At 33.7% G+C, this 461373-nt stretch carries 407 protein-coding genes and 2 pseudogenes (2 of these 409 cut by a window edge); 174 read left to right on the top strand and 235 right to left on the bottom strand.

Annotation, left to right across the window (positions count from 1 at the left end; genetic code table 11):
• From AAYQ19_RS03935 to AAYQ19_RS03890, 10 genes are all read right to left on the bottom strand, one after another.
• On the bottom strand, positions 1-799 hold the 5' portion of the coding sequence (locus AAYQ19_RS03935; RefSeq protein ID WP_343534059.1) for a DoxX family protein. The gene continues 35 nt to the left of window position 1, outside the view; only the first 799 of its 834 coding nucleotides appear in the window; its start codon is at positions 797-799; its stop codon lies off the left edge, out of view.
• 127 nt (positions 800-926) lie between these two features.
• The gene (locus tag AAYQ19_RS03930) at positions 927-1640 is read right to left on the bottom strand and encodes a hypothetical protein (RefSeq protein ID WP_343534057.1); all 714 of its coding nucleotides are present in this window, start codon (positions 1638-1640) and stop codon (positions 927-929) included.
• A 239-nt stretch (positions 1641-1879) separates the two neighbouring features.
• Positions 1880-2236, bottom strand: coding sequence for a hypothetical protein (locus AAYQ19_RS03925; RefSeq protein ID WP_343534055.1), 357 nt, complete (start codon positions 2234-2236; stop codon positions 1880-1882).
• Positions 2237-2401: 165 nt separating this feature from the next.
• A complete protein-coding gene (locus AAYQ19_RS03920; protein ID WP_343534053.1) occupies positions 2402-2704 on the bottom strand; it encodes a hypothetical protein in 303 nt (100 codons plus the stop codon).
• 285 nt (positions 2705-2989) lie between these two features.
• Complete coding sequence (locus tag AAYQ19_RS03915; RefSeq protein WP_343534051.1) at positions 2990-3859, bottom strand: hypothetical protein; 870 nt, start codon at positions 3857-3859, stop codon at positions 2990-2992.
• Between the two features lie 207 nt (positions 3860-4066).
• The gene (locus tag AAYQ19_RS03910; RefSeq protein ID WP_343534049.1) at positions 4067-4588 is read right to left on the bottom strand and encodes a hypothetical protein; all 522 of its coding nucleotides are present in this window, start codon (positions 4586-4588) and stop codon (positions 4067-4069) included.
• A gap of 351 nt (positions 4589-4939) precedes the next feature.
• Positions 4940-5809, bottom strand: coding sequence for a toll/interleukin-1 receptor domain-containing protein (locus AAYQ19_RS03905; protein WP_343534047.1), 870 nt, complete (start codon positions 5807-5809; stop codon positions 4940-4942).
• Positions 5810-5941: 132 nt separating this feature from the next.
• Positions 5942-6829: a DUF4231 domain-containing protein gene (locus AAYQ19_RS03900; protein WP_343534045.1), complete on the bottom strand. Its 888-nt coding sequence runs from the start codon at positions 6827-6829 to the stop codon at positions 5942-5944.
• On the bottom strand, positions 6826-7410 hold the full coding sequence (locus AAYQ19_RS03895) for a TIR domain-containing protein (protein WP_343534043.1): 585 nt from the start codon (positions 7408-7410) through the stop codon (positions 6826-6828). The genes AAYQ19_RS03900 and AAYQ19_RS03895 overlap by 4 nt, the downstream gene beginning before the upstream one ends.
• Before the next feature lie 37 nt (positions 7411-7447).
• Complete coding sequence (locus AAYQ19_RS03890; RefSeq protein ID WP_343534041.1) at positions 7448-8440, bottom strand: hypothetical protein; 993 nt, start codon at positions 8438-8440, stop codon at positions 7448-7450.
• Positions 8441-8729: 289 nt separating this feature from the next.
• On the opposite strand from AAYQ19_RS03890, the gene prfA reads away from it, so the two are divergent.
• Entirely contained in the window at positions 8730-9806 is a 1077-nt protein-coding gene (prfA, locus tag AAYQ19_RS03885) for a peptide chain release factor 1 (protein WP_343534039.1), read from the top strand.
• Positions 9807-10269: 463 nt separating this feature from the next.
• Positions 10270-11601, top strand: coding sequence for a DUF5723 family protein (locus AAYQ19_RS03880; protein WP_343534037.1), 1332 nt, complete (start codon positions 10270-10272; stop codon positions 11599-11601).
• Between the two features lie 431 nt (positions 11602-12032).
• On the opposite strand, the gene AAYQ19_RS03875 is transcribed toward AAYQ19_RS03880, so the two are convergent.
• From AAYQ19_RS03875 to AAYQ19_RS03825, 11 genes are all read right to left on the bottom strand, one after another.
• The gene (locus AAYQ19_RS03875; protein ID WP_343534034.1) at positions 12033-12410 is read right to left on the bottom strand and encodes a hypothetical protein; all 378 of its coding nucleotides are present in this window, start codon (positions 12408-12410) and stop codon (positions 12033-12035) included.
• Between the two features lie 33 nt (positions 12411-12443).
• Complete coding sequence (locus AAYQ19_RS03870) at positions 12444-12803, bottom strand: hypothetical protein (RefSeq protein WP_343534032.1); 360 nt, start codon at positions 12801-12803, stop codon at positions 12444-12446.
• Between the two features lie 38 nt (positions 12804-12841).
• Positions 12842-13126: a YtxH domain-containing protein gene (locus AAYQ19_RS03865; RefSeq protein WP_343534030.1), complete on the bottom strand. Its 285-nt coding sequence runs from the start codon at positions 13124-13126 to the stop codon at positions 12842-12844.
• A gap of 50 nt (positions 13127-13176) precedes the next feature.
• Positions 13177-13329: a lmo0937 family membrane protein gene (locus AAYQ19_RS03860; RefSeq protein WP_115886438.1), complete on the bottom strand. Its 153-nt coding sequence runs from the start codon at positions 13327-13329 to the stop codon at positions 13177-13179.
• A 35-nt stretch (positions 13330-13364) separates the two neighbouring features.
• A complete protein-coding gene (locus AAYQ19_RS03855) occupies positions 13365-14009 on the bottom strand; it encodes a porin family protein (protein WP_343534026.1) in 645 nt (214 codons plus the stop codon).
• A gap of 36 nt (positions 14010-14045) precedes the next feature.
• Complete coding sequence (locus AAYQ19_RS03850; protein ID WP_343534024.1) at positions 14046-14627, bottom strand: DUF4142 domain-containing protein; 582 nt, start codon at positions 14625-14627, stop codon at positions 14046-14048.
• Between the two features lie 354 nt (positions 14628-14981).
• Positions 14982-16766, bottom strand: a complete 1785-nt coding sequence (locus AAYQ19_RS03845; RefSeq protein WP_343534022.1) for a sensor histidine kinase — start codon at positions 16764-16766, stop codon at positions 14982-14984.
• A 14-nt stretch (positions 16767-16780) separates the two neighbouring features.
• Positions 16781-17230 (bottom strand): response regulator, encoded by a 450-nt coding sequence (locus AAYQ19_RS03840; RefSeq protein WP_343534020.1) that lies wholly within the window; start codon positions 17228-17230, stop codon positions 16781-16783.
• Positions 17231-17251: 21 nt separating this feature from the next.
• Complete coding sequence (locus tag AAYQ19_RS03835) at positions 17252-17803, bottom strand: helix-turn-helix domain-containing protein (protein ID WP_035648983.1); 552 nt, start codon at positions 17801-17803, stop codon at positions 17252-17254.
• Between the two features lie 164 nt (positions 17804-17967).
• On the bottom strand, positions 17968-18153 hold the full coding sequence (locus tag AAYQ19_RS03830; RefSeq protein ID WP_057118980.1) for a CsbD family protein: 186 nt from the start codon (positions 18151-18153) through the stop codon (positions 17968-17970).
• 108 nt (positions 18154-18261) lie between these two features.
• Positions 18262-18735, bottom strand: a complete 474-nt coding sequence (locus AAYQ19_RS03825; RefSeq protein WP_343534016.1) for a Dps family protein — start codon at positions 18733-18735, stop codon at positions 18262-18264.
• 236 nt (positions 18736-18971) lie between these two features.
• On the opposite strand from AAYQ19_RS03825, the gene pyrF reads away from it, so the two are divergent.
• The 3 genes from pyrF (at position 18972) to katG (ending at position 23874) form a co-directional block, all read left to right on the top strand.
• Positions 18972-19799 carry an orotidine-5'-phosphate decarboxylase gene (pyrF, locus tag AAYQ19_RS03820; RefSeq protein ID WP_343534014.1) on the top strand — a complete coding sequence of 276 codons (828 nt, stop codon included), beginning with the start codon at positions 18972-18974 and terminating at the stop codon, positions 19797-19799.
• 198 nt (positions 19800-19997) lie between these two features.
• A complete protein-coding gene (locus AAYQ19_RS03815) occupies positions 19998-20798 on the top strand; it encodes an ABC transporter substrate-binding protein (protein ID WP_343534012.1) in 801 nt (266 codons plus the stop codon).
• An 868-nt stretch (positions 20799-21666) separates the two neighbouring features.
• A complete protein-coding gene (gene katG, locus AAYQ19_RS03810) occupies positions 21667-23874 on the top strand; it encodes a catalase/peroxidase HPI (RefSeq protein WP_343534011.1) in 2208 nt (735 codons plus the stop codon).
• A 166-nt stretch (positions 23875-24040) separates the two neighbouring features.
• Here the strand turns inward: katG and purU are convergent, their stop codons facing one another.
• The 5 genes from purU to AAYQ19_RS03785 form a co-directional block, all read right to left on the bottom strand.
• Positions 24041-24895: a formyltetrahydrofolate deformylase gene (gene purU / locus AAYQ19_RS03805; RefSeq protein WP_343534010.1), complete on the bottom strand. Its 855-nt coding sequence runs from the start codon at positions 24893-24895 to the stop codon at positions 24041-24043.
• A 100-nt stretch (positions 24896-24995) separates the two neighbouring features.
• Positions 24996-25712, bottom strand: a complete 717-nt coding sequence (locus tag AAYQ19_RS03800; RefSeq protein WP_343534007.1) for a DUF4197 domain-containing protein — start codon at positions 25710-25712, stop codon at positions 24996-24998.
• 252 nt (positions 25713-25964) lie between these two features.
• On the bottom strand, positions 25965-26387 hold the full coding sequence (locus tag AAYQ19_RS03795) for a cytochrome c oxidase assembly factor Coa1 family protein (protein WP_343534005.1): 423 nt from the start codon (positions 26385-26387) through the stop codon (positions 25965-25967).
• 74 nt (positions 26388-26461) lie between these two features.
• A complete protein-coding gene (locus AAYQ19_RS03790; RefSeq protein ID WP_343534003.1) occupies positions 26462-26830 on the bottom strand; it encodes a hypothetical protein in 369 nt (122 codons plus the stop codon).
• 185 nt (positions 26831-27015) lie between these two features.
• On the bottom strand, positions 27016-28578 hold the full coding sequence (locus AAYQ19_RS03785; protein ID WP_343534001.1) for a L,D-transpeptidase family protein: 1563 nt from the start codon (positions 28576-28578) through the stop codon (positions 27016-27018).
• A gap of 295 nt (positions 28579-28873) precedes the next feature.
• Here AAYQ19_RS03785 and AAYQ19_RS03780 point away from each other — a divergent pair, with 295 nt between their 5' ends.
• The 3 genes from AAYQ19_RS03780 (at position 28874) to AAYQ19_RS03770 (ending at position 34579) form a co-directional block, all read left to right on the top strand.
• Complete coding sequence (locus AAYQ19_RS03780; protein ID WP_343533999.1) at positions 28874-32314, top strand: methylmalonyl-CoA mutase family protein; 3441 nt, start codon at positions 28874-28876, stop codon at positions 32312-32314.
• Positions 32315-32471: 157 nt separating this feature from the next.
• On the top strand, positions 32472-33107 hold the full coding sequence (locus tag AAYQ19_RS03775; RefSeq protein ID WP_343533997.1) for a hypothetical protein: 636 nt from the start codon (positions 32472-32474) through the stop codon (positions 33105-33107).
• A 269-nt stretch (positions 33108-33376) separates the two neighbouring features.
• Positions 33377-34579: a hypothetical protein gene (locus AAYQ19_RS03770; protein ID WP_343533995.1), complete on the top strand. Its 1203-nt coding sequence runs from the start codon at positions 33377-33379 to the stop codon at positions 34577-34579.
• Between the two features lie 167 nt (positions 34580-34746).
• Here AAYQ19_RS03770 and AAYQ19_RS03765 read toward each other — a convergent pair whose 3' ends face one another.
• The gene (locus AAYQ19_RS03765; RefSeq protein WP_343533993.1) at positions 34747-35133 is read right to left on the bottom strand and encodes a flagellar motor protein MotB; all 387 of its coding nucleotides are present in this window, start codon (positions 35131-35133) and stop codon (positions 34747-34749) included.
• A gap of 273 nt (positions 35134-35406) precedes the next feature.
• Here AAYQ19_RS03765 and AAYQ19_RS03760 point away from each other — a divergent pair, with 273 nt between their 5' ends.
• Positions 35407-35874, top strand: a complete 468-nt coding sequence (locus tag AAYQ19_RS03760; protein WP_343533991.1) for a hypothetical protein — start codon at positions 35407-35409, stop codon at positions 35872-35874.
• A 58-nt stretch (positions 35875-35932) separates the two neighbouring features.
• Here the strand turns inward: AAYQ19_RS03760 and AAYQ19_RS03755 are convergent, their stop codons facing one another.
• From AAYQ19_RS03755 to AAYQ19_RS03740, 4 genes are all read right to left on the bottom strand, one after another.
• Entirely contained in the window at positions 35933-36319 is a 387-nt protein-coding gene (locus AAYQ19_RS03755) for a secretion protein (RefSeq protein ID WP_343533989.1), read from the bottom strand.
• A gap of 374 nt (positions 36320-36693) precedes the next feature.
• Positions 36694-37098 (bottom strand): T9SS type A sorting domain-containing protein, encoded by a 405-nt coding sequence (locus tag AAYQ19_RS03750; RefSeq protein WP_343533987.1) that lies wholly within the window; start codon positions 37096-37098, stop codon positions 36694-36696.
• Between the two features lie 354 nt (positions 37099-37452).
• Positions 37453-37854: a T9SS type A sorting domain-containing protein gene (locus AAYQ19_RS03745; RefSeq protein ID WP_343533985.1), complete on the bottom strand. Its 402-nt coding sequence runs from the start codon at positions 37852-37854 to the stop codon at positions 37453-37455.
• A gap of 457 nt (positions 37855-38311) precedes the next feature.
• Positions 38312-38713: a T9SS type A sorting domain-containing protein gene (locus AAYQ19_RS03740; protein WP_343533983.1), complete on the bottom strand. Its 402-nt coding sequence runs from the start codon at positions 38711-38713 to the stop codon at positions 38312-38314.
• Positions 38714-39163: 450 nt separating this feature from the next.
• Here AAYQ19_RS03740 and AAYQ19_RS03735 point away from each other — a divergent pair, with 450 nt between their 5' ends.
• From AAYQ19_RS03735 to AAYQ19_RS03725, 3 genes are all read left to right on the top strand, one after another.
• The gene (locus AAYQ19_RS03735; protein ID WP_343533981.1) at positions 39164-40036 is read left to right on the top strand and encodes an AraC family transcriptional regulator; all 873 of its coding nucleotides are present in this window, start codon (positions 39164-39166) and stop codon (positions 40034-40036) included.
• Between the two features lie 157 nt (positions 40037-40193).
• Positions 40194-41063, top strand: a complete 870-nt coding sequence (locus AAYQ19_RS03730; RefSeq protein ID WP_343533979.1) for an alpha/beta hydrolase — start codon at positions 40194-40196, stop codon at positions 41061-41063.
• Between the two features lie 85 nt (positions 41064-41148).
• Positions 41149-41670, top strand: a complete 522-nt coding sequence (locus AAYQ19_RS03725) for a hypothetical protein (protein ID WP_343533977.1) — start codon at positions 41149-41151, stop codon at positions 41668-41670.
• Positions 41671-41741: 71 nt separating this feature from the next.
• Here AAYQ19_RS03725 and AAYQ19_RS03720 read toward each other — a convergent pair whose 3' ends face one another.
• Positions 41742-42716, bottom strand: a complete 975-nt coding sequence (locus tag AAYQ19_RS03720; protein WP_343533975.1) for a TerC family protein — start codon at positions 42714-42716, stop codon at positions 41742-41744.
• 174 nt (positions 42717-42890) lie between these two features.
• Positions 42891-43907, bottom strand: coding sequence for a glutamine synthetase beta-grasp domain-containing protein (locus AAYQ19_RS03715; protein WP_343533973.1), 1017 nt, complete (start codon positions 43905-43907; stop codon positions 42891-42893).
• Positions 43908-44335: 428 nt separating this feature from the next.
• On the opposite strand from AAYQ19_RS03715, the gene AAYQ19_RS03710 reads away from it, so the two are divergent.
• The 11 genes from AAYQ19_RS03710 to AAYQ19_RS03660 all read left to right on the top strand — a co-directional run bounded on the left by AAYQ19_RS03710 (position 44336) and on the right by AAYQ19_RS03660 (position 55385).
• The gene (locus tag AAYQ19_RS03710; protein ID WP_343533971.1) at positions 44336-46525 is read left to right on the top strand and encodes a glutamine synthetase III family protein; all 2190 of its coding nucleotides are present in this window, start codon (positions 44336-44338) and stop codon (positions 46523-46525) included.
• A gap of 392 nt (positions 46526-46917) precedes the next feature.
• Positions 46918-47535, top strand: coding sequence for a hypothetical protein (locus AAYQ19_RS03705; RefSeq protein ID WP_343533969.1), 618 nt, complete (start codon positions 46918-46920; stop codon positions 47533-47535).
• A 66-nt stretch (positions 47536-47601) separates the two neighbouring features.
• A complete protein-coding gene (locus AAYQ19_RS03700) occupies positions 47602-48090 on the top strand; it encodes a hypothetical protein (protein WP_343533967.1) in 489 nt (162 codons plus the stop codon).
• Positions 48091-48094: 4 nt separating this feature from the next.
• On the top strand, positions 48095-48832 hold the full coding sequence (locus tag AAYQ19_RS03695; RefSeq protein ID WP_343533965.1) for a CsgE family curli-type amyloid fiber assembly protein: 738 nt from the start codon (positions 48095-48097) through the stop codon (positions 48830-48832).
• Between the two features lie 67 nt (positions 48833-48899).
• The gene (locus tag AAYQ19_RS03690; protein WP_343533963.1) at positions 48900-49370 is read left to right on the top strand and encodes a curli assembly protein CsgF; all 471 of its coding nucleotides are present in this window, start codon (positions 48900-48902) and stop codon (positions 49368-49370) included.
• 55 nt (positions 49371-49425) lie between these two features.
• Positions 49426-50802 carry a CsgG/HfaB family protein gene (locus tag AAYQ19_RS03685; protein ID WP_343533961.1) on the top strand — a complete coding sequence of 459 codons (1377 nt, stop codon included), beginning with the start codon at positions 49426-49428 and terminating at the stop codon, positions 50800-50802.
• Between the two features lie 75 nt (positions 50803-50877).
• On the top strand, positions 50878-52362 hold the full coding sequence (locus AAYQ19_RS03680; RefSeq protein ID WP_343533959.1) for a carboxypeptidase-like regulatory domain-containing protein: 1485 nt from the start codon (positions 50878-50880) through the stop codon (positions 52360-52362).
• Positions 52363-52552: 190 nt separating this feature from the next.
• Positions 52553-53731 (top strand): AIR synthase related protein, encoded by a 1179-nt coding sequence (locus AAYQ19_RS03675; RefSeq protein WP_343533957.1) that lies wholly within the window; start codon positions 52553-52555, stop codon positions 53729-53731.
• Positions 53732-53831: 100 nt separating this feature from the next.
• Positions 53832-54188 carry a hypothetical protein gene (locus AAYQ19_RS03670; RefSeq protein ID WP_343533955.1) on the top strand — a complete coding sequence of 119 codons (357 nt, stop codon included), beginning with the start codon at positions 53832-53834 and terminating at the stop codon, positions 54186-54188.
• 20 nt (positions 54189-54208) lie between these two features.
• Positions 54209-54748 (top strand): hypothetical protein, encoded by a 540-nt coding sequence (locus AAYQ19_RS03665; protein ID WP_343533953.1) that lies wholly within the window; start codon positions 54209-54211, stop codon positions 54746-54748.
• Positions 54749-54776: 28 nt separating this feature from the next.
• On the top strand, positions 54777-55385 hold the full coding sequence (locus AAYQ19_RS03660; protein ID WP_343533951.1) for a GNAT family N-acetyltransferase: 609 nt from the start codon (positions 54777-54779) through the stop codon (positions 55383-55385).
• A gap of 27 nt (positions 55386-55412) precedes the next feature.
• Here AAYQ19_RS03660 and AAYQ19_RS03655 read toward each other — a convergent pair whose 3' ends face one another.
• Positions 55413-55859 carry a hypothetical protein gene (locus AAYQ19_RS03655; RefSeq protein WP_343533949.1) on the bottom strand — a complete coding sequence of 149 codons (447 nt, stop codon included), beginning with the start codon at positions 55857-55859 and terminating at the stop codon, positions 55413-55415.
• A gap of 283 nt (positions 55860-56142) precedes the next feature.
• Here AAYQ19_RS03655 and AAYQ19_RS03650 point away from each other — a divergent pair, with 283 nt between their 5' ends.
• Positions 56143-58476: a GH92 family glycosyl hydrolase gene (locus tag AAYQ19_RS03650; protein WP_343533947.1), complete on the top strand. Its 2334-nt coding sequence runs from the start codon at positions 56143-56145 to the stop codon at positions 58474-58476.
• 146 nt (positions 58477-58622) lie between these two features.
• A complete protein-coding gene (locus AAYQ19_RS03645; RefSeq protein WP_343533945.1) occupies positions 58623-59066 on the top strand; it encodes a hypothetical protein in 444 nt (147 codons plus the stop codon).
• 167 nt (positions 59067-59233) lie between these two features.
• On the opposite strand, the gene AAYQ19_RS03640 is transcribed toward AAYQ19_RS03645, so the two are convergent.
• From AAYQ19_RS03640 to AAYQ19_RS03570, 15 genes are all read right to left on the bottom strand, one after another.
• Positions 59234-61093: a M61 family metallopeptidase gene (locus AAYQ19_RS03640; protein WP_343533943.1), complete on the bottom strand. Its 1860-nt coding sequence runs from the start codon at positions 61091-61093 to the stop codon at positions 59234-59236.
• Positions 61094-61192: 99 nt separating this feature from the next.
• Positions 61193-61471, bottom strand: a complete 279-nt coding sequence (locus AAYQ19_RS03635) for a DUF2805 domain-containing protein (protein WP_115886476.1) — start codon at positions 61469-61471, stop codon at positions 61193-61195.
• 119 nt (positions 61472-61590) lie between these two features.
• On the bottom strand, positions 61591-62418 hold the full coding sequence (locus AAYQ19_RS03630) for a sterol desaturase family protein (RefSeq protein WP_343533939.1): 828 nt from the start codon (positions 62416-62418) through the stop codon (positions 61591-61593).
• A gap of 137 nt (positions 62419-62555) precedes the next feature.
• Complete coding sequence (locus tag AAYQ19_RS03625; RefSeq protein ID WP_111286841.1) at positions 62556-62795, bottom strand: GlsB/YeaQ/YmgE family stress response membrane protein; 240 nt, start codon at positions 62793-62795, stop codon at positions 62556-62558.
• Positions 62796-62839: 44 nt separating this feature from the next.
• Positions 62840-63547, bottom strand: coding sequence for an aquaporin Z (aqpZ, locus tag AAYQ19_RS03620; protein WP_343533931.1), 708 nt, complete (start codon positions 63545-63547; stop codon positions 62840-62842).
• A gap of 33 nt (positions 63548-63580) precedes the next feature.
• Positions 63581-63937 carry a DoxX family protein gene (locus tag AAYQ19_RS03615; protein ID WP_343533929.1) on the bottom strand — a complete coding sequence of 119 codons (357 nt, stop codon included), beginning with the start codon at positions 63935-63937 and terminating at the stop codon, positions 63581-63583.
• Between the two features lie 87 nt (positions 63938-64024).
• On the bottom strand, positions 64025-64921 hold the full coding sequence (locus tag AAYQ19_RS03610) for an EamA family transporter (RefSeq protein WP_343533927.1): 897 nt from the start codon (positions 64919-64921) through the stop codon (positions 64025-64027).
• 220 nt (positions 64922-65141) lie between these two features.
• The gene (locus AAYQ19_RS03605; protein ID WP_343533925.1) at positions 65142-66305 is read right to left on the bottom strand and encodes a peptidylprolyl isomerase; all 1164 of its coding nucleotides are present in this window, start codon (positions 66303-66305) and stop codon (positions 65142-65144) included.
• Between the two features lie 32 nt (positions 66306-66337).
• On the bottom strand, positions 66338-67414 hold the full coding sequence (locus AAYQ19_RS03600) for a peptidylprolyl isomerase (protein ID WP_343533923.1): 1077 nt from the start codon (positions 67412-67414) through the stop codon (positions 66338-66340).
• Between the two features lie 16 nt (positions 67415-67430).
• The gene (gene gldI, locus AAYQ19_RS03595; protein WP_343533921.1) at positions 67431-68120 is read right to left on the bottom strand and encodes a gliding motility-associated peptidyl-prolyl isomerase GldI; all 690 of its coding nucleotides are present in this window, start codon (positions 68118-68120) and stop codon (positions 67431-67433) included.
• 6 nt (positions 68121-68126) lie between these two features.
• Positions 68127-69131 carry a DHH family phosphoesterase gene (locus tag AAYQ19_RS03590; protein ID WP_343533919.1) on the bottom strand — a complete coding sequence of 335 codons (1005 nt, stop codon included), beginning with the start codon at positions 69129-69131 and terminating at the stop codon, positions 68127-68129.
• A 247-nt stretch (positions 69132-69378) separates the two neighbouring features.
• Positions 69379-70635, bottom strand: coding sequence for a voltage-gated chloride channel family protein (locus AAYQ19_RS03585; RefSeq protein ID WP_343533917.1), 1257 nt, complete (start codon positions 70633-70635; stop codon positions 69379-69381).
• 137 nt (positions 70636-70772) lie between these two features.
• Positions 70773-71156, bottom strand: a complete 384-nt coding sequence (locus AAYQ19_RS03580; RefSeq protein WP_035648901.1) for a RidA family protein — start codon at positions 71154-71156, stop codon at positions 70773-70775.
• 166 nt (positions 71157-71322) lie between these two features.
• On the bottom strand, positions 71323-71625 hold the full coding sequence (locus AAYQ19_RS03575) for a chaperone modulator CbpM (protein WP_343533911.1): 303 nt from the start codon (positions 71623-71625) through the stop codon (positions 71323-71325).
• Positions 71615-72532 (bottom strand): DnaJ C-terminal domain-containing protein, encoded by a 918-nt coding sequence (locus AAYQ19_RS03570; RefSeq protein WP_343533909.1) that lies wholly within the window; start codon positions 72530-72532, stop codon positions 71615-71617. Before AAYQ19_RS03570 ends, AAYQ19_RS03575 begins: the two co-directional genes overlap by 11 nt.
• Positions 72533-72858: 326 nt before the next feature.
• Here AAYQ19_RS03570 and AAYQ19_RS03565 point away from each other — a divergent pair, with 326 nt between their 5' ends.
• Positions 72859-73578 (top strand): hypothetical protein, encoded by a 720-nt coding sequence (locus tag AAYQ19_RS03565; RefSeq protein ID WP_343533907.1) that lies wholly within the window; start codon positions 72859-72861, stop codon positions 73576-73578.
• 99 nt (positions 73579-73677) lie between these two features.
• On the opposite strand, the gene AAYQ19_RS03560 is transcribed toward AAYQ19_RS03565, so the two are convergent.
• Complete coding sequence (locus AAYQ19_RS03560; RefSeq protein WP_343533905.1) at positions 73678-74205, bottom strand: hypothetical protein; 528 nt, start codon at positions 74203-74205, stop codon at positions 73678-73680.
• Positions 74206-74437: 232 nt separating this feature from the next.
• On the opposite strand from AAYQ19_RS03560, the gene guaA reads away from it, so the two are divergent.
• The 4 genes from guaA to AAYQ19_RS03540 all read left to right on the top strand — a co-directional run bounded on the left by guaA (position 74438) and on the right by AAYQ19_RS03540 (position 80534).
• On the top strand, positions 74438-75967 hold the full coding sequence (gene guaA, locus AAYQ19_RS03555; RefSeq protein ID WP_144214717.1) for a glutamine-hydrolyzing GMP synthase: 1530 nt from the start codon (positions 74438-74440) through the stop codon (positions 75965-75967).
• Between the two features lie 62 nt (positions 75968-76029).
• Positions 76030-77946 (top strand): LysM peptidoglycan-binding domain-containing protein, encoded by a 1917-nt coding sequence (locus AAYQ19_RS03550; RefSeq protein ID WP_343533900.1) that lies wholly within the window; start codon positions 76030-76032, stop codon positions 77944-77946.
• 96 nt (positions 77947-78042) lie between these two features.
• On the top strand, positions 78043-80133 hold the full coding sequence (locus tag AAYQ19_RS03545) for a LysM peptidoglycan-binding domain-containing protein (RefSeq protein WP_343533897.1): 2091 nt from the start codon (positions 78043-78045) through the stop codon (positions 80131-80133).
• Positions 80133-80534: an OsmC family protein gene (locus AAYQ19_RS03540; RefSeq protein ID WP_343533895.1), complete on the top strand. Its 402-nt coding sequence runs from the start codon at positions 80133-80135 to the stop codon at positions 80532-80534. The genes AAYQ19_RS03545 and AAYQ19_RS03540 overlap by 1 nt, the downstream gene beginning before the upstream one ends.
• 59 nt (positions 80535-80593) lie before the next feature.
• On the opposite strand, the gene AAYQ19_RS03535 is transcribed toward AAYQ19_RS03540, so the two are convergent.
• The 10 genes from AAYQ19_RS03535 to AAYQ19_RS03490 all read right to left on the bottom strand — a co-directional run bounded on the left by AAYQ19_RS03535 (position 80594) and on the right by AAYQ19_RS03490 (position 101063).
• Positions 80594-82453 (bottom strand): glycoside hydrolase family 35 protein, encoded by a 1860-nt coding sequence (locus AAYQ19_RS03535; RefSeq protein ID WP_343533893.1) that lies wholly within the window; start codon positions 82451-82453, stop codon positions 80594-80596.
• A gap of 82 nt (positions 82454-82535) precedes the next feature.
• Complete coding sequence (locus tag AAYQ19_RS03530) at positions 82536-83873, bottom strand: Gfo/Idh/MocA family protein (RefSeq protein WP_343534394.1); 1338 nt, start codon at positions 83871-83873, stop codon at positions 82536-82538.
• 113 nt (positions 83874-83986) lie between these two features.
• The gene (locus AAYQ19_RS03525; RefSeq protein WP_343533891.1) at positions 83987-85273 is read right to left on the bottom strand and encodes a DUF3472 domain-containing protein; all 1287 of its coding nucleotides are present in this window, start codon (positions 85271-85273) and stop codon (positions 83987-83989) included.
• Between the two features lie 97 nt (positions 85274-85370).
• Positions 85371-87554 carry a M1 family aminopeptidase gene (locus AAYQ19_RS03520; RefSeq protein WP_343533889.1) on the bottom strand — a complete coding sequence of 728 codons (2184 nt, stop codon included), beginning with the start codon at positions 87552-87554 and terminating at the stop codon, positions 85371-85373.
• 26 nt (positions 87555-87580) lie between these two features.
• Positions 87581-90676: a DUF5107 domain-containing protein gene (locus tag AAYQ19_RS03515; protein WP_343533886.1), complete on the bottom strand. Its 3096-nt coding sequence runs from the start codon at positions 90674-90676 to the stop codon at positions 87581-87583.
• Between the two features lie 197 nt (positions 90677-90873).
• On the bottom strand, positions 90874-93873 hold the full coding sequence (locus AAYQ19_RS03510) for a glycoside hydrolase domain-containing protein (protein WP_343533884.1): 3000 nt from the start codon (positions 93871-93873) through the stop codon (positions 90874-90876).
• A gap of 37 nt (positions 93874-93910) precedes the next feature.
• On the bottom strand, positions 93911-94912 hold the full coding sequence (locus tag AAYQ19_RS03505) for a c-type cytochrome (protein ID WP_343533882.1): 1002 nt from the start codon (positions 94910-94912) through the stop codon (positions 93911-93913).
• Between the two features lie 12 nt (positions 94913-94924).
• Positions 94925-96331 (bottom strand): aryl-sulfate sulfotransferase, encoded by a 1407-nt coding sequence (locus AAYQ19_RS03500; protein WP_343533880.1) that lies wholly within the window; start codon positions 96329-96331, stop codon positions 94925-94927.
• Positions 96332-96426: 95 nt separating this feature from the next.
• A complete protein-coding gene (locus AAYQ19_RS03495; RefSeq protein WP_343533878.1) occupies positions 96427-97938 on the bottom strand; it encodes a RagB/SusD family nutrient uptake outer membrane protein in 1512 nt (503 codons plus the stop codon).
• Between the two features lie 38 nt (positions 97939-97976).
• Positions 97977-101063, bottom strand: coding sequence for a SusC/RagA family TonB-linked outer membrane protein (locus AAYQ19_RS03490; protein ID WP_343533876.1), 3087 nt, complete (start codon positions 101061-101063; stop codon positions 97977-97979).
• A 675-nt stretch (positions 101064-101738) separates the two neighbouring features.
• Between AAYQ19_RS03490 and AAYQ19_RS03485 the strand changes: the two genes are divergently transcribed.
• Positions 101739-102380, top strand: coding sequence for a carbohydrate-binding family 9-like protein (locus AAYQ19_RS03485; protein ID WP_343533874.1), 642 nt, complete (start codon positions 101739-101741; stop codon positions 102378-102380).
• Positions 102381-102488: 108 nt separating this feature from the next.
• On the opposite strand, the gene AAYQ19_RS03480 is transcribed toward AAYQ19_RS03485, so the two are convergent.
• Positions 102489-103529, bottom strand: a complete 1041-nt coding sequence (locus AAYQ19_RS03480; protein WP_343533872.1) for a LacI family DNA-binding transcriptional regulator — start codon at positions 103527-103529, stop codon at positions 102489-102491.
• Between the two features lie 232 nt (positions 103530-103761).
• On the opposite strand from AAYQ19_RS03480, the gene AAYQ19_RS03475 reads away from it, so the two are divergent.
• The 9 genes from AAYQ19_RS03475 to AAYQ19_RS03435 all read left to right on the top strand — a co-directional run bounded on the left by AAYQ19_RS03475 (position 103762) and on the right by AAYQ19_RS03435 (position 115254).
• Positions 103762-104853, top strand: coding sequence for a mevalonate kinase family protein (locus AAYQ19_RS03475; protein ID WP_343533870.1), 1092 nt, complete (start codon positions 103762-103764; stop codon positions 104851-104853).
• A 9-nt stretch (positions 104854-104862) separates the two neighbouring features.
• Entirely contained in the window at positions 104863-105738 is an 876-nt protein-coding gene (locus AAYQ19_RS03470; RefSeq protein WP_343533868.1) for a sugar phosphate nucleotidyltransferase, read from the top strand.
• Positions 105739-105914: 176 nt separating this feature from the next.
• Entirely contained in the window at positions 105915-107288 is a 1374-nt protein-coding gene (locus AAYQ19_RS03465) for a sugar MFS transporter (RefSeq protein WP_343533866.1), read from the top strand.
• A gap of 31 nt (positions 107289-107319) precedes the next feature.
• On the top strand, positions 107320-109248 hold the full coding sequence (gene nagB, locus AAYQ19_RS03460; RefSeq protein WP_343533864.1) for a glucosamine-6-phosphate deaminase: 1929 nt from the start codon (positions 107320-107322) through the stop codon (positions 109246-109248).
• A 300-nt stretch (positions 109249-109548) separates the two neighbouring features.
• A complete protein-coding gene (locus AAYQ19_RS03455) occupies positions 109549-109785 on the top strand; it encodes a DUF3820 family protein (protein WP_343533862.1) in 237 nt (78 codons plus the stop codon).
• Positions 109786-110186: 401 nt separating this feature from the next.
• Complete coding sequence (pyrG, locus tag AAYQ19_RS03450) at positions 110187-111800, top strand: CTP synthase (protein WP_343533860.1); 1614 nt, start codon at positions 110187-110189, stop codon at positions 111798-111800.
• A gap of 70 nt (positions 111801-111870) precedes the next feature.
• Complete coding sequence (yidC, locus tag AAYQ19_RS03445) at positions 111871-113781, top strand: membrane protein insertase YidC (RefSeq protein WP_343533858.1); 1911 nt, start codon at positions 111871-111873, stop codon at positions 113779-113781.
• Positions 113782-113876: 95 nt separating this feature from the next.
• Entirely contained in the window at positions 113877-114593 is a 717-nt protein-coding gene (locus tag AAYQ19_RS03440; protein ID WP_343533856.1) for a toxin-antitoxin system YwqK family antitoxin, read from the top strand.
• 103 nt (positions 114594-114696) lie between these two features.
• Positions 114697-115254: a DUF4956 domain-containing protein gene (locus tag AAYQ19_RS03435; RefSeq protein ID WP_343533854.1), complete on the top strand. Its 558-nt coding sequence runs from the start codon at positions 114697-114699 to the stop codon at positions 115252-115254.
• On the opposite strand, the gene AAYQ19_RS03430 is transcribed toward AAYQ19_RS03435, so the two are convergent.
• Positions 115255-117132, bottom strand: coding sequence for a PEP/pyruvate-binding domain-containing protein (locus AAYQ19_RS03430; RefSeq protein WP_343533852.1), 1878 nt, complete (start codon positions 117130-117132; stop codon positions 115255-115257).
• A gap of 143 nt (positions 117133-117275) precedes the next feature.
• Between AAYQ19_RS03430 and mnmA the strand changes: the two genes are divergently transcribed.
• Genes mnmA through AAYQ19_RS03410 form a run of 4 tightly spaced genes read left to right on the top strand, consistent with a single transcriptional unit; the run spans position 117276 to position 121499 of the window.
• Entirely contained in the window at positions 117276-118463 is a 1188-nt protein-coding gene (mnmA, locus tag AAYQ19_RS03425) for a tRNA 2-thiouridine(34) synthase MnmA (protein WP_343533850.1), read from the top strand.
• 44 nt (positions 118464-118507) lie between these two features.
• Positions 118508-120112 (top strand): S8 family serine peptidase, encoded by a 1605-nt coding sequence (locus AAYQ19_RS03420; RefSeq protein WP_343533848.1) that lies wholly within the window; start codon positions 118508-118510, stop codon positions 120110-120112.
• Between the two features lie 11 nt (positions 120113-120123).
• Positions 120124-121068 (top strand): NAD(P)H-dependent flavin oxidoreductase, encoded by a 945-nt coding sequence (locus tag AAYQ19_RS03415; RefSeq protein ID WP_343533846.1) that lies wholly within the window; start codon positions 120124-120126, stop codon positions 121066-121068.
• Positions 121069-121088: 20 nt separating this feature from the next.
• Positions 121089-121499, top strand: coding sequence for a hypothetical protein (locus AAYQ19_RS03410; RefSeq protein ID WP_343533844.1), 411 nt, complete (start codon positions 121089-121091; stop codon positions 121497-121499).
• Between the two features lie 60 nt (positions 121500-121559).
• Here the strand turns inward: AAYQ19_RS03410 and AAYQ19_RS03405 are convergent, their stop codons facing one another.
• The 4 genes from AAYQ19_RS03405 to AAYQ19_RS03390 form a co-directional block, all read right to left on the bottom strand.
• Positions 121560-123530: a DUF3857 domain-containing protein gene (locus AAYQ19_RS03405; RefSeq protein WP_343533842.1), complete on the bottom strand. Its 1971-nt coding sequence runs from the start codon at positions 123528-123530 to the stop codon at positions 121560-121562.
• Positions 123511-125463, bottom strand: coding sequence for a DUF3858 domain-containing protein (locus AAYQ19_RS03400; protein WP_343533840.1), 1953 nt, complete (start codon positions 125461-125463; stop codon positions 123511-123513). The genes AAYQ19_RS03405 and AAYQ19_RS03400 overlap by 20 nt, the downstream gene beginning before the upstream one ends.
• Complete coding sequence (locus AAYQ19_RS03395; RefSeq protein WP_343533838.1) at positions 125438-128692, bottom strand: tetratricopeptide repeat protein; 3255 nt, start codon at positions 128690-128692, stop codon at positions 125438-125440. Before AAYQ19_RS03395 ends, AAYQ19_RS03400 begins: the two co-directional genes overlap by 26 nt.
• A 244-nt stretch (positions 128693-128936) precedes the next feature.
• Positions 128937-129374, bottom strand: coding sequence for a DUF4268 domain-containing protein (locus tag AAYQ19_RS03390; protein WP_343533835.1), 438 nt, complete (start codon positions 129372-129374; stop codon positions 128937-128939).
• Positions 129375-129465: 91 nt separating this feature from the next.
• On the opposite strand from AAYQ19_RS03390, the gene AAYQ19_RS03385 reads away from it, so the two are divergent.
• Positions 129466-130116 carry an NUDIX hydrolase gene (locus tag AAYQ19_RS03385; protein WP_343533833.1) on the top strand — a complete coding sequence of 217 codons (651 nt, stop codon included), beginning with the start codon at positions 129466-129468 and terminating at the stop codon, positions 130114-130116.
• A 126-nt stretch (positions 130117-130242) separates the two neighbouring features.
• Positions 130243-131052, top strand: coding sequence for a lysophospholipid acyltransferase family protein (locus AAYQ19_RS03380; protein WP_343533831.1), 810 nt, complete (start codon positions 130243-130245; stop codon positions 131050-131052).
• Between the two features lie 210 nt (positions 131053-131262).
• Here the strand turns inward: AAYQ19_RS03380 and AAYQ19_RS03375 are convergent, their stop codons facing one another.
• The 3 genes from AAYQ19_RS03375 to AAYQ19_RS03365 are packed head-to-tail and all read right to left on the bottom strand — an operon-like array spanning position 131263 to position 133502.
• Positions 131263-131895, bottom strand: coding sequence for a DUF8845 family protein (locus AAYQ19_RS03375; protein ID WP_343533829.1), 633 nt, complete (start codon positions 131893-131895; stop codon positions 131263-131265).
• Between the two features lie 8 nt (positions 131896-131903).
• A complete protein-coding gene (locus AAYQ19_RS03370; protein ID WP_068843197.1) occupies positions 131904-132398 on the bottom strand; it encodes an RNA polymerase sigma factor in 495 nt (164 codons plus the stop codon).
• A 42-nt stretch (positions 132399-132440) separates the two neighbouring features.
• Positions 132441-133502: a DUF3810 domain-containing protein gene (locus AAYQ19_RS03365; protein ID WP_343533821.1), complete on the bottom strand. Its 1062-nt coding sequence runs from the start codon at positions 133500-133502 to the stop codon at positions 132441-132443.
• A gap of 181 nt (positions 133503-133683) precedes the next feature.
• On the opposite strand from AAYQ19_RS03365, the gene AAYQ19_RS03360 reads away from it, so the two are divergent.
• Positions 133684-135144 carry an aminoacyl-histidine dipeptidase gene (locus tag AAYQ19_RS03360; protein WP_343533818.1) on the top strand — a complete coding sequence of 487 codons (1461 nt, stop codon included), beginning with the start codon at positions 133684-133686 and terminating at the stop codon, positions 135142-135144.
• A gap of 73 nt (positions 135145-135217) precedes the next feature.
• Here the strand turns inward: AAYQ19_RS03360 and AAYQ19_RS03355 are convergent, their stop codons facing one another.
• The 5 genes from AAYQ19_RS03355 to AAYQ19_RS03335 all read right to left on the bottom strand — a co-directional run bounded on the left by AAYQ19_RS03355 (position 135218) and on the right by AAYQ19_RS03335 (position 139695).
• On the bottom strand, positions 135218-135556 hold the full coding sequence (locus AAYQ19_RS03355; RefSeq protein ID WP_343533816.1) for a DHCW motif cupin fold protein: 339 nt from the start codon (positions 135554-135556) through the stop codon (positions 135218-135220).
• Between the two features lie 87 nt (positions 135557-135643).
• Entirely contained in the window at positions 135644-136417 is a 774-nt protein-coding gene (locus AAYQ19_RS03350) for a carboxypeptidase-like regulatory domain-containing protein (RefSeq protein ID WP_343533814.1), read from the bottom strand.
• A gap of 217 nt (positions 136418-136634) precedes the next feature.
• Positions 136635-138542: a DEAD/DEAH box helicase gene (locus tag AAYQ19_RS03345; protein ID WP_343533812.1), complete on the bottom strand. Its 1908-nt coding sequence runs from the start codon at positions 138540-138542 to the stop codon at positions 136635-136637.
• Between the two features lie 204 nt (positions 138543-138746).
• On the bottom strand, positions 138747-139325 hold the full coding sequence (locus AAYQ19_RS03340; RefSeq protein ID WP_343533809.1) for a non-canonical purine NTP diphosphatase: 579 nt from the start codon (positions 139323-139325) through the stop codon (positions 138747-138749).
• Positions 139297-139695: a ribosomal maturation YjgA family protein gene (locus AAYQ19_RS03335; protein WP_343533807.1), complete on the bottom strand. Its 399-nt coding sequence runs from the start codon at positions 139693-139695 to the stop codon at positions 139297-139299. Before AAYQ19_RS03335 ends, AAYQ19_RS03340 begins: the two co-directional genes overlap by 29 nt.
• Positions 139696-139818: 123 nt before the next feature.
• Between AAYQ19_RS03335 and AAYQ19_RS03330 the strand changes: the two genes are divergently transcribed.
• The 5 genes from AAYQ19_RS03330 to AAYQ19_RS03310 all read left to right on the top strand — a co-directional run bounded on the left by AAYQ19_RS03330 (position 139819) and on the right by AAYQ19_RS03310 (position 143702).
• Positions 139819-140997, top strand: coding sequence for a glycoside hydrolase family 88 protein (locus AAYQ19_RS03330; RefSeq protein ID WP_343533805.1), 1179 nt, complete (start codon positions 139819-139821; stop codon positions 140995-140997).
• A 100-nt stretch (positions 140998-141097) separates the two neighbouring features.
• Entirely contained in the window at positions 141098-141877 is a 780-nt protein-coding gene (locus tag AAYQ19_RS03325) for a hypothetical protein (RefSeq protein ID WP_343533803.1), read from the top strand.
• Positions 141877-142602 carry a hypothetical protein gene (locus AAYQ19_RS03320; protein ID WP_343533802.1) on the top strand — a complete coding sequence of 242 codons (726 nt, stop codon included), beginning with the start codon at positions 141877-141879 and terminating at the stop codon, positions 142600-142602. The genes AAYQ19_RS03325 and AAYQ19_RS03320 overlap by 1 nt, the downstream gene beginning before the upstream one ends.
• Positions 142603-142669: 67 nt before the next feature.
• Entirely contained in the window at positions 142670-143074 is a 405-nt protein-coding gene (locus AAYQ19_RS03315; RefSeq protein WP_343533801.1) for a hypothetical protein, read from the top strand.
• Between the two features lie 193 nt (positions 143075-143267).
• Positions 143268-143702: a hypothetical protein gene (locus AAYQ19_RS03310; RefSeq protein ID WP_343533800.1), complete on the top strand. Its 435-nt coding sequence runs from the start codon at positions 143268-143270 to the stop codon at positions 143700-143702.
• A gap of 74 nt (positions 143703-143776) precedes the next feature.
• On the opposite strand, the gene AAYQ19_RS03305 is transcribed toward AAYQ19_RS03310, so the two are convergent.
• Positions 143777-145291, bottom strand: coding sequence for an FMN-binding glutamate synthase family protein (locus AAYQ19_RS03305; RefSeq protein WP_343533799.1), 1515 nt, complete (start codon positions 145289-145291; stop codon positions 143777-143779).
• 31 nt (positions 145292-145322) lie between these two features.
• Entirely contained in the window at positions 145323-146096 is a 774-nt protein-coding gene (locus tag AAYQ19_RS03300; RefSeq protein WP_343533798.1) for an NYN domain-containing protein, read from the bottom strand.
• 201 nt (positions 146097-146297) lie between these two features.
• On the opposite strand from AAYQ19_RS03300, the gene AAYQ19_RS03295 reads away from it, so the two are divergent.
• The 5 genes from AAYQ19_RS03295 to AAYQ19_RS03275 all read left to right on the top strand — a co-directional run bounded on the left by AAYQ19_RS03295 (position 146298) and on the right by AAYQ19_RS03275 (position 151861).
• Entirely contained in the window at positions 146298-146747 is a 450-nt protein-coding gene (locus AAYQ19_RS03295) for an RrF2 family transcriptional regulator (protein ID WP_343533797.1), read from the top strand.
• A gap of 20 nt (positions 146748-146767) precedes the next feature.
• Positions 146768-147295 (top strand): azurin, encoded by a 528-nt coding sequence (azu, locus tag AAYQ19_RS03290; RefSeq protein ID WP_343533796.1) that lies wholly within the window; start codon positions 146768-146770, stop codon positions 147293-147295.
• 89 nt (positions 147296-147384) lie between these two features.
• The gene (locus tag AAYQ19_RS03285) at positions 147385-149619 is read left to right on the top strand and encodes a nitric-oxide reductase large subunit (protein ID WP_343533794.1); all 2235 of its coding nucleotides are present in this window, start codon (positions 147385-147387) and stop codon (positions 149617-149619) included.
• A 23-nt stretch (positions 149620-149642) separates the two neighbouring features.
• Positions 149643-150374, top strand: coding sequence for an iron-sulfur cluster repair di-iron protein (ric, locus tag AAYQ19_RS03280; RefSeq protein WP_343533792.1), 732 nt, complete (start codon positions 149643-149645; stop codon positions 150372-150374).
• 263 nt (positions 150375-150637) lie between these two features.
• Positions 150638-151861: a hypothetical protein gene (locus AAYQ19_RS03275; protein ID WP_343533790.1), complete on the top strand. Its 1224-nt coding sequence runs from the start codon at positions 150638-150640 to the stop codon at positions 151859-151861.
• Between the two features lie 202 nt (positions 151862-152063).
• Here the strand turns inward: AAYQ19_RS03275 and AAYQ19_RS03270 are convergent, their stop codons facing one another.
• The 3 genes from AAYQ19_RS03270 to nirK are packed head-to-tail and all read right to left on the bottom strand — an operon-like array spanning position 152064 to position 154911.
• Positions 152064-152660, bottom strand: a complete 597-nt coding sequence (locus AAYQ19_RS03270) for an SCO family protein (RefSeq protein ID WP_343533788.1) — start codon at positions 152658-152660, stop codon at positions 152064-152066.
• 16 nt (positions 152661-152676) lie between these two features.
• Positions 152677-153456 (bottom strand): formylglycine-generating enzyme family protein, encoded by a 780-nt coding sequence (locus AAYQ19_RS03265; protein WP_343533786.1) that lies wholly within the window; start codon positions 153454-153456, stop codon positions 152677-152679.
• A gap of 15 nt (positions 153457-153471) precedes the next feature.
• The gene (gene nirK, locus AAYQ19_RS03260) at positions 153472-154911 is read right to left on the bottom strand and encodes a copper-containing nitrite reductase (protein ID WP_343533784.1); all 1440 of its coding nucleotides are present in this window, start codon (positions 154909-154911) and stop codon (positions 153472-153474) included.
• A 255-nt stretch (positions 154912-155166) separates the two neighbouring features.
• Here nirK and capB point away from each other — a divergent pair, with 255 nt between their 5' ends.
• Both capB and AAYQ19_RS03250 read left to right on the top strand, forming a co-directional pair.
• Complete coding sequence (gene capB, locus AAYQ19_RS03255; RefSeq protein WP_343533782.1) at positions 155167-156426, top strand: cysteate-C-fatty acyltransferase; 1260 nt, start codon at positions 155167-155169, stop codon at positions 156424-156426.
• 122 nt (positions 156427-156548) lie between these two features.
• On the top strand, positions 156549-157031 hold the full coding sequence (locus AAYQ19_RS03250) for a hypothetical protein (RefSeq protein ID WP_343533780.1): 483 nt from the start codon (positions 156549-156551) through the stop codon (positions 157029-157031).
• Positions 157032-157106: 75 nt separating this feature from the next.
• Here AAYQ19_RS03250 and AAYQ19_RS03245 read toward each other — a convergent pair whose 3' ends face one another.
• Both AAYQ19_RS03245 and AAYQ19_RS03240 read right to left on the bottom strand, forming a co-directional pair.
• Positions 157107-158225, bottom strand: a complete 1119-nt coding sequence (locus tag AAYQ19_RS03245; protein ID WP_343533778.1) for a GTP cyclohydrolase — start codon at positions 158223-158225, stop codon at positions 157107-157109.
• 46 nt (positions 158226-158271) lie between these two features.
• The gene (locus tag AAYQ19_RS03240; protein WP_343533775.1) at positions 158272-159240 is read right to left on the bottom strand and encodes a transporter; all 969 of its coding nucleotides are present in this window, start codon (positions 159238-159240) and stop codon (positions 158272-158274) included.
• Positions 159241-159364: 124 nt separating this feature from the next.
• Here AAYQ19_RS03240 and AAYQ19_RS03235 point away from each other — a divergent pair, with 124 nt between their 5' ends.
• From AAYQ19_RS03235 to AAYQ19_RS03215, 5 genes are all read left to right on the top strand, one after another.
• The gene (locus AAYQ19_RS03235) at positions 159365-159652 is read left to right on the top strand and encodes a DUF4834 family protein (RefSeq protein ID WP_343533774.1); all 288 of its coding nucleotides are present in this window, start codon (positions 159365-159367) and stop codon (positions 159650-159652) included.
• A 50-nt stretch (positions 159653-159702) separates the two neighbouring features.
• Positions 159703-162312 carry a YfhO family protein gene (locus tag AAYQ19_RS03230; RefSeq protein WP_343533773.1) on the top strand — a complete coding sequence of 870 codons (2610 nt, stop codon included), beginning with the start codon at positions 159703-159705 and terminating at the stop codon, positions 162310-162312.
• A gap of 36 nt (positions 162313-162348) precedes the next feature.
• Positions 162349-163635 (top strand): glycosyltransferase family 4 protein, encoded by a 1287-nt coding sequence (locus AAYQ19_RS03225; RefSeq protein ID WP_343533771.1) that lies wholly within the window; start codon positions 162349-162351, stop codon positions 163633-163635.
• 35 nt (positions 163636-163670) lie between these two features.
• Positions 163671-165140, top strand: coding sequence for a lipopolysaccharide biosynthesis protein (locus tag AAYQ19_RS03220; protein WP_343533769.1), 1470 nt, complete (start codon positions 163671-163673; stop codon positions 165138-165140).
• Positions 165141-165514: 374 nt separating this feature from the next.
• Positions 165515-165814 (top strand): hypothetical protein, encoded by a 300-nt coding sequence (locus AAYQ19_RS03215; protein WP_026729185.1) that lies wholly within the window; start codon positions 165515-165517, stop codon positions 165812-165814.
• Positions 165815-165935: 121 nt separating this feature from the next.
• On the opposite strand, the gene uvrA is transcribed toward AAYQ19_RS03215, so the two are convergent.
• Positions 165936-168731, bottom strand: coding sequence for an excinuclease ABC subunit UvrA (gene uvrA, locus AAYQ19_RS03210; protein WP_343533765.1), 2796 nt, complete (start codon positions 168729-168731; stop codon positions 165936-165938).
• A 193-nt stretch (positions 168732-168924) separates the two neighbouring features.
• Between uvrA and AAYQ19_RS03205 the strand changes: the two genes are divergently transcribed.
• The 9 genes from AAYQ19_RS03205 (at position 168925) to AAYQ19_RS03165 (ending at position 183318) form a co-directional block, all read left to right on the top strand.
• Complete coding sequence (locus tag AAYQ19_RS03205) at positions 168925-171720, top strand: triple tyrosine motif-containing protein (RefSeq protein WP_343533763.1); 2796 nt, start codon at positions 168925-168927, stop codon at positions 171718-171720.
• Positions 171721-171961: 241 nt separating this feature from the next.
• Positions 171962-175027: a SusC/RagA family TonB-linked outer membrane protein gene (locus tag AAYQ19_RS03200; protein ID WP_343533761.1), complete on the top strand. Its 3066-nt coding sequence runs from the start codon at positions 171962-171964 to the stop codon at positions 175025-175027.
• Positions 175028-175038: 11 nt separating this feature from the next.
• Positions 175039-176538, top strand: a complete 1500-nt coding sequence (locus AAYQ19_RS03195; RefSeq protein ID WP_343533759.1) for a RagB/SusD family nutrient uptake outer membrane protein — start codon at positions 175039-175041, stop codon at positions 176536-176538.
• A gap of 11 nt (positions 176539-176549) precedes the next feature.
• The gene (locus AAYQ19_RS03190; protein ID WP_343533758.1) at positions 176550-178163 is read left to right on the top strand and encodes a PKD domain-containing protein; all 1614 of its coding nucleotides are present in this window, start codon (positions 176550-176552) and stop codon (positions 178161-178163) included.
• Between the two features lie 11 nt (positions 178164-178174).
• Positions 178175-179845 (top strand): glycoside hydrolase family 16 protein, encoded by a 1671-nt coding sequence (locus AAYQ19_RS03185; RefSeq protein WP_343533757.1) that lies wholly within the window; start codon positions 178175-178177, stop codon positions 179843-179845.
• Between the two features lie 78 nt (positions 179846-179923).
• Positions 179924-180682, top strand: coding sequence for a glycoside hydrolase family 16 protein (locus AAYQ19_RS03180; protein WP_343533755.1), 759 nt, complete (start codon positions 179924-179926; stop codon positions 180680-180682).
• 293 nt (positions 180683-180975) lie between these two features.
• Complete coding sequence (locus AAYQ19_RS03175) at positions 180976-181560, top strand: RNA polymerase sigma factor (RefSeq protein WP_343533753.1); 585 nt, start codon at positions 180976-180978, stop codon at positions 181558-181560.
• A 50-nt stretch (positions 181561-181610) separates the two neighbouring features.
• A complete protein-coding gene (locus tag AAYQ19_RS03170) occupies positions 181611-181754 on the top strand; it encodes a hypothetical protein (RefSeq protein ID WP_167330304.1) in 144 nt (47 codons plus the stop codon).
• Positions 181755-182271: 517 nt separating this feature from the next.
• Positions 182272-183318, top strand: coding sequence for a hypothetical protein (locus AAYQ19_RS03165; RefSeq protein WP_343533750.1), 1047 nt, complete (start codon positions 182272-182274; stop codon positions 183316-183318).
• Between the two features lie 68 nt (positions 183319-183386).
• Here the strand turns inward: AAYQ19_RS03165 and AAYQ19_RS03160 are convergent, their stop codons facing one another.
• The gene (locus AAYQ19_RS03160) at positions 183387-184037 is read right to left on the bottom strand and encodes an endonuclease III domain-containing protein (RefSeq protein ID WP_343533748.1); all 651 of its coding nucleotides are present in this window, start codon (positions 184035-184037) and stop codon (positions 183387-183389) included.
• Positions 184038-184262: 225 nt separating this feature from the next.
• Here AAYQ19_RS03160 and bcp point away from each other — a divergent pair, with 225 nt between their 5' ends.
• Positions 184263-184715, top strand: coding sequence for a thioredoxin-dependent thiol peroxidase (gene bcp / locus AAYQ19_RS03155; protein WP_343533746.1), 453 nt, complete (start codon positions 184263-184265; stop codon positions 184713-184715).
• A 269-nt stretch (positions 184716-184984) separates the two neighbouring features.
• On the opposite strand, the gene AAYQ19_RS03150 is transcribed toward bcp, so the two are convergent.
• On the bottom strand, positions 184985-186445 hold the full coding sequence (locus AAYQ19_RS03150) for a TonB-dependent receptor (protein ID WP_343533744.1): 1461 nt from the start codon (positions 186443-186445) through the stop codon (positions 184985-184987).
• Positions 186446-186535: 90 nt separating this feature from the next.
• On the opposite strand from AAYQ19_RS03150, the gene AAYQ19_RS03145 reads away from it, so the two are divergent.
• From AAYQ19_RS03145 to AAYQ19_RS03135, 3 genes are read left to right on the top strand one after another with little or no spacing between them, the layout of a single operon-like run.
• Positions 186536-187300 carry an MBL fold metallo-hydrolase gene (locus tag AAYQ19_RS03145; RefSeq protein ID WP_343533743.1) on the top strand — a complete coding sequence of 255 codons (765 nt, stop codon included), beginning with the start codon at positions 186536-186538 and terminating at the stop codon, positions 187298-187300.
• A 12-nt stretch (positions 187301-187312) separates the two neighbouring features.
• Positions 187313-187816 carry a hypothetical protein gene (locus AAYQ19_RS03140; protein WP_343533741.1) on the top strand — a complete coding sequence of 168 codons (504 nt, stop codon included), beginning with the start codon at positions 187313-187315 and terminating at the stop codon, positions 187814-187816.
• 46 nt (positions 187817-187862) lie between these two features.
• Positions 187863-188291 (top strand): hypothetical protein, encoded by a 429-nt coding sequence (locus tag AAYQ19_RS03135; protein WP_343533739.1) that lies wholly within the window; start codon positions 187863-187865, stop codon positions 188289-188291.
• A gap of 112 nt (positions 188292-188403) precedes the next feature.
• On the opposite strand, the gene AAYQ19_RS03130 is transcribed toward AAYQ19_RS03135, so the two are convergent.
• The 6 genes from AAYQ19_RS03130 to AAYQ19_RS03105 all read right to left on the bottom strand — a co-directional run bounded on the left by AAYQ19_RS03130 (position 188404) and on the right by AAYQ19_RS03105 (position 193973).
• Entirely contained in the window at positions 188404-188970 is a 567-nt protein-coding gene (locus AAYQ19_RS03130) for a cysteine hydrolase family protein (protein ID WP_343533737.1), read from the bottom strand.
• 5 nt (positions 188971-188975) lie between these two features.
• Complete coding sequence (locus tag AAYQ19_RS03125) at positions 188976-189620, bottom strand: hypothetical protein (protein WP_343533735.1); 645 nt, start codon at positions 189618-189620, stop codon at positions 188976-188978.
• 33 nt (positions 189621-189653) lie between these two features.
• Positions 189654-190298 carry an alpha/beta hydrolase gene (locus AAYQ19_RS03120; protein WP_343533733.1) on the bottom strand — a complete coding sequence of 215 codons (645 nt, stop codon included), beginning with the start codon at positions 190296-190298 and terminating at the stop codon, positions 189654-189656.
• 93 nt (positions 190299-190391) lie between these two features.
• Complete coding sequence (locus tag AAYQ19_RS03115) at positions 190392-190721, bottom strand: hypothetical protein (protein WP_343533732.1); 330 nt, start codon at positions 190719-190721, stop codon at positions 190392-190394.
• Between the two features lie 4 nt (positions 190722-190725).
• The gene (locus AAYQ19_RS03110; protein ID WP_343533730.1) at positions 190726-191976 is read right to left on the bottom strand and encodes a dihydroorotase; all 1251 of its coding nucleotides are present in this window, start codon (positions 191974-191976) and stop codon (positions 190726-190728) included.
• Between the two features lie 68 nt (positions 191977-192044).
• On the bottom strand, positions 192045-193973 hold the full coding sequence (locus tag AAYQ19_RS03105; RefSeq protein WP_343533728.1) for a BatA domain-containing protein: 1929 nt from the start codon (positions 193971-193973) through the stop codon (positions 192045-192047).
• A 294-nt stretch (positions 193974-194267) separates the two neighbouring features.
• Here AAYQ19_RS03105 and AAYQ19_RS03100 point away from each other — a divergent pair, with 294 nt between their 5' ends.
• Positions 194268-195377 carry a lactonase family protein gene (locus tag AAYQ19_RS03100; RefSeq protein WP_343533726.1) on the top strand — a complete coding sequence of 370 codons (1110 nt, stop codon included), beginning with the start codon at positions 194268-194270 and terminating at the stop codon, positions 195375-195377.
• 119 nt (positions 195378-195496) lie between these two features.
• On the opposite strand, the gene AAYQ19_RS03095 is transcribed toward AAYQ19_RS03100, so the two are convergent.
• From AAYQ19_RS03095 to AAYQ19_RS03055, 9 genes are all read right to left on the bottom strand, one after another.
• Entirely contained in the window at positions 195497-196846 is a 1350-nt protein-coding gene (locus tag AAYQ19_RS03095; protein ID WP_132990147.1) for a DEAD/DEAH box helicase, read from the bottom strand.
• Between the two features lie 110 nt (positions 196847-196956).
• Positions 196957-197325, bottom strand: a complete 369-nt coding sequence (locus AAYQ19_RS03090; protein WP_343533722.1) for a response regulator transcription factor — start codon at positions 197323-197325, stop codon at positions 196957-196959.
• An 18-nt stretch (positions 197326-197343) separates the two neighbouring features.
• Complete coding sequence (locus AAYQ19_RS03085; RefSeq protein WP_343533720.1) at positions 197344-199509, bottom strand: DUF4838 domain-containing protein; 2166 nt, start codon at positions 199507-199509, stop codon at positions 197344-197346.
• A gap of 69 nt (positions 199510-199578) precedes the next feature.
• Positions 199579-200838: a YaiO family outer membrane beta-barrel protein gene (locus tag AAYQ19_RS03080; protein ID WP_343533718.1), complete on the bottom strand. Its 1260-nt coding sequence runs from the start codon at positions 200836-200838 to the stop codon at positions 199579-199581.
• 7 nt (positions 200839-200845) lie between these two features.
• Positions 200846-202282: a glycosyltransferase family 2 protein gene (locus tag AAYQ19_RS03075; protein WP_343533717.1), complete on the bottom strand. Its 1437-nt coding sequence runs from the start codon at positions 202280-202282 to the stop codon at positions 200846-200848.
• A complete protein-coding gene (locus tag AAYQ19_RS03070) occupies positions 202279-203340 on the bottom strand; it encodes a HEAT repeat domain-containing protein (protein ID WP_343533715.1) in 1062 nt (353 codons plus the stop codon). The genes AAYQ19_RS03075 and AAYQ19_RS03070 overlap by 4 nt, the downstream gene beginning before the upstream one ends.
• A gap of 72 nt (positions 203341-203412) precedes the next feature.
• Positions 203413-204177, bottom strand: a complete 765-nt coding sequence (locus tag AAYQ19_RS03065) for a TIGR02757 family protein (protein ID WP_343533713.1) — start codon at positions 204175-204177, stop codon at positions 203413-203415.
• Positions 204170-205870 carry an LIC_10190 family membrane protein gene (locus AAYQ19_RS03060; protein ID WP_343533711.1) on the bottom strand — a complete coding sequence of 567 codons (1701 nt, stop codon included), beginning with the start codon at positions 205868-205870 and terminating at the stop codon, positions 204170-204172. The genes AAYQ19_RS03065 and AAYQ19_RS03060 overlap by 8 nt, the downstream gene beginning before the upstream one ends.
• On the bottom strand, positions 205870-206535 hold the full coding sequence (locus AAYQ19_RS03055) for an ABC transporter ATP-binding protein (RefSeq protein WP_343533709.1): 666 nt from the start codon (positions 206533-206535) through the stop codon (positions 205870-205872). Before AAYQ19_RS03055 ends, AAYQ19_RS03060 begins: the two co-directional genes overlap by 1 nt.
• A gap of 191 nt (positions 206536-206726) precedes the next feature.
• On the opposite strand from AAYQ19_RS03055, the gene AAYQ19_RS03050 reads away from it, so the two are divergent.
• The gene (locus tag AAYQ19_RS03050) at positions 206727-207026 is read left to right on the top strand and encodes a hypothetical protein (RefSeq protein WP_343533707.1); all 300 of its coding nucleotides are present in this window, start codon (positions 206727-206729) and stop codon (positions 207024-207026) included.
• Here AAYQ19_RS03050 and AAYQ19_RS03045 read toward each other — a convergent pair.
• The 6 genes from AAYQ19_RS03045 to AAYQ19_RS03020 form a co-directional block, all read right to left on the bottom strand.
• Positions 207023-207325 (bottom strand): DUF6787 family protein, encoded by a 303-nt coding sequence (locus tag AAYQ19_RS03045; RefSeq protein WP_343533705.1) that lies wholly within the window; start codon positions 207323-207325, stop codon positions 207023-207025. The two genes, AAYQ19_RS03050 and AAYQ19_RS03045, sit on opposite strands and share 4 nt — an antisense overlap.
• A gap of 32 nt (positions 207326-207357) precedes the next feature.
• Positions 207358-207801 carry a DUF6146 family protein gene (locus AAYQ19_RS03040; protein WP_343533703.1) on the bottom strand — a complete coding sequence of 148 codons (444 nt, stop codon included), beginning with the start codon at positions 207799-207801 and terminating at the stop codon, positions 207358-207360.
• Positions 207802-207984: 183 nt separating this feature from the next.
• A complete protein-coding gene (locus tag AAYQ19_RS03035; protein ID WP_343533701.1) occupies positions 207985-208545 on the bottom strand; it encodes a hypothetical protein in 561 nt (186 codons plus the stop codon).
• 101 nt (positions 208546-208646) lie between these two features.
• Positions 208647-209597: a D-2-hydroxyacid dehydrogenase gene (locus AAYQ19_RS03030; protein WP_343533699.1), complete on the bottom strand. Its 951-nt coding sequence runs from the start codon at positions 209595-209597 to the stop codon at positions 208647-208649.
• 106 nt (positions 209598-209703) lie between these two features.
• Positions 209704-210774 carry a 3-phosphoserine/phosphohydroxythreonine transaminase gene (gene serC, locus AAYQ19_RS03025; protein WP_026729223.1) on the bottom strand — a complete coding sequence of 357 codons (1071 nt, stop codon included), beginning with the start codon at positions 210772-210774 and terminating at the stop codon, positions 209704-209706.
• 92 nt (positions 210775-210866) lie between these two features.
• Complete coding sequence (locus AAYQ19_RS03020; RefSeq protein WP_343533696.1) at positions 210867-211940, bottom strand: acyl-CoA reductase; 1074 nt, start codon at positions 211938-211940, stop codon at positions 210867-210869.
• A gap of 150 nt (positions 211941-212090) precedes the next feature.
• On the opposite strand from AAYQ19_RS03020, the gene AAYQ19_RS03015 reads away from it, so the two are divergent.
• Complete coding sequence (locus AAYQ19_RS03015; RefSeq protein ID WP_026729225.1) at positions 212091-212441, top strand: 4Fe-4S dicluster domain-containing protein; 351 nt, start codon at positions 212091-212093, stop codon at positions 212439-212441.
• 148 nt (positions 212442-212589) lie between these two features.
• Complete coding sequence (locus AAYQ19_RS03010) at positions 212590-213756, top strand: hypothetical protein (protein WP_343533693.1); 1167 nt, start codon at positions 212590-212592, stop codon at positions 213754-213756.
• Between the two features lie 157 nt (positions 213757-213913).
• On the opposite strand, the gene AAYQ19_RS03005 is transcribed toward AAYQ19_RS03010, so the two are convergent.
• Positions 213914-216547: a TonB-dependent receptor gene (locus AAYQ19_RS03005; protein ID WP_343533691.1), complete on the bottom strand. Its 2634-nt coding sequence runs from the start codon at positions 216545-216547 to the stop codon at positions 213914-213916.
• 297 nt (positions 216548-216844) lie between these two features.
• On the opposite strand from AAYQ19_RS03005, the gene ychF reads away from it, so the two are divergent.
• The 11 genes from ychF (at position 216845) to AAYQ19_RS02950 (ending at position 229967) form a co-directional block, all read left to right on the top strand.
• Positions 216845-217939 carry a redox-regulated ATPase YchF gene (gene ychF / locus AAYQ19_RS03000; protein ID WP_343533689.1) on the top strand — a complete coding sequence of 365 codons (1095 nt, stop codon included), beginning with the start codon at positions 216845-216847 and terminating at the stop codon, positions 217937-217939.
• A gap of 384 nt (positions 217940-218323) precedes the next feature.
• The gene (locus AAYQ19_RS02995) at positions 218324-219001 is read left to right on the top strand and encodes a TIGR02117 family protein (protein ID WP_343533687.1); all 678 of its coding nucleotides are present in this window, start codon (positions 218324-218326) and stop codon (positions 218999-219001) included.
• A gap of 7 nt (positions 219002-219008) precedes the next feature.
• Positions 219009-219602 carry a hypothetical protein gene (locus AAYQ19_RS02990; RefSeq protein ID WP_343533685.1) on the top strand — a complete coding sequence of 198 codons (594 nt, stop codon included), beginning with the start codon at positions 219009-219011 and terminating at the stop codon, positions 219600-219602.
• Between the two features lie 177 nt (positions 219603-219779).
• A complete protein-coding gene (locus AAYQ19_RS02985; RefSeq protein WP_343533683.1) occupies positions 219780-220703 on the top strand; it encodes a YihY/virulence factor BrkB family protein in 924 nt (307 codons plus the stop codon).
• A gap of 110 nt (positions 220704-220813) precedes the next feature.
• Positions 220814-221338 carry an NADPH-dependent FMN reductase gene (locus AAYQ19_RS02980; protein ID WP_343533681.1) on the top strand — a complete coding sequence of 175 codons (525 nt, stop codon included), beginning with the start codon at positions 220814-220816 and terminating at the stop codon, positions 221336-221338.
• Positions 221339-222319 carry a transglutaminase domain-containing protein gene (locus tag AAYQ19_RS02975; RefSeq protein ID WP_343533679.1) on the top strand — a complete coding sequence of 327 codons (981 nt, stop codon included), beginning with the start codon at positions 221339-221341 and terminating at the stop codon, positions 222317-222319.
• Between the two features lie 178 nt (positions 222320-222497).
• Positions 222498-223343 (top strand): transglutaminase domain-containing protein, encoded by an 846-nt coding sequence (locus tag AAYQ19_RS02970; protein ID WP_343533677.1) that lies wholly within the window; start codon positions 222498-222500, stop codon positions 223341-223343.
• 81 nt (positions 223344-223424) lie between these two features.
• Complete coding sequence (gene pncB / locus AAYQ19_RS02965; protein ID WP_343533675.1) at positions 223425-224600, top strand: nicotinate phosphoribosyltransferase; 1176 nt, start codon at positions 223425-223427, stop codon at positions 224598-224600.
• Positions 224601-224762: 162 nt separating this feature from the next.
• Entirely contained in the window at positions 224763-226631 is a 1869-nt protein-coding gene (locus AAYQ19_RS02960; RefSeq protein ID WP_343533673.1) for a DNA topoisomerase IV subunit B, read from the top strand.
• 22 nt (positions 226632-226653) lie between these two features.
• Positions 226654-227214 carry a hypothetical protein gene (locus AAYQ19_RS02955; RefSeq protein ID WP_343533671.1) on the top strand — a complete coding sequence of 187 codons (561 nt, stop codon included), beginning with the start codon at positions 226654-226656 and terminating at the stop codon, positions 227212-227214.
• A 32-nt stretch (positions 227215-227246) separates the two neighbouring features.
• A complete protein-coding gene (locus AAYQ19_RS02950) occupies positions 227247-229967 on the top strand; it encodes a DNA gyrase/topoisomerase IV subunit A (RefSeq protein ID WP_343533669.1) in 2721 nt (906 codons plus the stop codon).
• A 56-nt stretch (positions 229968-230023) separates the two neighbouring features.
• Here AAYQ19_RS02950 and AAYQ19_RS02945 read toward each other — a convergent pair.
• Positions 230024-230680 (bottom strand): annotated as a pseudogene (locus AAYQ19_RS02945) (AAA family ATPase); the annotation flags it as partial.
• Positions 230681-230709: 29 nt separating this feature from the next.
• Between AAYQ19_RS02945 and AAYQ19_RS02940 the strand changes: the two are divergent.
• The gene (locus tag AAYQ19_RS02940; protein WP_343534404.1) at positions 230710-231930 is read left to right on the top strand and encodes a hypothetical protein; all 1221 of its coding nucleotides are present in this window, start codon (positions 230710-230712) and stop codon (positions 231928-231930) included.
• Positions 231931-231948: 18 nt separating this feature from the next.
• On the opposite strand, the gene AAYQ19_RS02935 is transcribed toward AAYQ19_RS02940, so the two are convergent.
• The 7 genes from AAYQ19_RS02935 to murQ all read right to left on the bottom strand — a co-directional run bounded on the left by AAYQ19_RS02935 (position 231949) and on the right by murQ (position 237764).
• Entirely contained in the window at positions 231949-232575 is a 627-nt protein-coding gene (locus AAYQ19_RS02935) for a 3'-5' exonuclease (protein WP_343533667.1), read from the bottom strand.
• 2 nt (positions 232576-232577) lie between these two features.
• The gene (locus tag AAYQ19_RS02930) at positions 232578-234500 is read right to left on the bottom strand and encodes a DUF294 nucleotidyltransferase-like domain-containing protein (protein ID WP_343533665.1); all 1923 of its coding nucleotides are present in this window, start codon (positions 234498-234500) and stop codon (positions 232578-232580) included.
• Positions 234501-234763: 263 nt separating this feature from the next.
• Positions 234764-235135 (bottom strand): DNA topoisomerase IV, encoded by a 372-nt coding sequence (locus tag AAYQ19_RS02925; protein ID WP_343533663.1) that lies wholly within the window; start codon positions 235133-235135, stop codon positions 234764-234766.
• A gap of 215 nt (positions 235136-235350) precedes the next feature.
• Positions 235351-235926 carry a DUF1572 family protein gene (locus tag AAYQ19_RS02920; protein WP_343533662.1) on the bottom strand — a complete coding sequence of 192 codons (576 nt, stop codon included), beginning with the start codon at positions 235924-235926 and terminating at the stop codon, positions 235351-235353.
• A gap of 2 nt (positions 235927-235928) precedes the next feature.
• Complete coding sequence (locus tag AAYQ19_RS02915; RefSeq protein ID WP_343533660.1) at positions 235929-236501, bottom strand: pentapeptide repeat-containing protein; 573 nt, start codon at positions 236499-236501, stop codon at positions 235929-235931.
• Between the two features lie 88 nt (positions 236502-236589).
• Positions 236590-236811 (bottom strand): DUF6095 family protein, encoded by a 222-nt coding sequence (locus tag AAYQ19_RS02910; RefSeq protein WP_343533658.1) that lies wholly within the window; start codon positions 236809-236811, stop codon positions 236590-236592.
• A 140-nt stretch (positions 236812-236951) separates the two neighbouring features.
• On the bottom strand, positions 236952-237764 hold the full coding sequence (gene murQ / locus AAYQ19_RS02905) for an N-acetylmuramic acid 6-phosphate etherase (RefSeq protein ID WP_343533656.1): 813 nt from the start codon (positions 237762-237764) through the stop codon (positions 236952-236954).
• A 168-nt stretch (positions 237765-237932) separates the two neighbouring features.
• Between murQ and AAYQ19_RS02900 the strand changes: the two genes are divergently transcribed.
• The 3 genes from AAYQ19_RS02900 to AAYQ19_RS02890 all read left to right on the top strand — a co-directional run bounded on the left by AAYQ19_RS02900 (position 237933) and on the right by AAYQ19_RS02890 (position 242838).
• Positions 237933-239087: a helix-turn-helix domain-containing protein gene (locus AAYQ19_RS02900; RefSeq protein ID WP_343533655.1), complete on the top strand. Its 1155-nt coding sequence runs from the start codon at positions 237933-237935 to the stop codon at positions 239085-239087.
• A gap of 73 nt (positions 239088-239160) precedes the next feature.
• Positions 239161-240300 carry a helix-turn-helix domain-containing protein gene (locus tag AAYQ19_RS02895; protein WP_343533654.1) on the top strand — a complete coding sequence of 380 codons (1140 nt, stop codon included), beginning with the start codon at positions 239161-239163 and terminating at the stop codon, positions 240298-240300.
• Positions 240301-240453: 153 nt separating this feature from the next.
• Positions 240454-242838, top strand: coding sequence for a TonB-dependent receptor domain-containing protein (locus AAYQ19_RS02890; RefSeq protein ID WP_343533652.1), 2385 nt, complete (start codon positions 240454-240456; stop codon positions 242836-242838).
• 72 nt (positions 242839-242910) lie between these two features.
• Here AAYQ19_RS02890 and AAYQ19_RS02885 read toward each other — a convergent pair whose 3' ends face one another.
• Positions 242911-243579 (bottom strand): ZIP family metal transporter, encoded by a 669-nt coding sequence (locus AAYQ19_RS02885; RefSeq protein WP_343533650.1) that lies wholly within the window; start codon positions 243577-243579, stop codon positions 242911-242913.
• 91 nt (positions 243580-243670) lie between these two features.
• Positions 243671-244435 (bottom strand): class I SAM-dependent methyltransferase, encoded by a 765-nt coding sequence (locus AAYQ19_RS02880; RefSeq protein WP_343533648.1) that lies wholly within the window; start codon positions 244433-244435, stop codon positions 243671-243673.
• A gap of 135 nt (positions 244436-244570) precedes the next feature.
• Between AAYQ19_RS02880 and AAYQ19_RS02875 the strand changes: the two genes are divergently transcribed.
• The 3 genes from AAYQ19_RS02875 to AAYQ19_RS02865 all read left to right on the top strand — a co-directional run bounded on the left by AAYQ19_RS02875 (position 244571) and on the right by AAYQ19_RS02865 (position 246761).
• Positions 244571-245734 (top strand): THUMP domain-containing class I SAM-dependent RNA methyltransferase, encoded by a 1164-nt coding sequence (locus AAYQ19_RS02875; protein WP_343533646.1) that lies wholly within the window; start codon positions 244571-244573, stop codon positions 245732-245734.
• Positions 245735-245815: 81 nt separating this feature from the next.
• Complete coding sequence (locus AAYQ19_RS02870) at positions 245816-246052, top strand: hypothetical protein (RefSeq protein ID WP_343533644.1); 237 nt, start codon at positions 245816-245818, stop codon at positions 246050-246052.
• A 16-nt stretch (positions 246053-246068) separates the two neighbouring features.
• Complete coding sequence (locus AAYQ19_RS02865; RefSeq protein WP_343533642.1) at positions 246069-246761, top strand: aspartate/glutamate racemase family protein; 693 nt, start codon at positions 246069-246071, stop codon at positions 246759-246761.
• Between the two features lie 73 nt (positions 246762-246834).
• On the opposite strand, the gene AAYQ19_RS02860 is transcribed toward AAYQ19_RS02865, so the two are convergent.
• The 3 genes from AAYQ19_RS02860 to rlmD are packed head-to-tail and all read right to left on the bottom strand — an operon-like array spanning position 246835 to position 249602.
• On the bottom strand, positions 246835-247656 hold the full coding sequence (locus AAYQ19_RS02860; protein ID WP_343533640.1) for a DUF6048 family protein: 822 nt from the start codon (positions 247654-247656) through the stop codon (positions 246835-246837).
• Positions 247628-248179, bottom strand: coding sequence for a DUF6452 family protein (locus AAYQ19_RS02855; protein WP_343533638.1), 552 nt, complete (start codon positions 248177-248179; stop codon positions 247628-247630). Before AAYQ19_RS02855 ends, AAYQ19_RS02860 begins: the two co-directional genes overlap by 29 nt.
• 10 nt (positions 248180-248189) lie before the next feature.
• Complete coding sequence (gene rlmD, locus AAYQ19_RS02850) at positions 248190-249602, bottom strand: 23S rRNA (uracil(1939)-C(5))-methyltransferase RlmD (protein ID WP_343533636.1); 1413 nt, start codon at positions 249600-249602, stop codon at positions 248190-248192.
• Between the two features lie 214 nt (positions 249603-249816).
• Here rlmD and AAYQ19_RS02845 point away from each other — a divergent pair, with 214 nt between their 5' ends.
• Entirely contained in the window at positions 249817-250812 is a 996-nt protein-coding gene (locus AAYQ19_RS02845; protein WP_343533634.1) for a sensor histidine kinase, read from the top strand.
• A 20-nt stretch (positions 250813-250832) separates the two neighbouring features.
• On the opposite strand, the gene AAYQ19_RS02840 is transcribed toward AAYQ19_RS02845, so the two are convergent.
• The 4 genes from AAYQ19_RS02840 to AAYQ19_RS02825 all read right to left on the bottom strand — a co-directional run bounded on the left by AAYQ19_RS02840 (position 250833) and on the right by AAYQ19_RS02825 (position 254160).
• On the bottom strand, positions 250833-251243 hold the full coding sequence (locus tag AAYQ19_RS02840; protein WP_343533632.1) for a hypothetical protein: 411 nt from the start codon (positions 251241-251243) through the stop codon (positions 250833-250835).
• A 148-nt stretch (positions 251244-251391) separates the two neighbouring features.
• Positions 251392-252378 (bottom strand): aldo/keto reductase, encoded by a 987-nt coding sequence (locus AAYQ19_RS02835; RefSeq protein WP_343533630.1) that lies wholly within the window; start codon positions 252376-252378, stop codon positions 251392-251394.
• A gap of 101 nt (positions 252379-252479) precedes the next feature.
• Positions 252480-253367: a cysteine synthase CysM gene (gene cysM / locus AAYQ19_RS02830; protein WP_343533628.1), complete on the bottom strand. Its 888-nt coding sequence runs from the start codon at positions 253365-253367 to the stop codon at positions 252480-252482.
• A 1-nt stretch (position 253368) separates the two neighbouring features.
• Positions 253369-254160, bottom strand: coding sequence for a serine O-acetyltransferase (locus tag AAYQ19_RS02825; protein WP_343533626.1), 792 nt, complete (start codon positions 254158-254160; stop codon positions 253369-253371).
• A gap of 192 nt (positions 254161-254352) precedes the next feature.
• Here AAYQ19_RS02825 and AAYQ19_RS02820 point away from each other — a divergent pair, with 192 nt between their 5' ends.
• Positions 254353-255054 (top strand): DUF1003 domain-containing protein, encoded by a 702-nt coding sequence (locus AAYQ19_RS02820; protein WP_343533624.1) that lies wholly within the window; start codon positions 254353-254355, stop codon positions 255052-255054.
• Between the two features lie 12 nt (positions 255055-255066).
• Here AAYQ19_RS02820 and AAYQ19_RS02815 read toward each other — a convergent pair whose 3' ends face one another.
• Positions 255067-255312 carry a DUF2752 domain-containing protein gene (locus AAYQ19_RS02815; RefSeq protein WP_343534392.1) on the bottom strand — a complete coding sequence of 82 codons (246 nt, stop codon included), beginning with the start codon at positions 255310-255312 and terminating at the stop codon, positions 255067-255069.
• Positions 255313-255458: 146 nt separating this feature from the next.
• Here AAYQ19_RS02815 and AAYQ19_RS02810 point away from each other — a divergent pair, with 146 nt between their 5' ends.
• Both AAYQ19_RS02810 and AAYQ19_RS02805 read left to right on the top strand, forming a co-directional pair.
• Positions 255459-255644: a hypothetical protein gene (locus AAYQ19_RS02810; RefSeq protein ID WP_343533622.1), complete on the top strand. Its 186-nt coding sequence runs from the start codon at positions 255459-255461 to the stop codon at positions 255642-255644.
• On the top strand, positions 255634-256185 hold the full coding sequence (locus AAYQ19_RS02805; RefSeq protein WP_343533620.1) for a DUF8465 domain-containing protein: 552 nt from the start codon (positions 255634-255636) through the stop codon (positions 256183-256185). The genes AAYQ19_RS02810 and AAYQ19_RS02805 overlap by 11 nt, the downstream gene beginning before the upstream one ends.
• Before the next feature lie 150 nt (positions 256186-256335).
• On the opposite strand, the gene AAYQ19_RS02800 is transcribed toward AAYQ19_RS02805, so the two are convergent.
• Positions 256336-257334 (bottom strand): hypothetical protein, encoded by a 999-nt coding sequence (locus AAYQ19_RS02800; protein ID WP_343533618.1) that lies wholly within the window; start codon positions 257332-257334, stop codon positions 256336-256338.
• Positions 257335-257417: 83 nt separating this feature from the next.
• On the opposite strand from AAYQ19_RS02800, the gene AAYQ19_RS02795 reads away from it, so the two are divergent.
• On the top strand, positions 257418-258542 hold the full coding sequence (locus AAYQ19_RS02795; protein WP_343533616.1) for a cysteine desulfurase family protein: 1125 nt from the start codon (positions 257418-257420) through the stop codon (positions 258540-258542).
• A gap of 46 nt (positions 258543-258588) precedes the next feature.
• Here AAYQ19_RS02795 and AAYQ19_RS02790 read toward each other — a convergent pair whose 3' ends face one another.
• Entirely contained in the window at positions 258589-259149 is a 561-nt protein-coding gene (locus tag AAYQ19_RS02790; protein ID WP_343533614.1) for an L-threonylcarbamoyladenylate synthase, read from the bottom strand.
• A 187-nt stretch (positions 259150-259336) separates the two neighbouring features.
• On the opposite strand from AAYQ19_RS02790, the gene AAYQ19_RS02785 reads away from it, so the two are divergent.
• Positions 259337-260122 carry a DUF5672 family protein gene (locus AAYQ19_RS02785; protein ID WP_343533612.1) on the top strand — a complete coding sequence of 262 codons (786 nt, stop codon included), beginning with the start codon at positions 259337-259339 and terminating at the stop codon, positions 260120-260122.
• Between the two features lie 357 nt (positions 260123-260479).
• Positions 260480-261247 (top strand): lipopolysaccharide kinase InaA family protein, encoded by a 768-nt coding sequence (locus tag AAYQ19_RS02780; RefSeq protein WP_343533610.1) that lies wholly within the window; start codon positions 260480-260482, stop codon positions 261245-261247.
• Positions 261248-261283: 36 nt separating this feature from the next.
• Here the strand turns inward: AAYQ19_RS02780 and AAYQ19_RS02775 are convergent, their stop codons facing one another.
• Both AAYQ19_RS02775 and AAYQ19_RS02770 read right to left on the bottom strand, forming a co-directional pair.
• Entirely contained in the window at positions 261284-262351 is a 1068-nt protein-coding gene (locus tag AAYQ19_RS02775) for a glycosyltransferase family 9 protein (RefSeq protein ID WP_343533608.1), read from the bottom strand.
• Between the two features lie 60 nt (positions 262352-262411).
• Positions 262412-263161, bottom strand: a complete 750-nt coding sequence (locus AAYQ19_RS02770) for a glycosyltransferase (protein WP_343533606.1) — start codon at positions 263159-263161, stop codon at positions 262412-262414.
• 84 nt (positions 263162-263245) lie between these two features.
• Between AAYQ19_RS02770 and AAYQ19_RS02765 the strand changes: the two genes are divergently transcribed.
• The gene (locus AAYQ19_RS02765; protein WP_343533604.1) at positions 263246-263950 is read left to right on the top strand and encodes a polysaccharide deacetylase family protein; all 705 of its coding nucleotides are present in this window, start codon (positions 263246-263248) and stop codon (positions 263948-263950) included.
• Here AAYQ19_RS02765 and AAYQ19_RS02760 read toward each other — a convergent pair.
• Both AAYQ19_RS02760 and AAYQ19_RS02755 read right to left on the bottom strand, forming a co-directional pair.
• Positions 263942-264691 (bottom strand): glycosyltransferase family 2 protein, encoded by a 750-nt coding sequence (locus AAYQ19_RS02760; RefSeq protein ID WP_343533602.1) that lies wholly within the window; start codon positions 264689-264691, stop codon positions 263942-263944. The two genes, AAYQ19_RS02765 and AAYQ19_RS02760, sit on opposite strands and share 9 nt — an antisense overlap.
• A gap of 128 nt (positions 264692-264819) precedes the next feature.
• The gene (locus AAYQ19_RS02755; RefSeq protein WP_343533600.1) at positions 264820-265635 is read right to left on the bottom strand and encodes a 2,3,4,5-tetrahydropyridine-2,6-dicarboxylate N-succinyltransferase; all 816 of its coding nucleotides are present in this window, start codon (positions 265633-265635) and stop codon (positions 264820-264822) included.
• A gap of 285 nt (positions 265636-265920) precedes the next feature.
• Between AAYQ19_RS02755 and AAYQ19_RS02750 the strand changes: the two genes are divergently transcribed.
• From AAYQ19_RS02750 to AAYQ19_RS02740, 3 genes are all read left to right on the top strand, one after another.
• Positions 265921-266553, top strand: a complete 633-nt coding sequence (locus AAYQ19_RS02750; RefSeq protein WP_343534390.1) for a PAS domain-containing protein — start codon at positions 265921-265923, stop codon at positions 266551-266553.
• 159 nt (positions 266554-266712) lie between these two features.
• Positions 266713-267129: a Holliday junction resolvase RuvX gene (gene ruvX, locus AAYQ19_RS02745; RefSeq protein WP_343533598.1), complete on the top strand. Its 417-nt coding sequence runs from the start codon at positions 266713-266715 to the stop codon at positions 267127-267129.
• Positions 267130-267255: 126 nt separating this feature from the next.
• A complete protein-coding gene (locus AAYQ19_RS02740; RefSeq protein WP_343533596.1) occupies positions 267256-268749 on the top strand; it encodes a malate:quinone oxidoreductase in 1494 nt (497 codons plus the stop codon).
• Positions 268750-268786: 37 nt separating this feature from the next.
• Here the strand turns inward: AAYQ19_RS02740 and AAYQ19_RS02735 are convergent, their stop codons facing one another.
• Positions 268787-271009, bottom strand: coding sequence for an FUSC family protein (locus tag AAYQ19_RS02735; RefSeq protein ID WP_343533594.1), 2223 nt, complete (start codon positions 271007-271009; stop codon positions 268787-268789).
• Between the two features lie 202 nt (positions 271010-271211).
• Between AAYQ19_RS02735 and def the strand changes: the two genes are divergently transcribed.
• The 3 genes from def (at position 271212) to mazG (ending at position 273212) form a co-directional block, all read left to right on the top strand.
• Positions 271212-271802, top strand: coding sequence for a peptide deformylase (def, locus tag AAYQ19_RS02730; protein WP_343533592.1), 591 nt, complete (start codon positions 271212-271214; stop codon positions 271800-271802).
• 59 nt (positions 271803-271861) lie between these two features.
• A complete protein-coding gene (locus AAYQ19_RS02725; RefSeq protein WP_343533589.1) occupies positions 271862-272344 on the top strand; it encodes a DUF5606 family protein in 483 nt (160 codons plus the stop codon).
• Positions 272345-272441: 97 nt separating this feature from the next.
• The gene (mazG, locus tag AAYQ19_RS02720) at positions 272442-273212 is read left to right on the top strand and encodes a nucleoside triphosphate pyrophosphohydrolase (RefSeq protein ID WP_343533587.1); all 771 of its coding nucleotides are present in this window, start codon (positions 272442-272444) and stop codon (positions 273210-273212) included.
• On the opposite strand, the gene AAYQ19_RS02715 is transcribed toward mazG, so the two are convergent.
• Entirely contained in the window at positions 273213-273893 is a 681-nt protein-coding gene (locus AAYQ19_RS02715; RefSeq protein ID WP_343533585.1) for a Crp/Fnr family transcriptional regulator, read from the bottom strand. It lies immediately after the preceding gene.
• 204 nt (positions 273894-274097) lie between these two features.
• Here AAYQ19_RS02715 and AAYQ19_RS02710 point away from each other — a divergent pair, with 204 nt between their 5' ends.
• From AAYQ19_RS02710 to AAYQ19_RS02675, 7 genes are all read left to right on the top strand, one after another.
• Positions 274098-276485 carry a heavy metal translocating P-type ATPase gene (locus AAYQ19_RS02710; protein ID WP_343533583.1) on the top strand — a complete coding sequence of 796 codons (2388 nt, stop codon included), beginning with the start codon at positions 274098-274100 and terminating at the stop codon, positions 276483-276485.
• Between the two features lie 116 nt (positions 276486-276601).
• Positions 276602-276793: a cbb3-type cytochrome oxidase assembly protein CcoS gene (gene ccoS, locus AAYQ19_RS02705; RefSeq protein WP_343533581.1), complete on the top strand. Its 192-nt coding sequence runs from the start codon at positions 276602-276604 to the stop codon at positions 276791-276793.
• A 2-nt stretch (positions 276794-276795) separates the two neighbouring features.
• Positions 276796-278982: a cytochrome-c oxidase, cbb3-type subunit I gene (gene ccoN / locus AAYQ19_RS02700; RefSeq protein WP_343533579.1), complete on the top strand. Its 2187-nt coding sequence runs from the start codon at positions 276796-276798 to the stop codon at positions 278980-278982.
• 202 nt (positions 278983-279184) lie between these two features.
• Positions 279185-280126: a cbb3-type cytochrome c oxidase N-terminal domain-containing protein gene (locus tag AAYQ19_RS02690; protein WP_343533575.1), complete on the top strand. Its 942-nt coding sequence runs from the start codon at positions 279185-279187 to the stop codon at positions 280124-280126.
• 5 nt (positions 280127-280131) lie between these two features.
• Positions 280132-281550, top strand: a complete 1419-nt coding sequence (gene ccoG, locus AAYQ19_RS02685; protein ID WP_343533573.1) for a cytochrome c oxidase accessory protein CcoG — start codon at positions 280132-280134, stop codon at positions 281548-281550.
• Between the two features lie 11 nt (positions 281551-281561).
• Positions 281562-282011, top strand: coding sequence for a FixH family protein (locus AAYQ19_RS02680; RefSeq protein ID WP_343533571.1), 450 nt, complete (start codon positions 281562-281564; stop codon positions 282009-282011).
• A gap of 79 nt (positions 282012-282090) precedes the next feature.
• Positions 282091-282792, top strand: a complete 702-nt coding sequence (locus AAYQ19_RS02675) for a sulfite exporter TauE/SafE family protein (RefSeq protein WP_343533569.1) — start codon at positions 282091-282093, stop codon at positions 282790-282792.
• A 10-nt stretch (positions 282793-282802) separates the two neighbouring features.
• Here AAYQ19_RS02675 and hemN read toward each other — a convergent pair whose 3' ends face one another.
• From hemN to prfB, 7 genes are all read right to left on the bottom strand, one after another.
• Positions 282803-284167 (bottom strand): oxygen-independent coproporphyrinogen III oxidase, encoded by a 1365-nt coding sequence (gene hemN / locus AAYQ19_RS02670; RefSeq protein ID WP_343533567.1) that lies wholly within the window; start codon positions 284165-284167, stop codon positions 282803-282805.
• Between the two features lie 118 nt (positions 284168-284285).
• Positions 284286-284762: a hypothetical protein gene (locus AAYQ19_RS02665; protein ID WP_343533565.1), complete on the bottom strand. Its 477-nt coding sequence runs from the start codon at positions 284760-284762 to the stop codon at positions 284286-284288.
• 110 nt (positions 284763-284872) lie between these two features.
• The gene (locus tag AAYQ19_RS02660; protein ID WP_343533563.1) at positions 284873-285220 is read right to left on the bottom strand and encodes a hypothetical protein; all 348 of its coding nucleotides are present in this window, start codon (positions 285218-285220) and stop codon (positions 284873-284875) included.
• A gap of 117 nt (positions 285221-285337) precedes the next feature.
• Positions 285338-285760: a DoxX family protein gene (locus tag AAYQ19_RS02655; protein ID WP_132990232.1), complete on the bottom strand. Its 423-nt coding sequence runs from the start codon at positions 285758-285760 to the stop codon at positions 285338-285340.
• A 123-nt stretch (positions 285761-285883) separates the two neighbouring features.
• Entirely contained in the window at positions 285884-287512 is a 1629-nt protein-coding gene (locus AAYQ19_RS02650; protein ID WP_343533559.1) for an acyl-CoA carboxylase subunit beta, read from the bottom strand.
• Between the two features lie 157 nt (positions 287513-287669).
• Entirely contained in the window at positions 287670-288113 is a 444-nt protein-coding gene (msrB, locus tag AAYQ19_RS02645) for a peptide-methionine (R)-S-oxide reductase MsrB (protein WP_343533557.1), read from the bottom strand.
• 82 nt (positions 288114-288195) lie between these two features.
• A protein-coding gene (gene prfB / locus AAYQ19_RS02640) for a peptide chain release factor 2 (RefSeq protein ID WP_343533555.1) occupies positions 288196-289294 on the bottom strand; the annotation gives its coding sequence in 2 pieces (ribosomal slippage) (positions 288196-289230 and positions 289232-289294; 1098 coding nt in all).
• Positions 289295-289673: 379 nt separating this feature from the next.
• Here prfB and AAYQ19_RS02635 point away from each other — a divergent pair.
• Positions 289674-290693, top strand: coding sequence for a threonine aldolase family protein (locus AAYQ19_RS02635; RefSeq protein ID WP_343533553.1), 1020 nt, complete (start codon positions 289674-289676; stop codon positions 290691-290693).
• A gap of 134 nt (positions 290694-290827) precedes the next feature.
• Here the strand turns inward: AAYQ19_RS02635 and AAYQ19_RS02630 are convergent, their stop codons facing one another.
• A complete protein-coding gene (locus AAYQ19_RS02630; protein WP_035648504.1) occupies positions 290828-291148 on the bottom strand; it encodes a YbaB/EbfC family nucleoid-associated protein in 321 nt (106 codons plus the stop codon).
• A 145-nt stretch (positions 291149-291293) separates the two neighbouring features.
• On the opposite strand from AAYQ19_RS02630, the gene AAYQ19_RS02625 reads away from it, so the two are divergent.
• The 4 genes from AAYQ19_RS02625 (at position 291294) to AAYQ19_RS02610 (ending at position 297060) form a co-directional block, all read left to right on the top strand.
• Positions 291294-293354: a S9 family peptidase gene (locus AAYQ19_RS02625; protein WP_343533549.1), complete on the top strand. Its 2061-nt coding sequence runs from the start codon at positions 291294-291296 to the stop codon at positions 293352-293354.
• 69 nt (positions 293355-293423) lie between these two features.
• Positions 293424-294464: a cysteate synthase gene (gene capA, locus AAYQ19_RS02620; RefSeq protein WP_343533547.1), complete on the top strand. Its 1041-nt coding sequence runs from the start codon at positions 293424-293426 to the stop codon at positions 294462-294464.
• A gap of 376 nt (positions 294465-294840) precedes the next feature.
• A complete protein-coding gene (locus AAYQ19_RS02615) occupies positions 294841-295764 on the top strand; it encodes a LamG domain-containing protein (RefSeq protein ID WP_343533545.1) in 924 nt (307 codons plus the stop codon).
• A 399-nt stretch (positions 295765-296163) separates the two neighbouring features.
• Positions 296164-297060, top strand: a complete 897-nt coding sequence (locus AAYQ19_RS02610; protein WP_343533542.1) for a LamG domain-containing protein — start codon at positions 296164-296166, stop codon at positions 297058-297060.
• 77 nt (positions 297061-297137) lie between these two features.
• Here AAYQ19_RS02610 and AAYQ19_RS02605 read toward each other — a convergent pair whose 3' ends face one another.
• From AAYQ19_RS02605 to gcvT, 6 genes are all read right to left on the bottom strand, one after another.
• Positions 297138-297347 carry a hypothetical protein gene (locus AAYQ19_RS02605; RefSeq protein WP_343533541.1) on the bottom strand — a complete coding sequence of 70 codons (210 nt, stop codon included), beginning with the start codon at positions 297345-297347 and terminating at the stop codon, positions 297138-297140.
• A gap of 131 nt (positions 297348-297478) precedes the next feature.
• The gene (locus tag AAYQ19_RS02600; protein WP_343533539.1) at positions 297479-297871 is read right to left on the bottom strand and encodes a hypothetical protein; all 393 of its coding nucleotides are present in this window, start codon (positions 297869-297871) and stop codon (positions 297479-297481) included.
• A gap of 50 nt (positions 297872-297921) precedes the next feature.
• On the bottom strand, positions 297922-298344 hold the full coding sequence (locus AAYQ19_RS02595) for a hypothetical protein (protein ID WP_343533537.1): 423 nt from the start codon (positions 298342-298344) through the stop codon (positions 297922-297924).
• A gap of 278 nt (positions 298345-298622) precedes the next feature.
• A complete protein-coding gene (locus AAYQ19_RS02590) occupies positions 298623-299336 on the bottom strand; it encodes a YebC/PmpR family DNA-binding transcriptional regulator (RefSeq protein ID WP_026729302.1) in 714 nt (237 codons plus the stop codon).
• A 249-nt stretch (positions 299337-299585) separates the two neighbouring features.
• Positions 299586-301616, bottom strand: a complete 2031-nt coding sequence (locus AAYQ19_RS02585) for a S41 family peptidase (protein WP_343533527.1) — start codon at positions 301614-301616, stop codon at positions 299586-299588.
• 237 nt (positions 301617-301853) lie between these two features.
• Complete coding sequence (gene gcvT / locus AAYQ19_RS02580) at positions 301854-302936, bottom strand: glycine cleavage system aminomethyltransferase GcvT (RefSeq protein ID WP_343533526.1); 1083 nt, start codon at positions 302934-302936, stop codon at positions 301854-301856.
• A 326-nt stretch (positions 302937-303262) separates the two neighbouring features.
• Here gcvT and AAYQ19_RS02575 point away from each other — a divergent pair, with 326 nt between their 5' ends.
• From AAYQ19_RS02575 to AAYQ19_RS02565, 3 genes are all read left to right on the top strand, one after another.
• Positions 303263-304111, top strand: coding sequence for an NAD(P)H-hydrate dehydratase (locus AAYQ19_RS02575; protein ID WP_343533525.1), 849 nt, complete (start codon positions 303263-303265; stop codon positions 304109-304111).
• A gap of 335 nt (positions 304112-304446) precedes the next feature.
• Complete coding sequence (locus AAYQ19_RS02570) at positions 304447-305229, top strand: HipA family kinase (RefSeq protein ID WP_343533523.1); 783 nt, start codon at positions 304447-304449, stop codon at positions 305227-305229.
• Positions 305219-305602 (top strand): DUF3037 domain-containing protein, encoded by a 384-nt coding sequence (locus AAYQ19_RS02565; RefSeq protein ID WP_343533521.1) that lies wholly within the window; start codon positions 305219-305221, stop codon positions 305600-305602. Before AAYQ19_RS02570 ends, AAYQ19_RS02565 begins: the two co-directional genes overlap by 11 nt.
• A gap of 207 nt (positions 305603-305809) precedes the next feature.
• Here the strand turns inward: AAYQ19_RS02565 and AAYQ19_RS02560 are convergent, their stop codons facing one another.
• The 4 genes from AAYQ19_RS02560 to AAYQ19_RS02545 form a co-directional block, all read right to left on the bottom strand.
• A complete protein-coding gene (locus AAYQ19_RS02560) occupies positions 305810-306319 on the bottom strand; it encodes a GNAT family N-acetyltransferase (protein ID WP_343533519.1) in 510 nt (169 codons plus the stop codon).
• A 184-nt stretch (positions 306320-306503) separates the two neighbouring features.
• A complete protein-coding gene (locus tag AAYQ19_RS02555; protein WP_343533517.1) occupies positions 306504-309020 on the bottom strand; it encodes an FAD-binding oxidoreductase in 2517 nt (838 codons plus the stop codon).
• Positions 309021-309038: 18 nt separating this feature from the next.
• Positions 309039-309980 carry a class I SAM-dependent methyltransferase gene (locus tag AAYQ19_RS02550; protein ID WP_343533515.1) on the bottom strand — a complete coding sequence of 314 codons (942 nt, stop codon included), beginning with the start codon at positions 309978-309980 and terminating at the stop codon, positions 309039-309041.
• A gap of 172 nt (positions 309981-310152) precedes the next feature.
• On the bottom strand, positions 310153-311685 hold the full coding sequence (locus tag AAYQ19_RS02545; protein ID WP_343533513.1) for a S10 family peptidase: 1533 nt from the start codon (positions 311683-311685) through the stop codon (positions 310153-310155).
• 192 nt (positions 311686-311877) lie between these two features.
• Here AAYQ19_RS02545 and AAYQ19_RS02540 point away from each other — a divergent pair, with 192 nt between their 5' ends.
• Complete coding sequence (locus tag AAYQ19_RS02540) at positions 311878-312648, top strand: hypothetical protein (RefSeq protein WP_343533511.1); 771 nt, start codon at positions 311878-311880, stop codon at positions 312646-312648.
• Positions 312649-312691: 43 nt separating this feature from the next.
• Here AAYQ19_RS02540 and AAYQ19_RS02535 read toward each other — a convergent pair whose 3' ends face one another.
• The 6 genes from AAYQ19_RS02535 to thrA form a co-directional block, all read right to left on the bottom strand.
• Positions 312692-313078 (bottom strand): hypothetical protein, encoded by a 387-nt coding sequence (locus AAYQ19_RS02535; RefSeq protein ID WP_343533509.1) that lies wholly within the window; start codon positions 313076-313078, stop codon positions 312692-312694.
• Positions 313079-313588: 510 nt separating this feature from the next.
• Positions 313589-314173, bottom strand: coding sequence for a Swt1 family HEPN domain-containing protein (locus tag AAYQ19_RS02530; RefSeq protein WP_343533507.1), 585 nt, complete (start codon positions 314171-314173; stop codon positions 313589-313591).
• On the bottom strand, positions 314170-314808 hold the full coding sequence (locus AAYQ19_RS02525) for a DUF5343 domain-containing protein (protein ID WP_343533505.1): 639 nt from the start codon (positions 314806-314808) through the stop codon (positions 314170-314172). Before AAYQ19_RS02525 ends, AAYQ19_RS02530 begins: the two co-directional genes overlap by 4 nt.
• Before the next feature lie 258 nt (positions 314809-315066).
• On the bottom strand, positions 315067-316356 hold the full coding sequence (gene thrC, locus AAYQ19_RS02520) for a threonine synthase (protein WP_343533503.1): 1290 nt from the start codon (positions 316354-316356) through the stop codon (positions 315067-315069).
• Between the two features lie 146 nt (positions 316357-316502).
• Complete coding sequence (locus AAYQ19_RS02515) at positions 316503-317423, bottom strand: homoserine kinase (protein ID WP_343533500.1); 921 nt, start codon at positions 317421-317423, stop codon at positions 316503-316505.
• A 171-nt stretch (positions 317424-317594) separates the two neighbouring features.
• On the bottom strand, positions 317595-320042 hold the full coding sequence (gene thrA, locus AAYQ19_RS02510; RefSeq protein WP_343533498.1) for a bifunctional aspartate kinase/homoserine dehydrogenase I: 2448 nt from the start codon (positions 320040-320042) through the stop codon (positions 317595-317597).
• A 567-nt stretch (positions 320043-320609) separates the two neighbouring features.
• On the opposite strand from thrA, the gene hutH reads away from it, so the two are divergent.
• From hutH to AAYQ19_RS02495, 3 genes are read left to right on the top strand one after another with little or no spacing between them, the layout of a single operon-like run.
• Positions 320610-322124 carry a histidine ammonia-lyase gene (gene hutH, locus AAYQ19_RS02505; protein WP_343533496.1) on the top strand — a complete coding sequence of 505 codons (1515 nt, stop codon included), beginning with the start codon at positions 320610-320612 and terminating at the stop codon, positions 322122-322124.
• A gap of 48 nt (positions 322125-322172) precedes the next feature.
• Positions 322173-322817 (top strand): DUF47 domain-containing protein, encoded by a 645-nt coding sequence (locus tag AAYQ19_RS02500; protein WP_012024643.1) that lies wholly within the window; start codon positions 322173-322175, stop codon positions 322815-322817.
• 25 nt (positions 322818-322842) lie between these two features.
• Positions 322843-324174, top strand: a complete 1332-nt coding sequence (locus tag AAYQ19_RS02495) for an inorganic phosphate transporter (RefSeq protein ID WP_343533491.1) — start codon at positions 322843-322845, stop codon at positions 324172-324174.
• A 95-nt stretch (positions 324175-324269) separates the two neighbouring features.
• Here the strand turns inward: AAYQ19_RS02495 and AAYQ19_RS02490 are convergent, their stop codons facing one another.
• From AAYQ19_RS02490 to AAYQ19_RS02480, 3 genes are all read right to left on the bottom strand, one after another.
• Complete coding sequence (locus AAYQ19_RS02490) at positions 324270-324788, bottom strand: DUF421 domain-containing protein (protein ID WP_343533490.1); 519 nt, start codon at positions 324786-324788, stop codon at positions 324270-324272.
• Positions 324789-324889: 101 nt separating this feature from the next.
• Entirely contained in the window at positions 324890-326257 is a 1368-nt protein-coding gene (gene rimK / locus AAYQ19_RS02485) for a 30S ribosomal protein S6--L-glutamate ligase (RefSeq protein WP_026729332.1), read from the bottom strand.
• A 139-nt stretch (positions 326258-326396) separates the two neighbouring features.
• Entirely contained in the window at positions 326397-328943 is a 2547-nt protein-coding gene (locus AAYQ19_RS02480) for an ATP-dependent Clp protease ATP-binding subunit (protein ID WP_343533486.1), read from the bottom strand.
• Positions 328944-329201: 258 nt separating this feature from the next.
• Between AAYQ19_RS02480 and gyrA the strand changes: the two genes are divergently transcribed.
• Both gyrA and AAYQ19_RS02470 read left to right on the top strand, forming a co-directional pair.
• On the top strand, positions 329202-331844 hold the full coding sequence (gyrA, locus tag AAYQ19_RS02475; protein ID WP_343533484.1) for a DNA gyrase subunit A: 2643 nt from the start codon (positions 329202-329204) through the stop codon (positions 331842-331844).
• 43 nt (positions 331845-331887) lie between these two features.
• Complete coding sequence (locus tag AAYQ19_RS02470; protein ID WP_343533482.1) at positions 331888-333159, top strand: tetratricopeptide repeat protein; 1272 nt, start codon at positions 331888-331890, stop codon at positions 333157-333159.
• 72 nt (positions 333160-333231) lie between these two features.
• On the opposite strand, the gene AAYQ19_RS02465 is transcribed toward AAYQ19_RS02470, so the two are convergent.
• From AAYQ19_RS02465 to AAYQ19_RS02435, 7 genes are all read right to left on the bottom strand, one after another.
• Positions 333232-333651, bottom strand: a complete 420-nt coding sequence (locus AAYQ19_RS02465) for an OsmC family protein (RefSeq protein WP_343533480.1) — start codon at positions 333649-333651, stop codon at positions 333232-333234.
• 248 nt (positions 333652-333899) lie between these two features.
• Positions 333900-335891, bottom strand: coding sequence for a DUF349 domain-containing protein (locus AAYQ19_RS02460; protein WP_343533478.1), 1992 nt, complete (start codon positions 335889-335891; stop codon positions 333900-333902).
• A gap of 239 nt (positions 335892-336130) precedes the next feature.
• Complete coding sequence (locus AAYQ19_RS02455) at positions 336131-336883, bottom strand: lipid A phosphoethanolamine transferase (RefSeq protein ID WP_343533476.1); 753 nt, start codon at positions 336881-336883, stop codon at positions 336131-336133.
• A gap of 66 nt (positions 336884-336949) precedes the next feature.
• Positions 336950-337699, bottom strand: a complete 750-nt coding sequence (locus tag AAYQ19_RS02450) for a shikimate dehydrogenase family protein (RefSeq protein ID WP_343533474.1) — start codon at positions 337697-337699, stop codon at positions 336950-336952.
• Between the two features lie 3 nt (positions 337700-337702).
• Entirely contained in the window at positions 337703-339097 is a 1395-nt protein-coding gene (locus AAYQ19_RS02445) for a tetratricopeptide repeat protein (protein ID WP_343533472.1), read from the bottom strand.
• Positions 339098-339366: 269 nt separating this feature from the next.
• The gene (locus AAYQ19_RS02440) at positions 339367-340557 is read right to left on the bottom strand and encodes an aspartate aminotransferase family protein (protein WP_343533470.1); all 1191 of its coding nucleotides are present in this window, start codon (positions 340555-340557) and stop codon (positions 339367-339369) included.
• A 101-nt stretch (positions 340558-340658) separates the two neighbouring features.
• Positions 340659-342338: an OstA-like protein gene (locus tag AAYQ19_RS02435; RefSeq protein ID WP_343533468.1), complete on the bottom strand. Its 1680-nt coding sequence runs from the start codon at positions 342336-342338 to the stop codon at positions 340659-340661.
• A gap of 284 nt (positions 342339-342622) precedes the next feature.
• On the opposite strand from AAYQ19_RS02435, the gene AAYQ19_RS02430 reads away from it, so the two are divergent.
• Entirely contained in the window at positions 342623-344494 is a 1872-nt protein-coding gene (locus AAYQ19_RS02430) for an alpha-amylase family glycosyl hydrolase (protein WP_343533466.1), read from the top strand.
• A gap of 62 nt (positions 344495-344556) precedes the next feature.
• Here the strand turns inward: AAYQ19_RS02430 and AAYQ19_RS02425 are convergent, their stop codons facing one another.
• The 8 genes from AAYQ19_RS02425 to rsfS all read right to left on the bottom strand — a co-directional run bounded on the left by AAYQ19_RS02425 (position 344557) and on the right by rsfS (position 351312).
• Complete coding sequence (locus AAYQ19_RS02425) at positions 344557-345615, bottom strand: glycoside hydrolase family 130 protein (protein ID WP_343533464.1); 1059 nt, start codon at positions 345613-345615, stop codon at positions 344557-344559.
• A 70-nt stretch (positions 345616-345685) separates the two neighbouring features.
• A complete protein-coding gene (locus AAYQ19_RS02420; RefSeq protein WP_343533462.1) occupies positions 345686-346468 on the bottom strand; it encodes a superoxide dismutase in 783 nt (260 codons plus the stop codon).
• A 7-nt stretch (positions 346469-346475) separates the two neighbouring features.
• Positions 346476-346745: an acyl-CoA-binding protein gene (locus AAYQ19_RS02415; protein ID WP_132990278.1), complete on the bottom strand. Its 270-nt coding sequence runs from the start codon at positions 346743-346745 to the stop codon at positions 346476-346478.
• Positions 346745-347398 (bottom strand): phosphatidylserine decarboxylase family protein, encoded by a 654-nt coding sequence (locus AAYQ19_RS02410; protein ID WP_343533461.1) that lies wholly within the window; start codon positions 347396-347398, stop codon positions 346745-346747. The genes AAYQ19_RS02415 and AAYQ19_RS02410 overlap by 1 nt, the downstream gene beginning before the upstream one ends.
• Positions 347388-348278 carry a phosphatidate cytidylyltransferase gene (locus AAYQ19_RS02405; protein ID WP_343533459.1) on the bottom strand — a complete coding sequence of 297 codons (891 nt, stop codon included), beginning with the start codon at positions 348276-348278 and terminating at the stop codon, positions 347388-347390. The genes AAYQ19_RS02410 and AAYQ19_RS02405 overlap by 11 nt, the downstream gene beginning before the upstream one ends.
• Before the next feature lies 1 nt (position 348279).
• Positions 348280-348885 carry a lactate utilization protein B/C gene (locus AAYQ19_RS02400; RefSeq protein ID WP_320566969.1) on the bottom strand — a complete coding sequence of 202 codons (606 nt, stop codon included), beginning with the start codon at positions 348883-348885 and terminating at the stop codon, positions 348280-348282.
• Between the two features lie 114 nt (positions 348886-348999).
• Complete coding sequence (gene ftsH / locus AAYQ19_RS02395) at positions 349000-350925, bottom strand: ATP-dependent zinc metalloprotease FtsH (protein ID WP_343533453.1); 1926 nt, start codon at positions 350923-350925, stop codon at positions 349000-349002.
• 15 nt (positions 350926-350940) lie between these two features.
• Positions 350941-351312 carry a ribosome silencing factor gene (gene rsfS, locus AAYQ19_RS02390; RefSeq protein WP_026729351.1) on the bottom strand — a complete coding sequence of 124 codons (372 nt, stop codon included), beginning with the start codon at positions 351310-351312 and terminating at the stop codon, positions 350941-350943.
• Positions 351313-351405: 93 nt separating this feature from the next.
• On the opposite strand from rsfS, the gene AAYQ19_RS02385 reads away from it, so the two are divergent.
• Entirely contained in the window at positions 351406-352146 is a 741-nt protein-coding gene (locus tag AAYQ19_RS02385) for a biotin--[acetyl-CoA-carboxylase] ligase (protein ID WP_343533448.1), read from the top strand.
• 74 nt (positions 352147-352220) lie between these two features.
• On the opposite strand, the gene AAYQ19_RS02380 is transcribed toward AAYQ19_RS02385, so the two are convergent.
• The 3 genes from AAYQ19_RS02380 to pyrE all read right to left on the bottom strand — a co-directional run bounded on the left by AAYQ19_RS02380 (position 352221) and on the right by pyrE (position 354306).
• Complete coding sequence (locus AAYQ19_RS02380) at positions 352221-352877, bottom strand: hypothetical protein (protein ID WP_343533446.1); 657 nt, start codon at positions 352875-352877, stop codon at positions 352221-352223.
• A gap of 287 nt (positions 352878-353164) precedes the next feature.
• Positions 353165-353557 carry an SRPBCC family protein gene (locus AAYQ19_RS02375; protein ID WP_343533444.1) on the bottom strand — a complete coding sequence of 131 codons (393 nt, stop codon included), beginning with the start codon at positions 353555-353557 and terminating at the stop codon, positions 353165-353167.
• A 104-nt stretch (positions 353558-353661) separates the two neighbouring features.
• The gene (gene pyrE, locus AAYQ19_RS02370) at positions 353662-354306 is read right to left on the bottom strand and encodes an orotate phosphoribosyltransferase (RefSeq protein WP_343533442.1); all 645 of its coding nucleotides are present in this window, start codon (positions 354304-354306) and stop codon (positions 353662-353664) included.
• Between the two features lie 7 nt (positions 354307-354313).
• On the opposite strand from pyrE, the gene AAYQ19_RS02365 reads away from it, so the two are divergent.
• Positions 354314-354952, top strand: a complete 639-nt coding sequence (locus AAYQ19_RS02365; RefSeq protein WP_343533440.1) for an NUDIX hydrolase — start codon at positions 354314-354316, stop codon at positions 354950-354952.
• A 60-nt stretch (positions 354953-355012) separates the two neighbouring features.
• Here the strand turns inward: AAYQ19_RS02365 and AAYQ19_RS02360 are convergent, their stop codons facing one another.
• From AAYQ19_RS02360 to AAYQ19_RS02325, 8 genes are all read right to left on the bottom strand, one after another.
• Entirely contained in the window at positions 355013-356398 is a 1386-nt protein-coding gene (locus tag AAYQ19_RS02360) for an energy transducer TonB (protein WP_343533438.1), read from the bottom strand.
• Between the two features lie 159 nt (positions 356399-356557).
• Positions 356558-356893, bottom strand: coding sequence for a cyclic-phosphate processing receiver domain-containing protein (locus tag AAYQ19_RS02355; RefSeq protein WP_343533436.1), 336 nt, complete (start codon positions 356891-356893; stop codon positions 356558-356560).
• A gap of 126 nt (positions 356894-357019) precedes the next feature.
• Positions 357020-357721, bottom strand: a complete 702-nt coding sequence (locus AAYQ19_RS02350) for a hypothetical protein (protein WP_343533434.1) — start codon at positions 357719-357721, stop codon at positions 357020-357022.
• Between the two features lie 245 nt (positions 357722-357966).
• Positions 357967-358137 carry a hypothetical protein gene (locus AAYQ19_RS02345; RefSeq protein WP_343533432.1) on the bottom strand — a complete coding sequence of 57 codons (171 nt, stop codon included), beginning with the start codon at positions 358135-358137 and terminating at the stop codon, positions 357967-357969.
• Positions 358138-358509: 372 nt separating this feature from the next.
• On the bottom strand, positions 358510-358983 hold the full coding sequence (locus AAYQ19_RS02340) for a hypothetical protein (protein ID WP_343533430.1): 474 nt from the start codon (positions 358981-358983) through the stop codon (positions 358510-358512).
• Positions 358984-358986: 3 nt separating this feature from the next.
• The gene (locus AAYQ19_RS02335) at positions 358987-359226 is read right to left on the bottom strand and encodes a hypothetical protein (protein WP_343533428.1); all 240 of its coding nucleotides are present in this window, start codon (positions 359224-359226) and stop codon (positions 358987-358989) included.
• A gap of 93 nt (positions 359227-359319) precedes the next feature.
• The gene (locus AAYQ19_RS02330; protein ID WP_343533426.1) at positions 359320-359832 is read right to left on the bottom strand and encodes a hypothetical protein; all 513 of its coding nucleotides are present in this window, start codon (positions 359830-359832) and stop codon (positions 359320-359322) included.
• 176 nt (positions 359833-360008) lie between these two features.
• The gene (locus AAYQ19_RS02325) at positions 360009-361736 is read right to left on the bottom strand and encodes a M14 family metallopeptidase (RefSeq protein WP_343533424.1); all 1728 of its coding nucleotides are present in this window, start codon (positions 361734-361736) and stop codon (positions 360009-360011) included.
• A gap of 250 nt (positions 361737-361986) precedes the next feature.
• On the opposite strand from AAYQ19_RS02325, the gene AAYQ19_RS02320 reads away from it, so the two are divergent.
• Together AAYQ19_RS02320 and AAYQ19_RS02315 are read left to right on the top strand one after the other, a co-directional pair.
• Positions 361987-363345: a DEAD/DEAH box helicase gene (locus AAYQ19_RS02320; protein WP_343533422.1), complete on the top strand. Its 1359-nt coding sequence runs from the start codon at positions 361987-361989 to the stop codon at positions 363343-363345.
• Between the two features lie 177 nt (positions 363346-363522).
• A complete protein-coding gene (locus tag AAYQ19_RS02315; RefSeq protein ID WP_343533420.1) occupies positions 363523-363969 on the top strand; it encodes a hypothetical protein in 447 nt (148 codons plus the stop codon).
• A 255-nt stretch (positions 363970-364224) separates the two neighbouring features.
• On the opposite strand, the gene AAYQ19_RS02310 is transcribed toward AAYQ19_RS02315, so the two are convergent.
• The 5 genes from AAYQ19_RS02310 to AAYQ19_RS02290 all read right to left on the bottom strand — a co-directional run bounded on the left by AAYQ19_RS02310 (position 364225) and on the right by AAYQ19_RS02290 (position 367825).
• On the bottom strand, positions 364225-364803 hold the full coding sequence (locus tag AAYQ19_RS02310; RefSeq protein ID WP_343533418.1) for a PhnA domain-containing protein: 579 nt from the start codon (positions 364801-364803) through the stop codon (positions 364225-364227).
• A gap of 73 nt (positions 364804-364876) precedes the next feature.
• The gene (locus tag AAYQ19_RS02305; RefSeq protein WP_343533416.1) at positions 364877-365479 is read right to left on the bottom strand and encodes a zinc ribbon domain-containing protein; all 603 of its coding nucleotides are present in this window, start codon (positions 365477-365479) and stop codon (positions 364877-364879) included.
• An 81-nt stretch (positions 365480-365560) separates the two neighbouring features.
• Complete coding sequence (gene coaD, locus AAYQ19_RS02300) at positions 365561-366019, bottom strand: pantetheine-phosphate adenylyltransferase (RefSeq protein ID WP_343533413.1); 459 nt, start codon at positions 366017-366019, stop codon at positions 365561-365563.
• Between the two features lie 70 nt (positions 366020-366089).
• Positions 366090-366707, bottom strand: coding sequence for a hypothetical protein (locus AAYQ19_RS02295; protein ID WP_343533411.1), 618 nt, complete (start codon positions 366705-366707; stop codon positions 366090-366092).
• A gap of 146 nt (positions 366708-366853) precedes the next feature.
• Complete coding sequence (locus AAYQ19_RS02290; protein ID WP_343533409.1) at positions 366854-367825, bottom strand: D-alanine--D-alanine ligase; 972 nt, start codon at positions 367823-367825, stop codon at positions 366854-366856.
• Positions 367826-368270: 445 nt separating this feature from the next.
• Here AAYQ19_RS02290 and AAYQ19_RS02285 point away from each other — a divergent pair, with 445 nt between their 5' ends.
• Both AAYQ19_RS02285 and AAYQ19_RS02280 read left to right on the top strand, forming a co-directional pair.
• Positions 368271-368891, top strand: a complete 621-nt coding sequence (locus AAYQ19_RS02285; RefSeq protein ID WP_320566986.1) for a PASTA domain-containing protein — start codon at positions 368271-368273, stop codon at positions 368889-368891.
• Positions 368881-369924 carry an RluA family pseudouridine synthase gene (locus AAYQ19_RS02280; protein WP_343533405.1) on the top strand — a complete coding sequence of 348 codons (1044 nt, stop codon included), beginning with the start codon at positions 368881-368883 and terminating at the stop codon, positions 369922-369924. Before AAYQ19_RS02285 ends, AAYQ19_RS02280 begins: the two co-directional genes overlap by 11 nt.
• Before the next feature lie 251 nt (positions 369925-370175).
• Here AAYQ19_RS02280 and AAYQ19_RS02275 read toward each other — a convergent pair whose 3' ends face one another.
• The 5 genes from AAYQ19_RS02275 to AAYQ19_RS02255 are packed head-to-tail and all read right to left on the bottom strand — an operon-like array spanning position 370176 to position 374546.
• Positions 370176-371399, bottom strand: a complete 1224-nt coding sequence (locus AAYQ19_RS02275; protein WP_343533403.1) for an ATP-binding cassette domain-containing protein — start codon at positions 371397-371399, stop codon at positions 370176-370178.
• A gap of 17 nt (positions 371400-371416) precedes the next feature.
• The gene (locus AAYQ19_RS02270) at positions 371417-372268 is read right to left on the bottom strand and encodes a sulfurtransferase (protein WP_343533401.1); all 852 of its coding nucleotides are present in this window, start codon (positions 372266-372268) and stop codon (positions 371417-371419) included.
• 12 nt (positions 372269-372280) lie between these two features.
• Positions 372281-373114: a ThuA domain-containing protein gene (locus AAYQ19_RS02265; RefSeq protein WP_343533399.1), complete on the bottom strand. Its 834-nt coding sequence runs from the start codon at positions 373112-373114 to the stop codon at positions 372281-372283.
• Positions 373115-373144: 30 nt separating this feature from the next.
• On the bottom strand, positions 373145-373534 hold the full coding sequence (locus AAYQ19_RS02260; RefSeq protein WP_343533397.1) for a DUF1398 domain-containing protein: 390 nt from the start codon (positions 373532-373534) through the stop codon (positions 373145-373147).
• Between the two features lie 19 nt (positions 373535-373553).
• Positions 373554-374546, bottom strand: a complete 993-nt coding sequence (locus tag AAYQ19_RS02255; protein WP_343533395.1) for an alpha/beta fold hydrolase — start codon at positions 374544-374546, stop codon at positions 373554-373556.
• 280 nt (positions 374547-374826) lie between these two features.
• On the opposite strand from AAYQ19_RS02255, the gene AAYQ19_RS02250 reads away from it, so the two are divergent.
• Positions 374827-375519, top strand: a complete 693-nt coding sequence (locus AAYQ19_RS02250; protein WP_343533393.1) for a hypothetical protein — start codon at positions 374827-374829, stop codon at positions 375517-375519.
• A gap of 1 nt (position 375520) precedes the next feature.
• On the opposite strand, the gene AAYQ19_RS02245 is transcribed toward AAYQ19_RS02250, so the two are convergent.
• The 14 genes from AAYQ19_RS02245 to AAYQ19_RS02180 all read right to left on the bottom strand — a co-directional run bounded on the left by AAYQ19_RS02245 (position 375521) and on the right by AAYQ19_RS02180 (position 386747).
• Entirely contained in the window at positions 375521-376357 is an 837-nt protein-coding gene (locus tag AAYQ19_RS02245) for a mechanosensitive ion channel family protein (protein WP_343533391.1), read from the bottom strand.
• An 88-nt stretch (positions 376358-376445) separates the two neighbouring features.
• Complete coding sequence (locus AAYQ19_RS02240; protein ID WP_132990310.1) at positions 376446-376883, bottom strand: acyl-CoA thioesterase; 438 nt, start codon at positions 376881-376883, stop codon at positions 376446-376448.
• 106 nt (positions 376884-376989) lie between these two features.
• Positions 376990-377772, bottom strand: a complete 783-nt coding sequence (locus AAYQ19_RS02235; protein ID WP_343533388.1) for a TlpA family protein disulfide reductase — start codon at positions 377770-377772, stop codon at positions 376990-376992.
• Positions 377773-377862: 90 nt separating this feature from the next.
• On the bottom strand, positions 377863-378966 hold the full coding sequence (locus AAYQ19_RS02230) for a nuclease-related domain-containing protein (RefSeq protein WP_343533387.1): 1104 nt from the start codon (positions 378964-378966) through the stop codon (positions 377863-377865).
• A 181-nt stretch (positions 378967-379147) separates the two neighbouring features.
• Entirely contained in the window at positions 379148-379369 is a 222-nt protein-coding gene (locus AAYQ19_RS02225) for a hypothetical protein (protein WP_343533385.1), read from the bottom strand.
• 39 nt (positions 379370-379408) lie between these two features.
• The gene (locus AAYQ19_RS02220; RefSeq protein WP_343533383.1) at positions 379409-379870 is read right to left on the bottom strand and encodes an SRPBCC family protein; all 462 of its coding nucleotides are present in this window, start codon (positions 379868-379870) and stop codon (positions 379409-379411) included.
• Between the two features lie 48 nt (positions 379871-379918).
• Positions 379919-381181 carry a Na+/H+ antiporter gene (locus AAYQ19_RS02215; RefSeq protein WP_343533381.1) on the bottom strand — a complete coding sequence of 421 codons (1263 nt, stop codon included), beginning with the start codon at positions 381179-381181 and terminating at the stop codon, positions 379919-379921.
• Positions 381182-382666 (bottom strand): TlpA family protein disulfide reductase, encoded by a 1485-nt coding sequence (locus AAYQ19_RS02210; RefSeq protein ID WP_343533379.1) that lies wholly within the window; start codon positions 382664-382666, stop codon positions 381182-381184. It lies immediately after the preceding gene.
• A 105-nt stretch (positions 382667-382771) separates the two neighbouring features.
• Positions 382772-383251, bottom strand: a complete 480-nt coding sequence (locus AAYQ19_RS02205; protein ID WP_343533377.1) for a hypothetical protein — start codon at positions 383249-383251, stop codon at positions 382772-382774.
• A 9-nt stretch (positions 383252-383260) separates the two neighbouring features.
• Positions 383261-384193 carry a toxin-antitoxin system YwqK family antitoxin gene (locus tag AAYQ19_RS02200; RefSeq protein WP_343533375.1) on the bottom strand — a complete coding sequence of 311 codons (933 nt, stop codon included), beginning with the start codon at positions 384191-384193 and terminating at the stop codon, positions 383261-383263.
• A 53-nt stretch (positions 384194-384246) separates the two neighbouring features.
• Positions 384247-384879: a tetratricopeptide repeat protein gene (locus AAYQ19_RS02195; RefSeq protein WP_343533373.1), complete on the bottom strand. Its 633-nt coding sequence runs from the start codon at positions 384877-384879 to the stop codon at positions 384247-384249.
• Positions 384880-384960: 81 nt separating this feature from the next.
• Entirely contained in the window at positions 384961-385305 is a 345-nt protein-coding gene (locus tag AAYQ19_RS02190; RefSeq protein ID WP_343533371.1) for a hypothetical protein, read from the bottom strand.
• Positions 385306-385509: 204 nt separating this feature from the next.
• Positions 385510-386130 (bottom strand): hypothetical protein, encoded by a 621-nt coding sequence (locus AAYQ19_RS02185; RefSeq protein WP_343533369.1) that lies wholly within the window; start codon positions 386128-386130, stop codon positions 385510-385512.
• A gap of 113 nt (positions 386131-386243) precedes the next feature.
• Positions 386244-386747, bottom strand: coding sequence for a hypothetical protein (locus AAYQ19_RS02180; RefSeq protein ID WP_343533367.1), 504 nt, complete (start codon positions 386745-386747; stop codon positions 386244-386246).
• 314 nt (positions 386748-387061) lie between these two features.
• Between AAYQ19_RS02180 and dnaK the strand changes: the two genes are divergently transcribed.
• The 14 genes from dnaK to AAYQ19_RS02110 all read left to right on the top strand — a co-directional run bounded on the left by dnaK (position 387062) and on the right by AAYQ19_RS02110 (position 410961).
• Positions 387062-388945: a molecular chaperone DnaK gene (dnaK, locus tag AAYQ19_RS02175; RefSeq protein WP_343533365.1), complete on the top strand. Its 1884-nt coding sequence runs from the start codon at positions 387062-387064 to the stop codon at positions 388943-388945.
• Between the two features lie 194 nt (positions 388946-389139).
• On the top strand, positions 389140-390213 hold the full coding sequence (corA, locus tag AAYQ19_RS02170; RefSeq protein ID WP_343533363.1) for a magnesium/cobalt transporter CorA: 1074 nt from the start codon (positions 389140-389142) through the stop codon (positions 390211-390213).
• Between the two features lie 42 nt (positions 390214-390255).
• Positions 390256-392349 (top strand): phosphate acetyltransferase, encoded by a 2094-nt coding sequence (pta, locus tag AAYQ19_RS02165; protein WP_343533361.1) that lies wholly within the window; start codon positions 390256-390258, stop codon positions 392347-392349.
• A 103-nt stretch (positions 392350-392452) separates the two neighbouring features.
• On the top strand, positions 392453-393637 hold the full coding sequence (locus tag AAYQ19_RS02160) for an acetate/propionate family kinase (protein ID WP_343533359.1): 1185 nt from the start codon (positions 392453-392455) through the stop codon (positions 393635-393637).
• 89 nt (positions 393638-393726) lie between these two features.
• Positions 393727-396471: a helix-turn-helix and ligand-binding sensor domain-containing protein gene (locus AAYQ19_RS02155; protein ID WP_343533357.1), complete on the top strand. Its 2745-nt coding sequence runs from the start codon at positions 393727-393729 to the stop codon at positions 396469-396471.
• A gap of 244 nt (positions 396472-396715) precedes the next feature.
• Entirely contained in the window at positions 396716-399754 is a 3039-nt protein-coding gene (locus AAYQ19_RS02150) for a SusC/RagA family TonB-linked outer membrane protein (protein ID WP_343533355.1), read from the top strand.
• A 4-nt stretch (positions 399755-399758) separates the two neighbouring features.
• Positions 399759-401213, top strand: a complete 1455-nt coding sequence (locus AAYQ19_RS02145) for a RagB/SusD family nutrient uptake outer membrane protein (protein WP_343533353.1) — start codon at positions 399759-399761, stop codon at positions 401211-401213.
• 19 nt (positions 401214-401232) lie between these two features.
• Complete coding sequence (locus tag AAYQ19_RS02140) at positions 401233-402132, top strand: LamG domain-containing protein (protein ID WP_343533351.1); 900 nt, start codon at positions 401233-401235, stop codon at positions 402130-402132.
• A gap of 67 nt (positions 402133-402199) precedes the next feature.
• On the top strand, positions 402200-403585 hold the full coding sequence (locus tag AAYQ19_RS02135) for a glucoamylase family protein (protein ID WP_343533349.1): 1386 nt from the start codon (positions 402200-402202) through the stop codon (positions 403583-403585).
• 9 nt (positions 403586-403594) lie between these two features.
• Complete coding sequence (locus tag AAYQ19_RS02130; RefSeq protein WP_343533347.1) at positions 403595-404308, top strand: carboxylesterase family protein; 714 nt, start codon at positions 403595-403597, stop codon at positions 404306-404308.
• Positions 404309-404318: 10 nt separating this feature from the next.
• Positions 404319-406619: a beta-glucosidase BglX gene (bglX, locus tag AAYQ19_RS02125; protein WP_343533344.1), complete on the top strand. Its 2301-nt coding sequence runs from the start codon at positions 404319-404321 to the stop codon at positions 406617-406619.
• 81 nt (positions 406620-406700) lie between these two features.
• A complete protein-coding gene (locus AAYQ19_RS02120) occupies positions 406701-407486 on the top strand; it encodes a glycerophosphodiester phosphodiesterase family protein (RefSeq protein WP_343533342.1) in 786 nt (261 codons plus the stop codon).
• 30 nt (positions 407487-407516) lie between these two features.
• Positions 407517-409436: a discoidin domain-containing protein gene (locus AAYQ19_RS02115; protein ID WP_343533340.1), complete on the top strand. Its 1920-nt coding sequence runs from the start codon at positions 407517-407519 to the stop codon at positions 409434-409436.
• A gap of 136 nt (positions 409437-409572) precedes the next feature.
• Positions 409573-410961 (top strand): M20/M25/M40 family metallo-hydrolase, encoded by a 1389-nt coding sequence (locus tag AAYQ19_RS02110; RefSeq protein WP_343533338.1) that lies wholly within the window; start codon positions 409573-409575, stop codon positions 410959-410961.
• A 63-nt stretch (positions 410962-411024) separates the two neighbouring features.
• On the opposite strand, the gene AAYQ19_RS02105 is transcribed toward AAYQ19_RS02110, so the two are convergent.
• From AAYQ19_RS02105 to AAYQ19_RS02035, 15 genes and pseudogenes are all read right to left on the bottom strand, one after another.
• The gene (locus tag AAYQ19_RS02105; protein ID WP_343533336.1) at positions 411025-411702 is read right to left on the bottom strand and encodes a YiiX family permuted papain-like enzyme; all 678 of its coding nucleotides are present in this window, start codon (positions 411700-411702) and stop codon (positions 411025-411027) included.
• A 114-nt stretch (positions 411703-411816) separates the two neighbouring features.
• Positions 411817-412722 (bottom strand): hypothetical protein, encoded by a 906-nt coding sequence (locus AAYQ19_RS02100; protein ID WP_343533334.1) that lies wholly within the window; start codon positions 412720-412722, stop codon positions 411817-411819.
• A gap of 20 nt (positions 412723-412742) precedes the next feature.
• Complete coding sequence (gene kdsA, locus AAYQ19_RS02095; RefSeq protein WP_132990404.1) at positions 412743-413561, bottom strand: 3-deoxy-8-phosphooctulonate synthase; 819 nt, start codon at positions 413559-413561, stop codon at positions 412743-412745.
• A gap of 243 nt (positions 413562-413804) precedes the next feature.
• On the bottom strand, positions 413805-414224 hold the full coding sequence (locus AAYQ19_RS02090) for a hypothetical protein (RefSeq protein WP_343533331.1): 420 nt from the start codon (positions 414222-414224) through the stop codon (positions 413805-413807).
• A 55-nt stretch (positions 414225-414279) separates the two neighbouring features.
• Complete coding sequence (locus tag AAYQ19_RS02085) at positions 414280-414732, bottom strand: 2-dehydro-3-deoxyphosphooctonate aldolase (RefSeq protein WP_343533330.1); 453 nt, start codon at positions 414730-414732, stop codon at positions 414280-414282.
• An 80-nt stretch (positions 414733-414812) separates the two neighbouring features.
• A complete protein-coding gene (locus AAYQ19_RS02080) occupies positions 414813-415490 on the bottom strand; it encodes a lysoplasmalogenase (protein WP_343533329.1) in 678 nt (225 codons plus the stop codon).
• On the bottom strand, positions 415487-416770 hold the full coding sequence (locus tag AAYQ19_RS02075) for a sterol desaturase family protein (RefSeq protein ID WP_343533327.1): 1284 nt from the start codon (positions 416768-416770) through the stop codon (positions 415487-415489). The genes AAYQ19_RS02080 and AAYQ19_RS02075 overlap by 4 nt, the downstream gene beginning before the upstream one ends.
• A 64-nt stretch (positions 416771-416834) precedes the next feature.
• Positions 416835-417110, bottom strand: a pseudogene (locus tag AAYQ19_RS02070) (ATP-dependent Clp protease adaptor ClpS).
• Between the two features lie 37 nt (positions 417111-417147).
• Complete coding sequence (gene prmA / locus AAYQ19_RS02065; RefSeq protein WP_343533325.1) at positions 417148-417981, bottom strand: 50S ribosomal protein L11 methyltransferase; 834 nt, start codon at positions 417979-417981, stop codon at positions 417148-417150.
• A gap of 199 nt (positions 417982-418180) precedes the next feature.
• The gene (gene tpiA, locus AAYQ19_RS02060) at positions 418181-418933 is read right to left on the bottom strand and encodes a triose-phosphate isomerase (RefSeq protein WP_343533323.1); all 753 of its coding nucleotides are present in this window, start codon (positions 418931-418933) and stop codon (positions 418181-418183) included.
• A 44-nt stretch (positions 418934-418977) separates the two neighbouring features.
• Complete coding sequence (locus AAYQ19_RS02055) at positions 418978-419487, bottom strand: TlpA family protein disulfide reductase (protein ID WP_343533322.1); 510 nt, start codon at positions 419485-419487, stop codon at positions 418978-418980.
• Positions 419488-419843: 356 nt separating this feature from the next.
• Positions 419844-420497, bottom strand: a complete 654-nt coding sequence (locus AAYQ19_RS02050) for an alpha/beta hydrolase (protein WP_343533321.1) — start codon at positions 420495-420497, stop codon at positions 419844-419846.
• A gap of 165 nt (positions 420498-420662) precedes the next feature.
• Positions 420663-421685: a hypothetical protein gene (locus tag AAYQ19_RS02045; protein ID WP_343533320.1), complete on the bottom strand. Its 1023-nt coding sequence runs from the start codon at positions 421683-421685 to the stop codon at positions 420663-420665.
• Positions 421686-421773: 88 nt separating this feature from the next.
• Positions 421774-422895 carry a BT_3928 family protein gene (locus AAYQ19_RS02040; protein WP_343533318.1) on the bottom strand — a complete coding sequence of 374 codons (1122 nt, stop codon included), beginning with the start codon at positions 422893-422895 and terminating at the stop codon, positions 421774-421776.
• Positions 422896-422973: 78 nt separating this feature from the next.
• Positions 422974-423513: a DUF1599 domain-containing protein gene (locus tag AAYQ19_RS02035; RefSeq protein ID WP_343533316.1), complete on the bottom strand. Its 540-nt coding sequence runs from the start codon at positions 423511-423513 to the stop codon at positions 422974-422976.
• Between the two features lie 210 nt (positions 423514-423723).
• Between AAYQ19_RS02035 and folP the strand changes: the two genes are divergently transcribed.
• From folP to AAYQ19_RS02020, 3 genes are all read left to right on the top strand, one after another.
• Positions 423724-424548 carry a dihydropteroate synthase gene (gene folP, locus AAYQ19_RS02030; protein WP_343533314.1) on the top strand — a complete coding sequence of 275 codons (825 nt, stop codon included), beginning with the start codon at positions 423724-423726 and terminating at the stop codon, positions 424546-424548.
• A 15-nt stretch (positions 424549-424563) separates the two neighbouring features.
• Positions 424564-425385: a hypothetical protein gene (locus AAYQ19_RS02025; protein WP_343533312.1), complete on the top strand. Its 822-nt coding sequence runs from the start codon at positions 424564-424566 to the stop codon at positions 425383-425385.
• A gap of 167 nt (positions 425386-425552) precedes the next feature.
• Positions 425553-426185 carry a hypothetical protein gene (locus AAYQ19_RS02020; protein ID WP_343533310.1) on the top strand — a complete coding sequence of 211 codons (633 nt, stop codon included), beginning with the start codon at positions 425553-425555 and terminating at the stop codon, positions 426183-426185.
• A 7-nt stretch (positions 426186-426192) separates the two neighbouring features.
• On the opposite strand, the gene AAYQ19_RS02015 is transcribed toward AAYQ19_RS02020, so the two are convergent.
• The 8 genes from AAYQ19_RS02015 to AAYQ19_RS01980 all read right to left on the bottom strand — a co-directional run bounded on the left by AAYQ19_RS02015 (position 426193) and on the right by AAYQ19_RS01980 (position 432907).
• Positions 426193-427161 (bottom strand): hypothetical protein, encoded by a 969-nt coding sequence (locus tag AAYQ19_RS02015; RefSeq protein WP_343533308.1) that lies wholly within the window; start codon positions 427159-427161, stop codon positions 426193-426195.
• 67 nt (positions 427162-427228) lie between these two features.
• Positions 427229-427702 carry a 23S rRNA (pseudouridine(1915)-N(3))-methyltransferase RlmH gene (gene rlmH, locus AAYQ19_RS02010; RefSeq protein WP_111283719.1) on the bottom strand — a complete coding sequence of 158 codons (474 nt, stop codon included), beginning with the start codon at positions 427700-427702 and terminating at the stop codon, positions 427229-427231.
• Between the two features lie 185 nt (positions 427703-427887).
• Positions 427888-428190, bottom strand: coding sequence for an antibiotic biosynthesis monooxygenase family protein (locus tag AAYQ19_RS02005; RefSeq protein ID WP_343533303.1), 303 nt, complete (start codon positions 428188-428190; stop codon positions 427888-427890).
• A gap of 95 nt (positions 428191-428285) precedes the next feature.
• Positions 428286-429701 carry an adenosine deaminase gene (locus AAYQ19_RS02000; protein ID WP_343533301.1) on the bottom strand — a complete coding sequence of 472 codons (1416 nt, stop codon included), beginning with the start codon at positions 429699-429701 and terminating at the stop codon, positions 428286-428288.
• A gap of 236 nt (positions 429702-429937) precedes the next feature.
• Positions 429938-430222 carry a GNAT family N-acetyltransferase gene (locus tag AAYQ19_RS01995; protein ID WP_343533299.1) on the bottom strand — a complete coding sequence of 95 codons (285 nt, stop codon included), beginning with the start codon at positions 430220-430222 and terminating at the stop codon, positions 429938-429940.
• Between the two features lie 5 nt (positions 430223-430227).
• Positions 430228-430623, bottom strand: a complete 396-nt coding sequence (locus tag AAYQ19_RS01990) for an OsmC family protein (RefSeq protein WP_343533297.1) — start codon at positions 430621-430623, stop codon at positions 430228-430230.
• Between the two features lie 2 nt (positions 430624-430625).
• On the bottom strand, positions 430626-431507 hold the full coding sequence (locus AAYQ19_RS01985) for a pirin family protein (RefSeq protein WP_343533295.1): 882 nt from the start codon (positions 431505-431507) through the stop codon (positions 430626-430628).
• 299 nt (positions 431508-431806) lie between these two features.
• Positions 431807-432907 carry a DNA alkylation repair protein gene (locus AAYQ19_RS01980; RefSeq protein WP_343533294.1) on the bottom strand — a complete coding sequence of 367 codons (1101 nt, stop codon included), beginning with the start codon at positions 432905-432907 and terminating at the stop codon, positions 431807-431809.
• A gap of 181 nt (positions 432908-433088) precedes the next feature.
• On the opposite strand from AAYQ19_RS01980, the gene nadC reads away from it, so the two are divergent.
• From nadC to priA, 5 genes are all read left to right on the top strand, one after another.
• Positions 433089-433946 (top strand): carboxylating nicotinate-nucleotide diphosphorylase, encoded by an 858-nt coding sequence (nadC, locus tag AAYQ19_RS01975; RefSeq protein WP_343533292.1) that lies wholly within the window; start codon positions 433089-433091, stop codon positions 433944-433946.
• 71 nt (positions 433947-434017) lie between these two features.
• Positions 434018-434941 carry a YihY/virulence factor BrkB family protein gene (locus AAYQ19_RS01970; protein WP_343533290.1) on the top strand — a complete coding sequence of 308 codons (924 nt, stop codon included), beginning with the start codon at positions 434018-434020 and terminating at the stop codon, positions 434939-434941.
• A 2-nt stretch (positions 434942-434943) separates the two neighbouring features.
• A complete protein-coding gene (locus AAYQ19_RS01965; protein WP_343533288.1) occupies positions 434944-435372 on the top strand; it encodes a DUF2147 domain-containing protein in 429 nt (142 codons plus the stop codon).
• An 11-nt stretch (positions 435373-435383) separates the two neighbouring features.
• A complete protein-coding gene (gene bla-B1-FLAV / locus AAYQ19_RS01960; protein WP_343533286.1) occupies positions 435384-436130 on the top strand; it encodes a subclass B1 metallo-beta-lactamase in 747 nt (248 codons plus the stop codon).
• Positions 436131-436158: 28 nt separating this feature from the next.
• Positions 436159-438609 carry a replication restart helicase PriA gene (priA, locus tag AAYQ19_RS01955; protein WP_343533284.1) on the top strand — a complete coding sequence of 817 codons (2451 nt, stop codon included), beginning with the start codon at positions 436159-436161 and terminating at the stop codon, positions 438607-438609.
• On the opposite strand, the gene AAYQ19_RS01950 is transcribed toward priA, so the two are convergent.
• Positions 438606-439304 (bottom strand): LytR/AlgR family response regulator transcription factor, encoded by a 699-nt coding sequence (locus tag AAYQ19_RS01950; RefSeq protein ID WP_026729423.1) that lies wholly within the window; start codon positions 439302-439304, stop codon positions 438606-438608. The two genes, priA and AAYQ19_RS01950, sit on opposite strands and share 4 nt — an antisense overlap.
• A gap of 178 nt (positions 439305-439482) precedes the next feature.
• On the opposite strand from AAYQ19_RS01950, the gene rpsF reads away from it, so the two are divergent.
• From rpsF to AAYQ19_RS01905, 9 genes are all read left to right on the top strand, one after another.
• Positions 439483-439824: a 30S ribosomal protein S6 gene (rpsF, locus tag AAYQ19_RS01945; RefSeq protein ID WP_068842999.1), complete on the top strand. Its 342-nt coding sequence runs from the start codon at positions 439483-439485 to the stop codon at positions 439822-439824.
• A 5-nt stretch (positions 439825-439829) separates the two neighbouring features.
• Positions 439830-440126 carry a 30S ribosomal protein S18 gene (gene rpsR / locus AAYQ19_RS01940; protein ID WP_002987043.1) on the top strand — a complete coding sequence of 99 codons (297 nt, stop codon included), beginning with the start codon at positions 439830-439832 and terminating at the stop codon, positions 440124-440126.
• Between the two features lie 68 nt (positions 440127-440194).
• Entirely contained in the window at positions 440195-440635 is a 441-nt protein-coding gene (gene rplI / locus AAYQ19_RS01935; RefSeq protein ID WP_132990432.1) for a 50S ribosomal protein L9, read from the top strand.
• Between the two features lie 132 nt (positions 440636-440767).
• Complete coding sequence (locus tag AAYQ19_RS01930; RefSeq protein ID WP_343533275.1) at positions 440768-441241, top strand: DUF6495 family protein; 474 nt, start codon at positions 440768-440770, stop codon at positions 441239-441241.
• 1265 nt (positions 441242-442506) lie between these two features.
• Positions 442507-453606 (top strand): Ig-like domain-containing protein, encoded by an 11100-nt coding sequence (locus tag AAYQ19_RS01925; protein WP_343533273.1) that lies wholly within the window; start codon positions 442507-442509, stop codon positions 453604-453606.
• A gap of 47 nt (positions 453607-453653) precedes the next feature.
• Positions 453654-454586 carry a PorP/SprF family type IX secretion system membrane protein gene (locus AAYQ19_RS01920; RefSeq protein WP_343533271.1) on the top strand — a complete coding sequence of 311 codons (933 nt, stop codon included), beginning with the start codon at positions 453654-453656 and terminating at the stop codon, positions 454584-454586.
• An 11-nt stretch (positions 454587-454597) separates the two neighbouring features.
• Positions 454598-456535 (top strand): OmpA family protein, encoded by a 1938-nt coding sequence (locus AAYQ19_RS01915; protein WP_343533269.1) that lies wholly within the window; start codon positions 454598-454600, stop codon positions 456533-456535.
• A 247-nt stretch (positions 456536-456782) separates the two neighbouring features.
• Positions 456783-458789, top strand: coding sequence for an NAD-dependent DNA ligase LigA (gene ligA, locus AAYQ19_RS01910; RefSeq protein ID WP_343533267.1), 2007 nt, complete (start codon positions 456783-456785; stop codon positions 458787-458789).
• Positions 458776-459471: a hypothetical protein gene (locus AAYQ19_RS01905; protein WP_343533265.1), complete on the top strand. Its 696-nt coding sequence runs from the start codon at positions 458776-458778 to the stop codon at positions 459469-459471. The genes ligA and AAYQ19_RS01905 overlap by 14 nt, the downstream gene beginning before the upstream one ends.
• Here AAYQ19_RS01905 and AAYQ19_RS01900 read toward each other — a convergent pair.
• Positions 459457-460368: a bifunctional metallophosphatase/5'-nucleotidase gene (locus tag AAYQ19_RS01900; protein ID WP_343533263.1), complete on the bottom strand. Its 912-nt coding sequence runs from the start codon at positions 460366-460368 to the stop codon at positions 459457-459459. The genes AAYQ19_RS01905 and AAYQ19_RS01900 overlap by 15 nt on opposite strands.
• Before the next feature lie 52 nt (positions 460369-460420).
• Entirely contained in the window at positions 460421-461200 is a 780-nt protein-coding gene (locus AAYQ19_RS01895; protein ID WP_343533262.1) for a 5'-nucleotidase C-terminal domain-containing protein, read from the bottom strand.
• Positions 461201-461247: 47 nt separating this feature from the next.
• Here AAYQ19_RS01895 and AAYQ19_RS01890 point away from each other — a divergent pair, with 47 nt between their 5' ends.
• Positions 461248-461373, top strand: the 5' portion of a protein-coding gene (locus tag AAYQ19_RS01890; RefSeq protein WP_343533261.1) for a DUF6913 domain-containing protein. The gene runs 390 nt beyond the window's last position; only the first 126 of its 516 coding nucleotides appear in the window; the start codon lies at positions 461248-461250; its stop codon lies beyond the right edge, outside the window.

Raw genomic sequence — 461373 nt, 5'->3', positions numbered from 1 at the left:
AATCGTTTGTAAATGAAATGACCAATGCAATACCACAGAAAAGCAGAGCAATAATGGTACGTACAATTTCATTTCCGCCACCTGCGACTGGATTTGCAACGGCATCAGGAATATGGAAGAAAATGAAAAACACGACAAGCATGACTGCCAAAAGAAATGCGATTGGTTTTATCCATAATTTGAAAATAATCGAAATGCCTGAACAGATAAGGGCAACACCGGTAAAGTAAGTCCAAAACATTGGGAACAGAAAAAATTTTGGGATCAACGAAGCAATAAAACCAGCAAAAATAAAATGACTGCTTCCAAATAAGAGGATTAGAAGCGCATAAAAAATACGCCCAAGCGGAATAATTTTTTCAGATGCTGTTGCAAAGAAATTCTTTTCAGCGCTAAAATTATTTGCAGGAAATGAGCCAGCCATTACAAACGCACCACCGCTATAAGTCAATTCTTCTATAGCATTTATCCAAACTTGAAAATCGGGAGATTTTGGGCTAAAAATCAAAATAAAGAGAAGATGCGAAAAGAGGAAACCAGCAAGAAATCCAAATCCTAAATAAAGACAAACCCTTCGGGTATCAACGGATTTAATTTTAATTATTCCCGAAATAATAATTCCGGTAACTATTAAACTGACTCCTGCAAGGATTGAAAAAACAGTATATTCATGAGCCCAAGCGGGAAAAGGAGATAAAATTTCCGAACGAAAATCTTTGATGATAAGCTGGTGTGCTCCCAAAGCAACAATCCCGATTCCGTACAACAGACGCCCGAATTTAATAAGTTGTTCTTTCATTAATAGCGGTATTTGTGAATATCAAATATAGAGATTTGTTTTGTAATGTGTTGATATATTTGATGTTACTAATGATTCTGAACAAATTTTAAATATTTGTTGTAAAAATAAATTTCGTCGCAAATCTTCAATTTTTATTTAAGTCAACAATTGTCCAATTGCCATTTTCAAACTTGTTAATATCTCCAACTTGTGAAGAAGAGAAATAAATTGCTAGTTTATGAAGGTCGCTTTTTCGTAGTTCACAATGTATTAATTTTTTCTGCTCAAGGGAAAGAATCACTACTTGAATCGTTTTGTTTTCATTTGTCCATAGTGCTTGATAGCCTAAAAAGCTCTTAAGAAGCTTGGTAAAAACGCTTGACAATGTCTTGCTATTGGTGTTTTTTAACAAATGTATGAATGCACCATCTTGTTCTTCTGCGATTAGTTTTAAAATATCTTTTCCGCTTTTTTCAATTCCAGAATTACGATATTTAAATTCAATATTCATTTTACGCACGTAATGGTTTGTGACATTTTTTTCAAATACACACATATCATGCGAAGCCGATTGACCATTATCATCAACAATACAGGTTTCTACAGTTTTGCCAAAAGAAAATTTCCATGTTGTTGGCGTTTCAATTGAATAATATAGATTAGGGTATTTTATTTTAAATTCTTCAATAAATAAAAAACGAAGTTCCTGTTCAGAAATTCTAACAATCTCTTTCTTTCCGCCATCTTGAATTTTTAAAGGAAAAATGAGTTGTTCGTTCGAGTAACCGCCGTTTATTACATTGTCCATTTGAACTAAACGACTTAATGCCTTTTTGCTTAATTCAGGAATATCGATCATAAAATTTTTGTTTTATTCGTTAGCGCAGATTTGAAATCCGCCGCTGCGCAAATGTCTCTGACTTTGCGCCAATTTTTGAATTTGTAATTTAAAAACGAAGATTATTTAAAGTCTCAGACTTTTACCCAAATATAATTTAAAAAAACTTTACTTTTTAGCTAAAAGAAGCTAGTACGAGCGTGACGCTTGCGCCGACGTGGGAATTTTTATTTTTAAGGGAAGTATTTTGTAAAGAATCTTTAAATACAGCCGCGTCTAAGCAAATTTCTTTCTTGATACCTAAGTTGTATGCGATAGAAATCGATTTCCATTAATCGGTTAAAAAGTGTATCAGATACATTGCTATAATCGAAAGTATCGAAATGCAGATATAAATTATGCTTGTTATTGAATGAATCACGGAGCATAATTATTTTATCTCGTTCTTTATATTTCAATTTCTCAAATGATTTTTCGTATTCGAGTAAAACGATCCTTGAAGCTTCAAGATTGGGCATAGTGGTTTTCTCCTTTTCTATGCGAGTAAGAATGTATTCATCATTATTTCGTGAATTTATTTTTAATTCATCTCGATAGTTTATGAGTTGCCTATACATGATTTTTTGCTCTTCACTGTTTTTTTTACAAGATGAAAATAGTATGATAAATAGAAAGATGATTATTTTTTTCAAATTATATAGTGTTTGATTGAAATTTGTGGATGTGTGAAAACGAGCGAGACGCTCATGCCAGCAAGAGCAGGATAGCTGTTGAGAGCAGACCTATTTGAGTTTGTCATTCATAAATTCTGTTACAACTTTTAGTTCGTCTAATTTGTTTTTAAAATCTAAATCTACTTCAAATTCAGCTTTTGTCATCAGATACTGTGTCGAATTAATTTTGATTTTTTCTCCATTAAATTCGTTGTTTTCAAGTATGTATATTCGCCCAACACCATCTAGTTTTTCTGTATTTCGACTTTTAGAAATTTGGATAATGGATTGGTTTTGATTAATTAAGCCTTTTAAATTATAATTTCGCAACAAGATTAATAATGTGTTTTCGAAAAGGATAATATCAGACATAAATAATTGCCACGAAAAAGAAAATTTGCTTTTCGCGCAAATTTCAGTTCTTACGTTTTTAATTTCTACAAAATTTTGATTCCCAATTCTTTTAAAGAGGAGCTTACGTTTATTTTTATAATATAAATGAAATCCATAATTCCCAAAAATGAGAAATGAAATCATAAAAATTATGATAGTGAGTACATTAGAGCTCATTTTTTAGTATTACTGTTAAGGCTTCGTTACTATAGATTTGAGACTAAATTAAATTTGATAGTGCAAATCCGCGCTAACGGGTTTTCGTTATTTAATATTTTTGTTTCGATATTGTTCCGATTTTATTAATCTTACCGCTCTAAGCAATTCTACATATTGATCTTCCATCATTTGCTTGCTTATCGAAGCAGATTTGATTCCGTTAAAACCAATCACTTTATAAGTGTTTCCAATTTTCTTAAGAAGCACCGAGGAACTTTCCTGATAAAACATATAATAAGCCAAATCTCCTTTAAAAGAAATATCTCCGCTCGCCGCATGCGGATTGTTGATTTCTTCATTAATTACATCGGCGCCAGATCTTTTTTTTGCATACTCATAAAGACGTTTCACAAAATCTGCTGTCGCATCATCGCAATTGTTTTTTAATGCATTTAAATCGTTGTTTTTACAATAGTTATTTACATCACTAAAGAAAATATTGGTAATTTGAAAAACAGGATCTCTAGCAGGTTTTCCTTTTAAATACACTTTGTAATCCTTTATTTTTTTCTCTACTGCAGCAATGGAATAAGCATTGGGAAATATTTCATTTTCGCCAACAATTGTCCATTGGTCATTATTTCTTACTAAGTTTAGTTGGAAAGGTATCGGACTGTTCATGATGCAGGTTGCCTTATTTCCTTTAATTTCAACAGTTTTTGGCGTTATAGTTAGTAACTCTTGACCAAATGTAAGATCAGATTCAAGAAGTCTTGAATATTGACGGTTTAGAAGCATCAGTCTGTAAAGAGTATCTCCGATAACCGGTTTTATTTTTAAAGTGTCGCCATTTTCAAAAGCTAACCTGCCCTCCATATAAGTTGTGCAGGTTTCTTTTATTTTGCTTTCTTCGCTCTGTTTACAGCTTGTCAAAAAAATAAATAGTAGAAAAAGTAATGAGTAGATTTTATTCATAAATAATGTTTTAGCGATTTCTTAGAATATGGTTTAATAAGGCTTAAAAATAATTAAAAAAGCTTCAAATGATTTTTATAAAATATCATTATCCGATAGCGCGGATTTGTAATCCGTGGCCATAAAGATTGGTTTGTTTTCTGCGTGATTTACAAAGTGTCTTGCTATTGCGGGCATGGATTGCAAATCCGGGCTAGTGGCTGTATTTTATTTTTCAATTTTCTTCAGATATATTTTTTTATTGTAATATTTAGAGCCAAATAAAATATATTTCCTATTGTCTGAATATTTTTTTGCTTTTCGTACTATTTTGTTCGTCTGTATATTGTAAGCAAACAATTTTTCGTTTGATATTTTGTATTTTAAATGATATTCTATTTCCTTTTCCTTTTTTAAATCATAAGAATGAGTTTTTCCAAAATCTTCAAAACTTATAATTGTGTCTTTTCCATTTACTTCAACAATTTCATTTTCAGTTTCACCCTTTAATTTGTTGAAACGTAAATATAAAACCTTATTTTCAACTTTATAATTTCCATCAAGTTCAGTATGCATTAAATCTCCAGAAAATTCGTAATGAAAAGTACTGTCTCTTTTCAATTCGATTTCAGTTATAAAGAAACCTAAATCGGCAAAGTTTGAACGATATTTTCCCTCAATTGGTTTATTTGCATTGCAAGAAATTAATAATGTTAAAAAGCAAAGACTTAAAATTGTTTTTAGTTTCATTTTTACATTCTATTTGGATAGTATAGTCATAGCAGTTGTTATTAGTGCCACTACGCAAATGTCTCTGACTTTGCGCCAATTTTCGAATTTATAATTTAAAAACTAGACTACCCAAAGTCTCCGACTTTTACTCAAATATAGTTTAAAAATAGTGTAGTTTTTAACGGGATAGAATTATGCAGCGATATATTTCTTAAGATTGGCGCAAAGAGTCAGGAGACTTTTGACATGTTTGCGATTTATAAGAGGCATTAAAAATTACGCAAAGTCGGAGACATTTGCGTAGCGCTTTGGGAGGAATACTTCGCGTAGCAGGATTTTTATCTTGACAAGTAAATCCAATGTCTTTCACTAATTTTTTATGTCTCTGATTCCTTTAACAAGTTCATCATATGGTCTTGTAACTCTATTCGTAAAATCCATATATTGGAGAGATTCAAGCCTAGGATGAAGTGATGTTTGCTTCAGCATTATTGGGAAGATTTTAATTCCTTTACCCCAAGCGTATGCCCATTCATAAGTTACGTATTCGGATTTTCTAGCTTCTGGAGACATAATAACAATTATTGCTTTTGATTTTGAAATTCCTGTATCTATTTCTTCTCTCCAATCTTGTCCGATTTTTAATCTTTCATTATCCATCCAACATGCAATTTTGTTTTTCTCAAGATGAAGTTTTAGTAGTTCTGCAAAATCAGCATCATCATGTGAATGTGAAATAAAAACTTGGTCTTCAAGTTCTATTTTACTCGTTGGTAATTTTATTGAGTTTAATTTCTCTTTTGTAGATTCTGAATATATATTGCCTATGGTGTGAACTAACTCGTTTATTACAGAAGCTTGCTCATTTGAATTTAATTCTTCAAAAACTTTACCATTAGACGGGAAAATTCTGCTTTTAACAATCCATTTTTTTGACGACCAATTAACCTCATTGTATATTATTGGAAAAATAATTTTATTTTCAGACTCTATTATTTCATAATATTTTTGTTCTATTTCAGTAGGATAAAAAGAAATGAATTCCGATGTTATAATGGGAATCCAAATATCTGATTCATTCATTATTCTTACATCTTCTCCATCCTCTTCAACGTGACCATTTGTACGTAAGTCTAAGAAAGTTGTCACAGATAAGTTTTTGTCTATTTTCCTGATTTGTTCAGCTAAGCGTGTTACAAAATCGTCACTTGAAGGAAAATGGTCTATATAAATTTTCATATTTTTTGATTAAGAATCTTACTAATGTTTTGATGCTTTTTATTTTGACAAAATAAATTATGCTATTTCTACTTTTTATGGAATGTTTTGTTGATTCCTTGTAGTTTTATATAATGGTGAGTGCAAATTTAGTTATATTCTTTTTTGAGCAATCCAAAGAGTGTGTTCTCTTGACATAGCATTTTCTGAATCCAATACAAAAGTCGCGAAATCTTCATCTGAGTTTATAAATTGAGCTTGATTTTTTATCAAATTTAATTCTGATAAAGCAGTGTTGTATGCTTCTTTATTTTCTTGATATTTTTTTAATTGTAACCAGCTAAAAAAACAAGATGACAAGGTAGTAAATAGGCCAACTAAGTTAAAATCTGAATTTGGAAAGAAAATTAAGAATATTATTGAAAGTATTGCAAAAAACTGAACAGCAATGACAGCCCAAAACCAATTTTCATATTTAGTTTTGTTTGAGTCGGCTTTAGAACTGTACCACTCAATTTGATTGCTAATTCTATTTTCAAGATAGAATTTTTTCCTGTCCTCAAGTAATAAATTTCTCGTCTCAAGCATTTTGGTTGTTATCGGTTTTTTTTTCAAATCATCAGCTTTTAAAGAATTATTAATATCTCTAAATTCATTAATGATTTCTCTTATTCTTGATATGAATCTATCATTAGCTTCTAACTCTGTTAAATTATATTCAAAATATTCTGATTTCATCATAAATCTCCAAGTTAATGTTTTTGTAGATTCTGCTAAAGCTCTTCCCCTATACCAAATATCCTCATACTTTTTAATTTTAATAATTAGTGAAAATATAAAAGCTATAGATAATATTGTGGCAGAAAAAATATAAGTTATTTGTTTTGTTTCTGTACAGTTATAATTATAGACGGCTAAAGCAGCACTTATAGTCATTAAAATTAGATCCCATCTAACATATGAAATGTATTTTTTTTGGGCTAATAATGAGGCCTTGTCTCCTGCAATAAAATAATTTGGGAAGTCTGAATTGTTTATCATGGTCGAACTTTTGTTTTATTAGAAATTGGATGACATCTTTTTTCGAATGCTAAATCTATATAGTAATTGGGATCCTTACAGAAATTTTCCCAGGTTGTCAATATGCAATATCTTTCATCTTCGCTCCAAGAACATTTATCATTTGGAATATAATAATTATACGAGAACTCTTTAATAACTGTGTTGTCATTTATGTTTACTAAAATATGTGAGTTTCCACATTCAAGGCATTTGTAACTTCCTTGATAAACATTCTCTGTCATAGATGGAAGAACAACTCCTAAGATTCCATTTTTTGTATTGCCTTCTCCGTTGTATATGGAAGCTTGTAACTCACGTTTTATAAAATTTTGATTCTCAAAAAAATTATTTTCGGCACCATTATCTCCGATTAAAAAAATTGTAACAGTTGAGTCAGATAAATAATCTTCCCTTATTTTTCTCATTATATAATCTTCATCGTCTGAGTTAATAGGTTCATGTAGTGATTTATCAATCATGTCAACATCTAGATTGTCATGTATGATTTTTTTATATGCAATATCTTTTGACTTGAACGAAATAAAACATTTGTGTGCCATCTTTTTAATTTTGTTTGTAATTAAAATTATAATACAGTTAAATTTTGAAAGAGATTATTTTAAAGTTTGGAATTTCTAAATTATGACTTTTAATCGGTAATGGAATGTCTTTAATAGAAGACTTAGAGATATTTAAAAAATTAATTATGATATCTATATTATTTGGTAGTGGCTCAAGAAAAGTTCTAGATTCCCCCATATTGTCTTGATTATTGAATAAATTAGCGATTTTTTGGCCGTCTAATGATATTGAATAGTTTGTTCTATGGATTGAACTGTTTTGCTCTCTAATTTCATATTTTAAAAAAACTATTTGTGAAAAATCCTGATCTCCATTAACTCGATACTTAGTGTATGGGAATTCATTGTTGTCATATGGAATATCATTGAGAGCTAGTATACATGTTGTGAGTAAAAAATCATTGCGAGACATCTTTTCATATGCTACTTGAACAATAGAAGAATAATTAGGCAATAGTAATTTTAAATCTATAAGTTTAGCCATTGTAATTTTGCCAAGAAGTAGATACAAAATTGTTTGAGCAAATGTTGTATGGACTATTCGTTGAAGCATATGTTCAAAAAGATCATTGCCTTGTTTTTTTGCGTATCCCAAGTATGTTATGGAATTTGGGTTAGTACAGTATTTATGAATTTCGTAGCAAATCCATGGTCGTCGCATTGTCCATATCCAATTATCACATTTCCAATCATAAGCCGCTATAACAGGGATGGTTTTGTACATTTCTGAAAAGACAGCAACATCATTTATTAAATCTTTAGAATCTTGTTGGATTGAAATAATATCCACTAATAAAAAATCAATCATTTCATTTTTTGCATGGACGAGACAAATGAAAAGATTTTTAGATTTGCCAGACATGATATCACGCTTCCAAGATAGTATGGCAATTTTCGCTCCCTTTAGAAAGGGATTAATTAAAATAACTGGCAAATCAGAAATACTAATAGTGTTTTGAGTCTTTAAAATGCATTTTTTCACATCTATAGCTTTAATTAACACTTTCATCTAATTCCGTATTTTTTTTAATAATTTTTAAGAAACTTTTCAAACATAATTCCTTTTGCATCAAATATCTTACGGAAAACCGTAAAGAAATAATTACATCTAATCTTTAATTCTGGTTGAATCCTTTAATAGCTTATCTAAAACAAACATCGTATTAATTTTAAATTCTTCACCAAGTAAAAACACCCGATTTAAAGAGAAAAAAGATTCTAAATTCCCCAAAAAAACAACACTAGAATTTTCCACAAATATTTTGTAATTTTGCAGTCCAAAATAAAGGAAAAAGAAAATGTTAGATAGACTTCAATATGTAAAGCAGCGTTTTGATGAGATTTCGGATTTGATTATTCAGCCGGATGTCATTTCAGATCAAAAACGTTATAAGCTACTCAACCAAGAATATAAAGGTATTAAGGCTTTGGTTGAAAAGAGAGAAGAATACATTATAGTTTTGGCAAATATCGATGAAGCTAACGAAATCATTGCTGATGGTAGTGATGCTGAAATGGTAGAAATGGCTAAAATGCAGTTGGACGAAGCAAAAGAGCGTTTGCCAGAATTGGAAGATGAAATCAAATTCATGTTGATTCCGAAAGATCCTGAAGATGCTAAAAACGTAATGGTGGAGATCCGCGCGGGTACGGGTGGAGATGAAGCGAGTATTTTTGCTGGTGACCTATTCAGAATGTACACTAAATATTGCGAAAGCATGGGGTGGAGAACCTCTGTTGTAGATATGAACGAAGGTACTTCGGGTGGTTTCAAAGAGGTTATTTTTGAAGTTACTGGAGAAGACGTTTACGGAACTTTGAAGTTTGAAGCGGGTGTTCACCGTGTACAACGTGTTCCTCAAACAGAAACGCAAGGTCGTGTGCATACATCGGCTGCGACGGTTATGGTTTTGCCAGAAGCGGAGGAATTTGATGTACAAGTGGATATGAACGATGTTCGTGTCGATTTCTTCTGTTCATCAGGACCTGGAGGACAGTCGGTAAATACAACGAAATCGGCTGTACGTTTGACGCACATTCCAACCGGATTGGTAGCGCAATGTCAGGATGAGAAATCACAACACAAGAATAAAGATAAAGCTTTGATGGTATTGCGTTCTCGTTTATACGAAATGGAATTGGCTAAAAAGCAAGAGGAAGATGCTAAAAAACGTAGTTCTCAAGTAAGTTCTGGAGACCGTTCGGCAAAAATCCGTACATACAACTACGCTCAAGGTCGTGTAACTGATCACAGAGTTGGTTTGACACTTTACGATCTAGGAAACATCATGAATGGTGATATCCAGAAAATCGTGGCTGAGCTTCAGTTGGTGAATAATATGGAGAAATTGAAAGAAGCTTCTGAAGTTTACTAAACGTAAACTTCTTAGGTGCTAAGATACTAAGATGCTGAGGTTCTAAGCTTTTTTCTTAGAACTTATGATATTAAGCCGAACTTTTGTTCGGCTTTTTTTATTGTATGAAAGTGCTTAATTTTGACAATAAGGAGAAAGTAAGATTAATAAGATTGTTTATAAACCTTAGGATCTTAGTGCCTTAGTATCTTAGAACCTTTTTATTGTATGAAAGGGCTTAACTTTTTTGATTTTCAGCGCTTAAATTTAAGAGAAGTTGTATAGCTAATAGTGAGAAAGTAAGATTATTAAGATTGTTTGTAAACCTTGGAATATTAGTGTCTTAGCATCTGAGAACCTCGAAAAAAAACTTAACGAATTCATAATTCGTTAAGTTTTTTTTTGGCTTTTTTTGTTTCATATTTGCATGCCTTTATTAAACAATTCTAAAGGTAAGCCAACCTAACCAGTCTAAAAATAATCTATGAAGAGAACTTTACTTTTATTATGCTTCTTTGGAAGCTTTTTTTATGCGCGATCGCAATCGTATTTTGGGTTTCGAGATGATAATTATGCCGGGATTCAAGGCGTTCTATTTAATCCGTCGGTGATTGTGGATTCGAAATACAAGTCGGATGTTACTATTTTTTCGGCAAGTGCAACAGGACAAAATGATTTGTACGGCGTTAATTTTGCTGAGGTTCTAGACGGCAATTACGATCTACAAGCTGATGCCAGCAAAAACATCAAATCAAACAATCGTGGTAATTTGAATCTCGATATTATGGGGCCGTCGTTTACGTTGAATATTACGCCTGTGCATAGTATTGCGCTTTATTCGCGCGTGCGAAGCGTAACAAGCCTTGTTAATGTTAACGGACAACTGATTGATGAGCTAAACAAAGATCTTGATGTTTCAAATAGTTTTATGATTCAAGGCGGAAGTCCAAATAGTGTGACGAATTCATGGGCGGAAATTGGAGCAAGTTATGCAACTGTTTTAATGGATCATGACGATCATTTCATAAAAGGCGGACTTACTGTTAAGTATTTGATGGCGGGAGTTAACGGCTACATCAACGGAAATGATTTAAGCGTGGCTTTTACTAAAAACAATGCCAACCCAGAGCAAAGCCAATATTTGTCAACAGGAACTTTAAAAACTGCAGCAAGCTACGATTACCAAAACGGAAATGATCCTAAATTTGATGGTGCATCGGCAGGAGTAGGACTTGATTTGGGTTTTACTTATGAATATCGCACCAATTGCCATACTTGTATCGGGAATCGCTACAAATTCAAAGCAGCAGCATCGGTAACGGATATCGGAAGAATCAATTATAAAAATATTGTTGAGAATACGTATAACTTGGCTGGAAGAGTATCTCAAGCCGATATCGACAATGCAGAAAGTATTTTCGAATTCTTTGACACACATTATACAAAAGTTTCCTCTAAAACGGGTGTAAAGGCTAATTTGCCAACAGCACTTCACACGAATTTTGATTGGAATATCGATAATAAATTCTACTTGAATTTAAGTGGCGATTTCAGCTTGGTTGATGCTAAAAAAATAAATGGAACGGCACTTCCAAATTCGGTTACATTCACGCCTCGATATGAAACCAGACAATTCAGTTTTTACATTCCTGTAACGTATATGGAATACAGCGGTACGCAAATCGGAACTGGTTTTAGAGCTGGTCCGTTGTTTGTGGGTTCTGGCTCGCTGATTTCAAATTTGTTTTCGAATACTTCAAAAGCGTGTAATTTGTACGTTGGTTTGAAGTTGCCGATTTATCAAAATTACAATTAAAGGTGCTAAGGTTCTAAGTTGCTAAGGCTCTAAGTTTTTTCTCTTAGCTTTGAATAATTTTTAAGCCGAACTTTGTTCGGCTTTTTTAATCTTAGCACCTTAGTATCTTAGAGCCTTAGTCCCTAAAAAAAAAGGCCGAACTTTTAGTTCGGCCTTTTTCTATGCTTAGCATTCCGGTTTCTAAGAACTTAGCATCTTAGCAACTCAGAGACTTAGCATCTTTCAAAAAATATAGTGTGTATTAACCGTTTAATCGTTTGATTTAAAAGAAATTATTCCATTAGAAAAAACGTATAAGCGTGTTAGATACCGAGAAATACTCTTGTGTATTCGAGACATTTATATAGGTTAGAGTACATGTAGACACCGTTTTTTATTATTATTTCGCTAAACTTTTCCATAATATTAAATTTAAGTTTGACAAATTACTCTTATGATGGTTCATATTGTGATGATTCTTCTGGTGAAGTTTCATCTGAAGATTCTTGATGAGGTTTCGAAACCAAATTGGTGATAACCAATTGAACGATTGAGCCCAAAATTCCTTTAAACATTGAATCGCTTTTGCCGACAATAAATCTTTTGGCTAAATATCCAATTCCGATACTGATTGCCGATTGTGCAAGATGGCTTTTGAAACCAACTGTTTCGTTGATTTCTTCGACCGTATTGCGAATCAAGTTTAGTGGTTTTAAGTTCTCTTTGATGTCGTCGATTTCATCTTTTATAGAACACCATTCGGCGTCCTGACGATCTTCTAATAGCTTTATTCTCTGATTCAACTGATCAATAGTGTAAATAGGCTCCATAACAGTCTTTTTTAGTTATTAATAAGTTCAAAATCAGTTTTGTTTCTCTTTTAAAATACTTGAAATGATGGTATTTCCAATTGGCGTTTTTATCAGTGAATGATGCGTTTTGTGAATCACGATGGCAACAATTAAATAAAATAGCGCCATGATAAAAAATCCATAGTAATACTCGCCAAGTTCTTTTCCAACCCATAAACTAATCCCAATATTTAGGAACAGGGTAAAAAATGCAACAACAATACCGACTGCTATCTTTGATGTTAAAGTTGATACTACATCTGCGACAGAACATACTGTTTTGAGTTTTAATAACTCTAAACTTGTTTTAGCATAGTTTTCTGCTTTTTCATAAAGATTTAAATTCTCGTTTGTTGTTGCATTTGGTTCCATGATATAAGGTATTTAGGGTTTAAAAATCGCACTTTAGATTAATAGTTCGATTTTACAGTTTTTGCCTCGTCTTTAATTGAATTAAAATCGTCTTTAACTTGGTTAAATTTAGATTTTCCTTCATCCATCATTTCTTTTCCGTTTGATTTGATTGTGTTTACAATTCCGTCAAACTTCGCTTTCATGTTATCTCCGTAATCTTTCGATTTATCTTTGATTTTTTTTCTTGTTTCAGACCCTTTGTCTGGTGCAAACAATACTCCTAATAATGCTCCTGCGGCTGCAGCTCCAACAATTCCTAAAATGGTGTTACTCGCTTTCATAATATTTGATTTTAATGATTAATATATAATTGTTTTAAATGTGATTTGTTTTAAATTTCCCTGCCTTTTATAAGTCTAAGCAATACAGCAACAATGGCAATTACCAATAAAATGTGAATAATGCTTCCGAAACTGTAAACAAAGAATCCAAGAGCCCAAAGAATAACCAGTATAACTGCTATTGTGTATAATAAATTTGACATGGTATTTCTATTTAGAGGTTAATTAAAATGTTTTTCTAGTTCAATTTATACGATAGGTATAAAGACAAATTGCTGTTTTTTGCATCTGGAACTGTATAAGTAGTTCCTGCGATTGTTCTTTCTTTTCCTATCGTTGTTAATCCGTAGTTGTATCGTAAACCAATACTTATCGGACTAAAGTCGACTCCAACACCGGCAGATAAACCAGCATCAAATCGGTTTAAATCATTGGTGTCGATTTCTTCATCAAAGTTGAAATCACCGTCGCCAGAAACTTTAGAGCCCACTAGATACGATGCATATCCTCCGGCATGAATATTAAAGTTTTTGGTAATGTTTACTCGCACTAACAAAGGCACTTCAATGTAATCCAGTTTAAATTTTCCGTTTCCGCTTACAAAGGCATTGTTGTATTCTAATTTGGCACCTTTTGTAGTATATAAGATTTCAGGCTGGATTGCGATAAAATCTGAAATTGGCAATGTGGCGTAAACCCCCGCATTAAATCCGTATAATATATTTTCGTCGTCAGCATTATTGTTATATAAATTTGACATATTGAATCCTCCTTTTACACCAAACTCGGTGGTTACATTTTCATCATTTTGAGCTTGAAGCACTCCAAATGAAGCTGATAAAAATAGGGTTAAGGCGCATAAAAATTTGATTTGCATTTTCATAATAAATAATTTAGTTAATAATAGATTTTAAGGCGTTTAAATAAATTCTGTTTTTAGTTTTTCTGTTTCTCTTAAAAGCTGATACTGTTCTGGCAAATATTGAAGCACTAATTTTAAAATAGTTTCATCATTTGTTTCGGTCGAAATCTTTTCAAACAATTTGATTTGTTCTGATAATGATTCCGAAATTGAATTCAGATAAATTCTATCAAAAGTGTTTTCATTTGTATCAATCAGCTCAAATAAATCTCTTTTGTGACTCACATTAATGTCTGTAATAATGACTAGTTTTTTGTTTGCCATTTCGGATATTTTTTGAAGCAATTGATTTTGATTGTCTTCAATTTTTTTGCTCAAATCTTGTATCGGATTTTCTGAACGTTTTTGTGCAAATTGACTTTTTGAAATAAGAGCATTGCTTACATTTGCCGCTGCAATAAAAAAGGATGTTTCTGCTAAATCCTGATCGTTTTGCTGTTTGTTGTTTTGGCTAAAAGTTTCATTTTTAAAAACGTTTGCTTTTTGATGTTCTTTCTTTCCGCATGCTGAAAAAAATAATAGTGTCAATAAGAAAACGACTTTAAAAATAGCTGCTTTTATTACGGGCTTTGCTTTCATTATTACTTCATAAAGTATTACATTACAAAGGTGCTAACGAATAAGAAGTTTTGCCTTACAGCATAAAAAAGAAACGTTATATAATTCCCATAATCTGTTTATACAAAGGTGCTAAGGCGATTTTTAATATAAAAAAAAGAGCGTTTACAGCTTAAATTATTTGATTTGCTGTAAACGCTCTTTGTAAGAATTTATAATTGAGTGAAATTATTCTCAACACATAGAAACATAGTTTTTAAAAATTGAAAAGGCGTTTCACTTTTAGAATAATAAACATAGTTTCTATGAGTGAAAGCTGGCTTTTTCAATTACCTTTAAAAGAGGATGAAAAATTCTATGTATGTGTTGTAATTTTTAATCTGGAAGAAAAACGGTAAAGACAGAGCCTTTTCCAGGAGCACTGTCAGCCAAAATATAACCTTTGTGGTTTTCGACAATTTTTTTGCAGATGGCTAATCCAATTCCGGTTCCGGGATAATCAGTTTTAGAATGCAGACGCTGGAAAAGAATAAAAATAGTTTCTTTAAACTGCGGATCAAATCCCATTCCGTTATCTGAAAAAGTTATTTTGTGGAATTTCTTTGTCGTTTGTTCCAATAAATCAGGATAATCTGCAGAAAGCACTTTGGTACATTCAATATCAATTTCCGGAGTTCGATCTGGCTGGCTGTATTTTAAAGAATTTCCAATCAAGTTGATGAAAAGCTGTTCGATTTGATACGGAATCACTTCTAGTTTTGGCAATTTTGAAGCTGTAATAACGGCTTTTTTCTCATGAATGATTTCCGTCAATTCAGATTCTGCATTTTTCAGCAATTCATTCAAATTCGATTTTATGAACTCTTTTTTAGTGGTATTGGTTCTTGAGAATAACAATAAATCATCAATCAAAACGCGCATTCTTTTTGCCGAACTTTCAATTTTAGAAAGGTATTCACGTGCGCTGTCAGACATAACCGCTTTGTCAGCATCTGAAACTCTTGAAATGAAAGTCTGAATTTTTCGAAGCGGCTCCTGTAAATCATGACTTGCCACATGATTGAAAGAAGCCAGCTCTTTATTGCTTTTTTCCAATTCACGGTTTCGTTCTTGAAGTTCAATATTTAAAAGGTGTTCATCTGTAATGTCAAAATTAATTCCCAATAAAATTTTGCTTCCTTGCTGATCCGTCAATAATTTTCCTGTCGATTTAAAATAGCGTATTTCATGATCTGGACGAACAATTTTATAGTAAATGAATGGAAGATTTCGTTTTTCAATAATTCGTTCCATTGAAGCTGCAACAGCATCTTTGTCTTCTGGATGCACAAATTCAAGAAAAGTTTCTTTTTCAGGCACAAAAGAATCGGGTTCAACGCCCAATAATCTAAATTGATTGTCTGAATAATCTATTTTATTCGAATCCAAATCCCATTGCCAAGTGCTGAATTTACCAATAGCTTCTGACTCGGCCATTAAGCCGCTTGAAATTAAAAGCTTTTTATTGAAGACTTTCAATCGTTCAAAATCGCGGCTGATTTGTCTGTAAGCCAATAAAATAAAAGTAAGTGCGGTTAAGAATAACGAAATCGAGAAAATCGGACTTAAAGAGATTTCTTGGTCGTAAATTTTAAGTCGGTTTTCCAAATATTTTTTCTCAATATCATTCATTTTATCCACTTGAAAACGAATGTTTTCCATTAAAATTCGACCACCAAACATATGATTGTCGAGCTTTCTTTTGTCGTACGTTTTTGGATCGCTGTATTTTAAGCAATTTTCAAAAGAAACAAATCGCTGAATAATAAGCTTGAATAAATTTTCGAGATTTTGTTGCTGAACTGGATTATCAGCAGTAAGTTTTTTTAGCGTTACAAAAGAGGCATTTACTTTATCGCGGGAATAAAGATAAGGAGCCAAGAAACGGCCATTGCGTGTTATGATGTAACCGCGCTGGCCCGTTTCAGCATCTTTTATAGCCGACATTAATCGCTCTAATTGAATGTTTATTTCGTAAGTGTGCATAACCAGTTTGCTTGATTCATTCAAGTCCTGGTTATGTTTGTAAGCGATTGAAGAAAGAAATAACAGAATGAAAACTGCGATTACAAAAATAACTCTCAAAGAGTTTGAAGAATTAAAATTTGGTATCCACTTCATTTGGCAAGCTTATTCTATTTTAGTCGGAGCAGGAAATTATCACGATTTAACCCTGAGGTATGATAGTGCCAGTTTACGGTCACGACTTCATTAATTATTTTTTTGAGTGTATTAAAATCACTTGGCTTTTTAATGTAAATATTGGCACCTTGAATAAATGTATCTTCAATATCTTCTTCAGATGATGAAGTGGAGTAGATGGCAATGATAATATTTTTGAGACGTTCAGATTTTTTTATTTCAATCAAACATTCTTTTCCCGTTTTTTTCGGCATGTTCAAATCCAGAAATAAAATATCAGGAAGTTTGTTTTCAGGATCATTTAAATGATCCATCAATTGCATTCCGTCGTGAACAAAATCTACGTTGGTCTGAATTTTTATTTCTTCAAATGCATCCTTAAAAAAAAGACGATCATCTTCATCATCATCAGCCAATAAAATATATAATGCGTTTTTTTGCATTTTAGTGTGGTATTTGGGTTTTTATTTTAAATTTTCTCTTCGCTTCTTGATAATTCTCTGAAACGCCGATGGCGTAATTCCGGTTGTGTTTTTAAACTGCGTGCTCAAATGCGCTACACTTGAATAGTTAAGTAAAAAAGCAATTTCAGTGAGACTCATTTCATTAATGATAATCAATTGTTTAGCTCTTTCAATTTTTTGTAAAATGATGAAATTTTCGATAGAAGAATAAGTGACTTCTGAAAAAACATTAGATAAGTAGCCGTAACTGTGGTTTAGTTTTTCAGCCAAAAAAACAGAACTTTTGTAATTGTTGCTGTCTTCCATAAAAACCAGCTCGATTATGGCATCTTTGATTTTTTGCACCAAAACGCTTTTTTGATTTTCTACAATCTCAAAACCGCAAGGGCTCAAATTATTTTTTAAAGTTTCGAGTGCATCAGCATCAAGATTGTCGGCAATCTCAATCTCACCAAATCCTAAACTCGTAAAATTGATATTTTGCTGGTCAAGATTATGCTTAAGATAAAGAGAACAAATGGTATTAATGTCGAACTTTATAAATAGTTTCATTTTATAAAAATTTGGTTAAAGATACTTAATTTATTTTTGGCGTTAATGTTTAATCTTTGATAAGAATGTTGAAACAGATAAAAAAGAAATAGAATTTTCAAAAAAATACCGCCTAATATTTGTATTACTAGACGGTATTTCCCTGAATTGAGTTCAAGTTCTTTTTACAAATCTGAAAGCATTTGATGAAATTCTTCTTTGGTTTTACCCAATTTTTGCTGCAGTCTTCCGTACATCTCGTCTTCTTTACCTTCAGCAAACATTAAATCATCATCTGTTAGTTCAGCATATTTTTGTTTTAATTTCCCTTTCAACTCATTCCAGTTTCCTTTTATTTCGGTCGTATTCATAACTGTTTTGTTTGAAAATTAATTACAATGTAAAGTTCCAATTTTTAAAGATGGAAACTGTTACATTTATTTTGAATATTGTTGCATAATTTGCACTTCTATTCGATTTTAAGCTTGATAGCGACGCAAAACCCAAGCCATTTTTTCATGTTCCTGAAGCAATCCAGTTACAAAATCGGCTGATCCGGCGTCTTTTGCTTCGTTTTCAAAAACCGGTATATAATCTCTTAATTCGCTTACTAATTGTTCGTGATTTTCAAGAAGCTCTTCCAGCATATGTTTTTGTGAAGCATATTCTTTTGGAGATTCTTTCAAAGTCGAATTTTCGATAAACTCTTTCATAGTTCCAATAGTTTTTTCGCCCAATTGACTGATGCGCTCAGCGACCTCGTCAATTTGTGCTTCTAGAATTCTATATTGTTCTTCAAACAATTTGTGCAATTCCATAAAACTGTTTCCTGAAATATTCCAATGGAATTTTCGAGTTTTGACATAAAGCGTCATTTCGTTTGATAAAATCGTGGCTAATATATTTGTGCTCTTTTTTAAATGTGATGCTGAAATTCCAATATTTGGGCTCATAACGGTCTGATTTAAGGTTCATTTTCAAAATTAGAGAAGAGGAGATGGTTTTTTCTTACATAATTTTGAAGAGTTGTTACAGGAATTCAATGTCAATTAGAGAATGGGGCAATTAGAAAATTAGATAATTGATCACATGAGTGAAGATGCCTTTTGCGTCATGCTGACAATTCACAATTCACAACTTACAATTCACAATTATAATTTGTAATTTTGCCGCACTATTAAAACACACTATGACAACACAACAGCTTCACGAACAAATTCTTCAAAAAAAATCATTTCTATGCGTTGGCTTAGATCCTGATTTGGATAAAATGCCACAACATTTATTAGAAACCGAAGATCCTATTTTCGAATTTAATAAAGCGATAATTGATGCAACGCATGATTTGACAGTTGGATACAAACCAAACACAGCATTTTTTGAGGCATACGGAATTAAAGGTTGGATGTCTTTGCAAAAAACAATTAATTATATCAACGAAAATTATCCGGACGTTTTCACTATTGCTGATGCAAAACGTGGAGACATTGGGAATACTTCAAGTATGTATGCAAAAGCATTTTTTGAGGATTTGAATTTTGACAGCGTAACAGTTGCTCCATATATGGGAAAAGATTCGGTTGAGCCTTTTCTTGCTTTCGAAAACAAGCACACGATAATGTTGGCTTTAACGTCAAACGAAGGTGCGTTTGATTTCCAGACATTAAATACTAATGGAAAAGAATTGTATAAACAAGTTTTGGAAACTTCTAAAACTTGGAAAAACAGCGAAAACTTGATGTACGTTGTTGGTGCAACAAAAGCAGAATATTTTACCGAAATCAGAAAAATTGTTCCAGACAGTTTCTTGTTAGTTCCAGGTATTGGCGCTCAAGGCGGAAGTTTGTCTGAAGTTTGTAAATACGGAATGAATGATAAAATAGGATTGTTGGTAAACTCGGCAAGAGCCATTATATATGCTTCAAAAGGAACTGATTTTGCCGAAAAAGCAAGAGAAGAAGCTTTGAAAGTTCAGAAAGAAATGGAAGAAATTATTAGTTTAAAGTTTCAGATTTAAAGTTTCAAGTTGCTTTTACTTTGAACATATTTTAACCGCAAAGTTCGCAAAGGTTTACGCTATGAACGCAAAGTTATTTTTCTTTGCGAACCCTGCGAAATCCTTGCGAACTTTGCGGTTAAATACATCCCAACAAACTTGAAACTTTAAACCTGACCCGAGGCTGAAAGCCGAACAGACGAAGTAAACAAAAAAATAATGAAACAATTTACAGATCAAATAGGAACCGTTCATTCTTTTGAAAATGCTCCAAAACGAATAATCTCCCTTGTTCCTTCGCAAACCGAATTATTATATGATTTAGGTTTAGAAGAAAAAATCATCGGAATTACTAAGTTTTGTGTGCATCCGTTTCATTTTAAATCTACCAAAAAGAGTGTTGGCGGTACCAAGAAAATCCATTTCGAAAAAATCAAATTATTACAACCTGATATTATCATTTGCAATAAAGAAGAAAACACGCAAGAAATTGTCGAACAATTGAGCACCATTTGTCCAGTTTGGGTAACGAATATTGTTTCAATTGAAGATAATTTCCAAATGATTTCAGATTTCGGGCAATTATTCAATTGCAGAACCGAAGCTCAAAAGTGGAATGATAAATTAGCTTTCGCCTTGAGCGATTTTAAAAAATACATTCAGAATATAGAAGAAAAAAAAGCAGCATATTTTATTTGGAAGAATCCATATATGGTTGCTGGAAATGATACCTATATAAACGAGTTATTAAAACTGAATCATTTTAAAAATATATACGAAGATAAAGGGCGTTATCCTGAAATCGAATTAAAGAAAATGCGTTTAGAAGGCGATCCGGATATTGTTTTTCTTTCTTCAGAACCTTATCCTTTTAAAGAAGAAGATGCTTTCGAAATAGGAAGATTTACGCATCACGCTAAAACCATTTTTGTAGATGGAGAAATGTTCTCTTGGCATGGAAGCCGATTGTTAAAAGCTTTCCCATATTTTAAATTACTTCATGAAAGGTTGAAGAATTAAAAAAAGAAAATTCCAATATTGAAATTCCAAATTCCAATTTAAGCTTAACCGCAATCCCGATAGCTATCGGGATTGCGGTTAAATTATGTTCAAAGAGAATTTGGAATTTGGATTTTTTTTATTGGAATTTATACCAAAAAAGAATGCCGACATCTCGAAGACGCCGGCATTATTTAACTAACCAAAACCAAAATAATAAATAACCAGTTTATTACATTACAAAGATCCGACATATATCAATCGTATGCTGTTAAGATCCTGTTATTACTTTGTTGGAGATAAGTTAATGTCTTGTTTAAAAAAATCCAATTTTTTAAAAATCCAAATTCCAATTTAAGTTTAACCGCAAAGCACGCAAAGTTTTACGCAAAGTTCGCAAAGTTTTTTTACACAAAGCTTTGCGAACTTTGCGTTTATATTTCACAATACTTGACAAAAATCTTAGCGTACTTTGCGGTTAAATCACTTTAAGAGGGATTTTGAATTTGGAATTTTTTTATTGGAATTTATAAAAAAAGAATGCCGGCGTCTCGAAGACGCCGGCATCATTTAACTAACCAAAACCAAAATAATAAATAACCAGTTTATTACATTACAAATGTCCGACATATATCAATCTTTTGCTGTTAAGGTTTTGTTATTACTTTGTTGACCATAAGTTAAGATTTGTAAAATCGCTTTTCTGAGCTTTCTGCAGCGTTAAATAATTTTTGGCTATTAAAATATAATAACAATCAATTTTGTTTATGAATATGCTAACGATAAGTTTGTATATTTGATAAAGCGTTAAATATCAGTGATATGTGCTTTTTGAAAAAATTAGCATTTCGATAAAAATCATTAACAGCAATCTAAAAAAATAGAAGAAATGAGCGAATCAAATGAAAGCAAATGTCCGTTTCATAATGGACAAATGAAAGAAACAAAAGGGGCAGGAACCACTAATAAAGATTGGTGGCCAAATCGGTTAAATTTAAACATTTTGCGTCAGCATTCTAGTTTGTCAGATCCTATGGAAAAAGGTTTTGATTATGCCGCTGCGTTCAAGAGTTTGGATTTGAATGAAGTCAAAAAAGATCTTTTTGCATTAATGACAGATTCTCAAGATTGGTGGCCTGCAGATTATGGCCATTATGGTCCTTTGTTCATTCGTATGGCATGGCATAGTGCGGGAACGTATCGTATTTCAGACGGACGTGGAGGCGCCAGTTCTGGGAACCAACGTTTTGCGCCACTTAACAGCTGGCCGGATAATGGAAATTTAGATAAAGCTCGTTTTTTGCTTTGGCCTATCAAACAAAAATATGGAAATAAAATTTCGTGGGCCGATTTAATGATTTTGACAGGAAACTGCGCTTTAGAATCGATGGGATTCAAAACTTTTGGATTTGCCGGAGGTAGAGAAGATGTTTGGGAACCAGAACAAGATGTAAACTGGGGTAATGAAAAAGAATGGTTAGCTACCAGTGACAAACCTAATAGTAGATACTCTGGCGAGAGAGATTTAGAGAATCCTCTTGCTGCCGTGCAAATGGGATTAATATATGTAAACCCAGAAGGCCCAGATGGAAATCCTGACCCACTAGGTTCTGGTCGAGATATTAGAGAAACTTTTGCTCGTATGGCAATGAACGATGAAGAAACGGTTGCTTTGACAGCTGGTGGACATACTTTCGGAAAAGCGCATGGAGCTGGAGATGCATCATTAGTAGGAGCGGAGCCAGAAGGTGCAAGTATTGAGCAAATGGGATTAGGCTGGAAAAGCACACATGGTACAGGAGTAGGTGGAGACGCTATTACAAGTGGTATCGAAGGTGCGTGGAAACCAAATCCGACAACTTGGGACAATGGTTATTTTGAAACATTATTTAAGTACGATTGGAAATTGACTAAAAGTCCTGCAGGTGCACATCAATGGACACCAACGGACGAAAGCGCTGCGACAACTGTAGAAGATGCTCATGATCCAACAAAAAGACATGCGCCAATGATGACGACGGCAGATATGGCCATGAAAATGGATCCTGCTTACGAAAAGATTTCAAGAGATTACATGCAAAATTTCGACAAGTTTGCTGATGCTTTTGCAAGAGCTTGGTACAAACTGACACATAGAGATATGGGGCCAATCAGTCGTTATTTAGGACCAGAAGTTCCTACTGAGATCTTGATTTGGCAAGATCCGATTCCTGCAGCCAAAAACGAATTAAATCATACCGATATTGCTCTTTTAAAAGAAAAAATTCTAGCTAGCGGTCTTTCGATTTCACAATTGGTATCGACTGCATGGGCTTCGGCATCGACTTTCCGTGGTTCAGATAAACGTGGAGGCGCTAATGGTGCTCGTATTCGTTTTGAACCTCAAATCAGTTGGGAAGCCAATTCGCCTACACAATTAAAAAATGTATTGGCAACGTATGAAAAAATACAAAATGAATTTACTGCTACTGGCAAAGTAGTTTCTATTGCAGATTTGATTGTTTTAGGAGGATCTGTTGGAATTGAAAAAGCAGCTAAAAACGCGGGATTAAATATTGAAGCTCCTTTTACACCTGGCAGAGGTGACGCTACTTTAGAACAAACTGATGTTCATTCTTTCAATGCATTAGAGCCAAAAGCTGACGGATTCAGAAATTATAAAAGCAATAAAACTTTTGGAATAACAGAAGAACTTTTAGTAGATAAAGCCCAATTGCTAGGTCTAACAGCTCCTGAAATGACTGTTTTATTAGGCGGTTTAAGAGTGTTGAACACAAATTACGACGGTTCTAAACATGGTATATTGACAAAAAATACAGAAACATTGAATAATGATTTCTTTATCAATCTGCTAGATTTAGGCACGGTATGGAAAGCAATCGACGAAACAGCTGAAACTTTTGAAGGTCACAACCGCAAAACGGGTGAATTGAAATGGACTGCAACTCGTGCTGATCTTATTTTTGGTTCAAATTCAGAATTGCGCGCCATTGCTGAAGTTTATGCTTGCAACGATGCAAAAGAACGATTCGTAAAAGATTTCGTTACGGTATGGACAAAAGTTATGAACGCTGATAGATTCGATTTAGTTAAATAAGAATCTGAGATGCTAAGATACTAAGGGGCTGCGCTCTTTAGGAAAGGTCCAAAATAGGACCAACTTCCAAATGAAAACCCGACAGATTTTAAAAATCTATCGGGTTTGTTATTTATGTTCAATGCAAAAAAAACTTAGAGCCTTAGCATCTTAGAACCTTCGCCCCTTAAGAAAAAACCACCGTCTTATTGCTATAAACCATTGTTTTTCTTTCAGCGTGAAGTTTGATTGCTCTTGCTAAAACAATTCTTTCTAAATCACGTCCTTTCATGATGAAATCTTCCACAGAGTGAATATGCGAAACTCTCGCGATATCTTGTTCGATAATCGGACCTTCGTCTAATTCCTCTGTAACATAATGGCTCGTTGCGCCAATAATTTTCACACCGCGTTTGAAAGCCGAATGATACGGTTTTGCACCTGGAAATGCAGGTAAAAACGAATGATGAATATTAATGATTTTATTCTCGTAAAGGCTGATTAATTTTGGTGTCACAATCTGCATATAGCGTGCTAAAACAATAAAATTGATTTCGTAGCGCTTTAATAATTCAATTTGCTTCGCTTCACCTTCTTCTTTATTGTCTTTTGTAAAAGGAACACAGTGGAAAGGAATATTGAAACGTTCTGCAACGCCTCTCAAATCATTATGATTGCTAATGATTACCGGAATTTCAACATTCAATTCATCGGCACTATAACGGCCCAAAATATCAAAAAGGCAATGATCGTATTTGGAAACAAACAAAGCCATTTTTGGTTTCTGTTCTTGATTGTACAAATCCCATGACATGTTGAAATCTGCCGCAATGCTTTGGTTAAAATCAGCTTTAAATGCGTCGATAGTAATTTTAGGATTGGTTAATTCACATTCCAATCGCATAAAAAATACATTTTGCTCCACATCAACATGTTGGTCAATGTATGTAATATTTCCTTCTACTTTAGCAATAAAAGTAGTCACTGCAGCGATAATTCCCTTTTGATCTTTACAATGAATTAGAATGGTAATTTTTTGCATTTTGGTTGGTTTATTTTGGTTAGTAACAAAGTGACAAAGTATAAAGTGACAAAGAGTGCTTTGTATCTTTGTCACTTTGTAACTCTGTACCTTGAAAAAATTATTTTCCGTCCTGCATTGCAAAAACGCTTTTCAATAAAGGTGTCGTTCTTGCACTGATATTATTTCGGATTTCTTTTTCTTCTACGGCAATCATTTTAAAAACACCTGCCAATGCTTGATTCGTTGTATAATCAGTCAAATCTGGATTTACTTTTTTCACAAGCGGTATAGTGTTGTATTTCGTAATAATTTTTGTCCATACTTCATCAGCTCCAACTTTTGCAAACGAATTCTTAATTACCGGATTGAATTTTCCGTACAAGGCTGTTGTTGTGCTGCCTTGCAAATAAGTTGTCGCAGCATTATCATTTCCTAGCAAAATATTTTTAGCATCTGTGAACGTCATATTTTTAACTGCTGTTACAAATATAGGCGTTGCTTCTTTCACAGCATCTTCGGCCGCGCGGTTCAGCATTTTGATTCCTTCATCAGCAAGAGAACTCAACCCCACTTTTCTTAGCGTGGCATCTACTTTTTGCAATTCTTCAGGCAATAAAATCTTTACAGCTTCATTTTTATAAAAACCGTCAACAGCGGTTAATTTGCTCACTTGTTGCGTAATTCCTTTATTTAATGCTTCTTTCAATCCAGCTGCAATATCAACACCTCCAGCCGGAATCTGCGATGATATTTGTGGGAACTGATTTAAAGTCTGTTGCATTTCGGCGCATGAAACCAGTGAAAATGTAAGGGCGAATACTAAAATCTTTTTCATTTATTTGGGGGTTGTTTAAGTTTCAAAAATACTACTTATTCAAAAACAACGCCACAATTTTATTTAAGGAGCAGAAAGATTTTGTTTCATAATTAACACCTGTCCCGCTATCCGTTTCAATCTTTTGCTTTTTAAAGAAAAAAGCAAAAGGATTTCCACTTCTATCGGGGCTAGATTAGAAGTTTTTCGTTTTTTTATATTTGGGAAAAAAGCTAGAAAAGAGATGAAAGAAAAAAGATTGTTGCGTTTTTTTTATTTCTCAAGTAAATCAATTTTCTCATCTGTGTTTTTAATATATACCGACAATTCACTGTATTTCCATTTTCCTCTTCGTTCGCCTACAATAAACAAAGTGCCTTTTCCTTTAGGGCCTTTTATAGGTACTTGTACATCGCAAGTTCTGACTTCATTTCTGGCATTGACAGTTCCAGAAAACATTCCGTCGGTCTCTATAGGTTCGCCAAGTTTTTGGATTACAATTTCATTATGCTGGACTAATGTCATCGATTCCTTGTAAGCATCGGAATCCTTAATAATTGAAGTGGCTTCATAGAAAATCCCGACTAAGAATAAAACAAAAAGTATGACAAGGGTTAAACAGCCTGTTGGTATAAACCATTTCCAGTTTTTGCTCCACCAATTTCTTCTGTCAATCAACTTATTAGAATCTTCCATAATATAAAATTTAGCAATTGAACTATAGCATAGCTAAAATATGGAATTTCTTAATAAAATTCAATTTAATTTGATCATACTTCTTCTAGACTGTGCAGATCATACAAATCATACAAATTAGGATTGTAAAGAAAATTTTTCCTGTTCAGATTTTCCAACATCGTGAGCGTATAATCTTTTCCTCCTCGTATTAAGAAATAAAGTGATTTCAGAATATAAAACGGACCATACGGAAAAGTGTGCAGACTTAGATTTATGTTTGTGAAAAAATGCTTTAAGGCATATTTAAACGTTTTTTCTTCAGGACGAATGAAGTAAATATTAGAACCTTTGATTTTTTTGACTAATCCAGACAAATAAGGGAATTTTACAAATTTTCCTCCTTGCTGAATTAGAATATTGATCTCAAATAAAGTCAATCCTTCAATATTATTTGTTTTCATGGTTTCTTAATTTTTAAAATTATGAAATAGCGGTATTTTATTTTGCAAAAATATTTTAGATTTTAAAGTATTTTTGCTTTTAAAAGATTTAAAATTAACATCTTAAGTTTTTTTAAAATAAAAAAGAGAGAACCTACCCGTTTTGTTTTAGGTAAATTCTCTCCCAACTAATTCTAAAATTTAAATTATTTATCTGCGACAGTGTTTTCTGAAGGGATTACATTTGAATCTCTTTCATAAACATCTGGAAAGAAACCAATTTCGCCATTTTCATTCACTAATGAAGTGAAATAGGTAATGAAAATTGGTACTTTTTTAGACAGTTTGAAACTGTTTTCTGTTTTGCCTGCCATAGCTTTATCAATTTTGTCTTGAGTCCATTCTGGATAATCTTTCAACATAGCAACCGCTAATTCTTTTGCCATTTTCACATTGATACAACCGTGGCTGAAAGTTCTTTGTTCAAAATCAAATAATGTTTTTGAAGGCGTATCGTGCATATAAATATCATCTGGATTTGGGAACATAAATTTCACCAAACCTAATGAGTTATCTGGTCCTGGTTTTTGTCTTACTTGGCCGTTTACCATTTCCATGTTTTTTTCGGCAAGATAATTTGGATCTGCAGCCATTTTAGATTTCAACTCATTGTTTACAATGCTTTGTGGTACAGTCCAATACGGACTAAAAACAATTCTGTCAATTTCTCCATTAAAAATGGTGGTTTTAGTTAAAGGCGCTCCCACGAATACTGGCGAAGTCATTTGAACTTTTCCGTTTTTTACATAAACCAATTCATAAGAAGGCACGTTAACCAAAACATATTCATTACTAGCAGCAATTTGTGCCGCAATTTCACGACATCTTTCCATATTAAGTTTTAAAGTCGCTACTTTATCTTCAAGCGGCACATTCATTTCTTTAATGTGTTCTGCACTCAAAATATAATTGGGTTTGAATCCGTTTCGAACTTTATATTTCATTACAGCATCCATCAATTCACGATCATAAACATCGCTTTTAGAATCTTGTTTTAAATCGCCTAACAAGTATAAACGTGTTCTTACTTGGGCAATTGTATTTGAAACCGCATCCGGACGCAAATCTTTATAAGGAGTTTCCGCTGGAACAATTGGTTTCCATTTGCTTGATTTTTCTAATCTTTTGTATTTTTTTAGAACATCTTGCAATTTGTAATATTGGTCAAATTCTACTTTTGCATTGGCATCAACAGTACTAGTTTCTTCAATTGTGCTATAATTTAAGAAATCTTTCAGCATCGCATCATATGCAATTTTTTTCTTGTCGGCATTATTTTTTTTAGTGTAAACAACATACAAAGAACTTAAAAGCAAATCGGCATCGGTTTGAGAAAGAGTACTTTTGTCTGATGAAGAACTAAATAATTGATCGATTTCATTTTGATAAGGAATGACCAAATCGTTTGTTTTTTTAGCTTTTTCATATAATGCTGAGCCAAATTCGCTGATCTCATTTTCATCATACCAAATAGTTCCTGGAGTTCTATTTTTGTACAATGACATGACATCAGATTTGTATTTTTTCAAATCAGAGTATCTTTTAAAGAAGTCGTTTGAAATTTCGCTGTCTTCATTATTTAAATTCTTTGAGACTGCGTGAGTGTTTGGAGTTTTTTTATGTGAAATAGTATTATTTTCAATTCTGTTAAAAGAAGTTACAAAAAAACTCAAACCTAAAATTAGGACGAATGGATGTAATGTTCTCATTTTTTAAATTTTTACGTTTTACTTTTAATTTGCTAAGTTTTGGTAAAAATTTGGGGGCTTTTCTACAATGCTAAATTACTATCACGAAGCTTGAAACATGTTTTTTGATTTTCATAAAATGTTGCGAAATTGCCATGTCTTTAAGCTTTCTTTAACTTATATCAATTTGCTTCAAAAATTGTTACCCTTTTCGAAAAAAAACAATTTTCATTTTTTTGTTAACATAAAGCTGTCGTGATAATGAAATATTAAAATATTTTGTACATTGGTCGCTTAAAATTATCATATTCATAAAATGGAACAACAAATACCATATATTCCTAAAAATAAAGTAAGAATTGTAACTGCTGCTTCGCTTTTTGACGGACACGATGCCGCTATCAATATCATGCGTCGTATTATTCAGGCAACTGGAGTTGAAGTAATTCACTTAGGTCACGATAGAAGTGTTGAAGAAGTGGTAAATACCGCAATTCAAGAAGACGCGAATGCTATTGCTATGACTTCTTATCAAGGCGGACACAACGAATACTTTAAATATATGTATGACTTGCTTAAAGAAAAAGGAGCAGGACATATTAAAATCTTCGGAGGTGGAGGTGGTGTAATTCTTCCAAGTGAAATTTCAGAATTGCACGAATATGGTATTACCAGAATCTATTCTCCAGATGACGGTCGTTCTTTAGGACTTCAAGGAATGATTAATGATTTGGTTCAAAGAGCCGATTTTCCAATTGGAGATAAACTAAACGGAGAAATCGATCATATCGAAAATAAAGTTCCAACAGCAATTGCACGTTTGATTTCGGCAGCAGAGAATTTCCCTGAAATTGCAAAACCTGTTTTTGATAAAATTCACGACAGCAACGCTACGTCTAAAATTCCGGTTTTAGGAATTACTGGAACGGGTGGTGCAGGAAAATCTTCCTTGGTGGACGAATTGGTTCGCCGATTTTTAATTGATTTCCCAGAGAAAACGATCGGATTGATTTCTGTCGATCCTTCGAAAAGAAAAACCGGAGGAGCGCTTTTAGGAGACAGAATCCGTATGAATGCGATTAATAATCCAAGAGTTTATATGCGTTCGCTGGCGACGCGTCAGTCGAATTTGGCTTTGTCTAAATATGTAGCCGAAGCGATTCAGGTTTTGAAAGCGGCAAAATACGATTTGATTATTTTGGAAACTTCAGGAATCGGACAGTCTGATACCGAAATTATGGATCATTCAGACGTTTCTTTATATGTAATGACACCTGAATTTGGAGCGGCAACGCAATTGGAGAAAATCGATATGCTTGATTTTGCCGATTTAGTAGCTTTAAACAAATTTGATAAACGCGGTGCGCTTGACGCTCTTCGCGATGTAAAAAAACAATACCAGCGCAATCACAATCTTTGGGATAAAAATCCTGATGAAATGCCAGTTTTCGGAACCATTGCTTCACAGTTCAACGATCCAGGAATGAACACGCTATATAAAGCGATCATGGATAAAGTGGCAGAAAAGACGAATTCTGACTTGAAATCGACTTTTCAAATCACTAAAGAAATGAGCGAGAAAATATTCGTGATTCCGCCAGGAAGAACACGTTATTTATCTGAAATTGCTGAGAATAATAGAAATTATGATGAGACTGCAATTGCGCAGCAAAAAGTAGCTCAGAAATTATACGGAATTTTTAAAACGATAGAATCGGTTTCTGGAAAAGTACCTCAAATTACAAAAGCAGGAATCGACGATTCTACAGTTTTGCCAAGCGGAATTGCAGAACACGACGAAAACAGAATCTTCTTAAATCTTTTACTGAATCAATTTGATAAAGTAAAAATGGATTTAGATCCGTACAATTGGGAAATTATCCTGAATTGGGCTGAAAAAGTTGCCAAATACAAAAATCCAGTTTACAGCTTTAAAGTTCGTGATAAAGAAATTAAAATCGCGACACATTCTGAAAGTTTATCGCATTTGCAAATCCCAAAAATTGCTTTACCTAAATATGAAGGTTGGGGCGATATCTTGCGTTGGAATTTACAGGAAAATGTTCCTGGCGAATTTCCTTTCGCATCGGGATTATATCCGTTTAAACGTGAAGGCGAAGATCCGTCGAGAATGTTTGCAGGCGAGGGCGGACCAGAAAGAACCAACAAACGTTTTCATTATGTAAGCGCGGGAATGCCTGCAAAACGTCTTTCAACCGCTTTTGACAGTGTGACTTTGTACGGAAACGATCCAGATTTACGTCCAGATATTTACGGGAAAATTGGAAATGCGGGAGTTTCAATCTGCTGTTTAGACGATGCCAAAAAACTATATTCAGGTTTCGATTTGGTTCATGCTCTGACTTCGGTAAGTATGACGATCAACGGACCTGCGCCAATGCTCCTTGGTTTCTTTATGAATGCCGCAATCGATCAGCAATGTGAGATTTACATTAAAGAAAATGGTTTAGAAAAAGAAGTTGAAGCAAAAATCAACAAATTATATAAGGAAAAAGGAATCGAAAGACCGAAATACCAAGGCGAACTTCCAGCAGGAAACAACGGTTTGGGATTAATGCTTTTGGGTGTTACGGGAGATCAGGTTTTGCCTTTGGATGTTTATAACGAAATAAAAGTAAAAACGTTAGCTCAAGTTCGTGGAACAGTTCAGGCCGATATTTTAAAAGAAGATCAGGCGCAGAATACTTGTATTTTCTCAACTGAATTTGCGCTGCGATTAATGGGAGACGTTCAGGAATATTTTATTACTAAAAACGTTCGTAATTTCTATTCGGTTTCGATTTCAGGATATCATATTGCTGAGGCGGGCGCAAACCCAATTACGCAATTGGCATTTACGCTTTCAAATGGTTTCACTTACGTGGAATATTATTTGAGCCGTGGCATGAACATCAACGATTTTGGACCAAATTTATCGTTCTTTTTCTCGAATGGAGTAGATCCAGAATATTCGGTTATTGGTCGTGTGGCGCGTAAAATTTGGGCAAAAGCCATGAAATTGAAATATGGAGCCAACGAAAGAGCACAAATGCTGAAATACCATATTCAGACTTCTGGGCGTTCGTTACACGCACAGGAAATTGATTTCAACGATATTAGAACGACTTTGCAAGCTTTGTATGCCATTTACGACAACTGTAATTCATTGCACACAAACGCCTACGACGAAGCGATTACAACTCCAACAGAAGAATCGGTACGTCGTGCGATGGCGATTCAGCTGATTATCAATAAAGAATTAGGATTAGCGAAAAACGAAAACCCAATTCAAGGTTCGTTCATCATCGAAGAATTAACTGATTTAGTTGAAGAAGCTGTTTTACAAGAATTCGACAGAATTACAGAAAGAGGTGGAGTTTTAGGCGCAATGGAAACGATGTACCAGCGTTCTAAAATTCAAGAAGAAAGTTTGTATTACGAAACCTTAAAACACAACGGAGATTTCCCAATTGTGGGGGTAAATACTTTCTTGAGTTCAAAAGGTTCGCCAACGGTAATTCCGGCTGAGGTAATTCGTGCCACAGAAGAAGAAAAACAATACCAGATTACGATGCTGGACAACCTGCATAATTTCCACGAAGCAAAAGTAAACGAGCATTTAAGCCAGTTACAAGAAGCCGCAATTAAAAACGAAAACTTATTCGATTATTTAATGGAAGCTACAAAAGTTTGTTCTTTAGGTCAGATAACTTCGGCGTTGTTTGAAGTTGGTGGGCAGTATAGAAGGAATATGTAGAGTTAATTCTAATAATTTTAAAACGCATTTAGTTTGTTTAATATTGACTAAATGCGTTTTTTGTATTTTATAATTATTTGGAAAACTGATTCATCAATATGGAAGAGAATTGATAAGATAATATGAAAGAATTTTATATTTGTTAAAAAAATATATTGTGAATATTTCTTGTTCAGATTGCCATTATAATCTAATATGCGAAAAAAAATCTTTTCGCTGGCGCAGCTTTCAATTTTTAGTTCCGAATATTAAAAATGATAATACAGTTTTGGAAAATTTAAATATTGGTGAACACACCCTAATAGTCAGTATTATTTACCTTGTTGTTGTAATAGGTATTTTGGTATATTTTATTAAGAATTTTAAAAAAAGAGATGTTGAGCTTAAAGTAATATTGATATTGGCTTTTTTTAGTGCTTTTTTTCTCATTTATTATGGCATTAAAGAGAATAAAAAGGTCATCGCATTAAGAAATAATTTCTCACTCACTTCAGGTAGTATAGAAGAATATTTCATTCCCAAATTAACAGGACGAGGTTCTCATAAGAACATCAAATATATCTTTAAAGTAAATGATGACTTTGTTGAGAATCAGTATAAGGAAAATTATTATGTTGATATTCCAGAAGATAAACCAGATTTAGATATTTTATATCTGGTTATTTTTGAAAAAACAAACCCAAAGAATAGTTTTATTCTTTTAAACTATCCAATAAAAACATCCGATGATTTAGATCGCTATAGAGAACTATTTGCTAAAAAAATACCGGATGATGCTATAAAAGAAGATTGATGGTTTTTTGTTTTCTCTTTTTGGTGTAAACTTCTCTAGTTAATACAGCTTCCCTTTCCTGACCGCCAAATTTATCTTCATCAATTTGTCATTTCGACGTAAGGAGAAATCTCCTTAAGTAGCTCCGTCCAGGATGTCGCCAATCTTTGTAGAGTTTTTCGCGAAGATTTGCTTCGCCAGTTCGCTATCGCTCGGGTCTCCTCTGTCGAAATGGCAATATTGTGGTTATCTTGTGTCTTTAGCACTTAAAGTTTTTCTATTTTAGTAGTATGAAAAACACTTTATATAGTATTCTTTTTCTTTTTGTTACGGTTTTTGTCTCCGCTCAGGATGCACCATTGATGCAAACGGGAGTTATCATTGATTCGGTTAAAATTTCAACTGCTCCAAAAGAATCGTATGCAATCTATTTTCCTAAAAAAAATGATGTTAAAACGCCATCGGCAATGGTTTTTATATTTGATCCTGCTGCGAGAGGGAAAAAAGGAATTGAACCATTTATTCTGGCGGCCGAAACGTATAATTACATTCTGGTTTGCTCTAATACTTTAAAAAATGGATTAGTTCAAGATAATATTACTATTGCCAATAGATTATTTGATGATGTATTGCAAAAATATACTATCGATAGTTCACAGATTTATATAGCAGGTTTTTCGGGTGGTGCGCGATTGGCGAGTCTTTTTGGAATATCTGCGGGTGCTTTTCAAGGTGTTATAGCTTGTGGCGCTTCTTTTAATGGAATGGATAAGTTTATAAAGCCGTCAAACAATTTTTCATATATCGGCATGGTTGGAGACCGGGATATGAATTATCAAGAAATGGTTGAAAATAAGGATTGGCTGGATAAAGCAAAAATTGTAAATACACTTTTTATTGCTCACGAAGAACATAAATGGCCGAAACAATCTGAAATGCTTCGTGCATTTGACTGGTTGGAAATTCAGGCTTATCGAAAGAATATAAGACCAAAAAACGATACAATTATTAAAAGAATTTATGAAACCAATCTGCGAATCGCAGATAGTTTAAAGGCAAATAGCGAAATGGTATTTTCGGTAAATGCCTATGAAAAAGGAATTACTTTTTTCAATACAAATGAAGACAATTCTTTAAAAGGTACTATTGCCGAAATCAAAAAATCCAAAGCCTATAAAGATGAAGTAACACAAATGGAAGAAGTAAAGGTTTTAGAAAGTAAAATTTTAGAAAGACTTTCGCTTCGTTTTGAGCAGGATTTAAAATGGGCAAAAAGCAATAGCGATTTTAAGTATTGGAAATCTGAAATTAAGGATTTGAACGTGATGAAGTCAAACGATCAAAATCGGTTAAAACAGAATATGGCTTTTAGGATATTAAATTGGTTTCAAATTTTTGTGTATGAAACTGGGCGAGAAAATAAAAGAAACAATCAAAATGACAAGTTTACTTATTGTCAAGAATTGTATAAAGTTATTATGGAAACGAAGTAAAAATAGTTAGGTTATTATTTCGACGTAAAGAGAAATCGCAATAGTAATTCTGCAAAGATTGACGATTTGCTTTGTCGATATTCGTGTGTGATTTCTCCTTACGTCGAAATGACAATATTGCGGATAATTTAAATCTCAAGAAATGTCATAAGTTTTAAAAAAAAAAATCAAACCTTCTTTTTAATCAACATTTTTGATCTTTTATTCAGGCTTGCGATAATAGCATTCGCTTTATCATCTTGGCAAATGAATCTAAGCGATTCTGCGTAGCGATAATAGTAAACAGGATCTAAATCATGCGTCATGGCAAATAATTGATCGTACCACGCGGCTGCTTTTTCCAGTTTGTCGTGCTGGTAAGAGGAGTCACCTAATTTTTGAAATAAGTCTACAGATTTATAGCCTTTTGCAGCGATTTTTTCATAGGTTTTAATAACATCGACATAAGCATATTTGTCGCTTACTTTGTCGGTTATATACACGGTTTCATTTTGGGCAGCAGCACGAAATGAAAAAACAATCAATAATACTAAAACAAGAAGTTTTTTTTGCATAAGTATTAGTTTAAAAGATTGGTTTTGTTAGTCATTTTCTCTCGGTCATTTTAATCGTGTATTCTCAATTCGTTTTGCAAATATATCTAAATCAGTAATATAACGTGTAAATGGTCTGTTTTTTTTCTCTTTTGGTCGATTTTTTAAGACGAATGTGCGAAATGATTTACGATTATTTTTTATAACGTTTTTAGAATAAATAAATTATAGCGACGGTAATTTTATTTTTGAAAATATATCATATAACTTTATGATTATTAAAATAGTAGGATTATGAAAATTCGGAAATATTTGGATCAAATAAATAATTGGCACGGAGAACAAAGCGAAATGAAAAATTTTGATTTAACCGAATTGGAAAATCTCATTTTAAAAAATGCTTTAAATGGTAGTGAAGACTATTTTACTCTTGAAATTCTGTTCCGAAAAACAGCTGCAGAAGAAATCACTGTTAATACTGAAATCATAAATTTAATTTCGAAACGTCTTGGTTTGCTATTTTTTAACGAAGAAGAAAATGGAAATGTATGTTTTGCAAATAACGCCGAATTGCGTTCAGAATTCAGACAAAGTTTTAGAATCTTAGATTTGCTCGATTTTAGTTTAGCGATTTTACATTCTTCAATCTATGAGGAAGGCATTGTAAAGGAGAAACAAAAAATCCCATTTCCGCATGACGCCGATTTATTTTGGAAAATAGTCAAAATTGGAAATGATTTCAGAAAGAAAGAAAATCCATAAATAAAAAAAAGCAGCTCCTGGAACGAGCTGCTTTTTCTTTTGTTGGGGACAAAAAGGGTTAGCGACGGAAAGAAGGACTTTGGTTAACAGTTTCATCTAACTTTACGGCCTTCACTTTTTTGGCTGCAACTTTGATTTCGTGTTTCGCAATTTTACCATTTTCAGTTACTTCTAAAACATAAGTTCCAGCAGGATGACCTTCTAAACTAATTGTTTTTGAAACTTCTAATTTGTTTGCAGCAGATTCTCCTGTGTAAACTAAATTATGGTTTTCGTCATAAATTGAAAAAGAAGAATTTTCAACGGTGTCAAGAGTAAAGCTTACTACTTTTCCGTTTCCAGTAACTATATTCAAAATATAATCACCTTTTCCTTCACTTGCGTAGGTAAAAATTGCTGATAGGAACAAGGCTGCAATCAAGCCCATTTTGGTAAATTTTGTCATGTTTTTTTTAAATTGTTTTTTAAAATTAATATTAAATAGTGGCTCGGTAAAAATATAAAAGAAATTTAATTTTCTGCAAAAAAAAGCCGTTTTCAAACGGTTAAGTTGCTGAATTAAAGATGTTTCTATAATTTTCTTACATAATGTACGTAAAAAAAGGTTTTTTGGTTTTGCTTTTTGTGGAATTTTTTAAAAGTGTAGAAATCAGACTTTTAAAATTATTAGGAATTATTTTCTTAAAAAGTAAAATGACAAAAAATCAGTTCAGTTTACAGCAAAAAAAAACAGCTCAATAACCACAAAGAGCTGTTCGTAAAACAATCACGTTTTTACTAACTATCTAACCTTATACTTTTATGAGAAGTATAACTTTTTTAGCGTACTGCTACGCTAGTATTTTTAGCAGAACCTGCTTTATAAACTGTCGAAACTGCTTTTGATGATAAAACAGATGTTTCATCAGTAATTGTAATTTCGTGTCTTACTTTTTTTGTACTGTCTTCAACTTCTAAATAGTACGTTCCTTCTGGAAACTGTTCTAAGCTAAAAGTTCTTAGGATTCCGTCTTTACCTGAAGCACTTTCAGAATAAATCAATTCTCCATTTTTGTCGTAAATAGCCACATTAGCTTTTTTCACCTGATTTAGAGCAAAAGTGATCACTTTTCCATTTCCTTTCAAAACATGAACATTCAAAAGGTCGTTTCCGTCAATTGCAAAAGCACTGCTTGTTGCGAAAAGGACTGCACATACTAAACTTAATTTTAAAATCTTTTTCATAATCTTAGTTATTAAATTAATAGTTCTAATTCTCTGATGTAAAATTACTTCAACAAGGGGTAATTGAGCACAACTCTATTTGCCAATTTCTATGCTATATTCTCATTTACGAAACCGTTATAGGTTAAAATTTGAATTATATTTATCGTTTTTGCAAAAACAGCTAATATTTTTCAATGTTTTAGTTAATCTTAAAATAACAATTTCTTAAGAATTAACTGAAAGAAAATCAGTTACTTCAAAGAGTATGGAATAAAAAAAACAGCTCCATTACCACAAAGAGCTGTTTTTCATTGCGCTAAATTTTAGCTTGATCTTATTACCAATTTTTTATACCTATATATAGGTGTAAGTTTAGCGTACTGCTACGCTAGAATTTTTATTAAATCCTGATTTGTAAACTGACGAAACTGCTTTTCTTGATAAAACTGTTGTGTCGCTAGTAATTGTGATTTCGTGTCTCACTTTTTTCACATTGTCTTCTACTTCTAAGTAATAAGTTCCTACTGGAAATTCTTCTAAATTAAAAGTTCTCAAAATTCCGTCTTTGCCTGAAGCACTTTCAGAATAAAGTATGGTTCCATCTTTGTCGTAAATTGTAACGTTTGCTTTTTTCACTTGATTAAGTGCAAACGTGATCAGTTTACCATTTGTTTTTAATACATGAAGATTAAAATCTTCATTCCCGCCAATTGCAAAAGCGCTAAATCCTGTGAAAAGCACTGCACCTACTAAACTTAATTTTAAATTTTTCATAGCATTAGTTTTTTTAGATTAATAGTTCTAATTCTCTGATGCTAAATTACTTATGATGTGTTGATTATTGCACAACTCTATTTGCTGATTTATGTGTTATATTCTCATTTACGAAACCGTTATAGGTTAAATTTTGAATTATGTATAACGATATTGTTAATTGAGTAATTATTTTTTAAAGTTTTGGTGATTTTGGCTTGATGATTTCTTTACATAAATGATGTGTGATTAACCGCAATGGACGCTAAGAAAAAAACGCAAGGTTCGCAAAGTTTAAAAGTACCTTTGCGAACCTTGCGTAATTCTTTGTGTGCTTTGCGGTTAAAAAAAACGCGTTAAATAAAGAGCAAAAAAAAACAGCTCAATAACCACAAAGAGCTGTTTCTAAAACCTTTCGGTTTTTAAACTTTACTAACTATCTAACCTCATTTTTATACTGTATGCGAGTATAAATTTTTTAGCGTACTGCTACGCTAGTATTTTTTGCAGCATTTTTGTAAACAGATGAAACTGCTTTTGATGATAAAACTGTAGCATCATCAGAAACTGTAATTTCGTGTCTTACTTTTTTAACGCTGTCTTCAACTTCTAAATAATAAGTTCCAGCTGGGAATTCTTCTAAACTGAAAGTTCTTAAGATACCATCTTTTCCAGATGCATTTTCACTATATAATAAAGTTCCATCTTTATCATATATAGATAAGTTTGCTTTTTTAGTTTGGTTTAAAGCAAACGTGATAAGCTTTCCATTTCCTTTTAATACGTGAAGACCAAATTCTCCATCACCATTGATTGCATAAGTATTAAATCCTGATAATAATACTGCTACTACTAAACTTAATTTTAAAATCGTTTTCATATTTCTCTATGTTTAAATTTTTAGTTCATTTTTCTGATGTAAAATTACTGCGGCAGTTGCGTTTTAAACACAACTCTATTTTCCGATTTATATGCTATATTCTCATTTACGAAACCGATATAGGTTAAAATTTAAATTATTATAGGTGTTTTTGTTAATTCAGTTACTATTTTCTAACGTTTTGATAAAATTGAGATATGTTAAAAAGTTCTGGTTTTCTTACATAAATTAGGTATTTGTATAAAAAAGCGCTTTTAAATATGATATTCAGAAAAAATCACGGATAAAAAAATGAGGCTTCAAAAAATATGCTGTTTTGGTGTAAAAACGGCAGTGCTGTTTTGAGTGATTTTATGAAAAATCCGCAGTTACGAAACCGTTATAGGTTAAAATTTAAATTATTTTAGGCGTTTTTGTTAAATTTGCTATTATTTTTTAAAGATATATATCATGAAAACAGTCGCCCCAGCTCTTGAAGTGATATCAAACTCATACGGAAGTTCTTTTACCTACACCAAACATGCCGAAAAGACCAACAGTAAAGCCCATTTGTGGCATTATCATCCTGAAATTGAGTTGGTTTATATTAATGGAGGTGCGGGAAAAAGACAAATAGGAAGCCATGTTTCTTATTATACCAATGGAGATTTGATATTAATAGGTGCCAATTTGCCACATTGCGGTTTTACAAATGAACAGACGGGAAATAAAAAAGAAACTGTAATTCATATCAAGCCGGAATTTTTAGCAAATGATTTTTTTGTTGCTCCCGAAATGAAAAGGGTGCAAAATATTATCAATCAGTCAAAAACTGGAATCGCTTTTAACGGCGAAACCAAAAAACAGATAGGCAAAAAAATCGAAATGATGGAGCACCAGCTTCCTTTTGAGCGCTTGCTGACACTATTGAGCATTTTAGATGAGTTGGAATCATCAGAGGAATATACGGTTTTGAATGCTGACGGATTTTCGTTGGAATTGCAAAATCAAGACAATGACCGAATGAATTTGGTTTTTAATTACGTAAAAGATCATTTTCAAGAATCGATTGCTATTGACGAAATTTCGAATTTGGTGAGTATGACAACGCCTTCGTTTTGTCGTTATTTCAAAAAGATTTCGAACAAAACGTTTACTGAATTTGTGAACGAATATCGTTTGGTGCACGCTTCTAAGCTTTTGGCAGAAAAACAAATCAGTATTAATGAAGTTTGTTATGAAAGTGGCTTCAATAATTTCAGCCATTTCAGCAAATCTTTCAAACAATACACAGGAAAAAGCGCATCGCAATATCGTTTAGAACACAAGACGATTATTAGTTAATAGATTATGATTTTTTTTCGTAAAGATTGATAATCTATTTATCTGTGAAATCCGTAGCAAAAAATATAAATCCGATTAGCAAATGCTAGTCGGATTTTTCATATATTTTATTTTGAAAAAGGTATATTTACATTCCCTAATCAGAAAAAAATAAAAAATGAAAAAAATTAAGATGCTGTTAGCTGCTTTTTTGATCTGCACGTCCACTCTGACATATGCAGCAAAAGTAGATACTTTACAAGTTGCCAGTACCGCTATGGGCAAAACCTACAAAGCGGCGGTCGTTTTACCTAATAGTTATGCCAAAAGCAAATCGGCTTTTCCAGTAATGTATCTTTTGCATGGCGCTTACGGACATTTTAGTGATTGGTTGAAAAATACGCCAAACAAAAAATTAGTTCAAACTTTATCAGATCAATACAATATGATTATTGTAATGCCTGAAGGCGAAGTTTTCAGCTTTTATTTAGATAGTCCAGTAAATAAGGAAAGCCAATTTGAAACTTTTATCACGCAAGAAGTGATTCAGAAAGTCGATAAAACATATAGAACCATCAGCAATAAAAGCGGAAGAGTGATCACAGGACTTTCAATGGGAGGTCATGGGGCGTTGTATCTTTCTGCAAAACATCCTGATTTGTTTTGCGCGGCCGGAAGCATGAGTGGCGCGGTTGATATGAGTACAATGCTGAACAGAGATTCGGCGGCGCAGGTGGTAAAGTTGATGCAACCTGTCTTTGGCGATAAAAGTGGCAGTACCGAAATGTACGAGCAATATGCTGTCATGAATATGTTGGATAAAATAAAAGCAAACAAACTTCCGTTGATTATAGATTGTGGTGTTGATGATTTTTTAATTGAGCCAAATAGAGAATTGCACCGAAGATTGGTGTACAATAAAGTAGAACACGATTACACCGAACGTCCAGGTGCGCATACTTGGGATTATTGGGAAAATTCACTGCCATATCATGTGCTGTTTTTCAATAAAATCTTGCTTAAAAATCAAGTTGTTGCAAAAAAATAATTAGAAATTTTATTCTGAAACCCGTTTAACAAAATTTTTGGTTTGGTTTTTGGAATGCCTTTATAAACTTTAAAAAATATATATTATGAAAAAGATACTTACCTTATTTGCCGTTATTGGATTAATTGCATTTACAAGCTGCGAAGGGCCAGAAGGGCCTCCGGGACCGGAAGGACCTACGGGGGCTCCAGGTTATGTTAATGAGATTTTCGAAGTAAATTTTGACTTTACTTCGGGTAATAATTATGGAAGAACATTTGTCCTTAATCCTGTTATTGACAAAAATGATAACATTTTAGTTTATGAGCTTGTTAATACAGATGGAGGAATTGATACTTGGGCTTTGCTTCCACAGGTATATTATTTCAGCAACGGAACTGCTCAATATAATTATACGTTTTCATATGATCAATTTTCAATTTTTATAGATGCAAGTTTCCCAAAAAATACTTTGCCTAGTTCTTTTTTAACAAACAAAATATTTAGAGTAGTCATAATTCCTGGTGCTGTTTATAATAAGTCAGTAAACAAACCTGATTATTCAGATTATTATGCTGTTATCAAAAAATACAACATTGATGATTCAAATGTGAAAAAGCTTAATTAAGTGAATCAACAAAATAAAAAAAAGGAAATCGCAAGATTTCCTTTTTTTTTATGACATTATATTTTTAAGCATTAGTGCTTTTCAGAATCTGAATCAGTCAATAATTTTTCTTTTCCAAATTTAAGCGAAACCAAAATCCCTACTAAAAGCGATAAAGCGATAAATCCTAAAGAAGCCCATTCGGGAACGTGAATCCAATCGTGAAGAAGCATTTTTAATCCGACAAATGCTAAAATAGCCACCAAGCTATATTCTAAATAACTGAATTTCGCCAACATATTCGCCAAAAAGAAATACATAGAACGCAATCCTAGTATTGCAAAAATATTAGAACTGAATACTAAAAACGGATCTGATGTAATGGCCAAAATTGCTGGAACGCTGTCCACTGCAAATAAAACATCCATCACTTCAATTACAATCAAAGCAACAAACAATGGCGTAGCGGCTTTTTTTCCTTTTTCGGTTAAAATGAAAAATTTCTCATGCTCCATGTGCGAAGTAATCGGAATTACTTTTCCTAATATTTTGTAGATGAGAGAGTCTTTTGGGTGAAAATCTTCATCTTCGCTGGAAAACAACATTTTGATGGCGGTAAAAATCAAGAATGCACCAAATAAATACGTTGTCCAAGTAAATTTATTGATCAGCATTACGCCAAAGAAAATCATCAAGCCACGAAAAACTATTGCGCCCAAAATCCCCCAAAATAATACGCGATGCTGGTATTTTTGCGGAATTTTGAATGAAGCGAAAATAATAGCAATTACAAAAATATTATCAACACTTAAGGAAAGTTCAATTAAATAACCTGTAATGAACTTCATTGAAGCTACGGCTGGTTCAAGTTTATCTGGATTTGCAATATAATCTGTAGTGTACAGCCAATAAATTACTCCGGAAAATAAAAATGACATCGTCACCCAGATCATTGTCCATTTGCTGGCTTCTTTGGTACTAATAATATGAGGGGTTTTGTTGAAGACACCTAAGTCTAAAGCAAGAATAAAAACTACAGCAAGTAAAAAGAGAGACCAGACTATCATAATATTTCTTTTAAAATGATTTACAAAGATAGGTTGCAAGTTTTAACTCAGAGTTAAATGCCTTAAAGTTAATCTTTTAAAATGTATAAATCAAAATTTTGACTCTGATGCCTTAAAAAAAAAGTGCCAACAAATAAATGTTGGCACTTTTTAGAATATAATTTAAGCTTTGAATTATAGCGCTGAGTTAACAGTTTTGATAATTCTAGCAGCAATTTTGTAAGGGTCTCCGTTTGAAGCTGGTCTTCTGTCTTCCAACCAACCTTTCCATCCTTTTTGAACAGTCATCAAAGGAATTCTGATAGAACATCCTCTGTCTGAAACTCCATAAGAGAAATCGTTGATAGAAGCAGTTTCGTGTTTACCAGTTAAACGTTGCTCGTTGTAAGCTCCGTAAACCGCGATGTGCTCTTTAGTAACAGGACGGAAAGCCTCGCAGATTTTCTCGTAAACTTCTTGAGAACCACATGTTCTAAGAACTGTGTTAGAGAAGTTAGCGTGCATTCCAGAACCATTCCAGTCTGTATCTCCTAGAGGTTTTGGGTGATATTCAATATAGTAACCATATTTCTCAGTCAAACGATCTAATAAGTAACGAGCAACCCAGATTTCATCTCCAGCTTTTTTAGCTCCTTTAGCGAATAATTGGAATTCCCATTGTCCGCAAGCAACCTCTTGGTTGATTCCTTCAAAGTTGATTCCAGCAGCGATACATAAATCAGCATGCTCTTCAACTAATTTTCTACCGTGAGTGTTTTTTCCACCTACTGAACAGTAGTACATCCCTTGTGGAGCAGGGTATCCTCCAACTGGGAAACCAAGTGGAAGTTGAGTTTTAGTATCCATGATGAAATACTCTTGTTCGAAACCAAACCAGAAATCATCATTATCATCATCAATTGTAGCTCTACCGTTAGATGGGTGTGGCGTTCCGTCAGCGTACATAACTTCAGACATAACCAACCAACCATTGATACGAGTTGGATCAGGATAAATTGCAACAGGAACCAAAAGACAGTCAGAAGATCCTCCTTCAGCTTGTTTTGTTGATGAACCGTCAAATGACCAGTTTCCAAGTTCTTCTAATGTTCCTTTGAAATTTTCGTGCTCTTCAACTTTAGTTTTACTTCTAAGATTTTGAGTTGGCTCGTATCCGTCTAACCAAATGTACTCTAACTTAATTTTAGCCATAATAATATAAATTAATTTTTTTTGTTTTTTCGCTGGGTCAAATATAGATTTATTTTTTTACTCCTAAAAATTAGGGGGCTATTTTGTTTTGCAGAGTATTATTTTTTAGAGAAGCGCAATTTTGAATGGGGTATATTTTTAAAAAAGCAATTTTAGATAGGTATAAAAAATAAATTCGTAATAATTAAGGACAATTTTTGAATTTTTGAGTTAAGGAATTATGAAAAAATGTTTATTTAATAGAGAATATTGCTGTTAATTGTTATATTTCTTCGAATGCCTTTGCTTATTCTCGGAAAAAAGCCTTTTCTGTTGAGAAATCATAGTTCAAAAAACTCAAATTTATATTCTGAACAGGCACTTTTATTGTTTATATTTGTTCTTCATTTTTTTAATGAAAATTAGTACGAATTAAAACTTTACATACCATGTCAACATTACGTTTCCAAGCTTTACATGAAGCTTCTAACAGAAAGCCGGTGCCATTTGAGGAAATTGGCCGAAAATCAAATCTTTTTGGTGCAAATGTGTTTAATGAAAAGGCGATGAAGCAGTTCTTGACTTCAGATGCATTAAAAGGAGTAAGAGATGCCATTCAGCATGGAACCAAAATAGAAAGAAAATTGGCTGACTATATTGCCATGGGAATGAAAGAGTGGGCTTTGTCTAAAGGTGTAACGCATTATACGCACTGGTTTCAGCCTCTAACAGGGACAACTGCAGAAAAACATGATGCTTTTTTTGAAACTTCTTATGACGGAAGCGAATCTGTAGAGAAATTTGGCGGTGCGCAATTAGTACAGCAAGAACCTGATGCATCAAGTTTTCCGAATGGAGGCATCAGAAATACTTTTGAAGCAAGAGGTTACACGGCTTGGGATCCAACTTCTCCAGCTTTTATATATGGTACAACTTTATGTATTCCAACAGTTTTCATCGCGTATACTGGTGAAGCTTTGGATAATAAAATTCCGTTGTTAAGAGCATTATCTGCGATTGATGAAGCAGCGACAGAAGTTTGCCGCTATTTTGATAAAAACGTAAAAAAGGTAACAGCAACTTTAGGATGGGAGCAAGAATATTTCTTGATTGACAAAGCTTTGGCAAATTCTCGTCCTGATTTGATGATGACTGGAAGAACATTATTAGGACATACTTCTGCAAAAGGACAACAGTTAGATGATCATTATTTTGGATCTATCCCAACTCGCGCTCTTACTTATATGAGAGATTTAGAGCAGGAATGCATGTTATTAGGAATTCCGGTAAAAACGCGTCATAACGAGGTTGCACCAAATCAGTTTGAGTTGGCTCCAATTTTTGAGGAGACAAATTTAGCTGTTGACCACAACTCTTTATTAATGGATGTAATGCAGCGAGTGGCTGAACGTCATGACTTTAAAGTATTATTCCATGAAAAACCATTTAAAGGAGTAAATGGTTCAGGAAAACATAATAACTGGTCATTAGCAACAGATACTGGAGTTAATTTATTGAGTCCGAGTAAAACGCCAATGAGCAATTTACAGTTTTTGACTTTCTTTATTAATACGATAAAAGCGGTAAATGATAATGAAACATTATTAAGAGCTTCTATAGCAACAGCAAGTAACGACCACAGGTTGGGAGCAAACGAAGCACCGCCAGCAATCATGTCGGTATTTATTGGAGCACAGTTAACAAAAGTTTTATCTGAATTAGAAAGTGTAACAACGGGAAAACTTTCGCCAGAGGAAAAAACAGATTTAAAACTAAACGTTGTTGGTAAAATCCCAGACGTATTATTAGATAATACAGACAGAAATAGAACTTCGCCATTTGCCTTTACAGGAAATAAATTTGAGTTTAGAGCAGTTGGTTCAAATTCAAATTGTTCAAATGCAATGACAACTTTGAATGCGATTGTTGCAAAACAATTAATTGACTTTAAAAATGAAGTTGAAAACTTGATTGAATCAAAAGACATGAAAAAAGATGATGCGATCTTTAATGTCTTGAGAGAATACATCAAACAATCTAAAAAGATTCTTTTTGAAGGTGACGGTTACAGCGAAGCTTGGGAGAAAGAAGCAGCAAAAAGAGGTTTAAGCAATTTTAAAACGACTCCAGAGGCTATTAAAGCTAAAGTGTCCAAACAAGCTTTAGACTTATTTGAAGAATTAGGAATCTTTAACCATGTTGAAGCAGAAGCGCGCTATGAGATTGAATTAGAAGAATACACTAAGAAAATCCAAATTGAAGGAAGAGTTTTGGGCGATATTGCGAGAAACCATGTAATTCCGACGGCGATTCGTTACCAAAATACATTAATTGAAAACGTAAAAGGTTTAAAAGAAATTTTTGCAAAAGAATTTGAAGCATTGGCTAAAGAGCAGATTGTTTTAATTAAAGAAATTTCAGGTCATATTGAAGGAATCAATTCTAAGGTGCTTGCAATGACTAATGAAAGAAAGAAAGCAAATCAATTGACTGATGCTCAAAAAATGGCCGAAGCTTATTGCAATAAAGTAAAACCATATTTTGAAGATATTCGCAATCATTGTGATAAATTAGAATTATTAGTAGATGATGAAAGCTGGACTTTGACCAAGTACAGAGAATTGTTATTTACCAAGTAACCTTTTCGAAACATTTAATTAAAGCCTGTCTCAAAAAAGACAGGCTTTTTTTGTGAATATGTTAAAATAAGTGATTCTGTAACATTTTTTTAACGTCTGTTTAGGCTTATTTGTAAAGAAATTGAAATAAATAAGTTTTTTCGTACTAAGTTAAAAAACGAAAATGGCAGTTCATCGAGATAGTTTCACACTTCATCGAAAACAGGTTAAGTTCTTGTAAAATACGTAATTATACCTGTTTTGGTTATCGAGAAGTTTTCTAATTTTGAAAAAGAAATCAGGAAATAACCCCCAATTTCCGTTTAAGATTTCATTTCAAAACCCAAATTTTTTTCCCCCGAATTACAACCTGCATAATAATTTGTATTAATAACCAATTAAATATATTTATTATGAAAAAAGTAATTTTAAGCATCTCCGCGATGCTGTTTGCAGGCGTTGCCATGGCACAAAACACTAGTAATGTAGACCAAAATGGTTTATTAAATGGAGCATTAGTTGTTCAAGTTGGATCAAATGATTCAGATGTTCAACAAGATGGTATTTTAAATTCTGCAACTGTTTTTCAAGTAGGTGTTGATAACTCATCAACTATTGATCAATTAGGTGTTGCAAACTCTGCTTCAGTTACACAAATTGGATGGGGAAATACTTCTGACATTGACCAAGGTCCACTATTAGGAAATAGTGCTACAGTTTTCCAATTCGGAATTGGCAATGATGCTGATCTAACACAAATCGGATTCTTTAATAGTTCTAGTGCAACTCAAGTTGGTTGGGGCAATAGTGCTGATGCTTATCAATTTGGTATCGCTAACGAATCTGATACTTATCAAGAAGGATTATTCAATTCAGCTTCAACACTTCAAATTGGAATTGGAAACACTTCTAGCATAGGTCAATCCGGAGTTGCTAACTATGCTTTGACAGCACAATTTGGATGGGGAAATATGAGTACTGTTGCTCAAACTGGCGTCTTAAATGGCAGCGTAGTGTTACAGGCAAACTAAAAAACCAAGAAAAGGAAGAACTAGATATATCAGTTCTTCCTTTTTTTATTATTTAAAAATAAAATGATGAAAGCTATAATAATACTATTTTTTCTTTTTACAGAAATTGTATTCTCACAATCAATTGATGGGAATATAAGTGCTTATGCTATAGCTTTAAATGAATCAAATAATCGCAATCAAAATCAGAATACCAACCAATATATTATAAGTCATAATATAGTCAAAATTGCACAAATTGGCAATTACAATCAGGCCAATTTTACAATTATCAGTAATAATGCTTATGTAACTGCACAGCAAACTGGTAATAATAACTACATGAATGTCTACAAAAAAGCAGACGAAATAAATCAATCCTATATACAGTCAGGGAATAATAATTATATAAGTGATGTTTCATCTTCAATATACTCTCGCGGAGTCGAAGCGATGAAAGTCAATCAAGAAGGCAATAATTTAACGGTTTTCAGTACAGGATCAAATTCGATATCCAGGGATATGATCATTAATCAATCTGGAAATTCTGGTACAATTTACGTATTCAATCGATAAGATCATGAAAAAGTATCTGAACATAATTGTTGCAGCTTTTTTTATTTTTTTTTCTGAAAACGGATTTTCACAAGCCGTTTACAATAAAGAGGTGAAAGCAAAAATCGAGGTAAAAGAAATCGAGAATTTATTATTTATAACCGGAACTGCAGAAAATTTAAAATCAGAGTTTAAGAATATTTCATATAAACTAAGTGTATTTAAGAAAAACAAATCAAATTCAAATCAATCAACTAATGCTCAAGACGGAAGAGTAACATTAGAACCCATTCAAAAAGTTGAGTTGTCCAAAACACAAGTCAATTATACCAAACAAGATGAAGTGATAATAATGTTGTTGATTTATGATGAAAAAAATGCCATTATAGGTAAAGATCGAGTTGTTTTTGGAGAACAGACAGAAAGTGATGCAGGAAAATCGGTTCCTGTTGATGGCATCGAAATGGTTGGAATTGTGGCCAATGACACAAAGACCAAACTTGGAAATGATTACTATGATATGTTTTATGCACAATATTCGAAACTGAAAATTCATACCACTAAAATTGTAACAGTTCAAGAAGAACTGACTTTTGGACGCACGACCAAAATTACAATCTTAGTTGATAGTGATATTATAGAGGAGTTTATTTCACGTCCTGATGAAGATTTTTTAAAATACATGGCTGATTCAGCGACTCAAAAGCTATTCAAGTATTTTAAAGATCTCGAAAAGCAAAGCAAAATGATTACTCAATATTAATTTGCATTGAGTATATCTTTTCTATAAAGAGTTTTACTATTTAATGTTCAAACTAAAAAGTATCTATATGAAAACTATAGTGTTACTGGTGTGCTTGTTTGGTTTTTGCACTATATCAATTGCGCAAAATCTTACGTATAAGGCTGCAAATCCAAATTTTGGAGGAGATACGTTCAATTATCCTTGGTTGCTGAGTTCTGCTCAAGCTCAAAATGATTATAAAGAACAGACAAATACGGGCTATAAACAGCAGACTGATTTGGAGCGTTTTAAAAGCAATTTGAACAATCAATTGTTGAATAGGCTTTCTAATTCCTTATTCGATAATCAATTTGGTACTAGTACAGGAGGTACGGGCACAGGGACAGGAACAGGTACGGGCACAGGAACAGGTACGGGAAATGGAACGCTTTCACCAGGAACCTACGTTTTTGGAACGTTGTCGGTTGATATTTACCATTCTAATTTAGGATTGGTTGTAGATGTTTTGGATACAGAAACTGGTGAGCAGACACAAGTAATTCTTCCGGGACAATAAATTTTGCTTTGTCCAAGTAAAAAAGGTTCATGTATTATTGTAAATAAGTGAGATTATGAATAAAAGTCCCCTTTTTCTATTTTTATTAATTTGCCTATTCTCAGGATGTGGAGCATATTTTAATCAGCCTGTTGGGGTTCAGAAAGCGGTATATGGAGAAAATACGCCTGCCACTGAAAAATTGGTAGAAATGCCAAAACCCAAAGAGCAGATAGTTGTAGGTGTTTATAAATTTAAAGACCAAACAGGACAATATAAGCCCACCGAATTAGGAAGCACCTTTAGTACTGCTGTTACACAAGGAGCAACATCTATTTTAATAAAAGCTTTACAGGATTCAAAATGGTTTATACCAATTGAGCGTGAAAATTTGGGGAATCTTCTAAATGAGCGTAACATTATTCGTTCGACACGTCAAGAATATGCATCTAAAACAGAACCTAACGAAGCAGTCTTAACGCCACTTTTATTTGCAGGAGTTTTGCTTGAAGGTGGAATTATTTCTTATGACACCAATATTATTACGGGTGGTTTTGGAGCTCGATATTTTGGTGCAGGTGGTTCTACTCAATACAGACAAGATCGTGTAACAGTATATTTAAGGTTGGTTTCGACATCAAACGGAAAAATCTTAAATACCGTTTATGTTTCAAAAACCATTTTATCACAAAGTGTAGATGCCAGCTTGTTTAGATATGTCAATTTAAATAGACTTTTGGAAGTTGAAACTGGTTTTACCAGAAATGAACCAATTCAAATGGCAGTAACAGAAGCTATTGAAAAAGCTGTTGAAGGACTTATTGTTGACGGAATCAAAGACAAACTTTGGGAAGTAAATGCACCGCAAAAACAAATCGACGATTTTGTAGCCGAATACGATAAAGAAAAAAACGAAGCCGATTTAGCACAATTATACAACAGAAATTTAAGCGAACACAGAAGAGCTAGATTTGGAATTGAAGCAGTAGTAGGAACCGCAATTATGCAAGGAGATTACCCAGATCCAAAGCCTATGCCAATGGCAAGAGGGGCAATGAAGTTCTTTTTTTCTCCCACATTTAATTTAAGTGCTTCGTCAAATGTTTTTCAAGTCGCCAATAAGAATTATATGGATTATGGCTATCTGTCTTTAGACCTCAATCTAGAATGCATTATATTGCCCCGTGACGTTTTTTCTCCTTACGTGTTTGCCGGAACCGGATTTGAATTTGATCATCATCGAGAAAATTTCCACAGCAAAGTACAAGTTGGAGCAGGAGTCGAATATCTCGTCTCGCCCCATGTGGGAATTAAAATGTATGGTGAATTTAATGCCGCTTTTAGTGATAATGTAGATCATCTGGTGGCAGGAGTTCGTGACGATTATTTTTATAGGATTGGCTTAGGAATGACCTATTATTTTCCGAAAAACACTAGTGTAAAGAAAAAATAAGCAGCTTTTTAATCTTTAATGACAAATGATTAAAGAATTAAGTTCAATATTAAGTTTAATAAAACTCAGTCTCAAATGAAAAAAGGATTAAAAATTTTGGCGTGCTTTATTCTTCTAATTTCTCTTTCTTGCAGTGAAGAACAATTTCAAGAAACTGGAACAGGATCATTAAAAGGAAGAGTTGTTGATGTGAGAACATACACAGGAATCGAAAATGCTCGTGTATCTTCAAGCCCAACTACAAGTACAGTTTATACCGATAAAGATGGATACTTTAAAATTGACAAAATACCCGTAGGGAAATACGCGTTTCAAGCTCAAAAAGATGGTTTTATTGCCAGATTTGTGCCCGGTACAATTGAAAAAGATATTGAAATTGAAGTTATTTTTGAGTTAGAAGTATCAACTGCAACAAATAAACCGCCAGAGGTTCCGGCTCTTACTGCTCCTGTAGACAATGCTACAGGACAAGCTTTAAGCCTTAATTTGACTTGGACTGCAAAAGATCCAGAAGGAGATCCGTTGACTTATACGGTTACGGTAAAAAATGGAACGACAGATGAGGTCAAAACATATTCTGATCTTACAGCAACAACTTTAAGCATCAAAGATTTAAGTTATAGTACAAAATATTATTGGCAGGTAACTGTTAGTGACGGAATAAATAAGCCTATAAACAGCGTGACGAACTCATTTAGAACATTGGCTTTCCCGAATCCGAGATATATGTATGTGAAAAAGATAAAAAACAATAACGTGATTTTTACAGCTGATGAATCAGGAAATGAACTCCAATTGTCTTCTGCAGAAGTAAACAGTTTTAGGCCAAGAAAAAATTTAAGTATTAATAGAATTGCTTATATCAGCACTGACGGATCTTTGAATCAAATTTTCAGTATGAATCCTGATGGTACAGATGTTAGAAAAATCACCAATTTTGTACCAATTGCTGGTTTCAATATGGATAATGTAAGTTATGCTTGGAGCACAAATGGTAGCCAATTGATTTATCCAAATTTTGATAAACTCTACCGAATAAATGCTGACGGATCTGGTTTGGTTCAATTGTTCAAAACACCAAATGGCAAATTTATTTCAGAATGCGAATGGAGCCGCGACGGAAGCCAAATTGTCTTAAAAGTAAATGATGTTTCTGGTTACAGCGTCGAAATTTATGCAATAGACATGAGCGGAACTGTTTTGTACACAGTGCTTTCTGGAGTAACCGGAGGTGCAAGCGGTATTGATATTTCTATTGATAATTCAAAAGTAGTATATACCAGAGATGTTTCTGGATTTGAAAATGCGGATTACAGACGATTGGATTCCAGAATATTCATATACACTGTTGCTACGAATACATCAGCAGAATTGGCTTCAGATAAAGAAAATGGTTTCAATGATTTGGATGTCAAATTCTCACCAAATGAAGCAAAAGTCATTTTTGTAAATACCTCAAATGATGGGCTTTCAGCTAAAAATATTCAAACAGTCAGTACAACCGACAATTCTACAAGGACGACCTTGTTTCAAAATGCATCGATGCCTGACTGGAAGTAAAATATCATAATCTTCGAATAATTTTGATGTCTAAAAATCGGCAGTTTGCTCACTGTCGATTTTTTTTATGAATGACATAATTTTAATGCGAGATATTTAAGGTCGAATAAAATCTAATTTTAAATTGGTATAAACCCAAGAATTAAAAAATCTAATTATCTTTGCACCACATCAACACAAACTAAGTTTCATGAGTTCAGATTCTAGCAAAAGGTACGCACAAAGAGGTGTTTCGGCATCAAAAGAAGACGTACACAACGCAATAAAAAATATTGATAAAGGTTTATTTCCGCAGGCATTTTGTAAAATTGTTCCTGATTATCTTACCCAAGATGCAGAACATTGCTTGATTATGCACGCTGACGGCGCAGGTACAAAATCGTCATTGGCGTATATGTATTGGAAAGAAACCGGAGATCTTTCGGTTTGGAAAGGAATTGCTCAGGATGCGTTAATCATGAATATTGATGATTTATTATGTGTTGGAGCAACAGATAATATTTTGCTTTCATCAACCATCGGAAGAAATAAAAATTTAATTCCGGCTGAGGTGATTTCTGCCATCATTAATGGAACAGAAGAATTAATCAACGAATTAAAATCTTTTGGCGTAACGATTCATTCAACAGGCGGAGAAACTGCAGATGTTGGAGATGTTGTTCGTACCATTATTGTTGACTCAACAGTAACTGCAAGAATGAAACGCAGCGATGTTGTGGATAATGCAAATATCAAAGCGGGTGACGTAATTGTTGGTTTGGCTTCTTTCGGTCAAGCAACTTATGAAAAGAGCTATAATGGCGGAATGGGAAGCAACGGACTTACTTCTGCGCGTCACGACGTTTTCGGAAAATATTTGGCTAAAAAATATCCAGAAAGTTATGATGCAGCAGTTCCAGAAGAATTAATTTATTCTGGGCAAGTTAATTTGACTGATGAGGTTGAAAATAGCCCAATCAATGCAGGTCAATTAGTGCTTTCGCCAACTAGGACTTATGCGCCAATCATCAAGAAAATTTTAGATAAATATACTCCAGAAGATATTCATGGAATGGTACATTGTAGTGGTGGTGCACAAACTAAAATTTTGCATTTCGTAAAAGATTTACACGTTATAAAAGATAATTTATTTCCGGTTCCGCCATTGTTTAAATTAATTCAAGAACAATCAAAAACAGATTGGAAAGAAATGTATCAAGTTTTCAACTGTGGACACAGAATGGAGCTTTATGTTCCAGAAAACATCGCTCAAGATATTATCGAAATTTCGAAATCATTCAATGTGGATGCACAAATCGTTGGTAGAGTAGAAGCTTCAGATTCTAAAAAGCTTACAATTATCAGCGAATACGGAACATTCAATTATTAAAATAAATTAACCATATAAGTAATATAAGTCCAATTTAGTATTTTTTTAGTACTTTGTAATATGAACTTATATTACTTATATGGTTTAAAAAAACTTCAATATGTACGAATTGCTTTTTTGGAAATATCTAGATGAAATCTACCTTAACAATCAAGAAGTTTATGAAGCTCTTGTTGAAAAAGAAGAAGTAGAAGGTCTGGCTGTTATTCAAATTGATGTAATCGTAAACAGAATCAATTCGGTGTTTTCAAAATGGGAAAGAGTCGATGAAAACAGCTGGAAAAATAATGCTGGGAGAGGCGCTTTTCAAGTAATTACAACACCACAAAGCGTTAAAATTGATTGTTATGGAACCGAAGGAAAAACTATGAATCAATTGGTTTCTATAATGGAAGAATTCAAATGCCCGCTTTACGATCCACAAATTCCAGAACGTTATGACGAAATGAGTGAGTAATTCTTATTGTAAAATGTAAGATGAAAAAAGCGCTTGTTTTTGTTAGTTGTATTTTCTTAAGTATTATTATTGCTTCACTTTTTGGTGTTTTGCATAATCAGTTTACATATACAATCTCAGAAGAATTCTTCACACAAGTTTTGTTTGAAAGATTTGGCTTTGTAGAATACGGAAGAAACGCTCCGAGATTGGTTGCTTCAATAATTGGTGTGTGGTGCGTTTGGTGGATTGGTTTGTATGCAGGGATTCTCTTTGGTTTTGTTGGATTGTTTTCTATTAATGCAAAAACAATGACAAAAAGCATTATTCATGCAATTCTTATAATGTTGGGGACAACTGCAATGGTTGGTCTGCTAGGATTATGTTATGGATATTTGGGTTCATCGGAATTAGAATCAACTTGTTGTTTTCCGCTTCAAATTCAAAATGTGAAAAATTTTATTGCAGCTGTTGAAATGCATAATTTTAGTTATGCGGGTGGAGCTATAGGGGCTTTGATTGCTGTTCTATGGCAGTTACGACAGTTAAAAATAGATCGAGTTGCACAAGGTCAAAAATAATTGAACAAGACTTAAAAGAATATAGTAAATGGATACAGCCTCAAATTTCAGTTTCTCAGACAATATAATTTTAGAAGATGATTTCGTTTTGTTGCGCCCGCTTCAAGAATCAGATGTTGAAAATCTCTTAGAAATTTCAATCAACGAGCCAGAAACTTGGAAATATTCATTAGTTGGTGCCGAAGGAAAAGAAAATTTGATCAACTACATTCAATTGGCAATCAAAGCAAGAGAATCGAAAAAAGAATTTCCTTTCATAGTTTTCGATAAAAAATCTCAAAAATACGCAGGTTCTACGCGTTTTTACGACATCAATCTTGAATTTCAAACGCTGCAATTAGGCTACACTTGGTACGGATCTGCTTTTAGAGGTACGGGACTGAACAAACACTGTAAATTTTTATTGCTTCAATTTGCTTTCGAAACTTTGGGAATGGAAAGAGTAGAATTCCGCGCTGACAATAATAACGAAAGAAGTATTGCCGCGATGAAAAGCATTGGCTGTAAAGTTGATGGCATCCTAAGAAGCAATATGCCAACACGAGACAGCGATTTGCGCCGTGATTCTATTGTATTAAGCATTCTGAGAAATGAATGGTTTGATGAGGTGAAAGAGAGTTTGAAAGGTAAATTATGATTAATTCGTAACTGTAATACGAGTGTTTTATTTCGGGATTGCAGTTTTGGAATTTAAAATGTTATATAGTTTTCTGTTATCATTTGATAATGTAGACCAGCTTTCTATTGACGAATATTTACATGCAATACTTGTACCGCAATAACTGATTTCGATTGAAATGTTTTCGCCAGCTCCACAAGTTAATATTGTATGAGAGAGAGTTGGATTTTTTATAATTTGGTAAGCGTATTTTGCTAAACTGTCACACTCTTTTTTAGTGAAGGTTAACTTCTTTTCTATTTTTTCATATTTTCCATTTTTCTGCTTAACCAATTCTTCTGAATAACTGTAATGATTATCGACATAAACATTTTTCTTATTTGATTTAAAAATAATCTCACAATATTCTTTCAAGTTTGTGTCTGTCTTCTCTTTTTTTTGAGAGCAAGAATAAATTATAGTGCTCACTAAGATTGATGAAATTATTGACATGCACTTTTTCATAGTTCGTAAAAATTGATTAATTAAGTTCATTTTGGTTGTATTCTTATTTCTATTGAAATTTACAACTAGTTATCTATTTTTCAATAGTAAACGTTGATCTATTCTTGTTTTAAGATTTTAAACGGTAAAGATATTTAAAACTGCTTCACACAGCATAAATTTATTTTTTTTAAAAGCGTATTTTATTGTATTTTTCTAAACCAAAAATCAATTAAATCGTTTTAGCGATTATCTTATGTTTTTTGGAAAAATATAATTAAAAAAATACCCAATGAATAGAATAAATTGCAAAAGCCTTCTTTTCGGATTTTCATTTTTGATGTTTGCTTTCAATGCAACGGCACAAAAAAAGGCCACTGAAAAACGAAACCTAATTCAATATGTTGATCCAATGATTGGGACTGCCAGAATGGGACACACCTATCCCGGAGCGACTGTGCCTTTTGGAAGCGTGCAACTAAGTCCAGAAACCGATACGATCGCTTATAGTTTGAATGGAAAATACAATGGAGAAGTGTATAAATATTGTGCAGGTTATCAATACGAAGACAAAACAATCGTTGGTTTCAGTCATACTCATTTCAGTGGAACAGGACATTCAGATTTAGGTGATTTTCTAATTATGCCAACGACAGGAAAATTGCAATTGAATCCGGGAGTGGCTTCAAAACCGATGTCTGGTTATCGTTCGGTATTTTCGCATACTACAGAAAAAGCAGAACCAGCGTATTACAGTGTTTTTCTAGAAGATCATAAAATTAAAGCCGAATTGACCGCAACAACAAGAGTCGGAATGCATCAATATACTTTTCCAAAGGCAGATGATGCACATATTATTTTAGATTTGACTTCGGGAATTTATAACTATGACAAGAAAAATGTCTGGACGTTTGTTCGTGTTGAAAATGATACTTTGATCACAGGCTATCGTCAGACAAATGGTTGGGCGAGAACCAGAACGGTTTATTTTGCAATGTCTTTCAGCAAACCAATAAAAAGCTACGGACAAGCGGCTCAAGAAAAAAGTGTTTACAGAGGTTTTTGGGGAAGATTTGATCAAACGAAAAACTTCCCAGAAATGGCAGGACAAAACCTAAAATTGTTCTTTGATTTTGATACTGCAGAAGGCGAGAAAATCAAAATTAAAATGGCATTGTCACCAGTAAGTTCGACAGGAGCTTTGGAAAATATGAAAAAAGAAGTCCCGGGTTGGGATTTCGAAAAAGTAAAAAAACAAAGTCAGGAAATTTGGAACAATGAATTGAACAAAATTCAGATTGAAGCCATTCAAAAAGAAGATTATGTGAATTTTTATACTGCAATGTATCATGCATTTCTTGGTCCGACAGAATATATGGACTTAGATCATAATTATAAAGGTTTAGATATGAATGTTCATAAAGCAGAGAACTTTACTAATTATACAAGTTATTCGCTGTGGGACACTTATAGAGCTTTGCATCCTTTCTTTAATATCATTCAGCCAACTCGAAATGCTGATATGGTAAGTTCAATGTTAGCACATTCTGATCAAAGTGTACATAAAATGCTTCCAGTTTGGTCGCATTATGCTAATGAAAATTGGTGTATGATTGGGTATCACTCTGTTTCTGTAGTTGCTGATGCCATTGTAAAAGGGAATATAAAATTTGATGCCGAAAAAGCCCTTCAAGCGTGTGTCAATACAGCAAAAGTTCCATATTACGACGGATTGGAATATTATATGAAAATGGGTTATGTTCCTGAGGATAAAAACGGTTCTTCGGTTTCAAAAACATTGGAATATGCTTATGATGACTGGGCGATCGCACAAGCAGCAAAGAAATTAGGAAAAACAGACATTTATAATGAATTCATCGAAAGATCGAAAAACTATAAAAATGTTTATGATGAAAAAACAGGATTCATGCGTCCGAAATTAAACAACGGAACTTTCAAAAAAGAATTTGATCCGCTAGACACGCACGGACAAGGTTTTATTGAAGGAAATTCATGGAATTACAGTTTGTATGTGCCGCAAGATCCTGCAGCAATGATTAAGTTGATGGGCGGAAACGACAAATTTAGCGTTCGTTTGGATTCATTATTCAACATGCATCTTCCAGATAAATATTTTGAAAATACAGAAGATATTACCAGAGACGGAATCATAGGGAATTATGTTCATGGAAATGAACCTTCGCATCACGTTGTTTATTTATACAATTGGACAAATTCGCCTTGGAAAGCACAAGATAAAATCAGAATGATCTTGAAAAAAATGTACCGAAATGGAGCTGATGGCTTAGGCGGAAATGATGATTTTGGACAAATGAGTGCTTGGTATATTTTTAGCAGTTTAGGATTTTATCCAGTTGCGCCAGGTTCTGATGAATATGATTTAGGAAGTCCATTGGTGAAAAATGCGGTTTTCAATTTAGAAAACGGAAAAACTTTTGAAGTTTCAACAGTTAATCAATCGGATAAAAATGTATTTGTTTCAAAAGTGCTTTTAAACGGAAAAGAACTTTCAAAACCTTTCTTGAAGCATGAAGATGTAATGAATGGTGGAAAAATTACTTTCTATATGAGTAATAAACCAAATAAAAAGAATTATCAAAACTAAATGTGTTGTGAGACCTAACAGGTTTTTAAAACCAGTTAGGTCTTTCGCGAAAGTAGTATAATTTAAATACGAGAAAATTTGTGCAATTCGTACCGAAACAACAAAAAACTTCACGAAATTTGCACTTCAAACAAAGAAAACGAAATATGAAAATAAATCTAAAATCAGGAATTGACAAATTACTTTTCGGAATGAAACAGAACGATGTAACGGCTGTTTTAGGAAAACCTGATAAAAACTATAAAGATGAAGATGAAAATGTGATTTTTGTGTACAATGCACATAAAATCAGATTGACTTTTTATCAAGAAGAAGATTTTAAATTTGGTTACGCAGTAGCTTCAAGTAATGAGCTAGAAGTTTTCGGATTTAAATTAATCGGAAGAAAAATTGCTGATGTTAAGAAAGATCTGGCAACAAAAGGAATTACAAAATTCAATCAAGAAACTTTTGATACTTTTGAGAATTATTTCAACGAAGACAACTGGTTTATTCTTCAAACCGAATTTGATGAAGTAGTAAAATTCGAAATAGGAGCGATCATCAATGACAAAGATGAGTTTGACTGGAAATTTCCTGTGAAGAAATAAGAATATAGAATATAGAAGAAAGAAGTTGAATTTCGGATTGTCAGGCTGAGCGAAATCGAAGCCACGTAAACCAAATCAAATCTTGAAATTCTTGTTTTCTTCTGCAAATTGACATAAAAAAACCGACAATCACTTGTCGGTTTTTTATTTTATAAAAGATGAAAGAATTACCCTTTCAACCATGCATTTTTAAGTTTGTCTTTTGAAGCATCAGTAGCTTTAAAAGTTTCAGATTCTTCATAAGGCAATTTAACTGTTCCTTTTATAGTTTCTTCTTTTCCAGCACGTTTGATTTTTACTGTAATTGGATCGTTTTCTTTCCAGTTTTCACTTTCTCCAATTAAATCATAAATATTTGCTAGTGAGTATGGCTTGTCATTTATTGAAACAATAATATCGCCACCTTTCAAATTAAGATTTTTGAAAAATTCATTTGGTTGGATGTCAGAGCGAACAGCAATTTCTTTAGTTTGTTTGTCAACAGAAATATAAGGAGTTTGTCCTTTCAAGAATATTGGCCCTGGTTTTTTCTCATTTGCTTTTGTTACACCAACTTTCGCTAAATAAAAATCATAAGGAATTGGAGTAGTTCCAGCTACATATTTGTTTAGGAATTCACCAACTTCCGGATAAGTCAACTGTGTGATTTTAGCAAAAAGTTCCTCATCGTTAAATGGTTTTTCGATACCATATTCATTTGATAATTTGTGCATTAAATCAAGAATTCCTCTTTCTCCATTGCTTTTTTCTCTAATGATAATATCAATGCACATACCGATCAACGCACCTTTTTGATACACATTCAAATATTGGTCTTTATAAGGTTGCTCCAATACATTTTTACTCATTACAGTAAATGACATCGTATCGTTTAAGCCTTTTGCTTGTTCGATCTTATCAGCAATTCTAGTATAGAATTCTGCTTCATCGATCAAACCTTGATTGATTTGGAAAAGATTCGCAAAATATTCCGTTACACCTTCGTACATCCATAAGTGCTCAGACATTTTTGGTGCATTGTAATCAAAATACTGAATTTCTTTTGAGTGAATTGTCAATGGCGTTACAATATGGAAAAACTCATGCGAAACCACATCTTTCATTGATTCAACCAATTTTTCTTTTGGCATAGATTCTGGCAAAACTACTGTTGTTGCTGTTGGATGTTCTAAAGCTCCAAAACCATGTGCATCATCTTTTGCAAGAGTTGACAAGTACAATAAAACAGTATATTTTTTAGTAGAATTGATTTTTCCTAAAAAGTTTTTCTGCGCCGTCATCATAGTTTTCATTTCAGGCGTAATGCTTTCCGCTGTAAATTTTCCAGTTGGAGAATAAACCGCAATCAAGATATCCATTCCGTTTACGTTGAATGTCGTGTAATCTGGCTTAGAATACATAATTGGATTTTCAACCAAAACGGCATAACGAGGCGTTGTAAAAACATCGCTGGTTTTGCTGTCGTCTGTATCTGTCATTGAAGTTGCGCCCCAAAGCGTTTCTGGATGTGTAATCGTAACTTTGTATGGTACGTCTAATTTATCTTGGAAATAACCAACAAAACCGTGTGTATTCACCATAAAGTTTACTCCGGCATTGATGTTTGTTCCCGCTGGCGAAAACACATCATCATTTCCAAATCCAGTACCTTTTTCAGTGTCAAAAGTATCTCCAACTAAATAAGTGATTTTTTTAAGTGTTTTTGCATTCGAAATTGACCAAGAATTATCGTCAATTCTTTTTACAGTCAGCTCATTTCCTTTGGCATCAAAAGCTTTAAAACCATCAGAGTATTTACCATAATTGTCTGTTGAATAGGTTCCAGGAACTGTTTTTGGGATACTGTAAATCACTTCATCTGTTTTGATTGCAGGAGGCGTTACTGTTACCAAGACTTTGTCATCTTTAACATCGACTAGATTAATGTTGACATCAACAGTTTTGCTTTTTGCATCTCCCGATGTACTTCCCGTTTTACAGCTCCAAAATGTTACAGCAAGAGCTAAGGTGTAAATTATTTTTTTCATTTGTTCGCGTTTAGTTATGTGTATTTGACTTCTAAATTATCAAATTGTTACATTTATATATAAAAATAAAAAAAACTCCTGAATTTCAGGAGTTTTCTATTAGTCTAGTTTGTTCTTTATGTAATATTTTCCGTCCAAGTCTTCGTCGAAGTCATCAATTTTGACTGGTTTAGGTTTTGGCTTATTTGCTATTGCCTTCTTTTTCCACATCTCAAATTTTTCAAGAGGCATTTTCTTCTTCATGATTTCCAGAACTTCCTTTTCTGCTAATCCAAATTCTTTTTTTATAATTTCAAATGGATTTTTTTCTTCTAAAGCTAACGAAACAAGTCTTTCTGTTTGTTCCCAATTCAATTCTTTGCGGCTACTCTTTTTCATCTCGTGAAAATTAATTCAAAATAGAGGTTAATGATTAATAGATTGATTTTCATTTTATATATCAATATTAATAAAAAAAATAATTAGTTGGTTCGCCGAGGTATTTTTTTTTACTGATTTTAACTGTTTTTTATCGATCTCGATTTTTGAAACGGAATTTGCAATAAATTTCCCAATTTGTTGTGTTCTTCGGGCTTCATATGGGTATCTACTCCATAAATTAATTGATCTTTTGGCAAGGTGGTAAAAGTTCCAAAAAGGCGATCCCAAATCGAAAAAATGTTCCCATAATTGCTATCTGTATAGGGCAGTACATAATGGTGATGTACTTTGTGCATATTTGGCGAAACAATAAAATAACTCAGAAAAACATCCAGTTTTTTTGGAAGCGAAATATTGGCATGATTGAATTGTGAACCTATTACAGATAATGATTGATACAGAAAAACCATCCACATTGGGCTTCCGACAATCAAAACGCCTAAAGTGGTAAAAATAAACCGAATTACGCTTTCACCTGGATGATGTCTATTTGCTGAAGTTGTGTCGATCCAAGTATCTGTATGATGAATCAAATGAAAACGCCATAAAAATTTTATTTTATGTTGGACAAAATGAGCCATATAGGCACCAATTAAATCTAACAAAAGCAGACCCATAATGGTGTAAAGCCAAATCGGAATTTCTGGAAGCCATTCTAGAATTCCAAAATGATTTTCGGTTGTCCAAGCTGCGGTTTTGATTAGAATAAATGCCAAAACAAAGTTGACGATAATGGTTGTCAATGTAAAAAAGATATTGATGCCCGCATGATGCCATTTTTTATATTGCATTTGAAAAAGCGGAAAGGCATTTTCAATCAACCAAAAAAGAGTGATGCCTCCAATCAAAATTAGACTTCGATGTGAAGAGGGAATTGTGCTGAAATAATCAATTATTGCATTCATAATTCAATAGTGTAGTTGCTCAAATTTAATGAATTATGTTTTTGGTTTGTTTAAAAATAAAAAAGAGAAAAAAGTTCACAATGAATCTTTTTTCTCTTTATAAGATATTAGGTAATTAATTTATTGCTGATGTCTTATCATTTTTTGATTAGGCTGATGATAAAAAGCAGTACCCATGCACCTCCAACGGCAATCAGAATTTGCCACAGGAGTCCGCCTCCGCCAATACCGAGTTTTCCGGCGATCCATCCGCCAATAAAACCACCAATAATTCCGACGATAATATTACCAATTAAACCAAAACCTGCACCTTTCCATATTTGGCCAGCAAGCCATCCTGAAATTGCGCCAATAAGCAAGAAATATAAAAATTCCATATTTAATTTTTTAAAATTTATAAATGTTTTTAGTGAAATGAAAATTAGGCTTCGTCTTGATTTTGTAGCAAGTTTTTATAGATAAATCCAGCTACGACAGCACCTAAAATTGGTGCCACCCAGAACAACCAAACTTGAGATAATGGTTCTCCTCCAACAAAAATCGCTTGCGATAAAGATCTCGCAGGGTTTACAGAAGTATTTGTAATTGGAATACTAATTAAATGGATTAAAGTTAGACCCAAACCAATTGCGATCCCAGCAAATCTTCCGTTTGCGAATTTATCTGTTGCACCTAGAATAATTAAAAGGAAAAATAAAGTCAGTACAAATTCAGCTATAAAACAAGATTGCAAAGAATAGCCATCAGGAGAAAAAGCACCAAAACCGTTTGATGCAAATGCGCCAGCTTTCGTATTGTCAATTGCAAAACCCGCTTTTCCAGAAGCAATCGTGTACAAAGTTCCTGCGGCAGCAATTGCTCCAACGCACTGTGCAATGATGTATGGTACTAAATCTTTGGCTGAAAATCTTCCGCCAGCCCATAATCCAAATGAAACTGCAGGATTAAAATGTCCTCCAGAAATGTGTCCAACAGCATAAGCCATTGTTAAAACCGTTAAACCGAAAGCTAAAGCAACTCCTGCAAATCCAATTCCTAAATCAGGAATTCCGGCCGCAAAAATGGCACTTCCGCAACCTCCAAATACTAACCAGAATGTTCCAAAAAACTCTGCAAATAATTTTTTCATAATTAAGTAATTTAAAATTAATAGATTCGATTGTTAAAGGGTATATTGGTATGCCCAAAAAATCAAAACAATTTGTAAGGGCAAACGTACAAATAAAATCCATTTTGGTAAATTAAAACTCGCTTTTTTATTTTGGTACATATACAAGTTGGCTGGAAATACGGCAATTAGCAATGCAATAATTCCCCATGCAGCAAAATTTTTTGTAAAAGAAAGCATTAGGAGTATGCCTAATATAATTTCGGCAAATCCACTTAAGTTATTTATTAATTTGGGGTTTTTAAAAAAGGGAGGAATGATTCTGATGTACATTCCTGGTTTCCTGAAATGATTGATGCCAGCAAGTATATATAAAGAAGCCATTAAATATAAATGCCAAGGTTGTTTCATGATATCTTGTTGTATATCACGAATTTATAAAAAAATTAACAATTATTGCATTACAAGAGACTTTTTTTTAAAGCTTTGTAAAAACGTTTACTTTTTTGCCTTAAAATTTACATTCATAATAATTATGGCAAGAATGATTAAGGCAATCCCAACCCATTGTAAAAAGATTACTTTTTCATTTAAAAGAATAAAAGCCATTGTCACCGATACAGGAAGTTCGAGAGCAGAAACGATGCTTCCTAAGCCAATTCCTGTTAATGGGAAACCAGCATTCATAAGCATAGGAGGGATGATTGTTCCAAATAAAGACAAGACAATTCCCCATTTCATGAAAATACCCAAATTAAATGTACCCACTTGGGTTGCAAAAGCAAAAGAAAAAACAATTACAGCTCCACCCAAAAGCATGTATAGACTTCGTTGTGCCGAAGAAATTTCAGTAGCGACACGATTTGCAGTAAACATGGTTGTAGTAAAAGATGCCGCGGCCAAAAGTCCCCAAACAATTCCTCTCCAATCCAATTTGAAATCTGCATGAATAAGATTTGTAGCCAATGCTGTTCCGATAAGCACAATAAAAACAGCCGTAACTTTTTGCTTTGAAGGCAATTTTTTTTCTAAAATCATTTCAAGCAAAACGCCCATCCAAACTGTTTGCATTAATAAAACGATTCCAATTGAAACCGGAATGTATTTTACAGCCAAATAGTAAAACAAACTTGTCATCCCTAACGATGTTCCGGCAAGCATTAAGCTTGCGATGTTTTTTGAAGAAGCTTTTACGGCAGTTCCTTTATTTTTTATTTTCTGGAATGTGTTGATGATCAGGATTCCAATTATTCCTAAAACAAATTGTGAAGTGGTTACTTCGGCAGTTGTATATCCTTCAGAATACGCCATTTTTACAAAAGTGGCTAGCATTCCGTAAGTTGTAGCTCCTAAAGCAACTAAAAAAACTCCTTTTAATACATTGTTTTGTGACATTGGAAATTCCGGTTTTAAAAATTAAGGCCGGCAAAGGTAAGCTATTTTGTTTGTGATTTGGCAGAAATTGTACTTAAACGTTAGTTTTAATGTTGTTTTATGGGTGTTTTGGATTCGTAAATTGCGTATTTATCAGAAAATCAGAATGGGATTGAAAAGAAAAAACCATCAAAACAAACGCTTTGATGGTTTTAGTTTTTTTATAAATCGTTGGTGTTAATTATTTAACCGGCTGATTTTTATAAGTCTCAATTTCAAAAATCAAAGTTGCATTTGGTGGAATTACGCCTCCAGCACCTTTTTCTCCATAAGCTAAATTTGAAGGAAGAAAGAAAATCGCTTTTTCACCGTCAGTCATCATATCTAATGCTTCAAGAAAACCAGGAATCATCCCGTCTTTTTTACCAACTGTAAAAGGAAAAGCTTTGTAGCCACCTTGTGCATCTCTATTGGCATCATATTTTCCGTATGCTTTTGCCACATTTGACATACTGCTGTCAAAAAGATTTCCGTCTTCAAAATATCCAGCATAGTGGAAATAAATTGTTGATCCTTCAGCTCCTTTTACACCAGTTCCTTTTTGTGTAATTACATATTTTAAACCAGATGCAGTTGTAGTTGCTTTAGCTTTTGTTGTTGCAAAATAAGCCGCTTTTTGAGCGATTACTTTTTGATCTTCTAATTTTTTTGCTTCTTGTTTTTTTGCATCTTCAGCAATAACTTTTACAGCGTCAAATTTTTGTGCCTCAGCACCTTTGCGTGTAATAGTAATTTTTGTCATGACATCATCCTGAACAATTTTATTAACGTTGTCCATTCCCGAAACAACATATCCAAAAATAGTATGTTTTCCAGTCAACCATGGAGTGTCTTTGTGCGTAATGAAAAATTGGCTTCCATTTGTCGCTGGACCAGAATTTGCCATTGCAAGAATACCGCCTTTATCAAATACTAAATCAGGGCTAAATTCATCTCTGAATGAATATCCAGGGCCACCAGAACCATTTCCGTCTGGATCTCCTCCTTGAATCATGAAATCATTGATTACGCGATGAAATTTTAATCCGTCATAAAAAGGCTTACCCTTTAGTTTTTCTATTTTTACATTAGGATTTGTTCCTTCTGCCAATGAAACAAAGTTGGCTACCGTAAGAGGTGATTTTTTATATAATAAAGAAATAACGATATCTCCTTTGGTAGTCGAAATCGTTGCAAAAATACCATTGTTCGGATCTTCAGGAACAACTGGTTTTGCTGTTGCAGCAGGTTTGGCCGGAGCAACTTTTGATTGAGGTGCTTTTGGTTTTGCTACAGGCTTTTTTGTTGTTTGAGCTTGCAAGTTTACTAAAGCCAAGCAAAATAATACTAGAAATTTAAATTTCATTTTGTTTCGAATTTAAGTCGATGTATAATTTATTATTGTGGTTTTTCTAATAATTGAATTTCGAAAATAATATTAGCATTTGGCGGAATAACTCCTGGAGCTCCAGTTGCACCGTAAGCTAAATGAGACGGAATAAATAAAACCGCTTTATCTCCAAATGAAAGTTGTTCGATTCCTTCGATAAATCCAGGAATCAAACCGTCTTTTCTTCCTGCTTGAAATGGAATTGGTTGGTAGCCATGCTGTTCATCTCTAGCTTTATCGTATTTTCCAAAAGTTTTATTTACATCCGCAATGCTTGAATCAAATAATGTTCCATCTTCTAGGAAACCTGCATAGTGAATGTAAATTTGAGATCCAGTCGCTGGTTTTTTCCCAGATCCTTTTTCAGTAATAACAAATTCTAAACCTGAATGTGTTTTAGTAGCTTTTGGTTTTATTGAAGCATAGTAAGCCACTTTTTCTTTTTGAACACCAGCATATTTGCTTCTTTCTTTTTCAATTTCAGAAAAATAGTCGTGAAATACTTTTACTGCATCAAATTTCTTTGCCGCTTCACCATTTCTGATAATCGTAATTGCAACGATTGTGTCGTCTTGTTTGATTTGGTTTACTACTTCTTGTCCTTTATCAACTACATGACCAAAAATAGTGTGTCTTCCTTCTAACCAAGGCGTTTCAACATGTGTAATAAAAAATTGGCTGCTGTTTGTTCCAGGGCCATTGTTTGCCATTGCTAAAACTCCAGCTTTGTCAAACTTCAAATCGGTAATTTCGTCTTTGAATTTATATCCAGTATCTCCAGATCCTGTTCCTTCTGGATCTCCAGATTGAATCATGAAATTTTCAATAACTCTATGGAATTTTAGTCCATCGTAAAAAGGTTTTCCTTTTTTGTAATCTTTAGTAACAAATTCGTTTTTTCCTTCTGCCAATGTAACAAAATTAGCTACAGTAATAGGGGCTTTTTTATAATCTAATTCAACGATTATATGTCCTTTGTTAGTTTCAATATCGGCGTATAGACCATCAGGCAAATTACTGTGTTCATCTTTGCATGAATAAAGAGAAGTAACGGCTAGTAGTAATAATAAAATACTTTTTTTCATTTCTAAAATGTTTTTTTTATGGGTTTACTGTATCTTTTTTAGTTGGAGCAACAGGCTTTGCTGCGACTGGTTTTGGTGTAGCGGGTTTTGGAGTTTGTCCAGCAGAAACTTCCATTGGAGTGGTTTGTTGTGCAGGAGCTGCAACTTTTGGAGCTGTAGGATCAGGAACAAAATTGCGTAACGTTACGGTACACATTAACGATTCATTTGGTCCAATTTTCTTATTGTCTCCATGGTACCCGTAAGCGATATGTGAAGGGAATAAAAAGGTAACGGTTTCATTTTTGTGCATGTATTTGATACCGTCGCGCAATCCCATCATGATATCTTGTTTGTCAACATAATAAGTTTGTGGTCCAAGATCGGCTTCTGAATAAATTACATTGCCTTGAATATCTTTTATTTCTAAATTGAAATAAGCAATATCTCCTTTTTTAGGCGTTTGAGTTTCAGTTGGATTTTTTTCATCATAAGAAAACCAATATCCTTTTCGTGTTGCGTAATATTTTACTTTCGGATTGCTTTTGATGATTTTTTTGATGACTTCTTCTTCATTGGCAACTAACTTTTTATTTCGGTCAGCCGATTTTTTCATAAAAGTCCCTGATACTCTTGAAAGCGGTCTTCTGGCTTCTTCATGCTGTTTGCAGCTCGAAAGCAAAACAGTAAAAAGGAGCATGTAAATACTGATTTTTAAATATTTCATATTCAGTTATATTGTAAGTTTAGACACTAAATCTTCAAATTTAGCTAAAGTTTCTTCCATTGATAATAGAGATTTTCCACCAGCGGCATTGCTATGGCCTCCACCGTTAAAATGATCTCGGGCAAATTGGTTAACATCAAAACCGCCTTGCGAACGGAAAGATATCTTGATAATTTGCTCGTCTTTATTTTCGATAAAAATAGCAGTAAAAACAATACCTTTTATGCTTAGGCCATAATTTACTATTCCTTCGGTATCGCCTTTTACATAATCAAATGAATCTAATTCATCTTGAGTGAGCGAAGTATATGACGTTTTGTGTGCTTCAAAAACTTTCATATTCTGCAACGCACGTCCTAATAATTGCAAACGGCTGTATGAGCTGTTGTCAAATAATAAAACAGGAATTTGCGTATTTTCAACACCAAGGTCAATTAATTCGGCAATAATTCGGTGTGTGTTTCCTGTAGTTCCTGGAAAACGAAATGAACCAGAATCGGTCAAAATTCCCGTGTAAATACATGTTGCAATGGTTTTGTCAATATCTTCTTTTTTATTTAAGAAAGAAATAAAGTTGTAAACCATTTCACATGTTGATCCAAATGAAGTGTCAGAGTACATATAAGTCGCATAATCATCAGGTTTTTGATGATGATCGATCATGACAAAAGGAACGGTGAGTTTTGCTAAAGTATGCTCCATTTCGCCTGTTCGATGAAATGCGTTAAAATCAAGCGTGAAAATCACCTCTGCTTCTTCTAAAATTTTAGTGCAGTTTTCAGTATCTTTTTCAAATACTTTTACAGTATCAGAACCTGGAAGCCAGGCCAGAAATTCTGGAAAATCATTAGGCGCAATTACAGTTGCCTGATGATTGTTTTTTATTAAAAAGTGGTATAAGGCCAAGGTTGATCCCATGGCATCTCCATCTGGGCCTCTATGCGGAATTATTGCAATTTTCTTTGGGGCAGCAAGCAACAATTGTATCGCTTGTATATCTTGTATTTTCATAGTGTGCGAATTTACATTTTTTTAATGTAATGCTGAAATAATTTTAGTATTCAGTCGCAGTCACAGTGTTCAGTCACAGTCACAGTCACAGTATTCAGTGCTAAGTTTTTTTAAGTGATCAGTTTGGCTTGGAAATTTTGAGTTTTATTCTTGTAATATTCACTTCAGTTTTGGAATTTGGAATTTCAATATTGAAGTTTTTAAATCAGTTTGGAATTTAGAATTTCTATTATTGGAATTTCATTTTTTAAAGATGTTCTAATTCTTTTTTCTGCAATCTTTGGTACAATTTATATTTTGCGCCTTTGACAATTTGCGATTTGTAAATACCAACAGAGCCCGAAGAAAAATAAGCAATTGTACATCCGATGGCGATAAATATTCCAGGTGCGATTCCGAATAATTCCATTCCCATAATCGTGCAGGCGATAGGAGTGTGGGTCGCGCCAGAAAAAACAGCCACAAATCCAACTCCGGCCAAAAGTGCAATTGGCATTGGCATTATGGTTGACAAAGCGCTTCCTAAAGTCGCGCCAACAAAGAATAACGGAGTTACTTCACCGCCTTTAAAACCAGCTCCTAAAGTAAATCCGGTAAAAAGAATTTTTAATAGAAAATCATACCATTCGTTTGGATTCGAAAATGAATCAACAATTACAGGAACTCCAAGTCCTGAGAATTTTGTCAATCCAAAACCAGCAATGGCAATAGCTAAAACAACACCGCCAATAACAGGGCGAAGTGGCGGATATTTGATGTTTTTTGAAAAAAGTGAACTCCAAAAATGCGTGCTTCTTGCAAATAATAAAGCAGCAAAACCAGATAAAAGGCCGATAATTATGGTGTAAAATAAATTGCTGAAAGTAAGTTCTGGAACAACAGGGATACTGTAATGTGTATGTTTTATTTTCCAAAACTCAACTGTGAAATAAGCGGCATAAGCGACTAAAAAAGAAAGTATAATGCTTTTAAGATTGATTTTGCTGAAATACAAAACTTCCAAAGCAAAAATTGCGCCTGCCAAAGGTGTTCCAAAAACGGATGCAAAACCTGCACTAATTCCAAGGATAATTAAAATCTTGCGTTCCGAATTATCTAGTTTGAAGAATTTTGTAAACTGATCTGCAATTGCACCTCCCATTTGTACAGCAGTTCCCTCGCGTCCTGCAGAACCTCCAAATAAATGCGTCAACAAAGTTCCTAAAAGAACTAAAGGTGCCATTTTAAACGGAATTACTTGCTGTGGATTTTCATATTCTTCCAACAATAAATTATTCCCTTTTGCAACAGATTCTCCCCAATAGTAATAACTCAAACCAACCAATAATCCGCCAATTGGCAAAAGCCAAATAATCCAGTCATGTGCAATTCTGAATTGCGTAACCCATTCTAAAGAAACCAAGAAAAATGCTGAAGCGGATCCTGAAAATATACCGATTAAGACACAAATGAGAATCCATTTGAATAGGTCGATCAGGAATTGTTTGGGATTTTGGAAAGCCATTAAAGAGTAAAAATATTTTAGCCACGAATTTCGCCAATTTTCACGAATTAAAAGAGAAAATAATCGTTTTTAATCTTTTAATAGATGACAATAAAAAAATAATTAGTGTAATTCGAGAAATTCGTGGCTATAAAAAATTACTGAACAACAGCAGTAAATTCAATTTCAACTAAATATTCAGGAGCAACTAATTTGCTGATTTCATAAAATCCAGTTGTAGGTTTTACATCTTTAAAGAAAGCCGAATGCGCTCTGGCAACTTCCTCGAAAGTAGAAACATCTGTAGTGAAAATTCTAGTTCTGATAACATCTTTTATTCCAACGTTCAAATCTTCTAAAACTTTTTCAACGCGTTCAATGATGTTATAGGTCTGTGCGTAAGCGTCATCGGCTTTTACTTTATCGCCGTCAACGATTGCAACAGTTCCCGAAACTTCAATAATATTGCCAATTCTTACGGCACGGCAATATCCCATTTTGTCTTCCCAAGGTGATCCTGTCAAGATGTTTTCTCTTTTCATTTTGAGTTTTTTTTCGAATTGTTTTTGATGGTTTTTTAAAAACAATTCAGGTTAATTAATGCGTTGCAATTTATAAAATAAGCGCGTCAAAAAGAATCGTTTTCGGTTGAAATCCCGAAGAAAATTGCTCTTTTTTGTGATATTTTGAAAGTAAATTCGTGTTTCATTAAAGATTTTCTTCTTCATAAATTCGGAGTTTGTTTTGCGTATTAGTCAAGTGTTGTTGCAAAATTTCGATTTTGTTCAACAAGTGATAAATCGCATCAATTCCTTCCATATTGATATTTAGATCGTAATGCATGCGCATCATTTTTTCGATTGTTGGCAATTGTTCCGGTTCTAAGTATTCATCATTTTCTTCAAAAATAATTTTTACCAAACCATAATTGTTGAGCTCTTTTATGAAAGTATTTTCAATTTCGTGATACAGACAAAATTGTTTTATTTGAATCAAATTTTTACTGGCCATGATTTCTAAGTTTAGCTAATTCTGCAAATAATTCTTTTTCTTTTTCAGATAATTTGGTTGGGATTTTGAGGTTGTAAGTCACATACAAATCGCCAAATTGATTTTCTTTTTTATAGATAGGAAAGCCTTTTCCTTTTAGTTTCACTTTTGTTCCCGTTTGTGTTTCGGCTGGGACTTTTATTTTTACTTTTCCATCAAAAGTCTTTATGCTGATTTCACCTCCTAAAATAGCAGTGTACAAGTCTAAATCAACATTGGAGTAGAGATTGTTTCCATCTCTTTTGAAATCAGAATTATTAGAAATTTGAAAAGTGATATACAAATCTCCATTTGGTCCGCCGTTTGCTCCGGGACTGCCGTGCCCCGGAATTTTTATGATCTGGCCATTTTCAACGCCAGCAGGAATTGTAATTCTGATATTTTTACCATTAACACTCAAATTTTGTTTGTGTGTGGTATATGCCGATGCCAAATCAAGTTGTAATTCGGCATTGAAATCTTGGCCTCTATATTTGGATTGACTTCTGCTTCTTCCTGATCCGTACATAGAATTGAAGAAATCTGAGAAATCACTTCCCGAAAAATCACCTCCAAAGCCTGAAAAATCTTGTCCGCTTTGCTGTCTTGAATAGTGTTGCTGTTGCTGATTTGGGTCATAACCTGCTTTTTCAAATTCATCAGCATGTTTCCAGTCTTTCCCGTATTTATCATATTTTTTACGATTTTCCGGATTGCTCAAAACTTCATTTGCTTCGTTGATTTCTTTAAACTTTTTCTCCGCTTCCTTGTCATTTGGATTTAAATCGGGATGGTATTTGCGAGCTAATTTTCTGTAGGCTTTTTTGATTTCGGCTTCAGTGGCAGATTTTGTGACATCTAATACTTTATAATAATCTATATAATCCATTTTCTTGTAGTTTTAAATGGTAATTAAAGACTTCAAGTTAAGGATAAGTTGTTAATAATCAAAATTCTGAATTTTATTTTGAAAGAAAAAAGAAGTATTTTTAAAAATGAGTCGTTGGAATTTGCTTCTGAGGCTTGAGGATAAAATTGAAATTTATTTTTTGCAAAGCAAAAAGTATTTGGCAGGTTTTTTGATTCTAAAAATTTGCCCAAATTATTGTTATAAAATACTTAAAGTGGAAGTGCGTAAACAAATTATATTATTTTTGCTCTACACTTAAAATATTTTGCAAAAATTATACAGGCCGAGTCGATAAAATTTTTTCAATGAAGCACATCTTATTTTTCATATTATTTTTTACTGCTGCAACACTATCAGCTCAAAACGAATTTAGCACTAAATTCAAGAGTATTCCTGCTCCAAAATTTAATGCGAAACCAAAAAAGATACCAGCTCCAGATTTGCCAGATTTGAATGATCCTGCTCCAACATCTGATGTTCCAAGTATCAAAACGCCAAATGTGTACGATAATACGCAATTAACGACAAAATCTAAATTTCAGATAGGAGAAGAAAAAAGCAAATTTACCATGTCGACTGAAAGTCAATTTGCTAATCCTGGGGATCGTTATGTAGCCAAAATGGAAAAAGATCTGGATAAAGCCTTAAAGGATGCTGGACTTCGTGAAGGAAGAGGAACATTGGTGAAAAAGAATATTTCTTTAGGAGATTTCAAGACAAAATCGCAATATTTTATTGTCAAGTTTCGAGATTTCGGAGCAATCGATGGCGATTTGGTAAAAGTGTCTAATAATGATGCAGTAATCCGAGATCAGATATTTTTGGATGCTAATTTTAAAGAAGTGAAAATTAATTTATCCGACGGATTCAATAAGTTAGATTTTGAAGCCCTAAATATAGGAAGTCTTGGAGGAAACACTGCCGAAATTCAAGTTTACGACGATAAAGGCGCATTGGTGACTAATGACTATTGGGACAATCTCGCTGCAGGATTTAAGGCTTCGATTGTGGTTACAAAAGAGTGATTTTCAAAGTGACAAAGTAACAAAGGTTCAGAGTGACAAAGTTTTTTAAGCTTCGTTTGCTCTGAACCTTTGTTACTTTGTCACTTTGTCCCTTAAAGATTAAAACGGATCAGCTGTAACTTTAAACTTCATATCTGCTTTTACCGTTACATCTTTAGTTAATGTTTCCTTCAAGGTAACTTGGGTTCTAATTTTGTAGCTGTCTGCTTTAATGTATTGATCTAGTTTTTTATCGGTACAAATCAAATCAATTGCGTTTGTTGTTGCGTTGATGTTGTCTTGGTATGCCAATTCAATTTCATCAGAATTTGTTGTCGAAATATACAAATGAACTGATTTCAAGAATGTAAACGTTTTGTCTGATGGATCTGAAATTGATAATTTTAGTGATTTCAGCTTTACATCTTTTACCAAACTTGCTTTAGTTTTATTGTTGTCAAATTCGGCAGATGAATTGGTAGTTACTTCTGGCGTGATAATTTCCGAAGGCAAATTAATAGGCGACGTGCTTTTGATTGTAATTGAAGCATTGTTCGAAATTGTGAAAGTCAATAAGTCATCGACAGCATCACAAGAAGTTAAAAAAAATGACAAGCAAGCTGTCAAGGCAATAAGTTTTGATTTCATGATTAATTTTTAATGGGTTTTTCTGTAGATACGAGTTTTTTTTGAAAATGGTTTTTCTTTAGAGTGACAAAGTTACAAAGTGACAAAGTTACAAAGGTTGATGTCTTTGAATTTTACCTTTGAAACTTTGTCACTTTGTCTCTTTGAACCTAAAATCGGAACGTTGAAAAAAAAATATTTTTTTTTCAACGTTCCGATTTTTCAATTTCAAATATAAAAAGTACTTTTGCGCATGCAACACAACGTACTTATTTTAGATTTCGGATCGCAATATACTCAGCTTATTGCGCGTAGAGTTCGCGAATTAAATATATTCTGCGAAATTTTTCCTTACAATCACATTCCAAGTGATTTATCAAGTTATAAAGCCGTAATTTTAGGAGGGAGCCCTTTCTCTGTTAGAGGAGAAGATGCGCCACATCCTGATTTATCGCAAATTAGAGGTAAAATGCCTTTACTTGCTGTTTGTTACGGAGCACAATATTTAGCACACTTTAGTGGTGGAGAAGTTGCTGCTTCAAACACAAGAGAATACGGAAGAGCTAACTTGTCTTATATTAAAGAAAATGAAACTTTCTTTGACGGAGTTTCACCAAACAGCCAAGTTTGGATGAGCCACAGCGATAGTATCAAAGCGCTTCCAACAAATGCTGTAAAATTAGCGAGTACGCATGACGTAGAATATGCAGCTTACAAAATTGAAGGCGAAACTACTTATGCAATTCAATACCATCCAGAGGTTTACCACTCTACAGAAGGAGCAAAAATGTTGGAGAACTTTTTAGTGAAAATCGCTGAAGTTCCTCAAAACTTTACTCCAAATGCTTTCGTAGAAGAAATGGTAGCAGAATTAAAAGAAAAGTTAGGAAACGACAAAGTTGTTCTTGGTTTATCTGGAGGAGTTGATTCTACTGTAGCGGCGGTTTTATTAAACAAAGCAATCGGACAAAACTTATACTGCATTTTCGTTAACAATGGACTTTTACGTAAAAACGAATTCCAAAACGTATTAGATCAATACAAAGGAATGGGATTAAATGTAAAAGGTGTTGATGCTGGAGATCGTTTCCTTGGTGAATTAGCTGGAATCAGTGATCCTGAAACAAAACGTAAAACAATTGGTCGTGTATTTATCGAAGTTTTTGATGATGAATCGCACTTATTAGAAGATGTAAAATGGTTGGCGCAAGGAACAATTTATCCAGACGTTATCGAATCTGTATCTGTAAAAGGACCATCGGCTACCATTAAATCGCACCACAACGTTGGTGGATTGCCAGATTACATGAAATTAAAAATTGTTGAACCACTTAGAATGCTTTTCAAAGACGAAGTAAGAAGAGTTGGTGCTTCATTAGGAATAGATCCAGAATTATTAGGAAGACATCCTTTCCCAGGACCTGGATTATCAATTAGAATTTTAGGAGATATTACGCCAGAGAAAGTTAGAATTTTGCAAGATGTAGATTCAGTTTTCATCGAAGGATTAAAATCTTGGGGATTATACGATAAAGTTTGGCAGGCTGGAGCAATTTTGCTTCCTGTAAACTCGGTTGGTGTAATGGGTGATGAGCGTACTTACGAAAAAGTAGTAGCGCTTAGAGCTGTTGAATCTACAGACGGTATGACGGCTGACTGGGTTCATTTACCATATGATTTCTTGATGAAAGTTTCAAATGACATCATCAATAAAGTAAAAGGCGTGAATCGTGTAGTTTACGATATTAGTTCAAAACCACCTGCAACAATTGAGTGGGAATAGTAGTATAATTTAAAATTAAGGTCTTACATTTGTAAGGCCTTAATTTTTATAACCTACTATTTATGAGAGAATTTTTAACGTTTTTTCTTGTCTTTATTCTGTCTTTTAACAAAATAACAGCACAAGATTCATTTATCGAGCACAAAATTCAAAAGGGAGAAACCGCTTATTTTATAGCCCAAAAATATAAGGTTTCGGTTGATGAAATCTACAAACTCAACCCCGAATCACAAAACGGAATCAAAGACAATCAAATTATTAAGATTCCGGTTCATTCTTCAGAAAAAATAAAATCAGAGCAACAACCTACTCATATTGTTGCCGAAAAGGAAACACTTTACGGTTTATCAAAAAAATATCATGTTTCTCAGGAGGCGCTCCAAGAAGCGAATAAAGAAATTCTGGCTGGCGGACTTCAAGTTGGTCAAGAATTAGTTATTCCGCAAAATAATTCAAATAGTCCTAAAACTGAAAATACATCGGTTTCAAAAACAACACATCTTGTTGTGGCTAAAGAATCTTTATTTAGCATAGCGAGACAATACAATGTTTCGGTACAAGATTTAGAAAGTTTAAATAAAGATATTTTAATAAATGGATTGCAGATCGGACAGACGATTTCTATTCCGAATAAAAGAAAAACGCTTGACGGAAGAGTTCGCGTGATCAATCAAGAGACAGTTTTTCATGTTGTAGAACCAAAAGAAACGAAGTTTTCGATTGCCAAAAAATACGGAATTACGATTGAACAATTAGAATCTCAAAATCCAGAAATCGTAAACGGATTAATTGTTGGAAATAAATTAGCGATCAATACCAAAGAAATAAAGCCAGCAAATGAAAGTGAAGAATTGATGCTCGCTTTGGCCGAAAAGCAAGTTGTAGTTGAAAAAACAAAAGCCAAAACGTTTGAAATAGAGGATTTAAAAGACAGACTTGTTGTTCAGAAAGAAATGAATCAGAAAATTATAAAAATTAATGATCTGAAAGTGAATCTGAACGATATGAATGGTTCTAAAGAAAATTCGGTTGAAAAATTGCGTTTGGTTTTGGAAGCCAATAAAAATGTTCAGGATATTTTGATGGCCAAATTAGATTCGCTTGTCATTGCAATGGATAATGATTTGAAAGAATTAAAGCGAATGGACATTTTGAATGTTGAAGAATCTAAAAGATTAGAAAAACAATCTTCTGAAGGGATCAACAAAACAAATGAATTATCTACGCAGCTGAAAAAAGAATTGGCAGAAAACAGAAAAGCTTATGCTGGCTTGATGAATAAAGTGGAGAAAATTGCTGTTGAAGAGAATCAGGAATATAAGAAGAAAATCCGCGAAAGCGAGAAAAATAACAACACAACATCAATACAGCAAAGACTTTCATTGGAAGAAATCAAACGCTATAAAATCGATCAGGAAAAAGGCGATGCTCAAAATCAGCTTTTGATAGCTAAAATTGATTCTTTGGATGTTCAGAAGAAAATAGAAGTGAAAAGACATATCAGCAAAGCTTCTTATTACAGCATGGAAGCGCGAAATTTTGATGACAAATTGGCTTTGGTAAAATTGAAAAAGTATCAAGATGAAGCAATTCAAAAGCAAAATAAATCGGGTGTTTCTGAAACTTCAAAAACAATTTCTTTAGAAGAAATGAAACGTGAATTGGAAGAAAATCCGCTTAAAAAAGATAAAACAGTAAAAGTTGAAGTTTTTGATAATCTTAAAGAAGTTTCAAACGGGTATTACTTAGTTTTAGGTATATTTACAGACGCAACACTACGCGATAAGTTTATTATGAAACTTATTGATTCTGGCGATTTTAACGCAAGTTTCTTCTTCAATGTAAACAGTCTTTCGTATTATGTTTACTCAGATAAGTATCAAAACATGGAAGAAGTTTTGTACAAATGCAAGAAAAAGGAAGAAGATGAGTTATATAAAGAGATAATTATTGCTAAGGTCGAGATCGATCTAAGATAATTTTGGGACCAAATTAACATTGGCCTGAATCTTGATTTGATCAGAATGTAGTAACTTGTTTTTGAATTAAAAATTAAATTGTTTTAAGTCCTATTTATGAAATATTATTCAACATTATTGTTTCTGGTTTTTTTTGTAACCTGTTCTGCTTTTTCACAAGAAAAGGTTGTGAAATATACAGTTACAGGCGGTGAAACGATAAACCAGATTGCCGTAAAATTTAAAGTAACACCTTATGATATTTATGCATTAAATCCCGATGCACGAAATGGAGTAAAACCAAATACGGTTTTGCTGATTCCTTCTGCTGGTGCTAAAACGGCGGCAAAATCTGAAGCAGCTGTGGCAAAAACGTCCACAAGTTCTAAAGAAATTATTCATGAAGTACAACCAAAAGAAACTTTTTACAGCATTGAACATAAATACGGAATTTCAGATGAAGCGTTGAAAGCCGCAAATCCGTTTTTAGAAAAAGATGGGGTTCAGATTGGACAGAAATTGGTAATTCCGGCAAAAGGTGCAGCACCAAAAGGTACAGTTGCTTCGAAGCTAGCTAAAAGTACTGCTCAGGAGAAATATGTGTTTCATGATGTGCAACCAAAAGAAACAAAATTTGGCATTGCAAAACAATACAATATGACGGTTGCAGAATTGGAAAAACGTAATCCTGAAATTGTTGAAAATTTACCAGTTGGTTATCGATTGACTATAAAAGGAACTGCTCCTAAAACAGATGCAGCTTCAGTGGCAAATACAGCAAAACCTGCTGAAACTAAAAAAACTGATTCCCCTAAAAAAGCTACAACTTATATGGATTATCAAGTGAAACCAAAAGAAACTTTTTATAGTTTAGGAAGAACGTTTCATTTGACACAAGACGAATTGGTAGCTTTAAATCCATCGCTTTCTGAAGGTGTGAAAGAAGGAATGGTTTTAAAAGTTCCGACTGGATATTTAGCGCCAGCGCCAATTATTCCTCAAGCACAATCAGTTGAAAAAGCTGCCGAAAAACCTGCTATAATTACGGCAGATGCTCCAAGTGGAATTAAAATCGTAGATAAAGTAAAATCTGAAACTGTTTCGGCAGATCCTGAAGTGGTAGAATTGACAAAGAAAAGGGGCCAGAACGAACGTCAAAAAGTAGTTTTATTATTGCCGTTCAATTTATCAAAACTTCAAAGCGATACGACGAGTTTAGCAACAAAAATCAAAAATGATAAGTTTTTGAATATGACGCTTGATTTTTATTCGGGAGCAATGATGGCAATTGATTCAGCTAAAACTTTGAAATTGCCGATTGATGTTTCGATTTACGATTCTGGAGAAACAAAAACGTCATCAAATGTTTCTAATTTGATTGCACAAAATAAACTGCAAAATGCAAATGCTGTAATTGGGCCATTTTATCAAAATAATGCTGAGTCGACCGCAAATTCGCTTCGCATTTATAATGTTCCTGTGATTTCGCCATTATCAAAAGATGCTGCGAATCCAATTGATAATTTGTATCAAGCGATTCCGTCAAATGATGTGGTGCGTAATTCAGTTTTTGATTATATGCGTGCCAAAAATGGAAATATAGTTGCTGTTGTCGACAAGAAAAAAGAATCGGTAATCAACTATATCAAACAAAATCAAAAAGGAGTTGTATTTGCGACATTGACAGAAACTGGTAGTTTAGATGTTGCAAACCTGAAAGGTTTGTTGCTTCCAGGACGAATGAACTATGTGGTGATGGAAACGGGAAATACAGCAATGGTAAAAGCAACAATAAAAGCATTGCTTGATTCGCAAAAAACATGTCAGGTGCAATTGGTGATTTTAGAGCCAAACAGTACATTGGATACAGATGAAATTACTTTTGACAATTTGGTTAAACTGAATTTGATGTATCCATCGGTAACACGTGAAAGCAGTGAAGCGGGAGCTATGATTTTCAAAAAAGAATACCGTTTGAAAAACAAAGTAAATCCGAGTATTTATGCAACAAAAGGATTTGATGTGACTTTTGATACCATGATGCGTTTGGTTCAAGGGAAAACATACCAAGAAACAGCCGATTTAATGACTACAGAACAGGTAGACAATAAATTTCAATATTATAGAAAAGAAGATGGAGGACACGCAAACAAAGGTGTTTACATTTTATATTATGACAGCGATTTAACTTTAAAAGCAGCAAACTAATGACATCAAAAGTAACCTATTTAGGCGATTTAAGAACAAGTTCAATTCACGTGCAATCTGGAAGCGAAATCATTTCAGACGCACCTCTAGATAATAACGGAAAAGGCGAGGCTTTTTCTCCAACTGATACTGTAGCTAATGCTCTAGCAAGCTGTATGATGACGATTATGGGAATCAAAGCGCGCGATATGGAAGTTGATTTTGTAGGTTCTACTGCAGAAGTAACAAAAATCATGAATGCAGAGCCAAGACGAATTGGTGCAATCGAAATTGTTTTTCAGATGAAAAGCAATGCAGATGAAAAAAGCAGAACAATTCTAGAGCGTGCTGCAATGACTTGTCCAGTATTCCTAAGTTTAAGTTCAGAAATTGAAAAAAGAATTACTTTCAACTGGAACTAATTTTTTTCGATAAATCAAATAAAAAAGCCATTCACTATATAAAGGAATGGCTTTTTTATTTATTGTCCTTTTTCAGGTTTTAAATCTTCTAAAATGGGTGTTGCAATCGTTTTTACTTCTTTTTGCATGGTTTGATTTTTTTGCTCAAAAATGGTAATTTGATTTTTACCTTTATTAAGCCAACAACCCGGAACATATAAAGTTTGTTGCGGACCAACGCTCCAATAACGTCCAATATTGATTCCGTTTATAAAAACAATTCCTTTTCCCCAGTCTCTCATATCAAGAAAAGTATCTCCTGTTTTTTTCAAATTGAAAGTGCCTTGATATAAAGTTGGACGATTTGCTTTTGCAGAATTTTTATAAATGCCCAAATCGGGTTCTGTATTCATTGGCAGTTTGTACATTTCCCAATTCCCAGTAATCGTTTCTCCGTTGATGATTACAGGACTAATAATGCCTTTATTATTAGAATTAATTTGAGAACCGTAATTGATGCGTCCCATATTTTCAACAACAATATCTAAAGTTGCATTGAACGGAACTTCAATTTCACAGCTGTAATTTTTGTAATAACGGTTTAATTCTGCAACCTTTTTTCCGTTTAAATAAACGATGGCATAATCTCTTAAACCATTTAATTCCAATTTTCCACTGATGGGCTGTGTGAATTTTTTGCTGTACCAAACATAACCATGACCTTGATTTAATTGTTCGAATGTTTGCGGATTGTCTTCAATTACGGGATCGATTTTTGATTTTAAATCTTCTAAATCAATTGCTTTTGTTAAAGAAATATTCGGAATTGTAATCACCGGAATTTGTTCAGGGATGTTTGGTGTTTCTGTGTTTTTTAAAAGTTCTCTTAAAGCATTGTATTTTGGAGTTGCCCAGCCTGCTTCACTAATTGGCGCGTCATAGTCGTAAGAAGTCATGTCGGGTTGAATGTCATGTTCTTTATCATAATTTGCTCCAGAAGTAAATCCGAAATTAGTTCCTCCGTGAATCATATAATAATTGAAAGAAACTTGATTGTCCAGATATTTCTTGGTTTGACGTACCGTCTGCTCCGGTTTCTGAATCGGGAATGGTTCTGCCCAATGATCTAACCAACCTGGATAAAATTCGGCAACCATGTAAGGACCTTTTCCATTGTGGAATTGATCGACCACTTTTTTCAGTTTTGCAACATCATCTTCGCCATTTGCAGTTGGTAGAGCGCCCGGCAATGCACCACCTTCAAAAAGCCAGCTTCCATCTGAAGTAAAAAACGGAACTTCAAAACCAACATCTTTTAATTGCTGAAAAACGGCAGCACTGTATTTTTTATGTTCCTCAAGCGAAATATCTTTTCGCTGTGAAACATACGAACCAAATTCATTTTCGCCCTGAACCATAATAATTGGCCCTCCTTTAGTGATTTGCAAGTTGGCGACCTGTTTGTATAATTCGGTAAAATAAGCTTTTGTAGCAGCTAAATATTGTGTATTATTTCCACGAATGACCATATCAGGAACATTTTGTAAAAACCAAGGATAACCACCAAATTCCCATTCTGCGCATACATATGGACCTGGACGTAAAATCACGAATAAACCTTCTTCTTGAGCGGTTTTGATGTATTCGGCTAAGTTTTTATTACCTGTTTTAAAATCCCAAACTCCTGGTGCAACTTCGTGGTAATTCCAAAAAACATAAGTCGCAACGGCATTTAATCCCATTGCTTTCATCATTTTTAGACGATGTCTCCAATAAGGTTGCGGAATTCTAGAATAATGCATTTCGCCAGAGTGAATTTGGATCGGTTTTCCGTTTAAAAGAAAATTTCCGTCACTGATTGCGAAAGTTTGTTTGTTTTGCGCTGATGCTTCAGAAAATAAACAACAAGCGATAAAAAGAAAAGCAACTATTTTTTTCATTTTGTAATGAGTAAGATGTGTTTAAAACAGACAAGAGGACAAATATAAACTTTGCCCTCTTGTCTTCCTAACTAACCAATATTTATTCTGAAAACTCTAATTTTTTAAGTTTATTCCAACCCCCGCGAGTGAAATCTGGAATTTCAACAGGAGCCGAATTGTTATCAAGAGAAACCTCTGTTAATGGGCCTAAACATGACCATTCAGCTAAATCATACACATCCATATCTAGTGGAAGACCATTCTGCAGACAGTGAATTAAGCGGTAATCCATTATAAAATCCATTCCGCCGTGACCGCCTACTTTTTTCGCTTGTTCTTCGATGCCTTTTGCAATCGGATGTTTGTATTTTTCCATTAAGGCCTTTTTTACTTCTTCAGGAACAAAAGAATGTGCACTCAATTTTTCATGATTTGGTTTTACATCATCGCTTAATTCTTTTCCATCAAGCGCATAACCTTCTAAAGGATATTTATTTGCAAAACCTTTCGTACCACTTAATTGATACATTCTGCTGTATGGGCGAGGAGATGTTACGTCATGCTGAATTTGAATTGTTTTTCCGTTTTCAGTGCGAATCATCGTCATTGTGTGATCTCCATTTCTGAAATTTTTGATTTCCTGTCCAGATTTTTCTTTGATGTAAGCAGGATTTCCAACCGCTTTTGTATCCATAGAAACCAAGAAATTCATTTTGTCGCCACGGTGAATGTTTAAAGCTTGACAAGCAGGCCCCATTCCGTGTGTTGCATAAATATCGCCACGATGTTTGATGTTGTAATCCATTCTCCAATTGTTCCAATATTCTCCCCAAAATGGTTGCAAACCATGAATGTAAGAACCTTCGGCATGCAGAATTTCTCCAAAAACACCTTGCTGTGCCATATTTAATGTGGTCAATTCAAAGAAATCATATACGCAGTTTTCTAATTGCATGCAATGTTTTCTCGTTTTTTCGGAAGTATCAATGAGCTCCCAGATTTCTTTCATCGTCAAAGCTCCTGGAACTTCGATCGCTACGTGTTTTCCATCTTTCATAGCTTGAACACCAATTACAGCATGATGAAGCCAATCTGTTGCTACATATACTAAATCTACATTTGGCAATGCCGTTACTTTTCTCCAAGCATTTTCGTCGCCGTAGAATTCTTGTGCTTTTGGAAATCCTGCTTTAGTCAAGATTTCATTAGCTTTTGAAGTGTTTTCCTGTTTCATATCACAAAGTGCGATAATTTCAACCCCCGGAATATGTGTCATACGCTCTACAGCACCTGGGCCACGCATGCCAAGCCCAATGAAAGCGATACGAACAGTTGGAATGGCTGGTGCTGCCAAACGTAAAACATCGGTTTGGCCTTTTGGACGTGCCGGCGTTTTTGTTTTAATCATTTGAGCCGTTGCAAATGTTCCCCACAACATAACGCTAACGGCCAAAATGATTTTAAAATTTCTGGTTTTCATAATTAATTTGTTTTTGTAATGATTTGATAATCATTGGAGATTATCATGAAACTTTATTTTTTAGAGATAACTTACGGTAAAGTCGCGAAATTTATTTCAGGTTTTTTATTGTTTATTGGCCTTGTGAAATTTGTTTTTGGTGTTGTAAAATCATTAAAAAACCCTCCGTTTTTCAGATAAAAGGAATTGCTTTCTGTTCCTCCAGAAAAATCCATGCGATATTCTTTTGCGCCAGTATTATCGTTTGTAAATCGAGCCGTATTGATTTCAGTCCAATTTCCTTTTTCATCACAAATCCATTGATTGCTGAACAAAACTTTTCGAGATAAATCACCTTGTTCTGGAATAAAATTCTCTAAAAAAGAGTGAAATCTTTTTAAGTAAGTATTCGTTTGTGGACGATTAAAACTTGCAATAAGCAACCATTTGTTTACTTCTGGAGCATAAAAATAAGCTGTGTATGTTGTGCTATTGTCTCCATTTGGAAATCCTCTCAGCAAGAATTTATAAGTTGTGCCTGCTTTCCAATTGTATTTTAAATAGCTTTGACCACCAGAACCTTCACTTCCAAATTCGCCCGTGTGTACATTTTCACCCTTTTTAAGCATTTTAATTTTTTGCGAATCGGGAATGCTTTTTGGATCGTCTGTTTGAAACGGACTCCAAACTGAAAACAAGATTCTTCTTTCTGTTGCTGCGTTTACCTGAATTCCAAAATAGCCTTCGCCAAAACCATTTGCCATAAAGTAAGAACCAATTTTGTCTTCTTTTTTTGGAACGGTGACTTCATTATAAAACCATTCGGCATTTGTGTTTTCGGGAATAGGAAAATTTAAATGAACAGAAGGTCCGCGACGTCCCCAATGATAAAAATTGCCTTCATTATTCGGAACAAAAGAAATTTTTCCGTTATAATCAGCACTGGAAATTTTTAATCGACTGATAGACGGAAAACGACTGCCACTTTTTGAAATTCCTTTTATTTTTAATGCTACGTAACCTTCTTGGTTGATTTTCCAATTTCCGATTAAGACTGCTTTTTTTGAAGAATTGAAAGTTACTTTTTTTGCTTCGTTATGAATTGAAAATTCGACTTCTGATTTGCCAAAAACTTCAATTGATTCTTCTACCGAAATTTGAAAAGTCCCCGGTTTAAAAATTCGAAAATAAACGGTAAAGGTCTCATTAGAATCTGTCCAGTTTTCTATGCCGTTATCGCTAATTGTTTTGCTCTCCAAATGTTTAGAACTGTAAGCGTTTCCTGCTAATGGAAGCGAAATTATGATTTCAGCATTTTTTTTGTCGGTTGAAAATGATACAAATAAGAAAGCTAAAAACAAGTAAAATAAATTTTTCATTTTGATGCGATTTTGGTCTTTCACTTTAAAAAGAACCTCTCTAAGAACCAGATTAGAGAGGCCTTCAAAACAAAACAATTCTAAATGGACCTACTAATTATTTTTGGCTACTCAATCTTTTGATTATTGGCGTTACGTGTTTTTTTGTATCGTCATCTAGTGAAGCCAATGCTTTATCAGCTTCTGTTGGTGCATATTTTGTTAACCCTGTAATTCCTGCTGCAATCACATTGTATGATTGTTCTTTTGCGCTTTCTTCCATCAAACTTTTATAAGAAGCATCTCCTGTGGAAGCTAATTTTACAATAGCATTTGCTCTTGCAATTGTCTTTTTATCATTTTTGGCAATATCAAGAAGCGTTTTTAAAACTTGATCTTTGGTCTGTTTTTCATTCAAATCAATTGCTCTGATGCTCAAAACTCGCAAGTCTTCTTGTTGATCTTTTAAACCTTCCAATAAAATAAGTTGAGACTCTTGACTTCTGTCTTTTGAAGCAAATTTTATCGCTTCAATTCGGTTATAATATGATGGTGCATTTTTATATTGAAAAAGATAATCAGCAGCTGTTTTTTTATTTACATTAACTTCGCCAACTACTATTTTATCTGGATCTAAATCGATAAATTCAGGTTTTGAAGGAAGGTCAAAACTGAAACTTTGTTCTCTTTTATTGATTAAAATATCTTTTCTGATTTTGGTTCCATTTATATAAAAATCAACTTTAAGAGGCAGTGTAAAAGTCTGTACGGCGCTATCTTGAGACTGATTTATGGTAATGGTGATTTTTCCATTGGCATATCTATAGTTGACATCCAAAATCGGATTTCCGGGATTAAAATACCATTGATCAAAATATTGAAACCAATCTTTTCCTGTAATTTCTTCAAATGATAAGCGCAACTGATGTGGCTCACTAGATTTGTATGCATTTGTTGTCAAATAATGATTCAATGATTTGAAAAATGCTTCGTCGCCCATTTGATTTTTCAAAGCATATAAAATGATTGAACCTTTTGAGTAACTGATATTATCAAACATATCGTCACGATTTTTATAATGAAAACGTGCTAAAATTTCGCTGTTTCCATTTTTTTGCGAACGAAGATAATTCTGCAATTTTTCATAACGCGAACGGTCTTCAGCATCTTGTCCAGCATCGTGACCGTGCCAAAGTACTTCTCCAAAAGTAGCGAAAGACTCGTTCATGGTAAGATTTGACCATGATTCTGCTGTTACATAATCGCCAAACCATTGGTGAAAAAGCTCGTGCGCAATTGTACTTTCTTGATTATCATCTAATAATTCTCTGTCTGTTTTTTGTACATATTCGCCATGCAAAGTTGCTGATGTATTTTCCATAGCACCAGAAACATAATCTCTAGCTACAATTTGAGAATATTTTACCCAAGGATATTCTACGCCCAGTATTTTGCCATAAAAAGCCATCATATCGGGTGTTTTTCCGAAAATCTGTTTGGCATACGGTGCATATTTTGGTTCTAGATAATAATTGACTTCTTTGCCTTTATAAGAATCTTTATAGATTTTAAAATCACCAACTGCCATCATAAATAAATATGGAGCATGTGGTACATCCATTTTCCAGACATCCGTTCGGGTTCCGTTTTTATTTGTTTTTTGAGAGGTTAATTTTCCATTAGACAAGGTCACATATTTTCCATCAACCGTCATTGCGATTTCAGAAGTTGTTTTTTGATTCGGTTTGTCGATTGTAGGAAACCAAGCCGAAGAAGATTCTGATTCGCCTTGTGTCCAAATCTGGATTGGTTTATCTTCTTTTCCGTCAGGATTTATAAAATACAAACCTTTTGCATCTGTAATCGCTAAACTTCCTTTAGTTTTTAATTCATCAGGTTTTGCCGTATAGTCAATAAACAGCGTATAGTTTTCTGAGCTTTTGTACTTTCTGTTTAAGGTAATAAAAAGCTGTTCATTATTATAAGTGTATTTTAGGGGAATATTTTTTTTGCCGTCAATTAGGGCAATTTCTTTAAAATCCATTCCTTTTGCATCTAATGTTAGCGTGTCAGTCTCATAAAAATGAGGTTTTAGCGTAAGCCATTCTTTTCCGTACAAATAACGTTTGCCATAATCAAAAGATACTTCTAGTTTGGTGTGTACCAAATCATGAACTTTTAATGCAGTAGCTCTAAAAGTTGATAATTCGTCTTTGTCCTGATCTGAATTTTGTGCCTCGATATTTTGGCATCCTAATAGAACAAGGCCTAAAAATGTACATTTTAAAAAATGTTTGTTCATTTTAAATTGATTTATGTGATTGATTTTTATAGTTTTTCGATAATTCTGACCTCACCATCTTTTTCGTCTTCGCTTAAAATATTCGATTGTTTTTTGGTGTAAGCCAATAAACTCCATTGAATTATTTTGTTTGTCGGATATAAATCGGCTTGATTTTTCAACCATTTTTCAGCTTCTTGAGAAGAAGAAGTCTTTTCAATCGCCCAAGCAGAAACTAGCTGATTAGCTGGCAAAAAGTTCATTACTGTATTGTCAACTATTGGATGGAAAGCGACAATTTTTTCTAATGATTTTGAAGCCATTTCTTTGTTTTCAAGACTGTTATAGCATTGATAATCCAGCCAATTTTCCAGTCTTTCATCGATGTTTTCGTCATATGGTTTTCCAACGCCTAAATTTTCTGGGAACAGTTTTGCATCGGCAATAAATTGTAATGCTTTTTTATAATTTTTGTTTTTCATTTCTGCCAAAGCCTGCATCAGTTTTGCTTCGTGATACAATTGCCTTCCAGCAGTTGCTCCTTCAAAAGGAAGAATTTGCAATTTAGTTAAAAATTGATCGGCTTCGGAATATTTTTTATTCAAAAGAAGTGTTTTTGCATACAACATTCCAATCAAATAATTGTCCCGATGTTTTTTGTAGAATGATTCAGCCGTTGTTAATGCTTTATCAAATTGTTTTTGAATGATATAATACTCCGTCAACATTTTATGATAGCGCCAACCTTGCGGGTCCAGTTTTATAGCTTGTTGAAGACTTGCCAATACAATTGAGGCATTATCTTTAAATAGAGAAGCTTTTGCACCGTAAAATGCAGGGTCAACTGGTTTTGTGCCGCATTGCGAAAACAATTCTTTTGCTTCAGGAATAGAATTTCGATTCCATTCAATTAAACCTAAATGATATTTTAATTGGTATTGATCGTTTGTTTTAATCAATGATTTTAAAATTTCAGCCGTTTCATTTCTAAAAGGGAAACTCGTTCCTGGTTTAATTTTGCTTATATCAACGGGTTTGTTTTCTAAGAACGCTTTCCAGTAAATAATTTCAGCGCTTGGTTCAGCAATCGAAAACACTTTTAACGCATCTTCTTTTCGGCTTATATTGTTGTACCAAATTCCCAATTCAAGAAAAGTCTGTTCTGGCATTTCATTTCGAATTGCAGAAATAAATTCATTTTTCGAATTGTTTGAATTGTTCCAAAGGTATTTTTCAAAATCAGCAAAATGATTCAGCGGATCAAGAGTTGTAAGTGTTTTTAAAACTGAATTTGCTTTTTCAGAGTTGTTTTGAAGACGATATAAAACCGCTAAAACTTGTAAGCTTTCCGTATTATATTGATTGTTTACCAAACTTTTTTCAGCATATTCAACAGCTTTTGATAAATCATTTTCGGCTAAATAAATTTTGCTTAAAGCGGTGTAAGCTGGACTTCTGAATTCAACATTTGCAGCCGCAATATCAAAACCGTCTTTTGCATCTGTAGTGTTTCCTAAATGAAAATTCGCCAAAGCGTAAAAATAATTTGCAGCAGGATCGTAAGTATCAATCGCCAAAGCTTTGCTTGCTGAATTTACAGCGCTTTTATAATCTAATTTTCTGATTTGCAAAGAAGCCAATGCAGAAAGAGCAGGAGCGTAGTTAGGATCTAATTTTAGGCACGATTTCAGTTTTTCTTCAGCAAGAACATAATCTTTAAAACTGATGTAATTTTTCCCTTGCAGATATAATCCGTAGATTGAATTATGATCGAAATCTTTCGGAATTTCTACAGGGCGATTGATGTTTCCATCTTCTGGAGCAGCATTCCAAACCAGTTTATTTCCTCCTAAAACAAATTTTAATTTATTTGAATCGACTTTTATCTGAATTGAATCTTTGAAAGTTTGCATCGTATTTAATGCAATATCTTTAGAATATACTTTTTTATCATTTTCAAAAACTTCGATTTTATCATTCAATTTTTGAAGTGGAGAAAAATAGATTTTCAGCCAGCCATTTTCGTTTTTAATATTTACAGAACCATAATTATTGGCTTTTACAAAACCTTTGGTCTGTTTTACAGGAAACCAATATTCTGTCCAAGTATCGGTTTGATAAGGCGCAAAAGAACGCTGTTTGAAAGGCGTAAGATTACTGCCTTCGCTCGCTTGATTGAATAATCTTCCGCTTTGCACTTCTACATATTGTCCGTCCGTATCGGTTAATAATTTTTCCCAAATCATGCCTTGCTGAGACAATCCCCAAATCCAGATTTTCTTGCCTGGTTTGTCATCATGATTGCCGTATCGTCCCATTCCGAAATCTTCATCGTGATAATATCCTCCGAAGAAATCATTGTATTTTCCGAATACGTGATAGGATTTATAACCACCAAAATTATTGTTTTTGTAGAAAGACAAATCTTTACCATTTTCTTTGTCAATTGGCCACGAATTGTATTCTCCGTTATGGCCAATATAAGTTTGTCCCGGATAAATAAATTGCAGATTTTCAGACGCTTTTATTCCTGTATTCATCCAAGTATAATACGGCTGTTCGAATTCGGTTGTGTTTGACCAAAACGAATTTGTGGTGAAATACGCTTTGTCTTTTGGCAGATTGATGTCTAATTTCCAAGAAGTTCTCGTTAATAAATCTAAAACTCCAATGACACAGCTGATGCTTCCGTCTTCTCGATTTATGATTTTATAATCTACTGGAGTTGCACAGTTTGGCGTGTGGCCTATGATTCCGTAATTGCCTTCAACACCGCCGCTTGTCCACGGTCCGCGCATGGCGATGTCTCTAAATTTTACAACATGATTATTGTACACAATATCTTTTCCTGTTGATTTTTCGATTGCAGACCAAACTTTTCCGCCGATTTCTGGCAAAATCATCAGTTTGATATAATCGTTTTCAATTTCGATTACTTTCCATTCTTTTTGGACAGGTTTATCTGTAAATCCATCAAAACGGAAATACGGATAAAACTTTGTATCTGGTTTCGGAATCGGATCTGGATCTGAAAATGGGTATGTGGTAAATACTTTTTTGTATTCTTTTACAGTTGGTTTGTTTTGTGCATTTATGAAAAGACTTCCAAAGAGCAAAATGGATAATAGTGGTCTGAATTTCATAAGACGAGTTTTTTGTGGTGGTTGTAATTAATTGGATAGCTTAGATCATTTTCCCGTCCAGTTTGTCATTCCGAGGAACGAGGAATCTTCGTTAGTAGCTCGACAAAGATTGCGGAGTCTCTTGTGAAGATTCCTCGTTCCTCGGAATGACAAACAAAACGAGGTAATTCTTGTTATTGAATTATTATTGCAATTGATTACTTAACAATCAGCAACCAGCCTTTTCCTTTTGAAACTGGAATTTCATCATTTGCATTAAAAGTCTGTGCAGGCTGGAATTTAAGCACTTCTGGAGCTGTAATTGTTGCTTTTGAAGGATTGATTCCTAATTTTTTCCAGTCGATTGTCAGTTTTACTTTTGTGTCTGCATCTGCCCAGCTTGCGATTGAAATTAAAGCTGTTCCGTTCTTTTTGTAAACGGTTGCTAGAACTTTGTCGTTGTTTGTTTTTACAGGGCAGTTTTCGCTCCAATATCCAATCATTTCAGAACCTTTAATTCCGAAAGAATCCCATAATTTCCAGATTTGTCTTGGGTCTGCACCGTCGCTCCAAGGTAATCTGTTTGTCATTCCGTAAACCATTCCTCTCCACGGATTTCCACCATCTTGAAGCATTTCTCCCATCAATCCGAATGGAATTCCGCTTACTTCTGTTAAGAAAAAGTCAGGTTGATTTTTTTCGTAGTCAAAATATTCTCCAAACCATAATTTATTGATGTATGGAAAATGCTCCATGTATAAATTGGCACTATTATTAAATCCGTCACTTTTGTTGTATTGGTTCGCGCTATGCAAATCGATAATTCCAGGGTGACCGTCTTTCGTAAGTACACGTTTGATACGTTTCATTGTGATTCTGTCAAAAGCAACGTCGTCTAAATAAATTCCGTCAATGCCAACATTTTGAGTCAGCCAATTCATTCCTTCAACGTAGTAATTATGCCAACGGTTCATGCCGCTGTTGACGATTGCCGCATCTTTAATTTCAGGAACAAACCAAGCAGCAATATAATCGTCGCCAACGTGTTCTTGCAACCAAGAGAATCCGCCTCCTTTTCCTGGAGAATAAATTTCGTGACCCAAACTTCTTAAAGCGAAAGTCTCATACGCTTTGTTTGAAACCTCTCTAACCGTGTTGTAGATTTTCACTTTTAAACCTTTTTCATGTGCTTCATCGATATACGTTTTCATCTTTTTAAATTCGATAAAAGGATAATTGATATATGGATTAATCGCATTTGCGTGGTGAATATTGATTACTGTTGCACCAGTTTTAGCAATAGAATCGATTGGGCTGTATTTGTGATAAAACTTCGTATCCCATTGAAAATCGGTATTGATGGTGTGGAATGGCGTAATCAACAAGTTGAAGTTATAATATAAAACATCGCCTTTTTTCATTGTTCTAGCGCCGCTATACGCATTTACTACAACCGATTTTTGATTTGGCGTAATGGTAATGCCGCCCTTATTTTCGTTGCCCCATGAAGTTGGCAATAATAAAGGTTTTTGTAAGTAGAAATTAGTATTTAAAGGGCGGCTATATTTTTCGTCTCTCAGAGAAAATTGTAATCCAGAATTTACAGCACCAATCCAAGCGCCGTCTTGATTTTTATGTGCAACATCCCATTTCCAGTCAAAAGTTGCAGGGCGATCACCACCTTTTTGACCTAATCCCATCATGTATTTTGCAGATGCTGGTTGTATTGGCATTTGGAAATTGATATCGTTAAAAGAAACATCTTCAAGAGCAGTAACTTTAACTGTATAATGTACAAAACCGTCAAATTCAACAGAAGCGTTAACATCCATTTGAACTGATTTTGAAGTTGAAGTGCTTTCCCAAGAAACCGTTCCAGCTTCTTTTTTAGTGAATTTTACACCGCTGTTTTTCCATTGTGCTTCTTTTCCAGAAGCATCAACAAAATGAAAATCGATTGGAGCGCTTAAAACATTATTTGCTTTTGTAGTAACCGAAGTCATTTCTGGAGTGAAGAAAGTCTGAATTTGAGCAGGGAATCCATTTGGAGCTAAAATCAGTTTTCTTCCTAGTAAAGAAATTTCAGTGTTGTTAACTGTTAATGGAGTATAGGGAGCAATAACTGTATTTTCTTGTGCTAAAGTTGAATTTAACCATTTCAAACGAGTCATTTTTTCTGGAGAATCGATTCCGCCGTTTTTGGTTACTTCGTTTGAAACTGTTATTTGAAGGTTGATTTCTTTTGATTTTCCGTCAGCTGTAACTATTGCTTTTCCGCTATAAGTTCCTGCTGTTGCATTTTGAGGAACATCGATACCACACCACATTGGCTGAATTTTTCCTTTTGAAACTGAGACAGTATTTGTGAAAGGAGTTCCATCGTATTTTGTTCCGTCAGTATTGATACACGCTATATTTTTAGCGTCAATTGTATTTCCATCACTTTTTAAATCAGAGAAAGTCACTTTTACATTTTGTATATCTTCAAGTGCACAAACTCCTAATTGAAAAGCTAGATATTCGCCTTTCATTGCGGTATCAGCAAAAGTGTTTTGAACGCCTTTTTGAATCCATCTTTGTGGCAAATCTGATTTTAATTTGATAGAATGCAATCTGTCTTCTGGGAAAACCAAGAAAGAGTTTCCGCTGTTTTTTGCAAGTAAATCTTTGGTTTCTGCTGCCGTTGCAATGACTTCCATTGGGTAAAAACTATTGAAAGTATTTACACTTTGGATTTCTGTAACAGAAGCGTTATCGGCCGTGTTTGGTTTAATTTTAGAAAGCCATTGCGCATCTGCCTTGTCTTCAGGTTTTGCATAAATTCCTTTTGGGTAATTTGCTGTTCCTTCATCAATATAAGGCATGTAATAAACGTAATACGTTCCTTTTCCAGAAATGGGTTCAAAGAAAATAGTTCCGTTTTCTCTATTGATATTTTCAGTTTTGATGTTTTGGATTTCTTTTCCAGATGCATCTTGAACAATAATCTTTTTAAGTTCTGGATTGTTGTCTCTTCTTCGCCATTCAATTGTCGTTTTGGCAACATTTCCTGAGCCAGAAAAGGCAATTACAGCACGGTGATTTCCTAATTGATTCGGATTCCAGCTGTCATTTCCATCTGAATATTTGATTTGTGCCGTTAGCGAAATACTAATTGTGAAAAAACACATGATCATTATTTGACTTAAAAGCGCTCTGTTTTTTAGATTTAGTTTCATTGTATGGTGTAATCAGGTTAAATAGTATTTTTTGAATTTAGTAAACAGGCTTCAAACCATTTTTTTTCCAATAGGCAATAATAGGCTTATAAGGACCGTATTTATGCTGCTCTTCCGAGAAATTATCATTAAACGGACTATGAGAGTAATCAATTGGTTTTCCGGTTTTATCCGGATAATCAAATGTTTTTGGATTTGGTCTTGAATGGATTTTATCGTCATTTACGAAAGCCGCAATATCAAGGGCTTCTTTGTCTGTTAGATACGGTTTTCCTAATTGTACTTTATCGTACGGCATATTGCTTTTTAACCATTGTGCTTGTTTAATTACGCGATGCATGCTTGAACCGGGTTGATAACCGTATTGTCCCCAAAGCGGAGGGTAGGTGTAGCCTGATTTATCGCCATTATAAACTCCTTCGCCGTTATTTCCGTGGCATCTTGCGCAGTTTTCAGCAAATAATACTTTTCCTCTTTCTGGACTTGCTGCAACATCTGGAAATTCAATTTCTAAATTTTTTGCTCCCTTAAAATTACCATCTTTTGGGACAAATTTGCTAATCCATTTAAAATAAGATAAAAACGCGACCATTTCTTTGCTGTCTAGCGGAAGTGGTTTTCCAGAATGAGGTCTCATAATGCAGTTATTAACTCTTTCTGCCAGTGTAAGCACTTTATTTTCGCGCCCGCGATATTGTGGATAATTGTCATGCGAAGACATTAAATTGAATGCATGAGGTTTTGTTCCAGCGTCTTGATGGCAGTTGGTGCAGTTCATTTTATTGCCTAAATATTTTCCTTTGATTCCGTTTGGGCCAATATAATAAGCGGTTTTCATCATTAATTCTCTTCCATAACGAACCGACTCTCCAAATTGATCGTCCGGAATTTTAGAAGTATCAATTGTAATGTAGCCTTCTTCATCTTCTTTATCTTCAGCAACGTTTGAAGCTAAAGTTTGAGAATTTGATTTGGTGCAGGAATTGAAAACAACAATTGGCATTGCTGAAAAAAGTCCGATAAGAATTATTTTTTTCATGTTTTTTATTTTTTAATTTAGAAGAAAAGGTTTCATTTTTTCTTCTTCAATAAATTGTGTGCGATAAGGCGGAATTTCAGATTCTAAAGCCCATAAAAGCACGCCTTTTTTATTCGTTAAAACGGTAATATGTCTTTTAGAACAACAACATAAGATCGCATCTTTATCAATCATATAGGCGCTTCCCATTCTGTCGTTGTAAATGTCTTTTGGCAATTTGATATGAAAATCCAATTTTACTGCATTGTTTTTTTCGTCCACTTTTAATGCAAAAACAGACGATTGTTTTTTGTCTACGCCATTATCAAAAAATAGTAAACTTCCTTCTTGGTCAATGTGTGCAGCGTGTGCCTGAGAAAAATTAGTTTCTGGAGCCATTTTCATGTTCCCGCCTTTACCTAGTTTCCAGATTACTTTCCCAGTTTTAGAATCAACTTTCCAAATTTGACCGTTATTGTAGAAAGAAATTAAAAAGTTTCCGTCTGTGTCGTAATTCAGACTGTTGGCGTGTGTCCAGTCTTTTTTGGTTTTCAAAATATCTTTATCTTTTAATGGATCCAAGTCATCAAAAACACTCCATTTCCAGATTCGTTTTCCTTTTTTATTTAAAATTAAGATTCCGTCACCGTTGATTGTGTCTTGTTTTTTTCCACCAATAGAAGTCAAATCCATTATTTTTTGATCCACTGTTAAAGTGACAATTTCGTTAGCCGATTTTTTAATGATTTCGTGATGAAGCGTTTGTTTTAAATCGCCTTGCCCTTTTTTGATATGCATTAAAGTGTCGCCTTGAAGATTAATTTCTAGAATTTCACTTCCATAGCTTGTTGGTTCGTCGTTTGTGCCTAAAATGGAAAGAATAGTTTGCTCTTTTGTAAAATGAGCGACTTTAAAACCTATTCCTTCAAGCGTATGATACCATCTTAAATTTCCTTTATAATCAACAATATAAGCGGTTCCCGGAGTTTCTCTTTTTGCTAAAAGCATAAAGCCTTTTTTGAAATTTGCAGGAAGTAATTCAGGTTTTGGGCAATTGGCTTTGAATTGTTTTTGAAGCCATTCTGGAAGTTTTCTGGATTTGAAAGTATACACTTTACTTGTTTTTTTATCACTGCCTTGAACGGTCACCAATTGAAAACTATAATTAGTTTCTGGAGTAATGTTGCAAAGCACCAATGAATGTTTAAGACCAGAATTTGAAATAGGAGAGGTCATTTTGTTTTGAATTCCTTTTTTGTCAGACCAATATTCTGCATATACCTGAGCTTGGTCATTCGTAGTAACATCGATCTGAATTTTCAATTCGTTGTTGCCATGAGTGCCAATATTGATATTGGAGATGATTTGGTTTTTAGAACAGCTCGTCAATGCAAGCAACACTAAAATAAAACTTCCTTTTGCTATTATTTTTTTGATCATCTGAAAAGCTTCTTTTGTGAAACAGAAAAGTACTTCTTTATATAAAAAAACAAGAACAGACAGATTGTTTTACTGTCTGTCCTTGATTAAACTTTTTATTGTCTGCCGTCGTTGCTTAATTTTGGATTAAGGTTGACCTGACTTTGCGGATATGTATAATATTTATTTTGCGGCATTTTGATTAATGCGGCTTCACCAACTCTCAAATGATAGGCATTTACTAAAACATCATATTTGTTCATTCGAATCAAATCTTGACGGCGTTTTCCTTCGTAGAAGAATTCCCATCCTCTTTCCTGCAGAATTGCATCTCTCAAAGATTCTTTAGTTAGTCCGTTTAAAACCAATAATTTAGCATGAGATCGAGCTTTTACTCTGTTAATAAGATCAATAGCCTCAGCTGTAGGTCCGCTTATTTCGTTTAGTGCTTCAGCGCGACTTAATAAAACATCAGCATAACGTAAAATGTTGACACTATGACCATCATAATAGGTTGTTGTTTCATCATCAGCATATTTTCTAGTTGAAACATCAGGCATGTAAAATTCTCCAGCTGGTGGTTGAGCTCCTAATGATGGCGCTTGTTTATGAAGAAGACCATCTGTTCCTTCAAATTCAGGGAAAAAACATTGTTTTCTTTCATCTTCGTTGCCAAAAGTGTTATAGAAATCCCAGTTTACCGTATAATATTGCCATCTGTTTTGAACAACTGGGTGATCAATTGGCCCAAAATGGTTCAGTAATTCTGTTCCATTTGTATTGGCATCACTTAGTGACGAAAAGATATTTTCATTACACCATTTGTTGCTTTCTTTAAACAAGCCTAAATAAGAAGGATATAAACTATATTGATTCAAATCCATTACTTGTTGCGTAAGTGTTACAACTTTTTGCCAATCGTGGCTTCGCATATATAATTTAGCCAATAAAGTAAGTGCCGCACCTTTTGTAGCGCGACCTACATCATTGGTTCCGTAAATTGCATTATCTTTATAATTAACAGGCAAAACAGCTGCTGCTTCTGTTAATTCTTTTACGATAAAAGCATCAATTTCCTCAACAGAAGAAGGAGGTGTTTGTTCAAGATAACCCGGATTTCCCAAATTTGCTTCGGTAATCAAGATCACTGGCCCCCAAGAATCTGTCAAATCCATGTATGCAGAACATCTTAAAAATTTAGCTTCAGCGATAAATTGCGCTTTTTCTTCAGCTGAAATCCCAGCCATTGGTGTAATGTTGAAAATTGCATTGTTAGCATTTGCAATCAATTTATACATTGCATTCCAGTCCTCAGCAAGCAAGCCGTTTGTAGAGCTCCAAGTTCCTAATGATAATTGACCTGGATCACCACCATATTGGCAATGTCCTAAATCGGTAGCAATATCCGTCAAAGCAAAGTGTCTTGTTGCCCAATAAGAGAAGTTGTCACTTACAGATGGACCTTTTAACCTTCCATAAATAGAATTAATAGAAGCAATAGCATCTGACTTGGTTTGGTAGCCATTCGTATTAGTCAAGTTGCTATACACTGTTGGATCCAGATCGTCGTTACACGAAAATTGTACTCCTGCAGCGAATAAAAGGAATAATAGGGTATATTTTTTCATTTTAATAAATTTAAATGTTACTAAAAAAGCTTTTTAGACTAGTGAATTGCTACTTTAATACCAAGTATGAATGTTCTTGAAGCAGGGAATGAGTTAAAATCAATTCCACCACCTAAATTGTTTCCTGAATGGCCATTAACCTCAGGATCGTTTCCAGAATAATTAGTAAGCGTCAATAAATTTTGGCCAATGGCATATAATCTGATGCTGTCAATAAATTTTACTGTTTTTAATGCGCTCTCTGGAATAGAATAACCTATAGAAACGTTTTTCAAACGCAGGTAAGAAGCTTCTTCAACAAATTTTGAATTTACATAACTACCGTATTTGCTTTTGTAGTAACCATCTCTAGGAATATCTGTGTTTTCATTTGTACCAGCTACCCAACGGTTTAAAGCATCTGTGCTTGTGGATGATTCGCCTACCATGGCAGTCATATTATAAACCGAATAATCAAAAGCACCTTGGAAAAAGATATTCATATCAAAATTTCCATATCTGAAATCATTATTAAAACCGGCAATGTAATGCGGAATCGAATTTCCTAAATACGTTCTGTCCGCAGCAGTAATTGTTCCATCTCCGTCAACATCAACATATTTTGGATCTCCTGGTTTAGAAAGAGGTTGTGGCGCATAAGTTTCTCCAGTTTTGATTACGCCAGCATACTTATATCCATACAAAACACCCATTTCTTTTCCTGGTTCTAATCTGGTGAATTCTTGTCCAGAAACTGTTCCACTTGGATTTGATGTGTTAGTACTGATGATTTTTACATTATCAGCAAGCGATACAATTTCTTGTTTGTTATAAGCCAAGTTTAAAGAAGTGTTCCATGAAAATTTATCGGTTTTGAAATTTACAGTATTGATTCCTAGTTCAATACCGCTATTGTCAATCACTCCCGAGTTAACTCTTTGAGTGCCAAATCCCCACCATCCACCAACAGGAACATTCAATAAAGCATCACTAGTTCGCTTTTTATAGGCATCAATTGTAACCGTAAGTTTGTCATTAAAGAATCCCATGTCTAAACCTAAATTGGTTTGTGCGGTTTGTTCCCATTTTAAGTTTGGATTTGCTAAGTTAGCCGGTTCCGTACCTGCAACAAATTGATCTGGCGAAATTGTAACACCCCATGAAGTCAGTCTGCTCATGTATGAGTAATCTCCAATACCATCGCTTCCTGTAATACCGTAACTTGCTCTCAATTTAAGATCAGAAAAAGTATTCAGATTTTGAATAAATGATTCATTAGATAATTTCCAAGCCACTGCTCCCGAAGGAAAAATACCGAATTTGTTGTTTGGCCCGAAGCGAGAAGAACCATCTTTTCTTATTGTAAAAGTAAAAAGGTACTTGTCGTTGAATGCATAATTTAACCTTCCAAAGTAAGAAGTAAGCTTAGTTTCTGTTTTTTCAGTTTCTGGCTTCAAATAAACAGCAGCTCCTTGAAGATTATAGTACGTCAGCAAATCACTTGAGAAACCAGTTCCTGCCGCTTTTACGCGCTCATAAGTATCTTTTTGATTCGAAGTTCCAATCATTGCGGTAAAAGCATGTTGCTCTTTAATATTGAATTTATACGTCAAATATTGCTCTGTACTCCATCTGAAATAGGTTTTGTTTTCTTCAGATCCAGATCCTTTTAAAGCGGCACCAGCAACTAATGTACTAGGGGTATATTTACCTTGAATATTTTCTTGCCACTCAGCACCAGCACCAAAATGATAAGTCAAACCTTTTATAATTTCATAATCCAAGAACATGTTTCCATTCGCCATTCTGTTGATGGTATGATCCGTTGGCTCCAATAAAAGCGCTAAAGCATTGTCTTTTCCTTGATATTTGTAGTAAGAACCATCAGGATTGTAAATTGGAATTGTTGGAGGAGCAGTTTGAATTGAAAACATTGGTGATAAAATATTGTCTCCAAAATCACTGTTATTTCCTTCACTTACAGCGCCATAAACATTGGTTCCCATGTTTAATTTTTCATTAAATCTTTTTTCGCCACCCATTCTTACACTATATCTTTCAAAATCAGTGTTTTCGATAGCTCCGGTTTGTTTTAAATAGTTTCCGGAAAGGAAAAATTTAGATGTTTTATCGCTTCCGCTGAAAGTAAGCGTTCTATTTAAAACCTCTCCTGGACGCGTTGCAGCTTCAAACCAATTCGTGTTTGCAATAGGAAAACTTGATGGAAAAACTGGCGGTCTTCCGTTTTCAGCTGCAATTGCATTTTGGATATCAGCATATTGCTGTCCTGTAATTAAAGATGGTTCCTTGATGATATTTTGAAAACCATCTGAAATTTCAGCCTCAACCTGCATTTTTCCTGATTTTCCTTTTTTAGTTGTAATCAAAATAACTCCATTTCCACCTCGAGCACCATAAATAGCTGTAGAAGCGGCATCTTTCAAAATCTGAATGTTTTCAATATCATTAGGGCTGATTGAGGCGCCCGTGCTAGTAATGAATCCATCCACTACATACAAAGGCGAATTAGAAGTATTAATAGAGTTTCCTCCTCTAATTACAACCGAAGGTGTAGTACCAGGAGCGTAGCTATTTTGTTGCACTTGAACTCCCGAAGCACGTCCTTGCAAGGCTTGTCCAACGTTTGAAATTGTTCCGCCTAAGTTTAAATTCTCTTTTCCAATAGAAGCTACAGAACCAGTAAGGTCTTTCTTCTTTGATTTTCCGTATCCAATAACGACTTCATCTAATTTTTGTCCAGCTTCTTTCATGACAATTTTTAGAGGAGCACTTCCTACTGTTACTTCTTGGTCTTCCATACCAATGTAAGTAACGACAAGTTTTGTCACATTATCAGCAACAGTAATCGAGAAACTTCCGTCAACGTCAGTTTGAACTCCTTTTGAAGAGCCTTTTACGACAACATTAGCGCCAGGAAGAGGCAAGCCGTTTTGATCTGTAACAGTACCTTTTACTGTTTTTTCAAAAAACAATGAAGTATAATTTTTGTCTGAAGTACTTATTGATGAAGCAGCCGAAGCCTGAAATGTAAAAACTAATAATGAAAGCACTGTCAGTTTTATTTCTTTGCGGGACAAATTGTTAATCCGAAAATCTCTAGGTTTTTTTTGGGTTAATAATTTCATACTGAAAATTGGTTTTGGTTAATGATTAATTTGTTTTTTGTTGTTTGTAGGTTTTAGATTTCTTTTTTGATTCGCAAATGCATTTTTTGGTTTTTGTTTAATTTCTGCAGCAGTATCTCCTTTTAAAAAATCCTTTTAATTTTTTGTAGAAAAACGGCTTGTTTTGTTTCGTTTTGACCATTTTTTGGGCGTCAAAATCATCAAAAAAATTACTGATTTAACTCAGTTTTAAGATTAATCTCTGACGAAACTATAGATTATATTTTTATAAAACAAGAAAAAACACAAAAAATGTGCTCGAACACACAAAATTTATGTTCTCGAGCACATAAAATTGCACAAAACATTTTTTTTAGCATAAAATGATATGATGTTTTTAATTTTTTTTCGAAATTAGCAGACTTTTGAAATGAAGGTTTTTTGAATAATAAATGGCTATTCTTGAGAAACTTGTGAAATTCGCAACGACTTGTTACAAAACATAAAAATTAAACAGTCTTTTCTTATGGGTTTTGACATAAGATTTTTGCTTTGATTTTTATAAAAACACGCCATTTTTGATTGTGTTTTGTATTGTGTTGGTTGATTCAAAAAAAGAACAAATCATCGCCTGGTGTGCGGTGATTTTCGGGTTTGCCAAAAATCAAAAATTAACAAATTTTAAGAAGTATCACTGTGAAGGAATATCAGGTAGTTTTAATCGATAACAAGTATAAGAGCGAGAATGGAATTTTGAATTCGGATTTCTGGCTAAACGCAAATTGTCTTACGGATTTTTCATCTCCATGGAATGATGATCCAGTTTTGAAAATTGAATTTCGAGCGCTTTGGGATGAGGAAAATTTCTATTTTAAATTCAGGGTATTTGATACCGACGTTTATATGGATACGAAGGATGATGGGGTAGAAAGCATTTGCAATTCAGACCGCGTGGAGCTTTTTTTTAGAAGTAATGATAGGCTCGATCCTTATTATTGCCTTGAAATTGATCCTTCGACTAGATTGTTGGATTTCCATGCATTGCCAAATAAGGTTTTTGATTACAATTGGAAATGGCCTGAAGATCACATTGAATTAGAATCGTCTACTGATGAGGTTTCGTTCACAGTTGCAGGAACGATCAGTATGGCATCTTTAAAAGAATTGGATTTAATTCAGGGCGATATTATCGAAGCAGGCGTTTATAGAGCTAAATTTTCGAAAGATGAAAATGATAATTACGAACCAACTTGGATTACATGGGTGAATCCAAATACTGAAGAACCGAATTTTCATATCGCATCTTCTTTCGGGAAATTCTTGTTGATGAGCAGATAAAAGAATGTAAGATTTTTGTCTCTCGCAGATTTAGCAGATGAAATGGATTTTTATCTGCTAAATCTGCGAGAGCTAAGAAAAAGTAATCTTTTTGCTTTGTGAAAAAAATCAAGAAACGTAAAAAGAAGCATTTTCGACATTTATAATGTCAATTGGCAACAAAATGGTTTCTGGGATATCTTTTCGGAATAAAAAATGTTCTACTAAAGTGCTGACTCCCAAATAAGCTTGTCTTTTTTGATTTTGATGAATTAAAAAATGCACCAATCCCTGATTTAGGAAATTGATATTTTTTTCAATTAAATCATAGCCTATAAGTGTAATTTTTTTGTCTTTGGCTGATGCTAAAAGAGAAGCGATTTGGTATGCTTTTGAAGTCGTGATGAAGATTCCGGTCAAATTTGGATTTTCGTCTAAAAACGAAGCAAACTTTGTTTCAATGTTTGAGTTTTTCAGTTTTAGCGTAGTTATCGAAAAGTCATGAAGTTCCTTTTCTTCAAAATAATTTCTGAATCCTTTTTCCTTTTCCTGCATGTGGACCGCATTTTTAAGGCTTTCATCAATATGTATAATAGCTATTTGGCCTTGGCTTAAAATCAGATTCATTAAGCTCGCGGCAACGCGTCCGCTTTTGTGAAGATCTTGTCCAACAAAGCTTTTGATGGAAGAAGATTCGACTTCATTGTTGAATGTGTTTACCATGACGCCCAATTCGTCATATTCTTTGATGATTTCAACGGTCTCTTTATGGAATAATGGCGTCAGCAAAACGGCATCAGGCGATTGTGCTATAATGCCTTCGTTTACTTTTAAAAATGATTTAGTGCTTTCTGGATTAAAATAATGTGTATCGATAATCACATTGTAGGCCTTGAATTCGGTTATGGCATCTTGTATTCCGTTGACGCAAGGAAGCCAATAGGGGTCGAATGCTGGATCCGGAAGCAAGACACAAATACGATACACTTTTGTGCTTTTTAAATTTCGGGCAATTAGATTGGGCTCATAATCAATAACATTCAAAACCTCATTGATTTTCTCCAGTGCTGCAGGAGAGACCTTTCCTCTGTTATGCAAAACACGGTCAACAGTTCCTTTAGAAACTCCGGCCATTTGTGCTATATCCTTTATCGTGTACTTTTTATCCATATAAGCAAATATAAAAACTTTGATTTAATTATTGGAAAAAAAATGCGAGAATTACTATATGTGCTCGAGAACATTTATTTTAGTGTGTTCGAGCACATTTTTGTTTTTTTTCTTGTTTTATCAAAATATAATATATAGTTTCGTAAAATCAAAAACGAAATACTTAAATAAATTTATAACCTAAAAGTATTATAAATCATTGGTTTTTAATATTTTAATGTAAAGTTTTTACATGAGAAAAATTACTTCATTAGCCCCGGGGCGCACCTGTCTCTTTGGAGATCATCAGGACTATTTAGGGTTGCCTGTGATAGCCTGCGCCATAGACCGAAATATAAAGCTGACCGCGACACAAAATATGACTAACACATTTGTGATTAATATGGTCGATATTGATGAAGTTCGCGTCATTGATATTAATGCAACTTTTGAAAAACTGGAGCCACGAGATTATTTTGCCTCGTCGTTGCGTGTTTTACGCAGGCATGGATGTGTGCCAGCAATCGGATATGACATTATCGTTACAGGAGACATTCCAATAAATTCGGGAACATCGAGTTCATCGGCATTGTTGATGGCGTGGATTCGGTTTTTGATTGAAGCTTTTGGAGTTGATCAAGAAGTCACGCCAGAATTCGTTGCTCAAATTGGCTATGCTTCAGAAGTTTTGGAACATGGCGAGCCAGGTGGCATGATGGATCATTTCAGTATTGTAGCTGGAAATATCATTTATATCAATACAAAAGAGCCTTTTTCTTATCGTTGTATCGGAACCGAATTGAACGGACTAATCACCGGTGTTTCTGGGGTTCCTAAGGAAACTATTGGCTTGATTGGGAATTTGAAAGGAAATGCCTTGATGGCGATTGATCTTGTAAAGCAGAATTATCCAGATTTTGATTTGAATGCTTCTGAAATTGAAGATGTCGATCGTTATAAAAATTGCTTGCCCGACCGTTTGATTCCGTTTTTTGAGGCGGCTTTGAAAAATTACCATTATACAAAAGAAGCTTTAAAGGAATTTGAAAAGCCAGTTTTAGACTTGAAGAAAATTGGTTTTTGGATGAATCAGCATCACGAAGTTTTGCGTGATTTATTGAAAATTACTGTTCCGCGTATTGATGACATGATAAATGCGGCTTTGAGAGCGGGTGCCTACGGAGCAAAAATCGTGGGATCTGGTGGAGGAGGAAGCATTGTAGTAATTGCAGATCCAAAAAACGAAGCTCAAGTCATTGACGCGATTTTAAAGGCAGGCGCGCAAGAGGCGTATGCAGTAACGGTTGATCCGGGTGTTAGAATTATTGAAAATATCGAAATTTAGAAAAGAAATATGCACAACAATTTAGTTATTCTTGCGGGCGGTGCTTCGTCACGTATGAAAAAGGAAGCTGTTACAGATAATTTATCTGCAGAAGAAATCGCTCAGGCAAATGAAAGAAGCAAGGGCTTGATTGGAGTTGGCTCCAGCGGAAGGCCTTTATTGGATTATCTTTTGTTAAATGCTAAAAAAGCGGGTTACCAAAACATTTACATTATTATTGGAGAACAAGGTGAATTGTTCAAAGAATTTTATGGAAATCATGATGCCGATAATGATTTTCATGGATTGAATATTTCGTTTGCCATACAATATATTCCAGAAGGAAGAACAAAGCCTTTTGGAACAGCAGATGCTTTGTTTCAGGCTGTGGAGCAATATCCAGAATTGAATGAACTTGAGTATTCAGTTTGTAATAGCGATAATTTATATTCTGTGGAAGCTTTGTTGGCGTTGCGAAAAACCGACAGCCCAAATGCATTTATAAGTTATGATCGTGATGCTTTGGAATTTCCTTCAGAAAGAATTTCGCGTTTCGCCATTGCGAAATTGGACAAAAACAATCAGCTTTTGGACATTTTAGAAAAGCCGACTGCAAATGATTTGCAAAATTATAAAGATGTGGAAGGAAAAATCAGAGTAAGTATGAATGCTTTTAAGTTTACAGGAAGCACTTTGTATCCGCATTTGAAAAATTGTCCAGTGAATTTGGAAAGAGATGAAAAAGAGCTCCCAACCGTTCTTTTAAACACTGTGAAAGCAAACCCAGACACCACTATCGGAATCCCTTTTTCTGAGCATGTGCCTGATTTGACGGCGAAAGAAGATATTGCAGATGTAAAAGAATATCTTAAAAAACACTATCCAGTTCTTGATTGGGAGTCTTAACAAAAAGTACTATAAACCTCACATCTATTTTAGGATAGCGATCATTTATTGGATTATTTTTGGTGTTGCAAAAAAAACGCATATATTTGCACAAAATATGCAAAACGATAATTTAGCGTTGATTCTAATTTAGATTGAAAAATAAAAAATCTATTAACAATCAACCCAAAAGTATTATGTCAAACATTGAAAATGTCATACCAGCTGTAAAAAGGAATGCAATCATTCCGATGGTTATCTTGACCGCATTATTTTTTATTCTAGGATTTGTAACCTGGCTAAACGGACCATTAATTCCTTTTTTTGAATTGGCTTGCGAGTTGTCGCCGTCTCAAGCTTATTTTGTCACTTTTGCTTTTTATATAGCCTATTTTGTTATGGCTGTGCCTTCATCTTGGGTAATAGAAAAAGTAGGGTATAAAAACGGAATTTCATTAGGATTGTTGATCATTGCTTTAGGAGCATTTTTATTTTATCCAGCTGCTGAAAGCCGTACATTTTTTCTGTTTTTGATAGCGCTTTTTGTGATGGGAACCGGTTTGGCAATTTTGCAGACAGCCTCAAACCCTTATGTCGTGGTTATTGGCCCAAGAGAGAGTGCTGCAGCGAGAATCAGTGTTTTAGGAATTGCGAATAAATTGGCTGGATTTGTAGCGCCAATTATATTGACAGCTTTGGTTTTGTCAAATATGAAGGAGTTTACAGCTGACAAAATCGCGATGCTGGATACGGTTTCAAAAGCAAATGCTTTAAATTCTCTTGCATTACAATTGCAAAGGCCTTACCTTTATATGGGGTTGATTATTATAGTGTTAGCTCTTTTTGTGAAGCATTCTCCACTCCCGGAAATTGATTTGGATGAAGAAGGAAATATTTCAAATCTGAGCATTTTCAAACAAATTAAAAATGCATTCAGACGTCCACAATTGGTTTTGGGCGTTATAACATTAATGTTGTATTTGGCCGCGGAAGTTTTGGCAGGAGATTCTATTGGTGGTTTTGGAAAACAATTAGGAGTATACGGAGACGAAGGAAATTTTTATCTGAAATTGACTTCTTTCACAATGTCAGCAATGGTTGTGGGTTATATTTTAGGAATAACCTTGATTCCAAAATATCTGTCGCAAGTAAAAGCTTTACAAGGATCGGGCGTTTTAGGAATCATTTTGGTTATTGCAATTGTTGTGATTTCACCTAAATTGATGATTCAGTTGCCTGGAATTCCAGCCTTGCCAGTAGTGATTTTGTTAGTAGCGTTATTAGGTTTGGCAAATGCACTTTGCTGGCCGGCTATTTGGCCAATGGCTTTGCAGGATTTGGGCGGATACACTAAAATAGGAAGCGCCATTTTGATTATGGGGATTATTGGAGGAGCTATTTTTCCATTATTCTACGGGTTGATTACTGAAACAATTAATAATGCAAATATTGCGGCCGGAACACAAGCAACTTCAAGAAGCGGCAATCAGCTGGCGTATTTAATGCTTTTGCCATCGTATGCAATGATTCTGTTTTATGCTGTAAAAGGGCATAAATACCGACGATGGTAAATAAATGAGAAACTAAATAAAAAACTATATCATGTTAAAAAGTAAAATCGACAAAGCAACAGGATTCGAAAAACGATTCGAAAACATCAATACCGTTGTTTTTGAAAACTCAACTGATGCTTCAAAAGAAGTGGCGAAAGAAATTGCGGCTTTAATTCAGGAAAAGCAAAAAGAAGGGAAGCCATGTATTTTAGGATTGGCTACAGGTTCTTCTCCAAAAGGATTGTATGCTGAATTGGTTCGTTTGCATAAAGAAGAAGGTTTGAGTTTCAAAAATGTAATCAGTTTTAATTTGGATGAATATTATCCAATGGAACCAAATTCAATCAACAGTTATGTTCGTTTTATGAAAGAATTGCTGTTTGATCATGTCGATATTTTACCTGAAAACGCTCATGTTCCAGACGGACTTTTAACAAAAGAGCAAATTGCTGATTATTGCCACGAATATGAAGCTAAAATCGAAGCTTTAGGCGGAATTGATTTGCAGATTCTTGGAATTGGAGGTAATGGACATATTGGTTTTAATGAATCGGGTTCGCTTCAAAACTCTAAAACACGTTTAGTGGCATTGGATCATATTACAAGAGTTGCAGCAAGCAAAGATTTCTTCGGTTTGAATAATACGCCAAGAACTGCAATTACGCTTGGAGTTAAAAAAATCATGGAGGCAAAAAGAGTAATCTTATTGGCTTGGGGAGAAGGAAAAGCAAATATTGTAAAAAAATCTGTTGAGGATGAAGTTACAAATAGAGTTCCTGCTTCATTTTTGCAAGAGCACAACAATGCGGTTTTTATTTTAGATAAAGAAGCTTCTTCAAAACTAACAAGAATCAACAAACCTTGGTTGGTTGAGAAAATTGTTTGGACAGATAAATTAACTCGTAAAGCGGTTTTAGGATTGGCATTAGATCTTAAAAAACCAATTTTGATGCTTACAGATGCAGATTATATCGAAAACGGTATGAGTGATTTGTTGGCAGATTCAGGCCCAGCTTACGATATCAACATTAAGATTTTCAATAAATTACAAAATACAATCACAGGTTGGCCAGGTGGAAAACCAAATTCAGACGATTCAAATCGTCCAGAAAGAGCTGAGCCTGCTAAAAAACGTGTATTGATTTTCTCTCCGCACCCGGATGATGATATCATTAGTATGGGAGGAACTTTTATGCGCTTGCAAGAGCAAGGACATGAAGTACATGTTGCGTATCAAACATCTGGAAACATTGCAGTTGCGGATGATGAAGCGTTGCGTTTTGCAAGATTCGTAATTGATTACAACGAGAAATTCGGAATCAAAAGTGAAGAAGCAGATAACATTTACAAAAAAGCAGAAGCTTTCTTGCAGAACAAAAAGAATAGCGAAATTGATATTCCTGAAGTTCGTTATATTAAAGGTTTGATCAGAAAAGGAGAGGCGAGAGCGACAAGTTATTTTGTGGGTCTTCCAGATTCTCAGATTCACTTTATGGAATTGCCTTTCTATGAAACAGGAACAATTGAGAAAAAACCAATTGGTTCAGAAGATATTCAGTTGACGGTTGATTTAATTGAAAAAATTAAACCACACCAAATTTACGCAGCTGGAGATTTAGCAGATCCACACGGAACACATAAAGTTTGTTTGGATGCTATTTTTGAAGCGGTTAAAGTTTTAAAGCCAAAAGAATTCATGAACGACTGTTGGTTATGGTTGTACCGTGGAGCTTGGCAAGAATGGGGAATTGACGAAGTTGAAATGGCAGTTCCAATGAGTCCTGATCAGGTTTTAGCTAAACGTCACGGGATCTTCAAACACCAATCTCAAAAAGATGGAGTTGTTTTCCAAGGAACAGATGCTAGAGAGTTCTGGCAAAGAGCCGAAGACAGAAACCGTGAAACAGCTGAGTTATATCACCAATTAGGTTTGGCAACTTATGCGGCAATGGAGGCTTTCGTGAGATGGCACTACTAGAAAGTGATAAAGGCTCAAAGTGACAAAGGGACAGAGGTTTCTAATCTTTGTGTAAATCTTTAGTTTTAAAATCTTAAATAATATTTTTGAAGCAGGGAGAGGGGATGAAATAATATTCTTTTTTCTTGCTTCTTTTTTTTAAGGTTCTAAAGTACTGAGGTACTGAGATGCCAAGTTTTTAATCTGTGAGAATCCTTTAAACCTGTGGCAAAAGAAAAAATAAATGGTAGTTTTGCGTACAGTTGAAGTAAGCGGAAAAGCGAATAAGTCTTTCCTCTAGCTTCTTTCTTCTTCAAAATTATGGACCAAGACAAAAAACAACTTATAAAATTAGCGCACACCAAAATGCCTTTCGGGAAATATGAAGGGCGATATCTGATTGACCTGCCCGAATATTATGTCGTTTGGTATCATAATAAAGGATTTCCAAAAGGAGAATTAGGCCAGCAATTGCAATTAATTTATGAGCTAAAACTCAATGGACTCGAGGAATTGATTCGAAATATTAAGAAGCAATATCCTAATCCTATTAAATAGTAAGAAAAATCTTTGGAAGTTTGATTTTTTTTGCATAAGTTTGAAACAACAAAAAATATTATAGTTTCTAAAAACAAAGTGATACCACAGAATTCAAGCCTGAATTCATGAATGTGTACAAGTCAGTGTTTTTTTAAATTGTAATATTTTTTTTTGGGCTAAAATTCAATGTGCTTTTCAAAACACAAATATTTTTTTAAAAGAAGCAAAATCCTAAGTGAAATTAAAGACATTCGTCAAAAATCTTCCCAATTAAAACTTAAAATTATTGATTACAGAAACAAGTAATCGATCTGTTTAAAAATTTGCAAAATTATCTCATTCTGTAATAGAGAAATTGTCTAATTAAATTTGTACTTTTGCCAAGTTTTTTACACAACTACTTACAAACAAACAACAGAATGAATCAAACAAAATATATTTTTGTTACAGGAGGTGTGACCTCTTCATTAGGAAAAGGAATTATTGCGGCATCTTTGGCTAAATTGTTACAAGGAAGAGGATACCGTACAACTATTCAAAAATTTGACCCATATATCAATGTGGATCCGGGGACACTAAACCCGTACGAGCACGGAGAATGTTATGTGACAGATGATGGAGCTGAAACTGACTTAGACTTAGGACACTATGAGCGTTTCTTGAACGTTCCTACTTCTCAAGCTAATAACGTTACTACAGGAAGAGTTTATCTTTCAGTTATTGAAAAAGAAAGAAGAGGAGAATTTTTAGGAAAAACGGTTCAAGTTGTTCCTCATATCACAAACGAAATCAAAGACAGAATGCAATTGCTAGGAAAATCTGGCGATTATGATATTGTAATTACTGAAATTGGTGGAACTGTTGGTGATATTGAATCATTACCTTATATAGAATCTGTTCGTCAATTGGTTTGGGAGTTAGGTGAAAATAATGGAATTGTAATTCACTTGACATTGGTACCTTATTTGGCTGCAGCAGGTGAATTAAAAACAAAACCAACACAGCACTCTGTTAAAACTTTGATGGAGAGTGGTATTAAAGCAGATATTTTGGTTTGTAGAACAGAGCATGAATTGTCTCAGGAATTACGCCAAAAATTAGCTTTATTCTGTAATGTAAAAAAAGAAGCTGTAATTCAGTCAATTGATGCTTCTACAATATATGAAGTTCCAAATTTAATGCTTGAAGAAGGATTAGATGTTGTGGCTTTAAAGAAATTAGATTTGCCTAAAAAAGCATCTCCAGATCTTAAAAACTGGAATACTTTCTTAAAAAGATTAAAAAGCCCAAAACAAACGGTAAATATTGGTTTGGTTGGGAAATATGTAGAAATGCAGGATTGCTACAAATCAATTTTAGAAGCGTTCATTCATGCAGGTGCTGCAAACGAAACGAAAGTAAATGTAATTTCGATTCACTCAGAGCATATTAATGCTGATAATGTGGAAGAAAAATTAGGAGCTCTTGACGGAGTTTTAGTTGCTCCAGGTTTTGGTGAAAGAGGTATTGAAGGAAAAATTGAAGCAGTTCGTTACGTTCGTGAAAACAATATTCCGTTTTTCGGAATTTGTTTAGGAATGCAGATGTCTGTTATCGAGTATTCTAGAAATATTTTAGGTTACGCTGAAGCGAATTCTACTGAGATGAACGAGAAAACGCCTCATCCAGTTGTGAATTTAATGGAAGAACAAAAAAATGTAACAGATAAAGGTGGGACAATGCGTCTTGGTGCTTGGAAATGTGATATTAAACCAAACACTTTGGCACATAAAATTTACGGTCAAAAAACAATTTCTGAGCGTCACCGTCACCGTTATGAATACAACAATAAATATGCTGATGAATTGCAGAAAGCTGGTTTAAAAGCTTCTGGAGTGAACCCAGATACAGGATTGGTAGAAATTGTAGAGCTTGAAAATCATCCGTTTTTCATTGGGGTACAATATCATCCAGAATATAAAAGTACAGTTGCAAACCCACATCCAATTTTTGTGAATTTTGTGGCAGCAGCGGTTAATGCGCATAAAAAATAAGAAGAAGATGTAACGTTTGAGGCAAACTCATTACTAATGCTCTTCAAAGAATAACTTTTTTAAATTAATAATGGAAGAAAAAAAATTAGACCTTAATTCAATCATTGGTTTTGTATTGATATTCGGAATTTTGCTTTGGATTATGTCCCAAAACCAGCCTTCTGAAAAAGAAATTGCTGCTGAAAAAGCCAAGAAAGAATTAGTTGCTAAACAAGAAGCACAAGCTAAAGCTGATAAAGCAAAAACCGCTGCATTGCCAGTTGCTACAACAACTCCTGGAGATACTGCTCAAATCGCTCAATTGCAAAAAACTTTAGGAGGATTTGCTTATTCAGCAACACTTCCTTCTGCAAAAGAAGCTTTTACTACAATCGAAAATGAGAAATTAAGATTAAAGATTGCTAATAAAGGTGGTTATATTGTTGAAGCTACTCTAAAAGAATTCGAAAGATTTAAAAAAGGTTCAGGGCAATTAGTTGAGTTAGTTAAAAACAATAATTCAAACTTGAATATTCAATTGCAAACAGCAGACAATAGAACATTAAATTCTAAAGATTTGTATTTCGAGCCAACATTAGAAAAAGTTGGTCAAGATCAAGTTTTGTCAATGCGTTTGAAAGCGGGTGCAAATGAGTTTTTAGAATACAAATACGTTTTAAAACCAAATGATTATTTGGTTGGTTTTGATGTTCGTTCTCAAGGATTGAACAAAGTCTTGAATGCTTCTAAACCATTAGATTTACAATGGGATTTGAAAACATATAGAAACGAAAAAAGTGTTTCTTATGAAAATCGTTTTGCGCAGCTTGATTACAAGTACGAGGAATCAAAATATAATAATGTAAGTCCTAACGGGCAAGGAAAAGAAGAAACTCCTACGAAAGTTAGTTTTGTGGCGTTCAAACAACACTTCTTTGCTACTATTTTATCAACAGAAAAACCTTTTGAAACTTCGAAATTACAATCGGATAATTTAGTTAAGGACGATAAAATTGATACGGTTTTCACAAAACAATTCAGAGCTAATTTGCCTTTAGCATTTTCAAATGGTGAGGTAGATTACAAAATGAGCTTGTACATGGGGCCTGTAGATTACAAGACACTAAAAGCTTACGATAAAAATTTCGATAAAATCATTCCTTTAGGATGGGGGATTTTCGGTTGGATCAACAAATTTATTTTCGTTCCATTATTCGGATTCTTGAGTTCAACAATTGGATTATCATTAGGAATTGCGATTATCATCTTTACAATTATCATCAAATTGGCTATGTCGCCAATTACCTATAAATCATTCTTGTCTCAGGCTAAAATGAAAGTTTTGCGTCCTGATATTGCAGAGTTGGGAGAAAAATACAAAAAAGACCCAATGAAAAAACAACAGGAAACAATGAAATTGTACAACAAAGCGGGCGTAAACCCAATGGCGGGATGTATTCCAGCATTGATTCAATTGCCTTTTATGTATGCTTCATTCCAGTTTTTCCCTGCAGCATTCGAATTAAGACAAAAAAGCTTCCTTTGGGCAGATGATTTATCTTCTTTTGACTCAGTTGTAAAATTACCATTCCATATTCCAGCTTATGGTGATCATATCAGTTTGTTTCCAATTTTGGCAGCAATTGCGATTTTCTTCTATATGAAAATGACTTCTGGAGATCAGCAAATGGCAGCGCCTCAGCAAGAAGGAATGCCAGATATGGCAAAAATGATGAAAATCATGATTTATGTTTCGCCATTAATGATGTTGATTTTCTTCAATAGTTATGGTGCTGGATTAAGTTTGTACAACTTTATTTCGAACTTAATTACAATCGGAATTATGTTTGTGATCAAGAATTATATTGTTGACAGCGATAAAATTCACGCTCAAATTCAAGAAAACAAATTAAAAGAGCCTAAGAAGCAAAGCAAGTTTCAACAACGTCTTCAAGAGGTAATGGAACAGCAAGAAGATGCGAAAGCTCAGAAAAAGAAATAATTCAATAAAAAAATCTCGATTTATCGAGATTTTTTTATTTTTAAAAATACTTTATCAGAAGTGTTTTTCGTTAAAGCTTAAAAATTAAATTTATTATGATTTGTAAACAAATAGTTGCTGGATTGCTTTTTTTAAATGCTTTTTTAGTTTCGGCTCAAGATGTAAATAAACTAGACGCAGACGGCAAAAAAGATGGAGTTTGGAAAGGAACTTACGAAACATCAAAACGCCCTCGCTATGAAGGAACTTTTAGTCACGGAAAAGAAACCGGAGTTTTCAAGTTTTTTGATGATACTAAAAAGGGCGATGTAATTGCAACGCGCGATTTTACAGCTAGTGATGGGAGTTCATTTACTATTTTTTATGATCAAAATAAAAACAAGGTAAGCGAAGGAAAAGAAGTTGGGAAAGCTAGAGAAGGAGAATGGAAATATTATCACAAAGCTTCTAAAGTGGTGATGACGCTGGAAAATTATAAAAACGGAAAGTTAGAAGGCGTACGATCTGTTTTTTATCCAGATGCTAAAATTGCAGAGGAGATGACTTATAAGAATGGCTTAAAAGACGGGATTTATAAAAAATATGGTCAAAATGCAATTCTTTTAGAGCAATCAACTTTTAAAGATAATTTGTATAACGGCGACGCAGTTTTCTATGATTCTGATGGTGCGATGGCATCTAAGGGTAAGTTTTTGAATGGTAAAAAAGTTGGAAAATGGCAGTTTTATGTAAAAGGAAAATTCAGCAAAGAAATAAATATGAGTGATCCAAAAAGCAATTATCAAGCTGACTCAAAGCCAAAAATGGAATAGTCTTAATAATAAAATTTTACGCCACGAATTCATGAATTTTTGTAAAAATAATTCGTGAATTCGTGACGTTTTTATTTAAATTTGATTTACTAAAACTTTGTAAATGGATTTAAACGAATTGATTGGCCGATTTTTTTTGCTGTTTTTTTCAATTTTGGTTTTGTATTTTTTCTCCAACAGAAAAGATAACGAAACCATAAATCCGTTAATGGTTATTGTAGGGCTATGCACTTTTTCACTTTGTTATTTGTTTACCAAAATTGAAATTGGGGTTGGGATTGGATTTGGCCTTTTTGCCATTTTTTCGATTTTGCGCTTTCGAACGCAATCTTTTACTGTAAATGCAATCATTTTTCTTTTTGCCACGATCACTTTGTCTATTCTGGATATCATGTATCCTTTTGAAAAAATAGAAATATTACTTTTCTTTCAAGTTATTATTATTGGGTTTTATGTTGTGGCATCTATTATTGTTAACAGAAAATCGTCGAAGTATTTGAATGCTGTCGATTTAAAAATTCTTATAGAAGGCGATTTTTCATTAGATAATAAAAACATTAGACATTCTATTCAACAAAAAATCAATATTGACGATTTTGATTTTAAAGTTGTATTGATTAATACGGTTTCTAAAGAAATCGATGTTCAGGTTTTTTATTGATTATTCATTAAAAGGACGAACCTGTTTGATATATAAATCTCTGTTTTCGCCTACAATCTTAAACTCAATATCAACAGGGTTAAATCTGTTTTTTCTCCAATAGCGATACATTTTTGATTCAATTTTTTTACTGACCAAAAAAAGATTGCTCATTTCTTTTCTACTCAACAAAGGTTCATTGTTATTTAAATTGGAATTGGAAGTATAGTCCACATCAAAATCGGTGTAGTCTTTTCCATCATTGAAATGCGAAGCTATAAACTGTTCGCAGATTTCACCTTTTTCAGGTTTTACGACTGAGTTTTCTCCCTTTTGGACATTTACGGTAATTCCAGGAAAATCTTTTCTGAAAATGTTTTTGGTGATCACAACGCCATTTGCGAGTTCATCAGGAAAAGAGCGATGTACAAGTACGCCCATTGCAATATTATGCTGATCAATGCCAAAAAGCTCTCTTTCAGTATAAGATGCTTCATTCCAAACACTTGCCCAGACTTGTTTAATCGCTTTTTCAAACGTTTTGATGCTATCGCCTAAAATGCCGGTTTTGGAATCATATAATCCAGCGCCATTAAAATCATCCAGATCTTCTGCATTTGTTGACGATCTAAATCGGAAGTTTTTGAAAGTGGCATTTTTAAAAGTCTGATTCAATTTTGCTATTAATTGCGGATCAACAGGCTCTTTTTTAATAGCATCTCTAATTTTTTTCAATTGCTGATGAATCCAAACGGTTGAATCTTTGTGCGTATTATCCAAAAGTTCTTCAATTAAAGGCGAAATGGATTTTTTTTGAATGTGTTTTGTGTAAAAATAAAACGGAATGGCATGAGCATCTTCTGGAGTCTTAAACGGAATTTCTTTTGAAATCGCGATCAAGTAAGCCATGTTTTGTGCTTTAGAACCGATGTAATTCACACCATTTTTCGGAATTGTGTTCAAATTAACTAATTCTGTGACGCTGTTGTCAATTACTAATTGTTTCTTCTTTGAATTGTTTTTTTGGACAATTTTTTTATTTGTTTCTTTAATGTAAAATGTATCAATTTGAATAGTTAATTCGACTTTTTTTGAAATCAAACGCTTGATATTGTTGTCTTTAAAAACTTTGGTATAAGCCATAATTGGGATTTTTCTGTTTTTTCCCAAAAGAACCAAATGGCTTAAAGGCGTTTGAAGCTCGTTTACAATAATGCCACGTACATTTGGCAAAATATCAGGCGTTCCATCTAAAACAATAATTTCATCTGATTTCGGTTTGATTGTTTCTAAATCCTTTATTTTATACTGTTTTAAAATTCCAATATTGCTCCCAGAAACTACTTCTTGATAGCTTACTTCATTAAAAATATAATCTGATTTTACACAAGGAATTTTGAATTTTTGTTGTTGATACCATTCCATTTTTTCAGGATTGTTCAGATAAAAATTCAAACGAGTACCTATAAATGTTGATTGCACTATCAGATTGTAAAATTTTTCAATTAAAGGAATTGGCATATGATCTGAAGCGGCGAGTTCAAAAATCCACTTATCAGTTCCCTTGATATGATTTAAATTTCCAATTAAATATTCTCGGTTTTTTTCGGTGTCGCTGTAGTTGTCGTCATTAAAAACTTCTACGCCTTTGTCGTAACCTAAATAATCGGTCACAAAATCGTAATGAAGCGGAATCAATGTGCTATTGAAATAATACATTTTCTTTTGCTTCAAATCATAAATAATTTTTACCGATTCAATATTTGAAAATTTATCCGAAAGCGGTTTGCCTTTAAAGGTCTTGTATGCTTCATAATTAGGCAAAGAAGCACTGAATCTTTGTGCGCTTAAAGATGATGTTAGAATCAGAAAAATAAGGCTATAAACGATTTTTTGCATGACATTCTTATTGGTTATTAAAAGTAATTAAAAAAAACGATAGGTTTTGTTTACTGCATGATTATATAAACTAATCAAAACTGCCAAAATTTTCTATTATTTGGCTTATCTTTGCACCCTTGTAAAAATATAAACGATTTAGAATGAAACGTGTAGTTGTTGGACTTTCTGGTGGAGTAGATTCTAGTGTTGCAGCTTATTTATTGCAACAGCAAGGATACGAAGTTATTGGCCTTTTTATGAAAAACTGGCATGATGATTCGGTTACTATTTCTAACGAATGTCCTTGGTTAGAAGATAGTAACGACGCTTTGTTAGTAGCCGAAAAACTTGGAATACCGTTTCAGACTGTCGATTTGAGCGAAGAATACAAAGAAAAAATCGTTGATTATATGTTCAACGAATACGAAAAAGGAAGAACTCCAAATCCTGACGTACTTTGTAACCGCGAAATCAAATTTGATGTTTTCATGAAAATTGCTTTAAGTCTTGGTGCTGATTATGTTGCAACAGGACATTATTGCCAAAAAAGTGAAATTGAAGTTGATGGAAAACCTGTTTACCAATTAATTGCAGGAAATGATGTCAACAAAGATCAATCTTACTTTTTATGTCAATTATCGCAAGAACAATTATCAAAAGCATTGTTTCCAATTGGTGCTTTGACTAAACCAGAAGTTCGTGAAATTGCTGCTGAAATGGAATTGGTAACGGCTGAAAAGAAAGATTCTCAAGGTTTATGTTTCATTGGGAAAGTCCGTTTGCCTGAATTTTTACAACAAAAATTACAGCCAAAAGAAGGGAAAATTGTTCAGATTGATAAAAACGATCCAATTTATGAAGTGGAAGATGCTTCTGGATTGTCTTTAGAAGAACAATTAAAATCCGAATCTCGAAAACTGAATTACCTTCCAACAATGGGCAAAGTGGTTGGAAAACATCAAGGAGCTCATTATTTTACAGTTGGCCAAAGAAAAGGTTTAAATGTAGGAGGAACTACAGATCCGTTATTTGTAATTGCTACCGATGTTGAAACCAATACCATTTACACCGGTTTATCAAGCAATCATCCTGGATTGTTTAAAAAAGCTTTGTTTGTAGGCAATTCTGAAGTGCATTGGGTCCGTACAGACATGACTTTAAAACCCGGCGAATCGAAAGAGGTAATGGCGAGAATTCGTTATCGCCAACCTTTGCAGAAAGCCGTTTTGCATCAATTTGAAGACGGAATGTATGTTCGTTTTGAAGAACCACAATCAGCAATTACTGAAGGTCAATTTGTTGCGTGGTATTTGGATAATGAATTAGTTGGTTCGGGAGTAATTTCTTAGCTTTATACTTTTTTATAAGGGATTTCCCTTTTTAAAAGTAAGCTATGAAGTACTATTTCTTCTTTTTTTTATTACTATTTACTTCGGCGATGTTTTCGCAGGAAGATGCATGGGTTTATTTTAAAGATAAGCCAAGTTCGCAATCTTTTCTGGACAAACCTTCTGATATGTTGACACAGCGTTCTTTAACCCGAAGAACAGCTCAAAATATTGCATTGGATCAAACTGATGTTCCAGTTGAGAAAAGTTACATTGATCAAATAAAATCAAGCACAGGAATTACCGTTTTAGCCAAATCAAAATGGCTCAATGCACTTCATGTTAGAGGAACTCAAGCCAATGTTTTGGCGATTAAATCATTGTCATTTGTAGATAAAGTTGTTTTTACTAATAAGACTTTAAATACGACTGGTAAAAAAGTTGGCGAAAATCAAATTGCGCAAACAAAAGATAAATTAAAAACTACTATTGATTACGCTTACGGAAATTCGGCAAGCCAAATTCAAATGCTTAACGGGCAAGCATTGCACAAGCAAAATTATACCGGTTCTGGAAAAATAATTGCGGTTCTTGATGCGGGTTTTCCGGGAGTAGATGTAGTTCAGCCGTTTCAGAATCTTAGAGCAAATAACAAAATTTTAGGAGGTTATGATTTCGTAAATCGAAATGCCAATTTTTATACCGGTGACAATCACGGAACTTTAGTGCTTTCAACAATGGGAGGCTATAAAGAAAACTCTTTGATAGGAACTGCTCCGGATGCATCATATTATTTGTTTATAACCGAAAATGATGCGACTGAAAATCCAATTGAAGAGTCCCTTTGGGTTGAAGCCGCAGAAAAAGCTGATAGTTTAGGCGTTGATATTATTACAACTTCTTTAGGTTATTTTGAATTTGATAAAGCTGGTGAAAGTCATACCTACAGCGACATGAATGGAACGACAACTTTTATTTCAAGAGGAGCTGAAATTGCATTTAGCAAAGGAATTATTGTCTTGGCTTCTGCAGGAAATGAAGGCAGAACGCCTGAACCTCATATTGGAGCGCCAGCAGATGCCGTTTCTGTACTCGCAGTTGGTTCAGTAGGTTCAGATAAAGTGCGATCCACTTTTAGTTCAATAGGACCAAGTTTTGACAATCGAATTAAACCTGATATAATGGCACAAGGAAGTGCAACAGTGATTTCTGATGATCTAGGAAATATTGGAACTGCCAGCGGAACTTCATTTTCATGTCCCGTCATGGCTGGAGTGGTTGCTTGTTTATGGCAAGCTTTTCCATCAAAAACAAATAAAGAAATCAGACAAATGATTTTGCAATCAGCTGATCGATATACTACTCCAGATAATAATTATGGCTACGGAATCCCAAATTTTGGTGCTAATTTAGGAGTTAATGATTTCATGTTGTCTTCATCTTTTTCTGTATTTCCAAACCCAGCAAAAACAACAATTTCTTTTTCATTTTCAGAAGGAAATTACGATGCTTCTGTTGTAATTTATTCTGTTTTGGGACAAAAGTTAATTGAAAAACAAATTACAAATCAAAATCCATTTCTTTCTGTTGAAGCTTTAAACAGTGGCCTTTATTTTTATACTTTTGATGCCGAAGGTTTGCATAAAACAGGAAAGATAATTAAACAATAACAGCCTTTGGCATGAATAAAATTACACAGCTTTTTAATATAAAATACCCAATAATTCAAGGCGGAATGATCTGGAACAGCGGTTACAAATTGGCTTCGGCAGTTAGTAATGCTGGTGGTTTAGGTTTGATAGGTGCAGGTTCAATGTATCCTGAAGTTTTGAGAGAGCACATACAAAAATGCAAAAAAGCCACTGATAAACCCTTTGGAGTCAATATTCCGATGTTGTATCCAAATATTGAGGAAATTATGAATATTGTTGTTGAAGAAGGCGTGAAAATCGTTTTTACTTCGGCAGGGAATCCAAAAACTTGGACTTCATTTTTAAAAGAAAAAGGAATTACAGTAGTTCATGTAGTAAGCAGCAGTACATTTGCTTTAAAAGCTCAAGATGCAGGAGTAGACGCTGTTGTAGCCGAAGGTTTTGAAGCTGGAGGACACAACGGACGTGAAGAAACTACAACTTTGACTTTGATTCCAATGGTTAGGGAAAAAATTCAAATTCCGCTTATTGCGGCTGGAGGAATTGCCACAGGAAGAGGAATGTTAGCCGCAATGATTCTTGGTGCAGATGGCGTTCAAGTAGGAAGTCGTTTTGCTGCTTCAATAGAATCTTCAGCCCACAATAATTTCAAAGAAACAATAGTTAAGATAAAAGAAGGCGATACACATTTGACTTTGAAAGAATTAGCTCCTGTGAGATTGGTGAAAAATAAGTTTTATCAGGATGTTCAAGCTTTGTATGAAAAAGGTCCTTCAAAAGAAGAATTAATACAGCTTTTGGGAAGAGCAAGAGCTAAAAAAGGAATGTTTGAAGGCGATCTTGATGAAGGTGAACTTGAAATTGGACAAATTGCAGGTTTAATTCATGAAATTTTGCCTGTAGAGCAAATTGTGCAACAAATGATAGCTGAATTTGAGGAAGCAAGAAAAGAAAAAGCTACATTTGAATTTTAATTTTCGGTAAGAATTATTTTATGAATTTTATTCGTATTTCTATAATAGTATTGTTTTTTGTTTTTGGACTGCAAAATGCCCAAAGTCAGTCGTATCATTTTAAAACGTCTGGTTTTAGTGTTTTAGAGAAAAATGAAAGAGGAAAGTGGGGAGAATGGTCTAATCTTGATTTGGTAAACCTGAGTGTGGTTTTAGATACCAATAAACACCGAATCGTAGTATATTCTCAAGAAATTCAATTGTTTAATATTTTGGATTATATCGAAAGAGAAGAAAATGACACTGATATCACGTATTCGTTCATGTGTAAAGACAATGACGGAAAAGAATGTAAACTCTCTATTATAACCCGAAAAAAACAGGATTTCCGAAAACAACTTTACATCAACTACGACGATCATATTATTGTTTATAATATTTTTAGTGTTTAGATAAAAAAATAAAGCCCGACATTCAAAAAATGTCGGGCTTCTTTTTTTATTGCTATTGGATTATTGTGTTACAATCACCACAATTTTATTAAAATCAGCGGCAGCATTGATTACTGCTTTGTATTGATCAAAACTTGATAGCGGGTAATTTACAATATTGTAAAACTCAGTGTTTTCCACGATAACTTCATTTTTGTTTTGTGAATATTTGCTGGTAAATGCAGCTTCAGTTTTTCCGTTTAAATCGGTTTTGAAGTCCATTACAAACTTATCCAAGTTTTTGATTTTTGCTCCTTCTGGCAAAACAATTTTTATTTTGCGCGTGTAGTAGTGCGGATAATCAATTTCTACAGGAAGAACACGTTTGTTTTCTTGGTAGAATTCCATTTGTCTTCCAATAGTTTGTCCTACCGAAAATAAATAATTTTCTCCCGCTTTCTGGATCATATCTTTTCCATCAAAAGTCAAGTTTAGTTTGTATGGTTTTTTGCCAATAAACTCGGTACCATCATTTTCTGTAGTAAGGGTTTTGTATTCGCTCTGAAGCGTATAATTTTCAGAAATGCTTTTCAACATGGTTTTGTATTGGTCAGCCGAAACGAAATCTTTTATTGGCTGAAAATTCATTCCAGAATATCCTCCATAAGTCATAACACTAGTAATTGTCGGGTTTTCAAGATCTTTGGTAAAATCGACCGTGATATCCATAAAATCATGCGTAATTTCGGTTCCTGGAATTTCGATAAAATTTACTTCCCCAATTCCCATTGAAACGCCAGCAAAAACTTTTTCCTTGATAAATAAACCATTATTGTTTCCTAGATAATTTGGAAATAATGGCAAACGATATTCGATTTCAGTTGGAGAAAGATATTTTTTAATGCCAGGAAAATAGAACAAGAAATCATTCAAGTTTTCATAGCTTTCAAAATCTTTATCAAAAGGAACTTTGTAACGGCTAGAAGTGAAAACTAGATTTTGTTCTATTTTAAAATATTTGAAAACAGCAACATACAATTTTATAATATCAACACTGTTTGCCTGCTTTGTGCTGATTACATCCGTCAGCGAAGGTTTCATGTCGATATATTTATCGTAAATGATTGTTTTTTTGATTTTGTTTTCAATATTCCAAATTTGCTCCTGAGGATCTTTTGATTCTGGAATTGCGCTGCAAAAAGATGCAATTGCTTTTTCTTGTTTTTTATCTAAAACAGGATTAATTCTTTCGTAAGTCATCGTTGCAAATTCCTTGAAATTATTCAGGTTTTTTCCTCCAGTGACTAAATTTGCATCCATTTTATAACGGAAAAGTTTAAGCTTTACGTCCCAATTTGAATATTCTTCATCATCTTTTAAAGCTGGAATGTCTTTTTCTGAAACGCTTATTACTTTTTTATTCTCTAGTTTTTTGTCGTCAACAACAGCCTCGCTCAAACCATTATAGGATTTGGTTTTAAAAACAAGATGCGCCGGCGTAATCAATTCAAAACTAAAATCAGCAATAGGATATTCATCTTGCATTTTGATGGTATTTCCTTTTAAATCGGGCATTTCTTGGAGCACATAAAGTTTTTCGATCACAGCTCCTTTTTCAAGTCCGTTGATAGGAAAATAATTGTATTTCATTCCTTTTTCTTGATCAACTTCTTCCTTAATGTCCTTTTTGTCTAAGCTGATAATTTTTCCATTTTTTAGAATTACACGAACTTTAGTAATAAGTACATTTTCGTTGTCACCAAATGGAATATAGATTTTGTTGTTGCGCTCGATTGCATCATCAGAATTGATGTATTTTTTTTCATGAATCAAGCGATATTGCGTTACATTGTTTTTGTCAACAACAACTTCAATTTTTACAGTACGATTCAGAATGAATTCTTTCTCGTTTTCATATTTTTTTGGAACCTCGATTTTTACATCTTTTTCATTCCAGTCATAATTTTTGAAACTATAATCTTGCGCAAAAAAGACTGAAGTACACAGTAATGCGACAAAGGTAAAAATGGTTTTAAGGAAGTTTTTTTTCATTATTTTCAAGTAGAATTATGGTTTCGCTATAGTTAGTTTTTAGTTTTTTGATGGTTTCGTTCCAAGGCTCAAAATCGGGTTTGTTGAGCAATAATTTCTTTTGCTGTAAATTGACATTCAAGTAAAGCATGTTGTTTTTTACTTCATATGCAAAATGAGCTTTTAAATAATCATTGTCTATGTCAAAATCCTTTGGAAGATATTTGATTTTATAATTTTTTGGAATTTCCAATGCATATTGTGTCGAAAACTGCGTTAGATATTCAAACTCATATTGTGCAACTCTGTCTTTTGCAAGATTTGATCTTTCAAAAAATTTGTCCAAAAACATATTCAGATAAATTTCTTTGTCCACTTTTACTATGTAATTGTCAAGATCAAAATTGTAATCGATGATGTAAGGCAAGTTTTTATCGGATAAATTTTCTTCTTTATAATCCTTTAAAATGAATTTGTTGTTTCCTTTTAAAACCAAAGATTTGATCATTTCCTGACGTGCTTTATTTGACGCATCACCAATTTGCATTAATATATGGCTTCGGTTGTAACCAAAACGTTCCATTTTTGCATTTCCGATCAATTTGCTGTTTTCGATTTTTAAATTAACCGTTTCTTTTATCTCATTTTGATTTGCTGGAACAACCGGAACGGGGTAAATTTTGTATTGGTCATTTTCGCTGAAAAGCACTTCTTTTCCTTGAATAAAAGCAGTTGGAATGCCATAACGAGTTTCTTTGTCAGTTCCATCCAAAAAGATGTATTGATCGCCTTTTTTATAAAGGGCAATCATGTGATTATCAACAGATGGTGTTGCCAAATCGTTATAAGAATATGGAATACTTCGTGTGCCAATCCAAGCCACCGTAACATCTTTCACGCCTGCATAGTTCGACATGCAAGAAATAATGCTCGCCATATCTTTACAATCTCCAAATTTTCGTTCAAAAACCAAACTTGCTTCACGCGGAATAAATCCTTCATATCCATTTTCAAAAGCAATGTATTTGATGTTGTCTTTCACCCAATAAAAAATGCTTTTTACTTTTTCTTCATCAGTCGTTTTGTCTTTTGTAATGTCTAATGTGAGTGCTTTTAATTCCGGATCTTCTTTTTTGTTCAGGTCTTTTACAAAGTCTCTGTAGTAGTTGAATAATTCAGTAATAGTGCCCAAAACTGGCGTTGTCACATTATTGATTGTATATTCTTTAATGTAAAAATCAACATGGGGAATTTGGTATAAAAAGTCAGGAGCGCCCTCTTCGTATTTAGCCGCTTTTATGTCTGATAATGTCCATCGATGAATCCATTTTCCTTTTTTTTCTGTTTTAGAATAGGTTATGGTTTTGTTTGGATCATTAAAAATTTTATAATCAATAACCACATTTTTATCTGTTCGAACTTCCAAAGTAGAATTTTGAATTGGCATATTGTCGCCAAAAATAAATTTGTGCAACAAATGCGGATCTAAAAACTGTGACTGATAATTGTACACTTTTTTAGCACCCATTTCTAAATTCGGGAAAGTAAGCTGGCGGACTTTTACGCCGTTATAAAAAATAGAACTTGACTGAGACTGTTTTTCAATAGTCTGCGTTACTTTTATTTTTTTCTCTTTTCCATTTTCATTCACAACCGTATAAGCGTCATAACTTTTAACCGGAATCAAATCTGAATAAGAAAATGATTCTTTGTTGTTGATTATTCCGTTTTGTGTCAAAATCATGGATTCATAATGACTGTCATTGATGATTTTTAGTCCATTGTTTTCAATAGAAATATCATAAATTTCAGTATTATCCACGATGATTTCGTTATGATCTGGATATAAGTCTTTAATTTCCTGAAATGATTTTTGAGCAATACCTGCAATAGAATAAAGGCAAAAAAATGCGCTCAGAATTAAAGGTTTATTTGATGATGTCAACCAATTCATCTGAATCATATTTTTTGGTTTGTATTAATTTTCCAGCATTATAAATTAAAGTATTTCCGTGCAATTCGTCATTTTTGAAAGAAACACTTGCCCATAATTGTCCGTCTTCTTTAAAATATTGTTGTGCACCTTCGTAATTGTTGTTAGAAAAATGCTCTTTTTTGTATGGTTTTCCATTTGCATAATATTCAACGCGGTCTCCATCTAGATTGCTATTGGTATAATTGCACTCATATTCAGGTTTTCCATCGGCATTATTGATGAAAAATTTGCCATCTAATTGTCCTTTATTTAAAGTTAATTGAATTGCAGGTTTTCCGTTTGGATAATTCGATACAATAGTTGCAGTTTGATTTTTGATTGGAGTTTTTTCGGTCAATTCACCTGTTTTACTTTTTGCAACAAAGTACTGAGGCATATTATTTTCATAACCAATAATCACTAGAGGTTCGCCTTTTTGATTGTAATACGTGGTTTCTCCTTCACGAGAATCATTAACCATTGAATTCTCCATCATTTTTGATTTGTTGTTGAAATAGCGAACTGATTTTCCGTTTTCAGCTCCAAAAGCATATTCTTCGACTGTTTTTAAATTTCCAACAAAATCATATTGTTTAGCTGTTCCGTTTAGTTTGCCGCAATAGTAGGTTTGTTCAATTAAAACCGAGCCTACAGGACTGTATTTTTTATATAAATTGTGAAGTTTTCCGTTAACATATTCAGCATCCATCATGTAGGCTTTGAATTTATCCTGTGTAATAAATTTGCCATTCAAGATTCCGTTTTTCATTTCGCAGTTTTTGGTGTACATGCCATTATTGAATGCTAAATTGAATTTTCCGGTTTTGTTTTTATAATCAAAATCGTTTTCTAGTTTTTCATTAGGACCAAACGTTTTTTTGTTGGTCATATAATCATTCACATAATGTTCGATTGCTGCAATATTTCCGTTTTGGAAATAAACAAACTTGTCATTTACAACACTATTTTGAGACATAAATCCTTCAGTGCTTACTTTTCCATCAGCATACAAAACTTGAAAAGGGCCATTTTGTCTTCCTTTTTCGTAGTTGTAAATTTGATTAAGTCTAGCAGCGTCATACACTTCATAGCGTCCGCTTAAAGTGTCATTTGCAAAATTCGAGATGGTAGAAATTTCTCCACCTTGATTGTAACTCGTACTTAAACCGCTATTTCTTCCATTAGTATAAGATTCTTTCAAGCGAGGCAGTCCAGAAGCAAACAAATAGTTCCATTCGCCTGTTTTTTTCCCTTTTTCAAAATCTCCCTTAATTCGCATCGTACCATCAAAGTTTTTCATTTCAAAACCTTTTTTAGTAACGCTTACTTCTGTTCCTTTAGGAGCGTCTGCAGTATATTGAATTCCATTTTTTAATTCGCCAGCCTTGTATTTTTCTTCAAAATATTTGTTTCCAAATGAATCAAAACAGCTGTAATTTTCTAAAACACCTTTAGGAGCATATAAACTTTCAGCTGATTTTTTTCCATTTTCATAATAATCAGTTGATTTTGAAACGTTGCCAAGAGAACAAATGTTTTCTCTTTCTAAAGTCTTGTTGGTGTAATACGTTTTATAGCTTCCTTCAATAAAACCATTTTTGTAAACCGCTTCTGATTTTAAGGTTTTGCCATCAAAATATTCAGCATAATTCCCTTCGATTTTATCGTCCTTGCAATTGTATGTTTCGGTCAAATCTCCAATTTCATTGTATGAATTGTATTTACCGCTTAATTTTCCATTGGCAAAATCAATTTCATTTTTTTTGGTTCCGTTTTCGTGCAGACAAATCAAAGTGCCATTTCGCTCCCCATTTGTAAAGTTAATTTCGCAGTTTTTGCCACCATTTGGATAATATGAAGTACTTATTCCATCTAATTTGTCATCTTTATATGTTTCAAATAATGAAATGTTTCCATTTTCATAATAAGTAGTTCTCTCTCCGTTTAGTTTTCCAGCAGTAAATGATTTTTCTTCGATAAGGCGCCCTTTTTCATCATAATATTTTTGATGTCCGTCTAGCTCTCCATTTTTAAAATTAAGCTCTCCGTTTACATTTCCAAGCGCATTTAAATATTTGCATTTTCCGTCAAATTCTCCATTGATTTGCTTCCCAATAATAAAAGGTCTTTCATTTCTGATGCTTACCACAACTTCTTCATTTTTGCCAAAAAGATCTAAATTTCTTTTTCCAAAAACACTCCAAAAATCTTTTTGTACATAGTCATCATTAAATGACATTAGTTTTTTCTTTTGCTTGTTTAATTCTTTACCAATTTTATCTTCGAGAGAAAGCAAACTGTAGTAAGAGTAATTTTCCAGCTGATTTTTTTGAACCATATCTTTTACCCACGGAATGTATGTTGTTTCAAAGAAACCGTCGCCCATTTTATGTTCCAAAGTATACTCGGCAATCGCTTGTACTTGACGTGTTATCTTGTCATCAATGCTTGATTTTACTTTATAGACTTTTTTCAGCGGTAATTGATTTCTCAAAATAGTCTCGATTTCTTCGAAATTATCGCCAGATTTTGAGAAAACCAATTTGTTTTCTGCTAAATAATTTTGACCAAAATTCTCATTCAATTGCAATACAGCTTTACTTGCAAATTGCCCAGTAGGAGCAATGGCTAGGTAGCTCATTAGGGCAAGAGTTCCTTCTGTAATTTTTCCATTTTCAAATGCCATAATACCCAATAAATAATGGGCAGCGGCGTAGTTAGGATCGTTTGTAACAATTTGTTTTAGAATGTCAAGTGCTTTTTGAGTCTCTTCTTTACGAATGTAAAGGATGGCAAAATTGTACTGAAAGGTTGAAAAATTCCCAATGTATTTTTCACCTTCCTTAAAGATTTTCTCTGATAATTCGTATTCCTTTTCGTTGCTTAAAAAGATAGCGTACATTTTATACAGCTCCGGAAAATCCTGCATTTTTCCTTTTGCATATAAATCTTCCAAAAAAGCTTTGAGTTCGCTCTTTTTTTCTTGTGCATTAAGGACTAAACCAATCTCATACTGCGCATTTAAGTAGCGCGGGTCAATTTTACTGATTTTTTTATATTCTTTTAAGGCTTCATCATACTTTTTGTCGTCATATAATTTTTCACCTTTTTTGATTATCGAATCATTGTTGTAAACAAAAGCATAATCAGTTTGTGCATAGTTTTTTGAAAATGAAACTAATAAAAACAACAGTAAAATTTTTTTCATTATAGTTTTTGGTTTTTTCAAATATAGAGATTTTGTTCAAATCTGCATTGATTATAGGTATTTCTTTATTAATTATTTTCTAAATATCTTAAAAACAAAACAATTCCTTTGTGAAGTCTTATAAATGCTGAAAATTGAATATTTTCTGATGAAAAAATAAAAAACAAAACCCTTCCAATTTCAAAATCAGAAGGGTTTTAAAAAGAGAACTTAGAGTCTCAGTATCTTAACATCTTAGTGTCTCCTAAGATTCAACATCTTTTATAAATTCATCATATTCAAGATAGAACATTTCCAGCGCATGCATGTTTTCATTGAAAAAATCAAAAATAGCATCCCAATTATTACGGTTGCTAAAACCAACTCCTAATTTTTCAACCCAAATTCGACTGATGGTTTTGCCGCTTTCCAATGTGTAGTTTTTCTCAAAAACTAAATCTTTTATAAATTCCTCTTCAAGAATATTTTTTAGCGCTTCCAGTTTTTCAAAATAAGCCATTCTTTTTTCTTCGCTTCGCTGTTCGATATCAATTAAAACTTGCGCTTTTTTGTTATCTACATAAAACTTAAAAGAGAAATCTTTGATTTTAGTGTCATAAAGAACCCATTTTCTTGGATATTTTTCTGCAAAAGCTACCCAGAATTCTCTTTTCATGCGTTGTGATTCTTCTTTACTGTACATTATTTATGGCTTTATCCTAGAAAATTTGTAGAACCGCATTTTCTAGAGTATATTTATATTTTATTTGAAAGTACAAAAATAAACTTTGAATATGGATTTTCAAGATTTTTTGCAATATGTTCCTAATTTAATTCCTGTTGAACTGCCAGCGACGATGTCGCATATAAAAATGGCACCAAAAGAGCGAATGCAGGAACTTAAGAACCTTGATTTAAGTACAAAAAATCCCAGAATTGCTGCTGTCATGATGTTGTTTTATCCTAAAAACGGCAAAACACATTTGATTTTGATTGTTCGAAATGCCTACAATGGAGTTCATTCCTCACAAATTGCATTTCCTGGAGGCAAATATGAGCTTTCAGATTTTGATTTTAAAGACACTGCACTTAGAGAAACGAATGAAGAAGTTGGAGTTCTTCCAGAAAAAATTGAAGTGGTAAAACATTTTACGCCAATGTATATTCCGCCGAGCAACTTTTTGGTTCATCCGTTTATGGGAATTGCAAAAGAAGAACTTTCATTTTATCCTGATATCCGAGAAGTAGCCGATATTATCGAACTGCCTTTGTCTGTTTTTTTGAATGACGAAATTATTACCGAGGCCACATTGTCAACTTCTTACGCGGCAAATATTCCTGTGCCAGCTTTTAATATCCAAAATCATATAGTTTGGGGTGCAACAGCAATGATATTAAGTGAATTAAGAGATGTGTTGAAAACAGTTTTGGGTGAAAAATCGTGAATTTTGAAATTTAACGATTTGATATTCATTATTTTAATGATTTATTTCCGAAATTGCTATAGCGTATTGCTAAAAGAATAATTTTTGTATGTTTGCGGACTAACAAAAAAAATACAATAAACAGCTATGGGATTGTTTAAACGAAATCCTTTTGGACATATTTTATTCATCAAGAAATGGTTAATCCGTGTCTTGGGAGCCATGACGCACCGAAGATACAGAGGATTTAATGAATTGCAGATTGAAGGATCTGAAATCATTAAAACATTGCCTGATACGAATGTGCTGTTTATTTCAAATCACCAAACTTATTTTGCCGATGTTGTGGCAATGTTTCATGTGTTTAATGCAAGTTTAAGCGGACGTCAAGATACTATTAAGAATATTGGATATTTGTGGCAACCCAAAATGAACATTTATTATGTTGCTGCAAAAGAAACTATGCAGGCAGGTTTGTTGCCAAGAATTCTAGCTTATGTTGGCGCGATTACGGTTGAGCGAACTTGGCGTGCAAAAGGAGTTGATGTTACTGAAAAAAGAGACGTTAATCCAAATGATACTGAAAACATTAAAATTGCTCTTAACGACGGTTGGGTAATTACTTTTCCACAAGGAACTACAAAGTCTTTTAAGCCAGTTCGTAAAGGAACTGCACACATTATAAAGCAACATAAACCCGTTGTTATTCCGATTGTTATTGACGGTTTCCGTAGATCATTTGACAAAAAAGGTCTACGAATGAAGAAAAAAGGAATTCTTCAATCTTTCATTATCAAAGAACCTCTTGACATTGATTATGAAAACGATACAATCGACGAAATCGTAGAAAAAGTAGAATTTGCAATAGAACAACATCCATCATTCTTAAAAGTTATTCCAGCTGAAGAAATCAAAGCGCAAGAAGAACTTAACAGATTAAGACAGTGGGAATACTAGAATTTTAGATTTCTGATTTTAGATTTTAGATTGTTTGAAGTTTCAGGTTTCAAGTTTTTTTGTCAGGCTGAACGAAGTCAAAGCTATGCTTTGTAAATCCTAACTTTGCGCCCTTCGATTTCGCTCAGGGTGAAATATAGTTCGTTTTCTTTTATAAAGATTATGCACTTCAAATGAAAACTTAGCGCCTTAGTATCTTAGCATCTTAGATTAGAAATCAATTTTCTTCAACTCCTTATAATTCGCATATAATCTGCGTAATAAAGTTCCGTAAACTAAGCGATAGATTCCCCAGAAGATACCAAACAATCCTAATATTATCAGAATCAAGATTCCGACAGTAAAGAATAATGCTTTTCCGTTTTCGGCTAATTTTTCTCTTAAAAAAGCCATGTCTGGATTGTATACAAAAGCGATGAAATAACTTATTATCGTAATAATTACGAGCATTCCGAGATTATACCATACATAATATTGAACTGTTTTTCGTGTCTTTAATATGGCGCTCATTAAATTTTTTGTGGCAACAGTAGCTGAAATTGTTTTGTAGTTTCTGTAAAAAATAATAACAAAAATCAAAACCACTACGTAATTGAAATACGTTATAATGTCTAGTGCTAATACAATTTCGGGATGATTCATTTTGTTTAATAAATCATCGGTATTGATAAATAAATTTGAAAAAGTCCAAAACGAAATTTCCAAAATGCTTATGATCAAAATCAACTTTACAATTGAAGATGATTTTTTGTGAATCATTTTGTAGATTTCCTTTTCAGAAATTTGCTCAAAAGAATCCGAGTTCTTTTTCCAGTCTTTTTTTAATAAATCCAGTTCTTTCATAATAATTTTTAAGGATTTAGTATCTTTTTAAGTTTCCCTTTAATTCGGTTCATTTTCACGCGCGCATTCACTTCGCTGATCCCTAGAGTTTCAGCTATTTCTTGATAATCTTTGTCTTCTAAATACATAAAAACTAATGCTTTCTCGATGTCGTTTAACTGATAAACAGCTTTGTACATCAATTTTATCTGCTCTTCCTCTTCATAATTGTAATCGACATCCTTTACAAAATGCTGATGGCTTTCATATTCAACTGTCGATACGGTTCGTTTGGTTTTTCGGTATAAGGTAATTGCAGTATTTAAAGCAACACGATAAGTCCAGGTCGAAAATTTGCTGTCGCCTCTAAATTTCGGATATGCTTTCCAGAGCTGAATGGTAATTTCCTGAAACAAGTCTTTATGAGCGTCTTCGCCGGCAGTATATAATCTACAAATTTTGTGGATTATATTCTGATTTGCCTGCAATTGCGCAACAAATGATTGTTCTAGGTTTTCGCTCATATAAGTATTAGTAGTCCTGAAATGATTTTTGTTACAGTTGAATCAAAATTTTCTCGTTTTATAATAATTAATCATCAAATCGATAAACTTGCTATAGCTTTCCATTCCGTCTTTCTGATTATTTGTTTTTAAGAAATTGTCATATAAAAAATGAAAACCTTCGTCGATAAAAGTATCATACTTTTGCCAAAAATCCTGACTTTCTTGATAGTTTTTTAAAATTCCGACATGTACTGTTTTCTTCAATTCATTAAAAACTTTTTCGTTTTTAAATTGCCAAATTCCAAGACAATAGCGCAAAGCCAAACTGTATCCGGAATATTGATAATATAAGTTCTCATTTTTTACGGTTGCCAAAACACCAATAAAATTACATTCGTTTTCACTGGCAAAACCAATTTGATGTGCCATTTCGTGCGAACTTGTAATTGGAAAGTTATACATTGGCAACAGATCATTTACTTGAGCTTCATTAGTAAACGGATTCAAATAACCTCCAAACCCCATATAAGTCAAAGGAACGCTGAATAATGATTTTTTGACGCTCAAAATCTCATATTTAAAGTATGGATGTTCTTTGGCTAAATTATTATAACCATTGACATTCATTTCAAAAACTTCTTTTTGAGAGTAGGGGAAAACTACTTTAGCGCTGTCATTTTTTGTGATTTGAAACTGAATTTCATTCGTTTTTGCGATTAGTCTTTTAGTGAAGGCCAAAAGATCAGCATCAGTATATTCTCTTTTGATTTCCATTTTCTCGAAAAGCGGTTCGCGATAATAATTGAACGCCCAAAGCAAATGAAAGAAAAAGTAATAGATTGATATTTTACCTAAAATTTTCAAAAGATGATCTTTCCAGTCTGATTTCCAAGTTTTTCTAATTCTCCAAAACCAGCTGATTATAGAAAGAATCAAAAGGGCGTAAAAGCAATCCCCAACAGAAAACGGAATTTTGCCTAAAACAGTTCTTAAAAAATGCGAAATTCTGATATATAAATTATTGCTGTAAAAGCCTTCAACATAATCTGGAAAGTATCGGAGAATTTTTAAAAAGATAATCTGGACTAAAAGGAATATAGGAAGTATATATTTTCGTTTCACGGATTGATTTTTTAGATACGTAAATATATAATACAATATTGAGATAAAAAAAGAATGAATTTGCTTAGGATGATTCTAAAAGAAGAAGAATTAGTGCTAATTAGTAGAATTCGCGGCGAAAAAAACTTGAAACTTTGTAACTTTGGAACTCTTAATTGTTAAACGTCAAACAAAAATATACATGAGTCAAGAAGTAAGAAATCTGGAGCCAAAAGCACTTTGGAATAAATTTGCAGATTTAAATGCGGTTCCGCGTCCATCGAAAAAAGAAGAGCGTGTTATCGAGTTTATGAAAAACTTTGGAAACAGCCTAGGTTTAGAAACTTTTGAAGATGAAATCAGAAATGTGATTATCAGAAAACCGGCAACTCCAGGAATGGAAAATCGTAAGCCAATTGTAATGCAAGGTCATTTAGATATGGTGCATCAAAAAAATGCAGACACCGTTTTTGATTTTGACAAGCAAGGAATTGATATGTATGTTGACGGTGACTGGGTTCGCGCGCGTGGCACAACTCTAGGAGCTGACAATGGACTTGGAGTGGCGACTATCATGGCAATTCTAGAAAGTAAGGATATTCCGCATCCAGCAATTGAAGCTTTGTTTACAGTTGATGAAGAAACAGGAATGACCGGTGCTTTGAACTTAAAAGGAGGCATTTTGCAAGGCCAGATTTTATTGAATTTGGATACAGAAGAAGATGACGAAATTGACATTGGATGCGCAGGAGGAATTGATGTAACAGCAACTAGAACATACCATGAAGAAGAAGTTCCAGAAGGTTCTGTTGGTTATACGATTACGGTAAAAGGCTTAAACGGTGGGCATTCGGGAATGGATATTCATAAAGGTTTAGGAAATGCCAATAAAATCATGAATCGTTTGTTATTTGATGCTTTCGAAAACTTCGGTTTGCAGATTGTGGAAATCAACGGAGGAAGTTTGAGAAATGCAATTCCAAGAGAAAGTGTTGCAAAAGTAATTATTTCTCAAATGTTTGATGAAGCTTATGTATATGATATGCAGGAAATTATTTCTGATATCAAAGCAGAATATAAAACAACTGAGCCAAACTTATCGATTGAAATCGTAAAAGGTGATTTGCCTGAGAAAGTTATGGATTTAGGCGTTCAAGAAGGAATTATTAGAGCGATTTATGCAGCTCAAAATGGAGTTTACAGAATGAGCGCTGATATGGCTGATTTGGTTGAAACTTCAAACAATATTGCTCGTGTTGTAATTAAAGATGGAGAAATTTTAGTTGGATGTTTGACACGTTCTTCTGTTGAATCTTCAAAATTTGATTTGGCTAATTCATTGCGTTCGACTTTTGAATTGGTTGGATGCGAAGTTGAATTGACAGGTTCTTATCCTGGATGGACACCAAATGTAAATTCTGAAATATTAGAAGTCTTAAAAGAAATCTACGAAAAGCAAAATGGTGAACAGCCAAAAGTTGTCGCTTGCCACGCTGGTTTAGAGTGCGGAATTTTAGGGACTAATTATCCAGATATGGATATGATTTCTTTTGGTCCAACGATTCATGGAGCGCACTCTCCAGACGAAAGAGCAAGTATTTCATCTGCTCAGAAATATTGGAAATTTGTATTAGAAATTCTTTCAAATATTCCAGTTAAATAATATAGGTTTCAGTCGCAGTCTCAGTATTCAGTTTTAAAGCTGTAAGCTGAGACTGCAAACTGAGCCTTAAAAACTACTTTAAAAAATCACCATCTATTATTAGTAATTCAACTTCTTCAGTTGTAATCGAACGATGAGAACTCATATCATCAGAAACAATATAAGTCATTCCTTTTGAAAGCGTAATTTGTTCTCCGTTCTCTAATTCACTAGTCAATTCTCCTTCTAGACAATGTACAATGTGTCCTTTTTGGCACCAATGATCGGCTAGATAATTTTTTGTATAAATAACTTTTCGGACACGCAAATTTCCTAATTGTAGAGTTTGCCAATAGGCTGTTCCAGATTCTCCCGTATGTTCTGTTTTCGGGATTAAACTCCAATCAATAGTTTGAAAAGGTATTGCGGACATATATTTATTTTTTAGTTGATTTTAGAAAAAAAATAAATAAAAAAAATCCTCGAATCCGTAGATTGAGGATTTAATTTTATGAAGATATTAATTTCTTTTTAATACTTTGTACTGCTCGTAACAACCGCTAATGGCATCAAGAATCTGTAAGTCATTTGCTGATTGAACAAAAGATTCTGAGTAGTTGCATCGTTGCAAAATTTCTGGGATTTCTTCTTTTGTAATGCCTAAAAGCAAGGCAAGCGTTTCGCGGTCGTATTTCGTTTCAAGAAGATTTCGGATCGTATCGTCTTTCTTCATATCCTTTAGTTTCTTGAGTTCTTTTCCATTTTTTCCAAAGAAATTATAGAGCATATCGGCGGGGTTGAAGATCGATCCTAATACTTTTCCAAAAGCATTTGGAGCATATTCACCGGCTTCATAACCTTGTGTAAGGCCAGAAATGCTGTAACGGTAATTTTCTTTGGTCGGAATTAATTTTGAGTCGATTTCAAGATATCCAGTCAAGCTGAAAGGAGCAATAACGACTTCTTCGAGTGCAATTGCTTTTTCTGTAAGCTGGATTCTTGTGATTTTATTTTTTATCCAGTCATTGGTTACTCTAATACGCAAAGATTGGAATCCCAGAATAGAGAATTGCAATGTGTCATTTTGCTGAACATCAATTTCAAAATAACCTTGTGCATCAGACTTAGCGCCTAATACTTTGTTCTTATTGATAATATTTACATTGGGAAGAGGCTGTTTCGAGTTATCATTGAAGATGTAACCTGACACTCTTTGTGGAGCTGTTGATTCTGTCTCTTGAGCAAAACCAATACTCGTAAGTAATATAAAAAATAAAACTGTGAAATATTTCATATCCTGATTTAAAGCACTAAAAGTAGTAAATAGGGATTAAATATTTCGCAGTCTTGGAATATAATTATAAGAAAATTAACAAAGGCCCTAGTATTGCTTTTAGTATTTAAATAAAATAGTGTAAAGAATATAAAAATGTATTGTTTTGACGTAAAAAAAATCCCAAATTCCAATTGTATCTGGAATTTGGGATTTTATATTTTAAGATATTAAAAAATTAATCTCTTCTTGGTCTTCTAGGTCTTCCTTGATCGCCAAAGCTTTCAGAACGTCTTGGAGCTCTATCAGAACCGCCTTCGCTTCTTCTGAAACCACCTTCTCTTGGAGCAGAATTTCTTTCTCCTCTAAAGCCGCCTCTGTCAGAACCTTCACGTCTAGATGAAGAATTTCTATCTCCTCTAAATCCACCTCTGTCAGAACCACCTTCACGTCTTGGAGCAAAGTTTCCATCTCTTCTAGAAGAATCACGTCTTCCGCCACGGTTGTTGTGGTCACGTCTTCCTCCGCCGTCATTTTTAGAAATTTCAACATTGATACGACGTCCTTCTAACTGTGTATTGTTCAAGATGTCCATTACTTTGTCAGTGTGCTCAGGATCTGTGTTAAAGAAAGAGAATCCTTCTTTTACGTCCACTTTGAAAACGTCATCACGACCTAAGTCTAATGTTTCTTTCAAGTAATCTTTAAGAGACATCCAATCGAAGTTGTCTCTAGAACCAATGTTCACGAAATAACGAACTGCTCCGTTATTGCTGAATTCTCTTGGCTCAGAATCACCTCTTTCACGTCTTTCTCCAGAAGATTGAGCAGAAATATCTCTATTCTTTTTGTAGTACGTGATGAAACGGTTGAATTCTACAGAAACCATTTTCTTAATCAATTCTTCTTTCGATAAATCTTCAAGAACATTGTTGATTGCAGGCAAGTAGTTGTCAATTTCGTGATCAACCTCAGTATCTTTGATTTTGTTTGCTAAGTGCAATAATTGAATTTCGCAGATTTCGATTCCAGATGGAATAGTTTTTTCAACGAATTTTTGTTTGATGATTCTTTCGATAGAAGAAATTTTACGCAACTCGCTTTTTGTAACAATTACAATAGAAGTTCCTAATTTTCCAGCTCTACCTGTACGTCCAGAACGGTGGTTGTACGTTTCGATTTCATCAGGCAATTGGTAGTTCACAACGTGCGTTACGTTGTCAACGTCAATACCACGTGCAGCAACGTCAGTAGCAACAAGCATCTGAATTTGTCTGCCACGGAATGATTTCATTACACCATCACGTTGCGCTTGAGATAAATCTCCGTGTAACGCAGCGGCGCTATAACCATCTTCAATTAATTTTTCAGCGATAGCCTGTGTATCTCTTTTAGTACGACAGAAAACTACTGAGAAAATGTCTGGATTAGCATCAGCTAATCTTTTTAAAGCCTCGTAACGGTCACGAGCATTTACTAAGTAAAATTCGTGAGATACTGTAGACGAACCTGAGTTTTTAGTTCCAACAGTAATTTCTAATGGTTCGCTCATGAATTGTTTTGCAATTCTAGCAACCTCCTGTGGCATAGTTGCAGAGAACAACCATGTGCTTTTTTCGTCTGGAGTATCTGATAAAATAGAACAGATATCATCATAAAATCCCATGTTCAACATTTCGTCAGCTTCATCAAGAACACAGTAATCTATGTTTTTAATGTTAACCAAACCTCTGTTGATCATGTCTTGCATTCTTCCTGGAGTAGCCACAATAATTTGTGCTCCTCTTTTAATTTCTCTAGCTTGCTCTGTAATACTAGCTCCTCCGTAAACTGCTACCACATTAATACCTTTTTCGTATTTTGAGTAGTTTTTAAGTTCGTTAGTAATCTGTAAACAAAGCTCCCTTGTTGGCGATAAAACTAATGCCTGTGTATTTCTGTTGTCAGCATCAATTTTTTGGATTAGCGGAAAACCGAAAGCTGCCGTTTTCCCTGTCCCTGTCTGAGCCAACGCAACCATATCCGTGTCTTTTTCCAATAATAGGGGAATCGCCTTTTCCTGTACCTCCGACGGATTTTCAAATCCTAGATCTAAAATCGCCTTCAGTAACGATTCATTTAATCCTAATTGTTCAAATTTGTTCATATGTATTTTTAAAATAGGGTGCAAAATTACTGTTAATTATTCAGATATGCTAATGCTATTTCAAGAATTATATATTTGTTATGATTTGATTATCAAAAAGTTATGTTTGTTGTGAAATGATTTTTTTAGAAGATTGAAGAATTTTCGAAAAAAAAACGTCGCGAAATATCAATTTTAGCTTCTAAAATGTTGTATTTTAAACAATTATTTTATTGTATTCAGAAAATCAATCAGTTGTTGGGTCGCTTTTCCGCGATGACCAATTTTGTTTTTGGTTTCCAAAGGCAATTCAGCAAAAGTCTCATTGTAATTTTCTGGTCGAAAAATCGGGTCATAACCAAAGCCTTGATTTCCAGTTTTATTCAAAGTGATTTCACCTTTCGCAATTCCGGTAAAAAGATGTTGTTCGCCATTTAAGTTTAGTGCAATAACGGTTTTAAACTGTGCACTGCGGTCTGATTTGTCTTTTAAGGCATTTAAAAGTTTGTTCATATTGTCATCGGCATTTTTTTGTTCGCCCGCATATCGTGCTGAATATACGCCAGGCTCTCCATTTAGCGCCGAAACTTCTAATCCTGTGTCATCTGCAAAACAATCATAACCATATTTTTCGGTTACATAATTGGCTTTCAAAATAGCATTTCCTTCAATAGTATCGGCTGTTTCAGGAATATCTTCGTGGCAGCCAATATCTTCTAAGCTTAATAATTGTATAGATCCGTTTAAAATGCTTTGGATCTCTTTGATTTTGTTTTTATTGTTTGATGCGAAAACGAGTTTCATAATTGCTATATTTTAAAATGATTTTTTCGATTAGAAAGACGAATAATATGCCGCCGCTATAAGCTGCTATATCCGACCATAAAAAGCCTTGCCCCAAAACATATCTTCCAAAAATTGTTTTTCTAAGTTCAACAATCCAAGGCGCTTGATAAAGTTGTAAAAATTCAATTCCATAGCAGATTGCTAACGAAAGAATAAGTATAAAAGTTGTTTTTTTATTGAAAAATGCGACTCTCATAAGAAGGTAAATCATCACAGCGTACAGAAAATCACCAATCCATAAAGGAATTGCTGCAATTTTTCTAGAAAGAATCCCTAGAAAGATAACTGACAAGAATAGAATGAGATATAGCGTTCTGGCTTTGTTCAAATTTAAATTTTGGTTGGTGTCTTTAGTACTTTTTTAGGTAAACAAAAATACAAAGATTCGGTCAGGTTTACTTTATTTTATAAATTTATCAATTCAATAAACTATACTTCAAAAAATAACCACATGAATGCAAAATTTTTTACTCTGGTTGCGGCTTTGTTCTTGCTTGGAAATCAGGGTTATTCTCAAAAAGACAATTCGTTTAATATTAAAAAACAACTTGACTACTGCGCAGGGCAGGCTTCAAAAACGTTAAAAGTAATTCCGAATGACGGAACATCGCCAAGAACGGTTCCGAATGGAAGCAGCGAATGGAAATTTGTTGGTTATAAAGATTGGACCAGCGGATTCTGGCCTGGCGAATTATGGTATTTATATCAAGCGACAGGCGATAAGAAATGGGAGAAAGAAGCCGATAAGTTTAGTCGATTTTTAACTCCTTTGTCTGTAACCAAAGCGGCAGATCATGATTTAGGATTTCAAGTTTTCAATAGTTTTGGAAACGGATATCGTTTGACGAAAAACGCAGCATATAAAGATATTATTCTGAAAACAGCCGATACATTGGCGACTCTTTTCAATCCAAAAGTGGGAACAATTCAATCTTGGCCTCATAATAAAATGGGCGGTCATAACACTATTATTGACAACATGATGAATTTGGAGCTGTTGTTTTGGGCTTCAAAAAATGGAGGCAGTAAAAAATTGTATGACATTGCCGTGAAACATGCGGAGACAACAATGGCAAATCATTTTAGACCAGACAATACCTCATATCACGTTATCATTTATGATTATGAAACTGGAAAAAAAATAAAGGGAAGGACAGCACAAGGATATAGCGATGACAGTATGTGGGCGCGCGGCCAAGCATGGGCTATTTATGGTTTTACAATGACCTACAGAGAAACTAAAGATCCTAAATTTTTGGATTTTGCTCATAAAGTAGCTCGCGTTTATTTAGACAAATTGACGACAGAAGATTTGATTCCGTATTGGGATTTTAATGCGCCAGATATTCCAAATGCTCCTCGTGATGCGTCTGCTGCGGCAATTGTTTCTTCGGCTCTTTTAGAATTGAGTTCTTACACAAAAGATAAGAACCTTAAAAAGGAATATTTGACAAAAGCTAAAAAAATGATTGTCTCGCTTTCAGATCATTATCAAAGCCACGATGTTAATTCGGCATTTTTGCTTCATTCAACTGGACATAAACCAGCGGGAAGCGAAATTGATTGTTCAATAAATTACGCAGATTATTACTATCTTGAAGCTCTTTTAAGACTTCAGAAATTAAAGTAAAATTTCAAAAAATGATTTATGTGTTTAAACATTTGCATACTTTGTAATATTAATTAGTTTTGTAGTAATTCTTTTGTAAAAATAACCAATAAAAGCCATTATGATTAAAAAAACTACTCGCATTTTACTTGTTTTTGTAGCCTTGTTGTTCTTGTCAAGTTGTATGGATACAAAGCAAAAAACACAGGCATTTGTAAATTCTTATAACAATTCTGCTGCTAACTTTAGTAATGAAGTGATCACTTCAACAAAAGCAAAAGCATTTTTGGATCAAAATAGAATAGAAATTACCACAGAAACTGTTATAGAGCAAAATGAAGACAACAAAGCTACGTATGGACAAATGTTTCCGCTTTTTTTAAAGGAAATGCTTGCAACAGACAAAGACGTTAAAGAGTTGGTTGAAGAAGGAGTTGTTTTTGATGTTGATTTTCTTGCAAATGACAATTCATCTATCGCTAAATTTAAAATCGATAAGAAAGAATTGGAGGCCTTAATGAAAAAAAATGAAGGCAAACCAGCAGTCTCTGTAGAGTCAATTGTGTCTGATAAAGGCGCTGAACTTGATCAGATATTGGTTATGATGAATAGAAATTTGCCATTAAAAAACAATGACGGCAGTAAAATTTCAAAAATTTATCTGAATGAAAAAAATCAACTTGTTTATCAAGTAGAAATGCCAGAAGATATACTCAAGCTTTTAAATGACAAAGCTGCAAATTCTTTAGTGAAAGAAAGTATTTTAAGAGAAGGCCAAGTTCAAAAAGTAGTTTCTACCTTGAAACGCTACGATATAAAAGATATCAAGTATGAATATATGAATGCGAAAGGAAAAATCGTAAATACTTTAATTTTTACAGAAAAAGATTTAAGATTATAATGAGCAATGAATCATCAAGCTGGAGAACTGTTTTAAGCATTGTTTTTGTTGTCATAAGCGCGGCAAGACTTTTATATACTTGCTCGGACATGAATAGAAGGCAAAATACTCAAAATACTATAGATGTAAGCCCATATGTAATGAGCCAGCAACAAGCCAATGCTATTGCTGAACAAAATCGCATTAATTCGAAGATCATAGAGGTTGAAAAGAATAAACGCTCTAACAATTTGTTTTATAGCACATATTCTAAATTAGATAGTCTTACCGCGCTGGAGCAAGAAGATTATGGGGTTTACAAGCTGAAAAAAGATACTTTGGTTTTTATTGATATAAAAAATCAGCTAAGTGTTCCAAAAGAGTATTATTTTCAAAACAATCATGATGATTCGTTGCGCTTTGCTATAAAATCTCCTCGGAATTTAACCATGTTTGTTCATGATTTTGAAACGAAAGATAATGTAGAGAATAGTTTTAAAAGCATCAAAAAATACAGTCATCTTCAGAAGTTGAAAGTAGAAAAAGCATCGACGAAGCTGACTACGTTAATTTCATATCAAATTTCTAAAGAAAATAAAAAACTTAATGGTTATGCTTTTGCTTTTCAAAGAACTGGAAAGGATTATGTGACTTTTTTTGAATTTGAAAGCGCGACCTATTCGCCAGATTTGCTAAAAGAGAAAGCGTTAGAATTTTTGCTTGAGAATTTGAAGCTAAGAAAATAGCAGTTAGTTAAAAAAATAGTGGAATCCCGATCGCGGATAAGATAAATGACTAAACAGAATTAAAGTTATGATAAAGAAAATTTGCCAAATCTTATTTGTTGTTGCTATAGTTGCAACACTAGGAAGCTGTAAAAATGCAAAGCAAAAACTGCAAGAATATGTAACAGCATACAATGCTTCGGCAGCAACGTTTAAAGCTGATAATGTTACGTTGACGACTGCAAGAGGTTATATCAATGATGATAAAATCGAATTGCGATTTGAAACCGCTTTAGAGCAAAATCAAGCGAATAAAATGGCAGGCGATTTGGCCTTTTCAAAACTGCTAAAAGAAATGATCAAAAAAGATCAGATTCCTAAAGATTTAGTTGAGGAAGGAATTCGATTTGATGCTTATTTTTTGGCAAATGATAATACTGTTCTTTCAAAGAAAGTAATTGATAAGGAATCAATTTCAGAAATATTAAAATAAACCAATTTTAAAATCGTAAAAGCCTCTTTAGTTTCTAAGGAGGCTTTTTTTGTTTTGCCTCTAAATTGCCTTATTAAGGCCTATAATATATGTAATCAAATAATTACAAATTTTATTTTTTAGTATAGATGTTGTTTTTGTGTTATAAAATAGTTATGTTTGAGTTAAAAAATAACCAAAAAACTAAAAATTTATGAAAAAAATTACCCAAATCGCATTTGTATTTATTTTAATTTTAGTGCTTGCCAGCTGCAAAAACACAAAACAGAAAATACAAGAACATGTTAGTAATTACAATATTTCGACTTCTATAAAAGGTGGAGGAATTGTTGGCACAAGTGCAAAAGCATTTTTAGATGACAATAAAATTGAAATAAGAATTGAAACTAATTTAAAAGGAGACGAAGAAAGTATTTCCGCAGCAAAAACATCTTTTCCAGATTTACTGAAAGACATGATCAAAAACAATCAAATTTCTCAGGAATTGATTGAAGAAGGGGTGAAGTTTGATGTATATTTCTTGGCTTATGATAATACTATTTTGGCACAACAATTAGTTGACAAAGAAGAAATGGCCATATTAGAAGGTTCAGGAGGAGGAAATGGAAAAGAAACTGCAAAATTGTAATTGCCTGTGAAATAAAAACTACTTTAATTATAAAAAAAAAGCCTTTTTGAAAACAATCAAAAAGGCTTTTTTAATTAATTTCTTTTGGTGACGTTTGTCAGATTATCAGGGAAATACAATTCAGATAAATTAGTAAACTCATCACCTCGCATGAAGATGTTGATGTCGACATCTGCAAAAGAAGTTTTTCCGGCTGCTGCCAAAAGTTCGTTTGCGGAATGGAGTGTATTTTTGTGGAAGTGATATACACGTTCTGATTTGTCGGTGACAACTAAGCCTTTCATCAGCATTTTGTTTTGAGTGGCAACACCGGTTGGACATTCGTTATTATGGCAACGCAAAGCTTGAATGCAGCCTAAAGAAAACATAAAGCCTCTTGCGCTGTTGCACATATCGGCTCCCAAAGCAATGGCATGCAAAATGGAATAACCAGAAATGATTTTCCCGCTTCCTATAATCCTTATTTTATCTCTGATATTTAATCCAACCAAAGTTTTGTTGACAAAAATCAATGCAGGCTCAAACGGCATTCCAACCCCATCTGCAAATTCAAGAGGAGCAGCTCCAGTTCCGCCTTCAGCACCATCTACGGTAATGAAGTCTGGATAAATATCCTCAGCAATCATTTCGTGGCAAATTGATTCAAATTCTGCTGTATTTCCAATACATAGTTTAAACCCAATAGGCTTTCCGTTTGATAAATCACGCAATTGCTTGATAAAATGAATTAACCCTTTCGGATCCTTGAATGCGTGATGGCCAGGAGGAGAAAGAATCATAGTGTGCGGTTCGACACCTCTGATTTTAGCAATTTGTTCGGTATTTTTTCTAGCCGGAAGAACACCTCCGTGACCAGGCTTTGCGCCTTGAGAAAGTTTGATTTCAATCATTTTTACATTCGGAAGATTCGCTTTTTCAGAGAATTTTTCTGGGCTGAAGTTTCCTTCGGCATCACGACATCCAAAATAACCGGTACCAATTTGCCAAGTAATGTCCCCGCCACCGGCAAGATGAAATTCGGTCAATCCACCTTCTCCAGTATTTTGGTAAAAATTTCCCTTTTGTGCGCCAATATTGATCGCACGGACTGCATGCTCGCTCAACGAACCAAAACTCATCGCCGAAACATTGAATAAAGAAGCAGAATACGGTTGTTTGCAATCTTTTCCACCTACTAAAACACGAGGCAATTCTTCATTGACTTTTGCTGGAAAAATAGAATGTTTTATTCCTTCATAACTTTCTGTATTTAAGTTTAATTGTGTTCCAAATGGCGTGCTCGAATCAATATTTTTGGCTCTTTGATACACTAATGAACGTTGATTTCTTGAAAAGGGCTTTCCGTCAGTAGAGCGTTCAATAAAATATTGTTGAATCTCAGGCGCAATCATTTCAAATAAATACCTGAAATAACCCAAAACAGGGAAGTTCCTTAAAATAGCATGTTTTTCTTGGGTTGCATTATAAACTCCAACAATCAATAAAACTGGAATAATGAAAACTAAAAGATAGCCTCTTCCTGTGTAGTAATAAATTGCGGCAACAATTAGAAACAATAAGAATCCGTAGATGAAGAATTTTTTTCTCATGTTTTTAAAAAATTAAATAGGTAATGAAATATTAGTTGAATCGTAAACGTACATAAACGTGCTTGATTCCTTTTTTGTCTGATTCTCTTTCGTCAATCTCGAGAATGTCGGTCAATGATTTTAGCATTGGGGTAAGTTTAGAATAGCCATAATTTCGAGGGTCGAATTCAGGTTTTTTCTTTACAATCAAGTTTCCAACATCACCTAAAAATGCCCAACCGTCGTCATCTTCAATATCTTCAATAGTGGCTTCGATAAGTTCAATAGTTTGTTTGTCAACTTTATGGAGTGCTTTTTCAGCAGGTTTTTCAACGGGTTTTTTAGTATCGGCAACTTTTGGTTTCTTTTTTTGAATTGCGCCGTCCAAAACTTCCAGATAAATAAATCGGTCGCAGGCTACAATAAACGAATTTGGGGTTTTCTTTTCTCCAATGCCGATAACTTTCATGCCTGATTCACGGAGTCTTACAGCAAGTCTTGTAAAATCGCTATCACTTGAAACAATACAAAAACCGTCTAATTTCCCAGAATAAAGTAAATCCATTGCGTCAATAATCAATGCAGAATCTGATGAATTTTTACCAACGGTATAACTATATTGCTGGATAGGTGTGATGGCATGTTCTAATAATACACCTTTCCATCCATTTGCATTTGGCTTTGTCCAATCGGCATAAATTCTTTTTGTTGTGGGGGTTCCAAGTTTTGCAATTTCTTCCATCATGCCTTTTACGTTGCTGTAAGGTACGTTGTCTGCATCAATAAGGACTGCCAGTTTTAAATCTTTTGAATTGGTTAAAGGCATTTGTTAAATATTAAAAATTAAATACTCTCAAAGTTAAAATTAAAATTGGTTTTTATTTGAATTTAAAAGGGAATTCGTGTTTTCGGGTACATTAATTAGTTTCATTATAAATAAGTATTTTCTTTAAATAAAATAATTAAAGATAAATTTGTCTTTTATTAAAATGATTGTATATCTTTGTGGAGAATTAATTAGAGAGATATGTTTTCAAAAGCTTGCGAATACGGAATAAGAGCTTCGATATTTATTGCAACCAAATCTTCAAAAGGAATTAGAGTTGGAATAAAAGATGTAGCAAAAGAGATCGATTCTCCAGAACCTTTCACGGCCAAGATTATGCAGATTTTGACAAAAAATGGCATTATACATTCGGCAAAAGGAGTGGGTGGTGGTTTTGAAGTTTCATCAGAAGCGGCAAAATCAATAAAACTCATTCAGATTGTGGATGCCATTGATGGAAACAAAATTTACAGCGGTTGTGGCATCGGACTTAAGGAATGTTCAGAACAGCACCCGTGTCCCGTTCACCATGAGTTTAAAAAAATAAGAGGTTTGCTCTTGGAAATGCTTACAAAAACAACTTTAGAACAACTTGCAACAGGTATAAAATCAGGCGATTTTTTTCTGAAAAATTTAAATACAAACGATTAAACATTAATAAATATTTTAAAATGAATACAAAAACCAAAATTTCGATACTAATCCTAATGGGATTTTTAGCAGTTACTTCTTGCGGTAAAAAAGAAACAGCTCCCGCTGATCAAACCGAGACAACGGAGCCATCAACAGAAGGAGAGCAAGCGCCAGTAACACCAGCTGCTGAAGAAAATGTATTAGTTATTGAAGGAAATGACCAGATGCAGTATAGTACAAATGAATTGAAAGCGGTTGCAGGAAAACCAATCAAATTGACTTTGAAGCACGTAGGTAAAATTCCGAAAGAAGCAATGGGACACAATTTGGTGATTTTGCAAGAAGGAACAGACCAATCGGCTTTTGCTTTAAAAGCGAATGATGCTAAAGCAACTGATTATATTCCGGAATCTGAAAAAGCTTCAATTATCGCGCACACTAAATTATTAGGAGGCGGAGAAGAAGATACAATCGAGTTTACAATTGATAAAAAAGGATCATACCCATTTATTTGCTCTTTCCCTGGCCATGTTGCCATGATGAAAGGAGTATTAATTGTTGAGTAAATAACAAAGACTCCGAACCCTACAAATAGGTTTGGAGTTTTTTTAAAAACTAATAAAAGATAAAAATGTCTTTTATTGAATAAAAAAAGATGAAAAAAGAAAAAAAATTATGGATCGTTTTTGCATTGGTAATGAGTATCTCATTTGCAGTGCTTGGTTATTATGGTTATGAAATTTATCAGCAAGCACCGCCAGTGCCAAAAGAAATTGTAACCGATTCTGGAAAAGCTGTTTTTAGCGAAACCGAAATTAAAGATGGACAAAATATCTGGCAGAGTATAGGTGGCCAGGAAGTGGGATCGATCTGGGGGCACGGTGCCTATGTGGCTCCAGATTGGACCGCAGATTGGCTGCATAGAGAAGCCATTTTTATACTTGATCTCTATGCTCAAAAAGATTTTAATAAAAAACATGACGAATTAGACGCTGAAAAACAATCGGCCTTAAAGATTCGTCTGCAGAAAGATGTAAGAACCAATCGCTACAATGCAGCGACTGGTGTACTTACTATTTCTGAAAACCGTTTAGCTGCGATTGAACACTTAAGTGAATATTATAAAGGTCTTTTTACGAATGATCCGAAATTTGATAAACTCAGAGGAGAATATGCGATTCCAAAGAATTCAATAAAAGATCCTGAGAGAATGCATAAAATGAATGCCTTTTTCTTCTGGGCAACCTGGGCGACAGTAACCAATCGTCCCGATAATACGATTTCGTATACGCACAACTGGCCGTCTGATGAATTAGTTGGAAATACGGCTACAACAGAACTTTTGGCCTGGTCTGGAGTAAGTATCATTTTATTGATTTTAAGTGTCGGTATATTGGTTTTCTATCATGCAAAATCGGGTGAAGAAGAGGAGTTTCCACTTCCAAAAGAAGATCCGATTATTAAGCAAGGCAAAACAAAATCAATGGGATTGGTAACCAAATATTTCTGGATTGTGAGTTTGCTGATGGTTTTGCAAATGGTTTTCGGAATCATCACAGCACATTATGGAGTGGAAGGAAATGGTTTGTACGGAATTCCGATTGATAAAATCTTGCCTTATGCCGTAACACGTACTTGGCACACGCAATTAGCGATTTTCTGGATTGCAACAGCTTGGCTGGCAACAGGATTGTATATCGCTCCGGCGGTTTCTGGTAAAGATCCTAAATTTCAGTGTTTTGGTATCAACTTCTTGTTTGTTGCGCTCTTGATTATTGTTTTAGGATCAATGGCAGGACAATGGTTTGGCGTAATGCAAAAACTGAATTTAGTCCAAAACTTCTGGTTTGGGCATCAAGGTTACGAATATGTTGATTTAGGTCGTTTCTGGCAGATTTTCCTTTTAGTGGGATTGTTTTTATGGCTGGCTTTAATGATTCGTCCGTTGCTTCCAGTTTTAAAGAAAAAAACAGAAGAGAAAAACTTAATCATTTTGTTCTTAGTTTCTTGTATTGCCATTGCCATGTTCTACGGAGCTGGATTAATGTGGGGAAGACAAACCAATTTAGCTATTGCCGAATATTGGAGATGGTGGGTAGTTCACCTTTGGGTTGAAGGTTTCTTCGAAGTATTTGCAACAGTTGTAATCGCGTTCTTATTCGTTCGTTTGGGATTATTAAAAACGAAAACAGCAACTTTAAATGTGCTTTTTGCTACGATTATTTTCATGTCTGGCGGTATTTTAGGAACATTCCATCACCTGTATTTCTCAGGAACACCAACAGCAATTATGGCTTTGGGAGCAACATTCAGCGCATTAGAAGTTGTGCCTTTAACTTTAATCGGATTTGAAGCGTATCAAAACTATAAAATCTCAAAATCAACGCAATGGATTGCTGATTACAAATGGCCAATTTACTTCATGATTTCTGTAGCATTTTGGAATTTCCTTGGAGCTGGAATCTTCGGATTCATTATTAATCCGCCAATCGCGCTTTATTATGTGCAAGGTTTAAATACAACGCCTTTACACGGACATACTGCCTTATTTGGAGTTTATGGAATGTTGGGAATTGGTTTGGTATTATTTGTATTGAGAAGTTTATATCGAAATGTAAGCTGGAACAACAAACTGCTAAAAATCACTTTCTGGTCTTTAAATATTGGTTTATTTCTAATGGCAATTCTGAGTTTATTACCAATCGGAGTTTGGCAGGCCATTGAAAGCATCAATCACGGAATGTGGTATGCTCGTTCATCAGAATTAATGCAACAGCCGGCAATGATTACATTAAAATGGCTACGCGCAATTGGAGACTCCATTTTCGGAATCGGATTTATTACCATGGCTTGGTTTGTATTTGAATTGACATTAAAAAACAAAAAATAAAAACAAATTTAAAATTGATTATCATGGAAAATTTAAAAAACAAAACAATAGGATCGTTTGTGGCTGAAGATTTTAGAACTGCTGCGGTTTTCTCGAAATATAAAATTGATTTTTGCTGCAAAGGAAACCGAACAGTTACAGAAGTTTGTGAAAAACAAAATATTGATGCTGATACTTTATTAGAAAATGTGCTTCAGGTTGCGCAATCAGAAAATGGCGGAAGCATTGATTTCAATTCATGGCCTTTGGATTTATTGGCAGATTATATTGAGAAAACACATCACCGTTATGTAGAAGAAAAAACGAATGTTTTGCTTCCGTTTTTAGACAAATTATGCAAAGTTCATGGAGCAAATCATCCAGAATTATTTAAAATAAACGAATTGTTTATTGGTTGCGCAGGCGAATTGGCGCAACATATGAAAAAAGAAGAATTGATGTTGTTTCCATTTGTAAAAAGAATGGTTAATACAAAAGAAACTAATGGAGTTTTGCCTCAGCCGCCTTTCAGAACCGTTTCAAATCCGATTGCGATGATGATGCACGAACACGATAATGAAGGCGAACGTTTTAGAGAAATCGCAGCTTTGACCAATAATTACACACCGCCAGCAGATGCTTGCACGACGTACAGAGTGACTTTTGCGATGCTGAAAGAGTTCGAAGCCGATTTACACAAACACATTCATTTGGAAAACAATATCTTATTTCCAAAAGCTGTGGTTTTAGAAAAAGACTTTGTTGAAGTAGAATAAAGGTTGATGTTAATAATTCGAAAAAGCACCGATAAAATATCTAAATAGGATAATTATCGGTGTTTTTTATTTCAAGAAAACTTAATTTTAACGGATTGAACTTAAAATTAAACACATAGAAACGTAGATTTTTTTGCCAATAAAAGATGTTTGAAAAAATCTAGATTTTAACACATAGAGCTATGTGAATTAATGCAAGTGAAACGCCTTTTATTGAGTTTCTAAACTATGTTTCTATGTGTTTAAATAAAATTTATTCATTTATGAATTCTCAAAAAAGCTGGATACTTTGCTGTTTTTTTAATTTTCTGATTGCTTGTGTTTTCGGATTATTGATGCGGTTTATGTATCTTTTTCCTTTAGATTTTCTAAACTACAGTTTTCTGCTTCATGCGCATTCGCACGTTGCCATATTGGGTTGGGTTTATATGATTGTTTATGTTTTGGTGGTTCGATTTTTTATTCCAGAAGAAAAAAGCCAGAAACCTATTTACAATCGTTTGTTTTGGCTAACAGAGTTTTCAGTAATCGGAATGATGATTGCTTTTCCAATTCAAGGATATGCTTTGTTTTCGATTGTTTTTTCAACGTTGCATATTTTATTGAGTTATCTTTTTTGTCGCTTGGTTTGGAAAGATTGTTCCAAAGATAAATCACCATCGCAAAGACTTTTATTGGTTTCGATTCTGTTTATGATATTATCGACTTTCGGAGTTTGGTGTCTCGGACCAGCTGTAAGTACATTAGGAAAACAAAGCGCTCTTTATCAAATTGCCATTCAGTTTTTTCTTCATTTTCAATTTAATGGCTGGTTTGTTTTGGCGATTTTGGCTTTGTTTTTAAGACATTTTCAAGATAAAATTGATGAGGTGAAATTTAAGAAGTTTTACTTTTTAATTATTATTTCGACGCTTTTAACGGTTTGTTTTCCAGTTCGCTGGTTTATCGAAAATGATATTCTGAGTTATGCCAATGCCTTAGGAGTTTTAATTCAATTGAGAGCTTTTATTTATTTCTATCAAATGCTAAAACTGCAAATTCAGTATTTCAAAAACAGTTTGGGTAAAACCACGAAAATAGTTTACGGTTTGGCTTTGTGTTCTTTATTTCTGAAAGTCGGAATTCAATTGCTGACTATTTTTCCAAATCTAGCTGAAGTTTCACATCAAATTCGAAATTTCGTAATCGGATTTATTCATTTGACAACTTTAGGAATCATAACCGGATTTTTGTTTGGAATTCTGCTTCAGAATAAAATGCTTTCCGCTAATTCTTCTACATTAAAAATAGGAGTGAAGTGTTTTATCTCTGGATATATTTTGACAGAAGTTTTGCTATTTCTTCAAGGCTGGTTTTTCTTTTTTGGAGAAGGAAGCATTCCTGGGTATTTTCAAAGCATTTTGATTTTTAGTATTCTTTTGGTTTTGGGGTTGATCTTAATTATGGCTTCCATTATAAATAAAAAACAAGAGTTGATTTTATCATAAACCTGCTCTTGTTTCTTACTAATTAACCTATTTATCTAACGAAATTTTAATTTAAACACCTAGAAACATAGATTTTAGAAATCTTAAAAGGCGTTTCACTTGCATCAATTCACACAGTTCTATGTGTTAAAAATCTAGATTTTTTAAATTCTCTTTTTCAATTCTTTAAAAATCTATGTTTCTATGGTTTAAAAAATATGTTTTATATTTTTCCTGCTTCCATATTTATTGCTTCAATTGTTTTTTCATTGTTTACTCCTAAGCCTTCCTGCTGGAATATTAATTCTCCTTCTGGGTTAAAAACACTTATGATGTTGGAATGCGAAAAATCTATTGGAGAGATTTTTTTATAATTTACCGCCAAAACAGCTGCAAATTCGCGAGTGTTTTCTTCAGATGAACGAAGGAAAATCCACGGATCTTGATTCATTTTATTTTCGATAGCGAACGATTTCAATCTTTCTGGGGTATCTGTATTTGGATCTATACTGACCAAAATCAATTTTACATGTTGTTTTGTCTTTTTTTCTAATTTTGATTCAATATCACGCATATCGGCAACCAATCTCGGGCAAGCCGATTTACAGCTGGTATAAATCATTACCATTACTAAAACATTTCCTCTCAGACTTTTCAATTCAATATCTTTTCCATCTTGTGTGGTCCATTTAGAAGGAAGATTATAAATCGACAAATCGCTGATTTCCTTTTTTGTTTCTGCTTTAGCTTCTTTTTTAGCTTCTTTTTTACAGCTGTAAAAAGAGAATAAGACAAGAAAAGCAATTGCTATTTTTTTCATTTTAAACTAATTTAAATTAGATTTTTGGTTTTGTTGTGCTGGCGCATCTAAAGCCTAGATTTCGTGTTGAATATTGTGCTTTCAAGCTTCCGCGAAAAGCGTAACGCATAAAAGCGGCATAATCCATTAGATCTGTTGCATTTACAGATCCGCTTCCACAAAAGAGGTTTTTATCGGTGCTTTTATCTTTTCTGGATTCTCCAGATAAAAAAATGCTGTTAAAGTCAGAAGTCCATTCCCAAACTAAACCGTGCATGTCGTAAACTCCCCAATAATTTTTAAAAGTTTTTCCAATTTCATTTTCATACGTTTTCGATTTCTCATACCAAGACAAAATGTATTCGTTGAATTCTTTTTTGGTTCTGGCATCGATTTTTTTGGTGTCTGCCATTGCTACATATTCCCATTCATCCATTGTGGCTAATCGTTTTCCTTCGCATTCGCAATATTTTTTTGCCGCAAACCAAGAAACACCTGTAACTGGCGAATTGGGTTTTGCATTTCCAAAATCAAAATCAGTTGCCCAATAGGACAAATAGCTTTTATCTGCAAAAATTCCTTTAATTTTTGATTTCTGATAAGAAGGATTCTTTTTGACAAATTCTAAAAATTCAGCGTTTGTTACAGGATAAACATCCATATAAAATGATTTGACAACAACAGGATTTTTAGAAACGGCTCCATAAAGAGGGACAAAAGATCCCTCTTTAATGAAAACCATTCCTTTTTCCTGCGCCTTCATGACACTAAACCCAGAGAAAAAGAGAATTGTAAGTATGAAAATGTATTTTTTCATGCTGAATGTTTGCTGTTATCTTAATGCTTTTACCATTTCTGGCGTGATTTCCGTTTTATTATTTCCCCAACTACTGTAGATGTAGGTCAGTACATTTGCAATTTCATCATCAGATAAATTTTGAGCCGGCATTACGTTGTTGTATTTTTTGCCATTTACAGTCACTTCTCCAGTTAAACCATGTAAAATTGTTTTGATAGCGCGTTTAGAATCGGCATTTAAGAAATCTGACTTAGCTAAAGGAGGAAAAGTATTTGGAATTCCTTGTCCTTCAGATTGGTGGCAAGCGAAACACGTAGTGCCGAAAATTTGTTTACCAATTTTTACTTTTTCTTCAACTGTACGTTTTGGGATAGCAACTTTTTCAACTGTGCTTCCCGGCATTTTCTGAATTGTTCCTCCTTCAGGCAAATAAATTCCTTCCTGAATGGTTCCAGAATAAATGTTTTTGTTTTCTGCGCCTTCAACTTTCAACATTCCGAGAGCGCCCTTGTTAAATGCTCTGAAAATAGAGTGGTCGACTAGAATGAAAGTTCCAGGAGTTTCTACTTTAAAATCTACAATCGCAGCACCACCGGCCGGAATTAAAGTAGTTTGGACATTTTTATTGATGGTGCTTCCCCCTTCAATATGGACGCTGTCAAAGATTTCTCCAATGACGTGAAAAGAAGAAACCAAGTTTGGCCCTCCATTTCCAACAAATAAGCGAACTGTTTCGCCCACTTTTGCTGTTAATTCATTTCCATTTGTCAAAGCACCTACTTTTCCATTAAATACAACATAATCAGGAGTTTCTTTTACGGCCTTATTCATGTCAAACGCCTGAAGACCTTTTGCTCCGTATTCACCTTGAGTGTAAAAATCACCCTGCATTACATAATATTCTTTGTCAACTGGAGGAAGTCCGCCCTCCGGTTCAACCAAAATTAATCCGTACATTCCATTTGCAATATGCATCCCGACAGGAGCAGTTGCGCAGTGATAGACATATAAGCCTGGATTAATTACTTTAAAACTAAAAACTTTTTCATGTCCTGGCGCCACAAGAGATGAAGTTGCTCCACCGCCTGGGCCAGTTACAGCGTGTAAATCAATATTATGTGGCAATTTATTGTTCGGATGGTTTTTTAAGTGAAATTCGACTTCATCGCCAACGCGCGTTCTAATAAATCTTCCCGGAACAGAACCACCAAATGTCCAATAGGTATATTTTACACCATCAGCCATAGTACCTTCTTGTTCTTTGATTTCCATATTTACTTTTAATTTCATGGCAGGCCTGTCCCCAACTGGTTTTGGAACTAATGGAGGCACAGTGAGTTCTGCATTCATTTCTCCGTTAGTTGCAATAGTTGCATAATCAGCAGTTTCCTCTTTTTTACAGCTTGTTAAAAAGAATGCACTTATAAGTACATACAGAAACAACTTCATCTTCATTTTACTTTGATTTTCCATAATTCATGGTTTATATTTAGGTTTTATTAAGATCAAAAATAAAAGACTATTTTGTCTTTTATTATGATAAAAATCATGCTTTTTTTATAAGTATATCTTTAAATTTGAAAGGTTTGTGTATTTGTTTAAAGGTAAATCTTGTTAAAATTTTTAAAACAAATTATTTTCAATAAAAATAATTGATGCTCTTCATTTTAAATTAATAATGATTATTTTTGCTCGCTGATTAAGTTAAAATTATTACTACACTATATTATGGTAAAAGATTTATTCGAGAGAATTCAGGACAATAAGGGACCTTTAGGAAAATGGGCTTCTCAAGCTGAGGGCTACTATGTTTTCCCGAAGTTAGAGGGTGAGCTGGGTCCGAGAATGACATTTCATGGGAAAAATATTTTAAACTGGAGTTTAAATGATTATTTAGGTTTAGCAAATCATCCAGAAGTTCGTCAAGCAGATACAGATGCGGCAATTCAGTTTGGTGCAGCTTATCCAATGGGAGCTCGTATGATGTCTGGCCACACAACGTATCATGAACAATTAGAAAATGAATTAGCTGAATTCGTAATGAAAGAATCGGCTTATTTATTGAATTTTGGTTACCAAGGTATGGTTTCTATCATTGATGCTTTGGTAACAAAAAATGACATCATTGTTTATGATGTTGATTCACATGCTTGTATTATTGATGGAGTTCGTTTGCACATGGGTAAACGTTTTACTTACAAACACAATGATCTTGAAAGTATGGAGAAAAACCTGCAGCGTGCTACTAAAATGGCCGAAGAAACAGGCGGAGGTATTTTATTTATTACCGAAGGTGTTTTTGGAATGCGTGGACAGCAGGGAAAATTGAAAGAAATTGTTGCTATGAAGCAAAAATACAATTTCCGTTTATTAGTTGATGATGCACACGGTTTTGGTACACTTGGTAAAACAGGAGCTGGAGCAGGTGAGGAGCAAGGAGTTCAAGATGAAATCGATGTTTACTTCTCGACTTTTGCAAAATCTATGGCTAATATTGGTGCTTTCGTAGCGGCTGATAAAACGGTTATTGATTATTTAAAATACAACTTGCGTTCTCAAATGTTTGCAAAAGCATTGCCAATGATCCAAACTATTGGTTCTTTGAAACGTTTAGAGTTATTGCGTAAATCTTCTGCAATTAAAGATAAACTTTGGGAAAACGTGAATGCATTGCAAAGTGGTCTTAAAGAAAAAGGATTTAATATTGGAGATACAAATACTTGTATTACACCAGTTTATTTAGAAGGAAGTATTCCGGAAGCGATGGTAATGGTAAACGATTTAAGAGAAAATTACGGTATTTTCCTTTCAATTGTCGTTTATCCGGTTATTCCAAAAGGAATTATTTTATTAAGAATGATCCCTACTGCTTCTCATACATTAGCAGATATTGAAGAGACTTTAACTGCTTTCGAAGCAATTCGTGAGAAATTAGTTAACGGAACTTACAAAGAAATTGCAGAACGCACAACTGTTGACGTTTCGTAATTGATTACAAAAATAGATTCTCGTAAGTGGGAATTATGTAAAAAAATCCATTTGTTCTACGAATGGATTTTTTTTATTTGAGCTAACTTTAAATCATAATCAACAAAATAAAATAGTGAATTATGAAAAAAGTAATAGCAATAACAACTCTTATTTTAACTGTTCTTATTTCTTGTAAAAAAGCAACTGATACAGAACCAATTCAGATTGAGCCAACACCACCTAAAAAAGCACAGCTAGTTGAACCATCAGGAGATCAATGTTATGCTTTAAGGGCAGATGGAAATGTAATCGAATTAAGTTATAATGTCAATTCGCACCAAGAAGTAAACGGTAAAATGAGTTATAATATTTCCGGAAAAGATAAAAACGAAGGAACTTTGATAGGAAACATGAAAGGCGACACCCTGATTGCAGATTATACATTTTTATCAGAAGGTGTTTCTTCTGTTCGAGAAGTTGCTTTTCTGCAAAAGGATGGTACTCTAATCGAAGGATTTGGAGATGTGGTTGTGATAAATGATAAGTTTACTTTTAAAGATAAATCAAAACTGAAATTTGATCAAAAAAATACTTTAACCAAAGTAGATTGTAAAGTAGAATAAAATAGCATATTCTATAAATTGAAAAAATCCATTCGTTTGGGGGCGAATGGATTTTTTATATTTTATTCTTTACGTTTAAAGATTCTTCAAATAAGTCTTTCTTTGGCAGTGAATTGTTGGGTCGAAGTTCTTCCAAAGCAAATGAATAGCATTGTTTTCCAGTAATTCTGGAGTTCTAATGCAAGTCTGAATTCCTTTAGCAGAAAAAGTCTTGTAATATTCGTCAAAAATTATGGCAGTTACCCCTTTGTTTTGATATTCAGGTCGAATTCCGATTAGATAGAAAACCACATCCTTGCTGTGTTTTCTAGCTTTTAATAGCTGAAGAAATCCAAACGGGAAAAGTTTTCCTTTTATCTTCTGCAAAGCTTCAACAAAACTTGGCATTACAATGCTGAAAGCAACTAATTTGTCGTCTTTGTCAACCACAAATTTGATGTATTCTGGATTGATGAAGCCGATATATTTCTTTTTGAAATATTCTTTTTGAACATCTGAAATAGCTACAAACGAGGCTAGTTTTTCATACGATTCATTGAACAAATCAAACATTTCGTCTACATAAGGCATGATGTCCTTTGTTCTTGTAAAAGTAAGCGCTTTTAATCCGTAGCGTTTTTTGATTAATTCTTGAGCCTTTTGAAAAAACTCAGGTTTTACATTTGAAAAAGGAAATATACTTTCAATGAATTGTTTCTCTACTTGAAAGCCTAATTGCTCTAAATGCGTAACATAATAAGGATGATTGTACCATGTAATCATAGTTCCAATTTGGTCATAACCTTCAGTCAAAACGCCTACTTTGTCCAAATTTGAGAAACCCATTGGCCCTTCGGCATGCTCTAGGTTATGTTTTCTTCCTAACTCGTATACTTTCTCAAGCAAAGCTTTTGTCACTTCAATGTCATCAATAACGTCAAACCAACCAAAACGTACTTTTCTTTTATGCTGATTATTAACTTCGGCCCAATTGATAATTGCAGTGATTCGGCCTACTGGTTTATTATCTTTATAAGCGATATAAAAATAGGCTTCTGCGTTATCAAATGCTGGGTTTTTAGTTTTATCAAATGATTCCAATTCATCTGCAATAATAGGCGGTACCCAATACGGATTGTCCTTATAAAGTGAGAACGGAAATTTGATATATTCAGTTAATTCTTTTTTAGTTTTGGCTTCTTTTATTGTAATCATTAAAGTGCTATTGTAAGATTCTCTTTCAGAGATTTAGTTATAAAATTTATTCGTATTTAGCTTTTCGTTTTCTTTCTTTTTCTTGATAATCAATATCTTTTTTATTATCAGAATTCTTATCAGCCTTTTCTTTGTTTTTTGTTGCTGTAAGTTTTTCTTTGTACCAACCATCATAACGCCAAGAAATTCCAACTCCGCCGTACAATATCGAAGGCGTATTTTTGAAATTTGTACTTATAGAAGCATCAACTTGCATATTTGGTGAAAGAAGATAAGCCGCACCTCCACGCAGGATTGCATCGCTGTAAAAATCACTCTTATATCCTTGATTTTCTATAAATCCAGACCATTTAGCATTAAATCCATGGGTCAAAGTTAAGACATATCCATAACTTGGGTAGTCTGTTCCAATATAATCTGCAATAATATTAGTCACAAAAACCCATCTTCCGCCTCCAAACAAGTTTTGAGTGACCAAAGCTACTTTTGGAGAAATCTCGCTATTTGCTGAAAAATAGTAAGGGTTGTCTGCACCAATAAAATTTGCTCCTGCAAATATAGAAACTGCGGGGATTAATTCATGCCAGTTGAAAGCATGATTGGCTTTGTAGCTGTAAATATTGGATTCTTTTTTGTAATTTTTATATGGGTCGTAAATTAAGTACTTAGCTCCTAAGACGGTTTGTCTAAAATCATTTTTCTTGTAACTAGTATACGGAGTATCAAAATTTTCCATTTGATATTGCACATCAAGAACAAACTCCAATTGCTCTAAAAAGGCTCCATATCTAAGCGTAAAATCGGTTCCGAAACCGCTTGCATCATAATCTAACAAATCGTGCTTTTCTTTGATTCCATAAATGCCAAGTTCGCCCTGAATAACCGATTTTCCGACAGCGTAAGCCGACATAGTTTCGCCTGGACGGTTAGAATTTATGACGTCAGTGTATTGTCCGAAAAAGAATTGGGGCACAAAAAAAAGAGAAGCAATGAGTAAGTTTTTAATTTTCAACATAAATGTATTTTTTGATTAAAAAGCTATAACGCATTTCAAATGTACTATATTTTATTATTTATTTAAGATTGATATTTTAATTTTAAACAGCGGATTTACTAATTTTGGCAAAAATTATATAGTTATGCAAGAAGCATCTTTTACAAATTTGTTTAAAACGATAATGTGGATCATTGCGTTTTATTATATTTTTAAGTTTTTAGCCAAAATCTTTTTGCCAGTATTGGTGAAAAAAGCGGTTGAAAAAGCTGGCGAAAATTTTCAGAGACAACAACAACAATATAGCCAAGACAATTCTTGGCAAAGAACTCAGAATAATAATGATGAGATAATCATCAACACTGCAAATGCAAAAAATCCTCGCGAGACCAAAAAAGTGGGGGATTATGTTGATTACGAAGAAATAGATTAAGTTTGTATCCTGACAAAGTAGGATTCATCATTTAACCAAACCAGCCAAAATTGAAAATAGTAAATAAGTTCTATCCGCACGCCCTTGTAGTACTGGGCTTTATTCTCGTTTCATTAATTTATTTTTATCCAGTTCTGCAAGGAAAACAAATTTTCCAGTCAGATATTGCTCAATATACCGGAATGGCAAAAGAGCAAAATGACTTTAGAGCTGCTGAACATGCTGAACCTTATTGGACAAATTCTGCCTTTGGTGGAATGCCAACTTATCAGTTGGGAGCAAATTATCCGTACGATTTTGTGGGTAAAATTGATGATGCTTTGCGTTTTCTTCCACGTCCTGCAGATTATTTATTTTTATATTTTCTTGGTTTTTATGGCTTGCTTTTGGTTTTAAAAACAGATCCTTTAAAAGCTTTTATTGGAGCCATTGCCTTTGGTTTCTCTACTTATTTGATTATTATTCTTGGTGTTGGTCATAATGCAAAAGCGCATGCCATTGCTTATATGCCGTTGGTTATTGCCGGCTTTATACTCGTTTTTCAAAAGAAATACATTTGGGGAGGACTGCTCACCATGTTTGCTGTGGCACTTGAAGTGAATGCAAATCACTTTCAAATGACCTATTATTTATTGATTTTCTTGTTGATTCTTTCGGGATATTATGCTTTTACTTTTATAAAAGAGAAAGAATATAAACCACTTTTAGTTGCTATTGGAACATTGGCTGTAGCCGGAATTTTTGCCATTGGTGCCAATGCTGGAAATCTTTTGGCAACAAGCGAATATGCTAAATTCAGTACAAGAAGCAACAGTGAGTTGACTTTTAATCCTGACGGAACTAAAAAAGAAAACGAAAATGCTTTAAGCAGAGATTATATCACAGAATATAGTTATGGAATTGCAGAAAGTTTTAACTTGATTGCACCAAGACTTTTTGGAGGCTCAAATCATGAGAATGTAGGTACAGACAGTAGAATGTATTCGTTTATGATTGAGCATGGTGTCCCAACAACTGATGCCGAAAATTTTGTGTCTGGAATGCCAACATATTGGGGAGATCAGCCAATTGTTGCCGCGCCAGCATATATTGGAGCCGTGGTTTTCTTTTTGGCTGTTTTGGCTCTATTTATTGACGACAGAAAAATAAAATATGTATTCCTTACAGGAGCATTATTTTCATTAATACTTTCATGGGGTAAGAATTTTGCTGTACTGACAGACTTTTTTATCGATTATGTTCCAATGTATGATAAGTTTAGGGCAGTTTCGTCAATTCAGGTTATTCTTGAATTGTGCTTCCCTATTTTAGCAGTTATGGGATTGCAATCTTTCTTTAATTCTAAAGATGCCAAATTACAACAGAAAACATTAATTCAGACTGTTGTATTTGTTTTAGGAACCTTGCTGATTTTATTATTTGCGAAAAGTATGTTTCATTTTTCGGGAAGTAGTGATAGTTATTTCTTGCAAACCTACGGACCGGATTTTGTTGATGCGCTGAAAGAAGATAGAATGAGTCTATATTTAGCTGATTTATTACGTTCTGGTTTTTTCACCATTATAACTTTTGTTTTTTTCTTTTGTTATTTAAGATATCAAAATATTATATCAATTTTAGGTTACATATTATTATTGGCATTAGCTTTATTAGGAGTCTTTTTTGTATTTATTGTAATTGGCGAAAAGTCATTAATTAATATTAAAGCATTTGTTCCTGTGGTTTCTTTGGTAGCTGGTTATCTACTTTGGCGTATAATTGCTAAAAAAGAATATAAGGAACTTAGTGTTGTGTTGATAGGAATTATTTTGGTATTAGATTTATTCTTTGTGGATAAAAAATATGTTGCTGCTAAAGATTTTGTGAGTCCGGTTCAAATTGCGGCTCCATTTCAGGAAACTCCTGCTGATGCTAAAATCTTAGAAGATACAACGCATTACAGAGTTTTTGAAGTAAACGGAAACATGTCTAGCGCACGTGCATCTTATTTTCATAATTCTATTGGAGGTTACCATGCTGCGAAGCCTAGAAGAATGCAACAGCTTTTTGATTATCAAATTGCTAAAAATAATTTGGAAGTGCTTAATATGCTTAATGTTAAGTATGTAATCCAAACCGATAAAGATGGAAAAGAAATCCCGACCATAAATCCTGAAGCAAATGGAAATGCTTGGTTTGTAAGTACTGTAAAGTTGGTAAACAAACCAGACGATGTAATGAAAGCTTTAGATCATATCGATACGAAGCAAGTTGCTGTTTTCAATGTTCATGAGCACGAAGCGAAATTCCAAAATGCTCGCATGAAAAAAGCTTGGGATACAACTGGAACAATAAAAGTGGTTCAATACAAGCCAAATTATATCAAATATCAATCTGATAATGCAAAAGACGGCTTGGCTGTGTTTTCTGAGATATACTATAAAAATGGTTGGAATGCTTATGTCGATGGTAAATTGACGGATCATTTCCCTGTGGATTATGTTTTAAGAGCGATGGAAGTTCCTGGCGGAAAACATACAATAGAATTCAAATTTGAGCCTCAAGTTATTAAAACAGGAGGAACAATTACTTTAGCGAGTTCAATTGGAATGTTCTTGTTATTGATTGGTGGGATTTATTTTGAGAGAAAGAAATTGTTTGATAATCAAAAATCAGTTTAATCTCGAAGCAACTTTTAAATATTAAACCCATTTTTCTTGGAACAAAAAAAACTTTTAATAATTACCTATTATTTTCCGCCTGCAGGTGGGCCGGGCGTGCAACGCTGGTTGAAATTTACCAAATATCTGCCTGAATTTGATATTCAGCCAATTGTGTATATTCCTGAAAATCCAACTTATCCAATAGTTGACGAAGGTTTAGTAAGTGAAATTTCAGATAAGGTAATTGTTTTGAAGAATAAAATTTGGGAGCCTTATCAATTGGCTTCGATATTTTCAAAAAATAAAACCAAGAAAATCAGTTCGGGGATTTTTCCACATAAAAAAAAGCAGACTTTTTTAGATAAAACGTTTCTTTGGATTCGTGGTAATCTTTTTATTCCTGATGCTCGCGTTTTTTGGGTAAAACCTTCGGTTTCTTATCTGGAAAAGTACATCAAGGAAAATAATATTGATACGATTGTAACTTCGGGGCCTCCGCATAGTTTGCATTTAATTGGTTTGGAATTAAAAGAAAAACTAAATGTAAAATGGTTTGCCGATTTTCGCGATCCTTGGACAACAATCGGGTATCATAAAGCATTGCGCCTTTCAAGCTATGCCGATAAAAAGCACAAATATTTAGAACATAAAGTGCTAAATGCGGCAGATACTGTTATTGTAACAAGCAAAACTACAAAAACTGAATTTCAAGCCATTACTAATAAACCAATTTCGGTAATTACAAACGGTTATGATATTGAGAATGTTGAAAAACAAACTTTAGATTCTAAATTTACATTGGCCCATATTGGATCTTTTTTATCCGATAGAAATCCTAAGTTTTTATGGGAAGCATTGGTAGAACTTTTAAATGAGATTCCAGATTTTAAGACACATTTAGAAATCAAATTAATTGGTGCTGTAAGTCAGGAAGTATTAGATTCAATTTCAGAATTTAAGCTAAATGATTTTTTAAATCTTTTGGGATATGTTTCGCATAAAGAAGCAATTGCACATCAGAGAAAGTCTCAAGTCTTGCTTTTGATCGAAATAAATTCGGAAGACACAAAAAGTATTATTCCTGGTAAATTGTTTGAATATATGGTGTCAAACCGCCCAATTATAGCGATTGGACCTCAAGGTTCAGACTTTGCCGATATTATTACAGAAACAAATACTGGAGTATTTTTTGATTATTCTGAAAAAGCGAAATTAAAAAGTGTAATTTTGGGCTTTTATAATCAGTTTTTGGAAGGGAAATTACAAGCCAATGGTATTGGTTTACAGCAATATTCCCGAAAAAACTTGACCAAACAATTAGCACAGCTGATTAAAGAATAATCTTTTAAAATCTAAATTCTACATAAACTCAAGAAATGGGTATTGTTTTAAACCAATCTTTTAAAAATACAATCATAACCTACATAGGTTTCGCAATTGGAGCCATTAATACACTTTATTTGTACCCAGTTTTTTTGGGTGCAACATATTATGCATTAACAAATTACATCACATCTGCGGCAAATGTGATCATGCCTTTGTTTGCCATTGGAATGCAGAATACATTGGTCAAGTTTTATTCGCAGTATGATACGGAAGAAAAACGAGAGCAATTTTTATCGTTTACGGCTTTATTTCCTATTTTAATGTGTATTCCGTTAGGGATAATCGGAATCTTTTTCTTTGATGATATTACGGCTTTTGTAACCAAGAAAAATCCAGTTGTAAAAGAATTTATGTATTTGATTCCGTTTATCGGGATTTGTATGGCTTATTTTGAGATTTTTTATGCGTGGGCGAGAGTGCACATGCATTCTGTTTTTGGAAATTTCATTAAAGAAGTCGGGTTAAGGTTGCTTTCAACTGTAGCGTTGATTGGTTTGTATTTCAATTGGATTTCTTTAGTCGGATTTGTGTACATAACTGCTGGAATCTACTTTTTTGCATTTTTGATTACCATGTTCTATGCCTTTTATATCAAAAGGCCGAATTTTCAAATTACGATTCCTGACAATGTAAAGGCTGTAATGGAATATACCTTTTACATTATTCTTTCAGGAAGTGTTGCCAATTTGCTTTTGGATGGTGATAAGCTAATGTTGAATCAATATATGAAAATCGAAAATATTGCTTATTATTCGGTTGCGACTTATATTGCTTTGGTCATTTCAGTTCCGAGTCGTGCAATGCATCAAATCGTTTACCCGATTACAGCAAAACTGATGCATGAAAACAAACACGACGAATTGAATTCCCTTTACAAAAAAACGTCTATCAATTTGCAAATCGTAGGCGGATTTGTAATGCTTTGCATATTTGTAAATATTAATCAGCTTTATGAATTAGTGCCAAAAGAATACAGTGGCGGAATCATTGTCGTGTTTATGATTGGATTATCGAAATACTTCGATTTGATTTTAGGAAACAACAATGCTATTATCTTTAATACTAAATATTACCGAATGGTATTGTATTTAGGTTTAATGCTTGTGGTTTTGACTGTAATCTTAAACATGATTTTTATTCCAATTATGGGGATTTTAGGATCTGCGATTGCTACTTTGCTCTCAATTACTTTATATAGTTTGGCAAAGCTCCTTTTTGTGGTTAAAAAATTGGATTTATATCCTTTTACGAAGCAAACAATCTATTCTGCGTTATTGACATTTGCATTATTTTTAGTGTTTTATTTCTGGGAATTCCCATTTTTCCAATTGATCAGTATCGCTTTAAAATCTATTTTAGTTACCATTTTATACGTATATCTGAATTATAAATTCAATATTTCACCTGACATCAATAATGTGATTGACAATATTTTAAGAAAAGTCAAAATCAAAGCTTAAGAGGCGTAAAAATATAATTCGTAAAAAATCGGCTACAATTTTGTATTAGCCGATTTTTTTTTATGGATATTTTGACAAGTTAGCAAGTAAAGGATAATTCAGGTTCAGAATACTAAAATTTGTAGGTTAACTTGTTGATAATAAGTTGTTAAGTTTGAAATTTTAACATATTTTCCCTTTGCAATTAATTTTATTAAAACTAACTTTATCTAAGAAATCAGCAATACATTGAGATGAACGGTAAAAAATATCATTCATACAGCAATAAAAGTTGATGTTCTGTAGTTTTATTGAGATTGAAATACTTTTCAGGTTGTGAAAAGTGTTAAGTAATTGTAGTAGTATTTAATAATCTTTTAACTTAATTAATGATTATGAAAGGCAATCCACTTAGTCAAGAACAAAGCTTACAGGTATTTTCAAATATGATCTCAAACAAAGTTCATAATGGATTTACACTCGAAGAAAGAAATGATGAATTACTTTTTGCAGTACTTTCAAAAGGCGGAAAAGCAGTAAATCATGGTTTGAATTTTATTATTTTTTGCTTGACATTAGGATTGTGGTCGTTTGCATGGCTTTATCTTACTTTAGAAGCATCAAAGCAGAAAAAAATATTAGTTGCCATCGATGAGGATGGTGTTCCTTTTGAAGAAAGATGTTTAGTCGCTTAATAGTGCTATAGGCTTTATGCCCTAAGCTATAAGCAGAAGTAGCTTAAAAAAAAACAGCCATTTGGCTGTTTTTTCATTTTGTATAAAGCCTAAAGCTTATTGCTTACAGCTTAAAGTCCTATTAAAGTTTGTCTTTTAAATAAATTCCAGTAACCGATTCTTTGACCTTTACAATATCTTCAGGAGTTCCGGTTGCTAATAAATGCCCTCCGTTTTCACCACCTTCAGGACCAAGATCAATAATCCAATCGGCGCATTTGATTAAATCGAGATTATGCTCAATCACAATTATAGAATGTCCTTTTTCGATCAAAGCATCAAATGAAGCTAACAATTTTTTAATATCATGAAAATGAAGTCCCGTTGTTGGCTCATCAAATACAAATAAAGCTTTGTCTTTTGTAGCGCCTTTTACTAAAAATGAAGCCAGTTTGATACGTTGTGCTTCACCACCAGATAATGTAGAAGAAGATTGTCCTAATTGAACATATCCTAAACCAACATCCTGTAAAGGCTGTAATTTTTGGGTGATTTTAGATTGTTTGTTTTTTTCAAAAAATGCAATCGCATCATCAATGGTCATAGTCAAAATATCATTGATGTTTTGATTGTCAAAAGTAACTTCTAGAATCTCTTTTTTGAATCGTTTTCCTCCACAAGTTTCGCAAGGCAAAGAAACATCGGCCATGAAGACCATTTCAACGTTTATCGAGCCTTCTCCTTTACAAGTTTCGCAACGGCCACCATCAACATTAAAAGAAAAGTGTTTGGCCTGATAACCTCTTATTTTTGATAATTTTTCTTTAGCATATAAATCTCTAATATCATCATAAGCTTTTATGTACGTTACAGGATTTGATCTTGAACTTCTTCCAATCGGGTTTTGATCTACATATTCAATATGTTTGATTTGAGAAAAAGAACCTTTTATTTCAGTAAATTGACCCGCTTTTTCAGAAGCACTTTCCAGTTTTTTCTGCATTGCCGGAAACAAGATTTTCTTGATCAAAGTACTTTTTCCGCTTCCAGAAACTCCCGTAACAACCGTCAACACGTCAAGTGGAAAAGTAACGTCAATATTCTTTAAATTGTTTTCTCTTGCGCCAATAATATCAATATGATTTTTGAATTTTCGTCTTCTTTTTGGAACCGAAATCTCCAAATCACCATTCAAATATTTAGAAGTAAGTGAATCTGATTTCAGTATTTCCGGATAAGTGCCTTGAGCAACTAATTTTCCACCAAAAGTTCCCGCTTCTGGACCAATATCAATAATCATATCGGCCGCTTTCATGATATCCTCGTCATGTTCGACTACAATTACGGTATTTCCTAAATCACGAAGTGAAAGCAAAACCTTAATCAATCGTTCTGAATCTTTTGGATGCAAACCAATACTCGGTTCATCTAAAATATACATCGAACCAACCAAACTGCTTCCTAATGAAGTTGCTAGATTAATACGTTGTGATTCTCCTCCAGAAAGCGTTGACGAATTTCTGTTTAAAGTCAGATAATCCAAACCAACTTCTGTTAGAAAGGATAAACGATTATTGATTTCAACCATTAAACGTTTCGCAATTTGTGCTTCGTAAACATTCAGATCAATGTTTTTGAAAAAAGTAACCAAATGTCTGATTGGCAAATCAACTAATTCAGAAACTGTTTTGCCATTTATTTTTACATAAGAAGCTTCTTCGCGCAAGCGTTTTCCTCGACAAGCGTGACATTTTGTTTTGCCGCGGTAACGTGATAACATTACACGGTTTTGTATTTTGTAATTCTTTTCTTCAAGTTCTCTGAAGAAATCATTCAAACCTTGAAAATACTGATTTCCTTTCCAAATCAAGTCTTTTTGTTCTTCTGTCAATTGGAAATAAGGTTTGTGAATAGGAAAGTCAAATTTGTAAGCGTGCTTGACTAATTCATCTTTATACCAGCTCATGCTTTCGCCACGCCAAGGATAAATTGCACTTTCAAAAATAGACAAAGCAGTATTTGGAACCACTAAATCGGCATCAATGCCAATAATATTTCCGTAACCTTCGCAAACCGGACAAGCTCCGTATGGATTATTAAAACTGAATAAGTGAACATTCGGCTCTAAAAAGGTGATACCGTCAAGTTCAAAATTATTAGAATAAGAAAAACGTTTTTCAGATCCCAATTCTTGAAGAAAACAAATTCCTTTTCCTTCAAAAAAAGCGGTCTGTACAGCATCTGCAAGACGATTATAGAATTCTTCTTCCTCTTTAACGACAATTCTATCAATAATCAATAAAATGTCTTTGTTGTCAAGCGAATGCATTTCAGAAGCTGTAAAATCATCTAAACGAACCATTTCGTTATCCACCAAAATACGAGCAAAACCTTGCTGTAAAAGGACTTTTAGTTTGTCTTCAAGCTGTCTTCCTTCTTCTAAATGAATTGGAGCCAATAAAAGCCATTTGCTGTCAATTTCTAATGTTTTCACATCAGCAATAACATCGCTTACGGTATTTTTTTTCACTTCTTGCCCAGAAATTGGAGAAAAAGTTCGTCCAATTCGAGCATATAAAAGTTTGATGTAATCGTAAATTTCAGTTGACGTTCCAACCGTTGAACGAGCATTTGTAGTGTTTACTTTTTGCTCAATTGCAATTGCTGGTGCAATACCTTTAATGTATTCCACCTTCGGCTTATCCAAACGTCCTAAAAACTGACGTGCATATGATGATAAGCTTTCTACATAACGGCGTTGTCCTTCGGCATATAAAGTGTCAAATGCCAAACTGGATTTCCCTGATCCTGAAAGCCCTGTAATCACAACAAGCTTATTTCGCGGAATTGCGACATCTACATTTTTTAAATTATGTACTTGCGCTCCTTTAATGATAATATTTTGCTTTGGGTCGAGTGTAGAAAGATCAATCTGCATAAAAAAAGTCAATTTTTACAAAAGTAATCAATTTTGAATTGAGTTTAGTTAACGAGATTGTTCCAAATTTTAACTAAATCACTATCCGAGCTTTGGTTTTTGAGCGTAAGGTTTTTTATTAAAAACTTGCTATTTCAACATAAAATAAGCTATTTTAGAACTGTTTTTATAATAAATTAATACTTTGCTCGAATTGAAAACAAAACTTTCTGCCCTTTTTCTTTTATTGAGTTTGTTCTTGTCTGCACAGGAGTTTCCGCCAATTGTAAAATATTCAGCTTCAGTTTATGGTGCTGGAAATCAAAATTGGATGATTTCACAAGATGATGAGAACTATTTATACTTTGCCAATAACGATGGACTTTTAGAATATAATGGCACAAACTGGCAATTATATCCTGCGCCAAATGAAACGATTTTACGTTCTGTAAAAGTCATCGGAAATAAGATTTATACGGGGACTTATATGAATTTTGGTTATTGGACAAGAAAGCCAGATGGTAAACTAAAATATACTTCGCTTAGTGACAAAATAAAAAGAAAGATTCTTGACGACGAGCAGTTTTGGAACATTTTAAAATACGATCAATGGATTTTGTTTCAATCGTTAAACCGAATTTATATTTACGATACAAAGACTGGACAATTCAAGATAATCGCCCCAAAAAATGGTGTTGTAAAATCGTTTGCACCCAAAAATGCTATTTATTTTCAGACTTTGAAGGAAGGTCTTTTTGAAATTGAAAGCGGTAAGGCCAAATTGGTCACCGATAATCCTGTTCTGAAAAAATTTATAATCGCCAATATTTTTACAACTGATGAAGGATTATTGATTCAGACCCAGCTCGACGGAATGTATAAACTCGTTGGAAATGTTTTGACACCTTTTCTTACCGATGTTGATTCGGAATTAAAATCAAGTTTTGTTTATAGCAGTCAGCGTCTTCAGGATGGAAGTTTTGCTTTGGGAACGGTTTCAAACGGAATTTTTGTTTTATCGGATAAAGGAAAATTAAAATACCATCTTTCGCAGAGCAAAGGTTTGAGCAATAATACGGCTTTGTCGCTTTTTGAAGATAAAGATCAGAATTTGTGGGCCGGACTAGACAATGGAATCAATTGCATTAATATGCAATCGCCGGTACATAGTTTTACAGATGATTCTGGAGTTTTGGGAACAGTTTATGCATCTGCGGTTTATAAAGGAATCCTCTACATTGGCACTAATCAGGGTCTTTTTTGCAGACCACTTCAAAGCAATAGTGATTTTAAGTTTATAAATGGAACAAAAGGGCAAGTATGGTCGCTATTTATTTATGAAAATACATTGTTTTGCGGACATGATTCGGGAACTTTTGTCGTTACAAATGATTCAGCCAGAAGTATTTTTTCTGCTTCAGGAACTTGGAAGTTTGAGCCTTCTCCAACAAATAAAAATGTATTGCTTCAAGGAAATTATTACGGAATTTCGGTTTTAGAGAAAATCAATAATCAATGGGTATTTCGAAATAAAATCAAAGGATTCGATTATTCGTCTCGCTATTTTGAAATTGCAAACCCTTCTGAAATTTATGTAAGTCACGAATATAAAGGGATTTTCAGGCTAAAACTTGATAAATCATTGCAGAAAACAAATGGATTTTACACTTATAAATCGCCTAAAAATGGTACGCGTGCAAGTTTGACTAAATTCAATAAAGCAATTTACTATGCTTACAAAGGCGGAATTTTTAAATTGAATTCAAAAACAAAACAATTTGAAAAAGATTCGCTGTTGAGTTCGATTTTTGAAAAAGATGAATATACATCGGGTAAATTAATTACAGATGAGTCGAATAAAATTTGGCTTTTCTCCAAAAATTATATCCATTATTTCTCAGCGAGCAAACTCAGCAATCAGTTAAAACAAAATGTAATTCCGATTCCGGCATCTTTGACTAATTCCATGCTCGGATATGAAAATATTACGCAAATTTCGAAATCTACTTATTTAATAGGTACGACGGATGGATATTATACCTTAAATATTGACGATTTAGTCTTTAAGAATTACAAGGTCCATCTGACAGATATTGCCATAAATAAGCAAAATGAAGTTTTGAAAGATGTTGCAATTGAAGAAGAAGGAAGTTTTCACTCCAACGACAATAATATCACATTAAATTATACGGTTCCGGAATATAATAAATACATCAATACTGAATATCAATATTTATTGGAAGGTTTTCAGAATGAATGGAGCGAGTGGAGCACAAAAGCTACCGTGAATTTCAAAAATCTTTCTCCTGGAAAATACACTTTCAAAGTTAGAGCGAAATACGCCAATACCATTCTTGAAAATACTGCCGTTTATACATTCGTGATTTCAAAACCTTGGTATTTGACTAATTTGGCTGTTTTTATTTATTTTCTGTTGATGCTGGCAATGGCTTATTTTATCAATAAAGCCTATCGAAATTATTATCAGAAACAAAAAGAAAAACTGATTGAAGAAAATAATCTTTTGCTTGAGATCAAAGAATTGGAAAATGAACAGCAATTGATGAAACTCAGAAACGAACAACTTTCTCAAGACGTCGATACCAAGAGTAGGGAATTGGCAGTTTCAACAATGAGCTTAAACAGCAAAAATGAATTGCTTGCTTTTATTAGACAAGATTTGGAAAAAACTGGCGAAGGCAAAAACATAAAATCTGTAATTACTACAATTAATAAAAATATTACAGAGGAAGATTCGTGGAATGTCTTTAAAGAAGCATTTGACAATGCCGATAAAGATTTCTTAAAACGCATCAAACAACTTCATCCATTATTAACGCCAAATGATTTGCGTTTGTGCGCTTATTTGCGTTTGAATCTTTCTTCAAAAGAGATTGCGCCACTGTTTAATATTTCGGTTCGAAGTGTTGAGATTAAAAGATACCGACTACGCAAAAAAATGGATTTACAGCACGAAAACGGTTTAGTCGAATATATTTTGGCTGTATAGTAAGATAAAAATCAGCTCAAAAAAACTATACATTACCACAACATTATGATTTTGTTGGGTTTTTGTAAGGCAAATGTTAAGGAAATTAACATTCGTAATTATTAGCTTTTTCGAGTTCTATTTTGCGATATCTTAAAATTACTAACAGTTTTTTTATGATGTATGTTTTTTGTTGAGGTTAAATTTATCGGATTCCTAATCGGAACGAATAAATTTATCTTTCAATAAAAACTAACTAATTATGAAATCGAAATTGTTACTAATTGTGCTATCGCTTTGCACATCATTTGCCTTTGCGCAATCATATGATGTAAGCGGAACGGTAGTAGATGGGTCAGGATTATCATTGCCTGGCGTAAATGTAAAAGTTAAAAGTTCGTCACAAAGTACAACCACAGACTTTGACGGATCTTTTAAGTTAACCGGAGTTCCAAAAGGAGCTTCAATTGTCTTTAGTTATATAGGTTACAGAACGCAAGAAATTGCAGTGACCGGAACTAAAATGACAGTAAAAATGGCTGACGACGCCAAATCACTTGAAGAAGTCGTTGTGATTGGTTATGGTACTCAGAAAAAAAGAGAGATTACTGGAGCCGTATCAGTTGTAGACAGCAAAACGCTGGACATTTTAAAACCAGCCAGAATTGAGCAAGCTTTACAAGGTACAGTATCGGGTGTGAATGTAACTACGCAGTCTGGTGCGCCAGGTGCGGGATTGGACATTCGTATTCGTGGTATCGCTACAAACGGTCAAAATTCACCAACTGCTATTATTGACGGTTATGTGGGAGATTTTAGTTTGTTAAACCCAAATGACATTGAAACGATTACTGTTTTAAAAGATGCTCAAGCTGCTATTTACGGAACAATTGGAGCGAACGGAATTATTTTGGTGACAACCAAAATGGGTAAAAAGAATTCTAAAACAAAAGTTTCATTCAATAGCTATGCAGGATTTCAAGAAACATCAAGAAAGCTTCCAACGTTAAATGCTACAGAATATGCACTTTTATTGAATGAAAGTTATGCAAATGGTGGAAAACCAATTCCTTATCCAAATGTTAATGGATTAGGAAAAGGGACAAACTGGCAAGATGAAGTTTTCCAGAAAGGTGCTCCTATTATTAATAATGACTTAACTATTTCTGGAGGTTCAGAAAATATCACATACTCAATCTCTGGATCGCATTTAGATCAAGAAGGTATTGTAGGAGGTGATAAATCTGGATATTTGAGAAATACGGCTAGAATTGGTTTAGGCGCTGATCTTAGCAGTAAAATCAAATTAAAGACAAATGTTATCTACACGTATTTTAACAGAAAAACATTAAATGAAAATGGTTTAGGATCGGTATTGTTTAATGCGTTAAACGTTCCTTCAACTTTAAGTCCGTATAATCCTGATGGCACTTTTACACTTGTGCCTAATACAACAGGATTAGGAAACGAGATTATTAATCCATTGGCACAAATTGAAAATTCGTATAACAATTACAATTACAAGAAAATCAACGGAAACTTTGGATTGGATTATAAAATTTTCAAAGGATTTACACTTTCAACTGCAATAGGTTTCAATACAGCAAACAGCGAGTCAAAAACATTTAATCCGCAAATTAGCTATGGCGGAAAAGTTTTTGATGTTCAAAGAAGTTCTGTTACTCAAGGGGCTGTAAATGATAATGATTACTCATTCGACCTTTTTGGAACTTACACAACAAAAATTGCCGATGCGCATAATATTACAGGAACTGTAGGTACAACAATCTACAAACAATGGGGTAACGGACTTACCGCAACGGGTTATGATGTTCCTAACAACTCTTGGCAATTTGCTGATATTTCTTTGACAAAAGGAATTTCAGAAACTTTGACAAACACTTCTTATACGTATGACCAAAGAAGATTGTCTTATTTTGCAAGAGCGCAATATGATTATAAAGAGAAGTATTTAGTTTCAGGAATGATTCGTCGTGATGCTTCGACTAAATTCGGGCCAGGAAACAAAGTTGGGTATTTCCCTTCAGTTACGGGTGGTTGGATTATTTCGAAAGAAAATTTCTTTGGAGAACCAAAAGCAATCAGCTTCTTAAAGCTAAGAGCTAGTTACGGAACGTTAGGAAATGACCAAATTCCAAATTATGGTTATTTAGGACTTTTAAATGGTGAAGCAACTTATGTTTTTGATGGTGCAATCGTAAACGGAAGCGCTACAGGTCAGGTTCCGAATCCAAATTTAAAATGGGAAGAAGCGAAGAAATTTGACGTTGGTTTGGATATGAAAATCTTAAACGACAAAGTTTATATCGTAGCAGATTATTTCAACGATGTTAGAAAAGATTTATTAGTGCCAAATATTCCAGTTTCAGGAATTAACGGAACTGGTGCTCCAGGTGCAAGCGCGCCAACTTTAAATGCAGGATCGGTTAAAAATTCAGGTTTTGAATTCGCAATTGATTACAAAGATAAATTCTCAGACAATTTTAATTTCAGTGTAGGTTATAATGTGACTTTGCTTAAAAATGTTGTTCAAGAAGTTAATAACGGAACAGGATTTATTGAAGGAGGAGCTTTTGGTGTTGGACAACCTGCGCCTTCACGCATGGAAGTTGGAAAACCAATAGGTTATTTCTACGGATATAAAACAGATGGTATCTTCCAAAATCAAGCAGAAATTGATGCGCATCCATCTCAAATAGCTTTAGGAGCAAATGCAGTTCCTGGCGATATTCGCTTTGTTGACGTAAACGGCGATGGCAAAATCGATACAAATGATAAAACAAATATTGGCGATCCAATTCCAGCTGCGACAATGGGTTTCAATATTCAGATGAATTACAAAAATGTTGATTTTGCCATGTACACTTTTGCATCTGTAGGCAATGATATGGTTCGTAATTACGAAAGAACGCTTTCTGATGCCAATCGTTTAAATTATGTTTTAGACAGATGGACGGGAGAAGGTTCTACAAATTCAACTCCAAGAGTTACAACAGGAGCAACTGCAAACAATGTTTTCTCTGATTATTTTGTAGAAGATGCTTCTTATTTCAGAATCCAAAATATTCAGTTGGGATATTCTTTAAACCCAAATGTGGCGCAAAAAGCAGGAATTACAAAATTAAGACTTTACGTTGGGGTGAATAATTTATACACATTTACAAAGTATAAAGGTTTTGATCCGGGAGCTTCATTTGGTCCAGGAAATCGTGACAATGTATCTCAGTCTCCTATTGGTGCTGGAATCGATTACGGTTTCTATCCAATTCCTAGAACGTACTTAATGGGATTAAACCTTAATTTTTAATTGCAATTAAAATGAAAAAATATTTATTTACAACCGTTATAACGCTTACTCTGTTCTCGACTTTATGTATTTCTTGTTCAGACGAGTATGTTGACCCTACACCAGAATATTCTATCGATTCTGAAAACTATTTTAATTCAAAAGCCGATTACGATCAAGCGTTAATTGCTGCTTATGATTTGCTTCAGGCTTCATATGCAAATGTTATTTTGGGTGAAATTGCCTCAGATAATACATTATGCGGAGGTGAAAGCCCAACGGATGTTATTGGATGGCAACAAATAGATGATATGATTCATACTCCGGTAAATAGCAATTTAAGAGATATCTGGAATTGGATGTTTGCTGGTGTTCAAAGAGCAAATTATATTCTTGAATTTAAAGACAAAACTGATTTTCCAGAAAAAAATCAAGTTATAGCCGAAGCACGTTTTTTAAGAGCATACTATCAGTTTGAGTTAGTAAAATGGTTTGGTGGTATACCAATGAAAGGTGATGCTAGGTTTAAAATTGGAGATGAAAAAACAATACCGCGTTCAAGTAAGGAAGAAGTTTTCGCTTCGATTGAAGCCGATTTGACTTTTGCGGCTGCTAATTTATCTCCAATTCCTTCTCAAAAAGGACGTGCTACAAAAGGTGCAGCTTTGGCACTTCTTGGAAAAGCTTATTTATATGAAAACAAATTCGCTCAAGCAGCAACTGCATTAGAAAGCGTAATTACTTCAGGGAAATATTCTTTAGTAACAGATTACAATTCAATTTTTGAAATGGATGGAGAAAACGGAGCAGAATCTGTTTTTGAAGTGCAATATACAGATGTTGAAGGAGCAGGATTTGGATGTCTTCAATGTAGTGAAGGAAACGTAGCCGTTGGTTTTAGCGGTGTGAGAAACTATTCTGGGCCACTTTTTTCTTCAGGATTTAGTTTTAATGTTCCAACAAAAGAAGGTGCTGATTCTTTTGAAGCTGGTGATAAGCGTAAAGATGTTGCGATTCTAGATATTGTTGCTTTTGCTGCTGCAAATTCTAATTACGACGGCGGAAAAGGAGTAAGCTATGGAAAAGGTAACGAGGATACAGGATATTTCAACAGAAAGTATATTCCGAGAAAAAGAAGCTCGGCTGCGGCAGGAGATTTGAATTTGACAAATCCAAACAATTACAGAGCTATTCGTTATGCTGATGTTTTATTGATGGCGGCAGAAGCAAATAACAGAGGCGGAATCAGTGATACTAAGGCAAAAGACTATTTAAACCAAGTGAGAAGACGTGCTTTTGGCGATAATAATCATGATGTTACAGCTTCAGGAGCTGCTTTGACTGATTTTATTTATGCAGAAAGAAGAGTGGAGCTTTTTGGTGAAGGACACCGTTTCTTTGATTTGGTAAGAACTGGAAAAGCTGTTGGCAAAATATCTGGTTTTACAGCAAACAAGAATGAATTATTCCCAATTCCAATTGAAGAAATTCAATTTGCTAACGGAAACTGGCAACAAAATCCTGGATACTAAAAAATACAATTATGAAAAAAATATATTTAATACTAAATATTTTCGTTTTGACAATGCTGATTGCTTGTGCAAACGATGATGCTCTTGATGTTGATTTAGACAGTGTTGCGGCGCCAACTAATGTATCGGCATTGACAACAGTGACACAAGACAATACAGGGAAAGTAACTTTTATTCCAACTGGAGAAGGTGCAACACAATACAAAATCAGTTTTGGAGATGGAACAGCTGAGTCAGCATATATTCCTTCTGGCGGAACGATTACACACACTTATAAAGAAGGAACTTACAAGTCTAAAATTACAGCAATGAACGTAAACGGAAAAACGACCGAAGTTACGCACGATGTTGTAGTTTCGTTTAGAGCTCCTGAAAACTTAGAAGTTGTAATCACCAACGATTTATCAGTATCTAAAAAAGTAACCGTAAAAGCAACAGCAGATTTTGCTTTGTTTTATGATGTTTATTTTGGAGAAGCTGGAAAACCAGATCCGATTTCAGCAAATAACGGCGAATCAGTTTCATATACTTATAAAGAAGCAGGAGTTTATACCGTTCGTGTAGTTTCAAAAAGCGCTGCGATCAAAACAACTGAATATACAACTCAGGTTACAGCAAAATTGGTTGTAGCTCCTTCTGCATCTGCGCCAACGCCTCCTAACAGACAGCCAGGCGATGTGATTTCAATTTATGGTTCTAAATACACGAATGTGGCTGGAACAAATTATTTCCCAGATTGGGGTCAAGCAGGACAAGGTAGTAGTTGGGCAGAATTTGATTTGAACGGAGACAAAATGCTGAATTATATCAAATTAAGCTATCAAGGAATTGCATTGGCAGACAACGTGACAATTGATGTTTCTAAAATGGAATACCTACACATGGATGTTTGGACGGCTGATTTGCAGAAAATAGAAACTTCATTGATTCAAACTGGGCCTTCAGAAAAACCAGTTGTAAAAGATCTTACAGCAAATCAATGGACAAGTATTGATATTCCAATTTCGGCATGGACAAGCCAAGGATTAACAGTGGATAAGATCTTCCAATTGAAATTTGTTGGAACACCTTGGGCTGGCGGAACTGTGTTTATTGATAATATTTATTTCTACAAAGCACCTGCAGAATCAGTAGCATTGCCAATTGATTTCGAATCAGCAAACTTAACATATGCTTGGGGAGGCTTTGGAAATGTAATTGCTTCGATGGTTACAAATCCAGATAAAACAGGAGCAAACGTTTCTGATAAAGTAGTTAAAATGGAGAAAAAGTCGGGAGCAGAAACATGGGCTGGAGCGAGTTTAAATCTTGACAGTTCGCCTGATTTCTCAAAAGGAACTAAAGTAAAAGTAGCAGTTTGGTCGCCAAAAGTTGGAGCTGATATTTTATACAAAATGGAGCTTTCGACATCACCAAAAGACGGAAACGGAAACCCAAGCGTAAACTTTGAAGTGCATGCATCAACAACTGTAGCAAATGCTTGGCAGATTTTAACTTTTGACCTGACAAGCGCGGCGAGTTTCGATTCTAGCATAAAATACGACAGAGTAATTTTGTTCCCAGATTTTGGACAAACAGGAACCGGAGCTACTTATTACTTTGATGACATTAAACAATCCAATTAAAACGAGAAATCATGAACAAAAAAATAATTATAAAAATAGTATCCTTATTTACGATTCTCTTGATGATGGGTTGTCAGAAAGATGATTTTACTTTCGGATCAATTGACTCACCAACAAATCTTAAGGTTACGGCTGAGGTTATTGGAAAAACAACTGCCGATCCAAATGGAGATGGTTCAGGAACAGTAAAGTTTACTGCAAAAGCAGATGATGCAATATCCTACAAATATGTTTACAGCGACGGAACATCTGACAATGCGCCAAACGGAGTAATTACAAAACGTTTTACAAAAACAGGAGTAAATACTTATACGGTAACTGTAATTGCGTCAGGAAAAGGTGGAGTAAGCACTACAACTACAACAGATGTTACAGTTAAAAGTGATTTCAGTGATGATGAGGCTGTACAATTCTTGACAGGAGGAACTTCTAAAAAATGGTATTGGTCAGCGTCAGAAGCAGGACATTTAGGAGTGGGGCAAAATGATGGTGATGCGACTAAAAACTACTACGGTAATTATTATAGCGCTGCGCCATGGGAAAAAGCAAGCTCGCCAACAAGCAGCTGTTTGTACGAAAACGAATTGACATTCTCACTAGAGGGAGATCAACTTAAATTCCAATTGAACAATGGAGGCGCAACTTTCTTTAACGCAGCTTTCGAAAGCGTAGGAGGAGGAAGTTCAGGCTCTGATGCTTGTTTGCCTTACGATACGTCAGGAAAAAAATCAGTTTCATTGAGTCCTTCAGAATCTGTGGTAATGCAAAATCCAAATCACGCAACTCAAACTAGAGGAACGATGATGAATTTCTCAGATGGTGGATTTATGGGGTATTATATTGGTCAGAGTTCATACGAAATCTTGTCTATCACAGCAAACAGAATGGTGGTTAGAGCTGTTATGGGAGGAAATGCGGCATTGGCTTGGTATCATATTTTCACGACAACGAAACCAACGCAAAATCCAACCACTCCGGACAAAGACTATACTAATTTAGTTTGGTCAGATGAGTTTAACACAGATGGTGCACCAGATGCTACAAAATGGAGCTATGATCTAGGACGTGGAGATAACGGATGGGGTAATAATGAAAAACAAAATTATACCAATTCATCAACAAACTCAATTGTACAAGGAGGTAATTTGAAAATTACAGCTAAGAAAGAAGCTTCTGGTGGAGCTGATTATTCATCTGCTCGATTAAAATCAGAAGGTAAATTTGCCTTTACTTATGGAAAAGTTGAGGTTCGTGCCAAACTTCCAACGGGAGGAGGAACTTGGCCGGCAATCTGGATGCTTGGAGCAAATTATGCAACAAATGCTTGGCCGGCTTGTGGAGAGTTAGATATTATGGAGCATGTTGGAAATAGCCAGGATTTAATTCATGGAACGCTTCATTATCCTGGACGTTCGGGTGGAAATGCCGATACAGGTTCTAAAACAATTGCAAATGTTTCCACAGATTTCCATATTTATAAAACAGTTTGGAGTCCTGAATCTGTAAAAATTTATGTGGATGATACATTAATTCATTCAGTTGCTAATAGCGCAAGTTTGCCTTTCAACAAAGACTTTTTCTTGATTTTGAATTTTGCTATGGGAGGTAATTTTGGCGGTAATATTGATCCAGCTTTCACACAAGCTACTTACGAGATAGATTATGTTAGAGTGTATCAATAGGTTGATTAATTAGTAATTTTAATGCGAGAAGGTCAGTTTCGGCTGGCCTTCTTAATTTTATAATTTTTAAAAGAAAGTATGAAAAAGGTAATTATGTTGCTGTTGATCAGCAGTGCATGTTTTGCGCAGGAAGTAAAGAGGAAACTCGTTTGGGAAGAAAATTTCAATAATAAAGAGTTGAATGAAAAAGATTGGAATTTTGAAATAGGTGATGGCTGTCCTAATCTTTGTGGTTTTGGAAACAATGAAAGACAGGTTTACACTAAAACAAATCACGCATTTAAAGATGGAAATCTAGTTATAGAAGCTAGAAAAGAAGGTTCTAAATACACTTCGACAAAAATAACAACTAAAGGAAAAAAAGAATTCAAATACGGCCGAATAGAAGCGAGAGCAAAATTACCAGTAGGTCAAGGGATTTGGCCTGCATTCTGGATGCTAGGCGCTAATATTGATCAAATTCACTGGCCAAAAGCGGGCGAAATTGATATTCTTGAATATATAGGGCGCGATCCTGGAATGGTTTACACAACGCTGCATACACAAGACAGCCACGGAAATACGATTAATACCAAAAGAACGCCATATCCTAATATTGAGGAAGGATATCATGTATTTGCAATTGAATGGACAAAAGACAAAATGGACTTTTTTGTCGACAAGACATTAGTATATACATTTAATCCGCCTGTAAAAAACGAAGATACTTGGCCTTTCGACAAACCTTTTTATATTATTGTCAATTTAGCAGTTGGAGGAAACTTTGGCGGTCCAGAAGTTGATGATAAAATTTTTCCGCAAAAGTACTATGTTGATTACGTGCGCGTGTATCAATAGTTTTTTGGTTTCAAAAAGACATAAATTGCTTTTAACTGCCTTATTGTAAGTAATTTATGTCTTTTTATCAATAGCTTTGAATTGCTGATTTAACGGTCTTTTACAGTAAAAATTAACTTATGTGTCTATTTTTTAAGTTTTTATTGTTAATTATTCTGTGTTTTATTTGCTTTTTAAAATAATAATTTGTTAAATTTGGTCACTTAATTAACATAACTAAAAAAAGAGAAGCCTATACAATAAAATTACTTTTTAGAAAATTACTCCAAATTAAAAACTAAAAAAGTAGTATTATGGCTCATCTGCACATTCCAGACGCTCTGTTAGTGAAAAATTATATCGATGGCAATGAAGTTGCGCTATCGACATTAATTAAAAGGCACGAATCTAAGATATATGGTTTCATATATTCTAAGATCGCTGATAGAGATATTTCAAACGATATTTTTCAAGATACTTTTATTAAGGTAATCAAAACCTTAAAAAGTAATTCTTATAATGAAGAAGGTAAATTCTTGCCTTGGGTAATGCGTATATCACACAATTTGATTGTAGATCATTTTCGCAAGACTAAAAAAATGCCAATGTATAGAGAAACAGAAGAATTCTCAATCTTCTCTGTAATGTCTGACGATTCTCTGACTATTGAAGGCAAAATGATCTTGGATCAGGTTGAAATTGACCTAAAAAGACTAATTGAAGAGCTTCCAGACGATCAAAAAGAAGTTTTGGTAATGCGTATGTATCAAGATATGAGTTTTAAGGAAATCTCAGAATTGACAGACGTTAGCATCAATACCGCACTAGGAAGAATGCGTTATGCATTAATGAATTTGAGAAAAATAATAGAAAAACATCAAATTATTTTAACCAGCTAATACTAATTTGAGTATTAACCCGTTATACTATGTATAAACATTTCGATAGTATGGCAAAAATTTACTCTAAAAAAGCGTTAGCTTCTAAAAATTTAAAACCTAAAAAAGAAGTCGTTTCTTTTTTACTCAGCTATTCACAAGCATTGACTGTGGTGAAAATAGATGACAAAAACTTTGATATTATAGCAAATTAAGCAATCGGCACCTGCTGAAGTTTAATGCTAATGAAAAACCAAATGGTCGTTTTGGTTTAAAAGCTCACTATCTGTATCTAAAATACTGACAGTGAGTTTTTTTTATGCCTTTTTTTTATCATACAATAATTATGATATATTAGCTGCTTTAAAAAAATGTTAACTTTTTAATAAAAAAATAACGGGATTTTATTGCGTATTCACTTTTTAATTCTATTTTAGATAAAAAAATATATTCTTTGCAGAAAATGATTATAAATAATGATGTTTATAATGTAAATACTGTTAAAATTTGATTTTTTAAAAAGTGACGAAATGAAAATGTTTAATTCTCAAAAAAATAGTAATATGATAAAAAACTACTCTCGCTAATTTTTCAGTTTGATGATTTTTGAATCCGTGCAGAAGGATGTCAGAAATACAGTTTTGCCCAATTTTAGGAAACCAGCAAAATTGTTGAGAAAAGAACCCAATCTATTTTAACTATCAAACTTGATCTACAATGAAAATGAAATTTATGATTTTATCAATAATATTGATAAATGTAGGGGTGTATGCCCAAAAAGCACAAATTAAGGATGCGCAGTCTCTTTTTGATAAAGGTAATTCACAAGAAGCCCTGACAATTTTAAACAAGACCGAATATCTTATCATAAACGCGCCGGATGAGGATAAATCTGATTTTTATTTTTTGAAAGGAAATGTATACAAAGATTTAGCCGGAAAAAACATTGATGCAGCAAACAACTTCAGTCTTGCGTCACAAGCTTATCAAGATGTATTTTTGTTTGAGAATGAGTCGGGAAAATTTAAGTATACCGTGAAGGCAAGTGCGGCTTTAAAAGATATGAAGTCGAATTTAGTGAACGGTGCGATGGCCGATTTCAAAGCAGGAAAATTTAAAGAAAGTGCTGAGAAAAGCTATAAGGTATATTTGTTTGACAAAAAAGACACACTTAATTTATTTAATGCGGCTTCTTCGTCTATAAATGCTAAAGACTACAATGCAGCGATCAAATATTATGAAGAACTGAAGAAAAAGAATTATTCAGGAAGTGGTGTAATTTATTATGCTACAAATAAAAAGACAAAAGAAGAGGATGCGTTCCTTTCTCCAAAAGCAAGGCAATCAGCTATTGATCAAGGACTTTATGAGAAACCAAGAACAGAATCTGTTCCTTCAAAAAGAATTGACGTAAATAACAATTTAGCATATTCTTATATGGAGAACAAAGATTATGTTAAAGCAGAAGCGATCTATAATTATGTTTTAGAAATGAATCCAAATTATATCGATGCTTACATTAATCTTGCGTACTTAAAATTGCAACAAAAAAAGGCAATAGCCGACGAAATTGCAAACTTAGGAACTACTCCAAAAGAAATGCAACAGTATGATAAACTAAATGCAAGAAAAGATGATATTGCCAGAAGCGCAATTCCGTATCTTAAAAAAGCACTTACAATAGAACCGAAAAATCCAGATGTAACAAAAACACTTCTAGGAGTTTATAGATCTCTAGATATGACAAGCGAATACAATGCTTTGAAAGCTGGGATGTAATTTTTAAGGTGCAAAGATTCAAAGAATCAAAGGCGCAAAGGTTTTAAATCTTTGCGCCTTTTTTATTTTTAAATTTTGGTCATTTCTTCAATAATCGATTTCTTGCCGATTGTTCTTGTGATGATGTCTTTTTCTAAACTCCATCCTCTTGCAGGTGAATATTCACGTCCGTACCAAATAATTTGCAAGTGTAAATCGTTCCACAATCCTCTCGGAAATAATCTTTTAGCATCTTTTTCAGTTTGTGCAACGTTTTTTCCATTCGAAAGATTCCAACGGTACATCAATCTGTGAATGTGAGTATCAACAGGAAAAGCAGGAACGCCAAAAGCCTGAGACATGACAACGCTTGCGGTTTTGTGTCCAACAGCAGGCAAAGCTTCAAGCGCTTCAAAGCTTTGAGGCACTTCGCCATTATGCTTTTCTATCAAAATTTCAGATAATCCATGAATCCCCTTGGACTTCATTGGCGATAAGCCGCACGGACGAATAATTTCCTTAATTTCCTCCACCGACATTTTTACCATATCATACGGATTATCCGCTTTTGCAAACAATAAAGGCGTAATTTGGTTCACACGCACGTCGGTACATTGCGCTGAAAGCAATACGGCAATTAATAAAGTATAGGGGTCTTTATGGTCTAGCGGGACAGGTATAGTAGGATAGAGTTCTTTTAAGGTGTCGATAACAAATTGTACGCGAGCTTCTTTATTCATTTCCGTATTTTTAATGATGTAAAAATAATATAATTTTAATGATGTGCCTAATCCAGCTTTCCGTTTCAACTCCTCATTATTGCAATAACATTTTTAAGTATTTAAAAGAGCTTCCGTTGGTCGCTTTTTAAAAACAAAAAATGTAAATTGCAATAATTCCGGGGTTTTCACTTTAATCTGGGGCATAAATTAATAATTAACAATTGATAATTAACAATTATAAAGATGACAACATTAAAAGCAGGCGACAAAGCACCAAATTTTTCAGGAATAGACCAAGATGGAAAATCGCATAAATTGGCAGATTACGCCGGAAAAAAATTGGTGGTTTTCTTTTATCCAAAAGCAAGTACGCCAGGATGTACCGCCGAAGCATGTGATTTACGAGATAATTTTCATCGTTTTCAAGCCAATAATTATGAGCTTCTCGGAGTAAGTGCCGACAGTCAAAAAGCACAAATAAAATTCAAAGAAAAGTACGAATTGCCATTTCCTTTATTGGCTGATGAAGATAAATCAGTAATTAATGCTTTTGGAGTGTGGGGACCAAAGAAATTCATGGGAAGAGAATACGACGGAATACATAGGACTACATTCGTAATCAACGAAAAAGGAATTATCGATGAAGTAATCGAAAAAGTAAAAACAAAAGAACATGCAGATCAGATTTTGAAATAAAGTTTTTTGTTTCAAGTTTCATGTTATTACAAGCTTTGGCTATAATTTAACCGCAAAGCACGCTAAGGTTTTATAAATTGCATAAATTACGCAAAGTTCGCAAAGCTTTATCTAGATTTAGCTTTGCGAACTTTGCGTTTTTATAAAAAGCAGCATAAAAAAACTTAGCGTGCTTTGCGGTAAAGCTAAACATCAAATAGGCAACTTGAAACATGAAACCAAGAAAACCTGAAACAAAAAAAAGTCCCATTTATTGGGACTTTTTTATATTATGAATTTTGTTCTAATTCTTTCTGCGGGTGATATCCAAAAAGATGGTGTTCCTTAATGATTTCGGCAACTCCAGACGGAAGCATTGGTTCCCATCCAGATTTTCCTTGACCAATCATTTTCAATACCTGGCGAGAGAATACATTTAATATGTTTGGATTGTAATCTTTAATATCAACGACTTTTCCGTTGAATTTAAAGAATTTATAAAGCTCTTTCATTCTAGGATGAACTTTCAAGTTGTCTGAAGTAATAATTTCGCCATTATCTCCTAACATTGGGTACAAGAAAACTTTCATATCTCGGTAGAATAATTTTCCGAAAGCTTCTAGAATTCCTCCACTCAAATGACGGTAGTATTTCTCATCAAAAATATCAACAAGGTTATTTACACCCATTGCTAATCCCATTCTCGCTTTAGTATAATTAGAGAAATATTCAACAACTTTATAATATTCTTGGAAATTCGAAATCATAACAGTTTGACCTAGCGAGCAAAGCAGTTCGGCTCTGTCCATGAAATCACGTTCGTCAATTTCACCATCTGAACGCAAATTCGAAAGCGTAATTTCAAAAACAACTAATGTATTGTCTTTGTCGACCTTGCTTTCATTTAGGAACATCTTTAATGATTTTTCATACATGTCAAGATTTACGTTCGTTACCGGACGGAAACTTCCTCTAAACGCAAGAAGGTTTTTCTTGTATAAAACAGCGGCAGGCAACACATTTTTCCCTTCAGGATTAAACATTACGGCATCTGTCATTCCGTTTTTAACCAATTGCAAACTCATTAAGCGGTTGTCAACATCAGCAAAACGAGGCCCTGAAAAGTTGATGGTATCAATTTCCAGCTGATCTTTATCTAAGTGATCGTATAAATAACGTAATAAACGTTTTGGGTCATTGTATTTGTAAAATGCACCATAAATTAAATTAACACCTAAAACTCCAAGTGTTTCTTGTTGTAAACGCGCATCAGTTTCTTTAAAACGAATGTGAAGTATGATTTCGTTGTAAGCTTCATCAGGTTCAATTTGGTATCGAATCCCAACCCAGCCGTGGCCTTTAAATTGTTTGGCAAAATCTATCGTTGCTACTGTATTGGCGTAGCTGAAAAAAAGTTTGTTTGGGTGTTTTTCTCGACTTAAACGTTCTTCGATCAATTCGCCTTCAAACGTCAACATTTTTTTTAGTCGGTTTTCGGTCACATAACGACCATCAGCTTCTGTACCGTAAACGGCGTCACTAAAATCTTTATCATAGGCAGACATCGCTTTTGCAATTGTTCCCGATGAACCTCCGGATCTGAAAAAATGCCTAACGGTCTCTTGTCCAGCACCAATTTCGGCAAATGTTCCGTAAATATTCTCGTTTAAATTAATGCGTAACGCTTTGTCTTTTATAGAAGGAATCTGTTCGATGACCTTGTCACCTTTGAGTTTTATTTCTGTACCCATTTTGTTTTAAATAGATTTGTTACAAAGTTAGTAAATTAGGCTTCTAATGAAAGAGAAATAATCCTATTTTTGTAAAAAAATTAAGTTCAATTGAAGGTCTATTTTTTAGGTACAGGTACTTCTCAAGGTATCCCGATTATTGGGGTTGATCATCCCGTTTGCAAAAGCACTGATGCTAAGGATAAAAGGCTTCGCGTATCCATTTGGATTTCGTGGGATGAGCATTCCTATGTTGTAGATTGCGGTCCTGATTTCAGACAGCAAATGCTTTCCTGTGGATGCCGAAAACTCGACGCAATTTTATTTACACATGAGCATGCAGATCATACAGCTGGTCTGGATGATATTCGTCCGTTTAATTTTAGGCAAGGCGAGATTCCGGTTTATGCGCATCAGCGTGTGATCGATAATTTACGTCGCCGTTTTGAGTATGTTTTTGAAACGGTAAATAAATATCCTGGCGCACCAAGTGTTAAAACAATCGAAGTTGTAAATGACAAACCTTTTGCAATTGGCGATAAATTAGCCATTCCTATTAATGTAATGCATGGCGATTTACAGGTTTTTGGCTATCGAATTGACGATTTCGCTTATTTGACCGATGTCAAAACTATCGAACAAGCAGAAGTTGAAAAACTGAAAAATCTAAAAGTTTTGGTTGTAAATGCATTGCGAGTTGAACCTCATGATACACATTTCAATTTACAGGAAGCACTTGATTTTATTAACCTCGTAAAGCCTGAAAAAGCTTATTTAACCCATATTAGCCATGTTTTGGGTTTTCATGAAGAAGTGCAAAAAACGCTTCCTGAAAATGTTTTTTTGGCTTACGATAATTTAGAAATTACAATTTAATTATACCACAAAATGAAAAAATCCTTAATGCTTTATCTATTTCTTCTTGCAATATTAATGAACGTTTTTACCTATACGTTTTACAGCGGTGAAGTAAAATTTGAGAAGGAGCGATATGATAAAACAACTAAGAAACTAAGAGACAGCATTAATCTTGTGACCGATAAATTGGCTGAAGCTGATTATTTCTCTTTAGAACACAATGAAAATGCCCAAAATTATTTTGACAATAGTGCTTCTGGCGGAAAAGTGATTTTATACGAAAAATTGATTCCCGTAGTAAAAGAGAAGCTATTAGACTTAAATGCTGGACCAAAAGGAAACCCATATACAGGGCAAGATATGATTGATGGAAAGAAATTTATCATCAATAAAATAAAAATTTTAAACCACAGATGGATTATTGCAGATTACAGTAATGGCGAATTATGGGGAGAAGTCTTGTTAAAATATTTTGTAGATAACGATGATAATATTACATTTGAAGTAAATCAAAGTTGGTTGTATCAAAAATAGGGTTTTTAATCCTATTTTTTTTGCTCTAATTTTAAAATTTAGGATTATGAAAAAGATGATTTTGTTTGCAATTATTGTTACTGCATTTTCGTGTGCAAAGAAAGTATCACCAGAGAAGACAGATTCAGCAGAACCCCAAAAACCTAAAAAGGAAACTATAGTGGGCGCCGATGCTGATGCACATGGCTGTAAAGCTTCTACAGGCTATACTTGGTCAACACTTAAAAAAGAATGCATTCGTGTATTTGAAGGAACAAAACTGACGCATTATGATGACGGAAAAACGTACACTACAGTGTCTTATGTAATTTTTGATGGAAATAAAGCTGAACTTTTCCTAGACACACAAAAAGAATCCATCATTTTAGAAAGAAAATCGGAAGGCGATTCTTGGGTTAACGGTGATTGGCAGTTAATTCCATGGAAAGGCTATGTTTTGAAAAAAGGAGAAAAGATTCTTTATACGGGGCAATAAAACTTTAAATTCCAATATAAAAAATCCAAATTCCAAAGCTGGAGTCTTAGAAACTTTGTCAAAGTTTCAAACTTTGACAAAGTTATATTGAAAACTGTAAGTGCTTAATATTTTAAATAATCTCTTTTATAAACGCAGTATTTACTACTTGAGCAAATTCTTCGTTTAAACTTGCTAGAGCAGTTTGGTGGATAATTTCTGCGGAGAATTCTTCTCCATTTATACCTTTTTTATTGAAAGTTGCTGTTGCGTCAGAAATTAAATATACGTTGTAACCAAGATTCCCAGCCATTCTCGTAGTAGTAGAAACACAATGATCTGTAGTTAAGCCTACAATTACAAGATTTTTGATTTTGGCATTGTCTAGAAGTTCTTTTAAATTCGTTCCAATAAAAGCACTGTTGACATTCTTTTTGATGATTGTTTCTCCATCAAGTGGTTTTACCACATCTTGAAATTCATTTCCTGGATTTGTTTCGTCTAAAATCGATTTCGGATTTGAAGAGCAATGCTGAACATGAAAAACAGGAAGTTTTTTAGCTCTCCAAATTTCTAAAAGCTCGCCAGCTTTTTGTTCTGCATCAACATTATTTCGGTCTCCACCCCAATATGCGATATCGTGAAAGCCTTTCTGAATATCAATTAAAATTAATGCCGGATTATCAAGTTTTGTATCCATTTTAATTAAGATTTTAAAAATGATTTAGTTATTTTATCTAGTAAGCTATCTCTTTTTTCGACTATCCCTAGGTGTTTATGATATCTTAAGCCAGAAGTTTTTGCGTTTGCATTCTCATTAGCTAATTCGGAATATTTTTTTGCAATTTCGACTTTTGAATTATACTCATTTATTATCGCAAGCAAAGAGTATACTTTATATTTTTCAATGGGAAACAATAATCCTGAAGCTCTGTTTTCTAACATTTCTTCAGCTATTGGGTATAAATCTTTGAATTGATTTTTAACTACAATTTCAGAATAATCTAAATAAGATGGAGTAATTACATATCGGAATGTTTTCTCAAAATCAACAGCATTTTTATGATATTCAAGTGCTTTTAAAATATTATTTTCAAGTTCGAAAATCTCTCCCAAAGCATGAAAAACAGGGCCTTTTTCGGAAATTTCGTCTGGATATTCACTTAGAACTTTGTATAATAATTCTTTTGCGACTTCTAAAAGATTTGGCTCTTTAGTTTCAACTAATTCTATGGCTTGGATTCTAAGATATTGTGCTCTTCCACTTTTTCTCGCGCGAGAAAGTTTTGCAAAGAATTCTTTTTCATCTGTTTTTGACCAAGATTTTCTTCGATACCAATCTGTTGCCATGAATTAAGTTTTGGTGTAAACTGTTATTGATGATTAGCTTAAAAGCCAATTTCTAAAATCAAAGAAATTTTGTGGTGAGACGCCATGACCAACTGGATATTCTTTGTAAACTACAGGAATATTCAATTTCTCTAAAATTGCAGGCGTTTTTCTTGCCCATTCAATCGGAATCACTTGATCGACAGTTCCGTGAGAAGCAAATATTTTTAAATTTTTGAAATCATTCTGCTCGAAACTCTCTTTGATAATTTCTTCATTAAAATAACCGCTCATCGCAACAACTCGCTGAATTTTTTCTGGATAAGAAAGTGCCGTTGCATAACTTAAAATTGATCCTTGACTGAATCCAATTAAAGTAACATTGTTAGCGTCGATTGGATAATTTGCTACTAATTCATCAATAAAAGAAGCGATTTTATCTCTTGAAGTTTTAGCTTGTTCATTGTCCGAAAATTTATTTTGATCTGCGTCAAAGTTAATAGCGTACCATGCGTAAGCTCCATATTGTAAATCGTAAGGCGCTCTCGCAGAAATGATGTAATAATTGTCAGGAAGTTCAGAGGCAAAAGAGAATAAATCTTCTTCATTGCTCCCGTATCCATGTAATAAAAGCAATAATGGGTTTTTGTCTAAAATTACTTTTGGTTCTCTTATTTTATATTCTAAAGATAGATTCATTTTTTAATTAAGAATTGTAAGTTTTGTTTTTCAAGTTTTAAGTTTCAAGTTCCATGTTTGGAATTTGGAATTTCAGAATTGGAATTTAAAAAATTAACTAATGTTTTTTAGTAATTTTTGATAAAGATTGCCTACTAAAGGCATTGGTCTAGTGTGCCCTTGAATGGCACTAAAAATTCCGTATGTCCATAAAACAGAAATACAAATCCACATTGGAAAAGTGATGTAAAAACTATCGAAATTGCTGACGATTAATGCTAAAGAAACAAAAGTTGTTGATATTCCCGCCGCTTGGCGAATATGAAAAGAAGCAAAACTGTTTTTGTTTTCCGAATTCATTGACATGGCAATTAAAACGCCTACAATTAAGATGTAACTGGTAATTGCAATTGATTTTCCTTCTTCGATTGAATTGTTATTCATTGTATTATTTTGTAACTAATTGATTTTGATTTAAAATTCCGTACACAGAACCTTTGATTTCAGTTCCTAAAAAAGCAGAATTTTTAGATTTTGAGAGAATGTTTTCTTTTGCAAAAGTTGATTTTCCTTCAGTAGTAAATAAAGTAATATTAGCTTTTGCGCCTTCTTGAATTGTATTGTTTTTTAAACCGAAAACGTTTCTTGCAGCCGTTAATTTTGCTACAATAGTTTCTACTGGTAAAACTGTTAATAAAGCTCCAAAAGCACTTTCTAAGCCGATAGTTCCATTTTTAGCCGTATCAAATTCCATTTTTTTGAATTCGATATCAATTGGGTTGTGATCAGAAGTGATCATATCGATTGTGCCGTCAGCGATTCCGTTAAGCAAAGCTTGTCTATCAACTTCCGTTCTTAATGGAGGCGTCACTTTAAAACGAGTATCGAATCCGTCTAATTTTTCATCGGTTAAAACCAAATGATGTACTGATGCACTACAAGTCACGTTTAAGCCTTTTGCTTTAGCTTCTCGAATCAATTGAACTGATTTTGCTGTTGAGATTGTCGGAATATGAAGTTTTCCGCCTGTATATTCTAATAAAAATAAGTTTCTAGAAATTTGAAGTTCTTCGGCTAAATTCGGAATTCCTTTTAAGCCTAATCTTGTAGACACAATTCCTTCATTTGCAACACCATTGCCTTTAATGTTTGGATCTTGCGAATAAGCGATTACTAATCCGTCGAAATCCTGAACATATTGTAAAGCGATTTTCAGGATATTAGCATTGTCGATGCTTTTGTTATAATCTCCAAAAGCTATCGCTCCCGAATTTTTCATATCAAAAAGTTCTGCCATATCTTTTCCTTCACTCGCTTTTGTTAAAGCACCAATTGGGAAAATCTCTGTAGCAAAGCCATTTGCTTTATTTTTTACAAAATTTACCTGTGATTGATTGTCAATAATTGGCAGTGAATTTGGTTGTAGTGCAATTGCTGTAAAACCGCTTTTTGCTGCAACATTCAATCCGTTTGCAATGGTTTCTCTGTCTTCGTAACCTGGCTCGCCCAGCGAAACGCTACTGTCAAACCAACCTTGAGAAACATGAAGATTATCAAATCGAACTACTTCTGCATTATCGTTTGGAAGAGAAACGCCTATTTTTTCTATTACACCATCTGCAATTAAAAGATCAACGGTCTGATTGTGAAACGGACTTTTTGAGTCGATAATTTTGGCGCTTTTGATGATTAGTTTCATATGTAGAATTTTTTTGTCGTAAAATGATTTTTGTAAAAAGTAAGACGTTTTAGGAATAAACGCAAAACCTATTTTACAAATTTTATAATTGCCATTTCTAATGCTAAAAATAACAGTGCAAAGATAACAAACCATTTCCAAATTTGGCTGTCAGTTCGTTCAGTTTGTAATGTGTTAAAAATGGTCGAAATCGTATCAGCAGTTTTAAAATCAGAAACTACATTTGTGTTTACTTGACTCAAATCGCTTTCGGTTCTTTTGTAATTGAAGCTTAAGTTTTCAACCCATTCTTTTTTGTCAAAAATGCTATAATTTCCGGCTGTTTCAGGAAAATCATTAAACGTTAATTTGACTTTATTATTTAAAATCTGTTGAATCGGAATAAACGAATCTTCAGTTCCTTTTACTTCTAAAATGGCATCTTTCGTCAATAAAACATCGACAAAATAAGGCTGATTGTTTCCAATGGTCAACGCATTAACTCCCGATTTTTGATTGTTTGTTGCAATTTTATAAAACAAAGGAACAATTAAAGGCGATTGTTGAAAATTAGAATTTACGCTGTTGATTGGTGCTGAAAATAATGTAACTCCAGAAACTGAATTTTGAATTGCAGTCACAAAAGCACTTTGATCTTCATATGATAAAACAGCTGGATATGGACTTGAAACGGCAAAAGATGAATTTGTTTTTGGATATTGAAAATTCGTGATTTTGTTTTCAAAAACACCCGAAAACAATGGATGATCGAAGTTGATTTTGGTAATTAACTTGCTTTCTGTTTTCAGATAATTAAATTGAATTTTTCCAAAGTTCCCTAAGAAAGTGTTGAAATTAGCAATTGACGTTTTTTCAGAAGGAATTATAACCAAATTTCCGCCTTTTGAAACAAAAGTTTTCAATGTTGTTTGTAATGCTTGCGGAATCTCAACTAATTCATTCAGAATAATGGTATTTTGTTTTTCTAAACTATTATAATCCAAAGAGCTGATTGGATAATTATTATAATTAAATTCCGCAGAAGTATAAATGCGCGACAAGAAATTGCTTTTTTCTGGCTCGCCAATGCTAATTACATTTGTCTTTTTATTTTTCGAAATACTGAAATACAATTTATTGTCATAAGTCAATCCGTTGTCTTCAATCGAAATGTAACCATGAAAAGCCTCTTTTGGAATTGTAAAGTTGATTTTCTTTTTCTTGGTGTCAAAGTTGATGATTGTTTTGGCAATCAATTTGTTTTGATTGTACAAAGCAGTCGAAATTGGACTGAAATCATCTCCATAAGCGGATAAGCTTACGCCAATTTCATAGAAATTTTCTAAAGTTTGATTGATGTAAACGCTGTCGATTGAAATGTTGTTTTTTTGCTCTGCTTCTGGAACGATGAAATATGGTTTTTCTTCAAAATCGATATTTTTGACATCTTTTTCCTTTAGGCCTACAGCATCTGTAATAATAACAATGTCTTTTTTATGTGCCGATTTATGTGCTTTAATTTTGGCAATAATCGAAGTAAGCTCAAATGGCGAAGCGCTGTAATTTAAATTTTGAAGTGCGCTTTTAGACGATTTGATGTCGGTATTCCAATAGTTTTCGGTATTTGTCAAAAGCGAAAACTGAGTGTTTTCTGGAGTGTTTTCTAATAATTCCTGAACTGCACGTTTCAATAATTCCCCTTTTTTCCCTTTTGCTTGCATGCTGAATGAATTGTCTAAAACAATGTACATTTCGTTTGAAGCATTTTTGCTGTCTTTGGCTTCAAAAAAGGGTTGTGCAAAAGCAATAATTGCGCACGTCAGTAATAATAAACGAGTGGCAAGCAATAGTCGTTTTTTGATTTTTGAACTTTTTCGGGTTTGAATGGCAAGTTCTTTCAGGAAACGAACATTGGTAAAATATGAAGTCTTAAAACGTCGTAATTGAAATAAATGAACCAAAATTGGAACAATCAACAAAAACAGAAAGTATAGAATTTCGGGATGTTTAAAATGCATTCTGGCTTCGATTTACTTCGCTACGTTTTATTTTTCGCGAAGATGCAGTCAAAAATACAAATTTAAAATTTATTTGAACCATATAAGTTCATGTAAGAGATTATAAGTAAAAGTGAATAATTGACATTTAACAATTTGCCATTAGCCATTAGAGAAGCGACTTATATAACTTACATGAACTTATATGGTTGAAAAAAACAGTAAAAAATGTAACTTTTGTAATTTCTTTTGTAACAAAGAAGCTATTCAAAAAAGATATTAATGCGTATTTTAGCCTATTCTAAAAAACAAATTATGAAAAGAATATATTTAGTTTTATTTTCAGCTTTAGCACTAACAACGGCAAAAGCTCAAAGTAAATTCAATTTATTAGTTGGAACTTATACCAATAAATGCCAAAGCAACGGGATTTATGTTTACGAATTCAACGCTGCGTCGGGTGATTTCAAGCTTAAAAATTCTTCTGAAAATGTAATAAGTCCGAGTTATTTATCAGTTTCGCCAAATAATAAATTTGTGTATGTGGTGAATGAAAATGGGACTCAAAGTGCTGTGAGCGCATTTGGTTTTGATGCGACTTCTGGAAAAGTAAAATTTTTGAATACAAATGATGCTTTAGGAGCAGATCCTTGTCATTTGATCAATGATGATAAAAATGTAATTGTAGCTAATTATTCTGGTGGGAGTATTGTTGTTTTCAAGAAAAATCCAAACGGAAGTATTACGCCAGTACAGCAATTAATCCAACATGAAGGAAAAGGCCCGAATGTGGCGCGCCAAGAGAAAGCGCATGTGCATCAAGTTGTTTTTTCGCCAGATAAAAAGTTTGTTTTGTCTAATGATTTAGGTTTGGATAAAGTGTTTATTTATAAATACAATCCAGCTTCTAAAAACGAAATGCTGACTTTAAAAGGAACTGTTGACGTAAAAGCAGGAAGCGGACCAAGACATTTGACTTTCAGCAAAGACGGTAAATTTGTGTATTTAATTCAAGAGTTGGATGCTACTTTGACAACTTTTAGTTATGACAAAACTGGAAACTTGAAAGTGATTGCAGAAACAAGTATTCTACCAAAAGATTTTAAAGGCGCGACAGGCTCAGCGGCAATAAAAATCTCACCTGACGGAAATTTCCTTTATGCAACTGACCGCGGAGATGTTAATGCAATTTCAGTTTTTAAAATTATAAAAAATGGAAAAATAGAACTGGTTGAACAACAAAGCACGTTAGGAAAAGGTCCGAGAGATTTCGCAATTGACCCATCAGGAAATTATCTTTTGGTTGGACACCAATACACGAATGACATTATTATTTTTAAAAGAGACAAAACAACGGGAAAACTAACTGATACAGGCAAAAAAATCGAATTGTGTTCGCCAGTTGGACTGGTTTTTACGAAGTAAATAACTTTTAGAGACAAAGTAACAAAGGCTCAAAGGTACAGAGGTTTAAATCTGTACTTTTGAGCCTTTGTTATTGCTTTGTCGCTTTGTTACTTTGAACCTTTGTAACTAAAAGAGATTTATTTTTTTTTCTTCTTCTTTTCGTTTCTTGTCTTCAACATATTTCGATTGACAGAACCATGCGTTTTCTTTTTGGTTTTTGAAGGTCCTCCAAGATTAACTTTTTGGTTCTTTTTTGATTTTTCGTGAAAAGCACCGTCACCTTCAAGTTTTGGTTTTTTCATTAAAAACTTTCTTGGTAATTTGTCTTTTTCAGCTTCGATCAATTTTTCTGAAATTTCAACTTCTTCAGGGAAATCAACAATGTCAAGTTCTTGATCCATCAAAAGTTCCGTTTCTATTTTGAATTCTTCTTCTCTTGGAGTAACAAAACTGATTGCCGTTCCTGTTGCATCTGCACGACCTGTACGACCAATTCTGTGCATGTACAATTCTGGTTCTTCTGGAAGTTCGAAGTTGATTACGTGTGTAATATTCGAAATATCCAAACCTCTCGCCATAACGTCTGTAGTGATTAATCCACGAAGATTTCCTTCTTGGAATTCAGCCATTGTGCTCAAACGGTAATTTTGAGATTTATTAGAGTGAATAACACCAAATTGCCCTTCAAAAAGTTCGTCAATACGATTGAAAAGCATGTCCGAAATCTTTTTGTTGTTTACGAAAACCAAAATACGACTCATGCTTTCGTCGGTTTCCAGTAAATGTTTTAATAGATTTACTTTCGTATTGAAATTCGGAACGTTATAAGTAAGTTGTGTAATTTTTTCAAGCGGCGTTCCAGATGGCGCCAATGTCACCTCTTCAGGAAAATCGAAATAATCATTTAAAAGATCATCCACTTCATCAGTCATTGTTGCTGAGAACAAAATGTTTTGACGCTTGGTTTTCATCATTGCAAAAAGTGCAGTCAATTGAGGTCTGAAACCTAAATTCAACATTTCGTCAAACTCATCGATAACCAGTTTTTGAGTTTCGTCAAAACGAACAACCGCATCAAGCGCTAAATCCATTGTACGACCTGGCGTTCCAACTAAAATGTCAACACCTTCGTAAACGGCTTTTTTTTGTGTATTGATGTTTACACCTCCGTAAATCCCCAAAGTTTTAACCGACATATAAGTAGTCAGTTTTTCTACTTCTTCGACAACCTGAACCACTAATTCACGCGTTGGAACTAGGATTACGATTTTTGGGGTATTGGTATGCGTAAATTTATAAAGCTTTAAAAGAGGCAATAAATAAGCAAATGTTTTACCAGTTCCGGTTTGTGCAATTCCCATCATATCACGCCCAGACATGATTACAGAAAAAGATTTTTCCTGAATAGGAGTAGGCGTAACAAAACCTAATTCGTCAACAGCTTTTTGTAATGATTTTGGGAGATTGAATTTTTCGAAAGTGCTCATTTGCATTAAATTTTGCGCAAATATAGCTATAAATAGCTGAAAAATCGGCATCTGTTAAAAATTACGATAGTTTAAAGCTTTCGTATTTCCTAAAAACCGACTTAAAAAAGCTATAATAATCGCTTTATTCGCAATAAAAGTTCGTTTGGATTAAATGGTTTTGCAATAAAATCGTCAACACCTAATTCAAAAGCTTCTTCGACCGTATTTTCCTCTTCGCCAAGTGATGAGAGCGCAATAACGCGAATATCTTTGAAGTTTTTCTTGATATAACTAATGATTTCTAGTCCGGATTTAAGCGGAATAATAATTGTTGTAATAACCAGATCGGGCAAAATAACTGGAATGCGCTCTAAGGCATTCATTCCATCTTTGGCGATGCTTATTTTGTAACCTTCTTTTTTTAAAATGAATTTTAGAATTTCAATTGCCATCTCATCATTTTCGATGATCATGATTTTTTTTTCGCTGCTATTCATCTTCTTTAAACTTGGCTTTTATTTTTTATACAGTTCGATTTCATCGATCATTACCATTGGCTTTTTATTTTTCCGAATTCTCCATTCGGGTAATTTGATTTGGTTCTCTACGAGTATTTTTATTTTGGCAAAAGTATTAAAGGTCAGGGATTTAAATTCCCATGATTTTGTTGTAATTTCATAGTCTTCTGTTAAATTATCATAAATTTTCTCTTCGATGAGCTTCCATTTCTGATCTTTAAAACCATAGATTTGTATTTTTTTTGGTGGAAAAATCCAATGCCTTTGATCTTCCAGAAAATTTAATTTTAAGGTATTGAAGTTTAATTTTTTGGTTTCAATTTCAAAAGAAGGATTCGTGCCATACCAGCCAATCCAGTTGATATTGAAATCTTTGTAACCCCGATTTCCATCTACAAGGCCATAACTTCCTTTTCCTTTAAATTCATCCGAAGGTGGTGTTATAAAATTGACTTTTAAATCTTCACCCAAGTGTGTTATAGCATTTTCACATATTTTTAGCCATTCTTGATAATATTTGTCTGGCGAAAGACCGTCTTCACTCAATTCGTAAATTCCAAAATCATTGCAGGATTTGCTAAAATTTTGAACTCTTTCCGTCAGTTTATCTTTTACTTGTTTTTCTCCTTTATCTCCTTTATCTCCTTTATCATTTACGATAAACATTCCGTGTTGGTTTTTCCCGTAAAATTTAGATTGTTCAAAGTAGACAAATTCTAATGCCAATCGCAGTTTTAAAACTCTTGCTTTTAGTGTATTATCATTGGCGACAGCGTCAGATGCCAGTTCAAGCAATTTGTCATATTGATCCATTGCTTCGGGTCTCAAAAATGTATTTCGGGCTTGAACCGGACCCGAATAAATATCTAAATAAGCATTGCTTTTATTTTGGTTTTCGATCAAAAGATTCAAATAATCGCTTACATGAGGCGCCGCTTTTCCGTAAAAACCTCTTAAAAAATCAGCTGTCACCGCTTTGATGTCAATGTTAGTATCCCAAAGCAGTTTTGCTAAAAGATATTGGCGTAATTCAGAAAAATCTCCGGGAACATCGGCATAACCTTGAACAAACAAGCCTTTGACTTTGTTTTTTTCAAAAAGCTTATAATTGCTTTGAAAAGGTTCAAAATTTGGAAAAGGCGACATGTAATTCGAAAATTGAACGGTATAATCCCAAAGGAATAAATGTGGAGAAGTTTTACTCCAATTTTCTAATATTTTAGTGAATGAAGACGCGGTTTGAGCTGAAATAGGTTTTCCGCGATTCAATTCAATTGGACATAAAATAGTGTAAATATTGGGAGCTATTTTTAAATTGACAGGTGGTTTAAACGTGTGCAGATACGCTAGTGTCGTAATTTTTGTTTTTGGAAAATGAGCAGCAATTTTATTCAAGAAATAATAAAAAGAACCTTGAGGACCGCCAAATTTCTCATTTAATTTTCGGCATTCTGTGCATTCGCAGTATACAACATCATCATTTTGGCTTACCGAATAAAATTGGGCATCGGGCTTTTCAGCGATAATTTTGGTCATTTTTTTCTCGACTAAATCGATAACGGTATCATTTGTCATGCACAAAGATTCTCCGTTTCGTTTTCCTTCATATAAAGCAAAAAGTTTCGGATTGCTTTTAAAATATTCTTTTGGTGGCACAAGAACATTGAATGAATGTCCCCAAATGCCAAAATCATCAATATGCCAATCTAGTTTGTGCCAATCCCGAAAAGCTTCGTCATAACAATCTGGGAAAAATAATGCGCGATAATCGAAGGCGGGTTGATAACGTTTGGTGCTATTTTTAGGAAATGAAAACTCGGTTACTTTAGGAATATAAGTTTCTGTGGCAGTAAATTTTCGAAATTCCCATATTTCCAATAAAGTATAAACTGCATATCGTAGATATTTTGAATTTTGGGCAACCAAATAAATAGATTTTGAGTCACTTTTGATTAGAAACTCAGTTGGTTTTAATTTTTTATCATCAGAAATTTGAAGAATTATTTCAGATGCATCATCACTTTTATTTTGAGTAATGTTTTCAAATTGTTTTCCAAAAGCTTTATCGACGTATTTTTTCAGAATCAAAGCAGCGTCCCGACTTTCATCAGATTTAGAAATAATGCTGTTTTTGTGGGTTATAATAATTTCAGATTGAGCCATTACAGTTAGGTTAAATAGGAAAAAAAAGAGGAGCAGCAAGTTGAAGTAAGGCTTCTTTTTCATAATTATTTAAAATTTATATTGCAGTACAAAGGCAAAATCAAGTTCGGTTTGAAATTTATTTGCAGTATATTCCTGTTCGTTGTCAGTAATCATAAACCCGGCTATATAATGGCTTTTTATTAATTTAAAAAATCCAGCACTTAAACGGTATGATCTTAAAGACAATCTGCTTTCATAATCTGCTGATCTTGTTTTGTCGTCTGGGGAAGTTCCGTAACCAGCAATTAGTGTGACGTAATCAAATTTTGTTTTGTAATAATATCGCGAAGTCAATGTAAAAGAAGGACCTTCGCTTTGTATATACGATCTTAAATTAACCCAATAGGAGCCAAAATATTTTCCGATTCCAATATTTAACGTTTTTACGTCGCTGTCGTCATTCATCAAAATGTAGCGAACTCCCAAATCAGCTTCCCAACCTTTGCTGAAATTATGAAAAAAGGAATAGCCTAACCTTAATTTTGGAAACGCATCATCTTGACTATAAGCGACATCAATGTATGAATAATTTTTCTTTTTTGCAAAAAGATAAGATTCTACTTCAAACTGCAGACCGCTTGTCATAACTGAATTCGCCGCAAGCCTGTTAGCATAACTCACTTTTCCAATTAGGCTTCCCCAAGATCGCTGTCTTAAATAATCGACGCTTCCTAAATGCCAAGGCCCAACTCCATCACGATTAATTGTAGTATAATTATAATAAGCGCCCACACGGTCCATGTTGATTAAAGAATATAATTCAAAAAGTCGTTGTTCAATATCGGGATCATTTGGAAATTTTGCTCGGATTGATTTTAAATATTTGGCTTCATTTTCAGTGTCATTCTGCAAAGAGTAAAATTCAATTCTTTTGAGACGAAATGCTTTTTCGTCAGGATATAATTCTATTGCTTTATTTGCAACGGCAACACCATCGTCATATTTTTTTTCTTCAATATCTAAATTGATTAAGTAAATAAAAGCTTCCTGATATTTTGGGTTTTTATCAATTACGTAATTATAATAATATCTGGCGCTATCTTTTACATTTACAAAATCATAATTGCGCCCTAAAGCCAAATGAAAATCAAGATAATCTGGTGCAGTTTTTTTTCCTAATAAAGCTCTTTCAATGTTGAGTTTATAATTAGGATGCTTGGTTTGCATATCTTTGATTATCACAGTCAAAAGACTATCGGTATCTACTTTTTGTGCTTTTGCATTTTGAACAGAAAACAAAATGAAACAAAGTATCAGGCATGTATGTGCAATTTTGTAGCAATTCATAATTAGATCATTTTTTATTGGGCTGGTCAAAACCTTTTCTGACCATGACGCCCCATTTTTGTTCTTTTTTTCCAAAGAAATACCAGTATCCTTTCAACGAAGCGTAAACATTAACAGGATGATAAACAAGGGGCTCAATAGAAGCCATAATTATCAGAGTAATTATTTCTTTGTAGTTGGAGTAGGTTCTATACAAAGTTTCGTCAATTAATATGGAAATGATGGTTATTGAGAGATAGAAAAGATAAATCAAGAGACTTATGATTAGCAAATATTGAAAATTGATTATGTTGAATATGAAACTTGCTATAAGAACTATAACTCCCAGAAATTCAAAAATAGGAACCATAAATTCAAATAGAAAGAAAAAAGGCAATACTAAAAAAGCGGTTCGGCCATATTTTCGATTAAAAAACATGTTTCGATGCAGGTAAAGCGTTTGTATAAGTCCGCGTGCCCAGCGAATTCGTTGTCTTAAAAAAATCTGTTTTGTGCTTGGAACTTCTGTCCAACAAAGAGACTCGGGAATGTATTTGATTAGAAACTTTTTGTTGTTGTCGTGCATGTATTTTCGCATTCGGGTAATCAGCTCCATGTCTTCTCCCAAAGATTGATGCCAATATCCGCCGGCGTTTATCACAATTTCTTTGTCAAACATGCCAAGTCCGCCAGAAACTAAAAGTAGTCCGTTGATCTGACTCCAGGCCATTCTTCCAAATAAAAAAGAGCGAACATATTCCAATTCCTGAAAACGAGGATACCATTCTTTCGGATAATGAACCCTTAACAAAAAACCTTCTTTGACTTCGCAAGAATTTGAAATCCGGATTCCTGCACCACTTGCAATAACGCGTATCGGACTTTCCATAAAAGGTTTTGCTAGTTTTAAAATCGTGTCTGCTTTTAAAATACAATCGACATCAGTACATAAAAAAAGCGGATATTGAGACGAGTTTATTCCTGCGTTTGAAGCATCTGCCTTACTTTTTCCGTTTACTTTATCGACAACAAGGAGTTTTGAATAAACGGGATTTCGGGATCTATAATGTCCTCTTACGGGTTGCGTGACGATTTTTTCCTGATAATAAAAATCAATTTTGACCAAATCAAATTCGGATATTAATTTTTCAAGCGTATCGTCAGAACTCCCGTCGTTGACAATTATAACTTCATATTTTGGATAAGTTAATGAAAGCAGGGATTTTACATTATATACAATATTTACCCCTTCATTGAAAGCAGGCGCTACAATTGAAACACCTAGAATATGATTCGACCGAAGTAAAATCTCATCATCTAAATAACGCTGAAATTTTACATGTTTTATGATGGCCAAATACGATAAAAAAGCCAAAAACACATAAAACAAAATATAAGCCATAGAAAATGTGCCTGCAAAAACAGCATAGAAATCAATTAACAGATCTAAAAAATCATGTATCATAATTCTACTTTTCTAATATGATTAATCATTTTTTGCGTATCTAGATCCTGACTGCCTAATATATCGATGCCAGCTGGATCGAGTTTATCATAGCAGTAAACCATTTTTAGTTTAATATCTTTTATTTCTTGTTTCGGAATTTCATTTTTTAAAAATTCAATTGTTTTTTCAGAACCTATTACAGACAAGGTTTCTATTATTTCTAATTGAAGATTCATTGTTTCCTTTTGATAAATGGACAAAAGATCTTCTTCGGCTTCATTGAGATAAAGATCACGAATTGCAATAATAACGTCATTTCGCAAAGCTTTATGCGGATGATGAAGCAGTTTTATAATTTCGGCCGACTTGTTTCTGTAATTGTAAAAAACCATTGCCATTACAGCCAATTTTAAAATTGCTTTATTCTTGGATTCGATCCAAAGGTCAATATCTTTTGGAATTGGGATGTTTTCAGAGTGCAATACGTCCATCACTTTTATGGTCGTAATAGGAGAGACTTTTACCGAAATTTTATCCAAAGCTTGCCAATCGCCTTTTGAAAGTGCCAGATAAGAAATGTTTGCATTTGACTGAATAATTCTGCTTTTATGCATGATGTATGGCTTTAATAAGGAAACTCCAGGTTTGTAGCCTAGCGCCTGAAAATGATAAAACCCAGTACATTTTTTATATTTCCTAAAATCTCTAATTAAGCTTGCCGAGTAATGATTTAAGTCGAGTTGTTTGTAGATGGAAAGAATGTTTTTCGCGCTTTTCCCTTTCAAATTGCTTTTCATTCTGATCATATCATCAATCAGCATTTCTTTGCACCAGTTTTTATGAATCGGGATTTCCTTTTTAAATTGGGCGATCTTATATTTTAAAATATTTTTCTCTGGTGATGAAAGCGTGATTTCTGTTAAGAAGATTTCCGACTTACGGGTAATATGATGGCGGAACGGTAATGTGTATTGATAACGTATTCTTTTGAACAGAAGAATTACGATCAGGGATAAAGTTATAAGTAATAAAAATGGAATGACAATATGTTTGATAAAACCTATAAAATGCTCCATATCAATAGCTTTATATCGTAATATTACGAAAAAAAATAGAAAAAAGCTAATGAAAAGGAGCTAGTTTTAAGATTAAAACCCTTCGAAAACGCCTAAACCAAAAAGAGCAAAATCGTATTTTACAGGATCTTGGCTGTCCATTTCTCGAAGTTTTGAATCCAATTCGGCCAAAGCTTTGCCGTCATTTTGCTTTCGCGAAAGCAAACCTAATTTACGGGCCACATTTCCAGAATGGACATCCAAAGGGCAAGATAAAATGGATGGTGAAATGGTTTTCCAGATTCCGAGATCAACTCCTTTTGCATCTTGGCGAACCATCCATCGCAAGTACATGTTGATTCTTTTTGCAGCAGAATTATTCAATGGATCTGAAATGTGTTTTTGGGTTCTGGCCAAATGATCAATTTCGAAAAATATTTTTTTGAATTCGCTGATGCTTTTCTGTAGACTGTTTTCTTCTTGATTTTTTGCAAAAACAGCCTCAAGTCCATTGTGGTTTTTGTAAATATGTTGTAAACCCTTGATGAAACCGCCCAAATCTTTTCCGTTAAAAGTACGGTGAACAAAATTCTCCAATCGAGCCAAATCTTCATCAGAATGTGACATGACAAAATCATAAGGCGTATTGCCCATTAACTCCATCATTTTATGTGAATTTTTGATAATCATTTTACGGTTTCCCCAAGCAATAGAAGCGCTTAAGAAACCAGCAATTTCAATATCTTCTTTTTGTGAAAACAAATGCGGAATCTGTACGGGATCGCTTTCAATAAAGTCCTGATTGTTGTATTGAATGACTTTTTCGTCAAGAAATTCTTTGAGTTCAGTTTTATTCATTTTTTAAAAGTTTTTTGGAGTAAAATCCGTCCTTTAAATCATTGGTTCTCATTTGTGGTATGATATGGAAATATTTTTCAAAGTAATCAATTTGATTTTTGTCTACACAAGGCAAATTTCCGTCTCCATTTGCCCAGAAAAAATCGTTCTTTACAGGAGAATTATAATTTAGATTTCCAATTTGTACGTTTTTGAAAGCAGTATCGCTTTTTGAGTTTTTAAAGGGAAAAATAAAATTTTCAAATGAAAAATTGCTGATTTCCATTAATGATTTGTGATTGGAAAGTTTACTAATGTTTATAGGGAAAAATAAAGCAATTATGACAGGAATTATTGAAAGCGCCAGTAAAAGTTTAATTATTTTTTGATTCTTAACCATGCAAACTAGAACGAATAAAGAAAAGAATAATACAAAATTCATAAAAAAACGATATTGTGGTGAAGTCACTAAAAGTAAAAACAACTGAATAACCATAATGAAGTAAAGACTCCACAATGCTTTCTCGTTTTTGAATTTATAGATTAAAGGTGGTACGATTACAATTAGAATGATGCTTATTTTATTGAATAAACCGTTTAATTTTGGAAGCTTAATCCATTGTAGAAATAAATCTCCGGCGGAAAGTGAATTGTATTGCTCAGTAGTTACAAAATAGCCATAAGATTTGAGTTCATTGTAATAAAAAACTTGAATAGAATCAGGTAAAGCGTAATCGGTAACTGAATTAAAAATTTTTGATGGAAAAATAGGGGAACCGCAAATAATCATGTTTTTCACAATAAAAAGCGTAAATACAATTATGCTGAGAAAGATTGGTTTTACAAGGTTTGCACCAGATAATGTTTTAAAATGAATTGCAAATAGGATGATTGGGAAGAGAGTAAATACTATAGTGGTGTTTTTAATGTAAAATAAGAAAATTACTAAAATGACCAGAAGATTAAAGATTTCAGGAGTTGTCTTTTTATAGTTTTCTAGAAAATAGAAGAAGAGGACAAAAGAAAAAATGTAAACAGAAATATCTGGCGAAGGTGCACTGATAAATTGGAAAAAGAAAAGATTAAATAATGGAAACAATCCAATAATAAAATAATTTGAATTCTGATTTTGGTAAAATTCATTAAGTTTTTGAATTGCAAAAATATTTCCTAAAAGCAAACAAAAACCACTCAAATCATTGAAGTTTTTATATAAAAAAGAAAAACTAAAAACACTTTGAGTAATATGCCATCCACTGTTTTGTCCTAAAAATAAATGAAGATTTGCGAGTCCTTTTACAAAACCATATTCATTAAGCCATTTGATAGTCTGAATGTAATAAGATTCGTTATCAATGACAAAAGGAATTGAAGCGCACTGTGCAAGTATTAAAACTGAAATAATAGAAAGAAAGATCTTTGAACTATTTTTCAGTTGTTTTAAATTGGCTAAAAATGATTGGTAAAGACTATGGATTTCATTACGAAATTTTAGAAGACAAAAAATATTTAATATCCCTAAAAAAATATGAAATTCAATATTTATTCTTCCAAATATTGCCCAAATACTAGCTAAAATAGTGACAAAGAATAATCCAAGAATTGATGTGGTAACAAAATCTTTATTTTTGAGATTCAATATTTTATCAAAACCAATGCCTAAATTAGTGGTTGTGAATAAAATATAAACCCAGCTGATTGCAATTAAAAGCATCAGGAAATAATTTGTCCATCAGACATTATTAGTTTTCGATCAGCCATATTGGCCAATTCTTCATTATGCGTTACGATTACAAAGGTTTGTCCGAATTCATCACGAAGCTGGAAAAACAATTGATGAAGATTTTCGGCTGAATGGGTATCTAAATTCCCCGATGGTTCATCGGCAAAAATAACATCTGGTTTATTGATTAAGGCTCTTGCTACGGCAACGCGTTGCTGTTCTCCGCCTGAGAGCTCATTTGGTTTATGATGAACACGGTGCGATAATCCTAAAAACTCAAGTAATTTTTTAGCTTCAGCTTCAGTTTCTGAAGGTTTTTTTCCAGCGATATAGGCAGGAATACAAACATTTTCCAAAGCGGTAAACTCAGGCAAAAGTTGATGAAACTGAAAAATAAAACCTAAATTTAAGTTTCTGAAATTCGATAAAGCTTTGTCATTTAGTTTGAGAATATCCTCGCCGTTTATGGTCAAGGAAGTTGATACACTAGTTTTTGAAGGTTTGTCTAATGTGCCTAAAATATGCAATAAAGTTGTTTTTCCGGCACCAGAAGCACCAACAATAGAAACAATTTCTCCTTTTTTAATATGCAAATCAACTCCTTTTAATACTTCAAGCTGATCGTAAAATTTATGTATATGTCTTGCGTGTATCATTTTTTGAAACTGTTTCTACAAAGAAACGAAGATTATAATCAATATTCAAATCCCAAAATCTAAATTCCAAATCTAAAATCATAATTCGGTATGTTTCTTGATAATGGGAATTTAGAAATTAAAATAAGAAAAGAAATAATTCAGTTTGAACAATTATTTTTAATTTCGATTAACATTTAAATAAATGTATTATGCAAGATTTGAAAGTTATTGATGAAGATGATAAAACCAGAAAACTTCTAATTGGTTTGCTTTTAGACGGAATCGGAATGATTTCGTTTACTATTCCATTTATTGGAGAATTTGGTGATGTCATCTGGGCGCCAATTGCAGCTTTTATTATGACTAAAATGTATAAAGGCAGAGTAGGTAAAGTGGCTAGTGTTTTGACTTTTGTAGAAGAGATTCTTCCTTTAACTGATGTGATTCCCTCGTTTACGATTACATGGATTTACACCTATTATTTTCAGAAAAGAAACAAAGTAGTTTAGTTTTTAAACAGAAAACCTAATCCCATATTTTTGAGCATTTTTTTTTCGAAATTCCAAAAGAATTTAAATTGTCCAAAAATTGCTCCAATTGCAACTAATAAAACCTGATAAATAGGGAAAATAATCAATAAACGAATCAAAGTAAACCAACCTCCAAAATCTTCTTTTGTAATTCCGAGCCAAACACAGAAAGGTTTAGACAACCACGCTGATGCCGATCCCGTGATGGCAAAAACGACAAGAATGATAATGGCTTGTAAATTTGAGGTAATTCCCCAGCGTTGCTTTAATTTGTTCATTGTTATTTGTAATGATTACAAATATAGTAACATTATCTAGATGGAACGTAACCCCAAAGCTTTTGTTTATAAGTATTTTGAAAATAAATCATGTAGTTGTAAATAAGATAATTCACTTCATAGCCATAATGAATCTCCGGGCGGTAATCAATCAGCATTTCGTATAAATTTGGATTGTAAAGTTGTGGCTGACGCACGCGATTATTCCATTCCGTTACGTATAGGTAATTTTTGTTTTCGAGATAAGCTAATGAATAATAAAAACGAGGTTGCGCAATAGATGCAAGCCAAGTCGAAAATCCGTTGTCAATAATAATTACTTCATATTCAAGAGAGTCATTTGCAATTCGAACAGTGTCATTTACTTTAGAATTGGGCTTAGAAGAATTTGCAGCAACTTCATTATTATTTTTTGAAGCTGTCGAACAGGCTACTATTGTACACAAAACAATCAATATGTAAATACACTTTCTCATGACGCCATTTTGAAACCTAAATTTACGAATAATTAAAGAAAAAGGTTTATTTTTTAACAGTTTATTCGTAAAGATACTAAGGTGCTAAGATTCTAAGTTTTTAAAGCTTAAAAAAAAGCTGTTTGCAAAGCAAACAGCCATAAAATCTTAGCATCTTAGCGCCTTAGAAGCTTAGAATCTTTTTTAAGATCTTCCAAACAATTTACCTATAAAGCCAGAAATACCACCTTTGCTTTTAGTGACAACTAGAACATCTGCGACATCAACTTTTCCATCGTTGTTTTGGTCTAGTCCAAATTGCATTCCGTATTTTGAAATGGTGTCCATTATTCCAGAAGCTTGCCCGCTGTTTCCTGAAATGGAATTTATAATGTCTGAAATTTGAAAACTATTATCGTTAGGGTCTTTTGCTTTATTGACTAATGAATTTAAAACTTGCGGAATCATGTTTGAAGCTACTCCAGAAGCATCTGCACCGCTTAAACCAAATTTCTCTCCCAAACTGCCACTCAATTGTTGCGTTATTTGCTGTACAACTGGATTTGAACTGTCAATAGACGATCCATTAAATAAGCCTGCTAATTGTTCGGCACCACCTTCTGAAGCAATTTTTTGAAGTCCTGAAAATATCGAAGAACTAGTTTCATTAATTACTGCTTCATTGTGCTCATTAGGAACAGCGGCATTGTTTACAACAGCACTACCACCGTATTGTTGCACTAATTGTGTTAATTGTTCAAACATGATTTTAAAGTTTAAATTAGACAAACAAAATTAATAAAAAGAAAGGGATTTACTACAAATATGTAATAAATCCCTTTAAAGTTAATCTATTTTTTGATTGATTAGCTCAACAAAGTAATAATTTGTGATGCTAATTCAGTACCAATTCTGTCTTGTGCTTCTCCAGTTGCAGCTCCAATATGCGGTGTCAAAGAGATTTTAGAGTGCATTAAGATTGCCATTTCTGGTTTTGGCTCGCTTTCGAAAACGTCTAATCCAGCAAAAGCAACTTTTCCTGAATCTAAAGCTTTTACTAAAGCTACTTCATCAATAACACCACCACGAGCACAGTTAACGATTCCAACACCATCTTTCATAATTGCAAGTTCTTTTTCGCCAATGATGTAACCATCTTGAGCAGGAACGTGTAATGTAATGAAATCAGCTTCTTTGAATAAAGATTCTAAAGATTGAGAAACAATTGTAGTTGTGATTGATTGTCCGTCGAAAAATTCAACTTTTACATCAACTTGTGGGATGAAGCTATCTGCAGCGATAACTTTCATTCCTAAACCAAGAGCCATTTTTGCAGTAGCTTGTCCGATACGACCAATACCAACAATACCTAAAGTTTTACCTCTTAATTCTGTTCCATTAGCGTAAGCTTTTTTCAAACCGTCAAAGTTTGAATCGCCTTCAAGAGGCATATTTCTGTTAGAATCATGTAAAAAACGTACACCAGAAAACAAGTGTCCAAATACTAATTCAGCAACAGACTCTGAAGATGAAGCTGGAGTATTGATTACGTGAATTCCTTTTTCTTTAGCATAATCAACATCGATATTGTCCATACCAACACCACCACGACCGATGATTTTGATTCCAGGACAAGCATCGATAATATCTTTACGAACTTTAGTTGCGCTACGAACTAAAATTACGTCGATGTTATTTTCATTAATATAATTAGCTACTTGTTCTTGAGCAACTTTTGTAGTGATAACTTCAAATCCACCTTTTTCTAAGGCTAGAATTCCACTTTTAGAAATTCCGTCATTTGCTAATACTTTCATTGTGTATGTTGTTTATTTGGTTAATCGTTTAATCGATAAACCAACTATTTGATTTTTCTTTTTTGATATTTTAAAGGAACATTTTTACGATTAAACGTATAAATGATTAAACTTTGCTTTCTAATGCTTTCATTACATCAACTAAAACCTGAACGCTTTCAATTGGCATAGCGTTGTAGATCGAAGCTCTGTAACCACCAACAGAACGGTGTCCTGGCAATCCAGAAATGTTTGCAGCTTTCCATAAAGCGTCAAAAGTTTCAGTGTGTTCAGGATTGTTCAATAAGAAAGTTACATTCATGTTTGAACGATCTTCTACTTTTGCAGCACCTTTGAATAATGGGTTTCTGTCGATTTCAGCATAAAGTAATTCCGCTTTAGCGTTGTTTAATTTTTCAACAGCAGCAATTCCGCCTTTTTCTTTAATCCATTGTAAAGTTAAAAGAGAAACATAAACAGCAAAAACAGGTGGCGTATTGTACATACTTTCTCCTTTGATGTGTTTAGCGTAATCTAGCATACTCGGAATTGTTTTTCCGTTTTTGCCTAAGATTTCTTCTTTAACTACAACTAAAGTTGTTCCAGCTGGTCCCATGTTTTTCTGAGCACCTGCATAGATTAAGTCGAATTTAGAAAAATCTAATTCGCGTGAAAAAATATCAGAACTCATGTCGCATACCACTGGAACGTTAGTCGACGGGAATTCTTTCATTTGAGTTCCAAAAATGGTATTGTTGCTTGTGCAATGGAAATAATCAGCATCAGCTGGAATTTCGTAACCTTTTGGAACATAAGTATAATTGTCTTCTTTTGATGAAGCTACTACAACAGTCTCACCGAAAAGTTTAGCCTCTTTGATTGCCGCAGTTGCCCACGTACCTGAATCTAAATAAGCTGCTTTTCCGTTTTCTTTCATTAAGTTGTATGGAGCCATTAAGAACGCTGTGCTGGCACCGCCTTGTAAAAATAAAGCTTGGTATCCTTTTCCTTGAAGTCCTAATAATTCTAAAGCAAGGGAGCGAGCTTCTTCCATAACCGCAACGAAATCTTTGCTTCTATGCGAAATTTCAAGAATAGATAATCCTGAATCATTAAAATTTAAAATTGCTTTTGATGCCTTCTCAAAAACCTCCTGAGGTAAAATACTTGGTCCTGCGCTGTAGTTGTGTTTTTTCATGGTTGTTGTTAATAGTCGAAATTTTAAAGATGCAAATTTCGGCAATACGAGACGAAAAAGCGATAAATTATTCGAAATAATTCAACATAATTTTACTTTGTTGTTAACAAAAACGTTATAGTATCAACGTTATCTGCGTAATCCCACAATTGGGGTTTTTGAGTTTGCCCAAATACGATGCTGTTTTCAATTAAATTGTTGCTCACGATACATTGAATTTGTTCAGAATCAGCTTCAAGACGCGACTTTAAATCTTCAATATTTTCATAAAATTCATAAAAAACACTTGAAATAGGAGAGGCATAGCTTGGATCTTCTTTGATAGTCAAGAATCCGTTGTCCAAAAGCTTAAAATTGCTCATTAAAAATACGGCTTTGTTATAATCGTAATTATTAGCGTACTTTTCATAATGAATGACATCCTGATATTTGAACATAGCCTCAAAAAATCCATCAAACGAATAACCTTTCGGGACATAAAGTTTAGAAACATTTCGGCATCCTAATCCGAAATAACGAAAAATATCTTCACCCAAAGCCTCTAAATCTTCTTTAGATTCTTTTCCGTTCAAAACCGCAACAGAATTTCTGTTTTTTCTGATGATTGACGGTTTGTCTTTAAAATAATATTCAAAATAGCGAGCAGTATTGTTGCTTCCGGTTGCAATTACGGCATCGAAGTTTTCAAGTTTTCCTTCAACGAAAGTGATTTTGTCTTTTAGATTTTCATCTACAGCAATTAAATATTTAGCCAAAAAAGGAAGCAAATGCTGATCGTTTGATGAAGTTTTGATCAAAGCTTTGTTTCCGGTAATCAAAACAGATAAAAAATCATGAAAGCCAACCAATGGAATATTTCCAGCCAAAATCAAAGCAACAGTTTTCTCATTGTTGTCATCCTGAGCGGAGTCGAAGGAATATTTAGAAATCCATTTTGCAATGTTTTCTTCTGTTAAAGCTTCTGCCCAAGAATTTATAGCAAAATAAACTTGCTCTGGTGTATACCAGCCATTATGAGATTGTGATAAATGGATTAGGTTTTCAAAATCATCAAAGAAAATATCGTTATATAAAACGTCCGTTTTTTTTACCGATTCCTTTTCAGAGAACTGACTTAAAAAATTTCCTAATTCAACAAAAACACTTTTTTTTGTTTCTAATGTCATAATGTTTGTTTATGAAGAGTTTTGATTGTAATTTTGCACAAAAATAAGCATAATTAAGTCGAAAGTCAAAAGTCATAAAGTCAAAAGCGTTGCTTGTCTTTATTTTGACTTTAGAACTTTGAGATTTTTAACTTTAAGACTAATAAAAAGATGGCAATTATTATAACTGACGAATGCATTAATTGTGGGGCTTGTGAACCAGAGTGCCCAAATACAGCAATATATGAAGGTGCAGATGATTGGAGATATAAAGACGGAACAAGTCTTTCTGGAAAAGTAGTTTTACCTGACGGAACTGAAGTTGACGCTGAAGATGCGCAAACTCCAATTTCTGACGAAATCTATTATATCGTTCCAGGAAAATGTACAGAGTGTAAAGGTTTCCACGATGAGCCTCAATGTGCTGCTGTATGTCCTGTTGATTGCTGTGTACCAGATGATAACCACGTAGAAGACGAAGAAACCTTGTTGAATAGACAGGCGTTTTTGCATGGAGAATAATATTCTGAGACTTCATTTCAGAGCTTTATAAAATCCTGAGTAACATGCTCAGGATTTTTTTTTGTCTTTTTTGAATATTTATTCTTTATAATGCTGTTACCTAACGATTTATTTTGTTAATTTGATGTTAAGATTCTAAAAACAGCCTATGAGGAGACTGGTACGTTTATTTATCGTATTATTTAGTATTACTGCTTTTGCGCAAAAATCTGAATATTCTATTATTGTAAAAGATATCGAAACGCAATTACCGATAGAAAATGCAACAGTAGTTATTATGAAGACCAAGCAAATCCTAATAAGTAATAAAGAGGGCATAGTGACTTTTATGCTAGCGGGTGGCTCTAATATTGAAATTTCCGAGACGGATTATGAGCCTTTGAATATCCGCTGGACGTCACTAAAAGGCGACCAAAAGTCTGTGGTTTATTTAAAGAACAAGAATAATAAACTGGACGAAATTGTAGTTTCAAAGGAAAATCCGCAGAAGATTTTTCAAAAAATTGTTTCTAATTCTAAGAAAAAATTAGCGTCATCTTACAGATTAAAAGTCTATGTAAGAGAGTTTTTTATGCTCGATAATAAGTACTCTTATTATAATGACGGACTTGTGAATTTTCAGTTTTCAGTCAATCAAAAAAAATCAACTACTACATTATTGGTAGAGCAAAATAGATCTTATGGCTTATTGGAATCAGATGTGAGTGCCGATTTGAAAGGCTATAATTTGAATAATATCATGGAGAATTATTCGAATTTGAAATATTTCGATCCGGTTTTAGATCCTAAAACTAGAAAAGAATATGATTTTACAACGACTGGTCATCCCAATAATAAAGATTATTATGTGTTGAAAATTACACCTCTGGATAAATCAAAAAAAGCATTGGATACTTTTGAGATTGTTTATGATCCGGTTAAAAAACTTATTATCGAATATACCATTACGATTGAGCCTAGAAATCTGATGCAAATTGAAGAACAGACGAAGCCAGGCTCAAAAAATGTAACAAAATCTAATGTCAGAGTGAGCTACAGAATCGATGGGGAAGATTATTATTTGTTGAGTTCGAATGAAGAAATTGCATATAATCTTGTTTTGAAAGAACAAACAAAGAAAATCGAAATTAGAAACAGTTTCACCACAACACATTTTAACAGACAAAATTTCACTTATAAAGAAAGCGACGTTTTTAAAGAGAAAACACTTTTTAATAAGAAGAATAAAATCATGACCAATTATTGGGATATTTCTGGTTTTGTCGCTACTGATGAAGAAAAAGCAATTATTGCGGCTTTGGATTATAAGCTGTAAAATGTGAGAATGAGAAAATGTGAGAATGAGAAAATGTGAGAATGTGAGAATGTGAAATGTCACTTAATTATAACAAAAAAATCCTGAACCGAGAGTTCAGGATTTTTTTGTTTATTGTCAGGCTGAAGGAAGTTAAAGCCCTTTTGTTTTGAAATGTCTAGAAATTAAATCCAAGTCTTGCATAGTAATAAGCACCGCTGAATCCCATTTGAACGGCATCCCAGTAACCACCGGCTTCTGTGTTTCCTTGTTCGTCTTGTTTTGTTGGATAAACATTGAATAAGTTATTGCTTCCGATGCTTATTTTTAAGTTTTTAGAAAGTCTGTAGCCTAAAGTTAAATCAGTTACCAATCTTGGGTTGTAAACATCTTCTTCATCGGCATAATCAACTAAAACTACTTTGCTGAAACGTGTGAAAGCTAAACCTGCGTCAAATTTGTTTTTCGCATAAGTAAGATTTAAACCGAATTTACTGTCTGGAGCTGAAGCCAGTAAAAAGGCTTTTTCGCGGTTTCCAAAGAAAGTTTCAGCATCTAAATCACCATTTTTAACTTTGTCAATTTTCATATCATTGATATTACCAACTAAGGTAGCGCCAATATTTCCGAAATCATAAGTCTTTTTCCAAGAGAAAACCAAGTCTAGACCGTGTGTGCTAGTGTCAACTCCGTTTGCAAAAAATTGCGCTTCAGAAACACCAAGGTTTAAAGAACTGGCATCAAAATATCCGGTAAGAACGATACGGTCTTTTACCTTAATATAATAACCGTCAACAGTTGCGGTGAAATCTCCATAAGTCGCTGTGAAACCTAAAGAAGCATTTACAGCTTTTTCTTCATTCAATTTTTCAATTCCGAAAGCTTTTGTAACAGGGCTGTCATTTGGAGCCAAAAGAACTTCGGTTGCACCGCTTGCATTAAAGTTTGTAAAACGCAAATTATAATAAATTTGAGCTAATGAAGGCGCACGGAAACCTGTACTTACAGAACCTCTTAAGTTGATATGATCATTGATTTTGAATCTTGAAGCTAATTTTCCATTTAATGTGCTTCCAAAATCACTGTAATTTTCAAAACGAACAGCACCGCTCACCATAAATGCTTTGCTTACATCTAATTCGGCATCAGTATATAGAGAAAAGTTGGTACGGCTTTCATTTACTTCGTTTGCTGGGCTGTATCCAGGGAAACCTTGTGAGCTTCCAGGTCTCGGATTTCCAGAAATCGGATCAATCGGTGCGCTTTGCGTTGTTGGATCAGTAATTGGTTGTCCATTGGTGTCGTAGGTAGTGTAAGAACCTTCTTCACCAGCAAAGATTTCAAATTTTTCTACTCTGAATTCGGTTCCAAAAGCAATATTGAAACCGCTCATGATGTCGTCATAATTTTTCGAAATATCAAAATTGGTTGTGTTTTGAAGCAAGCTATGGCCTCCCGCGTTAAATTCTGTTGGAGATTTCTCTTCAAGAGAAGCATTTAGCGTTCCTTTTATATCATATTCGAATCGGTTTTTTCCAAAAGTATTGCTCAAATCCATTTTCCATCCGCCAGTAGTCGTAGTTCTAATTCCAGCAGCAAGTGAATTATCTGTAATATGTGAAGTAATTCTTGGCGTATATCCACCTGGATAAATGGCTTCAACAACGCGTTCTCCGTCATTTCTAGTAAAGGCATAAGCATCGGTATCTCTAAAATTAGATCCACCAAAGGCATAAAGTTCCGTTCTTTCAGATAATGGAAGGTTAAAGTTTCCAAAGAAATTTAATCCTCTAATTTGTGCATCGCCAAAACCTTTTCTAAAATCGTATGCAGGTCTTAAAGTTTTATCTTTCTGTATAAATTCTCCAGTAAAGTTGGCATAACCGCCTTTGCTTCCAACTGAAAGACCATAATTTGCTGCAACTTTCACAGATCCTCCATCAAAAGATTTGTCTTTTCCGTAAGAGTTTCCGTTGCCTTTTTGGTCTAATCTAAATCCGTCTGTATTCGGTGTTCCTGGCAAAAAGTCGCCTTTTGCATTGGTATTGAAAACGCCGTACGTTACAGATCCGTTAACTTCTTTTACATTATCATTTGTAATAATATTAATAACTCCGGCGATGGCATCAGAACCATATTGCGCTGCTGCACCGTCTCTAAGGATCTCAATTCTTTTGATTGAAGAAGCCGGAATTGCATTCAAATCGGTTCCTGTGTTTCCACGTCCACGAGTTCCAAATAAATTGATAAGAGAGGATTGATGTCTTCTTTTTCCATTAATTAAAACCAAAGTCTGATCTGGTCCCATACCTCTTAAAGAAGCTGGATCAACGTGATCAGCTCCGTCAGAACCTGATTGTTTGTTGGCGTTGAATGATGGAGCAACGTATTGTAATAATTGATTAATTTCAATTTTACCACTTTGAGTTGTAACATCTTTTACATTAATGACATCAATAGGGACTGCTGAGTTTACAACAGTTCTTTTGGTGCTTCTTGACCCAACGACAACTACATCATTTAAAACTTGGCCATCGCTTTCGTTTAAAGTGATATCTATTTTATTGCTTGAAGCCGATTTTTCAACGGTTGAAAAACCAACATAGCTAAAAACTAATGTAGCGCCATCTTTGACTTTAATTTTATAACCTCCTTCAAAATCGGTGGAGACACCATTTGAAGTTCCTTTTTCGACAATGTTTACACCTGGTAGTGGTGTGCCGGTTTTGTCCTTAACGACTCCTGAGATTTCTTTTTGGGCAAAAAGAAATGCTGTATTCAGCAGAAATAATAATAAAACAAGTTTTTTCATGTTGGTTTGGTTTTTTGGTTTGTTTTTTATTGGTTTAGTTTATAAAAGTAGTATTTTTTAACAAAAACTTAATAAAATGTTTAAAAATTTTTAAGATTGGCTTTAAAATTATATTAATGAACATTTTTACTTCGTGCAAGAGCTATTAAATCTTATATTTGCAAAATTTTAAAGCCAAAAAATATCATTTTGGCAGAAATCAAGAAAAAGACATAAAATCATAATGCATTAAATTACAAGGTTTAATGTTTTAAGGTCTAAAATGATAAGACCAAATAATAATATAGAAACAAACAGATGAAAGCAGGAATTGTAGGATTACCAAATGTTGGAAAATCAACATTATTTAATTGTTTATCTAATGCAAAAGCGCAAAGTGCCAACTTTCCGTTTTGTACAATCGAACCTAATATTGGTGTTGTAAACGTTCCAGATCCAAGAATCAACAAATTAGAAGAATTAGTAAAACCAGAACGCGTACAAATGGCAACTGTAGATATCGTTGATATTGCAGGTTTGGTAAAAGGTGCAAGTAAAGGTGAAGGTCTTGGAAACCAGTTTTTAGGTAACATTAGAGAGTGTAATGCTATCATTCACGTTTTACGTTGTTTTGACAATGATAATATTGTACACGTTGATGGAAATGTAAACCCAATTCGTGACAAAGAAACTATCGATATCGAGTTGCAGTTAAAAGATTTAGAAACAATCGAAAAACGTTTAGAAAAAGTAAAACGTGCTGCAAAGACAGGAAATAAAGAAGCGCAAACAGAAGAAGCTTTATTGAACAGAATTAGAGAGGCATTATTGCAAGCAAAATCAGCAAGAACTGTGGTTCCTCAAAATAATGATGAAGAAGTTTTGATGGAAAGCTTTCAATTAATTACTGCAAAACCAGTTTTATACGTTTGTAATGTTGACGAAAGTTCAGCAGTAAGTGGAAACAAATATGTTGACCAAGTTCGTGAATTAGTAAAAGATGAAGAAGCTGAAGTTATCGTGCTTTCAGTAGGAGCAGAAGCTGATATTACAGAATTAGAAAGCTACGAAGAGCGTCAGGTTTTCTTAGAAGATATGGGATTAGAAGAACCAGGAGCATCAGTTCTAATTCGTGCAGCTTACAAATTATTAAAACAACAAACTTATTTTACAGCAGGTGTAAAAGAAGTTCGTGCTTGGACAATCAATATTGGAGCGACTGCACCTCAAGCGGCTGGAGTTATCCACACCGACTTTGAAAAAGGATTTATCCGCGCAGAAGTTATTTCATACGATGATTACGTTCAATACGGTTCTGAGGCAAAAGCGAAGGAAGCTGGAAAATTCAGAGTTGAAGGAAAAGAATATATCGTAAAAGATGGTGATGTAATGCACTTCCGTTTTAACGTTTAATCTTTTTTTAAGAAGAAAGAAACAAGAAGAAAGAAAATAGAGAAAACTGCTGGAGAGATTCAGCAGTTTTTTTTTATCCTTAAAAAACTTATGAAGTGGTTTTGCATAAAGTTTGTCATTCCGAGGAACGAGGAATCTTAGCAAGTAGCTCTACAAAGTTTTTCAAATAGTTACGGAGTTACTTGCGGAGATCCTTCCTTCGTCAGGATGACAAAAATGAGAATAAGAAGAACAAAAAAGAAAGAAAAAAATCCGTGTAAATCTGCGCTTTCGCGAAAGCGAATCAGTCAAATCTGCGGGCTTTTTTTGTGTGGTAAAATTTTTGGCTTAAAAATTGGTTACAGAAAAATTAACCAATTACTAATCTAAAATTAACCAATCAAAATGCTAAAAAAATCATTTAAATTTCTGGGCTGGACGCTTTTCGGATTTTTCAGTTTTCTTGCTTTATACACTTCATTAGTTTTGATTATCTCCAAAATCACAGTCAATTCAGATATTGCGCAAGTGGAAGAGCATAACGCAATTCCGATTTATATTCTTTCAAACGGAGTCCATACGGATGTTGTGGTTCCAATTAAAAATGAAATCAAAGATTGGCGAAATGAAATTCAATTCAGTCAAACACAATCAAAAGATTCTTTGGTGAATTATATCGCTTTTGGTTGGGGCGACAAAGGATTTTATCTTGAAACGCCAGAATGGTCAGATTTAAAAGCCAGTACTGCTTTTAAGGCTGCATTTGGAGTCAGTTCGTCGGCAATGCATACTACATTTTTCAAGCAATTGAGAGAAGGTGATGACTGTAAGCGTATTTTAGTTTCTAAAGAAAACTATCAAAAATTGGTAGCATATATTTCAGAAAGTTTCAGCGATCCAATTCATCCGCAATGGATTGAAGGTCATAGTTACGGAAAAAAAGATGCTTTTTATGAAGCAAAAGGAAGTTACAGCCTTTTCTATACTTGTAATACTTGGGCGAACAATGCTTTGAAAGCGTCCAATCAAAAAGCAAGTTTGTGGACGGTTTATGATAAAGGAATTTTTTGTCATTATAAATAATCTTGCGATGAAAAAGATGTTTTTGATTATCGCGATACTAGCAGTAATTATTTCCTGTAAAAAAGCAGATGCAGCAGCAGAATGTGTAGAAGGTTGTGCAATTTTTTATTTTGAAAATCCGCAACCTAATAATGATTCTGAGTTGGATCGTTTTCCAGCTAAATTTAGAGGATTGTATGTTAATAAGGATTCGACCTTTATTAGGATTGAAGAAGATAGAATTCTGGAAGAATACTTTTGGAAGTTCAAAATTCATAAGCTTAAATTAGATTCGCTAAAGGCTGAGTGCGATGTTGTTAATGGCAAATTAGTGGTAAAGGATACAAAATATAGTTATGATATTTTCCCAAAAGGAGATTCGATAGAGTTGATTCAAAAAAGTATTGATACACTATTCAGGTTTTCTCTTTATCAAAAAGCAAAACGCATTGATGGGCAATTAATTTTGAGTAAAAAAGATTCCATATTCTGGAGAGCTCGATTTGTTTTACTTGATAAAAATACGTTGAAATTTAAAAATCTTTATGATTTGAAAGATTTGAAAAAGCTTGATTCCGTCACTAAAATAAAGCTAAAAAGCTTGATTCTATTTCGTATTTGATCAAGCCAGCAAGAAGCGAATTCAAAAAGATTTTCAAAATTAAAAACTTGGGATACGATCAAGAATATAAAAAAGTGTCTAGATAAACATGGGAAAAATATAAAATTCGCCTAAAATCCGAGAAGTGTTGCGGTTTCATTAATGCCTACATTTGAATAAATATCAAAAAATCAGCAAATGAAAAAGCATAACATCTTTTCAAAAACTTGGTATTTATTAAAAACGACATTTTTAGAATTCAACGACGATAATGCGATTAAGTTAAGTGCGGCATTATCATATTATACCATTTTTGCATTGCCTCCTTTATTGATAATTATAATTACTATTTGTGGCGTCTTTTTTGGGGAAGAGGCAGTCACAGGCCAGTTATACGGGCAAATAAATAGGTTGGTGGGGAATAATGCAGCGGTACAAATTCAGGAGGCAATAAAAAATGTTCAATTATCAGACAGCAATGTGTTCGTAACCGTTTTTGGGGTTGTAATGTTACTGATTGGGGCGTCTGGGGTTTTTGCAGAAATCCAGAGTTCCATTAATTATATTTGGGGATTGCGAGCCAAACCCAATAGAGGTTTGCGAAAATTTATTCAAAACCGATTAATGTCGTTTTCTATGATCGTTTCGGTTGGATTCCTGATGTTGGTCAGTTTAATGATCAACGCTACTTTAGATGTTTTAAACGCCCGTTTGAAACTGTATTTTCCAGATACTACGGTTTACTTTTTTTATGTGGTTAATTTAGTAATTGTTTTTGCCAGCATCACATTGCTTTTTGCAATTATATTCCGAACTTTACCTGACGGAGTGATCAAGTGGAAAGATGCTTTTATTGGAGCTTCTTGTACGGCAATTTTATTTATGATAGGTAAATTTGCAATTGGCGTTTACCTCGGAAATTCAACTGTTGCAAGTGTTTACGGTGCGGCGGGTTCAGTAATTATAATTTTGGTTTGGGTGTATTACTCGGCTATTATTTTGTATTTTGGAGCTGAATTTACGAAAGTGTACGCAAAAGCTTTCGGAGGAAGTATTTCGCCAAATGATTATTCTGTAGAAATACAAAAAGAAGTTTTTGAAATTGAACCTGAAAATAATTAAACCATATAAGTTATATAAGTAAATATTAGTTTGCTTATTGAAGATCTTTTGAAGTTTGTAATTAAATGAACTTAGATCACTTATATGGTGAAAACAAAAATACCACAATTATGAAAATTATCGCCTTTGGAGGAAGTAACAGTACACAATCGATCAACAAGCGTTTAGCAACTTACGCATCAAGTTTATTTGAAAATGCCGATGTTGAGGTTTTGGATTTGAATGATTATGCAATGCCAGTTTTTAGTGTTGATCTCGAAAAAGAGGTAGGACAGCATAAAATAGCACAAGCATTCTTAAACAAATTGAAAGAAGCTGATATTTTAGTAGTTTCAATGGCCGAAAATAACGGAAATTATTCGGTTGCTTTCAAAAATGTTTTCGATTGGAGTTCTCGCATCGAAAAAGATGTTTTTCAGCACAAACCAATGTTGTTATTGGCAACTTCACCAGGAGGAAGAGGAGGTGCGTCAGTTTTAGGAATTGCTCAAAATCTTTTCCCTCGTTATGGCGCTGAAATTAAAGGAACTTTTTCATTGCCATCATTTGGCGCGAATTTTGATTTAAATGATAATAAAATTTCTAATCTTGAGTTAGACAAAGAACTGAAAGATATTATCAAATCAAATTTTTAAATGCCACAAAAAAAGATTTCATTTTTATTCCTTTTACTGCATATTATTTTTTTCAATTTTGCTTCTGCACAAAAGATAAGCGAAGTTGATAAAATCGTTGCAAAATACCCTAAAAGTTTTGGCTCAACCGAAAAACTGGCAGATCGAATCGAGAAAGATTTTGATTCTGACTATGATCGCGCGCGCGCCATTTACAGCTGGATGGCTTTTAATATGAGGTATGATTACAATGCGTTTTTGAATCCGCCACGAGTTCAGGGTTTTAGTTATTCTTCTGAAGCCGAAAAACAACGAAAAATCAAACAACTGAACGATAATCTGATTCAGAAATCCTTTAAAACTCAAAAAGCGGTTTGCGAAGGATTTACAGCTTTGTATCAGCATTTGGCTGGACTTGTTGGATTAAAATGCGAAATAGTTCGAGGCGATTCCAAAGTTAGATTAGCCGATATTGGCCGAAAAACAACTTCGTCCAATCATGCCTGGAATATGGTTTTGATTGATAAAAAATGGCGTTTGGTTGATGTAACTTGGGGACAAGGCTATTATGACAGCAGTAAAGGAAGGATGGTCAATGATTTTAATCCAGCATATTTCGATACTGATCCGGATTACTTTTTTGCAAAACATTTTCCAGATTCAGGCTCATTTCTTGGAGATCGATTAGATAAAGAGGCGTTCTTAAACGGACCTTTGATTTACAATAAAACCATTGAAGAAGATTATCAAATTAAAGCGCCAGATGCTGGAATACTTGAAGCAAAAAGAGGAGATAAAATCACTTTTGAAATCAAAAATCTCTCAAAAGCAGATCAGGTTTTTTATTTGAATAAAAGAAACCAGCCTGTTAAAATTCAGAATCCAAAGGAAAAAAGAGGCGGTTTGGAGTTTCAAATTTTAATCGACAATAATATAGGAGAATATATTACGATTTATGCGAATACAAATAGCATCGTTTCGTATAAAATTGCCTTGAAATAAAAACAACTTAAAGTATTTTACCCCATTTCTTAATCTTAACACCAAAATGACAATAAGAAAAATTGTTTTCGTCTTCCTTTTTTTAAATTTTATTTTTATCAGTTCTTCGTATTCACAAAAATATAGCGCTATAGACAGTATAGTTTTAAAATACCCTGATTTTGGAAGCACTGAAAAGTTGGCAGAAAGAATTAAAAAAGATTTTACTACAGAGCGTGATAAAGCACGAGCGATTTACAGTTGGATTGCTTTGAATGTTGATTACGATGTAAAGACATTTTTAGATCCACCAACACCAAAAAGTGTTGATTATAAAAATCAGGCCGAAAGGGATAAAAAAATACAATTGATGCATGAAGAAGTAATGCGCAAAGCTTTTAGGACCAGAAAAGCAGTTTGTGAAGGGTATTCACTTTTATATGCGCATTTGGCAGCGCTTTCAGGTTTGAGATGTCAAGTTGTAAATGGAGATGCAAGAACTGTTGTACAGGATATTGGCAGAAGAAATTATCTTATGAATCATGCATGGAATAAGGTTGAGGTTGATGGAGAATGGATTTTAGTTGATGCCACATGGGGCGGAGGAAGTTACGATCATCGCCGAAAAGCATTTGTAAAGAAATTTACACCTATTTACTTTGATGCCGACTTAAAGTATTTTAATGCGATGCATTATCCTGAAGCCTCTATGTATAAGGGAAATACAGGAAATAAAAGTGAGTTTTTAAACGCACCACTAATCTACGATTCATTTATCGAAGAACAAGCCGAAGTCTTAATGCCTTATTCGGGTGTAATTATGGCAAACGAAGGAGATAAAATAACATTCAAAATAAAAAATATTGACAGACTTGACAATATTTGTTATCTAGATAAAAAAGAGCAACGTGTCGAGATCGAGAACCCAAAAGAAGAAGACGGAAGCTTAGAATTTCAAGTTACATATAGTAAAAAAATGGGCAGATTTATTTCGTTTTATCTTTTTGGGAAAAATTTTGCTGCATTTAAAATTATTCCAAAATAGATTTAATAACTGTTCTCAAAGAATTTTTCTCTTTCCTCAAATTGCCGTATCTTAGCAAGGAATGAAAAGAATTTTGATGCTATGGAAACTACTTTTTTGAAGTCAATATTAGATAATGATTTCTATAAATTTACGATGCAACATGCCGTAATTAGACTTTTTCCAAAAGCAAAGGTTCGTTATGGATTTATAAATCGTGGAAAACATGTTTTTCCAGCAGGATTTGCAGATTTGCTTCGAAAATCAGTTGATGCGATGGCTGATTTGCAATTGACTAAAGAAGAAAAGTTATACTTAGCTCATCATTGTCCCTATTTAGACCCAACTTATTTAGATTTTTTGCAAGGATTTCGTTATGATCCTTCAGAAGTACAAATAAGTCAAGAGGGATCAGAAATTTTTGTTACCGTTGAAGGATTTTGGTACCGAACCATTTTATGGGAAGTATCACTAATGTCGCTGATTTCGGAACTTTTTTATAAAGCAAGTCATTTGATTCGATTGAATGACGAAGCAATAAAAAATCTTACCAAAGAAAAAATCGATAATTACAATAAGCTTGGGGTTTCAGTTTTAGAATTTGGCACCAGACGCCGTCATTCTTATGAAGTGCATAATTTGGTGAATGAAACGCTGCGAACTTTTGGCGGTCAAAGTTTCATTGGAACAAGCAATGTACATTTTGCAATGGTCAATAATAAACGTCCGCTTGGAACACACGCGCACGAATGGTTTATGTTTCATGCCGCGCAATATGGGTTTAAAATGGCTAATTTGATAAGTTTGGAACATTGGACACAAGTTTATGGCGGAGATCTCGGAATTGCCTTAACAGATACTTATACAACCGATGTCTTTTTTAATCAGTTTGATAAAAAATATTCCAAACTTTTTGATGGCGTCCGACATGATAGTGGTGACCCGATAGAATTTGCGCAAAAGGTTATTTCGCATTATACCAAAATGGGAATTGATCCAAAATCAAAAACAATTGTTTTTTCGGATTCGCTGAATTATGAAAAGGTAAAAAAGATAGTCGATTTCTGCCAAGACAAAATAAAAATGTCTTTCGGAATTGGAACAAATTTCACCAACGATGTAGGTCTTCCAGCAATGAATATGGTCATCAAATTAACCGATACAAGACCCGATAATACACATTGGCAAGGAGTTGTGAAATTGTCTGACGAAAAAAACAAAAATACGGGAACGCCCGAAATGATTGCGCTGGCAAAAGAAGTACTCGGAATCAAATAGTATTTTTTGCTGAAAACGCAGTTTTTTTATATTTTTAGTGCTCGTTTTCTTTTAAAATCAATTTAAACAGATTTTAAACTGTTATTATTCATAACAAAAAAGGAATACGCTTTTATTTTTTACCGATAAATGGTACATTAGCCAAAAATCCTAAATTCATTTATGCTAGAGCAAAATCAATACAACGAAGATAATATTCGTTCACTCGATTGGAAGGAACATATTCGTATGCGTCCTGGGATGTACATCGGGAAATTAGGGGACGGATCATCACCGGATGATGGTATTTATATTTTATTAAAAGAGGTTTTAGACAACTGTATCGATGAGTTCGTTATGGGTGCCGGAAAAACTATTGAAGTATCTATTAAAGACAGAACGGTTTCGGTTCGTGATTATGGGCGTGGAATTCCGTTAGGAAAAGTAGTCGATGTAGTTTCCAAAATGAACACCGGAGGAAAGTACGATTCTAAAGCTTTCCAGAAGTCAGTTGGATTGAATGGTGTCGGAACAAAAGCGGTAAATGCTTTGTCTAACTATTTTCGTGTAGAATCGGTTCGTGACGACAAACAAAAAGGAGCGGAGTTTTCTGCAGGAAATTTAGTTCTGGAAGAAGAAGTTATCGATACAACAAAACGTAAAGGAACAAAAGTAATTTTTACGCCAGATGAAACGATTTTCAAAAACTATAAATTCCGTTTAGAATATGTTGTAAAAATGGTTAAAAACTATTGTTATCTGAACAATGGTTTGACGATTATTTTTAACGGAGAAAAATACTATTCTGAAAATGGTCTTCGTGATTTATTAGAAGAAACCATTAGTGAAGAAGATTTAGAATACCCGATTATTCATTTGAAAGATCAAGATATCGAAGTAGCGTTGACACACAGTAAAACGCAATACAGCGAGGAATATCACTCTTTCGTAAACGGTCAAAACACAACGCAAGGAGGAACGCACTTAGCGGCTTACCGTGAGGCAGTTGTAAAAACAATTCGTGAATTTTACAATAAGAATTTCGAGGCATCAGATGTTCGTAAATCGATTGTAAGTGCGATTAGTATTAAAGTAATGGAACCTGTTTTTGAGTCGCAGACCAAAACAAAATTAGGTTCTACCGATATGGGTTCTGATGACGGAACACCTGCAGTTTCTGTTCGTACTTTCGTTAACGATTTTATCAAAACGAAACTGGATAATTACCTGCATAAAAACCCAACAACTGCCGATGCTTTATTGCGTAAAATTCTTCAGGCAGAACGCGAGCGTAAAGAATTATCAGGAATTAGAAAACTGGCAACTGATCGTGCTAAAAAAGCGAATCTTCACAATAAAAAATTAAGAGATTGTCGAGCGCATCTTCCAGATACAAAAAACCCAAGAAATTTAGAAAGTACGCTTTTTATTACCGAGGGAGATTCGGCTTCTGGATCGATTACAAAGTCACGCGATGTGAATACACAAGCCGTTTTCAGTTTGCGTGGTAAGCCTTTGAATTCGTACGGAATGAGTAAAAAAATTGTGTATGAAAACGAAGAATTCAACTTGCTTCAGGCGGCACTTGATATCGAAGACGGATTAGAAAAACTGCGTTACAACAACATCGTAATCGCAACCGATGCCGATGTCGACGGTATGCACATTCGTTTGCTTTTAATAACTTTCTTTTTGCAGTTTTTCCCAGAATTAATCAAAGAAGGACATTTGTATATTTTGCAAACGCCACTTTTCAGGGTTCGTAACAAGAAAGAAACAATTTACTGTTATTCTGAAGAAGAAAGAAAAGACGCGATTGAAAAATTAAAACCAAAACCAGAGATCACGCGATTTAAAGGTTTGGGAGAGATTTCGCCAGATGAGTTTAAGAACTTTATTGGAGACACGATCCGCCTTGATCCGGTTATGATGGATAAACATACTTCGATTGAGCAATTGTTGTCTTTCTATATGGGGAAAAACACTCCAGATAGACAAGAGTTTATTATCAAGAACTTGAAGGTTGAGATTGATGAGCTTGAAGAGGCTTAAGATTAGAATCTGTCTTTAGTATATGAGAAAAGTATTTTTTTTGTTGACGATTTTAATATTGATTTCTTGTAAAAAAGAACAAGAAAAGCTTGAGCTTGATGAAACTCCCATAATTACTAAATCTGAAACAGAAATAATCAAAGAAAGAGATTTTCCTTTAAAAGAATTATCTAAGGTTGAAATTTTGTCCTATGAAGACCGAATGCGATGGGATAGAAAAATTACTAAAAAAGATAATAAATATTATAAAGACCTTGTGGTTGATTATAAATTGAACTTTGACAGTACAAAAATTAAAGAGAGAGTATTCTTAAGTTCAGCATTGAAAACGGAATTAATTGGCTTAATGTCTCAGGATAGTTGTAAAGTAGAAAATTTGCCTAGAGATTGTTATATGCCAAGACACATGATAGTTTTTAGAGATCAAAAAAATAGAATAATTGGCTACAAAGAGCTTTGTTTGTCATGCAAAGGTTATAGAGAATCAAAAAACATGGAAAATTACAATGGTTTTTGTTTTACTCAAATGGAGGACCTTTTTAAAAAAGCAGGTATAAAATATTTTGACGAAGATTACGAATAAGAAAGTTTACTGAAATAAATTCAGCATAAAAAATGAAAGACGAAGAAGACGATAACATAATTCCAAGCGACGACGAGAATAATCAGGATGAAAACCAGATCGATGACAATCAAAATGGAGATGACGATGAGATTATCGATGTAGATGCTAAACATTTTGAAGGAGCGCATTTTTACGAAAATCAGGAAGAAGAGGGCGAAGACGTTATTACGAAAGTAACCGGAATGTACAAAGACTGGTTCTTGGATTACGCTTCGTATGTAATTCTGGAGCGTGCCGTTCCTGCTATCGAAGACGGATTCAAACCTGTTCAGCGTCGTATTATGCACTCTTTGAAAGAGTTGGATGATGGTCGTTATAATAAAGTTGCCAATGTAGTAGGGCACACCATGCAGTATCACCCACACGGAGATGCGAGTATTGGTGACGCAATGGTGCAAATTGGTCAAAAAGATTTATTGATTGACTGCCAAGGAAACTGGGGAAATATCTTAACTGGTGACGGTGCGGCAGCGCCCCGTTATATCGAGGCACGTTTATCTAAATTTGCTTTGGAGGTTTTGTATTCTCCAAAAATTACCGATTGGGGAGTTTCGTATGACGGTCGTCGTGCAGAACCAAACAATCTTCCAGTTAAATTTCCATTGCTTTTAGCGCAAGGGGCTGAAGGTATTGCGGTTGGTTTGTCAACGAAAGTTTTGCCTCATAACTTTAATGAATTAATTGACGCTTCGATTAAAATCTTAAAAGGAAAACCGTTTACGCTTTATCCTGATTTTATGACGCAAGGTATTGCCGACGTTTCAAATTACAACGATGGAATGCGTGGCGGACGTGTGCGTGTTCGTGCTAAGATTTCGCAATTAGATAAAAATACATTGGTGATTACGCAGATTCCGTTTTCTACCAATACTTCGAGTTTGATTGACAGTATTTTGAAAGCCAATGAAAAAGGCAAAATCAAAATCAAGAAAATTGAAGATAACACTGCTGCCGATGTTGAAATTTTAATTCACCTTTTCCCTGGAGTTTCGCCAGATAAAACAATCGATGCATTATTTGCATTTACAGCTTGCGAAACATCTGTAGCACCTTTAGGATGTGTCATCGAAGATAACAAACCGTTGTTTATTGGTGTTTCTCAAATGTTGAAAATTTCAACAGAAAGAACGGTTGATTTACTTCGTCAGGAACTTGAAATTCAGTTAGAAGAATTAAAAAATAAATGGCATTTCGCTACTTTGGAGAAAATCTTCATTCGAGAAGAAATGTATATTGACTTCAAATTATACGGAGACAGAGAATCATTATACAAATATTTGTATGACCGATTTGAACCTTTCAAGAAGTCATTTGTTAGAGAAATCAACGATGATGATTTGCAAAGGTTGACTCAAATTCCGATGATTCGTATCACACGTTTTGACTCTGATAAAGCAGACGAATTGATTTCGAAGCTAGAGGAAGAAATGAAAGAAGTGGAATACAATTTAGAACACCTAACGGATTTTGCAATTGCCTATTTTACCAAATTAAAGGAGAAATACGGAAAAGGACGTCAACGTCAAACAGAACTTCGTGTTTTTGATAACGTTGAGGCTACAAAAGTAGTTTTAAGAAACACAAAATTATATGTAAACCGTGAAGAAGGTTTCGTAGGAACCAGTTTAAAGAAAGACGAGTATATAGGTGATTGTTCTGATATTGATGATGTTATCGTGTTTTTAAGAGACGGAACCTTGATGATTACAAAAGTTGACTCCAAAACCTTTATCGGAAAAGATATTATACATGCGGCTGTTTTTGATAAAAACGATAAGCGTACCATTTATAATATGATGTATCGTGATGGAAAATCAGGACCTTCTTATATTAAGCGTTTTAATGTAACTGGTGTTACTCGTGATAAAGCATACGATTTGACGAATGGAACAAACGGTTCGCAAGTGGTTTATTTTTCAAATAATCCAAATGGTGAAGCTGAGGTTGTGACGATTTTATTACGTCAGGTAGGGACAATTAAAAAGCTGAAATTTGATATTGATTTTGCCAAATTAGCTATTAAAGGACGTGGTTCTAAAGGAAATTTGGTAACGAAATATCCGATCAAAAAAATCGAATTAAAAGAAAAAGGAATTTCAACTTTATTGCCAAGAAAAGTTTGGTTTGATGATACCGTAAAACGTTTAAATGTTGACGCAAGAGGTGAGTTGCTTGGGGAATTTAAGCCAAGTGATAAAATTTTAGTGATTAGCCAGTCAGGTAAATTAAAAGTAATCATTCCAGAATTATCTACTCATTTTGAGGAAGACATGATTATTTTGGAAAAATGGAAGCCTAAAAAACCAATTTCTGCAATTTATTATGACGGTGAGAAAGAACGCTACTTCTTAAAACGTTTCCTTGTTGAAAATGAAGCAAAAGAAGAAAGCTTTATTACAGATCATCCAAATTCACAATTAGAAATTGTATCAACAGATTATCGCCCAGTAGCGCAATTGGTTTTTGCAAAAGTAAAAGGAGTTCAAAAAGAAGATCTTCATATAGATGTAGAAGACTTTATAGCCGTAAAAGGTTTTAAAGCCTTAGGAAATCAATTAACTACTGATAAGTTAAGACAAGTTAATTTATTAGATCCGCTTCCGTATGAAGAGCCAGTTGAAGAAGTTCCGGAAAAACCTGAAATTTCAGAAGACGATCCAGTTGAAACTGAATTAGACGACGACGGCCAGATAGGTTTAGTTTTGGAATAAAAATAAAAAACGCTAAGAATTAATCTTAGCGTTTTTTTATGGTTGTAAATGTTTCATTAATTTTCATTTGGAATAGTTTCTTCTTTGATCCATTTAACCTCATTGTTTTCAATAATTGCAGAAATCGTATCTCCATTTTGAACTTCACCAGAAATTATTTTCTTTGCTAATGGTCTTCTCAAGTGGCTTCTGATAATGCTTTTTATTGGTCTTGCTCCATATTTAGCATTAAAGCCATTTTCAGCAAGATACGTTTTAGTTTCAATTGGAATTTCAACCGCAATGTTTATATTTTTCAATAAATCTGTAAATTCTTTCTTCAAATGAATTTCAAGTATTTTTAATGAATTGCTTTTATTGATAGGCGCAAAAGGTACAATTTCGGTTAATCGACCTAAAAATTCAGGTCGGAAATAATTTGTCATAATTTCCATTAGAGAAGTTGAGCTTGGAATTTCTCCTTTATTAAATGTTTCTACAATATGATCTGCTCCAATATTAGAGGTAAAAAGAATAATTGCGTTTGAAAAATCACCTTCTTTTCCTAAACGATCGTGAAGTTTGCCTTCATCCATAATTTGAAGAAAAATATCAAAAACAGATGGGTGTGCTTTTTCAATTTCATCAAATAAAACAATGGAGTAGGGTTTTTGTCTAATTTGATTTACTAATACACTTCCCTGTTCATAACCAACATATCCCGGCGGGGCTCCAAGAAATGTTTTACTATTATTTAAAACAAATGAAATGTTTTCACGATGATATACAATTAAATGTAAATGAGGGATACAATGTACAATCAGGTCATTTAGATATAGAGAGTATAATAAATCGTAATTATACAAATCTTAGCGAAATAATGCAGGAGGTTAATGAGTTTTACTTTGATAATTTCTATACTTTAAAGGGCGCTTTGAATTATAAGCCTCTTGAAAATTATGGCGCAGATTATAAATGTTTTGAGGAAATAACAAAAGGTGATGAAAATAAACTTATTTGGTTGAAATTGGTTTTTCCAGAATCACTTGTTCCCGAAATTATAGATAATGTCTCATTTACAGTAAATTGTTTTCCAGTCATTAATAAAAAGCGACATTCTGCTGAAAAAACTTTTGGCACGTTTTTATCTTATTTTGCTTTAGATACTGAAAATAATATATATCTGGATTTGGAATCAGTTATAGACCCCTTAAATATTCATTACGAAATAAAAGAATTCAAAGATGGAATTCTTGAAGAAGGAAACGCGGTTTTAAGAACTGGCGGAGTATCAAGATTCGATTCTAGAAGCGCATCGGAATTATTGCAAAATGTTCTAGATGTATTGAAGGACGAAAGTTCTTCTTTTTCAGGTCTAGGGAAAGATTTTACGAACAGTTCTTTGGTTCAGATTAATCAATTGCTAGCTTCTTTAGAACAACAGGCTAAAGAAAGTAATTTTTCCAAAAGTAATGATCCCTATTTAATGATAAAACCTAAAAATGATGAAACGGTTGGAAAATACTTTAGAATAAATTATTGGTCGACTTGTGCGGAAGACGGAAATGATATTAAAGCAGGAACTGTTTTGGATTGTAAAGATATGTATTTTATAAATAAAGATGCTGTTTTGATGACCAATACAGTTGGTGGTTTAAATAAGAAAAACAATAAAGATCGAATTTTAGAATATAGGAATGCATTACTAACACGTGGAAGAATAGTAACTTTTGCAGACATCAAAGCGTTTGGATTTTATCATTTTAAAAGTTCTATAAAAGACATAAGAATTGAAAAAGGAACCCGAAAAGAAATCTCTGTAAAAGCTGGTTTTAGCCGTACTGTGGATATTTTTATAACGACAAATCCTCAAGATAAAAAACATTTGTCAAATGAAGAATGGCAGTACATATGCGACAGTTTCATGAAAAATTTAAAAAACAGATCTTCTAATGTATTTCCGTATCGAATATTTGTTGATTAAATAGAAAAGCAGAACTTTTTACTTAAACAACTGATTCAAATTAATTGCTTTTTTCTCTTTTAACTTCTTGACAATTTTAAGAAAAGCTATGGCGGTGATATAGGCATCACCAAGCGCCGTGTGACGATCCTTTTTAGAAATATCAAACTTATCCGCAAGATCATCTAAAGTGTAATGATCTTTTCTTTCGAATAAATGTGATTTGATTAAAGTTCGTTTATATAAAATTCCTGTATCCAATTTATAATTGCGAAGTTCAGGTAAACCATTTCTTTCTAACGCTTTATTAATCATTGTGATATCAAACATTGCATGATGCGCAATGATTATTGAATCTCCTAGAAAATCTAAAAACTGTTGTAAAGCCTCTAATTCACTAGGACGTTTTATTACGAATGCTTTTAAAATACCATGAATCTGCGCTGTTGATTTATCATAATGATCTTGTTCAATGTAAACTTCGAAGCTTTCCTGAATAGATATTTTTCCATTTTGAAGAATCAATGCGCCAATACATAAAATCCTGTCGTTGTCATAATCAAATCCTGTGGTCTCAGTATCTAAAACCACAAAACGTGTTTCTTCAATCGTGATATTTTCGTCAAATAAATTTTCCTCCTTTTTCCAAAAATCAAATAAACTCATAATTAGACTAGATTTGAGATGTTAAAACGAACCGAAATAAGTTCCTGAAGTTCCTTAATAGTTTTAAAAGTACGCTTCAACTTAATTTTTTCCATTTTGGTTAAAGACTCCAATTCGATAAACTGACCAGAATCATGATGTAAAAGACCTTGTTTGGTTCTGAATTTCAACAAAGCTTTAAATGAGTAGGAACATGATAAATACAGTTCTCTATTGTTAGGTTCCAACTCGGCTAATTTCTCAAAACGTTCTGCAGTATTGCTGATTCCTTTAACTGAATGGGATAAAATTAATACGCGCGCCGCATCTGTCAATGGCATCAAAGCTCTTCGTTTAATATCAAAATTATCTTTATTGGCGCCATCTTGTTCAACTAGAAATTGTCTAAAAAAGCCAGTAGGAGATGGGCTTTGCAAAGCACCGCTTACTAAATGCATGTAGAAAATGGGATTTGCTTTTACATCTTCAAAAATATAATTTGATAATTGGCTAACAACTTCAGAATCGCCATAGGTCAAACTATAGTCAAAGAAAATAAAGGATAATAAAACCTCGTTTTTGCCCGGATTTGTGATCCAGTGGTGCACTTGGCTTTTCCACTCGTCAAGACTCATGCACCATTTTGGGTTAGATGCCATCATTTCGGCAGGGCAGTAATCATAACCAATGTCAAAAAGCCCTTTATTGACAAGTCCAGCAAATTTGTGAAAATATACTCTAGTTTCATCTCTAAAAACTTCATTCACATTTTCATAAACAATTGCATTATCCTGATCCGTATGCAACATTTGTTCACCACGTCCTTGGCTTCCAAGTGCGAGCCAAGCAAATTTTACAGGTGGTGGACTGCTCATTTTTTCTAAACAAATTTCAATGACACGATTGGTGCAAGCTTCGTTGAGCTCTGTAATGATTTTTGTAATCAAAGTCATTGGAATATTTTGGTCAAGATAACCTTGCAATAATTGCATAATGCGATTGCGAATCGGTTTTATTTCTTTGATTTTTTTGGTACGTTTTAAAGCTTTTATTAAAACCGCAGGATTATTTCCGAGCGCGACCATTACATCATGTTTCGATAAAATTCCGACTGCTTTAGTGTTTACAGTTCCGTCTTTTGTCAAGCATAAATGGCTGATGTTGCTTTTCATCATGGCCATTTGCGCTTCGGTAACTGTCATTTTTTTAGGATACGTGATAACGGGTTTTGTCATTATCGTTTCTGCTGTAGTTGTAATCGGAAAGTCACCTGTTACGATTTTATTTCGAAGATCCTTATCAGTTAAAATACCAATTGGCAACATTTCATCTACTATCAAAATCGCACCAACTTTCTTTTTATTCATGATTTTGGCCACATCTTTAACAGTTGTTGACGGACTGCAAGTGACTATTTTTTTAGAATATTTTATAGGAGCTAAATCAAAAGAATGATTGCTTGAATGGAGATTTTCATTCAACTGGTCGTCATCTCCATATAATTTATCTTTATGAATGTCTGAATACGGATTTCTGGTGTTCGAGGCATAACTTTCGATCAAGAAATTACCAACATTTCTGTTTTCAAGTGCATACGGTTTAAAAACTGCAATCGGAATGGCGTATAATATACTTTCCTCGTGCGCGACAGCTTCCATAATATAATTTTCTTGCGCCAAAAGTGGGCGAAGTCCAAAAATATCGCCTTCGTCACACATGTCCAAAACGGTATTTTTAGTGCTCTTTTTTAAAGCCACAGCACCTTTATGAACCACATAAAAAGAATCATGGGTTTTATCATTTTCAGCAAAAATCACCGAATCTTTTTCTTTATATATAATAGAAATCTGCTCCGATAGTTTTTCCAGATCCTTCTGGTGAAGAAAATTAAACGGCGGATAATTCTTTAAAAAGTCGGCGACTCTTTGTGAAATAGTGTTTTTCATTTGATCAGATTTGAAATCTAAAAATACTATTTAAAATATAAATGTAAAAGAAACACGTTATAATAATTTGCTGGAAAGTCACAAAGTCACAAAGTTACAAAGTTACAAAGTCACTAAGGTTCAAAGGTTCAAAGGTTCAGAGGTTTTTCAGTTTTAGTCGAATCTTTTGTCATCTCGAGAAACGAGGGATCACAGAAGAAGCTCAACAAATTATTTCAATAAAAAAGCCCCTTAAAAGGAGCTTTGATAATTTGGTATAGCGCTTAATCAGCTCTATAAACTGTACCGCGTTGCTTTTCTTCAGAACCAACCAAGCCAAATTCAAAAGTATAAGAATCTTTAGAAGTGGTTAAAATCTTCATACTGATTGCTTTTTCTTCGGCCATGTTTTTTGGGTGTTTTTTTTGCAGAATATATTCGCAATCGCTCACCCAGCGAATGGTTGCTGTATCTGTTTTTCCTTCAAAAGTTTCGATTTCGATATCGTCTTTGCGTTCAAAGAAAGTAGTTTTTTTAACTCCATTTACTTCGGTTTCAAATTTGAATTTTCCGGTTTTGAAATCTTTACAATTATGCTCGGCATTATAACAAGATACCAAAGTCAGAAAAGGAAATAAGAATATAATTTTTTTCATTTTGAATTGTGTTGTTTTTTAGAAGCTAAGTAGGATTTAGATTTTCAAAAATCCTTTCTAATTAAAAACTAAAAAGAAAATTACAAGAGTAATAAAGGTTAGAAAAAGTAAATTTCGTTTTTTGTTTTGAGGACTCTGTTCTTCGGTTAAACTTGTTTGACAGAATTTAATAAAGATCCACCAACACGTTCCGCCAAAATTTGCATAATATTCTATCATTTTAATCTTTTTAATTCATCGTCTGTAAAGTTCTTGATTTCTTTTTCTTTAGCAAACTTTTCGGCATTGTAATTTCCTGATTTGTTTTTCGGAATCGACAAACTGTTCCATGCGCTGTTTTTCAGTTGTTTGGCATAAAAAACAATTTGTCCAACATGATAAGGATAATGTGCTAATTGACGATTTATGGCTTCAATAACGGTATGACCTTCGTTTCTGATGTAGATTATTTCTGAAAGTTGTTCCGGCTTTAAGCTTTCAAGAGCGTTTTCAAGACAATTCCAGCCTTTGTTCCATAGTTCAAGAACTTCATCTTTGGATTTCAAATCATTTTCAAATTCAGCATCTCGGTTTCGCCATTCTTTTTCACCATCGGATGTTAAAAAATCGGTCCAACGTGAAAGCATGTTTCCCGAAATGTGCTTTATAATTGTGGCAATGCTATTAGTGTCTTCGTTAACAGAAACAAAAAGCTGTTCGGATTCAAGTTGATCTATGGCTTTTTCGCCCAGCATTTTATAATATAAAAACTGTTTTTTAACACTTTCTAAATAAGATTGATCTGCGCTCATATCTAAACAATTTTGATGTCATACTTATCTAATAATCCTGCAATTCCTTCATTAGAAAATTGCGCTTTTTTCATAGGATTAAATTCGGGATCAATTTTGTAATTATAAGCCGTTTTGAAATTGACTCCAGCTAATTGTGTTTCGTTGAATATTGCTCCATCAAGGTCGCAATTGTCAAACATAGAACTTGTTAAGTTAGTTCCAATAAATGTAACTTCGCGTACAGAACAATTGATGAATTTGGTTTTTGGCATTTTTTTATTCGAAAATAAAGCATAGTCCAAAACGCTTTCTTCAAAATGAACTTGAAATAAAAAATCATCACATTCGTTAAAAGCAATTCCTAAAAGTTTGCAATTTCTAAACGTAACATTTTTTAAACTTGTTCCTGCCAAACTCGTCATCGAGAGATTACAGTCAACAAATTCGCAGTCTAAAAAAGTATTGTAGGCAAAATTACTGTTCGAAAAGTCGCAGTTTTTAAAAACACAATCTTCAAACTCTCGATTGTTTATTTTTTTGTCGATGTAAACAACTTTTTCGAATGTTTTTTGAATGTGAATTAGACTTTCCATGAATGTTTTGTAGCGATTTAAAATCTATTTTATATAGTAGAAGCAAACCCTACAGGTTTTTAAAACCTGTAGGGTTTAATTTTTCGATTTAGTCATTAAATATACCTTTCATTATGATTTTCAATCCTAAAAAGATTAAAACCATAGAGCTAATGCAAGCAACAATTCCAATTCCTAAAACCAGATAATGCCAATTGTTGCCTTGATTTTGAAAAGCATTATAAATCAAAGATGGTCCCATAAACATTAGAGGCAATGCGCCTGTCAAATATTTGATGCCTTTTCCTAGTAATTGTTTATTTGTTGCCATGATTTTTTTGTTTAAAGTTTCGGGTTTCAAGTTCTTCACGTTGTCATCCTGAGCGAAGTCGAAGGACTTTGTACAAAGAAATTGTTTAAGAAGAACCTGTGCTTCGACTTCGCTCAGCCTGACAAGCTTAAAAAAAACTTTTACTTTTTATAATTGTCGACAGCATTTCTTACGCTGCCATATTTTTTTAATAATTCTGATGCTTCGTCATATGAAACTGGAATTTCATCCATGATCATTTTAACGCCACGATCAACCAGTTTTACATTGCTCAACTGCATATCGACCATTTTATTGCCACGCACTTTTCCGAGCTGAATCATAGCGGCAGTCGAAATCATGTTTAAAACCAATTTCTGAGCAGTTCCAGCTTTCATTCTGGAACTTCCAGTGATAAACTCAGGACCAACTACTACTTCAATAGGAAATTGTGCTGTTAATGCCAACGGACTTCCCGCATTACAAGTAATACAACCTGTAATAATATTGTTTTGATTGCAAGTTTCCAAACCGCCAATAACATAAGGAGTTGTTCCCGAAGCAGCAATTCCGATCACTACATCATTTGAATCGATTTTGTGGTTTTGAAGGTCAATCCAAGCTTGTGTAGGATTATCTTCAGCGTTTTCTACTGCACGTCTTATAGCCGTATCACCACCCGCAATTATGCCATTTACTAAATCAAAAGGAACACCAAATGTTGGAGGGCATTCTGATGCGTCAACAACACCAAGTCGGCCTGAAGTTCCAGCTCCAATATAAAATAATCTACCGCCTAATTTTAGTTTTTCAACTATATGCGGAATCAAAGCTTCAATCTGCGGTAAAGCTTTTTCTACTGCGTAGGGAACAGTTTTATCTTCTTCATTAATATTGGACAACAATTCATGAACAGACATTTTCTCTAAATGTTCGTATTTTGAGGCTTGTTCAGTAGTTTTTGTAAATGTCATTTTATCGTTATTTAGACTGGTCAAAATTAATATTTTTTTCTCTGAATCCCGAAATTTAGATTACAAACTCACAAAGATTTAAAGTTTTGTTTGTGATGTTGCGAAAGCTTTCTTACATCTTCATAAAAAGAACTAAAATATTATATTTGTTCAATAATCAAAAAACAAATGGATAAATTAGGCTTTTTAGACGACGTTGCCCGCATTGCTGTCTTCGTTTCGTTATTACTGGCACTTTTTTTACTTACAGTAAAAACGGAAAATAAATTAGCTAATCGTTTATTTGCTTGTTTTATTATTTTCTCGGCGATTGATTTCAGCGGACTTTTGAACTATTGCTATCCTTTAGAATATGTTAATATAGATTTTTTTAGAAGTACAGTATGCTTGCTAGAGATGCCGTTAATTTATTTGTATGTTTTGGCAGTTTGTTATTCTGATTTTCGATTGAAATGGAAGCACTTAATTTATACACTTCCATTTCTGGTTATGAATTTGGTTTTTATTCCGAGAGTTTATTTGAAGTCAGGTCCCGAAAAACAGTTTGTTTTGGATCATTTCAGTACCATGTTTGAGGTTTACTTTTTTCAGATTTTAATCGAAATCCAATATTGGTTTTATATAATCAGCATCTTTCTGATTTTAAGAAAATATAAAAGAATTTATCTCGAAAATTATACCAATCCAAGCACTTCTACCTATAAATGGCTTTTTCAGATGACATGGGTTTTTGTGGTAATGCATTCGATCACGGCTTCAAAAAATTTATTGCGTTATACAGCTTCTCGAGATATTTTTCTTTGGGGAAATGTTTTGATGGTTGTTATGGCTTTAAGTGTGATATGTTGGTTTGTCATGAAAGCATTAAATCATCCGGAGCTTTTTAGGGGAATCAATTCTAATTTGCAATTAACAAAAGAGTTTATTCTCAAAGAAAATAAAGAAACAACTGAAGAGACTGTAGAAGTTGAAGACAAAGCGATTTCATCTCAAATTCTGGCATTAAAAAATTATATGAAAGAAAAGGAGCCTTTTCTTGATCCATCCCTGACGATTCAGGAGCTTTCGAATCAAATTGATATTCCAGTTCGTGATTTATCGATTTTGATTAATCATAATATGAACCAGCATTTCTTTGATTTTGTAAATGAATATCGCATTGAAAAAGCAATGGACATTTTAAAAAATCCTTCCAAAAAAGAATTAACGGTTTTAGAAATCTTGTATGAAGTTGGTTTTAATTCGAAATCTTCTTTTAATACTTCATTTAAAAAACATACAAATCTTACACCTACGGCTTATCGAAACGCTATTGTAAATTGATCTTTGATTCTGGTTTTATGAATTAATGTTTAAGAAGCTAAAATATTATATTTGTTAAATAATCAAAAAAAGAATGAATAGAATAAGTTTTTTAACTGCCATGGCCGGAATTTCAGTTTTTGTTTCCTTATTACTGGCCTTCTTTTTACTCACGGTGCAAACAAAAAATAAAGTAGCAAATAGGCTGTTTGCTTGTTATTTGGTGTTCTTCGCCCTTGATAATAGCGGTATTTTCATTGACGATAATTTCATTATAAATCATTTTAATTTAGAATTTTTTAGATGGACTATTTGTGCTTTGATTTTGCCAGCTTTCTATCTCTATGTAGTGTCGGTTTGTTTTGCAGATTTTAGACTTAGGTCAAAACATTTGTTGCATCTAATTCCATTTGTTCTAACAAATGTGGTTTTCTTGTTCAGGCTATATCTTTTAAATGATGCAGAAAAAAAACTGTTTTATGTGCATCGTGATCAATCGCCTGAGATGTTTTATATGTTTTTTGTTTTGGGGCTGCAAACAGTCGTATATAGTATTGGAGTATTTTTAGTTTTGAAAAAGTATAGAGAAATATTTCAGGAAAATTACACAAATCCCAGAATTTCTATTTTTAAGTGGTTATTTCAAATTGCTATAGTGCTTTTCTGCATTTATTATCTATCAATAGTTAAAAATATATTTCGCTATGCTGCTCTTGATTTCTTGTGGATTTGGTCGAATACAATCTTGCAGTTGCTAGTTTTGGTAGTGACTTGCTGGTTTGTTTTAAAAGCGCTGAATTATCCGGAACTTTTCAGAGGAATCGATTCTAAATTGTTATTAGCAAAAGATATTCTTCCCAAAGAAAATATCGAAATAAAAGACAGCCAAAGCGAACTAATTTCAAACCAGATTTCGGCATTGAAAGTTTATATGAGAGAAAAAGAACCTTTTCTTGATCCGTCGCTTACAATTCAGGAACTCTCCAATCAAATTGAAATTCCAGTTCGCGATTTATCAGTTTTGATTAATCATCATATGGATCAGCATTTTTTTGATTTTGTAAATGAATATCGCATTCAAAAAGCGATGGAAATTCTAAAAAATCCTTCCAAAAAAGATTTAACTGTTTTAGAAATCTTGTATGAAGTCGGATTTAATTCAAAATCGTCTTTTAATACTTCGTTTAAAAAATATACAAATTTGACACCAACAGCTTATCGAAACGCTTCATAATTAAGGTTTTGTAAAAAGTCGTACTTCATGCAGAATAAAGTCGAACCAATTTCTATTTAGGAAATTGGTTCGACTTTTTTTTGTCGGTCGCCTACGCAGATTTTCTAAGGCAACTTTGCTTCAAATTAATCGAACAAGTTAAAATTAGAAACCATGAAAAAATTACATCTCCTTATCTTTTTAGTATTGCCTTTATTTTGTTTAGCACAATCAACATTAAAAGTAAAAGGAAAAATTGCAAGCGAAACAAAATCTTTAGAATGGGCTAAAGTTTCCATCTCAACAATAGAAGGGAAAATTATTGACGGAACTATGGCAAAAGAAGATGGTTCTTTTGAAATCAATCTTAAAAATGGTTCTTATAAAATTAAGGTAAGTCTTTTGGGCTTTACAGATTATGAAAAAGAAATTTCATTAGAAAAAGATACCGATTTAGGAACTATTGTGCTGCACGAAAGCGAAACAAAGTTAGTTGAAGTTGTGGTTCAGTCTAAAAAGAAAACAATTGAACAAAAAACAGATCGTCTGGTTTATAATCTTGAAAATAATGTTACCAATGTAGGAGGCGATGCTTTAAGTGCGATAAATACTGCTCCAGGCGTTGTAGTGCAAAATAATGCAATTAATATATTAGGAAAAGGAACTTCAAGAGTGATGATTGATGGAAGAATAATTGAATTAACAGGTGAAGAATTGAATAATTTTTTAAAATCGATTTCGGCAAGTGATATCAAGAATATCGAAATTATCAGTAATCCGCCGGCAAAATACGAAGCCGAAGGAACTGGAGGATTGATTAATATTATTATGAAAAAGGGAGCTCGAGATTCTTGGAAAAACACAATTACTACTTCTTACGACCAAAATAAATATGGAATTTTCACTTTGAGAGACAATTTCTTTTACAGTAAAAATAAATTTCGTTTCTCAGCAAGCGTTAATGGGAAAACGGGCTATAAAAATATAGATGAAGTTTCAGATGTTTATTTTGAAGATGGACTTTCAAATCTCAATGCAAGAACAAAAATGAAAAATGAAAGTTTATCAGGAAAACTGGCTTTAGATTATGATTTTTCAGAAAAAACTACTCTTGGTTTTCAAATCTTAAATGATAGAACGAATCCTGATTTTCAAACTGATATTGTTGTTAATAAATACAACACGCAAAATGAATTGCAGCATTACATCCTTAACAACAGTTTTGCAGATAGAGAATCTAGAAATCAAACCTATAATGCGCATTTGATTACAAAGCTAGATCCTAAAAACAGAAAATTATCATTTGATGTAGATTACTTTAATTACATTTCAAAATTTGATCGTGAGTTTGTCGCTAATAATTATACAGCAGATGGAATTTTTGTTGATGTCAATCAATCTGGAAGAAATATTTCAAATCAAGATATTGATAATTTGAGTTTTAAAGCAGATATGGAACATCCATTAGAAGTCTTGAATTTGTCTTACGGAGCTAAAGCAAGTTTTACAAATAGCGTAAGCGATGTGCTTTATTACGATTCAATTACAGGAACTCCAGTATTGGATCCAAGTCAGTCAAACCGATTTAAATACACTGAAAACAATCAAGCTGTTTATATTAATGGAGATAAAAAAATCAATGAAAAATGGAATCTGCAATTGGGATTGCGACTTGAAAATACACAAACAAATGGATTTTCTGAAACGCTGAATCAAGAAACGATAAACAATTATTTTAAGCTTTTTCCAACTGTTTTTGCTTCATACAAAAAGAATGAGAATAATAGTTTCAGTTTAAATTATGGAAAAAGAATCAATAGACCGCGATTTGATTTACTGAATCCTTTCCGAATTTATATCAGCAGTAATAGTTATTCAGAAGGAAATCCGTTTTTGAAACCTTCTTTTAGCGATAATTTTGAGTTTGCACATTCGTACAAAGAAATTCTAAGAACAAGTGTTACCGTAAATTTAATTACAAATGGTTATGGGATTTTGTTTACTTCAAATCCAGAAACAAATACGCAAATTGTAACACGTGAGAATTATTTCAAAAGCTTAAATTATGGCATTGGAGAAACGTATTCGGCAAGTTTTACTAAATGGTGGCAGAGCGAAAATTCGTTGTACTTTTTAGGTGCAAAAACAGAATTTATTAAAGATATCAATGCTACGCCATCAAATAGTTTACAAATTGATTTTACAACAAATAATACTTTTGTTTTGGGAAAAAACACAAAGCTTCAAGTCGATTTTAATTACAGTACACCTTATAAAAGTGGTTTATACGAAATAGGATATACCGCTAGTTTCGATATTGGTTTTAAACAAGATTTGTTTGATAAAACGATGCAAATTGCGTTTTTAGCAAATGATATTTTTAATACTTCTTATTTAAAAGATTTTACTTCGGTTGTAAATGGCGTAAAACAGGTTTATAGTAATAATGAAAGCAACCGATTTGTTCGTTTATCTGTGGTTTACAATTTTGGAAATAAAAAGATTAACGTGAAAGAACGCAATTTCGGAAATCAAGACGAAAGAAAGAGAGCTAATTAATTAGATAATTTATCAATGAGTCAATTAGAAAATTATTTTATTATCTAATTGACTCATTATCTAATTGACACATTATAAAAAGAATGCCAATAGAATTCCGAGAACGATCATCGAAACTTTGGCAACATTGAATTTATGACCTTCACTGCTTTCAAAAATAATTGTTGATGAAATATGAAATAAAATTCCAATTACGATGGCTGTGATTTCGGTGTAATATTCGTTTAAAATTGGTAAAAATTCAGAAGCAATTGTTCCAAGTGGCGTCATGATTGCAAAAGTCAGCATGAAGGCAAAAATGGCTTTTTTATTTAAATCGGCATTGACGAAAAAGGTGGTCAAAATTACCGCAATTGGCAAATGATGAATCGCAATTCCGATGGCCAAACCATGATGATGGCTTACCGGAAAACCTTCTAAAAAGGCATGAATGCACAAACTAATGAATAATAGCCACGGAATTTGAGACATTTTTGCATGTCCGTGAACGTGTCCATGTTCAGCGCCTTTTGAGAAAAACTCTAGCACGATCTGGAATAAAATCCCGACCATTATAAAGATGCCAATATTATGATTGTGAGATTCGTAAACTTCTGGAAGAAGATGCATTACGGTCAATGACAATAAAAAAGAACCACTGAAAGCCAGTAGCAATTTCAAATTGGTTTTGTTTTTTGGTTTAATAAACAAAGCCACGCCATATCCTAAAAGTACAGAAAATAAGGGTAGTAGATAATTCATCTTTTTGTTTAATCGGTTTTTGTTTAATTGTTTAATCGGTTTTTGTCAGTTTGTTTAGCGATTAAACAAATTAACGGTTCAACGACTAAACCTATTTAAAAATCATGATTAATCTTTCGCTTTCGGTTTTGTGGAATTTTTTGAGTTTGTAATCTCCAAAAATATCCAAAAGGAAAATTCCAGCTTCGTCCATTAAATCCTGAAAGTCTTTCAAAGTTAGTGCTTTTACTTTTTCTGTAAAATGATATTTTCTGCCTTGGTCTTCAAAATCAATTTCTTTGAAAATATGACCGTCTTCAACATATCTTTTAATATGAAAATCAATTCCGTCAACTGTTTTGACTTCTTCAGGAACAAGAGTTTCGATAACCTGATTTACATTCATAAAATCGATTACCGCAAAACCGTATTCAGATAAACTTTCTTTGATGGCTTTTAAGGTTGTCAGGTTGTCATCGTCGTTTTCGAAATAACCAAAACTTGTAAAAAGATTAAAAATAGCATCAAATTTTTCTTCAAACGGCTCACGCATATCATGAACTTTGAAATGAAGCGTTTCGTTGCTATTTTTATTGGCTTCGGCAATACTATTTTCTGATAAATCGGCGCCTAAAACATTAAAACCTAATTGATTTAAATAAATAGAATGTCTTCCTTTTCCGCATGCCAAATCCAATACTTTAGCCTTTTCTGGCAAATTTAGGTAATGCGTTAAGTTGTCCATGAAAATCTGAGCTTCTCTATAGTTTCTATCTTTATAAAGGATATGATAATATGGAGTATCAAACCATGATGTAAACCAGTTTTCGGTATTACGATCTGGATTAGGTGTTGATGAGTTAGGTGCTTCAGACATTTATTCTATTTCAATTAATTCAAAGTCCGGCAAATTTAGTGTATTTTTGCCGAAAAATTACTATTTCGCTACGATAGGTATTTATATCTGTATAATAAAATATTATAGCGATTGGCTTTTTTTAATTGAAAAAAAATGGAAGAAAATTTTAAAATGATAGCCAAATGTTTTTTTGGTTTTGAAGAAATATTAGAGAATGAATTGCGTGCGCTTGGTGCTCAAGATGTTGAGAAAGGCGTGCGAATGGTAAGTTTTAAAGGAGATAAAGGTTTTATGTACAAAGCCAATTTATCGCTTAGAACTGCGCTTAAAGTTTTAAAACCAATTTATTCTTTCAGAGCAAATAACGATCAAGCGTTGTACAAAGGAATCTCAGGAATGAATTGGGCTAAATATCTAAACGCCAATCAGACTTTTGTGATTGATACTACGGTGCATTCAACATATTTCAATCACTCAGAATTTGTTTCTCAAAAGTGTAAAGATGCAATTGTGGATCAATTTAGGGAAAGAACGGGCCAAAGACCTAGTATTGACAAGCAACATCCAGATTTGCGAATCAACATTCATATTGACAAAGACCAAGTTTCAGTTTCTTTAGATACTTCTGGAGCTTCGCTTCACCAACGTGGTTATAGAACAGCTACGAATATTGCGCCTATTAATGAGGTTTTGGCAGCTGGAATTCTTTTGTTATCAGGTTGGGACGGACAAAGTCATTTTCTGGATCCAATGTGTGGTTCTGGAACTTTCTTGGCAGAAGCTGCAATGATTGCCTGCAATATTCCAGCAAACATAAACAGAAGAGAATTTGCTTTTGAAAAATGGAAAGACTGGGATAATGATTTGTTTGACAAGATTGTTGATAGTTTGATGAAAAAAACTAGAGAGTTTCATTATACAATTAAAGGTTTTGACAAAGCGCCTAGTGCAGTCAGCAAAGCAAAAGATAATATTAGAAATGCAAATCTTGATGATTATGTAACCATTCACGAAGACAACTTTTTTGATACTGAAAAAGAAGTAGAAGGAAAGTTGCATATCGTGTTTAATCCGCCTTATGATGAACGTTTGGATATTCATATGGAAAGATTCTACGCTAGTATTGGAGATACTTTGAAGAAAAATTATCCAGGAACAAACGCTTGGTTTATTACAGCAAATCTAGAAGCCTTAAAATTCGTAGGATTAAAACCTTCAAGAAAAATCAAACTTTTCAACGGAAGCCTTGAAGCGCGTTTGGTTAAATATGAAATGTACGAAGGAAGCAAAAGAACGAAATTTCAAGTAAACGAATAAGTAACAAAGAGACAAAGTGATAAAAGTACAGAGTTAAAACTATGTTACTTTCTCCCTTTGTAACGCTGAACCTCAAAAAAAATGACAAAACTACAAGTAAGAGCTTTTTTATATCAATTAGGAACATTTGCAATTTTATTTATCGCTGGAAGATATGTAATTGCAATGTACACAGGACTAACTGGATTCTGGATTCCAATGACTTCTTTTATTGTTGCTACTATTATTGGGCCTAAATTCCAGGCGGTAAGAACAAAAGATGGAGAGAAGCTTTTTATGAAATGGATATTTATAAAAGGAATTAAAGAAATCGGATAACTTTTTAAACAGCACTATGAGGAAAATTGGTCTTATTGGAGGAATCAGCTGGGTTTCAACTGGGGATTACTATAAACTTATTAATGAAGGAATAAATGAAAAGCTGGGAGGGCTTAACTTCTCAGAATGTTTAGTTTATTCTTTTAATTATGCTGATATTAAAAAGAATAATGATAACAACGATTGGGATTCTACTTTTAAAATGCTTTTTAAAGGATGCGAATTTTTAAAATCGGGTGGGGCAGAAGCAATTATTTTATGTGCCAATACCATGCATTTAATTGCCGATAAACTTCAAGAGGCTATTGATCTTCCAGTTATTCATATTGCGACGGCGACGGCTCTCGAAATTAAAAAGAAGGAAATTAAGAAAGTTGCGTTGCTAGGAACAAAGTTTACAATGGAACTTGATTTCTTCAAAGAAAAATTGACAGCAAAAGGAATAGAAACAATAATTCCGGAAAAACAGGAAGATAAAGATTTTATTCATTATACTATTTTTGAAGAATTAGGCCGAGGATTAGTAACCGAAGAAACTAAAAAGCGTTATTTAGAAATTTCGAATGAATTGATTTCAAAAGGCGCCGAAGGAATTATTTTAGGTTGCACTGAAATTCCTTTAGTAATAAAACCTGAAGATGTTTCGGTTCCTATTTTTGATACGGCTTTGATTCATTCAAAAGCGGCGGTTGATTTTCAGTTGTCTTAATACGATTTAATATAAAATAAAAAACCACGAATTCAATATTTTGAATTCGTGGTTTTTTATTTGTACTAAAATGTTATTTTTTAGGAGCCTCTTTTTTGGTTGGAGCCGGAATAACAGTTTTTTTCTTGTAAATAGGTATAAAGTAAGAAACCGTATAGTTGAATCCAATTCCAAAACTTCCGTCATAAGTTCGATTAAATCCAGGGATGTATAAATTATCAAAACCTTCTGGTTTTGAATTAACAATCAACATTTTCAGCTGAACACTAAAGCCTACAAATATATTGTTGAATACTTTTGCTTTTACTCCCAATGGAACTTCAATCCAGCCTGCTGTAAGTCCGCTGTATTTTTGATGTTCTGTAATTGGAGGCATTTCACCCCAATACGGATTCGGGTTATAGATTTTATAGCTATTTAATTCTTGACTAAAAGTACTAAATCCGCCTCGTAAACCTATTGTAATTAAGTTTTCCATATCAAGCCAGTTTTGATACAAATTGTAATCAAAACCACCTTTTATGTACGTTCCAGTTGCGGTTGAATTTAATCGGTCGTCATCAGTTGTTTTGTCTTCAAAACCAAGTTCTGCGGCCAAATAGTATTTTTTTGTTAAACGCCAATCACCAACAAATTCTACTCCTTTATAATCTTTGTCATAAAAGCCACGAGTCAATTTGTACAAATCAACTCCAACACGAAGTCCGTAACGATCAGTTTTGATGCTGTCGTTTTTTTTCACTTCCTGTAATGCAGGTTTTGCAACAGCTTCAGTTTTGGTTTTTTCGGGAATAATTTCTTTAGTTACTGTAGTTGTCGGTGTTTCTTGAGCATAACTCAAAAACATTGAAAACAATAAGCAAAAACTAGAAAAATATTTTAATGTGTACTTCATTTTCTAATTCTATGTTATAATCATTTACATAAATTTGAGTCATCCAAAAGCCTTTTGAATCGGTATCCTCTTTTACAAATGGACGTGATAACGGCGGTCCATCAGAAAGTGGATCAAGTTTGAAAATTGTTTTGAATCCGCAAGCTCTAGAGACATAAAGGTTTTGACGCGAGTAATTAAATCTCACTTGATCTGTATTTACAGCGGCAGGATTTTCATTGCCAGAATCTAAAATGAAAGTATAGGTTGTAGAATCTGCATCTGTTTTTAACGGAATCGAGATTTTGCTTCCATTTGTCAGATATTTTGCTTCGCCAGTTGCATTTTCATTAAAAATAATTCCCTCAGGCATTCCTTCCCCAATTACTTTTAAATTCGTAACGGGTTTAAGTTGATTATTGGCATCATAAAATTCAATAACTAATCGAGGAGTAGTAGGTGTATTTGGATCGCAAATATCATCTTTTTCACAACTTGATAAGCCGAAAGTAAAAAGCAGTAAAACTGAAACTATTTTTTTCATTTATAATTGATTAGCGAAGTTCTAAAAGTACAACATTTTCGACATGATGCGTTTGTGGAAACATATCTACCGGACGTACTCTGGTAACTTTATATTTTTCGTCCATTAAAGCCAAATCACGTGCTTGTGTAGCCGAGTTGCAACTTACATAAACTACTTTTTTTGGAGCAATTTTCAAGATTTGATCAATTACTAATGCATGCATTCCGTCTCTCGGTGGATCTGTAATAATTACATCAGGTTTGCCGTGTTGCGCAATAAAAGCTTCGTTGAAAACAACTTTCATGTCTCCAACAAAAAACTCACAATTTGTAATGTTATTGCGTTCGGCATTTGCTTTAGCATCTAAAATTGCCTCAGGAACACTTTCTACACCAATTACTTTTTTAGCTTTTTTCGAAACAAACTGAGCGATAGTACCTGTTCCAGTATATAAATCATACACCGTTTCGTTTCCTGTCAATCCAGCAAAATCACGTGTGATTTTATATAATTCATAAGCTTGGTCTGAGTTTGTTTGGTAGAAAGATTTGGCGTTGATGCTAAATTTCAAGCCTTCCATTTCTTCCAAAATATAATCTCTTCCTTTGTAAAGCTTAATGTCTTGATCGTAAATGGTATCGTTTTGTTTTGCATTTACAACATATTGCAACGAAGTAATCTGCGGGAATTTTTCATATAAATGATCTAAAACCAATTCGCGATTTGCTTTGTCATCTTCAAAAAACTGAATCAAAACCATGATTTCACCTGTTGAAGCAGTACGAATCATCAAAGTTCTTAATAATCCAGAATGTTCTCTCGGATTAAAAAAGGCTAAATTATGCTCATTTGCAAATGCTCTAATTTCATTTCTGATGGCATTTGAAGGATCTTCTTGCAAATGACATTTTTGGATATCTAAAATCTTATCCCACATTTTTGGAATATGAAATCCTAACGCATTTCGATTTCCTAGATCTTCAGTGCTTCCAATTTCTTTTTCAGTTAACCAACGGCTGTTTGAAAATGAAAATTCCATTTTGTTTCTGTAGAAAAACTGTTTTTCTGAACCTAAAATATCTTCGAATTCAGGAAGTTCAACTTTCCCAATTCGTTGTAAATGATTTTTAACCTCATTTTGTTTGTAATACAACTGCTGGCTGTATTTCATATTTTGCCACTTGCATCCGCCACAAACACCAAAATGATCGCAGATTGGATCAATACGGTGTTTTGATAATTCATGAAATTTTACGGCTTTTCCTTCGTAGTATGCTTTTCTTTTTTTGAATGTCTGCACATCAACAACATCACCAGGCACAACATTCGGAATAAAGATTACTTTTCCGTCTGGAGCTTTTGCAACTGATACTCCTTTTGCTCCTGCGTCTAATACTTCAATTTGATGAAAGACAACTTTGTCTGTATTTTTTCTTCCCATAGCGCAAAAATAAGGGTTTGTAAACTTTTATAAATTTAATTTTCAAAATATTTTATCAAATTGTGTAATTTAACACATAAATTAAGTTTAAAAGTTACCTTTGTTTTTTGGTATTTCCCCCCAAATGCCACATTTTTAACCTATAGTATTGTTATTTTTTATGAAGTTATATCATAATTTGTCACAAATAAGCTTTCTAAAAAAGAGCTATGTCTTGAAGTTTTTGTTTGTTGCCTTCATAGGAATACATATCCCTTTAATTGGTATTTTGTTTTTTGTGTTGTTCTCATCACACGATATTTCAGCAATTTCTATTTTGATTTTTGCCTTAATTATGACTTTGGTGGCAACTCTTGTGACCTTGTATGTTTTAAAACAATTGATCAAGCCAATCTCGATTGCTTCAAAATCTCTAGATGATTATCGAAATAATCGAAAACTTTCGGTTTTGCCTACAGAATATACTGATGAGGCTGGTTTGCTGATGCGTAATATTCAAGAATCAATTTATGAATCGGAGAGTTTTATCAATGAAAAACAAGATTTGATTTATATGCTTTCGCACGATTTGAAAAATTTTGCCGGAAATCCACAAGGACTGGCGCGTTTGATTTTAAGCGAAAACCCTTCAGAATCTGTAAAGCATTTGGCCGAATTAATTTGTGAATCGACCAATTTGCAATTTCGATATATTGACAACTTTATTAAACTCTTGAAAGAGCAAGATCAAGTTGCAAATCTAAATCCTGATGCCAAAACACTTGTTTTTTCGAATATTGTACCGTTTATTAATGAGCAAGTCGAGCAAAGACTTTTAGATAAAAATATTAGCATGAATCTAAGTTTAGAAACTTCTGAAGCTGAACTTATAATAGACGAAGGTTTGCTTGTTCAGGTTTTGGTCAATTTGATCAGCAATGCCATCAAGTTTTCTTTTTTTGACAGTGAAGTTAAAGTCCGCATTTATAATGAAGATTCTAAATTGACCATATCAGTCGCAGATAAAGGCGTTGGTTTTGATAAAAATCAAATTGAGGAATTGTTTAAAAAATTCACCAAAATGAGTCGTTTAGGAACCGCAAACGAATTGTCAACTGGAATTGGTCTTTATTTATGCAAAAAGATAATTGAGCGACATAAAGGTACATTGACTGCAAGCAGTGAAGGAAAAAATAAAGGTGCTGAATTTAAGATTGAATTTGAGCTTTAGTTTTCCTAAAATTATTTGTTTCAAAAAGCTGTATTGCGAAGAAAAGTCGGTTTTCCATCTACACAACCAATTCCGTCTGGAGCAACAGGAACGTCACAGGTCGAGAAAATCCCCCATTTTACATTAAATGATGCTTCCGCCTCTGTATATGATTTTACTTTGGCTAAAAAAACGGTTGTATTTATTTTTTTAGAATAAAGAATATATTGTTTTGGTCCACCACAAGCTTTTGAACCAATTGCTGTAAATGCCCATTCGTTAGAATCAGTACAAGGCGTAGTGTTCACTTGCGAAAGCACCACGATTTCTTGATACATTTTTTCTAAGCTTTGAATGTCTTCTTCTTTAGAAGTATTTGAATCGGCATCGTCATTATTGCAAGCAACAAATGTCAAGCAAAATATAGCTATTATAAAACTTAATTTTTTCATGGTAAGTGATTGTCAGTTAGTTTTATATTAGATGGACAAAATCAAAAAAGGTTGCGTAAGAAAGGTTCTAAGGCGCTAAGCGACTAAGGTACTAAGTTTAAAATTCGCACCTTAGCGCCTCAGCATCTTAGAGCCTTAGCACCTTAGGCTACCATAAATGATGAACTGATGTTTTGATATATTTTTCGTAAATCGCATTCATTGCGGCAATCTTTTCTGGACTTATTTTTGGAAGATCATAAACTGATAAATTCGATAAAACATGATCTGCTTTTGAAGCGCCGGGAATTATACAGCTAATTTCATCAAAATTCAAAATCCATTGCAAAGCGATAGGAGCTAAGTTTGGGTTTTCTGGAAATAAAGCTTTTAATTCTTCGACCGCTTTTAGTCCCAATTCATAATCGATTCCTGAGAACGTTTCTCCTTTGTCAAAAGCATCTCCGTTACGATTGAAATTACGATGATCTTGAGGTTCAAAAGTGGTTTTTGAATCAAATTTCCCTGTTAAAAGTCCGCTTGCTAGAGGAACTCTGGCAATAATTCCGATATCTTTTTTCTTTGCTTCAGCAAAAAATAATTGAGAAGGACGCTGACGGAACAAATTAAAAATAATCTGAACTGTAGTCACATTCGAATATTCAATTGCTTTTAATGCTTCTTCAACCTTTTCTACACTTACGCCAAGATTTAGAATTTTTCCTTGCTCTTTTAAGCGGTCAAACAATTCAAAGATCTCAGGGCGATAATAAACTTCAGTAGGAGGACAGTGCAACTGAATCAGGTCTAAAGTTTCTAATCCTGTTCTTTTCAAGCTGTCTTCAACAAATTTTTGTAGCACTTTTGGTTGATATCCCTCATTTACATGCGGATTGATTTGGCGTCCACATTTTGTAGCCACATAAATGCGTTCAGAACGAGAGCGCACCACACGTCCAACAGCAGTTTCGCTTAAGCCGTTTTCGTAAACATCAGCAGTATCAATAAAATTAACGCCGTTGTCAATTGCTGTGTTTATTAATGCATCAGCGGTTTTATCATCAAATCCTGATCCCCATTTCCCTCCAACTTGCCAAGTTCCAAGTGAGATTTCTGAGATATTAAAATTGGTTTTTCCTAATTTTCTGTAGTTCATTTCTTTTTTAGTTACAAAGGTTCAAAGTAACAAAGTGACAAAGTTTTGAAGGATGTTTATAAACTTTGTTCCTCTGAAACTTTGTCACTTTGTCACTTTTCTTAATCAAATAAATCCGACGACAAATAACGATCACCGCGGTCGCAGATAACCGCTACGACAACGCCGGATTCTAATTTTTCTGCAATTTTTAAAGCAACAGCAACAGATCCGCCACTGCTCATTCCGGCAAAAACACCTTCTTCTAGTGCTAGTCTTTTGGTCATTGCTCTGGCTTCTTCTTCGCTGACATCAATTACAGTGTCTACTTTTGAGGCATCAAATATTTTTGGCAAATATTCTTGGGGCCATTTTCGGATTCCAGGAATTTGTGATCCATCGCTTGGCTGTGCACCAACAATTTGAATCGCAGGATTTTTTTCTTTTAAATAAGTCGAAGTCCCAATAATAGTTCCTGTAGTTCCCATTGCCGAGACAAAATGAGTTACAGTTCCTTCAGTATCGTTCCAGATTTCTGGCCCGGTTGTTTTATAATGTGCTTTCCAGTTGTCGTCATTTGCAAATTGGTTCAGCATCAAATAACCGCCTTGAGCTACTTTTTTGTCGGCATAATCTCTTGAGCCAATAATTCCTTCTTCAGCAGGCGTCAAAATTACAGTCGCGCCATATGCGCGCATGGTTTGCGTTCTTTCTTTTGTTGAATCTTCTGGTAAAACCAATTCGATTTCAATGCCAAATAATTGCGCAATCATGGCAAGAGCAATTCCGGTATTACCGCTTGTGGCTTCAATTAATTTGTCGCCTTTTTTGATTTCGCCTCTTTCTAGAGCCGAAGCGATCATGTTGTATGCCGCTCTGTCTTTTACGCTTCCTCCAGGATTGTTTCCTTCCAGTTTCAGCAAAAGTTTTACATTCTTATTTTTAACCAAATTGACAGTTTCCATCAATGGAGTATTTCCAATTAGGTTTAGCAATTTTTGTGGACTCATTTTATTTTTTTTCTTTTATTTTTACTTCAGTTGTAGTGGTATTTAAAACAATCGAATCTTCAGGAATTGATTTGGTGATCCAAGCATTCCCACCCACAATACTGTTTTTTCCAATCACAGTTTCACCGCCAAGGATTGTTGCATTGGCATAAATGCATACATTTTTTTCAACCGTAGGATGGCGTTTTGCATTTTTCATGTCTTTGCTCACGCTTAATGCGCCCAGCGTAACCCCTTGATAAATTTTTACATGTTTTTCGATTACTGTTGTTTCACCGATAACAATTCCAGTTGCGTGGTCAATAAAAAACGGAGAGGCGATTTTTGCTCCCGCGTGAATATCAGTTCCAGTAATTCGATGTGCATATTCGCTCATCAATCTTGAAAAAAGCAACAAGTCAAGCAAATATAATTCGTGGCTTAATCTGTAAATGGCAATGGCATAAAAGCCTGGATAGCCTAAATAAACTTCGTCAATACTGTTTGATGCTGGATCATTTTCAAGAATATATTCAGCATCCTGATTTAGTTTTTCTAAAACAGCAGGAAGTTTTTCAAGGAATTTGTCCCAAATGGATTCACATAAATTCTCTGGTTTTTTGCAAGCCAAAACCGCAATTTCCTTAAAGCGAATTTCAAGATCGTTGATGCTCTCGTCTAAGGCTGCATTCGAATCAAAAAGAGTGTAAAAAAGCTTTTCGGTAAAGTCTTCTGTTTTAGTTTTAATACCGTAGTTTATGTTAGAATGGCTCTTTAAAGCCTTTATGTTTTGTATGATACTTTCTTTAGTCACAATTGTAAAAATTGAGTGGATAATTTTGAAACGTTAAAAGTAAGGCGTTTTTTGTAAATAAGGGCATGAATTAACTAAAGAAATTTTGCGTTGCGGCTTGTATTTGTGATATTAAAAAGATTGCTGAATCATGTAATAAGATGTAACTCCTAAGAAGTTAATTGCTTAAATTAGCTTTATAAAATTTATAAAATGAAAAATAATTCAACTTTTAAAAGTGCAATCTCGGGTACTGAATTTTCAGAAAGTGAGAAAATCTGCGGAAAAGTGATTCATGACCCTATTTTAAGCCTTATAATCAAAGATCATCCTTCGTTTTGTGATGAAGATTGCATATCGGTTCACGAACTGAATGAATACCGCCAAAAGTATATTTCGAATTATTTGTCCAGAGAAATAGGAATGCTTTCGGATCTTGAAAAAAGCGTAATTTCTTCGCTAAAAGAAGATAAATCAATAGTAAGCATTGTTGAAGATGAAGAAGAAACTCGGAATCTAGGGCAGAAAGTAGCCGATCAAGTTGCTGATTTTGGAGGAAGCTGGACTTTTATCATTTCATTTGTTCTTTTTATCGCGATTTGGATTGGTGCCAATGTTTATATTTTGATGAATAAAGGTTTTGATCCATATCCATTTATTCTTCTTAATTTGATTTTATCCTGTATTGCGGCTTTGCAAGCGCCGGTCATTATGATGAGTCAAAATCGCCAAGAAGAAAAAGACAGAAATCGTGCTAAAAAAGATTTCATGATCAACTTGAAATCTGAATTGGAAATCCGAATGATTCATGACAAAATCGATCATTTGATTATGCATCAACAACAAGAATTAATCGAAATTCAAAAAGTTCAAATTGAAATGATGAATGATATTTTGAATCAGATCAAAAAATAATTCTTACAAAAATCAAAAGTAAAAATGCTTGAGATAATAACCGCCGATTACCAAAATGAGGTTTATAAAAGCAAAGTTCCAAATTGTTTTTTTGTGTTTTTTTGATTTGTCGAAAAAGTAAAAAATCAGAAATACAAAAAACAAAAGGGTAGAATAAAGTGCTGGATACATTTTGAAAGCACCTAAAAAGTCGCCTTGAAAAAGTAAGAATAAAGCACGCTGAAAACCGCATCCCAAACAGTCAAATCCGAAGAGCATTTTGAAGAGGCAAGGAACCATGTAGTTTTCTAAATTCACAAGAGGTGTTTTTTGCAATTTTACAAAAAAATATTGGATATGATTTTAGAATAAGCAGAGTGCTATTTTAAAGTTTTATATTTTTGAAATCTTATATACTAGAAAAAATGAAAGCCTTTAAAATTTTAATAATGATTCTTGCCATTGGAGTAGCGCTTTATGAGCAAGTTTCTGAAGAAAAAAATATCTATATCATGATTATTGCAATTGTAGTTTTCATGTTTGGAATGATGCAGCTGAGTGCAAAAACGCCAAGTAAAAATCAAGATAAAGACGAGCAAGATGTTGAGTAAGGGAGATAAGGTTTCGGTTTTGGACGAAGCCATTAACGGAACTGTGGTTTCGGTTAAAAACAATGAAGTTTTGATTGAAACTGAGGATGGTTTTATGATGACATTTTTTGTCAATGAATTAGTTAAAATTCAAGAAACCAGTAATTTAATGGATTCTATTAAAAGAGTCAATTTAGATGAAGTCAAAAAAGAAAAAACAGAGCCAAAACCGCGCAGTTTTGTAAAAGAAAAGAAAGATAAACGCGATATTGCGGTTCCAGAATTTGATTTACATATCGAAAAGTTAGTTCCAAATAAACGCGGTATGTCGAATTATGATATTTTGACTTTGCAGACAGAAACTGCAAAAAGACATATTGAATTTGCAATTAAAAACAGGATCCCAAAAATTGTTTTTATTCACGGCGTTGGTGAAGGAATTCTAAAAGCTGAACTTGATTTTTTATTGGGTCGTTATGACGGATTAGATTTTCAGGATGCCAATTATCAAAAATACGGGCTTGGAGCAACCGAAGTTTATTTTAGGCAAAACAATAAATAAGTATATTTTTTAGGCGTTAAAATTGCTGTTTTCAAAGCATAAAAAAACATCCGTTTTTCGATTTGATTCTGTTACAAAATCAGACTGAAAAACGGATGTTTTTTTGTAAGAATTTAAAAGCTTTTTTGCTTGTGTTTTTTTAAATTGAAATTAAGGCTCAACAGTAGTTACTATTCCTAAAACAAACTCAGTTGCAAGTTTGAACGTGTTGTTGCCTTTTTTCAAAGTAGCATTTCTTAATACAACTTTATGTTTGTATACTTTTTGTGAATGGGTAGTAGTTACCTCAATAATTCCACTTACATTTTCAACACCGGCAACACCAACCCAAGTATCTTTTACAGTTGGACTTGTAGGCGTAACAGCTGTACAATAATAGTCTTTTGTTATTTCAGGTAAATTGGTATTGTAAGTTCTGTAGTAAACATTATTGGAAATGACTGCAGGAGTTCCTCCAGAGTTTAAATTAATCAAACTTTTTCTAGGTATACCAACTGGAGTATCTGCATTTACGATTAAATTTTTATCAAGATTTTCGATTACCAATGAGTTTGATAAATTGTTGTTGTAAACTTTAAGTTGTACATCACAATATTTAGCAACTTCATCCGTAAAAGCAACAACAACAGGAGTTACAGTAGTTTTAAAATCTCCAAAAACAAAATTGTCTTCAACTTGAGTTGGTCCTGGTTTAGAAAACGTAATTCCATTGAAAGTAATATTGTGATTGTAGCCCTCAATTTCTGTATGCCCATCTGTTGGAGCGGGAGTTTTGTAAACTGCAGTAGTAACAATTTCTATTTTACCGCCAATTGCATACCATTCTTGATTAATATTTGGTGTAGCTGGTGGTATTGCATCACAAATATTTGATTTTGATATTGTTCCGTCATATGTTCTGTAGAAAAAACGATATTGGCTATTATCAAGCGTGTAAGTTAAAGTGTCAGGTTGAGTTGCAAGTTGGTTTTCAGGCATTTGCAATATTAAAGCCTCCTGAGGTTTAAGCTTATAAATTAATGTATTAGTTGCATCACAACTTGTTGCCGTGACATCTTTAAAATCAATATTTTCTACCGTTAAATCTCCATCATCACAGCCATTTAATAGTAGCGCAAATAATAGAAGGCTTGCATATTTTTTCATCATAATTTTATTTGGGTCAAAAATAGTGAAAAATTTGGCAAATGATATTGAAGATTGGACAATTGATATTTCTTAACTTTGCAGCAATGAAAAAAGTATATCTAGACAACGCCTCTACAAGTGCTATGCGACCTGAAGTGATTCAGGAAATGACGAAAGTGATGACAGAAGATTTTGGTAATCCGTCTTCTACACATAGTTTTGGACGAAATGGAAAAACCATTTTGGAACTTTCAAGAAAAAGCATTGCCAAGGATTTAAATTGTTCTGCTCAGGAGATTATTTTTACTTCGGGCGGTACTGAGGCTGATAACTGGATTTTGCGTTCTGCTGTTGAAGATTTAAAGGTGGAGCGAATCATTACTTCAAAAATTGAGCATCACGCCGTTTTATATACTGTTTTAGCGTTAGAATCTGATTACGGGATTCAAATTGATTACGTCAATGTTAATCCAGACGGAAGCATTGATTTGACGCATCTGTCGAATTTGCTTTCAGAAGATAAAAAGACAATTGTGAGTTTGATGCATGTAAATAATGAAACGGGAACAATTTTAGATCTGGAGCGCGTTGGAGTTATCTGTAAGCAATATAATGCGTTGTTTCATTCTGATACCGTTCAGTCTGTGGGGAAAACGGAGATTGATCTTCAAAAAATCCCAGTTGATTTTATCGTCGCGAGTGCACATAAATTTCATGGGCCAAAGGGAACTGGATTTGCGTTTGTTCGAAGAAATTCTGGTTTGCAGCCTTTGATTTTTGGAGGCGAACAGGAAAAGGGTCTGCGCGCTGGCACAGAAGCCGTACATCAAATTGCAGGAATGGCAAAAGCTTTGTCACTTTCGTATGAAAATCTGGATCAGGAAAGAGCTTATATTTCAGGTCTGAAATCATATTTAATAGAACAATTAGAAGTTCACTTTCCAGATTTCAGAATAAATGGAACAAAAGATGATTTCTATAATATCATCAATATAATTCTGCCTTTTTCCTCAGATAAAACTTCAATGCTTTTGTTTAGCCTCGATATGAAAGGGATTGCGGTTTCAAGAGGAAGCGCCTGCCAGTCAGGAAGCATCAAGCCATCGCATGTTTTAAAAGAAATGCTTTCGGAGACCGATTTAAAATTACCAAATCTCCGAATTTCATTTAGCCACTATAATACCAACGAAGATATCGATTGGCTTATTGAGAGTTTGAAAACGGTCTGAGCTTTTTTAATTGACAATTGATAATTGTCAATTGTCAATTTCACAATTATTTACGGATTACTTTAACCTGCGAATCGTTTGTCAATTTTATGATTGTAGATGATTTTCCGTTTATTTTATCTTGATTTAGTTTTACAACATAATCAACGCCATTAATGATTTCCGGACTAATATCTTTAAAAGCAATTGGGGTAGGTTGTCCAGAAATATTTGCAGAGGTAGAAACTAATGGTTTTTTCATTCTTTCCATTAATTTAAAACAGAAAGGCTCTTTTACCAAACGAACGCCTAATGATTTATCGGCAGCAATAATATTTGGGGCAACATTTCGCGCATCATCCAAAATCAAAGTGGTTGGTTTGTCTGATAAATCCCAAATTTGCCATGCAACTTCAGGGATGTTTTTAAAAACATTATAGATCATTTTTTCTCCATTCACCAAAACAATCATGCTTTGTGTTTCAGCGCGCTGTTTTAATTTGTAGATTTTTGCAACTGCCTCCGCATTAGTAGCGTCGCAACCAATTCCCCAAACGGTATCTGTTGGATACAGAATGATCCCGCCTTCTTTGATGACTTCGTAAGCTTTGATTATTTCTTCGTTCATGATAAAAAAGAATAGTATTATGATGCAAAAATAATCTTTCTAGTTGGTAAAAAATGGAAATTTAATTGCCAATAATCCAGTTTTTGTAATTTATAAGATTATTTTTGTCCCAAAGTAAGAATTTTCAAAGAAACAGTTAATTAAACGATTTTTTGAAGTCTAATTTAATTTCAATCCTGAACAAAATATGTCTAAAAAACTAGTAAAAGTAGTTATTCCTGTTTACAAGGAATATTTTGGTGAACTTGAAGAAAAATCATTTTTACAATGTTGTAAAGTCTTAAAAGATTATGAAATTGTAATTGTACATCCAGAAGGGCTAAATCACTCTTACCTTTCAGAAAAACATAATAATTTGACTTTCAAAAGTTTTTCTAAGCACTATTTTACAACGATTGACGGTTATAATGAATTGTTGTTGACTCCAATTTTTTATGAAAGCTTTTTAGATTCTGAATATATTTTGATTTATCAGCTAGACGCTTTTGTGTTTAAAGATGATTTGGCCAAATGGTGTGAAAAAGGCTATGATTACATTGGTGCACCATGGATTGCAACTTCAACAGATTCTTTCCCGATGAATGTTTTTAACACAGTGGCTAGATTATTTCGCTCTAAAAAGAAAAACGAACGCGAGCAAATTTTCTTTAAAGTTGGCAATGGCGGATTTTCATTACGCAAAGTGGCCTCGCACTATAAAATTTCAAAAGAACAGGAGCAATTTATTTCTGGTTTTTTAAATGAAAAAAAGAAGAAATTATATGCGACCGAAGATGTTTTTTGGTCTTTGAAAGCGGTAGAATTTGATCCAAATTTTAAAATTCCAGATTACAAAGAAGGTGTTTATTTTGCAATGGACAGGAAACCTAATTTAGCGATGAAATTGACAAACAATGAACTCCCGTTTGGTTGTCATGCAATAAACAAACCTAAAGTAATCGACTTTTGGAAACCTATTTTAGATCGATATTAAAAAATTATTGCTTAACTTTATTAAGCAAAACTGTTTGAAATTTATAAAATTGTATAATAGCACGCTATTTTTTTTAATGCTAAAGTGTTGGTTAATAGGTGCTTTTGCTCGATTTTATATTTTTTTTTAATTTTTACGTTAAACCTTTTTGTTTTCTCGATATCTAATGTATGTAAAAACAGGTTTTATAAAAGTAATATAAAAGCAAAAAGCCCGTTTTTCAATTGGCAAACACGTATTTTTTAAACTAAATTATGTGTTTGAAGAAATTAAAAGAAACAAAAAAACAAGTTGCGACAAGGTACTGCATATAATTAGATTAGTTATGTATATTTTGTTGACTATAAAAAATCATAAATGAATTTTAGAGTAAACCCTATTTTTATCGACGCTATCTCATCTATTCTCAGCATTACTAGAAATTTTAGTATGTCGGGAGTTGTTTTTGGTAATGGACAACGTAATATTATTAAGTTGTTTGAGCTTGATGGTAAAACGGTTAATATCAAGTCATTTAAGATTCCTAATTTAATAAACAAAGTTGTTTATAAATATTTTCGAAAATCAAAAGCAGAACGTTCTTATGAGTATGCTACAATTTTGTTGAGTAAAGGTATAGGAACTCCTGAACCAATTGCATTTGTTGAGAACTTTAATGCATTAGGTTTAAGAGACAGTTATTATGTGAGTGAACATTTAGTAACAGAATTGACTTATAGAGAACTGATACTGATTCCAGATTACCCAGATGGTGACAATATTTTAAGGCAGTTTACCAGATTTTCTTTTGATCTGCATGAAAAAGGGATTGAGTTTTTAGATCACTCTCCAGGAAATACTTTGATAAAAAAGGTTTCAGATGATAAATATGAATTCTTTTTAGTTGATTTGAATCGAATGCAATTTCATGAAAGCATGAATTTTGAACAAAGAATGCATAATTTACGACGTTTGACGCCTGAAAAAGAAATGATTGCTGTAATGAGTAATGAGTATTCTAAAGTATATACTGAAAAAACAGAAGCTGAGATTTTTGAAAGAATGTGGCAACAAACTTGCGATTTTCAGGAGAAATTTGGAAGAAAGCAAAGACTTAAAAAGAAATTAAAATTCTGGAAAAAATAATAAAATTCCGCCTTTGCTTTTTCAAAATATAATTGACTATAAATGTTCTTTTAAAAAGAATAAGATTTGATCTTTGAACAAATCAGGAGTGAATTTAGTATATAGCTCAAGAGTGTTAGGTTTTACTTCTTTGTCTCCCAATTCACTAAATAACTCTGGTTTGAAATCATTTAAGTGCACAGAAAGATTTTGTTTGCCGTCTTCAAAAGTTGCCCAGTCATTTTTGTCAACATGAGGCGAGAAAATAATGAATGAAGGCTTGTTAAGTGCTTTTGCCATATTTATTGCGCCTCCATCATTTCCTATAATAACATCACACAAGTCCATTATGGCAATAAATGAGCTTAAAGTTCCGGCTAATAAATCAAAATGGATTTTTCCTTTAGTTTCGGCTGAACAAAGATTGTAAATTTTTTGAGCATCTTCGATTTGACTCGGGAAGTAATTGAACAAAATAGTAGCATCGCTATTTTGGCCAATATATTCTACTACTTCGGCCATATATTCTAAAGGATATGTTTTTAGTTTTTCGCTTCCCAAAAGGCTGATCATTACAATTTTCTTGCTTCTGTCAACATTATGTTTTTCAAATAAATCTAAAGCTTTTTGCCCTTCTACAGGATCGACATACAATTTTGGATAAGGATCAATTGCATTATTATCCAGTTTGAGAGGTTGCAACAATAGCAAACGATTGTCTATTGCCTGACCATATTTTGTTTTGGTTTCTTTTGATAATCTTGGAAGATTATGATTGTAAAATAATGAAGAATACCATTTGTAATACGATATTTTGGTAGTCGCGCCTGAAAATAATGTAATTAGATTTGTTTCTAATTTACCATAAACATCAATTAAGACATCATATTTTTTAGCTCTGATCTCAAAAAAGAATTTGAATAATGATCCATATGATTTGCGTACCTCGTTTGGCAATAGTATTATAGAATCAATATTTGGATTACCAATTAATACATCCTTACAGTTAGGGTAACACATGAAATCTATAGTAGAGTCGGGATGTGCTTTTTTTATACTATTGCAAAGGATAGAAGTTAGTAGAACATCTCCAATTCTTTTTTGCTGTATAATTAATATTTTCATCTTAAGTTCAATTTGTGTGCTTGTAAACTTTCGTTTTGTTTTTTAATTAATTCGAATAAATCAATCCATATTGCGATATAATAGCCATAGAATGAAATAACGTTTTAAAATAGAAAAAGCGCAAATGTAAGCTAAAATAAATCCTTCACGGCCGTTTAGGAACCCTAACTTTAGAAAAAATTGACTAAAAAAAACGTAAAATGGCTTTATAAAAAAATGATAGATATTCGGCCTCTTGTTTTTCTTAAACAAAATTTGAGCTTCTTCTTTTCGAATCACATTTAGTCTGTTGCTAAAATCATCAAAGTCTTTATAGGCAAAAGATGCTATTTTGGTTTTGAAAAGTTTTGGTTTTTTAAACCAGCTTGTATCAACGCTTTTAGAATACGAATGTCTTGTTTTGTCAAAAAGCAAGAGTTTTTTTCGGTTTAAAAACACCCCATATTTTATTGTTTTTCCAAAGAAAAATAGAGTTTGTCCAGAATAATAGCTTGAAGCCGTTTTTTGCTTGGAAATTTCAGAACTTATTTCATTTACAAGTTTCTCGGGAAGATGATCTGTACAACTAACTAATAGAATCCAATTATTTTTAGCAGATTCAATGGCTAATTTTATACAATCATCTTTAAAGCTATTATTTTGCTCAATAATAGTCGCTCCTAATTCTTGTGCAATTTCAACACTTTTATCTGTACTGTTATTGTTGATTAGGATGATTTCATTGGCAAATAATAAATTTTCAAAATGTTTTTTTAGGTAAGTCTCATCATTATAACAAAGTGAGATTACAGTTACGTTGTTGGCAGACACGATTTCTAAATTTTTGACCAAAAATAATCTTAAAAAGTATAACTTTGTTGAAAATTATTCAAAATGTCTAAATTGCCAATTTTAATGTATCACAATATATGTCAGTCTGATGCGGATTGTAATAAATTGACAGTTTCATTGCAAAATTTAGAACGCCAATTTCAATATTTAAGCGATAATAATTTTCAGACATTTCATTTTTCTGAGTTGGAAAAAATGAAAGCTATTCCTTCAAAAAGCATCGTATTAACCTTCGATGATGTTACAGAAAATCAATTGATTTATGCTTTGCCTTTATTAGAAAAGTATAAATTGAAAGCTAGTTTTTTTATTCCTTTTCAATACATCGGAAAGACCGATTCATGGAATGAAGGTAATGGAGAATTGGCACAAAAAATTATGACTATTGAACAATTAAAACAATTGCCAACAGAAATAATCGAACTTGGATATCATTCTTATGCCCATAACAAATATCAAACCCTGAGCCCTTCAGAGATTGCAGATGACTTCTTGAAGTGTGAAGCTGAAATTGAAAAACACAATCTCATAGTTTATCCTGCACTTGCTTATCCATATGGAAATTATCCTAAAGAAGTTGTGGCAAAAGCAAATTTCAAGAAACAGCTTAGCGAGAATAAAATGCGATTTGGATTAAAAATAGGCAATCGTCCTAATACATTTCCGTTTAAAGATAATCATGAAATTAAACGAATTGATATTAAAGGATTGGATAGTTTTATGGTTTTTAAACTAAAAATTAAATTTGGTAAATTGAAATTATTCTAATTTTTTTTCGATCAATACCATTTTTGCATATCTAGAAAAAACACCATAAGCATCAATTGCTGCGGCTGCTAATCCAGGAACTCCATCTAGATATACTCTTTTTACAAAGTAAGTGTGGAAAAAACGATAAAAGGGTTTAAAAAATAAAAGCCATAATGTTGCTTTTTTGCCTTTTTCGGATGACATTTTTGCCTGAAACCAAGCGTATTTATCTTTTTTACTTATAAAATTAAACAAGCCTTTGTAGGTAAGATGAACCATGTAGTTTTTTAAAACTGGCGGTTTAGTTTTTAAAACTAGTTTTTCGTGTACTTCATTTACAAAACGAATATTTTCATTTTTCATCAAGCGAGTTACCTTATCTGTGTAATGAAATAAAAAACGATCCATAAAAAAATGAGGAAACCAAATTCGGTAAGCTACAGATTTGTCTGAATTAATGCTTTCGATGATTTCATCTCTAAGTTCAGCGGTAACTCTTTCATCGGCATCAAGAAAAAGAATCCAATCTCCAGTTGCAGATTTAATCGCATGATTTCTTTGGCTACTATAGTTATCAAATTTTCTGTAAATAAGTTGGACACCCAGATTTGAAACAATTTCAGGGGTTGAGTCTGTGCTGTACGAATCTAAAACAATTATTTCATCAGCAAATGCAACCGATTTGATGGCATTGGCAATATGGGATTCCTCATTATAAGTTAATATAATGACAGATAATTTTTTATTTTTAATAGACATAAACGGGCAGTTTTAAATCTTGTAAAATTTGTGCAATAGTATAATTTTTTTTCTGATTATGTAAAAAAAAAATCCAAATTCCAATTATTACATTGGAATTTGGATTTTTGAATTGATTTTTATTAAAACTACACCGCAACGTCGTATTCGCGAAGGGCATTGTTTAATGAAGTTTTTAAATCTGTAGATGGTTTTCTAGTACCAATGATCAAAGCACATGGAACTTGGAATTCTCCAGCAGCAAATTTCTTAGTATAGCTTCCAGGAATTACAACAGAACGTGCAGGAACAAAACCTTTCATTTCAACAGGCTCATCACCAGTAACGTCAATGATTTTTGTTGAAGCAGTCAAACAAACGTTAGCGCCAAGAACAGCTTCTTTACCAACGTGAACACCTTCAACAACGATACAACGAGAGCCAATAAAAGCACCGTCTTCAATAATTACTGGAGCAGCTTGTAATGGCTCTAAAACACCACCAATTCCAACACCACCACTTAAGTGAACATTTTTGCCAATTTGTGCACAGCTTCCAACAGTTGCCCAAGTGTCAACCATAGTTCCTTCGTCAACATAAGCACCAATATTTACATAACTTGGCATCAAAATTACGCCACTAGAAATATATGCTCCATAACGTGCAACAGCATTAGGCACTACACGAATTCCTTTTTCAGCATATCCTCTTTTTAGCAACATTTTATCGTGGTATTCAAAAATACCAGACTCCCATGTTTCCATTTTTTGAATTGGGAAATACATAACAACAGCTTTCTTTACCCATTCGTTTACTTGCCAGCCATCGCCAACTGGTTCAGCAACACGTAATTTTCCTGCATCTACTAGTTCGATAACTTCTCTGATAGCGTCAGTTGTAGCAGTTTCTTGTAATAAAGCTCTGTTTTCCCAAGCTTGTTCAATTATAGTCTGTAAAGAATTCATAAGTTTTAATTTTTGGCAAAGATAGCTTATTTGTGCAAAAGCTAAAAAGTAAAACCTTTTTGAAAATGTTATATATGTAACATTTTGTTTTTAATTTGATAAATAAAATTTCACCTATGAATTATTTGTTTTCTAAAACTACCTCTAAAAGCTTTTTTTTATATCAAAATATGACAAAAATCAGATTTCGTCTTTTTTCTTCAGATTAATTTCGCGCCGTTAATTTCAATGAAACAATTGGAATTGATAAAACTATTCCAAAACAAATTATATAAGCATGACATTATGAATCAGGAAAATCAGCTTCAGGGCAAAATTGCAGTAATTGATAAAGAAGTTACTTGGGACAAAACGCAGGTAATCATGAGTAAAACAAATGCCTTTGGTATTATTGAATATGCTAACGAAGTATTTGTCGATGTTTCTGGTTATGAAGACTATGAATTAATGGGACAACCTCATAATATTATACGTCATCCTGATATGCCAAAAGTTATTTTTAAAGTATTATGGGAGAATCTCAAACAAGGAAAAAACTTTCATGCAATCGTAAAAAATTTAGCAAAATCAGGAAGGTATTATTGGGTTATTACCGATTTTGAAATTGCAAAAGACGAAAATGGTGTAATTGTCAATTATTTCGGAAGACGTCAATCGGTTCCTCAGGAGGTAGTTTCGCTTCATATTGAACCTTTGTATAAAAAGCTTTTGCAGATTGAAGCAGCAAGCGGTGTCGAATTCAGTGAAAAATACTTGATTGGATTTTTAGAAGAGAAAAAAAGATCCTATGTCGAATATATTAAGGAGTTGATTCTTGAGCATGAAAAAGCACAGTTGAAGTTTGCGCAATATGAAGAACAATCAGATGATGAAGAAGAGGAGGGAAGAGGTTTTTTTAGAAGATTATTTAATAGGTAGATTCGATTTTTTAGGTTTTGAATATTTTGGAAAAGATCCGTTTTTGAATTTAAAAGCGGATTTTTTTTGGTTTACTTTTTCAGTTTTAGATTAGAACATGTTCTGTATGCGATTTGGAAAAGCTAGAGCTAAAATGATTACCTTTGAAAAAAATATAAAATGCCAAGAATCCTCTCCATAGACTACGGACAAAAACGTACCGGAATTGCTGTTACTGACGAAATGCAAATTATCGCTTCGGGTCTGACTACGATTCCAACGCATACTTTAATTGATTTTTTAAAAGATTATTTTGCTAAAGAAAAAGTAGAAGCCGTTTTAATTGGTGAACCAAAGCAAATGAATGGCCAACCTTCAGAAAGTGCTTCAATAATTAAAGGTTTTGTGACTCATTTTTCAAATATTTTTCCTGATATGAAAGTGATTCGTGTAGATGAACGTTTTACTTCAAAAATGGCATTTCAAACCATGATCGACAGTGGACTCAGCAAAAAACAGCGTCAGAACAAAGGACTGATCGATGAAATTTCTGCAACGATTATGCTTCAAGACTATCTTTCTTCTAACCGATTTTAGGTTTCCAGCTTAAAAATTTCACTTTATTTAGAAAAAAATATGATTTCCTAACTTTTATCATGCAAAATTTAGTTTTTTTTTGCGATTGAAAAAAGTACCTTTGCATTTTTAAAAACAATTACTGTTATGCCTGATAATACAATACGTTCCAATAGTGATGTCGTGCTTATTGGAGCTGGAATAATGAGCGCAACTCTTGGATTAATTTTGAAGGAGTTGCAACCGGATATTAAAATTGAAATTTACGAAAGATTAGATGTTGCCGCTGCTGAAAGCTCTGATGCTTGGAATAACGCAGGAACTGGGCACTCTGCTTTTTGTGAATTAAATTATACACCAGAAAAGGCAGACGGAAGTATTGATCCTAAAAAAGCAATCAGTATAGCAGAATCTTTTGAAATTTCACGCCAATTTTGGTCTTATTTGGTACAAGAAAATAAAGTTCCATCGCCAGAAAATTTCATAAAAAGTGTTCCTCATATGAGTTTTGTATGGGGCGATAAAAACGTTGAATATCTAAAAACGAGATTCGCAGCTTTGCAAAGCAACCCAATTTTTTCTGAAATGGAATTCAGTACTGATTTTGAGCAGTTGAAAAAATGGATGCCATTAGTGATGGAAGGTAGAGAAAATGATCAAAAATTGGCTGCTACTTATATGGAAATTGGTACCGATGTTAATTTCGGGGCTTTGACTAGAAGCATGTTCAATTATCTTGAAAAACTAGATGGCGTAAGTTTATATTTTAATCACGAGGTTAAAAAATTAAGACAGCGCGAAGATAAATCTTGGAGAATTAAAATCACAGATCTATCAACTGGACAAAAACGCAAAGCATATACAAGTTTTGTATTTATTGGAGCAGGAGGTGGTTCATTGCCATTACTAGAAAAAGCTGATGTTCCAGAAGGAAAAGGATACGGAGGATTTCCAGTAAGTGGTCAATGGTTGAAATGTACAAATCCAGAAGTTATTGCAAAACACCAAGCTAAAGTTTACGGAAAAGCAAGCGTTGGAGCGCCTCCAATGTCTGTTCCGCATATTGATACACGTGTTATTGATGGCGAAAAAGCATTGCTTTTCGGTCCATTTGCAGGTTTTTCAACTCGTTTCTTGAAAAATGGTTCTTATTTAGATTTGCCATTGTCTATCAAGTCAAACAATTTAATTCCGATGTTGGCTGCTGGATATCACAATATTCCGTTGACAAAATATTTGATCGAACAAGTGCGTCAGTCACCAAAAGACAGAATGAAAGCGCTTCGCGAATATTTGCCTTCAGCACGTTCTAAAGACTGGAAACTTGAAAAAGCAGGACAACGTGTGCAGGTTATCAAAAAAGATGAAAAAGAGGGTGGGGTTTTGGAATTCGGTACTGAGGTAATCAATACGCATGATGGAACTCTTGCAGTACTTTTAGGAGCTTCTCCTGGAGCATCTACGGCAGTAGCGATTATGGTAGACCTTGTAAGCAGATGTTTTGCAAACCAAATCAAAACACCGGAATGGGAAGCAAAATTGAAAAAAATGATTCCTTCTTACGGTCAAACTTTGAATGATAAACCAGAACTTTTGGCTAAACTTAGAAAAGAAACTTCAGAGACTTTGAAGCTTAAATAAGCCTTAAGATTATATATAAACAGCAAATCCAGATGAATTAATCTGGATTTGTTGCTTTTAGTTCTTTTGTAATTTTTAAAATCTTTTCGGCTAAGTTGCTCATCCAGATTAACTGCTCAATTACCAATTGCGCTTCTTGCATTTTGGCTTGGCGCGTTTCCTTATCAAGTTCGTCATCTTGAGCAAGTCGAGTAAAGTTTTTGCGTTTTAATTCTTCAAATTGCAACGTTACATCTTCTTTTTCGAAAAACGTGTCCTTAATAATCATCTCATTTTTCAGAATAGAAATCGCTTGATCTAAATTGGATAAAATTGTTTTGATGATATAATTAAAAGAATCTGATGCCGATGTTGTTTGATGCGATTGAATATAAGTCGACAATGAAGCCAAAGCAGACAAAATAGAGTGATTTAGCACCACTAATTTATTGACCAAAGGCATAGTTTTTTGTTTTGATTTTGGCTCTTGCATCATACGCTGAAAGGAAGTCATTAAATTGCCGATTTCAACAAAAGCGTGTTTTCTTGCCAATCGGTATGAAGTAGGGACTTCTCCTTTTTTATTATAATAATCGGCAATTTCTTTAAGGTAATTTCGGTTTGCCCGAATCGAATTTTCAATATGTATCGGTGTATTTATAAATTCCCATGCCGGCCATAAAAATTGATTAGCAATAAAAGCCAAAATAGCTCCCGCAAGCGAATCTAAAATTCTGAACTGAATTACCTCAACAACATTTGGCGTCAAAATTCCGTAAATAAAAACGACGTACATCGTTACAAAAGTCGCACTGATTTTATAATTGATTTGCGTAAATGAAATTCCCAGAAGCATGCAAACAATAGAGAAGATGCTCAGTGCAATATGATTTTGAATAACAGATACAATTCCGAAAGCAATAACACCTCCCAAAACGGTTCCGAAAATCCTGTTATAAGAACGTTCTTTTGTCAAGCCATAACCTGGGCGCATAATTACAACGATCGTCAACAAAATCCAATAAACGTTTTGAAACGGAAGTATTTTTCCAATTAAAAAACCAATCAGAATTGTAATTGTCAATCGTATCGAATGTCTGAAAATTGAAGAAGAAAAAGTCAAGTTTTCAGTAAGTGTTCGCAACGGATAATATTGTGGAGTCAGGAATTTTTCTAATTCTTTGTCTTTGTCTTTCAGTTTGAAAGACTGCATTGCCAATGAAAAAGCACGCTGAATGATTTTGATTTTTCCAACTTGGTTTTTGGCATAATTCAGCATATTAGTCAACATCAAAACACCTTCCGAAGCTTCTTCTTTTCCAAGTGTTTTTTCATAATCAAAAATGGCGAATTCAAGAGCATCTAATTCATTTTTCAGGTCATTTTTGTCGACATAAACAGCAATATGATGTACGTTTTTAGAAAGTTTTTTTAAAGTCGAAGCTAGTTTGTAAGCTACATTTTGATACGTGCGAAGCACTTCTGGATGTTTAGCAAATTTCTCATGAAGCTTGTTGTGATCAAAAGATGTGTAAAGGGCAAGTTCTTGAATTTCGACTAAGGTAATAAAAACCAAAAGCATTTTTCGGTTTTGAGCTGTGGTTCCAGATGTGTTTTGGTTTCCAATCAGCATTTTTCTTAAATCTTCATGAATCAAATTCAATTCAACTTGAATTGCTAATTGTTTTTCGGTAATGGCATCTCTATTCGCTTCAGGATTCCATAAATCACCTCTTAATTTAAGGTATTTGGCAGTTAATTTTATGCCTTCTGCAATTTGCAACTCTACATATTTATATGGTTGTATAAAATGAAAAACCAGCGAAACAATTAAATACAAAATACCACCTAGAAATATAAAACTCGCATATTCAAAAGCTTCCCAGCCTTGATGTAAATGCCCAAACGATAATGAAATGGAAAGCAAAGCAGAAAACGAAACTAAAGTTGCGCGCTGTCCATAAACAGAAATCATCGAACATAAAAATAAAAGCAAACCTAAAAAAGGATAAAATAGGATGGGATATGGATAAGCAAAATTGACTAATAAATTGACTCCAGAAACTATAAATGACGCTACAATAAGTCCTTTTATTTTATGGCTTAATGAACTTGCAATATCGCTGGGATATGTATAAAAAGCACCAAGAGCAATGGTAAAACCGATTTCGAAATGTCCTAAAAAATTTAAAATCACTACAGGAACTACAGAAGCAATAGTTACTTTTGAGGCGTTTAAGAAAGAAGTACTATTCGTGAATTTCGAGATGCGGTCAAACATATATAGAGGTTTACTAACAAAGGTAAGAATTGTACGAATTAATTTGGCATAATTATGGATGAGATTTTAACATCTAGGCAAAAAATAAGATATAATATGCTGTTTGAAATCATTCGTAGACTATTTTTTACTATTTTTGCCAGCTGAATTGTGGGAAACTAAATTCAGTTTTTACAGTAGATAATACAATAAATTAATACAAATGATTTTACCAATTGTAGGATATGGTGATCCTGTTTTAAGAAAAGTAGGTGTGGCAATTACGCCAGAATATCCAAACCTAAAAGAAACAATAGCAAACATGTATGAAACCATGTATAATGCGTACGGTGTTGGGCTTGCTGCTCCACAGGTAGGTTTAGCAATTCGTTTGTTTGTTATTGATACAACTCCTTTTAGTGATGATGATGATTTGGCTTCAGATGAGCAAAAAGAATTAAAAGGATTCAAAAAGACTTTTATCAATGCTAAAATCGTAAAGGAAGAAGGAGAAGAATGGAGCTTTAACGAAGGTTGTCTTAGTATTCCAGATGTTCGTGAAGATGTTTACAGAAAACCAACCGTTACAATCGAATATTGTGAAGAGGATTTTGTGATGAAAACAGAAGTTTTTGATGGAATCATTGCAAGAGTTATTCAACATGAATACGATCATATCGAGGGAGTTTTGTTTACAGATAAAATATCTTCTTTGAAAAAGCGTTTGATTCAAAAGAAATTGAAAAACATCACAGAAGGAAAGACTTTCCAAGAATACAGAATGAAATTTGCAGCTGCTAAAAAAGGAAGATAATCATTCGGAAGCAGTGAAAAACATACAATAAAAATTCTTAATACTAATATTAATAAAACATGAATTTAGACAAAATTTTAGCCATTTCAGGGAAACCAGGTTTATATGTACTTAAAGTTCAGACTCGTACAGGTTTTGTGGCGGAATCATTAACAGACGGAAAAAAAATCACAGTAAACTTAAAAAGTAATGTAAGTTTATTGTCAGAAATCTCAATTTATACATACGAAGGCGAAAAACCGTTAACTGAAGTAATGCAAAAAATTGCGACTAAAGAAAACAAAGGTCAAGCAATTTCGCATAAAGAAGATAATGCTACATTAAGTGCTTATTTCAAAGAAATTCTGCCTGATTATGATGAAGAAAGAGTTTATCCTTCTGATATTAAAAAAGTATTAAGCTGGTACAACACGCTTCAAGCAAAAGGTTTGGTTACAGATTTAGCTCCTGCAGCAGTAGAAGCAACTGAAGAAGCTCCAGTAGCAGAAGAAAAACCAAAAAAAGCACCTGCTAAAAAAGCAAAAGCTAAAAAAGAAGAATAGTAGTTGCTACATTCAAATATATTGATCCTGTTAAGATGTTTTCTTGACAGGATTTTTTACTTTTACACTATTCCGTTACAATTCAAAAAAGATCAAAATGAGCAAGGAACTTCAGCTTAAAGCCTTTGAAAGATTACTAATTATCATGGACGAACTTCGTGAGCAATGTCCGTGGGATAAAAAACAGACTTTACAGACTTTGCGTCATTTGACAATCGAAGAAACCTACGAGCTAGGAGATGCTATTTTGGATAATGATTTAAATGAAGTTAAAAAAGAACTTGGAGATTTATTGCTTCATATCGTTTTTTATGCAAAAATAGGCTCAGAAACCAATGATTTCGATATTGCTGATGTATGTAATGAAATCTGCGACAAATTGATTCATCGTCATCCTCATATTTATAGTGATACAGTTGTGAAGGATGAAGAAGAAGTAAAACAAAATTGGGAAAAACTGAAATTAAAAGAAGGCAAAAAATCAGTTTTAGAAGGAGTGCCAAGAAGTCTTCCAGCATTAGTAAAAGCAAGCCGAATTCAAGATAAGGTAAAAGGAGTTGGTTTTGATTGGGAGGAACCTCATCAAGTTTGGGACAAAGTGCAGGAAGAATTAGAAGAACTGCAAGTTGAAGTAAAATCAGGGAATCAAGATAAAATTGAAGCTGAATTTGGCGATGTTTTATTCTCAATGATCAACTACGCCCGATTTTTAAATGTAAATCCTGAAGATGCACTAGAACGTACCAATAAAAAGTTCATTAAGCGTTTTCAATATTTAGAAAGCAAAGCAAGTGAATTAGGAAAACCACTTTCAGAAATGACTTTGGCAGAAATGGATGTTTTTTGGAACGAGGCTAAAAAGCTGTAATTATTCCGCCATTTTTTTTAATGCTCGAACATTTTTCAGCATTATTTTTTTTCCAACAAGTTCAATAAGTTCCAGTTTGTTGAATTCAGATAAAAGACGAATACAGCTTTCTGTTGCAGTACCAATAATTCCTGCAAGTTCTTCTCTCGTAAGTTGAACTTTCAAGGTTTTATCTTCGTTTTCTCCAAATTCATCATGAAGATGCAATAAAGTTTCGGCCAAACGTTGTTTTACCGTTTTTTGAACTAAAGCAATTTTATCGTTTTCAGATTCTTTCAAATCTTCACAAATTGATTGCATCAAATTCAGTGAAAATTGATTGTTGTTATTGAAGAAATGTATGATTTCAGATTTTGGAATAAAGCAAACTTCCATGTCGGCGATTGCTTTTGCAGATAAATTAGCAGGTTCATTGCTGATCATAGAACGTTGGCCTAGAAGTTCGCCAGACTTTACCAGTTTTACAATTTGGTCCTTTCCGTTCGCACTCAATTTTGATAATTTGCCAACTCCGTCTTTTATACAAAAGACACCGTTTGTAACTTCTCCCTCTTCAAAAATAGCATCTCCTTTTTTAATTGAATAACTCGTTTTGCTATTGGCTAACTTTACAACTTCTTCTTTATTAAGGGCTTTTAAAGACGACAACTGGCGTACAATACATTGATCACATTTATTCATCGCAATATAATTTAGTGCAAAATTAACCAATATTCGCATTGAAAGGCATTGTTTTTTCTTAAAATATGCAGAAAAATTTGACGGATGTAATTCGCCTATTTTATTTTATTAAATTAGAATTCGATTTCATTTTCATATGATAAATGTCATATTTATAGTTAATTCTTATTTGGAATATTTGTTGCATTAAAAAAGAAACAAATTATGACTGAGCAAAGCTGTTTTCATTGTGGAATCGATATTCCTAAAAATGAAGAAATCAATTTTGATGAGAAGAAGTTTTGTTGTGCCGGCTGTAAAACCGTCTATGAAATTTTTAGCCTTCATGATTTAATCTGTTATTATGATTTTGAAAAATCGCCAGGTGCAACTCCGCAAGACATTCAAGGAAAATATGATTTTTTAGACAATGAAGCAATAACGTCCAAAGTCGTCGATTTTCAGGAAGGAAATACTTCCATAGTTTCTTTAAATATTCCGCACATACATTGCAGTTCTTGTATTTGGATTCTGGAAAACCTAAACAGAATTCAGCCAGGAATCAGTATGTCTCAAGTTAATTTTCCGCAAAAAAAAGTCCGAATTACATTCGATTCTGAACGTGTTTCACTTAAAGCTATTGCTTATTTATTGAGTTCAATTGGTTATGAGCCTTATATAAGCCTCGAAAACTATGAAACGGGAAAGAACAATGTCGATAGAAGTTTGACTTATAAACTTGGAGTAGCTTTCTTTTGCTTTGGAAATATAATGTTGCTTTCATTTCCAGAATATTTTGAAATCAAAGAATTTTGGTTGGACAATTATAAGCCTTTTTTCAGAGTTTTGATTTTTCTATTGGCTTTGCCGAGTTTTTTATATTCAGCAAGCGGTTATTATGTTTCGGCATATAAAAGTATAAAATCAAAAATGCTGAACATTGATATTCCTATTGCGTTAGGAATTATTGTCATGTTTGTTAGAAGCACTTTTGATATTGTCATGAACTATGGAGGAGGTTTTTTTGACAGCTTAACAGGTTTGGTTTTCTTTATGTTGTTAGGGAAGATGTTCCAAATTAAAACCTATAGTTTTTTAAGTTTTGAAAGAGATTTTAAATCGTATTTCCCGATTGCGGTTACTAGAATTAATTCAGATGCTTCAGAAGAAAGCGTTCCTATTTATGATGTTTTAAAAGGAAACAGATTATTGATAAGAAATCAAGAATTGATTCCCGTTGATGGAATTTTGATTAGCGAAAAAGCTGATATTGATTACAGTTTTGTGACTGGTGAAGCTGTTCCGATAACAAAAAAATCAGGAGATAAAGTTTTTGCCGGAGGAAAACAGATTGGGAAAGTTATTGAAATGGAAGTATTGCATTCAGTTTCTCAAAGTTATCTTACGCAACTATGGAGTAATGAGATATTTCAGAAAAAAGTAGATCAAAAACATAAAACAATTACCGATAAAATCAGCCGATATTTTACTCCGATATTATTATTAATCGCTTTTGCAGGATTTTGCTATTGGATTTTTATTGATGCCAATACGGCTTTCAATGTTTTTACAGCAGTTTTAATTGTGGCTTGCCCATGCGCGCTTGCCCTAACAGCTCCATTTACTTTTGGAAATATCCTCCGAATTATGGGGAAACAAAAAATGTATCTTAAAAATGCTTTGGTAATCGAGCAATTAGCAAAAGTGGATACTATTGTTTTTGACAAAACGGGAACAATCACGACAAATAAAAAGTCAAATATTCTCTATGAAGGAAGAGCGATTTCTGATGAAAATATGATTTTGCTGAAAAATGTGCTTCGCGCTTCAAATCATCCTTTAAGCAGAATGTTGTATGATTTTTTGCCCGAAACAGAACGAATTAAAATTGATGAATTCGAAGAAATTACCGGAAAAGGATTATTGGCGAGAACTGAAAATAAGACCATAAAAATTGGTTCAGCTAAATTTGTAGGAAGCCCGGATTTAGATGATTCAGAAATTGAAAAAACGGCTCTTCATATCAAAATTGATGATATATATTATGGACAATATAATTTCCAAAATCAATATAGAGATGGCCTTGCAACGTTATTTTCTACGTTAAGCCAAAATTACAAGTTAAAAGTGCTTTCGGGAGACAATGATGGAGAAAGAGCGAATCTAGAAAATATTCTTCCAATCGGAACAGAACTTGTCTTTAATCAAAAGCCAGAACAAAAACTAGAATTCATAAAAAAACTTCAGGAGGAAGGACAAAATGTTATGATGGTTGGCGATGGCTTGAATGATGCCGGGGCTTTAGCACAAAGTAATGTAGGGATATCAATTTCAGAAAATGTCAATGTTTTTTCTCCGGCCTGTGATGCAATTTTAGATGCAAACGAGTTTTCGCGATTGGATTATTTTTTAAAATTATCGCATAAATCGATTTTGATTATTAAAATGAGCTTCGTTTTGTCACTGCTTTATAATGTTGTTGGACTTGCCTTTGCAATCACTGGAAATTTACTTCCTTTAGTGGCTGCAATCATAATGCCGTTGAGCACAATTACGATCGTAAGTTTTGTAACTTTGATGTCTAACTATTTCAGTAACAGTAATTTAAAATGATTATAAATAATACTGAAAAGTTTTTTTATTAAATTTATCATAAGTCTTTGTACTATGATAATTATCATATTTTATACAACAGTAACCTACTAATTTTGTTAACATAAATTTAAGGTATGAGTGTAATTTATCTATTAATTTCAGTTAGTATTTTCGTAGCAATCGGGTTCTTCATTGCTTTTATCATCGCTGTCAAATCTGGACAATACGATGATGATTATACGCCTTCTGTCAGAATGCTTTTTGACGACGAAACCAAAATTACTCCCCAGAAAAATAATTCACCAACCGAAGAAAAACAAGTATAATTATGGAAATGGAACAGTTTTATTACGACAACAAAATTGTAAAAAAATTCATTTATGCCACTATCCTCTTTGGAGTAGTAGGTATGTTAGTGGGACTGACCTTAGCGGTTATGTACCTTTTTCCCAACATGACAGATGGAATCTCTTGGTTAAGCTATGGCCGATTGAGACCTTTGCATACAAATGCAGTTATCTTTGCCTTTGTAGGGAATGCCTTTTTTGCGGGTTTATATTACTCGCTGCAGCGTTTGCTGAAAGCCAGAATGTTCAGTGATTTTTTAAGTAATCTGCATTTCTGGGGTTGGCAATTGATTATTGTTGCCGCTGCTATAACTTTGCCATTAGGTTATACTTCTTCAAAAGAATATGCCGAGCTTGAATGGCCTATTGATATTGCAATTGCCGTGATTTGGGTAGTTATGGGAATCAATATGATAGGTACAATGCTGCGCAGAAGAGAAAGACACTTATATGTTGCAATTTGGTTTTATTTGGCCACCTTTGTAACAGTAGCTGTACTTCATATTTTTAATAACATCGAATTGCCAGTTTCTGCTTTAAAAAGTTATTCTGTTTACGCGGGCGTTCAGGATGCTTTGGTACAGTGGTGGTATGGTCACAATGCGGTTGCATTTTTCTTGACAACTCCATTTTTAGGATTGATGTATTACTTTGTTCCTAAAATCGCAAATCGTCCTATTTATTCATATAGATTATCGATTATTCACTTTTGGTCATTAATCTTTATCTACATTTGGGCTGGACCACATCACTTATTATATTCTGCTTTGCCAAACTGGGCTCAGAATTTAGGTGTAGTATTCTCAGTAATGCTTATCGCTCCATCTTGGGGAGGTATGATCAATGGACTTTTAACTTTAAGAGGTGCATGGGACAAAGTTCGTGAAGAACCTGTTTTAAAATTCTTTGTTGTTGCCATTACAGGTTACGGAATGGCAACTTTTGAAGGTCCAATGCTTTCTTTCAAAAATGTAAACGCTATCGCGCATTATACGGACTGGATTATTGCACACGTACACGTAGGAGCATTAGCATGGAACGGATTTATGTCATTTGCTATTATTTATTGGTTGATTCCAAGAATGACAAAAAGTACTTTGTTCTCTAAAAAACTGGCGAATTTCCATTTCTGGATCGGAACCCTGGGTATTATTTTGTATGCACTTCCTATGTATGTGGCTGGATTCCAGCAAGCCTCTATGTGGAAACAGTTTAATCCAGATGGAACTTTGACTTACGGAAATTTCCTTGAAACAGTCACTGCAATTATGCCTTTATACTGGATGAGAGCAATTGGTGGTACTCTTTATCTTGTTGGAATGCTAACTTTGGTATACAACATTATAATGACTATTAAAGCAGGAGATTCAATTGAAGATGAATTAGCACAAGCTCCAGCATTACAATCAATAAGTGGTAACAGACTTAGAGGAGAAAAATTCCATACTTGGTTAGAAAGAAAACCTATTCAATTAACAATTTTAGCAACAATTGCAATCTTGATTGGAGGAATTATCCAGATTGTACCAACCATTATGGTAAAATCAAATATACCGACCATTTCAAGCGTAAAACCTTATACGCCTTTAGAGCTTGAAGGTCGTGATTTATACATCAGAGAAGGTTGTGTGGGCTGTCATTCACAATCAGTACGTCCATTTAGAAGCGAGGTAGAGCGTTATGGACCACAAGCTAAAGCAGGAGAGTTTGTTTATGATCATCCATTTTTATGGGGATCAAAACGTACAGGTCCAGATTTGCTGAGAGTAGGTGGCAAGTATAATGACAACTGGCACTTCAATCACATGTGGAATCCGCAAAGTACTTCTGCAGGTTCAATTATGCCAGGCTATAAATGGTTATTTGACAACAAACCGTTGGATATTTCATTGACTCAAAAGAAAATGCAGGCAATGGTTTCACTTGGAGTACCTTATTCAGAAGCTGAAATTGCAAATGCTCAAAAAACACTGAGAGATCAAGCTGTTAAGATTGAGAAAAGCTTAGAAAATGATCCTGATTTCGTAAAAAGTTATGCAGATAGCAAAAAGAAAGCAGAAGCTAAAGGCGAAAAATTTGTTCCGATGAACGAAAGAGAAATTGTCGCTTTGATTGCTTACATACAAAGACTTGGTACTGATATTAAGGTAAAAGAGACTTCTAAATAACAGCATTATGTTTGAACAGATAAAACACAATATGGAGACGATATCGGGTGTAGAAATTTACCCGATTCTCTCTTTAATGATCTTCTTTTTGTTTTTCGTAGGATTGGCCCTTTGGGTGTTTTCATACAAAAAAGATAAGATTAAAGAAATGAGTGAAATTCCTTTAAATGAGGACTTGGTATAATTTCAAAAGATAAATAAAATGAAAAAATTTTTCCCAGTATATGTAAGAGTACCGCTTATTTTCTTCATCGGTTTTGCTTTGATGGAGTATTTTATTGATTCAGGCGATAAGCCGGCTTTTATAAAATATCCAATGGTTTCGGTCTTTTTGTTGGTATTTCTATTTGTTTTGGTTGCAATTGAAATTACACTTAGTGCAGTAAATAGGGTGTTGTACCAATTGATGACACCTGAAGAAAAAGCGAAATTGGAGTATGAAAACAGTTTGAGTTTAACAGAAAGCACTTGGTTCAAAGAATTGATGCATAAGTTGACCAAAACAGAGCCTATGGAAAAAGAAGGCGAATTGTTGATGGATCATGATTATGACGGAATCAAAGAGCTTGATAATAATTTACCGCCTTGGTGGGTAGGATTATTTTACATCTGTATCATTTTTGGTGCTATTTATCTTGTGCACTATGAAATTCTTGGTGGAGATGATCAAGAAACGGAATTGAAAAAAGAAATGGCTCAAGCTAAAATAGATGTAGAAGAATATCTAAAAACTGCTCCAGATTTGATGGATGAAAAGACAGTTGTTTTGCTTACTGATGCACCAAGTTTAGCGGCAGGTAAAGAAATTTTCTTGACAAATTGTGCCGCTTGCCACAGAGCAGATGCTGGAGGGCAAATTGGACCAAACTTGACTGACGACAAATGGATTTTAGGTGGAGGAATCAAAAACGTTTTCCATACAATCACAAACGGAGGTCGTGATGGAAAAGGAATGGTTTCTTGGAAAACTAATGGTATGAAGCCAAAAGATATTCAAAAAGTGGCAAGTTATATATTGTCTTTACAAGGAAGCAATCCTAAAGATCCAAAAGAGTCGGAAGGTGAAGTTTGGGTAGATGAAAGTGCTCCGAAAAAAGATGCAGCACCAAGTAATACAAAAGATAGTACAGAAGTTAAAAAATAAAAATTATGTCAAATTTACCAGACGAAGCTTTTAGAGATACCATTGGAACAATTGATGAAGGCGGTAACCGAAAATTTATTTTTCCTAAAAAACCGTCTGGTAAATTCTATGACTATAGAAAGATTGTCAGTTATGTTTTGTTGGCAATTTTAGTTGCAAATCCGTTTGTCAAAATAAACGGAAATCAGTTTATGATGTTCAATATTATAGAACGTCGTTTTAATATTTTTGGTTTTCCGTTTTGGCCACAGGATTTCTATCTTTTTGTAATTTCAATGTTAGTTGGGGTTGTTTTTATCATCTTGTTTACAGTTGTTTTTGGAAGGATTTTTTGCGGCTGGATTTGCCCTCAAACCATTTTTTTGGAAATGGTTTTCCGCCGAATTGAATATTGGATCGATGGCGACCGAGGCTCTCAATCTCGTTTAGCTCGACAAGAATGGGACGCTGAAAAAATTCGAAAAAGACTTCTTAAATGGACTATTTTCTTTTTGATTTCCTTTGGTATTGCAAATGTGTTTTTAGCCTATTTAGTAGGAAGCGATCAATTGTTTTTAATGATTGAGCAAGGTCCTGTAAAACAAGCCAGCAATTTTATCGCACTACTTATTTTTACTAGCGTTTTTTACTTTGTTTTTGTTTGGTTTCGTGAGCAAGTTTGTATTATTGCTTGTCCTTATGGAAGACTTCAAGGTGTGCTTTTGGATAATAAATCAATTAATGTTGCGTACGATTTTGTTCGTGGCGAAAAAGAAGCCGGACGCGGAAAATTCAATAAAAAAGAAGATCGTGCTTTAACCGGAAAAGGAGATTGTATTGATTGTCTTCAATGTGTGCATGTTTGCCCAATGGGAATTGATATAAGAAATGGAACTCAATTAGAATGTACAAACTGTACTGCCTGTATTGACGAATGTGACCATATCATGGAAAGCGTTGGTCTTCCAAAAGGTTTAATTCGCTATGCTTCGGAAGATGAAATCGCAAAAAAAGAGCCTTTTAAATTCACTGCTAGAATGAAAGGCTATACAGCAGTTTTATTCATTTTGTTAAGTGTTTTTGTCGGAATGCTATTTTTGAGAACAAATGTTGAGGCCATTATTTTACGTTTACCAGGACAATTGTTTCAGCATAAAGGCGAGAATATAAGCAATGTTTATACGTATAAAATCGTTAATAAAACAATGAAGGATTATAAGGATATTCATTTTGAATTGATTGACCAAAAAGGAGAAATTAAAAATGTTGGAAACAAGCATTTTAAAATTAAAAGAGAAGAGACTGCTCAAGGGACTCTTTTCATAGAAATCAATGAAGCGATTCTAGAAAGCGATAAAACAACAGTGAAAATTGGAGTTTATAACGGCAAAGAATTGCTTGAAACTACAAAAACAAACTTTTTAAGTCCAAGAAGTTTTAATTAAATACTACGATTATGAAAATAAATTGGGGAACTGGAATCGTTATAGCTTTTGCTCTTTTTATGAGCTTTATATTGTATTTTGTTTTTGAGGTACAGTCTAATTCAAAGTATGACAATGATTTGGTTGTGGAAGAATATTACAAGCATGATTCACATTTTCAAGAAGAAATGGCTCGCGTTCAAAATGCACATGATTTACAGCAAAAACCATCAATTACTTCTAGTGACGCGGGTGTAAAAGTTGCTTTTCCTGCAACTTTTGAAAGTGATAAAGTAACTGGAAATGTATTGTTATACCGACCTTCGAATAAGAAATTTGATTTTAACACTAAAATTGCTTTAACAAATTCAGCATTAGTGATTCCGAAAAATAAATTAATAAAAGGACGTTGGGATGTCAACATGGAATGGCAATACAACGGAACAAAATATTTGACTAAAGAAGTAATCTACGTAAACTAATTTTTTAGTCAAAGGTCAAAAGTCGAAAGTCGAAAGTCAAAACTTATAAATTAAAATTCATAACTCATAACTAGATGTAATGTTATATTCTGCATTCATATTAGGTCTTATAAGCAGTCTGCATTGTGTTGGAATGTGCGGACCAATTGCGGTTATGCTTCCTGTTGACCATCAAAATGAAGCAAAAAAAGTAACCCAGATTATAACTTATCATTTAGGACGATTGACTGCGTATGCTGTAATAGGTCTTATTTTTGGCTTATTAGGGCGTGGTTTTTTCATGGCAGGAATACAGCAAAAAATATCCATTTTTATTGGTATAGCGATGATTGTCATTGTTTTGATTCCTGAAAAAACATTTGCTAAATATAATTTCTCAAAACCTGTTTACAAAGTAATTTCAAAAATTAAATCGAGTTTAGGAAGTCAGTTTAAGAAGAAAACGTATAAATCACTTTTTATAATTGGCTTATTAAACGGATTTCTGCCTTGCGGAATGGTTTATGTGGCTTTGTTTGGAGCAATTGCTATGCAAAGTGCCAGTTTAGGGACTCTGTATATGTTGCTTTATGGATTTGGCACTATCCCTTTAATGACCATAGTGGTTTACATTCATTCATTATTAAAATTGCCGTTCCGAAATAAAATTCAGAAGGCAATTCCATATGTCACTGTTTTTATAGGTGTGTTGTTTATCTTGAGGGGTTTGGGGTTAGGAATTCCCTACTTGTCGCCTTCAAACATGAGTTTGTTTGTTCAGCAGTCTCCAAATTGCCATTAAAAGATTATCGTTAGACAGTCATTGAAAACAAATTAGTTTCGGGTGATTTTCTTTTTAAATGCAAATCAAAAGCCATACAGATGTTACGGACAAAAGGTCTTCCGGCTTCTGTAATTTTAATACTGTTTTCTTCGATTACAATCAATTCATCATTTTCAATTTCTTTTAGAGCCAATAAAACTTCAGGCAATTCTTTAAAAGATAAAAATTCTTCGCTCCAAGAAGTTTCAAGGTCGCAAGTTAAATTTAAAATGTGTTTTCTAATAATTAAATCTTCATCATCCAAAATATGCCCTTTCATGACAGGGAGTTGATTTAAATCCAAGATTTCATAATACTCTTCAAGGTTTTTAGTGTTTTGTGCAAAACTATACCAGCTGTCACTGATTGATGAGACACCTAAGCCAATCATAAGTTGTGTTTTTGAAGCACTGTATCCCATGAAATTTCTGTGCATTTTTTTATTGTACGCTGCGTGAAATAAGCTGTCAGAAGGCAATGCAAAATGATCCATTCCAACTTCATGATATCCATTTGCAGAAAGCAGTTTTTTACCAGTTTCATAAAGCATTCTTTTTTCAGAATCTTTAGGCAAGTTTTCTTCATCAAAACCTCTTTGTCCATTTCCTTTTATCCACGGCACATGAGCATAACTATAAAATGCTAAGCGGTCTGGCTTTAGTGAATTTGTTTTTTCGATTGTATCGACAACATCTTCTAAAGTCTGAAAAGGAAGCCCGAAAATAATATCGTGGCTTATCGAAGTGTACCCAATTTCTTTTGCCCAAAAAGTTACTTTGGCAACATTATGAAAAGGTTGAATGCGATGAATCGCCTTTTGAACTTTTTCGGCGTAATCTTGAACGCCAAAACTAACTCGGCGAAAGCCTAAATTGTATAATGTCTTAAGTTGTTCGTAAGTAGTATTGTTAGGATGTCCTTCAAAGCTAAATTCATAGTTTGTTGCTTTGTCAGCTAATTTAAAAATGCCATTTATAAGATTTTCTAAATTATTAACTGAAAAAAAAGTTGGCGTTCCTCCACCTAAATGAATTTCTTTGATAAGTGGTTTTTCTGGAAGAAGTTCACAATACAGTTTCCATTCTTTTAAAACAGCATCTATGTATTTTTCTTCTACTGAATGATTTTTTGTAATTCGTTTATTGCAACCACAAAAAGTACACATGCTTTCGCAAAACGGCAAATGAATATATAGGCTTATTCCGTTTTGTGCGTTGCTTTCTAAAAATGATTTTTGAAAAGAAGTTATCCATTTTTCTAAATTGAAATTTTCTTCATTCCAATACGGAACAGTTGGATAGCTTGTGTATCTTGGACCTGGGACGTTATATTTTTGAGTCAGTGATATTTTCATAAATAAAACATTTAAAGATCATCAAAATTACTGTGGCAGTTTAAAAATTAAAATGATAAATATCATACTGCAAAAAAAAAGAGACTCAAAATTTGAGCCTCTTCTCTGAATTAAATAACTAACGTGAAATAGAATCTTCGATGATTTTAAGCCATTTTTTTGCAAAGACATGATCTTGATAAGCGCTAATCTGTTTGATTCGATCATCATCAAAATCATAGAACGGAATATTGATTTTTTTAGCATTGTCTTTTTCTTGAAATTCGAAATCAATTTTCAAGATTGTATCTGAGTTTCCATCTGTAGTCAAAACCAATTTGCAGGAAGAAACAGTTTTTAAATCCACATAAGTCGATTCCTGCTGATTTGGATTAAAATTCATTAAAATGAATCTTTTATTGTTTTGATCTATAGTAAGGGTTTTGTTGCTTTGAGATTCAGTCAAGGTGAAATTTTCTGGATTTACAGAATCGAATTTCTTCTTGATGTTTAAGATTTTTGCTTTGTTTGCAGCGCTCGATCGTGCTGAAAAATAGATTGGAATAGCGACAATAATCGCAATCACAATACCAATTATGGTTACACTTGTTTCCATTTTTGATTTTATTTTGATAAATACTATGAAATTGTAAATAGTTTTCTGGCTAGAAAACTGTTTAGGATTTGTGAAAGAAAGTCTTTCGCGTTAAAATTTCACGGATTTATTTACCAAAAAAAATGGAAAGCATAGAGCATGAGCGTAATTTTCTTGCTCTGAGTAGAAAATTGACGGGTGAAATTGAAAACAGACTTAACTGCTTCATGTTGAGGTACAATTGAGAGTAAAGAATCAAACCATTTTACTACAACAGGATATTCTGTTTTAATACTTGCTGCAAATTGGTAACCAGCTTGCGGTTGAATAAAAGCAGAAGAATCTGGAATGTCTTTAGAGAAATTGGAATCTGTTTTTTCAATTTCGATTTTTTGCATAGGAGCATCACTTGCTTGAGCAGCAAATAAGCCTATAATCAAAAGAGAAATAAATAAAACAGTTTTACGAATCCAATTCATGGGGGCGAATTTAGTTCATAAAACACAATAAAAGAAATTTTGAAGTGCTAATTACTTCTTAAAAATGCTTTTTTGTTTTATCCTCAGCCTAAATATTTAAACTGAGGATAAAATATATTATTGTTGCATTTTGAAATAGTAGTCGGCAGAATGCTTTCCTCCGCCGTAGAATAGAAAGAAAATGCAAAGCACCAACACCGCTATTGCAAGGATTAAGCTTTCAGAATGCATTCTTCCCATGAAGTTAATTAAAACGGCTCCGAATAGAATTGGAAGCTGTGCGGCAATTGCCCAACGGGTGAGCAGACCAAAAACGATCATTATTCCTCCAATCATATGCGCGGGCGCTATATAATGCAGCAAGAACATTCCGCCTCCAAATTGATCGATTGGAGAAATTAAATCATGCAGATATTGAACGTTTGTTACAAATGAAACTCCCTTCATAAATAAAAAAACACCCAATACAATACGTACTAAATCTATTGGCAAATAAGTGTGCGAATTCGCCCATTTATTCAAGCTTTTTACATTTTCCATGACATAAAGTGATTAAAAATTGTTTATTAAAATTACAAAATTTTAATCACATATTTAAAAATAAGTGCTTGAAAATGAGTTTTTTGGTGTTTGTTTAACTTGTTTTGAGAATTTCGAAATTTCTTAAACCTGAATTACGCCTAAATTGAAAGGTTTTTGAATAGGAGCATGGTTGGCAGCTTCGATTCCCATTGAAATCCATTTACGTGTATCAAGCGGGTCAATAATGGCGTCTGTCCATAATCTTGAAGCGGCATAGTAAGGAGAAACCTGCTCGTCATATTTTGCTTTTATTTTATTGAAAAGCTCTGTTTCTTTAGCTTCATCTACAATTTCTCCTTTTGCTTTAAGCGAAGAGGCTTCAATTTGTGCCAAAACTTTAGCGGCTTGAGTGCCGCCCATTACGGCAAGTTCGGCGCTTGGCCAAGCAAATATTAATCTTGGATCATACGCTTTTCCGCACATGGCATAATTTCCTGCACCATAAGAATTTCCAACAATTACGGTAAATTTCGGAACAACCGAATTACTGACTGCATTTACCATTTTGGCACCATCTTTTATAATGCCACCATGTTCAGATTTTGAACCAACCATAAAACCGGTTACATCTTGTAAAAATACAAGCGGAATTTTCTTCTGATTGCAATTTGCTATAAAACGAGTGGCTTTATCCGCGCTGTCAGAATAAATTACGCCGCCAAACTGCATTTCGCCTTTTTTGGTTTTTACCACTTTTCGCTGATTGGCAACAATTCCAACAGCCCAGCCATCAATTCTAGCGTAACCTGTTATTAGTGATTGGCCGTAACCTTCTTTATAAGCTTCAAAATCAGAATTGTCGACCAAACGTTTGATGATTTCCATCATATCGTATTGTTCTGTACGAGCTTTAGGCAAAATTCCGTAAATATCGTTAGGGTCTGAAGCCGGTTTTTCAGCTTTGATTCGGTTATAGCCAGCTTTGTCAAAGTCACCAATTTTATCTACAATATTTTTGATTTTGTCTAAAGCATCTTTGTCGTCTTTAGCTTTATAATCAGTAACTCCAGAGATTTCGCAATGTGTTGTTGCGCCGCCTAAAGTTTCATTGTCAATAGTTTCACCAATTGCAGCTTTTACCAAATAACTTCCCGCCAGGAAAATACTTCCGGTTTTATCGACAATTAAAGCTTCGTCGCTCATAATTGGCAAATAAGCACCACCAGCAACACAGCTTCCCATAACGGCAGCGATTTGGGTGATTCCCATACTGCTCATTTGGGCATTATTTCTAAAAATGCGTCCGAAATGTTCTTTATCTGGAAAAATTTCATCTTGCATTGGTAGATAAACTCCTGCGCTGTCAACAAGATAAATGATAGGAAGTCTATTTTCAATGGCGATTTCTTGTGCACGAAGGTTTTTCTTTCCGGTAATAGGAAACCAAGCTCCGGCTTTTACTGTAGCATCATTAGCCACAACAATACATTGTTTTCCCTTTATATAGCCAATTTTCACAACAACACCGCCAGAAGGACATCCGCCATGTTCTTTGTACATTCCTTCGCCGGCAAAGCCTCCAATTTCAATATTTTCTGAATTTTCATCCAATAAATAAGCAATGCGTTCACGAGCGGTCATTTTTCCTTCAGAATGAAGTTTTGCAATTCGTTTTTCGCCGCCGCCTAATTTTACTTTGGCAAATTTTTGTTTTAATTCTGAAAGGAGTAATTTATTGTGATCTTCGTTTTTATTGAAGTTTAAATCCATGAGATATTGCTTTTTTTACAAAATAGTGTTGGCTAATTTACAAAATCAATTGAAATAAATCGAATATTTCGAAAATGTCGTATTCGAAATTTTTCGCAAAAGCATAAAAAAAAAACAGAAGCAAATACTTCTGTTTTTTTATTTGATCATAGTTGGACTATTTTACTTTAGAAAGGGAAACAGCGTTAATGCAATAACGCAAACCGCTTGGAGGTGGACCGTCAGGGAAAACATGGCCTAAATGAGAATCGCACACATTGCAAACCACCTCAACGCGAACCATTCCGTATGAACGGTCAGCATGGTATGCAATTGCATTTTCTTTGATTGGTTGTGTAAACGATGGCCATCCAGTTCCCGATTCAAATTTTTCACTTGCATCAAAAAGAACTGTCGCACAACATTTGCATTCATAAATTCCCGGATCAAATAAACTGCATAACTCTGAACTAAAAGATCTTTCAGTTCCCTTCAATCGAGTCACTTGAAATTCTTCTGGAGTCAGAATTTGTTTCCATTCATCTTCTGTTTTTTCTACTCTTTTGTCTGGAGCAGGATTTCCTTTATTTGTAAAATGAATTACATCGGCCCATTTTATCATAACTGGTTGTTTTTTTGTTTCGAGTTTCAGGTTTCGAGTTTCAGGTTTCGAGTTTACTGTGACTGTAAATTGTGACTGAATACTATTCCTCTTCTTTCTGTCCCATCATCATTAAATATGCTTTAAGGAATGGGTCGATATTTCCGTTCATTACACCATCAACGTCGCTGGTTTCATAGCCTGTACGAACATCTTTTACTAATTTATAAGGTTGCATTACGTAGTTACGAATTTGCGAACCCCATTCAATTTTCATTTTTCCGGCTTCAATATCGGCACGTTGTGCTTGTTGTTTCTTTAATTCGATTTCATACAATTGAGAACGAAGCATTTGCATGGCACGTTGTCTGTTGTCTTGTTGCGAACGCGTTTCAGAACATTGAATTTGAATTCCAGTTGGTTTGTGAACCAATTGAACTTTAGTTTCAACTTTATTTACGTTCTGACCACCAGCACCACTCGAACGAGAAGTTGTAATCTCGATATCAGCAGGATTAATGTCGATTTCAATACTGTCATCTACAAGCGGATAAACGTAAACCGATACGAACGAAGTATGACGTTTTGCATTACTGTCAAAAGGTGAAATTCGGACCAAACGGTGAACTCCATTTTCTCCTTTTAAATATCCGAAAGAATAATCGCCTTCAAATTCTAAAGTAACCGTTTTGATTCCGGCAACGTCGCCTTCTTGAAAGTTAAGTTCTTTGATTTTATAACCATAACTTTCGCCCCACATCATGTACATACGCATCAGCATTCCTGCCCAGTCGCAACTTTCAGTTCCTCCAGCTCCAGCAGTAATTTGTACTACGGCACTTAAGCTGTCGCCTTCGTCAGAAAGCATATTTTTGAATTCGATGTTCTCAATGTGCGATTGTGCCACATTGTATTGTTCATCTAATTCATCTACAGAAAGTTCACCTTCTTTGTAAAAATCATAAGCCAGCTGTAATTCCTCTGTCAGTGATACGGCTTTGTCATAATCTTCAATCCATTTTTTCTTGTTTCGAAGATTTTTTACAAGATTTTCGGCTTCTTTTGGATTGTTCCAAAAATCAGGCGCAAAAGTTTTTTCTTCTTCGTTTGCAATTTCGATTAGCTTGGCATCAACGTCAAAGATACCTCCTCAACGCACCAAGGCGCTCCACAATACCTTTTACTTGTTCGGCTGTTGTCATAAATTAATAAGTAGTTTTAAATGTTTTTTGCAGAAATTACTATAGTTGTTTAGTGAAATTTCCTTTTACAAAAATAAGATTTAGTTTTCAGAATATGACAAAAAATTTAGAATACAATCTTACTTGTATAAGTGATTGAAGTATAATGGCTTTGCTTTGTTTTTTTGTGATAATAGAAAGCTGATTTTCATTTTAAAGAAAAGAATTGAAATATGACAAATCAATTTTTAAATTATTAATGTTAGATTTATATGTTTTTTATAAATAAAACGTTAATTTGGTTATATAGTAATCGAAAGTTAAAATTTATTAAAACTTACGATTAATAAATAACAGTAATACGTAATTTTGCTGTCCAAAAAAAAGATATCAGTTTTATATGGAAATAAATTTAGTTAGCGATACCATTACAAAACCAACATATGAAATGCTGCAGTATATGTTCAATGCGCAAGTTGGTGATGATGTATACAAACAGGATCCTACGGTTATCGAATTAGAGACAAGAGTAGCCGAGTTTTTTGGTATGGAAGCTGGACTTTTTTTTCCGTCTGGAACTATGGCAAATCAAACTGCTATTAAACTTCATACCCAGCCGGGCGAACAGTTGATTGCAGATAAATATGCACATGTTTTTCATTATGAAGGAGGAGGGGTTTCGTTCAACAGCGGTGTTTCTTGCTGTTTATTGGATGGCCACCGTGGTATGATCAATGCTTCGCAAGTTGCTGCAGCAATTAATGATCCCGAATTTTATCATAGTCCGTTAACAAGTTTGGTTTGTGTTGAAAATACCACCAACAAAGGAGGAGGAGCTTGTTATGAATTGGAGGATTTAAGAGAAATTAAAAGAGTATGCGATGCCAATAATTTAAAATTCCATTTAGATGGGGCGAGAATTTGGAACGCATTAGTTGCTAAAAGACAAAATCCGAAGGAATTCGGGGCAATTTTTGATACGATTTCAGTTTGTTTGTCCAAAGGATTAGGTGCGCCAATTGGTTCAGTACTCCTTGGAAGCAAAGCTGATATTCACAGAGCGTTGAGAATCAGGAAGATATTGGGCGGAGGAATGCGTCAAGTTGGTTATTTGGCGGCGGCAGGATTGTATGCTTTGGCAAATAATATCGAAAGATTGGCTGAAGATCACCGCAGAGCAAAAGAAATTGGTGCAATCTTAAGTACAAAATCATGGATTGCTTCTGTAGAGCCTGTTGAAACTAACATCCTAATTTTTTCTTTAGCAGAAGGCTACAGTGATACACTTTTAATCGAAAAGTTAAAACAAAAAAACATCCTTATAAGTTCATTAGGTCACAATAAACTCCGAATCGTTACGCATTTAGACTATAAAGAAGTAATGCATACATATGTAATGGAGATTTTTTCGAAAATTTGATCAAAGATACATAGCGACAAAGTAACAAAGTAACAAAGTAACAAAGCAAAAAAAAAGACGCACAAAATAGTGCGTCTTTTTTTTTTTTTTGCGATAAAAGCCTTTGTCACTTTGTGACTTTGAACCTTTGTCCCTTATTTAAAAAGATTATCCATCCCAGGAATCATCGGCATGTCCATTTTTGCTACAGCGTCAAGTTCTCTTTCGTTGATGTTTGTTGCTTTTTCAATTGCTTTATTTAATGTTACGATTAAATAATCTTCTAATTGTTCTTTATCTTCTAAAAGCGAATCATCAACAGAGATTGTTTTGATTTTTCGGCTTGCAGTAATTGTAATTTTCAATAATCCGTCAGCGCTTTGTTCGTCAATTAAAACAGTATCTAAGCGTTTCTTTGTATCTTCAATTTTTTGCTGGGTTTCTTTAAGTTTGCCCATCATTCCCATTAAATCCATTTTTCTTGCTTTTTTAAATTATTTCAGACAAAATTAGTATATTGCTATGGTAAATCAATAGAATATTTTATGAAAAAATTAATTTTCGTTCTGTTTTGATTGTACTACTTTTGCCTTTCCGTATTTAAAAATAAATGCTCAATCAATGCAAAACAATATACTAGCCCCAAAGGCGAAAGAAATTCCAAAAAAACTCAAAAAGCATAAAGAAACCAGAATTGACAATTATTTTTGGCTGAATGACCGCGAAAATTCAGAAGTAATTGATTATCTGAATAAAGAGAACGAATATTATCAAAATATGACCGCTCATACTAAAGATTTGCAAGAATCATTGTATGAGGAAATGAAAAGCAGAATAAAGGAAGACGATTCATCTGTTCCTTATTTTTATAATGGATATTTCTATATCACACGTTTCGAAACAGGGCAGGATTATCCCATTTTTGCCAGAAAAAAAGGAAGCCTTTCGGCAGATGAAGAAATTTTATTCAACTGCAACGAATTGGCAAAAGGACATGCTTATTTCAAATTAGGCGGTTTAAGCATCAGTCCGGATAATAAATTTGCGAGTTTTGGAATTGATATTGTCGGAAGAAGAATTTATACCGTTCAGGTTAAAAATCTAGAAACTGGAGAAATTCTTTCAGATAAAATCGAAAATGCAACAGGAAGCTCGGTTTGGGCAAATGATAATAATACTTTGTTTTACACCAGACAAGACGAAGTTACTTTAAGAGCTGACAAGATTTTCAGACATAAATTAAATACAGATTCTAAAGATGATGTTTTGGTTTATAATGAAGTAGATGACACTTTTAATGTTTCGGTACATAAAGAAAAATCAAAAAAATACATTGTAATCAGTTCTGGAAGTACATTGACGACGGAATACAGGATTTTGAATTCAGATAATCCAGACGGCGAATTTGAAGTGTTTCAGACACGCGTACGTGGCTTGGAATATAGTATTTCGCATTATGAAGATTCGTTTTATGTTTTGACCAATAAAGATAAAGCGACTAATTTCAAATTGATGAAAACGCCTGAAAATAAAACAGGAAAAAGAAACTGGGTAGATGTTATTCCGCATAGAGAAGATGTTTTATTAGAAGATATTGAAATCTTTAAAAACTATTTAGTTGTAGAGGAGCGTTCAAACGGTTTAAATCATATCCGAATTATGCCGTGGAATGGCGAGCCGGATTATTATTTGCCTTTTGGAAGTGAAACGTACAACGCTTACACGACAACAAATGTTGATTTTGATACCGATATTTTGCGTTACAGCTATCAATCGCTTGCAACGCCATCATCGGTAATTGATTTTAATATGAAAACTAAAACCAAAGAAATATTAAAAGAACAACAGGTTTTAGGAGGAAAGTTTGATAAAGAAAATTACATTGAAGAACGCGTTTGGGCAACAGCCAGAGACGGAGTAAAAGTGCCAATTTCGATGATTTACAGAAAAGGATTGGAGAAAAATGGCAAAAATCCGCTTTTATTATATGCTTATGGCTCTTATGGTATCACAATGGATGCCTATTTCTCTTCGACTAGACTTTCGCTCTTAGACCGCGGATTTGTTTACGCGATCGCACATATTAGAGGGGGAGAGGACTTGGGAAGACAATGGTATGAAGACGGAAAACTGTTAAAAAAGAAAAATACCTTTACAGATTTCATCGATTGCTCTAAATTTGTAATAAACGAGAAATATACTTCTTCTGAACATTTGTATGCAGAAGGAGGATCAGCAGGAGGACTTTTGATGGGAGTTATCATAAATGAAGCTCCACAATTATACAGCGGAGTAATTGCTCAGGTGCCTTTTGTTGATGTTATTACAACAATGTTAGATGACACTATTCCGTTAACAACAGGAGAATACGACGAATGGGGAAACCCGAACAATAAAAAGTATTATGATTATATGTTATCGTACTCACCATACGATAATATAAAAGCGCAAGATTATCCAAATATGTATGTATCTACAGGATTGCATGATTCTCAGGTACAATATTGGGAGCCAGCCAAATGGGTAGCCAAATTGAGGAATATGAAAACAAACGATAAACTTTTGTTTTTAGATACTAATATGGACGCTGGACATGGTGGAGCTTCGGGTCGTTTTGAGGCTTTGAAGGACTTAGCAAAGGAATTTAGTTTTTTATTAGATTTAGAGAAAATTAAAAGCTAATTAGAAAAATTTTGTTAAATTTGCAACCTATCGGGGTTTTTAAAAAGACCTCTGATTAACTATTTTTTTATGAAAGAAGAAATAAATGCTTATAATAATGTTTTAGAATTAATAGGTAACACCCCACTTATTAAGCTAAATAAAATCACCGAAGAGTTAGAAGGAAATTTCTACGCAAAGGTAGAAGCTTTTAATCCAGGTCATTCCTCAAAAGATAGAATCGCGTTATATATTATTGAAGAAGCCGAGAGAAAAGGAATCTTATCGCCAGGTGATACGATTATTGAAACTACATCTGGAAATACCGGATTCAGTTTGGCAATGGTCAGCATTATTAAAGGTTATAACTGTATTTTAGCAGTAAGTTCAAAATCGTCAAAAGATAAAATTGACATGTTGAGAAGCCTAGGAGCAAAAGTTTATGTTTGCCCGGCACACGTTTCAGCAGATGACGAAAGATCCTATTACAACGTAGCTAAACGTCTACACGAAGAAACAAAAGGTTCTGTTTATATTAATCAATATTTCAATCAATTGAATATTGATGCACACTACAACACTACCGGTCCTGAAATCTGGGAACAGACAAAAGGAAAAATCACGCACTTAATTGCTTGCAGCGGAACAGGAGGAACAATCTCTGGAACTGCAAAATTCTTAAAAGAGAAAAATCCTAATATCAGAATTCTTGGAGTTGATGCTTTTGGTTCTGTATTAAAGAAATACCACGAAACAAGAGAATTCGATAACAAGGAGATTTATCCTTATAGAATTGAAGGTTTAGGGAAAAATTTGATTCCGTCAGCTACAGATTTTGATATTATTGATAAATTCATGAAAGTAACCGACGAAGAAAGTGCGCACTCTGCAAGAGAGATCACTCGCAAAGAAGGTTTGTTTGTTGGATATACATCTGGAGCAGTAATGCAGGCAATCAAACAATATGCTGAAGAAGGTGAGTTTACAAAAGACAGCAATATCATTGCTATTTTCCCAGATCACGGTTCTCGTTACATGAGTAAAGTATTTAGTGATGACTGGATGAATGAACAAGGATTCTTTGACAGCATTAACGAAGAAGAAGTTCAAAAAGTTGAATTTGTTAAATAAAAACAATTTTTAGAAATATAAAAAACTCCATCCTTTTGTGATGGAGTTTTTTTTTTGAATATAGTCCTAAGGATATTTTGAAAAAGTAAAAAACATCTAATTCTGCAAAAGATGTTATGTTTGAATATTTAATAGATTTTTATAAATACCGTATTTATACGTAAGAAACATTTGTTTTGATTGAAGTAAATTTATTTTTTTAATAATATTGTTGAGAGTATAAATAAATACAATTGACCGTTAAAAATCATCAATTTTGGTTATTTTAACGAGTTTTTAGGTTCGTTGTCGAAAAAATTTTCGCTAAAAAGCATAAAAATATAGTTTAGCAGTGTTAAAATGACACAAAGTTGTTTAATCTCCTAAATCTATCGCTATGAAAAAATTACTACTTTCTTTGATGTTTGTAAGTTATTTGAATGCTACTGCGCAAAATCCTATTCAGGAATTTAACTTCAACAATACTTTAAATAATACTCAAAATACCATTACGTTCATGGGAACAAATAATTTTGTTCCAGATCGAATGGGGAATATTAATGGCGCACAGCGTCTGGTTAATAAATCTTTAGAAGCTGTAATTGATGATCTTCCTCAAAATAATACAGCTAGAACAATTAGTGTTTGGGTAAAACTGAATGATATTTCTAAAGCAAATTACATTTTAGGTTATGGAACTGCTTATAACGGACAATATTATGGCTTGCTTCAAAAAGCTGCAGTTTCATCAAATTCAGATTTAAGTTTGTCTGGATGGGGTGCAAGCAACGATGTGATTGTTTCTGTTCCATTAGTAAAAGGAGCTTGGTATCAATATACGATAACTTATGACGGAACAGTTTCAAAAATTTACCGTGACGGAGTACTGTTGAAATCGATGAGTGGTTTAACACGTGCTACAAAAGGCAATATCTTTAGATTAGGTGAAATCAATACGACTGTAGGCATCAATGCTGATATTGACGACCTAAAAATATATAGTGTCGCGATGACAGATGAGCAAGTAGCAGCGCTTTATGAAGAAACAAAGCCTATAATTGCGGTAGCGGTTGAGCAAGTGGCTCCTAAAACAGTCCCTGCAAAGACTGCTACTGGAAAAGCTAAAGTTGCGGTTAAAACTACGCAGTCAAACGCAATTATTAGAAACAGCGATGTAAATGGTGGACAAAAAAGTGTTGAGGTTTATTCACAAGGACAAAAGGTTCTTGAAAATAATTCAATGAGCATTAAAGATTTGCCAGAGGGAACTTATTTGTTGAAAATTACAAATGCTCCCGCAAACAAATTGACATCGAAATAAGATTTAAAAATGTGGTTAATAGTTAATAGTTAGTTTTTAGTTTTTTTTTTTTTTTTTTATCATGTTGTTTAGTAAGCAATTTATTTTGGATAGTAGAAAAAGCCTTTTGAATTTCAGAAGGTTTTTTTTTATTACCACTGTCTTTTTTGTAAATATGTTTTTACAAATAGTAAGAAAAACTTCTTTCTTTTTTTATTTTTCCGAATTTTAATAAGAATATCGTACTCGTTACCGACAAATGTTTTGCGACTTTGAATTAAATTTATAATTTTAACAAATAAATAAAATTATTTAGCGAACATTAGGAAACGTTTTTGTTTTAAAATGATTCTATTCATAATAAATTAAAAAATTATTTAAGTAAAAAGATATAACCCCAAATCTCCAAAAATCCTAACCATGAAAAAATTATTACTTACGTTAATGTTTGTAACTTTTTTAACTTCTAATGCCCAAAATCCTATTCAGGAATTTACTTTCAACGGAACTTTGAATAGTGCTGATAATTCAATTTCATTATTAGGAACTCCTAATTTTGTTGCAGACAGAATGGGAACAGCTAAAGCAGCACAGCGCATTACGAATAAAGTGTTGCAAGGAATGGTTGGAGAGCTTCCGCAGGATAACAAACCTCGATCAATATCTTTTTGGATAAAATTTAATAATGTTGCTTCTGCGAATTATGTTTTTGGTTATGGTACGCCATCGAATTCTCAATTTTTTGGTTTATTGCAGCAACCTGTTGTTGCTGGAAACTCAGATGTGAGTTTAGTAGGTTGGGGCGACACAAACAATCTTATTGCTTCAGTGCCGCTTCAAAAAGAAGTTTGGTACCAATACAATATTACGTATGATGGGAATAATTCTAAAATATACCGTAATGGTGAATTATTAAAATCAGCAAGCGGAATTTTGCGCGCTACTAAAGGTTATGTTTTGAGATTAGGACAAATTAATACAACTACAACTCTTAATGCTGATATAGATGACCTAAAAATTTATAATGTTGCAATGACTGATGAACAAGTTTTGGAATCATACAACAGCTCAAAACCAGCTGGAAGTGCAAAAGCTGAAACGGTTTCAAATGATAAAAAAGTTGCATCTTCACCAGTAAAAACTCAAAATCCTCCAAAAAACGCAGTTGCAACCTCAAGTGCAGAAGCAAATACAGAAAAAGTAATCGAAGTTTTTTCTCAAGGAAGAAAAATAAATGGTAGTAATGCTTCTAATATTGATGAGTTGCCGGAAGGAACTTACTTGTTGAAGGTGACAAAAAAGGCAGTAAAAAAATAAATGAGATCGTAAAATTTAACGACTTTAAACTTTAAAGAAAACAAAAGCCTTCTGGTTTTTCAGAAGGCTTTTTTGATTTAATTTTTATTTTGTTGTCCTGGAGCATAAGCTTTGGCACTTTTGCTTCCTGACATTTTTTTAGCTTGTCCTGGCGGTACTTTTTTTGCTTTTGGCGCTGGTGCTGGTGCGCTTGTATGTACATGCGTGCTGCAGCTAATTACGCTTAACGCTAAAAACAAAAGCACCAGTGCAACTACTGCTATCTTCGTGTATTTCGATGTTTGCATTTTATTTCGATTTTAAATTTGAGGTGGTGCAAATATAATCGAAATGATATTTTTTGCGTGTATTTAAGTTTAGTTTAAAATGAGTTCAAATAAATATTTCTTTAGTGTTTTATGTGTTAATTATTAGTGGTTTAGTTTTTAATAATGACTTGTTTTTCTATTTGTAAAACCGAATATATAAAACAACTATAGTAATCCCTGTACTCATTAATGTCAAAAATGATAAGATAATCGTTGTTGCATTCATTGAAATTACATATTTGATATCTGCAAAAAGAAAAGCTATTTTGATTTCCTAAAGTTAATAGTTTGTCGATGTTGATTTGGTTTAAATCATGATTTGTGAGCTGACCAGCTTCGAGTAATGAACTCAATAAATTTGATTTTCCGAAAGAAATAACTGCTTTGTGTTGTATTTCGCCATTTCCACAGTAGAAACTAAAACACATTTCCGCATCTGGATTTTCGAGTGGAAATGATTTTTTGCCTAATTGTATATTTTTTAAAATTGAAATTTGGGACATAATTAATTTTATGTTCAGATTCGCATAGTCCGATTTCTGATCTTTTCTTGTTATGTTTTTAAAAGCTTAGGAATATAAATATAACCAAGGATTATCAGTATTACAGAAACCACACTTGCATAATCTACAAAGCCATAATAATTTCGTACTTGCTCGCCATTGCGTTTGATCATTCGTACGGAGTTTGAACCTCCATTATGAAGTTTTCTAAAAACAACTTTATCACCAATCGAAAAGCCATATTCATTGGTGTCGCTATCTCCGCCGTCTTCATATTTACGTCCATTTTTGTCTCGTATGAAATAGGTATAAGTTGTGGCAGAGTTGCCACCGCGTTTGTATGATGAGTAATCATATATTATTCCTTCGCCTAGATTGTTTTCACTATTGTAAATAATGTTTGTTACGATTCTTTGAAGAAATACGAGAAAAAGAAGTAACACAAAACCATGAAATAGTATTTTTCCCTTCATGTAATTTATTGATGAATGATTTTTAATCAAATAAAAAAGTCTTCTATAGTAGAAGACTTGTATTTTTTAGCTAATAACGCTGATCACAATAAATAAGATCACAAGCGCTATTACGGCAAATTTCATGAATTTTGATGATTGCATAAATAAAGAATTTAAATTGGGTTGTTTCTGATAAAAGCAAATATAATTTTTTATTTGATTTTAAAAAGCGAAAGTTTGTTAAAACAAAAAAGCTCTAGAAAAATCCAGAGCTTTTAAAAATATTTTGAAGAAAACTATTCTTCTTTCATCGTATGATAAACGTTCATCACGTCATCATCTTCTTCGATTTTTTCGATTAGTTTTTCAACATCAGCAATTTGAGCTTCAGTCAATTCTTTTGTGATTTGAGGAATACGCTCAAAACCAGAAGATAGGATTTCAAGACCTCTGTTTTCTAATTCTTTTTGCAAAGCACCAAAACTTCCAAAAGGAGCATAGATTAAGATTCCGTCTTCGTCTTCAAAAACTTCCTCAGCACCAAAATCGATTAATTCTAATTCTAATTCTTCAGCATCAAGACCATTGTTTGCAATTCTGAAGTTGCAAGTGTGGTCAAACATAAATTCAACAGAACCTTGAGTTCCCATAGTTCCGTTGCATTTGTTGAAGTAGCTGCGAATGTTTGCAACAGTTCTGTTATTGTTGTCAGAAGCAGTTTCAATCAAGATTGCGATTCCGTGAGGCGCATATCCTTCAAACAAAATCTCTTTATAGTTGGCAGTATCCTTATTACTTGCATTTTTGATCGCGCGCTCGACATTGTCTTTAGGCATGTTAGCCGCTTTCGCGTTTTGTATTACAGCTCTTAATCTAGAATTGGCGTCTGGGTTTGGTCCGCCTTCTTTAACAGCCATAACGATATCTTTACCAATTCTGGTAAATGTTTTGGCCATTGCTGACCAACGTTTCATTTTTCTTCCTTTTCTAAATTCGAACGCTCTTCCCATTTCTAATTTTTAGTTTTGTGTTGCAAAAATACGGTTATTCCTTATTTTTCCAAAAACAAAATTATTCTTTTTTTGGAATAAATTTAACCGCAAAGTTCGCTAAGATCTACGCAAAGAATGCAAGATTTTTGCTAGGTTCGATTTTAGCCACAAAAGTTCGCAAAGCTAGAACTTGATAATTTTCAATTTTTTAAAATGCCAAATTCCCAAAAGAGCGAAGCGATTTCTAAAATCTAAAATCTAAAATCTCTACTTTGAAGCATTAAATTCATTGATAACATTTACGGCTTCATTCAAATACGGATTTGTTTTTAAATTCTCCAGCTGATATTGGTTTGCCGTCTTGTCGTTTGGATAAACTCCAAGCAAAAATTGATTTACAGTCGAATTATAAACATCCAGCGGATTATTTTCATCGTTAAATGTATTGATCTCTTTCCAAAGCGAATTGACCAGCTTTTCCTGTTTGAAAACAGCATCCAAAGTCATTGGAAGTTCTGCTTTCGGAGTATTCACGATTTGATCAATTTTGAGATTGATTTTTTTAATGTCATTAAAATAGTAATTGTCAGCTAGTCTTGCTGTTGAATTTTTAGCTATTTTGTCAATTAAAGCTCTTTTTGTATAAAATCGGTATCTCAAAGAAGATTGGATGCTGTCGTTTTTGATTGCGGTAGGGAAATCACTTTCTTTTTGGTAAACATCTTCATAAAACTCAGGCAAAACAACATCTGGCGCTACGCCAACATATTGATGACTTTTGCCGGTTACGCGATAAAACTTATTAATAGTGATTTTTAAAAAATCGGTGTTTTTTTCCTCGTCAAGCGGAAGAATCGTTTGCATTGTCGCTTTCCCAAGTGTATTGCTGCCAATCAAAAGCGCACGATTGTAATCTTGCATTATCGAGGCGAAAAACTCACTCGCCGATGCAGTGTTGCTGTTGACCAAAACCACAATAGGGCCTTTGTAAATTAGTCCGCGATAAGGGTCATTTATTACAGATTTCTCTTTTTTGTTGTCAATCACAATCGAAAGCGGGCCGTAATCAATAAACATTCCTGCAAGTTTGATGGCTTCTTCCATTGAACCTCCACCGTTATCAACCAAATCAATTACAAGACCTTTTATATCATCTCTCTCGAGTTTTATTACTTCGCGTGCAACATCATCAGCGCAACCTTTTCGGTTATTTTCATCTAAATCAGCATAGAAACTCGGAATTTTGATGTACCCAATTTTGCTGTCTTTCCCAATTATAAAACTATAAACCGAATTATCTTCATCTTTCATGACTTGCTTTTCAATATAAACATCAAAGCTTTTTCCAGAATTTCGTTTCAGTGTAAGCGTAATGCTTTTGTTGGATTCTGATAATATCATGTTTGAAATCAATTCTAATGAAGCGCAAGAAACCTTTAAAGTTTCTTTTTGATTTGATATAGAAATAATTTGGTCTCCTTTTTTGATCATTCCGGTTTGAAATGCAGGGCCATTCGGATCAATTTCGGCTATGATTATTTCATTTTTTTCATTCAGATTTACACTCATTCCAAGGGAAAGATGTTCTTTAGACAACGAAGCAACAAAGCTAGTCTTAGAATCATCGCTGAAATAAGCTGTATGCGGATCAAAATACGTGCAGAAATAGTTGTATAGATTTTCCTCTTGCTTGCTGTTATTTTCTAAAAGCGTACTAATTCTGCAAATTTCATTGGATAAAATCATTTGTTTGGAAACAGCTTCAATTGACTTGAAATTTGCTTTTATAGAGTCCAAATTTTCGCTGGTTTCAGCAATTTCATCTAATATTTGATAGCGGAGTTTTTTTAGCCATACTTTTTCCAGGTCTTCTTTTTTCAGATAAAATGGGAAAGCTTTTTTATAAAACCGAATCGTGTCTTTAGTTGAATAATCAATATTAGTAGTCTGGATTTTTTCTAGAACAGCTTTTGTTCTCAAAAGTCCTGTTTTGTATTTTGAAGTAATGTCCTCCAGAAAACTGCAGTCATTATTCAAAATCAAATCATCGAGATTGGAACGGTATTTTTTAGACATCTCGTCGTATTCGCTTTTAAAAAAGATGTTTCGCGACGGGTCAAGCTCATTGATTAAATTGTCAAAAACAAAAACAGACAAACTATCATCAACCGGTTTTGGCCGAATATGCTCCTTCTGAATCAGCGCATTGATTTTATTCAATATTTGACAAGTATGATCGCTATTTTGACTAAATAGAGAAGTTGAAGCCAGCAGAAATATTATTACTAGGTTTTTCATAGATCTGTAAATCATCGGTTACACTAAAATTACGGTATTTTTTTTAGAAAAGACAGTAATTTCCGAAGAATATCGACAACTAAAAGATTTTATCTATGAACGGCATTAAATCAAAAAAAAGGAAAATAAAAATTAGCAAAAACTTTAAAACGGAATGTTGAAATTGCCGAAACAGCATAAAAAAAATGCATCACAATTTTTAAGATTGTAATGCATTTTTAAAATATTTTGTTGAAATTATTTCTTGTAAAAAGGTAATTTTACCACTTTAGCAGGAACATTATTCTTTCTGATTCTGATAAAAATATCACTGTCAACAGCACTGTTTGCAATTGTTACGTAGCCTAAACCAATTCCTTTATTCATAGAAGGTGACATTGTTCCAGAAGTTACAATTCCGATTACAGCTCCAGAACCATCCACAATTTCGTAATCGTGTCTTGGTACCGCACGTTCCTGCATTTCAAAAGCAACTAATTTTCTGGTAACACCAGCTTCTTTTTGTTTTTTAAGCGCTTCAGAATTAGTGAAATCTTTTGTGAATTTCGTAATCCATCCTAAACCTGCTTCAAGCGGAGAAGTCGTATCGTTAATATCATTTCCATAAAGACAGAATCCCATTTCTAGACGTAAAGTATCACGTGCCGCAAGACCAATTGGTTTAATTCCGAATGAAGCTCCAGCTTCAAAAACTTTATTCCAAATTTGCTCTACCTCATCATTTTTGCAGTAAATTTCAAATCCGCCAGAACCAGTATAACCAGTAGCAGAAATGATTACATGTTCGATTCCCGCAAAATCACCCACTTCAAAATGGTAGTATGTAATCGCAGACAAATCAACAGAAGTCAAAGACTGCATTGCTTCAACCGCTTTTGGACCTTGAATTGCCAAAAGAGAGTAGTCGTCAGAAATATTCTTCATATCAACTCCCAAATCATTGTGAGAAGTAATCCAGTTCCAGTCTTTTTCAATATTAGAAGCATTTACAACTAGCAAATACTGCTCTTCTTTCATTTTATAAATAATCAAATCATCAACGATTCCGCCCTCATTATTTGGAAGGCAAGAATATTGTGCTCTTCCAATTGTCAAAGTCGAAGCATCATTTGAAGTCACTTTCTGAATCAGAGCCAAAGCATTTGGACCCGTTAGCAAAAATTCACCCATATGCGAAACGTCAAAAACGCCCACACCATTACGAACCGTTTCGTGTTCAGCATTAACTCCTTCATATGTAATAGGCATGTTGTAACCTGCAAAAGGCAGCATTTTCGCTCCCAAACCCTCATGTATGTGCGTAAGCGCAGTATTTTTCATTGTGTTGTTTTATAAAATTGTTATGCAAATCTATTCAAAAAATATCGAATTTGAATAGCTTAAATTATAAATTTCGCAATAATTAGAAGCTATTTCCTGCTATCCGCTATATCTTTTTGTTTTTAAAGAAAAAACAAAAAGGATGCCGCTACTATCAGGGCTAGGGCTGACAGTTTCAAAAGAAGATTCGTGATTTCGATTTTTTATGTAATTTTATTATAAAAATTAAGTTTTACGTTTAGCTATGTGCATTTAAACAAGTAAAACGCCTTTATGCGCAAAGTAAAGCTATGATTCTATGTGTTTAAATTAACACCAAGCAAAGAATGAAATCACCGTATTTAATCAATAAAGAAGAAATTCAGAAATTATATAAGCCTATAAATCCTCAAACCCACAAAGGTACACAAGGTCATGCCGTGATTATTGCCGGAAGTTATGGCAAAATAGGAGCAGGAGTTTTGGCTTCAAAATCCTGCCTAAAATCTGGTTGCGGACTCGTAACGACTTTTATACCCAAATGCGGTTATCAAATCCTTCAAATCTCCATTCCCGAAGTAATGACCGTAACCGATGAAAATACCAATTTCATTACTAATATTCATTTGCCTTTAGTTCCGCAAGCAATCGGAATTGGCCCAGGAATAGGAAAGGAGCTTGGCACACAAAAAGCCTTATTTGAATTTCTGCGAATAAACAAAGCACCTTTAGTTTTAGATGCCGATGCTTTAAACATCATTTCAGAAAATCTATCTTGGTTAGAATTAGTTCCCGAAGACACAATCTTGACACCGCATCCAAAAGAATTAGAACGCCTGATTGGAAAATGGAATTCAGAGTCCGAGAAATTTCAAAAAACAATTGCTTTTTCAGAAAAATACAAAGTCATCGTAGTCATGAAAGGCGCACCGACTTTTACCATAAATAGAACTTCAGTTTACCAAAACACAACAGGAAATGCCGCACTAGCAACTGCAGGAAGTGGCGATGTCTTAACTGGAATTCTAACAAGCCTTTTGGCACAAGGCTACGAACCGAAATATGCCTCAAAAATGGGCGTTTACCTCCACGGCTTAACAGCAGATTTAGCTTTGCCAAAAACAGGCTATGAATCCTTTACAGCTTCAACGATAATTAAATATCTTGGAAAAGCTTTTCTTGAATTAGATAATTAGGAAATGTGCCAATTAGGAAATGTGCCAATTAGACAATTAGATAATTACATAATTTTCACATACAGTTTGTCATCCCGAGGAATGACGGATCTCCGCAAGTAGCTCTACAAAGTATAGAGAAATGGTTTTTTGACTATTGTAGATTTTGCAGATACTTATTCAAATTAATCTGCTCAATCTGCGAGAGTAAAAATTAATAATAAAAAATCAGCTGAATCAGCTCAAATCTATTTTAATCCCGATAGCTATCGGGAGCGTGAAACAATTTTACGACGATAAAAAAATCTAAAATCTACCCTCTAAAATCTAAAATCAAAATATCGTAAGTTTGTAATATGAAAAACAACTTCGATCTCAGAACGGTAAACGTTACCCGTTATATAACCCCACTACGCGAAGGCGGTTCCTTGCCAGCCTTAGCAGAAGCCGACGACGATTTTAAATACGTTTTAAAATTTAGAGGTGCAGGACATGGCGTAAAAGCCTTAATCGCCGAATTAGTAGGCGGACAAATCGCAAAAGCTTTAAAATTGCAATTACCAGAATTAGTATTCGCTAATCTAGATGAAACTTTCGGAAGAACCGAAGGCGACGAAGAAATTCAGGATTTATTGCAAGGAAGTCAAGGGTTGAATTTAGCGCTTCACTTTTTATCTGGCGCAATTACATTCGATCCTGTTGTAACTACTGTAGATGCAAAATTAGCCTCACAAATTGTTTGGCTGGACGCTTATATTACCAATGTCGACAGAACTTTCAGAAATACGAATATGTTGATCTGGCATAAAGAATTATGGCTAATAGATCATGGAGCGTGTTTATATTTCCACCATTCATGGCATAATTGGGAACAGCATGCTAAAAGTCCGTTTGCTTTGATAAAAGATCACGTTTTATTGCCTCAAGCTTCAATGCTAAAAGAAGTTGATGCTGAATTTAAAGCGATTTTAACGCCAGAAATTTTAGAAGAAATAGTCAATACAATTCCGCTAGACTGGTTGCAATGGGAAGATGCAGACGAAACTCCAGAAGGATTGCGAAATGTGTATTTGCAGTTTTTAAAGACAAGATTAGAGAATTCAGAAATTTTTGTAAATCAGGCTCAAAATGCAAGATGATCACTTATATGAATATGCTGTGATTCGTGTTGTGCCAAGGGTAGAGCGCGAAGAATTCCTGAATATCGGAATCATTTTGTTTTGCAAAAAAGCCAAATTTATAAAGGTTCTTTTTCATCTTAATAAAGAAAAAATACAAGCCCTTTCTGCGGATTTCGACATTGAACAATTGGAATGCAATTTAACGTCATTAGAAAAAATCGCTAAAGGTGCCAAAGACGGCGGGCCAATCGCTGAATTTGAAATTCCGGAACGTTTTCGCTGGTTGACTGCTATTAGAAGTTCGGCAATTCAAACTTCACGACCTCATCCTGGTTTGTGTCAAGATTTGGAGAAAACAATTAATCGTTTGTTTGAAGAACTTGTTCTTTAAAAAAGGTTCAAAGGTTCAAAGGTTCAAAGGGACAAAGGGACAAAGGAACAGAGTGACAAAGTAACAAAGGTTTTGTCTTAAAAATAATCTCGCAAAGTTGCGAAGTCGCAAAGAAATATATAAACTTTGCGTCTCTGCGCCTTTGCGGGATTAGAAAAAAATCTTCGCGAACCTTGCGTAAACCTTTGCGTTCTTTGCGGTTAAACTTTACGCAATACTTTTCTCCAAATAAATAAACTCCAAAGGTTTTTCAGAAACTGTAACATGAATTTCACTTTCTGGAAAAGCTTCACGCTCACCTGTATCTACATAACCGTGACGCTTGTACCAAGCAATAAGCTCCTCACGAACTGAAATCACCGTCATAATAATACTTGAAATACACAAAGTTTTAGCATGGTTTTCGGCAGCAGCCAAAAGCTTTTTCCCAATGCCACCGTTTTGAAGTTCAGGTGAAACGGTGAGCATTCCTAAATACAATTGATGTCCTTTTTCAACTAATAAAACCGAACCGATAATTTTACCATCTTCTGTAAATTTCAGAATCGTATTTTTTGGATCCACGAAAATTTCGGTCATTTCCTGTTCGTCGGTTCTTTTTCCTTCTAGTAAATGCGCTTCGGTTGTCCAGCCTTTTTTAGAGGTTTCGCCTCTGTATGCTGAATTTATTAAAGTTACTAACGCCGGAATATCTTCGAGTAATGCTTTTGTAATCATGTTATTTATAAAGTATTTTCAATTGCCTCCAGCTTCAGATGGAGAAACAAAATTACATTAGAAAATGGCTTTAGCCTAATCTTTTAAGTTTTTTGGCTAAAGCCGAATTATATTATAAAACAAAAAAACTCCAGCTAAAGCTGAAGGCTATTGAAATTCTAATAATTGTAATGAATTTTTAGATTTAATAATCATAAACATGTTCAATTGTAATGTTTTGACTTTTGGCATTCTTAATAAAAGGCAATAATTTCTCCACCGGCATGAGGTAGATGTTTCTTTTTAAAGTTTCGTCTGTCACAATTTTAGATTCGTATAATACATCTATACCGGGTTCATTTGTTTTTTGCGCACTGTTCAATATTGCTGAAACTGCAATTTCATCGTTTCCTGAAATTTCATAAATTTTTACATCCTGATTCGAGAGTTTAAACATTTCTTTGGTGAAAATTTCCCATCGCGTTACAGCAATAATCATTTTGTCTCCGTCTCTTTTAATGATTTTAAGGTTCGAATTTTCTTTTACAGCATCAGAATTTGAAATGACCAAATAAATAGAATTTGAAGGTGTTTCATATGCCGATTGCGCCGCCCATTGAATGAGTTGCGAGTAAAATCCTTTAAACGAAAATTCTAAGGTAAACAAAAGCGTTCTTTCCCATTTTCTCAAAATGCTGCAATCAGAATTGCTGGAGGCGCTCCAAACTTTTTTGATCCAAGGCGTGAACTTAAATTCATACCAAGCAGTTTGATAAATAAAGTCGCTGTAAGCTCTTTGGGCTTCAATGATTATTTCTTCTTCTTTGGACTTTTTTTCTTCGGCAAATAAAGAAAATAAACGTCCTATAGTATTTTCATACAAGATTTTTGCGCCATATTCCATGGTCATGCTAACGCCAATGACTTGAAGCATGGTTTTGTATTCGCCGTTTTCAGGATATGCTTTTGAAGTCAGTTTTAAAGAACGGTCATATAGTTTCCAGTATTCATCAATAGATTTATAAAAAGGAAAATCAGATGGGTTTTTGCCGCTTTCGAGATAATCAGCATATTCTTTTGGATTGTAAACCAAATACCATTCTGGAACAGTTAGAATAGTTTGTTCTTCGGCTCTGAAATAATCTTTTATCTTTTTCTTTTCCGCAGAAAGTTCACTTTTCGCGTACGGATTGTATTTGTCCAATAGCTTATTTGTAAAGCGCTGATTCGGGTCTAGTTTATTTTTTAGTGCAAAATACTTCTCGCTGTTTGGATATCCTTTTTTGAATTGCTCAATCGTAGCGTGTGGCTGATACGGAAGATACCAAGTTCCGTTTTCACTCAAAATAGCATCAGTCATTTCAAGTGTCCATTTTTTTACTTGATCTTTTGCTTTCTGATCTGTATTTTGTTTGAAATAAATTACAAAGGCAAAAACCTCTTTATTTGCCCACGAAAGATAACTTTCATGATCTGGCAAAGCGTGTCTCAGCGAAACATTGATCACATTTACATTGTTGTTTTGGAAAACAGCGCTCATTTTTGGGATAAATGATTTTATGTTTTCCACCGGAATAAAATATTCCTGAAGCACATAAGTTTCTTTCTCACGTGACGATGGCTCTAATTCTTTTACGTCATAACTCGCTTCTTTATTTCGCCATCTTATAATATTTGGAAGATAATATAGCGGATCAATTGTATATTCTCGAATCCATTTTCTGGTATTTCCCCAAGAAACAGCTCCAGTTACTCTTGATTCCAGCCAATAATTTTCATCTTCAGAAACCAAACGCTCTTCGTCTGTTACTGGTTTTGCTGTCTTTTCCCAAGAAATACTCATGATTTTGTCGTATTTCGGCGGGTATAGATTTCCGTTTTGAAAAACCACTTTTTTATTGTCACGAATGTTTTTATCAAAATAAGCTTTATAGTCTTCAACAGGCATAACTTGATGAAATCTTTCGACCTTTTCGTTGTCAACTAATTGCAACTTTGCTTCGGCAATTACACCAATTCCGCCGTACCCGCCAATTGCAGCGTCAAAAACATCTTGATTTTGATTTCTGTTGGCAATAATTACATCACCATTTGCAGTGATAATTTTTAATTCTAAAACCGATGAAATTATTGGGCCGTAACCCACATATCTTCCATGACAGTTTACAGAAATCGCGCCTCCAACCGTGAAATTAGAGTACGTCTGCATTATTTTGATTGATAAATTCAAAGGATCAATCACTTTTTGAATGTCTCTCCAACGAATTCCCGCCTGAACCGTAATCTGTTTTTTAGTGGTGTCAATGTGAACAATTTTATTGAAAGAGCGCATATCAATATGCAGACTGTTTTCAAAAGCAGTTTGACCGCCCATGCTGTATTTTCCTCCGCCAATAGAAATAGGTCCCGTTGTGTTTTTTATAGCATAAATGATTTCGTTTACCGTTTTTGGCTTGATAATTTTATTGACCTGAATCGGATTTATCTGCGTTACATCGTTTAGGGTTTTGTTTTCTAATGTTTTGTCAAAAGCCGAATCTCCTGAAAACTGAATCAATAAAAAGATATAAATGGCAAACGCAATGCAACTATAAAACGGAATCGATAAAATCTTTTTTCCATTAATAAACCGAATAGCCTTTTTGAGTAAAGCGTAAATAAATTTTAATGTTTTGACGAAAAAAGTCACAAGAATTCGCAACAAACGGAATATCTTTTTCATACCGAGAAAGTATAATATTTAGATTTTGGTGAATAGCATTAACGCATTTTTGGTTGGATCTCCTTTTTGATACAAGGTTTTTTTCTCAAATTTGAATCCGATGTTTTCAATAAATGCAATGATGAAAGCTAAGGAATAAAAGTTTCGAACCTCTTTGGCATTATATTCCCAAGTTTCATTTACGCCCAAATTAAAAACATCGTGCGCGAGCGCCACCAACACTTTTTGATCTTCGGTATCACAATTGTGGTCTCTCAAAATCATTTTTCCACCAACTCTCAATGTATCTCGGATAGAAGAAATATATTGTGTTCGTAATTCGATTGGGCAATGATGAAAACCAATGTAAATGGTAACCAAATCTAAACTCTTTTTAGGAACATGTTCAGCAAATTTGGTGTTGTAATTCGCAAACGGAATGTATTCGGCACCCACTGCAATTTGGCCTCTGTCGACCATTTCAGAAAAAGAATATTTAGGTTTTCTTCCATCGGCATAATATCTTTTTCCTTTGATGGAAACTTTCTCTTCCAAATAATCCAAATATCTTCCCGAAGAACCAATTTCCAAATAACCATCATACGAACTGCCTTCGCCCAACAAAGAAACAGTCTCGATTGACATTTCGTTTTTTTGATGCATCAAAGCCGGAAGCTGATAACGAAAAGTGGACAACATAGGCGTAATGTCGTCTAGTTGTGATTGTGTTGCAAGATAAATTTCTTTATCGGTATTTTTTGCAATCGTATTTTTAGCAATTAATTCATGGAATTCGTTTTCAGGATATAAATTGAAAACATTTTTTAAAAACAAAAAGAACTGATTTTTCAGCTTTGCATTGGTATAAATATGCTTGAAGTTGTTTCGGACCTCTAAAGTTAAATTTAATATCGTATTTGGGAACACTTGTGCCGAAGCGACAAATAACATTGCTGTTTTAATAAAATTCCGTCTTTTCATAATAAAATTTGTACTATCAAACATAGTGATTCTGCTTACAAAAAACTAATTTGATTTTGATTCATTTGAATTGCCTCCTTTTGCCTAAAACCAAATTATTATACAAAACAAAAACCTCCAGCTAAAGCTGGAGGCAATTGATTTTATATCTGTTATAAACAAGAAATCAGATTTAGTATTTTGCAGGTTCGCCCGCTTTAGGCAATGATTGCTTTATGAATGTTCTGATATCTTCATTTGCAGTTTCTAAGTCGGCTTTTCTTAAATACATCATGTGACCGCTTCTGTAGCCTTTCCAAGACATTCTGTCGTTTAATCTTCCACTTGGATCCATTTGCCATAAATCATATTTTGCATTAAAATAATCGCAAGCACCATCATAATATCCTGATTGCACCATTACATGCAAATACGGATTTTGCGCCATGGCTTGTCTCAGGTTTTCGCCTGTTTTATCATTTGATCTGTCCCAAGGATGAACGGGGCCAAACATATTGTATTTAAAATCGGTTTTGTAGTTAAGATTATTACGCAGATACATATTGATAGAAGGTGTAAACGAATGCAACCAAGAAGTAAGTTCAGCATTAAAATCAACACTTTCTCCGGCATCTTTTTTGTCAATTCCTTTGTATCGCGAATCAAGTCTTCCAACGGTATAGCCTTGATCTCTCAATAATTCTTTCCAGAAATAATCATTAGGGACATCTAAATTGTTTTGTGAAATAACTTTTTCTGAAATACCAGAATAACGAGCCATTTTAGTCACAATTTGTTTTCTTTTTTGTTCGTCCAAAGATCCACCTTTGCTCAGCGCAGGAAGAAGTTCGTTTATGGTGAAATCTTCAACCTCTGGCAACATAGCAGTTAAATCTTTATTTTGAAGATCCGGACTTAGCATTTTATGATACCATGCAGTAGCCGCGAAATAAGGCAATTTAAGAGCCGCATTAGAAACAACACCACGAGTAATTCCTAAATCAGTAGGAGAAACTAAAATGACTCCATTAAGATACATCCATTGATTGTTTTGTAATTGAAGCGCCAATCCCGAAACACGAGTTGTTCCGTAGCTTTCTCCAATCAAGTATTTAGGAGAAGCCCAACGGTTAGTTCTCGTTACAAAACCATTGATCCAATCGGCTAGGTATTTAATATCGGCATTTACACCGAAGAATTTTGCAGGAGGGATTTCTTTGTTTGTAGGTCTTGAGTAAGCGGTATTTACAGGATTTACAAAAACGATATCAGCAATATCTAAAATCGAATATGGGTTTTCTTTTATTCCGTAAGGTTGCAAAGGATATCCTTCTTCATCAATATTTAATAAGCTTGGCCCTGTATAAGCAATCTCCATCCAAACGGAAGCAGAACCAGGACCGCCATTAAAAGAAATCACTAATGGACGAGAATCACGATCCTTCACATCAGAACGCTCATAATACGTATAAAATAATCCAGCAATAGCTTTTCCGTCTTCATCCCAAACCGGCATAGTGCCTGCTGTTGCTTTATACGAAACTTTTTGACCTTTTATTGTCGTGGTGTGATTGGTTACAACTTGAGAATCTGGATTGAAAGTAAGGTTAGAAGGGGAGTTTTCTTCTTTTGCAGGAGGTGTTTTTGGTTTTGAATCTGGTTTTGATTCTTGCGCGTAAGCACTTAAAAATCCAACTAAAAGAAATGAAAGTAATGTCTTTTTCATAAAATTAGGCGTGTTATTATTTTTTATGTTCTGAATTTGGGGAATAGTATTTAAAGTTTTTAAAGATATAAAAAAATAAGAAAAGATGAATTTTTAGTATTGTATTGCGGATTAAGATTTGTTTTTCTGAAGAAAATGACATTATCTAAAGAAATTTAGTGAAATTTGTATAGAACCGAAAATCAAGAAAGTATGAGCAGAATACATTTATTTGAGTTTGAAGATCAACAATGGCTTCCAGAGTTTATTAGAAATTACATGACTGACTTTTTGCAGTTTCTTTCGAATAAAACCGCCATGTACAAAGGCATAGTTCCTGTAATCGAAAAAGGTTTAAAAGAAAGCCAAACCAATCAAATTATTGATCTTGCGTCGGGTGGAGGTGGCGGATTAATTTGGCTGAACACCGAATTGAGAAAAAACAATCCCGATTTAAAAATTCTGCTCACGGATTATTTCCCAAATATTCCCGCATTCGAACATACACAAAAACAAGCCGACAATTTCGATTTTGTAAAAACACCAGTTGATGCCAGAAATGTTCCCGAAAACCTAAACGGACTTCGAACGCAATTTTTGTCTTTTCATCATTTCAAACCGAAAGATGCACAACAGATTCTGCAAAATGCAATTGACACCAATAGTTCGATTGCGATTTTTGAAGGACAGGAGAGAAGTGTTCCAAGTATTGTAGCGATGATCCTTTCGCCGATTTCTGTTTTGCTGACAACGCCTTTTATCAGACCTTTTAAAATAGGCAGAATCATTTTTACGTACCTGATTCCAATTATACCTATTTTGGTTTTGTGGGATGGCGTAGTTTCGTCATTAAGAACCTATTCTGTTGATGAAATGAATGAATTGATTTCTAAGTTAGATAACAAAGAAAGTTTTAATTGGGAAGTTGAAAAAGTAAAATCTGGACCTGCTAAAATTTTGTATTTGTTGGGGACTAAAAAGTAAAGATTTTTTTCCTTGTATGGCGCTAGAGCTAGTAGAGGGCTATTTACTTGCGGTCTTTATATAATTTGTAAAAAACTTCATAAGTGTTCATGATAAAATCTTTATGAGCATTGTAGCTATTTTGATTAGAAAAATCAGAAATTAATGTTTGTGTTTTGTATGGATGAATAATTGATCCGGGAATTCTATTATATATGTTATTCCCTTCCTCTATCAAAGTTTCAGATAAAGTTTTTTCCTTTGAAATAAAAATATAAAAATAAAAGGAGTTTACAGTAACAGCTCTAATTATGAAATTTTCATTTTTAATTCCTATGTCTACAGTACCACATCTCATAGATGTAGGATATACTTTTATGCCATCCCTTGTAATCCAAGGAATAATTATATCTAATAATATAATTACATTTCCCCCAAGTTTCATTGCCATCAAGAATGAAATGTTTAAAATTTTCAAAAAAGTTATCTTTACTATTTATTGTTCTCGAAGAATTATAAATGATTTTTAATAAATTTCTTAGAAGTAAATCGTAATCATATTCAAAAGTAAACTGTTTCTTTTCTTCATGAAAGTTTTTAAAATATTTATCGTAAAGTGAGCAAAAATAATAATCGAGTTTTGAAAGTTTTTCATTATTACATTTTGAACAAACGTCGGAAATTACAAGTTCTGATGTGACAAATTTGTCTTGACTGCCAATATATCTAAATGTTAGGTTTGGCATTCTTGTAATTAGACATTTAGGCCAAATATGTTCCTTTGTAAGTTTAGTTTTTTGATCACAATATGCGCATTTTTTCATTGGAAAAAAGTTAAGTAAATTATAAATAATTGTTATAACGATGTTCCATTCTTGCTTCTTTCAAAATATAAACTTGGCTATTTTTTTCCATTGAGGTAAGGGATTCTCGCATCAACTAAGAATTTGTCAGTATTGTTTTATCCAACTTGATTTTGCCAATCTCTAATATACATGCCAATTCTTTCAATGTCTTGATTTACAAGTTCTCCACTATGCATAATTACATTTCTCGATCGCTCAATAGTTCGAATTATTTGGTCTGCCCATTCAATAGATTGGATATGTGGCTCGAAATGAATCCAATTTTCAGGATTACGTATAATCGAAAGTAAATCACCAAATTCAGTGTAATTTATTATGGTATCTCCTCTTGGGGTATGCCATCTAATTTTACTTTCTTCTAATCTTCTACTTTCTGCTTTAGTTCTTATTTTTTCAGATACGCATTTTATCCACCAATCTTCACCATTTGTTTCTAAAAGTTTTTTAGAAACAAAATCTCTCACACTGTTTTCAAAAGCGCAAATTGCAATATAAACAATAGACATTTTTTTTGCTGTAAAAACTAGTTCTTCGTCTAAATCTTCAATCCCTAATGACTTATATAAATTTGGAAAATCCGTTTCGCTAAATTTTACTTTTTTTATTCTATCTGTTTTGTCTAATGCTTCTTCAGTTAGAAGACCACGAAAAACGAAAGAATATAAATTTTCAGAACTCATAATAAATGTTCTTTTAAGCTTTTAAAAATCGCATCATAAACCGTTATATCCCTAGTTTCTGGAAGATGTATTTGAATATTGTAATGCATCTCAGTAGTTATCTGTTTGTTTATATATTCATTCGTTAATGTGTTACTATCGTTTTTTGAATAATTTTCAGAGTAATTTGCATTAATATCCTCATTTCTGACAGGTAAATCTTTAGTCTGACTTGAAAAATCTGCAAGTCTACACAAAGATGTAAATGTATTTGCCATCCAACCAAGTACATCATCAGATTTAGAACCTTGAGTTAAAGTTTTTAGTTTGTTTTTAACTTCACTACTGCTCATTTCATTAGCTTTAATATTAACAGCAAATAAATCAGAGTATCCATCTCGAATAGCTTCAGCCAATACTTGTTTTGATTGCGAACGATCCAAAAATCTAAAATAACGGTCTTGTGGAATACCGTTAGAATCAATAAACTTTAAAGCTTTTAATACGCCTACAAATAATCTATCAGTTGTAGTTTTAAATTCTAATTGCTCTAAAAATTTTATTGTGAATTTTGAAGGTGCTTGAGCGCTTAAAATAGCTTGAAAGTATGCATCAACTTTTTTAGTTGTTATAAGGTATGAATCTGGTAAAGCCATATTATTTTTTTAAAAATTACTAGTAAATGTTTTTGAAGATTTCGCTTAACTCCATTTAATATGAGAATAAAAAGATAGTTTTAAATCAAAATTAATTTGCAATGGCACATTGATTGTTTTCTTTCAAATGTAAGAATTTTTTCTTCCCAATTTTTATAATCTTAAGCTTAAAGATTGAAAATGAATGCTTTTTAAGATTAAAAAAAAACGACTGAAAATAAATCCCAGCCGTTTAGTATATAATGATAAATAAATTGATTACCCCAAGAAACTCTTCAACTCTTCATAAGTCCCAATCTTCACACTAACTTTTTCCTCATTAATAACACTTTCAATCTGAGTTGGAATTGGAAGCGTAATTCCTAAAGTTGGTTCCACAACATCTAAGAATTTAATTGGATGAGCGGTTTCTAAGAAAATACCAATGGCGTTCGGGTGTTTTTCAAGCTCTTTTTTCAAACCTAAATAACCAACAGCGCCGTGAGGTTCTGCAATGTAACCGTCGGTGTTGTAAATTTGTTTCATGGCTTTTAGCGTTTCTTCGTCGGTGTAGCTGTACGAAGAGAAATCTTTTTCAAAAGCCTTTAAATCATTATTGTATAATTCCTGGATTCTAATAAAGTTACTTGGGTTTCCAACGTCCATTGCGTTAGAAATTGTCGCTTTAGAAGGTTTCGGGTCGTATTTTCCGTTTTCTAAGAATCTTGGCACTGTGTCGTTTACGTTTGTCGAAGCAACGAAATGCTCAATTGGCAAACCTAATTTTTTTGCCATAATTCCGGCACAGATATTCCCGAAGTTGCCGCTTGGGCAAGAGAAAACCAATGGTTTGTTTTGGCTCTTCAACGTTTTGTAAGCAAAGAAGAAATAAAACATCTGTGGCAGCCAGCGCGCAATATTGATAGAATTCGCCGAAGTCAGGTTTTTGTGCGCCAAAGTTTCATCTAAAAATGCTTTTTTCACCATATCCTGACAATCGTCAAAAACACCATCAACTTCAAGCGCTTTAATATTTTGCCCTAAAGTCGTCAATTGTTTTTCCTGAATATCGCTCACTTTTCCTGACGGATATAAAATGACAACATCAACACCGTCAACGCCTAAAAATCCGCTGGCAACTGCGCCTCCTGTATCTCCGGAAGTCGCTACTAAAACCGTGTTTTTAGCGTCTTTTTTGTCTTTATTGAAATAACCCAGACAACGCGACATAAATCGCGCTCCAACGTCTTTAAACGCCATTGTTGGTCCGTGAAATAACTCTAACGAATAGATTCCGTTCTCCACTTTCACAACTGGAAAATCAAAAACTAAAGTTTCAGCAATGATTTCTTTTAGTTTTTCTGCAGGTATTTCGTCGCCAACGAATTGTTTAATCGCTTCAAAAGCAATTTCTTCGTGGCTCAAACTTTCGATTTTATCAAAAAATGAAGGATCAAGAGACGTAATGCTTTCCGGGAAATATAATCCTTTATCACTCGCTAATCCTTGTATTACAGCTTCCTGAAAAGAAACTTTTGGGGCATTATGGTTTAAACTGTAGTATTTCATTATTTTTTGCTTTAGGCTTTAAGCTGTATGCTTTAGGCTTTTCCTAAAATGTGTTTAGCTTAATGCTTTTTTCTTTTTTTGTTTACTATTTTTTCGCAAAGATTTTAAGCTTATTGCCTAAAGCCTACTGCTTACAGCGTCCCATCCTAAAGGATGCGGACACCATCGGGATTAATCTTCGAAACGTGAATTTCATACGGTAAATTCATTTTTTCATAAACCTCGCTCATGGCTTTTGCGATTTGATCTGCGGTTTCTTTTCCTCGGCTTAAAGCAAAAATCGACGGACCAGAACCTGAAATTCCAGAACCCAAAGCGCCGTTTTCGTAAGCCGTTTGTTTGATTTGGTCGAAACCTGGAATCAAAACACTTCTTAAAGGTTCTACGATTTCGTCGTGAAGCGATCTTCCAATCAATTCGTAATCTTTGGTGTAAAGACCCGCTACAAGTCCGCCCACATTTCCCCATTGCATGATGGCGCTTTTTAGAGAAACGTTTTGTTTTAAAACCGAACGAGCGTCAGAAGTCTTCAACTCAATCTGCGGATGAACCACCGTTGCGTATAATTCTTCCGGACTGTCAATTCTGATAATATCCAAAGGATCGTAACTTCTTACCAAAGTAAAGCCACCCAAAAGGGCAGGAGCAACGTTATCAGCGTGCGCGTTTCCGCTGGCTAATTTTTCGCCCTGCATCGCAAACTGAACCAAATCTTTACGAGAATAAGGTCTTCCTAATAATTCATTAATTCCGAAAACCGCTCCGGCAGAACTTGCCGCACTGCTTCCGATGCCGCTTCCGGCTTTGATATGTTTGTAGATTTCAATTTCAAAACCAAAATCCAATTCGTCTAAAGTAGCCAACATCGCCAAAGCCGCCACACCCGAAACGTTTTTCTCCGTTTCAAGAGGCAAATCGGCACCGACGATTTTAGTAATTCGAACTCCTTTTTGATCTGATTTTCGAACAATCATTTCATCACCCGCATTGTCTAAGCAAAGTCCCAAAACGTCAAATCCGCATGAGAGATTGGCGATAGTTGCTGGGCAAAATAGTTTTATTTCCATTCTTTTTAAAGGTTCTGAGGTTCTAAGTTGCTAAGGTTCTAAGGTTTTTGCTTTGCAAACTTTTACCACATGGTTTTTTTATAAGGTTCTGAGGTTCTGAGTTGCCGAGGTTCTAAGGTTGTCTAGATAAAAAACTTAGAACCTCAGCACCTTAGCATCTTAGCACCTTTACTAAACGTTTCCTATTCTAATTACATCCGCAAAAATTCCTGAAGCCGTAACAGCTGCTCCGGCACCGGCTCCTTTGATTAATAACGGCTGATCTACGTAGCGATCTGTGTAGAAAAGCACGATATTATCTTTTCCTTCTAAATTATAGAAAGGATGATCTTTCGGAATAAATTGTAGCCCTACGCTTGCTTTTCCGTTTTCGAATTGCGCTACGTATTTTAATCTTGAATCTTTTGCTAGAGCTTCTTTATAAATGTTCTCAAAATGAGACGCATGTTTAATCAATGAAGCAAAGAAATCATCATTGTTTGTTGTTGCCAAACATTCAGCAGGCAAGAACGATTCGTTTGCAATGGCGTCAATATCCATTTCGTAACCGCTTTCGCGAATTAAAATCAGGATTTTACGAGCCACGTCGATGCCGCTTAAATCGATTTTCGGATCTGGTTCTGTGAAACCTTGAACGCCGGCTTCTTTTACCACATCGTGGAAAGAATTATTCTCATCAAAGTTGTTGAAAATAAAGTTCAAACTTCCTGATAAAACCGCTTGAATTTTATGCACTTTATCACCAGACGCAATCAGATTTTTAACTGTATCGATAATTGGCAATCCCGCACCAACATTCGTTTCAAACAAGAAAGGAGCGTTGTATTGACGAGATAAGCTTTTTAATTTTTTATAATTGTCGTAAGCAGATGAACACGCAATTTTGTTGCAAGTCACAACCGCAATACTTTCTTTTAAGAATTTCTCGTATAGGTCAGAAACACCCGCATTTGCTGTAATATCAACAAAAATGCTATTACGTAAATTCATTTCTTTAGCACGAGCGATAAATTCTGTTGGAATCGCTTCTTCACCTTTATCTAAAGTCGCTTGCCAATCTTTCAAAGAAATTCCGTCTTCGTCAAATACCATTTTTCTTGAATTTGATAAAGCAATAACGCGAACGTTGATTTTTAAAACATCTTTTAAGAATTTCTTTTGGTTGTGGATTTGTTCGATGAATTTTTCACCCACATTTCCAACTCCCATTACAAATAAATTCAACTGTTTTGTGTTTTCTTCAAAGAAGTTTTCGTGCAATGTATTCAACGCTTTTTTAACGTCTCTTTCGTTAATTACAGTCGAAATATTTCTTTCAGAAGCACCTTGCGCGATCGCACGAATGTTTACGTTATTTTTTCCTAAAGTGCTGAACATTCTTCCGCTCAAACCTTGGTGATTTTTCATGTTTTCACCCACCAAAGCAATAATGCAAAGGTCTTTTTCTACATAACAAGGATCGATTTTGTTTTGTGAAATCTCGATTTCAAAGGCTTTATTGATTGCAGCTTCGGCATTATCAGCATCAGAATTCAAAATTCCGATACAAATTGAATGCTCAGAAGAAGCCTGAGTAATAAAAATTACGTTGATTTTTTCCTGAGACAATACTTCAAACAAACGTCGAGAAGAACCCGCAACTCCAATCATTCCAGGGCCTTCAAGTGTTAAAAGTGAAATGTTGTCAATATGGCTGATTCCTTTTACAACTGTATCTTTTGATAAAACAACATCGGAAATTAAAGTTCCCTCAGCTTCTGGCTCAAAAGTATTTTTGATTAAAATTGGAATGTTTTTTCTTAAAACGGGTTGAATTGTTGGCGGATACAAAACTTTTGCTCCAAAGTGCGACAATTCCATTGCTTCTTGATACGAGATATTTGCAATTGGCTGCGCTTGTTTTACAATTTTCGGGTTTGCAGTAAACATTCCGTTTACGTCAGTCCAGATTTCCAATTGTTCAGCGTCGATTGCTCCAGCGATAATTGCTGCAGTATAATCAGATCCGCCACGTCCTAAAGTTGAAGTGATTCCGTCAAGAGTTTGCGCGATAAATCCAGGCAGAATATTGATTTTCGCTTCGTTTTTAGCAAAATATTCCTGAATTAATTTATTCGAAACTTCAAAGTTAACTGCCGCTTTTCCGAAATCAGCATTAGTTTTAATTAAGTCACGGCTGTCTTTGTAAACCGCGTCGTTATTGATTTGCTGATAGGCTTGCGCGATGATGAATGAAGAAAGCAATTCTCCGAAACTTAAAATAGTATCGGCAGTTCTTGGAGATAGTTCGCCTAAAAGGAAACAACCGTCTAATAAAGTTTCTAAATGATTGATGATTCTTTTTACGTGGCTCAACAAGCTGCTTTGCTCGCTTACCGGAATCAGTTCTTTTAAAGTGTCAAGGTGTTTTTTCTCGATTTCAGCCACAACTTCTCTGAAGCTTTCGTCGTTTGCCGCCGCTTTTGCCGCTGCCGATTGCAGTAAATCAGTTACTTTACTTAATGCAGAAACTACAACAACTAATTGGTCTTTTTCAGCTTTTTGTTTGACGATTTCAAGAACGAGTTTTATATTTTGAGCATTGGCTACCGAAGTTCCGCCAAATTTTAATACTTTCATTTTATGATATTTTTTTTCTTTTGAATGCAATAGTTTTTATGTATCCAATGACTCTCTTCTTTCAAGAAAAAAGTATAGATAACCTGGATTATATGTAAAAATGTATACCCCTAAGGGGTAGTAGTTGTTGTAGTAGAAATAATGGTAGCAGCAATTGCAACTCCTGTTTGAGCTGTAATAATTGTAGATTGATATTTTATGCTGTTACTTTTCATTTTGATTTTTCAAAAGTACAGCTTTTAAGTAGGATTAAAAACTCTGAGAGGCTTTTTGCGAATATTTTAATAATTCAAATTTCAAAAAATCAATATTGAGCATTTGTTAAAATTAAATATGCTAATTTGAAGTTTTAATATTATTTATGCTGGTTTTTTTGTGAATGAAATATATATAATGAATTGGTTTTTAACGAAAAACTTGCGAAAAAGAGGCGATTTGATCCAAATAGAGCATTATGAAATAATTAAAAGCAGAGATTTGCGTCAATGTAAATTTTAATTATTGTGATAAAATGTTGCTTTTTAATATTGATTTGTTGAATTTTGACGTCTTAAATTTAAAATAATCATGAGAGAGATTCATTATATAAGTACTGAAACCATAACTTTAGAAACATTACAAGAGATTTTGAGCTACAATAAAATGCTTGAATTATCGGAAGAAGCAAAAGTAAATGTTCAGAAATGCCGTGATTATTTGGATAAAAAAATGGCAACGCACACGGCGCCAATCTATGGAATTAATACAGGTTTTGGGTCATTATATAGCGTAAAGATCTCTAATGAAAATTTGTCTAAACTTCAGGAAAATTTAGTAAAATCACATGCTTGCGGAACAGGCGATGAGGTTCCTGCTGAAATCGTGAAAATGATGCTTTTGCTTAAAATTCAATCTTTAAGTTATGGACATTCGGGCGTTCAGTTGAAAACCTTAGAGCGTTTGGTTGATTTCTACAATAATGATATTCTTCCTATTATATATACACAAGGTTCACTTGGAGCTTCTGGTGATTTAGCTCCTTTAGCACATTTGTCTTTGCCTTTAATTGGCGAAGGAGAAGTACTTTTTGATGGAAAGAGAATGGCTTCCGCCGAAGTTTTAAAACATTTTAATTGGGAACCAATTGTTTTGCAGTCAAAAGAAGGTTTGGCTTTGTTGAACGGAACCCAATTCATGAGTGCTTATGGAGCTCATATTTTAATTAAAGCATATAAATATTCGTATTTGGCTGATTTAATTGGAACAATTTCTTTGGAAGGTTTTGATGGACGAATCGAGCCTTTTAACGAATTGATACATTATATACGTCCGCACAAAGGACAAATTGTGACAGCACAGCGAATTGCTGAATTTTTAGAAGGAAGCGAAATTATCGCTCAAGAAAAGAAACACGTTCAAGATCCGTATTCTTTCCGTTGCATGCCACAAGTTCACGGCGCTTCAAAAGATGCGATTGATTATGTTCGAAAAGTATTCAAAACCGAAATCAATTCGGTTACCGATAATCCAAATATATTCGTAGAAGCCGATCAAATCATTTCAGGAGGAAATTTCCACGGACAACCCTTAGCTTTAGCTTTAGATTTTATGGCAATTGCTTTGGCAGAATTAGGAAGCATTTCTGAAAGAAGAACGTATCAATTGATTTCTGGATTAAGAAATCTTCCAGCATTTTTAGTTGATAATCCAGGATTGAACTCAGGATTTATGATTCCGCAATACACTGCAGCAAGTATTGCTAGCCAGAACAAGCAATTAGCAACTCCATCAAGTATCGACAGCATTGTTTCAAGCAATGGTCAGGAAGATCACGTGAGTATGGGAGCAAATGGCGCTACAAAAGCTTTGAAAGTTTTAGATAATTTAGAGCGTATTTTAGCTATCGAATTGTTGAATGCATCACAGGCAATTGCTTATAGAGAGCCGTTAAAATCGAGTGATTTTATCGAAATGTTCCTGAGTAGTTATCGCGAAGTCGTACCTTTGGTAAAGGAAGACAGGATCTTACATTATGACATTGAGAATACCGTTGCGTTCCTAGATAGTTTCCAAATTGAAAACGATTTGTTAACAATGGCTTAACACTGCAAAGTATTAATGAAGTAATTTTGCACTATCAAAAATATAAAAATGTCAATAAACAGTATTTTCCAATTTTTAGTGCCGAAAGACAAGAAATTCTTTCCACTTTTTGAAGAGGCTTCAAGCAATTTAATTGAATTAGCTTCTAACTTACACGAAGCTGTAAATCTTCCATTAAAAGAAAGAGAAATCCTTTTTCAAAAGATTGACGAATTAGAGCAAAAAGGTGAAGACATTACACGTCAAACCAATTTGGAATTGAGCAGAAACTTTATTACTCCGTTTGACAGAGAGGATATCCATACATTAATTACTTCTATTGATAACGTAGCTGATTACCTTCATGGTGCAGCAAGCCGTATGAGATTGTATCAAGTTGATAAGATCACAAAATCAATCAGAAAAATGACAGAAATCAACCTTGAGGCTTGTCAAAATATTGACAGTGCTGTAAAAGAGTTGAGAAATTTACAGAACTTCAAAATCATTAAAGATGCTTGTGCCAGAATCAACAAACTGGAAAACAAGTCTGATAATGTTTACAACAAAGCGGTTTTTGAAATCTTCGAAAACGAAACAGACGCTAAAAATATCATTAAGTACAAAGAGGTATTATCTGTTTTAGAATCAGCAACAGATAAATGTAAGAGTGTTGCGAACATACTAGAATCTATTTCTGTAAAACATTCTTAATTTTTCAATCTGAAGTTATAATTTTATGACGATACTTATATTAATTATAGTATTAGCTTTAATTTTTGATTACATCAATGGTTTTCATGATGCGGCAAATGCTATTGCGACAGTTGTTGCAACAAAGGTCCTGACGCCTTTTCAGGCCGTTCTTTGGGCAGCATTTTTCAACTTTTTGGCCTATTGGGTTTTCGGGTTTGGTGTTGCAGATACGGTTGCAAAAACAGCACACACCATGGAAATCAACCTAGTGGTGATTCTTGCCGGAGTTATAGCGGCAATCTGTTGGAACTTATTGACTTGGTGGTTAGGAATTCCTTCAAGTTCTTCACATACACTTATTGGAGGTTTTGCGGGAGCGGCGGTTGCGCATGCTATCGCAGTTCACGGATTTTCAGGATATGTTGGCGAAGATGGTGCTACACATTATTGGTACCAAATCGTAAGCTGGTATAAGGCTGGGAAAGACGGAGGAATGCCTTCAGGAGTTATTATCATTATTGCTTTTATTGTTTTAGCGCCATTATTAGGAGCTTTGGCATCATACTTAATCTCGATTTGGTTGTTAAATGCTTCTCGTAAAAGTATTTGGCCAAAAATATTTACAGTAGGCTTGATGATTGCAACTGTTTGGTTTGTTTATTGCCAAATGGTTCCTTATGACAAGATTGAAAAACCAAGATTTGATTCTCATTTCTGGAGCGTAGCTTTCGATGCTCATAATATTAAATGGTTCTTAGTTGCCTTTATTGTATTGACTGTAAGTGGATTCTGTTTGATATTCAGTAGTCTGAATTTACATCAAGCTGATGCTGCTTTGAAAAAAATGCAATTAATATCTTCTGCAGCATTTAGTTTAGGCCACGGAGGAAATGACTCTCAAAAAGTAATGGGTATTATTGCTGCGGCAGTAGCGGTTTACATCAATACAAATCCGGGTGTTCACATGGATTCTTGGTTAGACGTTGTATTGCCAAATGAAGATTTGGGTATAAAAGGTGTAATGCCGGGCTGGATTCCGTTAGCTTGTTATTCTGCAATTGCGGCAGGAACTTTAAGTGGTGGATGGAAAATTGTAAAAACAATGGGTTCTAAAATCACAAAAGTAAGTTCGTTTGAAGGTGTTGCTGCTGAAACTGCAGGTGCCTTAACGCTTTACTTTACAGAACACTTAAAAATTCCAGTAAGTACAACGCATACTATTACAGGATCTATCATTGGAGTTGGATTAACAAAACGTGTATCTGCTGTTAGATGGGGAGTAACTGTAAGTTTAATTTGGGCTTGGATCTTGACTATTCCTATTTCGGCTATTTTAGCTGGTTTGGTTTACTTTATCTTGAGCGTGTTTATTTAAACAAAAAAATGAATTTTGTAAAACGTGAGGTGTAAATCATGTTTTATCAACATAGAAAAAAGCCGATTTCATATTTTGAAATCGGCTTTTTGCTTTTAGAATTTTTGCAAATTCTTGCGATTATGTTTGCGCTTATAATGTGTTTGTTTTAGTTTGTTTTCATCTTCAGAAATAATACTGATTGTTCCGTCGATTTCGAGCATGGCTAGTTTTACGTTTTTAAAGAATTCTATGCCGTGTTCTCTCATGGCTTCTTTCAATTCTTCATCAGAGATGTCAAGCTTGCTTAATGCTTTAAAATCAAGCTTTCCGTCATGAATCAAGACTTCAGGTTTGTCTAATAATAAGTCTCCGAAAACTTTAGAATGATGCGTTATTTTTTTAATGATGTAATTGATGATAAATAAGACCAAAGCAGCGATTAGCCCTCCTGTCAAGCTGGTGTCGGGACCAACCATTGCATTTTGTACCGAATTGCTGATTAGTAAAATTAAAATTACATCGGCAGTGTTTAATTGTGAAAGCTCTTTCTTGCCGAATACTCTTAAGGCAATTGTCATGAAAAAATAGACGGCGATACTTCTTAAAACAATATCTAGATAGGGAAAAGTCATGATTTTTATTTTAAAGTTAAATAAAAAAGCTTTGTCAAAGTTTTAAAACTTTGACAAAGCTGCTAAAATATTTATGCGGAATTAAGTTTAAATGAACTCAATTACAATTTAAAATTCTTCTCAATCGCTTTAATCATTTCTCCGGCAACATCTTTATTGGTTGCGCCTTCAATTCCTTCAAGGCCTGGGGAAGAGTTTACTTCAAGCAATAAAGGTCCTTTTGAAGAACGAATAATATCAACTCCCGCAACTTTTAAATCCATTGCTTTTGCGGCTTTTATGGCGATCTTTTTTTCTTCAGCTGTTACTTTGATAACAGAAGCAGTTCCGCCCAAGTGGATGTTTGCTCTAAATTCGCCGGGCATAGCTTCACGCTGAATCGCCGCGACAACTTTTCCATCAATTACGAAACAACGGATATCTTTTCCGTTAGCCTCTTTGATGAATTCTTGGACTAAGATGTTGGCATTTAAACTTTTGAAAGCATTAATAACACTTTCTGCTGCCTTTTTGGTTTCAGCTAAAACAACGCCTTTTCCTTGTGTTCCTTCTAATAATTTTACAATTAAAGGTGAACCTCCAACCATTTTAATTAAATTGTCTGTATCAAGAGGAGAATTGGCAAATCCTGTTGTTGGAATATCAATTCCGCTGTTCAAAAGCAATTGCAATGAATATAATTTATCGCGTGATTGTGTAATCGCTGTAGCTGAATTTAAAACAAAAACCTTCAAAGCTTCAAACTGACGCGTTAAAGCGCAACCGTAAAAAGTAATACTCGGACGAATTCTAGGAATGATGGCATCAAATTCGTTCAAGATTTTTCCGCCTCTGTAATGAATCTCTGGTTTTTTAGCATCCAGTTTCATGTAGCATTCCTTAATGTTTAGGAAATGCATTTCATGGCCACGCATTTCGCCGGCTTCCATGATTCTTTTATTGCTGTATAATTCAGGGTTACTGGCCAAAAGACCAATTCGCAAACCTGTTTTTGCTTTTTCAGAATTTTGATATAGTTCTTTTAAAGATTCTGCTGTAGGCTGTCCTAGAAGATATTTTTGTTCTGGATCAACTAAAACCCTTCCGCTCATGGCTTCGCGCCCTAAAAGCATTCTAAAGCCCATAGAATCACGATTCGTCAAAGTCATCTCGATTGGCCATTTTGCATCGCCAATTTTTAAACTCGTTTGGATCACATAACGATGTTCTCTAAAACCGCTCGAGCTTTTTACAATTCTTTTGTCAACTAGCGGTGCTTCACAATGAATGATTGTTTTGATATTATTCTGAATTGGATTAATATCAAATTTCACCCAATTGGCATCATTTTTTATAAAAGGAGCTATGTTTATTGCATGCATTGCCGAAGTTTTGGCACCAGAATCCACACGAGCTTTAATTGTTGGGATTCCTAGTTCTGGAAATGAGCACCATTCTTCGCTGCCTAAAATGACTTTGTTTTGAAGCATAAGTTGTTTTTATTATAGAATTTAAATTCAAAAATAGCTATTTGCTTTTACTAAAGATAGTGATTTTTAATAAAAAAAATACCCGTTATGTTATGAAAACGTAACGGGTAAGTTATTTCTGTTAGAAATTTAAACTAATTTACTGATTTGTCGGCTCTTCAGCTTTGTGGATTTCTACTGATAATTCTTGTGAATCATCTTTCAAATCCATCATGATTTCATCACCAGAATGAATTTTTGAAGTGATGATTTCTTCTGCTAACAAATCTTCAACATATTTCTGGATTGCTCTTTTTAAAGGACGTGCTCCAAATTGTTTGTCAAAACCTTTTTCAGCGATAAATGCTTTTGCTTTGTCAGTTAAGCTTAATTTGTATCCTAATTCAGCAATACGAGAATACAATTTTTTCAATTCGATTTCGATAATCAAATCGATGTCGGCTTTTTCTAATGCGTTGAATACAATTACGTCGTCAATTCTGTTTAAGAATTCAGGAGCAAAAGTTTTCTTTAATGCATTTTCAATAATGCTTTTAGAATTTTCATCAGCCTGAGTTGTTCTAGCAGCTGTTCCGAATCCAACACCTTGTCCAAAGTCTTTCAACTGACGAGCACCAACGTTAGAAGTCATGATAATGATCGTGTTTTTAAAGTCGATTTTGCGACCTAAACTATCTGTCAAATATCCATCATCTAAAACTTGAAGCATCATGTTGAATACATCTGGGTGCGCTTTTTCGATCTCATCTAAAAGCACCACGCAATAAGGTTTTCTACGAACTTTTTCAGTCAATTGACCACCTTCTTCGTATCCAACGTATCCTGGAGGCGCTCCAACTAAACGAGAAATCGCAAATTTCTCCATGTATTCACTCATGTCGATACGAACTAAAGCATCTTCAGAATCAAATAATTCTTTAGCCAACACTTTAGCCAATTGTGTTTTACCAACACCAGTTTGACCTAAGAAAATAAACGAACCGATTGGTTTGTTCGGATCTTTAAGACCAGCTCTGTTACGTTGAATAGAACGAGCAATTTTCAAAACAGCTTCATTTTGCCCAATTACTTTATTCTGAATCAATTCAGGTAAATGCGCTAATTTGTTGCTTTCTGTTTGTGCAATTCTGTTCACAGGAATTCCTGTCATCATCGAAACCACATCAGCTACATTATCTTCTGTGACTTCAATTCTGTTGTTTTTAGAATCCTCTTCCCATTGTTCTTGTGCAGCAGCAAGATCTTTTTCGATGCGTTTTTCATCATCGCGAAGTTTGGCAGCTTCCTCGTATTTTTGTTTTTTAACTACCATGTTCTTCATTTCGCGCACTTCTTCTAATTGACGCTCTAAATCCAAAATTTGTTTCGGAACGTCAATGTTTGTAATGTGTACGCGTGATCCAGCTTCATCCATTGCATCGATTGCTTTGTCTGGTAAGAAACGCTCAGACATATATCTGTTCGTTAATTTTACACAAGCTTCAATAGCTTCTGGAGTATAAGTTACATTGTGGTGATCTTCGTATTTGTCTTTTACATTGTTCAAAATAGCGATTGTTTCCTCAACAGAAGTTGGCTCCACAATTACTTTTTGGAAACGTCTTTCCAAGGCGCCGTCTTTTTCAATATATTGTCTGTACTCGTCTAGAGTAGTAGCGCCAATACATTGAATTTCGCCTCTTGCTAAAGCAGGTTTGAACATGTTTGAAGCATCAAGTGAGCCTGTTGCTCCTCCAGCACCTACAATAGTATGGATTTCATCAATGAAAAGAATAATGTCATCATTTTTCTCAAGCTCGTTCATTACGGCTTTCATTCTTTCCTCAAATTGTCCTCTGTATTTTGTTCCGGCAACTAAGCTGGCCAAATCAAGAGTTACAACACGTTTGTGGAAAAGAATACGAGATACTTTCTTTTGGATGATGCGCAAAGCTAGTCCTTCTGCAATAGCAGATTTACCAACTCCAGGCTCTCCAATAAGAAGCGGGTTGTTCTTTTTTCTTCGGCTTAAAATTTGAGAAACGCGTTCAATTTCTTTTTCGCGTCCTACGACAGGATCTAGTTTTCCTTCCTCAGCCATTTCTGTTAAATCTCTCCCAAAATTATCTAACACCGGAGTTTTAGATTTTTTGTTTGACTTATTGGCGGGATTATTAAAACTACTTTCTTTTAAACTGTCATCTTGTCCTGAATCGTCATTGTATGACTCATTTCTTGGCAAGTTTTCTAAGAATTCTTCTTCGTTTGGCGTCATGTTTAGATATTGTTCTTTAGCTATATCATAATCTATTTTTAGCTTATTCAATAGCTTGGTTGTTGGATCGTTTTCGTTTCGTAAGATGCACAAAAGCAGGTGTGCCGTGCTAATCGACGAGCTTTGAAATACTTTTGCTTCAAGAAATGTTGTCTTTAGGGCTCTTTCAGCCTGACGTGTTAGATGAAGGTTTTTCTTTTCAGTGTTTATTTCAACGCTGTGATTGGCTGGACTCAGTATTTCTACTTTCCTGCGTAAATGATCTAAATCGACAGCTAGGTTATTAAGTATATGAATAGCTTTTCCGTTACCATCTCTTAAAATGCCTAGCATTAGATGTTCAGTACCAATAAAGTCGTGCCCTAGACGGAGAGCTTCTTCCTTACTGTATGTAATAACATCTTTTACCCTTGGTGAAAAATTATCATCCATAATATATTAATTCGTAATGTAAATTTAATTATTTACTGGTTGAAAAACAAAAATCATACCTAGCGATATCTGCTGTCAGCTAATTGACAAAAAAAATAACAAAAAAAGCGTTAAAAAACGCTTAATTTATTAACTAAAAGCGAAAATAAAGTTGTTAATAAATCATTTAAATAAGTGTAAGGAAATAGCTGAAAAAATTTTAAAAAAACGTATCTTGGCACGCTTTGAAACTATTATAATTATTTAATATAACAACTTATGTCTGAAGGAGAAAAGTTAATTCCTATTAACATAGAGGATGAAATGAAGTCAGCTTACATCGATTATTCGATGTCGGTAATTGTATCAAGAGCACTTCCTGATGTTAGAGATGGCTTGAAACCAGTGCACCGAAGAGTTCTTTACGGAATGTATGATTTAGGTGTAACTTCAAGATCTGCCCACAAAAAATCTGCGAGAATCGTGGGAGAGGTTCTGGGTAAGTATCACCCGCACGGAGATACTTCTGTTTATGACGCAATGGTTCGTATGGCTCAAGAGTGGAGTATGCGATATTTATTAGTTGATGGTCAAGGTAACTTTGGATCTGTCGATGGTGACAGTCCTGCAGCAATGCGTTATACTGAGGCTAGAATGCGTAAGATTTCTGAGGAAATTATGGCAGATATCGAAAAAGAAACAGTTGATTTTCAATTAAACTTTGACGATACAATATATGAGCCAAAAGTAATGCCTACAAGAGTTCCTACTTTGTTAGTAAACGGAGCGACAGGTATTGCAGTTGGTATGGCTACTAACATGCCACCACACAATTTAACTGAAGTTATCAATGGTACTTTAGCATACCTTGATAATAACGATATTGAAGTAGACGAATTAATGTCTCACATCAAAGCTCCTGATTTCCCAACGGGAGGTATTATTTATGGATACGAGGGTGTTCGTGAAGCTTTTAAAACAGGTAGAGGACGTATTGTCATGCGTGCAAAAGTTGGTTTTGAAGAAGTTGACGGAAGAGAATGCATCATCGTTACTGAAATTCCATATCAAGTTAACAAAGCCGAAATGATCAAACGTACGGCTGATTTGGTTAACGAGAAAAAAATCGAAGGTATTGCAAATATCCGTGACGAGTCGGATAGAAGCGGTATGCGTATCGTTTATATCTTAAAACGTGATGCTACGCCAAACGTTGTTTTGAATACCTTATATAAATATACTCAATTACAATCTTCTTTCAGTGTAAATAATATTGCATTAGTAAAAGGACGTCCTCAATTATTGAATCTAAAAGATATGATTCATTATTTTATTGAGCACCGTCATGATGTAGTGGTTAGAAGAACGCAGTTTGAATTACGCAAAGCGGAAGAAAGAGCACATATTTTAGAAGGTTTAATCATTGCTTCTGACAATATCGACGAGGTAATTGCGTTAATTAGAGGATCTAAAAACACAGATGAAGCGAGAGAGAAATTAATCGAAAGATTTAATTTGTCTGATATTCAAGCTCGTGCAATTGTTGAGATGCGTTTGCGTCAGCTAACAGGTCTGGAGCAAGATAAATTAAGAGCTGAATTTGATGAGTTAATGAAGTTAATCGAGCACTTAAAAGCTTTATTAGCAGATGTTAATTTGAGAATTGATTTGATTAAAGAAGAGCTTACTGAAATCCGTGATAAATATGGTGATGAGCGTCGTTCTCAAATTGAATATGCTGGAGGAGATGTAAGTATCGAAGATTTGATTGCTGATGAAAATGTTGTAATTACAATTTCGCATGCAGGTTATATCAAACGTACCAACTTGACAGAGTATAAAACTCAAAATAGAGGTGGGGTTGGACAGAAAAGTGCCGGAACAAGAGATCAGGATTTCCTTGAGCACATGTTCGTTGCAACAAACCACCAATATATGATGTTCTTTACGCAAAAAGGAAAATGTTTCTGGATGCGTGTTTATGAAATTCCAGAAGGAAGCAAAACAGCAAAAGGTAGAGCAATTCAGAACTTGGTGAATATTGAAAGTGATGATAAAGTAAAGGCTTTCATTTGTACGCAAGACTTAAAAGATAAAGATTATATCAATACGCATAATCTTGTAATGGTGACGAAGCAAGGTCAGGTTAAGAAAACTTCTTTAGAGAAATATTCTAAACCTCGTGTAAATGGAGTTGCTGCAATTACAATTAAAGAAGGTGATGAATTGATTGGTGCTCAGTTGACAAACGGAGAAAGCCAAATTATCTTAGCAGTTAAATCTGGTAAATTAGTTCGTTTTGAAGAAACTAAAACACGTCCGATGGGAAGAACAGCTTCTGGAGTTCGTGGAATTACTTTAAAAGATGAAACTGACGAAGTAATCGGAATGGTTACTGTTGATAAAAATGATATTGCAGAATCTCAAATTTTAGTTGTAACTGAAAATGGTTACGGAAAACGTACTAAACTTGTTGATGACGACGGAGAAGATGTGTACAGAATTACAAACCGTGGAGGTAAAGGGGTTAAAACACTTAACATCACGGAGAAAACTGGAAAATTAATCTCTATTAATGCGGTAACTGATTCTGACGACTTGATGATTATCAACAAATCTGGATTGACAATCAGAATGGCAATTGAAGATTTGCGTGTTATGGGGCGTGCAACTCAAGGTGTTAGATTAATTAACTTAAAAGGAAAAGATTCTATCGCGGCCGTTACTACTGTAATGAAAGACGAAGAAGCTGAAGAAGTTGTTGTAGATGAAGACGGAAATGTTATTGAATCTGCAATCGAACGAGTTAAGCCAGACATGGAAGTTCTAGAAGACGAAGGCTCAACAGATGATGACGATGATGATTCTGATGACGTAGTAGAGGATGAAGATGACTCTGATGATGAGGAATCTGAAGAATAATAAAACCACAAAAAATTAAAATTAAATACACAAATTGAATATTATGAAAAGTAAATATGTATTACTTGCTTCAGCGTTGTTGATTTCAGTAGCTACTTTTGCTCAGAAGGATCAAATCAAAAATGCTGAGAAAGCTTTAAAAAGCGGAGATGCTCAAGGAGCAATTGCAATATTAAAAGATGCTGAAAATTTAGTAACTAATGCTAAAGATGTTGAGCAAGCTCAGTACTATTTTGTTAAAGGAAATGCTTATTTAGATTTAGCTAACAAAAAAGTAGAAGAAGGTAAAAACTTGTCAGCAGCTGCTGAAAGTTACAAAACATTAATTGACGTTGAAAAAACTTCTGGAAAACAAAAGTATTCAACTCAAGCTGCTGCTTCAATTACTGATATTAAAGGAAAATTGATCAATGCTGCTATCGCTGATTCTCAGGCTGGTAAAAATACAGATGGAGCTAAAAAATTGTATGATGCTTATTTGTTAGATAAAAAAGATACAATCAATTTATACTATGCAGCTTCTACTGCAGTAAATGCTCAAGATTATGACACTGCATTGCCAATGTATGAAGAATTGAAGAAATTGAATTTCTCAGGAAAAGGAACTCTTTATACTGCTGTAAACAAAATTTCAGGAAATGATGATGGTTTTGCTAATGCGAAAGATAGAGATTTGGCTGTAAAATTAGGAACTCACGAAAAACCTAAAACTGAAGCTGTTCCTTCAAAAAGAGGTGAAATCTACAAAAACTTAGCGTTGATTTTAGTTCAAAAAGGAAGAACTGAAGAAGCGAAAAAAGCAATTTCTGATGCAAGAAAAGCAAATCCAGATGATAGTTCTTTGACTCTTACTGAGGCTAATTTGTACCTAGAAACTAAAGATTTTGATACATACAAAAAATTAGTAAATGAAGCTTTAGAGAAAGATCCAAACAATGCTGATTTGATTTTTAATTTAGGTGTTATCAGTGCAAATGCAAAAAATACTGCTGATGCTGAGAAATATTATTTAAAAGCAATCGAAATCAATCCTCAATATACAAATGCTTACCTAAATCTTTCTGCTTTAAAATTAGAAGCTGATAAGCCGATCATTGACGAAATCAATAAATTGGGTAATAGTGCAAAAGATATGAAGCGATATGATGTTTTAAAAGCACAAAGAGAAGCTCTTTTTAAAAGTGTAATCCCTTATCTTAAAAAAGCACATGACTTAGATCCTAAAAATGAAGATGTTTCAAAAACATTATTAGGAGTTTACAGAGCTTTAGAAATGACTGCAGAGGCAAATGCTTTAAAAGCTTCAATGCAATAATAGAAGTTCAGAATAAAAAAAAAGACCATTCACGCAGTGAATGGTCTTTTTTTATGTTTTAAAGCCTGTTTGCTAGCTTTCTAAAGTTGCATTTAGCGTAATGGTGGTATTTAGAAGTTTGGAAATTGGGCAAATTTCCTTTGCCTTGGCAGCTGTTGCATTGAATTCTGCTGCAGAAATAGAAGGAACTTTTCCTTTTAACTCCAAATGGATCAATGTTATAGTTCCGTCTTCAAAAGTTACAGTAGCTTCTGTTGTTAAATCATCTGCTGTGAAACCTGCTTCGTTCAATAAAAAGCTTAATTGCATGGTAAAACAGCCTGAATGCGCTGCTGCAACAAGTTCTTCAGGGTTTGTGCCCACACCATCAGCAAATCTCGTTTTAAACGATAATTGTGCATTATCCAGCGTTGTGCTTTGTGTGCTAATTGTTCCTTTTCCTTCCATACCGGTTCCTTGCCAGTTGGCGTGTGCTTTTCTTGTAAATTTCATATTCAGTTATTTTTGATTAATAAGTCGAAGTTAAAATATTGATTATCAAATAAAATGATTTTATAAATATAGTCAATATTTTTTTAAGTGTCATTTTATCAATTTGTTATCTGAATGTGAAATGCAAAAAAAAAGACACAATGAATTATCATTGCATCTTCTAAGAAAAATAAAATTCCAAATTCCAATGCTTAGATTTGATTGGAATTTGGAATTTAAAAATTGGAATTTCTATGAAATTTTAAGTTTTATTCTTGATTTAAATTACGCAACTGTTTTAATTTATCTTTCCATAATTCAAGGCTTTCCTTGTGGATTGCAATGTTTTTGCGTACTTCTAAAACAATTGAGTTTTCTTTTTTAGCATTTTTTGTATTCGTAAAAAACTGAATGTTGTTTTCTAATTGAAAGATTTCATTTTGAACTTCTTCGATTTTGCGCATAATAAAGATTTTTTCATTGTCTAATTTGCGTGTATCGTTGCTGTCTGAAAGTGAATCAATGCGATTAGAAAAACGCATCATTTCGCTTTCTTTTTTGCTTAAGCTTAATTTTTCAAAAAGCGCATCCAGGATTTTGTTGAATTTGCCTTCGATATGGCGTCTTGAAAATGGTACTTTACCATAACCTTTCCAAATTTCGATGTGCTGTTTTATGGCGTCTAAATCAGTTTTATGATCTCCCGTAAGCTGATATGCTCTTAAGATATCCAAGTAAGCCTTTTTGTTGTCGAAAGCAGCTACCTCATCAGCATTTTCTTCTGATTTGTGTTCTTTTAGCTTATCAAAATAATGGTTGCATGCGTCTTTAAATTCTTTCCAGATTTTATCTGAATATTTTTTAGGAACGTGACCAATTTGTTTCCACTCTTCCTGAATTTGTTTCATGATTGGAGTAGTAGAGCTGAAATCAGTGCTTTCTTGAAGCTCTTTTGCTTTCGCCACAAGAGCCATCTTTTTATTTAAATTGTCGTTTTGATCTTTTTTGATGTCTTTGTAAAACGAATTTTTAAACGCATTAAAATTTCTTACTGCGGTTTTAAATGAAGCCCAAGTTTCTTCGTTTACCTCGGAAGGTACTTTTCCTGCTGCGAAAAACTCATTTCTAAGCGCTTCAACTTTTTGGATCTGAATAAGCCATTGTGAATGAGAATTTACTTTTTCAGTTCCTAAAACTTCGATTTTGCCAATTATTTCTTTTTTTACTTCAAGATTTTTCTGTTCGTTAGCTCTTTGGCTTTCAAACAATAATTCTCTCTTGTCGTGGATTTTTTTTGTCAATTCACTGAATTTATTCCAGATTGAATCTCGGTGTTCTTTAGAAACTGGCCCAATATCTTCTTTCCAAATTCGGTGTAAATCTTGCAGTTCGCGGAATGCTTTACTGATGTCAGTTTCATTAGCCAATTCTTCAACGCGAGTGATGATTTTTTGTTTTTGTTCCAAATTGTATTTGAAATCCAAATCTCTTGCTTCGCGGTCTAAATGAAGATAATCGTAGAAATTTTCGACATGAAAATGATAATTATTCCAAACGTGGTTGTATTTGTCTTTTGGGATTGCTCCTGCATTTTTCCATCTTTCTCTCAATTCATTAAAATGCTTAAGAGTATCTTTGATGTTTTCCTGTGGGTTGATTAGCTCTTTAAGCTCTTCAACAATAGCAAGTCTGTTTTCTAAATTTGCTTTTAGATTGGTTTGCAAATGCTTAAAGTGAGCATTTCTTTTTTCTCTAAAAACATTATAGTATTCATCAAATTTCAGTTTTAAAGGAGAATGATATTCAAATTCTTCATTAGGATCTTGGTTTGTAGCGTTGAATTCTTCTCTTTTTTCTTCAATTAAATGATTGTATTGTAGTAAAAATGATTTTTTTATTTCTTCAATATGGTCTTTGACAGACATAACTTTGTCTAATTGAATCAGTTTTCTCAATTCATCGACAAGCGCATCTAATGTAAAAGTATCATAATCCTTCATAGGAATATCATGGCGCTCTTTCAGCGTTTCATCTTCACTTTCTTCTGCATTAGAATTTGTAATAGCATCTAAGGCTTCTTGATGATCATTTTCTTCAGTAACTTCTGTTGTCACTGGTGTTGTTTCTGTCTCTGAAATTAGATTTTCAGGAGTTGTTTCAGCACTTGATGCATCAATTGCATTTTCTTGAATAGAATCAGTAGTGTCGATTCCTAATTTTCCGTCTGCTTCTTGCAGGTTATCATTCTTTTCTTCTAACATCTTAAATGTATAAGGTTTTTACTTTTAACAGTGCGAAAGATAGTAAAGGTGTTTCTAAATACAAAATAAATCACCTGTTTATACGCTATTTCACGATGAAATTCTTATTTTTTATTATAATTAGAGATTAGGATATTGATTTTTTTTTGGTTTTTGTTGCGTTAAATATAAATTATGAATTAGTAGTGTTTTTCTAAATTTGTCGTTGAATTGAGATTTTAATTTTATTTTTAATTCAATTAAAATAAAATCAAAAGTCCAACCTCCATTCCGAAATTATATGTTTTTTCGCCCCCAAAAGCAACACTTGGGTGTACATATGCTAAATTCGTTGGGGTAATTTTTCGGCCAAATTCAAGAAATGCATTATTTTGAAAACCGTCGACAACATTATTATATCTAAAAGCAACATCGCCTGAAAGCCAGTTTTTTCCAAAAAACCACAAAAGGTTATTTTCAAGAAGAGTGACACTGACATCGCTTCTGTTGCTGGAGCCGGCAAAACTCTGGTTATGCTCTAAAGTGGCAATATATAAGAATTTCTTTTGTTTAAAGTACTTTGCATAAATAACAGCGGGAATAACTACCCACTTACCGCTACCAAAATTTGGATCTTGGGCAGAATTTGAAATGACTCTAGTTCGTAAACCAATTCCATCATTTGTTTTAAAATAAGGGATGTAACTTACTCCAACGCCAATATCACCAATACCACTCTTGTTTATTGAATTAGTACTAGTGGAAATTAAAGGAAGGTCAAACCTCAAGTTCCAATCTTTGTTTCCAACGGGCTGTAAAACACGCAAATTGGTAGTATTAAACGAGCCGTTATCTCGATCTAAATATTCATTATACATCAAAATGGTCTGCATAAAATAATTATATCGAGGTTCGGAAAAAGGACTATGACTTCTGTCTATTTCCTGATCTTGAGCTTTAACGATAAATGAGATAAGAAAAAAAAAGCTAATGCAAAGTATTTGTTTTTTCATAACTATCTATTAATGAGTAGTCTAAGTTATGAAAAATATTTTAACATTTAATTTTGAACAGACTTTTTATTTGTTCCATATTTTCCAAGCTTTTTCGGCTTGAAAAATTAACATATCATAACCATTTTTTATAATTGCGCCTTTTTCTTTAGCATTTTTTAAAAACTGAGTTTCTGCTGGATTATAGATCAAATCGTAGGCAATATGTTTTTCTGTGAAAAATTCATAAGGCAAGTCTGGACAAGCTTCGATATTTGGACTTGTTCCTACTGGTGTACAATTAATTATGATTTGGAAATTGTCAAAAGTTGTAGCATTGATTAAGCTGTAATCGATTATGTTTTCTTTGGATTCCCTAGAAACAAAAACATACGGAATGTCAAGTTCGTCAAGAGCAAAAGCGACACCTTTTGAAGCGCCTCCCGTTCCTAAAATCAAGGCCTTTTTATGGTGCGGTTCTAATAATGGTTTTAAAGATTTTTTGAATCCATAATAATCAGTGTTGTAGCCTTTCAGTTTGCCTTTTTTGGTAAACTTAATAGTGTTTACAGCGCCAATCAAATTTGCTTTTGTTGAAAGTTTGTCTAAAAAGGGGATAACTTGCTCTTTGTAAGGAATAGTAACATTTAAACCTTTCAAATCAGGATTGTTTTTTAGCAATCCTTTGAAATGGCTGATTTCAGAAATGTCGAAATTTTCATAGGTGTTTCCTGCAAAAACTTCATTGTTGAATTTTTCTGTAAAATATCCTTTTGAAAAAGAGTAACTTATATTACGGCCCAATAAGCCAAAACGCCTTTTTAGAGTATCAATCATTCCTTATTTCTTATGTTTTTCAATGTAATTTTTAACCATTTTTTTTGACCACACCACTGGAAACAAATCTTCAATCAAGATATAATTGTCGAAGTTTAAGCGTAAACCATTGCTTAAATGGAATTTTGCTTTAGTATTGTCCTGAATCATGAAATACAAACCTGCTAAACGGTATTCGATTTCGTTTTCTTCTGGAAAATATTCTGATGCTTGTAATAATGTTTGAATTGCGCTTTCAAATTCACCAAGAAATTGAAGAATGTCAACCCAAAACAACCATGTATCTAACGCATAATCGCCAAATTCCACAGCTTTTCGGTATCCAAATTCGGCTTCTTCAAAAAAGTTCATTTGTTTGTTGATCGTCGCATAACGTTTCCAATACATGCGATTTTGATTGTCGATTGCCAAGGCTTTGTTTACAAAAAACAATGCTTTTTGGAAATTTTTCTGGCGCATATAAAAATCAGTGATCGCAATCCATCCTTTGTCCAAAAGCGGATCTTCATGAACGGTTTGATTGTAATACTGAAGTGCTTTTACAGCATTTCCAAGTTTTTCATAGCATTTTCCAATTCGCAATAAAGCATACGAAGTTGCATCGTCAAGCTCAATCGTACGATTGTAGCTTTCGATTGCTTCGTTGTATTTTTTAAGACGTTCGTAAGCTTTTGCTTTTTCCATGAACGCTCCTAAAAATTCATCATCAATCAGCGTTGCATAGTCAAAAGCGCGAATGGCAGCTTCATATTCTTTTACGCCGTAATGCAAGCGTCCAAGCTGATGCCAGGCAATTTCGCTGTACGGATTTCTGTTGATGTATTCGTTAAGATAAACTATAGCTTCTTGGTTTTGATCTAAAAACTCAAAACAATACACCACGTTATACAAGGCCGACTGGTCTTCTAAATCTTCTTCAAGACATTTGATGAAACTGTCTTTTGCCATTTCAAGATTATCCATAAAAAGATACTCCATTCCAATCAAGTTGTATACATCGGCGTAGTCATCAGTGTATTGCAGAGCAATCTTCAATAATTCTACAGCTTTTTCGTGTTGATCTCTTTTAGAGCAGATATTGGCTTTCTGGATATAAATTTCCTCGTTGTTCGGTTCGATTGCATACAACTCGTTTAAAAGCTTCTCAGCGATATCGAGCTTGTCGTCGTAAACCAGCATTTCTACTTGTACTAATTTTAAGCCTGTAGATTTTGGATGCTGATCTAATGCAAGTTTTAAGGCTTTTTTTGCTAAATTGGCCTTGCCTATGTCTAAATAATGAAGAATAATTTCTTCAAATTCTTCAGAATCAAAAAAGAGTACTTTGTTAGTTTTTAACATCGACTCAAATTTGGATAGAGATAGGTTATAATCTTCTTCTTCGTTGCTTAATTGCATACTTTCTCTATTTGAAATTAGCCTGTTATAAATTTAGGCAACCATATAATTGTTGTAAGGAAAGGGAATTAATTGTTTTGAACAATTTAATTAACAAAATATGATGTTTTTTATTCTATTTTAGGAAGAAATATCCTTTATTCTAAAAGGATTAACTTCATTTTTAATCTTTTTTTGGTTTTCAACTTAAAATTTATTCGGTTGAAAATGTGTTGTTTATTGCTTGATGTTGTCGAGAACAAGCTTGAAAAATCATCACGAAATCTGATTTATTTTTGCTTTTCCAATATTTCATCCATAACCTCCAAAATCGTCGCGCAACCTTCTCTAATTTCATCTTTTGAAATAGTCAAAGGAGGTGTTATTCTAATCGCGCATCCTTCAAATAAAAGCCAAAATAAAATCAATCCTCTGTCTTGACAATTTAAGATGACTTCGTTCGTAATTTCAGCTGATTCTGTCATGGCTGCCAACATCAATCCTTTTCCTCTTACTTCTGTTATCAAAGGATGTACCAAAAGCGATCTGAAGAGTTTTTCCTTTTCTAGTGTTTCTGCCATTAAATTTGTTTCAGTTAATTCCTGCAAAGTGGCAAGACAGGCTGACGCAATGACAGGATGACCTCCAAAAGTGGTGATATGTCCTAATTTTGGGTTTTCTGTAAGCAAATCCATTTTTTCAGCCGAAGCAGTAAAAGCGCCAACAGGCATTCCGCCTCCCATTCCTTTTCCCATCACGACAATATCTGGAACAACATCATAGTTTTGGAATCCAAAAAGCTTTCCTGTTCTTCCAAAGCCGGGCTGAATTTCATCAACAATCATTAATGCACCAACTTCATCACAACGTTTACGCACTTTCTCTAGATAATTATTTTCTGGTTGGATAAATCCAGCGCCTCCTTGAATAGTTTCTAAAAGAATTGCAGCAGTTCGAGTAGTTATTTTTTGCAAATCCTCTTCGTTGTTGAAGGTAACAAAATCAACATCTGGAAGAAGTGGTCTAAAAGCTTGTTTTCGTTCTTCAAAACCCATAACGCTCATAGAGCCCATAGTGTTTCCGTGATATGCATTATGGCAAGAAATCAACTGACTGCGCCCTGTGGTCCTTTTTGCTAGTTTTAAAGCGCCTTCAATAGCTTCGGTACCGGAATTAACCAAATAGGTTTTGTTTAAAGATTCTGGTAGGAGTGAAGCCATCAATTTGCAGTATTGAACTGCCGGACTTTGTGAATATTCGCCATAAACCATCACATGGGAATATTTGTCCAGCTGATCTTTAATTGCTTGATTTACTCTGGGATGCTGATGACCAAGTGTACAGGCAGATACACCTGCAACAAAATCTAAATATTTTTTATCGTTTGTATCGTAAATATAAGAGCCAATGGCGTGAGAAACTTCCATTCCTAAAGGATAAGGTGAAGTTTGTGCCTGATATTTTATAAAATCTGGATTCATTTTTTTTAAGGTTCAAAGTGGCAAAGGTACTAAGGGACTAAGGTTTTAATTTTAGGCTTAGGTTAATTTTGTACCAAGATTAAAGTTAATTGAACTGAAAACTACTTAGAGGTTTTTGCCGGAGTAGCTTTGGCAGCAGGCTTCTTTTTGTCGTAATTCAAGGTTTCTTTCCTGACTTTCATCGGGATGTCTTTGCCTTTTTCTTCTTGGTCTTTTCCTTCTTTGATTAATTTTTCATTTAGTTCATTGTCTTCGTCGGTAAAAATATCATCTTTCGATTTTATTCGTTCATCGCCACGCCAGTGCAAGCCTCTGAGTTTTCGGGCGTTTTCGGGCAAATCAGCTTCAGGATATAAATCTCCGTCGACATTGGTAAAAAGAGTCAGCGTTTGGATTTGATTGTCTTCTAAAACCAAATTGATTTTACTGCTTACACTTTTATCGATTCCAACAAGTTCATTTTGATCATTTCTACTATAATAAATAACCTCGGTATTTTTGATAATATCAACATTGTGAAGTTTTCCGTCTTTGAATTTTCCGAATAAATTAAGTCCTTTCACTTGATTAAATCCAGTTCCTAATGTATCCCGCGAGACCAGAAAAGTGTTGTTGAGTACCTTTAAAGAATCAATTTTTCTAGTGTTTTTATCACCAATCAAATGCATGACATCACCGGTAATTTGGCTTTCGCCGCTCCATAAAATTGGATTTCCTATCAATTTTGTTAAAGCGATTTTAGAATTCGAATGAATCGAATCGCATTTTCCGCTCATATCCGTTTTGTAAAAACGAACATTGTTGTAAGCTCTCAAAATTCGTTCACCTTCCTTTCCGGTAACCATTAATTTTTTTCCGTGTATATAAACCGAATCATTGTCTACAAAATTTACTGCTACAGCTCTTTTGGTTACGAACATAGAATCTTTCAACTTGTAAATCTCGGCATAATGTCCTTTTACAATACCACGATTTATGGAATCGGTTATTTTTACATTTCGAGTTGCCGAAGCAAATTCAATGTTTCGATTATAATACAAACTATCGCCTTCAATGCGCCTGTCATCATATTTTATATATGATTTCCTAAGGAAATGGGCGAGATTCTTTTTCGTGTCATAAAAACCTTTTTCCGTATAAATGTAATTGGCTTTACTAGTAATAGTTGAAGGTCCAAGTAAATAAGTATGTCCAGAATTGCTGTAATAGTCTAAATGATTTGACTTGATTACATATTTCGGATTTGTAATAGTGACTTCTGTCAAAAATTGGAACTTTTTCTCCGCGACAAAATAGCGTCCTGATTTGCTCACTAATGTGTTGTCTTTATTGACAATTGTTCCTTTTGTATTATAGAAAACTTGCTGTACGTTTCGGTCAAAATTAATTGTATCCGTTTTCAATGAAGCATCTGGCGAAGTCATTACAGCATCTCCGGTTGCAAAAGCTTTTTTAAAATTTCCGTTGTATTCAGCGTATTTGCTGTTTAAATATAAGGTGTCTCCTTGAACCAATTGCACATTACCAAAAGCCTTCAAGTAATTTTCTTTCTGAAAAAAATACGCTTTGTTGCAAGTCAAAACCACTCCGTCATGATTTATTTTTACATTTCCAGTCAATAAAACCGCATCTGGCACCAATTCTTGATTGACATCAGAAAAATCAGAATTCTCTATAATGATTTTTTTAGGTGCGGGTTTATTTTTTGATGCTTGAGCAAAAACAAACTGCGTAGTTAATAGCAGCAGACAAAAAGATATGAAAAAGAGTGATTTCTTCAATTGATTAAATTTTTGTCAAATTTATGAAAAAGGTTACAACCTTATAATGTTATTAGGATTAATTTATAATTCAAAAATCTAGTATTTCTTGACCTTGTAGCTAATGTTGTTTTTTATCAACAAAATAACCAACTCTCACGTTGTAGTAAACTGTTTTTTACTGATTTTAAAACAATTTGAAATCAGTTTTATTTGAGTTTTAAAAATTAGAGTAAATTTAGGAAATGATTTTCGGAACCAAATTTAATTCTGAATTCTCAAAATAGACCGATTTTATAAAGAATATGATAAATAAACGATTTTTTGCTGCTGGAATGGCAGCAAGCATGCTTTTTACAGCATGTAAAACAAAAGATTTAAAAATGAGCAACGCCAAAGAAGAAAATACTCCAGCAAATAAGGTTGTAGTTTATCAAGTTTTTACACGTTTGTTTGGAAATAAAAATACGACCAATAAACCTTGGGGAACTATCGAAGAAAATGGAGTTGGGAAGTTTAATGATTTTACAGACAAAGCGCTTCATGAAATCAAAGATTTAGGCGTAACATACATTTGGTATACAGGTGTGCCTCATCATGCCTTAGTGCGAGATTATACGGCTTTCGGAATTTCAAATGATGATCCAGAAGTTGTAAAAGGTCGCGCAGGATCGCCTTATGCGGTAAAGGATTATTATAATGTAAATCCTGATTTGGCAGTAAATCCAGCTAATAGATTGCAGGAATTTGAAGCCTTGATTGCACGCACGCACAAAGCAGGTTTGAAATTGATTATTGATATTGTTCCAAATCATATAGCACGAAAATATGAAGGGAAAAGTAATCCAGAAGGGGTACGAGATTTTGGTGCCGATGATGATGTAAGTGTTGAATATGAAAGAGATAATAACTTTTATTACATTCCGAATACCGCTTTTGAAATTCCAGATGGAGATGTCCCTTTAAATGGAGAGAAAAATTCGCTTATTGATGGCAAGTTTGTAGAAAATCCTGCAAAATGGACTGGAAATGGTTCTAGAAAAGCAAAACCAGACCAAAATGATTGGTACGAAACGGTAAAAGTAAATTATGGCGTGCGTCCTGATGGTTCAAAAGATTTTCCAGAACTTCCAACTGGATTCGATCAAAAACCGTATCAAGAACATTTTGCTTTTTGGCAAGGTAAAGATGTACCAAGTTCATGGAAAAAGTTTAGAGACATTGCTTTGTATTGGACGGCAAAAGGTGTTGACGGTTTCCGATATGACATGGCCGAAATGGTTCCGTATGAATTTTGGAGTTATATGAATTCGGCGATCAAAATGAAAAATCCGAATGCATTTTTATTAGCCGAAGTTTATAATCCGAATGAATATAGAAATTACATTCGTTTAGGAAAAATGGATTATTTGTATGATAAAGTCGAAACGTATGATAAGCTGAAAGATGTAATTCGAGGAAAATCTTCACCTGACGGACTTTCAGATATTCAAAAAGGAATGGCTGATATTGAACATCACATGCTTCATTTTTTGGATAATCATGACGAGCAACGTTTGGCAAGTCCAGAATTTGCGGGGATTGCAGAACGCGGAAAACCTTTAATGGTCGTTTCTACAACAATAAGTACTTCGCCTACAATGGTTTATTTTGGGCAAGAAGTAGGAGAGGCAGGTAATGAAGATGCTGGTTTCGGAAAGCGCTCTAGAACATCTATTTTTGATTATATCGGAGTTCCAAATCACCAAAAATGGATGAACGATGGAAAATTTGATGGCGGAAAATTATCGGATTCAGAGAAAAACTTGCGCGATTTCTATAAAAGATTATTAAATTTTTCGATAAAGAGCTCGGCTTTAATGGGGAGTTTTCAAGAAATTCAATCCGTAAATCGCCAGAATAATGCTGGTTATGACGAATTGATTTATTCTTATGTACGTTGGTCTGATAAACAAAAACTGATTGTTGTTGCTAATTTTTCATCTGAAAAAACAAGCGAATTTGAATTAAAAGTGCCAGCTGATGTTATTTCAAAATGGAATCTAAAAGACGGTTCGTATGTTTTGGTCGATAAATTATATTCAGAAAATAAAACGTATTTCACTGTAAAGAATGGAGAAGGAGTGGCAAGAGTAAAAATCAAGCCTTCAGAATCATTTATTTTTGAAGTGAATTAAATTTTGGGGAATTTAATAGCAAAAACGGATTTAGGAAATTTAATTCTAAATCCGTTTTTGTTTTAAACTGCAATTAAAAGCGACAAGATTTCTTTAATGGAAAATTGAGCGCCACAAACAAATTCATCTGATGCCCCATAATAAATAATAAGCGTGTCGCCATCGGGATCTATAATATGTCCATTTGTGAAAACAACGTTTCCAAAAAAGCCACTCAATTCATAATCAGTAGTTGGAATCATAATTGGATCTTCAGTTCTCGAAATTACTTTTGAAGGATCTTCTAAATCCATTAAAAAAGCGCCTAGACAATACTGATGATGTTCATTAGCCCCGTGATAAATTTCCAGCCAGCCTTTTTCTGTTTTTATCGGAGCGGCGCCGGCACCAACTCTTTTGCTGTCCCAAAGTTTTTTTCTGGTTTTAATAATGCATTTATGATTTCCCCAATGAATTCCGTCTGGAGAGGAAGCGATCCAAATGTAATTTCCGCCAAGATCAACGCTACTGGGGCGATGTAAAGCATAAAATAATCCGTTTATTTTTTCTTCAAAAATGGTACAGTCTTTATTATGTGGAGGCAAAATCATACCATGTTTTTGGAAAACTTTCCAATCAGTTGTGGTACGTAATCCAACTCCAACTCCATTTTCTGAAACAGAAGTAAAAGTCAGATAATATTTTCCTTCAAGAAAAGAAACGCGACAATCTTCAATTCCGAAAGTTTCTAAAATTCCTTCGCCTACCAAATTCGGATAATCTTCTGGTTCATAAAAATGATGTCCATCTTCACTGCATAACAATCTAATGTGTGAGAGTGTGGTCAAATAATCAGCTCCTTGATAATTGATTACTCGAGCGTCTGTTGCAATCAATTCGGGATGATCTTTTAAAATTTCAATGATTTGAATAATGCCTGTTTCGGTTAAGACAGGGAAGGAGATAATGTTTTCAATTTGCTTTGGCCTTTCAGCAACTCGAACGGCTAGCCATATTTTATTTTGAAACCGAAATACGCCCGGATTTAAAAGACAAGTGATTTCTAATCCTTCTCTGCTCGGAGGAATATCTGCTGGAGATAACAGCGGATTTTCTATAAAACGGTTGGCTATATCTTTCATGTTTTCTAAAAATAAACATTAAGATATAAAAAAAAGCTGACACTTTTTTGAGTATCAGCTTTTTTATGATTTATACTTTTTTGACTTTCTTCAAAGCCTCGACGTAATTTTCGTTTACTTTTTCCCAATTTATATGTTTGTAAAAAGCATCGATATAACTTCCTTTTCTGTTTTGGTAATCCAGATAATAAGCGTGCTCCCACAAATCAATTCCTAAAATTGGAGTTCCAGGAATCAGGGCATTTTTCATTAAAGGATTATCTTGATTATCTGTTGTCGTAATTTGCAGTTTGCCATAACGATCTACAACCAGCCAAACCCAGCCAGAACCAAATTGTTTTTCGGCCTGTCCTTTAAATTGGTTAGTCAAATTATTGAACGAACCAAATTCCTTATTGATTGATCCTGAAAGTGTGTCTTTTGGTGCCTGCTCTTTTGGCGTCAACACATTGAAATATAATGTATGATTGTAATAGCCACCAGCATTTTGACGAAGCTTAGCGTTGCTAAGATCCATTTTTTTCAAAATATCCTCAATAGGCATATTTTCGTACTCAGTCGAAAGAATTTCTTTGTTTAAGTTATTCGTAAACGTAACATAGTGTTTAGAATAATGAGCTTCTAAAGTTAGAGAACGAATATCAGGTGCTAATCCGTCGTAAGCAAATGGCAGTTTTGTAAGTCCAAAAGAGCCAGGTGCTACAGTTACCTCATCAGGAGATCCAATAGTAATTTTTTCTTCTTTAGTTGGAAGAGGAACCTCTACAACTTCAGTAAGTTTGTTACCGTCATTACAAGAAAATAATACAAAAAATGAAGCTAAAATGCCAAAACGAATGATGTTTGTCTTCATGATTAATTTATTTTGATGTTAGTGAATTGATGATTTCGATATAATTTTCTTTTGCTTCTTCAATAGAAATATGACTTATCTGCATCCAAGCATTTGTTTTGAAGGCATCTCTCAAATCAAAATTTTGCGACTGATTGTAAACTGCTGTACCAAAAGTAGCTTGTTTATAATACGCATAAAGCCTTAACTGCACATCTTGTGGCAGTGAGGCTTGAGTCATTTGCATGGCAGTTTCAACAGCCTCTGAAAAACGTGTATCTAAATCCTTTTCAGTCATTAAGCTTTTTTAGCTATAATCGTTTTGCCACCAATTGCTTTTTGGCCTAAAACCACATCAATTGGAGTACCTAAAGGTAAAAATAAATCTACTCTTGAACCAAATTTTATGAAACCAGCGTCAGTTCCCTGAACAACTTGCATTCCTTCTTTTGCGTAGTTTACAATTCTACGTGCCAAAGCTCCAGCAATTTGTCTGTAAAGAACAGCTCCGAAAGTGTCATTTTCAATAACTACTGTCGTTCTTTCATTTTCCTCACTTGCTTTAGGATGCCATGCTACCAAAAATTTACCAGGATGGTATTTGCTGAATTTTATAATTCCGTCCATTGCGTAACGTGTTACGTGTACGTTGATTGGAGACATAAAGATAGAAACCTGTAGACGTTTGTCTTTGAAATATTCACCTTCGTAAACTTCCTCAATAACTACCACTTTACCATCAACTGGAGCAAGTACGTGATCGCTGTTACGGATTGCAATTCTTTTCGGATTTCTAAAAAATTGCAAAATGATAATTAGAACTATTAAAGCGAAAATTTGTATAAGCTTTTGCAACCAATAAATATCAATAAACTGGTCAGCTAATAAAACCACAACAACAGTAAAAATTACACCTATTAAAATAGACGGGCCACCTTCTTTATGAAACATAATATAAAATTTGATAAAATAAAAATATAATTGGTGCTACAAATATAACACTATCTAAGCGATCTAAGATACCTCCGTGCCCAGGCATTATTGAACCGCTGTCTTTTACGCCAGCAATTCTTTTAAATTTGGATTCAATCAAATCACCAATGGTACCAAAAATGCTCACAATTATGGCAATTATAGTCCAAATTAAAATTGATTTGTTGCTGAATTCAGGATTAGGCTGAATGTATAATTTTGATATTAAAAAACCTGCAAAAGCGGCAAAAAGCGCGCCACCCAAAAATCCTTCGACTGTTTTTTTAGGAGAAACTCTTTCAAATAATTTGTGTTTTCCCATTGATTTTCCAACCAAATAAGCAAAAGTATCATTGGTCCAAATCAAGATAAATAACCCCAGAATGATTTTAGGGTTGTAATCATTAGTTCCAAAAGAGATTTTAACGATAAAAATAAAAGGAAGCGTAATGTATCCTAATAGATATAAATATTTTGATGAAGTACTTATTTTTTGAACCGAATCGTAAAATAAAAACAAAATGCATTTAATTGAAACCACTATAGTTACGGCAAGCAAGATTAAATCTAGTTGCCTGATATTGACTTCTAAATCCAAATCAGATTTAAGGGCATCATTCAAAAATAAAGTCGTTTGTTTGCTGTAATGACTAATCAGTAAAACTGATGTATAAATCAGAGTTCCAAAAAGAATTGAAAATACTTTGTTCAGATTGACTAGATTACTGAATTCGTAAATCGTAATAATCAAGAAAATCCCAAAAAGAATAATAAAGCTTTCAGTTGAAAACAGAATAGAGGTAAGCAGTAAAGCGATATAAACAGCACCAGAGATGGTTCTCTTCAACGTTTCGTTCATCTTAAAGATCTTCTAAAAGCAATAAATAAAGGTTTTTTGCAACACTTCCGTATTGCGTAAAGTCTTCTTCTTTTGCTTTTTCGAAATATTTTATTGTGGTAATGTTAGTAGGATAGTCACGTTCGTACTTGCGTTTAATTGCGCTCAAGCCGTCGCTTTTCATTGGTAAAATCTGGCTAGTTGTAGCAATTATGACAATGTTGGCAGGAAGTTCATTTGGTTTGTCCTGTCTGATTTGTTTGGATGAAAATAAAATAGAACCTTCATCGGCAATTAAGTTTTCACATGAAGCCAATAAAAATCTAGGATTTCTTGGAGAAATGTAAGTCAGCTTGTTTTCTTCCAATAAATGAAATAAAGCTGGCTCGTAACATAAAACTTCATTTTCAAACCAATCGTTTTCTTCTAATATGTTTTCAAATTGCTCGGCAACTTCCTGTGTGTTTTCACAATATAAGAATTTACCGCCATTTTTCTTAAAATTAAAAATGAATTGTTCGTCTATAGATAAATGACTGTTCTGAATAGGATTTCCTCCATATTCGCTTTCGTGCTCTTCGTCAGAAGCAGATTCGCTAGAACCAAATATTTTTTTGAAAAAATTCATTTTTATATGAAATACTTTACATGTTAATTGAAAACGTTCAAAGATAAAAAAATCTTAATTCAAAAGGCGATTTTGAATTAAGATTTTAAAAAATATTACATATTTCTGAACAATTTACGAAACTACTTCTTCCAAATTTTTGTCAAAAGTTCTTTTTCCGAAAATTGCTTCTAAGTCATCTTTAAAAATAACTTCTTTTTCTATCAGTATATCAGCAAGTTGGTTCAACTTGTCTTTGTTTTCTTCAAGGATTTGAATAGCTCTTTGATATTGGCCTTCAATTAGCTCTGAAATTTCAGCATCAATAATTTTTGCTGTCTCATCAGAGTATGGTTTTGAGAAATTGTATTCGCTTTGTCCGCTTGAATCGTAATACGTAACATTTCCGATTTTGTCATTCAAACCATAAATCGTTACCATAGCGCGAGCTTGGCGTGTTACTTTCTCTAAATCACTTAATGCACCAGTCGAAATTCTGTCAAAAGTTACTTTTTCAGCCGCTCTTCCTCCCATAGTAGCACACATTTCGTCTAACATTTGATCTGTTCTTACGATTTGTCTTTCTTCTGGTAGGTACCAAGCAGCACCTAAGCTTTGTCCACGAGGAACAATTGTTACTTTGATAAGTGGTGCAGCATGCTCTAGCATCCAGCTTACGGTTGCATGGCCAGCTTCGTGAATTGCGATTGCTCTTTTTTCGTCTGGAGTAATGATTTTGTTTTTCTTTTCAAGACCACCAATGATTCTGTCAACTGCATCAAGGAAATCTTGTCTGTCAACAGCGTCTTTGTTATTACGAGCTGCAATTAATGCTGCTTCGTTACAAACATTTGCAATATCAGCACCAGAGAAACCTGGAGTTTGTTTTGCCAAGAAATCAAGATCAAGACCTTCAACTTTTTTGATTGGTTTCAAGTGAACTTGGAAAATTTCAGCTCTTTCGCGAATATCTGGTAAGTCAACAAAAATTTGTCTGTCAAAACGACCTGCACGCATCAAAGCTTTATCAAGTACGTCAGCTCTGTTTGTTGCGGCCAAAACAATTACGTTTGAGTTTGTACCAAAACCATCCATTTCTGTCAATAATTGGTTCAAAGTATTTTCTCTTTCGTCATTTCCGCCAGACATATTGCTTTTTCCTCTCGCTCTACCAACAGCATCAATCTCGTCGATGAAAATGATAGCAGGAGATTTTTCTTTTGCTTGTTTGAATAAGTCACGTACACGAGATGCACCAACTCCTACAAACATTTCAACGAAATCAGAACCTGATAATGAGAAGAAAGGCACTTGAGCTTCACCAGCAACAGCTTTTGCTAATAAAGTTTTACCAGTTCCCGGAGGCCCTACAAGTAAAGCTCCTTTAGGGATTTTACCTCCTAAGTTTGTGTATTTTTCTGGATTTTTAAGGAATTCAACAATTTCTTGGATTTCCTCTTTTGCTCCTTCTAGACCTGCAACATCTTTAAAAGTTGTTTTGATGTCTGTTTTTTCATCAAAAAGTTTCGCTTTTGATTTTCCGATATTGAAAATCTGTCCGCCTCCGCCAGCGCCTCCGCCAGACATTTTGCGCATAATGAAGATCCAAACACCAATAATGATAATAATTGGAAGAAGGCTGATTAAGATATCGCTCCAATTGTTTTTCTGCAAGAAATTGAAATCTTTTAATTTTCCTTCGCTAACAGCTTTTTCAAGTTTAGTTTGGAAAATTTGATCGTTACCAATTTCTAAAGTATAGTGAGGTCCTTTGTTTACGTTTTTGAAAATATCTTTAGAAACCTTCTCGTTTGCTTTGTCTTTTAATGCTGCAGCTGTCAAGTAAACTTCAGCTTCAGCTTTATTATAAACGATAACTTTTTCAATTTGTCCTTTTTCTAAAAGCGTATTGAATTTAGAAGAAGTCAATTGAGCAGGCTCGCTTAAGTTAGATCCTCCGGTTGCAAAACTTATAAATAAAAAAACTAAAAGTATTGCGGTATATATTAACCAAGGACTTATTTTAAATTTATTCGGATTTGGATTATTATCTTTAGCCATTAGAAAAATTTTTCTTTAGTATTTGTTTTCGATTGTAGTTATTTTGGCGTCACCCCAAAGGCTCTCGATATTATAGTATTCACGAATGTGTTTCTGGAAAACATGTACCACGATATGCACATAATCCATCAGAACCCATTCTGCATTATCGGTTCCTTCTACGTGCCAAGGTTTGTCTTTTAAGTCTTTAGATACTGTTTTCTGTATAGAGTTTACTATGGCGTTAACTTGAGTGTTTGAAGTACCGTTGCAAATAACAAAATAGTCGCACACAGCGGTATCTATATCTCTTAAGTCAAGAATATCGATATCATTCCCTTTTACTTCTTCAATCCCTTTGATTATGTTCGCCAATAGAACATCATTATTAATAGTCTTTTTCGCCATGAATTATTTTTATGAATTTGTAAAGTTACCAAAATTTGTGATTATTTTTGAACCTTAACAAAATATTAAATTAAGTTAATTTAAATTATTTAGATGAAACTAATCAAACTCGATGCCATAGATTCTACAAATGACTTTCTAAAGGCATTGTCAAGCCAAGATGAACTTGAGAATTTTACTGTCGTAACAGCTGAAAATCAGACGAAAGGAAAGGGGCAAATGGGATCGAAATGGCAGTCTGAGTCAGGTAAAAACTTAATTATGAGTGCCTTGGTGAAAGATTTTATATTTGATCATGAAAAGGTTTTTAATTTGAGTATAATTGTCTCATTAAGTGTAATTGAAGTCTTAAAATCATTAAATATTCCTGAATTAAGCATAAAATGGCCAAACGACATTATGTCATACAATAAAAAAGTTGGTGGCATACTCATCGAAAATACCATCAAAAGTGATGGCAGAATCGTGTCAGTTGTCGGATTGGGACTAAATGTCAATCAGACGAATTTTGATGAATTGCCTAATGCTTCTTCATTGGCTGTTATTTTGGGCAACGCATTAAATAAAGATCTTTTACCTGAATTGATTATTGAAAAAGTCAAAGAGAAAATCAATTCTTGGGAAAATAATGCAACTGATTTTTGGGCCAAATATTATAATACATTGTTCCGAAAAGGTGTTCCAATGCCTTTTAAAAATCTGCATCCGAATTCATCTGGACAAAACTTTATGGGAATCATTCAAGGTGTTTCTTCAATTGGAAAATTACAGGTTTTACTAGAAGATGATTCGGTTTCAGAATTTGAGATTAAAGAAATTCAGATGCTTTATTGAAAAGGGACAAAGGGACAGAGTTACAAAGGTTTCTGGATTGTCTTAAAAGCTTAATCTGTAAAATTTGTGAACGATTATACGTTTACTATTTTTGCGGATTTTGGTTCTATTTTTTTGTTCCAATAAATGATGTAGAATGTCCCTAAAATTGATGGCATAATCCAAGCAATTAAGCTTCCAATTCCTAATCCAGCAACGATGTATGCTGTTATTGAAGCAATTAACGCGCCCATCATTTTTCCGATGTGTTTAGAAAGCCAGTTTCTGTTGGTTTCTGAAAAGTTTTTGAAGAAGATAAAATCTTTTACGGTCATAAAAAGTCCGAATCCACCGAAAAATGTAAATAATATTCCGTTTGCAATTTGGTTTAGCTGACAATATAAACCTATTGAAATCATTATTACAGAAAAGAAAAGCATTGTTCCAGAAATGAGTTTGTCTAACAAATCAGCTTTTGGTTTTGTTTTGAAACTTAAAGCTCGGTTTCCTGAAATTACTAGATAAATAGTAAATAACCCGATCAGGAATAAAAAGATGTTTTGGTGTTTTGGCATCCAGCAAATTGGAAGTGAAATTAATGAACTTGTGATCATTCCGATAGAAAATAATTTTCCCATTCGTTTATGCAGTTTTCCGCCTTTTTTGACAACGATACTTCCAATTCCGGTAATTAATCCGATTCCTCCAAAAAATGCGTGAATGTAAATTAAAATCTTAATAGCTGGTTCCATTTTGATATGTTTTAGTTTGATGATTCAAACTTCGATCAATATTTCAACGGAAAATAATTTTTGCTGCTGAACTGTTTATTTTTGAGGATGAAATGTTTTTTTTAGAGAGACAAAGGGGCAGAGGGACAAAGTAACAAAGGTTTTTTTCTGTCATTTCTTCCTTTGGTCGAAATGAAGAAATTAATCAACTCAATCTGCAAAATCAGCGGGAGAAAATTTAAAATAAAAAAAGCCTGATCGTTAAACCAGGCTTTCATTTATAATTCACAATTAACAATGAACCATTATTAAAGTTTGTGCATATTGTTTGCTAGAGTTTCAATAAACTTGCTAATTGGCCCTTTGATCATCATTGCCATCATAGCGTTGAATTCGCCTTCAAAAAACAATTGAACAGCACTTTCCGAATCAGAAATACTATCAATGTTTGAAGTCAAAGTAAACGGAAGTTTATCGCTTGCAGCACCTAAAACAATTTTATTTGGCGCTACTTTGTCTTTCATTTTTAATTTGATTTCCGGCATCCCTTTCAATCCAAAAATAAAAGCGTCTTCGCCAGTCACTTCAAATTTAGCGATATTGTCTGGCATTAATTTTTCGAAATTCTTTACATCAGTCAGTTGATCAAACAGATCCTGAGCTGATTTCTGAACAGTAACTTTTGGACTTTCTAAGTTCATATACTATTTTGTTTGTTTATTTGTTTTTTAGTAACCAAAAATAAATTCCAATTTTTAAAATCCCAAATTCCAAAAAGAGCAAAGTGATTTTTAAAATCTAAAATCTATTCTTGTCCCCAAGTCGATGGACTCGCGTTCCATTCCAACAAAGTTGATTGTTGATCTTCGGTGATATATTGTTTTTGAACTGCTAAACTTAAAAGATTTTCGTAGTTGCTCAAAGTGAATAAATCAATATTAGCTTCTTTGAAGTTTTCTTCAGCAACGCCGAAACCATATGTAAAAATCGCAGCCATTCCTTTAATATTAGCACCTTCGCTTCTTAAGGCTTCAACTGCCATTAAGCTGCTTTTTCCAGTACTAATCAAATCTTCGACAACTACAACATTTTGTCCTTTTTGTAAAAAACCTTCAACTTGGTTTTGCCTTCCGTGTTTTTTAGGTTCCGGACGCACGTATACGAAAGGAAGCCCTAAACTTTCGGCAACCAAAATTCCAACTCCGATCGCGCCAGTAGCAACACCAGCGATCACATCAGGTTTTCCAAATTGTTTTTCGATATTTTTAGCAAATTCATCGCGAACATAATTTCTGATGCTCGGAAATGAAAGAATTAACCTATTATCACAGTAAATAGGAGATTTCCAACCAGAAGCCCATGTAAAAGGATTTTCGGGATTCAATTTAATTGCATTTATTTGCAAAAGCAATTCGGCTGTTTTTTCGGCAGTATCTTTATTAAAAATCATAGTACAAATGTATAAAGTTTTTGTAAACGACAAACCACTTTTTTTGACAAATGAAATCTCGAAGGAAACAGATTTTCAATTGTTCTTGTTGGAAAGTATTGATATCGAACAGCTTATTATAAAAATTTTTCAAAATAAAATTCAAAAAGCAATTCTATATCATCCCGACGAAAGTGAAATGATGAAAACCCTAAAAGCCAAAATTCCGGTAAATAAAGCGGGCGGAGGCTTTGTCTACAATAAGAAAGGCGAAGTTTTGTTTATCTTTAGAAACGGAAAATGGGACCTGCCAAAAGGCGGCATCGAGAAAGGGGAAGACATTGAAGCGACGGCTATGCGTGAGGTAGAGGAGGAGACGGGAGTAAACAAGCTTCGTATTACGAATAAACTTCAAAAAACCTATCATATCTTTAAACGCAATGGAAAATACAAACTCAAAATCACGCATTGGTTCGAAATGCAGTCTGATTTTGAAGGGACTCCACACGGACAATTAGAAGAAGGAATCGAAAAAGTGGCTTGGTTAAACCCAGAACAAATCAAAGAAGCGCTTAAAAATTCTTATGAAAACATTAAATTGCTTTTTCAGGAGGAAAATTTGGTTCCTGCAGATTTAAAAACAAAAAAAGAGAATTTAGAATCTTGATTTAGATTTTATAATGGTATCAAAAAAGCCCAATAAACTTTGTGTGTATTGGGCTTTTTTTTAGTTAAATCTATTTAGTTTTTCTATTTCACTTTTTAGGCCTTCAAGACTTATTGGTTTAAACGCCAGATTCTTTTCACTCATCGTAGATGTTGTTGTTTCCTTGGTTGCAATAAACGGTTTTCCGTCAAAATATTTAATCGCAATTATGGTAATTTTTCTTTCTAAAGGAATGTTTTTAAAAGTAACCTCATTAGCGGACGTATTGGCAGTCATTATTGATTTTATATCATGAAAGACAATGCTTACGGTAGTTTCGCTATTGTTATCAAAGTTAATGGCGAAGTTTGTTTTTAAATTTTCACTTATATTAAAGAATCGGTCGCAATTGATCATTCCCATTCTGACACTACTAAACAAATAATAATCGATTATTGCAGTTTTTTCTTCTAGTATCGCTTTTTCATTATAATCTTTTGTTGTTCTAAACTCATTAGTATAAGTTAATTTTTGTGAAGGAAGCTCATCCTCACTTTTAATGGTAATAGGCAAATGATAAGTTGTATTTACGGGAACTCCATTAACTTTGCCGGGAATAAATTTTGGAATTTTTTTGAATGCGTCTACCACAGCAGTATTAATATCTATTGTAAGACCTTTAGTAATTGTTACATTAGTGATATTTCCTTCTTTATCAACAATAAAAGAAGTGTATACTCTTCCAGAAATGCTTTCTTCGGGCTGTCTAATATAAGAACCTAAGAGTTTATAAAATTTATTAATTCCGCCAGGAAAAACAGGAGGTTCATCAACCTTAGTATAAATCTGATTTAAGTTGACCGAATTTTCAGCAACTTCCCAATTAATCTGATTGTTTTTCCAGCTTCCAGAAAAAAGCTGCATGCCATCTTTTTCTTTTTTTCGTGGAAACGCAATTTCGATCGCTTTGCCGCTTTTTAGTTCGCATTTTTCATTGTTAGAAAAAGCATTAATTTCCAGCATACCGCCTGTTTCCAGTAACTTTCCGTTAGAAGTTGTCGAAAGTCTTCCGAGTAAAATATCCGAAATACTATAATATTCTTTAACCGAAATTTTGATTTTGCCCGTTACGGCGTTTTTAGAATTTGAAATTATAAAACTATTTGCCCTAATCGTAATTTTAGTTTTTTCTGCACAAACAATAGCTGTGTCTTTAAGATTGTTAATCGTGAAAAATTGAGGCTTTTTATCGTTTTTAATAAAGAAATCGTGCAACAATTTAGTGTCAGCAGTTCGATCGACTTCAGGCAGATTAACCGTGGCAACACCTGTTTTTGTACTGTCTTGCAAAACGGATTCTTTTTCAGTTTTTGAAGGTTTTACTTTGCCATTTTCTCCCTTCGTTTCATTTTTGCATGAAAAAAGACTTAAAGCAACAACAGCCGTCAATATAAGTTTGAATTTCATTAGGTAAGGTGGATTGGGTTAGTTATCAAATATAAAATAATATCGTTGAAAATTATTACGGGAAAACGTACTTAGGGGGGAAAAGTGATGAAATTTTAAAAATCATAATAGCGACATTTGATTTCCATGATTTATTCATTCTTCGATTATTCATTTATTTTAACCTCTCAAATGCTTAATGTAATTATCAAGCAAACTCTGAATTTGCACACTTGCAACAGGATTTGCAGAATGCACATTAAAATTCAAATCTCTTAAATCCAATCCAGATTCATAAACTAACCATTTCGCACAAGCGTAACCATCTTCTGCAATATTATCATTTTCAGCAAGCCCTAAATCATTGTCAAAACTAATTAATTCAGGAAGCCCTTTTTCTAAAATTACTTTTTTAAAATCGTGAAAATTCCGAACAATGAAAAAATCATCATCAGTTAGGTTTTTGTAAACCATTTTGACATTTCTTAAGTCATCAAGAAAAAGTTTGTATGGCATATTTTTAAAATAAAAAAAGATTCTTTTTCAACTTTGTCAAAGTTTTAAACTTTGTCAAAGTTCTATATGTTAGCATTATGATTACTTCGTTGATGTGATTGCCTACCTCTTGTTTTTTCAAAAAAATTACCCTTGAATTTCCTCTCGTTCAATTCTAAAAATTTTCAAGTTTGCAATAGTCGTGTCTTTCAGAATTTGACTTCTGTCAACTTTAATTTTGTTTTCAAATGAATTTGACGGATCGTAATATTCTTTTTTAAATCCTTCAGAAATAACTGTTTTGCCTCTTTTTTGAGACAATTCGTCAAATTTGCAAAGATTAAAAATGACAGAATCTTTAGTGACTTCTTTTACAATCAAAAAGGCAGTTCTAGAAAAATCTTTATTATCTATTGTAGTATCTGTCTTTTTTAAATAGTAAACATCGTTGTATTTTGGCGTTTTTATTTTTTCTACAAATTCTTTTTGATACTTTTCATTCAGCTCTTTAATGCGTTGTTTTTCACTTTCGCTTTGAGGTAAATTCATCCAAATGATAATTCCTAAAATGGCAAATAAACCTAAATGATTGACAACAAAATTCTTATGCTGTTTTTTTATTGCATTAGAAATTGCAACCATTTCGCTTGTCAAGTTTCTGTTTTTGAAAACCGTTTGGCAGTTTGAACATTCAAAAGATGCATTATTGGTAATGATAAAGCATCTTAACCATAAAAAATGAAAAAACTTAGTGACTAGTTGAAACGTAAATTTTTGATTGCTTCCACATTTCGGACAATTGCACGTTACATTGTTTATCGTTCCTGTTTTGGTTATTACTCCGATCATTTGGTTTTAAGATTTGGTTTGTAGCTGATTATACTTTTTGATAAAAGCGTCAAGTTTTACTTCATTAATTGTAAAATCTTCGTTGATTACATTTTCTCCAGCAAAAGCAAAAATTAAATCATTTCTTCCAATGATTTTTTCATTTGAAAATTGTTTTCCAGATTTGACAAAAGTAATTAAGCTTGAAAATTTTCCATTTCCAAGAGAACTAATTTCTCCTTTAATGAGTTCTTGTTTGTCTAAACTTAAGATAGTGAAGCGTTTATATAATTGTAAGCGATTTTGTTATTCAGAATAATTTTGTCGGTTTCAAAAGAGACTGCCTTTATGATCTGCTCTTCTTTTTGTTGTGCTGCTAATTTTGTACTTGAAAAAGCAATCGTAAAAAGTAAAATTGTAATTTTTAAAAACTTCATGTTTAATTTAAAATTTATTAGAGGACTTATTTTAGAATAATTTCAACATAACTAAAGGCAAATAGAAAGATATTTAACGAAATATCGATATTTCGTATCAACTTCCATTTTTCTGAAAATAGCAAAGCAAAACTAACTACTGGCCGAATAATTAATTGAGATGCAAAGGCAATAAACAACAATAAGAATCCAAAATTCAAATCGGAAAAATCGTTATTAATGATTTTTCTAAACGTGGATGTCAAACCGCAGGTTTTGCATTTCATTCCAATTTCAGAATAAGGACATTTAATACTTATGAAATCCGTTTTTAAATAGAAAATTAAAAGTAGGATTACAACAAACATCAAAAGATTGAAAAAATGATATTCCTTATTTTTTTGAAATAGAATCTTTTTGGATAGAATCATTTTTGGCTTGTTGTATTGAATCTTTCTTTAATTCTTCTTCCAATTTTTCCCCCACTTTTTCTAAAACCTTTTTTTCAATCGTGTCCATTACATGTTTTTCAGTAGAATTGATTGATCTTTCGATTTCAGCTTTGGTTTCAAAAACCGTATGATATTGGTAATATTGAAAAGCGCCAATCGAAATTGCAACGGCTCCAACAATTAAACCAGCAAGAGAGGTTCCGGTGCTTTCATTTCTTTGTTTTAAGCCGGCGTATGAAATACCGCTAAAAGCCAATGCAAATAAACTTGACCCAATGGCGTAAAAGCCAATGCATGGAATTAATGAAAAAAGAAAAGCGATAATGGCAAATACTAAGCCTATTATAGAAAAGACTTTTGGGTTTCCTGAAGATGAGTTTACTGGAAATGAATTTCTTGACGGTTGTGGATCCATTTTTTAGTTTTGATTTAGGCGTTTTTTAATTAGAGATAGGATTAAATGTAAAACTTCATTTTTAAAAAGTATAACAATCAAGATAATTGCAATTATTGCAATTAATGAGTTTAAAAAACTACTTTCAAGCACTTTTTGAAACGATTTTCGGCCAAAGAAAACAAGCCAGTGAAAAACCGCTCCCAAATAATTTAATCCGTAAATAATGCCTTCGGCAATAGTATTTCCATTGTCATTATTCATAATTTGGTGGTAGGTTAAGTGAATAAAAATGCTTTCAAATTCAAATATAAAAAGTTGGAATTGAATAAAATTACGTGAAACCGTAAAATGAATTTATAATTTGTTGTTTTCTATTTTGAATTGTTTTAGAGTAGTATCGATTAAAAACTCTATTTCCAAGAAATTCTCTGTTATCAGTAAAAGCTCGTTTTCAAAATTTTCCAAATCAAGTTTTATCCATCCTTCCATTAAGGTAAGTGGACCATAGTTTGTGCTTACATTCTTCCATTTTGGAATGAAGTTTTGAAAAGCATCCCTGAAAATTTCAGCAAATTTTCGGCTTTGAATTTTATAGCCTTTTAATTTTCTTAGTTTCAAAGCGTGAATATTATAACTTATTTGCTGTTTTTCGATTGTCGAATCATTGACCCAAAGAGAAAAAAATATTCTTGATTCGGCTGTCAAAGGGTTTTGAGAATCACTTGACCAAGATTTTTTGTAGAATTTTATAAAAACAGAATCTATATAAACGCCAACAGCTACATCAATTGAATTTTCTGCCAAAAGTTTATGATCGAGTTGCTTAACCGCTTCTTGAAATTTTTGAAGATAGTAGGAAGTATCCATTTTTTTAAGTTTGTAGAATCAAAAAATAAAGGAAGTTTAAAATCTTTGTCAAAGTTCAAAACTTTGACAAAGATTATTCATATAGCTTTGCGATCTTAGCGTTTTTACTAGGCACTACGAATCAAAAAAACTTTGCTCCCGATAGCTATCGGGATTGCGGTTAAAATTTTTTGCGGTTAGAGTAAACGATAAACAGGATACTGCAAATGCGCTTTTTCATAATAAGCAGAATGCTTGTAAATCCAGTCTAATTGCGCTTCGGCATTTTTTGTGAACTCGCGGTCGTTTTGTTTTTTAGTTTCTAATTCGGCTTTTAAAGTTGGATTGTCTTTTAAAAGCTGTGCTGCAGTATCTTCAAAAATATATTCTGAATAATGCTCTTTTTGTTGCAGAATTGGATCAAAGAAATTCCAATTGAAGAAAGAGTCAACACCTTCTGGTTCAAAAGCTTCTACTAGATATTTTACGCCTTTTTGATTTGTCGGAACATAATAATCTCCTTTAGCGAAAGTCATTTTTACCATTTTAGAAGTTACCGTCGTGTTTCTGTGTGTGTAATGTCCTTCGTATGCCGTTGGAACTGTTTTAAAATCGGCAATTCTATAGCTTTCGACTTCAATAATAGTATCATTTTTAAACTGGCGAAATGAAATATTGTTGTTTTTCAAAAGATCAATAATATTCCAGTAACCTCTTGGAACTATATACGCAGTCGGAATCACAACTTCTTTAGCCGATTTGAATTCTTTGATATATGGAACAACTTTTTTGTACGGTTTGCTTCTATCATAATACAAACGATCACCAGTCGTAGCTTCGCTTTTTTTGTAACCTGCTTCATAGCCTAAAAAAGTAAATTTTGTGGTTTTAGTGCTGTCCATTTCCCATTGCAATGTATAAGATTTTTTAGGCTGATATTGTTCTAAATTCCTCACACGAAGCTCTTTTATTTTCTGAAAATTGGCATCGGTAAAATCCATTGTCGATTTCATGTATTCGTATGTCATTTTTACACGTTCCGCATATTTTTTCAGCATGTGCGTTTCAACAACAAAACCAATTGTGTTGAATAAGGAAGTATAACCAGTAGTGTATCGCGGACTGTCAACAAACTGCCCGAAACCTTTATCAGGAGTATCTTTAAATGAATCTACATAAGGCGTGGTTTCGATTTTCTTTTTTTGAAGATCTTTTACCAAAGCAGGCATCATTTCGTCATTCATAAAATCGCCCAAAACTTTTCCAAGTTTGTTGTGTTGCGTCATGATGTATGTCAGTTTGTATTGGTAATCAGAGCCATTGCTTACGTGATTGTCAATAAAAACATCAGCATTTATTTTTTGGAAAATCTCGACAAAACTTTTTGTATTTCTTGTATCCGATTTCATTAAATCACGATTCAAATCATAGTTTCTGGCATTTCCTCTAAAACCGTAAATTTCAGGCCCATCCTGATTCGCGCGCGTTGTTGAATTTCTGTTTAAAGCACCGCCAATATTATAAACTGGAATGGTAACCAAAACGGTATTTTTAGGAGCTTTCATTTTTCCAGTTGCTAAATCTCGGTAGAATTGCATTGTAGCATCGATTCCGTCTGGTTCTCCGGCATGGATTCCGTTATTGACAAAAAGAACAGCTTTTGTTTTCTGGATTTTATCAAAATCAAATTCCTTGTCGGGATTAAATGTAATCATGTGCAAAGGTTCTCCTGAATCCGTCAGTCCCATTTCTTTCATTTGAATGGTTGGAAAATCAGCAGCTAGCATTTTGAAGTAAGCAATAGTTTCTTGATATGATGCCGATTGATTTCCGTTTCCTTTCTCAAAAAACGTATCGTATTTTTTGTTGTTTTGAGCGAAAAGAGTAAGGGTGAAAAGTGAAATGAGAAGGGTAAAAAGTTTCATGATCTAATTTTTAATAGGATTCAAATATAGGTTTTTTGTTTCAAGTTTCAGGTTTCATGTTGATATGCTTTGTCTGTATTTTTTTAACCGCAAAGCACGCTAAGTTTTTTGTCAAGTTTGGGTTTTAAAAACTCAAAGTTCGCAAGGCTTTGTCAATATAACTTTGCGTGATCTTTGTGTCTTTGCGGTTAAAAAACAACTTGAAACAAAGAAAACCTGAAACTTGAAACCTTTTAATTACTTTTGCAGCATGAAAAAACACCATTCTAATAACATACTTTCGAATTTAGGGATTGAAAGCCTGAACGAAATGCAGGAAATGGCACATGATGCTATTTTAAACGAAAACAATACGTTATTACTTTCTCCAACAGGTTCTGGAAAAACATTGGCTTTTTTGCTTCCTATTTTAGAATTATTGCAACCTGAAATTTTATCAGTGCAATGTTTGATTTTGGTTCCATCACGAGAACTTGGATTGCAAATTGAGCAGGTTTGGAAAAAAATGGGAACGCAATACAAAGTAAATATTTGTTATGGCGGACATTCGATTGATACGGAAATCAAGAATTTAAGCAATCCTCCGGCGGTTTTGATTGGAACTCCGGGAAGAATTGCAGATCATATTGACAGAGAAACTTTCAGAACAGATAAAATTCAGACGCTTGTTTTAGATGAATTTGACAAATCATTGCAATTAGGCTTTCATGAGCAAATGTCCTTTATTATTGCAAGATTGCCTAAAATCAATAAAAGGGTTTTGGTTTCGGCGACTTCAGATATCGAAATTCCAAAATATACCAAAGTTGTAAATCCGGTTGTTTTGGATTTTATTCCAGAAGAAGAGGAAAAAACGAATCTTTCAATGAAAATGGTGATTTCGCCATCGAAAGATAAATTGCAAAGCTTGTTCAATTTGATTTGTTCGTTGAAATCAGAATCAGCTATTATTTTTTGTAATCACAGAGATGCTGCAGAGCGAATCAGCGATACTTTGAATGAAAAAGGCATTTATTCTGTTTATTATCATGGTGGAATGGATCAGGACGAGCGTGAGCGAGCTTTGATTCAGTTCAGAAATGGAAGTATCAGTTATTTGGTGACGACAGACTTGGCTGCGCGTGGATTGGATATTCCTGAAATGAAACACGTTATTCATTATCATTTACCATTAAAAGAAGATGAATTCACGCATCGAAACGGGCGTACAGCTCGTATGCAGGCAACAGGAACGGCTTACGTAATTATTCACGAAAGTGAGAAACAATTGGATTACATTGATTATGAAATGGAAGTTTTGGATGTTGAAGGAAAAGTTTCGTTGCCAAAACCACCACAATTTCAAACAATTTATATCAGTGGTGGAAAGAAAACAAAACTGAATAAATTTGACATCGTAGGTTTCTTTTCGCAAAAAGGAAAATTAGAAAAAGATGATTTGGGATTGATCGAAGTGAAAGATTTTGTTTCGTTTGCAGCAGTAAAATTCAATAAAGTAAAAGAGCTGCTGAAGAATATAAAAGACGAAAAGATGAAAGGCAAAAAGTTTAAAATTGAAGTTGCCCGCAATGTCGTGAAGAAAGAAGAGGATAAAAGCAAGAAATATTAGCTTGGGGAAAAATAGGATAGGTGAGTAAAAATTATCCTATTGTGTTGTTTGTCAGTGTTTTGTAAAAATTGAATTAAGTTTTACAATTTTGTGTTAAAAAAATAATGATTTGATAGAGGTTTTTTCATTATTTCTATGTTTTTTTGCTACAGTAAAATTGTAAACCCCAAACCTGTTATGAAAAACATTATTACCATTGCTACTTTGTTTTTAAGTTTCGTTTCATTTGCACAAATTAAAGTTCTTGAAACAGTTCCAGTTGAGAAATTAGGAAAAGTAAATAACAATTACATTCAAAAAATCGGAGACGAGTATACAGTGTATTACACTAGTATTCAAAATGATGACGATTCTTCATCTTTAAGAAAATTTTCATTCAAAAATGTGAATAACGATTACGCAAATCTTTATACAATTATTATGAATGGTTTTGGTGCAAATCCATTGTATGATATTAAATTAGAATTGCCAAACAACTATATTTGGTTGCACTATGTAGGAAGTGTTATTCCTGAGAAAGCTACAGTTCAGTTCATGGTTTCTAGCAAAGAAGCAACTTCTGCAACAAGCAGCGTTTCTGAGCCATTCGTAAGAGATCAAATCTCTAAATTATTCCAAAAATAGTTTGTTAAAGGTTCAAAGGGACAAAGTCTTAAATCTTTGTCTTTTATTATAAAAAAAGCTGTTCTAATCGAACAGCTTTTTTTTGAGGCTCAAAGACTCAGAGTAACAAAGTAACAAAGGTTTAGAAAACTTTTTCTCTTTATCATAAACACAAAAGCTGTTCGATAGAACAGCTTTTGTGTTTTGAGGTAAAGGTTCACCGTGAAGTTTTAGACTTTGTCCCTTTGAACCTTTGTTACTTTGTCCCTCTAAAAGTTATATTTTCTTGACATATTGCGTGATAATCACAATTTGTTGACCATCAACTTTTCCTTCAATATATTCAGCATTTTCGTGGTCTAAACGAATGTTTCTAACTGCGGTTCCTTGTTTGGCCACCATGCTAGATCCTTTTACTTTTAAATCTTTGATTAAAACTACAGAATCTCCATGTTGCAAAACTACGCCGTTGCTGTCGCGGTGAACTAGTTTGTTTTCATCATCTTCGCCCTCGCCAGTTGCTTTTGCCCATTCTAGTGTTTCGTCATCAAGATACATCATATCCAGCAATTCTTGAGGCCAACCTGCAGCGCGCATTCTGCTTAACATTCTCCATGCTACTACTTGAACTGGAATATTTTCATTCCACATGCTGTCATTAAGGCATCTCCAGTGATTTAAATCTACGTTGTCTGGATTTTCAATTTGGTCAATACAAGTGTTACAGGCAAATATAGCTTCGTCAATTCCACCTTTTTTAGTTGGTAGGACTTGATAAACTTTTAAATTTTCTTCATTTCCGCAAAGTTCACATTTAGATCCGCTTCGTTTGCTTAATTCTCTCTCGATGCTCATTATTTATTGTTTATTTTAAAATGCGAAATTACTTATATTTTGCTTCGCTTGCAAGTTTATGATGTAAAGCGAACTATCGTCTTACTACTTCATAAATTTTATTTTCTTTATAAAGACGCTGAATAGTGCTTTTTGCGATCTTTTCTTCCTTTTTGTAATTTTCCTCTAAATCAACTTTGTCAATTTGAGATTTTTTGTCGATTTCCATTTCATTCAAAAATACTTTGACGCTGTCTTTAGAAACCGCACTTACTTTCATTGTGGTATAGAACCCATTTGATTCATCAACATAATAAATATCGCCAGCTTTTGGTGTTTGAATATATGTTTTGGTGTCAGAGCTTCTTTGGATTGAAGAGTAAAAGGAATATAAAACCAGGACACCAATAATAAAAATACCAGAATACATCCAGAGTGGAGAAGATATTCTACCTTTTGCCATATTAATTTTCTGCTGAATTGCCGCTGTCAGTTCTTTAAATTCAAATGTCTTTTTGCATGAATTACATTCTGCAAAAGTCAATTTTTTGACTGGAAAAAAAGGTATCCAATAAATGTGCGCATATTTTTCAAATACGCTGTAATTCATAGATACATTCGTACTGCAATTCGGACAGTCCACATTTATAATGCGGTCATTTTTAAGATTTGTTGCTTTGGTTCCGTAAAAAATCATTAGTTAGGTTTTATAGGTTAAGTGAGCAAAAATAATGATTTATCTTACCTATGCAAGTAAACTAAAAAATGATTTATTCAGTTATTTCTTAACCCTTACTGCGTCTGGAACCAGCATTTCATATTCACCTCCATTACGCAAAACATCGCGTACAATACTCGAGCTAATGAACGAAGTTTTTGCTGCAGTCAATAAAAATACGGTTTCAATTTTTGAAAGTTTTCTGTTTGTGTGCGCAATTGCTTTTTCGAATTCGAAATCGGCTGGGTTGCGCAAGCCTCTTAAAATGAAATGGGCTTTTTCTTTTTTGGCCAAATCAATAGTAAGTCCTTCATAAGTGATTACCGAAATTTTTGGTTCGTCTTTGAAGGTTTCTTCAATGAAACGTTTTCTTTCTTCTAATGAAAACATGTATTTCTTTTCGGCATTTACACCAATGGCAATTACAATCTCATCAAATAATGGAACTCCTCTTTTGATGATGTCTTCGTGTCCGAGTGTAATTGGGTCAAATGATCCTGGGAATATGGCTTTTCGCATTTTTTTTAAGGTTCTGAGGTTCTGAGGTTCTGAGATACTAAGGTTTTCCTTGGATTTCAAGCTTCAGAGCTTAATTAATAATTGAGTTTTTTCTAGAAATTTTTATGATTTCGTCGTCTTCATATAATTTTAAAAGTTCTTGTTTGGAATACGAAAACTTTTTGTTTGAATAATTTTCGGGTTTGTTTAAATCATCAACTTCATAAGGCATGTATGCATCAAAATCGTTGTGGGTTGTATAAATACTATCTTTGGTTACTTTGTCTATTCTCATGTTAGAATAGTAACCATTTGAAAATTTCAAATTATAGATATCACCTTCGGTTGGATTTTTTATTAAAATAGCGGTTTCATCTTTTGCGTTGAAATAGTTGTTAACAAAAAAAATGGAAACGATTAAAATTATTATAGATCCCGAATAGGTCCATAAAGAAGAATCTAATTTTTCAGTCCTCATTTTCAACTGACCATTTTCAGATAAATCTTCATAATCCAGCGTTTGTTTGCAATTGTTACATTCAACGAATAAAATTTTCCCTACTGGAAACAAAGGAATTAATGTGAGATGAGCGTATTTTCTATAAATACTAAAATGTAAAGAATTTTCGGCATTACACTTCGGACATTTTTCATTTAAGATCACCCCATTTTTTACATTAAAATCTCGAGTCCCGACTAGAAATAGCATATTTTTTTATTTTGAGTTTCAAAGCAACAATAGCACAGAGGTACAAAGGCTTTTTTAGAATGGCTTCGACTTCGCTCAGCCTGACAATCGAAAAAAACAAGGTGCCAAAATCTCAGAATCTTAGCACCTTAGTATCTTAGCATCTTTTAAGCCAAAGCAAGCTCGATAGCGTTTGTAAATAAATCTTCTAGAGAAATTCCCGCTGCTTTTGCTTGTTGCGGAATCAAACTTTCGGTTGTTAAACCTGGAATTGTATTCATTTCAAGCATATGTGGCTCGTTGTTTACAATAATAAATTCGCTTCTTGAGAAACCTTTCATTTTTAAAACTTCATAAGCGCGTTTTGCAGTTTCTCCCACTTTTCTTGTCAGTTCGTCAGAGATTCTTGCTGGCGTGATTTCCTGTGATTTTCCTTCGTATTTAGCTTCGTAGTCGAAGAAATCATTGTCTGATACAATTTCTGTAATTGGAAGAACTTTAATCTCGCCTTTGTAGTTGATTACACCAACAGAAACTTCTGTTCCGTCAAGGAAGCTTTCAATGATAATTTCGTTGTCTTCTTTGTAAGCTACTTCAATAGCGATTGGAAGTTCTGCTTCTGATTTTACTTTTGAGATTCCGAAACTAGAACCTGCTTTGTTTGGTTTTACGAAACATGGCAAGCCAACTTTTTTAACGATTTCAGCCGTATTGATTTCGTCTCCTTTATTTAAATAATAAGAAATTGCCGTTTTGATTCCGTATGGTTTTAAAACCGATAATAAATCTCTTTTGTTGAAAGTCAAAGCCGATTGATAATAATCGCAAGAAGATTGCGGCATACCAATTAATTCAAAATAAGCTTGCATTAATCCGTCTTCTCCCGGAGTTCCATGAATGGCATTGAAAACACAGTCAAAAGTGATTTTTTCGCCGTTTACTGTTACTGAGAAATCATTTCTGTCAATTGGGAATTCGGCATCGTTTGCATCTACGTAAACCCATTTTTCTTTGAAAATATGAATTCGGAATCCGTTGTATTTTGTTTTGTCAAGGTATTGATACACAACGTTTCCGCTGATAAGTGAAATTTTGTACTCACTTGAATATCCGCCCATTATTATGGCTATGTTTTTCATTATATATGTTGTTTCAGGTTTTATTTTGTTTAAAGTTCGAGGTTATTTTGCCACGAATTACATTAATTTTTACAAATTATTTTTGTTTTTGTCAGACTGAACGAAGTCGAAGTCCCGTAAAGTGATGCAGCTCAAAAGGACTTCGACTTCGCTCAGTTTGACACGATTTTGATTTCTTTCGTAAAAAACAAAATTTTCTTTTGAAACCGAGTGCCCTAGCCCTGATGGGAGCGGCATCCTTTTGTGCCGGGGTTCGGCGCAAAAGATACAGTGGACAGCAGGAAACAGCTCCTAAAAATCGAAATTTTAACTTCTAAAATACCAAATTCCAAAGATTTTAGTTTTTAATAGAAATAACAATCGCAGGGCATTTTTGTTTTAAACAAAATTATCATTTTTTTTGAAATGAAATACTTTATCTTTGCGATCATCTAAAAATTAATTTATGAGTTTACGTAAGTATTTAACTAGTCGCGTATTTTTTTTACAATTGTTAAGTGCGGCAGCTATCATTGCAGTTTTGGGTTATTTGTTTATGCATTGGCTGACTTTTACAACCGATCACGGACATGAAATTGCGGTTCCGAATTTATCTAAATTGACAGAAGAACAAGTTGAGGAAAAACTTGACGAGTTGGACTTAGATTATGTGCTTTTGGATAGTGTTGATTACCGAAGTGAATATCCGAAATTTAGCGTTGTTGAGCAAGATCCCTTGCCGGGAACAATGGTTAAAGTAGGTCGAAAAATATATATCAAAATTAATGCATCAGGTTTTTCATCTGTTAAGATTCCTGATTTAATTGAAAAAACATACCGTGAAGCGGTTCCAACTTTGAAAGCTTTAGGACTTGAGCCAGGAACTATTACGTATATTCCGAATCTTGGAAAAGACATGGTTTTGGAGATGCGTTACAAAGGAAGAAACTTAAAAGTAGGAGATCGCGTTTTGAAAGCGTCTAAAATTGATTTGGTTTTAGGTGATGGAAAAGCGAGTTATGTAGATGATAGTCAGGCAGACAGTACTGCAACTGAGCCTGTAGAAACCCCAAAAGATGAACAATAATATTGAAGAAAACTTAGATCTGGAAGACGAATTATTCGAACATTACAGATTTGAAGTACCTAAAGGTCAAGCGTTTTTGCGCATTGACAAATATTTAATGTATTTGATTCCGAATGCCACGCGAAATAAAATTCAGAACGCGGCAACAAATGGGAATATTTTTGTGAATGATATTCCGATAAAATCAAATTACAAAGTAAAACCTCTAGATGTGATAACCGTAATGTTGTCGCATCCTCCATTTGAAAATAGAGTAGATCCGGAAGATATTCCGTTGGATATCGTTTATGAAGATGATGCGCTTTTGCTTATCAATAAGCCGCCCGGATTGGTCGTACACCCAGGACATGGTAATTATACCGGAACTTTGGTGAATGCGTTGGCATTTCATTTTGAAAACTTGCCAATGAACAGCAGCGAACGTCCAGGTTTGGTTCACCGAATTGACAAAGATACTTCTGGACTTTTGGTTGTTGCCAAAACCGAAGCAGCAATGACACATTTGGCAAAGCAGTTTGAAGCGAAAACTACTGAACGTGAGTATATTGCTCTTGTTTGGGGGAATGTTGTGGCAGACAGCGGCACAATTGAAGGAAACTTGGCAAGACATTTAAAAGACCGCATGCAAATGGCTGTTTTTGATGATCCTGAAATTGGAAAACCTGCTATTACGCATTATAAAGTTTTGGAGCGTTTTGGTTATGTAACTTTGGTTTCTTGCAAATTGGAAACAGGAAGAACACACCAGATCCGTGCGCACATGAAACATATCGGGCATCCGTTATTTAATGATGAGCGTTATGGTGGGCATTTGATTTTGAAGGGAACGACTTTTACTAAATACAAGCAATTTATCGAAAACTGTTTTAAAGCTTTGCCACGTCAGGCGCTTCATGCTAAAACATTAGGTTTCGTTCATCCAAATACAGGTGAAATGATGCGTTTTGATACTGAACTTCCTCAAGATTTTCAAGATTGTATTGGGAAATGGCAGAATTATGTGAAATCGCATAACACGGAAGACGAGAATTAATTAGATAATGTGTCAATTAGAAAATTAGATAATTTCTTGAATGTAATAAAATAAAAAATGCTCCTTTTGGGAGCATTTTTTATTTTAAGATATATTGTTCCGTACGTTTAATGTATTGTGGATATTCGTTGCGTAGACGCACTGCAGTGCGCCTCTACAGATATGCATTGTGTTATAATTGACAAATTATCTAATTTCCACATTATCTAATTATCTAATTGTCACATTATCTAATTGACATATTGTCTAATTTATTTTACTTTCCCGATTGATCCTGTTTCTGATGGTAAAAGTTCAAAAACAGAAGTAGGAGCAAGGCCAGCTTCAATTCTATGCGAAACATATAAAATCGAAACGTTTGTTTCTTGTTTTATGGTGTTGATTAACTGAATAACCAAATCAACATTTTCGTCGTCTAAGCCTTCAACAGGTTCGTCTAAAATCAACAATGGCGGATGTTTTAAAACGGCGCGAACAATCAAAGCAACTCTTTGTTGGCCAATTGAAAGATCGATGAAACGTTTTTTGCGTAAATGCGTCATTTCAATTACTTCAAGCCATTGATTTACAATTTGCTTTTGATGTGTTGTTGGTTCAGTATATAATCCGATAGAATCGAAAAAACCAGAAAGAATCATTTGTTCGAGTGTGTGGCCTTTTTGAAATAAATCGGTCATAGAAGTGGCGAAGATTCCGATTTGTTTTTTGATGTCCCAAACACTTTCACCGCTTCCTTTTTTTCTTCCAAATAAATATAAATTCTGTCCAAAACCTTTTGGATTATCGCCTGTAATCAAAGATAAAATGGTGCTTTTTCCAGAACCATTCGGACCAATTAATTGCCAAAATTCGCCTTGTTTTATGGTCCAAGAAATTTTGTCTATAATTTTGCGCTCTTCATAGCTTACCGAAACTTCATCCATTTTAATTAATACACTTTCGTGGAAGGAATGCGGTTCGATTGCTTTTGGGATTGCAGCAGTATTTAGTGTTTTGAAATGATTTTCGGCTTTTACAAGAGGATGCAATTCAAACGAATTGTCTTTGATTAAAGCTTTGTTTGGAACAAAATCCAATACATCGACATTGCGGTTTAATAATTGAATAATAGCGATAGAATCTGTTAGTTTTTCTAAAGATGTTGCCAAAACTACACGTGAAGCCTGATCTAAATGATCAAACGGATTATCAAAAATGATGAAATCTGGTTTTTGATCAATACAGTAACGCAAAAATTCTTTTTTACGTTCGCCAGAAGAAAAAGTTCTAAGCTGTCGATTTGAAGTTGTAGAAGCTTCAACGCTGTCATATTGAAATTCTTTTTCGATGAATTTTTCAATTGAAATATCAGAAAAAAGAATTCCTTTTTGAGTATTAAAAACAGCTAATTCACCTTTAGCTTCTCCGTTTAATATATTGTCTATAAAAGCTTTTTTGTTTACCTGATTTGATAAAAGTATATCCCAGTGTTGCATTATAAATTCTTAAATAATTATTCTAATTTTTTTGTGGCCATTTCGTGATCATTTCTTGACCATTCGCTCCATGAACCCACATAAAGTTTCGGAATCGGGATTCCTGCATAATCCATTGCCAGTAAAGTGTGGCAGGCCGTCACGCCCGAGCCGCAATGTACAATTACATTTTCAGGATTAATATCGCCTAAAATCGTTTTGTATTTTTCGTTTAAATCTTCAGCCGATTTGTAAAATCCGTTTTCATTTAAATTTTCGCTAAATGGAACATTGATCGCACCAGGAATATGCCCTGCGATCAAATCTAGCGGTTCTGTGAGGCCATCAAAACGATTTTTATCTCTAACATCGATTACAATATTTTGATCGTTTTTACGGGCTTTTTCGACTTCTTCAATATCGGCGACAGCCAATTTCCAATTTGAAACTGGATAACTGCTTTTTTTAAATGACTCGATTTCTGAATTTACAGGAAAACCACTTTTTATAGCTTCTTGCAAACCACCGTTTAAAACTTGAACTTTTTCATGTCCAATTGCTCTCATCATCCACCAAAATCGTGAAGCTGCATTTGACCCGTTTTTGTCATCATAAACAACAACATGGCTTTCCGGTGAAATTCCGATTTTAGAAAGCACTTCTGAAAATTTTTCTAGAGAAGGCAACGGATGTCTTCCGCCATTTTTCGGGTTGCAGTCTACTGTTGCCAAATCTTTGTTCAAATCAACATATCGAGCGCCTTTTAAATGTTCTTTGAAATAATTTTCATAGACATTTAATCCTGCTCTGGCATCGACTAAAATGAGTTCAGGAAGATTTTGCAGCTGCATTAATTCTTCAGGATTTATAAGAGAGGATAATTTAGACATTTTGAAGGAAGTTTATTTTTTTGATTTTCCGAATGACTGCAAAGCGTTCAAAATTATTTTGTTTTGAATCTCATTTTCAAAAGTATAGGACAAGGTTTTATTTGTTCCGTGTTCATAATCAATATCGTTATGTCCCATATTTACATAAAGCATTTTGTACTTTTTATTAGTCCAGACTACTGGATAATACCCGCTGTGCCAAATTTCATGCGCTTTTGGACCAGTTCCTAATGGGAAACTACTTTCATCGATTGCCAAAAGAATTTTAATGTCAGGATTTTTTCTTAAATCATTGCTCCAACGGTACCATTCATTCGGCTGCGATTTAAATGTTTTCGGAATGTTTTTGGTGATCGGATCTTGATTCTCAACTCTCAAAATGGCTGATGTTGGTCGCCAAGTATTGCTTCCGTATTCTCCAGAACCCAAAAACGTATTATGATACCAATCCCAGTTTTGAGGATAGGAAGAATCATTCAAAGCAAAAGCCGAAAAGTGAAATCCGATAAAACCACCGCCGTTTTCCATATATTTTTGAAAAGCTTCGCGCTGCGCTGGAGTTTCAGGCCTAGTGTCTAAAAACAATACCACTTGATATTTTGCCAAAAATTGTGCATTCAAATTGTCCCAGTTGCTTGTCGAATCGTATTCAAAATGATTTTCTTCGGCAACTTTTGGAAACCATTTATTGGCTTCGTGCACAAAACTAATGTGTGCCTGATCGTTTTTGGCCGTATAAAAAGCAATTACCTTAAATTTAGTTTTGTCTTTTTTATGCTGTGCATTTCCAGTAAAACAAACTAGAAATAGTGCGAATAGAATATTTAATTTGAACGCTAAATTCATTCTTTTGAAAATCCTCATATCTATTTAAAATTAACTTGGAATTTTCTCAATTAAAATTTCGTTTTCGGCACTATCAAAATAAGTACAAGTCATTTCAATGATATCAACGCGCCATTTTGCTATACCGCATTGCCCACAATGATTGCAGAAAGTCAGATAATCTGTTTCGCCATGCTGATGTTTTACGAGCATTTCAATGAAAAGCTCTTTGTTTACTGTATTCGCAATAGAAATTGTGCTGTATTTTTCATCTGTAGAAACTGAATAGCTATTTACGCCAAAATATTCTGAGTGGCCGTCATTCACGTAAGTGTCATAGCCTTTTACGCCTAAAATGATTAAGTCTTGTATGTAGTTTGGAAAATCAGCGCCGCTTTTTACTTTAGCATGTGCTTCTTTTATTTGTTCGATTGTAAACATGATATGTGGTTTTAATTAATTATTCTTTCAAAAATACGATTAATGGTTTTATAAATTGATCAAAAGATTCAATATGTGGCAAATGTCCTGTATTTGGAATTTCAACCAGTTTTGAATTCGGAATTGCTTTTTGAGTTCGTTTTCCTAATTCGGCGTAATTTCCCATTGTGGCTTGAATATCTTCAGAAACTAAAGGTTTTCCTAATGCCGTTTTGTCTCTTGTTCCAATAATCAAAAGGGTAGGAACTTGAATATTTTTAAATTCATATAAAACAGGCTGTGTGAAAATCATTTCATACAAAAGTGCCGAATTCCAAGCTACTTTGTCATATTCAGGATCTGTGGTCCAGCCGGCGCTGAGTTCGGCCCATTTTTGATAATTAGCATTCCATTTTCCATTATAATAATTAGCCATTTGGTAATTTTTAATCGACTGAAAATTTTGCTTTTGTTCCGATTCGTACCACCAATCAACAGGTTTGTAAGGAACTACTAATTTCCAATCTTCTAAACCAATTGGATTTTCGAGAACTAATTTTTCCGTCATTTCCGGATACATCAAAGCAAATCTCGTTGCTAACATTCCGCCCATAGAATGCCCAAGAATTGTAGCTTTTCCAATTCCGAGATGATCCAATAATTTTTTGGTGTTTTCTGCCAATTGCTGAAAAGTAAATTGAAAATTATCGGGTTTTGATGATTTCCCAAAACCAATTTGATCCGGTACAATTACACGATATCCTGCAGCATTTAATGCTTTTATAGTAGTTTCCCAATAAGCTCCATTGAAGTTTTTTCCGTGAAGCAATACCACATTTTTGTTGTTGCAATTTTCAGGAACAACATCCATATAAAACATTTGCATGTATTGGCGCTGATTGTTTAATTCCAGAAATTGAACGGGAAATGGATATTCATAATTTGTCAAATTAATATCTAAATGCTTGATATTGACATCTTGCGAAGAAGCCAAAAAAGGAAATAAGAACAATAAAAGCTTTGCAATTTTCATTTTGGAGCAGATTATATGTTTGAAGCATAAAATTACCGTTAACCAATTTGAAATGCAAAGAATACTGTCTTAAAGTTATCAGAAAAAAAGCTTTCAAAATGGTTTACGAGCTTTTATTGCCAATTATCGATGATTTATTGAAATTTTATCGATTAAATGATGCAGATTTTGAAAATAATGCATTTTGACGAGTAATGTAGCACTTCAGAGGACTTCTTTTATTAACAGGAAAATAGTATGTAATTTAGTATCAGAATGTTGTAAGCTAAAAGATAGTATTATGAAAAAAACGATACTTTTATTCCTGCTCACAGTCCCCACTTTTGCCCAAGAACTCAATACATTTGATTTCGCCGTTATAAACTCAACCTTAATTTCGGCAAATATCGATCTGGATAAAGGCCGAAGCGTGGTCGCAGCCAATAAAGATCAATATTCGGCTTATTTCCAGTATGCTTTTAGTATGTGTGATGATGACATTATTTTTGGCGCTGGAATTGACAAGTCGGAAATTGATCGCACTTACGTTGGCTACATCGGAAAAATTTGCGGTAAATTTAGAGCCACAATTGGAGTGGGATATCTGGAATCACGGAGTGGCTATGATGGCACTTTTACAGGTTTTAGTATTTCATGGCATTTCTCTGAAAATACTTATATCGGCGGAAATCTTGAAAATCTACATTCAACAAGTGTCGATTATGAAACGGATGAAAGTTTTGATTATTACAAAAAATTAGTTCCGAAGGTTTTTGGAAGCTATGAAATCATTCCACACGTAATTGCTTTTGGACAATTGAGTTCAAGAGTGAATGATATTGTGCTGAAATATCAAGTGCACCGATTTTCTGCTGGCGGATTTTATTCGGGACATTCAGTAGGAGGGATTTTCGGCACGCTTAATGTTGGCCGATTTGCATTTTCCTGCAGTACAACTTTTGAGAAAGTAAATTTTGGATTAAAGTTTGAGTAAATTATTGCTTAATCGTCACAACACGTTGTGGATACGGAATATCAATTTTGGCTTCATCAAAACGTTTCTTGATGCTTTGAAGCAAATCACAATACATTACAAAACCGTCGGTAGAGTTTTTTGCCCAAGCCCAGGCTTTTAAATTTACACTAGAATCTGCCAATGCCACAACGCGAGCGACAACCAGCGGTGTATTTTGCTTTTTGGCTTCGGCGGTTCTGGTGTCTATAAAAAACGGGTGTTTCGAAATTTCATCTTGCATGATTTCTAATGCCTGTTCAATATTTGATTCATAACCAATTCCGATTTCGATTATTTTACAGCATTTTGTGTCATGCATATTAGTGTTTACAATAATTTGAGCGCTGATTACAGAATTCGGAATGATGATTCGGTTGTTTTCAGCATCTTTTAGAACGACTTGTCTTAAATTGATGTCTTCAACTGTACCGACAAAATTGTTGATGGTGATTTTATCATTAATGCGAAATGGCTTGAAAATCACTAAAAAAATCCCGCTTACAATATTACTTAAGGCTTGTTGTGAAGCTAAACCCGCAACAATAGAAATTACGCCTGCGCCAGCCAGAACAGAATGTCCAATTATCTTAAATTCTGGAATTTGGATTAAAGCAAAGGCAAATCCTAGAATATAGATTACTGTGATAATTAAATGTTTTAAAAATCTAAATCCGGTTGGATCATATTCTTTATTGGTTTGTTTTCGGTACAAAAAATAGCGAAGCACTTTGTCTGTAATTGCGCCAAGAATAATGGTTGTAACGGCTATAATGGCTATAAAAACACCAATTCTAAAATCTTTTAAGTAATCAATCATGTGTTGCGATTTTTAGAAAAAAATCCAAAAAACAATGTTTAAACATTGCTTTTTGGATTTATAAAGTTAAGACAAATAATGGTTGTTTTTATAGTCCAACAAAATCATCGCTTTTTGGGAAAATGCTCAACGCTTCAATTGCGATTTCTGGCGTTGGTGAAGCTAATTTTCTAAGTTTTGTATCCATCCACGCACCGTCAACAGTAATGGTTGCGCAAAGTGTATCATCTTCTCTTCTAAACTCGTGAATGATTGACCAACGCGAAGCATCGGCTTTCATTTTTGATGTTTTGGTATGAATGAATATTTTGTCTGAAAGTTTTAATTCTTTTCTGAAAACACATTCTTCTCTAAATAAAACGGGCCCAAAACCTTGTGTTTGCATAACTTTCAAAGTCAATCCTAATTCTTCAAGGATTTCAATACGATGTTGTGCACCAAAATCATAATAAGCACTGTGACGAACATGAAAATTCGGGTCTAAATCGGACCAGCGAAAAGATATTTCTTTAATAAATGAAGCCATTTTGTAATTGTAATTAATGAGAAACCGAAATTACGAATAAAAAATAGACGAATAACACAAAATTACTATGCGCGCATAATTTTTTTTGCAAGATGCCGTGAATAAGCTATTTTGCAAGCAGTGTTTTAATTTCAGTAGCAATTTTATCCAAGTTCCCTTCAGCATTTCCTGTTGCTGTAAATTTTACAACTCCATTTTGATCAATTACGAAATTTTTAGGAATTGAATTTGTGGCATAATCGTTCCAAATTTTTCGATCGGTATCGATTCCGTAATTAAAATTCAGTCCGTCACCTTTAAGTTTAACAACTTTTTTTGCCACTATATTTTCAGCTTCTCCACTTGAAATGGCTAAAAATACAAAATTGTCGTTTTTGAATGGCTCTAGAATTTTTTCTGGAACATCATAAAATTCCTGAAGGCAAGGTGCGCACCAAGTTGCCCAAAAATTGACCAAAACAACTTTTCCTTTTAAATCGGAAAGTTTTATTTCTTTTCCATCAACTAGTTTCAAGGTAAAATCTTTGGCTTTATCATTTACATTCAGAAGATATTCGGGATTTTCTTTTTTGGCTGTTTTTTCTGGAGTTGAATTATTAGTAGAAGTATTGTTTTCTGGTTTTGCGACGTCATAAATCTCGACCAAGCTTATAAACTCTTTATCTCCAATTTTATCTCCAAATTTTTTTGCATATTCATTTCTTTTTTCTTCCGAAACACCACTTGACATTGATTTTATGCGCCCTTCTTTGCCATATTCTTCAAGTTGTTGCATGGTGATAATTTCATTGTTGGCTATGATTACTCTTTCAGGTTTTTTGGCAACTTTCGTTTGTGCGTAAAAGAGCGGTGTAATTAACAAAAGAGCAAAATAAATTAGTTTTTTCATGGGTTAGATTTTATAGTTTTTGATAAATATAAGAGCTTTTTGTAAGTTGATTTTTAATTGTAAGAATTCTTTAGAAAATCTTAACTATTGTTAACTGTTTAGTTTAGAGTGAACTTGTTTTTGTTCGGAGAATTTAAGAAGGAAATCGGCTATTATTTCGGTTTCTTCAATAAGAAAGCTTGGGTCGAAATATTTAATGTAAGGAAGTAATTCATCAACCGTGAGGATTTTTACAAATTGAAATTCCTCGATTGGTTTTTTGTTGGTAAAGACAATTACATTTTTAATTGGCACTTTTCTGTTTCCCCAATATTGCCGTGAAAAATCATGATCTAATTTGCTTATTTGATTGTTGAAGAGACGAAATAAAGCATAATTGGTTCGCAGCACTTGCTCAACCGGCGACCGCAAATCAGGATTATTTATGGAATTTTCGCTCCAGTTTTTTGTTTCTATCAAAAAAACACCGGCAGGAGAGATCAAAAGATGATCGATTTGAATCGAATGAATGTGATCGTGATTGTTTTTATTGTAGATTGGCGGATTGAAAGTGCAGCAAAAATCATTTATCAAAATATAATCGTCGGTTAATTTTTTGAGCATGCTTTCTACTTTTTGCTCACCAACTGCGCCGTAAATGGTGTTGTTTAAAGTTTCGATTATTTCTTTTTTCTTTTCAAATGCTTGTAAATCCTGAAAACTGCTTTCGTTTACAACATTTTGAAAATTGGCAGAAATATATTCAAAGCGTTTGTTTTTTCGAAAAAGCTGTTTCTTTATTTCATAATTAAATAGGAAGATTTCGTAATGAAATTTAAGCTGTACCGACCAAAATTTTGTGCAGATAACGAGATTGAACCAATAATCTTTTATTGTCGGGATAATTTTGGAATGGGTTTCCGGAAGGTTTTCAATTTGGTCATTAAAATTGTCGAGTTGCTGTCTTAATTGCAGTTCGAGAATCATTTTTTTTTGTGAAATAGAAGTATTTAAATCAGATAAATCTTTTTCGAGCGCTAACTTTTCTTCTTCAACAAATAAAGTATGATTGGAAATGATTTGCTCCTCGTTGATTTGATGATTTTTCCGAAAAGTAATCAGTTCATTCAACGAATGAAAATGGTCGATGTTATATCTGACTAAATCAAATTGTAAAGTATTCAGACATCCGATGGTATTATAAACTCTACACATATTCTTTCACGATTTGTTGCCATAAGATAATTTAAAGGTTTATATGATAAGAATTTTAAGCTTAGAGAAATGCTAATATTAGTAGGCAATTGTTTTATATAAAGGTATGATTTTTTTGAAAAATAAAATCAATTTATTTGCAATAGCGTTTTGTAATAACTTGGTTATTAAAGTGTTGTTATCAGTTTTTGAATTTTACTGTTCCATCATCATTGATAAATTTAAATTGATGGTTGATGTCAATAATTTCTCCCCCTATCTGAGTAAATGTCTCGAACATTCCTCGCCAATCTTCCAAATCATTTTCATTTGGCGAATCCCACCGAACTAGTCCATATAGATTTGTTGTGTCGGAGTCTGAATTAATTATAACACCATATTCTCCATTCAAAAAAACTTTCATCCCAAGAGAAAAATTTACATTCATTCTTCGAATTTATTTTTATAGATTCATTTTCGATAATTCAACTTCAAGTTTGTCAAAGTTCTCTTCGTTTTTATCGACAACGTAAGGTTTCAGTTTTTGACATTCCTCAACTGTCTCAAAAAGCATTTTAAAAACGACTTTTGTTTTGTTTTCATCAACAGTTTCAAATGTGGCTAGAATTTGGAATAATGGTTTGGAATGACGTTTCCAAGCGATAAGATTAGGTTTGTCAATTTTAATGAATTCACATTCATTGGCATAATTTCCAGCTTCGGGCCCATGCATAATAAAGCTCCATTTTCCGCCTTCGCAAAAATTAAATTCGTTGAAAGTATTAGTAAAACCTTTTGGTCCCCACCAATTTTTCAAATGATCAGGATCACTCCAGGCTTTAAAAACCAGTTCTTGTGGAAAATGCAGAACTCGGGTTGTCACGATTTCTGATTCTGGCGTGGTTGCTGTAATTTCTGATTTCATTTTATTTTTATTTAAGTGATTAAAAATAAAACAATTATCTGCTTAATGCTATTTTTCTTTCAAGGAATTTATTTTTTTAACAATCCATGGCAACGTTAGTCCTTGGCCAATTATGGTTATAAGCACCGCAGCGACAGAAATAAAGATAATAGCGTTTCGTTGCGGAAAAGGAGTACCATCTGATAAGAATTTGGGCAAACCCAGCGCAATAGCAAGTGAAACAATACCTCGCATTCCTGACCAGCTTATAATTAAGCTATTTCCAAAATCCAGAAGTGCATGCTCACTTACTTTTCGTTTTTTGGTACTATTCCTTAAAAAACCTTTTTGCAGATTTTTCTTTTGAAAAAAGACCCTTACCATTCTAGTTAATATCGCAACAATTGTAATTATTGCTGCATAACCAATGTAAGGTAAAATCATTCCGTCATCGATATCTTTAAGAATGTATCGAAAATTGAGTCCGATTAAAATGAAAATCAATCCGTTTAGCAGAAAAATAATAACATCCCAAAGATTTCTAGCGTTGTTTTTTAAATTTTGAGGGAAAACTTTGTTGCTCAAACGCGCCATTGCCAATCCTAAAATAACGACAGCAATTACACCAGAAACATGTAAGTGTTCAGCAACTAAATAAGTTACAAAAGGCATCAAAAGCATAAAACTTACGGTAACATTTATATTGTCTCGGACTTTTCTCAATATTAAAGCTAAAATTTTGCCCATTACAAAACCAACTAAAAATCCGCCACCAAGCAAAATTATAAATTGAAATGTAGCTTTCCAGATCACGAATGCTGAACCCATTACGGCGGCTACTGCAAAACGATAAGCAACAAGTGCCGATGCATCATTGATTAGACTTTCGCCTTCCAATATTGTCAAGGTTTTTTCTGGAATGTCCAGGCCTTTTGTAATATTTACTGCAGCGACGGCATCGGTGGCAGAAAGTATGGCGCCAAGTACAAAAGATAAGGACCAACTCATGCCCGGAATCATATAATGTGAAACTACGGCAATCCAAAATGTAGTAAGAAAAACTAATGGTATTGCCAAAGTGCTTATTGTACTGAGATTCGTTTTAAAATGCTTTGGAGAAATATTAAACGAAGCATCATACAATAGTGGAGGCAAGAATATCAAAAAAATAATTTCCGGATTGATTTCGATTTCATTCATGGTTGGAATGAAGCCAATTGCAACCCCTACAATTACCAAAAGAATAGGAAAGGGCAGTTTTGCTTTGTCTGCAAAGGCTGAAATGCCTATGACAACTGCCAATATAAAAATGATAATGGTATAATTTTCCATTTAGTTGTTCAACTGTTTTTCTAAATTTTCAATTTCGGATGGTCCGCTCAAACTTTTACGGATAATATTTCCGTTTTCATCTGTCAAAAAATGCCACGGAATTCCCATTGCCTGACTGCCATAAAGCGTTCTTAAATCGGCATCTAATTTTTCATTTGCTCTAATATGCAAACCTTCCAAATTATAAAAATGAATCATTTCTTTCCATTGTTTCTCACGGTTTTCTTTGTCTATGGATATGTAAATCATTGTGATGTTTTTAGATTTCAGCAATTCGTATAATTTGGCATTGTATTTAAATTCTTCTTTGCACGGTCCGCACCAAGTAGCCCAAATATCTACATAATATTGTTTTCCTTCTAATGTTTTCAAAGCATCTTTTACCAAGTTAAGAGCTATTGTATTATCAACGAATTTAATTTTTTCATTCAAAGGCTCCGATTGTTTTTTGTGAAAAGCAATAATTGGGATAATCACAGGCTCTAGAAAACGAGTATATGCGCTTGATGGATATTCTTTTTTAAATTGCTCAAAAAGTGTTACGAGTTCTTTTTCGTAATTATTATTAATCGCTTCATAATAAATATAAGCGGCAAAATAATATTCTAGGTGTTTGCCGGTTAAGTACTTTTTTGCGACAGAAATATGGTGTGTATGAATAAGCCCTTGTTTGCGAAATTCGGTTAATTGTGCAATTGTGGTTTTTTCGACGATTAATTCTTTATAGCGCAAATAATTTTCAACATAATAATAAAACCAAGGCGAACTTAAAAGCGCTGGATTTGCGACAGGATTTGTTTTGAAAATTTCTGCCCAAAGGGTAGTGTATTGTTCTGTAGAAAGGGTGTTTTTGTTTCGTTCCTGATTCAAATAATTAATGAAAGCAAAACTTCCGAGAATGCCTTTGTGAAAATAATCTCTGTCTGTTTGAACGAGACTGAAGAAGTCCTTTGAAATGATTTTTTGGTCGAACAAACTTTGAAATCCTGCGATTTCATTTTTTTGTTGCTGTTCTATTTTTTGTTTTAACAATTCAGGAATACTGTCCTTCATGTAGTTTTTTGTTTCAAGCTCAAAATGCCCGCCAACAATCATGCTTCGATTGGAAATCTTATTATATAATTCCTGACCTTTTTCGTTCGGAGATTCAACTCGGAATTTATTTTCAGGGCTTTCAGTGTCAATATAGATTTTATAAGTCATTCCTGGCTCAACAATTAGGGTTCCGAAAGACTTATAAGTATTTGATAAATCTACAAAGCAAGTTTTGTCTGAATGAAGTTTTATTTCAAAATTTCCTGCTAAATCAGGCTGTATAGCATTGGTAAAACCAAAATATTCGATTCCATTAATAGGCAATGTGTATTCAATTGTTTCAGGGATTTTACCAGTTATTTTTCCGATTATTTTAATATTGTCTTTTTTAGTTTGACAAACTAAAAATGCAGGAAGCATTACTATTAGGATTAATTGAAACAACTTCATAGTTCAAGGTTTTAATTAATTTTTGATTATCTCAAATATAGATTTTTTATTCGGTAAAAAACACGTTTTGAAAGAGATAACGTCCTAAATACTTTGTTGAATTAGCTATTGATTGTATTTAGAGAGAACATATTCATTAAGTTTTTTGTCGAATCTCGGGTCTGTTCCAAAACGATAATTTTTAGGTAAGCCAAATTGAATTTTAAAATCAATAGTTGGAAAAGTATATACTCTATCGCAACCAAATGAAGATACTGCATTCCAAAACCAGAGGCCATAAATTTTACTTCCATTTAATGTGAGCATTACTGGCAACCCTGATAAAGGAATTTTTAGATCTGTAAATTTATGTTTTCCTTCTTCGGTTAAAGTTATTTGTTGCGTCTCCCAATTAAAAGATTTAATGTCCTTTTCATTTATAATCGGAACTGATTGCAACTTGGCTGTTTCCAAATCAAAACAATATTTGCAATCAGAATTCGAGTTTTTATAATTTTCAACAAAGAAAAATTCAATTCCGGATTTTTGTGCATATGGATTAAATCCGATGAAAAGTAAAAAGACAAAAAGTAGATTCGGCTTCATTTTTAACTTTTATTTTGTTTCAAAAGTCAAATTATTTACAAATTCTGCTAGAATACTTTCATAAAATAGAAATTTAGTTTCCTTAACACTAATTGCAACAGTGAACGAATTGGTTTTAGAAGTTATATCAATAAAAAAGTATCGATATAAATTATTGTTTGATTCGACATTCTCATTCATTTTTACTTTAATGATTTTTAGTGATGGATCATTAATAGTAAATTTATAATCGAATTGTGTTGAATTTGTAGTTTCTTTTTTTGTTTTCGGAATGAATATTTGCACATCAGGAGCTTCCGAAAATTTATCTGTAGCTTTTTGTTTGCTGTTGACAGGTCTGCACAAGTATGTGATTAATGAATCCTCCTCTGTTTTGTCAAAATAAATCCAAATATGATTAGGAGTTGAAGCCGTAACGCCTATTTCTTTAAAATTGTAGTGATCGTCATAATATAAATTGGTCATGAAACTTCCGTCGTCATTGTATTTTTCCCATTTTCCGTACCAATAATTGTCCTTCGCAAGGCCTTTTCCAATCATAATTCCATTGGAATTATAATAAATTGTTTCGCCATTGAAAGCACCATTGACATAATTTGTCGTTCTTTTAATTTGGCCATTATCAAAATAAGAAATAGATTTTCCTTGTTTCACATCATCTGTAAACTGAGTAGTTTCAATTAAAATTCCTTTTTCATTATAAAAGTTAAATTTCCCTTGATGGACTAACGAGTCTTTTTTGCTCGAATATCCACTCATTTGGAGTGTATTGTTGATGTAATAATCCTTAACCTCAAAAAGATTCTTACTAGGTGAAACAACCCTATAAAAAGCGGCGTTTTTCTTTTCGCAAGCTTTCCAATTGGCGTCATAATACGTTGTGGTTTGAGAGAAGCTTAAATGAGTAATTACAAATGATAAAATTGAAAAGAAGTGTTTCATATAAAATTTTTGGTTAATTAATAATTTCTGAAATATAAATCTCTAACTAAATTTTATTGATTAATGGTATCAGATTTTGTTTCTGTGTCGCCATTTCTCCATATATTTAGTAGTTCAGCTTTGCTTTTGAGTTTATATCCTTTAGCGTAAGTCTGAACAATTTCATTTTCAGGAAAATCTTTTTGTAATTTTTCTATTTCGATTTTTGCCTGTTTTAATTGAGAGCTTATTTCTAAGGCTGAAATGTATTCAATTCTCAGATTAAAATCTTGATTCAAGTCTTTCTGTTTTAATAATTCCCGATATTTAGTTATTCCTAAAGCATAATTTTCTTGAGCCTGTTTAGAATCTTTTTTGATGTCGAAAAACAATCCTCTTTGGATTAACCATAAAGGCTGATTTGGTCTTAATTCAATCATTTTTTGATTGTTTAGCAATAAGCCGTTAATGTCTTTTTTTGTTGTTAAAAATATTGATTTTGAATAATAGGCTGAGAAGTATTTATCATCAATTTCAATTGCTTTATTGAGTAAATCTAAAGCTTGATTAGCCTTGATTGTGTCTTTATAGAAAGATTCTGAGCCAATTTTATTTGCCTGTTTTACGAGTTCGACCGCTTTTGCGTCTGGTTTATATTGGCAATTCGCTAATTGTGCCAACAATACAATCAATAAAAATTTCCTCATAGGTTCAATTCTTCAATTTTAGTTTTATGCTTTTGCTGTTTTCAATTGCTTAAATCCGTTAAAGGCTGTTGTTTGCACGAACTATTTTATTTTTTCGAAGTAGTTATCTTGGTCAAAATCAAAAACTAATTTTGGTTTTAGATAAAAATTCCTTTCAATCCTCATTTGATAGCTCGCTTTTCCAAATTCATAATCGTAATAGATGTTAATAGTGTTTGCTTTTAAAGTATATTTTCCTTTTCCCCAAGTTTGACTTTCGTAAGTATTATTTTCTAAAAGAATTAAAGTATCGTTTTTGTTTGGTCCATCTATGCCATTTCCATTGCTTACATAAGTTCCTATAATCATAGATTTAGTAAAGAAGTTATTATAAGTATAGACTAGTCCAATTAAAAATACGATTGATAACAATATTTTTTTATTCATATTTTAATTTTGGAGAATTACTTTTTACCACTTTTTTTGAGCTTGTACATAAAGTTCTGATACTAGAACGGGGTTGGGGTTAAATTAAGCCATTCTTCTTCTTTGCCAACCAAGTGACTGCGAACAGTCAAAGCAAATCATCCAAGCACAAAAACAATCTTTGCTATTAAGCCATTTTTCCAAATCCGTTTTACCAGTAGAATTTTATTCAGTTTTGGTAATAATGCAAACACCATTTATTCCCAATATTCCATATTTTTCATATGCTTTCAAGCCTCGTATTACTTCGCTTTTAAATTTAACATTTTCAGCGTTTTCCATTACAAACTTTGTTACAGCTTTATTTTCTTTTGGCATTTTTTCAATTAAACCATAACCATTTGTAATACCTCTATCAACTATAATTTTTTTTCCATTAATTATCGTTATAGATTTTCGTTTTATATTATTTCTATTCAGAATTTCATTTTTGACATAAACAGTATTATTGTTTTTATCAATAAGCTCACTTTTGTATTTACTTAAATATATTCTTTTGTTTTCTAGATAATCCAAATTATAAATTTTTAGATTGTTTCGTTCTTCTTCATTAAAGTTTTTAATTTCAATTATTGTGTTCTCATTTTCTTTGAAATATCTCCTTTTAAAACTAAAGCTTTTACTTCCATGAGTTGGTATATTTTGAAATTCAATTATCGAATCGTTTAAAAATCTAATAATGTGCTCTCTAGGGTTTTCTGATGAGAATGACGTATAAGAAGTATTCAAATCCTGAGAATAAGAATGCAAAGATGACAAAAGGATAAAAAAAAGGATTTTCTTCATGCGCAAGGTTTCTGCAAAATTAATGGTAACATGCTGGTACTACATCAAGTTTAGGACTGACTTAAGCCTATTCTCGTTTTTTATATTATTTGATTTTAGCAATCTATCATCAATCAGTCAATCAATTCAACAAGCTGATTATTTTCTGAAGAATATTTTATATTTATTATTTCACCTATTTGATGATCGTCATATTCACTTAAATGTGTCGACATTTTAGCTTCAATTATTTCATTTTTCTGATTTTTGAATTTGATGGTAAACTCATAAGTTTCAGCTCTTTTAAATTGAAGATGTTCTTTGTTGGTTATTTCAGCTATGGTTTCAACTCCATTTGCTTTTAAAATGTCACTTTCAACTTCGACAGGGTAAAAAACATTAAAAAGGGTAAATCCAAAGAAAACGACAATTGGCAGAAAAAAAGCAATTACTGATTTGTCTTTTTCTGGTTTTGTGCCTTTTAATAGATTGAAAGCGAGAACAGCTCCTAATGCACCAATTACGATAGATAAATACGTACTATTATTGATGTAAAAGTTGAATTTTGGAAATAAATAAACATTTAAGGCTATTAATACTAAGAGTAGGGAGAGAAAAATGTAATTTTTTAGTTTCATAAATGATTTGGGTTGTTTGAGGTTGTTTTAGACTTTGATAAAAGCCAGGACTTGTTATTTTCTCAAATATATGATATTTCCTTATAAATTCTCAAATGCGTTTTTATTTTGAGTTCCTCATTATTATTTCAATTTTTAATGACATAAAAAGGAACAAATCACAACCTGTCAGTCTTGAAAAATGTCATGTTGTCAGATGATTATTGGCATGCCAAAAGCAAAACTGACAATTTACTTTAGTTTTTTATATTGGCACAAAGATTGACTTATGCCACATGAGTTTAAAATTAAATCAAAAATTAAATATATAAAAAATGGGTAAAATAATCGGAATTGACTTAGGTACGACGAACTCTTGTGTTTCTGTAATGGAAGGTAACGAAGCAGTTGTTATCCCTAACGCAGAAGGAAAAAGAACTACACCATCTATCATCGCTTTTGTTGAAGGTGGAGAAATTAAAGTAGGAGATCCTGCAAAAAGACAAGCAGTAACTAACCCTACAAAAACGATTGCTTCTATTAAACGTTTTATGGGACACACTTTTGCTGAAACTGAAGGAGAAGCAAAAAGAGTTCCTTACAGTGTTGTAAAAGGTGACAACAATACTCCACGTGTGGATATTGACGGTCGTTTATACACTGCTCAAGAATTGTCTGCAATGACACTTCAAAAAATGAAAAAAACTGCTGAAGACTATTTAGGTCAAACAGTTACTGAGGCAGTTATTACTGTTCCTGCTTACTTTAACGATGCGCAACGTCAAGCTACTAAAGAAGCTGGTGAAATCGCTGGTCTTAAAGTTATGCGTATCATCAACGAGCCAACTGCTGCTGCACTTGCTTACGGATTAGATAAAAAAGGAAATGATCAAAAAATTGCTGTTTACGATTTAGGTGGAGGTACTTTTGATATCTCTGTTCTTGAATTAGGAGACGGTGTATTCGAAGTATTGTCTACAAACGGTGATACTCACTTAGGTGGTGATGATTTTGACCAAGTTATTATTGACTGGTTAGCTGACGAATTCAAATCTGAAGAAGGTATTGACTTACGTTTAGACCCAATGTCATTACAGCGTTTGAAAGAAGCTGCTGAGAAAGCTAAGATTGAATTATCATCTTCTGCTGAAACAGAAATCAACTTACCATACGTAACTGCTACTGCTTCTGGACCAAAACACTTAGTGAAAAAATTATCTAGAGCTAAATTTGAGCAATTATCAGATTCTTTAGTAAAACGTTCTATGGAGCCAGTTGCTAAAGCATTAAAAGATGCAGGTTTATCTACATCTGATATCGACGAAGTAATCCTTGTAGGAGGTTCTACTCGTATGCCAAGAATCGCTGACGAAGTGGAGAAATTCTTCGGTAAAAAAGCTTCTAAAGGTGTTAACCCTGATGAGGTTGTTGCTATTGGAGCTGCTATTCAAGGTGGAGTTTTATCTGGAGATGTAAAAGATGTATTGTTACTTGACGTAACACCTCTTTCTTTAGGTATCGAAACTATGGGTGGTGTATTGACTAAATTAATCGAGTCTAACACAACTATCCCAACTAAAAAATCTCAAGTATTCTCTACTGCTGCTGATTCTCAACCATCTGTTGAAATCCACGTATTACAAGGAGAAAGAGCAATGGCTGCTGATAACAAAACTATCGGTCGTTTCCACTTAGATGGTATTCCACCAGCACCAAGAGGAGTTCCTCAAATCGAAGTAACTTTCGATATCGATGCTAATGGTATCATCAAAGTTTCTGCAACTGACAAAGGAACAGGAAAATCTCACGATATCCGTATCGAAGCTTCTTCTGGATTAACAGCTGAAGAAATCGAAAAAATGAAAAAAGATGCTGAAGCTAACGCTGATGCTGACAGAATTGCAAAAGAAAGAGCTGAGAAATTGAACGAAGCTGACAGTACTATCTTCCAAACTGAATCTCAATTGAAAGAGTTAGGAGATAAATTGACAGACGATCAAAAAACAGCTATCGAATATGCTTTAACTGAATTGAGAATGGCTCACCAATCTCAAGATCTTGATGCAATCCAAAAAGGATTAGACAATGTAAATGCAGCTTGGAAAACAGCTACAGAAGCAATGTACGCTCAAGGAGGTGAAGGTCAACAAGCTGCTCCACAACAAGAGCAGTCTTCTGGAGACAATGTTGAAGACGTTGAATTCGAAGAAGTAAAATAATTCTTTAGTACTAAGTAATTAGTACAAAGTATTAAGATAGAAAACCGAGTCAGAAATGACTCGGTTTTTTTATGCGAAATTTTTAACTTAGAGATGTACTGCAGTGCTTCTACGACAAGGTTTTCCACAAACTGACAATTGTCATTTCCCATTCCGATTCTTTTTCGTAATATTACTATTGTAAATTTTCATGAATGAGAAAGATAAAATACAAGAAAGGACGCAAACTGCAGCATACTAGTTTAGAGTATACAGGATCTCATAAAGATTTTAAAACAGAGATGCAGCTTTTCGTTTATAATGATGCAGATGTCATCGAATATGAAAAGTTTACAGTTTCGGCATTGAATTCATGTTTTGATTTTACTAAAAACAATTGGCTCAATATCCACGGATTAAATGATATTGATCTTATCAAAACAATTGGCCAGCATTTTAATCTCGATGATTTTTTGCTTGCTGATATTTTAAATACAACCAAAAGAACCAAGCTTGAAGAACAGCAGGAAGTTTTATTCTTTAATATAAAATCACTTTTGCCTTCAGAATCTTCAGATGATCTAAAAGTGGAGCAATTAAGTTTTATTTTGAAAGACGGAATTTTGATTTCGTTTCAGGAAAAACGAAGCGATTTCTTTACTCATATACGTGAGCGCTTGCGCACTCATGCTGGAATCGTAAGAACAAAAAAAGTCGATTATCTCCTGTATCTATTGTTGGATGCCGTAATGGAGAATTTCTACATTACTATTGAAGATGAAGAGGAAAATATTGAAGAATTGATCAATTTGACTAAAAAAGGAGCAGACCCAATTATTTTGGAAAAAATTGAAAATCATAGAGATAATTTTAATTTCCTAAAGCGTTCTATTGTGCCGCTTAGGGATTCGCTTTATTATTTGAAAACAATCAAAGATGATGAGGACGGAAACAATCTGATTCAAAAAGATACTTTTAATTTTTTTATCAGATTGCATCAAAAGAGTTTAGAGCTTTTGGAACAAATTGAATCAGATATGAGTTCTTTAGAAAGCGCTTCTAACTTTTATTTTTCGGAACAAAGCCGGAAAATGAATGAGATCATGAAAACACTTACTATTATTTCGGCCATATTTATTCCGCTTACTTTTATTGTTGGAGTTTACGGAATGAATTTTGAAAATATGCCAGAACTTAAAACTGAGAACGGTTATTTTATAACCATGGGAGCTATGTTTTTCTTGGTTATAGCCCTAATTATATATTTTAAGAGAAGACGTTGGTTTTAATGGTAATTAGTAAAAAAGAGCAGCAAATTAAAAATATAAAGTATGAGCAAAGCAATATATATTGCCACGAGTGATCACAATAGCGGAAAATCGATTGTTACGCTTGGAGTGATGAGCATTTTGATTGGCAAAACAGCTAAAGTGGGATATTTTAGGCCTATAGTTGAGGATTTTGTAGATGGTGAAAAAGACAATCATATTGAAACAGTTTTATCTTATTTTAATCTTGATATAAAATTTGAAGATGCCTATGCAATTACCAAAAGCAAACTGATCAAGAAAAAGAACAAAGGCAAAATAGGGGAGGTTTTAGACTTGATTATTGAAAAATACAAGAAGCTTGAAGATCGCTTTGATTTTGTATTAGTAGAGGGAACAAGCTTTACAGGGGAGGGAACTTCTATTGAGTTGGATTTAAATGTATTGATAGCCAAAAATCTTGGAATTCCGACTATTATTATTGGCTCAGGAGTTGGAAAAACTTTAGAAGAATTGGTTGATAGTTTGTATTTGGTCTATGATTCTTTCAAAGTAAAAGAAGTTGAAGTATTATCGGTTTTTGCAAATAAAGTACAGCCTGAGAATATAAAATTGGTTACCAAAAGCCTTCAAAAAAGTTTGCCACCAAGTGTTTTGGTCAATACAATTCCGCTTATTTCTAGTTTGAACAATCCTACGATGCAAGAAATTGTAAATGAGCTTAATGCCAAAGTTTTGTTTGGAGAAAATTATCTGAACAATGAAATTGGGCATTACAGCGTTGGAGCGATGCAATTGCATAATTATTTGGTCCATTTGAACAATAATGCATTGGTTATTACGCCTGGAGATCGTTCCGATATCATTTTGGGCGCTTTGCAAGCAAATGAATCAGCAAATTACCCTACTATTTCCGGAATTATTCTGACAGGAAATATTGTGCCAGAAGACAGTATTTTAAAATTGATCGAAGGACTTTCAGCTATTGTTCCAATTATAGCAGTCGATGGCGGAACCTATAATATTACCAATAAAATTGGTTCGATAAAATCTGAAATCTATGCGACAAATACACATAAGATTGAAACGTCAATAAACACATTCGAAAAATATGTTCAAATTGAAGCTTTGTCTGAACGCGTAATTACATTTGAGCCTGAAGGAATGACACCAAAGATGTTTCAGTATAATATGGTGAAAAGAGCCAAACAGCATCGAAAACATATTGTTCTTCCCGAAGGAAATGATGACCGAATTATAACAGCAGCGTCAAGATTACTGGATATGGATGTAGTTGATATTTCGATTATTGGAGATAAAAAGCAAATTGAAAGTAAAGTTACCGAACTTGGGATCACATTTGATTTCTCAAAAGTAAATATCATCAATCCCAAAAAATCACCTTTATATGAGGATTATGCCAATACTTATTATGAGCTTAGAAAGGCCAAAAATGTAAGTATTACCATGGCAAGAGATTTAATGGAAGACGTGTCTTATTTCGGAACTATGATGGTTTACAAAGGCCATGCAGATGGAATGGTTTCTGGCGCGGCGCACACGACGCAACATACGATTTTGCCTGCTTTGCAATTCATTAAAACAAAACCAAATTCCTCTGTAGTTTCGTCCGTATTTTTTATGTGTTTAGAAGATCGAGTTTCAGTTTTTGGAGATTGCGCTATCAATCCAAATCCAACTGCAGAACAATTGGCCGAAATTGCAATTTCATCAGCTGAATCAAGTGCGGCGTTCGGAATTGAACCAAAAATCGCTATGCTATCGTATTCATCTGGAGCATCTGGAAAAGGAGATGAAGTAGATAAAGTGAGAACAGCAACCGAAATTGTAAAACAAAAACGTCCGGATTTAAAAATCGAAGGACCAATTCAATATGACGCAGCAGTTGACCGCGCAGTAGGAAAAAGTAAAATGCCAGATTCGGAGGTAGCGGGGCAGGCGAGCGTATTGATTTTCCCTGATTTGAACACAGGAAACAATACTTATAAGGCCGTTCAAAGAGAAACTGGAGCTTTGGCCATTGGTCCAATGTTGCAAGGCTTAAACAAGCCTGTAAATGACTTAAGCCGAGGCTGTACGGTTGATGATATTATTAATACCGTTGTAATTACGGCAATTCAAGCACAGGGAATATAAATTGATTGTTAATTATTAATTGTGAGATGTGAAATGCATTTTGCAATCAAAATAAAAAAACTCAGCATCTTAGAAACTTTGCATCTTAGCACCTTTAAAAAAAATGAAAATACTAATTATAAATTCAGGAAGTTCTTCAATAAAATATCAATTAATGGTTATGCCAGAAAACGAAGTAATTTGTTCTGGTATGATTGACCGAATTGGTTTAGAAACTTCAAATGTTACGTTTAAAACAGCGGCTAATTCGCTTGAAGAAATGCTTCCAATTCCAAATCATAAAGTTGGCTTGCAAAAAGTAGCCAATATGCTTTTGGATGCCGAAAAAGGTGTAATTAAATCAACTTCAGAAATTGCGGCAGTTGGACATCGCGTGGTACACGGCGGAAGCGATTTTAGCGACACCGTAAAAATCGACGAAAAAGTAAAAGCAAAAATCAAACAACTTTTTGAATTGGCGCCACTTCACAATCCTGCAAATTTAGAGGGAATAAACGTTGCAGAAGAGATTTTCAGCTCGGCCGAGCAAATTGCTGTTTTTGACACAGCTTTCCATCAGACAATGCCTGAAGTGGCTTATAAATATGCCATTCCGAATTATTTATTGACCGAAAATAAAGTTCGTGTTTATGGTTTTCATGGAACAAGCCATAAATATGTTTCTGAAAAAGCGATTAATTATTTAAAAGATAATGCTAAAATAATTACGATTCACTTAGGAAATGGCTGCAGTATGGCCGCTATCAAAGATGGAAAATGTATTGACACTACAATGGGGTTTTCGCCTTCAAATGGCTTGATTATGGGAACACGTGCTGGTGATATTGACCAGTCTGTGATTTTTTATATGATTAAAAATTTAGGATATACTCCAGACGAAGTAAATGCTGTTTTACTGAAACAAAGTGGTATGCTTGGTCTTACAGGTTATAGCGATTTAAGAGATATTGAAGCTGAAGCCGAAAAAGGAAATAAAGAATGCCAATTAGCTTTATTAATGAACGCATACAGAATCAAGAAAACAATTGGCGCTTATGCTGCAGCTTTAAATGGCTTAAGTGCGATTGTTTTTACGGCAGGAATTGGAGAAAATTCATCTTTCATGCGAAATTTGGTTTGTACAGATATGGATTATTTCGGAATTGAAATTGATGCTTCAAAAAATCAAATTCGTTCAAAAGAAATTAGAGAAATTAATAAGGAAAACTCAATTGTAAAAGTCCTTGTGGTTCCTACAGATGAAGAATATGAAATTGCAAATCAGGTTTTTCAGTTGTTAAAAAACTAAAATTGAACCATTCTAAACTTCTAAAGCTTCTCTTTTGAGAAGCTTTTTTACTTCTTAAAATTGTATCTTTGAAGATAAAACTGAATATCTTGAAATCGATACTTTTAAAATCACTTTTCTTCTTTTTCATTGCTTTTCAAATTCAAGCACAAGAATTACTTCCTTTCGTTGAAAATTACAATAAATCAGATTATCAGGGCGATAATCAAATTTGGAACATTGCCCAGGGAAATGATAAAGCCATGTATTTTGCTAACAACCATTATTTGTTAAGATATGATGGCGTTGTTTGGGAAAAATATTTTTTGCCGAATAAAACAATCATTCGCTCGATATTGATTGAAGGTGACCGAATTTACTCTGGTTCTTATAAGGAATTTGGTTATTGGCAAAGGAAAGATGGGAAGATGCATTATGTTTCGATTACCAAAAATCTGCGTTTGTTTGATGAAAAAGACAATGAGGAAATTTGGAAAATTTTCAGATTCAACGGTTCCTTATATTTTCAGTCGTTTAATGATGTTTTTATTTACGATGGAAAACAGATTAAAAAAATCCGATTTCCATTCTTAATTTCATACTGTTTTGTTGTTGATCAAAATCTTTATGTGGCTTCTGTCGATAAAGGTATTTTTAGAATGAATGGTTCTAAAATTGCAAATCCAAAGGGTTGGAATGTTTTGAAAAACACCGTTGTTCACGCAATCGAAAAACATCAAGGGAAGACCTATATTTTTACACACAAAAAGGGAGTTTTTGTGGTGGAGAAAAATGGTTTAAGTGCATGGAAAAGTCCGTTAAATGAAACTTTAAAAGGAACAGGAATCAATGTTGCCAAATTCATTAAAAACGATAAACTTGTAATTGGAACAGGAAATAAAGGGGTATTTATTTATGATCTTGCTTCGCAGACGTATAAAAATATTGACCGAAATAATGTTTTGATGAATAACTCAGTTTTATGTATTGGTTTTGATAAAGAACAGGATTTGTGGCTTGGTTTGGATAACGGAATTGCGCATGTTGAGGTTAATTCTCCAATTTCATTTTTTTATGACAATTCAGGGATTTTAGGATCGGTTTACTCGGTTGCTACAATTGACAAAGGATATTTGATTGCTTCGAATCACGGTATTTTTGAATTTGACTCAGGAAATTTTAAAATGTTTCCAAACACACAAGGACAAGGATGGAATATTACTAAAATTGGAAATAAATATGTAATTGGCCACAACGATGGAACATTTTGTTATGCAAATGGAGCCTTAAGAAAAGTCAATAATGTGAGCGGAGGATGGAATTTGTCAAAAAGCATCATCAATGACACTTATTTTCAATCGACTTACAGCGGGATTTTGGTTTATAACAATGCTTCAAACTTAGAACAAAGCAAAGTAATTAATGATTTTACCAAACCTATAAAATATGTTGCCCAAAATAAGAAAAATGAAATCTGGGCTGCAGATAATTATCGCGGATTATACAGAGTTCTTTTTGATGATAATTTTGGAACAAAGAAAGTTGAAAATATTACGCAACAAAGTAAAATAGAAAATGATTTTGGCGTTAAGATTTTTGAATTTCGTGATGAAGTTCTCTTTTTGATTAATAATGTTTGGTACACTTTCAATTCAATTTCAAATAAATTAGAAAAGAATGAACTGTTTAATGCCAATTTCAAGAATGTTTCTGATGTAGTTGCAATCGATGAGAATCATTTTATAGTACTTCAGGATGGTATTTTATATCATATATATGCAACAGGCAACAAATTTGTCTGGAATATGATTCAGGAGAAATACTATAAAGGAAAATTGATTAATGAGAATTTGCGCATCTTCAAAAGCAAAAATCATTACTTGATGAATCTAGATGACGGATTTATATCGCTCCAACTGTCATATGAAAACAAGCAAAATGAAGCTGTAAAAGTTGAGGCTTATAATGAAAATGTTTTATTAGAAAATGACGGCAAAATAAAACACAATACGGAACTTCGAATAAACGTAATTTCAGGAATTTATGGCGCCAGTAAACCCAATTTGTTTTATAAGATAAACGGAGGGAAAAGTTATTTTCCAATTTCAAATGGAACAATCGTTTTAAACAATTTGAATAGTGGGTATCATTCGGTAGAGATTTTTAAACATGACGGAGCCAATTATGATGAGGTTTCGACTTTTGAGTTTAAGGTTGCTCAGCCTTGGTATTTTTCTTTCTGGATGATTCTGCTTTATTTGCTTATTGTCGGTGCGGTTTTGTTCTTTTATTACAAATGGAATAAACTTCGCTATACGCAAAAATTAAAACTTCAAGCGGAAGAATTAAAACATCAGCGTGAAATTCTAGAAATGGAATTGAAAAAAGAAAATGAATTAAATATTCAGGAATATGAAAAACATATTCTTGAATTGGAATTGCAGACAAAATCATCTGAAGTTGCTGGAAAATCTTTGTCGATCGCAAAACAAAGTGAAATGATTGATAAAATTCAGCATATTTTGGATTCTGAAAAAGATTTTAATAAGCTGAAAAGTGAAATCAAAAAAGCGATTAAAATTAATGAAGTGAATAAACACGAATGGGAGATTTTTGAAACTAATCTGAATCAAATTCACAATGAGTTTATTATTAATCTTTCTAAAAAGTATCCAAATCTTACTCCAAAAGATATAAAACTGTGTGTTTATCTTAAAATGAACCTTTCTTCGAAGGAAATTGCACCTATGATGAATATCTCTTTTAGAGGTGTAGAATTGCATAGATATCGCTTAAGAAAGAAACTAAACCTAAATCAAGAGGAAAACCTGTCAAAGTTTTTATTAACTCTGTAAGATTAGCATTTAAAATTTAAAAATATTCTATTTTTTCAGTTCTTTTTTTATAGAATTCCAATACATCATTACTACATCATAAGGTTATGTTAAAGAAAATAAATTAACATTTAGAGTGTTGATTTTTAGTAGTATATGAACGGATTTTAACATAATGATGTAGCTATGTAGTAGTGCAAATTGATGTACTACAACGTTGTAATTGCTTAATTTGGCTCTACTAACTTAAACGATTACATACTGTATGAAAAATTTTATTTTTAGCTTTTTAGCGCTCTTATTATTGCCATCGTATATGGTAATACACGCGCAAGCAATCAAAGGAAAAGTTGTTGACAGTAAGGGAATGGGAATTCCAGGAGCGGTTATTAGCGCTCCGACTTCCAGAACTTCTGCCGACGCTGATTTTGACGGTAATTTTACAATCAATGCCAAAGAAGGTGAGATTTTAAAAATCTCAATGCTGGGTTTTGATGCTGTTTCTGTTCCAGCAACTACAACACCTATGACAATCACTTTAAAAGAATCTGACGATACTGCTTTAAAAGAAGTAGTTGTAATTGGGTACGGAACTAGAAAAAAGGTCGATAATACTACTGCAATTTCTTCTATAAAAGCAGACGAGATCGTAAAAACCAAAGTCTTAAACGCATCTCAAGCAATTCAAGGTAAAGCAGCCGGTGTTCAGGTAATTGGATCTGATCTTCCAGGAAGCACGCCATCTGTTGTTATTAGAGGTTTGGGAACTGCTATTGGAGGTAGAAATCCTTTATATATTGTAGATGGAATGCAAACTGAGAATATCAATAACATTAATACTAATGATATTACGTCTTATGAAGTATTAAAAGATGCATCAGCTTTAGCAATTTATGGTACAAGAGCTGCAAATGGGGTTATTATCATAACAACTAAAAAAGGTTCTGGTGATAAAGTTACTGTTGAAATAGAAAGCTTTGCTGGGGTTAGACAACCACTTAAAAAGGTAAAAATGGCAGGAAGTAATAAATATGCATATTACTCAAATTCTGCATTGCAATCAACTACTTTTTCACAAGATCAGCCTGTAAACACAGATTGGTTTGATGAAATTACAAGAACAGGTAGCTATACTCAAAACAATGTATCTCTTTCAGGAGCATCAGAACATATAAAATACTTTTTCAGTTTAGGTAACTATGAAGAAAAAGCGGTTTTAAATGGTTTAGATTATGGTCGTACTACATTTAGAAATAACAACGAATACAAAATTTCTAAAAAACTGACTTTGAATCAAAATTTCAGCGTAACAGCTGCAAATTCAACTCCTAAACCGTTGAGTGCTTTTACAAATGCATACAAACAATCACCTATCGTACCGGTTTATTTTCCTGATGGGAAATATGGTGTATCTCGCGTAGGCGATGATGGTTTTGCAAGTGAGACAGGTTCTTCATTCAACAATGTTGGAAATCCAGTTGCTCAATTGAATTTTTATAATGAACAACAAAGAAGCGTAACTCTTCAAGGAGGTTTGAAATTAGATTACGAAATTGTGAAATCATTAAAATTCACATCACAATTTAATGGAGAGTTTTATACTTGGAAACAGTATAACTATGATGACACTAAAAATATTTGGCTAGCAGCTAATCCTAATAAGGTAGAAAGCGATTACGCTAAAGAATTTCCAAATGCTAATATCAATTTATTGACAAAAGGTAGAGAGCAATATTTTAACTGGAACTTATCTAATTATTTGACTTATAATAAGATATTTAAAGATATACATGATGTTGAGGTAACTGCAGGTATCGAGACTTCAGTAAAAGGACCAAGAGAAAAACTTACTATCGCTAGAAAAAATGTAAATCCAGATTCAAATTACTGGGCTTTAAATGATCCTGCTGCGGGTCATGGAGTAGAATATGCTGCAACGGTAACAAGCTTATATGATGTTGTATTTAACGAAACTAAATTAGCATCTTACTTTGGTCGTTTCCAATACAAATTAATGGATAGATACCTAGTTACAGGTACTGTTAGACGTGACGGATCATCAAATTTTGGTAGTGATTACCGTTGGGGAACTTTCCCAGCTTTTGGTTTAGGATGGATCATTACTAAAGAAAACTTTATGGCTGATGTTACTGCGATTAATTTATTGAAATTAAGAGGAGGTTGGGGTAAATTGGGTAACCAAAATGTACCGCTTAACAATCAGTCTTATGCTTCTGGTAAAAATGCTTATTTAGGTGGTTCTATTTTATATGAAGGAACTACAATCAGCTCTCAAATCGATCCAAGTTTATCTTGGGAAATTACAGAAGAATCTTCTGTAGGTTTAGATTTCGAATTGTTGAAAAACAGATTGAAAGGATCTTTTGATTTGTATAACAAAAATACATCTAATGTAATTTTATATACAAAACCGTATATGACATCTGGATTAACAGATGCATCACCAGCACACGTTGGTGAAGTTTCAAACAAAGGTTACGAAATTACTTTGCGTTGGGATGATAAAATTTCAGACAATTTCAGCTACTGGGTTGGAGGTAACTTTTCAAATAACAAAAATGAGCTTATGGGCTTAAAAGATGTTATTTTATCTCCAGTAATTGGTGGAAGTTTAGGTAACGGTCAAACTACTAAATTGTTGGATAATACTACAGTTGGTCAGCCTTTAGGAAGTTTCTATCTTTATGATTATGCTGGTTTTGATGCTACAAACGGAAAAATGTTATACTACAATGCAGCAGGAAATAAAGTAACTCAAGACGCTTTAGATGCTAATGCTGATAGAAAATATGTTGGTTCAAGTTTACCAAAATCTACTTACGGAGTTACTTTAGGATTCGTTTACAAAAACATTGATTTTTCTGTTGACGGATACGGAACAAATGGTGCTAAAGTTTATAACGGTAAAAAAGCACAACGTTTTTCTGGAGAAAATATCGAAAACTCTCTTGCAACAGATTTTTGGACAGCAAATAACTTGACAGCTTCTAATCCTGCACCTTTCAATCAGGTTCCAGTGGCTTCTACGTATTATTTAGAGTCAGGTGATTTCTTTAGAATCAACAATATTACATTAGGATACAAACTGCCAATTCAAGAAAATAACTTTATTACTTCTTGCAGATTATATGTAAATGCGATCAATCCATTTATCACACAAAAATTCTCAGGATTCTCTCCAGAGTTGAATGGTGACGGAAATCCATACGGTACTCAAGGTGTAGAGTTGGATGCTTACCCAACTTTAAGATCATTTGTAATTGGTGCAAACTTAAAATTTTAATATCATGAAAAAGACATATATAGCGGCGTTTGTATTATCAGCATTCTTTTTTGCAGGATGTTCAAACGACTATTTAGACGTAGATCAAACAGAAACTATTTCCACCAACGATATAGAATTATATAACAATGAGGCTGGAGCTGCTCAGTTTGTAACAGCAATTTATAATAAGTTCTTAAACTGGGATATGACCTCTTTTGGTTGGATTGGTTTGTCTAGTATTACTTCTGATGATGCAGACAAAGGATCTTCTCCTGGTGATACAGGTACAGATAAAGATGTATTGGATGCTTTGACTTACAATGCTTCTAATCCTTCTGCAGAAAGTACTTTTATTGCTAATTATGACGGAATCAACAGATGTAATCAAGCATTGAACATGCTTCCGAAATTAGATAAAGTAGATGCTAATTTAAGAAACAGATTAGCTGGTGAAGCTAAGTTTTTAAGAGCTTTCATGTATTTTACATTAGTAAAATGTTATGGTGGTGTGCCAATCGTAGATCATCTACCAGTTCCAGGTTCAGATGCAGATAGAATTATGCAGTTGACACGTAAAACGGCTCCAGAAGTGTATGCTTTTATCGAAGCAGACTTAAATGATGCAATTGCAGCATTGCCAGATAAAACAGCTTATTCTGCAAATGAGAGATCAAGAGTTTCAAAAGGTGCTGCTTATGCTTTACTAGCAAAAGTAAGTTTATACCAAAAGAAATGGCAACAAGTAATTGACAACTGTAACAAAGTAACAGGATATTCTCTTGTCGCTGATTATGCGTCAATGTTTAGAGCTACAGGAAAATTTGATTCAGAATCTATTTTTGAAATCTATGCACAAGGTGCTGTTCCAGCAAAAGGAATTGAAGGATACTCAAATACGCAAGGTGCTCGTGGTACCGGCGGATGGGGCTGGGGCTTCAACACGCCATCTCAAAGTTTAGTTAACGCTTATGAGGCTGGTGATGTTAGAAAAGCTGCAACAATTATTTTTAGAGGATCAACTTTATATGACGGAAGAGTAATTCCAAATACAGTTGAAAACGAAAGATACAACTACAAAGCATATTCATCTGCTTATACAAGCGCATGGGAAACAGATGTTGATATCAAATATTTAAGATATGCTGAGGTTTTATTAATGAAAGCTGAAGCATCAAATGAACTTGGCCAAACTTCTGCTGCGATTCCATTATTGAATCAAGTTAGAAACAGAGCTGGTTTAGGAAACACTTCAGCAAGTTCTCAAGCTGATGTTAGAACTGCAATTTGGAAAGAAAGAAGAGTTGAAATGGCTTTTGAGCACGATAGATTCTTTGATTTAGTACGTACAGGCCAAGCAAAAGCAGCTTTTGCAGTTGATGGAAAAACGTTCACTGAAGGTAAAAATGAATTGTTCCCAATTCCGGCATCATTCATTAAGCAAGCTGGTGGTTTATCAGCTCAAAATCCTGGTTACTAATCCTTAAATATTAAATAAAATGAAAAAAAATAAATCTATTTTATTACTTTCTTTTGCTTTGGCTTCACAAATGTTTGTAAGCTGTGAGGATAGTATAGATAAAGTAAACAGCCCAATTCCATACGAGTCAATTGGCGGATATGAGAATTCAGATGATATTGCTCCAGGCCACTTATTATCAAAATTTAGTTTTGACGGAAGTATTGATGATTCAAAAGGAGGAATCACTGGCGGAACAGGAACAAATGTTTCTTACGAAACTGGTGTAAAAGGAAGTGCTTATAAAGGTTCAGCAACTTCATTTATTGCTTATAATAACGTTGCAACTTCTATTGCAAACTTAAAAAACATCACTATTTCTATGTGGATCAAAACAGATCCTCACACAGGTGGTGCCCAGTCATTGTTTATGCTTCCAAAGAAAACAGATTTCTGGGGTAATATTTTTACGCTTATCGAAGGAACTGGACCGGCAACAACAATGTTGATGAAAAACCATATTCAAAGAGATGTTACGCCAAGTATTCCTTGGGCTGGACAATTTATTGAGCACAGTGGAACAAATGTTTTGCCTAATATGTTTGGTGCATGGAAACATGTAGTTTGGTCATACAATGGTACAAGTTCTACTTACAGCCTTTTTGTTGATGGTCAAAAAGTGACTTTACCAGCATCTATTTCAAAAAGATACGCAAGCGATCCTGCAACTGGCGGTGGTCCATTCGGAGAATTAGCTAGTTCTGAAGTTTCAAAATTTATCATTGGAGGTTATCAACAGCATTTAGGTGCTCCATGGGGTAATCCTGATGGATGGATGTTGCATTATACTGGTCTAATGGATGAATTCAGAATATATGATTCGGCTCTTTCTGACAATGAAGTTACGGCTTTATACAAATTAGAGAAAGATAAGAGATAAGTATTTTTCAATACACCTGGAGGTTTTCTTCCAGGTGTATTTATTGGTTAATATTATTTAGAATAAAATGAAAATTTCAATATACATAGTTGCTTTTTTGAGCTTTTTTAATTCATGCTCATCATCGACACCAGAGGGATCAACAGGCGGAACTCCGTTACCGACAAATCCAACGACACCAGTTAAGCCATTAACAGATGCTGAGGCAATGGATCAAGTTCAAAAAGATGCAATAAAATATTTTTGGGATTATGCTGATCCTAATTCAAAATTGGCAAGAGAGCGATACCTGACGGAAGATCCAAGTTTTGAGTCCAATATTATAACTACAGGAGGTTCGGGTTTTGGGTTGATGACAATTGTTGTAGGTGTAGAAAGAGGTTTTTTGCCAAGAGCTGAAGCTGTTTCTAGACTTTCAACGGCATTAAATTTTCTTGAAAAAGCCGACAGATTTCATGGTGCGTGGCCGCACTGGATGGACAATACTTCTGGAAAAGTTATTCCATTTGGAACAAAAGATAATGGAGGAGATTTAGTAGAAACTTCTTTTGTTTGTCAAGCTTTAATTACGATTAGAGAATATTTTAAAGACGGAAGTACAACTGAAAAAGCGGTAGCAGCAAAAGCTGATGAACTTTGGAAAGGTGTAGAATGGGATTGGTATACAAAAGGTGAAAATGCTCTTTATTGGCATTGGTCACCAAATTATGGTTGGGAAATGAACTTCAAGCTTGAAGGTTACAACGAATGTTTGATTACTTATATCATGGCAGCTTCATCACCAACACATCCAATTTCGGCTGAAGCTTATCACCAAGCATGGGCAAGAAATGGTGCTATCGTAAACGGTGGCTCTCAATATGGAATCCCAGTTGTATTAAGTTATAATGGAGCAGTAGGAAATGTTGGACCAATGTTCTGGTCTCATTATTCTTACTTAGGTTTAGACCCAAATAACTTGAAAGACAAATATGCCGATTATTGGCAATTGACACAAAATCATGCTAAAATCATGGTACAATACAGTGTTGCAAATCCAAAAGGGTTTAAAGATTATTCAGATAAATGTTGGGGACTAACGGCAAGTTATACACGCAATCCTGATGGAACAACAGGGTATACGGCGCATCAGCCAAATAATGACAATGGCGTAATTTCTCCAACTGCAGCTTTGTCTTCTTTTCCATATACGCCGGTAGAATCAATGAAATTCCTTCATTATTTATATGACGATAATAAAGCAAAATATGTTGGAATTGCGGGACCATATGATGCTTTTTCACCACAGTACAATTGGGTAACACAACGTTACTTGGCGATTGATCAAGGAACTATTGCTCCTATGGTTGAAAACTATAGAAGTGGTTTATTATGGAAGCTCTTTATGAATGCGTCTGATACCAAACAAGGTTTGAAAAAACTTGGATTTACATCAACTAAATACGGAATTTAATTCGTCAAAATGAAACAAAAATTAACGATTCTAGTCTTATTGTTTTCTGTATTTGGTTTTGCTCAAAGTGAAACAACGGGAAAAATTAATACAGTTATAATGACCAAATATGAACTTGGTTATGTACTGCACAAACCTGCAAATACAAAAGAGAAAAAGCCTTTGATCGTTTTTATTTCAGGCGATGGAGAGAAGGGAACTGATATCGAAAAGGTAAAAATTCACGGACCTCTAAAATACCTAAAAACACATCAATTAGATGCTTATGTTTTAGCACCACAATGTAAAGAAGATGAAAATTGGGATATAGAATCAATATACGAGCTGATTTTAAAAATTCAGAAAGAAAATAAAATTGATTCAGAAAGAATATATGTTACTGGTTTAAGCTCAGGAGGATGGGCTTCATGGAATTTGGCTTTTGCACATCCGGATCTATTTGCCGCAAATGTACCTGTCGCTGGTTTTGTAGATTTAATTCAGTTAGAACACGCTTGTGAAATAGCCAATATTCCAACCAGAATTTTTCACGGATTACTGGATGATGTGGTAAATGTAAATTATGCCATTACAATTTACAAGGAATTGAAAAAGTGTAATGCAAAAGATGTGAAATTGACCATTTTTGATGATGCAAATCATGATAGCTGGACAAGAGTTTATGATAATGCAGCAATCTATGACTGGATGTTGCAACAAAGAAAAACGAATACAAACAAATAAATAGAATAGAATGAAAAACAAATTAGTCTTACTTTTTTTAGGATGCGCTGTTTTGGGTTATGCTCAAAAAAAGACGCCTAAAAATACAGTGAAAATTAAACCAAAGTCTGAATTTGTGGCGGAGTTAATGTCAAAAATGACTTTAGACGAGAAATTGGGTCAGTTAAACTTGCCGACATCTGGTGATATTACCACTGGGCAGGCAAACAGCTCAAATGTGGCAAAAAATATTGCTGAAGGAAAAGTGGGTGGTTTGTTCAACATTAAATCGGTTCAAAAAATTAAAGAAGTACAGAAAATTGCGGTTGAAAAAAGCCGTTTAAAAATTCCGTTGCTTTTCGGTATGGACGTTATTCATGGTTATGAAACTACCTTCCCAATTCCGTTAGGATTGTCTTGTACATGGGATATGGGCTTAATCGAGAGAAGCGCTCAAATTGCTGCAAAAGAAGCAAGTGCAGACGGAATCAACTGGACATTTTCACCAATGGTTGATATTTCTCGCGATCCACGTTGGGGAAGAGTTTCCGAAGGTTCTGGAGAAGATCCATATTTAGGGAGCCAAATTGCAAAAGCAATGGTTAACGGTTACCAGCAACATGATCTTTCTAAAAACAATTCAATCTTAGCTTGCGTTAAACACTTCGCATTATATGGAGCTCCAGAAGCTGGTCGTGATTACAACACTGTTGACATGAGCCATATCAGAATGTTTAACGATTATTTCCCTCCTTATAAAGCGGCAGTTGATGCTGGAGTAGGTTCTGTAATGGCTTCTTTCAACGAAGTTGACGGAATTCCGGCAACAGGAAATAAATGGTTAATGACAGATGTTTTGAGAAAACAATGGGGTTTCAAAGGTTTCGTAGTAACTGACTTTACAGGAATTCCTGAAATGATTGAGCACGGAATGGGGAATCTTCAAGATGTTTCTGCTTTAGCACTAAATGCAGGTGTTGAAATGGATATGGTTGGAGAAGGCTTCTTAGGAACTTTGAAAAAATCTTTGGATGAGAAAAGAGTAACGATCGAACAAATCGATAATGCTGTAAAATTGATTTTAGAAGCAAAATATGATTTAGGATTATTCCAAGATCCATACAAATACTGTGACGAAAATAGAGCTAAAACTGAAATCTTTACAAATGATAGCAGAAAAGAAGCTCGTGCAATTGCAGCACAATCTTTAGTATTATTAAAAAACCAAAACCAGCTTTTACCACTTAAAAAATCTGGAACAATTGGTTTAATCGGACCATTGGCAGATGCTAAAGAAAACATGCCAGGAACTTGGAGTGTGGCTACAAAAATGGAAAATGCTGTTTCATTATTAAGAGGTATTAAAGAAGTTGCTGGAGCTGGAACGAAAGTTTTATATGCTAAAGGAAGCAATTTAGATTATGATGAAACTTTTGAAACTAACGCTACAATGTTTGGAAAAACATTACACCGTGATGCTCGTTCAAAAGAAGAATTATTAGCAGAAGCTTTAAAAGTAGCAGAGCAATCTGATGTTATTGTGGCAGCTTTAGGAGAATCTGCAGAAATGAGTGGTGAATCAAGCAGCCGTACAAACTTGCAAATTCCGCAAGCGCAAAAAGATTTATTGAATGCTTTATTGAAAACAGGAAAACCAGTAGTTGTCGTTTTATTTGACGGACGTCCGTTAGTAATTACTGACGAAGAAAAAACGGTTCCTGCAATCTTAAACGCTTGGTTCGCTGGTACAGAAGCAGGTTATGCTATTGCTGATGTTTTATTTGGAGATGTAAATCCTTCTGGAAAATTGACTTCAACTTTCCCAAGAAGCGTTGGACAATTACCAATTTACTACGCACACAAAAATACAGGAAGACCACTTTCTAACACTGAAGGCAAATTCGAAAAATTCAGATCAAATTATATTGACGAAAGAAACGAGCCTTTATTCCCATTCGGATTTGGTTTGAGCTACACAACTTTCGATTATTCAAACTTGAAAATTTCTTCTGATAAAATGAATGCATCTGGAAAATTGAAAGTAACAGTTGATGTAACGAACACTGGAAATTTTGACGGAAAGGAAACGGTTCAATTATACATTAGAGATTTAGTGGGTTCAGTAACAAGACCAGTTAGAGAATTGAAAGGTTTCCAAAAAATAGCACTTAAAAAAGGTGAGAAACAAACCGTAAGCTTCGACATTACGGTTGAAGATTTAAAATTTTATAACTCTGATTTACAATTCGTAGCAGAGCCTGGACAGTTTGATATTTTCGTTGGAGGAAATTCAACTGCCGACAAGAAAGTTAGTTTCGAGTTAACTAAATAGTTGGTTTATTGGTTAGTTAAGAGCCCTTCATTTGGAGGGCTTTTTTTCTAAAATAGAGAACCTTTTTAATCTGTAAATGCCATGAATACTTTTAAAATATTTCGCTCTTTTTCTTTTCTAATCTTCTTTTTGGTTGGTTTTTCTTCTCATGCTCAAAAAAATGCGATTGTAGCGCATAGAGGAGCTTGGAAAAAAAATAATCTCCCAGAAAATTCGATTGCTTCTTTACGACATGCAATTGATTTAAAATTGCCAGGATCAGAATTTGACGTTTGGCGAACTGCCGATGATTCGCTCGTGATTAATCATGATGCGCATTTTAATAAATTGCTGATTGAGCAAACCAATTATGCCGATTTGATGAAGTTTACATTATCAAACGGAGAAAAACTTCCAACACTTCGAGAATATATTTCAGAAGGAAAAAAGAAAAACAAACACACACTTTTAGTTTGCGAAATAAAACCTTCAGAAATCAGTAAAGAACGCGGAAAAGAAACTGCCATAAGAACGGTTGAAGTAATCAAAAAAATGAAAGCTGACAAAATCACTTGCTACATCAGTTTTGATTATGACATTCTGAAACAAATTAGAGCAATTGATGCCAAAACTTCATTGCAATATTTAGAAGGAAATAAATCTCCAAAAGAAGTAAAAGCCGACAATATCAATGGTGTTGATTATCACTATTCAGTTTTTCAAAAACATCCGGAATGGATTCAGGAAGCAAAGGATAATAAAATTATTCTAAACGCTTGGACTGTCAATGACGCAAAAGATATGGATTGGATTATTGAACACAAATTCAATTATATCACGACAAATGAACCGGAACTTCTAGCGGAAAGATTGAAAGCAAAAAAATAAGCTTTCAAAAGATAAATTTAAAATCTAGTAATGAAAAATATATATAAACAATTTAAGCCGATCTTCTTGCTTGCAGTACTTTTTGGAAGTAGTCTATCGGCGCAAAATTCTGGTAAAACAGAATGGTTTGATCCAAACAGACCGGCTACAACGTATTGTAATCCAATAAACATTGGTTACAATTTTACTACTCATAACCATAATGGAATTCCAGAATCACGACGTTCTAGTGCGGATCCTGTAATTATTACGTATAAAGGTGAATATTATTTGTTTGCAACAAATCAGGCTGGTTTTTTCTGGAGTAAAGACATGTCGAATTGGAATTTCGTTTACGGAAGTTTTCAAAGACAACCAGGCGATGATGATCAATGTGCTCCTGCAGCGTGGGTGGTAAATGACACTTTATTTTATGTAGGTTCAACTTGGAAGAGAGATCATCCAATCTGGAAAACAGCAGATCCTAAATCAGGAAGATGGACGCGCCACGTAGACAAAGCAATGTTGCCAACTTGGGATCCAGCGATTTTTCAAGATGACGATAAAAAAGTCTACATGTATTACGGTTCAAGTGGAAAATTACCTTTAGTTGGGGTTGAGGTTGATTACAATACTTGGTTGCCAAAAGGAAATCAAGCTGATTATGCAACTTTATACAAAGCGACCGAAGTAGAAGATATTCAAAAACCTTACGGACAGATTAAAGAAGTGGCTATTCTAGATCCTTCAGCTCATGGTTGGGAACGTTTCGGGCCAAATAATGATATGGAACCTGCACCATGGGGAAATTTTATTGAAGGAGCTTGGATGACAAAACACAACGGAAAATATTATATGCAATACGGAGCGCCTGCAACCGAGTTTAAAGGCTATGCAAATGGAGTTCATGTTGGAGACAATCCGCTAGGGCCATTTACGTATCAAAAACACAATCCAATGTCTTATAAACCAGGTGGATTTGTAATTGGTGCGGGACACGGAAATACTTTTGCAGATAATTATGGAAATTATTGGAATACAGGAACCTGCAAAATCTCTATTAAAGATCGTTTTGAACGCCGTATCGATATGTTTCCTGCTGGCTTCGATAAAGATGATGTAATGTATTCTATTACAGCTTACGGAGATTTTCCGATTGTATTGCCAATAAGTGAGCGCGATCAGACAAAAGGCGCTTCGTCAGGATGGATGTTGCTTTCGTATAAAAAACCTGTAACAGTTTCTTCTTCTGAAGAATGTATGGAAGTCGAAACACACAGAATGGACAATGGAGGCAAAAAAGTGTATGAGAAATTCTGTTATGGGCCTGAAAATCTAACAGATGAAAACATTCAAACCTATTGGTCTGCTAAAACAAGCAATCCAGGAGAATGGCTTCAAATGGATTTAGGAAGACCAATGGAAATCAATGCGATTCAAATCAATTATGCGGATCATAAAGCAACTCAGTATAATAAAGCTATGGATATTTATTATCAATATAAAATATTCATGTCAGATGATGCTGTAAATTGGATTTTGGTTGTCGATAAATCTAAAAACGACAAAGATGCGCCACACGATTATGTAGAACTTTCTAAATCGATAAAAGCACGTTATATCAAAATGGAAAACATTCATAACGCTTCTGGCTTATTTGCGATTTCAGATTTTAGAGTGTTTGGAAATGGTTTGTCAGAGAAGCCAAAAGCTGTTTCTAGCTTTAAAGTTGATCGAAATAAAACCGATTCTCGCAATGCTATGATATCATGGAAAAAGCAATCAGATGCAATCGGCTATAATATTTTTTATGGCATAGCGCCAGATAAATTGTATAATAGCATTATGGTTTACGGAGACAATTCATACGATTTTAGAGGTTTAGACAAAGGTACGAAGTACTATTTTACTATTGAACCTTTTAATGAAAACGGAATCGGGACAAGAAATAAATTGATTGAAGTAAAATAACTTTATTTAAAAACTTAAAACTCTGATAGCAAATCGCAATCAGAGTTTTTTTTTGAGAAAAGGATGCAAAAAAACTCTGACAGGTCTAAAGAATTTTGTTCCTTTGTAAAACAACCCAAAAATGCTATAGTAAATCATGAAAAAAACAATTCTTTTAACTGCATTAGTTTTAAGTGGATTGACATCTTTTGCGCAGTCAAATGATGAAAAAAACATTAAATTATTCTACAAAAAAGCTTTAACCGAAGCAAAATGCTACTCATGGCTAGAATATTTGTCTAACGATATCGGTTCTCGTTTGTCTGGCTCTAAAGGTGCAGAACAAGCTGTTGAATACACTAAACGCCAATTAGAAAGTTTAGGACTTGATAAAGTTTATTTACAAGAAGTTATGGTACCTCACTGGGTACGTGGCGAAAAAGAAACAGCTTATTTTCTTGATGGAAAAGTAAAAACTGCAGTGCCAATTTGTGCATTGGGAGGTTCAGTAGCAACACCAAAAACTGGAATTACTGCTGAAGTAATTGAAGTACAAACTCTTAATGAGTTAAAAGGACTTGGAGACAAAGTAAAAGGTAAAATTGTATTTTTTAACAGACCAATGAATCCAGAAAATATTGGAACTTTTGATTCATATTCTGAAGCTGGAGATCAAAGAAGAAGCGGTGCAAAAGAAGCTGCGAAACTTGGTGCAGTTGGTGCAATTGTACGTTCTTTAAATTTGCGTTTAGATGATTTTCCTCATGCAGGAGCTCAAAGTTATGGTGATTTGCCTAAAGAGCAATACATACCAGCGGCGGCAATTAGTACAAATGGAGCTGAATTATTGAGCAAAACTTTAAAAGCAAATCCAACTTTAAAATTTTATTTCAAACAATCTTGTGAGACTTTGCCAGATGTTTTGTCTTATAATGTAATTGGAGAATTGACTGGAACTGTAAACCCACAAAATATTATGGTTGTTGGCGGACACTTAGATTCTTGGGATTTGGCTGACGGTTCTCATGATGATGGAGCAGGAGTGGTTCAAAGTATGGAAGTGGTTCGTATTTTGAAAAATTTAAACTACAAACCTAAAAATACGATTCGTGTTGTATTGTTCATGAACGAAGAAAACGGCGGTAAAGGTGGTGCTAAATATGAGGAAGTTTCAAAACAAAAGAATGAAAATCACATTTTTGCTTTAGAAAGTGATTCAGGCGGATTTACGCCAAGAGGATTTTCAATTGAAGCTGATGATGCCAATTTCAAAAAATTGCAAGAATATAAGCCTTTTTTTGAGCCTTATTTAATTCATAACTTTACAAAAGGACATTCAGGTTCAGATATTGAGCATTTGACTTCAAAAACAATTGTAAAAGCTGGTTTACAGCCAGATTCACAACGTTACTTTGATTATCACCACGCAGCAAACGATAAGTTCGATGCAATTAATAAAAGAGAGTTAGAGCTTGGTGCTGCAACAATGACTTCATTAATCTATTTAGTAGATCAAAACGGAATTGTTCTTCCTACGGCAAATTAATTTTCTTAAAATAAATAATTTGATATAAAAAAAGCTATGAGTTTTCTCATAGCTTTTTTGTATCTAATAAGTATCAATTACCGTTTTCAATAAACTAGAATCAGAAAGGTCAGAAGGCGCAACTACTTTTTCTTCTAGTGGAATTTCATTGCCATATCGTTCTTTCAGTATTTTTTTTACTCTTGGATCTTTTAGATTGAACTCTTTCATTTCACGAAGTTTAGACAATTCGATTCCAGCTCCGTTTTTGTAAATTTTCCAAATCAATTCAGAACAATAAATTCGGGTGTCAGACCACTCAAAATAAGCGTCGTATTCTTTTCCGTTGAATTGTTGGCTGTAATCCTTCATTTTTTGCAAAGTCGAAGGAGTTAAAACTTGCTCTGCATCCTTTAATCTTTTTATGAGATACTTGCCGTCTTTTCCATGCGAAATCCAATCTTGCAAAGGTGTAAGTTTAACAGGCTGAACAGCTTCAAAAACAAATAAATCTCCATTTATTTTGTAAATGATACCGCAATGTGAAAATTTAGAATTTGTTGCAATTCGAACTGCTTCGCATTGTTTGGATTCTGAAGTTTGAAAAATAATATCAGCATCTTGAATTTTATCAGAAACAACATTTTCGACTTTTTTTCCTGAAAATGGATTATTCGGAAAAACTTTCATGGCTACAAATAATGCACAGCCAAAACTCAGTATAAAAGTAACAATGAGAAAGAGGTATTTTGGTTTTTTCATATCTAAATTTAAATGGTTTAATCTGTGGGCAAAATAAATATTTCAGAACAAATAAAGAGCAAAAAAAAATAGCTACCAAAATGATAGCTATTTTTAAATATATTTTAAGAGATATTAGATTCTGAAAATACCGCCAAACATAATAATCCTCTGAAAAAAGAAGAAATCCTGAGAAGCTTTATCTTCACTAAATTGCGTAGTTCTAATATCTTGCATGTTGATGTATCCACCTTTTAACTCTCCTTGAACATAAAAATGTTTAAAGAAAGTAATATTTAGACCTGCTTTTGCAGAAAGTCCATAACCTGAAACATGAAAATCATCATGACGCTCTTTTCCTAAAAGAGTTGCATTTGTTTTTGGTAATAAAACACCGCCACCTAAACCTTCAGTTAAGCTAATCTGAACCTTATCGATATTAGGTAAACTAAACCATTTTGAGATATCATCATGTCTTGAAACCTCAGTATTAATGTAGTTTAAACCATCTGTATGTTCGTACATTAAAAAAGCAGGGCCATTTGGATTTGTAACACCTTCATCATAACCACCTTCTTGAGCACCTCCTTGAGACATATCGACAGACGTATTATTGTAAACTCCATTATAAATCGAGCCAGGATTATCTGCAGGTAAATTGATGTTTCCAGTAACATTTGCTATTTGATTCTGAGTCATCACATATTTCATATGGTCTAAACCAACAGTAACGCTGTAATGATCGCTGAAGAAATAACCTAAACGTAAATTCGTCTGCGGAATCGTCATATTTGCTGGATTGATATAATCAACATGCCACCCCTTTGGCTTATCATGAGCACTCATGTTGTCAACTGTAAAGTTGTAATCTTTCCCTCTAAAGTTTACATCAGATTTAGAAAAGCTATCTCTATTACCACCCCATGATACAAAGAATTTTCCTTTGTTGTGAGCTGCATATTTTTCTACAGGTATTTCTTCCTGAGCAAATGTGTTTAAAGAAACACAAGCCAGTAAGAAAAATAAAATTTTTGTTTTCAAAGAACTTAAGTATTATTATTTTAGAATGAGTTAACTGTTTTTCTGATTGCAACCAACTTGTTCATTAAACCTTCGAAATAGTCCAAATGAAGCATGTTAGCACCATCACTTTTTGCATTAGCAGGATCAAAGTGCGTTTCGATAAAAATTCCATCAACACCAACTGCAATACCAGCTTTTGCAACCGTTTCAATCATGTCAGGTCTTCCGCCTGTCACGCCAGCAGTCTGATTTGGCTGTTGTAAAGAGTGGGTTACGTCCAATACCGTAGAAGCATATTGTTGCATAGTAGGAATACCTCTAAAATCAACAATCATGTCTTGGTAGCCAAACATTGTACCACGATCTGTAACCATAACATTCTCATTGTTACAGTCTAAAACTTTTTGAACAGCATGTTTCATGCTTTCTGGACTCATGAATTGTCCTTTTTTCAAGTTTACTGTTTTTCCAGTATTTGCCGCCGCCACAACAAGATCAGTTTGGCGAACTAAAAACGCAGGAATTTGTAATACATCAACGTATTGTGCTGCCATGTCAGCATCTTCATTCGTATGGATGTCAGTTACAGTTGGAACATGAAAAGTTTCTGAAACTTTTCTTAAGATTTTTAAAGCTTTTTCATCGCCAATTCCAGAGAAACTGTCAATTCGAGAACGGTTTGCTTTTTTGAAAGATCCTTTAAACACATAAGGGATCTGAAGATTGTCGGTAATACCAACTAATTTTTCAGCAATTCTAAGCGCCATTTCTTCTCCTTCGATAGCACAAGGCCCCGCCAATAAAAAGAAATTCCCGCTGTCAGTATGCTTAATTTGAGGAATATGTTGTAGATTCATAAAATTATTTTTTTGCACTGCAAAGGTAGTTATGATTTATGAGTTTCGGGTGAAGATTTAAGATTATTTTATGAAGCTAATCTCGCTATCCGTTTCAATATTTTGCTCTTAAACTTTTTTTTCCAAAGTCTGTTCAGGAGCTTCCTCCGGTCGCTCTGCCCAGCCAGGAAAAAATAAGTTTAAGAGCAAAATGATTTCCACTACTATCAAGGCTAGGCTTTAGTGGAATTACGATAATTTAAGTTAATTAAAGTTCAAAATATTTTGTTTAAAGGAATATATTTTAGCTTGAATTTCTTTCAATTCTTCTTCGGCAGGAATTCTGTTGGCAATTGTTTTGATGATTAAAAAATCAGTATCAGAAACCGCTCTAATCTCAGAGTATTTTTTCTCGTTTTTGTAAATGACTAATTCTTTAATGTCATTTAACGCCATTCTTTTTTTAATTTTCAAAAAACCAAAAGGGGAAAGATGGAGTCCAGATATAATTTCACTTCCTTTTAAATTGACAGAATGAGTAGTTTTAAAAAAAAATACACAGCAGTAAATTATAAAAGCAATTAATGAATTTGAAACAGCGTAAAATGTAAGCCCCAGTGTTGGAGCTACGATAAGCAACAAATAAAATATTGGATGTATTAATTCTTCACGATTTAATGTCATGCTATCTTATTTTTGATACTGTTCTAATAATTATCCTTTTCAATTTGATTGGAGCTTAATTCTGCTTCAAACTCAATCCCATCGGAACCATTAAAATTCCTTTTTCGTAAATGTTCAAATAAAGGATAATTGGTTTTTTTTGCCCTTCCCAAGTCAGTTCGTAAACATTTAAAAATCCTGCGCCCATATTGCTTCTTTTTGTTGGAAATGGGCAACAAGTCTCAAGACGTTTATACGTGATTTTTTCGCCTTTTGGTCCTGCCAATGCATTCAAAAAACGAGTTTCGTTGAGCGCTTCGTCTTTTGTGTTTTGAAAAAAAAGATTCACTGGATAATCAGGATCATAACCGTATTTTTTGTCTTTTGCAAAAAGTGTAATGGCAAACGTATTGTCTTTTTTTAAAATTAAATCAGGCGCATTATCATCAACATTTTTCAGAGTTGATTTTGAGCTCACGCAAGATGCGGTTGAAATAAGTAAAACAATAAATAGGGCTATTTTTTTCATGGTTTAGGTGTATTGGTCATACAAATGTAAAAAGTAAAAAGTTTTTTTGGGATTAAGACGACTAAAATCGGTTAAATAGTTTATTCTACTTTTTTCGGATTCACTTTCAATATACCAACAGCAATCAGATATTGTGCCACAAGATAAGTCAGCATGATAAAAAACGCACTTTTCTCGATTGGCGAATAAAATTTATTAACGGCCAAAATGCTGTCTGAAACCACAAATGCAATTGCCCCACAAAAAACATAAATATTTCCAGGTTTTTGCCACATTAAATAACCATTAAATGCAAATAAAAGCATAATCGAAATGGCACTTGCATAGACAATTACAGGAATTTGCAAATCGCCCAAAGTAGGCAGTAATAGAGCGAGCATGCCAATTAAATACAAAGCAATTGTTACGCTTCCGATTCCGAAAACAATTAAATTTCGGGTGGTTTTCTTTTTGATTTGTCTGTTGAACAGAACACAATAAATAATATGTGAAATTAAAAAGGAAACTAATCCAAGAATGAAATAAATTTCGCCTAAATCTGCAAAAAGCAAAATGACATCTCCAATCCATGAAAACAGCAAGGCAACCAATAAAATATTTTTTGTTGGAAATGGTCGACAAAAATAAACACCAAAGCTCAATAAAGGGATTAAAATTGGCTTTAAATATAAATCAAGATTTTCATATCCTAGCAGTAAAACAGTAAGATAAATTAAGCAAAAGGCAACGTAGATTTTAAAGTATGTGGCGTTTCTCATAAGGCATTCATGGAGTTTATAGGTTGGTTTTGGTTGGTTTTAAAATCGACAGTCACAAAATAAATTGTGGCTAAAAAGGATAAAGTTAGATAAGCTAAAATAATAGAATTGGCAAAAGAAAAAATTGCATTTAGTCCAAACCAATCGCCATTCAAGATTATAATTCCGATTGCGAGGCTAAAACGGAATCCTTCCCAAAAAACAGCAAATTTGCTTTTATCCATTAACTCGCTGTAGCTATAGATTGTTATAAAAATGAAAAATCCGTAAATAAATATGTTTGGCAGGCCAATTTTGGCAATATTGTCAAAAAGATAACTCACAAATAAAAGTGTCACCAAAACCTGTGCAACTGACCAATAAATAAGTTTTTGCGAATTTAGAGTGCCATATTTTTCAAAATCAAATACGTTTTCAATTTTGTTTACAGGATATTTTTCTTCAAAATTTTCAGGACGCCAGCCCGTTGGTTTAAACCAAATGGTAAATTTGTCTTTCCATTTAGGAGCGCGCCAAGCATCTTTTATAAGCAAGGTTAAATGCTGAAAATTGATTTTTATGGGATTCCAAGTATTGGCAGGTCTTGTGATTCCGAAAACCGGCGGAACATCATCCAATTCCGCTTGAAAAGTGCCGAAAAGCTTATCCCAAAAAATAAAGATCTGCGAATGATTTTTGTCCAAATATTCCGGATTTATAGCATGATGCACTCGATGATGCGAAGGTGTTACAATGATATGTTCCAAGACTCCCATTTTGTTGATGTGTTTGGTATGATACCAAAACTGCAAAAACAAATGAAGTGGCAATGTAATCGCAATCACGGAAGCAGGAACTCCTAAAAGCGCCGCCGGAATAAGTAAAAAAGTAAATAAATTGACTAAACTCGCAATAGGCTGGCGCAATGCACAGGCAAGATTGAACTCTTCGCTGCTGTGGTGAATGGCATGTTTGTTCCAAAGAAAATTAATTTGATGTGCCAATCGGTGACTCCAATAGCCATAGAAATCAATGACAAAAAAAGCGATGATATAGGAGAGAACATTGACTTCAAGATGCTGTAATGCAATTTTTGAAACCAGCCATTCATAAGAAATAAAAGTAATACTAAGTCCCAAAACATCCTTAACCGAATTTGTAATTCCGGAGCTGATGCTTGATACACTATCGATTAAAGGAGCGGTGTCGTTCTTTTTATAAATGCCATATAATTTTTCAAAAATTATCAAGGCCAAAAAAACGGGCATGGCAATAATCAATATTTTTCCGTATTCCTCCATAAAAAAAACATTCTATTTTATTCAAATATAGAATAAAATAGAATGTTTTCTAAATTATTTGCAATTAAACAATTTCGGCGCTAAGCCCAGCTTCCAAAAGTTGTGTGCATTGAGGTTTAAGTTTTTCAATCGGACCCGTTTTTACAGTGCATTTTCCGTTGTAATGTACAATCAAAGAACATTGCTCAGCTTGCTCTGCAGTATGGTCGCAAACACGCATAAGAGTATCAATTACGTGATCAAAAGTATTTACATCATCGTTGTAAACAATGATCTAGTTATTAAAAGCAATGGCTTCCTTTTCGCGAACTCTTTCTCTTACTTTTTCTTTAGTACTCATAGTTTTATGTTTTTGTACTGAATTGATTATCAGTAATCTAATTTACGTATTTTAAAGATACCCAATTGTTTCTTTGAAGCTTTTTAACATAAGTTAAACCTTTTTCAACGCATGAAGCATCGATAAACGGAATGTCTTCTTCATAAAAGCCACTAAATAATATAATCCCTTTTGGGTTTAAAGCATCAACATAAGACTGCATATCGTTCAACAAAATATTTCTGTTGATGTTTGCAATAATCAAATCGTATTTTTTGCCTGCCAATAAAGCCGCATCGCCCTCATAAACGCTAATTTGCTTGCAATTATTGCGTTCAGCATTTTCAATCGAGTTCAAATAGCACCAGTTGTCAATGTCAATAGCATCGATAGGTTCAGCGCCTTTCATTTCAGCCAAAATGGCCAAAATTGCAGTGCCACAGCCCATGTCAAGAGTTTTTAGGCCTTTCACATCCATTTCTAATAAATGTTGAATCATCATGTGAGTGGTCTCGTGATGCCCGGTTCCAAAACTCATTTTAGGTTCGATTACGATATCAAATTCTGCATCTGTTTTTGGGTGAAAAGGAGCACGAACATGACATTTTCCATCAACATCAATTGGTTCGAAATTTTTCTCCCATTCTTCGTTCCAGTTTACCTGATCGATTTCTTCAATTGTATATTCAATTTTAAATTCTTCAGATTGTAAAATGTAAATATCATCCAGAATATTTTCGTCCCATAAATCTTTCTTCACAAAAGCCGAAATTCCGTTTTCCGTTTCTGTAAAACTTTCAAACGCTTTTTCGCCTAATTCAGCAACTAAAATTTCTGATCCTAATTCCTTCGGCTCAATCGTAAAATGATATCCTAAATATATATTTGACATAAAAAAAATTTTTGCAAAGGTACTTCTTAAATTATAAACTATCAATTTAAAAATTCCAAATTCCAAATTCCAAATTGCTCCTCTGCTTTGGCTGAATTCTAATAAAAAATCTAAATTCTAAAAATGAAAAAAGACCATTCACATTGCGAATGGTCTTTTGTATAATATATCCCGAAAGCTTTCGGGGCTAAAATTTTAATTAGATAGCAGTAACAATCGCTAAGAAATCGTCAGCTTTTAAAGCTGCACCTCCAATTAAACCACCGTCTACGTCTGGTTTAGAGAAGATTTCTTTTGCGTTTTCTGGTTTTACAGAACCACCGTATAAAATTGAAACTTCGTCAGCGATTTCAGCTCCAAAAGCTTTGCGGATAGTTTCTCTAATAAATTCGTGCATTTCTTGCGCTTGTTCTGGCGAAGCAGTTTCTCCAGTTCCAATAGCCCAAACTGGCTCGTAAGCCAAAACAATTTTAGACCAAGATTCTTTTGCAATTTGGAAAACGCCATCACGTAATTGGTTTTCAACAATGTTGAAGTGATTTCCAGATTGACGATCTTTTAATTCTTCTCCAAAACAGAAAATAACTGTCATGTCATGTTTTAAAGCTGTATCAACTTTGCTTGCGATTAAAGCGTCTGTTTCGTGGAAAATAGCTCTACGCTCAGAGTGGCCTAAAATTACTGTATTAACGCCAATGCTTGTCAACATATCTGCAGAAATTTCTCCTGTAAAAGCACCGCCTTCAGCTTGGTGAACATTTTGAGCAGAAACTCCGATAGTTGTATTTTTTAATTTTGTAGCAGCTGCTTGTAAGTTTACAAATGTTGGCGCTACAATTACTTGTGCATTAGTTTTTGCTGGAATTTTAGCAATCAATTCGTTTAATAATTCTTCAGTCTGACCTGCGTTTTTATGCATTTTCCAGTTTCCTGCAACAATCGATTTTCTCATTTTGGTAGTTTTTATTATTCTTTTAATTTTTTGTTTTTTTTAATTTAAAATGCCTTGTTATCTTGTAAACCTTTTAATGTTTCATCGATTTTAAGAAAATCAGTTTCAACAGCGCGATAAAGCGCGATTTTTCCGGTTTTATCAACGATTATATAACGTGGAATCCAATCTAAGTCGATCGCTTTTCCAAACGAACCTTTCATACCGTCGTTCATCATATAATGATCACCTTTTAATTCATGTTTTTCGATTCCGGCTTTCCATTTATCAGCTGTTTTATCAGCAGAAATGAATACGTAAGATACTTCTGGATGATTAGCTTGAAGTTCTTTTAATTTCGGCATTGCTTTAACACAGTCACCACACCAAGAAGCCCAAACTTCAATAACTAAAGTTTTTCCCTTGTATTTTTTTAAAATGCTTTTAAAGGCAACCTGTTTATCTTTTGATGATAATAATTTTTCAGACAAAGCTTCTTCTGAAAATTCTTTTTTCTGAGCTTGAGTACATGAAAAAGTGATCAACGCAATAACGACTAGGGCTAATTGTTTCATATTATATTAAAATTATTTTTATTAAGTACTGAATTCACAAAGTTAAACAAACAAATTGAATGCCAATTGCAGATTAACAAAATTTGAAGAATCGTTTATTTTATAACAAAATGTGAAATTTTGGTTAGAAAAGCCAAAATGAAATCGTAATAGTAGACACAAAATCTCGATTAATTTTTAAAAGCAATTTTTGAAAGATGAATTACCACGCAGAATTTTGATTTTTTGAAGAAATTTCAAAGTAAAAAAACGTCACATTTTCATAAAAAAAGCCTTCAATATAATATTTATTGAAGGCTTTATAAAGAAAAAGAGAAGTTAGCATTATATAGTAAGCATTTTCGACTTTCGACTCACTATTCATAATTTCCCTTCGCCCATTCTTTACTTGGAGCAATCCAATTATCCGCTGCTTTATATAAAAAGCCATGTTTTAAACCAGTATTAAGTTCGATTTCTTTAAAATGCTCGATTTTGCATTTTGAAGTTTCTTTTCGCTTGATCGCAGAAACACCATAAACATCTGATTTCTCATAAATAGTCAAAATATTTCCGCAGAAATTAATCTCTGGAAATTCTTCAATATCAATATCTCTGAAGCAGCCTATGAAAACAAAATTCACATTTGGGTTGGCTAGGTAAGTAGAAACAAATTGTGCGATATAACCACCTTTTGAAGTCCCAATTACAGTTATTTTATTTGGAGAAATTCCTTTTTTGAGTAAGGCTTTTACTTGTTTTACAATGTTTTGAGCGTATTTAGGTGCGTCAGTATTTTTCTTTCTGATTTCGCTGTAAACAATAAAATTGTCTTTTTTGAAAGAAGCCAAAATTTCATTGTACTCTGCTTTTCCATATTCAGGATGTGGAACATTTAATGGATTTTGTTCTATATAAGCGTTATGTAAAAAGAAGATGTAACGTTGATCTTTGTTGGCTTGGGCGAAAGTTTGAAGGTTGAAAAACGTAATAATTAAAAGTGAAAAAAGGAATTTAGATAATTGTTTCATAAATCAATGTTGGTTTTGGAATAGTATTGAAACCAAATATAAACAAACAATTATCGAATCTGCTATTTTTCTTACGAAATAAAAAAACGCCAACATCTTTTAAAAAAAATATTAGCGTTTAGTGAAATATTTAAAAGACTTTAAGCTTGATCTGATATTTATGGCCTATTTTTTCTTTAGAAAATGATTATACGTCATTAGAAAAAATGGGAATGTTACAAAAGTTGACCAGATTATAAATTGTCTGGGAACGATATTAAAATAATAATTTAAAAAGAAAATGATACTAACAAAAAAAACACAAAATCTAGAATCTGATTTGCTTACTTGTGTGTCTGAATATCTTTCAATGTGTTCTTGTTTGAGTTTGTCTATTGTGTCAGAATATTTTATAAAGAAGAATATTTTCCAACTTGGAAGAAAACCAATAAGCATCATAAAATTCTGAATCATATAAATGCTTGAAACCCCTAAAAGAAAATATTGAATTGCAATATAAGTTGCTTGTATGAATTCATTTGTACTTACAACATTTCCATATGAAAAAATCCCGTACAAATTATCGATAGAAAAAAACATCATTATAATTGAACTCCAGATGCTTAGAATTAGTTTTTTAGTATCAGATAAGTAAGCTTTACTAAAAGCATTGTAAAAAGAAAATAAGGAAAGTGAAATTACAATTATCATTAATGTTTTTAAGATGATAGTATCAAATCGTACCAAACCATTATCTGTAACCCAATAAATCATCGATATTGAAAGAATTAAGGTAGTGCCTTCTGTCAATTGGGGAGCAATTCTTTTTTTATTAAATATTCGCGAAAAAATAACATACAAAAAAAAGAAAGCAATAGGCCAGGCTAAAATACTTACATTTAAAATAAGCATGAAATCAAATTTCGCATTGGGCGAGATATGATATAAATAAAAAGATAAGGTAAAAGTAAAAATAAAAGAAATGAGTCCTATCAAAACAGCTGTTTTCCAAGATTTTGTAATTCTTTTACTTTCAAAAATAACACCTGTGATTAATGCCAGGATGTGAAGAGGAATCAAATGTACGCCATCAGTTTCATAAAAATTAGAATCAAGAATGACATAAATAATTAAAAGGAATATAAATGAAAAAAGGTAAATGTATGTAGAAGACTTGGCAGTCCATTCATTTTTTAGTTTTGCAAGCATATCTTTTATCGGTTCATTGTTTATTCAAAAAAACGCCAATAAATCTAAAAAAGAATATTGGCGTTTTATAAATTATTTTAATGGTATTTTAAATACCGTAAGCTACATCAGATAATTTCAAATCATCAACGTCGTTGTAATGTACTTTTTGAACTATAGTTCCTTTATGTAAAACCACAATACTCGGATTTGCTCTTTCAACAGTTTTTAAAGCTGTTGCATCGCAGAAATAAAAATCAACATTCAAACCATATTGTTTTTTAGCTTTTGCAATTTCTTCAGGTCCAGAAGCCGTCATTCCAATTACTTTATACCCTTTTGCTTTTGCATCTTGATTTACTTTTTCTAATTTTTTCATTCCTTCCGGATTAGATAGAGCCAAATCATACGTTACAAAAATCACTAATTTAGGCTCTTGCAATAATTCTGCTTTATAATCAGAATCATCTTTTACCATTGTGAAATCGTGAATTGGTGGAACATAACCTTCTGTAATCACTTTGTCTTTGCGATCAACAAAAGTTGCACCTTGCGGAATATTCATCAAATCTTTTTCTGTAAATTCTTTATCCACTCCGTTTACTTTGTAAATGAAAATCATTTCAACCACAGATTTTGGAGCGCCTTCTGGAATTTCCATTCCTTTTTCAATGTTTGTTCCTACTTTATATGGACGGAAATCTTTAATCGGATTATGGTTTAAAACCCAAACAGCCATAAATACGCATAAAACAATGCTTAATAAAGTAAGCAGATTGGTAACCATTTTTGAAAATAATGGTTTTACTAATTTTTTATTGATGAATAAAATCAAGATAAAGAAAAGCAAAACAACATCTTTTGTAAATGACTGCCAAGGTGTTAAGTGTAAAGCATCTCCAAAACATCCACAATCTTTTACGACATCAAAATAAGCCGAGTAGAAGGTAAGGAACGTAAAGAAAACGATCAACAACAACAAAGCCCAAATCGTCAATTTTGATTTATAGCCAACTAAAAGCATTACACCCAAAACAACTTCTAAAATCACTAAAAAGATTGCTAATCCTAAAGCCAATGGCTCTAAAAATGGCATATTGAAAACTGGTTCACTGAAATATTCAGCCAATTTATAAGAGAAACCAACTGGGTCATTCAGTTTGATTAATCCAGAAATGATAAATAGGACGCCGACAAATAATCGGGAGAATTGGGTAATGATGTTCTTCATGATAAATATTTAAATATTCAAATTCCAAATTCCAAGTTTAGTATTGGAATTTGGTCCCGATAGCTATCGGGAGGAATTTTATTTTATTGGGTTAAGAATTAAAGCAAAAACAGAATAATTAATCATATCCTGATAGTTAGCGTCAATTCCTTCAGAAACTAAAGTTTTACCTTTGTTATCTTCAATTTGCTTCACGCGAAGAAGTTTCTGCAAGATCAAATCGGTTAAAGAGCTTACGCGCATGTCACGCCAAGCCTCACCGTAATCGTGATTTTTTGCTTCCATCAAGTCTTTTGTCAATTTTACTTTAGCGTCATATAATTCAGTTGCTTTTTCAACGTCAAGATCAGGCTGATCTACAACGCCAAGATCTAACTGAATCAAAGCCATAATCGAATAATTGATAATTGCGATGAATTCTCCTTTTTCATCTTCATCAACTTTGCGTACATCGTTTTCTTGTAAACTTCTAATGCGTTGCGCTTTGATGAAAATTTGATCGGTCAATGACGGAAGTCTTAAAATTCTCCATGCACTGCCATAATCTTTCATTTTATTGATATACAATGTTCGGCAAATTGCGATAACATTATCAAATTCTTGGGAAGTATTCTTCATTTATATGCTGTATATTTGCTAAAATTTGTTCAAAAATAAGGAAAAATTAAAGAGTTTCAAGTTTCAGCTTTCAAGTTTTTCTAAACAAGTTGTTAATGAAACCAAATATAAAAAGTTTCAAGTTTCAAGTTTCAGGTTTCAAGTTCCAGAACTTGCGTGATCAACATCAACTTGAAACGTGAAACCTGAAACAAAAAAATAACAAACATCATGACAATTAACTGCAAAGGAGAACTGATAGATTTGTCGATTCCGAAAGTAATGGGGATCTTAAACGTTACGCCAAATTCTTTCTTTGACGGCGGAAAATATAAAAATGAAGACGAAATTATTTCTCAAGTTGATAAAATGCTTTCAGAAGGGGCGACTTTTATTGATATTGGTGCGTATTCAAGCAAGCCAAGCGCCGAATTTGTTTCGGAACAAGAAGAAATCGACCGAATTGTTCCTGCAATTGAATTGATTTTAGAACATTTTCCAAAAACATTACTATCGATCGACACTTTTAGAGCCGAAGTTGCAAAGGCGAGTATTGAAAGTGGTGCTGCAATTATTAATGATATTGCTGCAGGTGAATTAGATGAAAAAATGTTTGAAGTAATTGCGCATTACAACGTTCCGTACATCATGATGCACATGCGAGGCAATCCGCAAACAATGCAGAGTTTGACGCAATACGATGATATCATAAAAGAAATGCTTTTTTATTTTTCTGAAAAAGTAAAAAAAACCAGAAGTTTAGGAATTAATGATTTGATTTTAGATCCAGGTTTCGGTTTTGCCAAAACAACTGATCAGAATTATGAAGTTATGCAGAAAATGGAACTTTTCAATCTTTTGGAATTGCCCGTTTTAGCAGGAATATCAAGAAAATCAATGATTTATAAAACACTTGGGAATACGCCACAAGAAGCTTTAAACGGAACTACTTTCTTGAATACCATTGCATTACTAAAAAATGCGAAAATTCTTCGTGTTCATGACGTGAAAGAAGCCATGGAATGTGTTACTTTGTTTAATAAACTTAATTCTTAAAAAAAGACAGACCGTATGTTTAATACCAAACTAGTGATACTGGGTTTCTTGATTGCTTTTTTCTTGTTTTTCTGTAATTTATTATATCTATTTTTCTCGTATTTGTTTGGAATCAGAGTGATAAAATTTTCAATGTTTTTCAGTCCGAGATTTTCTCTTTATGACAAAAAAATTGGAAATACTGATTTTGTTTTAGGCTGGGTTCCAATTGGTTCTTCTCTGGAAATATTTGGAAAAACGGCAGATATTGAGGAACGCCGTGCGATTCCAGAACATGATTTGCCGTTCGCATTTTTTACCAAAAAATTATACCAACAAATCATAATAGTATTTACACCCACAATTATGTATTTTTCAGTTGGTGTTGTTTGCGCATTTCTACTGTTGAAATCTCAAAATGAATTATGGAGTTTAGATTATATTTTGACCTATTTAAAAGAACTTTTTAATGCCATGTTTGGTAGTGATAAAGATGTGCTAGCACTAAAATTGCTAAGTAAAAAGTATGCGAGCGAAAATAATATTGTATTATTCAGTTATTTTTTGTTTTCATGCTTTTTACTTTTTTGTGCCGTATTTGATAATTTTATGAATTATCTAAGATTAGAAGCTTCTGAATCAAAAATAAAAAATGCGTTGACTATTTCGTTGATGTTTTTTCCTGCGGTTTTAGGATTGTGGAAAGTTCCATCATTGATTTTTAAATATTATACTTTTGGAGAAGTTTTCAGTTATTTAATTGATTTTGTATTAGGAATACTTGTATTTGGATCCGCTGTCCTTTTTATAACGATTTTTATTTTAAAATTGTTTAAGCCGAAGTTTTTAAAGGTGTGAAAGGAGTTGCCTTAATTGATTAAAGTGAATTTTAAATATAGTTGCATCTAGTTTGTCATTCCGACGAAGGAGGAATCTTCGTTTACAGAATCGGCAAAGATTGGAGTTACTTGCGGAGATTCCTCCTTCGTCGGAATGACAAACTTTGTGTAAAAAAAAAAATAAATATGAAATACATTTCGTTACTTATAATTTGCTTTTTATTTTCCTGCGGAAATAAAAAAGACGTTTTACTACCAAAATCAAACGTCACAATTGTAAAAGATGTACAAGATCACTCACCAATTTATATCTTTTTTAAAGTTGAAGGAAAAGATACGATTGCCGATGTAAATCGAAAAAACAGCATCATTTCAACCAATTGGATTTTTAATATCGACAAACGTCTCCCTTTAAAATTAGTGGTTCCAGAAGTAATGAAATTGCAGGAAAAGAAACGCGGAGACAGCGCCCATAAAAATGAAAATGCTCAAAATTATTATTCTTATGCCGATTCAATTGGCAAGAATTTGGCTTTTTTACCTTTCACGAAAGTGTTTTATAAAATGGAGAAACCCAAATTTGGTGTCTTAGTTTATTTTAGAAAAGATAATATAATTTTAGTAAAGGGAATTCCAGTTAAAAAAGACGAATTACAGCGTTATCTCGATCAGATGGATAGCGACAAACCAAACAAATACATGTTTTGTTTTGATAAAAATCTAGAATATGATTCTTATATCAAAAATAAAATTTTCATTAGTACTTTAAAATTCCCAATTCCAGCACTTAATTTAACTAATGAGGAATTTATTTTCTAAATTAGACTTATTTGATTAATTGAAATTCATAGGTGTCAGCATTTACTGGATCACTGGCAGGTATGTAATTGACTTGAATAATGTTGTTATTGTATTTTACTTCATAGGTAAGAAGCTTTTTGGTTTTATCGAAGCTTATGTTTTTTTCAATCAAATTGTCTAAAGAATCATATTTAAATGTTTCAGTTGTTTCTCTTCCTTTAGGGTTAGAATAATCGTATTCTACTTTGTCCTTTTGTAATAATTTACCTGTTGTACTATAAGTTTCTAAAATTGATAAATTTAAGTTTCCTTCTTTGACAATATTGTCTTTATAAGCGAGTGTTTCCTTTTGTGCGATGTTGTTTAGTTTGTCATATTTATATGTATAACTTTCTCCAAACTGAAAACTACTATATTCATTATTCACTTTTATAATTTTTTTCCCATTTATGATTTTTCCCTCATTATCGAAAGTAAGATAGAAACTTTCAGATTTATCACTGTTAGTCATAACTAATTCATTGTTAATTGCTTCTATTTTGCTAAATTCAAAATTATTAAAATCAGCTCTGAACAAATAAATGAATTGCTTGATTTTTGTATTAAATGTTTTGGGATCTATTTTTTTTGCATTTTTTGAAAGAATGGAAATTATCATGTCGTAATTTTCTTTTTTCAAATTATGAAAGTACAAGTAGAGACTGCTTATCCTGTCATTATAATGTTCACTTTTTAGGTATAAATTGTCAACAAACCTCCCATTTTTCATCATTATAATTTTATTGAAATTTTTAAAGTATATATCGTCAACTTTGAATAATTCAAGAAATATTTGAGCAGTTCTTGTACCGGAATCATAATTCCTTCTGGAATTTTGATCCGTTATATTGTGATCCGTTATATTTTGCTCTGGGTCATAGCTTGCTTTTTGTGCAAGACTATTAAAACTAAAGCTAAGAATGAAGAAATATAAGAATATTTTAAAAGGATTCATTTTTGTGATAACTTGATGTAAAATTTAAATGCGAATCTACAAAACAAATTTAATATTAGTAAAGATCTTACTGATGATGATAAGGTTCGTTGCGTAAAATCGTAAAACCGCGGTAGAGTTGCTCAATAAAAAATAAGCGTACCATTTGATGTGAGAATGTCATCAGCGAAAGCGAAACTTTTCCCTGCGCTTTTTTGTAGACAGTTTCAGAAAATCCGTAAGGTCCGCCAATTACGAATACTAAAGTTTTTACTCCAGAATTCATTTTCTTTTGTAGTTCTTCTGAGAATCCAACGCTCGAAAAAGTTTTGCCGTTTTCATCCAGCAAAATTAATTGATCTGTTGCAGAAAGCTTAGAAAGAATCAATTCGCCTTCTTTTTCTTTTTGCTGGCTTTCAGATAAGTTTTTTACATTTTTGATGTCGGGGATAATCTCCAATTCAAATTTGATATAAAATGACAAACGTTTGGTATAATCGTCAATCAAAGTTTGAAGCGATTTGTTGTCAGTTTTGCCTATTGCGATAAGTTTGATGTTCATAATTTTCTTTTGCCACGAATTGCACGAATTGACACAAATTTAATTTATCTGAGTGATCTGCAAAATCTGCGGGAAAAATTTCACTCTCGCAGATTTAGCTGATTTGGCAGATTTTTTTTAATACTATACACTGAAAATCTGCGCTGATCTGATGAAATCTGTAAAATCTGCGTGCAATTCCCATGCTATTTTTTATTTTCAAAAACAGTTTCAAAATGTTCTACAATTGGGAATGGCTCGTAATAATGATGCAAAATCTTTTTCCATTCCAAATACGCTTCAGAAGTTCTAAAGCCAATAGTATGATCTTCTAAAGTATTCCAATCAACCAATAAAAGGTATTTGTTTTCAACTTCAAGACATTTTTCCAAACGATGTCCTAAATAACCTTCAATTGATGAGATATATTGACTTGCTTTTACAAAATCAGCTTCAAATTGAGAGGCTAATTCTGGTTTTACATAAAGAAATGCTCCTTCTAAAATCATATTTTGAGAATTTTATCTGCTCGATCTGCTTAATCTGCGGGAGAATAATTTTTTACTCTCGCAGATTTAGCAGATTTGGCGGATTTTTATTTTAATTAATTTTTAGAAAACTTCGCTTCAAAAGTTTTAAAACGGTTGTCTAAATCTTTCAATAATTGCTTTTTAACCGATGCATCCTGAATAAAACTGTAATTGATGCTGTTGTAAACGTATTTTTTAATCGTTTCGTAATTAACATCAGGATATCTTTTCGCTAGCAAAACATATTGTTCAGTCATATTACTCCTTAAAATTCCTGCATCGTCTGTGCTGATTACAATTGGCACATTAAATTCTTTGTAAAGTGTAAAAGGGTGTCTGTTTTCTTTTACCTTCAAAATGAATTCGTTGCTCGCCAAATTGATCTCAATCGGAATATTGTTTTTAGACATATATTTCAATAAATCATACGAATTTGCTTCATAAGCAATATCAACTCCATGACCAATTCTATTTGCTCCGGCAACATAAATCGCGTCATTGATATGCCAAGTCAATTCTTCCGGCTGAACCAAACCTAAAGTCAATTCTCCCGCATGAAGCGTGTATTTTACGTCAGGAAATTTTGAGTGGCAATATTTAAACATTACCATGTGAAGCCAGTAATCTTTCATAGAAGTTTTTCCGTGTTCTGGAGAAACGATATTTACACCTGCAGTTAGTTTGCTTTCGCTTGACGAAATAAAGGCAATTACTAAATTTTTGAATAAATCGACAGGTTCCATAAAACGAAGCACAAAATTTTGATAACGCATGGTGAATTTTTCATCATCCATTTTTAAATCTTTATGCAGTTTGGCTATGAAATTAGTATTGAAATCTTCAGCATATTTTTTAGCATCTTTTTTCTGAAGTGATTTATACAAGTCATCTAAAAGTTTTAAAACTGCTTTTTCGTCTTTTTGAGCAGAAGCCTGACGCAATTTTGAATTAAAATCAGCCAAATCAGAAACATTCATATCGCAGGGAATTGTTGATAATTGTGTTTCGATATAAAGTACATTTTCGGCAATCGCACGTTTTTTAAGTTCCAACATTCCTTCAGCAAAATGACCTGCGATAGTTGGCTCAAATTTCATGAAAGAATCAAAGAATTGATCATCTGAAGGAACAGAACCATTATAATCTTTAATAGACCAAGTTTGCATGATTTGCTGTTCGTAATACTCTAATTTTCCTTTGTTTGCAAGAGATGAAAAGTTTTCCCAGTTTCCTTTTTCGGGTTTTGTTTTTGAAACGGCCAAGGTTTCCAGATTCAAATAAAAGTCTTCCGCAATAGCTCTTTCTAAAAGTGGTTCTGCATAAACGGATCCTGAAAAATGATGGTGTAAATCGCCTCCTTTAGGCATTTGTTGAAAAAAAGCGGTTAAGAGAGCCTCATTATTTCTGATTTTTTCTAAATAACTCTCAGCTGATTGAGAAAAGCCGATTTGCGTTATTAAAATACAGAAAAGCGTAATTATCCTTGTCATACATTAAGTTTAAATTACGCGCAAATATACGACTTTCTGGAGAATTTTTAAAATCGAATTTCGTTGGGTTGAATTTTACCGCAAAGGACGCAAGGTTTTTTTTGCATGCTAGACTAACTATAAACTCAAAGTTCGCAAAGCTTTGTCTGGAAAAACTTTGCGAACTTTGCGTAACTCTTAGCGTGCCTTGCGGTTAAAAAAAGCTTAGAATCTTAGCACCTTAGTATCTCAGCACCTTAAGAAAAAAGTACATCACGTATTTCAGGAACCTTATCAAAAACGCTTTTCGCGAAAGGACAAAGCGGAATAATTTTTAAATTGTTATTTCTAGCATATTCTACAGACGCCATAACCAGTTTTTTGCCAACACCTTTTCCGTTAAAATCTGGACTAACTTCGGTATGGTCGATAATGAATTTTGAATCTCCTGCCCAAGTATATGTCATTTTTCCAGCTTCTTTTCCGTCTTCGATTGCTTCAAAATAGCCTCTTCTTGTATCGTTTATTTGTTGAATTTCCATGGTATTTATATAAGTGTGGTTTTAATTTCTATTGAATGTGTCAATGTTTTGTGAATTGGACAACTGTTTGCAATCGTCTCTAATCTACGTCTTTGCTCGTCGTCAACTTCACCTATTACTTCAATTTTTCGGGTAAATGAGGTGCAATTTCGGTCGGAATCTCTTTCAAAATCAATTTTTATATTGATTTCTTCGACGTTCCATTGTTTGCGATTAATGTACATGCGCAAAGTAATCAATGTACAAGAAGCCAATGACGATGCCAAAAGTTCGGTCGGATTTAAGCCTAAATTTTTCCCGCCTAATGATTGCGGTTCATCTGAAATTAAAATATTTCCGCTTGTAGAAGTAATTTCCGTGCGATACAAACGCGTTTCTATTTTTGCTGAAATTGTATCCATAATTATTTGATTCTTGGTTCTGGTAATGGCACAAATTCGGTTTCGCCTGGAACTTTTGGGAAAGTTTGTGCTGTCCAATCTTGTTTTGCTTTTTCGATGAGATTTTTATCAGAAGAAACAAAGTTCCAAAAGATGAAATGTTCTTCAGGAAATGGCTGTCCACCAAAAATATAAACGGTCGAATTTTCAGCAATTTCAAACTCACAAAGCGAACTTTCGGTAGTAATCAAAATTTGTCTTGGATCATAAGAATGTTCACCATTTTTGATGCTTCCTTCTAAAATATACAATCCGCTTTCGCCGAATAAATGATGTCCGATATTGATTTTCTTTGCTTCTTTACTCTTAATCTCAACAAAATACAACGGACTATAAACAGGAACTGGTGATTTTTTTCCAAAAGCTTCACCGGCGATCAATTTGTATGAAACGCCATCTTCTTCCCAAGCTGGGATATCATCTGCTTCAACATGAGTGAAATTCGGATCCATTTGCTCCAATTCTTTTGGAAGCGCCACCCAAATCTGCAATCCGTGAAGCATTTTGTCCGAATGTCTTAAATATTCTGGAGTTCTTTCCGAGTGAACGATTCCTTTTCCGGCTGTCATCCAGTTTACAGCGCCCGGTTTTATTTCTAATTCTGTTCCTAAACTATCACGGTGCATAATGCTTCCTTCAAATAAAAAGGTAAGTGTCGAAAGTCCGATATGCGGGTGAGGAGGAACGTCCATATTTTCGTGGTCACTTAAATGTGCAGGTCCCATATGATCGATAAATACAAATGGCCCAACGGCTCTTTTTTCACGGAAAGGCAATAATCTTCCAACCATAAAATTGCCAATGTTGGCAGAACGTTCTTCGATAATTAAACTGATATTTGACATGTGGTATTATTTGATTTGAAAACAAAATTACAGTTGTGATGCGTGTCTGTAACTTAATTTAGATTAAGAAAAGTTGTTTTTTGTAATAGCTATAAAAGTAAGGAAAATTGATGATTGTTCAAATTTCTCTTTTTAGAATAGTATTCACGCTATTTTGTCATTCTGACGAAGGAAGAATCTTCGTAAGTAGCTCTGCAAAGAATATCGCCAATCTTTGTAGAGTTTCTAGTGAAGATTCTTCCTTCGTCAGAATGACAAACTAGGTGGTTAAAGCGCGTGATAAATTAAAAATGTGTTTTTTAATGCACCAATTCAAACTCCAAAACTTCACTCTCAGTCCCATTAATTATAATCGACAACTGATGAATTCCAGTATGAAAAACACGCGTCGTAATCAATTTAAAAGACTGATTTCGTTCAATCTTCGTTAATTGATTCGGATGATAAATTTTCTCGCTGATTTTGAAGACTTTTTTAGCCAAATGTCCTTTTGCTTTTTTGTAATGAACGGCATATTCTAAACGGATCGTTTTTGGTTCTTCGTTTTTATTATTTAAATGAAAATGAAACTGCAGATAATCTCCAATCTTAACCGTTGGTGTTTTGATTTCGAAAGAAGAAAGTTCAATGTTGGTGCTTGCTAAGCCATAATGACTTAAAATTTCAGGATGTCCTTGTTTTAATAAAGTTCGGCAACCGTGTTTAATGATTCCGTCTGTTTCTTTAGAATGACCTTTCCATCTTGAAGCGATTTCAAGTACAATTTGCGGATTATCTTTTACAATATCATTTAAATTATTGGCCACACTTCTACGAACATATTCAGAAGGATCATTTTTTAAGTTTTCTAAAATCGGAAGAATAGAAGTAGGATCTTTTTTCAAAAACGGAATCGCCATTGACCACGGTAATCTTGGCCTTGAACCTTCACTTGCTAATCTGCGAACGTGATGATTTTCGTGTAAAGACCATTTGATCATTTCGTCAATCATTTTCTCTTTATATTTTAAAATGAAAGGACGAACGGCAAATTCACAACTTATAAATTGGGTAATGGAAACAAACGCTTTCGCGGAAGTTTTAAAATCGTCTAAACCGTACATTTCGATATAATCGGCAAAGAAAATGAACGCTAAATTGCCATCTGTAAAACTGTTTTTCTTTAAGTTTTTGATGATTTTATCAATTAAAGCAGTGGCTTCAGGAAAATTTTCTGGCATAAATTGATGCAAAACGACTGTTGTATGTTTCATTCGTTCTTTCCATTCTTTCTGTGCAAAATCATCTTCATAAATCGCTTCAATGAATTTTTGTTTATTGAATGAAGGATGTACTTCGGCGACAGCCTGACCAAATTTTTCGTAAAAAGAAACAGAGTATATATCTTTAATTAGTCCCATATTTTTGTTTGATTGAACTTCAAAGGTATTTAATGTTCTTTGATTTTTTTAATTAAGTTTTATTATTGATAAAAACTTATTTTGTGGAAAATTTGGGTTAATTTTTATGGTTTAAAATTAAAAGGAAACTTTCAAATCCATAAAATATATTTTAATTTAGCATATTATTAAAAACAGAAAAATGATAAGCGAAGCTCAATTTCAAGCAGAATTACAACTTTTGATTACGAATGCCATTAGAGAAGATGTTGGTCCAGGCGATTACAGCTCTCTTGCATGTATTCCTGATACGGCGCACGGTCAGGCAAAATTATTGGTAAAAGATCAGGGAATAATTGCTGGCGTTGAATTGGCTAAAATGATATTTGAACATGTTGATCCAAAGCTAAAAGTAAAAACTTTTATTGCAGATGGAACTCGCGTAGAATATGGCGAAGTGGTTTTCGAAGTTTCAGGAAGTTCACAATCTATTTTAAAAGCTGAAAGAGTGGTTTTGAATACAATGCAACGCATGTCGGCAATTGCTACAAAGACCAATCATTTGATGCAACTTTTGGAAGGAACGGGTGCAAAAATATTAGATACTCGCAAAACGACTCCAAATTTTAGAGTGGCTGAAAAATGGGCTGTAAAAATAGGAGGAGGAGAAAATCACCGTTACGCTTTATACGATATGATTATGTTGAAAGACAATCATATTGATTTTGCTGGCGGAATTACGCTTGCTATTAAAAAAACAAAAGACTACCTGGAAGCAAATAATTTAGATTTGAAAATTATTGTTGAAGCTAGAAATTTGGATGAAATTCGCGAGATTCTTTTAAGTGATGGCGTTCACAGAATCCTGATTGATAACTTTAATTATGAGGATACTAAAAAAGCTGTAGCTTTAATTGGTAAAAAATGCCAAACAGAATCTTCAGGAAATATCAATGAAAAAACAATCCGTGAATATGGTCTTTGTGGCGTAAATTACATTTCATCAGGAGCTTTAACGCATTCGGTTTACAACATGGATTTGAGCTTGAAAGCTTTTTAATTGAATTATAAGTTTTGAGTTATAAGTTATGAGTTTGCTTTCTGAACTCTAAAATCTAAAATCAAAAAAATATGTCGCAAGAGATAGAAGCTCGGATTGAGAGAATACCCGTGGTGCGTTCTTTAGCCCGACTTTTGAAGAGAATAAAATTGCCATGGTTAGGAGGTCTTTCGCTTTATGATTTGATCGAAATGTATGTTATCGGGATTATCGATGGTGCATTTTCATATCATGCAAGTGCGGTTTCGTTCAGCTTTTTTATGGCATTATTTCCTTTTGCGCTGTTTATTTTGAACTTGATTCCGTTTATTCCAATTGAGAATTTTCAGGAAGATTTCTTAGAGTTTGTGCAACAAAGCGTTCCGCCAAACACTTTTGATGCAATCAGTAAAATCATCAGCGATATTTTGAATAATAGTCACTCAGGATTATTATCAACCGGTTTTTTTCTGTCCATATTTTTGATGGCGAACGGAATTAACGGGATTTTAAGCGGTTTCGAATCTTCAAAACACGTTTTTGACAAACGCGGATTTTTGCATCAATATTTAGTAGCGCTGGCAATTTCACTTGTAATGACTGTGATTTTGTTCGTCACGGTGGCAACAATTGTCGTTTTTGAGGTCTTTATTCAGAAAACAATTATTCAAGATGTGCTTAGTGACCGAATTCCGTTGATCATTTTGGGCCGATATTTGTTTGTTGTTTTAATGATTTTGATAACATCTTCAATATTATTGCGTTATGGTACAAAACAGTATAATAAAGTGCCGTTTATTAGCATCGGATCTGTTTTTACGACCATCTTAATTGTTATATCTTCGTTCTTTTTTGGGATTTGGGTTATAAAATTCTCAAAATATAACGAACTTTATGGTTCAATTGGGACATTATTAATTCTAATGTTCTACATTTGGATAAACTGTATGATTCTGCTTTTAGGGTTCGAATTGAACGCTACAATCAGAAAATTAAAACAAAAAAAAAATAAATAAGTATGAAAAATTGGATGTTAACTATTGGTGTTTTTTTCTTCGCGATGACAATGCAGGCGCAAAGTGTTATTGGAAAATGGAAAACAATAGATGATGAAACTGGAGAAGCAAAATCAATCGTAGAGGTTTATGAGAAATCTGGAAAGATTTATGGCAAAGTGGTAGAAATACTTCGTGAAAACCATAAAAAAGATGTTTGCAGTAAATGCGACGGTGCCGAAAAAAACAAACCAATTTTAGGAATGGTTATTATTAATGGTCTTAAAAAAGACGGAAACGAGTACAACGACGGAACTATTTTGGATCCAACAAACGGAAAAAAATACAAATGTTACATCACATTAGAATCTGCTGATAAATTGAAACTTCGTGGATATGTTGGAATTTCTTTAATGGGAAGAACACAATACTGGACACGCATAAAAAACTAATCAAATCATAAATGCGAAAATTAGCTTCGATAGTTTTATTCTTAGTGATTTTTTCAATTGCTTTTGGGCAAACTAAGAATTCGCCATTACAAATAAGTCATCTTACGGGTGACTTTTATGTTTATAAAACGTTTCATGATTATAAAGGAACGATGATTTCTGCCAATGCCATGTATCTGGTCACAGATAAAGGTGTTGTTTTGTTTGATGCGCCTTGGGATAAAACACAGTTTCAGCCTTTGTTGGACAGTATAAAAGCGAAACACAATAAAGATGTCGTGATGCTTTTTGCAACGCATTCACATGATGATCGCGCTGGCGGATTTGAATTTTTCAGAAAAAAAGGAATAAAAACATATTCAATTCAGTTGACAGATGATATTCTGAAACAGAAAAATGAACCAAGATCAGCGTTTATAATTCCAAATGATAAAACTTTTACAGTTGGACAATATACTTTTGAGGTTTATTATCCGGGAAAAGGCCATGCGCCAGATAATATTGTAGCTTGGTTTCCAAAAGAAAAAGTATTTTATGGAGGTTGTTTTATCAAAAGTGCAGAAGCAGCAGATTTAGGATATTTAGGGGATGCTGATGTGAAAGAATGGAAAAAATCTATTTTAAAAGTACAGGCAAAATTTAAAAAACCTAAATATATTATTCCCGGTCATGACGATTGGACCAACATAGAATCTTTAAATCATACTCAAAAATTAGTGGATGAATATCTCGCTAAAGAATCTTTAGGGAAAAAATAATTTTCCAAATCAAATTTAAAATTATTGCATGTTTTTCATCGAAGTTATTTTACCACTTTCCTTAGCTAAGACTTTTACGTATAGTATTTCTGAGGCTGAATTCCATTTTATCAAAAAAGGAATGCGTGTGGCGGTGCCTTTTGGTAAAAACAAAATATATACGGCACTGGTTTTGGATATTCATGAAAATGCGCCAACATTATATGAAGCCAAAGAAATCCATCAAATTTTAGATGAAAAACCAATTGCTACCGAAATCCAAATCAAACATTGGCTTTGGGTGGCTAATTATTACATGTGTGCCATTGGCGATGTGTACCGCAATGCTTTTCCAAGCGGATTATTGTTAGAGAGCGAAACTATTGTCTCGCACAAACCTGAGGTTTTGGTAAATGACAGTGAACTTTCAGATGATGAATTCTTGGTTTATGAAGCTTTGCAACACCAAAGCTCATTGAAGGTTCAGGAAATTGCTTCTATTTTAAACAAAAAAAATATTCTTCCCGTTCTTCAAAAATTAATAAGTAAAGATATTATTGTTTTAGAAGAAGAAATAAAAGAAAGCTACAAACCGAAATTGATTCGATATGTGAAATTACATTCTAAATATGAATCTGAAACTGGTTTGGCAGAACTGCTAGAAGTTTTAAAAAGTGCCAATAAACAAAAAGAAATTGTTTTGGCATTTTTTCAGCTTAGTGCTTCTGAAAAAAAGCCCATCACGGTAAAAAAACTGACTGAGTTTTCAAATGTTTCGCCGGCAGTTGTAAAGGCTTTGGTTGAAAAAGAAATTTTTGAAGAGTATTTTTTGCAACATGACAGAGTTACTTTTAATGGGGAAAAATCAGAAAACGAACTACAGTTAAGTGACGCGCAGGAAAATGCCTTTAAAGCAATAAAAGAAAATTTTGTTGAGAAAGAAGTTTGTCTGCTTCATGGAGTGACCTCAAGCGGAAAAACAGAAATCTATATCAAATTAATTGAAGAATATTTACAGACCGGAAGACAAGTTTTGTATTTGCTTCCTGAAATTGCGCTGACCACACAATTAGTTGCTCGTTTGCGTTTTCATTTTGGAGACAAAGTTGCTGTTTTTCATTCGAAATACAATAATAATGAAAGAGTTGAGGTTTGGAGACAAACACTTGAGAACTCGGAAAAAGCTCAAATTATAATAGGAGCGAGATCGTCTTTGTTTTTGCCTTTTAATGATTTGGGATTGTTGATTGTTGACGAAGAGCACGAGCAAACTTTTAAGCAGACTGATCCAGCGCCAAGATTTCACGCACGAGATGCAGCAATTGTTTTGGCTAATTTTCATAAAGCAAAAGTGATATTGGGCTCGGCTACACCTAGTATTGAAACCTATTTTAATACACAAAACGATAAGTACGGTCTAGTAACACTTAGTGAGCGCTATAAAAATGTTCGTTTGCCAGAAGTAGTTTTGGTTGATTTAAAAGACAAACATTTTAGAAAAAGAATGACAGGTCATTTTAGTGATGTCCTTATTGATGAAATTGCAGAAGCAATGTCTTTGGGCGAGCAAGTTATTTTGTTTCAAAATAGAAGAGGGTATTCGCCTATTATGGAATGTTTGCGATGCGGTCATGTGCCACATTGCCAACAATGCGACGTGAGTTTGACCTATCATAAACATAAGAATCAGTTAAGATGCCATTATTGCGGTTATTCTATTGCAAAGCCTTCTAATTGTCACAATTGTTCGAGTATCGATTTGACAACAAAAGGTTTTGGAACCGAACAAATAGAGCAGGAATTAGGATCGCTTTTTCCGAAAGCCAAAACTGCTAGAATGGATCAAGATACCACAAGGGGCAAATTTGGTTTTGAAAAGATAATAGATAATTTCAAAAACCGTGAGATTGATATTTTGGTTGGAACGCAAATGCTTGCCAAAGGTTTGGATTTTGAAAATGTAAGCTTGGTGGGAATCATGAATGCCGATAATATGTTGCATCATCCCGATTTTAGAGCTTTTGAGCGCAGTTTTCAAATGATGACTCAGGTTGCTGGAAGAGCCGGAAGATCAGAAAAACAAGGGAAAGCAGTTATACAGACTTACAATCCAAATCATAATACTATTCAGCAGGTTACAAACCATAATTATATAGGTATGTATAAGGAGCAGTTGTATGACAGGCAAATCTATAGATATCCTCCATATTTCCGTATCATAAAGCTTACTTTGAAGCATCGCGACTTTGATCGCTTGAAAGAAGGGTCAATGTGGTTGTATCAGGTTTTGAGCCAAAATCTGACTATGCCGGTTTTGGGGCCAGAAGAGCCGGCAATAAGCAGGATTAGGAACGAGTATATCAGAACGATATTAATTAAGATTCCGCAAAATCTTCATTTAGGAAATACGAAAAAAACGATTCAGAAAATGTTGAATAGTTTTGAAGCTGTCGCACAGTATAGATCAATAAAAGTTACCGTTAATGTCGATTTCTATTAAGACGATGTTGACAATGCTTTTACTAAATCTTCTTTTTTGTTTCGGCTTAAAGGAATTTTTGTAATTCCGATTTCGGCAAACTTGCTGTTGAAGCGTTCTACTTTATCAATATTAATGATATAAGATTTGTGCACTCGGATAAATTTATCTTTTGATAAATCATTCTCAAAAGATTTCATTGTAGAAAGCACAAGATTGCTGTCATCTTCAGTAACCACTCTTACATAATCTCCAAAAGCTTCAATCCATTTGATTTTTGCAGTAAAAATTTTAAGTTTTTTAAGATTACTTTTGATGAAAATATGTTCGCCTTCTTCTTCTTTGACTTCTTTTTTAAGCAAGTGCATATCGATTGCTCTTTTGACAGAAGCATTAAATCGATCCACAGCAATTGGTTTTTGCAGATAATCAGTAGCATCATAGTCAAAAGCTTTTAAAGCATACTCCGCTTTAGAAGTGATGAATATAATTTGAGGCTTTGATTTTAGTCCGTCAAGGAAGTCAAACCCATTGATTACAGGCATTTCGATATCAAGAAATATTAAGTCGATATTATTTAAAGAGATACAGCTTTTTGCTTCTATTGCATTAGAAAAGTCCCCGATTAAGTGCAAACCTGGGTGATTATTAACTAATTTTGCAATAATCGTCCTTTGTATAGAACTATCATCTACAACAACACAGTTTAGTTTCATAACATTTAAATTTAGAATAAATTCAGGATAGCAGTAGTAAATGTATTATTTTTTTTGGAAAAAAAACTAAAATGAGCGAGTATTTTTTGCGGTATGACGAATAAAAGCAAAAAAATGTTGGATATATAAATTTAATGCTTACTTTTGCACCCAATTTTAACAAATAAATTTTTTATTTATGAATCATTATGAAACTGTTTTCATTTTAAATCCCGTTTTATCTGAGGTTCAGGTGAAGGAAACAGTAACGAAATTTGAAGAATTTCTTACTAGTAGAGGAGCTGAAATGGTATCGAAAGAGGATTGGGGGCTTAAAAAAATGGCTTACGAAATCCAAAACAAAAAAAGTGGTTTTTATCACTTATTCGAATTCAAAGTAGCTGGAGAAGTTCTTTTAGCTTTTGAAACTGAATTCAGACGTGATGAAAGAGTTATGCGTTTCTTAACTGTAAGTTTAGACAAACATGCTATTTCATGGGCTGAGAGAAGAAGAGCAAAATTAAAATCTACTAAAGCGTAATTATTATGTCTACAATCGAACAATCTGCAAAAGGAAAAAAAGACGGAGATATCAGATATTTAACGCCTTTAAACATTGAAACTAACAAAACTAAAAAGTATTGCCGTTTCAAAAAATCAGGAATCAAATACATCGATTATAAAGATGCTGATTTCTTATTGAAATTCGTTAACGAGCAAGGAAAAATTCTTCCTCGTCGTTTAACTGGAACTTCATTAAAATACCAAAGAAAAGTTTCTGTAGCTGTAAAAAGAGCTCGTCACTTAGCTTTAATGCCATACGTGGCCGATTTATTAAAATAATTAAAAAAAACTCTAGTCGCTGGTTTCTGTTTTGCAGAACCTAACTTCTAAAATTTAAGGACAACAACATGGAACTTATTTTAAAACAAGACGTACAAAACTTAGGATTTAAAGATGATGTAGTATCTGTAAAACCAGGTTACGGACGTAACTTTTTGATTCCTCAAGGATTCGCTACATTGGCAACTCCTTCTGCTAAAAAAGTTTTAGCTGAAAACCTAAAACAAAGAGCACACAAAGAAGCTAAAATTGTTGCTGATGCTAAAGCATTAGCTGAAACTTTGAAAGCTCTTGAAATTAAACTTTCTGCAAAAGCTGGTGGAGAGAAACTTTTTGGTTCTATCACTAACATCGATATCGCTGAAGCTTTAGAGAAATCTGGTAATGCTATCGATAGAAAATTCATCACTAGTGGTGTTGTAAAACGTTTAGGTAAATACAATGCTACAGTTCGTTTGCACAGAGATGTAATCGTTGAGTTAGCTTACGAAATTGTTGCTGAAAAGTAATAGTTTTTAAAATCTATATAGAAATCCCGATGTAAGTCGGGATTTTTTTTTATAATAAAATATAAATCAGACTTTAAGTGTTTGTCCATAGTTTACGTATGGCTTATTGCTTAAAGCTTAAAGCAGGAAGAAATGAAATATGCAAGATTAACAAAAGAGCAATTTGATGAATTACATGCAGAATTTGCAAGTTTTTTAGCAACACAAGCAATTGATAAAGCAGAGTGGGATTCCCTTAAGCTCAATAAACCAGAAGTTGCTGAGCAAGAATTGGATGTTTTTTCAGATTTGATTTGGGAAGGGGTTTTGGGCAGAGCTGAATTTTTGGAGCATTTTTCTAAAAATCATATTTTCTTGTTTCAGTGTTTTGATACTTATGTTCAGTCAATTGTGTTGAAATCGCTGGTTCCTGAAACTGATTTCTTAACACAAGAAGGTCTGCAGTGGTTGAGTGACAATATGTTCACTGAAACAATAGAAATGAAAGTAGGTAAAAAAGTTTTTACTGATGATCGAAATTCTTCAATTTTCGAATTAATTCAACAAGGAGCTTTTTTAAGCGATGGACAATTGTTCAAACAAATTAATTCGATTATTGAGTCATAATCAGACAGAATAAGTAAAATTCTTAATTAAAAAAGATTAAACAGTTTGTATGTAGATTGTTTAATCTTTTTTATTTTTTTAACATTTGTTTAATCTTTAATTTTTTTTTGGACACGTAGTTTTACGTGTTTATTTCGGATTTGTCAATATTTTAAGATTTTTGTATTAAAATCGCAAGAATCGTATGGCTGTTCGGCTTTGGTGTTAAAACTACAACGTTTGAAATGATATATTTGTAAGTTTTTTATGATGTAATAAAAAATTAACGTTAAATAAACGTCTTTTTAATGCACTTCATAAAGTTTGTTTTTCCTAGTAAAAACGGTGTTTTTTCTTATGTATTTGTGCTTTTTGAGACATTTTGTAATTTTGATCCTGAAAAAAAATAAGAATTTTAGATTGTTTTTTGATTTTATTTTTTTTATTTTTGATACAGAAAGATTAAACAAAATAACTCGGTTTTAGAAAATGCCCCCATTTTTGAATTGTTTTGTTTAACGTTTTGAATTTTGAACCAAAAGTGTTTATCGTTATTATTTTTTAAGTAACTTAATTAATATGCGTATGGAATTGACAATTACTCTCATCAAATTTGCATTAAGTGTTCAAATTATTCTTACTTTAATTTTAAGCTTATTTTTAGCTTTAAAATTCGCCTACAAAGTTTCATTGTATTCAACTTTGGATTTGTTCCAAAAATCTATTCATATTATTTTTAATTTGTTTTTAGGTCCCAATCGGAGACTCTGTTAACAAATAATGTTTTGTTGTATTTATTTTTAAATAGTGCAACTGCATTAAAAGTTTCAATTTTTTTAGATTTTTCTAAAAAGAAAATCTTAAGGAAGCCTAATCAACTTTTTATAGAAATTGGAACTAGAATATTAAAATAAAAATTCCCCCGCACATAGTAATTTAATTTTTCTTTTATGAAAATTAAGCTTCAAACAAATCACTTCATTAGGAAGAATGGTCTAGATCAGTATTTCCTAATTGTTTTGAGGAACTTATTATTCAAACTGAATAACAGTTCTCTATGGTATACATAGTTATGTGTAATCCAAAATGTTTTTTTTAATGGAAATGTAATTTATAGGTAAGCCCCGAATACCTGAATTATGTTTTAAATTGTTGATTATCAGTATTTTTTTAATTGCATAAACATACGTGTTTATCGCAGCAGGTTTTTTATTGTCCATTTTCTAATCTTCCAAATTATGAAAAGAAATTTTACTTTTTGTGATCTCATCTTTCAGAAGAGATTAATGGGGCTATTATTTTTATTCCTATTATGTAGTAATGCTTTTTCTCAGACTGTTTGTAGACCAGTGTCTCAAACAAACAGTCAAGCAGGTTTATTATGTGTAGGTTTAGATGTAAGTAATCCCACATTGGCCTATGACAACGATCCGGGCCTAACGACATTTGCAACGCTGCAAAATGCAGTCGGACTTCTCTGTTTGGTCGAAGAGACCATGACATTGAATCAGACGGTAAAAGCTGGCGATGAAATTGTACTTTATTTAGGAACAGGCAATGGTTTGCTTGATGTTGGACTATTGTCTAACGTATCAATTCAAACCAAACTTTCCGGAACAGATGTAGGTCCAAGAGTGGCGCTTAACAGCCCAGTTTTGAACCTAAGTCTGTTATCAGGCAATGCCATAGGAGAGGTCAGATACACTGTTCCGGGTGATGCCAATCAAGTGCAAATTCAAGTTGGAGGACTTTTAAGTCTTCTGGTTAATTTGAGAGTTTATGATGTTCGGTTGGATTTTGCCAAACCTACTGTAACGGGAGGTTTAAATCAAACGATTTGTTCTGGAACATCAACAACTCTGACTGCTGTGCCAGTAGCTGGTACTACTTTAGCATGGTACAGTTCTGCTTCTTCGACAACTGCACTAGCAACAGGAAATACTTTGGTTACTCCAACTTTGACTGCTAATACTACCTATTATATTGGTGTAGCGAGAGCAGGTGGATGCGAAGGTAATAACCGTGTGCCAGTTGTTGTGAATGTATCAAATCCTGTAGCTCCTGCAATAAGTTCTTCGGGAACTGCAGTTTGTTCTTCGGGAGCAACACAGCAAACTACATTATCATTAATTAACCCAATTCCAGGAACGACTTATAATTGGTATTCATCACCTACGAGTACTACAATATTAGCTTCTGGAAACTCGTATTCTCCAACAGTTCCTCTTGGAACAACTAGCTTTTATGTAGAAGCTGTTATTGGAAGTTGTATAAGTCCGACTCGTGCTCAAGTAGATGTAGTATCAGTTGCAGTTCCTGCGGCAGCTACAGCATTGACACAAAGTGTAACAATACAATCAGGTCAAAATGCGACTTTAAGCGCAACAACATCTGAAGCTGGGGTAACTTTAAATTGGTATGATGTTCCAACAGGAGGAACAGCAATTGCAACTAATACTTCAACTTTTACCACTCCGATTTTAACGGCTACAAAAACTTATTATGTAGAAACGCAGAGTGCAACTGGAGGTTGTGTTAGTACATCGAGAACTGCTATAACTGTAAATGTTGTAAGTACTCCTGCAGGAGGTTGTTTATTGGCAAACAGTCAGCAGACTAGTTTGAATGGTCTTTGTTTATTGTGCAATAGTACAAATCCAGATAATTCTGTTGATGGAGATATTAATACTGCAGCGCGTTTAACCGTACCAGTTGGTTTAGTAAACGGATGGATTCAGCAAACATTACAATTTAACAATCCTGGAAAAGCGGGAGATGTTATTGATGTTGAATTGGAATTGCCAGGTGGAGTTCTTGATTTAAGTTTATTGAATTATATTAGTTTAGCAACTTATAACGGAGCGACTTTTAATAATGATCGAGTTTCGATAAATAATTTAGTAAGCGTTCAATTATTAGGAGGAAATCGTTTTAGAGCGAGTATCACTGCAGGTGCAAATTTTGACAGAGTGGAAGTTCGTTTAGGCGGTTTGGTTTCTGCCTTAACGAGTTTAGATATTTATCAAGCAAGTTATAGATATGGAGATCCAAATGTTACTGGAAATAAAATCATTTGTAGTGGACAAAATACTACACTAACTGCAGGCCTTGCTGTTGGAGAAACCGTTAATTGGTATTCTGCAGCCACTGGCGGCGCTTCATTGGCAAGTACTGCAGCTTTTACAACACCAAATTTGACTGCCAACACAAGTTATTGGGCAGAAATAACTCGAAATGGTTGTGTAAACAGTGTACGTTTTGAGGTTCCAATTACAGTTAATGATCCAGTAGTGGCAACTCTAACCGGAGGTTCTGCAAGTATTTGTGCAGGACAAACAGCTACAATAACAGTACAATCTCCAGTTGCAGGAACAACTTATAATTGGTATGATGCTGCGACTGCTGGAAATTTAGTATTCACAGGAACTTCTTTTACGACTCCAACCTTGAATGCTTCAACAAATTATTATGTTGAATCTGTAATTGGAAGTTGTTCAAGTCCAACACGTGCTCAAGCATTGATTACTGTTAATCCGTTGCCTGCAGCTCCAACTGTTGCTTCGTCAACGGTAATTATTCCTTCAGGACAAGTAGTTACTTTGCAAGTTTCAAATCCGGTGGCGGGTGTAGCTTATGATTGGTATGATGTGCCTACAGGAGGAACAGCATTAGTGACCGATAATCCGAGTTATACTCCAAGTCCGGCTTTAACAGCAGATAAAACTTATTATATCGAAGCAAGAAGTACTTCTAATTGTGTTAGTGCTACTAGAACAGCAATAAATGTTGTTGTAACGCCAGTAGCGCCAATTACTTCTTGTTTGCAAGCAAATGGACAGGTAACTTCACAAGGTGGCGGATTAACACTTTGCGCTACATGTTTTGCTACTACTCCTGGCGCTTCTGTTGATGGAAACAGCGCAACTGCTGCTAGACTGACAGTCCCTGTTGGTTTAGTTGGAGAATATATTCAACAAATGCTTACTTTTTCAACTTCAGGAAAAGCAGGTGACATTATTGATGTTGAATTGGGAATACCAGGCGGAATTGCCGATGTAAATGCTCTTTCTTACATTAGTTTAAGAAGTTATAATGGAGCAACACCAAATAGTGATCAGGTTAATATAGGATCATTAGTGAATGTTCAATTATTAGGTGGTGAGCTTTTAAAAGCAAGTTTTGTAACATCAGGAGATTTTACTGCTGTAGAAGTTCGTTTAGGAGGATTAGCAACAGTACTTTCTAGTTTAGATATTTATGGCGCTTCGTATAGATATAAAGAAGCAACAATTACAGGTGCATCTTCACCAATTTGTTCAGGAACTTCAACAACATTAACAGCATCAACGACGGCTGGTGATGTACTTAATTGGTATGATGTTGCTAGTGGTGGAACGGCTTTGGCTAGTGGCACAAATACTTTAAATACAGGAAACTTAACAGCTTCAAAAACATATTATATTGAAGCTGTTCGAGGCGGTACATGTATCAACAGTGTTCGTCAGCCTGTAACAGTGACAGTACTGCCTTTGTCAGTTGCGGCAGATATTACTATTGCAAGTCCAGTAGTATCATCTTGCGCTGGGACGGCTGTTTTGTCTCCAACTTCAAGCTTAACAGCACCGCAATTTAAATATTATACTGATCAAGCAAAAACGCAAGAAATTATAACAGGTTCAACAGTTGTTGCACAACCTGGATTTACTTTCTCTAAAGATGCATCAACAGGAGCACTTACTATTAATGGATTTACTTCAGGAACATCTTATACTTATTATATTGCTGTTGGGAATACTGCGAGCTGTGATAATGAAGCAAATACATTACAACCAGTAGTAGTGAATTTCCCAGCAACTAGTACAACTTTAGCAGTAACATCACCACTAGTTGCGTGTGGAAGTGCTAATTTAAAAAATGCTATTACGGCACTTGATACTAGTGGAAATACAACATATACTTTCTTTGATCCTTCAGACGCAATTATGACGGATGAAGCGGCAATGAATATAACGATTAGTGGTGTTTACTCGGTTCAGGCTCAGGGAAGCGGAATTGATTGTCCATCTGCAAAACAAGCAGTAAACGTGATGGTTAATCCGCTGCCAAGCTTGACTGTCGATCCAGCACAATCTGTAGCTCAAGGTACAAATGTAACTTTAAATGCTACTTCAAACGGAACATTAGCTTGGTATGATCCACAAGGAAATGCATTGGCAGGTCCACCGTTTATGACTGGAGCACTAAATGTTCCGGGAATTTATACTTACACAGTGGTAGCAACATTGGGTTCATGTTCAGTAACAGGAACACTTTCAATCAATGTAAAAGATCCAGACAATTGTCAATCGTTAATAGAAAGAGTTTATGCTACTGCACAAAGTTCAGGTTCAATCATTACAGGAGGTGTAGCAAATGGAGCAAATGCTGTTGATGGAAATCCGCAAACATTTTCAACTATTGTTACTGGAGTTGGGCTTTTAGGAATTGGCACAACTTGGCAAAATTTAACTTGGCCAGCAAATATCGTTAAAGGAACACCAGTAACTATTAAATTAGGTTCTGAGTATAGTGGATTAGGTGTAGCGCAAGGAGTTTCAGTAATTGGAACTAAAGCCGGTGTTGATATTGGCACATTACAGCCAGTTTCAGGAGCATTATTGAATTTACTTCCGGGAGATAATGCATACGAATTTACTTTTGTTCCTTCTAATGCTGCAGGACCACAAGATTATGATGGAATACGAATTGTTTCAGGTTCTCTTGTAAGTATTGCTCAAAATACTAAAGTATACGAAGCTTATTATAATAAATCAGTTACTACAGTTGCCTGTACACCAGGGGATATTCAAGATATTTTTTATGGAACAACTGATTTAGGACTTCCAGTAGGGGCATTAACTGCAACTGTTGGAGTTAGCGATGCTTGGAATATAGCTGATAATGATGTTACAACTTTTGCAACGATGTATAGTGGCGTTGGCGCCCTTGCTGCTGCGGATATGACGGTTCAATTCAAAACGCCATCTGTAGTAAGCGATACTTTAAGAATTGTGATTTCAAAACCGGGTACAATTTTGAATGTTAATTTATTGACAGGCTTTAGCATTCAACGTTATTTAGGAAACGTTGCAGTTGGAGCACCAATTCAAAATAATAGTACATTATTAAGCCTAAAATTATTATCTGCAAATACAATGGCAATGGTGTTGGTTTCTTCACCAACAGAATCATATGACAGAGTTAGAATCCGTTTTGGCGGTGTTGCAGGGGTTTTAGAATTCTTACGAGTTCATACTGTTGAGCGTGTTGCAAATACTTCGGTTATAGGAGGCGGACCAACTAATAAGGTAACGGTCTGTCCGGGAGGTACTGTAACGCTTCAAATACCGGAAGAAGCTTGTTCTACTTATGTTTGGTATGATTCGCCTACAGGTGGTTCAATCGTAGCTAGCGGTATTTCATATACAGTCCCAGCTACATTAGCTGCAGGAACATACAAATATTACATTCAGCCAGTTCGTTATGGATGTGAAGCAATGACAAGAGGTGAAGTTACTGTTGAGGTTAGAGCTACAAGTCCAGAGAATATTTTAACAGATATTACTTTGAACGGAGGCACAACAACTTCAATATGTTCTCCATCAGGAACAGTAACTTTGGCTACAAGTTTGGTTGGGACATTTACAAATCCAGTATATCACTGGTACAGCTTTGATGGAACTACAAGCCAACCAGTTGCTGGTGCAACAGGACCATCATTAACTGTGAATAGTTTAGTGCCAGGAACATACACTTATTTTGTTGGTGTGAGTTCAGATGAATATTGTGAGACTGCCGAAGCAGATAGAAAACAAATAACATTTACTATTTTGCCTCCATCAGTAGCAACAGATATCGAGGTTGACGATTTAACAGTATGTAATGGAGTTGCAGCATCATTGACACCAACTGCGCCAACATTGACAAATCCTGTTTTCACTTGGTATGCTGACAACAATAAAACGCCACTTGTAGACAATACGCCCGCAGGAGTAACTTATTCAGTAAGTACGACAGGAGTTTTAACAGTTACTGGCTTAACGCGTGCTGTGAGCCCAATAACTTATTATGTTGCAGTTTCAAGCGATGGAACTTGTGAAAACTTAGCAGGAACATTGCAAGATGCTGTAATTATTATTAGTGATCCAAATACACCAACTACAAACAATTCGACTCAGAATTTCTGTTTGATCAATAATCCAACGGTTGCTAGTATTCAAGTTAATGAATCTAATGTAGTTTGGTACAACAGCAATACATCTACAACGCCTTTGTTGTCTACTGATGCTTTAGTGAGTGGGACTTATTATGCTACAGCAAAAGACCCAATTACAAATTGCGAAAGTAGTATTCGTTTGGCTGTTGTTATCAACGTAAACGATCCAGGAACACCGACATTGGTAAATGCGGGAACGCAAAACTTCTGTTTGGTAAATGCGCCGACTTTCGCAAGCGTTCAGTTCAATGAAACAAACATCGTTTGGTATGATGCCTTGACAGGAGGAAACTTGATTCCATCTACTCAAGCATTAGCAAATGGCACTTATTATGCTTCAATAAGCGATCCGGCAACAGGCTGTGAAAGTGCAACAAGATTGAGTGTTATAATAAATGTAAACGATCCAGGAACACCGACATTGGTAAATGCAGGAACACAAAACTTCTGCTTGATTAATGCACCGACTTTCGCAAGCGTTCAGTTCAACGAAGCAAACATCGTTTGGTACGATGGTATGACTGGAGGAAATCTTATTCCATCAACTCAAGCATTGGCAAGCGGCACATATTATGCTGCAATCAGCGATCCAGCAACAGGATGCGAGAGCGCAACAAGATTGAGCGTGACAATCAGCGTAAACGATCCAGGAACTCCGACATTGGTAAATGCAGGAACACAGAATTTCTGTCTGATCAATGCGCCGACTTTCGCAAGCGTTCAGTTCAATGAAACAAACATCGTTTGGTATGATGCTGTAACTGGAGGAAACTTGATTCCATCAACTCAGGCATTGGCAAGCGGCACATATTACGCTGCAATCAGCGATCCAGCAACAGGATGCGAGAGCGCGACAAGATTGAGCGTGACAATCAGCGTAAACGATCCTGGAACACCAACATTGGTAAATGCAGGAACGCAAAACTTCTGTTTGGTGAATGCGCCGACTTTCGCAAGCGTTCAGTTCAATGAAACAAACATCGTTTGGTATGATGCCTTGACAGGAGGAAACTTGATTCCATCTACTCAAGCATTAGCAAATGGCACTTATTATGCCTCAATAAGCGATCCAGCAACAGGCTGTGAAAGTGCAACAAGATTGAGTGTTACAATAAATGTAAACGATCCAGGAACACCGACATTGGTAAATGCAGGAACACAAAACTTCTGCTTGATCAATGCGCCGACATTTGCAAGCGTTCAGTTCAACGAAACAAACATCGTTTGGTACGATGCCATGACTGGAGGAAATCTTATTCCATCAACTCAGGCATTGGCGAGCGGCACATACTATGCTGCAATCAGCGATCCAGCAACAGGATGCGAGAGCGCGACAAGATTGAGCGTGACAATCAGCGTAAACGATCCAGGAACACCGACATTGGTAAATGCAGGAACTCAGAATTTCTGTCTGATCAATGCGCCGACATTTGCAAGCGTTCAGTTCAATGAAACAAACATCGTTTGGTATGATGCCTTGACAGGAGGAAACTTGATTCCATCAACTCAGGCATTGGCAAGCGGCATATATTACGCTGCAATCAGTGATCCTGCAACAGGATGCGAGAGCGCGACAAGATTGACCGTGACAATAAGCGTAAACGATCCAGGAACACCAACATTGGTAAATGCAGGAACGCAAAACTTCTGTTTGGTGAATGCGCCGACTTTTGCAAGCGTTCAGTTCAACGAAGCAAACATCGTTTGGTATGATGCTGTGACGGGAGGAAATCTTATTCCATCAACTCAGGCATTGGCAAATGGCACTTATTTTGCCGCAATAAGCGATCCTGCAACAGGATGCGAGAGCGCAACAAGATTGAGCGTGACAATAAGCGTGAATGATCCAGGAACACCAACATTGGTAAATGCAGGAACTCAGAATTTCTGTCTGATCAATGCGCCGACTTTCGCAAGCGTTCAGTTCAACGAAACAAACATCGTTTGGTACGATGCCATGACTGGAGGAAATCTTATTCCATCAACTCAGGCATTGGCGAGCGGCACATACTATGCTGCAATCAGCGATCCGGCAACAGGCTGTGAAAGTGCAACAAGATTGAGTGTTATAATAAATGTAAACGATCCAGGAACACCGACATTGGTAAATGCAGGAACACAAAACTTCTGCTTGATTAATGCACCGACTTTCGCAAGCGTTCAGTTCAATGAAACAAACATCGTTTGGTATGATGCTGTAACTGGAGGAAATCTTATTCCATCAACTCAGGCATTGGCAAGTGGCACATATTATGCTGCAATCAGCGATCCAGCAACAGGATGCGAGAGTGCTACAAGATTGAGCGTGACAATCAGCGTAAACGATCCGGGAACACCGACATTGGTAAACGCAGGAACACAAAACTTCTGTTTGGTGAATGCGCCGACTTTCGCAAGCGTTCAGTTCAATGAAACAAACATCGTTTGGTATGATGCCCTGACAGGAGGAAACTTGATTCCATCTACTCAAGCATTGGCAAATGGCACTTATTATGCCTCAATAAGCGATCCGGCAACAGGATGCGAGAGCGCAACAAGATTGAGCGTGACAATCAGCGTGAACGATCCAGGAACACCGACATTGGTAAATGCAGGAACTCAGAATTTCTGTCTGATTAATGCACCGACTTTCGCAAGCGTTCAGTTCAACGAAACAAACATCGTTTGGTATGATGCCATTACTGGAGGAAATCTTATTCCATCAACTCAAGCATTGGCGAGCGGCACATACTATGCTGCAATCAGCGATCCAGCAACAGGATGCGAGAGCGCAACAAGATTGAGCGTGACAATCAGCGTAAACGATCCGGGAACACCGACATTGGTAAATGCAGGAACACAGAATTTCTGTCTGATCAATGCGCCGACTTTCGCAAGCGTTCAGTTCAATGAAACAAACATCGTTTGGTATGATGCCATGACAGGAGGAAATCTTATTCCATCGACTCAGGCTTTGACAAGCGGTACTTATTTTGCTTCAATCAGCGATCCAGCAACAGGATGCGAGAGCGCGACAAGATTAAGCGTGACAATCAGCGTAAACGATCCGGGCACACCGACATTGGTAAACGCAGGAACTCAGAATTTCTGTCTGATCAATGCGCCGACTTTCGCAAGCGTTCAGTTCAACGAAGCAAACATCGTTTGGTATGATGCTGTAACTGGAGGAAATCTTATTCCATCAACTCAGGCATTGGCAAATGGCACATATTATGCTGCTATCAGCGATCCTGCAACAGGATGCGAGAGCGCAACAAGATTGAGTGTAACAATAAATGTAACAGATCCAGCGACTCCAACTACTACAAATGCAGCACAGGTTTTCTGTTCTGGAAATGCGCCGACAGTTGCCAATATTCAGGTAAATGAAGCGAATGTAGTTTGGTACAGCACTATAACAGGAGGAACAGTAATCCCAGCAACTACTGCTTTGGCGACTGGTACTTATTTTGGAGCGATTAAAGATCCAGTAACAGGCTGTGAAAGCAGTGTAAGATTGGCGGTAAATGTTACAGTTGGAAACACTATAAATCCAACAACAACAAATGCTTCTCAAAGTTTCTGTTCAACAGCAGCACCAACAATTGCTAATATTCAAGTTAACGAAAGCAATGTTACTTGGTTTAGTACTGCGATAGGCGGAACTGCAATTCCAGCAACAACGGCATTAGTGACAGGTACTTATTTTGGAAATATTATAGATCCTGCAACAGGATGCGAAAGCTCAACTCGTTTACAGGTAACGGTTACAGTAACAAATCCAAGTCCGACACCAACAACAGCAAATGCAACGCAAAACTTCTGTACATTGAATTCGCCTACAGTGGCTAATATTCAGGTTAACGAAGCAAATGTAGTTTGGTATAACGCAGCAACTGGCGGAACAGCAATTCCAGCATCAACGCCATTGGCTACAGGAACTTATTATGGAGCAGTTTCAAGTGCAATAGGCTGTGAGAATCCAGTTCGTTTAGCAGTTGTGGTAAATGTAAATACTCCAGGAGTGGTTACAACGCCAAGAACAACACAAACATTCTGTTTGTCTAAATTGCCAACACTTGCTAATATCTTGGTTAATGAGCCAAATGTAGTATGGTATGCTTCTGCAACAGGCGGAACACCTTTAGCATCAAATACACAATTAACTGCAGGAACATACTACGCTTCGGTTCTTGCTAACACAACAAATGGTTGTGAAAGCGCAACAAGATTAGGAGTTACAATTGCATTCGAAAATGATGCTTTGGTTCCAATTACTACTAGTGACGACACACCATGTGTTTTCCAAGGCGTAACTTATTCAGTAGCAAACGGGAAATCAAATTATGTTTGGTCAATTACAAATGGAACAATTGTTTCAGGTGGTGGAACTGCTGATGGAACTGTGACAGTATCATGGTCTGATATTGGTCCAGGTACGGTTAAGGTTACTTATGTCAACACTTGTGACGAAACCACAACCAAAACATTAAATGTAACGGTGGCAACTTGTTCTGATTTGACAATTACAAATACAGTTAATAATCCGACTCCAAATTTCGGCGAGCAGGTGACATTTACAGTAACAGTAAATAATGTTGGACAAGGAAGTTTTATCAATACGTTGGTTAGTAATTTATTGCCTAGCGGTTATGATTTAGTGAGTACAAGCACAACAGCTGGAACCTATGATACTGCAACACAGCTTTGGACAATTCCAACTCTAAGTGCTGGACAAAGTGTGGTATTGACAGTTGTGGCTGAAGTATTGCCAGGAGGTAATTACTTGAATGTTGCTACAGTTGAAATTTCAACTCCTTTAGATGTTGATGCTTCAAACAACTCGGCTTCGGTTTCTGTCGAACCAATTTGTTTAACAGTTTATAACGAGTTCACTCCAAATAATGATGGAGCAAATGATCTCTTTAGAATTGACTGTATCGAATCGTATCCAAATAATGAATTGAAAGTATACAACAGATATGGTGCATTAGTTTACAGCAAACAACACTATGAAAATGACTGGAACGGAACTGCAAATGTATCTGGAGTTATTAATAGAGGAGATATGCTGCCAACAGGTACTTATTTTTATGTGATAGACATTGGAGACGGAACGGTTAAAAAAGGATGGTTATCTATAATGAGATAAGCAGACATTGTTAATCATCTAAGTAATTAAACTAAATAAGTATCGTTATGAAACTATATATAAAATCATTAGAAGCATATTTTATACTGATATGCTCTTTCATCACAGTCTGTGCCAGTGCGCAGCAAGATCCGGAGTACACGCAGTATATGTACAATACAATGGCAGTAAATCCAGCTTATGCTGGGTCTACTGGCACATTGGAAGCAACACTTTTGCACCGTTCACAATGGGTTGGAATTTCTGGAGCACCAGAAACACAATCGTTCTCCATTCATTCGCCACTTCGAAATGAGAAAGTGGGTTTAGGACTTAGCGTTGTCAATGACAAAATTGGTCCATCAAATGAACTTTATCTTGACGGAAACTTTTCTTATTCCATTCCACTTGGATATGAAAAAAGATTAGCTTTTGGTTTGAAAGCAGGTATGAGAATGTTAAATGTAGATTGGTCAAAAGGGAGATATTATGATCCAAATGATGTTTTACTAAATCAAAACATTGACAATCAGGCAAAATTAGCCGTTGGAGCCGGAATCTATTATTATACTGATAAATGGTATGTTGGAGCATCAGTTCCAAGTTTCATCCAAAATGATTATTATGATGATGTTCAGGAATCGATTGACTATGATCGTTTGCATTATTATTTCATGGGAGGTTATGTTTTTGATTTGAATCCGAATCTGAAATTTAAACCTGCATTTTTAGTAAAAGCAGTGAGTGGAGCGCCACTTACTGCTGATATATCGGCGAATTTTATGATTGCTGAAAAATTTGTAATTGGTGGTTCGTACAGAACAGATGATTCTGTCAGCATCTTAGCAGGTTTTCAGATTTCTAAAAGTTTTTATGTTGGATACGCTTTTGATTACACCGTTAGTGAATTGAATAAATACAACGACGGATCACACGAAATCATTCTCCGTTATCAGTTCAATAAAGGCGAAAGTAAAATCAAATCTCCTCGATTCTTCTAAATCCAAAACCTATGAAAAAACTATATATCCTAAGTTTAGTCTTGAGCATTACGTTTAGTTTTGCTCAAAAGACTAATTTAAAGAAAGCGGATGCCCTGTTTAGAAATTATGCTTACGCAGATGCGTCAAAGGCATACGAAGAAATTCTTCAAAACAGCAAAAGTCCGTCGACACAAACGTTAAAGAATGCCGCAGATTCATATTATTTTATTTCCGATGAAAGAAATGCCATGAAATGGTATAAAAAACTATATGAAGCGCAAGGCAATAATTTAACCGATATTTACTACTTGCGTTATATCCAGACTTTAAAAGGCGTAAAGGATTACGATCAGGCAGATAAAATGACAAAAGAATATCTGAATAAAAAAGGGGATCAAAATGAAGTGAATAGATATGTTGCTCAGAAAAAACAACTTGATAGTTTGTCTAAAGCAAAATCACTTTACACCATCAAAAATTTGGATATTAATACCAGTAAATCTGATTTTGGAGCTACTTTTTTTCAAGACAAAATTGTATTTACATCTGCCAGAGATACCACAAAATTTAGTGAAAAGCTTTATACTTGGAACAATCAGCCTTTCTTGAATCTGTATTTGGCAGAAAGAAATCAAGCCGATGGGAGTCTGCTTAATGAGAGCTTATTTCTTCCAAATGTAATGACGAAATATCACGAAGCAACCGCTTCTTTTGACGCCAGCGGAAAAACCATTTATTATTCTACAAATATTGTAAAGAAGAACAAATTGGTTATCGATGAAAGCAAAACCAATAATTTTCAAATCGTGAAAGGAAGTATTGTAAACAATAAATTAGAAAATCCGCAACAACTTTTCTTTGACAATAACGATTATTCGGTTGGACATCCTGCACTAAGTGAAGATGGAAAATGGCTTTTCTTTGCTTCTGATATGAAAGGCGGAATTGGTGAAACTGATTTGTATTATGTGAAAATTGCAGATGATGGAACAATGGGTTCTCCGGTAAATCTTGGTCCAAAAATCAACACGCTTGGAAATGAAGTTTTTCCTTATTTCAGAAATGGGAAACTTTATTTTTCTTCTGATGGGCATTACGGTTTGGGAGATTTAGATGTTTACGAAAGCAAACTTTTGCCTGACGGAACTTTCTCCGATCCTGTTAATTTAGGTGAACCAATCAATAGCAATAAAGACGATTTTACTTTTGTAATCGATGGTACAGAAACTTATGGCTATGTTTCATCAAATAGAGAAGGAGGAAAAGGCGACGATGATATTTATTCTTTTGTGAAAGGAAAACCAGTTTGTAATCAAACAATTTCTGGTATGGCCATAGATCGCAAAACAAGATTACCACTTACTGATGTTTCGATTATGGCTTACAATTCATATACCGAAATTCTTGGTGAAACAAAAACAAATTTTGAAGGTAAATACGCCATTGAAGTGCCTTGCGGAAAAATCGTTAAAATGATTGCGGCAAAGCCAAATTATGCCAGTGATGAAAAAACGGTTGAAACAACTAAAGAAAATGGAGGTGAAATCAAAGATGTCAATTTTGAATTGAGTAATTATGATGACTTGGTTGTTAAGAGCAAAGGCGTTGAAAAAGTCGATGTTAAACCAATCTATTTTGATTATGATAAATATGATATTACACCTTTGGCTGTTGAAGAATTGACCAAAGTAGTTTTCATCATGCAGAAGTTTCCAAACATCAGAATTAAGATTGAATCACACACCGATTCTCGTGGAAAAGATTCATATAACTTGAAACTTTCAGACAATAGAGCAAAATCAACACGCGATTATATTATTTCTCAAGGAATTGATGCTTCTCGCATTGAAAGCGCAAAAGGTTATGGAGAAAGCAGATTGATTAACAAATGCAAAAATGGAGTAAAATGTACCGAAGAAGAGCATTTGTTAAATAGACGTTCAGACTTTATCATTATCCAGAAATAGTTTTATATTTACAGGCTAATTATTTGATAATCAGTTATAAAAATATAAAACGAAGAAACCATTTGGAAGTTGGTTTTGTTTAATTCTTTTTTAAGAATAATGGACAAGAAGGAAATCAAGTCACATTGTTTTGTGACTTGATTTTTGATTTTTTAAAACTTTAGTTTTTTGATGCTTTTGAAAAAAAATAATCCTAATTTTGATATTCAGTTATTCAAAATTACAATCTGCATCATTTTAATATCTTATGACAATTCAAGAAAATATTCAAGCTTTACGAGAGGAACTTAACCAGCACAATTACAATTATTATGTGCTTGATAATGCTACAATTTCAGACTATGATTTCGATATTAAATTAAAAGAGCTTCAAGATTTAGAAAACAAACATCCAGAATTTTTTGATGAGCATTCGCCAACGCAACGTGTAGGAGGTGCAATTACCAAAAACTTTAAAACAATTGCGCATCAATATCGCATGTATTCTTTGGATAATTCTTATTCTAAAGAAGATTTATTGGATTGGGAAAACCGTATTCAAAGAGTTTTAGGGAATGTAAAATTGGAATATACTTGCGAATTAAAATATGACGGAGCGTCGATTAGTATTACGTATGAAAACGGGAGATTGGTTCAGGCTTTAACACGTGGAGATGGTTTTCAAGGCGATGAGGTAACGAATAACATCAAAACGATTAAATCGGTGCCGTTGCAGTTGAAAGGAAATTACCCTGAAAAGTTTGATATACGAGGCGAAATAATTCTGCCTTATGCCGGTTTTGAAAAAATGAACCAAGAATTGATTGAAATAGGAGAAACACCTTATTCAAATCCAAGAAATACAGCTTCTGGAAGTTTGAAACTTCAAGATAGTGCTGAGGTTGCGAAGCGTCCGTTAGAATGCCTTTTGTATTTTGTTACCGGAAATAATTTGCCTTTTTCTTCTCAATATCAAGGATTGGAATCGGCTAGAAGTTGGGGCTTTAAAGTTCCAACAGAAGCAAAATTAGTAGGCAGTATGAATGAAGTTTTTGATTTCATTGATTATTGGGATACCCACAGACATAATTTGCCCTATGAGACAGATGGTGTGGTAGTTAAGGTAAACAGTATTCAGCATCAGGAAGAATTGGGCTATACTGCAAAATCACCACGATGGGCGATAGCCTATAAATTTAAGGCTGAACAAGTTTCGACTAAATTAAATTCAATTTCATATCAGGTTGGACGAACAGGAGCGATTACACCAGTGGCAAATTTAGCCCCAGTTCAATTGGCTGGAACTATTGTAAAAAGAGCTTCATTGCATAATGCAGACCAAATTGAGAAATTAGATATTAGAATAAATGATACTGTTTTTGTTGAAAAAGGAGGAGAAATCATCCCAAAGATTATTGCAGTTGATTTAGATAAACGCCCAGAAGATTCAGAGAAAACGCATTATATTACACATTGTCCAGAATGTCAGACTGAATTGGTTAGAAACGAAGGCGAAGCAAACCATTATTGTCCAAATTTCTACGGATGTCCTCCTCAGATTATTGGGCGCGTGCAACATTATATTTCAAGAAAAGCAATGGATATTGAAGGTCTTGGAGGTGAAACAGTTGCTTTGCTTTTCAAAAACAATTTAGTACACAATTACGCCGATTTGTATGAATTGAAAGTGGAAGATATTTTGCATCTGGAAAGAATGGCGCAAAAATCGGCAGAGAATTTAGTGAATGGAGTAGAGAAATCTAAGGAAATTCCGTTTGAAAGCGTTCTTTTTGCTCTAGGAATTAGATTTGTAGGGGAGACTGTTGCCAAAAAATTAGCAAAACATTATAAAAACATCGATGCTTTAGCCCAGGCTTCATTAATGGATTTGATTTTGGTCGATGAAATTGGTGAACGAATTGCCAAAAGCGTAATCGAATTTTTTGAAAATGAAGAAAATAAAAAAATAATCGAACGTTTAAAAAGTTATGGCGTTCAGTTTGAAATAATAGAAAAAATTAACCCCAACGCTACAGAAAAATTCATCGGAAAAACATTTGTTGTTTCAGGTGTGTTCACACAGTTTTCAAGAGATGAATTGAAAAAAACAATCGAAGATAATGGTGGAAAGGTAGGAAGCTCAATTTCGGCCAAAACTGATTTTGTCGTTGCGGGCGATAATATGGGACCGGCAAAATTGGAAAAAGCCAATAAATTAAATATTCCTATATTGTCTGAGGAAGATTTTATAACGAAACTAAATGAAAGCGAATAAACCGTCTTTGATTTTATTCTTTGTAGCCTTATTGTTTACAATAATATTGGACTGCACGCAACAGGATATTTTGGCAATTTATGCCAAAGCTGTTGTTTTGCCTGCCATTTTTTTCTATTTCATTATCAGCAGTGATTTTAAAATTGGAAAAACCGAAGGTGTGATTTTTTTCTTTTGCTTCGTAGGGCAGGTTTTTGATCTGATGGATATTGAAATATCAGAACTTGGTGGAGTAATAAGCTTTTTAATCGTGTATTTATTGATTTTAAAGCTTTTTATAATAGACCACGAAAGAATAAAGTTAAAAAGAAAAGATATTCTTCCCGTTTCAATCGTGGTCATATTTCTTGTCTATTTGCTGGTTTCTGTATTAAGTCTTCAACTTGACAACATGAAAAGATTTAATCTGCTTTACACTTTTTACGGAATCGTTTTAAGTGTTTTAAGCTATTATTCATTTGTCACTTATATTACAAAAGGAACACATTTAGCACTTTTGATGTCTTTAATGGCTATAAGCTATATTTTTTCCGACATCTTTTATATTTTCAATCAGTATTTTTCGTATTCGGTTGTTTTAGTTCTCATTCGTGATGTAACACAAATTTTGGGATACTATTTTATGGTCGAATACTTTCTTGAAAAAACAAGGATCCAAAAGAAAATGTTATACAATAATTGATTTTCCTTGGTTTGTATGATTCTTGTTTTTGTCAAAATAAAAATCAATTCGGCCTAAATTAATTCCGTAACAACCTACCTGATTCACCAATACATTTTCACCAGCTTTATTTTTTACAATTGTTGGCTTGTCAAGAAAAGTATGTGTGTGACCACCAATGATTAAGTCAATATCTTGAGTTAATTCAGCTAATTTCAAATCACAAATTTTCTTTTCGTCGTCTCGGTAATTATAGCCAAGGTGTGAAAGGCAAATAACCAAATCACATTTTTCTTGTTTTTTCAATAATTGCGTCATGTCTTGAGCAATTTCTACGGGATCATTATAAACGGTTTCTTGGTACATTTTTTTGTCAACCAAACCATCAAGTTCAATTCCTAACCCAAAAACACCCACTTTGATTCCGCTTTTATTGAAAATTTTATAAGGCTTTACAAGTCCGTTCATGACTGTGTTTTTAAAGTCATAATTAGAATTGATGAATTCGAATTTGGCTTGAGGCATTTGGGCATATAAACCATCTAAACCATTGTCAAAATCGTGGTTTCCAATTGTAGAAGCATCATATTTCATCATGCTCATCAATTTGAATTCCAATTCTCCTCCGTAGTAATTAAAATAAGGAGTTCCTTGAAAAATATCTCCAGCGTCTAGTAAAAGCACATTTGGATTTTCCTTACGAATGCTTTCAATCAATGCAGCACGACGAGATACACCGCCTTTGTTTGCATTTCTCGGATCATCTGCAGGAAAAGGATCAATATGACTATGAACATCATTAGTATGTAAAATAGTCAGGTGCTTAATATCGTCAGATTCAAAACTGCTTAATGATAATCCCAAACCTAACAAAGTAGTACCTGCAGCAGTTTTTTGGATAAATTCTCTTCTTTTCATGGAGTATATTATTTTGCGCGAGCGCGTGTAATTTTAATTTTTTCTTGAAATATTATTCTTCAGTAATTCTGATATCTCTCGGTGCCGGAACCGTATCAACTTCTTTAAAATAATCAATCAATACATCTCGAAGTTTATAGTTCAAATCAAATTTTTGAACACCTTTAGCAAAAAAAGTCATACTGTCTCCGCCATTTGCCAAATAATCATTTGTTGCAACATAATAAATTTTGTTGAGGTCAAGCGGTTTTCCTTGAATTTGGATATTTTTTGCTGTATTATTTTTAGCAATTGTAAAAGTCATTCCAGACAATGGTTGCGGTTTTTTCTCTTTAATGATATAAGCCGCAATATCTTCAATTTGTTGTCCTTTTAAAGCAATAACAACTAAATTGTTTTCAAATGGCATAATTTCAAAAGCAGTTCTGGTCGTCACATTTCCTTTTGGAAGAATAGCACGAATCCCACCGTGATTTAAAAGACATAGATCAATGGTTTTATTTTCACGTTTTTTGAAAACCAAGTTTCCTCTTTGAACACAAACATCAGCCATAAGACACCCAATTGTTGTCTGCCATTTTCCGGTGCTTTTGTCTAAAGTTTCTGGACAATAAGCTAAAACGCTATCTAGATCTTTATTGATGTGATCACGATAAGGTTTGATAAAATTTTCAATTTCTGGAGTTTGACCTCCTTTTTCAGTGATCGGAATTTGTTTTCCTTCGATCTTGGTTAGGTTGTAGTTTTTAGGGCTACAGGAGAAAATAAAAAAAAGTGTTAAGAATATAACAAAAAGTTTTAAAAATACGTTATACTTTTTTAGTTTTACCATCTTAAATGCGACTTAAATAATTAATTTTGTAATCTGGTAAAAATACTATGTTTTTAAATTATATAAAGGAATTATTTGTAAAAAAATCATTAAAAAATAGCCTGAATGATAATATCGAAAACGAAGTCTTTACTAGCAACATACAAACAATTGGTTTATTGATAGATGAAAGC

It is taken from the genome of Flavobacterium mesophilum, assembly GCF_039581405.1.
Lineage (GTDB): Bacteria > Bacteroidota > Bacteroidia > Flavobacteriales > Flavobacteriaceae > Flavobacterium.
This window is presented reverse-complemented; position numbering and strand designations above follow the sequence as displayed.

Coding starts and splice junctions, on each gene's coding strand:
- AAYQ19_RS03930 (WP_343534057.1), bottom strand. CDS start 1,640: ATGATCGATATTCCTGAATTAAGCAAAAAGGCATTAAGTCGTTTAGTT.
- AAYQ19_RS03925 (WP_343534055.1), bottom strand. CDS start 2,236: ATGTATAGGCAACTCATAAACTATCGAGATGAATTAAAAATAAATTCA.
- AAYQ19_RS03920 (WP_343534053.1), bottom strand. CDS start 2,704: ATGTCTGATATTATCCTTTTCGAAAACACATTATTAATCTTGTTGCGA.
- AAYQ19_RS03915 (WP_343534051.1), bottom strand. CDS start 3,859: ATGAATAAAATCTACTCATTACTTTTTCTACTATTTATTTTTTTGACA.
- AAYQ19_RS03910 (WP_343534049.1), bottom strand. CDS start 4,588: ATGAAACTAAAAACAATTTTAAGTCTTTGCTTTTTAACATTATTAATT.
- AAYQ19_RS03905 (WP_343534047.1), bottom strand. CDS start 5,809: ATGAAAATTTATATAGACCATTTTCCTTCAAGTGACGATTTTGTAACA.
- AAYQ19_RS03900 (WP_343534045.1), bottom strand. CDS start 6,829: ATGATAAACAATTCAGACTTCCCAAATTATTTTATTGCAGGAGACAAG.
- AAYQ19_RS03895 (WP_343534043.1), bottom strand. CDS start 7,410: ATGGCACACAAATGTTTTATTTCGTTCAAGTCAAAAGATATTGCATAT.
- AAYQ19_RS03890 (WP_343534041.1), bottom strand. CDS start 8,440: ATGAAAGTGTTAATTAAAGCTATAGATGTGAAAAAATGCATTTTAAAG.
- prfA (WP_343534039.1), top strand. CDS start 8,730: ATGTTAGATAGACTTCAATATGTAAAGCAGCGTTTTGATGAGATTTCG.
- AAYQ19_RS03880 (WP_343534037.1), top strand. CDS start 10,270: ATGAAGAGAACTTTACTTTTATTATGCTTCTTTGGAAGCTTTTTTTAT.
- AAYQ19_RS03875 (WP_343534034.1), bottom strand. CDS start 12,410: ATGGAGCCTATTTACACTATTGATCAGTTGAATCAGAGAATAAAGCTA.
- AAYQ19_RS03870 (WP_343534032.1), bottom strand. CDS start 12,803: ATGGAACCAAATGCAACAACAAACGAGAATTTAAATCTTTATGAAAAA.
- AAYQ19_RS03865 (WP_343534030.1), bottom strand. CDS start 13,126: ATGAAAGCGAGTAACACCATTTTAGGAATTGTTGGAGCTGCAGCCGCA.
- AAYQ19_RS03860 (WP_115886438.1), bottom strand. CDS start 13,329: ATGTCAAATTTATTATACACAATAGCAGTTATACTGGTTATTCTTTGG.
- AAYQ19_RS03855 (WP_343534026.1), bottom strand. CDS start 14,009: ATGAAAATGCAAATCAAATTTTTATGCGCCTTAACCCTATTTTTATCA.
- AAYQ19_RS03850 (WP_343534024.1), bottom strand. CDS start 14,627: ATGAAAGCAAAGCCCGTAATAAAAGCAGCTATTTTTAAAGTCGTTTTC.
- AAYQ19_RS03845 (WP_343534022.1), bottom strand. CDS start 16,766: ATGAAGTGGATACCAAATTTTAATTCTTCAAACTCTTTGAGAGTTATT.
- AAYQ19_RS03840 (WP_343534020.1), bottom strand. CDS start 17,230: ATGCAAAAAAACGCATTATATATTTTATTGGCTGATGATGATGAAGAT.
- AAYQ19_RS03835 (WP_035648983.1), bottom strand. CDS start 17,803: ATGAAACTATTTATAAAGTTCGACATTAATACCATTTGTTCTCTTTAT.
- AAYQ19_RS03830 (WP_057118980.1), bottom strand. CDS start 18,153: ATGAATACGACCGAAATAAAAGGAAACTGGAATGAGTTGAAAGGGAAA.
- AAYQ19_RS03825 (WP_343534016.1), bottom strand. CDS start 18,735: ATGAGCCCAAATATTGGAATTTCAGCATCACATTTAAAAAAGAGCACA.
- pyrF (WP_343534014.1), top strand. CDS start 18,972: ATGACAACACAACAGCTTCACGAACAAATTCTTCAAAAAAAATCATTT.
- AAYQ19_RS03815 (WP_343534012.1), top strand. CDS start 19,998: ATGAAACAATTTACAGATCAAATAGGAACCGTTCATTCTTTTGAAAAT.
- katG (WP_343534011.1), top strand. CDS start 21,667: ATGAGCGAATCAAATGAAAGCAAATGTCCGTTTCATAATGGACAAATG.
- purU (WP_343534010.1), bottom strand. CDS start 24,895: ATGCAAAAAATTACCATTCTAATTCATTGTAAAGATCAAAAGGGAATT.
- AAYQ19_RS03800 (WP_343534007.1), bottom strand. CDS start 25,712: ATGAAAAAGATTTTAGTATTCGCCCTTACATTTTCACTGGTTTCATGC.
- AAYQ19_RS03795 (WP_343534005.1), bottom strand. CDS start 26,387: ATGGAAGATTCTAATAAGTTGATTGACAGAAGAAATTGGTGGAGCAAA.
- AAYQ19_RS03790 (WP_343534003.1), bottom strand. CDS start 26,830: ATGAAAACAAATAATATTGAAGGATTGACTTTATTTGAGATCAATATT.
- AAYQ19_RS03785 (WP_343534001.1), bottom strand. CDS start 28,578: ATGAGAACATTACATCCATTCGTCCTAATTTTAGGTTTGAGTTTTTTT.
- AAYQ19_RS03780 (WP_343533999.1), top strand. CDS start 28,874: ATGGAACAACAAATACCATATATTCCTAAAAATAAAGTAAGAATTGTA.
- AAYQ19_RS03770 (WP_343533995.1), top strand. CDS start 33,377: ATGAAAAACACTTTATATAGTATTCTTTTTCTTTTTGTTACGGTTTTT.
- AAYQ19_RS03765 (WP_343533993.1), bottom strand. CDS start 35,133: ATGCAAAAAAAACTTCTTGTTTTAGTATTATTGATTGTTTTTTCATTT.
- AAYQ19_RS03760 (WP_343533991.1), top strand. CDS start 35,407: ATGAAAATTCGGAAATATTTGGATCAAATAAATAATTGGCACGGAGAA.
- AAYQ19_RS03755 (WP_343533989.1), bottom strand. CDS start 36,319: ATGACAAAATTTACCAAAATGGGCTTGATTGCAGCCTTGTTCCTATCA.
- AAYQ19_RS03750 (WP_343533987.1), bottom strand. CDS start 37,098: ATGAAAAAGATTTTAAAATTAAGTTTAGTATGTGCAGTCCTTTTCGCA.
- AAYQ19_RS03745 (WP_343533985.1), bottom strand. CDS start 37,854: ATGAAAAATTTAAAATTAAGTTTAGTAGGTGCAGTGCTTTTCACAGGA.
- AAYQ19_RS03740 (WP_343533983.1), bottom strand. CDS start 38,713: ATGAAAACGATTTTAAAATTAAGTTTAGTAGTAGCAGTATTATTATCA.
- AAYQ19_RS03735 (WP_343533981.1), top strand. CDS start 39,164: ATGAAAACAGTCGCCCCAGCTCTTGAAGTGATATCAAACTCATACGGA.
- AAYQ19_RS03730 (WP_343533979.1), top strand. CDS start 40,194: ATGAAAAAAATTAAGATGCTGTTAGCTGCTTTTTTGATCTGCACGTCC.
- AAYQ19_RS03725 (WP_343533977.1), top strand. CDS start 41,149: ATGAAAAAGATACTTACCTTATTTGCCGTTATTGGATTAATTGCATTT.
- AAYQ19_RS03720 (WP_343533975.1), bottom strand. CDS start 42,716: ATGATAGTCTGGTCTCTCTTTTTACTTGCTGTAGTTTTTATTCTTGCT.
- AAYQ19_RS03715 (WP_343533973.1), bottom strand. CDS start 43,907: ATGGCTAAAATTAAGTTAGAGTACATTTGGTTAGACGGATACGAGCCA.
- AAYQ19_RS03710 (WP_343533971.1), top strand. CDS start 44,336: ATGTCAACATTACGTTTCCAAGCTTTACATGAAGCTTCTAACAGAAAG.
- AAYQ19_RS03705 (WP_343533969.1), top strand. CDS start 46,918: ATGAAAAAAGTAATTTTAAGCATCTCCGCGATGCTGTTTGCAGGCGTT.
- AAYQ19_RS03700 (WP_343533967.1), top strand. CDS start 47,602: ATGAAAGCTATAATAATACTATTTTTTCTTTTTACAGAAATTGTATTC.
- AAYQ19_RS03695 (WP_343533965.1), top strand. CDS start 48,095: ATGAAAAAGTATCTGAACATAATTGTTGCAGCTTTTTTTATTTTTTTT.
- AAYQ19_RS03690 (WP_343533963.1), top strand. CDS start 48,900: ATGAAAACTATAGTGTTACTGGTGTGCTTGTTTGGTTTTTGCACTATA.
- AAYQ19_RS03685 (WP_343533961.1), top strand. CDS start 49,426: ATGAATAAAAGTCCCCTTTTTCTATTTTTATTAATTTGCCTATTCTCA.
- AAYQ19_RS03680 (WP_343533959.1), top strand. CDS start 50,878: ATGAAAAAAGGATTAAAAATTTTGGCGTGCTTTATTCTTCTAATTTCT.
- AAYQ19_RS03675 (WP_343533957.1), top strand. CDS start 52,553: ATGAGTTCAGATTCTAGCAAAAGGTACGCACAAAGAGGTGTTTCGGCA.
- AAYQ19_RS03670 (WP_343533955.1), top strand. CDS start 53,832: ATGTACGAATTGCTTTTTTGGAAATATCTAGATGAAATCTACCTTAAC.
- AAYQ19_RS03665 (WP_343533953.1), top strand. CDS start 54,209: ATGAAAAAAGCGCTTGTTTTTGTTAGTTGTATTTTCTTAAGTATTATT.
- AAYQ19_RS03660 (WP_343533951.1), top strand. CDS start 54,777: ATGGATACAGCCTCAAATTTCAGTTTCTCAGACAATATAATTTTAGAA.
- AAYQ19_RS03655 (WP_343533949.1), bottom strand. CDS start 55,859: ATGTCAATAATTTCATCAATCTTAGTGAGCACTATAATTTATTCTTGC.
- AAYQ19_RS03650 (WP_343533947.1), top strand. CDS start 56,143: ATGAATAGAATAAATTGCAAAAGCCTTCTTTTCGGATTTTCATTTTTG.
- AAYQ19_RS03645 (WP_343533945.1), top strand. CDS start 58,623: ATGAAAATAAATCTAAAATCAGGAATTGACAAATTACTTTTCGGAATG.
- AAYQ19_RS03640 (WP_343533943.1), bottom strand. CDS start 61,093: ATGAAAAAAATAATTTACACCTTAGCTCTTGCTGTAACATTTTGGAGC.
- AAYQ19_RS03635 (WP_115886476.1), bottom strand. CDS start 61,471: ATGAAAAAGAGTAGCCGCAAAGAATTGAATTGGGAACAAACAGAAAGA.
- AAYQ19_RS03630 (WP_343533939.1), bottom strand. CDS start 62,418: ATGAATGCAATAATTGATTATTTCAGCACAATTCCCTCTTCACATCGA.
- AAYQ19_RS03625 (WP_111286841.1), bottom strand. CDS start 62,795: ATGGAATTTTTATATTTCTTGCTTATTGGCGCAATTTCAGGATGGCTT.
- aqpZ (WP_343533931.1), bottom strand. CDS start 63,547: ATGAAAAAATTATTTGCAGAGTTTTTTGGAACATTCTGGTTAGTATTT.
- AAYQ19_RS03615 (WP_343533929.1), bottom strand. CDS start 63,937: ATGAAACAACCTTGGCATTTATATTTAATGGCTTCTTTATATATACTT.
- AAYQ19_RS03610 (WP_343533927.1), bottom strand. CDS start 64,921: ATGTCACAAAACAATGTATTAAAAGGAGTTTTTTTAGTTGCTTTAGGA.
- AAYQ19_RS03605 (WP_343533925.1), bottom strand. CDS start 66,305: ATGAAATTTAAATTTCTAGTATTATTTTGCTTGGCTTTAGTAAACTTG.
- AAYQ19_RS03600 (WP_343533923.1), bottom strand. CDS start 67,414: ATGAAAAAAAGTATTTTATTATTACTACTAGCCGTTACTTCTCTTTAT.
- gldI (WP_343533921.1), bottom strand. CDS start 68,120: ATGAAATATTTAAAAATCAGTATTTACATGCTCCTTTTTACTGTTTTG.
- AAYQ19_RS03590 (WP_343533919.1), bottom strand. CDS start 69,131: ATGAAAATACAAGATATACAAGCGATACAATTGTTGCTTGCTGCCCCA.
- AAYQ19_RS03585 (WP_343533917.1), bottom strand. CDS start 70,635: ATGGCTTTCCAAAATCCCAAACAATTCCTGATCGACCTATTCAAATGG.
- AAYQ19_RS03580 (WP_035648901.1), bottom strand. CDS start 71,156: ATGAAAAGAGAAAACATCTTGACAGGATCACCTTGGGAAGACAAAATG.
- AAYQ19_RS03575 (WP_343533911.1), bottom strand. CDS start 71,625: ATGGCCAGTAAAAATTTGATTCAAATAAAACAATTTTGTCTGTATCAC.
- AAYQ19_RS03570 (WP_343533909.1), bottom strand. CDS start 72,532: ATGGATTATATAGATTATTATAAAGTATTAGATGTCACAAAATCTGCC.
- AAYQ19_RS03565 (WP_343533907.1), top strand. CDS start 72,859: ATGAAGCACATCTTATTTTTCATATTATTTTTTACTGCTGCAACACTA.
- AAYQ19_RS03560 (WP_343533905.1), bottom strand. CDS start 74,205: ATGAAATCAAAACTTATTGCCTTGACAGCTTGCTTGTCATTTTTTTTA.
- guaA (WP_144214717.1), top strand. CDS start 74,438: ATGCAACACAACGTACTTATTTTAGATTTCGGATCGCAATATACTCAG.
- AAYQ19_RS03550 (WP_343533900.1), top strand. CDS start 76,030: ATGAGAGAATTTTTAACGTTTTTTCTTGTCTTTATTCTGTCTTTTAAC.
- AAYQ19_RS03545 (WP_343533897.1), top strand. CDS start 78,043: ATGAAATATTATTCAACATTATTGTTTCTGGTTTTTTTTGTAACCTGT.
- AAYQ19_RS03540 (WP_343533895.1), top strand. CDS start 80,133: ATGACATCAAAAGTAACCTATTTAGGCGATTTAAGAACAAGTTCAATT.
- AAYQ19_RS03535 (WP_343533893.1), bottom strand. CDS start 82,453: ATGAAAAAAATAGTTGCTTTTCTTTTTATCGCTTGTTGTTTATTTTCT.
- AAYQ19_RS03530 (WP_343534394.1), bottom strand. CDS start 83,873: ATGTTGTGGGGAACATTTGCAACGGCTCAAATGATTAAAACAAAAACG.
- AAYQ19_RS03525 (WP_343533891.1), bottom strand. CDS start 85,273: ATGAAAAATTTATTTTACTTGTTTTTAGCTTTCTTATTTGTATCATTT.
- AAYQ19_RS03520 (WP_343533889.1), bottom strand. CDS start 87,554: ATGAACAAACATTTTTTAAAATGTACATTTTTAGGCCTTGTTCTATTA.
- AAYQ19_RS03515 (WP_343533886.1), bottom strand. CDS start 90,676: ATGAAATTCAGACCACTATTATCCATTTTGCTCTTTGGAAGTCTTTTC.
- AAYQ19_RS03510 (WP_343533884.1), bottom strand. CDS start 93,873: ATGAAACTAAATCTAAAAAACAGAGCGCTTTTAAGTCAAATAATGATC.
- AAYQ19_RS03505 (WP_343533882.1), bottom strand. CDS start 94,912: ATGAAAAAAATAATTCTTATCGGACTTTTTTCAGCAATGCCAATTGTT.
- AAYQ19_RS03500 (WP_343533880.1), bottom strand. CDS start 96,331: ATGATCAAAAAAATAATAGCAAAAGGAAGTTTTATTTTAGTGTTGCTT.
- AAYQ19_RS03495 (WP_343533878.1), bottom strand. CDS start 97,938: ATGAAAAAATATACCCTATTATTCCTTTTATTCGCTGCAGGAGTACAA.
- AAYQ19_RS03490 (WP_343533876.1), bottom strand. CDS start 101,063: ATGAAATTATTAACCCAAAAAAAACCTAGAGATTTTCGGATTAACAAT.
- AAYQ19_RS03480 (WP_343533872.1), bottom strand. CDS start 103,529: ATGGATAAAAAGTACACGATAAAGGATATAGCACAAATGGCCGGAGTT.
- AAYQ19_RS03475 (WP_343533870.1), top strand. CDS start 103,762: ATGAGAAAAATTACTTCATTAGCCCCGGGGCGCACCTGTCTCTTTGGA.
- AAYQ19_RS03470 (WP_343533868.1), top strand. CDS start 104,863: ATGCACAACAATTTAGTTATTCTTGCGGGCGGTGCTTCGTCACGTATG.
- AAYQ19_RS03465 (WP_343533866.1), top strand. CDS start 105,915: ATGTCAAACATTGAAAATGTCATACCAGCTGTAAAAAGGAATGCAATC.
- nagB (WP_343533864.1), top strand. CDS start 107,320: ATGTTAAAAAGTAAAATCGACAAAGCAACAGGATTCGAAAAACGATTC.
- AAYQ19_RS03455 (WP_343533862.1), top strand. CDS start 109,549: ATGGACCAAGACAAAAAACAACTTATAAAATTAGCGCACACCAAAATG.
- pyrG (WP_343533860.1), top strand. CDS start 110,187: ATGAATCAAACAAAATATATTTTTGTTACAGGAGGTGTGACCTCTTCA.
- yidC (WP_343533858.1), top strand. CDS start 111,871: ATGGAAGAAAAAAAATTAGACCTTAATTCAATCATTGGTTTTGTATTG.
- AAYQ19_RS03440 (WP_343533856.1), top strand. CDS start 113,877: ATGATTTGTAAACAAATAGTTGCTGGATTGCTTTTTTTAAATGCTTTT.
- AAYQ19_RS03435 (WP_343533854.1), top strand. CDS start 114,697: ATGGATTTAAACGAATTGATTGGCCGATTTTTTTTGCTGTTTTTTTCA.
- AAYQ19_RS03430 (WP_343533852.1), bottom strand. CDS start 117,132: ATGCAAAAAATCGTTTATAGCCTTATTTTTCTGATTCTAACATCATCT.
- mnmA (WP_343533850.1), top strand. CDS start 117,276: ATGAAACGTGTAGTTGTTGGACTTTCTGGTGGAGTAGATTCTAGTGTT.
- AAYQ19_RS03420 (WP_343533848.1), top strand. CDS start 118,508: ATGAAGTACTATTTCTTCTTTTTTTTATTACTATTTACTTCGGCGATG.
- AAYQ19_RS03415 (WP_343533846.1), top strand. CDS start 120,124: ATGAATAAAATTACACAGCTTTTTAATATAAAATACCCAATAATTCAA.
- AAYQ19_RS03410 (WP_343533844.1), top strand. CDS start 121,089: ATGAATTTTATTCGTATTTCTATAATAGTATTGTTTTTTGTTTTTGGA.
- AAYQ19_RS03405 (WP_343533842.1), bottom strand. CDS start 123,530: ATGAAAAAAAACTTCCTTAAAACCATTTTTACCTTTGTCGCATTACTG.
- AAYQ19_RS03400 (WP_343533840.1), bottom strand. CDS start 125,463: ATGAATTGGTTGACATCATCAAATAAACCTTTAATTCTGAGCGCATTT.
- AAYQ19_RS03395 (WP_343533838.1), bottom strand. CDS start 128,692: ATGAAAAAAATTTTACTGTTGTTTTTATTAGTTTCATTTTCAAAAAAC.
- AAYQ19_RS03390 (WP_343533835.1), bottom strand. CDS start 129,374: ATGTACAGTAAAGAAGAATCACAACGCATGAAAAGAGAATTCTGGGTA.
- AAYQ19_RS03385 (WP_343533833.1), top strand. CDS start 129,466: ATGGATTTTCAAGATTTTTTGCAATATGTTCCTAATTTAATTCCTGTT.
- AAYQ19_RS03380 (WP_343533831.1), top strand. CDS start 130,243: ATGGGATTGTTTAAACGAAATCCTTTTGGACATATTTTATTCATCAAG.
- AAYQ19_RS03375 (WP_343533829.1), bottom strand. CDS start 131,895: ATGAAAGAACTGGATTTATTAAAAAAAGACTGGAAAAAGAACTCGGAT.
- AAYQ19_RS03370 (WP_068843197.1), bottom strand. CDS start 132,398: ATGAGCGAAAACCTAGAACAATCATTTGTTGCGCAATTGCAGGCAAAT.
- AAYQ19_RS03360 (WP_343533818.1), top strand. CDS start 133,684: ATGAGTCAAGAAGTAAGAAATCTGGAGCCAAAAGCACTTTGGAATAAA.
- AAYQ19_RS03355 (WP_343533816.1), bottom strand. CDS start 135,556: ATGTCCGCAATACCTTTTCAAACTATTGATTGGAGTTTAATCCCGAAA.
- AAYQ19_RS03350 (WP_343533814.1), bottom strand. CDS start 136,417: ATGAAATATTTCACAGTTTTATTTTTTATATTACTTACGAGTATTGGT.
- AAYQ19_RS03345 (WP_343533812.1), bottom strand. CDS start 138,542: ATGAACAAATTTGAACAATTAGGATTAAATGAATCGTTACTGAAGGCG.
- AAYQ19_RS03340 (WP_343533809.1), bottom strand. CDS start 139,325: ATGAAACTCGTTTTCGCATCAAACAATAAAAACAAAATCAAAGAGATC.
- AAYQ19_RS03330 (WP_343533805.1), top strand. CDS start 139,819: ATGAATGCAAAATTTTTTACTCTGGTTGCGGCTTTGTTCTTGCTTGGA.
- AAYQ19_RS03325 (WP_343533803.1), top strand. CDS start 141,098: ATGATTAAAAAAACTACTCGCATTTTACTTGTTTTTGTAGCCTTGTTG.
- AAYQ19_RS03320 (WP_343533802.1), top strand. CDS start 141,877: ATGAGCAATGAATCATCAAGCTGGAGAACTGTTTTAAGCATTGTTTTT.
- AAYQ19_RS03315 (WP_343533801.1), top strand. CDS start 142,670: ATGATAAAGAAAATTTGCCAAATCTTATTTGTTGTTGCTATAGTTGCA.
- AAYQ19_RS03310 (WP_343533800.1), top strand. CDS start 143,268: ATGAAAAAAATTACCCAAATCGCATTTGTATTTATTTTAATTTTAGTG.
- AAYQ19_RS03305 (WP_343533799.1), bottom strand. CDS start 145,291: ATGAGAAAAAAATTCTTCATCTACGGATTCTTATTGTTTCTAATTGTT.
- AAYQ19_RS03300 (WP_343533798.1), bottom strand. CDS start 146,096: ATGCCTTTAACCAATTCAAAAGATTTAAAACTGGCAGTCCTTATTGAT.
- AAYQ19_RS03295 (WP_343533797.1), top strand. CDS start 146,298: ATGTTTTCAAAAGCTTGCGAATACGGAATAAGAGCTTCGATATTTATT.
- azu (WP_343533796.1), top strand. CDS start 146,768: ATGAATACAAAAACCAAAATTTCGATACTAATCCTAATGGGATTTTTA.
- AAYQ19_RS03285 (WP_343533794.1), top strand. CDS start 147,385: ATGAAAAAAGAAAAAAAATTATGGATCGTTTTTGCATTGGTAATGAGT.
- ric (WP_343533792.1), top strand. CDS start 149,643: ATGGAAAATTTAAAAAACAAAACAATAGGATCGTTTGTGGCTGAAGAT.
- AAYQ19_RS03275 (WP_343533790.1), top strand. CDS start 150,638: ATGAATTCTCAAAAAAGCTGGATACTTTGCTGTTTTTTTAATTTTCTG.
- AAYQ19_RS03270 (WP_343533788.1), bottom strand. CDS start 152,660: ATGAAAAAAATAGCAATTGCTTTTCTTGTCTTATTCTCTTTTTACAGC.
- AAYQ19_RS03265 (WP_343533786.1), bottom strand. CDS start 153,456: ATGAAAAAATACATTTTCATACTTACAATTCTCTTTTTCTCTGGGTTT.
- nirK (WP_343533784.1), bottom strand. CDS start 154,911: ATGGAAAATCAAAGTAAAATGAAGATGAAGTTGTTTCTGTATGTACTT.
- capB (WP_343533782.1), top strand. CDS start 155,167: ATGGTAAAAGATTTATTCGAGAGAATTCAGGACAATAAGGGACCTTTA.
- AAYQ19_RS03250 (WP_343533780.1), top strand. CDS start 156,549: ATGAAAAAAGTAATAGCAATAACAACTCTTATTTTAACTGTTCTTATT.
- AAYQ19_RS03245 (WP_343533778.1), bottom strand. CDS start 158,225: ATGATTACAATAAAAGAAGCCAAAACTAAAAAAGAATTAACTGAATAT.
- AAYQ19_RS03240 (WP_343533775.1), bottom strand. CDS start 159,240: ATGTTGAAAATTAAAAACTTACTCATTGCTTCTCTTTTTTTTGTGCCC.
- AAYQ19_RS03235 (WP_343533774.1), top strand. CDS start 159,365: ATGCAAGAAGCATCTTTTACAAATTTGTTTAAAACGATAATGTGGATC.
- AAYQ19_RS03220 (WP_343533769.1), top strand. CDS start 163,671: ATGGGTATTGTTTTAAACCAATCTTTTAAAAATACAATCATAACCTAC.
- AAYQ19_RS03215 (WP_026729185.1), top strand. CDS start 165,515: ATGAAAGGCAATCCACTTAGTCAAGAACAAAGCTTACAGGTATTTTCA.
- uvrA (WP_343533765.1), bottom strand. CDS start 168,731: ATGCAGATTGATCTTTCTACACTCGACCCAAAGCAAAATATTATCATT.
- AAYQ19_RS03200 (WP_343533761.1), top strand. CDS start 171,962: ATGAAATCGAAATTGTTACTAATTGTGCTATCGCTTTGCACATCATTT.
- AAYQ19_RS03195 (WP_343533759.1), top strand. CDS start 175,039: ATGAAAAAATATTTATTTACAACCGTTATAACGCTTACTCTGTTCTCG.
- AAYQ19_RS03190 (WP_343533758.1), top strand. CDS start 176,550: ATGAAAAAAATATATTTAATACTAAATATTTTCGTTTTGACAATGCTG.
- AAYQ19_RS03185 (WP_343533757.1), top strand. CDS start 178,175: ATGAACAAAAAAATAATTATAAAAATAGTATCCTTATTTACGATTCTC.
- AAYQ19_RS03180 (WP_343533755.1), top strand. CDS start 179,924: ATGAAAAAGGTAATTATGTTGCTGTTGATCAGCAGTGCATGTTTTGCG.
- AAYQ19_RS03175 (WP_343533753.1), top strand. CDS start 180,976: ATGGCTCATCTGCACATTCCAGACGCTCTGTTAGTGAAAAATTATATC.
- AAYQ19_RS03170 (WP_167330304.1), top strand. CDS start 181,611: ATGGCAAAAATTTACTCTAAAAAAGCGTTAGCTTCTAAAAATTTAAAA.
- AAYQ19_RS03165 (WP_343533750.1), top strand. CDS start 182,272: ATGATTTTATCAATAATATTGATAAATGTAGGGGTGTATGCCCAAAAA.
- AAYQ19_RS03160 (WP_343533748.1), bottom strand. CDS start 184,037: ATGAATAAAGAAGCTCGCGTACAATTTGTTATCGACACCTTAAAAGAA.
- bcp (WP_343533746.1), top strand. CDS start 184,263: ATGACAACATTAAAAGCAGGCGACAAAGCACCAAATTTTTCAGGAATA.
- AAYQ19_RS03150 (WP_343533744.1), bottom strand. CDS start 186,445: ATGGGTACAGAAATAAAACTCAAAGGTGACAAGGTCATCGAACAGATT.
- AAYQ19_RS03140 (WP_343533741.1), top strand. CDS start 187,313: ATGAAAAAATCCTTAATGCTTTATCTATTTCTTCTTGCAATATTAATG.
- AAYQ19_RS03135 (WP_343533739.1), top strand. CDS start 187,863: ATGAAAAAGATGATTTTGTTTGCAATTATTGTTACTGCATTTTCGTGT.
- AAYQ19_RS03130 (WP_343533737.1), bottom strand. CDS start 188,970: ATGGATACAAAACTTGATAATCCGGCATTAATTTTAATTGATATTCAG.
- AAYQ19_RS03125 (WP_343533735.1), bottom strand. CDS start 189,620: ATGGCAACAGATTGGTATCGAAGAAAATCTTGGTCAAAAACAGATGAA.
- AAYQ19_RS03120 (WP_343533733.1), bottom strand. CDS start 190,298: ATGAATCTATCTTTAGAATATAAAATAAGAGAACCAAAAGTAATTTTA.
- AAYQ19_RS03115 (WP_343533732.1), bottom strand. CDS start 190,721: ATGAATAACAATTCAATCGAAGAAGGAAAATCAATTGCAATTACCAGT.
- AAYQ19_RS03110 (WP_343533730.1), bottom strand. CDS start 191,976: ATGAAACTAATCATCAAAAGCGCCAAAATTATCGACTCAAAAAGTCCG.
- AAYQ19_RS03105 (WP_343533728.1), bottom strand. CDS start 193,973: ATGCATTTTAAACATCCCGAAATTCTATACTTTCTGTTTTTGTTGATT.
- AAYQ19_RS03100 (WP_343533726.1), top strand. CDS start 194,268: ATGAAAAGAATATATTTAGTTTTATTTTCAGCTTTAGCACTAACAACG.
- AAYQ19_RS03095 (WP_132990147.1), bottom strand. CDS start 196,846: ATGAGCACTTTCGAAAAATTCAATCTCCCAAAATCATTACAAAAAGCT.
- AAYQ19_RS03090 (WP_343533722.1), bottom strand. CDS start 197,325: ATGAATAGCAGCGAAAAAAAAATCATGATCATCGAAAATGATGAGATG.
- AAYQ19_RS03085 (WP_343533720.1), bottom strand. CDS start 199,509: ATGGCTCAATCTGAAATTATTATAACCCACAAAAACAGCATTATTTCT.
- AAYQ19_RS03080 (WP_343533718.1), bottom strand. CDS start 200,838: ATGAATTGCTACAAAATTGCACATACATGCCTGATACTTTGTTTCATT.
- AAYQ19_RS03075 (WP_343533717.1), bottom strand. CDS start 202,282: ATGATACATGATTTTTTAGATCTGTTAATTGATTTCTATGCTGTTTTT.
- AAYQ19_RS03070 (WP_343533715.1), bottom strand. CDS start 203,340: ATGGAGCATTTTATAGGTTTTATCAAACATATTGTCATTCCATTTTTA.
- AAYQ19_RS03065 (WP_343533713.1), bottom strand. CDS start 204,177: ATGAATAAAACTGAACTCAAAGAATTTCTTGACGAAAAAGTCATTCAA.
- AAYQ19_RS03060 (WP_343533711.1), bottom strand. CDS start 205,870: ATGCTTTTAATTGCAATCAGCTGGGTTTATATTTTATTCACAACCACT.
- AAYQ19_RS03055 (WP_343533709.1), bottom strand. CDS start 206,535: ATGATACACGCAAGACATATACATAAATTTTACGATCAGCTTGAAGTA.
- AAYQ19_RS03050 (WP_343533707.1), top strand. CDS start 206,727: ATGCAAGATTTGAAAGTTATTGATGAAGATGATAAAACCAGAAAACTT.
- AAYQ19_RS03045 (WP_343533705.1), bottom strand. CDS start 207,325: ATGAACAAATTAAAGCAACGCTGGGGAATTACCTCAAATTTACAAGCC.
- AAYQ19_RS03040 (WP_343533703.1), bottom strand. CDS start 207,801: ATGAGAAAGTGTATTTACATATTGATTGTTTTGTGTACAATAGTAGCC.
- AAYQ19_RS03035 (WP_343533701.1), bottom strand. CDS start 208,545: ATGTTTGAACAATTAACACAATTAGTGCAACAATACGGTGGTAGTGCT.
- AAYQ19_RS03030 (WP_343533699.1), bottom strand. CDS start 209,597: ATGAAAGTATTAGCAAATGACGGAATTTCTAAAAGTGGAATTCTAGCC.
- serC (WP_026729223.1), bottom strand. CDS start 210,774: ATGAAAAAACACAACTACAGCGCAGGACCAAGTATTTTACCTCAGGAG.
- AAYQ19_RS03020 (WP_343533696.1), bottom strand. CDS start 211,940: ATGACATTAGAAACAAAAAAAAGTGTTTTTGTTGAATTAGGAAATTTT.
- AAYQ19_RS03015 (WP_026729225.1), top strand. CDS start 212,091: ATGGCAATTATTATAACTGACGAATGCATTAATTGTGGGGCTTGTGAA.
- AAYQ19_RS03010 (WP_343533693.1), top strand. CDS start 212,590: ATGAGGAGACTGGTACGTTTATTTATCGTATTATTTAGTATTACTGCT.
- AAYQ19_RS03005 (WP_343533691.1), bottom strand. CDS start 216,547: ATGAAAAAACTTGTTTTATTATTATTTCTGCTGAATACAGCATTTCTT.
- ychF (WP_343533689.1), top strand. CDS start 216,845: ATGAAAGCAGGAATTGTAGGATTACCAAATGTTGGAAAATCAACATTA.
- AAYQ19_RS02995 (WP_343533687.1), top strand. CDS start 218,324: ATGCTAAAAAAATCATTTAAATTTCTGGGCTGGACGCTTTTCGGATTT.
- AAYQ19_RS02990 (WP_343533685.1), top strand. CDS start 219,009: ATGAAAAAGATGTTTTTGATTATCGCGATACTAGCAGTAATTATTTCC.
- AAYQ19_RS02985 (WP_343533683.1), top strand. CDS start 219,780: ATGAAAAAGCATAACATCTTTTCAAAAACTTGGTATTTATTAAAAACG.
- AAYQ19_RS02980 (WP_343533681.1), top strand. CDS start 220,814: ATGAAAATTATCGCCTTTGGAGGAAGTAACAGTACACAATCGATCAAC.
- AAYQ19_RS02975 (WP_343533679.1), top strand. CDS start 221,339: ATGCCACAAAAAAAGATTTCATTTTTATTCCTTTTACTGCATATTATT.
- pncB (WP_343533675.1), top strand. CDS start 223,425: ATGGAAACTACTTTTTTGAAGTCAATATTAGATAATGATTTCTATAAA.
- AAYQ19_RS02960 (WP_343533673.1), top strand. CDS start 224,763: ATGCTAGAGCAAAATCAATACAACGAAGATAATATTCGTTCACTCGAT.
- AAYQ19_RS02955 (WP_343533671.1), top strand. CDS start 226,654: ATGAGAAAAGTATTTTTTTTGTTGACGATTTTAATATTGATTTCTTGT.
- AAYQ19_RS02950 (WP_343533669.1), top strand. CDS start 227,247: ATGAAAGACGAAGAAGACGATAACATAATTCCAAGCGACGACGAGAAT.
- AAYQ19_RS02940 (WP_343534404.1), top strand. CDS start 230,710: ATGAAATGTTTTCACGATGATATACAATTAAATGTAAATGAGGGATAC.
- AAYQ19_RS02935 (WP_343533667.1), bottom strand. CDS start 232,575: ATGAGTTTATTTGATTTTTGGAAAAAGGAGGAAAATTTATTTGACGAA.
- AAYQ19_RS02930 (WP_343533665.1), bottom strand. CDS start 234,500: ATGAAAAACACTATTTCACAAAGAGTCGCCGACTTTTTAAAGAATTAT.
- AAYQ19_RS02925 (WP_343533663.1), bottom strand. CDS start 235,135: ATGAAAAAAATTATATTCTTATTTCCTTTTCTGACTTTGGTATCTTGT.
- AAYQ19_RS02920 (WP_343533662.1), bottom strand. CDS start 235,926: ATGAGCGCAGATCAATCTTATTTAGAAAGTGTTAAAAAACAGTTTTTA.
- AAYQ19_RS02915 (WP_343533660.1), bottom strand. CDS start 236,501: ATGGAAAGTCTAATTCACATTCAAAAAACATTCGAAAAAGTTGTTTAC.
- AAYQ19_RS02910 (WP_343533658.1), bottom strand. CDS start 236,811: ATGGCAACAAATAAACAATTACTAGGAAAAGGCATCAAATATTTGACA.
- murQ (WP_343533656.1), bottom strand. CDS start 237,764: ATGACATTTACAAAAACTACTGAACAAGCCTCAAAATACGAACATTTA.
- AAYQ19_RS02900 (WP_343533655.1), top strand. CDS start 237,933: ATGGATAAATTAGGCTTTTTAGACGACGTTGCCCGCATTGCTGTCTTC.
- AAYQ19_RS02895 (WP_343533654.1), top strand. CDS start 239,161: ATGAATAGAATAAGTTTTTTAACTGCCATGGCCGGAATTTCAGTTTTT.
- AAYQ19_RS02890 (WP_343533652.1), top strand. CDS start 240,454: ATGAAAAAATTACATCTCCTTATCTTTTTAGTATTGCCTTTATTTTGT.
- AAYQ19_RS02885 (WP_343533650.1), bottom strand. CDS start 243,579: ATGAATTATCTACTACCCTTATTTTCTGTACTTTTAGGATATGGCGTG.
- AAYQ19_RS02880 (WP_343533648.1), bottom strand. CDS start 244,435: ATGTCTGAAGCACCTAACTCATCAACACCTAATCCAGATCGTAATACC.
- AAYQ19_RS02875 (WP_343533646.1), top strand. CDS start 244,571: ATGGAAGAAAATTTTAAAATGATAGCCAAATGTTTTTTTGGTTTTGAA.
- AAYQ19_RS02870 (WP_343533644.1), top strand. CDS start 245,816: ATGACAAAACTACAAGTAAGAGCTTTTTTATATCAATTAGGAACATTT.
- AAYQ19_RS02865 (WP_343533642.1), top strand. CDS start 246,069: ATGAGGAAAATTGGTCTTATTGGAGGAATCAGCTGGGTTTCAACTGGG.
- AAYQ19_RS02860 (WP_343533640.1), bottom strand. CDS start 247,656: ATGAAGTACACATTAAAATATTTTTCTAGTTTTTGCTTATTGTTTTCA.
- AAYQ19_RS02855 (WP_343533638.1), bottom strand. CDS start 248,179: ATGAAAAAAATAGTTTCAGTTTTACTGCTTTTTACTTTCGGCTTATCA.
- rlmD (WP_343533636.1), bottom strand. CDS start 249,602: ATGGGAAGAAAAAATACAGACAAAGTTGTCTTTCATCAAATTGAAGTA.
- AAYQ19_RS02840 (WP_343533632.1), bottom strand. CDS start 251,243: ATGAAAAAATTAAGTTTTATAATAGCTATATTTTGCTTGACATTTGTT.
- AAYQ19_RS02835 (WP_343533630.1), bottom strand. CDS start 252,378: ATGAACTACAGAAAATTAGGAAAAACCAATTTTAATATCTCAGAAATC.
- cysM (WP_343533628.1), bottom strand. CDS start 253,367: ATGAGTCCACAAAAATTGCTAAACCTAATTGGAAATACTCCATTGATG.
- AAYQ19_RS02820 (WP_343533624.1), top strand. CDS start 254,353: ATGAAAAATAATTCAACTTTTAAAAGTGCAATCTCGGGTACTGAATTT.
- AAYQ19_RS02815 (WP_343534392.1), bottom strand. CDS start 255,312: ATGCTCTTCGGATTTGACTGTTTGGGATGCGGTTTTCAGCGTGCTTTA.
- AAYQ19_RS02810 (WP_343533622.1), top strand. CDS start 255,459: ATGAAAGCCTTTAAAATTTTAATAATGATTCTTGCCATTGGAGTAGCG.
- AAYQ19_RS02805 (WP_343533620.1), top strand. CDS start 255,634: ATGTTGAGTAAGGGAGATAAGGTTTCGGTTTTGGACGAAGCCATTAAC.
- AAYQ19_RS02800 (WP_343533618.1), bottom strand. CDS start 257,334: ATGATGAAAAAATATGCAAGCCTTCTATTATTTGCGCTACTATTAAAT.
- AAYQ19_RS02795 (WP_343533616.1), top strand. CDS start 257,418: ATGAAAAAAGTATATCTAGACAACGCCTCTACAAGTGCTATGCGACCT.
- AAYQ19_RS02790 (WP_343533614.1), bottom strand. CDS start 259,149: ATGAACGAAGAAATAATCAAAGCTTACGAAGTCATCAAAGAAGGCGGG.
- AAYQ19_RS02785 (WP_343533612.1), top strand. CDS start 259,337: ATGTCTAAAAAACTAGTAAAAGTAGTTATTCCTGTTTACAAGGAATAT.
- AAYQ19_RS02780 (WP_343533610.1), top strand. CDS start 260,480: ATGAATTTTAGAGTAAACCCTATTTTTATCGACGCTATCTCATCTATT.
- AAYQ19_RS02775 (WP_343533608.1), bottom strand. CDS start 262,351: ATGAAAATATTAATTATACAGCAAAAAAGAATTGGAGATGTTCTACTA.
- AAYQ19_RS02765 (WP_343533604.1), top strand. CDS start 263,246: ATGTATCACAATATATGTCAGTCTGATGCGGATTGTAATAAATTGACA.
- AAYQ19_RS02760 (WP_343533602.1), bottom strand. CDS start 264,691: ATGTCTATTAAAAATAAAAAATTATCTGTCATTATATTAACTTATAAT.
- AAYQ19_RS02755 (WP_343533600.1), bottom strand. CDS start 265,635: ATGAATTCTTTACAGACTATAATTGAACAAGCTTGGGAAAACAGAGCT.
- AAYQ19_RS02750 (WP_343534390.1), top strand. CDS start 265,921: ATGAATCAGGAAAATCAGCTTCAGGGCAAAATTGCAGTAATTGATAAA.
- ruvX (WP_343533598.1), top strand. CDS start 266,713: ATGCCAAGAATCCTCTCCATAGACTACGGACAAAAACGTACCGGAATT.
- AAYQ19_RS02740 (WP_343533596.1), top strand. CDS start 267,256: ATGCCTGATAATACAATACGTTCCAATAGTGATGTCGTGCTTATTGGA.
- AAYQ19_RS02735 (WP_343533594.1), bottom strand. CDS start 271,009: ATGTTTGACCGCATCTCGAAATTCACGAATAGTACTTCTTTCTTAAAC.
- def (WP_343533592.1), top strand. CDS start 271,212: ATGATTTTACCAATTGTAGGATATGGTGATCCTGTTTTAAGAAAAGTA.
- AAYQ19_RS02725 (WP_343533589.1), top strand. CDS start 271,862: ATGAATTTAGACAAAATTTTAGCCATTTCAGGGAAACCAGGTTTATAT.
- mazG (WP_343533587.1), top strand. CDS start 272,442: ATGAGCAAGGAACTTCAGCTTAAAGCCTTTGAAAGATTACTAATTATC.
- AAYQ19_RS02715 (WP_343533585.1), bottom strand. CDS start 273,893: ATGAATAAATGTGATCAATGTATTGTACGCCAGTTGTCGTCTTTAAAA.
- AAYQ19_RS02710 (WP_343533583.1), top strand. CDS start 274,098: ATGACTGAGCAAAGCTGTTTTCATTGTGGAATCGATATTCCTAAAAAT.
- ccoS (WP_343533581.1), top strand. CDS start 276,602: ATGAGTGTAATTTATCTATTAATTTCAGTTAGTATTTTCGTAGCAATC.
- ccoN (WP_343533579.1), top strand. CDS start 276,796: ATGGAAATGGAACAGTTTTATTACGACAACAAAATTGTAAAAAAATTC.
- AAYQ19_RS02690 (WP_343533575.1), top strand. CDS start 279,185: ATGAAAAAATTTTTCCCAGTATATGTAAGAGTACCGCTTATTTTCTTC.
- ccoG (WP_343533573.1), top strand. CDS start 280,132: ATGTCAAATTTACCAGACGAAGCTTTTAGAGATACCATTGGAACAATT.
- AAYQ19_RS02680 (WP_343533571.1), top strand. CDS start 281,562: ATGAAAATAAATTGGGGAACTGGAATCGTTATAGCTTTTGCTCTTTTT.
- AAYQ19_RS02675 (WP_343533569.1), top strand. CDS start 282,091: ATGTTATATTCTGCATTCATATTAGGTCTTATAAGCAGTCTGCATTGT.
- hemN (WP_343533567.1), bottom strand. CDS start 284,167: ATGAAAATATCACTGACTCAAAAATATAACGTCCCAGGTCCAAGATAC.
- AAYQ19_RS02665 (WP_343533565.1), bottom strand. CDS start 284,762: ATGGAAACAAGTGTAACCATAATTGGTATTGTGATTGCGATTATTGTC.
- AAYQ19_RS02660 (WP_343533563.1), bottom strand. CDS start 285,220: ATGAATTGGATTCGTAAAACTGTTTTATTTATTTCTCTTTTGATTATA.
- AAYQ19_RS02655 (WP_132990232.1), bottom strand. CDS start 285,760: ATGGAAAATGTAAAAAGCTTGAATAAATGGGCGAATTCGCACACTTAT.
- AAYQ19_RS02650 (WP_343533559.1), bottom strand. CDS start 287,512: ATGGATTTAAACTTCAATAAAAACGAAGATCACAATAAATTACTCCTT.
- msrB (WP_343533557.1), bottom strand. CDS start 288,113: ATGATAAAATGGGCCGATGTAATTCATTTTACAAATAAAGGAAATCCT.
- AAYQ19_RS02635 (WP_343533553.1), top strand. CDS start 289,674: ATGGAAATAAATTTAGTTAGCGATACCATTACAAAACCAACATATGAA.
- AAYQ19_RS02630 (WP_035648504.1), bottom strand. CDS start 291,148: ATGGATTTAATGGGAATGATGGGCAAACTTAAAGAAACCCAGCAAAAA.
- AAYQ19_RS02625 (WP_343533549.1), top strand. CDS start 291,294: ATGCAAAACAATATACTAGCCCCAAAGGCGAAAGAAATTCCAAAAAAA.
- capA (WP_343533547.1), top strand. CDS start 293,424: ATGAAAGAAGAAATAAATGCTTATAATAATGTTTTAGAATTAATAGGT.
- AAYQ19_RS02615 (WP_343533545.1), top strand. CDS start 294,841: ATGAAAAAATTACTACTTTCTTTGATGTTTGTAAGTTATTTGAATGCT.
- AAYQ19_RS02610 (WP_343533542.1), top strand. CDS start 296,164: ATGAAAAAATTATTACTTACGTTAATGTTTGTAACTTTTTTAACTTCT.
- AAYQ19_RS02605 (WP_343533541.1), bottom strand. CDS start 297,347: ATGCAAACATCGAAATACACGAAGATAGCAGTAGTTGCACTGGTGCTT.
- AAYQ19_RS02600 (WP_343533539.1), bottom strand. CDS start 297,871: ATGTCCCAAATTTCAATTTTAAAAAATATACAATTAGGCAAAAAATCA.
- AAYQ19_RS02595 (WP_343533537.1), bottom strand. CDS start 298,344: ATGAAGGGAAAAATACTATTTCATGGTTTTGTGTTACTTCTTTTTCTC.
- AAYQ19_RS02590 (WP_026729302.1), bottom strand. CDS start 299,336: ATGGGAAGAGCGTTCGAATTTAGAAAAGGAAGAAAAATGAAACGTTGG.
- AAYQ19_RS02585 (WP_343533527.1), bottom strand. CDS start 301,616: ATGAAAAACCTAGTAATAATATTTCTGCTGGCTTCAACTTCTCTATTT.
- gcvT (WP_343533526.1), bottom strand. CDS start 302,936: ATGAAAAATACTGCGCTTACGCACATACATGAGGGTTTGGGAGCGAAA.
- AAYQ19_RS02575 (WP_343533525.1), top strand. CDS start 303,263: ATGAAATCACCGTATTTAATCAATAAAGAAGAAATTCAGAAATTATAT.
- AAYQ19_RS02570 (WP_343533523.1), top strand. CDS start 304,447: ATGAAAAACAACTTCGATCTCAGAACGGTAAACGTTACCCGTTATATA.
- AAYQ19_RS02565 (WP_343533521.1), top strand. CDS start 305,219: ATGCAAGATGATCACTTATATGAATATGCTGTGATTCGTGTTGTGCCA.
- AAYQ19_RS02560 (WP_343533519.1), bottom strand. CDS start 306,319: ATGATTACAAAAGCATTACTCGAAGATATTCCGGCGTTAGTAACTTTA.
- AAYQ19_RS02555 (WP_343533517.1), bottom strand. CDS start 309,020: ATGAAAAAGATATTCCGTTTGTTGCGAATTCTTGTGACTTTTTTCGTC.
- AAYQ19_RS02550 (WP_343533515.1), bottom strand. CDS start 309,980: ATGAAAAGACGGAATTTTATTAAAACAGCAATGTTATTTGTCGCTTCG.
- AAYQ19_RS02545 (WP_343533513.1), bottom strand. CDS start 311,685: ATGAAAAAGACATTACTTTCATTTCTTTTAGTTGGATTTTTAAGTGCT.
- AAYQ19_RS02540 (WP_343533511.1), top strand. CDS start 311,878: ATGAGCAGAATACATTTATTTGAGTTTGAAGATCAACAATGGCTTCCA.
- AAYQ19_RS02535 (WP_343533509.1), bottom strand. CDS start 313,078: ATGGCAATGAAACTTGGGGGAAATGTAATTATATTATTAGATATAATT.
- AAYQ19_RS02530 (WP_343533507.1), bottom strand. CDS start 314,173: ATGAGTTCTGAAAATTTATATTCTTTCGTTTTTCGTGGTCTTCTAACT.
- AAYQ19_RS02525 (WP_343533505.1), bottom strand. CDS start 314,808: ATGGCTTTACCAGATTCATACCTTATAACAACTAAAAAAGTTGATGCA.
- thrC (WP_343533503.1), bottom strand. CDS start 316,356: ATGAAATACTACAGTTTAAACCATAATGCCCCAAAAGTTTCTTTTCAG.
- AAYQ19_RS02515 (WP_343533500.1), bottom strand. CDS start 317,423: ATGGAAATAAAACTATTTTGCCCAGCAACTATCGCCAATCTCTCATGC.
- thrA (WP_343533498.1), bottom strand. CDS start 320,042: ATGAAAGTATTAAAATTTGGCGGAACTTCGGTAGCCAATGCTCAAAAT.
- hutH (WP_343533496.1), top strand. CDS start 320,610: ATGAGAGAGATTCATTATATAAGTACTGAAACCATAACTTTAGAAACA.
- AAYQ19_RS02500 (WP_012024643.1), top strand. CDS start 322,173: ATGTCAATAAACAGTATTTTCCAATTTTTAGTGCCGAAAGACAAGAAA.
- AAYQ19_RS02495 (WP_343533491.1), top strand. CDS start 322,843: ATGACGATACTTATATTAATTATAGTATTAGCTTTAATTTTTGATTAC.
- AAYQ19_RS02490 (WP_343533490.1), bottom strand. CDS start 324,788: ATGACTTTTCCCTATCTAGATATTGTTTTAAGAAGTATCGCCGTCTAT.
- rimK (WP_026729332.1), bottom strand. CDS start 326,257: ATGCTTCAAAACAAAGTCATTTTAGGCAGCGAAGAATGGTGCTCATTT.
- AAYQ19_RS02480 (WP_343533486.1), bottom strand. CDS start 328,943: ATGGATGATAATTTTTCACCAAGGGTAAAAGATGTTATTACATACAGT.
- gyrA (WP_343533484.1), top strand. CDS start 329,202: ATGTCTGAAGGAGAAAAGTTAATTCCTATTAACATAGAGGATGAAATG.
- AAYQ19_RS02470 (WP_343533482.1), top strand. CDS start 331,888: ATGAAAAGTAAATATGTATTACTTGCTTCAGCGTTGTTGATTTCAGTA.
- AAYQ19_RS02465 (WP_343533480.1), bottom strand. CDS start 333,651: ATGAAATTTACAAGAAAAGCACACGCCAACTGGCAAGGAACCGGTATG.
- AAYQ19_RS02460 (WP_343533478.1), bottom strand. CDS start 335,891: ATGTTAGAAGAAAAGAATGATAACCTGCAAGAAGCAGACGGAAAATTA.
- AAYQ19_RS02455 (WP_343533476.1), bottom strand. CDS start 336,883: ATGAAAAAACAAATACTTTGCATTAGCTTTTTTTTTCTTATCTCATTT.
- AAYQ19_RS02450 (WP_343533474.1), bottom strand. CDS start 337,699: ATGATTGATACTCTAAAAAGGCGTTTTGGCTTATTGGGCCGTAATATA.
- AAYQ19_RS02445 (WP_343533472.1), bottom strand. CDS start 339,097: ATGCAATTAAGCAACGAAGAAGAAGATTATAACCTATCTCTATCCAAA.
- AAYQ19_RS02440 (WP_343533470.1), bottom strand. CDS start 340,557: ATGAATCCAGATTTTATAAAATATCAGGCACAAACTTCACCTTATCCT.
- AAYQ19_RS02430 (WP_343533466.1), top strand. CDS start 342,623: ATGATAAATAAACGATTTTTTGCTGCTGGAATGGCAGCAAGCATGCTT.
- AAYQ19_RS02425 (WP_343533464.1), bottom strand. CDS start 345,615: ATGAAAGATATAGCCAACCGTTTTATAGAAAATCCGCTGTTATCTCCA.
- AAYQ19_RS02420 (WP_343533462.1), bottom strand. CDS start 346,468: ATGAAGACAAACATCATTCGTTTTGGCATTTTAGCTTCATTTTTTGTA.
- AAYQ19_RS02415 (WP_132990278.1), bottom strand. CDS start 346,745: ATGACTGAAAAGGATTTAGATACACGTTTTTCAGAGGCTGTTGAAACT.
- AAYQ19_RS02410 (WP_343533461.1), bottom strand. CDS start 347,398: ATGTTTCATAAAGAAGGTGGCCCGTCTATTTTAATAGGTGTAATTTTT.
- AAYQ19_RS02405 (WP_343533459.1), bottom strand. CDS start 348,278: ATGAACGAAACGTTGAAGAGAACCATCTCTGGTGCTGTTTATATCGCT.
- AAYQ19_RS02400 (WP_320566969.1), bottom strand. CDS start 348,885: ATGAATTTTTTCAAAAAAATATTTGGTTCTAGCGAATCTGCTTCTGAC.
- ftsH (WP_343533453.1), bottom strand. CDS start 350,925: ATGGCTAAAGATAATAATCCAAATCCGAATAAATTTAAAATAAGTCCT.
- rsfS (WP_026729351.1), bottom strand. CDS start 351,312: ATGGCGAAAAAGACTATTAATAATGATGTTCTATTGGCGAACATAATC.
- AAYQ19_RS02385 (WP_343533448.1), top strand. CDS start 351,406: ATGAAACTAATCAAACTCGATGCCATAGATTCTACAAATGACTTTCTA.
- AAYQ19_RS02380 (WP_343533446.1), bottom strand. CDS start 352,877: ATGGAACCAGCTATTAAGATTTTAATTTACATTCACGCATTTTTTGGA.
- AAYQ19_RS02375 (WP_343533444.1), bottom strand. CDS start 353,557: ATGAACTTAGAAAGTCCAAAAGTTACTGTTCAGAAATCAGCTCAGGAT.
- pyrE (WP_343533442.1), bottom strand. CDS start 354,306: ATGATTTTTAATAAAGATACTGCCGAAAAAACAGCCGAATTGCTTTTG.
- AAYQ19_RS02365 (WP_343533440.1), top strand. CDS start 354,314: ATGTATAAAGTTTTTGTAAACGACAAACCACTTTTTTTGACAAATGAA.
- AAYQ19_RS02360 (WP_343533438.1), bottom strand. CDS start 356,398: ATGAAATTCAAACTTATATTGACGGCTGTTGTTGCTTTAAGTCTTTTT.
- AAYQ19_RS02355 (WP_343533436.1), bottom strand. CDS start 356,893: ATGCCATACAAACTTTTTCTTGATGACTTAAGAAATGTCAAAATGGTT.
- AAYQ19_RS02350 (WP_343533434.1), bottom strand. CDS start 357,721: ATGATCGGAGTAATAACCAAAACAGGAACGATAAACAATGTAACGTGC.
- AAYQ19_RS02345 (WP_343533432.1), bottom strand. CDS start 358,137: ATGAAGTTTTTAAAAATTACAATTTTACTTTTTACGATTGCTTTTTCA.
- AAYQ19_RS02340 (WP_343533430.1), bottom strand. CDS start 358,983: ATGGATCCACAACCGTCAAGAAATTCATTTCCAGTAAACTCATCTTCA.
- AAYQ19_RS02335 (WP_343533428.1), bottom strand. CDS start 359,226: ATGAATAATGACAATGGAAATACTATTGCCGAAGGCATTATTTACGGA.
- AAYQ19_RS02330 (WP_343533426.1), bottom strand. CDS start 359,832: ATGGATACTTCCTACTATCTTCAAAAATTTCAAGAAGCGGTTAAGCAA.
- AAYQ19_RS02325 (WP_343533424.1), bottom strand. CDS start 361,736: ATGAAACTTTTTACCCTTCTCATTTCACTTTTCACCCTTACTCTTTTC.
- AAYQ19_RS02320 (WP_343533422.1), top strand. CDS start 361,987: ATGAAAAAACACCATTCTAATAACATACTTTCGAATTTAGGGATTGAA.
- AAYQ19_RS02315 (WP_343533420.1), top strand. CDS start 363,523: ATGAAAAACATTATTACCATTGCTACTTTGTTTTTAAGTTTCGTTTCA.
- AAYQ19_RS02310 (WP_343533418.1), bottom strand. CDS start 364,803: ATGAGCATCGAGAGAGAATTAAGCAAACGAAGCGGATCTAAATGTGAA.
- AAYQ19_RS02305 (WP_343533416.1), bottom strand. CDS start 365,479: ATGATTTTTTACGGAACCAAAGCAACAAATCTTAAAAATGACCGCATT.
- coaD (WP_343533413.1), bottom strand. CDS start 366,019: ATGCGAAAAGCCATATTCCCAGGATCATTTGACCCAATTACACTCGGA.
- AAYQ19_RS02295 (WP_343533411.1), bottom strand. CDS start 366,707: ATGCTATTTCTAGTCGGGACTCGAGATTTTAATGTAAAAAATGGGGTG.
- AAYQ19_RS02290 (WP_343533409.1), bottom strand. CDS start 367,825: ATGAAAAACATAGCCATAATAATGGGCGGATATTCAAGTGAGTACAAA.
- AAYQ19_RS02285 (WP_320566986.1), top strand. CDS start 368,271: ATGAGTTTACGTAAGTATTTAACTAGTCGCGTATTTTTTTTACAATTG.
- AAYQ19_RS02280 (WP_343533405.1), top strand. CDS start 368,881: ATGAACAATAATATTGAAGAAAACTTAGATCTGGAAGACGAATTATTC.
- AAYQ19_RS02275 (WP_343533403.1), bottom strand. CDS start 371,399: ATGCAACACTGGGATATACTTTTATCAAATCAGGTAAACAAAAAAGCT.
- AAYQ19_RS02270 (WP_343533401.1), bottom strand. CDS start 372,268: ATGTCTAAATTATCCTCTCTTATAAATCCTGAAGAATTAATGCAGCTG.
- AAYQ19_RS02265 (WP_343533399.1), bottom strand. CDS start 373,114: ATGAATTTAGCGTTCAAATTAAATATTCTATTCGCACTATTTCTAGTT.
- AAYQ19_RS02260 (WP_343533397.1), bottom strand. CDS start 373,534: ATGTTTACAATCGAACAAATAAAAGAAGCACATGCTAAAGTAAAAAGC.
- AAYQ19_RS02255 (WP_343533395.1), bottom strand. CDS start 374,546: ATGAAAATTGCAAAGCTTTTATTGTTCTTATTTCCTTTTTTGGCTTCT.
- AAYQ19_RS02250 (WP_343533393.1), top strand. CDS start 374,827: ATGAAAAAAACGATACTTTTATTCCTGCTCACAGTCCCCACTTTTGCC.
- AAYQ19_RS02245 (WP_343533391.1), bottom strand. CDS start 376,357: ATGATTGATTACTTAAAAGATTTTAGAATTGGTGTTTTTATAGCCATT.
- AAYQ19_RS02240 (WP_132990310.1), bottom strand. CDS start 376,883: ATGGCTTCATTTATTAAAGAAATATCTTTTCGCTGGTCCGATTTAGAC.
- AAYQ19_RS02235 (WP_343533388.1), bottom strand. CDS start 377,772: ATGAAAAAACTAATTTATTTTGCTCTTTTGTTAATTACACCGCTCTTT.
- AAYQ19_RS02230 (WP_343533387.1), bottom strand. CDS start 378,966: ATGTGTAGAGTTTATAATACCATCGGATGTCTGAATACTTTACAATTT.
- AAYQ19_RS02225 (WP_343533385.1), bottom strand. CDS start 379,369: ATGAAAGTTTTTTTGAATGGAGAATATGGTGTTATAATTAATTCAGAC.
- AAYQ19_RS02220 (WP_343533383.1), bottom strand. CDS start 379,870: ATGAAATCAGAAATTACAGCAACCACGCCAGAATCAGAAATCGTGACA.
- AAYQ19_RS02215 (WP_343533381.1), bottom strand. CDS start 381,181: ATGGAAAATTATACCATTATCATTTTTATATTGGCAGTTGTCATAGGC.
- AAYQ19_RS02210 (WP_343533379.1), bottom strand. CDS start 382,666: ATGAAGTTGTTTCAATTAATCCTAATAGTAATGCTTCCTGCATTTTTA.
- AAYQ19_RS02205 (WP_343533377.1), bottom strand. CDS start 383,251: ATGAAGCCGAATCTACTTTTTGTCTTTTTACTTTTCATCGGATTTAAT.
- AAYQ19_RS02200 (WP_343533375.1), bottom strand. CDS start 384,193: ATGAAACACTTCTTTTCAATTTTATCATTTGTAATTACTCATTTAAGC.
- AAYQ19_RS02195 (WP_343533373.1), bottom strand. CDS start 384,879: ATGAGGAAATTTTTATTGATTGTATTGTTGGCACAATTAGCGAATTGC.
- AAYQ19_RS02190 (WP_343533371.1), bottom strand. CDS start 385,305: ATGAATAAAAAAATATTGTTATCAATCGTATTTTTAATTGGACTAGTC.
- AAYQ19_RS02185 (WP_343533369.1), bottom strand. CDS start 386,130: ATGAAGAAAATCCTTTTTTTTATCCTTTTGTCATCTTTGCATTCTTAT.
- AAYQ19_RS02180 (WP_343533367.1), bottom strand. CDS start 386,747: ATGAAACTAAAAAATTACATTTTTCTCTCCCTACTCTTAGTATTAATA.
- dnaK (WP_343533365.1), top strand. CDS start 387,062: ATGGGTAAAATAATCGGAATTGACTTAGGTACGACGAACTCTTGTGTT.
- corA (WP_343533363.1), top strand. CDS start 389,140: ATGAGAAAGATAAAATACAAGAAAGGACGCAAACTGCAGCATACTAGT.
- pta (WP_343533361.1), top strand. CDS start 390,256: ATGAGCAAAGCAATATATATTGCCACGAGTGATCACAATAGCGGAAAA.
- AAYQ19_RS02160 (WP_343533359.1), top strand. CDS start 392,453: ATGAAAATACTAATTATAAATTCAGGAAGTTCTTCAATAAAATATCAA.
- AAYQ19_RS02150 (WP_343533355.1), top strand. CDS start 396,716: ATGAAAAATTTTATTTTTAGCTTTTTAGCGCTCTTATTATTGCCATCG.
- AAYQ19_RS02145 (WP_343533353.1), top strand. CDS start 399,759: ATGAAAAAGACATATATAGCGGCGTTTGTATTATCAGCATTCTTTTTT.
- AAYQ19_RS02140 (WP_343533351.1), top strand. CDS start 401,233: ATGAAAAAAAATAAATCTATTTTATTACTTTCTTTTGCTTTGGCTTCA.
- AAYQ19_RS02135 (WP_343533349.1), top strand. CDS start 402,200: ATGAAAATTTCAATATACATAGTTGCTTTTTTGAGCTTTTTTAATTCA.
- AAYQ19_RS02130 (WP_343533347.1), top strand. CDS start 403,595: ATGAAACAAAAATTAACGATTCTAGTCTTATTGTTTTCTGTATTTGGT.
- bglX (WP_343533344.1), top strand. CDS start 404,319: ATGAAAAACAAATTAGTCTTACTTTTTTTAGGATGCGCTGTTTTGGGT.
- AAYQ19_RS02120 (WP_343533342.1), top strand. CDS start 406,701: ATGAATACTTTTAAAATATTTCGCTCTTTTTCTTTTCTAATCTTCTTT.
- AAYQ19_RS02115 (WP_343533340.1), top strand. CDS start 407,517: ATGAAAAATATATATAAACAATTTAAGCCGATCTTCTTGCTTGCAGTA.
- AAYQ19_RS02110 (WP_343533338.1), top strand. CDS start 409,573: ATGAAAAAAACAATTCTTTTAACTGCATTAGTTTTAAGTGGATTGACA.
- AAYQ19_RS02105 (WP_343533336.1), bottom strand. CDS start 411,702: ATGAAAAAACCAAAATACCTCTTTCTCATTGTTACTTTTATACTGAGT.
- kdsA (WP_132990404.1), bottom strand. CDS start 413,561: ATGAATCTACAACATATTCCTCAAATTAAGCATACTGACAGCGGGAAT.
- AAYQ19_RS02090 (WP_343533331.1), bottom strand. CDS start 414,224: ATGACATTAAATCGTGAAGAATTAATACATCCAATATTTTATTTGTTG.
- AAYQ19_RS02085 (WP_343533330.1), bottom strand. CDS start 414,732: ATGAAAAAAATAGCCCTATTTATTGTTTTACTTATTTCAACCGCATCT.
- AAYQ19_RS02080 (WP_343533329.1), bottom strand. CDS start 415,490: ATGAGAAACGCCACATACTTTAAAATCTACGTTGCCTTTTGCTTAATT.
- AAYQ19_RS02075 (WP_343533327.1), bottom strand. CDS start 416,770: ATGGAGGAATACGGAAAAATATTGATTATTGCCATGCCCGTTTTTTTG.
- prmA (WP_343533325.1), bottom strand. CDS start 417,981: ATGTCAAATATATATTTAGGATATCATTTTACGATTGAGCCGAAGGAA.
- tpiA (WP_343533323.1), bottom strand. CDS start 418,933: ATGAGAAAATCGATTGTTGCAGGAAACTGGAAAATGCATAAAAACGCA.
- AAYQ19_RS02055 (WP_343533322.1), bottom strand. CDS start 419,487: ATGAAACAATTAGCCCTAGTCGTTATTGCGTTGATCACTTTTTCATGT.
- AAYQ19_RS02050 (WP_343533321.1), bottom strand. CDS start 420,497: ATGAAACAATTATCTAAATTCCTTTTTTCACTTTTAATTATTACGTTT.
- AAYQ19_RS02045 (WP_343533320.1), bottom strand. CDS start 421,685: ATGCTTGCAAAACTAAAAAATGAATGGACTGCCAAGTCTTCTACATAC.
- AAYQ19_RS02040 (WP_343533318.1), bottom strand. CDS start 422,895: ATGAAGAACATCATTACCCAATTCTCCCGATTATTTGTCGGCGTCCTA.
- AAYQ19_RS02035 (WP_343533316.1), bottom strand. CDS start 423,513: ATGAAGAATACTTCCCAAGAATTTGATAATGTTATCGCAATTTGCCGA.
- folP (WP_343533314.1), top strand. CDS start 423,724: ATGACAATTAACTGCAAAGGAGAACTGATAGATTTGTCGATTCCGAAA.
- AAYQ19_RS02025 (WP_343533312.1), top strand. CDS start 424,564: ATGTTTAATACCAAACTAGTGATACTGGGTTTCTTGATTGCTTTTTTC.
- AAYQ19_RS02020 (WP_343533310.1), top strand. CDS start 425,553: ATGAAATACATTTCGTTACTTATAATTTGCTTTTTATTTTCCTGCGGA.
- AAYQ19_RS02015 (WP_343533308.1), bottom strand. CDS start 427,161: ATGAATCCTTTTAAAATATTCTTATATTTCTTCATTCTTAGCTTTAGT.
- rlmH (WP_111283719.1), bottom strand. CDS start 427,702: ATGAACATCAAACTTATCGCAATAGGCAAAACTGACAACAAATCGCTT.
- AAYQ19_RS02005 (WP_343533303.1), bottom strand. CDS start 428,190: ATGATTTTAGAAGGAGCATTTCTTTATGTAAAACCAGAATTAGCCTCT.
- AAYQ19_RS02000 (WP_343533301.1), bottom strand. CDS start 429,701: ATGACAAGGATAATTACGCTTTTCTGTATTTTAATAACGCAAATCGGC.
- AAYQ19_RS01995 (WP_343533299.1), bottom strand. CDS start 430,222: ATGGAAATTCAACAAATAAACGATACAAGAAGAGGCTATTTTGAAGCA.
- AAYQ19_RS01990 (WP_343533297.1), bottom strand. CDS start 430,623: ATGGATACAATTTCAGCAAAAATAGAAACGCGTTTGTATCGCACGGAA.
- AAYQ19_RS01985 (WP_343533295.1), bottom strand. CDS start 431,507: ATGTCAAATATCAGTTTAATTATCGAAGAACGTTCTGCCAACATTGGC.
- AAYQ19_RS01980 (WP_343533294.1), bottom strand. CDS start 432,907: ATGGGACTAATTAAAGATATATACTCTGTTTCTTTTTACGAAAAATTT.
- nadC (WP_343533292.1), top strand. CDS start 433,089: ATGATAAGCGAAGCTCAATTTCAAGCAGAATTACAACTTTTGATTACG.
- AAYQ19_RS01970 (WP_343533290.1), top strand. CDS start 434,018: ATGTCGCAAGAGATAGAAGCTCGGATTGAGAGAATACCCGTGGTGCGT.
- AAYQ19_RS01965 (WP_343533288.1), top strand. CDS start 434,944: ATGAAAAATTGGATGTTAACTATTGGTGTTTTTTTCTTCGCGATGACA.
- bla-B1-FLAV (WP_343533286.1), top strand. CDS start 435,384: ATGCGAAAATTAGCTTCGATAGTTTTATTCTTAGTGATTTTTTCAATT.
- priA (WP_343533284.1), top strand. CDS start 436,159: ATGTTTTTCATCGAAGTTATTTTACCACTTTCCTTAGCTAAGACTTTT.
- AAYQ19_RS01950 (WP_026729423.1), bottom strand. CDS start 439,304: ATGAAACTAAACTGTGTTGTTGTAGATGATAGTTCTATACAAAGGACG.
- rpsF (WP_068842999.1), top strand. CDS start 439,483: ATGAATCATTATGAAACTGTTTTCATTTTAAATCCCGTTTTATCTGAG.
- rpsR (WP_002987043.1), top strand. CDS start 439,830: ATGTCTACAATCGAACAATCTGCAAAAGGAAAAAAAGACGGAGATATC.
- rplI (WP_132990432.1), top strand. CDS start 440,195: ATGGAACTTATTTTAAAACAAGACGTACAAAACTTAGGATTTAAAGAT.
- AAYQ19_RS01930 (WP_343533275.1), top strand. CDS start 440,768: ATGAAATATGCAAGATTAACAAAAGAGCAATTTGATGAATTACATGCA.
- AAYQ19_RS01925 (WP_343533273.1), top strand. CDS start 442,507: ATGGGGCTATTATTTTTATTCCTATTATGTAGTAATGCTTTTTCTCAG.
- AAYQ19_RS01920 (WP_343533271.1), top strand. CDS start 453,654: ATGAAACTATATATAAAATCATTAGAAGCATATTTTATACTGATATGC.
- AAYQ19_RS01915 (WP_343533269.1), top strand. CDS start 454,598: ATGAAAAAACTATATATCCTAAGTTTAGTCTTGAGCATTACGTTTAGT.
- ligA (WP_343533267.1), top strand. CDS start 456,783: ATGACAATTCAAGAAAATATTCAAGCTTTACGAGAGGAACTTAACCAG.
- AAYQ19_RS01905 (WP_343533265.1), top strand. CDS start 458,776: ATGAAAGCGAATAAACCGTCTTTGATTTTATTCTTTGTAGCCTTATTG.
- AAYQ19_RS01900 (WP_343533263.1), bottom strand. CDS start 460,368: ATGAAAAGAAGAGAATTTATCCAAAAAACTGCTGCAGGTACTACTTTG.
- AAYQ19_RS01895 (WP_343533262.1), bottom strand. CDS start 461,200: ATGGTAAAACTAAAAAAGTATAACGTATTTTTAAAACTTTTTGTTATA.